The sequence below is a fragment of the Psychroflexus montanilacus genome (assembly GCF_020164535.1).
In the GTDB taxonomy this organism is placed as follows: domain Bacteria; phylum Bacteroidota; class Bacteroidia; order Flavobacteriales; family Flavobacteriaceae; genus Psychroflexus; species Psychroflexus montanilacus.
In genome coordinates this window covers 749,727-1,211,099 of the sequence record NZ_JAIQZC010000001.1, presented here as the reverse complement: position 1 = coordinate 1,211,099, position 461,373 = coordinate 749,727, and the positions used below count along the sequence as shown (strand labels likewise).

Below are 461,373 nucleotides of genomic sequence, written 5' to 3'. Positions count from 1 at the left end.
TGGAGCATCCAAGCGTTTAGAGAAAATAGCCAAATCCAACAAAGCAGTTGTGTTTAAAGATTATGCACATTCTCCGTCTAAGGTTTTGGCAACGACAAAAGCTGTGAAAGCTCAGTTTTCTTCTAAAATTGTTCTGGCTTGCCTGGAACTTCATACCTACAGCAGTCTGAATGCTGAATTTCTAAAAGAATACAAAGAAGCTCTCAATGCAGCCGATGAAGCCGTTGTATTTTATTCGCCAAAAGCGCTTGAAATTAAACAGCTGGAGGCCATCACTGAAGACCAAATTTTCAAGGCTTTTGGAAGAAAAGATTTAAAGGTTTATACCGATCCGGAAGCATTTCAGGAATTTCTGAAATCTAAAACCTATATGGATCATGTTCTGCTCTTGATGAGTTCCGGAAATTATGGAGGTTTGGATTTTGATGAAGTGAAAAACTGGATACAGTAATTCTGAAGGATAGCAAATTTTATAATCTCGATGATCATAAATACGATCTCACAGTTGTCTATAATTTGTGAGGTCTATTTTAACTTCAATTGAACTCACTAGAACTTACCTTGCTTAGATGACGAAGAACAAAAAAATTAAATCTTATTATGATCAACCTTTACATACCAAATGGCCTCATCAATAATTTAATTGTCCTATTTTTAGTCGGATTATTATTAGGCTGTAAGACTAAAGAAGATGATACTAAAGAAGTTACCAGAGTCGTCACTGCAACAGCTTACAATTCTGTAGAAAATCAAACTAAAAAAGGAAATCCATACCTTACCGCCTGGGGCGATACTTTAGAAGCTGAAGAGAAAGCTATTGCCGTCTCTCGCGATTTGATTCAACTGGGTTTGGATCACAACCAGGAAGTCGAGATAGAAGGTTTTCCTGGGACTTACATTGTAAAAGACAAAATGAACAAGCGCTGGACCAATAAAATTGACATTTACATGGGTCTGGATAAAGAAGCGGCGGTAGACTGGGGTCGGCAGGAAGTTGAAATCACCTACTATACGGATGTGGAAATAGAAGAGGCTGCTGAATAACTTAAAATTTCAAGTGCTTTAAAAAATTGGTTAATCTTCGGGTCTGACTTTCCTGCATCATAGATTTAGCCTTCTCAAAGTGGGCTTTAGATTTATCCTGACTCATCTTGAACCGAGCATGATAAGATTCTATCGAAATTTCAAAACCCTGAATGAAGTGTTTCAGTTGATCGATTTTGGGATGCGTGTACTCCAGTTTAAAATCATCATCCATTTGATCTGTCATATCCACAAGACTTTTGATAAGCCTTTTGTCTTCCACGTAAGTTGCCTGCCCCTTGACGTGCACTTTGGCAAAATTAAAAGTCGGAAGTTCGTCGGTAGGAAATGCTGAAGGCGATATGTAAGCATCTCCTGCATGAAATACCAATTCAACTTTAGAAGTGTTGAGGTGTTTATACTGTGGGTTGTCTTTATTGATATGACCCAAAAGTTTGTTGTCTTCAATGATGAAAGGAATATGAGAGGTGAAAATTTCATTTTCAAAGCTGGTGATAAGAGTCGCCAATGGGAATTCCTCGATAAAATGCTTGACAACGATCCAATCCTTTTCTGTGAAATGTTCTGGTAAATAACTCATGAGTCTTGATCTAAATTGAGTTTTCAAAAGTACAACCTTCTCCAGATTCTTATTAAATTTTGATTCGATTAATTATTATCATCACTTTCATGGTTTCCTCTTTATTTTAGTATTGATTATATTTATCTAAATCTTAAGCACATGCCATCATCCCCGAATTCCTTCAGTATAAAACATTGGTCGGAAGACGACAGACCTAGAGAAAAGCTAATTCATAAAGGAAAATCCAGCCTTAGTGATGCAGAGCTTTTGGCAATCTTAATAGGCTCTGGAAACCGAGAAGAAAGTGCTGTTGAGCTATGTAAACGTATCCTTCATACCTCAGAAAACAGTTTGCATAAGCTGGCTAAAACTAATCTCAAACAGCTTCAGGAGTTTAAAGGTATTGGCGAAGCCAAAGCCATCAGTATTATGGCTGCGTTGGAACTTGGTAACAGGCGTGGAGCAGAACCTATGGAAAAGCTTAATAAAATCACCTCAAGTAAAGATGTGTTCTCAATAATGCATCCGTTTATAGGGGATTTGGACCACGAGCAATTTTGGGTCCTGATGCTCAATAATTCCAATAAGGTGATCTACAAGTTTCCATTAAGCAAAGGAGGTATAACCGCAACTATGGTAGATACACGATTGGTTTTTAAAAGTGCACTGGCTCAGGGGGCGACAGCACTTATTCTCGTACATAATCATCCTTCGGGAACCTTACAACCCAGCCAGGCCGATAAAACCATAACCCAAAAGATTAAAAAAGCAGGAGAACTTCTGGACATAAAGGTACTGGACCATATCATTGTGACAGAAAAAACTTACTTTAGCTTCGCTGACGAAAGCCTGCTATAAGTTATGGAATTACTGGTTTATATACCCAAACAAACACCAAGAATCAACTATATTTTTAGACACATTTGTGGACGGATTTTAGGCTTCAAGGTGAAATTTTGTTCCAAAGTGGAAGACTTTATCGCTTTTGAAGGGGTGAAATTTTCCTATGCCAAAAAACGATTGGGGAATGAGGTATTTATCCAGAAATTTGGACTGCTTGAAGAGTCGGGAATCAATGACCTCAATTTCAGTATGGATATTTGGCAGGATGTTCCTTGTTTTTTTAGGGTGTCTTCAGAAAGCGATATCCCGTTTGATATTTTTTCAGCATCCTTTTACCTGGTGACCAGGTACGAGGAATACCAGCCCCATGTAAAAAATGATGTGGACTCTTATCCTATCGAAGAAAGTTTAGCCTATCAGCATGAATTCTTGAAAACGCCAGTAGTAGACGTCTGGGCTTATAAGCTAAAAGCCATTTTAAAGATTAAATTTCCGGATCAGAAGTTTCCTGAAAAGAAATTCAAAAGTCATTTTTTGATTTCGGTGTCCAAAGCCTTTAAGCACAGACATAACGGCTTTGTAAGGTTTGTAGGCGCAACGCTTAGAGACCTATTTCAGTTGCAGTTGAAATCTATGTTTGACAGATTCAAAACTATGCTGAGGTTTCAACAGGATCCTTATGATATCTACGATGAACTCATAGACTTTGCAAAGGAAAATAGATTGCAGCTGGATTTTTATTTTCAGTTGAGCAATTACTCACGTTACACCAAAAGCATCAGCTACAACAAGCGAATTTATCATAAACTGATTAAGTCTATGGGAGATTACGGCGATTTGGGCTTGCTTCCAGGATTTGAAGCTTTGTATAGCTTTGAGATTTTGAAAAAGGAAAAGAAGCGCTGGCAGAGCATTGTGAACCGGAGTTTGTCCAAAGCGCTTATCAAAAATTATCACCTTAATTTTCCAGATGCCTACTTGAATTTCAATAAACTGGAAATTGAAGAGGATTTTTCTATGGGCTATCAGAGAAATATTGGCTTTAGAGCAGGTACCTGTACCTCTTTCCAATTTTATGATTTAAATCTGGAACAGGTCTCAGGACTTGTAGTTCAACCTTATGTTCTCAATTCCAATGTGTTGAGAAACCTGGATGTTTATGAAAAAATTGAAGAATTAAAACAATTAAAGTCATCTATAAAGGCTGTAAATGGTCAGATGAACTTTATATTTGAAAATTCAGATTTTGCAGATCGCAGTTTTAAAAATGCCATCTTTGCAATGATGAAAGAAATGATATAGATGAAAGACATTACCGATATATTTTTTGATTTAGACCACACTCTTTGGGACTTTGACAAAAATTCTGAACTCACGTTTGCCACTATTTTTGAAAACTACAGAGTCGACCTTCCGCTTAAAGATTTTCTCGACGTTTATTTACCCATCAATAGAAAATACTGGAAGCTTTTTAGGGAAGGTAAGATTGAGCAGCAAAACTTGAGGTTTAAACGCCTAAATGAGGTGTTTGAAATACTCAAATTCAGGGCTTCAGACCAAATGATTAACGATTTATCTCAAGCTTATATTGATTATTTGCCTAACCATAATCATTTGTTTCCGCATACTTTTGAAGTGCTGAGTTACCTGCAGCAGAAGTATAAACTGCATATCATTACCAATGGCTTTTACGAAGTACAGCATAAAAAATTGGGCAATTCTAAACTCAAGCCTTATTTTCATACCGTTACAACTTCAGAAGACGCAGGTGTCAAAAAACCAAATAAAATTATTTTCGAATATGCCTTAGACCTGGCAAAAACCAAAACTCATGCAAGTGTCATGATTGGTGATAATCTGGAAGCGGATGTGGAAGGAGCCAAATCCTTTGGAATGGAAGCCATATTTTTTGGAAAAGATCCAGATTATAAAGGTCTGCAAATTCAAAATTTGAACGAATTAAAAACTTTATTTTAGAATGAGAACAAGTATACTTTTTATCCTTCTGGTTTCGATGTCAATAGGTTGGAGCCAAACGAACAATTTGAATGCCTATGAGTACGTGATAGTCCCAATGGAATTTGACTTTCAAGATGAGCCCAACCAGTATCAAATCAATATTTTATCCAGAGTGCTATTAAAGGAAAGCGGTTTCAAAGTATTTATGAATACCGAAGAGCGCCCAATGGAGTACCGTGGCAACACTTGTGAACCTCTTTTCCTGGAAGTTGAAGATACCAGTAAATTCTTAAGCATAAGCACCATTGTGAGACTTAAAGATTGTTACGATAATATTTTATTTGAGTCTGAAGAAGGAAAGAGTAAAATCAAAGATTTCAGAGAGGGCTACCAACAGGCATTGAAGAGAGCATTTTCTTCCCTGTCTGAAGTCAATTATATTTTTGATCCTTCTCTACAGAAGACTGAAACTAAAACAGCTATTCTTAGACAAAAAGAGGATAAGAAAAATTCTGGCTCAAAAGAAGAAGCTTATCCAGATAAAACTATATATAAATTTGGCGGGCAGACATACTGGCTGGTCAAAAATGGAAATAAAGACTATAGGCTATTAGCCAATTCAGGAAAAGAAAATTATGCGGAATTGCAATTAGCAGATAAAGGCAGTTTTCTTTTTAATTCTGGTGACATCAACGGGGCTGCTTACTTCGATGCTGAAGGTAATTTGAATATAGAATACATGGATGAAGATTTAAATGAAATTCAAAACATGGTGTTCAAAAAAATAGATCAGTAATCATACTTTCCAGCCCATTTTTGCTTTAAAAACTCTCTTAACTGGTCTTCTCTTTTGTTTTTGCCAGGCTTGTAAATGACCTTATTTTTTAAGTCTTCTGGCATAAACTCTGCTTGTACGAAGTTATTTTCGTAATTGTGAGCATACTTATAATTATCACCGTAGCCAAGGTCCTTCATCAGTTTAGTTGGTGCGTTTCTTATGGATAAGGGCACGGACAAATCACCAGTGTGTTTGACCAGCGCCTGCGCCTCATTTATAGCCTGATAGGATGCATTACTTTTGGGGGAAGTGGCCAGGTAAATCACGCACTGGCTTAGTATAATCCTGGCTTCTGGAAAACCAATGGTATTTACTGCCTGGAAGGTATTGTTGGCCATGATTAAGGCTGTTGGATTGGCATTGCCTATGTCTTCACTGGCCAGAATAATCAATCGTCTGGCAATGAATTTCACATCTTCTCCACCTTCTATCATTCTTGCCAGCCAGTACACGGCTGCATTGGGATCGCTGCCGCGTATAGATTTGATAAACGCAGATATGATATCGTAGTGCTGTTCACCGGATTTATCGTACCGTGCTGTTTTCTGTTGAATCTTCTCTTCGACCAGAAGATCTGTGATGACAATGGGTTCTTCATCTACAGAATTGATGACCAGCTCAAACATATTCAAAAGTTTCCTGGCATCGCCACCGCTAAGACGGAGTAGAGAAGTGGTCTCTTTAAGTTCAATTTCTTTTCTGGATAAAAACTCATCCTCTTTCAATGCTCTTTGCAAAAGCTGAATCAAATCCTCTTTAGAAAATTCATTCAACACATAAACCTGGCAGCGGGACAATAAAGCTGGAATGACTTCGAAACTCGGATTCTCCGTGGTGGCTCCTATAAGTGTAATCCACCCTTTTTCTACAGCACCTAATAGAGAATCTTGCTGAGATTTACTAAATCTGTGAATCTCATCAATAAATAAAATCGGATTTTTTTGCTCAAAGAGGCCCTGGTCTTGTTTGGCTTTTTGAATAACTTCTCTCACATCTTTTACTCCACTACTTATCGCAGAAAGCGTAAAAAAACTACGTTTGGTTTCTTTGGAGATCAAATTCGCCAGCGTTGTTTTCCCTATACCTGGCGGACCCCAAAAGATGATGGAGGGGACAAGATCTCGTTTTATCATTTGCGAAATCGTCCCTTGTTCACCAACAAGATGGGATTGGCTTAGATAGTCAGATAACTGTTTTGGTCGAAGACGTTCTGCTAAAGGTGCTTTCATAATTCAAAATTAGGAATTAATTTTTGACCTCAATCCCTGTTAGTATATCTTATGATTTCAAATAGCGTTGATTCTTTTTTTCGATACTTTTGACATATGAATCAAAGAGATTTTATTGTTCAGCATCATAGAAATTCCATTGTAGCAGCGATCTTATGGCCGCTACTGCTTGTGTTTGTGCTTTGGGTTGTGTACTGGATAGAAATCAAATTCAGGTTCGATTTTACAACTTATGGAGTGTACCCCAGAGAAATCAAAGGTTTGTTTGGTATTTTGGCTTCGCCTTTTATTCACAGCGGTATAGAGCACTTGTATAAGAACTCTATTCCCATACTTGTGCTTACTGCCAGCTTGTTTTATTTCTATAAAGATATTGCCTGGAAGAGTCTTCTTTACGGCTTGCTAGGATCTGGGTTGCTCACCTGGATCATTGGAAGGTCTTCTTACCACATTGGAGCTAGTGGGATGGTTTATTTCCTGGCTTCTTTTTTATTTTTCAAAGGTCTAAGATCAAAAAATTACAGACTAATAGCCTTATCTCTAGTCGTAGTGTTTCTTTATGGCAGTCTAGTGTGGGGAACGATGCCCGGTAAGCCAGGTATTTCCTGGGAGGGGCATTTGTCAGGATTCATTATGGGGTTTTTAGTTAGTTTTATATTAAAATCCTCACACTTTAGTAGTTTGCCTTCCATTGAAAAGCCAAAACCTATTTCTGAAAAAGAAGATGAGTTTCTCAAGCAATTTGATGAGCATGGAAATTTTAGGCCTTTGGATCCCGAAGAGGAGGCCACAAACCAATTTACACAAGATACGACCGGGGGTGAATCAACTGTATATAAAAATAAGGATAATTAATACTTCTACCTTACTAAGACTTCAGTCTTTGTCTTACAGTCTCATATAGAATTACACCACAAGCCACAGACACGTTCAAAGATTCGATTGAGCCAAGCAAGGGTAGCTTCCCTTTTTGATCTGCCATTTTGAGAATGCTGGGTTGTATGCCTTCGCCTTCTCCGCCCATAATGATAGCTAAAGGTTTATGAAGTTCTAATTCGTAGATAGAATGTTCTGTTTTTTCGGTGGCAGCTACAAGTTCTACTCCGGATGACTTGAGGTAGAAAATGGCATCCTTAAGATGGTCTACCTTACAAATTGAAATGTTAAAAGCAGCACCAGCTGAAGTTTTGATGGTTTCATTGTTCACCTGAGCGCTTCCGCTTTTTGGTAAAATTACAGCATCTACTCCCGTACACTCAGCGGTACGCAGGATAGCTCCAAGATTTCTTACATCTGTAATTCCATCCAAAAGCAAAAACAGAGGTGTCTCTTTGGTTTCCAGTATAGCTTCTACGGTAGATTCAAAATCTTGATAGGAGATTTGTGAGGTGTGTGCTATAACTCCCTGGTGGTTTAAGTTCTCAAATTTCCTAAATTTCTGTATGGGCACATAAGATACCTTTACGGTTTGTTGCTTTGCCAAACCTTCAATTTCTTTGAGTTTAGGATTGTCGGAATCTTTTAGCAAACTGATTTTTTCAATGTCTTTGTTTTGCTTTAGCGCTTCTACAACGCTGTGAATTCCAAAAATGATATGAGAATCTTCCATGATATAAAACTTAAAAAGGGATTGACAAAATTATGTCAATCCCTTTAGTAATCCTATGAATACCTCTTATTCTTTAATGATTCTTTTTTGAAGGCTTTGTTCTCCATCGTTAAGATTAAGAATATAAATACCTTTGGAAAGTGAACTCATGTCCAGATTCAAAGTACCGTTTGCATTTAGGTCTTCAAAACTTAAAATTTCACGACCTACCATATCATATACTGAAACCTGTACATCTTTCGAAAAACTGACTTCAGAAGAAGAAATGTTAAGGGTGTTTTTGACTGGGTTTGGCCAAAAGGTGATGTCCTGTGAGTTGAAAGCTTCGCTGGATAGGGGTTGCTCCACACCATTCAAAATAATAAGTGTGTAATCCTGTTCACCATTTCTTAATTCACCCTTATGATTTACTATAATATCAAAAGTACCTTGCTCTTCAATTTCAATAATTTCAATGTTATCTACAGTATTTACCCCTTTGGAGGCAGCTGCTTCCACATTGGTAATATCGAGTAACCAGGGGAAATATTCCAGTTCTGAATCTTCCAGACTTACTACTTTTAAGTCTAAATCGTTCACTAGCCTCGGAGTTCTGTCATTGAAGACTCCATTATCTGCAGTTGGTCCAGCAGGATCGTTCCAGGCCATTGCCACTTTCATAGGTATCCCGGAATTGTTTTCTACCCTTATGGTTTCTGTTCTGGAATCTATAAGTGTTCTTTCAGTAATAATATCCTCTGTTGCATTATTGATGATGGCTTCTGCAGCACGTTTTGAATTCATTACCCCCCAGCCAAAAAATGGATCCGGACCTTCTGGTCCTGCATCATCTGCTGTGACAGATATTAAGCCCTTTAGGGTAGCGGATAGCATGTATTGGTCATTCAATCTTTCATAAAGTTCCTGCAGCAATAAAGCAGAGCCTGCTACATTAGGAGATGCCATTGAGGTTCCTGTTGCAGTGCCGTATTGATTGTTTGGTGCAGTAGAAGTAATACCAGTGCCAAGTCCTGCAATATCTGGTTTAATTCTACCATCATCTGTAGGTCCTTGAGAACTTCCTGGATTGATGGTTGCATTGGTCATCACGCCAGTCTCGTTATCCAGAAACACATTGGATGCATTGGCTACAATAAGCAGGTTTTTTGAATTGGAATTTGTAGTCAATTTGTCGTACCCTTCCGCAATACCTCCTTCATATTCTACTCTTCCGTCATTTCCTCCGGCTAATACCGGGAGGTAGTAAGGATAGTTGTTGGTAAGATTATCCCAAACTCTGGCAGTATTGTTGTAAGCACCTGCCAGCCATTCATTCCCTTCGATATTTTCAATCGGCACACCATAGGAGTGATTGGAGATAAGCATAGCTTCATCTCTGGCTGCACGCAGTGCTTCACTTACATCCGATACATTATCGTATGCACTCATTGTGGCAAATATAGCCATTCCCTGAGCCCCTGTATTTTCTCCCCGTGCTATGAGCGTACCTCCTACATGCGTGGCATGAAAACTTGTGCCAATACTATCTACTACTTTTATTCTGGATTCTCCTGCTCTGTCCCCAAATTCCAGATGGTCTGGCTGAGGTATACCACCTACTTCCCAGATCCCTATATCCATTCCAATACCTGTGAGATTAAGACCCAAATCTCCTTCAGGTTTTATAAAGTTGGTTCTGGTAGACCTTGCTGCTCTGATGTTCAAATCTTCAATGTAGATGGCCTGACCGTTTATAACATCCCAAAGTCTTTTGCCTTGTTCTTCTCGAAGAGATAAAGGATTTTGAGCGATAAAGGTGTTGACCCTTTCCCTTTGTTCTGATTCATAATTTAACACGTCTACCAATACGTCGTTTTGAGCATTTACTTGTAATAAACTGAACAAAACGACCATTCCAATCGTAAATAAATGTTTCATTTTTTTCTTTTTTTGCCTAAAGATATGGAAATTAAGAGCTTAGTACAAGTTTTTACTTATAAACATAAAAAACCCGCTTCATTTGAAGCGGGTTTAGTACTTAAATAAATTTAAGTGTTAGTTTCCTGTTTGTTTTGTAAATCTTAAATTAACTAAATAACCTCCTGTACCACAGTCACCATCTGGCTCAAAGTCAAGAAGATCTAAAAGAATTTCTTGATCATTTTCCAAATCAAAAGTGGAAGGAACTTCTGGTGAAGATTGTCCAATTGCAGGTGCTCCTGCTGCACATGCTAAACCGCTACCAGTTCCTTGAACAAATATTTCACCACAAATTAAATCTAGTGTGATTGTAATTTCACTTGCAAAACTTTCAGGGAAATAATTGTATGTAAAAATTCTTTGTGCTCCACTTCTCTCAATATTCACAGTCTGTGGCTCACTGTCAAAAGCAGGTCCATTACCACCAAAGAAAGGATTTTGTTGTTCACTTATTTGTTCTACAGTATACTCACCTACAAAATAGTCTTCAGGAATAAAACAAGTGACATTGATATTATATTGAAATGGAGAACGGAAAAATGGTCCGCCTGTTACAACATTATTAGCATTGGTGCTGGTAAAGACTCTACCGTCATTCATCACCAGTTCCAATCTTACATTGAAACGGTCTCCTCCTGTATAATCCTCTTCGGTTAAATCAAAGAAGTTGTTAACATCAACTTCTGTAAACTGAAGATTCAACTTAGGATATTCGCCACTGTTATCAAAATCTCCTGGATTTATAGTTGTGAATAAAGCTTCATCTCTAGACTCATCTCCATCTTCTGGATTATTATCTCTAAAGCTCATAAAGACATCTACCTTTTCAAAATCCTGTCCTCTTTGATCAATCACTTCTGCAGCGATGGTAACCAAGTTTTCAACACCTACGTTGAATTCCAGACTAGTTTCACTTTCTACAGTTTTTAATACTGTACCTCTTGTGGTCCCATCAAAAAGCTCGTCGATGGGTCTATCTGTGTCGCTACACCCAACCATAAAGGCAAGAGCTGCAACGAGACTTATTTTACTTAATAGTGTTTTCATTTTATATATTTTTTAATTATTTACTGGAAAACCACTTACTGGATTGTCATCCCAAAATACTCTTACGGTCAAATCTTCTTTTTGAGATACATTAGGGTTCGCTTGTATTTCTGATGTAGGATACCATAGAGATCTAGGAAAAGGCCCTGGGTTAGGTTCAATGTTTGGCTGAATATCTCTAGGAGAACCAGTTCTTCTATAATAGTTATAAGCATCGGTTCCGTTACCTATCAATGAGATAAATAATTGCTCACCTAATACATCTAGTCTGTCATTAACATCAGCAGAGCTATTGAAATCAGCTAAAACTGAAGCAACATAATCTGCATCAAGTGAAGCATCTGGAATCGTAGTTTCGTCAAAAGATTGAGCGCTTCTACCTGTGAAAGTTCTTACGTAATTGATATGCTTAGTAATTGCACTTTCTAATAGTTGATCTGCAGATCCTGATCCGCCAAAAAGTGCAGCTTCAGCTCTCCAGAAATCAACAGAAGAGGCAAGGATAATTGGCGATACACCATTTCCATCAGCACCATAATTATTACCATCTATGATTTCAAAACTACTGTCATCAAATCGTCCACCTGCTGGGTAAATACCAAATGCAGTTCTTAAGAATCCGTCTGGTGGTAATCCATCAGCGCTTCCGTGATCTCTTCCCCATAAACCTTCATTGTTATCTATGATACAATAAACGACGTTATTGTTGTCATAGTGAGGAGGAATGGTTTGCACAGTACAACGTTTTTCATCACCGTTAGGCGAAACGTTTGAAGCAACATCATCTACTTGTCTGTAGAAGTAATATCTGGTTCTTGGATCTCTTACATCCTGTCCATTTACCATTCTATCCATTAACCAGTTAGACATGTAATGTAAAGTTGGACCACCTGGAGCGTATTGATCGTTATAAAGCGGATGTCTTGAGTTAGGATTGTCTAAGTTGCTTCCGAAATTGAAAACAAAATCTTCTCCTTCTTGAATATAATTCCCAGTTGAAGCAATTGCATCAAATTGGCTGATTGCATTTGGGTTAACTAATCTTTGCTGAATAAAAATTTTCATTTTCAGTGTATTAGCTAATTTTACCCAGGTCTCATAATCATTATCATAGTAGAAATCGTTTGCTAATTCAACCGTGGTTGGTTGTTCAAATTTTGTAATAGCATCGTCAAGTAAATCCAAAGCAGCTTGATAAACCTCACTGCCCTCATCTATGGCAGGAGATAGATTGGACTCATCAAATCCTTCAGAGTAAGGGATGTCTCCAAAATAATCTACAAGAGTTACAATTAAATAGGCTTCTACTACATCACCAACTGCTCTGTGTTTTTCGAATTCCCCTTCCAATCCTTCAATTTGAGTATTCATAGATCTGATATCATTTAAGATATCAGCATAAGCCTGATTCCAAACCCCACTAAATGTAGCTGGGCTATAAACGTTTGCGTAGTTGTTGCCAAACATGTTTCTGATTCTTGTAAACTCAGATCCATACTCACCAATTGCTTCAGTAAACGTACCTAAACGCACCAGTATAGCATTCATCGTTAAGTCGATATCGGCCTGACTAGGGTTTAAAAAATTCGGGTTATTTCTTTTGTCTAAGTCTATGGTTTCACAAGAGTGAAGCGTCAACAGACTTATCGCCAGAATTATAAAATATTTTATATTTTTCATTGTCATAATGTTTTAAAATGTTGCTCTTAAAGTAAATCCATATCGTTTTCCGCTAGGACCGTTTATAAAGTCTAAACCTCTACCGTTACCAACACCTGTACCTATAATGTTAGGATCAAAATTAACACCGTCTGGAGTATTAGGGGCATCAAAATATAAGTTGTATCCAGCTAAAGATAATGATAAACTTCCAAAAGGAGTAGTTTCTAACCAATCCTTAGGAAAAGAATAAGTTAAAGAAACTTCAGCAAGACGGATAAATGAACCATCGTAAACTCTGGTTTCATCAGGGCCTTGTAGACCTACCACATCAAAATAGTAAGATGAGTTATTGATTTGAGTTGTATTAACTTGCCCTGTTGTTTCACTTACACCAGGTAGGATATAAGTATCCAATCTGTTATCAGTATCTGTCGTTACACCTCTACCTAATAATGTACCAATGGTTTCAGAATATATGTCTCCACCATGTTGGTAGCTAATCAATGCATTCAAAGACAAATTCTTGTAGGACAGCGTAGTTGAATAGTTCATTAGGAAGTCTGGTGTAGCATCACCAATTACATTTGGACCCTGGTCGACTACATACAAACCAGAAGAATTTACTAGTGGATTACCATTTTCGTCTCTTGCAATGGAGGAACCAGTAATAGAGCTAAATGGAAATCCTTCCACAGCTGAGTTACCAATACTATTTGTGAAACCTGCATATACAATTCCACTATCCTCTGGATCTGCGCCAGGCTCTAATCCTAAATCGGTAACATCTGAACGGTATTTTGTATAATTTATATTTACATCCCAGTTGAAACCTGTTCCTTCATTTTGAATGACTCTATAGCCTAAATCCCCTTCAAATCCATAACCCTCAAGTTTACCAATGTTGAACTGAGTCAAAGTAAATCCTGTACTTGGTGCAAGAGGTCTGTTGATAATAAGGTCTGTTGTATTTCTTTGAAAATAAGAAAAGTCAAAAGTCAATCTGTTATCTAAAGCTCTAGCTTCCAAACCTACTTCATATTCTTCAAAAAGTTCTGGACGTATCTCTGTATTTGCCAATGTTCTTGATAATGAGTTGTTGGCAATCGGAGATGCGCTACCTTGTGGAGTAAAGAACCTTGCATTAAGTGGCAAAGTATTTACTGTTGGGAAACCTTGTGCAAAACCAGCAGATGTTCCGTAGCCAGCTCTAACTTTCAAGTAATTTAAGCCGTTCTTGCTTCTCAAGTCTGTGAATGCAGAAGTAGGTAAGAAGGAAACACTTGTACTTGGGTAAAATTGGGAATTATCAATTTGGTTAGACACCCAATCATTTCGAGCCGATAAATTGAAGTATAAGTAATCTTTATATTCAAAATCTGCTGTTCCATAAAGACCTATTATATTTCTAAAATTCTGAGATTGTTGTGGAGTTTGTTCTCTAAAGTTAAAATGTCTAAAGACATCAAACACAATTTGTCCAGAACTGTTTACACCATCCTGATCAAATTTATTATATCTAGCGTTACCACCAACAGTAAAATTCAGGTTGATGTCAGACGTTAAATCATAATTACCATTGACTTGGAAGTTGTGATCCCAAACGATGTTGGTATTCGTGAATGAACGGTAAGAGCCTAAAACACTTCCGGCATTAGCTCCGATGTTTTGTCCGCTTTCATTACGCTCAGAATATACATCAAGACCAACACGGTATAAAAAGTTAAAATTATCGTTGACATCATAGGTGATAGTATTGGAAGAATTCATTCTCGAAGTCACCTGATTAACAAAACTGTTATTAACTACCCAATTAGGGTTGACAATACCTTCATCTGCTCTGTAATATACACTGGCTCCTGTAACTGGATTTTGAAATGGTAAATCCATTAAAGGGATGTTCGTAGGTGTGTAAAAGACATCTGCAAATACAGAAAGTCCTGTACCTGTAACACCTGAACCTGAACTTAAAGCTACAGGAGGGGTTTTGAAATCTGTTCTACTTACATTGATGGTACTGTTTACAGTAAATTTATTGGATAACAAGGCGCGACCACCTACAGAAAAGTTTGTTCTTGTAGTATTGTTCCCAGGTGTAAACCCATCATCATCCAAATGACCAAAGTTAACATTGTAGGATAATTTACCATCATCAGATGTACTGGCAACGTTTACAGAGGTATTTCTGACAACACCTGTTCTAAAAAACTCACTTACACCTCTATTACTTGCTTCCCATGGTAAAGTTTGTCCTTGAAATTCTGGAAAAACATTGGCTAAATTAGCTCTGTTGTATGGGTGAGTGTAGGTTCCGTCTGGGCTTATACCACTTGTAGAAGCTCCCCAGCCTCCAAAACCTTCCTCGTAGAATCCTGGTCCCCAGTTGGAGAAAAAGTTACCAAAAGCACCGTCGAATCCGTTACCAAAACGTTCAGAGTAATCCGGTAATGAAGCAATTTCGTTGAAGAAAATACCTTGTGAAACTGTAATCTCATTTTTCTTTTTGGTTTGACCTGCAGAACCTGCTTTGGTGGTAATTAAAATCACACCATTTCTACCGTCCGATCCGTAGACTGTAGCTGCAGCAAATCCTTTTAAGACTGAAACACTTTCAATAGCATTTGGATCCAAATCCAAAGATCTTGAAGATCCGGAATTACCATTAACAAAGTTTCCTGACGCGTTGGTGTCATTTGAGATTGGTACACCATCAACGATGAATAAAGGTTGGTTTGAGTTGTTGATAGATAAAAAACCTCTAATGTTAATGTTGGTTGCTGATCCGGAAATACCACTTGTGCTGTTTATCACAACCCCAGAGGCTTTACCATTAAGCACACGACCAAGGTCACCTTCAGCTCTTTGCTCAAGACCCTCGGATTCAACTTGACTTACTGCATAACCAAGAGATTTTTTCTCTCTTGAGGTACCAAAACCCACAACTACTACTTCGTCCAGTGCTTCACCAGATTCCATTTGAAGATTGATCTCAGTCTGATTACCGACCTTTACTGTTGCGGTAGAAAAACCTATATAGGTAAATACCAAACTCTGGTCTGCACTAGCCTCAATGGAATAGTTTCCATCAAAATCTGTCTGTGTACCATTAGTTGTCCCCTTTACTAATACGTTTGCTCCTGGAAGGGGTAGCCCGGAGTCGTCAGTCACCGTTCCGGTCACTGTTTTGGTCTGTGCAACTGCTACCTGCACAACCAACGCTAAAAATAGCGTTAAAATTCCACTTAACTTTGTTCTCATTTTTTTGTTTATTTGAATTAGCCAATGCCAAAAATCAAAAAATAAAGTTAATCCCACAACTTAAATTGGCATTATTTTAATATTTAGAATGTTAAAAGTTAACATCTAGATAATATAGATTAGAAAAAAGAGGTGAAGCTAATGTGGATTTTTGAGTTCGAAAAGGTAGTCTCCTGGCTCTCGGATATAGCATTGGCAAGGACTAATTTAAAAATTCCAGCTTTAGACCTTAAGCCTAATCCTATTCCATATCCTAAGATATTTTCGTTAAATCTGTCTAATTTATTTTCGTAATTTCCTAAATCAATTACCGTATTCGCAAATAAATTAGCATCTAGCAGGTACCTATATTCTGTTTGAAGTACTGCAAATCGATTTGCGATAAGCGAATTTTCAGCAAATCCTCTTATTGAATTCACTCCCCCAAATCGAAATAACTCGTTGTTAAGAAAACTATCCGATATTAAGATCTGACTGTTAAGATTAATATAAATTCTATTTCTAAGGTTAAGATCGATTTGATGTTGACCTCTAAGTGTTAATTTATACTGGTCAGAATTTAGCGTGCCTTGCCTTTCTCCAATGGAAACCTTTAAATTCACAAACGTATCTTCATTAAAACCTTGTCTTGAATTTAATTTTAGGTAACTGAATCCTAACCCGTAAAATGTAGACTTGAAGTTGACAATATTTGAATCTGGCGAGAAGTCTTCAGGTTCCAGGCTAGTGGAGTTGGTGAACTCAATTCCGGCTTGAGCACTGAATTTTTCGTTTAACTGATAGCTAAGATTCAGATCCTGAGAGCTATTGGAAAAAGAGGAATCTCTTCTAAATAGTCGTAGTCCACCTTCCAGGCTAACTGGAGATTTGAAAACGAAGGGAAGGTTGATGTTGCCTTCAAAAGTTTGCTGACCAATGCCATCATTTTTGTACACTACCCCTAGGCGTTCTCCAAAATTGAGGTTATTGAGCAAAACCATATTTAAATAACCGTTAAGCTGAAAACCCTCCTCTTCGGTATTGCCAAAACCTAGAAATCCGTCAAAACTATTGGAATTAACTTTTTCCAGGTATACAAATAGTTCAGTTGAGTCTTTTTTGAACAGTACCTCTGTGGGTTTTTTTACTTCTATAAATGGGATGTTATTCAGTTGTTCTGTTTTTCTCTGTAGTTCAGACTCGATAAAAAGTTTGCCGGTTTTTAGGTTGGAATACCTGGCCAGGTAAGTTTTGGACAGTGACGGGTAGCCTCTTATATTAATTTTGTCAATCGTTCTTTTTTGCCCTGATTCTACTACAAGATCAGCTTCAAGTGAAGTAGTGCTAATTATTTTAATATTAGAGAGTGATGTTTTTCCAAACGAAGAACCTTCCGCTTTCATCTTAAGTACTATAAAATTCAGCAAATCCTCTACTTCAGGATAGCTTAGGCCTATTTTATTGTTTTTAGTAGTTAGAGTCTTGGGTAGTAGGTGAGCGTCATTTTCATCTACATATATATATAAGGAATCTATTTTTTGATTTAAATCAATTTCTGCTTTAAGGGTTTTGTTGGTTATACTTTTTTTTTCTGCTAAAAAGGGATAACCTATTTCTCTAAGGCTGTCTAGTTTGGATTTCAAGCTTCTTTCGGCTTCATCAAAGGAGTTGAATTGCAGCTGAGAAGAATAAGTGGAGTCTTTTTTTGAAATGACTTGAAGTGTTACCTCCTGTGAGCACATCAAATGGATACCTCCTAAAAGAATTAGAAATAAATAAATGTTTTGGCGCATAAATTAAACGGGCTTCGTAAAGAATCAAGTATCACAACCTCTAAAAACGGATTTGAAGTCTCAATATTACCAGGGAGTTTCTAAATAATGACTTGTCTTTACAAGTGTAGGCTTTTTCAATATCTCTTACCTGCTGAAAATTAATCTATTAATATTTGTTTTTTAAAATTATATATCTACATTTGCAAACCTTAAAAATAAGAGATTTTTTAAAACAATTTAAGTAAAACTATGCCAACAATTTCACAGTTAGTAAGAAAAGGAAGACGCAAGATGACTAAGAAGAGCAAATCGGCGGCTTTAGATTCTTGTCCTCAAAGACGTGGAGTATGTACGCGAGTTTACACAACTACACCAAAAAAACCAAACTCAGCAATGCGTAAAGTTGCTCGTGTAAGGTTAACTAATGGTAAGGAGGTAAACGCATACATTCCAGGTGAAGGACACAATCTACAGGAGCACTCGATAGTATTAGTTAGAGGCGGGAGAGTAAAAGATTTACCTGGTGTAAGGTATCATATTGTTCGTGGTGCTTTAGATACAGCAGGAGTAGAGGGTCGTCTACAACGTAGATCCAAGTATGGTGCAAAAAGACCTAAAAAATAATCAGAGTTAAAGTTTAGACATGAGAAAAAGACAGGCCAAAAAACGTCCCATACTTCCAGATCCAAAATTCAATGATCAGTTAGTAACACGATTCGTTAATATGATGATGTGGGACGGAAAAAAATCAATTGCTTTTAAAATCTTTTATGATGCGATGGATATCATAGAAGAGAAAAAGCAGGACGAAGAAAAATCTGCTCTAGAGATTTGGAAAGAAGGATTATCTAATGTAATGCCACACGTCGAAGTAAGAAGTAGACGAGTAGGTGGAGCAACATTTCAGATTCCTTCTCAAATTAGACCAGATAGAAAAATATCAATCGCTATGAAATGGTTGATAAGCTACTCAAGAAAGAGAAACGAAAAAACTATGGCAGCTAAATTGGCTGGCGAAGTTATGGCAGCTGCAAAAGAAGAAGGTGCAGCGGTTAAGAAAAGATTAGATACGCATAAGATGGCTGAAGCCAACAAAGCATTTTCACATTTTAGATTCTAAATAATGGCACAAAGAGATTTAAAATTTACTAGAAATATTGGGATTGCTGCTCACATTGATGCTGGTAAAACAACAACTACTGAGCGTATTCTTTATTATACTGGTATAAGTCACAAAATAGGAGAAGTCCATGATGGCGCTGCTACTATGGACTGGATGGAGCAAGAGCAAGAAAGAGGTATTACTATTACTTCTGCTGCAACACACTGTACATGGCCTTACAGAGATCATGAATACATTGTGAACATAATTGATACTCCAGGTCACGTTGATTTCACTGTTGAAGTGGAGCGTTCGTTGAGAGTTTTGGATGGTGTTGTTGCTTTGTTTAGTGCTGTTGATGGTGTTGAGCCACAATCTGAAACAGTTTGGAGACAAGCTGATAAATATAAAGTTCCACGTCTTGGATTCGTTAACAAAATGGACAGACAAGGAGCTAATTTCTTCAATGTATGCAATCAGGTAAGAGAAATGTTGGGTGGAAATCCAGTACCTCTTCAGGTTCCGATTGGAGATGAGATCGACTTTAAAGGAGTTGTGGATTTGATTTCTAAGAAAGCTATCATCTGGAATGAAGAAGATTTCGGAATGACTTATGAAGAAATCGATATCCCGGCTGAACTTGAAGCGGATGTTACAAAATACAGAACAGAATTAGTTGAAGCAGTAGCTGAATATGATGAACAGTTGATGGAAAAATTCTTCGAAGATGAAGATTCTATCACTGAAGACGAAATCATCGCCGCTTTAAGAGCAGCGACTATTGATATGTCTATCATACCAATGATGTGTGGTTCTGCATTCAAAAATAAAGGTGTTCAAGCTATGCTTGATGCTGTAATGAGATATTTGCCTTCTCCGGTAGATGTTGAAGCTATTGAAGGTGAAAATCCTGAAACTGGTGCTGTTGAGACTAGAAAGCCTCACGTTGACTCTCCGTTTTCTGCCTTAGCCTTTAAAATTGCTACAGATCCTTTCGTAGGTCGTTTAGCATTCTTTAGATCATACTCAGGTAGATTAGAGGCTGGTTCTTACGTGTTGAATAACCGTTCTGGTAAGAAAGAACGTATTTCAAGAATGTATCAAATGCACTCCAACAAGCAAGAGCCTATCGATTTTATCGAGGCTGGAGATATTGGTGCTGCTGTAGGATTTAAAGATATTAAAACTGGAGACACACTTACAGATTTAGATCACCCAATTGTTTTGGAGTCTATGTCCTTTCCTGAGCCAGTTATTGGTATAGCTGTTGAGCCAAAGACAAAAGCTGATGTTGAAAAACTTGGTGTTGCACTTGGTAAGCTAGCTGAAGAAGATCCAACCTTCCAGGTGAAGACGGATGAAGTCTCTGGTCAGACCATCATTTCTGGTATGGGTGAGCTTCACATTGAAATTTTGGTAGATCGTTTAAAGCGTGAATTCAAAGTGGAAGTGAACGAAGGTGAGCCACAAGTAGAGTACAAAGAGGCTGTTACTAAAACTGCAGATCATAGAGAGGTTTATAAGAAACAATCTGGTGGTCGTGGTAAATTTGCTGATATTGTTTTTGAAATGGGGCCTGTAGATGATGATTTTGAAGGACCAGGATTGCAGTTTGTTGACCAGATCAAAGGAGGTAGAATTCCAAAAGAATTTGTTCCTTCTGTAGAGAAAGGTTTTACGGAAGCTATGAAAAATGGACCTTTAGCAGGATTTAGAATGGATACATTGAAAGTGACTCTTAAGGATGGATCTTTCCACCCTGTGGATTCCGATCAGTTGTCTTTCGAACTTGCTGCAAAATTAGGTTTCAAATCTGCTGCTAAAAGTGCTGGTGCAATTGTACTTGAGCCAATCATGAAAGTAGAAGTGGTAACTCCAGAAGAAAATATGGGGGATATCGTTGGTGACTTGAACAGAAGAAGAGGTCAGGTGAACAACATGTCAGACAGATCTGGTGCAAAAATCATCAAAGCTGATGTGCCGCTTTCAGAAATGTTTGGTTATGTGACTACGCTTAGAACTTTATCTTCTGGTAGAGCAACATCAACAATGGAATTTTTAAGATTTGAAGAAACACCTGCAAGTATTTCTGAGAAAGTAATCAAGAGTGCTAAAGGTTTAAACGAATAATTAGAGCTTATTATGAGTCAAAAGATAAGAATTAAACTAAAATCATACGACTACAATTTGGTAGACAAGTCTGCTGAGAAGATTGTAAAGACGGTGAAGACAACAGGTGCTGTGGTTACTGGACCAATTCCATTACCAACTAAGCGTAAAATCTTTACGGTATTGAGATCTCCTCACGTTAATAAGAAAGCTAGAGAGCAGTTTCAATTAGATTCTTTCAAGAGATTGTTGGATATCTATAGCTCTTCATCAAAAACAATTGATGCTTTGATGAAGCTTGAGTTGCCTAGCGGTGTAGAAGTAGAGATTAAAGTATAAGTAGATTCCCGTGAAAACGGGAATCTCAATATTATTCTCACGGGTTGAGAATAGACATGTCCCGAGCGTTTGACGAGGGAAAAACGGAAGAAAAATACATTCAGGACGACGTATTTTTTGTCCTGAATTTTTTTTAAATAAATAGTAATAATCAAAAATTAATTATGTCTGGGTTAATAGGAAAAAAAATCGGCATGACTAGTCTCTTCGACGAGAACGGAAAAAATATTCCGTGTACTGTTATAGAAGCTGGTCCATGTGTAGTTACCCAAGTCAGAACCAACGAGGTTGACGGGTATGAAGCGCTTCAACTTGGTTTCGATGACAAATCAGACAAAAATGCCACTAAAGCAGACCTAGGTCACTTTAAGAAAGCTGGCACTTCTGTCAAGCGTAAAGTCATGGAATTCCAAGGATTTAAAGAAGAGTATAAGTTAGGTGATCACATCACTGTGGACTTATTTAAAGAAAATGAATTTGTAGACGTAAGTGCTACATCTAAAGGAAAGGGATTCCAGGGTGTTGTAAAACGCCACGGCTTTGCAGGTTCTGAGAGAACTCACGGACAGCAAAGTATGTTGAGAGCTCCTGGTTCTGTTGGTGCTGCCTCATATCCAGCTCGTATTTTCAAAGGAATGAAAATGGGTGGACAAATGGGAAGTGAAAAAGTAAAAGTTCAAAATCTAAGAGTGTTGAAAGTTGTACCGGAAAAGAACTTGATCGTGATCAAGGGATGTGTTCCAGGACATAACAACACTTATGTAACTATTCAGAAGTAATGAAAGTATCAGTTTTAGATATAAAAGGAAAAGAAACAGGTAGAGAGGTAGAACTTTCTGAATCTGTTTTTGGATTGGAGGCAAACGATCACGTTGTGTACCTTGATGTAAAGCAGCACTTAGCTAATAAGCGTCAGGGAACTCACAAGGCTAAAGAAAGAGCTGAGATTGTTGGTAGTACAAGAAAGATAAAGAAACAAAAAGGTACTGGTACAGCTCGTGCTGGTAGTATCAAATCTCCAATTTTCAAAGGTGGAGGTAGAGTTTTTGGTCCTAGACCAAGAGATTACCACTTCAAGTTGAATAAAAAGTTGAAGAGATTGGCTAGAAAGACCGTTTTGTCTCAAAAATTCAAGAATAATCAATTGATGATTGTTGAAGATTTTGGCTTCGAAACTCCAAAGACTAAAGAATTTATTAATGTTCTTGATAATCTGAACATTAGAGATAAAAAATCTTTACTTGTCTTGGATGAGTCGAATAAAAACGTATATTTGTCGTCCCGTAATTTGAAATCTGCTAAAGTTGTAAATGTCTCAGAATTAAACACTTACAATATTTTAAATAGCAACGTTTTATTAATTACTGAAAGCAGATTAGAAGAATTACAAAATAATCTCAACAAATAGTAGCTATGAGCATTTTGGTAAAACCAATTATTACAGAGAAAGCAACAAATGAAAGCGAATTAAGAAATGCTTTTTCATTTGTCGTAGATCGTAATGCCAACAAAATCCAAATTAAGGAGGCTGTTGAGTCAGCTTATGGCGTTACGGTAGAGAAAGTACGTACATTAAACGTTATTCCTAAAATCAAATCTCGTTATACAAAAACAGGTATGGTTACTGGACAAACTTCTGCGTACAAGAAAGCTATAATTAAAGTAGCTGAAGGAGAAACAATTGATTTGTATAGTAATCTATAAGCTTAAAACATGTCGGTTAAAAAATTAAAACCAAATACACCAGGACAGAGATTTAAAGTAGCTAATGGCTTTGATGCCATTACTGCAAGTAAGCCAGAGAAATCTTTGCTTGCCTCTCGTAAACGTTCAGGTGGACGAAATAATCAGGGAAAAATGACCATGCGCTATATAGGTGGTGGTCATAAGAAGCGTTACAGAATCATCGACTTCAAAAGAGATAAGAAAGATATCCAGGCTGAAGTCATGACTGTAGAATACGATCCTAATAGAACTGCATTCATCGCCTTGTTACAATATGAGGATGGAGAGAAGAGATATATTATCGCGCCAAGCGGAATTAAAGTAGGTCAGAAAATAGTTTCTGGATCTTCACAAGTTCCAACGGAAATTGGTAATGCAATGCCATTATCACAAATTCCATTTGGAACTATCATATCTTGTGTCGAATTAAGACCAGAACAAGGAGCTGTAATGGCAAGAAGTGCTGGAACATTTGCTCAATTGATGGCCAAAGAAGGTAAGTATGTGACTATCAAGCTTCCTTCTGGTGAGACAAGAATGGTATTGGCATCTTGTATTGCTACAGTAGGCGCGGTTTCAAACTCAGATCATCAGCTTACTATATCAGGTAAGGCTGGTAGAAGCAGATGGTTAGGTAGAAGGCCAAGAACTAGACCAGTAGTGATGAACCCAGTCGATCACCCAATGGGTGGTGGTGAAGGTAAATCTTCAGGTGGTCATCCAAGATCAAGAAACGGTATTCCTGCTAAAGGATTTAAAACACGTTCTAAGACTAAGTCTAGTAATAAGCACATCATAGAGCGTAAAAAGAAATAAGATATGGCACGTTCATTAAAGAAAGGACCTTTTGTCCATTATAAATTAGATAAAAAAGTTGCTCAAAACTTAGATTCAGGCAAGAAGTCTGTTATCAAAACATGGTCTAGAGCATCCACCATTACTCCTGATTTCGTTGGTCAGACTTTCGGTGTACACAATGGAAGACAATTCGTACCAGTTTTTGTAACAGAAAATATGGTGGGACACAAACTTGGAGAGTTTTCTCCAACTCGTACTTTCAGAGGTCATCAAGGTTCCAAGAATAAAGGAAAAAAATAATTGAACAATGGGAGTAAGAAAAAGAAATAGAGCAGAAATGCTCAAGGAACAGAAAAGTCAACTTGCAATTGCAAAGTTGAACAACTGTCCAACATCTCCACGTAAAATGAGACTTGTAGCTGATTTGGTGAGAGGTAAGGATGTTGGTCATGCTTTGCAGATATTAAAGTTTAGTACTAAGGTGGCCTCTGGTAGATTGGAGAAATTACTTCTTTCTGCTATCGCTAACTGGCAGTCCAAAAACGAAGATGCAGATCTTGAGCAAGCTGGAGTTTTTATACAAGAGATAAAAGTTGATAGTGGCAGTATGTTAAAACGTCTTCGTCCAGCACCACAAGGTCGTGCTCACAGAATTCGTAAACGTTCAAATCATGTCACTCTTATACTAGGAGAAAAAAATAACACTGAAAGCTAGATAGACTATGGGACAAAAAACAAATCCAATCGGTAACAGACTCGGTATCATTAAAGGATGGGAATCCAACTGGTACGGAGGCAACGATTACGGTGATAATCTTGCAGAAGACTACAAGATTAGAAAGTATATCCATGCACGTTTAACTAAAGCTAGTGTTTCGCGCGTAATTATTGAGCGTACGCTTAAACTTGTAACCGTTACTATCACTACTGCTAGACCTGGTATCATTATCGGGAAAGGCGGCCAAGAGGTAGACAAGTTGAAAGAAGAGCTTAAAAAAATTACGGATAAGGAAGTTCAGGTCAACATTTTTGAAATCAAAAGACCCGAATTGGATGCCCATCTTGTCGCTACCAGTGTGGCCAGACAAGTAGAAAACAGGATTTCTTACAGAAGAGCTACAAAAATGGCAATTGCAGCAGCTATGAGAATGAATGCAGAGGGGATTAAGATTCAAGTATCTGGACGTTTAAACGGAGCTGAAATGGCTCGTGTTGAAACTTATAAAGAAGGACGAATTCCTTTGTCTACTTTTAGAGCTGATATTGATTATGCTTTGGTAGAATCTCATACTACTTATGGTAGATTGGGTATCAAAGTATGGATCATGAAAGGTGAAGTCTATGGAAAACGAGAGTTATCTCCATTGGTTGGCCTAGCTAAAAATGAGACTAAAGGAAAAGCGAGACGACCTAAAGCACGTCGTAGAAAATAATCATTAAAGATTAAGATAAGAAATGTTACAGCCTAAAAGAACAAAATTTCGTAAGCAGCAAAAGGGACGTATGAAAGGGGTCTCTCAAAGAGGTCACAGGCTTTCAAATGGAACTTTTGGAATCAAATCTTTAGATTCTTCTTTTGTTACTGCAAGACAAATTGAGGCTGCACGTATCGCAGCAACGCGTTACATGAAAAGGGAAGGTTCTATCTGGATTAAAATATTTCCAGACAAGCCTATTACCAAAAAGCCTCTTGAAGTCCGTATGGGTAAAGGTAAAGGTTCAGTAGAATATTGGGCAGCTGTTGTACAGCCAGGTCGTATTTTATTTGAAATCGGTGGTGTTCCTCAAGCTGTCGCAAAAGAAGCTTTGAGATTAGCCGCACAGAAATTACCTGTTAAAACAAAATTTATAGTCGCTAGAGATTATCAAGAATAAATAAAGATGAGACAATCTGAAGTAAAAGAGCTTTCGGTAGAAGAATTGCACGAAGAATTGACAAACCATCAGACCAAATTGGCTGATCTGAAAATGACTCATGTACTTTCTCCTTTAGAAAATCCTTCTGAGATTAAAAAAGTCAGAAGATCAATAGCGAGAATCGCTACCGAAATCAACAAAAGAGAATTAGATTAATTCTACTTACAATGGAAAAAAGAAATTTAAGAAAAGAACGTATCGGTGTTGTGACAAGCAACAAAATGGATAAATCCATTGTCGTTTCTGAAGTCAAGAAAATAAAGCATCCAATGTATGGTAAGTTCGTTTTAAAAACGAAAAAATACGTTGCGCATGATGAAAAGAATGACTGCAATGACGGTGATACAGTAAGAATTATGGAAACTAGACCTCTAAGCAAGACAAAACGCTGGAGATTGGTTGATATAATTGAAAGAGCTAAATAACTATGGTACAACAAGAATCAAGATTAAGAGTAGCAGACAATACTGGTGCTAAATCAGTTTTAGTTATTCGTGTCCTAGGGGGTACGAATAGAAGATATGCTTCGGTTGGCGATAAAGTTGTAGTCAGCGTTAAAGAAGCTACTCCAAATGGAAACATAAAAAAAGGTGCTGTTTCTACAGCTGTAGTTGTGAGAACAAGTAAAGAAGTAAGACGTCCAGATGGATCTTACATTCGCTTCGATGACAACGCTTGTGTTTTATTGAATCCAACAGGAGAAATGAGAGGTACACGTGTATTTGGTCCAGTTGCCAAAGAACTTCGTGAAAATCAGTTTATGAAAATTGTTTCACTTGCACCTGAGGTGCTTTAAATCTATCATCATGAAAAGAAGTAGAATTAAAAAAGGTGATCAAGTAAGAGTAATTGCTGGTGATCATAAAGGAAAAGAAGGCAAAGTATTAGATATACTTGTAAAAAAAGATAAGGCCATTGTTGAGGAAGTCAATATGATTTCCAAACATCAAAAGCCCTCTGCAACAAATCCACAAGGTGGAATTACTAAAAAAGAAGCTCCTATTCATGTTTCTAACCTTTCCCTTATCACAAAAGATGGTAATACGACAAGATTGGGAACCAAAATAGAAGATGGCAAAAAAGTAAGAGTTGCTAAGAAAACAAATGAAGTGATTTAATTATGAGTTACGTACCAAGATTAAAAGAAGAATATAACAGCAAAATACTTCCAGCTCTTCGTGAAGAGTTTAGTTATTCAAATACTATGGAGGTGCCAAGACTCAAAAAAATTGTTTTGAGTAGAGGTGTTGGTGCAGCGATTGCAGATAAAAAATTAATAGATCACTCTATTGAAGAATTTTCTACAATTACTGGTCAGAAAGCTGTTCAGACTATATCTAAGAAGGATGTTGCCTCTTTCAAATTAAGAAAGGGAATGCCAATTGGTGTTAAAGTAACCCTTCGTGGTTATAGAATGTATGAATTTTTGGATAGATTAATTACTTCAGCATTGCCACGTGTTAGAGATTTCAATGGTATTAATCCAGATGGATTTGATGGTAGAGGAAACTATAACTTAGGTATTACTGAACAAATTATTTTTCCTGAAATAAACATTGATAAAGTAAATAGAATCGCAGGGATGGATATTAGTTTTGTGACGACAGCTGAGACTGATCAGGAAGCAAAATCATTATTGACAGAATTGGGATTACCATTTAAAAAGAAATAATTATGGCAAAGGAATCAATGAAAGCCCGTGAGGTGAAACGCCAGAAAACGGTTGAGAAATATGCTGAAAAAAGGAAAGCTTTGAAAGAAGCTGGAGATTATGAGGCTTTACAAAAACTACCTAAAAATGCTTCTCCAGTGAGAATGCATAACCGATGTAAGCTTACAGGTAGACCAAAAGGATACATGAGACAGTTTGGTCTTTCTAGAGTTACTTTTAGAGAGATGGCCAATCAAGGTCTTATCCCAGGGGTTAAAAAAGCAAGTTGGTAATTAATTTAAAAATGCAATAAAATGAATATTGATCCAGTTGCAGATTATTTAACTAGAGTTAGGAACGCAGTTTTAGCTTCTCATAGAGTTGTTGAAATACCGGCTTCTAACCTAAAAAAGGAGATCACAAAAATTTTGTTCGATCAAGGATATATCTTAAGCTACAAGTTTATTGATGATGATACACAAGGTATTATCAAAATAGCTTTAAAATATGACAAGTTTACAAACGATCCTGTTATCAAAAAATTACAGAGAGTAAGTAAGCCTGGTTTGAGAAAGTATTCCGGTTCTGAAGACATTCCTAGAGTTCTTAACGGACTTGGAATTTCTATCGTTTCAACTTCTAAAGGAGTTATGACGGGAAAGCAAGCTCAGAGAGAACATGTTGGAGGTGAAATCCTTTGTTACGTATACTAATATAAAAAGACAAAAATTATGTCAAGAATAGGTTACAGTCCAGTTAGTATTCCAGAAGGCGTTACAGTTGATTTAACAGATGATACTATTACAGTTAAGGGTAAACTTGGAGAGTTGAAACAAACTTTCAGTGAGATTACAATCAAAATTGAGGATAATGAAATCCATTTTGAAAGACCTTCTGATAAGAAAACGCATAAAGCTAAACATGGTTTATACAGATCGCTTGTATACAACATGATTGAAGGAGTTACTGAAGGCTTTACTAAAGAGTTGGAACTTGTAGGTGTTGGTTACAGAGCATCCAATCAAGGACAAAAATTAGATATAGCTGTTGGTTTTTCTCACAACATTGTTATAGATTTGGCGCCCGAAGTAAAATTGGAAACAATTTCAGAAAAAGGTAAGAATCCAATTATAAAATTATCGTCATTTGACAAACAACTTGTATCACAAGTAGCTGCTAAGATTCGTTCATTTAGACGACCTGAGCCTTACAAAGGAAAAGGTATCAGATACGTAGGTGAATATATAAGAAGAAAAGCAGGTAAATCAGCTTAATTATGGGATTTTCTAAAGAAAAAAGAAGACTTAAAATACGCAAGCGTGTAAGAAAGACAATTACTGGAACACCAGTTAAGCCAAGGCTTTCAGTGTTTAGAAGTAATAATGAAATCTATGCGCAATTGATTGACGATGTTAATGGAGTTACGTTAGCTTCAGCATCTTCAAGAGATAAAGATATTGATGTTGCTGACAAAACGAAGTCTGAGGCTTCGATTGTTGTTGGTGAAGCCATTGCTAAAAAAGCATTGGATAAAAATATAGATTCAATATCTTTTGACAGAGGTGGTTATTTATATCACGGAAGAGTAAAATCATTAGCCGAAGGTGCTCGTAAAGGAGGCTTAAAATTTTAAATTATGTATCAAGATTATAAAAATGTTGAAACAGTAAAGCCAGGTGGACTAGATCTTAAAGATCGTCTAGTTGGAGTTCAACGTGTGACTAAAGTTACAAAGGGTGGTAGAGCATTTGGATTTTCTGCTATTGTTGTTGTAGGTGATGAAAATGGTGTTGTAGGACAAGGCTTAGGTAAGTCTAAAGAAGTTGCTGATGCCATTTCAAAAGCCGTAGAAGATGCTAAGAAAAACTTGGTAAGAATTCCTTTATACAAATCTACATTGCCACACGAGCAGTTAGGTAAGTATGGTGGAGCCAGAGTTTTCTTATTGCCTGCTTCAGAAGGTACTGGAGTTATCGCTGGTGGACCTACTCGTATGGTTTTGGAAGCTGTTGGTGTACATGATGTACTCTCAAAAAACCAAGGTTCTTCCAATCCTCACAACATGGTAAAAGCTACTTTTGATGCGCTTTTAAAATTGAGAGGAGCTGAGCAGATTGCTAGACAAAGAGGAATTACCCTCGAGAAATTATTTAATGGTTAAGACCCTAATTATGGCTAAAATTAAAGTTACAAAAACCAAGAGCGCAATTAAGCGTCCAAAAAACCAGAAGCTTACTTTAGAAGCAATGGGTTTGAGAAAAATCGGCCAGTCTAATGAATTTGAAGTTTCAGATTCTGTGATGGGTATGATTAATAAAGTTAAACATTTAGTTTCTGTACAAGAAATAAACTAATACTATGGAATTACACAATTTAAAACCTGCCAAAGGTTCTGTTAAGACCACAAGCAAAAGACTCGGTAGAGGTGAAGCGACTGGAAATGGTGGAACAGCTGGTAGAGGACATAAAGGTGCAAAATCACGTTCTGGTTATTCTAGAAAGATAGGTTTTGAAGGTGGTCAGATGCCTTTGCAAAGACGTGTTCCTAAATTCGGATTTACAAATCCTAATAGAGTTGAATACCAAACGATTAATCTTGATCGATTACAAGAATTGGTAGACAATAAATCTATTTCAGATGCTGTAGATTTTAGTATGTTACATGCTATGGATCAAGTCAACAAAAACCTACCTCTAAAAGTTTTAGGTAGAGGTGAATTGAAAGCAAAATTGAAAGTTTCTGCACACAAATTTTCTGCTTCAGCAAAATCTGCTATTGAGGCAGCTGGTGGAGAAGCGATCACTATTTAACTAATCACCCTATGAAGTTTTTTGAAACATTAAAGAATATTTGGAAAATAGAAGAATTGAAAAATAGAATTCTTCTCACTTTAGGTTTATTATTGGTCTATCGTTTTGGTGCACAAATCGTTTTACCTGGGATTGATGCTGCTCAATTGGCAAGCTTATCTTCACAAACCGATGGTGGAATTCTTGGTTTACTCAACGCTTTTACAGGTGGTGCATTTTCTAATGCATCTGTTTTTGCATTAGGGATAATGCCATATATCTCAGCTTCTATTGTTGTCCAGTTAATGACAATCGCCATTCCATATCTTCAGAAACTTCAGAAAGAAGGGGATAGTGGTAGGAAAAAAATTACTCAGATTACAAGGTGGTTAACCATTGCTATTACTTTGGTACAAGGTCCTGGTTATATTATCAATCTTTATAATATTTTACCATCATCTGCATTCTTAATGGATAGCACGTTCACATTTGTGGCTTCATCAGTAATCATTCTGACTACTGGTTGTATTTTCGCAATGTGGCTTGGTGAGAAGATTACAGACAAGGGAATTGGTAATGGGATATCCCTTTTGATCATGGTAGGTATCATTGCTACACTTCCACAGGCGTTTATCCAAGAATTTATCTCTAGGGTAACAGAATCTAACGGAGGTCTTATATTGATCTTAATTGAATTAGTTATCTGGTTTGTTATAATTCTTGCCTCAGTAATGTTGGTGAGAGCAGTTCGACAGATACCAGTTCAATATGCTAGAAAAAACGCCTCGGGCAAATTTGAAAAAGCCTCTGTAGGTGGTGCTAGACAATTTATTCCGTTGCGTTTAAACGCATCTGGTGTGATGCCAATCATATTTGCTCAGGCCATTATGTTTATACCAGCAGCTGTCGCAGGATTATCTGATACGGAAATGGCTCAGGGCATTACTGCTGCATTCCAAGATATGTTTGGTTTTTGGTATAACCTGGTCTTCGGGATTTTAATCATTGTTTTTACTTATTTCTATACAGCGATCACTGTACCAACAAATAAGATGGCTGATGATTTAAAGCGAAGCGGTGGATTTATTCCTGGGATAAGACCTGGTGCTGAAACATCTGAATACTTAGATAGAATCATGTCGCAAATCACTTTGCCTGGTTCAGTATTCTTAGCTTTGATAGCTGTATTTCCCGCCGTAGTAGTATCCTTACTAAATGTACAGCAAGGATGGGCATTATTCTTTGGAGGAACTTCATTACTAATTATGGTAGGTGTTGCAATAGACACCATTCAACAAGTAAATTCGTATCTATTGAATAGGCATTACGATGGATTAATGAAATCTGGTAAAAATAGAAAAGCAGTCGCATAATTATGGCAAAACAACCCTCGATAGAACAAGATGGAACTATTATTGAAGCATTGTCTAATGCAATGTTTCGTGTGGAACTTGAAAATGAGCATATAGTTACAGCTCACATATCTGGTAAAATGAGAATGCACTATATCAAACTTCTACCAGGTGATAAAGTAAAATTAGAAATGAGTCCTTACGATTTATCTAAGGCTCGTATAACCTATAGATATTAAATACTATGAAAGTAAGAGCATCAATAAAAAAGAGAAGTGCTGATTGTAAGATCGTTCGTAGAAAAGGACGTCTTTATGTCATCAACAAGAAGAATCCTAAATTTAAACAAAGACAAGGATAATTATGGCTAGAATTGCAGGTGTAGATATACCAAAACAAAAACGCGGAGTTATAGCTTTAACCTATATCTTCGGAATCGGTAAGAGCAGAGCTCAAAAGATTCTTAAAAATGCCGGTGTCGATGAAAGTACTAAAGTTTCAGACTGGAATGACGATCAGATCGGTAAAATAAGAGAAGAAGTAGGTAAGCATACTATCGAAGGAGAATTAAGATCTGAAGTACAAATCAACATTAAGCGATTAATGGACATTGGTTGCTACAGAGGAATCAGACATAGATCTGGACTTCCATTAAGAGGTCAAAGAACTAAGAACAATTCTCGTACAAGAAAAGGAAGAAGAAAAACAGTTGCTAACAAGAAAAAGGTAACTAAATAATAAGTAAAATGGCAAAGTCAACAACAAAAAAACGTAAAGTAGTTGTAGATGCATATGGCGAAGCTCATATTTCTGCCTCTTTTAATAATATCATCGTTTCGTTAACTAACAAAAACGGCGACATTATTTCCTGGTCATCTTCTGGTAAGATGGGCTTTAGAGGTAGCAAAAAGAATACTCCTTATGCTGCACAATTATCTGCTGAAGATGCAAGTAAAGTTGCACACGAAGCAGGTTTACGTAAAGTAAAAGTATATGTAAAAGGTCCAGGTAACGGAAGAGAATCTGCTATCAGATCTTTACATAACTCAGGTATTGAAGTTACCGAAATTATCGACGTAACTCCAATCCCACACAATGGATGTAGACCTCCAAAACGCAGAAGAGTCTAATCAACATTAATCTATATTACTATTATCGAAGGATAAGACCTTAATTCATAATAGAAAAATAATAAATACTTAACAATGGCAAGATATACCGGTCCTAAAACCAAAATAGCAAGAAAATTTGGCGAATCCATTTTTGGAGACGACAAATCTTTTGAGAAAAGAAATTACCCTCCCGGACAACACGGGAACAACAGAAGAAGAGGCAAGAAGTCTGAGTACGCTGTACAACTTATGGAAAAGCAAAAAGCTAAATACACTTATGGTATTTTAGAAAAGCAATTCCGTAACATGTTTAACAAGGCAAACAGATCCTCTGGAATTACAGGTGAGATCTTGTTGCAATTATGTGAATCTAGATTAGATAATGTAGTTTTCAGATTAGGTATTGCTCCATCGAGAAGTGCCGCAAGACAGTTGGTTTCACATAAGCATATTACTGTGAATGGTGAACTTGTTAACATACCATCTTACCAAATAAAACCAAACGATGTTGTTGGAATTAGAGAGAAATCTAAATCTCTTAACGTAATCCAAGAATCTCTTTCAAATAATAAATCTGTTCACGAATGGATGACATGGAATAACGAGAAGATGCAAGGTACCTTTGTAAATATTCCAGAAAGATCTCAGATTCCTGAAAAAATCAATGAGCAATTTATCGTTGAATTGTACTCTAAATAATAACTGACAACACTCAAATTTATGGCATTATTTAATTTTCAAAAGCCCGATAAGGTTATCATGATCGATTCTACCGATTTTGAGGGCACTTTCGAATTTAGACCATTAGAACCAGGTTATGGTTTAACAGTAGGTAACGCTTTGCGTAGAGTGCTGTTATCATCTTTGGAAGGTTTTGCAATCACTTCAGTAAGAATAGAAGGTGTTGATCATGAGTTCTCTACAATAGAAGGAGTCGTTGAAGATGTTACTGAAATCATTCTTAATCTAAAACAGATAAGATTCAAAAAAAGAGCAGAAGATGTTGATAACGAAACCGTTTCTATCTCTTTCTCTGGTAATGATAAAATGACAGCTGGTGATTTTCAGAAATACCTTACTGGATTTGATATCTTAAATCCAGATCTTGAAATTTGTACTATGGACAAGAAAGTCTCTCTTAATCTTGAACTTACAGTTCAAAAAGGTAGAGGGTATGTTCCAGCTGAAGAAAATAAAACTTCTAAAGCACCTATAGGAACAATTTTTACAGATTCTGTCTTTACACCCATCAAAAATGTAAAGTATAGTATTGAGAACTTTAGAGTTGAACAAAAAACTGACTACGAAAAATTGATTTTCGAAATTAGCAGTGATGGTTCAATCCATCCTAAAGATGCACTTACTGAAGCTGCTAAGACGTTAATTCACCACTTCATGTTATTTTCTGATGAGAGAATCACACTTGAAACTGAGGAAATGTCTCAAGCTGAAACTTATGATGAAGAATCCCTTCACATGAGACAGTTGCTGAAAACTAAACTTGTTGATTTAGATCTGTCTGTAAGAGCATTGAATTGCCTTAAAGCTGCTGAAGTAGAAACTCTAGGCGATTTAGTTTCTCATAACAAAAGTGATTTGATGAAGTTTAGAAACTTTGGTAAAAAGTCACTTACTGAACTAGAAGAACTTGTTGAAAATAAAGGTCTGGACTTCGGAATGGATCTTTCTAAATATAAACTTGACAAAGACTAGCTTTGTTAAGCACCAAATACATTAATCATGAGACATAGAAAGAAATTTAATCACTTAGGAAGAACATCCTCGCATAGAAAAGCAATGCTTTCTAATATGGCATGTTCCCTAATTGAGCATAAAAGAATAAACACTACAGTTGCTAAGGCTAAAGCTTTAAGAACATTTGTAGAGCCATTAATCACAAAATCTAAATTGGATACGACTCATAATCGTCGTTTGGTTTTTTCAAAACTAAAAGACAAATATATGGTTGCAGAACTTTTTAGAGAAGTTGCTCCAAAAGTAGGAGAGCGTCCAGGTGGTTATACACGTATTATCAAACTTGGAAACAGACTTGGTGATGCTGCTGAGATGGCAATGATAGAGCTTGTAGACTTCAATGATGTTTACACACCAGGTAAGAAACAAGCTAAGAAGAAATCTACAAGAAGAGCTGGTAAAAAAGTAAAAGCTGAAGACCAGGTTGAGTCTTCAAATGATTCTGAAACAAAAACAGATGAGGCTTAATACCTTACATATACTATTATTATTCAAAGGGATAAACTTTTACTAGTTTGTCCCTTTTTTTATATTTACGCTTATGAAATATAACTTAAAAACACCCGCAGTTCTTCTTCTAGCCGATGGAACTGTTTTTCACGGAAAAACCACTGAACCATTCTCATCCAATAGACTCGGAGAGATATGTTTCAATACTGGTATGACTGGCTATCAGGAAATCTTCACAGATCCTTCTTATTTTGGACAAATAATGGTTACAACCAATGCCCATATTGGTAATTATGGAGTAAACTCCGAAGAAAGTGAATCCGATTCTGTAAAAATCTCTGGTTTAATTTGTAAGAATTTTTCTTTTACACCTTCAAGAGTAAATTCTGATATCTCTCTCGAACGTTTTTTAGAGGATGCTCATTTACCAGTTATTTTTGATGTAGACACCAGGGCACTTGTATCTCACATCCGTAAGCATGGTGCCATGAATGCGATTATGTCTACAGCTACACATCACCTTGATGGTCTAAAAGATGAACTCAAGAAGCATCCTTCAATGAAGGGCCTTGAGCTGGCTTCAAAAGTTTCTACAAAAGAAGCTTATACTATGGGAGATAAATTATCAGAACATAGGGTTGCGGTTCTTGATCTTGGTACCAAGAAAAATATATTAAGAAGGCTAGAGGAAAGAGGGGCGTACATCAAAGTCTTTCCATACGATTCTTCTTTTGAAGATCTTATGGAATGGAAGCCTACAGGTATTCTTATTTCCAACGGACCCGGAGATCCGGAACCTCTCACTTCGGCAATAGAATTGGCAAAGGATTGTTTAAAAAATGAAATTCCAACTTTTGGAATATGCCTAGGTCATCAAATTATCGCATTATCAGTTGGGATTCCCACTTTGAAAATGCATAATGGACATAGAGGAATTAATCACCCTATTCAAAATCAAAGGACCGGTAAAAGTGAAATCACTTCACAAAATCATGGATTTACAATTGATAAAGAGTCTACAGTCAATAATCCTCAAGCTGAAGTTTCACATATTCACTTGAATGATAATTCGGTAGCTGGTATCAGAATAAAAGATAAACCTTGTTTTTCTGTACAATACCACCCAGAAGCTGGACCTGGCCCAAACGACGCCACCTATTTGTTTGATGATTTTTTCGATCTGATGTCAAAAGAGAAAATTGAAGCATAAAAAAAGTGGGCAGATGCCCACTTTTTATTTTTTATAAACCTATAAGACTAAGGTAAAAGTACAGTATCCACGACGTGAATCACACCATTAGACTGGTTGACGTCTGCGATGGTTACAGTTCCAACGTTTCCTTTTGAATCTTTTATTTTTACTTTCTTACCGTCTAGCATAGCTGTAAGAGTTCCGCCACTCACAGTTTTCAATTCAGCTTTACCGTCCCCTTTTTCGATAGCTGCAATGACATCTTTAGCGCTGAATTTCCCAGCAACAACATGGTAGGTCAATACAGTTTGTAGTTGCTTTTTGTTTTCAGGCTTTAGTAAAGTCTCTACCGTTCCTTCAGGTAGATTTCCAAAAGCAGCGTTTGTAGGAGCGAAAACCGTAAATGGACCTTCACTTGATAAGGTTTCTACAAGTTCCGCAGCCTTTACAGCAGCTACAAGTGTAGTGTGGTCTTTAGAATTTACTGCATTTTCAACAATGTTTTTGTTTGGATACATTTCAGCACCTCCTACTTTTTTGTTCTGAGCAAATGAAACGGTTGTTACCAGTAAGCTCATTACTAATACTAGTTGCAATTTTAAATTTTTCATGACATTTATTTTTATATGTTATTTAAATGTACGTAAGTAAACCGCCTTCGGTTTTTTTAATCCGATTATTTAACTTGATATTGTATGTGATTTATTTCAAGATATTTCCCAAATTATTAATTAGCTATAACGTTTTAGCTCGTTTCTAAGGCTTGGACATGGAAGTGAAAATTATTTAAATAAGGTTTAATTTTGTAAATTGCAACAAACCAAAAAAAATAGATAAAAATGAGCTCAATATTAGACATACATGCTAGGCAAATATTTGATTCCAGAGGTAACCCAGCTTTGGAAGTAGACGTGATTACTGAAATGGGAACACTTGGAAGATTTGCAGTTCCTTCTGGAGCTTCTACAGGAGTTCATGAAGCCGTCGAACTTAGAGACGGTGGAAAAGACTACATGGGTAAAGGAGTTTCCAAGGCAGTTGAGAATGTAAATACGACCATTGCAGATCGTTTACTTGGCATCTCTGTATTTGAGCAGTCTGAAATCGATCAAATTATGATTGATCTGGACGGAACCGACAATAAATCGAAACTTGGTGCTAATGCCATTCTAGGGGTTTCACTTGCTGCTGCCAAAGCGGCTGCCAATGAATTGAACCTGCCTCTTTACAGGTATATTGGAGGAGTGTCTACCAATACGCTTCCAGTTCCAATGATGAACATTATAAATGGAGGGTCTCACAGTGATGCACCCATCGCCTTTCAAGAGTTTATGGTAATGCCAGTAAAAGCTGAAAGCTTTACCCATGCTTTGAAAATGGGAACTGAAATTTTTCATAATTTAAAAAAAGTGTTGAAAGACAGAGGTTTGAGTACTGCTGTAGGAGATGAAGGTGGGTTCGCTCCAAAATTAGACGGAACAGAAGATGCTTTAGACTCTATCAAACTGGCAGTTGAAAACGCAGGATACAAATTTGGCGATGAAGTTATGATTGCTTTGGACTGTGCTGCAGCTGAATTTTACGAAGATGGAAAATATAATTATAAGAAATTTGAAGGTGAATCTGCCAAAACTATGTCTTCAGAGGAGCAGGCAAGCTATCTTGCAGAACTTTCAGAAAAATATCCAATTATCTCCATTGAAGATGGAATGGATGAAGATGACTGGGAAGGATGGAAAATCCTTACAGAAAAAATCGGAAACAAAGTTCAGCTTGTAGGAGATGATTTATTTGTAACCAATGTAAAACGATTACAGAAAGGAATTGATAACAACATTGCTAATTCAATTTTGATCAAAGTCAATCAAATAGGAACGCTTACAGAGACAATTGCAGCTGTAAATCTTGCTCATAATGCAGGCTATACTTCAGTCATGTCTCACAGATCTGGTGAAACTGAAGATAATACAATCGCAGATTTGGCAGTTGCTTTATCTACCGGACAAATCAAAACAGGTTCAGCTTCAAGAAGTGATCGTATGGCTAAATACAATCAGTTGATAAGAATTGAAGAAGAGCTTGGAGATAACGCCTATTTTCCAAAACTCAATGCGTTTAAAATCAAAAAATAATTGATTTAATGTAAATGTAAATTATTTATTAAATTAACTTAAGCTTAAGCGTTAACAGGTACTGTGTGTAGTTTGTTAACGCTTTTTTAAGTTCATTTTTTGTAAATTTGAAATTCATCAATAAAAAGTAAATAACATATATGGACGCTAAAATAAATTTTGACGGGAAAGACTACTCATTTCCAGTTATTAAAGGTAGTGAAAACGAATATGCAATAGACATTTCTAAGCTGAGAGGCTCTACCGAAGGCCTTATTACTTTAGATAGAGGTTTTAAAAATACAGGTTCTTGCGAGAGTGCGATTACTTTTCTAAATGGTGAGGAAGGTATATTGAGATATCGGGGTTATGCCATAGAAGATTTAGCAGAGAATGCAAGTTTTCTGGAAGTAGCTTACCTGCTTATTTTTGGCGAATTACCAAATAAATCACAGCTTGATAGTTTTTATTCAGATATCAAGAAAGAATCTCATGTAGATGAAGATGTCAAGAAAATTCTTGACGGTTTTCCTAAGTCAGCTCACCCAATGGGTGTAGTGTCTTCTTTAACAAGTGCACTTATTGCTTTTAACCCTACTTCTGTAAATGTAGAGTCTGAAGAAGACATGTATAAAGCTATAGTAAAACTTTTAGCAAAGTTTCCAGTTATTTGTGCCTGGGCTTTGCGCAAATCTAAAGGTCAGCCCTTAGATTATGGAGATAACAATTTGGATTACGTTGAGAACGTCTTAAAAATGATGTTCAAAAAGCCAAATGAAGATTATAAAGTAGATCCTATAGTTTCTTCTGCTTTAAATAAATTACTGATTCTTCACGCAGATCATGAACAAAATTGTTCTACTTCTACCGTAAGAATTGTTGGTTCTTCTCACGCAGGCTTATTTGCTTCCATTTCTGCTGGTGTTTCAGCCTTGTGGGGACCACTTCATGGTGGCGCAAATCAAGCAGTTATCGATATGCTTGAGGGAATTAAAGAAGATGGTGGTGATACTAAAAAGTATATGTCTAAGGCTAAAGACAAAGATGATCCTTTCAGGTTGATGGGCTTTGGACACAGAGTTTATAAGAATTTTGATCCTAGAGCTAAAATCATCAAAAAGTCAGCAGATGAAGTTCTTGGGAATTTAGGTGTTCAAGATCCAGTACTTGACATTGCGAAAGGCCTGGAGAAGGAAGCTTTGGAAGATGATTATTTCGTCAAGAGAAAATTGTACCCTAATGTGGATTTCTATTCAGGAATCATCTACAGAGCTTTAGACATACCTACCAACATGTTTACGGTGATGTTTGCGCTTGGTAGACTTCCGGGATGGATTGCACAATGGAGAGAAATGCGTCTGCAAAAAGAGCCTATAGGAAGACCCAGACAGGTGTACACGGGCGAAACTCATAGAGAGTTAAAGCCAATTGAAAAAAGATAAAAAAACGATTATTTAAAAAAGTTGAAATGAAAAAGATATTTATGTTACTACTTTCTGCAACTCTACTTGCTAGTTGCGGAGGAGACGGAAAAAAAGAAGAAAAGAAAGATGATTCTCTGAAGTTGAATAAAGCTGTTGAAGCTAAAGAAGAAAAAGAAGATGGCGTCACAAAGGTCTACTTGTCAGGTAGTGATCAAATGAAATTCAACAAAAATGAAATTAAAGTGAACGCTGGTGACAAAGTCATCTTAACTTTTGAGCATGTTGGTAAAATGTCAAAAGAGACAATGGGGCATAACTTTGTATTGTTGAAAAAGGATACTAATGTTCAGGAATTTGGTCAGGAAGCCTTGGAATATAAAGATAACGACTACATTCCAGAAGATTCAGACGCTATCATCACTCACACCAAAATGCTTGGTGGTGGTGAGAAAACTGAAATTACATTTACAGCACCAGAAAAAGGCAACTACGATTACATTTGTAGTTTTCCTGGACATGTTGCTTTGATGAAAGGGATTCTCACAGTAGAGTAACCTTTTCAAATACTGATTATAAAAAATGCCTTACAGAGCTTCTGTAAGGCATTTTTTTATGCATTTATCTTAATACATCTTTTAGTACTTTATCGGTGCATCATCCTTTGGGAGGCTATTTTTTATAAACTCCCTTATGTCATCATTCGCATTTTTGAGATCAGCTTTACGTAAATACATCATGTGTCCGCTTTCATATGTTTTAAAATGTAAGCGGTCTTTCATTTTTCCGCTTTCGTCGATGTGCCACATGGTATATTTGGCATTAAAATAGGTTGTAGCCCCATCAAACAAACCAGATTGAATCATCACTTCCATACTTGGATTTTGAGCCATGGCTTGTCTTAATTCCTTTCCGGTATTATTTCGAGTTCTATCCCAGGGATAAACACTCCCAAACATATTGTACTGTAAATCGGTTTTATAATTAAGCTCGTTTTTAATATAGTGGTTGATAGCGGGAGTAAAAGACTGAAGCCAAGACGTTAATTCTGAATTGTAATCTGGTCGTGTTCCAGCTTCTTTTGCATCCAACCCAAGATATCTCGAATCTAAACGTCCTACTGTAAAGCCATCATCAATCTTAAGTGTTTTCCAAAATGTGTTAAAAGGAACCTCTAAGTTATTTTGAAGAAAGACCTTTTCATCAACACTAGAATAATAAGACATTTTCTCCACGATGCTCTTTTTCTTTTCAGCATCTAAGAATCCACCCATAGTTAGGGCTGGTATGAGTTCCTGAATTGTGAAATCTTCAACTTCATCCAGCATTTCCAAAATTGGTTTATTCTGTAACTCTGGAGCTAACTTGTTGTGATACCATGCAGCAGCAGCAAAGTAAGGAAGTCTGTTGGCCACTTCTATTGGACCATCTCTTTCTATACCAAGCTCTGTAGGAGATACCAGAATAACTCCATTGATATACATCCAATGTGAATTCTGAAGTTTGTTGGCTAAGCCAGAAACACGTGTAGTTCCATAACTTTCACCTATTAAATATTTTGGGGCTAGCCATTTGTCTTTCCTGGTCACAAACGTGTTGATCCATTCGGCTAAATAGTCTACATCTGCATTCACGCCAAAAAATTTCTTTTTATCAAAGCTTCCCTTTTCATTAAGAATCGGTCTAGAGTGTCCTGTATTGACAGGATTGACGTATACAATATCTGCCACATCAAGAATACTGTGTGGATTTTCTTTAAATCCATAGGGCTGTGTTGGGAATCCTTCATCACTAATGTTGAGTGTTCTTGGACCCGTGTAAGCAAGGTGCATCCATACTGATGCCGATCCAGGTCCGCCATTGAAGGAGATAACCAAAGGCCTTAGATCTTCTTTTGTATTTTTTTTGTCGTTTACTTTATAATAGGTGAATTGAAGACCGGCAATTGGTTCTCCCTTGTCATCCCAAACTGGTTGCATTCCTGTTTCAGCTGTATAACTTATTTTTTTGCCGTTAACAGTGACTTCATGATTTGTTTTTACTGTTTCATCAACGTTAAATTCAACCGATTGGCCCAATGTAAGGGTTGAACTCAAGATTGTAACTACTGCTATTATTTTTTTCATAGTTTTAAATTTTGCCCTAATATAATTAAGTTTAAGAAAATGTCCAGATAAACTAATTGTACTTGCCGATAAAAGGCTTCTCTCATTTTAATTATTCTGAAATTTTTATCTAAAAGCTGAAAGCAGGATAAGCTCCACATAAAAAAGCCGCTTCTGGGGAAAGAAACGGCTTTAAATTTATTCTGTATGGGTGATTTTTACATCATTCCTGGCATTCCGCCTCCCATTGGTGGCATTCCGCCGCCACCATTATCGTCTTCCTTTATGTCCACAAGAGCGCATTCTGTAGTGAGAATCATTCCTGCAACAGACGCAGCGTTTTCTAAAGCGATACGAGTCACCTTCTTAGGATCAATGATACCAGCTTTGAGCATGTCTACATAAGTGTTGGTTTTTGCATCGTAACCTTTGTTTCCTTCCAGAACCTTGTTAATGACCACAGAGCCTTCACCTCCTGCATTTTCAACAATCGTTCTCATTGGAGATTCGATAGCTTTGGCAATGATGTTGATTCCTGTTTGCTCGTCGGCGTTTTCTACTTTTACGCCTTCCAGAGCTTTTAAAGTTCTGATCAAAGCAACTCCACCTCCAGCAACTATGCCTTCTTCTACAGCTGCACGCGTTGCATGCAAGGCATCATCTACACGGTCTTTTTTCTCTTTCATTTCTACTTCTGAAGCTGCACCTACGTAAAGTACTCCTACACCGCCAGCTAGTTTTGCCAGGCGTTCTTGTAACTTTTCTTTGTCGTAGTCGCTAGTAGTAGATTCTACTTGAGCTTTAATTTGGTTCACACGGTTTACGATGTTGTCTTTCTCACCTGCACCGTTTACAATTGTTGTGTTGTCCTTGTCTATGGTTACGTTTTCTGCAGTACCAAGCATATCTAAAGTTGCGTTTTCCAGTGTGAATCCGCGCTCTTCAGAGATGACAGTACCACCTGTAAGTATGGCAATATCTTCAAGCATCGCTTTTCTACGGTCTCCAAATCCTGGAGCCTTTACGGCAGCAATTTTAAGAGAACCTCTCAATTTATTGACAACTAGCGTAGCTAAAGCTTCACCTTCTATATCTTCTGCAATAATCAATAATGGTTTTCCACTCTGAGCAGCTGGTTCTAACACAGGAAGTAAATCTTTCATAGAATTGATCTTTTTATCCACAATCAAGATGTATGGATTGTCAAGATCTGTTGTCATTTTTTCACTGTCTGTAACAAAGTAAGGAGAAAGGTAACCTCTATCGAATTGCATTCCTTCTACAACATCAACGTAAGTTTCAGTTCCTTTAGCCTCTTCTACAGTGATAACACCTTCTTTACCAACCTTTCCAAATGCCTCAGCGATCAGTTCACCGATCTGGTCATCATTGTTCGCTGAAATAGAAGCAACCTGTTTAATTTCTTCTGAGGTATCTCCAACAGACTTAGCCTGCTTTGTTAACTCTGCAACAACAGCTTCAACTGCTTTATCGATTCCTCTTTTTAAATCTAACGGATTTGCACCAGAAGCTACATTTTTCAAACCTTCTTTTACGATAGCTTGAGCTAGAACAGTAGCAGTAGTTGTACCGTCACCAGCAAGGTCATTGGTTTTGGAAGCAACTTCCTTTACCATTTGAGCGCCCATATTTTCCAATGGATCCTCTAGTTCAATTTCCTTGGCTACACTTACGCCATCTTTAGTGACCATAGGAGCACCAAATGATTTTCCTATGATAACGTTACGACCTTTTGGTCCAAGTGTTACTTTTACAGCGTTAGCTAGTGCGTCAACACCTCTCTTTACACCGTTTCTTGCTTCAATATCAAATATTATATCTTTTGCCATTTTATTTAGTTTTATTGTTGATTATCTGGTTTATACTATTGCAAGGATATCATCCTCTCTCATGATAAGGTAATCATGATCTTCATGCTTTAGTTCTGTTCCTGAAAACTTTCCATAGAGCACCATGTCTCCAACTTTTACTGTCATAGTATGGTCTTTTTTTCCGCTTCCTACAGCGACAACCTTCCCGCGCTGCGGCTTTTCTTTAGCGGTTTCTGGAATGATGATTCCAGAAGCTGTTTTAGTTTCTGCGGCTTGAGGCTCTATAAGCACTCTATCTGCCAATGGTTTAATGTTTACTGCCATTATAAATAAGTTTTTAGGTTTAATTTTACTTTTAATAGACTAAAAGTGTGCCAACAGAAAACATCTGTCATCAGGCAAAAAAAAATGCCAGCTTGTCATAAGCTGGCATTTTAAAATGTTTTAAAAAAACTTATTATTCCTGGTCTACAGGAGGTAAGTCGTTGTTTTGAGTATTCTCTACAGGTGTCTGGTTTCCATCTATTAATTTTGAATCTTCTCCAGTTCTATTACTGATGATGGTCACATTAGATAATAAAATCAATATTAATAGTAGTGTAGCGAGGGCCCACGTACTTTTATCTAAAAAGTCTGAGGTTTGCTTCACACCCCCAACTTGCTGAGAACCGCCCCCACCAAATGATGAAGATAAGCCGCCACCCTTAGGGTTTTGTACCATGATAACAACAATTAGCAAAAATGCTACAATAACGATTAGGATTAAAAATATGGAAAATGTACTCATTATTATTTATTTTCTTTAAGTCTTTCTATTTCTTGAATTTGGTCTGCAAAGAAAGTACTTTTTTCGGGATTATTCAAAATTAATATCTTAAATGCTTGAATGGCTTTATCGTAGCGTTTTTGTTCCATGTAAACTCTCGCTAAAGTCTCAGTCATAAGGCTGGAAGAGGGTTCATGTCTCGCTTTTATTTTTTCAGAAGTTTCATAAGATTTTGTAGGTTCAATTTTTGGATTGTTCCTTATAAATTCGTCAATAATCTGAAATTGAGGGTTTTCTAAAAACTGTTGTGTAGGCTCTTTTTGTTCCTCCAGGGGTTGAATTTGAGTCAATTTTAGCCATTCTTTAAAAGAATGCGTTTCGGAAGTATTAAATTCTAAAGGCTTGCCAGAAGTTGTTTTGTCTTCAGTGGTTTCCTTTTCTATAAATAGTTCCGGATCGTTAATTTGATTTACAACCTCTTCATTGATTTCAAATGTATTGGATTCTCTCTCTTTTTCTATCAGTATATCGATTCTTTTTGCAATTTCAAGTTGATTGAATTCTTCGGAAGTAATAAAATCAAATAGAACAGACCTGTCTTGCGTTCTCGCAGCTGTTTCTTTTAAAAATCGATTGTAATGAAAGCTTTGGTTGTGTTTTAATAATTTCAGCTTAATCGCATATACTGGTTGGAAATAAGGGTACTGCTCTATAGTCTCGTTGATTAAATCTAAAGTGTTTGCTTCAAATTTAAACGGAGTGTTGATTAGATCAAGCAAGGTCTCTTTTTCCATTACCAATTGGTTAGCGACGCGTTAAAAACATCTTGAGTAATTCGAGTGAATATTTCGTCTATTGCTTCATCCTTTTGACCTCCTGTCAACTGGCCATCTCCAGGAAAATCAAAATAAAACGAAAAATTTTGCTCGAAGTCTTTTTCAGGGTCCAGTGTGTTGTAATACCTTACATTCACTGCAATAGTCAGTCTGTTTTCGGCCGCTCTACTGTCTGCTGTTGCAGTCATTGGCGCAACGTAATATCTCGTGATTTCACCTTCGTAGACCAAGTCCCCATTGTTATTTACCAGGCTTAATTTGGTTTGATTTTGGATTAAATCCTGTAATGCCAGTGTAAAATCTCTATCAATTCCCGGTTCTACGAGTTGTGCAGTATTTTGAAAAAAATTGACCTGAAAGGTTTCTGCATTTCCAGTATCTGCCCCTGTGAATGAATAATATTTACAGGACTGCAGGCTCAATATCAATAGTAGAGCGAAGGAAAGTTTTATCTTCATTATAAATCGTATTGCTTTATTTTTCTATACAAAGTTCTTTCGCTTATTCCCAATTCGTCTGCTGCAGGTTTTCGCCTGCCATGATGGCGATCTAGCGATTTTTTGATAAGCTCAACTTCTTTATCCTGTAGTGAGAGCGTTTCTTCTTCTTCAATCTCTTCGGCATAATCGTAAGGATCTTCAAGTTTTGGCTCTGCTTCCCTGTGTTTCTTTTGGTTTGGAAGTTGCAGAATTTCTAATTGTTCCTCGTGAGATTCTTCAGAAAATTCTTTTTCAGAAGCTGAATCGCCGTAAACCTTTTTAATCAGGTTAATGTTTTCTTCTTTGAAGCTTTCATCATTTCCGCTTTCCATCAATTCCATGGTCAATTTCTTAAGATCATTGAGATCGTTTTTCATGTCGAAAAGAACTTTATAAAGAATTTCCCTTTCATTACTGAAATCGCTTTTGCTTCTTTTTTCTTCTGAAATGACCGAAGGTAGATTGGAGCTATTTCTTGGCAAATAATGAATTAATGTCGCTTCATCTACTTCTCTTTCAGTTTCTAAAACTGAAATTTGCTCAGTGACGTTTTTGAGTTGCCTGATATTTCCTGGCCAGCTGCAGTTTTCTAAAGCTTTTATGGCCTTTTCAGTTAGTCTTATGGTAGGCATCTTGTACTTTAAGGCAAAATCTGAAGCAAATTTCCTAAATAATAAATGAATATCTGCACGACGTTCCCTTAATGGTGAAAGGTGAATTTCAACCGTATTTAACCTGTAATAAAGATCCTCCCGAAATTTATTTTCCTTAATCGCCTCAATCATATTCACATTGGTCGCGGCAACAATTCTCACATTCGACTTTTGAACTTTAGAAGACCCTACTTTTATAAATTCTCCGGTTTCTAAAACCCTTAGTAACCTTACCTGAGTGGTTAAAGGCAACTCCCCAACTTCATCAAGAAAAATAGTGCCTCCATCGGCTTCTTTAAAGTAACCGTCACGTGCCTGGTTGGCTCCAGTAAATGCTCCTTTTTCATGTCCAAATAATTCAGAGTCTATTGTCCCTTCGGGAATAGCGCCGCAGTTTACAGCGATATATTTAGCATGTTTTCTGTGAGACAGAGCATGTATAATTTTAGGTAAACTTTCTTTACCAACCCCGCTTTCACCAGTTACTAACACCGAAATATCTGTGGGTGCGACACGTATAGATTTTTCTATTGCTCTATTAAGACTAGGATCATTCCCTATAATTTCAAAACGCTGTTTAACAGCTTGTGGTGATTCCATATTATGAGTATAATTTAGGATGAAATAGATTGCATACGGCCATATCCTACTGCTTCACCAATTAAAGTTGCACTTGTACAATCTTTCATTTTTACAAGCACATAATCACCAACCTTGTAATTTTCTTTTGGAAAAACAACGGTGGTGTTTTGGGTATTTCTACCACTCCACTGTAAGCTGGATTTTTTAGATTCCTTTTCAATCAGAACTTCTTCTGTTTTACCCAGATGTTGCTCTGTTCTAAGTCTGGAATGTTCTTGCTGCAAGTCAATCACTTCCTGAAGTCTCCTTTTTTTAACAGGCTCTGGAATGTCATCCTCAAACTTCTTAGCTCCAAGTGTGCCTGGACGTTCAGAATAGGCGAACATGTAGCCAAAATCATACTTGACGTATTTCATAAGGGACAAGGTATCCTGATGGTCTTCTTCCGTTTCTGTAGGAAATCCAGTAATCATGTCTTGAGAAATACCACAATCAGGAATGATAGCTCTTATGTTGTCAATTAATTTGAAATACTCCTCTCTTGTGTGCAGGCGGTTCATTTTTTTTAATATTCGGTCGCTTCCACTTTGTACGGGCAGGTGAATGTAATCACAGATGTTGTAGTGTTTTGCCATAGATTCAATTACATCCATAGTCATGTCCTGCGGATTGGATGTTGAAAAACGAATACGCATCCCTGGTTGTGCCTTGGCAACCATGTCCAGCAAATCAGCAAAATTTACCGCTGTGGCTTTTTGCATCTCTGTGGCATTTTTAAAGTCTTTTTTCAAGCCGCCACCGTACCATAAATAACTGTCCACATTTTGTCCTAATAAAGTAATCTCTTTAAAACCTTTAGACCATAAGTCGTTCACTTCGTCCAAGATACTTTTGGGATCACGGCTTCGTTCTCTGCCTCTTGTGAAGGGAACAACACAGAATGTGCACATATTATCACAACCTCTAGTGATAGACACAAAAGCTGATACGCCGTTGCTTTGTAATCTTACAGGAGAAATGTCGCCGTATGTTTCTTCTTTGGAAAGAATGACATTGATGGCGTCTCTGCCACTTTCAACTTCGTCCAGCAAGTTTGGTAAATCTTTATAGGCATCTGGACCTACCACGAGATCCACTATTTTTTCTTCTTCAAGAAATTTGTGTTTCAATCGTTCAGCCATACAACCCAGAACTCCCACTTTCATAGATGGGTTATCTTTCTTGATGGCATTAAATTTCTCGAGTCTTTTTCTTACGGTTTGCTCTGCTTTGTCTCTGATGGAACAGGTGTTCACCAGAACGAGATCAGCTTCAGCTAATTCTTTTGTTGTATTGTAGCCTTGTTTATCTAGAATAGATGCTACAATTTCGCTGTCGCTAAAATTCATAGCGCAACCATAGCTTTCAATATAAAGTTTTTTTGAATTGCTTTTGTTTTCTTCTTTAACCAAGGTTTGGCCTTGCAGGGTTTCGTCAATAATCTTCTCCATGTAAAGCTGTAAAATTTTGGCAAAGATACACGATATGGATTTACTGACAAAGTGTCATTTTATTCATTTTTGAAATTCATTTTAAATCGAAAACAAGTTCGGCAGCGCGAGTGCTAAAAAGTTACTTTAGAGACGTTATTAAATCCAAATCCAAAAAATCGTATACTTTTGCAATATAAATAACAACCAATGGCAAAAAATCTAGTAATTGTTGAGTCTCCTGCCAAAGCTAAGACTATAGAAAAATTTTTAGGTAAAGAGTATAAGGTGGCTTCCAGTTTTGGCCACATAGCTGATTTGCCTTCAAAAGAACTTGGGGTAGACGTCGATAATGACTTTAAACCCAAATATGTAGTCAATAGTGATAAAAAAGATGTAGTAAGAAAGCTTACCAAGATGGCAAAAGATTCTGAAGTTGTCTGGCTGGCCAGTGATGAGGATAGAGAAGGAGAAGCTATTGCCTGGCATCTTGCCGATGAGCTCAAGCTAGATAAAGAAAAAACCAGACGAATTGTTTTTTCTGAAATTACAGAATCTGCCATCAAAAATGCCATAGAAAGCCCAAGAGAGATTGACTACAACTTAGTCAACGCTCAAAAAGCAAGACGAGTCTTGGACCGTCTGGTAGGTTATGAACTCTCTCCTATCTTATGGAGAAAAGTGAAAGGTGGATTATCTGCAGGTAGAGTTCAGTCTGTATCTGTAAGACTTATTGTAGAACGTGAACGCGAAATCTTAGATTTCAATCCTGAAGTCTTTTATAGAGTTGATGCTGAATTTAAAACTGAAGAAGGATCTAGTTTTAAAGCTAAACTGCCTAAAAATTTAGAATCCAAAAAAGAAGCCGAAGCTTTTTTAGAAGCGCAGAAACAGGCTAGTTTTGAAGTAAGTGATCTCACCAAAAAACCAGCTAAAAAATCTCCAGCTCCGCCGTTTACAACCTCTACGTTGCAGCAGGAAGCTGCCAGGAAATTGTATTTCTCTGTAAGCAAGACCATGAATATGGCACAGCGTCTTTATGAAGCTGGACATATTACTTATATGAGAACAGATAGTGTGAATCTATCAAAACAGGCTAAGCAAAGTGCCGAAGATGAAATCAAAAGTGCTTACGGAGATAAGTATCATAAAGCCAGAAACTATAAAGGAAAATCCAAAGGGGCTCAGGAAGCTCACGAAGCGATAAGACCCACCAATTTTGCAGTGCATCAAATTGATGCTGAACGTGACCAGCAAAGACTTTATGAGTTGATTTGGAAACGTGGCATTGCTTCACAAATGAGTGATGCAGCTTTAGAAAGAACCAATGTCAGAATTTCTTCAGATAAAGATGAACGTGAATTTTCAGCCAACGGAGAAGTTGTGAAATTTGATGGTTTTCTAAAGGTATATCTGGAAGGAAAAGACGAGGAGGATGAAGAGCAAAGCGGTCTACTTCCGGCAATGAAAGTAGGAGAGTCGCTGTTAAACAAATACATCCAGGCGACAGAGCGTTACACGAGACCACCTTCGCGTTATACTGAAGCATCTTTAGTAAAGAAACTAGAAGAACTGGGGATAGGAAGACCATCTACGTATGCACCAACAATTTCTACCATTCAGAATAGGAAATACATAGAAAAAGGAAATGTAGATGGAACTGAACGAAAATACATTCAGTATACCTTCAAAAATAATGACATTAAAACGGAAACGCTTTCAGAAAAAGTAGGAAGTGATAAGGGGAAACTGGTTCCGACTGATGTTGGAATGGTTGTAAATGACTTTTTGGTGAAGCATTTTAAAGGGATTCTGGACTACAATTTTACGGCGAAGCTTGAGCAGGATTTTGATGAGGTTGCTGAAGGAAATGCCAAGTGGACCAAAGTGATGAAAGATTTCTACATTCATTTTCATCCCAATGTGCTGGATGTTGCTGCTAATGCCGATAGGGAAGTTGGTGAGAGAGTCTTAGGTAAAGACCCAGAAACAGGTAAGCCTGTAAGTGCCAGGTTAGGTAAATTTGGACCCATGGTACAGATTGGGTCTGTAGAAGATGATGAGAAGCCAAGATTTGCCAGTTTAAAACCAAGTCAGACGTTAAACTCTGTGACCTACGAAGAGGCGATGGACTTGTTCAAGCTTCCGAAAGAGTTGGGTGAATATAAGGGTGAGGACGTTGAAGCAAACATAGGTCGATATGGACCTTATGTTCGTTTTGGTAAAAAGTTTGTTTCATTAGATAAAGACGAAGATCCTTTGGATGTGACTTTAGACCGGGCTGTCGAATTGATTAAAGCAAAGGAAAAGGCAGAAGAGCCTATATATTATTATAAGGACAAAGGCGTTCAAAAGGGAGTCGGTCGTTTTGGTCCGTACTTGAAGTGGGATGGAATGTTTATTAATGTGAACAAGAAATACGACTTCGATAATTTAAGTGAGGATGATATCGTCGAATTGATCGAGGATAAAATTCAGAAGGAAAAAGATAAATTGATCCACCACTGGGAGGAGCAAGGCATCAAATTGGAAAAAGCAAGATGGGGTCGTTATAAACTATCTAAGGGAAAAACGAAAGTAGAGCTTCCTAAGACAACAGACGCAGAAGGTATGGCGCTGGATGAGGCTGAGGCTATTTTGGAAAAAAATACCAAAAAGAAAAAGCCGGCCAAGAAGAAAACTGCGACAAAAACAAAGAAAACACCAGTTAAAAAGAAAACAGCATCAAAAACCAAAAAGGCAACAACTAAAAAATCAACCAGTACCAAATCTAAATCATCGAAATAACTCTAATTCTAATTAATGGCATTTGAATTTCTAGCACCTGTTAAACCTGAATTACAGGATACCATTCATTCTTTTTCAAACCAAACCTTATCGAATTTCGTAAGTTTTTATGATGGTGAAGAAGAAATCGATTTTGAAAATGTAGAACTAGCTATTATTTGCGTAAAGGATTCCCGAAATAGCAATTACATAGATAAGTCCGATTTCTTCTACGACGAAATAAGAGCTGAGTTATACAATATGTATGTGGGGAATTGGAAGTTGAAGATACTGGATTTGGGGGATGTTGTGATGGGGGATGAGTTTTCGGATACGGCTTATGTATTCAAGAATATTCTTTCTCAGCTTTACAGGAAATCTGTTATTCCTTTGATTTTAGGAGGTAGTCAAGACTTGACATTTTATCAATATAGAGCCTTCGACGGGATAAAGTATATGGTAAATTTATCAACAGCAGATCATAAATTTGATTTAGGTAACTCAGACATGCCTATGGATGGTCAATCTTATGTTGGTAAAATGATTATTGATGAGCCTTACAATCTGTTCAATTACTGTAATCTTGGTTATCAAACCTATTTGTCACCTCAAGAAGAGATAGATTTGATGGATAAGCTTTTCTTTGAAGCAGTTAGGCTTGGTGAGCTAAAGCATGATTTCACAAGGGCTGAGCCGGTTTTGAGAGACACAGATTTATTTAGTATTGATATTTATTGTGTTAAATCTTCAGAAATTGCGGATGCAAGTCATAAAAATATTAACGGATTCAGTACATTTGATTTATGTAAGTTATCAAGATATGCAGGAATGAGTGACAAGTTGAGCTCTTTTGGAATTTATGAATTGCAAGCTATGAAAGCCTCTGAAAGCCTGACTCAGCTGGTTTCACAAATGCTTTGGTACTTTATGGAAGGTTTTAGTCTTCGATTGAATGAGAAGGTAAGCGAGCAAAGCTCAACATTTACAAAATACAGTGTTCCTATTGAGGATGAAATCTTAATTTTTTTTAAGAGTGAGATTTCTCAAAGATGGTGGATCAAAATTCCAAATGAAAATAATAATGCTCATAAACCTTCGTTATTAGCATGTGATAAACAGGATTACATAGATGCTACATCATCGATCATACCAGATCGCTGGTTCAAAGCAAAATATAAAAACAGCCTCTAATTTGAATTTATTTTAATTATTGTTAAGAAAAAAATTGTTTATTTATACACAAGATTTGAATTTAATCACTTAATTATGAAACTTTATTTTACATCTTCTAAAGGTTTTTATATCGCAATGCTCGCCTTTTTGGTGATGAGTTGTGGTAAAAGCGATAAAGGCCAGCTTGTAGGAGTGGAAGGAAAGAAATGGTATCCTGAAAAACCCTATGGAATGGTCTTAGTAAAAGGAGGTTCCTTTATCATGGGAAAATCTGATGATGATCTTGCAGGTGTTCAAAATGCTCCTCCCAAAACGGTGACTGTTCCTTCATTTTATATGGATGAGACTGAAATCACTAACTCTGAATACAGACAGTTTGTCCATAGAGTTAGAGATTCTGTAGTAAGACAAAAACTTGCTGAAGCTGCCGAGCTATCTGGTGGTGATGGTGGTGATGATGGTATTCAAAGGTTTGCATTTAAAAATGCCTCGCAGGGCGATGATGCAGATTTATCGCCTTATGAAGAGTTTTCTAAACATTACGATCCTTTAGACCAGGCTTTAAATTGGGATCCAAAAATTATATGGGATCCAGCCGAATATCCAGATGAAGATTATGTATATGTTATGGATGAATTTTATTTATCCAATGACCAATCTTACAATGGCCGTAGAATGTTAGATGTTAATCAATTTAAGTACAGCTACAAAACTATGGATATAGATGCTGCTGCCAGAAAAAAAGGGGAACGTACTAGTTTCATAACAGAAGAAGAGGTTATGGTTTATCCAGATACTACTGTTTGGATCAAAGACTTTAGTTATTCTTATAACGAACCTATGCACAACGATTACTTTTCTCATACGGCTTATGACAATTATCCTGTTGTAGGAGTGACATGGGGACAGTCCAAAGCTTTTGCCAATTGGAGAACCAAATACTTAAATGATTTTAGGAAGCAGAAAAAAGAAGCTAATGTCAACTTCTTTAGATTACCATCTGAAGCAGAATGGGAATATGCCGCTAGAGGAGGAATAGAAGGAGGAACTTACCCCTGGGGTGGTCCATATGCTAAAGATGACAGAGCCTGCTTTTTAGCAAATTTCAAACCTTTCCGAGGTGATTATGCAGCAGATGAAGCCCTTTATACTGTGGAAGCAGATGCCTATGAACCCAATGATTTTGGACTATATAATATGTCTGGCAATGTAGCGGAATGGGTAAATACTTCTTACGATCCTGCCTCTTACGAATATATGTCTTCGATGAGTCCAAACGTAAACAATAGTGTCAACAAAAGAAAAGTAGTAAGAGGTGGTTCCTGGAAAGATGTTAGCTATTACCTGCAAGTGAGTACCAGGGATTATGAATATGCTGATTCTGCTAGGAGCTATGTAGGTTTCAGAACGGTACAGGATTTCTTAGGTAACTCCCTTAATTTAAAATAATAAAACTAAAACTAAACAATCAAATTTTCAATCATGGCAAACTCAAAATCAAGTAAAAAAGCAATGAATATGGTTTATGGCCTTGGAGCGGCTGTTGTAATCTTAGGTGCATTATTTAAAATTATGCACTGGCCATTTGGTAATACAATGCTTATTGTAGGATTAGTTGTAGAAGCAATTGTATTTGCAATTTCTGCATTTGAACCTGTTGATAATGAATTAGACTGGTCTAAAGTATATCCAGAATTGGCACAGGAAAACCCTGCCACTAAAGGAAAATCCAATAAACCAACAGTAGAAGATGAGCAAGGTCTGCTTTCTAAAAAGCTAGACGACATGCTTAAAGAAGCAAAAATTGACTCCAAACTTATGGAAAGTCTTGGTGAAAGCATCAAAAACTTTGAAGGTGCGGCCCGCAACATTCAGCCAACGACAGATTCTATGGAATCTCAAAGAAAATATAGCCAGGAGTTAACGCTTGCTGCTACGCATATGGAGTCTTTAAATAATCTATATAAAGTACAGGTGGAATCTGCTTCCAAGCAAGCAGAAGCTAACCAGGCAGTTGCAGATAACGCAAGTAGATTGAAAGAGCAGATGGAATCTTTAACAGCAAACCTTAATTCCCTTAATGGAGTTTATGGCGGTATGTTGAGTGCAATGAGACCGAAAGCATAATTTAAATTTCTTAAAAGAAAAGTACTATGGCTGGAGGAAAACAGACACCAAGGCAAAAGATGATTAACCTGATGTACTTGGTATTCATTGCGATGATGGCACTGAATATGTCCAAGGAAGTCTTAACTGCATTTGGACTCATCAACGAATCATTGACAGAGGCAAACGAAAGTTTTGTTGAAAAAAACAAAGCTGCTGTTGCTGGATTAGAACAGAAAGCAAGTGAATCACCTGAACAATTTAAGGAAGCTAAAACTTTAGCTACCTCTGTTGCTTCACTTACAGATTCTTATTTTCAGTATTTGGGAACTTTAAAGGCAGAGCTTCAGGGCACTGTAGATGATCCCAAGGATTACGAAAGTATGGATAAAACCAGTTACCTGGACGAAAAAATGATGTCTAGTGGTAACTTGACCAAAGATGGCCAAGAATTTATGAATCAAATGGAGACATACCATAACGGTATGATGGAATTACTTGGAGACAATCCTAAATACCAGCAAATTTCAAGTGCAATCAATAGAAAGTTTAATGGTAAAGATATTGTAGATAATGAAAATGTCAAGAAGAAATACATCGAATACCATTTTGTTGGTTATCCATTAGTTTCCTCTATTACTAAAGTTTCTGCAATGCAAAATGACTTAAAAGTTTATGAAAATGAGCTTTTATCACTAATGCTTGCAGGAGAATTGGCTTCTATCGCAGAGGTGAATACTTCAAATTATGCAACATTACTTGAAGCTCCTAAATCTGCATTTTATTCTGACGAAACTTTTAACGGATCTGTTGTTCTAGGACGAACAGATGAATCTACAAGACCTAATAAAGTTAACTTAACTCTTGATGGAAGAAAGTTAGTTGAAGGCAAAGATTTTGATCTAAAAGGTGGTAAAGTTCAGCTTAAAGTTTCTGCTGGAAACGTCGGGGAACACAAAATTGAAGGAAATCTTATATTTACCCAGGATGGAGAAGACACAGAAGTTCCAGTATCTCAAAAATATCAGGTGATACCAAAACCTAACCAGGCGATTGTATCTGCTGATAAGATGAATGTGGTTTACCGGGGTATTGAAAACCCTATCACCGTCTCTATGCCAGGTGTACCAGGTAATAAAGTAAATGCTAGCGCTCCTGGTCTAAGAAAAGTTAGCGGATCTCAGTATATGATGGTTCCTCAAACCGGTAATGAAGTGAAAATAAGCGTAGTAGGAGAGATTGATGGAAAGAAATTTCCTTCGTCATCTACATTTAGAATTAAAAGTTTACCAAGACCTACACCTACTGTAAGGGGACAGGTGCAAGAAGGAGGAGCAATTCAAATGCCTAAAAATGCATTAAAGGTATCTCCGGTTGGTGCTACTTTTGAAAACTTCGATTTTGATATTACACCAGTAGTAAAACGATTTACATTAAGTATTCCAGGACAGCCTTCAGTTGTTGTGAACGGAAGCCGACTAGATCAAAAAGCTCAGGGTCTTTTAGACTTGGCTAAAGCTGGGGATATAGTCCAAATATTTGACATTAAAGCCGATGTTCCTGGCGTGAACGTTAAAAACATGCCTGCAGTATTGGTTCAATTAACAAATTAAATTTTAATGATGATGTATTCTAATTTTAAAGTCTTTTTATGTTCGGTTCTTGTTTTGAGCGGCAGTCTTGCTCTGGCACAATCGAACATACTAAACGCCTCTAGACCCTCACAAGTCGGTGTTTTGACTGAAGATCAAAAGAATTCTGACGATGATAAACCATTGGAGTATGGTTATATCGGGGACAGAGATATCTTATGGTCCAAAGTAGTTTGGGAAAAGATTGACTTAAAGCAAAAAGTGAACTTTCCGTTATTATATCCTACACAGGATGATGCTTTTTCAGCAAACAGACGTTCTCTGTATAAAGTTCTTTTGGACGGAATAGAAAAAGGAGCTGAGGATTCAACTTCTGTAGATGCCATTACTGAAGTGTATGCTACAAGTTATTTCAATAAAAAGAAATCCTATGAAGACATATTGGGATCTACAAAATCTGTTTTCTTGCCAGATGTCGCTTTAGATATTCTAGGTCAATATGGGGTAACAGGAACCGATAATGTGCAAGTATTTATCAATAGATCTTTGGCTGGGACTCTTTCAGATTACCCAGACCTATATCCACAGGAACTTGTTGACCAGATGGAACCTTATTTGATTCCAACTGAAATAACCAGTAGAGATATTTTAGAATATCACATTAAAGGTATGTGGTACTTTGATAAACTTCAAGGTGAAATGAGATACAGACTTCTTGGAATTGCTCCTGCTGGATATGATATCCAAAGTCAGAACCAAAGTTTCTCTGGAGATCCTCAGATTGTACCTTACTTTTGGGTGTGGTTTCCAGATGCCAGACAGGTTTTGCATAAAGCAAAAGTGCTCAACAATCAGAACAGCTCTATGCCATTTAGCTTTGACCATCTTCTGAATTCCAGACGCTTTGATGCGGTAATCTACAAAACTCAAAATGTGTACGAAGACAGGGAAGTGGCAGAATATATACAAGACAATGCTTTACTTCAGCTTTTGGAGTCTAATAGAATCAAAGAAGAGATTAGAAATTTTGAACTAGATATGTGGAATTACTAATTCCTGCTCAAGTTTAAAATCTTAAATTAGCCCTTACACTTTTCGTAAGGGTTTTTTATTTTATAAAAAAAGGCTGAGTGGTGTTAATCACATAGATTAGCCTCACATAAATTAAAACTAAAAGGAAGGATGAAAGATGTTTTGATAGTTGGATTTGGAATTGCTGGTTTAACGCTTGCAAAGCGGCTTGAACTTAAGTCTAAAACTTTTGACATTATATCGGATGAAAGTCAGCAATCGTCCAAAGTTGCGGGAGGTGTGTTAAATCCCGTAGCTTTAAAACGCTACAATTTAGCCTGGAATGCTGAAAAACTAATGCCTGAAGCTATTCAGTTCTATAGTCAGTTTAATCAAAATTCAACGTACTTTGAAGCTATTACTGTCTATAAATTGTTTTCATCTATTGAAGATCAAAACAACTGGATTGTTGCCTCAGACCAGCCCAGGTTAGAGCCTTTTTTGAATTCAAAAATTCAAAGTCTAGATGCTCAGGTTCAAACAAATTTTAAATCTGGTGAAGTATTGCAATCCCATTTGCTCCATCTCAAGAATTTACTTCAAAATGAAAAATTAAGATACTCTGAGTCTTCTCAGTTTTTTTCTAACACCTTTAGATATGAGCGTCTCAGTTTCAACAGAACTAATGTTGAATATCTCGGGGTGGAATATAAGTCTGTTGTGTTTTGTGAAGGCTTTGGAGTTGCAGAGAATCCGTTTTTCAACTGGCTTCCTATTTACGGTAATAAAGGGGAGTATCTGATTTTTAAATCTGAACGACTGAATGCCAATTCAACTATCTTAAAGTCGAGAAATTTCATTATTCCCTTGGGAAATGATCTCTATAAGTATGGAGCGACTTATTCCAGGGAAGGTCTTAACGATAAACCATCCCAAGAAGCGCGTATGGATTTGGAAAGCAAACTATCAGAAATGATAGACTGCGATTTTGAAATTGTAGATCAGGTGGCGGGAGTAAGGCCAACTGTGAGAGATCGGAAGCCGATTGTAGGGCAGCATCCTGAACACAAAAATTTGTTCATTTTAAATGGATTTGGAAGTCGAGGAGTTATGGCAGCACCTCACTTATCCAAACAATTGATAGACTTTATTTTTGAAAATAAAGAAATGGATAAAGAAATTAGTCTTTCTAGGTTTTTGAAGTTTTATGCTTAGCATCTTCATCATAGGATAGAAACATATTTATCCAAATATTTCTGGCTAACCTCATGATTATCGGTCCAAGTAAGACAAGTACCACGATTATGGATATAAATGACGGAACTACTTCTAGTCCAATAAAGAAATATGAGGTGATAAATGCAGCAACGGCAAAGGCAACACCAATGCCGTAACTTATATACATTGCGCCGTAAAAGAAGGAAGGTTCAATCTTGTACTTCGTATTGCAAACAGAACATCTTTCATGCATTTCATAAATTTTATTCAGCTTGTAAGGATTGGATTCCACGTACATCTTTCCTTCGTGACATACAGGGCATTTTCCAGTGAATATGCTATATAATTTGGTTCCTTTCAGCATTTTGAATAAAGTTTAGCTTTACAATACAAAAATACTAATATTTGCAGAAATTATAGGTAACATATGCTACACATTCATAACCTTTCTATTTCTTTTGGCGGAGAGTATCTTTTTAAGGAGATCAGTTTTAAGCTGAGTGCCGGAAATAGAGTAGGTCTCATTGGAAAAAATGGTGCTGGAAAGTCTACTATGCTTAAGATTATTTCTGGTGAAATGCCTTTAGATCAAGGGCAGATTGCCAGAGATAAAGAGATAAATATTGGTTTTCTGAAGCAGGATATCGATTTTGAAGAAGGCAGAACGGTTTTGGAAGAAGCTTATCAAGCTTTTGAAGCCATTAAAAGTATAGAAGCTAAATTGGAATATATTAATCAACAATTGGTGGAACGCACCGATTATGAAAGTGAAGGCTATAATCAATTGATGATTGATCTTAATGATTATCAGCAGCAATATGAAATTCTTGGTGGTTACAATTATCAGGGCGATACCGAGAAGGTGTTGAAAGGTCTTGGGTTTACTACTTCAGACTTTGATAAGCAAACCGACACTTTTTCTGGTGGGTGGAGAATGCGTATTGAACTCGCAAAATTACTTCTTCAAAGCAATGATATACTTCTGCTCGATGAGCCAACCAACCATTTGGATATAGAAAGTATTTTATGGCTGGAAGGGTTTCTTCAGAACTTTGCTGGATGCGTCGTGATTGTATCTCACGACAAAATGTTTTTGGACAACGTGACCAATAGAACTATTGAGTTGTCGCTTGGTCAAATTTACGATTACAACAAGCCGTATTCAAAATTTAAAGTTTTAAGGCAAGAATTACGTGAACAACAATTGGCTGCTCAAAAAAATCAGCAGAAAGAAATCGAACAGACTGAGAAACTCATCAGCAAGTTTAGAGCCAAAGCTAACAAAGCTTCCATGGCACAATCGCTTATTAAAAAGCTTGAAAAGACAGAAGTTATTGAAGTCGACGAAGAAGATAATCAGGTGATGAATGTAAAATTTACCAGTTCTAAAAATCCTGGTAAAGTGGTTATTGAAGCTGAAGACTTATCAAAATCTTTTGGAGAGGATACTGTGTTTAAAAATGTGGATTTTTTGATAGAACGCAATTCCAAAATTGCTTTCGTAGGACAGAATGGCCAGGGGAAATCTACTTTGGCTAAAATCATTGTCGGTGAACTTGAGCATGGGGGACATATCAAGCTCGGTCATAATGTGGAGATTGGGTATTTTGCTCAAAACCAAGCCGAATATCTGGACGGTAATAAAACGGTATTGGATACCATGATAGATGCTGCCAATGAAAGTAATAGAAGTCGAGTGAGAGATATTTTAGGTTCATTTTTGTTTAGAGGAGATGATGTCACTAAATATGTGAAGGTACTATCTGGTGGGGAGAGAAATCGGTTGGCGCTTGCCAAAATGTCTTTATCGCCCTTCAATGTGTTGATTATGGATGAACCTACCAACCATTTGGATATTCAATCCAAAAACGTTTTGAAAGCAGCTTTGAATAATTTTGAAGGAACATTGATTTTGGTTTCTCACGATAGAGATTTCTTGCAGGGTCTGGCAGATTCTGTGTACGAGTTTAGAAATAATACGGTAAAAGAATTTCTCGGGGGTATCAACGATTACCTTAAGTATAGAGAGCTGGAATCTATGAGGGAAGTGGAGAAAAAAGACAAAAAACAGAAAGAAGCTAAAGCAGAGTCCTCCTCTAAAAACGATTATGAATTTCAGAAGAAGCATAAATCACTTCAGAATAAATTGAGTGGAGTGGAGGCTGATATTTCCAAATTGGAAAAAGAGATCAAAGCTATTGATCAGCAACTTGAACTTAACTACGAGGACACCATCAAAAAAGAGAACTTTTTTGAAAACTACAATGCAAAGAAAAGCAAGCTGGAGGCCTTGATGAAATCTTGGGAAGACCTTCAGTTAAAAATCGAAGAATTATAGAATTCGCCTTAAACCTTTTACCTTAATCTTGGTCTTAAAGTCATCATGAGAAAAATAATTTTAGCCGTACTAGGAGTACTCTTAATTGTCCTAGCGATTTTCGTCGCAAAGTTTATCATAGATAGCAACGTGAAGGACAAGCCTGAGAATGTGAAGTCTGAAAAACCTGTCATCGTTTACAAAGTAGAAAACACGACTAATCCAGTTAGATTAACTACCAATGGAACAGTGAGGGCGCTCAATAAATTCGAAATTTTTGCTGAGGTGGAAGGTGTTTTTATGAAGAGTTCAAAAAGTTTTAGGCCAGGTCAGTCTTTTAGGAAAGGTGAGTTGCTACTACAAATCAACGATAGAGAATTTGCAGCAAATGTACAGGGAGTCAAAAGCGCTTTATATAGCTCGTTGTCGTCCATTATGCCAGATTTAAGGCTGGATTATCCTGAAATTTATCCAAAATGGAAAACATATCTGGATGAATTTAGCATGAATTCATCAACTCCTGAGTTACCTGAATTTGAAAATAACAAAGAGCGTTATTTCATTACAGGCAGAGACATTTTATCAGATTATTACGCCCTTAAGAATCTGGAAGAACGTTTGGTTAAGTTCAATTTGAGAGCCCCTTTCGATGGTATTCTAACCGAAGCTTTGGTGAATGAAGGGACTCTGGTTCGGCCAGGTCAAAAACTTGGTGAATTTGTAGATCCGTCTGTTTATGAATTGATGATTGCTTTGAAGCAAGATTACATTCAATACATTGATGTAGGCAATGAAGTTGAAATGAAATCACTCAATAATAGCAAAACCTTTGAAGGTGAAATTACTCGCATCAACGCACAGATCGATCAAAGTTCTCAAAGTGTACAGGTGTTCATCCAATTTAAAAATGAAGAAGCCAGAGAAGGGATGTATCTTGAAGCTTTGATTAATGCAAATGAAATTGAAAATTCTATTCAGATTCCGCGTGAACTTGTGATCAATAAGACTCAAGTGTATGCTGTGGAAGATGGTTTGCTAAGGTTGATAGAGATTACTCCAGTGCATTATGACAAGGAACAAGTTATTGTGCAAGGGATTCCAGACGGAACCCAAATTTTATCTGGTGTTGTACCAGGAGCCTATTCAGGAATGAAAGTTTCAGTAGAAAAAGAAGAATCTTTGTAAGTATTAGACCGTGAGAAAACTCATTTCCTATTTTATAAAATATGACGTCGCCGTAAATGTGGTCATTTTCGCATTTATCATATTTGGTATTGCTGGCGCTTTAAGTTTGAAATCCTCCTTTTTTCCGCTTGTAGACTCCAAAATCATTCAGATAAGTGTGAATTACCCTGGCTCCGCGCCCGAAGAAATTGAGGAAGGGATTATACTCAAAATTGAGGATAACTTGAAAGGGCTGGAAGGTATAGACCGGGTGACTTCTGTTGCCAGAGAAAGTGGCGGATCTATCACTGTTGAGATAGAGCAAGATGAAGATATAGACGTCATGCTTACTGAGGTAAAAAACGCTGTAGACAGGGTGCCTACTTTTCCAGTTGGTATGGAACCTCTTGTGGTTGCCAAGCAGGAAAATGTGCGGCAAACTATAGATTTTGCGATATCCGGTGATGATATTTCCTTGAAAACACTGAAAGACATTAGTTATCAAATTGAATCTGATTTGAGACGACTGGATGGAATCTCACAAATAGAAATTACAGGATTTCCAAATGAAGAAATTGAAATTTCACTTTCAGAAAACCAGCTTTTAGCCTACAATCTTACATTTCAGGAAGTAGCGGATAAAGTTGCTCAAAACAATATTTTGACTACTGGCGGTACAATAAAAACTTCAGCAGAAGATTATTTGATTAGGGCCAATAAAAGAAACTATTACGCAGATGCCTTAAATGATATTGTTGTGCGATCTGATTCTTTAGGTAATATTGTAATGCTTTCAGACATTGCAGAGGTAAAAGATCAATTTGAAGATACTGCTAATGTATCTTTTTTCAATGGAAACGTCTCTGTTAACATAGCGATAAGCAACACCAATTCTGAAGACCTGATTTCCACAGCAGATCAAGTGAATGCATATGTCGAAGACTTCAATGATAAGAACAACAACGTTCATCTAGATGTGGTCAGCGATAATTCGATAACCCTTAAGCAAAGAACACAATTATTGCTAGAAAACGGAGCTGTTGGAATTCTATTAGTACTCTTCTTTCTGTCTTTGTTTCTGAATACGCGTCTGGCTTTTTGGGTATCGTTTGGTCTACCAGTTGCCTTTTTAGGTATGTTTGTTTTTGCAGGACTCTTTAACGTGACAATTAATGTTCTTTCTCTTTTTGGGATGATCATTGTCATTGGTATTCTTGTGGATGACGGCATTGTAATTTCAGAAAATATTTATCAGCACTATGAGCGTGGTAAGAAGCCAATTCAAGCTGCCATAGATGGAACCATGGAGGTATTGCCCCCCGTCATTTCTGCCATCATTACTACCGTTTTAGCTTTTGTGACCTTCCTGTTTTTGGAAAGTAGGATTGGAGAGTTTTTTAGTGAAGTGTCAACAGTTGTGATTTTAACTTTAGTGGTTTCTCTGGTTGAAGCTTTTATTATTCTCCCCGCTCATATAGCACATTCTAAAGCCTTGGTAAAAGATGCAGATATTAAAAATGAAAAAAAGAATTTCTTCAGCAGAGCCTTTGGAAAGCTAAGATCTGTCAATAAGGTTGGGGATAAAATCATGAGGTACCTGAGAGACAGGTTCTATGCCCCTATACTCAGATTTTCACTCAAAAATCAAATCTTTTCCTTGGCCATTATCGTGGCTTTATTCATTATTACCATAGGGGCGATAGGTGGTAACATTGTAAGGATTACTTTGTTTCCCAGTATAGCAAGTGACAGAGTTTCTATAGATTTGCTTATGGCTGAAGGTGTGAATCCTGCTAAAACAGATTCTATTATTTCTTACATCGAAAAAGCAGCCTGGAGAGTTAATGAAGATTTTACAAAGCGCCAGTCTGGAAATAAACAGGTTGTAGAAAATATCATAAAACGTGTAGGCCCTGGAAATAATAAAGCTTCCTTACAGGTAAACCTACTGCCAGGTGAGGAGCGTGATTTTTCATCCCCAGAAATAACCAATGCCATAAGGGATGAAGCGGGAACTGTCCTGGGCGTGGAAAATCTAACTTTTGGTTCTGGGGGAAATTTTGGTGGTTCGCCAGTTTCAGTGTCTCTGCTTGGAAATAACATTCAGGAATTGCAGGCTGCAAAAGAAGACCTGAAGAAGGAAATGGAAGATAATCCACTACTCAAAGATGTTACTGATACCGATCCGGAAGGCATCAAGGAAATAGACATCACCTTAAAAGACAATGCTTTTGCTTTAGGTCTAGATTTATCTGAAGTTATGCGTCAGGTAAGAAATGGATTTTTTGGAGCATCTGCACAGCGTTTTCAAAGAGGGCAAGACGAAATTCGAGTTTGGGTAAGGTATGATCTGGAAAACAGATCTTCCATCTCCAATCTTGAAGATATGCGCTTAACGACACCTTCAGGAAATAGAGTGCCTTTTTCTGAAATCGCTACTTATGAAATTATACGAGGAACTGAGTCAATAAGCCATTTAGATGGATTGAGGGAAATTCAGGTGACTGCAGATATGGAGGATCCCAACGGGAGCTCAACTGAAATTCTTGGAGATATTAGAACCAATATTATGCCAGACCTGTTGAATAAATACCAGTCGCTTTCTGTGTCTTACGAAGGACAAAATCGGGAAGCCGGTAAGCTAACAAATTCAGCTAAAGGCGTATTACCCATCGTCTTATTTTTGATTTACGCTACAATAGCCTTCACCTTTAGAAGCTACAGTCAACCGCTTATTCTTCTGCTTTTGGTTCCCTTCAGTATTATAGGCGTTGCCTGGGGACATTATATTCATGGATTTCCAATTAATGTTTTGTCTGCTTTAGGAATTATTGCTCTTATTGGTATTATGGTGAATGACGGCTTGGTGCTTATTGGTCGATTTAATAATAATATTCGAGATGGACTTTCTTTTGATGAAGCTATCTTTAATGCTGGAAAATCAAGATTTAGAGCTATTTTCCTCACATCATTAACCACTATCGCTGGTTTGGCGCCTTTGATTTTCGAAAAAAGTCGTCAGGCTCAGTTTTTAAAACCTATGGCCATTTCCATTGCTTATGGTATTGGAATTGCCACTGTACTTACGCTTATACTACTGCCTATTTTCTTATCCATAAGCAATTACATCAAGCTAGGTGTCAAATGGATTCCAAAAGGCGAAGTAGCCGACAGAGTCACTTTAGAAAGAGCTTATAAAGAACAACAAGAAGAAAAAGCACATGAGAATGAGGAATAAACTAGTGATCTTTTTTGTTTTGTGCAGTACATTCATGTTTGCGCAGGAGACTCGAAAAGACACATTGTTAAATAAAAGTGAGGCTATTGATCTGGTACTGAAAAAGAATTTTGATATTGAAGTATCTGAAAATGACCTGGAAATTGCTGATAATAATCAAGGGATCTTAAATTCCGGATATTTACCAACTTTATCTTCAAATTTCGGATATGACTTTAGTTTGCAGGATCGTTTAGCAGAAATTGAAGGTCGAGAACCATTGGATCAAAATGACCTGGAAACCCAAAGCTACAGAGCGAGTCTGGATTTGAATTACACAGTTTTTGATGGTCTTGGACGTTTATATAACTACAAAAGCTTAAAAGAACAATACAATCTTTCAGAACTTGAGGTGAGGGAGACTATTGAAAATACCCTTATCCAAATGTTTACGGTGTATTATGAAGTCGCTCGACTATACGAAAATGTTCAAATCCTTGAGCAAACTATGGAAATATCCAACGATAGGGTGAAGCGCTCCAATTATCAGTTTGAATTTGGTCAAAGTTCCAAGCTTGTAGCGCTTAACGCGGAAGTAGATGCCGCCAACGATAGTATTAATCTTATTGATGAAAGACAAAATCTAGAAAATACCCGACGAGATTTAATGCTGATTTTAAATACAGAATTTGAATCTGAATTCAAAGTAGATACCTTGGTGAAATTCATTCCAGAATTACTTATTTCTGAATACATAGAAGAAGCGGAAGAAAATAATGTATCGGTTTTAAAAATTGAAAGGAATCTAACCATAAGTGATTATGATATCAAAATCAGCAGAGCCGGTTATTTCCCTCAAATTGATTTGTTTGGCTCTTATGGCTGGAATAGAAATATAAGTCCAGAGTCCCCTTTCTTTCCTGGTTCTGTTCAGACTACAGAAGGTGTTTCTGCGGGGGTGAGTTTGTCCTGGAATTTATTTGATGGTGGACAGACTGCAGTAAGAGTTCAAAATGCAAAGGTAGGTTACAAAACTCAGGAGGTCCTAAAAGACCAAATCAAGTTTCAGGTAAAGAGAGATATATCCAATGCTTTCAATAATTACAAGAATCGCCTGTACATTTATGAGTTACAGGAGCAAAATGTGATTACCAATCAAAATAATTTTGATCGTTCAAAAGAACAATTCAATATAGGGCAGATTACTTCTATTGAATTTAGGCAGGCTCAAATTAATCTTATAAACGCTCAAACCAGTAAAAACTTAGCAAAATACGATGCGAAAATTGCAGAACTTCAATTGTTACAGCTTACTGGTCAACTTTTAAACATTGACTTTTAATGTTTGAGCATCACTTCCAATGTCCATATTGCTGGGAAGACATCAGCATGTTGTTAGATCCTTCAGTGAGGCAGCAGACTTACATAGAGGATTGCGAAGTCTGCTGTAATCCCATTCAAGTGACAGTTCGTTTTGAAGACGAAGAACTTCAAGAATTCCGTGCTGAAGATATTGAGCAATAAAATTCAAATTTTGTTTTGTGGAATTGATAATTCGACTTATATTTGCAGTCCGATAACGAGAAAGTAAAACTTATATCGCGGGGTAGAGTCCCGAAGTATAGGGAGTAGCTCTTAGGCTCCTATCCGCCTAAGGCGGACACAGGTTCGAGAGTTAAGAATAAGAAAGTTCTAAAACATATTAAAAATATATATCGCGGGGTAGAGCAGCAGGTAGCTCGTCGGGCTCATAACCCGAAGGTCACTGGTTCGAGTCCAGTCCCCGCTACTACGAGAAAGCTTCACAGCAATGTGAGGCTTTTTTTGTTTAAAAAATTGTATTTGAAGATTGGTTTACCTATTTAATATTAAAGTTGAACCTAAGACTTTCAAGTATAAAAAAAACCTGCAGAAGCAGGTTTTAATTTTCAAGTTTTTTCTTTACTTAAGAAGGCATGATCACTTTGTTGATGGCGTGAACAACTCCATTGTCCGTTTCAACATCAGCTAGAACTACTTCAGCTCCGTTTACAAGTACTTTGCCGTCTTTAAGATGAATAGTCACCTCTTCACCGTTGACTGTCTTCGCTTTCATTCCATCTGTAAGGTCGCTTGACATAACTTTACCAACAATAACATGGTAAGTAAGAATGCCTTGCAGTTTTTCTTTATTTTCTGGTTTTACCAAAGTCTCTACAGTTCCTTCTGGCAATGCAGCGAATGCATCGTCTAGTGGAGCAAATACTGTAAAGGGGCCTTTTCCGCTTAAAGTATCTACTAATTCAGCAGCTTTTACAGCTGTAACCAATGTGTTGAATGATCCGTGATTTACGGCTGTCTCTACAATATTCATATCTTTTGTTTTTAGATTATGTGTAATGTTACAGCTTAATCCACCTAGAGATGGTTGTGTTTATGATAGTAAAACGTTAATTAAAAATAGAAAGATTCGGTATACTTCGAGTTCATTTATTTTAAAACATAACATACAACTTACAGGATAAGTTTGATCATTGTTTACGATTTAAATTGGATTGAACTTTCACTACTTTCAAATAGATTTGGGTTTCGATTTTATTTTACCTAAAAATTAAAAGAGTTTTATCATACATGATTTAGCTAAATTTAGTATTTACTGATTTTGACATCTTAATTAATCATTTGCTATCGTATTTTAAAGGTTAAATTCCTAAAGATCACTCATTCAGACATTCAAAGCTTCCAATAGGACTTCCGTCTGGGATCTTGGGAGATGGAATAACTTCAAATTTTTCGGGTTTCTTCATGAATTTTTCAATTCTATAAAGCAGTTCATCTGAGATATCTGAATCGATCTTACTAAAATCTTTTTTTAAATCTCTTAAAGTTGAATTTACAATGGCTTTGGTTTGAGGGATACTATTATTGCTGGCAGAAAGATTCATCATGTGTTTCAAGACGTTGAAGCTGATACTGTTCTGTACTTCCATTTTGTAATCCGACTTGTTTGCTTTGCCGAAGGTGCTTTTGATCAACTCCTCCAACACCTCTTCCAAGCCTAAATTTGAAGAGTCTAAAGCTTTCTGCTGAATCAGTCGGTTAGCCCGATCAGGGTGAAGTAATAAACCTAAAGTCATATCACTGGCTGTAGCAGCGGCGCCTAAAGCATCAAAACTGATACCGGTGTTGCTTTTGAAAGACTCCCTGCTTCTGGAATGCCCAAATGCACGTGGTGGGAATAAATCCAAAATACGTTCAGGAACAGCCAGAGTTTCTGCATCCAGGGTCTTTAGTATGGCCTTAAGTGCCTTTTTTTGATCAGATTTTGAAATGCTTTCCACAATTTTTAAATCATCACCTTTGGTCGCGTAGTTGTAATCCAAACCGCCAATTAATTTTGAAGTGGCTTCAGTTTGATAGCGATGGTAAAAATACAAAGGCACAAATACATCTTCCAGAACAGAATAGGCTTCACCTGTTTTGATGTTGTCTTCAGAAAAATTAGCTATAGCCATTTTGCGGAGTTCCAATACTCTGTTTAATTCTTTGGAAGCCTCCTTGCCGTTATCCCACAAGTGGGCATAAGCATGTGCTCCTCCCTTAGCTCTTGCATCGGTATCGCTAATGAATTGTAAGCCTTTATTTCGGGCACTTTTCAAAATGGAATCTAAATATTGCTTTTCCGTTTGATTGGTGTTAGGATCTCCATAGCTATAAGCCACGGTTAATTTGTCCCACTCTCCAATACTGGTGTCATAAGCTTCAGAAAAGTCTATTTGATTATCTTCAAGTTTTAGGTTGGGATGTGGATAATCCATCACGCTGGCATCTGCATTAGCACTCGCAGCAAAATTATGAGCAAAACCGAGGGTGTGTCCCACCTCATGAGCAGACAACTGACGTATTCTAGCCAAGGCCATCTCCAGCATTGGCTCGTAATTCTCATCAGATGTTTCAAAAGGGCGATTCATCAAAGCCTGAGCAATCATAAAGTCCTGACGAATCCTTAGGCTGCCTAAACTAACATGGCCTTTCAGAATTTCACCTGTACGCGGATCTACTACGCTGGCGCCATAACTCCAGCCTCGCGTAGACCGGTGAACCCATTGGATCATATTGTAACGTAAATCCATAGGATCTGCATCGGCAGGAAGCACTTTTACTTGAAAAGCATTCTTATATCCAATGCCCTCAAAAGCCTGGTCCCACCATTTGGCACCCTCAAGCAAAGCAGATTTAACAGGTTCTGGCGTACCTGGATCGAGATAATAAACGATGGGTTCTTTAGCTTCGCTAACTTTAGCCTCGGGATTCTTTTTCTCTAAACGATGACGAATGCTGTAGCGCTTAGTCAACGGTTCATAAATGGGTGTGGCATAATCCTGATAGGAAATAGATATCGACCCGCTCTGGGGGTCAAATAGGCGAGGCTCGTAGCCCTCATCTGGTAACTGCACAAAGCTGTGATGCTGCGTCACAGTCAGGTTGGAAGCATCAGGGGCAACCGAATAAACGTTCCTGCCTTCAGCATCACCAGAGAAAGTGAGGAGGGCTTCAAATTCTGTGTTTTTTGGAAAGGCTTTGGTACGTTGCATCGCCAGAGCACTTTTGCTTTGGTCCAGTTTATAGCTACCTTGTTTTTGTTGTTTCAAACGTTTGGAAACCCCGTGCGCATCCTGCATCAAAAAAAGAGTAAAGTCGATAAGAAATGATCCGTCCTTTTCTTCTTCAATTTTGAAACCATGCAATACGGATTTTGCAAAAGCCTGCTCAACGCTTCTTTTTTCCAGCTCATTATCAGTATTTGCTCTATAATCTTGATTGGGCTGAACTAACAGCAACTTATGTCCCGCACGCTGAAATTTTACTATGGCTGTACCACCTAGCTGTCCTCGATCCAAACCAATGTCATTGGAACCTAAACCACTGGTTAAGGAATGTACATATATGAATTCCTGATCGAGTTGATTGACCTTTAAATAAATTTTATCCTCTTTTTGCGAATACCAGAAATCAAAGAAACCTTCTTGTTTAGTCAGGTTGTCTTTGTCTTTTAAAGTCTCGAAGTCTTGCCCCTGTAGTGATGAAGCGAACAATAAAATGGAGATGGCAATAAGTGCTTTCATGCTGTGAATGTTAAAAAATAATTATATCGAATATAAGATTTACATACAAAATGAGATAAGTAATAGTACACAAGATTGAAAAAGTGGCCTAGATAGAAATAAATCGAATTCGTGTAATGACTATAAATGTCAGTAAATTGCTAAATGATAAGTTATAAACATAAGTCATTAATTGATTTTTTTGTTTCAGGTTTAAGGGCTATCATTTCCCATGTCGTTATTCTCTAACTATTTTTTTAATTATTTTTTTTGCTGTTTTACTAAGCAAGTTTGGAGTTTTGGGGCCGCTTTGATTTGTCATTATAGATAAGCCTAACTTTAATTTAGGATAAATAAATAACCAGTTTTGAGTTCCAGTAGTACCACCGTGGTGATTATAAGAGGTTCCATACTTATCATTCCGGACTCTCCAGAAATAAGCTACTTTCAGAGTTTTTCCCTCTTCGTGTAATACTCTATGAGACTCAGCGGCTATTGTATTTTCTGGGTTTAAGTATAAATCTATGTAGTGCATCATGTCCATGATTGTCATTTTCGCACCGCTTCCTGTTGCCCAGAGGGAATTGAGTTGAGGTGGAGATAATTTTTCGTTATCCATCCAGTATCCCCTTACTAACGTTTGCATGTTTGCTTCGTAAGATTCAGTAAAAGAAGAGTCCATGCCGTAGGGGTTTGAAAAATTCTCATACAGCAGTTCATCAATTGTTGTTTGATATATGCTTTCCAAAATGTACCCAACCAATTCTGCTCCTACATTGGAGTACGAGTAGACAGATCCTGGCTTTGTGGTTATAGAAACTTGTTTTAAATCTTCAAGGAATGTTTGCTTGGTGTAGGATTTTTCCAATTCGTAATAATCCTGAGGAACCTTTTCGTTGAATTGTTGGAACACTTCCTCCATTTTGGCTGGCAGGAACATTGGTAAACCACTCGTATGGCTCAGCAAATGTTTTACGGTGATGGGTTTGCCTTTATATTTTAAGTTGGGGTAATCATCTTTAAGGTAAACAGAAAGCTCATCATCAAGGCCCAATTTATTTTCCAGCACAGCTTTTGCAGCCAAATATCCGGTCAGAGTTTTAGTAACAGAGCCTATTTCATAAATTGACTCATCTGTAGGTGTTAAGCCTTTACCTTTTTCAATCTCTCCAAAATGTTCAGTATAAATGTAGCCGTCCTTCAAAATGCCAATGGATGCAGAAGTGATATTTTTGTTTTTAATAAAGGCTCGGCCATGTTTCTGAATGATTTTTAAAATAGCTTCATCGTCACCTTCCATCTGTGCAAAAGATTTTTCAAAATTAAGCGTTGAAATCACAATCAATAAAATGAGTAAAAAATACTTCATCTTCTCTTTTATTTTGAATAAATCAACCAAAACTTAGGGATTTGAGGCTATTGCAATTTGTTCTTCTCTTGCTGGTTAAAGGTTTTCTACACCTCATTTTTTCGGATTTTGTAGTTTATCGCATTTGCCAAAATACTTAGCCTTTATAAAATTAATTTTTTATTTCAAACAAGTTCCAGATGAGGGAAATTTTGTTTTTTGATTATTTAAACAACTGGGGATAAGACTTACAATGCCTATTCACATGTCTCCATTATTTGTTGGATTTTTAAATTAGAATCTGGTATTAAGCTTTGAATTGCGGCTGATAAGATTGGGCGAATTCAACTCCTGGTTTTGCATCTCTTCAATTAAAAATTATTCTATAGTTATTTATGTATTAAATGCTTCATTTTCAATTCTTTCAAATAATGAACTGGTGGAATTATGCTTAAAATATCATTATTGAATAAGTGATAGCAATTTATTTGTGTTTTTATTAACTAAAATACAAGCAACATTAATGAAAAAAAATGTAAGTAAATTTAAGTGATGTCAGTATTGTCCTAATAAACAGCATTTTAAGAAATTGTGGATAACTTTTTAAAAGCTGGTTTTTTGTTAAAAAATTAGTGTAAGGAAGTATTGAATCATAATTTTATCATAAAAATTAATCAAAATAATTATGAAACCAAGCATTAGATCACCGGTAAAATTATGAGTCTTGAGACCTATTATTTAAAATCCAAAACACACTTAAAACACTAAAAACATGAAAAATTTATTAAAAACATTTAATTTGCTAATAGCCTGCCTGGCCTTAGTATTTATGTATTCTTGCCAAGATGAAGAGAGCGAGAGAGCCTCTGAAGAAGCAAGTGGCGTTGAATTTTTATTATCAGGCCACAGAGTAGACGACGTTAAATCTGACTCCAAATCTGGAGATACAGCAAAAGATGCAGAGGCCTGCGATATGGCTTTCGCTTCATATGCAATCTTAGAGCTTGGAGGTATGGACTACACCATAGATTTAAAAACTTGGGGTGATAGCTATAAAACAGATCTTATAGAGCTTGATCCGGGAACTTATCAGGTAACTAGTTTCCAGCTTTATGACGGGGACGATAACCCGCTTTACGCAACACCAACTTCAGATAGTGAATTTGGAGCATTCGTAAGTCAATCTTTGCCTTTTGAAGTCACTGTGGAAAATTATAGAAAAATCGAGTACGATATCGAAGTGCTTTGTATTGAAGAATTTACTCCTCCACAATTTGGTTTCATATTCTGGGATGTGAGTATCAAAGAAGTTAAAAACCTATGTGTATTTACTAATTTCTGTGAGCCAGATTCAGGACATGCTGTTGCTTCTCTGGAGGCCTTTATTTATCCAAATGAAGATTCTACTTCTGAAGCAGACTTGATCTGGAGTGGTTCGGCTGACGGTGATTTTGACAGTGAAACTGAAGAAAATGAGCTACTTTGCTTAAAATTCCCTTACGATCCAAGTATTCCAACAGAAGATCAGTCTTACTTTATTGAACTTTATGTGAATGGTGTACTCTTCGAAGGAACAATGCCATTAGACAGAGTTGATGAAATCAATGCTGAAGATGGATACTTACACCTCAACGAGAATTGTGATGGAGATTTTGACATCTTTAGTAACTCCTTCAATATTGCGTGGGAAGATCTTGATGACAATGAGTCTGAAAATGATTGTGATTACAACGACCTTATAGTAAAAACAACTACGTTTACAGATATCAATACAGGTAACTTAAACTTTAGATTTGAGCCAGTTGCCAGAGGTGGTGGCTACAGCCATGCTTTCAAATTCTGGTTGCCTGGAACTGGATATGTCATTTCTGGTGACTATACAGATATTCAGGAAATATCTGGAAACACAATGATAGAAGTTTACCCAAACACAAGTCAGGCATTTTCTCCAAGTGGAAATTTTGTAAACACTACATGTAGTGGCACTTCTGGCGCAGGTGATGTGAAAACAGTTACAGTAGAAAGTGCTCCTTCTAGTTTCGTGTACTATCTGCTTAATCCTTTTGATGCTAACTTAAATGTGAACGGTGGTCCAAATTATGATTTAACCATCGGAAATCTTTTCGCTCCGTCCACTTTTATTAAAGATGGTGTAGAATTGGAAAATGGATTAATCACGCCTTCAAATTGGGAATGGGTTGTAGACGGTGTAGACATTAGAACTGTTTACGGAAATAATTTCCAAACCAATTTCACGCCTACAGGAAATACCCAGAGTTTATATGTGAATTGCCCTTAATAGTTAGATTTAACAATGAGAAGGCTTCTGAAAAGTAGCCTTCTCATTTAATTTAAACTTGGAACTCCCATAGATTGAGATTTAGTTTTTTCATAAAGTATAAATATTACTTATGGATTTACAGATAACATAACACTAAACAATCTGTTCAATCGAACAGATTAAATAAAATATTACAAACATGAAAAATTTATTAAAAACATTCAATTTACTAATAGCCTGCCTGGCCTTAGTATTTATGTACTCTTGTCAGCAAGAAGATGACTCTGTATCCGGAGAGGAACAAGGTGGCGTCGAATTCATTTTAAACGGAGACAGGGTGAGTAATAACAAATCCGACAATTCTAAAAGTGGTAAAAATGATGCTGAATCCTGTGATATGGCTTTAGCCTCTTATGCTATTATTGAAATGGCTGGAGAAACTTATACCATTAACCTTCAGGCCTGGGGGGATAGTTTTAAAACTGATCTTATCGAGTTAGATCCAGGCTCTTACGAAGTGACTAGCGTTCAGCTTTATGATGGGGACGATAACCCGCTTTACGCAACACCAACTTCAGATAGTGAATTTGGAGCATTCGTAAGCCAATCTTTGCCTTTTGAAGTCACTGTGGAAAATTATAGAAAAATCGAGTACGATATCGAAGTGCTTTGTATTGAAGAATTTACTCCTCCACAATTTGGTTTCATATTCTGGGATGTGAGTATCAAAGAAGTTAAAAACCTATGCGTATTTACTAATTTCTGTGAGCCAGATTCAGGACATGCTGTTGCTTCTCTGGAGGCCTTTATTTATCCAAATGAAGATTCTACTTCTGAAGCAGACTTGATCTGGAGTGGTTCGGCTGACGGTGATTTTGACAGTGAAACTGAAGAAAATGAGCTACTTTGCTTAAAATTCCCTTACGACCCAAGTATTCCAACAGAAGATCAGTCTTATTTCATTGAGCTTTATGTGAATGGTGTACTCTTCGAAGGAACAATGCCACTAGACAGAGTTGATGAAATCAATGCTGAAGATGGATACTTACACCTCAACGAGAATTGTGATGGAGATTTTGATGTTTTTAGTAACACTTATAACATTGCTTGGGAAGCTCTTAGAGGTGATGACGACGAAAATGATGCAGATTACAATGACCTGATTGTACAAACTACATCATTTACAGATATTAATACAGGGGAATTAAATTTTGTATTTGAGCCACTTGCCAGAAGTGCAGGGTCAGAACTCGCCTTCAAACTTTGGTTGCCAGGTACTGGTTATGTGGTTTCAGGAGATGCCGCTAGTGTGGATACTTCAACAGGGGATACTGAGATTGTCGTCTATCAAAACACAAGACAGGCTGCATTTGGTTCTAACAGTGGTTTTGTAAACGCCAGGTGTAACGATGTTACAGGCAATGGGATTTTAAAAACGGTAACTGTAGATGTTTCAAATGCTTCAGATTTCACTTACTTCCTTTTAAATCCTTTCGATGCGAATCTTGGTGTTAATGGTAATGATGGTGTGTTTGATCTTGCGATGGGCAATATGTTCACACCTTCAACTTTTATAAAAGATGGACAGGAGATGAAAAATGGTTTGATTACTCCTAAGGACTGGGAATGGGTAGTAGACCGAGTTGACATTAGGACTGTTTATGGACCTAATTTCGAAACTAATTTTACCCCTACAGGAAATACACAGAGTTTATATGTGAATTGCCCTTAAGGATGAATTGGTCAAACCAAAGAGACATTAATTAATCATTGTCTCTAAAGAGTGAAGGCTGCCGAAAGGCAGCCTTCTTTTTTATTTAAAAAAGTATTCAAAATTTTGATAGAATACCGAATGATTAATACTATTCAAATAGTATGGTTTCATCTTCGCAGGTTATTGCTTTTTAGAATGTCTTTAGGGTTTAATTGTATGTATCGTTAATTTTTTTACTTGGGATTTTGCCAACCCCACATAAATTCACCTAAAGCATAATCGATACATGCAATTGCAATTATGATTAAAGCTAAATAAGAAACGATATTCAAAATTTTACTTCTGTTATTCGTATACCTAATTTTTTTAGGATTAATTAGACTTGTTATAACTATGGCTATTCCCAAGCCTAAAGTTCCACCAATTAAGTAATTAGAAACTATAGTTTTAAAAAATAAATGCAAGATAACACCAATCGTTAGAGCAATAATGCCAAAGATTAATTTTTTGTTCATAATGGATTTTAGAAGTAACAAAAATTTGAAATTAGGATCTGAATATCTTATCAGTTTTCTAACCAGTTGACTGCACGTTGTATGATATCTTCATCGGCAGTAACTTCATCTGGTTCTACTGGCATCCCAAACTTGTTTTTATTTCTATCTGCTAAAAAAGCAGCTGTTAAATTAAGTACAGAGCCATCACTTAAATTGAATCTTGAATTTGCGGTTGAAAGTCCACAAGTTGGAGTTCCAAAACTTCTTGTGTTTTCTCTGCCGATAAAACTAATGGCCATAACTTCGCCAGAACTAGCAATTCCATTGTCTAATAGTACAGCAACCTTAGGGTTGTCAGTGATTAATGTGTAAAAATCATCTAGCTGTGTCAAAAGATTTCCATTCGAGACAGAAGCTCCATTTTGATAACCCCATGAGGTTTCGATCTCATCTGCATCAATAAAATAGCCAGCAGTCCCCTCACCTAAAACAGGACCTACGCCAGCTAACATGGGCCACATATTTCCGCCGCTATTACTTCTAAGATCAATGATCCAGCCCTCTGTATTCGAATTGTCCTGACTACTGATTTGGTCTTGAATTTCTTTAGCAAATGAAATGGCTTCAGAACTGTTTGAGGACCCAGAAAATGCAGTTACTCTAACGTAGCCAATGGTTTCAGGAGTTGAAGCCTCATCAATGTTTTGAAAATTACAGCGTATTGAACCTTCAGATAAGACTGTTCCATCAGCTCCTCTGTAAATGCTATGATTGTCTTCAAGCAATCTTAAGGCCCTTTTGATTGCTGGATAAGTATCCTTTATGTTTTGTGCATTTCCAGCCCTTTCCAGTACATCTTGTCTGAAACTTGACCAATCAATCTCATTCTTATTGATGGAGTTGGATTCCATTATGTCTAGCATTTCATCTAAGAAGTCTTGTGCCTCGTTAGAAATAACGGCGGGTTCAGAATCGTCATCGCTACAAGAAACCAAAAGAAAGATAAAAAGCAATAATGGAGTGAAGTGTAATTTCATTTTAATAGATTTTCAATCATGTTAGTTGATTATAAAAATACTCTTTTTTTCAATTTTAAGTAATAAACTATGAATAAATATCAAGTTTTGAGTATGCATAAATGCTTTTTTGAGCCTATTATGCTTAAATGTATGAATAATTGAATATTTCGTTTTCACTAATTTATTGAAAAGCGTGAATGCTTGTAGAATCAAATTCGGTTGGTAAAAATGATTCAAATACATCTGAAAAATTCAACTTGGAAAGGAGCAACACTTAAGAATAAACGTATAATTTATTATTTTCATAACTTTAAATAAAAAAGCTATGCCCGAATTACCAGAAGTCGAAAATTACAAGGTATATATAGACAGTACCGCTTTGCGTCAGCGCGTTGTTGCGATGGATTGTCGGGATTCGAGATTGCTTAAGCAGTCCCAATCCGTTTTTGAAACGCATTTGATCAATCAGGAATTTAAGGCCACACAGCGCATTGGTAAATATTTGTTTGTGGAAACGACTGGTGAGAAAACACTAGTCATTCACTTTGGAATGACAGGCAGGCCAAATTATTACAAGAGTGAAGATGACCGACCTCAATATGGCCATATACAGTTAACTTTTGAAAATGGATTTCATTTTGCTTTTGAGAATAAACGCAAATTTGGCTGGTGGGATCTCACCAACTCTATTGCTGAATTTAAAGCTGAACACCACCTAAGCGATGATGCCAGAGATTTGAAGCTCGACGATTTTAAAGCTTCGCTTCAGAATCGAAAGACCGACATCAAGAAAATCCTGATGGATCAAAGTGTAGCGGCTGGCGTTGGTAACTGGATGGCCGACGAAATTCTATACCAGGCCAAAATGCATCCTGCTAAAAAAGTGGATGACATGACTGGTGAAGACATTGAGCGAGTCTTTGAAGCTATGAAAACCGTAATTGAAGTGGCTATCAAAAACGATGCGCATTACAGCGATTTCCCGGAGTATTTCCTGATGCATTTTAGAAAAGAAGGTGCCACCTGTTTTCATACTGGCGTAAAAATTGAAAAAATGAAAGTTGGCGGACGGACGACTTACTTCTCACCGGAGTGGCAGAAACTCTAATGATTGACTATGTTCCTGAAATGTATGAGTTGCGAAGAGTTTTTCTTATACATCAGATCAAAAACTTGAAGGGTGAGGTTGCCTGTTCACCTTCAGTAGATCATTTCCTCCAGACTGAATTTATAAATTTACCCTTAAGCCTAAGGCAATGTATCGAAAAAGACATTAAGCTACTCTGAGTAAATTCAGAAGAAAAGCTACTACTTTGTCATCAGTTTTTTCTCGACGATGGTTCTATGAGGGAATGGAATTTCAACGCCTTCCCTATCAAATCGTTTCTTGACACTTTCTAGAAGGTCACAATGCATCACAAAAGATTTAGCAGAATTTTCCGCCCAAACCCAGGCTCTAAGATTTACTGATGAGTCCCCCATCGACATAACTCTCACGGTCACTTCAGGTGTGTTTTTTTCGATGTCATCTTCGGTACGAACATCAAAATAATCAGGATGCTGATGAACTTCTTCAAACATGATTTTTTTGGCTAAATCTATGTCACTGTCATAACTTATCCCCATTTCTAAAAAGCGGCAGATTTTTTCGTCACCTAGATCCGAATTGGTTACAGCCTCGTTACTTATGACTGAATTTGGTATGATAATTCTTCGGTTTTCAAAATTTCTAATGACGGTATGCCTTAGGGTGATGTCCTCCACAATTCCAGACATGGTATCTCTGATGATGAGACGGTCATTGACTCTGAAGGGTTTGAAAATAACGATAAAAATACCTGAAACAATGTTAGACAAGGCCTGCTGAGAGGCAAAGGTAACGCCCAAAGCCAGTATACTTGCTCCTGCAAGCAAGGAGGTGGCGATGGTTTTGAGCTGAGGTACAGAAATGATAGCAAAACTAAACCCTATGATGTAGATCATCGCGGTAAGAAAGTGACCAAGAAAATTATATTTAGTTGGATTGTTCTTTAGGTATGCGGCTCTTTTTCTTAAAAAAGCAAAATAAAACTTATTGAACAACAAGGCTATGATGAAAGTGATGACAACAATGGCCAGAGGTATTCCAAATTTTAGAATTTTGTCTAAAGATTCGCTGAAAATTTCGTTCATGGTAAGAGATTTAGGTAGAAATCACATCTTGATTTTTTCATTCTAAAACAATCAAATGTATTTATTTTTTAAAAAATGAATTGAAATGTCCTAAAATTGTTAACTCACTTCTTTTCTTAATACTTCCAGTGGAGGTTTCCTGATGACGCTCAAGCTATTGCTTAAACCAATAATAAGTACCAGTAGCACAATACCTGGGAATATAACCAGAAATGGAACAAGGGACGGTACAAAAGGGGATTCAAACACCAGCCAGGCCAATAACTGACTACTTATTAACGACAACAACACACCGGACAAGCCTCCAAGAACACCCAGGTAAATGTATTCCAGTGCATTAATTGTTATGATTTGACTGCTTTTGGCGCCCAAAGTTCGTAGCAACACACTTTCTCGTATACGCTGATACTTGCTGGTACGAATCGCGCCTAAAAGTACGATGATACCCGTCAAAATGCTAAAGAAGGCCATAAAATTGATGATCCAGGAAATTTTTCCAAGTAGCATTTCAATTACATTTAAAACTTGTCTTAAATCTATAATCGACACATTGGGGAATTTACTAACGAGCTCCTGTTGTAATTTAGCTGAATTTTCTTCGCCTGAAACTTTGGTGGTTAAGACGTGAAACTGTGGAGCTTTTTCCAAAATACCTTTGGGAAAAACCAAAGAGAAATTCAATTGCATTCTGGACCAGTCTACTTTCCGAATACTTCCCACAACTGCGTTTTGCAAAACACCTTGTACATTGAAGACCAGTTCATCACCAACTTCAACTCTGGCATCTTCAGCAAAATTATCACTCACCGAAACCGGTACTGGATTTTTATCTGCACCTTGTCCAGTCCAGGAGCCGCTTTCAATGACTTCTGATGCAATGAGTGAATCTCGATAAGTCGTTCGAAATTCATGATTCAGTACCCAGCGGTTGATTTGTGAAGTAGAGTCTTTTCGAATTTCATTGACAGCTTTTCCCTTGATGCTTTGCACCCGCATGGTCACAATAGGAATATCTTCCAAAACAGGTAAGTTGTTACTTTTTATCGTTTTAGCTAAATTTTCTCGCTGATCGCTTTGCACATCCAGCAAAATCATATTAGGACTATCAGACTGAGATTCTATAGAGGCCTGAGCCAGTAATAAATCTTTACTGAAATACAACGTGCTGATTAAAAATGTCCCAACACCAATGGCAAGGACCAACGTGAGGGTTTGGTTTTGAGGCCTGAAAAGATTCAGTAAACTTTGTCGGGGAACAAATCCCCAGGTGTGTGGGAAATACTTGCGAATGCCGCGCATAAACAAATAGGCCACTCCAGCTAAAATAGAAAACGTCGCTAAAATTCCACCAACAAAAGCAAGTGAGTATTTCCAGTCTTCCAGCAACCAGAGTGAAAACAAAAAGATAAATAAAAAGATACTTGCAGAAACTAAACTAATGGGCTTCCTGGATTTTTTGGATTTTTCCTTGATGACTCGTAAAGCCTGCAAAGGTGAAATGTAAAGTGTACCGATGAGCGGATATAAAGCAAACAGTACAGACATTAAAACTCCTAATAAAATCCCCATTACAATCACTTGTAGTGAGAATGTAATTTCCACATCTACCGGCAGGAGTCCATCCAAAAGCCATGGGAATAGCTGTTGAAGCATCAATCCAAGTGCTGTTCCGATAACACCTCCAATTAAGCCCATCACGGCAACTTGTATCAGGTAAATTAAAAAAGTCTGTTTTTTACTAGCGCCCAAACATTTTAAAACGGCAACCGCACGTAATTTTTCTTTGATGTAAATATGAATAGCGCTGGCTATACCAACGCAACCCAAAAGCAAAGCAATAAAAGCCACAAGATTAAGGAACTTGCCAAAATTTTCATACCGACGACCGAGTCGGTCGCTGGTAGAAGTATGGGTGTCGAGATCGGCATCTTCTGCATCCAGCATTGGACCCAACTCTTTGTCTAGCTTGTCCATGTCGGTGTTAGAGACTGCCTTAAAGTAAAACTCATAGTCGATTCGGCTACCGGTTTGTACCAAGCCAGATTCTTCAATAAATCGATAGGGTATCAACACTGGAGGCGCTACAGAGCTAAAAATAGTGGTACTGCCAGGAACACTGTTGAGTTCTCCGGCAATAGGCAGGGTAACCTTACCTATTTTGATACTGTCCCCTGGCTGGATTCCCAGCTGAAGCATCACTGTGGCATCTACCAATGCTGCTCCTCTTTTTTGATAAGTATTGGCTGCCTCTTTGGGTTGGGTTTCCAATTCACCGTAAAACGGAAATCCACCTTCAATGCCGCGCACCTGCATCAATTTGGTGGCTTCATTTTGTGGAAAAGCCGCCATGGAAGCAAACTTGATTTCTCTGGCTTCCGCGCCGCCAAGCGAGTCCATGATTTGCTGGACACGTTCGTTAGGTGGATCGTCACTGTCTATTTTGAAGTCAGCGCCCATCAGGGCTTTTGATTCAGAAGAAATATTGGCTTTAAGCGTTTCTCCAAAGGATTGAATGGACACGACAGCAGCAATCCCCAGCACAATAGATGCCATAAAAAGGACTAATTTTTTACCGCTGGCTTTACCGTCACGCCAGGCCATTTTAAAGAGCCAGTTTAAGCCAGATTTTGAGGTTTTGGAATCACTCATTGGACTTGCTTTTCTTTATTTTCAACAATTTTTCCTCCTTTAAGTCTGAGGATATGCTGAGTTTTATTTGCCAGTTCGATATCGTGAGTAACGATGATAAGAGTTGTTCCAGATTCTTTATTAAGATCAAAAAGGAGTTCTTCCACTTTTTCCCCCGTCTCAGCATCCAGATTTCCTGTAGGTTCATCGGCAAACAAAATGGAAGGTTTGGTAGAAAAAGCCCTAGCCAAAGCCACGCGCTGCTGTTCTCCTCCAGATAATTGAGAAGGATAGTGGTGAATCCTGTCGCCCAAGCCTACTTTTTCCAGCAGATCTTTACTGGTTTTTAAGGCCTTTTTATCACCCTGCAGCTCAAGCGGAACAGCGACATTTTCTAAAGCGCTAAGCGTTGGCAGCAACTGAAAATCCTGAAATACAAAACCGATATGTTTATTTCGCAGCAAAGCACGTTCATCTTCACCTAATGCGCTCAGTTCATTTCCACACAGCTCGATTGAGCCAGTATCAGGACTATCAAGGCCGGCACAAAGTCCGAGCAAAGTTGTTTTTCCACTTCCAGACGGGCCTACAATAGCAAATGTTTTTTGTTCTTCTACTTCAAAACTGATGTCTTGTAGTACTTTAAGATTCTTGGATCCGCTGGAATAGCTTTTCTCAAGATGGTGAACGTTTAATATCTTTGCCATGCTGAACTGTATTTAAGTCTGTTTTTTAGAATGAAGCAAAATAAAGAAACAGTTTGGTTATAAACCCCGTTGTTATGAGAAACTTAAGTCGTCATATTGCAATTCTATCGCTAATGCTATTGTTTTCCTGTGGAAATAATTCTGAAAAGAAATCTGAGGAAACCACTACCCAAAATCCTACTACTCCAGTAGAGACCCAGCAAGAAGAAAAAAATGTCATTTTATTTTTTGGTAACAGTCTTACAGCGGGCATGGGTTTAGAACCTTCTGAAGCTTTTCCGGCACTTATGCAAAACAGACTGGATTCACTGGGGTACAATTACGAAGTGGTGAACGCCGGCTTGAGTGGGGAAACCACCGCCAGTGGAAAGAACAGGATCGACTGGGTGCTCAATCAGAAGGTAGATGTGTTTGTGTTGGAACTGGGAGCCAACGATGGTTTACGTGGTATTCCTTTAGCAGAAACCCGACAGAACCTTCAGGAGATCATCGACATCGTAAAAAAAGAAAATCCGGATACCAAAATAGTGTTGGCCGGCATGCAGATTCCGCCCAATATGGGTCAGGAGTACACCTCAGAATTTAGAAGCATTTTCCCGGAACTCGCCGAGAAAAACGATATCGAACTCATTCCTTTTCTTCTAGAAGGTGTCGCAGGAAACGAGGACTTGAACCAGCAGGATGGTATACACCCCACCGCGGAAGGCTACAAGATTGTTAGGGAAAACGTCTGGAGTGTTTTAAAAAACCTTGTGGAAAAGGAGTAAAGTATTTTAAGACTTCTTTATTCTGAATTTGCTTCTGCTAGCTGTTTTGTTCTGCAATACATTGCTTAATATCTTGCGTTAGTCTAGAGTGTACAGCTGGTGAGAAGGTGTTTCTGAAGGCGGCGTGAAAGATGTATATTTTAGATGTCGGCTGAAACAGGGAGTTTTAAGATCTACTGCTTTTTGATTCAAATGATGTGAAGCACTTTCGGTCAATATTTATTAAGTTATATCTCTAAGACTTGCGCTTTAGAAACTTTCATTCAATTCTCTAAACATTTGGATTGTATCAATAGATCTGACATTAAATTGATTGCAAACTTCAGGTATTTTTATTCTGTTTTTTCTTTCAGGTTGGCTTTTTTCATAAGTAACAATAGTCCACTTATTACTCATAGCAAAAGCAATTAGCCAAGGGTCAGCAAAATCTTTTAAAACCGAATAACAATTGGGTATAATCATATTCTTTAACTGTTTATTTGGATACAAGTTTTGACCTAGACTAAGAATCTTCTTTTTATTTGGCGCTTTAGTTTAGGAAAAAATATTATTTTAGGCTATTATTAAGAACTATGCTAATAGAATTAAGCCTTTTTTGGGATAGGATATCATCCTGGCTTTTTGGCCTTCTTAATACTTAAACAATTCATTCAATCACAAAAACAGAATATTTTTTATGAAAAGAAGAAAGTTTGTTCAATTAAGTGGTATGGGTGCCGGTGCTTTGATGATGCCTTCCTTGATGTTAGGAAACAACGTCTCTGCCGAGCAGCTTTTGATGCAGGGGATGGATATCCTTACCAAGCGGAAACTTGCCGATGTAGCTTTGAATACCGCCAAATCTCTCGGCTCGACTTATGCCGATGCCAGGATTGGTCGCTATCTCAATCAGTACGTATTCACGAGAGAAGACAAGGTACAGAATGTAGTGAATACCGAGTCGTTTGGTATTGGTATTCGCGTGATTGCTAATGGCACCTGGGGATTTGCTTCTACCAACAGCGTCACCGAAGATGGTATTATGAAAGCTACTCAACAGGCAGTGGCTATCGCCAAGGCCAATTCTAAAATCCAAAAGGACCCTGTGAAGCTGGCTCCGGTTCAGTCTCACGGCGAAGTCTCCTGGAAAACGCCAATTAAAAAAGACTTTAAGGAAGTACCTGTTTCAGAAAAAGTAGACCTCTTGCTAAGCGCAAATGCGGCGGCGATGGAAAACGGAGCTAATTTTGTAAATTCTGCCTTGTTTATGGTGAATGAGCAAAAGTATTTTGCTTCTACAGAGGGTTCTTATATAGATCAGGACATCCATAGAATCTGGCCAACTTTTGGCGTAACAGCCATAGACCGTGCTGCGGGAAAATTCAAATCCCGTGATGCCATGAGTGCTCCTATGGGTATGGGCTATGAATATATGGACGGCCTTGAATCTGAAAAGCTGGAAGGTCCATCAGGATTGAGATTGTATCGCAATAGTTATGATATTGTAGAAGATGCTACTTTGGCGGCTAAGCAGGCCAAAGAAATGCTTACAGCAAAATCGGTGCAGCCTGGAAAGTACGACTTAGTGCTGGAGCCTAACCACTTAGGATTAACCATTCATGAATCTGTAGGTCACCCACTGGAACTTGACCGCGTGCTTGGCTATGAAGCCAATTATGCAGGGACAAGCTTTGCCACTCTGGACAAATGGAAGTCTGGTGACTTCAAATATGGTAGTGATATTGTGAATCTTGTCGCCGATAAAACTCAGACCGGTTCTCTTGGTGCTGTGGGCTATGATGATGAAGGTGTAAAAACCAAGAAATGGGATCTGGTGAGAAACGGTGTACTGACTAATTATCAGGCCATTCGCGACCAGGTGCACATGATAGATCAAAATGAATCTCATGGCTGCTGCTATGCTCAAAGCTGGAATGATGTTCAGTTTCAACGTATGCCTAATGTATCATTGGAACCTGGAAAGCAAAAGTATTCTATAAAAGACATGATCAAAGACGTGGAAAAAGGCATCTATATTGCAGGCCGCGGTTCCTATTCTATAGACCAGCAGCGTTATAATTTTCAGTTTGGTGGAACGGTGTTCTATGAAATCAAAAATGGGGAAATTGTAGGTATGCTGGACGATGTTGCTTACCAGTCCAATACTCAGGAATTCTGGAACTCCTGTACCAAAATTTGCGATGAAAATGATTACAGAATGTTTGGATCTTTCTTCGACGGTAAAGGACAGCCCTCTCAGGTAAGTGCTGTTTCTCATGGAAGTTCTACCTCAAGATTTGATGGCGTTAATGTGATCAATACAGGTAGAAGTGTTTAATCGAAGTTTACTTTAAAAAAGCAATTTAAAAATGGCAATATATACCAAAGAAGAAGCAAGACAAATCATGGAAAAAGCCTTGAGCTTTTCTACCGCAGATGCTTGTGTAATCAATATGGGAGGTAGCGAAAGTGGAAACATTCGTTATGCCCGAAATACAGTGTCTACTTCCGGGCATCGTTCCAACCAAACCATGTCTGTGGAAGCCAGTTATGGAAAGAGATCTGGTACAGCTACTGTAGACGAATTTGATGAGGAATCACTAAAAAGTGTAGTAAGAAGAGCTGAAGAGCTGGCTAAACTTTCTCCAGAAAATCCTGAGTTTATGGCACCACTAGGCCCTCAGACTTATGATGAATCTATCACTTTTGTAGAGGCTACAGCTAATATCAAACCTGAATTTCGTGCGGAGGTTGCTGCAAAAAGCATCAATCCAGCTTCCGAAAAGGAAGTGACAGCAGCTGGTTTTCTAGATGATTCTTCAGGGTTCAGAGCTATGCTCAATTCCAATGGATTGTTTGCGTACAACAAATCAACTAATGTTGATTTTACAGTCACCATGAGAACTAATGATGGAACAGGTTCTGGTTGGGTTTCTCGTGATTTCAATGATGTAAATAAATTTAATCCTGAAGAAGCGGCTAAAGTAGCTATCGATAAAGCGGTAATGTCTCGTGAAGCGAGAGCTATAGAGCCGGGAAAATATACCGTTATTCTCGAACCTGCAGCTTCTGCAGATTTGCTGAGAAATATGTCAGGTGCATTTAATGCACGTACTGCAGATGAAGGACGAAGCTTTATGTCCAAAGATGATGGTACCAAAATGGGAGAAAAGATAGTAGATGAGCGCGTCAATGTATGGAGTGACCCTTTACATCCAGATGTGCCAACTTCAACCTGGAATGGTGAGGGGATGCCACTTAAAAAAATGAAATGGATAGAAAACGGAGTCGTCAAAAATCTTGCTTACAGCAGATACTGGGCTGGACAAAAAGGCGTAGATGCAGTGCCTTTTCCGTCTAATTTTATCATGGAAGGTGGTGATGCTACTCGAGAAGAACTTATCAAAAGTACCAAAAGGGGTATTTTGGTTACCAGACTTTGGTACATCCGTAGTGTAGATCCGCAAACTTTATTGTACACGGGACTTACCCGTGACGGAACATTTTATATTGAAAACGGAGAAATTAAATATCCCGTAAAGAATTTCAGATTCAATGAAAGTCCGATCATTATGTTGAACAACCTGGAAGCTCTTGGCGAACAGGTAAGAATGAATGGAAACCTGATTCCGTACATGAAAGTGAGAGATTTTACTTTTACAAGCCTCTCAGACGCGGTATAGTTAACTTTCAAACGTTCAAAAAACTGATTGTGGTGACCTGTTCATTTCAATCAGTTTTTCTTTTTTTTAATTAGCGAGGCAGATCTAGGTAAAAGTCATAGGTCTAAGTTTTACTTTTTAGAAATTCATTAGTCAAAATTAGTGTTACAGATTTCTGTTTTGAAAACAAGAATTCGCTTGCGCATAGTTGACAAATCAACACGTGTGATGTTTTATTTCAATTTTAGAATGTAACTTTCAATTATAAAAGATAATAGTACGTATCTATCCATGAACAGTTTTTTCTTTACAAGACTTCAATACGAATCCGGAGACTGGGACGTGGATCAGCGTATGCCTTCCAATCTGCTCAATTCTTTGGTGGAATACACTACCTTGAAAGTGAATACGGTAGAAAATATTGTTCCTTTGAGTAGCGATGAGATTTTTAAATGTCCATTCTGTTATATTTCAGGTCATAAGCTGGTTCAATTTACCACCAAAGAAAAAACGAATTTTGAAAAATACGTTAGGAATGGAGGTTTTGTGTTTGCCGATGATTGTAATCACGACATCGATGGGCTTTTTGCTAAATCTTTTGAACGTCAAATGGCAGACATTTTTGGTCCTGCAGCATTGTCTAAAATTCCAAATGATCATGAACTGTACAATGTATTTTTTGAATTTGAAGACGGCCCACCCACCACATCTCAGGAACTCAATGGCTGGGGAGATGATTTGGTGCACGAGTATTTAAAAGCTATCCTCATAGATGGCAGAATAGGAGTACTCTATAGCAATAAGGATTATGGATGTGAATGGGATTACGACTTTAGAAACAAACGATTTTATAAAATAGACAATACCCGTTTTGGGGTAAATATTGTGATGTATGCACTTACATCTTAAACGAATATAGATATGGATGAATCACTAGCAGATTTGGAAAGGGAAGTCCAAACCCTAACCAAAAAACTACAGGACCTTAAAACTGAAATCGCCAAGGTAATTATAGGTCAGGAAGAAACCGTCGACCAGTTACTCATCACCTTTTTGGCAGGAGGCCATGCGCTTTTGGAAGGCGTGCCAGGCCTTGCCAAAACACTTATGATTCGAAGTTTATCACAGGCGATTGCACTTGACTTCAACAGAATACAATTCACCCCAGATTTGATGCCATCAGATATTATTGGAACCGAAATCTTAGAAGAAGACCAGTCGACAGGTAAAAAGTTTTTTGAATTTAATAAAGGGCCAATTTTCGCGAACATTATTCTTGCCGATGAAATTAATCGAACCCCACCCAAAACTCAGGCAGCGCTTTTGGAGGCTATGCAGGAGTTTGAAGTCACCTATTCTGGAAAAACGTATAAACTGGAACCCCCTTTTTTCATTTTGGCTACTCAAAACCCCATAGAACAATCGGGAACTTTTCCACTTCCGGAAGCCCAGCAGGATAGATTCTTGTTCTACATAAAAATAGGTTACCCCACCGAAACAGAAGAAAACCAAATCCTGAAGTCCACCACAGGTTCTAAAAAGCAAGTCATTAATCCTGTGCTAAGCGGTGCCGAAATTTTAAGATTACAGGAATTGGTGCGAGAAGTTCCCATCAGTGATGAGCTGATTACTTATGTCAATAAACTGATTCGAGCAACAAGACCTGAGACGAGCAGTAATACATTTGTAAAAGACTGGGTAAGCTGGGGAGCAGGACCAAGAGCAGGCCAGGCCTTAATTTTGACAGCAAAAGCCAGAGCTTTACTTCAAGGTCGACTGGCAGTCACCCCTCAAGATTTGGAGCATTGTGCCTATCCGGTCTTGCGCCACAGAGTGATTGTGAATTTTAAAGCTGAAGCAGAAGGCTTAACTTCAGATGAAGTGACAACTGAGTTATTAAAATCCATATTTCCAGCCAAAATATAACAAGAGTGAAGCAGGACTATCGACAGTTGCTTAAACCAGAAATCATTAACAGCATAAGTGGTCTGGCTCTTATTTCCAGAGTAGTTGTGGATGGTCATTTGTCGGGATTGAACCACAGCCGGAGACTTGGGTCGGGGATGGAATTTAGTCAGTACCGAGGTTATGAAATTGGAGATGATTTACGACTTTTAGACTGGAAAATGCTGGCACGCTCTGGAAGGTATTACATCAAGCAATCAGAAATAGAAACCAATATCTCGGTCAAATTTATTCTTGATGCCAGCCATTCCATGCAGCACCAGGAAGGTGGAATTAGTAAAATGGATTATGTAAGAGTGCTGACTGCTTCTTTGGCCTGGCTGGCACAGTCCCAAGGCGATGCTGTGGGTTTATTCGCGCTGAATGACCAGGAATTGCATACGCTACAGCCTCGGGTTCAGAAAAAGCATTTCAATCGCCTGTTGCAGGAATTGATTTCTATCCAAACCCAGGGCAAATGGCCAAAGCAGTCGAGTTCTTTTGATAGTATTCACGATAGAAGCCGTAAAGAATTGATTTTTTTTATTTCAGATTTACACGAGGAATCTTCAGAATTGACCAACGTCATCACGAAACTGAAAACTTCCAGAAATGAAGTCGTGGTCTTGCACATTTTAGGCAAAAATGAATTGGAATTTAATTACAATGGCGCTTTGACTTTTGAAGATCTAGAAACCGGAGCAAAACTTGAAATCGATGCTGAAAAAGCACGAACTCAGTATCTGGAATCTTTTCAAAATTCCATTAAAAAGACTAAAGAGGTGCTGCTGGCCAATGCCATAAGTTATGAACTCCTTCAAACGGACGAACCTCTTGGAGAAGCTCTTCAATTGCTGTTGAAAAGGCGAAATAAACTGATGTAATATGTTTTTTACAAATCCTTCATTTTTATGGGCTTTACTCGGACTTGGCATTCCAGTAGCCATACATCTGTGGAGCAAAAGGCAGGGAAAAAACATACGCGTTGGAAGTATCAAGTTTCTGCAGGAATCCAATTCCCAAAGAAGTAGAAGCATACAGCTAAATGAGCTTTGGCTGCTTTTACTCAGAATGTTACTGATTGCACTCTTGGTTTTCATCATAGCCGAACCGCGCCTGACTAGCAAAATTGAAAATTCTCCCATCACATATTTGGTTGAAGCCTCTTTATTAGAATCACCCGAAGTGAAAACACTAGCGGATAGCTTAAATGCTCAGGCTGAGGTTCGTTTTTTGAAAACTGACTTTCCAGAATACAATTCAGAACGTTTAGAACCTAGTAATTCAGGACCACCTAATTACTGGCAACTGGCTAGAGAAATGCAAACTTTTAAAACCGATAGCATTGTCGTGTTTACCAATGCATTTTTAAGTGGAATTAAAGGAAAGCGTCCTGAAATTACTACACCTATCAACTGGGTTAATCTGAATCCAGATCAAACTAAAAAACCTTTGGTGGGCGTGATTAAAGATAAAAATGAAGCAGAATGGATTTCGGTAAAAAGTGATACGGATGTGTTTAAATTTCAGAAAGAAATTAAAAATATGACTTCTGAAATCAGGGATTCAATTTTAGTCATCGAGAAAGATACATTACAGATAAGCATGTATTCCGAAGAGCAATTCAGTTCTGAAAGTAGATATCTAAAAGCCTCATTTTTAGCTCTGGAAAAATACCTAAATCATCCCTTCAAAATTAAAAATATAAAGGAAAAAGATAGTTTATCGCCAAGTGATCTATTGGTTTGGTTAAGTGATCAACCTGCGCCAGATACAGAAGCTAAAGTTTTGAAGTTTAGATCAGATGCTTTGGCAGGTGAACTTTTAGAATCCGGAAACTCTGAAAATGAATACTATTTAACTTCAGAGCTGACTTCAGAAAATGTTATTGACGAGCATCTGGGCGATCAACTCCTTAAGATGCTGAATCTTTATCCTGAACTGAGAAAAGAAGCAGGTGCTTATGATCGCCGAGTGATGAATCTCGAGCTTTTAAAACCTAATTTTACAGAAGACACTACAACTGATAACAAAGATAAAGGCAGAGAGGTTTCCAACTACTTGTGGTTGGTTTTGGTAATTTTATTGCTATCTGAACGCGTACTGTCAAGATACAGAAAACAATGAAGCAAACAGGGAAAGACATATTAGCTGGATTTCAAAAGAAATGGCAGTTCCTGCTATGGCTGGAAGTTGTGCTGTATGCCACTGGCTTTTCTGTTTTAAGTTGGTTGTTGACTTTAAGCTGGTTGGTTAGCATTCTAGGGTTTGTGATGGTTTTTGCAGTGCTGCTGATCCTAAGACAACCCTGGAAAATTGATTTATTAAAAGTTAGTCATTATATCGACTCACAGTCTAATCAGCTTGAATATAGCAGCGGTTTATTACTACAGTCTACAACAGAATTATCCGGTTTGGCAAAGCTTCAGCAGCAAAAGATTTCTAAGGCTATTAAAGCTGAAATTAAAAATATACAGCCCAGACATCAGCTGAAAAAAGCACTATTTAGTTCTATAATTATGATTGGTATAGGTGTTTTAGTATTCTACTCAGGTGTTACTAAAAATTTAAGTTTCAATCAAAATACCCTACCGAAGGAAGAGCAAATAAGCTTCAAACCAACTGATTCTTTAGCCGTCAAAATTCAACCACCGGTTTTAAACACACAGGAGGTCACCATTCATTATCCTGCGTATACAGGTTTAAGAGCAAGAACGACATCAAACATGAATATTGAGGCCGTGGAAGGCTCGCGAGTGAACTGGAAGCTGAGCTTTGAAGGCGAGGTAGACAGTGTTAGCCTGGAAAGTATGGGCAAAGGTCGACTTTTGAGAAAAACTAAACAGGGATATACAGGAGGTACAGTTTTGGAAAGTTCAGGCTTTTACAATTTCAGGTTTACCGATACCAAGGGGGCAACCTACACCTCAGACTTGTTTGCCATAGAAGTGACCAAAGACAAGGCACCGGTAATCGTTTTAAATGATTTGAAACAGTTTACTGCATTTAATTATAATGACAAAAAAAATATCAGTTTCCAGACTTCTATTACAGATGATTTTGGTATTGATAATGCCTATATCATTGCAACGGTGAGTAAAGGAACTGGAGAGTCTGTAAAATTTCGTGAGGAGCAGTTGAGTTTTGACCAGAGCATTACAACTGGTAAAAAACAAGTGAACCTCACTAAAAGTTTAGATTTAGAAGACATAGCTATGGAGCCTGGGGATGAACTTTATTTCTATGTGGAAGCTCGAGATTTGAAACGACCGCTGGCTAATGTTTCCAGAAGTGAAACGCATTTTGCCGTGATTAAAGACACTACAGATTATGGGCCAGGCGTAGATGCCGGACTTGGCGTTGACCTCATGCCAGATTATTTTAGGAGTCAACGCCAATTGATCATAGATACCAAAAAACTGATAAGTCAGCGGGGCCAACTTTCAACAGAGGAATTTAACTCCACCAGCAATGATCTAGGCTTCGATCAGAAATCTCTTCGCTTGAAGTATGGTCAGTTTATGGGTGATGAAGCAGAAGGAGGAATGGGAAGTGGTGGAGAACTTTCAGATGACCACGATCATGAGGAGGACCCTCTTGCAGACTATTCTCATAATCACGATGGGGATAATGAGCATAATTTAGTGGAAGAGGAACATGACCATGACCATGATCACGATGATACTGATGAAGAGAAAGATCCGCTGGCAGAGTATCTCCATGATCACGGCGATCCAGAGTCTTCGACATTGTTTACCGATAATCTTAAAGCCAAACTCCGTCAAGCTCTGAATATCATGTGGGACGCTGAGCTGCATCTGAGACTTCACGAGCCAGAGAAGTCATTACCTTTTCAATATGAAGCTTTAGAGCTGATCCAGGAAATTAAAAACTCTGCCAGAATTTATGTCCATCGCATCGGATTTGACCCGCCACCCATCAAAGAAGAAGCTAGGCTGTCTGGTGATGTTGAGGAGGTTAGTAATTACAGCAAAGCAGAAGACTTAGAAAGAACAGAAAACTTTTATTTTATAAAACAAAGTATTTTGAGATTGGAAGAGTTTAAAGGGTCGAATGCTGAACCTAAGAAGTCTGATAGACAGCTTTTTGAAAAGGCAGGGAATGAGCTGGCTGACAAAGCCATTGCTGAACCTGGAAGATATCTGCAAACTTTACAGCAATTAAAGAGATTGAAGGATGAACCACAAATTGATCAGCAACTGATGTTTGAAGTCCAAAAAGGACTTCTAGAAGCCTTGCCTAAACTAACACCTGAGCCAATGCAAAAAAGCAGTTTTAATGGAAAACTCAATGAATTTGTTTTGAAAGAATTACAAAGAAATGAGTGATCATCTTACATTTTTGAATAGCTCCTGGTTTTGGCCTGTATTAATCTGTTGGCTTATTTTGATCCTGGTGTTTGTCTGGAAAGAATGGAAAACCTCTGGAAGAAAACACCTGATTTTGAAAATTTTCCTAAGCCTGTTGGCGGTAACCTCTTTGGCCTTATTGGCCCTAAAACCTGCTGTTCCAAAAGAAATAAAAGAAGGACGAGTCATCATTATTACAGAACATTATAACCAAAATCAACTTGATAGCTTAAAGAAAGAATACCGGAAAAGTAAAGTTTTAGATTATCGAAAAGAAAAGGCCTTGTCAGGTTTGACCGATTCAAAAGAAATTTTTGTCTTAGGCAGCGGTGTAAATGTTTATGATTTGTGGCAACTTGAAAATACTCCTGTGACTTACTTTCCCGGTGAGGAGGTGACGGGACTTATAAAATTAAATTATAAGCAGGATCCTCAGGTAGGGAAGCGGCTCCATGTTAGAGGTCGATTTTCCAATCCTAAGCCTGGAAACCGTTTGGTTTTAGAAGATGCTGCAGGAACAGCTTTAGATTCTGTTGTTTTTGATGCTGAAGACCATATAAATTTCGAGCTTTCAACTGACTTGAAAGTTTCTGGAAATTATGTCTTTAGCCTATCTGAAAAAGATTCCATAGGTAAAGTGCTTAACCAAAATCCTTTGCCTTTAAAAGTTAAGGAAGCAAAAACCCTGAGAATCTTGATTTTGAATGCTTATCCTACGTTTGAAATTAAGTATCTGAAAAACTTTTTAGCCGAATTAGGCCATGAAGTGATCGTTAAAAACCGCATCACCACAGGCAGATTCAAATTTGAATTTTTTAATACAGAACGACAAAATATAGGTCGATTGAATTCTTCTAACCTTGATGATTTTGACTTACTTATTTTGGATTCAGAATCTACAAAAGCGCTTTCCAGGTCAGAACAAAATGCAGTGCAAAAGTCGATGAGAGCATCAGGTCTGGGCATTTTAATGCTGGGAGAAGCCAATGCCTTAACGAATCTGGGCGATTTTTCAGTTTTCGAATTTCAGCGGGTTTCTGCGACAGAAGTTGTGCTGGATGATCTGGATGGAGTCACAGTGGGCAGGCAGCCTTTTCAAATCAAAAATGACTTTGGAGTTGAAGATATTCACAGATCTAACTCTTCGATTGTAAGCGGGTATCAACGCATGGAACAGGGAAGGCTGGGAGTGACCTTACTGGAAAATACCTGGGAATTACAACTAGAAGGTAAACAGGAAGCCTATCAACATATCTGGACAGACATTGTTGAACAGCTGAGTAAAAGAAATTCAGAAATGCTAACCTGCCAACCTGAAAAGCTTTTTGCGTTTAAGGACGAGCCTTTTACATTTCAAATAAGAACCTCGCTAGACGATCCGAGAGTTTTAGATCAAAACCATCGCTTGCTTCCACTTAAACAGGATTTGACTTTAGCAGAAGTATGGAGTGGAAAAACTTTTCCTAAAGAATCGGGCTGGCAAAAATTGAGGGTGGAGCAGGATTCTACTTTTGCTTTTGATTATTTTGTTCACAATCCCGAGGATTGGCAGACTGTAAAAGCTTATCAAAACTCATTAGAGAACCAGGAGTTTTTTCAAAAGGAAAGTGTGATTGACAAAGATTTCAAAAAAAGTCCAATCGCGATTAATCCGATTTGGTTTTATGTGCTATTCCTCCTTGCGATTGGTGGTTTATGGCTGGAGCCAAAGCTTTAAAATCGACACCTTCAGAAATTATCCCTCCCAGCAGAATCATCAAGTTAACTACCAGTTTAAAGCAATGTATTGTAGAGCATAAAGCTAAGACGAGCAAAATCTTCTAAAAGGATGGGATTATTATATATCAATAAATGTATAATCGTTAATTCGTCTTACAGAAATAGTTCCATAGGTTTTAGGACTCAATATTTTCTTTCTACTAATGAGCATGATCTTTACTTTTTCATCTGATTCTATGTAGTAGAACCTATACCCAAAGACCAGAAAAACAGGATTAAAGTAAGAAACTCTGGAGACATATGTGAAAATGATAGTAATTCCAAATATTACCCAAAATGTAGTTAAGCCTTTTACACTCAGTGCTACAAAAAAGAAGGCGAAATAATTGTCTAAAAAGTCATTGTTGGAAGGATCAATCGAAATTACTTTCGTTATGGTTGATTTTTCTAAACACTTGCATAAGGCTAAAGCAATCAAAATGGTTACAAAAGGAATTAAAGCGTAAATCACATGAATAATCCATGAAAAAATTCCTAGTTGTTTTTGTAACGGGTTGATGTCATTCTGAATTAGAAAAACAACTAAAAAAAAGGACACCGAACCAAAGGTTAAAAAAAGTCTTAGGATAAAATTCATAGAGCTTTAATTTCAAATGATTTATACATAAAACAAACCTTTCTCATGTGGTATCAGAGTTTTTTGGTAAATTGTTGATATTCAGTAAAGCTACTCTAAATAGATAAGCTCAACTGAATTATTTAATAAACCTTTTCAGGCTTTAATCAACTCCGTCATCATCTTTACTAAACAAATAACCGAGAGGGTGAAGAATTCTGATTTGAAGAAAAATAAGTCCTAAAATTCCTGTAATAGGAATGGCTAAAATCATACCCGTAATTCCCCATACAGAGCCACCTATTATAATAGACAGGATAATTATGAAAGGATGTAAATCCAGTTTATCTCCAATGATAAAAGGCTCAAGTACATAGCTTTCTACAAATTGAGCAGCACTGTAGGTGATGATAATTCCTATCAACACATTGATATCACCTGTTGTAAGATAACCGAATACAATAGCAATGGTGACACCTATGGCATTTCCTAAGATGGGGACAAGGGTAAGTAATGCCGCTATCATGCTTACTAAAATAAAATTATCTACTCCGGAAATTCCAAATCCAACAGAATATAAAACGGCAAGAATTAGAATAAGAATCAGCTTGCCAAACAAATACTGTTGAGCAACGTTTCCTACCTTGTGAATTACTTTATTGACTTCACTACTTTTAGTGACTGAGAATAATTTCAAAATGAATTTTTTGAAATGTGTTCTGTAATTCAATAAAAAGAAGGTATAAATTATAGTAAGTAAAAAATTTCCCAGGAAAAATAATATACCAGTGAAAATGGTAAAGACTTGTTTTCCTGCATCTTCTACATTTCCTTCAATCATTTTTTTACTTTCCTCATCTGTTGTACTTAAGTCCTCTTCACTAAAAAGAGTATACTCAAGAACAAAAGCCTTCACTTGCTCTACTTTAGGCTCCATGGCTTCTTCGATTTTTGGCCAGCTATCAACGAAATTTTGGATTTGAAAAGAAATCAGGGTTAGGAAGCCTAAGGATACCAGAAAAAGGACAAAAACACTTATCAATGATGAAATGCTCCTATTCATCTTTCTTTCTAGTCTGTTGGAAAGGGGTAAAGTCACTAAGGATAAAACGACCGCAGTTAGCAATGGAGCCAGAAGTCCCTTCGCTTCTATTAAGCCTAAGAATAAAAAGTATAGGCCTATTATTCCTGCAGAGCTATATAAAAGTATTTTTTGGCCTCTTGTCATTTTATAAAAGATATATTTTGAAAAAGTACAAAACGAAAGGGCGCGGCTACTAAAATGTATTGTTAAAAGTATTAAGAATTGATTAATATCTACCTTTAGCGTATTTAATGTCAATATTTAAAATGAAATTGACTAGTGATAAATTCTACCTTTATACGAGTAGTATTTAGGAACTCGATTTTAATGATGTTTCGTGGTCCAACACTTCTAAAGTTTTTGGAGAAAGCGGAGGTTTAAAAAATGTAAGACTAGGTCGAGGACCATATAATACGTTTGACTCCAAGTCTTCTTTCTTGCGCTGGCCCTTAGATCACTATTTTGTAACTCAGGAATTTAGCCTTATTGACCTGCAGCGACTTCCTGAAATTGGATCTGATCACTTTCCGCTTTATGTCAAATTTGTACTCGAACCAGAAGGAGTCAAAATTGATATCAAATAATTAAGGCTTCAATACTGAAGCCTTAATTTAGAAATTCTCTATGGGTTTTATTTATTTTAAACTCTTTCAAGTTTGGTTGGAATAAACGTTTCCGAGGCCTGCCACTCTAGATTATGCTTGTATTTGGAGATTTTATTTTCTTTTGTCGGGTCAATCACAAATAGATAAATCCATTCATTATCAAGCAATGATTTGAGATTATTATTTTGTTGAAGAATGGTTGTGACTCTTTCCTTCGGTGCATTGATAAAAACTGAAAGTCTCAAAGGTTTATGGTAAAATTTTTCATCTGTTTCATTCACAGACTGTAGGGGTAAACCCATTTTTAAATCTCCTCCGTTACCCTGCATTACGCCGAACTTTCCAGTTACATTGTGTGATATCTTTGAACCGCCACCGTAAGTCTCGTTATCTACAGTTGAGAAGTAATAATGATTGTTGATCCATTGAGTTACGACCATAGGTCCCTGCATGATCCCTTCCAGAGCTTTTCCTTCTAAGTCCATCTCCCAATCGTAAGAATGTAGAAAGCAGTTTCCATCAAGATTCATTTTTTGGGTTAATTTTCTGGGTCCTATAACAAAGCCAGCATTTTTCGCAAGTCCCCACTCGGGTCTGGTTTCAGACCAGTCGTTGGTTTTGACGTGAGCGGCACTTATACTGTGTTTGGAAACACCCAATCGTTCTGAAGTGGCAGAAACCTGAGCTTTTATCAGATTCTGCTTTAGCGCATCTAATTTTTCTTTGTGAGAGGTTGGTAATTCAGAATCAAAAATTACAATTTCATCAGTGGTAGTGTTATGTTCTGCCCCAAGGAAAAAAGTAGAGTCAGGGATTTGAATATTAAAGTTTTTTAGAGCTTCCCTCACTTCGGATTGATTGGCGAGTTTGGCCAGCATTCTTGCATTATGTCGACCTGGACTTGCTGCACAGGCACCACAATCTAAACTTGAGCCAAAAGGATTATTGGCCGTGTGACTACCGTGTCCTACGAAAAGAACAAGTGGTGAAAAAGTTTTCCACCCCATTAAGTCAAACGCAGACTTTACAATGGCAGTTTTTTCTTCCAGGCTGATATCTAAAGACTTAAGTTCTTTTTTTTGCGAATTCAACTTTGGCTCACAGCTACTTTCAAAAGAATCTTTTTCTTTTTTTTCAGGATTATAAAGACGTCCAGGAATTAAAGTTCTGAAAAATAAAGTCAGTCCATAAAATACGCCCGAGCCTTCCACAAACCCAAAGGCAGAAGGGAGCATATTTTTCATTCGTCTTAGAAAATAATGAGTAAACTTAGTTTGCTCCTGTTTTTTGAGATAATTTCTGACTTGCGGGCTATGATCTTCTTTTGGTTCTTCTGTTACTTTATAAGCTGAGTCCAGGATAGGCGGACAGGATTTCTTGATAAGTCCATCCTCCAAGTTTTGATAGTCCATCGCAATTCCAAAGAAACCTGCATATCCAAAGGTTTCATAATGACCTGTGGATTCAATATGCCTTCTAATTAGCTCAGAACGTGTGTCAATACAGAACACCAGTTGCGCATCTTCAATATTTTTACTGGCCTCTGCTTTACTTGTTTTTGCAGAGATGTCAAGCGAAGTTTTTATGTCTTTTATAAACCTTTTTTGCCAGGTCAGCTCCCAGGCTTTCAGCCACAAATACTGATAATTTTTCGCTTTATTTTCATGACCTGGGGTTTCTTTTGAAGAAAGAAATTCGAAGTTTAAACTTCGAGCAATCAACAAGCGAACTGCTAAGTAGTCTTGCAAAGTAATACTGAATTTTCTTTGCCAGTCTGAATTGGTTTCCGCTCTATATTTAATGTAACCCGTCCAGCCTGGTAAAGCGGAAAGGTGACGTTCAAAAACTCTGAGCTGATCTTCTTTTGAATAGTATTTGAGTAGTTGTCTTAAAGCTTCGCAACTGTCATCTGGCAGAGAAAAAGAGGGATCGAGTTTGATCTCTTTATCGTAACGTACTAAAGATTTCCATGCACAATAAAATCCTTTCTCCTTGTTTGGCATTTTCCAATCCGCAAGACCTTCATCCATATAAGCCATGAGCCATTTGATTACCAGACTATCCAGTTTATGACTCGAATTTTTAATTTTGGATTTGTTTTGAGACTCAATTGCTTTCAGACTTTCCTCAGGAGAGAGTTGTAAATTATTCTCAATGAAGACGCGTTCTAGTTCCTGTTCATCAATTTCTCCCAGTTCCAAAGCAGATTTTAGCGATGCTGCACTTGGTAGAAGGTCCCCTCCAATAAGTTCTCCAGCATCTTTGATGGCTATTTTGAAAGGTCTGTTTTCGTAACCTGTCAGAGGATTGGAAGTCACAAACCCATACAGTGGCCATGTTTTGCCAATTACAGCAGAAGCTAAATCAATTTGTTGTAGTATAGTTCCTTTTGTCATGAGCTTATTTTTTGTAATAATGGATTGTTTTCCTGTAAGGCTGAGATAAGTTTAAAAGTCTAACATAGAGCCACGGTAACCTGGTATGTACTCCTAGTTTCATGATGAAAAATCCAATCAGGAATATTACTCCAAAAATGATTTCTAACGGATTGAGTATTTGCGGCTGTTGTATCATTGGCATTTCAGACATCAAACGGGTTATGCCATTGAAAACCAAAGCATAAACACTAATGCCGGCTATAAAAATTCCACCTGAAACTGCAAATTTTTGAAGGTATGTGAGGCTGTTTTCTTTCACGATATTATAGGTGGCTTGACCAACCGTGATTGCCACAATAAGCGTTAAGAAAACACTGCTATCTGTAAGATTGGTTTTGCCAGTAAGTAGTGAAAATAAGAGTGCTCCCAGAATTCCAAATACAACTACAACTATAGCTTGAGGAAAAGTGATTCTTATTCTAGGGGTCTCCCGGGGAAAGGTTTGAGCAATATGTTCGCCAGAGGATAAAAACAAATAGGCTTTATAAAATCCGTGTAATATCAAATGTGCTACAGCAGCATTAAAAAAACCAAGACCACACTGCATGATCATGAATCCCATTTGTGCTATCGTAGAGCACGCCAGTTTATGTTTTACGTTAACTTGAATCAATTTCATGAATTGGGCTAGTATAGCAGTAACACCCCCAATTATGAACAAAATCCAAAGCGAATTAGAAACGATAAGAAGTGGTGCGAAAAGAGTAAGCAAAATCCCAGACCCATTAACGAAGCCAGCATGCATCAATGCTGATGCGGGAGTAGGCGAGGTCATTGCGGACAACAACCACTTGTGAAATGGAAAGATTGCAGATTGAATGATGGCTGCAATAATGATGAGTACTGAAGAAATAAAGAACAGTGAAGATGAGTCTACTTCTGATAATTCCATTAGAAAGGTCAAGCTAAAATTATTGGTAGAATAACTTAAAATCAAAACTCCAACGGAAAGAAAAAATGAGCCTGCAAGAAAATATTTTAAAGTAAACTTCTCAGCTTCTTTTGCTTCTCCCCAGGTTTTATTTACCCCAATCAACTTCGCCATAAAAATCCCCATGGCAAGCCAGGAGCTTATTAAAAGCAGCACATGATTTGCCATCACAAAAAGCATAACCGATAAGGTGAATCCAAAACTCAAAATTGTAAATCGGTTCTGAAATTTGAACCCCCTCAGGTAATTTTTAGAATAACTGCTCACGATTGAACTAAAAAACAAAACAGTAATCCAAATCAACAGCGTAAAACTGTTGATTCTCAATACATCTGAGTAATTCCAGTCGGGCGCAAAAATTTGATAGTATGCGATAAGGCCAATGCTCAATAGGAGTAAAGACCAATAGATGCCTGGAGAGATTTTAGAAAGGAATGGAATAGAGGATTGTTGATAAGACCTTAGTTTATCTTGCGAATCGCTTTCGATTAAAAAGGTTTCATGTTCCATAGTTTGGGCTTACTTTTTTAAATAAATTCTTGAAGTACTTTAGGAATTAATCGATTGGACTTAAGCTAAGGAGTCCATCAATTCTTACGTTTTTGCCACTTTTTTTGATTTGAGTTATATAAGTATCTAAAGCTTTTTTTTCATCTTCCAGTTGCTGAATACGATCTATAAAAGGTTTTGGATCGTTATCATGATTTTTCTCCCAGTGTTGAAGGTTTTCAATTTTGTGAAAATTGATTTTCTGGTCAATCATCGCATTCAATATGTCTGAGGCCTGGGTTGGGGTAAACTCACCATCAATAAGTTTTATCTCTTTTTTGTCAATTTGTAAAGCTTGCTTGGTTTCCATGATTGAAGTTTATTTTGATTTATGATGCAAATATTATATTTTAGATTCATTAATCTTTATTTATATATTTTATATAAAACATAAAAATATGTTATGAATTATACCTTACATCAGTTGCTCATTTTTTCTGAAATAGCCAATAGCAAAAGCATCACAAGAACTGCAGAGAAGCTTCACCTCACTCAACCTGCAGTATCTATTCAACTTAAAAACTTTCAGGATCAATTTTCAATTCCACTCACAGAAGTTGTTGGCAGACAGCTCTACGTTACTGATTTTGGTAAAGAAATTGCCTTAGCAGCAAAAAAAATTCTGGAAGAAGTAGATGCTATCAATTACAAAACCAGCGCTTTTGAAGGTAAGTTGTCCGGAAGAATTAAAATTTCTATCGCCTCTACAGGTAAATACGTGATGCCTTATTTTTTGTCAGATTTTATTAGCCAGCATAGTGGAGTTGATTTGGTAATGGATGTTACCAACAAAGCTAAAGTGATAAGGAGTTTAGAAAAAAATGAAGTTGATTTTGCTCTTATATCTGTTTTGCCCAAAAAACTCAAAGTCAACTCAGTTGAACTGGTTAAAAACGATCTTTTTTTGGTCGGAGGAAAGCATTTGTCCAAAGAGGATATGTTAGATAAGGAGCAGTTACTTTCAAAATTCCCTCTTATTTACAGAGAGGATGGTTCTGCGACTCGCATCGCCATGGAGAATTTTATTTCCAAAAGCGGGTTTCAAATCAGGAAGAAAATTGAGTTAACTTCCAATGAAGCAGTGAAGCAAGCAGTTATGGCAGGTCTGGGAATTTCTATAATGCCACTTATCGGTATTAAAAATGAGCTTAAAGAAAAAGACCTTCAAATTATCCAGGTTGATGACCTTCCTATCTCAACATCATGGCAGATGATTTGGATGAAATCCAAAAACTTAACACCTGTTGCCAAGGCTTTTTTAGACCACCTGGAACTTCAGAAACAGGCTGTTATAGACAGGGAATTCAACTGGATAAAAGCTTATAATTCAAATTGAGTGCAAGTTTATAAGAATTAAAAACTATTAAACTCTGAATCATTTTATCATGAACAACACATTTTTAAAGGTCTCAAAGCAGTTTTCGTTAATTGTACGTTGAAAAAATCTCCACATACAAGCCACACTCGCCTTTTGATGAATGTGTCTATCGAAATCATGAAAAAAAAGGAGTTGAAGTAGAGGTGATAGGGCCGGCAAATCATTATTTGCCAGTAGGCGTTCAGCCTGACATGTCGGAACATGGTGAAGATATAGATGACTGGCCAAAGCTGTAAGAGAAAATCATTGAAGCGGATATTTTGTTTTAGGAACTCCTATTTGGTTAGGAGAACGTTCTTCTATCGCTACCAAAGTTATCGACGGTTGTACGCCTGAGTGACTATCATGATGAAAAGGTCAGTATGTGTATTATGGAAAAGTTGGAGGTTGTGTGATTACTGGAAACGAGGACGATGTAAAATACTGTGCGATGGGAATGTTATACGCTTTGCAGCATTAGGGGATATAGCATACCTCCACTATCCGATGCAGGTTGGATTGGAGAGGTTGGTCCTGGGCCAAGTTATGGTGACAACGAGTGGAATGGAGAAAAACTTTATGAAACTCAGGGCGTCAACTCAAACTTCACCAATAGAAACACAAGGTTTATGACTTACAACCTCTTGCATTTAGCTAAAATATTAAAAACTAATGGTGGTTATCCAGCTTACGGCAATTCCAGAAAGGACTGGGATGCTGGGACGCGATGGAATTTTGAAAATTCTGAATACCGCTAATTCCAATGCGTTAGTTTCTGAAAAAGCTCCTCAAAATCATTGCAGATAAAATCTGGCTCTTTATTTATTGGGTATAAAAATTTTCCAGGTCTGGATATAAATGCTGTTTGTAATCCTGAGTTTTGCGCTCCAGCGATATCCCAGGCATGAGCAGCTATCAGCATTGCATTTTTAGCTTCAGTTTGCTCGTGTTTCAAAACAAACTGATAAGTATCTGGATGCGGCTTAAATTTTTCAACCAATTCTACACTATACAAGGCATCAAATATGGAGTCCAGACCAGAATACTTCATTTGTTCTTCCAAGGTTTTGAGTCCACCATTTGTTAAAACAACAAGTCTAAACCCTTCTGACTTTAACTTTTTCAAAGCTTCTTTAACCTCTGGATGCGGCTTTAGTTTTTTGATGATGTCCAATGAAGATTTGATGTCTTCTTCTGAAATAAGTTTTGAATGCTTTTCAGCAGTCATCCTCAAAGTTGCGGTTCCAATGTCACCAAAATCGGTATAGTTTCCCGTCAAGGTTTCTACCATTGCAAATTGAATCAATTTTGAAAACCAGTCTTCAAAGGCTTTTGGAGAGTCTAAGAGTGAGTTGATACGTTTTTTCAACGGCTGTAAATCCAGTAGGGTTTCATTCACGTCAAAAACTAAAAGCTGCGGTCTTTTTTTCATAACTGAAGTTTACATGGCTCGGTGTTCTTTAGTTCTGGATTTATAAGCTTCGTAATTTTCCATCACCGTTTTATCAATTTCCAATGGATCATTTAGGTTGGTATCTACATCTTTAAGTCGTTTTTCTCCTCCCAAAATCACATTTATCTTTTTGTTTAGCAGTCCATCTATAGACTTGGTAGCCACAAGTTCTGTACTATCCATGTGATCAACTTTTGCATTGGTCATCATACCTGTATCGGTGGCTGTTGGATAAACCGTCATCACGTGTACGTTTTCAAAAATCAACTCTCTACGCATGGCTTCAGAAAAATGTTTGACACCTGCCTTGGTGGCGGCATACACCGAGTAGAAAGGTTTGGCGATCAACCCAAGGCCAGAGGAAATATTCATGATTCCAGCTTCTTTGCTTTTTAAAATCAAAGGCAATGCTTTTTTGGTCAAAAGAATAAGTCCAGTCAGGTTGATGTTGATTTGATTTACGATATCTTCGTCAGAAATGTCCTTCAAAGCTCCAGCGCTTACCACGCCAGCATTATTGATAAGCAAGTCAATACACTCCCAGTGGGAACTCACTTGTTCCAGCAAATGCTCAATATCTTCTAATTTTGAAACATCTCCAGCAACGAGAATGAAATTTATCCCTTCAAATTCTTTTTGCAATGCATCTAGTTTGCTTTGAGACCTGCCTATCACAGCAAAATCTTTTACACCACGATCGACAAATTGTTTAATTAGTTCTTTTCCAATTCCGGCGCTACCCCCTGTAATCAATACTTTTTTATGTTCAAGCTCCATAGATTGTATAATTTTTTAATGAATAATTGGAAGGTAAAATCTTAGTTTTAAATCCAAAGGCTTTTAGCTTTATTTTATCTGTTTTAGGATTATTTTTTTCAAAATTCTTATTCAAATTTCTTAGGTAGATTTCGCTAGAGATACCTTACATGTTTTGCGATATTCAGCTTTTAAGTAAATCTCAACTTTCTACCAGCATCCTGGCTGTAAAGAATTAGCTATAGGTGAAGACGTAGATTGAACACACAAAATACCTGAAGTCTTTGAGGACATTTAAAAATTTAAAATGCCTATTACAATGATCACAAAATAAAATCCCTGATTAATGAATAATCAGGGATTTGAAGCTGTTTAATATTTCAAAATAAATTAGTCATCGCCAAGCATAGCAAAAAACTTATCTAAGTTAGGCATAATGACAATTTGTGTTCTACGGTTTTTAGCCATATTGTCTTTGTTATCATTTGGTGCAATTGGGTCATAACTAGAACGTCCAGCTACAATTAACTGTTCTGAAGGTACGTCGAATTTACTTTCCAATCGTCTTACAATGGCTGCACTTCTTCGCGCACTCAAATCCCAGTTATCAACAATGTAACTATCTTTTTTTACAGTTCTGTTGTCAGTATGACCTTCAACCAATACTTCCAAAGAAGGTTCAGATTTTACGACTTCTGCAATTCTTGAAAGAATCTCATCCGCATCATTTCCTACTCTAAAACTGCTATCTCCAAAGAGTAGATTATCATCGATGTTGATTTTTACCATAGTTTCTTCAACAGAAACATTTAAGTCTTTTCCAGAATCTCCCATTTTCTTAGAAATGTTGTGAGAGATTGCGATGTTTAAAGAATCCTTAAGCGATGTTGCTCCAGAAAGTTTAGAGGCAGGAACGTCTTTCAGAGTTCTTCTCATCGCTTCCTTGTTTTTCTCAGAAAGCACTAGGCTTTCGTTAGGAACACTTACCATCATTCCGTCTTTTTCTGTTTGCAAAGACGCAATTTTGGAATTGTAACGCTCTACTCGCATTTCAATTTGATCCATTTGGTTTTCCAGCTCTTCCTTTTCGGTACGAGTCTGCATCAATTCAGATTTAGTTTCGTCCAGATTGTTTTCCAATTCGGTGTATTTCTTTTTAGAAACACAGCTCGATAAGATAGCTACTGTACCTAAGGTTAAGACTATTTTTTGGGCTTTCATATTATTTGTTTTATTTAGTTGATGTAAATAACGGAAATTTGCTGCAATATTGTCTTACATAAGCCTTAGTATTTCATTAAAATAAAGTGAAGACTTTATTAATTTTAAACTTTATTGCTTAAGTATCAGGGTAAAAGCGTTTCAAAGTATCAGCTGAAATTCCAAATTTGAAGAAGATTACCAATAAAACATCTATGGCCAACTGAGTGATGACTCCCTTTTTTTGAAATCTCCGGTTGGATGTTGTCACCGAGGTCTTTAATTTTCTGAATTTACCCTCTTCACGAATTCGCTTTTGGATTTCCACATCTTCCATAAAGCTGAGGTTTTTGAAACCTTGTATTTTTTTGAACGTTTCCGTTTTTATAAATAAGGCGTGATCGCCGTAAGTGAAAAATTCTATACTAAACTGACTGCACCAGTGGTAAAATTTGAAAATTGGGTGGGAACTCTCCATCTTGAGGCGGAAACTCCCTCCTACGACCTCAGGCTTCTCCATTAATTTGGAAACATCAGCATAAAAACTAGTTGGCAAGAAAGTATCTGCATGAAGAAAAAGCAGCACCTCTCCTTTAGCCTGTCCTGCACCGTGATTCATTTGCCTGGCTCTGCCTTTTTTGGATTGAAAAACTTTGATCTTTTTAAAGCCTCTGGCAATTTCTAAAGTTTCATCCTGACTGCCGCCATCTACAACGATGACTTCAAAACGGCCTTTAAGCTTTAAAGTATGTTCAAGGACTTCAGCGATATACTTTTCTTCATTCAACGCTGGTATAATGATACTAATAAGCATAAAGCAATGTATCTAAAGGCATAAAACTAACTTCTATCAAATTCAAAATAAAAATTCTCTGTGCTGAAGTACCTGATACGTAAATATAAATGTAAACACTAAAGCAGAAAGAAATTCGATCACTGTGGAGGCCAAAAAACCGATCACAGAGCCGAATGCAGCCCTTAACGCCTGTTTCTGTTTCATTTTTGAAATGCTAATTTCTGCCAGGAAGGCGCCTACAAAAGGAAAGACTAGAATGCTGAAAGGTACGGGAGTAAAAAGTCCTATCACCAGACCGGTTCCTGCTCCAAACATCCCGTACTTGCTGCCGCCAAACCTTTTGATGCCCAGTAAAGGGATGAAGTAATCCAGCGCAAAAATAACCAGAGTGACACCCAACGTGATCCACAAAAGCTGTGGGCTCAGGTCCACTTCTGGCACAAAATAGAGGAGGAGGATCCCCATCCAGGAGATGGGTAAGCCTGGTAAAACTGGCAAAAAACTCCCAGCAATGCCTACAAGGCAACAGATAAAGCCTAAACTGATCAAAAGTATGCTCATATTTTCTCCAAAATCGAACTTAAACTTAAGGAAATCGCTGGTGTAAATCTTACTTTTGAAGAAATAAATTTGATGAGCTCACTTTATATTCATATTCCCTTTTGCAAGCAGGCTTGTCACTATTGCGATTTTCATTTTTCGACTTCGCTAAAGCATAAAGGTCAGTTGGTTCAGGCGATTTGCAAAGAACTCAGCATGCGAAAAGACGAGCTTCCAGCTGCGGTAGAGAATATTTATTTTGGCGGAGGCACGCCAAGCTTGCTTTCTGAAACGGATTTGAATTTGATTTTTAAAACGATTTATTCTGAATATAAAGTAGTAAATAAGCCAGAAATCACCTTGGAAGCCAATCCAGACGATTTGGATTTCGATTATTTGAAAATGCTGTCTGGAACTAAAGTCAATAGGCTGAGCATCGGTGTTCAGTCGTTTTTTGAAGAAGATTTGAAGCTGATGAATCGGGCGCACAATGCCAAAGAAGCAGAATCCTCTATTTTACTGGCAAAGCAGTTTTTTGATAACATTTCCATCGATTTGATTTACGGTATCCCCGATATGTGTGTTGACCGCTGGAAAGCTAATTTGGCAAAAACTCTGGAACTCGACATTCCTCATATTTCCAGTTATGCCTTAACGGTGGAACCCAATACGGCTTTGAAACATTTTATCGATAAAGAAATCATTCCACCGGTGGATGATGATTTAGCCAAGTTGCATTTTGACATTTTGGTGGAAACCATGCAAAGCAACAATTTTGAAAATTATGAATTTTCCAATTTTGGAAAGCCAGGCTATTTTTCTCAAAACAATACAGCTTACTGGACGGGTAAATTTTATCTGGGCATTGGCCCCTCTGCGCATAGTTTTGTCAATACCACTCGGAGCTGGAACATCAACAATAATTCGAAATACATCAAAGCTATAGACGCCGGAGAATTGCCTGCAGAACGCGAAGAACTAACGACTACCGATCGCTACAACGAATACATCATGACCCGCCTTCGCACCAAATGGGGTGTGGATCTAAAGGTGGTCGAAACCGAATTTGGATTGAATTACGCAGCCTATCTGATGGAGCACATACAGGAGTTTCAGCAGCAGGGTTTGCTGGCGTTAGATAAGGATATACTAAGAGTTACTGGTGAAGGAAAATTCTTATCGGATGGGATTGCGTCAGAGCTTTTTATGCTGAATTTGAAATAGTTTTTATACAATTAAAATGAACATCGAAGAACTTAGAGCCTATTGTCTCAGCAAACCCGAAGCGACCGAGGATTTTCCGTTTGACAACGACACAATTGTTTTCAAAGTCAGGGGCAAATTATTTGCCCTCACGTCTTTAAAAAAGTGGGAAGCTGGCGACCATAGCGTCAATTTGAAATGCGATCCCGAAAAAGCTGTCGACTACCGGGAACACTATCCCGATGAGGTTTTCCCTGGATACCACATGAACAAAAAACACTGGAATACAGTGGTTGTTGATGGGCCGCAGTTGTCGCAGAAATTCATCCTGCATCTTATCAACCACAGCTACGAGCTGGTGGTGAGTAAGTTGCCCAAATCCAAGCGCCGGGGCTTGCTGCCTTAATCGTTAGCGATAACTTCCTGAAATTTTAGTTGCTAATAGCTCAATACTTCTATTTTTGCAATTCAATTGTGATGCTTATGCCAACTCCAGGATCTATTTATTCTGAATTTATTTCTCGATACACCAAAGATTTAAAAGCGATAAAAACTCAATTATTCTGGTCCAGCATGCTGCGTCTGGCCATTTTTGTAGCGATTGCCTTTTCGGTGTACTTCTTTTGGTCCTCCACCAGAGTCGTTATTGGCTCCATCATCCTTGGAGTCATCATCTTTCTCATTTTAGTCACCAGACATTCTAAAATTCAGTACCAAAAAGCGAAACTCAAAGCTTTGCTTCAGCTCAACGAAACCGAACTCAAGGTCTTAAAACGTGAATTTTCTGACTTACCCACCGGTGATCAGTACAAAAATCCAGAGCATGAATTTAGCCAGGATATCGACATTTTCGGTAAACACTCTTTTTTTCAATACCTTAATAGAACGGCCTTAACCGAAGGCGAAGAAAATTTAGCAGCTAAGCTCACGTCCAATTCTATCGATCACATCGCATCCAAACAGGAAGCCATTCGTGAATTAGCTGAACAAGTAGAACTAAGGCAAAACTTTACCGCGGACGCAAAGCTCGTCGATACTGAAACCAAAGCCAGTAGTATCGTCCGCTGGATTACGAGTTATAAGACCTTTGTTCCTAAATGGATGTCCTGGTTTCCAAAAGCGTTTTCAGTACTTTCGTTAGTGGTTATTGCAGCTTATTTTTTCAATGTGATTTCTGGAGCTCAATTGTTGCTCTGGTTTATAATTGGCTTAGGAATTACAGGCGCTTTCTTAAAACGCATCAATGAACTTTCCAGTCATGTGAGCCAGGCGCAAAGCACATTTCAACAGTATTTTAAACTATTAAAACTGATTGAGGACGCCGAATTTAATTCTGAGTTATTAAGCTCTTTTCAGTCCAAAATCCATTCCGAGGCTGCGAAAGCAAGTCAGGTTTTGAAAGTGCTTTCCAAGCATATTGATGGATTGGACCAACGTAATAATATTCTGTTGGGCATTGTTTTAAACGGTTTTATGCTCCGCGATTTGACGCAATCTTTAAAAATTGAAAAATGGATTTTAGCGCATGCTAATCAAGTCGAAAGTTGGTTTGAAGTCATTGCAGAGGTGGATGCCTACAATAGTTTGGCCAATTTTCATTTCAATCATCCCGATTATGTCTTTCCAGAACTTAAAGCCAGCGGAAGCTTTACTAAAACTGAAGGCGCTGTCCATCCGTTGATCGATCCCAAAGATGCGGTGAGGAACGATTTTGAAATAAAAGACAATCAGTTTTTCATCATCACAGGCGCTAATATGGCCGGAAAAAGTACATTTTTGAGAACGGTGTCCATTCAGATTGTGATGTCCAATGTGGGACTTCCAGTTTGTGCTGCCTCCTGTGAGTATGTGCCAACCAAACTCATTACTAGTATGCGTACGGTAGATTCTTTGGCAGATGAAGCCTCGTATTTCTTTGCAGAATTGACTCGTTTGAAATATATTGTTGATGAAATCCAAACCGACAAATACTTCATTGTTCTGGATGAAATTCTAAAAGGCACCAATTCTACCGATAAAGCGATTGGCTCCAGAAAGTTTGTAGAGCGCTTAGTTAAAGCCAAAGCTATTGGGATCATCGCCACTCACGACTTAAGTTTGTGTGAAGTCTCCGATGAATTGCCTCAGGTACAAAATTACTACTTCGATGCTGAAATTATTGATGATGAGCTCAACTTTGACTACACCTTGAAACGCGGCATCTGTAAAAACATGAATGCCTCTTTCTTATTGAAGAAAATGGATATTGTGGAGTAGGTGTTTTAAAGTTCAAATATTGTACATATATTTGTACATATCAAAACACTTTATTATGCAAATCACAACTGTTTCAGATTTTAGAAAAGATATGAAGGCCTATTTGGATAGAGTCGTGAAAAATGTAGAAACTCTAATTATTAACAGAGGCAAAGATTCAGGAATTGTCGTGATGTCTTTAGAGGAATATAATTCGTTGATGGCAACAAATCACGAATTATCATCCAGAAAAAATGAATCAAGATTAGATTCAGCGATTGACAAATTGAAATCAGGAAATACATTTAGCAAAGATTTAATCGAAGATTAAAATGAAGTATGTTTTTGTTGACGAGTCCTGGGAAGATTATTTATACTGGCAAAAAACAGATAAAAAAAAGCTGAAGAAAATAAATCAACTTTTGAAAGATATTGCTCGAAACCCTTACGGTGGAAAAGGAAAGCCAGAACCCTTAAAGCATAAATATTCTGGATTTTGGTCAAGGCGAATCGATAGCGAACATAGACTCATCTATCAATACAAAGAAGATGAAATATTAATAGCTAAATGTAGATTCCATTACGATTGATTTTTTTTAACTATATTGATTTATCCACTACCTACTATTTCTACTTCTTCACCCGTTTTTCATTTTGTTTGATAAACGCATCCCAACCAGTGTAAGGGGTGCCAATATTGGGTTGTCCGCTGTTATAGAAATGACAAACGGCTGCAGCAAGTCCATCGGTGGAATCTAGGTTTTTGGGGAGTTCTTTGATTTTGAGCATCTGCTGAAGCATCTTGGCCACCTGTTCTTTACTGGCGTTTCCATTGCCGGTAATCGCCATTTTAATCTTTTTGGGAAGGTATTCCGTGATAGGGATTTCCCTGGAAAGGCCAGCTGCCATGGCAACGCCCTGAGCTCTGCCAAGCTTCAACATAGACTGAACATTTTTCCCGAAAAAAGGGGCTTCAATCGCGATTTCATCTGGATGGTAAGTGTCGATAAGCTCAATGGTGCGCTCAAAAATCAATTTTAATTTGGTGTAGTGGTCATCGTATTTTTTGAGCATGAGTTCATTCAGTTGCACAAACTTCATTTTTTTGTTTACAACTTCAATCACGCCAAATCCCATAATGGTGGTTCCTGGATCGATGCCTAAAATGATTCGTTCTGTCGCCAATAGCTTATTTATTTGTTATTTTGTAGAATGCAGTTACCTCACAAAACTAAGCAATTCTGGAGCTCAGCCATCAAGCTTTTGGTAGTAAGTCTTAGTTTTTTTGTTATTTATAAAGCTCTTGAGGACATTAATTCGGTTCAATGGCAACTCGTTTTTGGTCATTCTTATTTAGGACAGCTACTATGTATTGCTTTCTTTTTCTCACTTCTGAATTGGTCATTGGAAAGCTTAAAGTGGAAAACTTTACTTAAAGAGTACAGCCCTATTCAGTTCAACAGAGCTTTTTCAGAGACCTTGAGAGCGCATGCGGTCAGCATAATTACGCCAAATAAGATTGGTGAATTTGGGGCTAAGGCCAGTTTTTATCCAAAACAACTGAGAACTTTAGTTTTAAAACAAACCTTAACCGGGCAACTTTACCAACTCATAGTGACTTGCTTGTTCGGGATTTTGGGAGTAGTGTATATGTTTTCAGAATTGTCAACTTCATTGAAATTCTCCATAGGTATTGCTTTAGCAACGATTCTGATTTTTAGTATCTGTTTTATTATGATAAAACCGTCAATTAAATGGTTAATTAAGTTCAAAGATTATATCATTTCATTAGCAGACTTATCTAATGTCATCCATCGTAAAGTTCTATTGTTTTCGGTGTTGAGGTACTTGGTTTTTAGCCACCAATTTTTCTTGTTGCTTTACATATTTCAACCCGAACTGAGTTACATTCAAGTGATGCCCATCTTGTTTGTGATTTATCTTGTGAGTTCTATTGTACCCACGTTTTTGATTCTGGATGCGACTTTAAAGACAAGTTTAAGCCTGATTTTACTTGACGGTATCATAGCTCCAGAAGTTATTTTAGCAGTGAATGTACTGATGTGGATTTTTAATTTTGGAATCCCTGCTTTTATAGGTAATTTATTGATTTTATACCCAAAGCCTATTTCCCTTAAACCTAAAAAAGTACTATGAGTTGGCTTGTAGTATTCTATCTTATTTTAAGCTTGTATATCGTATACATGATTTGGTTGGTCAGGGGACTGTCAAAACTCAGTCTAGCTTCTCAAGAACTATCAGACAGGCTCACGACCAAATTCTCTGTGGTTATACCGATGCGTGATGAAGCTGAAAATTTGCCTGTTCTCTTTCGATCCATTTTAGAATTGTCTTATCCTAAAGATTTATTCGAGATTATTTTAGTGGATGATGCCTCTCAGGACGCCTCCTGGAGATTAACCAGAGCATTTCAAGCTCGCTATCGTGAGATTAAAATCTATCTCATATCAGGTTCAGAAGGAAATTTTACCCCTAAAAAAAACGCCATCCATAAAGCGATTTTGATAGCCTCTCATCCCTACATTTTGACGACAGATGCTGATGTAATGTTGCCAAGACATTGGCTGGAGACTTATGATACAAGACTTCAACAAACCAACGCCGACTTGGTGGCGGGTGGAGTAGTGGTGACCAAATCGGCTTCTTTTTTGTCGCATTACCAGCATTTTGATATGTTGAGTTTGCAGGCTTTTGGCTTGGGGAGTTTTGCCAGAAATCGTCCAGTGATTTGCAATGGGGCCAATTTGTGTTATAAAAAACAGGCTTATCTAGAGGCTGATGTGAATCAGGGTAAAGAGAACATTGCCAGTGGGGATGACGTGTTTACGCTGCAAAGCTTTAAGTTAAAAGGTTACTGCATCGAATATGTATCCACTCCTGAAAGTGTGGTCTGGACTAAAGCCGTGGAGACTTTTTATGAGTTGTGGCAACAGCGAAGACGCTGGGCTAGCAAAACGAGTTCTGTAGACAGTTTGTATTTGAAAAGCGTCGGTGTTCTTGTGACTTTAATGCAATTGGTTTTGGTGTTGAGTTTGATTTTTGGCTTCTGGGATTCAAGATCTTTTGGATTTTTAATCAATGCGTTTATGTTGAAATTCATCATAGATGGCTGGAGTTTGTCCCGAATGGCAAAACTTCAAAACCTCGGATTTTGCTGGACAGATTTTTTGAAGGTTAGTTTGGTTTATCCGTTCTTTACTTTGTTTTTTGCTTCAACCAGCTTGTTCGGTAAGTTCGACTGGAAAGGTAGGCGGTATTCTGAATAGTATAGTTTGTATATAAACTAAAAACAATCCAATGGAGGACTAATGGTATTTCAGAGGCTCTCTTTTTGTATGTCGAACTCTTAAAATTCTTATTTCTAAAGGTGTGACTTGGTAAGCAATTCGGTAACTATAAATTTCAAAAGCTCTTATGCTCCCATCGTTATTTTTTCGATACTTATCCAGAGGGTGAATTTCTGGACTATGCTTTAGATTCTCGGTTTCATGGAAGATATCATCACGAACTTTTAGTGCAGATTGGAATGACTCTTTTTTGATATAGTCGTAAGCCTTCTTTAGCTGTTTAAGAGCTAAGTCAGACCAAAGAACTTCTACCATTTTTCCGCAATTTTTTTAGCTTCTTCCTGTGTGTTAAAGTTTCCGTTCTCAACATCTTCAATAGCTTCATCAATTTCTTTATTGTATTGTTTTAAAGAAATTCTTTGAGTCTCTTTGGATTCTTTGTTCAATACAGTTTCAAGCTTTTGAAGGACTTTTTCGTCTACATCAAATAACTTTTGAATAAACTCATATTTTCTTGCTTCTAGATCCATTGTGTGTAGTTAGTATAACAAATATACAATTTATATAAATCGTATAGAATTTCACGGTTTGCTTATGTGGCTCTTTTTCAGATTATAACCTGAAAATTAATCTATTATCAAGTCTAGTCGTATGACTTTTAGTACTACTTCACATCATAAGGACTCACTTCAAGATGATAGGCAGTTCTGTATGCAAGGGGACGGGGACACTTCTCTTCTGAGCGGGATAAACTTCAGGCAATTGAGAAATAGCTTCTTTGAGCCAGGTTTCAAGTTCAGGGTTTTGAGAGGCAATGTGATCTGAAATTTTTAAATCTTTGATTTTGGTGTCACCTTCAGCAGAAATGTGAAGCTTTAGGACAACAGTGTCTCGAATACTGTTGGAAGTTTTCAATTGATACTGACTCAGATGATTGCCAATGTTGTTTTTAATTTCAGTTTCAAAACAGGTTTTGCTTTTTGATTTAGAGGTTACAGAGCCACAATTTTGAAATGTAGGATAAAAATCAACTTCCTTCCAATTGATAGATTTCATTTCTTCTTCCATAATCTGCTCTGCAGATTGCTTTTTCAGGTCAAAATCTTTGCAGGAACACAATAGCAAGATCAAAAAAAGGCTTGTCCATAACTTCATAAAGTAAATGTAATGAAAAGCTGTTTAAGTAGAAGTTTTGTTTTTGGATTCTATCCACAAGGACATGTATTTGGTGCTTTGTGTGGAATGGTGCATCAAAATTTGGCCTACAAAATTTTGCTGTCTGTGTAATTCTAAGTCCTTTTCAAGTTTCTTGAGTCGTTTAAAGAAATTAGCTGCAAACACTCGACGCTGAAAACGCTTGTTGATAATTTTAAAACCATTTTTTTGTCCAATCTTCCATCGCTTTGGCATCTTATACAATAGTACAGCCTTTCTTGCGATTTCTTCAGGAGAATTAGCGATTTCTCCACACCAGGGAAGATCTCCGCAAAGTCCTTCTGCGCCTATAGTTGTCGTGATGGAGGGTGTTCCTGCCTGCATAGCGTCTATAAACTTGCCTTTGAGACCTGCGCCAAACCTGAGTGGGCCTAGTAAGACTCGGGCTTGTTTTATGGCATCAATGGCATTTGGTGCTCTGCCTTTGATTAAAAATCCATGTTTAGAATTGTGTAATTGTTCCACCTTTTGTGAGGTGTAAGCGCCGTAAACATGGAGTTCTGCGTCTGGCAATTCTTTCCTGATGAGTGGCCAAATCTCCTCTTTTAAAAACAAGGTTTTATCCCAATTGGGTGCGTGTAAAAAATTACCGATGCTGATAAAGTTTTGACGTTCTTCGTAGGTTGGAAGATTCTCGATATCGCTATCTTTCATGGGTTTTAAGAGGAAGGGGAGGTAGAGTAATAGCCCTTTGTTGACTTTAAATTGATTCACAAGCAAGTCCATTTCGGATTTGGAAATGATCAAACTCAGGTCACTTCGCAAAATAGAAGCAATTTCTCGCTTAGCGATATCGGTATAGAGGTACTTTTTTTTGAAGGCTTTTTGGTCTTTGTAAGCCTGCTGCCTTGCTTTTCTTAGGAAATGGAGGTCTTCTGTATCAAGAATCCGTAAGGCTTTAGGGCAATGCTCTGCCACTCGCCACCCAAACTGCTCTTCCATCATAAATCGGTCAAAAAGCACATGAGTAGGTTGCTCTTCTTTCAAAAACTCATCAAAATTGGAGTCGTTAACTTGAATTTGCTTTTGAGTAATACCGAGGTGTTCCAGGTTTTCAGCATTCTCTGAAAACTTGGCCGGGGAAGCATAAATCACCTCAAATTTCTTTTTCAGAAATAAGTCGATAAGTTGCATCATCCGCCCACCAGCTGCCGAAGAATTTGGCTCTGGCCATACAAAACCAATGATCACTAATTTTGAATTCACCATAGATTTTACTTTCAATTTTTGCGAAAATCGGAATTAAAGCTTGTTTTTTAAATGAAGTTATGAATATTTTCTCATTACTTTTTAAGTAGGTAGGGGAGGTTTCAGCTCAATTTTTCATCCTACCTTAAATCTCACAGCTTCATTAACTCAAAACCTCCTACAGCACAGAGATGTACAGACTTTCTAACTGAAAACTAAAACAAGAAAAGCTTTGCTTTGGGGTTTATGCTTTTATAAAAAGAAATTCCACACCAATCCAAAGCGGATGGCAAAGTCTCTATAAGGTTGCCTTGGCGCAGCAAAATTTGAATTTCCTTCAAAAAGCGTCGTAAAGTTTTCCAGTTTGAAATATATACGAGCTTCTCTGACTTTAGCGTTTAAGAAAAAATCGGCTGTGTAAAACCCTTCTAATTCCTGAAAATCCTGGATGGCAAATTCAGAAAGAATAGGGTCATAAGCCTTGCTCATAAAGCCGGTGAAATAGTTTAAAGTCAATCCTGTTTGCAGGTACAAAGCTCTGTCAAAAAGGTAATTGTCGTAAAAGAATGAGTTCCTTGTTACAAATTCTGGAACAGGAAAAACCGATTCGCCATTAAACACATTTTGATACATTACTGTGTTTGCTAAGTTGAAGTGACCGTATTTAAAGTCCTTTTCAGCTTTAATTTTCAGATATCGTATTTGTTGGTCAGTCTGAAGTGGCCTTACCAGACTATCAACAGCCGAACCTTCGGGAGTTCTTTCAAAGCCAAAATAGGCATGGTTATCTATTTGAGTTAATGAAGCTACAACTCTGCCATATTTTTCCGACTTAGCTTCAGCTTCAAGATGCTGGGTGTTTACATTGTCAAAATTTGGATTGTACCAGTTGTAATTTTCATAATCGCTTTGGTTTAAGATCCAGTTGAAATTAGGAGCCGTAGAACTCAAATCCAATCTTGCAGAAAACTGAAGGGAGTCTGAAAATTTTGTACTGGCTTTTCCGTGTACTTCGTACCCACCATCATAATCTCCAGTGATGTTGTAAATGGCTTGACCTTCGAGTTTGAATCCTTTATAGGTTTTTAAATAGGTTCCTCCAATGCTTAAAACATCTGTTTTTAATCGATTGGGGATGACTCCGTCTTCAAAAACAACAGACGTATTGTACCCATAATTAAGGTTGCTGTGTTTAGCCATGAATCCAATTTTACCTAAATATTTTTGGTAATAGGACAAAATCATCGTGTTGGAAACATTTTGGTACTCTACTTCGTCTTCTAAATCTGAATTTTCAAAAGTGGCTCCAAAGAATTGAGGAGTTGAAGCGCCTTGGTTATATCTATATTCCTTATCCGTGAAGTCCATGATATGATTCAGGCGTATTTGCCCGTTTTGAGTTGAATCGTTTCCTGGTCTTATATTATAATATTGATTTAAATAAAAACGCTTTGCATCTAGTTTGTTTTCAGCATTCCTCAGCCTGACTTCTGCCGAAGCTCTATTTTGAACCTCTTGGATTTCATCAATGTATTGCTGATTTGCCCGGTCTGTTAATCCACCGTTCTCTTGATTCAAGATGTCCTGAGCTGCAAAATGAGACCTCACAAAATAGCGATTATTTTTTGTCCTATAATTTAACCCAATCCTTAAATTTCCAGTACTGGCCAATTCACGCTGATAATTACCCAAAGATCGCAGACCTTTATAAGCGATCGAAATGTTTAAGTTAGGTTTTAGATTAGTTGCAAAACTGGCATCGAGATTTTGCCCCTGTTGGAATACTGTTCTAAAGTAAAGCTCTGTTAAAGGAGTTGGTACTTCGTAATAAGGAATGTCTTCAACTTCAAGGTAGTTGAAGTGTTTAGCTCTGGCTCCAAATCGAGGTAAAGCCTGCAGGTCCTGAAAATTATAGCCTAATTCTGTATAAGGTCTGCCAATATTAGCAAATGGTAAAAGTTCAAAATCATCTTTTCTTAGGTAGTTATAGGCATAGTCTTTTCTAATACTTAGTGTTGTATCCACATAAGTTGTATCGTTGCTAATGCTTATGATTTTGTATTTTGAAATGTGTGGTTTTTCACGATCATCCTTTACTGAAGTTGTGGTTTCACCACGCTGATTATTTTGGCCCTGTTGAGTTTGATTACTTTGTTGTAATCTCAAATCCTGAGCTTGAGACCAAGTTGTGAAAAGTAAAATGAAAAAAAGATAAAATACCGACTTCATTAGCAGTTTTAAAACGTGAGCAAAAGTATCATTTTTAGTTTACTTAAGATTTAATGTCATTTAGAAATCAATTTAGAATTTCAGAATTTTTATTTTTGTTTCTGAAATTGATTATGCTCCAACTAAATTTTCAAGACAAATACCTGGAATGTGGAACAGATGAAGCTGGTCGTGGCTGTTTGGCTGGTCCCGTGACAGCCGCCGCTGTTATCCTGCCCAAAGATTTCCATAATACCATGTTGAATGATTCTAAGCTTTTGACATCCAAAAAACGTGAACTCTTGGAAGTTATTTTAAAAGAAGAATCTTTAGCTTTTGGAATATCTCAAGTGGATATGGAAATTATAGACGAGATCAATATTTTAAATGCGTCCATTCTTGCTATGCACCAGTCTATTCAGCAGCTATCTCCACAGCCGGAATTGATTTTGGTAGACGGAAATAAATTTAAAGCCTATAAAAAAATTCAGCACCAATGCATTATTAAAGGCGATTCAAAGTTTTTGAGTATCGCCGCAGCATCAATTCTCGCTAAAACCGCCAGAGATGCATTTATGAGAAAAATAGACAAAGAATACCCAATGTATGGATGGGCTCAGAACAAAGGCTACCCTACTAAAGCCCATCGAAGGGCCATCCAAAAATACGGCATTACAAAATACCACAGAAAAAGCTTTAAATTATTACCAGAGCAGATGGAATTAAAATTGAAAACCAATTAGATTATTTTAGTTTTAATACTATTTTTCAACTTAATTTTGTCTTTTGAAATTGTCTAGTTTATGCGTTACCTTTTTATAATTATTTGTTTTTCAATAGGTTTAAGTTCTTGTGATTTTGACTCTGATTCTGCTCAAGGAAAACTCATCGATTTTATTCCATCTAAATCTGTTTTGATTTTAGAATCCGAAAACCTTTCAGAATCCATTGAAGAATTAACCTCTACAGATTTGTTTCAGAATAATTCCTCTTTACCTGTTTTTAAAGAACTGGAGGGTAATCTAAGATTCACTAATTATTTTGACCAAAGTGCTGAAGCTTTTCTGGCAGTCACTCCCATTGGTGAACGTGAACTCGCCACCTCTTTAATCATCGAAGACAAATATTTAAAACTCGATTCTGTTCAGTTAGCAAAGCAGAACACTATAGACTATGCTGGTAAAGTAATTTCAGAATTCAAACTAGAGGAGTCAACGTTTTTTTCTACCCTAATCGAGAAGGTCAGAATTTCTTCAGAGTCGAAATTGATTATTGAAAATGTCATCAGAGCTTACAACAACCAGTTTAAGTTTGATGAAACTTTTTATAAAGCGCACAAAGCAGCCACAGGAGAGACTTCAGTTTTTATAGACCTGGAAGAAGCTGATTACTTATATAAAAATGAATTTAAAACATTAACTGCCAAATCCATTAAAGGCTTAGGTAAATGGCTAAGCTTAGATCTTGATGTATCCAAAGGAAGTTACAGATGGTCTGGAGCTATATTGAGTGATAAAGCCTCCAAAAAGCTTGATCTCTTTGACAGAACTTCTCCTTCAAATTTTAGACTTCATGAAGTTACTCCTGCCAATGCAACAGGGTTTTTAAGTTTATCGTTTTCAGATTTTAAAGTGCTTCAGGAAAACAGAGCTGCTCAGGATTACAAGGCTTCCTCTGTATTCAAATTTATGTTTCAAAACACCAAGGAAGTTGGAGCAATCGAGTTAGAAAATGGTTCTTTAGTTTATGATATGGTAAGTTCCGATGTGACCAAGACTTTAGATTCCCTTTCTAAAATGACTCAGCAGGAAACCTCCTTTAGAAATCAAACCATCTATAGTTTTGAACCGGAAAACGTGTTTGCGGATTTTTCTCCACTATTTTCCAATCACAAATTTTCTGTGTTCACAGTTTACGATAGCCATTTCTTGTTTGCTAAAGACCAAGATGTCTTAGAAAATATGCTGGTTAATATTAATAATCGATCGGTTTTGAGCGAATCTTCATCGTTCCAGGCGGCATTGGATAAAATGAGTTCCAAAGCACACATGGTTTGGGGTGGACAACTAGATGCCATGGTGGATCGACTGGAGAAATCTGCGACAGAAGAATTTTCTTCAAACCTTAAAAACTTCAATACTGAGGGATACAGTTCTGTAATAATGCAAGCTACTCAGGAAGATAATTTTGCTTTTGTAAATGGAATTTTATCCAAGACCAATTCTGAAAGTAAGTCTAAAGAAGCTATAGAAGTAAAGCGTATAAAACTTGAGAACACAATTACTTCAGATCCAGCGTTTTTCATCAACTGGAGAACACGACAAAAAGATATTGCAGTTCAGGATGAAGAAAATAAATTACATCTTCTGGGTAAAGACGGAAACACCATCTGGACTAAAACTCTGGACAGTAGAATTGTAGGGGAGATCCATACTTTTGATATCTACCGAAATACAAGGCTTCAAATGGCTTTCACGACTCAGAATAAACTTTATGTTGTTGATAAAAATGGAAATAATGTATCTCCATTTCCTCTGGACTTTAAAGATTTCATCACTGAAGGTTTGGCCATTTTTGATTACGATAACAATGGTAAATACAGGTTTGTAGTCGTTCAAAACGATGAAGTATTGATGTATAATAAAGAAGGAAAACTAGTGAAAGGCTTCGATTATAAATCTAAAGGCAGTATTAAACGAACTCCAAAACACATAAGAATTGGGAGGAAAGACTATATTTTGGTAGAAAATGATCAGGGGCTTAATATTCTTAGCAGGACAGGAGCAGAGCGCGTCAAACCCAAACAAAGAATTTCTACTTCAGGAAATCCCTGGGGTTTGCATAATAAAAGTTTTGTTGGGACAAGTGATGTGGGGCAGCTTATAGAAGTGTCTGAAAATGGAAGTGTACAAACCACAGATTTAAACCTTACCGATAATCATTTTATTACCGTAAGTCCGAAACACGTTGTGACGTTTTCTGAAAATAAATTGAGCATAAACGGCGTGAGTAAAACCCTGGACTACGGTCTCTATTTGTCACCGCAGATTCATGAAGACGCCAACAGGACCTATTTCAGTATTGTCGATCAGCAGGCGAGTAAAGTCTATTTATTCGATGAGCAAGCTGAATTGGTTTCTGGTTTTCCCGTCTTTGGAAACTCACAGATCGATATAGATCTAAAAGTTCCCAGTGAGATTAATTTTATCGTCAAAGGCGACGATAATGCCGTGTTGATTTACAATAAAACGCTTTAAGACTCCATCAATTTGGCCTCAAATAACTTGGCAAAATGTTTTTTGAGTTTAACTTTCACTTCCTCCACAGGGATTTCAGCTTTGCCAAGCTCCACATTCAAGGAAGTCACAGCTTTGTCTTGTATGCCACAAGGCACAATGTTATCAAAATAACCTAAATCGGCATTCACATTAAAAGCAAAGCCATGCATGGTGACCCAGCGTGAGGCGCGCACGCCCATGGCACAAATTTTTCTGGCGAAAGGTGTACCTACATCCAGCCAAACACCTGTTTCTCCCTCGCTACGCTCAGCTTTGAGGCCGTATTCAGCCAAAGTGAGAATCACCATTTCTTCAAGAAAACGCAGGTATTTATGAATATCGGTAAAGAAATTTTCAAGATCCAAAATGGGATACCCTACGATTTGTCCGGGGCCGTGATAGGTGATATCACCACCGCGATTGATTTTATAAAAGGTCGCGCCTTTCTCGGCTAATTGCTTTTCATCGAGCAGCAAATTGGCCAAATCTCCACTTTTACCCAGAGTATACACATGCGGATGTTCAACGAAAATCAGGTGATTTTCTGTAGCTAAATCGGTTGATTCCCGTCGGTTTTGAACCTTTATGTTGAGTACTTTTTGGAACAATTCCTCTTGAAAATCCCAGGTTTCTTTATAATCGCGTTGTCCTAGTTCCAGGACTTTTATGGCTTTATTCATGGATTTAAAATTGTACTACAAAGGTACACTTTATAGCGTAGACCTTGGTTTTATTCTGAAATTGCCTCTATTTCTTTAACAGTTTTTCGATATCCAGCTTAGATGCATGAGGTTCATTAGAAGATCCATCCGTTGAGCGTGTAGACTAATAATCAATGTTAAGGATTGATGTAGTGATAACTACTGAAGGGTAAAGTAGCTAGTATTTTATTTTTACATAGACTTTAGATCTCAGAGTCCTGCCCCCAAATCACTTTGTTTAAATCCTCTTTTAGATTTTCATGCTTTAATTCGCAAACTACTTTCCAAATAGGGGCGCTAGTCCTGATATCTTCATAAAAAAAGTAAGAGACAGAAAAAGGGGTGTAACGCTGACATCTCAATTTGAATTGGATTCAAATAATATTTAAAAGGATATGCTCTCCAAACTATCTCATTGATAAAAGCCAAGGTGGTGAATTTTTAAATTTATCAATTTTAAAGAAATCAGCTGCTGATTCATGTCATAATAAGTCACTGCGTCAATGCGACTGACCCTCCATTTTATCTCGAAGTATTGTGTTATTCAGATATGTGGGCACTACAACCAAAATCTAATCACTTATTATGTTTGATTGCATTCAAGTATTTTTTGATATTAAGAAATTCAGTTTTTAGTATTTACTCAAATAAATCTTCTTCGATTCCTTCAGACAAACTTCCTCACCCAAGACGTTTCTTCAGAATAAAAGGAAACATAAAGCTAAGGATCTAAAGAATGAGGTCAACTTGTATTAAATCCTGCCTGCGTGATGCAGTCAGGCAGGTCAGAATAAAAAGAAAAGACTGGAACAAATCTTAAAATCTTTAATCCTGGGTTTATAAAAGAAATTGTTGGATTGTCTTTATCTTTGCGCCTTTAGAAAATTATACACTCATGCAATTATCAGAACAAGAACGCGTAAGGCGAGATAAACTGGCTACTCTTAGGGAAATGGGCATCAATCCGTATCCTGCTGCTCAATTTGATTATACTCATACTTCCAAACAAGTGAAGGAGGATTTTGAAGAAGGCCAAAAGGTAGTGGTTGCTGGTCGTCTGGTCTCCCGTAGAATCCAGGGAAAGGCGTCGTTTGCTGAGTTACAGGATGGGGAAGGCCGCATCCAGGTGTACTTTAACCGCGATGAGATTTGCACGGGCGAAGACAAGACTTTGTACAATGAGGTGTATAAAAAATTGCTGGATATCGGTGATTTTATAGGTATAGAAGGAGAGTTGTTTACGACTCAGGTGGGTGAGAAAACCATCAAAGTTTTGGATTTTCTGCTCTTGAGCAAGTCTTTAAAACCGCTTCCACTGCCTAAAAAAGACAGGGAAGGCAAGGAGTATGATGGGTTTCATGATGCTGAGCAGCGCTACAGACAGCGCTACGCCGATTTGGCGGTGAATCCTGATGTGAAAGAGATTTTTAAAAAACGCTCGGCTTTATTTACAGCCATGCGGGATTTCTTTAATGCGCAAGGCTATATGGAGGTGGAAACCCCAATCTTACAATCCATTCCGGGTGGTGCTGCGGCACGTCCTTTTATTACGCATCACAATGCTTTAGACATTCCATTGTACCTGAGAATTGCTAATGAATTGTACCTGAAACGCTTGATTGTAGGTGGCTTTGATGGTGTGTATGAGTTTTCCAAAAATTTCAGAAATGAAGGTATGGATAGAACGCATAATCCAGAGTTTACAGCGATGGAAATCTACGTGTCTTACAAAGATTACAACTGGATGATGGAGTTTACCGAAAACTTGCTGGAGCATTGTGCGATGCAGGTGAACGGAACCACAAAAGCTAAGTTTAAAGAGCATCACGTCGACTTTAAAGCGCCATATAAGCGTGTGACGATGACCGATGCCATTATAGAGTTTACGGGATTTGACATTACGGGTAAGTCTGAAGAAGAGCTGAGAAAAGCTGCTCTTGACATGGGCTTGGAAGTGGATGAAACCATGGGAAAAGGTAAGCTGATTGATGAGATTTTTGGTGAAAAGTGTGAAGGCAACTATATAGAGCCTACGTTTATCACCGACTATCCCAAAGAGATGAGTCCGTTGTGCAAAGAACACAGAGACAATCCAGATTTGACCGAACGCTTCGAACTGATGGTGTGTGGGAAGGAAATCGCGAATGCGTATTCAGAATTAAATGATCCCATCGATCAGCGGGAGCGTTTTGAAGAGCAGCTGAAATTAGCCAAGAAAGGTGACGATGAAGCGACTGAGTTTATTGACTATGATTTCTTAAGAGCTTTGGAATACGGTATGCCGCCAACCTCTGGTTTGGGAATTGGTATGGACCGATTGATTATGTTCTTGACGGATAATCCTTCGATTCAGGAAGTCTTGTTCTTCCCGCAAATGCGTCCGGAAAAGAAAAAAGTGGAGCTGACTGAAGAAGAAAAAACCGTTTTGGAACTTTTGAAACAAGAATCTCCTCAGGAGCTGGAAAGTATCAAATCCAAATCTGAGCTAAGCAATAAAAAGTGGGACAAAGCCATAAAAGGATTGAGAAGTAAAGATCAGGCTACGGTTGATAAAACTGACGAAGGTTTGTTTGTGAAGTTGTTGTAAGCAGCAAAATACTTAAGACTGATTCTCTATGCTCTCTGTGTCTCCATGGTAAAAAATTAACCATAGAGTCGCAGAGAACGCGAAGAAATAAAAAAGTTTTGTCACCTCGATTTAGGAGAAATCTTTTCATCTCGGCTTGGTGAAATATCCTTCACTTTGTTGCACTCCATTCAGGATGACATCCGTTCTTTAAAGCTCAATCTTATTAAACTCATAATCGCTGAAAGTCTCCAGAGTTTTCTCTAAAGCATACTTCATGTTAGTTTCCGCTTTCAGGCTGTCGTGAAAAACGATAATGCTGCCTGGTTTTGCATTTTTTTTTATTCTAAGAAAACAGTTTTCTTTTGAGACTTTTGCATCATAATCTTTGCTGATGATGTCCCACATGATAATATGATCGCCTTTCTCTAGGATTGATTTTGCCTGGGCTGAGGTGCACTTTCCGTAGGGTGGGCGAAAAAGATTAGATTCAAATGTATTTGATCCTATTTCATCTTCACAACGCTTAACATCTTTCAGATACTCTTCAGTTGAAGTTTTCCAGCCATTGATATGGTGGAAGGTGTGATTACCAACAGCATGCCCCTCAGCAACAATTTGTTGAAACAGTTCAGGGTGCTTTCTGATGTTATCTCCAATGCAGAAAAAAGTAGCCTTAGCCTTATGCTTTTTTAGTTGATCCAGTACCCAAGGGGTAACTTCTGGAATGGGTCCGTCATCAAAAGTGAGGAACATCTCTTTTTTAAATGAAGAGATGTTCCAGACACGTTTGGGAAAGATTTGTTTCAGGAAGTCATTTGATTTCAAATCTTTTATTCATTTGGAATTTGATCAGGCCTTAATAAACCTTCACTTGAACTGTCCTTTTCTATCTTCTCGATATCATCTTCATTTAATTCATCCAGCAAATCTTGGTCAACATTTTCGGATTCAGAATCACTATAGAAATGGCTAAATTTCTCTAAGTAAGTATTGAATTCAGCTGCTTTATCTTTTACCATCTCCGTGTCTTGGTGAATGATAAGGATATCAACTAAGCTTCTGTATTTTTCTATTTCAGTAAAAATTTCCTCAGCGTTGTCAATTTGATCTTCATATGACATGCCTGCATAATAAGACAACCATTCCTGATAATTGGTAGCTAACTGCTCCCAAATTTCCCTTGCTTTTTCAGGTTTATCAATTTGATAATACCCAGTTACAAAAGGTTCAACAAGTTGATAATACTGGTAGTGTTTTACTGGAATATGCGTCATTCCTAAATCCAAAACATCTTCGGCTTTACTCAACTTATTTTTACTGATTAATTTTTCTGCAAGCCTTGCCAGATTACTTCTGTACGTGATGGCATTTTTACGGGTCTCCGGGTCGTGGTAGATGTCATCACTACCACTATTTCCCCAGTCCCAATTCATCACAATGTCATACATTTTATCCTCATCGATACGTCCCATATCAAAAGGATTTTTTGGGTTAACAGGTGTTTTGATAGGAACCAGTTTATAAGTAACTCCTTCCAGTTGTAAATAATCCTTCATCCATAAATAATCTTCATCTCTAAAGCTACCACCCGTAAAATAGATTGGACGTTCCCAATCGTTATTTGCAAGTAAGTCGAGCATCATAAGGTTAGGCTTATAGACAAGATTGTCTTCTAAATTGATAAAAATATTAGGTACAATAAGATCAGCATCTTCCTGTTTTACGATTCCGTTTCTCAAAACCTTTTCTTTGTTGACGGGAACTCTTATGTTTTTAGTAGGAAAAATATTGACCGTTTGTCCACTTTGGAGTTCAGCTTTAGTGGTCTCATTGTCACTTTTGATATACTGAATAAACTTATTGATACTTAGTGTATCACTTATCCTTGGATCTTCCTGATACCAAATAGCATCGTTGGTTCCATATTTATAATCTTCATGCACGAGAGTGGTTTTGATAGCTTCACTCTCGTAAGCTTTTCTTCTCATCTGGTCAATGTACCAATCTGTTGCAAAAAGGCTAGTGTTGATGGTTCTCACGTCGGTTCTATAGCCTTCAATTTCCTGTGCATACCACAAGGCAAAGGTATCGTTATCCCCAATTGTAAATAAGATGGCGTCTTTGTCTACAGAATCCAGGTATTTTTTGGCCATGGCCAAAGTCGTGTACTTATTGGAGCGATCGTGGTCATCCCAGTTTTCTGAAGCCATCAGTACAGGCACTGCAAACAAGCAAATCACCCCAACAGCAGGTGCAACTAAAGTAGGCGTAATGTATTTTTTTAAGTAGTGAAATAGAGCATAAACGCCTAATCCAATCCATATCGCAAACACATAAAATGAACCTACTAATGCATAGTCTCGCTCTCTGGGTTCAAAGGAGCGCTCATTGAGATAAATCTTTAGTGCTATTCCAGTAAATAAGAAAAAGACGGTAAGCACCCAAAAGCGTTTGACGTCCTTGGACGCATGAAAAAATAAACCTATAAGTCCCAAAATAAGAGGTAGGAAATAATACGTGTTTCTTGCTTTATTATCCGCCAGATCTGAAGGAAGATTTTTTTGACTTCCTAACCTGTTTTCGTCTATAAAGTCAATTCCAGAGAGCCAATTACCATCAAAATTGGTGTACTTTCCTTGGTTGTCATTTTGCCTTCCTGCGAAATTCCACATAAAATACCTCCAATACATATAACCCATTTGAAATTCGAATAAGTAATGGAAATTGGAAGCAGTGGAAGGTTTCTGGATGTCCAGATATTGATTAAATCGTTTCAAAAAGCTGATGTAGCCATCTGATGAGACTTCACCTTTGTTATAATCAGATTTAAAGGTGTTGACGATAGAAACTAACTCTTGTTCACCTCTATATTCTGGTTTTATAGAGAATTCCAAAGGACCCGTAAACATCATATAATTAGACGCATGCTGAGTACTCCACATCCTTGGGAGAAAGGTTTTATGCGCCGCATCTGAGTTTTGTTTGGCATTTTTATAATCGTTGATAATGACGTATTCGCCTTTTTCTTCGTCTTTTTCATAGATAGGATCATCATCGAGATAAGGATTGTCTGGGTCTAAACCAGCAAAAAGCTCAGTGAATTGAGGGCCATAAAATAGATGAGTTTCAGGGTATTGATCTCTGTTGTAATAAGCTAAAAGTTGTTGGGCACTACTTGGGTCGTTTTCATTGATTACAGTACCAGCATTTGCTCTTATGGGGAGCATTATCCAGCTGGAGAAGCCTATGAAAACAAATAAGATGCATAAGAGCACGGTATTGATATGGATATAATTCTTTTTCCTTGTATAAGTCAATCCAAAATAAAAAACAGCGATGGCCAATAAGCCTGCAATGATGGTTCCTGAATTGAACGGCAGACCAAAACTGTTAACGAAAAATACCTCCATTTTCGCAAAAAATGTAAGGGCATAGGGGAGAAGTAGTTTAAAAATAAATAGCAAAATACCAACCACAACAAGGTTTGCTACTATAAAATTTTTAACGGTGATTTTCTTGTAGTTTTTAAAGTAGTAAAGAAAACCAATGGCTGGAATCGTCAATAATCCCATAAAGTGAACGCCAAAAGACAGACCAACAATCAAGGAAATCAGGATGAGCCAGCGATTTCCTCTCGGTTTATGCATATCTCTTTCCCAAAGTAAACCTACGTAGAACATAGCTGCCATGATACAAGCTGCCATAGCATAGACTTCTGCTTCCACTGCACTAAACCAAAAACTATCTGTAAAGGTAAAGGTGAGGGCTCCAACCATACTGCTGGCCAAAATAGCCATATCTGAGGCTTTGGTTTTCACACCTATAGTTGCGGTAAGCTTTTTCAGCAATAATGTTATTGACCAAAACATGAACAAAATAGCAAAGGCACTGGCAACACCAGACATCAGGTTAACCATAAAGGCTACCTGACTATCGTCTGAGGCAAACATGGAGAAGAAGGCCCCGAATATTTGATAAAATGGAGCGCCAGGTGGATGACCTACCTGTAGTTTTGCTGAAGTGGCTATATATTCTCCTGCATCCCAAAAACTTGCTGTAGGTTCCGCAGTAAGATAGTATGTGATGAAGGCTACCAAAAAGGCAAACCAGCCTAATAGTTTATTCCAAAGTGAGAAGGCATGCTTTGTCATTGAAAATAATTTTGGACGAAAATAAACAATTATGAAATCTTATAAACGTATGAGTTTGAATATTATTTGTCGCTATTTAGGTGAATTATTCAACACCAAATTTTCTTGAATAATTTTTAAAAAAGGGTTTGCTCATATAAAAGTTAGTTTTATATTTGCACTCCAATAATTATTGGCCTATGGTGTAACTGGCAACACGTCTGGTTTTGGTCCAGAAGAGTCTAGGTTCGAGCCCTAGTAGGCCAACTTTATTCTAATCCGATTTCTTAGTTGAGATCGGATTTTTATTTGTGATACACAGTTTTAAGGGCGAGAAGCCTGTCCCGAGTCCCGATGAGTATCGGGATAGAGGGGAGCCCTACCTGCCAGACCAGATTTATAGGCTGGGTAGGCCAACTTTATTCTAATCCGATTTCTTAATTGAAATCGGATTTTTTATTTTTGGTAGATTGAGCCAGGACCCAGAAATCATCAATTTAAAGGATGACAACAAAATGGCAAAGTTCTCATTGGCTATAGATAAAAGCTACAAGGACAAAAGCGGACAAAAAGTAGAGCGCGCCTACTGGCACAACATCATCGTAAGAGGTGGCTAGAAAAAAGTTGAGGAAGGTTACGTCAACAAAGGTCAGGGGATTGTTGTTGAGGGCAAACTCACTAACCGCTCATGGGAGGATAAAGACGGTAACAAAGGGTATAATACTGAGGTTATCTGTAATGATTTACCTATGTTGACAAAATATATATTAAATAAATGAATGTAAAAGATGAGATTTGTTAATAACTAATTTCCTTTTTTATTAACAATTACATTCATTTCTTCAGAAATGAACTTTCCATCACCGGCAATGCCCTCCACAAAGAACTTTAATCTTTCATTTCCAGTATCCAATATTTTGAACTCAATGGTCCCCATTTCATCTACCTTTAAGTTTGGCTTCCAATCAATGACCCCGTATTTCTTGAAAAAATCGTTTTTGTAGGAGGTGTATTTTGGGGTGTAGAAACGCTTATTTTTTCTGAAGGTCAATGGAAAATCGACAGTCTGTGCCACGGGTTTACTTTTCATACCCTCAAACTGCTTAAGTGGATCTGTGAAGACACGGATTATACCATCTCCTCGCCCGAGTTTATCAATAACAATATAATCCACTGTTCTCATATCAAAACTTAAGAATAAGTCAAAATTTGGTAGTAAATGTCCATCTAAATATACTATTGGTTCTCCATATGGTGGCCTACTATTTCCAACAATTAACCTCGTTCCCGTTTTTCTAACAGTATAACCTTTGTAGCTTAAATACGTATCAAAATTGATATATTTAGAGCGTTCCGTATTATCGAAAATATCAACAATACCCATAACAAACTTTCTAGTAAGCTTTTCCATCCGCTGCTCTTTCTTTCTTGCGGTAATGACCACCTCGTTTAGCACCTCAGTATCATTAAAGGCATCTAATAGTATGGGCTGGTCCTCGTTGCCTCCAAATTTGATATCCTCGCGTATTGGATATGATGTGATATAATTATCCAGACTTGGAATGCTCGTCGGGCTAAAGCTGTAGGAGAGGCTGGGCTTTCGCACCTTGTCGTTCTTGGCCACCACCCCGACGCTCAATTGCTCTTCCTCAAACGGGAGCAAGTCCTTTAAGGTAAACACTCTGTTCAGCTGTTGCGCATCGACCAACACCGTGCCACTATTCTCCATAGGATAAACCATATATTGCCTAGCATTCGGGTCCGTACCTTTCGCAGTCACCGTAATCCCCTTCTCAAATTCAAAGCGCATCTGCGGCGGGCTGTTAAATATACTGGTCCAATCGAAGCTGCTCCAGCCCTGGGTGAGCAGGAGCATGTCAAGCTCAAAGCGCTTCCTTGCGTCGACCTCCCTGAAGTAATAGTCCGCACGTTCTACAAAGCCCCTTACGTAGGGCTGGAGGTAGAGCTTCGATACGATGCTATGGTTCGGCTCGTAGCTCCCAGTACCCTCTGGAAGAACCGAAACGCTGATATTAAGGGAACTGTCAATTGATCTTATTGCTTCAGTGTAGAAACGCACGTTGATGGAGTCTTTGTCCCTAGTTATCTTAGGGGCATTTAGCCCAACCGTACCAATCCCCTCGTGCTTGAAAAAGAGACGTTCCAACAATGGCTCTTGCTTCTCGTTAAAAACGGTAAACACATTCATGCCAGAAAACAGGTCTGCATAGTTAAACAGCATAGTGACCTCTTGGCCCGCGGAGAAATCAAAGTTTATAGCACGTATGCTATCGCCATTATGGAAACTGAGCCTATATGTGTTTCCCTTTATCCTCTCCATGGTACGCTGGTTGGTCCTCAAGCTGAGCGCAACGCGGCTTCCCAAATCGGTTAGCTGAAGGTTGATGCCCTCCATTTCGGCAGGTCCCAGCGAAAAAGTATTATTATCGCCTTTGCCAAATTTCACTTGATAGGCGTTACCAAGCTTCGGAATCAAAAGAAATTTTGAGATCCCAAATCTATTGGTCGTGAAAGAGCCTACTTCACTGCCTACCTCATCGTATACCCTACCCTCAAGGTCCGGTACGCCCCTGCCAGTATTATCCTTGACCACAACCCCTACGATGTTCTCAATTCCATAGATGAGGTGCCCACCCTCGGGAAGGAACTGCGCGTCCAGTCTGTAGGCCTCAACTTTACGTTCACCGAGGGTTCCGCCATCATCGGTGTTGATAACCTTCACATTCTGAATGTAAAAGTTCTGCTCCTTAAAATTCTTCATCCAGTTGGTATAGGCCTTAAAGAGATAGTTGCCTGTGGCCAGTGTGCTGTCGATGTCAATCGAACCTACCGCAACGCCGCGCTCGCAAAGCAGAAGACCGGACTTGACCGTATTGCCGTTTTGGTCGTCAAGGGCGTAATAAACGTTGGTTGTGTTGGTTGAGGCGCGCTTGGTCTCCCTATTCATTACATAGACCTGGAAACCAAGGGTCTCACCACGAATCAGCTTGCTCTTGTTGAGGTGAGCGTAAGAAATCTCGCGGGGGAGCTCGCTGTAAGTTTCGAAAGCTTCTATAAGCTTGTCTTTTGGCTGCTGAGAGATTGCGTATACTGGATGAAGTAATAGGAGAATAGGAAAATACAATTTGGATAAAATACTTTTCATAAAGACGTTTACAGGTTTATTCTTTTAATTTCTTATATAAAGTTACCAGCACTATTGTAGGCTTCCCCTTTTTAGGACACCTTAAAGTTCGATAAATAATTATTATTTAAGTCAGATTTGATGAAGAATTTAAATTCTTCATCAAATCTGGGCATATATTCTTTAGGGGATTTATTTCCCAAAGATTTATGTGGATGGTTAAAATTATAGTCTTCCCTCCAGTTATCACTTACCTTTTGTAATTGATAGGTATCATTGAAGTAATAGGCATCTAGTATATCTTCTCTAAAGAAACGATTAAAGCGTTCTATATATCCATTTTGCATAGGCTTTCCAGGTTGTGTATACTTGATTTCTATAAAGTTCTTTTTACACCAGTTCATAAAAGTCTTAGATATAAATTCCGGTCCATTATCACACCTCACATACTTAGGTGTTCCTATTTCCTCTTTTAAGTATTCAAGGGTTTCTACAACAGCTCTTGCTGGGTAGGATAGTCCTGCTTGAATAGCTAAGGCTTCGCGATTACAGTCGTCTATAACATTAAATACTCTGAGCTTTCTTCCGTCAGTAAGAGCATCACTCATAAAATCCATGCTCCAACACTCATTGAGTACATTAGGTGCTTCTAAAGGTTGTTTTACACGTTTAATTAAACGTTTTTTATGTTTGCGTCTTAAACTGAGTTTCATCTCACGATATACGCGCAAGACACGTTTCCTGTTCCACTTTAAGCCTTCACGACGGATTTTGTGATAATATTCATCAAAACCTCTAGTGGGATAAGATTCTGCAAGTTCTGTGAGCTTGTCAATCACTTCACTGTCATCTTTCTTGCTCTGATAGTACCACATTGACCTACTTAACCCTACAACCTTACAGGCACGTAAAATAGGTACGGTGAACTCTTTAACAAGGTATTTGACACGAACTCGCTTGTCGGATGGCTTTAGAACTTTTTTGACAAGATATCTTTAAGCATTTTATTGTCTAAACTCACATCAGCATACATCTGTTTAAGCTTGTTATTCTCTGTTTCAAGCTCTTTTAGACGCTTAAGCTCTTGCTGTTCCATACCACCGTACTTCTTACGCCAGTAGTAAAATGTGCTCTTGTCTATACCCAGTTCCCTAGATATTTCACCTACGGATCTTCCTTGTTGATTCTCTTTTAAAGCCTTTATAATCTGGCTCTCGCTAAATTTGCTGCTTCTCATGGTGACAGTTTGAATTTAAAGTTAGTAAATTCGAATTATTAACTGTCCTATTTTTGGGGAAGCCTACAGCCGGACTTTTAATTTTTAAAACTATTTCTCTTTCTAAATCAGAGGTTTTTTTCATTTCTACTTTGTTTGGGTTCCAATCTCCCAAGTTTTGTTGATTGCCTGCTATATAAACTTTGTCGTTTTTGTTTTTTACTTTTAGTCTTATTGTAACTTCATATTTTTCCTTGCTCAATTCACTTTCTTGTTTTTTCTGAATAGTATTAAAGTAATGTTTTAAAGCACTTTTCAAACTCGGTGGAAATGTATTCCAATGATTGTAATTTGGAAAACTATCAATTTTAACTGTTAAGTTATCTTTTTTTAAGGAATCTCTAAAAAATGAATAAACCTTTTCTCTTGCAGGTTTCCATTCTTGCCAATAGTCAACACCTTCATTAGCGTTACTCAAATATATGAAGGTTGATTTACCAATTTTTGAGTAGTCAAAATCAATAATTTCTTTCCTTAGCATTTCATCTTCATAAGCAAAGTTTGGTGAAATAGCAATATAACTACTATACAAATTAGGTTTACTAAACATTGAGCGTATAATAAAAGAAGCACTTAAAGAATGTCCTATTGCGATATTGTTATTTAGTGTTCGATAATTTTTATCTACATATTTTTTAACTTCATCAGATACGAATTCTGAAAAATAATCAAAATTACCAGAATATTTTCCATATCGATTTTTCGATTCGTTACTGCTCAAAACAGGTAGTAAGTCATTATTTCTTGCATAGTCAAGTTTCTCATTGTAAGGCGAGGTTACTCCAATAACTATGAATGATGAATTACTGTTGTCAGTTAAAAATGAAATTATAGAAGTTGTATAGTCAAAAAGCTCACGATTTTGGCTGTCAAAAACATACATTACATTGAAATATTCGTTCGTTCTCCAATCATAGTCAATCGGCGTATAAACCAAAATTTCTCTTTCTTGATTCATTATTTGAGATTGAATTTTTATATTTTCAACTCTGGCAATTGATTGGGGAGTTGTTATTTCCCAAATAAAGATGAGAAATAAAGATGTTATTATTTTAAATTTCATTTATTGTCAGTTTGGTTTACAATCACACACAACTTAGGGATAAGGATACTGTTATCTATATATCCATTTGTCAATCACTAATCTAAGGGATTTTTTATTGTTTTAAAAGTATTTGTAGCTACATGAGTGTAATTTCTGTAGTTTTTCAGGATTGGTGTCCTAGTAGCCCCTGTATTTGTCTAATGTCAACTCCAGCCTCTAAGAGATGCGTAGCAAAACTATACCGAAGCATATGAGGAGTTACTGTTATTTTGATATTTGCTTTATACGCTGCTGTCTTTACCACTTTAACTACAGATTGACCGCTGTATTTTCCTCTTTTCTGTCCCTCAAACACATACTCCTTAGGTTTCCATGATTTATAATAGCTTCACATGTCGGTTGTATTGCTTCCAAATCATATAAAGAATTTATATAAAAAAAAGCTGATTGCAATAATCAGCTTTAATTTGGTGTCTGATTTCTCAAACTTAGGATGTAACATAATAGATAATATCTTTCTATGCTATGACACAAAAATAATCCTAAATTCAAGTGAAGTCAATACCTGCTATTAGGTATATTTTCAAAATAAAGTATTAAAAAAGCTCCGTAGTATTTACGGAGCTTTCTGTTTGAATTTATAAAAAACCTATTATTTAAGCTTTTTCTTCACTTCCACCTCTTGGTAAGCTTCTAAGATATCTCCCTCTTGTATGTCGTTATAGTTTTTCAACTGCATACCACAATCGTAACCTTTAGACACTTCCTTCACATCGTCTTTAAAACGTTTTAGCGAAGTAAGAGTGCCAGTATGAATTACAATACCATCACGAATTAATCTTATTCCAGAGTTTCTGTAAATTTTTCCTGTTAAGACCATACAACCAGCGATAGTTCCAATTTTAGAAATCTTGAAGGTTTCTCTGATTTCAGCTGTACCTGTGATTTCTTCTTTCAGTTCTGGTGAAAGCATGCCTTCCATCGCATCTTTAATGTCATTAATGGCATCGTAGATAATAGAATACATTCTGATATCTATTTCTTCATTATCTGCAAGGGTTCTTGCATTTCCTGCAGGCCTCACGTTAAATCCGATAATAACTGCTTCTGAAGCAGAGGCCAGAAGAACATCACTTTCTGTGATTGCTCCAACACCTCTGTGTATAATGTTGACTTGAATTTCTTCCGTAGAAAGTTTTTGTAAACTGTCTGTCAATGCTTCTACAGAACCATCCACATCTGCTTTCAAAATAATATTTAATTCTTTAAAGTCTCCAAGTGCAATACGTCTTCCAATTTCGTCCAGAGTGATGTGTTTCTGAGTTCTAACACTTTGCTCTCTCTGTAATTGGTTACGTTTGGAAGCAATATCCTTAGCTTCTCTTTCATCTTGCATCACTTGGAAAGTATCACCAGCCTGTGGCGCACCGTCCAGTCCAAGTATAGAGACAGGAGTAGAAGGACCTGCTTCTTTTACTTTGTTGCCACGTTCATCTTGCATGGCTTTTATCTTACCACTAGTAGTTCCTGCAAGAACATAATCCCCAATTTTTAAAGTACCTGTTTGTACTAAAATTGTAGAAACATATCCTCTACCTTTATCAAGGTAAGCTTCTACTACACTACCTTTAGCTAATCTATCAGGATTTGCTTTTAGGTCCAACAATTCAGCTTCAAGCAATACTTTTTCTAACAGTTCTGGAATACCAGTACCTTGTTTAGCAGATATTTCTTGCGATTGAACCTTTCCTCCCCAATCTTCAACAAGAAGGTTCATGTTGGCTAAAGATTCTTTGACTCTATCTACGTTTGCTGTAGGTAAATCTACTTTGTTAATCGCAAAAACGATAGGAACTCCTGCTGCTTGAGCATGAGAAATCGCTTCTTTGGTTTGAGGCATAACATCATCATCTGCTGCGATAACGATAATAGCAATATCAGTAACTTGTGCACCTCTGGCTCTCATCGCGGTAAACGCTTCGTGACCAGGTGTATCCAGGAATGAAATGGTTTCTCCAGTTTGAATTTTTACACTGTAAGCACCAATGTGCTGCGTAATTCCACCAGATTCCCCTGCGATGACGTTTTCTTCTCTAATATAATCCAGTAAAGACGTTTTACCGTGGTCAACGTGTCCCATAACGGTCACAATAGGAGCTCTTGGTCTTAGATCTTCAGGGTTTTCTTCAATAATTTGTGTTGTATCCTCTACTTCAGCACTCACAAACTCAACATCAAAACCAAATTCTTCTGCTACCACACTTAAGGTTTCTGCATCCAGACGTTGATTCATCGTTACCATCATGCCAAGGGACATACAGGCAGATATAATTTTAGTCACAGGCACATCCATCATAGTGGCAATTTCGTTGACACTTACAAATTCTGTTACCTTAAGGACTTTGCTTTCTTTTTCTTGTTGATCGAGATCGTCCTGAGAACGCTGTTTGTGCTGGTCTCTTTTGTCTCGTCTATATTTCGCGCCTTTTTTACCAGAAGATCTTCCTTGAAGTTTCTCTAGCGTTTCTCTTACTTGCTTTTGAACTTCTTCTGGAGTTGGTTCTTCTTTTGGAGCTGCTTTGGCACCTCTCCTTGAAGAAGGTTTTGCTCCGCCTTTCTTGAAATTTGGTTTATTAGTTCCTGGTGAAGTATTTGTTTTGGAAATACGCTTACGCTTTCTGCGTTTGGAAGCGGCTTCTTTTTCCTTTTCTTTCTCTTTTTCCTTTTTGGTTGGTGTTTTTTTGAACTGATTTAAATCAATTTTTTCACCTGTAAAGTTTGGTCCAGATAGTTTGGTGTATTGTGTCGTGTGTTTGACATCTTCAGGAGACTTTTCTTCTTCCTCTGCTTGTTTAGCCTGAGGCTTTTCCTCCACCTTTTTAGGGTCTTCTTTTGAAGAAGGTGTAGCTGGTTTTGAAGACTTTTCAGGTTGCTCAGATGCTTTTTTGCTTGCGGATTTCTTTTTGTTTGCATCTTCAAGCTCAATTTTTCCTACTTGCTTTAAGCCAGAAATTTTGGACTTAGACCTAATAGTTTCTTCTTTTTCCTCAGCAGCTTTTTTAGATTCTTCGGCTTTAGCTTTTTCTTGATCTTCCTTTTCTTTTGCTTTCGCAGCAGCTTCTGCCTTCTTCTTGTTTTCTTCTGATTCTCGCTCTCTTCTGGCTTCCTCTTCTTTTTTCTTTTCAAGTTCCTGCTCCCTTGCAAGACGCAACTCCTCCTTTTCCTTTTTGCGTTCTTCACTCACTTCTTTAGAAGCTACTTTTTTGCTTTTATCAGTTTCAAATTTGTCTGATAAAACCTCGTAAACTTCAGAAGATATCTTCGTAGTAGGTCTTGCTTCAATCTCGTAACCTTGAGTATTTAAATATTCCACAGCTCGATCTAGTGAAATATTAAATTCTCTCAGTACTTTATTTAATCTTGTTTGTTTTGATTCAGCCATAAATTGCCTCTAATATTACCTCTTATATATTGTTACAAAGATGAGTTTAAATAATCTATTCTTCAAACTCTTCTTTTAAAATTTTGATCACGTTCATAACGGTTTCTTCTTCCAAATCCGTTCTTCTCACGAGATCGCTTACATCTAATTCTAAGATACTTTTGGCAGTATCCAAACCTATTCTACTAAATTCTTTGATGACCCAGTTTTCGATTTCATCTGTAAATTCAGTCAATTCTACATCTTCTTCTTCAATACCATCTCTGAAGACTTCAATGTTATAACCTGTTAATTGTCCTGCAAGTCTAATGTTGTGTCCTCCACGACCAATAGCTTTAGACACTTCTTCTGGTTTTAAAGTGACTTCAGCATATTTTTTCTCTTCATCTAATTTGATGTTAACAATCTTTGCCGGACTTAGGGCGCGTTGAATGTACAGCTGTGGATTGTTGGTGTAATTGATCACATCTATGTTCTCATTACCCAATTCTCTCACGATGCCGTGAATTCTGGAACCTTTCATCCCTACACAAGCACCAACAGGATCTATCCTGTCATCATAGGTATCTACGGCAACCTTAGCCTTTTCACCAGGAATTCTCACAGCATTTTTAACGGTAATCAAACCATCAAATACTTCAGGGATTTCTTGTTCAAATAATTTTTCCAAAAACATTGGAGAAGTTCTGGATAGAATAATCATAGGTTTATTGCCCTTTAATTCTACCTTCTCAATAACTCCTCTCACACTGTCTCCTTTTCTGTAGAAATCAGCGGGGATTTGATGTTCTTTAGGAATGATAAGCTCGTTACCGTCATCGTCCAGAAGAATCACTACATTGTGTCTTACGTGATGAACTTCTGCAGTATAAATCTCGCCGATTAAATCTTGAAAATACTTAAAGGTATTTGTACTGTCGTGTTCGTGAATCTTAGAAATCAAGTTCTGTCTCAAAGCTAAAATAGCTCTTCGCCCCAATTGAAAGAGCTTTACTTCTTCAGATACATCCTCTCCAACCTCAAAGTCAGGTTCAATTTTTCTGGCATCAGTTAAAGAAATTTCAGCATTATCATCTTCTACTTCTCCGTCATTTACTACAATTCTATTTCTCCAGATTTCTAAATCTCCTTTATCTGGATTGATGATGATATCAAAGTTATCATCCTGTCCAAATTTCTTCTTCAAAGCATTTCTGAAAACATCTTCCAGAATAGCCATTAATGTTACTCGATCAATTAATTTATCGTCTTTAAATTCAGAAAACGAGTTGATCAAATCGATATTTTCCATAATATCTTTATTTGTTAAAATTTATTATAACTTGAGCTTTCACAATATCTTCGAAAGCTATTTTTGCTTCTTTATTCACTTTATGTTTGCCTTTTCCTACTGGTTTTGGCTCTTTTGCAGTCCATTTGAGGTAAATTTTATCATCCTCAACACTTATCAGGTCTGCTTCAATGGTTTGATTCTTGGTTTCTACAGCTAATTTTCTACCCACATTTTTTTGATATTGTCTCGGGTAAAGTAGTGGTTCTGTTGCTCCGCAGGAAGCTACTTCTAGTGAAAAATCTTCAATCTCTCGATCCAGATTATGTTCAATAGCTCTGCTTATGTTTACACAATCTGAAATCGATAAATCTCTGTCTCCATCAATAATTACTTTGATGTTATTTCCTCCAGAAATTTGTAAATCAATTAGAAATAGACTTTCATCCTCCTGAAGACCTTGGTTCACTAAGGCCATTATTTGCTCTTTTTCTAAAGCCATTCTATACTTATAAAAAGAGGGGACTAAATTTGTCCCCTCATATTCAAAACTTTGCAAATGTAATAATAATTTATCAGTTAAAAAAGAGGCTGTTTTTTTATAATTTAAAGTATTTTAGTATACTCCTTAACCTTATGTCATGAAAAGAATTCTTGTTCCTACAGATTTTTCTCAACAGGCCAATAATGCGCTAAAAGTTGCTGCTCAAATCGCTAAAAAATACGATAGTGAAATCTTTTTACTTCACTTGCTAGAGTTGCCATTGCAACTCATTGATCCTGTAAATGAAGGAGTAGGGGGAGATCTTCCGGAATCTATGTTTTTTATGAAACTCGCTCATAAAAAGTTTACTGAGACTTTCGATAAGATGAGTTACTATCTGGATGGAATCAACGTACACGAAACAGTAGAGTTTGATGAAGCATTTGACGGGATCATGTCCATTGCTAAAAAATACGATTGCGATCTTGTAGTGATGGGTTCAAACGGGTCTGATGGTTTGCAAGAGATATTTATTGGGTCCAACACCGAAAAAGTCGTCCGATTCTCAAAAATACCCGTACTGGTTATTAAAGAAGAAGTGCCCATTTTTAAAATAGATAGATTTGTTTTTGTTTCAAATCTGACATTATCCAATAGAAAAGCATTTAAAGCTGCCTTGGATTTTTCAAGACTTCTAGATGTTGACCTGCAACTTGTCTATATTAATACGCCGCATAAATTTAAGACAACTGCTCAGCTGGATTTGATGTTTAATGATTTTACCAAATCTATCTCTTTTCAACCCTCTCAGTTTCATATTTATAATGACGTCACTGTAGAACGCGGTATACGCAATTTTGCTTCCAAAATGGACGCTGATTTAATAGGAATTGGAACTCACGGGAGAAAAGGGATTTCCCATTTTATGAGTGGAAGCCTTGCAGAAGATCTGGTCAATCACATTAAAAAACCCATAGTTACTTTTAAAATATAACAATCATAATAAGGCTTTTTTGAGTCCTTCCAGGTGGAAGGTCCATACATAGTTCCAAAAGGATTTTGTTTGATCCCTCTCAACTTCTTTTAATTTATAGCTATCATCAACATCTCTGTTTCTTATAAACACATTGCTTAATAAGCTAGCAAAATTGTTTTTCCCGCCATCTTTTTTGAGCACATTCAATTTTAGTTTTTTATACGCAATTTTAAAATCTCCGTTCATATGTGTATCATTTCCAGAAAAGCTAGTTTCTATTTTATTGATTTTGCCATCTAACTCCATCCGCATAGCTGGGGCAAAAAAATTATTCACAGATTTGTCTTCTACTTCTTGTAAAAGCGTAGAGAGGTAAAAGGTTTCGTGATCTGGCACAAAGCTTAAGTTGAAGTAAATTTCAGAATCCTTGGAAAATTTAGCCCTTAATTTGGCCTCTATATCAGGATTTTCAACTTTTAAGCCGTTATGGAAATTTGTTATTTGACCTCTTATCGCATTAAATTTTAACTGGCCTGGTTCTCTTTCTTTATCCAATAACTCTTCATACGTAAGGTTCATTTCAGTAATAATAAAAGAATCGATGGCGAGTTGGAATTTTAGATTTCTTAAAGCTTCGCTATACAAAGGTTTGATACTATTATCAGGCTTTATAGTTTTATCTCTGTAAATGTTAAATCTTGTTGAATCGATCTCAATTTTCTGAACTAAAATATTGAATAAACTGTCTTTCTTTTTGAGTCCAAATCCAGAAACCTTTAAAGTTTTGGCACTTAAATCCATCAAATCTGTTTGTTTTTGAATTTGATCGACGTAATTGGTTTTAGTAAATTTTGGTTTTAAATAAAACCCTTTAAGGGTTAATGAATTTTCCTCAAATACGAACTGCTCAGATCGCAAATCATGTAATTTGTCTAAATTATAGCTAATAGATTGAGCCTTTACTTTTATGGACTCGTTTTCTAACCATTTGAATTCCTCGTCCAATGGCCAAGAAATATCTTCAGCACTCAGATCTAAACGAGACACTTTCAAAATAGTTTGATCCTCTTCGTCAATACGGACTCGAGCCTCTTTGAGATTCACACTATTAATGCTTACAATATCAATTTTACTTTCCTTTTTCTTTTCTTTTTTTCGGCCTTTTACGATTACTAATTTAATATCAAAACCACTAGCATCAATGCTTTGAACAATAACCTCTTTATTGATAAGGTAGTGAATGATGTCTACGTTTAAGTTGATGTCTTCAATTTTTATTTGTTTGGTATCCTCATCAAAAGAGACATCACTTAAGCTCATACTTCCGGCAAAAGCATTTACACTGAGGTTTGAATAAGTGAGAGCTGATTCTTCAGCAAGTAAACTTTTTATTTTTTTGGAGACAAAATAATTGGTGGTGATAAACCCAATGATTATTAAAATAATAACAACTATGGCGTATCGGAAATAAGTCTTCATTTTTGATAGATTGAGTAATTGAAATTACGCAAAATAACTTTAACCTGTCATTGTTTTACAATTTTCTGGAGTCGTGTAAAAAGAGAAAAGGAACTTCTGGTCGTAACAGGGATTCTGGAGAGGTGCTAAATAATTCCTTGAAGATACTCAGGTTTTTTGCCATGACCATGACAAGGTCAAACCTATTGATATAGGCGACTTTCAAAGTTGATTGGATCTCTTTCACGCTTTTAAATTCTAATGAATTAATCACTTTTGAAATCAAATCTTTAGAATGCCTTTTATTAGGTCCCAATGTCTTGTGTAGACCAGTAGGAATCAATGAGAGGTGGGTCTGGTTGACAAATGATAAGGAGGTCAGTATATTAAATATACTGTAGTCTGACGTAATTGAAAAATCTGTTGGCAAAAGTGCAGTTTGAGGTAAACTCAAATGTGCCTGTTCCGGCACCAGGACTACAGAACATTTTACTTTGGTAATAATTTCTAAAGTTTTCTTATCAAAAAATAATCCAGTGTTGAAAACTTGTTTAGTCGAATTACCAAGCATAATTAAATCTATGCGCTCATCAATAATGACAGAGCGAATACTTTCTATAAAGGATCCTTCAATAAATTTTGTCGTAATGCTATTGACGCAACCTTTTTGCCTAAGAAGGTCCTGGTCTCTCTTAAGCTTTTGGCTAAAAATAATATCGCATTTTCCACCACAATCGCCTTTGTGGCAAGGTGACTTGATGTGTAGAATAGTAAAGCTGGCTTCTTGATTTTTGAACAGCATAGCTGCGTAATCCAACATGTGGGTGGATGATGAAGAAAAATCCGAAAGCAATACTACATTCATAGACGTAAGATTCTATGAGTGCAAATGTATAGGGTCAATAAAATTCAAAATATGACAAAAGTCAGATTAGCTTTTATTGAATAGCATTTTTTAATATTCAAACAATTTGCTCCAAAGCTTCAAAGTCATTTATTTTTATGTTGCGGCCTTCCACATCAATAATTCCCTCTTTTTTGAAGGTAGAAAGTGTGCGAATGAGGCTTTCTGAAGCAATACCAGCGACAGCAGCAAGGTCTGCTCTGGAAATTCGGATTTGACTGAGTTTGTTTTTTTTCAAACGTTCGGAGAATAGTAAAATGCTTTGAGCAGTTTTTCTTCTTACCGAGCTGTATGCCATATCCATCAGTTGGGATTTGGTTTCGCTTAAATGATCACCTAGCTGGTCAATGAATTCAAACATTACCTGGGGGTGTTCATTAAATAACTGCTTTACTTTGTCTATAGAAATTTCAAAAACGGAAGTGTCTTCCAAAGCCGATGCAAACTCTGAAACATGAGATGGCTTCGTAAAGCTCAAATTGCCAAAAATATCATTTACTTTTTGAATTGATGTAATGAGTTCTTTTCCGTTTTCATCAAGTTTAAAGGTTTTTACAACTCCTTTTTGAATCAAGTAGATTGAATTTGAGATATGTCCGCTTTCAAAAATCGAATCACCGGCTTCATATGTTTTTAGCTTTTCCTTTTTGAAAAACTCTTTTAGTGCTTCAAAAGAATGTATGCTTGAATTTGAAGATTGCTGACTCTGATTTGAGCTGAGAATGTCTGCTTTAGCTAGTCTGCTTTCGATAGCATCTACCAATTCCTCCTCTTCAAATGGTTTGGTAAGGTAATCATCAGCGCCTAGATTCATGCCCCTTCTTACATCTTTATGGTCTGTTTTAGCTGACAGAAAAATGAAAGGGATGTGTCTCAAAACTTCATTTTTAGATAGGTTTTCCAGGACCTCATATCCATCCATTTCTGGCATCATGATGTCACAAACCACAACATCAGGTCGAAAAACAGGTGCTTTTTCTATGCCAATCCTTCCGTTGGAGGCAGTCTCTACCTCATAATTTGATAATTCAAGCAGTTCTGCCGTATTTTCTCTTACGGTTTTATCGTCTTCGATTAAAAGAATTTTTTTACTCATGGACTTTAGGTATTTCTATGTAAAATGTAGTACCGACACCTTCTTTAGACTCAAAACATATAGAACCATTCAAATTTTCCAGATGAACCTTAGCTATGTTCAATCCTATGCCTGTTCCTTGATTATTTAATGCATTTTCTGCTCTAAAATAACGTTCAAAAATATGCTTTTGATCATTCTTTGGAATTCCCATTCCTTCATCCCTTATTTTGAATTTTATCATATTAGGGCCAGAACAGTCAACTTCAAAATGAATTGTGGTATCTTCTGAAGAATACTTGATAGCGTTGCTTAACAAATTGAATAAAACCAATTCCAGAACGTGTTTGTCTTGCTTAAGGCTTTTGTCTTCAAGGTTTTGTGGGTAGATGATTTCCTGCCCATCTTTCAATGTGACATTGGCATTGTAAATAACTTCATTGACTAAGGTTATCAAACTGAATTCTTCAAATTTGTAAGTGACTTTTCCAGATTCCAGACGCTCTATAGAAAGAAAATCATTTAAAATACCAGTGAGGTAATGTACTTTATTTTTGATGGTATTAAGGTGCTTTTCTCGCTTATCTTGCTGTTCTGTTTGAGTGTATTTTTTGGCCAGGGTAGACGAGGTTAGAATTCCACTTAATGGTGTTTTGAACTCATGTGAAACCAATGATAAGAATTTTGTTTTTAGTTCATTGAGTTCTATTTCTTTTTGAAGCGCTTGTTTTGTTTTCGCTTCAGCTTGTTTTCTTTTTTGAATTTCACTCTCCAGCTTAGAATTGAGATGTTGCAATTCCTGAATGGTAAATTTTAATTCTTCTGTACGCTGCTCGATCTTACGTTCCAGATTTTTGTTTAATTCTTCAATTTCGTGTTTTTGAGTCTGCCTTTCTGTAATGTCGCTTATCAATGACATCACATAGCGTTTGCCTTCAAATTGAAACGGATTAAGCCCAGCTTCAACTGGAAAAATGTCTCCATTTTTTTTTAGCCCATAGAGATCTCGTCCATGGCCCATCTGCCGTTTTTCAGATTTTTCTATGAACTTATCCACATGTTTATGATGGTTTGGCCTGTAATTTTTAGGGATAAGAATATCCAGATGCTTTCCTAAAAGTTCTTCTTTGGTATAGCCAAACATAGTTTCTGTTGCAGAATTGACTTCTACGACATGTTGTGTGTCGTCTACTACAATAATTCCCTCAGATATTCCTTCAAATAGAAGGCTGAAGATTTCAGAATTTTTTTGAAAATCGGTTTGGATCAAGAGAAATTAGTTTTATTAAAATCTGTAACCTACATTGAGTCCAGCTCTAAGTACGAAATCAAAATTTCGCTCAGAATTGAATTCGTTAAATAAATTTCTTCCGCCACCAAGGAAAGCTTCTAAAACAACTCCTCCTTTAGATACCAGTTTGTAGCCACCACTCAGTCCTAGTGCAAGGTCAGTAACATCATCATCAACTCTTCCGCTACCGTCAGCATTGGGAACTCTGTCCTCTACATCATTCAAATTGGCGAAGACCTCTCCAAAAAATCCATCAGCATGGTTTTCTCCAAAGTAAAATCTATAATATCCGGTAAGGTTGTAATTGATGTTCCACTCCACATAATCATCGAAAGGAATCATCAAGTTCACTCCAACTCCAGATTCTTCGCTGATGAGGTATTCGTAAGTGACATCAAAATTCCCTAAGATAAGGTAACCCAAATTGATTTTGGGTTCGTGAAACTCGGTGTATGAGAATGATGATTCCTCAGTTTGAGCAAACATATTTAGAGAGAATAAAAGAATAGTAACAATAAATAATTTTTTCATGGCTTTTGGTTTTTAGGCAAATATAAGGCTTCAACCTAAGTTTGGAAACCATAGGTTAGATTGAATTGCGTATTTTTGTTGAAATTTAAATCAATTCATATCGAAACTAAAACACATAAGGCAGGGTTTGTTAATATTATAGGTAATCCAAACGTAGGAAAATCTACCTTGATGAATGCCTTTGTTGGTGAAAAACTATCTATTATCACAAATAAAGCTCAAACAACACGACATAGAATCTTAGGTATTGTAAGTGGCGATGACTTCCAGATGGTCTTTAGCGATACGCCTGGAATCCTGAAGCCTGCTTATGAACTGCAGAATTCCATGATGGATTTTGTGAAGTCTGCCTTCCAGGATGCAGACGTTCTTCTTTATTTGGTTGAGCTGGGAGAGAAGGCTTTGCAGGATGAAGCTTTTTTTAAAAAACTACAACATGCGGAGATGCCGGTTCTTTTATTGCTAAATAAAATTGACAAAGGTAATGAAGAATTGCTTTTAGAACAGCAGAAGCACTGGAAAGAACAGCTACCAAATGCTGAAATTTTTGCAATTTCTGCTTTAGAAAATTTTGGTGTACGAGAAGTTTTTAATCGAATTTTAGAACTTCTTCCTGAATCTCCAGCGTTTTATCCAAAAGACCAGCTCACGGACAAGCCTGAACGCTTTTTTGTCAATGAAAAGATCAGAGAAAAAATCCTGATGCATTATAAAAAAGAAATTCCTTATAGTGTAGAAGTGGAGACTGAAAGCTTTGAGGAATCAGATTCGATTATTCACATCAGAAGTGTTATCATGGTGGAGCGTGAATCTCAAAAAGCTATTATCCTGGGTCATAAAGGTTCTGCCATCAAACGTGTAGGAACAGAAGCTAGGAAGGATCTCGAAAAGTTTTTTGATAAAAAAATACACCTGGAAACTTACGTAAAGGTGAATAAGAACTGGCGGAATGATGACCGGCAGTTAAAGCGCTTTGGGTACAATCAAAACTAGCGGATAATTTCTGATAACGCCTTGAGTAGCAGCTTCGATTGTGGTGTTGCTTTTTGCCGGTTTTGTCGAGCAAATATGTAAAGACCTATCCAGGCTAAAGCAATTAAAGACATCAAAATATAGACGATACTATTGGAATTGTCTAAGGTAATGTTGGTGTAAAACCATACTAGTAAACCAGTAAAAGACAGTCCGAGAAAAAAATGAACGAACATAAACATCGTCCATAGATTAGGGTCCGGACCAAAAGTACAATGTAAAATACATAGATTTTCTTTTTGTTCTACCTCTATGTGTAAACGAGGTGAATAGTAATGTCTTTCAGCTTCGGGAGTAGATAACCAAACGTGCTCGTCTAGATGTTTAACCTCAATATTTTCAAAAGTTTTCTCTTTTTTATGCTCGAAGAATTGATCGATAATTTCTTTGTTTTCAACTTCAACCTTAAAGCTTGGTTTGAGCTGAAGTTGATCATTTAATTCTTCAATTTTTATTAATTGAGCCATAACTAGTTTAAAAGTCAAAAAGTAAACAAAATTTTCAAATTGAATTTATACGCCTTCAAAAGTTGTGTAATATTATTGACATTTGTAAATTCTGAGTGCTATTTGATTGACTTTCAATTTTTAACTAAGCCTTAGAGTGTAAAAAAGACCTTACTGTTTTGAGAAACCTGTGAGGTTTCAAAAACCTCACAGGTTTAGGATTTTCAAAGCGTTGGAGTCGCTTATGATGATCGAGGAAGTAGAATAGAACTCAAACTCCACGCCGACTTCAGTTTTGTCGTATAACCCAGGATGCTGCATCACGTTATCTAGATGATAAAGCTGGATATCTTTTACGATTAAGTCAACGTGCACAAAATCAGAAGAAAAAAGGGGGAAAATACTTATATTCTTGCATCGTTATTTAATGTACCTTTGCAAATTATTTAAATTACAGAAATGAATAGCATTGTAGCCGTTGTTGGCCGACCAAACGTAGGAAAATCCACCCTCTTTAATAGAATGATAAAACGCAGAGAAGCTATTGTGGATTCTGTGAGTGGTGTGACGCGTGATAGGCACTACGGGAAGTCTGACTGGAATGGGCGTGAGTTTACACTTATCGATACTGGGGGTTATGTAATAGGGAGTGATGATGTGTTTGAAAAAGAAATCGACAAACAGGTTGAACTGGCTATCGATGAAGCGGATGTAATTGTATTTGTTGTAGATGTCATCACAGGGATTACACCTATGGATGAGGATGTGGCCAAATTGCTTCGCCGAGTGAATAAACCGGTGGTACTTTGTGTAAACAAAGTTGATTCCAATAAAAATAGAACCGATGCGCTTGAGTTTTACAACTTAGGACTTGGAGAATATTATACAATTTCCGCAACAAGTGGTGGTGGAACCGGGGAATTGCTAGATGCAATTGTAGAGAAACTTCCAGAACGTGAGGTGGAAGTTGATGAAGATTTACCAAAATTTGCCATTGTAGGACGGCCAAATGCGGGGAAGTCTTCATTTATAAACGCGCTGTTAGGTGAAGATCGTTATATCGTCACCGATATTGCAGGAACGACAAGAGATTCTATTGATACACGTTACAATAGATTTGGTTTTGATTTTAAACTTGTGGACACTGCGGGAATTCGTAGAAAGGCAAAAGTAAAAGAAGATCTTGAGTTTTACTCGGTGATGCGAAGCGTGAGAGCTATAGAAAATGCTGACGTTTGTTTGATAGTTTTGGATGCTTCTCGAGGTTTTGAAGGTCAGGATCAAAGTATATTTTGGCTGGCAGAAAAGAATAGAAAAGGCGTCGTGATTTTGGTCAATAAATGGGATTTGGTTGAAAAAGAAACCAATACTATGAAGGATTTTGAAGCTAAAATCCGTCAAGAAATTTCTCCTTTTGTGGACGTGCCGATTGTATTTATCTCAGTTCTAAATAAACAGAGAATTTTTAAAGCCATTGAAACGGCAGTTGAGGTTTATCAAAACCGAAGTAAAAAAATTAAAACCAGAGAGCTTAATGACGTCATGCTGCCTGTGATTGCTGAAAATCCTCCACCTGCTTTGAAAGGCAAGTATGTGAAGATTAAATTCATCACGCAGTTACCCACACCACAACCTCAGTTTGCTTTTTTCTGTAATCTTCCTCAATACGTGAAGGAACCTTATAAGCGTTTTCTGGAAAACAAATTGAGACAGGAATTTGACTTCAAAGGGGTTCCTATCTCTATTTATATGAGGAAAAAGTAAAGGTATTCACTTCATTTTATAAATAATTTAGTTTTTTATAACTAAATTAAACGTTGAGACATTACTTGAGTCTTAGTAGGGTATTTTCACCAATTTACTATGAAAAAAATCCTCACTTGCTTAGGTATAATGTTTTGTGTTTTGACTTCAAAAGCACAAGACTTTACTCTAAAAGGAATAGTTGTAGATAATACTTCTAACCCACTTAGTTCCGCAACAGTTTTTGCAGAAACCCTTGGAGATTCTACTTTATTGAATTACACCATAACGAATAGTGAAGGTGGCTTTGAGTTAGCTGTTAAAGCAAAAGAAGATCAGGCTCGACTTAACATTAGTTTTACTGGGATGCAGTCTTATGTAAAAATTGTTAAGTTAAACACTTCAACAATAGATCTTGGGGAAATAAAATTAGAGGAACTTACTAACAATCTCGATGAAGTTCTAGTAAACGTAAATCGTTCGCCGATTACCATTAAGAAAGATACTTTAGAATTTAATGCAGCGTCTTTCAAAACACGTCCTGATGCTAATTTGGAAGAGACACTTAAGCAGTTGCCCGGTGTGGAAGTGGATGTGCAAGGGAATATTACTGTAAACGGGAAACCTGTTCAAAGGATTTTGGTAAATGGGAAAGAATTTTTTGGGAATGATCCTAAAATTGCGACAAAGAATTTACCCAAAGAAATTATCAACAAAATTCAGGTGGTTGATACCAAAACTCAGTCTCAAGAATTTACAGGTGAAGAAGGAGATTCTGAAAATAAAACCATCAATATTACCATTGATGAAGATAAAAATAGAGGTTATTTTTCCAGAGCAACTATAGGTGGAGGCACGGATGACAGGTACGAAATGAGCGGTATCGCCAATTATTTTGAAGACAAATTGAGGTTTAGCGTTTTGGCAAGCTCCAATAATATCAACAGTAGTGGATTCACCTTTGACGAAGTTTTTGATGCGATGGGTAGAAGAGCAAGAACTATAACAAGAAGTAGTGGTGGGGGTTTTGGTATTAATGGTATTAACTTTGGAAATGATTCCGGAATTACAAAATCCGAAACTGCAGGGCTCAATTTTGTTAATGAATGGGGCAAAGAATACGAGGTTTCTGGGGATTACTTTTTTGGGAGTAATAAAACCGACACGAGGACTTCAACTAGAAGAGAAAATATCCTTCCTGATAGAACTTTCTTCACAAATTCTGAGAGCAATTCAAGAAGAGATAATAATTCTCATAGAGGTAATGTCAACTTTACATTCAAGCCGGATACTTTAACAAGGATCAATATCAGACCTTCTATAAATATAAATAAGGGTACAAACCAAAGTTCAAGTTTATCGGAATCTCTGGCAGAAGATGGAGGTTTGATAAACAATTCTGAAACTGATAATAGGAATGATAACTTGAATTTTACGTTTAGTAATGATCTTTCCATCACTAGAAAGTTTGGGAATAGAGGTGCGTTCTTGAATTTTTCATTCGAAAATGAAAATAATAAGAGTGAAAGTGATAATTTTTTCTTTTCTAGTAGAGAAACTTTCGGAACGAATCCAACGACAGAGATTCAAGACCAGTTAATTTCAGAAGATAATAATTCTGACACCTACGAGATAAGGTCTCGCTATCGCTCTGTAATGACAGATAACTTATTTCTTGATATCGCTTATTCTTATGAAATAGAGTCAAGCAAAAATGAAAGGAGTGTCCTGGATTTTGATGAGAACACAGGAACCTATTCAAATTTCAATGCAGAATTGAGTAACGAGTTTAAAGTCAAAGGGGAGACCCATATCCCAAATGTTGGCTTAAGGTATGAGGGTGATAAATTAAGGACAGGATTCAATGTAGGACTGCTCAATACACAATTGAGAACAGAGAATTTAATTCGAAATGTAGGGTTTAAGAATGATTTTAATAACCTGTTTACAAGTGCTAATTTGAGGTATGAATTTGAACGTTCAAAACGAATTAGTGTTTACTATAGAAACAGCAATAATATTCCTTCAATCCAACAGCTTCAACCGGTACGGATACAAACTGATCCTCTAAATATCATTGAAGGAAACCCGAATCTAAGGCCATCTTTCGATCAAAATATTAATGTAAGCTTCAATAATTTTGATTTTAAGTCAAGATCAGGTTACGGGTTTTACATGTCCTATTCATATATTCAAGATCAAGTTGTTTCAGTATCTGTGACAGATCAAGACCTTCTTAGGACAACGACATTTGATAACATAAGTGGCGGACAAGATGCGAACGCGAATTTTTATTATAGTAAACAATATAAAGCAGAGAACAAAGACACTTATAGACTAAGAGGAAATATTTCTGGCCAGTATTCAAAAACATTAGGGTTTACTAATGCTCAGCAATTTGAAAGTGAAAATTACGTCGTTTCACCAGGCATTGGACTTACTTATGAAAAAGATGAATTTATAACCTTAAATCCAGGTATTAGTATCGATTATAATTTAAGGAACTATAACATAAATGCTAACAGGAACGAAGAGTTCACAAACCTGAATTTCTCCCTTCAGACGACCACTTATTGGCCAAAAAATGTGGTATTTGGAAATGATATCACATATTTTAAGTTTGGTAATGTAGCAGCAGATTTTAGATCAACATCTTTACAGTGGAATATGAGTATTGGATATCAGTTTTTAAAGGATAATGCTACTTTAAAATTTAAAGTTTATGATTTGCTAGACCAGAACATAGGTACCCGAAGACAAACAGGAGATGATTTTGTTCAAGACACAGACCAGTTGATTTTGGAGCGTTATTTTATGCTGAGTTTCACTTACAAGCTCAGTAAATTTGGTGGAAAGGATCCAAATTCTCGAAGAAGGCGTTTTTGATAATAACTGAATATCCTTTTTTAAATTTATTATGATTACTGTATAAGCTGTGATAGATCCTCAGGATTAAAACTTAACTCCTGCATTAACATAGTGATACTTTCAGGACATATTTTAGCTATATTTGTTGTTAACTTAATTTTGGAATTATGGGAATTTTTATTGTCATTGGCGTTATAGTTGTCTTAGTCATATGGATTATTGCTATTTATAACAACCTCGTAAATCTTAGAAACCGCAGAGAAAATGCATTTGCCGACATTGATGTTCAATTGAAGCAACGTCATGATTTGATACCGCAACTGGTCAATGCAGTAAAAGGCTACATGACTCACGAACGCGAAACTTTAGAATCGGTCACTAATGCCAGGCGTAACGCTATAAATGCAAGTACAGTAAATGATAAAATTGCCGCAGAAAAAGAATTAGGCTCTGCATTGCAGGGTTTAAATGTTCAAGTTGAAGCCTATCCAGACTTGAAGGCTAACGAAAATTTCATGCAACTACAAACCGAAATTTCAGATATCGAAAATAAACTGGCTGCTGTAAGACGATTTTTTAATTCAGCGACCAGAGAGCTAAATACGGCTATCGAAAAATTTCCAAATCTAATTTTTGCGGGGATGTTCGGTTTTAGTCGTCAGCCTATGTTCGATTTAGGTGAAGCAAGATCAGGTCTGGATAAAGCTCCTGAGGTTAGCTTTTAAACAACATTTTTTATGGCAAAGTTTGTGGGTATCCAAACCCAAATTAGGCGTAATAATTTTCGTTCTACACTTATTTTAATTGCGTTCCCAATTCTATTACTCGTGGCTGTGTTTGCTGCAGTGTATTTCCTAACTTTTGATGAATTTGGAGATCCCCAACCCGAAGTTGCTTTAGACATTTTCACAGGAGCAATTCCTGCTACTGTTATCATAGTAGCAGTTTGGTTTTTGATAGCTTACTTTTTCAATACCAAAATGATTTCTATGGCAACAGGCTCAAAAACACTGAGCCGTAAGGAAAACATGCGTGTCTACAATTTAGTAGAAAATTTATGCATAAGTGTAGGAATGCAAATGCCAAACGTAAAAATTATTGAAAGTAAAGCCTTGAATGCCTTTGCTAGTGGAATTCGTAAAAAAGACTATACCGTTACACTAACCCGTGGACTTATCGATAAGCTTGATGATGACGAACTGGAAGGTGTTATTGCTCACGAGTTGATGCATATCCGCAACAAGGACGTTCGATTGCTAGTGGTAAGTATCATTTTTGTGGGCATATTTTCCTTTGTGGTCCAAATTGCATTCAGGAGTTTTCTTTACGGAGGAATGTCTAGACGAAATAATAAGGATAGCGGAAAGGCTATGATTATCATATTAGCCATTGCTGCTGTGGCTTATTTTGTGTCTTTACTTTTCAAATTTGCTTTAAGTCGTAAACGGGAATATATGGCAGATTCTGGAGCAGCAGATATGACGAGAAAGCCTTGGGCACTAGCTTCGGCACTAAAAAAGATAGCACCCAACCATCATGTAGATGATGTGAAAAGTGAAGACGTCCAAGAACTATTTATTGAAAACACACCTAAAGATGGTAAAGTTGGATTTCTAGGAGGCATTGGAAAATGGTTTTCAACGCATCCACCTATTGAGAAGCGAATTCAGTTTTTGGAGCAATTCTAGGGCCTTAATATTAATTTAAAACTATTAAGTTCTTTAAAGTAACAAATCGAAATAGTTTTTAGTCATTGTGATTTAGTTTTTTTTAAAATTACCAACTTCCACCAGCACCTCCGCCGCCGAAGCCACCACCGCCAAATCCACCACTAAAACCTCCTCCACCGCCAAAGCCACCAGATGAGCCGCCAAAGCTTCCACCGCCCATACTTCTCCCCATACTGCCTAAGATGAGAAAATCAAGGAAATCTGGGCCGCCACGACGATTATTGTTGCCTTTACCAGAACCGCCACCTCTGTTTTTTCTGGCGATAAGTATAAAAATAACTATGAAAATGAGAATAGGAAAAATAGCAAATGGCCAGGTGCTTTCGCTCTTTGATTGCTTAACTTCGGAGGCATCAAATCTTCCAGCGAGAACTTCAAAAATGGCTGTAGTTCCCTTATCTATTCCTTCATAATAATCAGCTTTTCTAAACTCTGGAAGGATAATGTTTTCAATAACTGTTTTAGTGGTTGCATCTGTTAAGTATTGTTCAAGTCCATAACCCGTCGTGATCCAGATTTTACTATCATTTTTTGCTATCAATATAAGAAGACCATTATCTTCCCCTTTCTGACCTATACCCCATTTCTGAGCCCACTCTGCTGCATAAGTTCCAATGTATTCGCCATTAAGAGTTTTGATTGTTGCCACAACTATTTGTGTAGACGTAGTATCTGCATAAGTTTCTAGCTTTTTCCTGAGTTGACGAACCTCGTTATCTTTAAAAAGATCTGCACCGTCATAAACAGACATTTCTTTTGAAGGTTTTTTGGGGATTTCTATCTGAGAATAACCACTGGAACCAAAACTTAAAACGGCAAGTAAAGTATATAAAAATAGTCGTTGTACTGACTTCATAGATTAACCTTTAGAGATTTCGTCATTCAATTCGTTAGTGTCATCAGATTGATAAGGGAAATGTTGTTTCAGTTGTTCTCCAGCTTCCAATATGCCATTAATCAGGCCTTGCTTATAGTTGCCAGATTTAAATTGGCTTATGATTTCATCTTTAGTACTTTCCCAAAACCCATTTGGAACGACATTATTTATGCCTTTATCACCTAGGATTACAAGTTGATGGTCATCTATAGATACATAAATTAAAACTCCGTTAGAAAGCTCTGTTTTATGCATTTCCAGCTTTTCAAAAATTTCAAGCGCATGCTCAAATCTATCACCATCACAAGTGTGTTCAATATGGACACGTATCTCGCCTGAGGTATTCAATTCTGCCTTTTTGATGGCTTCGACAATTTCCTTTTCTTCTTCAGGATTTATAAACTCAGAAACTTTCATGAATTGTGTTTTAATTGAAATCAAACTCTACTTCTCTCGCATTTTCAGAACCTTCATCTGCAGAATATCTAGACATTTCATCAAAATTGAACCAGCCAGCAAAGATAGAATTTGGAAATACTTTGATGTGAGTGTTGTACTCTCCAACTGAAGAGTTGTAGCGATTTCTTTCTACGTTAATTCTGTTTTCGGTCCCTTCCAATTGTGTCTGAAGATTCATAAAATTTTGATTGGATTTCAATTCTGGATAGCGCTCAACACTTACCAATAATCTAGATAAAGCAGAATTTAAACCACCTTGAGCCTGCTCGTATTGTTGTATGTTTTCTTCTGTAAGATTATCAGCATTTATGTTTACAGAAGTTGCTTTAGCTCTAGCCTCGATTACATCTGTTAAGGTATTTCTTTCAAAATCTGCAGCGCCTTGTACCGTTTTAACCAGATTTCCTATTAGATCGTTCCTGCGTTGATAGGCGCTTTCTACATTACTCCATGCTGTTTTAGCTTCTTCTTGTAGCGTAACAGCAGTATTATTGAAACCTTTAGTCCAGCTGTATAAGCCAAAGCCTACAACTGCAATTATTATAACTGGGATTAACCACTTTTTCATTCTTTTTATTTTTAAAGTTGATTTTTTATAGAGATAAGTTCAGCTTTTATGGCTTTCAATTTGCTGATTAATTCAAATTTGGAAAGGGTGTCTTTTTTGTCTTCACGAAGGTGTGTCTTTGCACCCTCAAGTGTGAATCCACGTTCTTTTACAAGATGGTATATGAAGTCTATTGTTTTAAGATCCTCCTGGGTGAATTTTCTATTTCCTTTTGAATTTTTTTTAGGTTGAATTTCATCAAATTCTTTTTCCCAAAAACGTATAAGTGATGGGTTAACATCAAAGGCCTTGGAGACTTCCCCAATAGAATAGTAAAGCTTTTCTCCAAGCTGGTGTTTCATCAGTCTAGAGATTGATTTTCAAGCGTAGACTGGTTTAACATGATGTCATACTCCTCGGCAGTTAAATCACCATGATAGAAGTTTATAGGGTTAACGACCTTACCATTTTTGTGAACTTCATAGTGCAAATGGGGAGCCGTAGAAAGTCCTGAATTACCAACATAGCCAATAATTTCTCCACGTTTTACCTTTTGTCCAGGCCTTACATTAAATTCATTTAAGTGTGCGTAATAAGTTTCGTAGCCAAATCCATGATCCAGCACAATCAAATTTCCAAATCCACTGGTCTTTCTTGCTTTTTTCACGGTAGCATTTCCTGTTGCAAATACCTCAGTATTAGAGGGTGCAGAAAAATCCATTCCGTTATGCATTTTTCTGTACTTTAAGATGGGGTGCATCCTGATACCAAATCCAGATGCCATACGCTTTAAATCATCATTTTTGACAGGCTGAATAGCTGGAATAGAAGCCAATAGTGCTTCTTTGTTTTTTGCTAAAGCCGCTATTTCATCAAGTGATTTGGATTGAATCACCAGACGTTTGGCGAGTTGATCAAGATTTTTAGTGGTTTCTGTGATAATTTCAGAATTTTCAAAACCTTCTAGATTTTTATATCTATTGATACCTCCAAAACCAGATCTGCGTTGTTCTTCTGAAATGGGATTGGCTTCAAAATAAACTCTGTATATGTTGTTGTCACGATCTTCTACATTTTCCAACACATCCACAACATCCTCCATTCGCTTATTCAAAAGTTCGTATTGAAACTTCATGTTCTCAATTTCTCTTTTGTATGCTTTTTCTTTGGGGGTTTCAACATTTGGAATGTTGAGGTAAACCAGCGCTAATACGAAACTTGTAGCAATAATTCCTAATAAGAAAAGCGTACCCAGGGCAAAATTTTTCCCTTTCTTGGGTTCAATTTTACGGTAGGATAAAGTTTCACTATCGTAGTAATATTTTACTTTACTCATTCTTTAATTTTATAGTATTTTTGCTCCTATTGGGTTGCAAACTACTAGTAAGTAACTTACAAATATAACTTAAATTTGAAACACCTTAAAATAAATTCAGCTCAGACTTTATGAACTCTATACTTCTTCGACGTCAATTTTTAGAATTTTTTGAAAGCAAATCTCACGCCAAAGTAGATTCAGCACCGATTGTGCTGAAAGATGATCCCACCTTGATGTTTACCAATGCTGGAATGAATCAGTTCAAATCCTACTTTTTGGGGAACTCTGAACCGAAATCAACACGTGTTACAAATTCTCAGAAATGTTTACGCGTAAGCGGAAAACATAACGATCTGGAAGAAGTAGGAAAAGATACTTATCACCACACTATGTTTGAAATGCTGGGCAACTGGAGTTTCGGGGATTATTTCAAAAAAGAAGCTATAGATTGGGCGTGGGAGTTTTTAACTGAAGTTTTGGAGATTTCTAAGGAGAATCTTTACGTTACTATATTTGAAGGTGATCAAGCAGATGGATTAGCAAAGGATACCGAAGCTTATGAGTTTTGGAAAGCGCTGGTGAATGAAGATAAAATTTTACTAGGCAATAAGAAAGATAATTTCTGGGAAATGGGTGACCAAGGGCCTTGTGGACCTGCTTCAGAAATTCATGTTGACTTACGAACTGAAGCAGAAAAGAAAAAGGTTCCTGGAAAAGACTTAGTAAATCAAGACCATCCACAAGTGGTAGAAATATGGAATTTAGTCTTTATACAATACAACCGTAAAGCTAACGGAAGTTTGGAAATGTTACCCTCCAAGCATATCGATACCGGGATGGGTTTTGAACGCTTATGTATGGTAATGCAGGGCAAAACTTCCAATTATGACACAGATGTCTTTACGCCACTCATACAAAGCATCGAAAAGATTACAGGTAAAACTTATGGCAAATCCGAAGAAATCGATATTGCTATACGAGTAATTGCAGACCATGTGCGAGCTGTAGCTTTTGCCATTGCAGATGGACAATTACCAAGTAGTACGGGGGCTGGTTATGTCATTCGTCGTATTTTGAGACGTGCAATCCGATATGGGTTTACTTTTCTGGATGTAAAAACGGCATTCATTTATCAGCTTGTAGATGTACTTTCAAAACAGATGGGAGAAGCATTTCCAGAAATTTCTAATCAAGCCGAACTTTGCAGAAATGTGATTAGAGAAGAGGAGAAGTCTTTTTTAAAAACCCTGGAGCAAGGCCTAGGATTACTGGATAATTTGATGGAAGCGTCTTCTTCAAAAACGATAAGCGGTCAAAAGGCCTTTGAACTTTACGACACATTTGGTTTTCCAATCGATTTGACGAGTCTGATCTTAAGTGAAAAAGGCTATGAATTAGATTTTCAGGCTTTTCAGGAAGAACTGACTAAGCAAAAAAAACGCTCTAAAGATGCAGCGCAAACAAGTTCTAGCGACTGGACGATAGTCATTCCTAATGAAAGCGGAAAATTTGTAGGGTATGACCAGACTGTAGTTCATACTCAATTAATACAATATAGGAAAGTCACTTCCAAAAAAGACGGCGAACAGTATCAACTGGTGTTTAAGAAAACACCGTTTTATCCTGAAGGAGGAGGGCAAGTTGGAGATAAAGGCTACTTAGAATTTCAGGATGGGAGTAAGGTTTATATCCTGGATACCAAGAAAGAAAACAATCAAATCATCCATTTTTCTAAAACCTTACCATCCTCTACAAACCAAGAATTCAGAGCTGTAGTGGATGTTACTCGAAGACAGAAAACAGCGGCAAATCATACTGCGACTCACTTATTGCATCAGGCATTAAGACAAATTTTGGGGACTCACGTGGAGCAAAAAGGCTCTATGGTAAATTCAGAATATTTAAGATTTGACTTTTCACATTTTTCAAAATTGACGGACGAAGAACTAAAAGCTGTAGAAGAGTTTGTGAATGCCAGAATTCAAGAAGCTTTAGAGTTTGAAGAGGAACGACAAATTGCTTATGATACTGCTATCGAGAAAGGGGCTATCGCTCTTTTTGGTGAGAAATATGGGGATAAAGTACGGATGGTGAAATTTGGCGAGTCGATGGAACTGTGCGGAGGTACTCACGTGCAAAACACCTCAAAGCTTTGGCATTTTATTATCAAAAATGAATCGTCGGTGGCATCAGGAATCAGACGTATCGAAGCTATTTCTTCCGAAGCCGCTAAAGCGTTTTTAACCAAAGAATCTCAAATATTAACTTCGGTTAAATCTATTCTGAATCAGCCACAGGATATTTTGAAGTCTGTAGAATCCCTTCAGGAAGAAAATCTAAACTTAAAGAAAGAAGTTGAGCAACTGAATCAACTGAAGTTGAAGCAAATTAAGTCGGAATTACAGTCTCAACTCAAAGACATCAATGGGGTAAATTTCGTTTCTCAAAAGGTTGATCTCGATGCTGGCGCTATGAAGGATTTAGCTTTTCAGATTGGAGGGGAAAAAGAAAATGTATTTATTGTGTTAGCTTCGGAAGCGAATGGAAAAGCTTTGTTGGCTTGTTATATTTCCAAATCCATAGTAGAATCTGAAGGCTGGAATGCGGGAAAAATCATCAAATCTCTTGGTAAGCACATTCAAGGTGGTGGTGGTGGACAAGCTTTTTTTGCAACTGCTGGTGGAAAAAATGCATCTGGGATTCCTTCAGCTCTGGAAGAAGCTAGGTCTATCGTAGAACAAAAATCAACTGCAGGATAATATGAAATTATCAACTGTTGTTCCTTTACAACCCATACCGCACCTTATAGATTACGGCTCAGAATTGTTGTGTTTAGGATCGTGTTTTGCGGAACATATCAGTCGAAAATTAGATCACTTTCATTTTAAAGTTAAGAGCAATCCTTTTGGAATTTTATTTCATCCAGAAGCGATTCTGAATGTGGTTGAAAAAGCTGTAACGGATAAGGAATTTACAGAAGACGATATTTTTCGACATAACGAAAACTGGCATTCTTTTTTTTCTCACTCCAGATTAAGTAGGAATTCATCAGCAGAAACTTTAGCAGTATTAAATTCAGCAAGAAAACAACTGAAGGAAGCGGGTGAAAAGTCCAGCCATATCATCATCACACTTGGAACTTCATTTATTTACAGAGAAAAATCATCACATTTAGGTGTCGCCAATTGTCACAAATTGTCTCAGGATCAGTTTGAAAAAGAACTGACACCAGTGGATGAGTTGAAGATAATTTTAAGTCAGCTTCTTCTTAATTTTAAAACTCTCCATCCAGATGTAAAACTCATTTTCACAATTTCTCCTGTGAGACATGTTAAGGATGGGATTGTGGAGAATCAACGAAGTAAGGCGCGTTTAGTTTCAGCTTTGCATGAGGTTTTAGAAGAAAGCTCAAGTTTCTGTTTCTATTTTCCATCTTATGAATTGATGGTGGATGAATTTCGCGATTACCGATTCTATGATCGGGATTTGATACATCCTAATACTTTAGCAGTAGATTTAATTTGGGAGAGATTCAAATTGAATTTTATTTCTGAAGCTGTTTACGCGGATATGGATAAGGTTGAAAAATTACAAAAATCTATAGCGCACCGCCAAACAGTATCCAAAGGCGAAGCTTTTGAAAAACTCAAAGCCTATCAATATAAATTGAAAGAGGAATTGATCAAAAAATATCCTTTTATGAATTTTGACAATTTATGACGAGAAGACAGGAGATATTGAGTGTAGCCAAAACCTTATTTAGAGATAAAGGTTACAGATCTGTGAGTATGCGAGATTTGGCCAAGGCTATGGATTTTAAGGCGGCAAGTTTATATAATCATATCAGTTCTAAAGAAGAAATCTTAGCTGAAATTGTACTTGGTGTAGCGCATTATTTTACGCGTGAAATGGAAATCGTCAAAAGCATTGATGTTGACGCCAAAACACGACTAGAGGCTGTCATCAATCATCACATTGATTTGACTTTGCAAAAACCTGAAGCTATCGCCATTGTAAATAACGACTGGATGCATCTGGAAGGCAACAACTTTGAAGAATTCTTGAAACTTCGCAATGCTTACGAACAAGATTTACGCGATATTATTAATAAAGGAGTGGAATCTGGAGAACTGAAAGCTAAGAACGTAGAGGTGATTCTCTTTTCACTGCTATCCACCTTAAGAACACTGCATTTGTGGTACAGGAAGCGGAGCGGTGTGAACGGTCAGCAATTAAAAAATGACATCACCGAAATTCTTCTTAATGGAATTGTAACAAAAGCTTAAAGTTAAATACCATAAAAAGTTTAATTTTGAAGCTTAAAAACCTTTCTTAATTATGCAATCTTTATCCTTAAAGCTATTCTTATCTATTTTTTTACTTATTGGATTTACAAGCCAAAGTCAAATAATAAGTCAATACGTTGACACTAATTCTGGAACGTTTCCAAAGGGAATTGAGATTTGGAACAATACTGGAGCAGTTCTTGATTTTACTACAAGTAATCTTATAATTCAACAAGGTACTAATGGAGCAGCGCCTACTGATGCTGTAACTATCAATACTGGTACACTGGCCGTTAATGAAGTTTTAATAATAGGAACTTCAGATATGCAGGTAGCAGCAGATGCAAATTCAGTAAGGTTTGTTTTAAATAGCTTCACATTTAACGGCAACGATGCTTTAGTAGTTCAGTATAATGGAATAACAACAGATGTCTTTGGAACACCTGGTACCGACCCAGGGTCATCTTGGTCTGGTAACGGTGTCTCAACTGCCGATCAAAATCTTCAGTTGATAGAAGGTGTTTCTTCTGGAGAACTTTCTGGCTTTACAGACCCAAGTACACGTTTTGAAACTGTAAATGCAGACCCTAAAGGTATAAATGGATTGGAAGGATTTGGTATTGCTCCAGTCGGAACAAGTGATCCCAGCTTAAAGGCATCGGTAGTTTCTTTAAGTGGTTTGGTTTATCCAGAAAATGGCGGTCCATCTGTTTCTCAAGAAATTTTTATAACAGGTAATAATTTAGATGGATCAGATGTTTTAATTCAACTTCCTACAGGCTCTGATTTTGAGATTTCTCAAACACAAAATGGAACTTATTCAGATCAGATAATTTTCCCTGGATATAACGGGTCTGCCTCCAGTGTTTATGTTAGGCTCAAGCAAGGTCTGATAGTTTCCAATTATTCAGATGTATTGGAGATTTCAGGTGGAGGTTCATACACTACAGGAGTATATCTGGATGGAAGTGTATTGGGAGATGCTTTTATTCTTTATGAGTTTACAGGTGACTCACCAAATCCAACCTACAGTCCTGGCAATGCAACCTTAAGTAACTTTGGAATTTCAGAAAACAGTTTAATTTATGGTACAACTGGCACATGGTCTGGCTCTGGCATACCATATGCTCAGGGGAATTCTGGTTGGGGTGCAATGTCACCAGATGTTGCTAAGAATTTCTTTTTCGTATTGAACCCAGATGCTGGATTCAGAGCAAATCTTACAAACATTTCTTTTGAATGGAGAACAACTGGTGCAGGACCTTCTGCAATTACAGTTGAAATCAATGGAATTGAAATAGCAACTTTTAATTCGGGCTCTAGTGAACAAGCTATATTTAATCAAAACTTAAGTGGCTTTAACGATTTATCTGAAGTGATTGTCAGGATAAAAGGATGGGACAATGGTTCAAGACCAACTTCAGGTGGTGGGCAATTTAGAATTGATGACGTAAAGATTGATGGCGAAATTATAAGCAAACCTTTCGATTATATCTACGAGAATGGAGCCTGGAGTCCAGAGTCGCCAATAAATATTTCTACAAACCAGGATGATATCTTAGTTGTCGATGGTAATCTATCAATAGAGCAAGATTTAGTTTCAAATGATTTTCAAATCTTAAGTGAAGCAACAGTTGATTTCGCAAGTACAACTACTTTGAATGTCACGGGAAACCTAAGTGTAAACGGCAACCTAACCTTCAAAAGTGATGTTACAGGTAGTGCGCAATTGTTACATTCTACGACTTCTAATATTATAGGAGACATTGCTGTTGAGCGATTTATACCCGCTAAACGTGCATTTCGATTCTTGAGTTCACCAGTAGGCGGGGAATCTTTTGCCAACTCATGGCAGCAGGACACTCACATCACGGGCGATGGTGGAGACGCCAATGGCTTTGATAATACCACAACCAATAATCCTTCATTGTTTACTTACGACAATCAAATTACCAATCCAACGGGTGGGGCAGGTTGGACGGCAGTTAGTTCAACCAATGAAGTTTTAGAAGCTGGAAAGCCCTATAGATTAATGGTTCGGGGAGATAGAACTATTAATTTAACTGATAATGAGGCAGAACCAACGATTACTACGTTAACTTCTAAAGGGCAGATGTTGTCTGGAGAATTGACTACTGGAAATCAACTTCAGGAGTTATCTCAATTTGTTGATACTTTTAGTTTCATTGCCAATCCATACCAAGCTGTTGTTGACTTTACAGAACTTTCGACTACAGGTATTACAAACTTCATTTATGTGTGGGATGCTAAAATTGGGGGTGATAATGGCAAAGGAGGTTATGTTACAGTAGATCTTTCAGGTTTAGCTCCAGATCCATCTTCATCCGAGGCGAGTGAATTCATTATTCCAGGACAAGCCTTTTTTGTGAAGAATACAGAAGAACTTACGGAAACACCTTCTATTACATTTACTCCTAATGCTATTGCATCAGGACAGCCACAACCTGAGATTTTATCTGAAAATACACAAGCTTATATCAACATAAAACTCTATAAAGCTGAGGATTTCATTAATGGTTCCATGGAGGCAGATGCAGCTGGTTTAAGGTTTTCAGAAGATTTTACAACACCTCCTTCAGATGAAGATGCTGTAAAATTTATCCAGTCAGGAGAAAATATTGCTATAATCAATCAAAAGATACTTTCTATTGATAAAAGAACATATCCTGAAAATGAGGACATCATTCAAATAGCCATAGGCAATTATCAGCAACCAGACTATACATTGAACTTCAATTTTGATGCTCTACCAGAAAATAAGTCCTTGATTCTAATTGATAACTATCTTCAAGAAGAAGTGGAAGTAACTGAAGGGTTTTCTTATAATTTTAGCGTTGACAGTTCAATTGAAGAAAGCGAAAATGAGTCTAGATTTCAATTGAAATTTGTCCCTGTAACCCTAAGTGACAAGGATTTTGAATTGTCAGACTCCGTAAGAGTTTACCCAAATCCAGTGAAAGGACTGTTGACCTTAGATGGACTAAAAGATAATGAGATAGAAGATGTCCAAATCTATTCTGTTTTAGGGCAAGAATTGTTTATTAACTATTCCATAGAAGATGAAAAGGTTCAAATTGATGCCTCTGGATTGAGTGAAGGCCTTTACTTTATCAAGATTGAAACTGATCAAGGTTCAGCCTCAAAAAGGTTTATAAAAAACTAATTTAAAATTGTTTTTCAAAGTCCTCAATCTAAACTTGGGGACTTTGTTAGTTAACAAAACCTTTGTTTATTTTAGGCCCATGTATTTAAAACTTGGAAAGCCCTTATTAGATTTTGTCCTGAGCCTGATTGGGCTTCTTCTCTTAAGTCCATTGTTGGTATTAATTTCGGTTTCACTTTTTTTGATTCACAAGTCCAACCCCATTTTCTTTCAAGTTAGAATAGGTCAGTTTGGTAAAAAATTTACGGTATACAAATTCAAAACCATCAAAGACAATGGACAGTCGCATTCATTTTTGAAATTGCTTCGAAAAACTAAAATCGATGAATTTCCACAACTTATCAATGTACTGAAAGGCGAAATGAGTCTGGTAGGGCCCAGGCCAGATGTCCCGGGGTATTACGATCTTTTGAAGGGAGAAGCAAGAAATATTTTAAAACTAAAACCTGGATTAACAGGCTATGCTTCCTTGAAATTTGCAAATGAAGAGTCCGTGTTGAGCCAGCAAAAGGAACCGCTTAAATACAATGATGAAGTCATTTTTCCTCAAAAAGTAAAACTGAATCTTCAGTATTACCAAAACGTTTCACTTTTGTTTGATTTAAAAATCCTTCTAAAAACGATACTTTTACCTTTTCAGAACTAATCTAACTTTATGTCTTCAGAATTATCAAAAATCTGGTTATCCTCACCGCATATGGGTGGCCAGGAACAGGAGTTTGTAGCCAAAGCTTTTAAAGAAAACTGGATCGCGCCCTTGGGGCCAAACGTGAATGGATTTGAAGCTGATCTTGAAGATTACCTGGGAAAGAATAAGCATATTGCTGTGCTGAGTAGTGGTACAGCGGCAATACATTTGGCATTGGTCCAACTCGGCGTGTCTGAAGGCGATGAGGTGATTTGCCAGAGTTTTACCTTTTGTGGCTCTGCTAATCCCATCATGTATCAGGGGGCGACGCCAATTTTCGTAGATAGCGAAGCTTCGACTTGGAACATATGTCCGAAAGCCTTGGAGACAGCTATTTTGGACAGAATAGCCAAGGGTAAGACGCCTAAAGCTATCATACCGGTTCATCTTTACGGGATGCCTTATTTGGTTGAAGAAGTGGCTGCAGTAGCTAGAAAGTACGATATACCGATTATTGAAGATGCTGCAGAATCTCTGGGTTCCACTTTTAAGTCTAAAAGTTGCGGCACCTTTGGAGACTTTGCCGCTTTGTCTTTCAATGGTAATAAAATCATCACTACTTCTGGTGGTGGCGCTTTGGTTTGTAAGGATAAAGTTTCCAAAGAAAAAACCGTTTATTTTTCCACTCAAGCCAGAGATAGTGCTCCACATTACCAACATTCCGAAATCGGATTCAATTATAGGATGAGTAATATTTCTGCTGGAATCGGTAGAGGACAGATGCTAGTTCTCGACGAACATGTGGCTTTGAGAAGAGGAATGCATGAGTTTTATAAAACTTTGTTTGAGGATATTGATGGAGTAGAGGTGTTATCCGAACCAAGTGAAGATTATTTTAGTAATCACTGGCTCTCGGCCATTTTAGTACATCCTGACAAAACCGAAGGAATCGATAGAGAGCAATTGCGTTTACATCTGGATACCTATAATATTGAAAGCAGACCCCTTTGGAAGCCTATGCATTTGCAGCCAGTGTTTGCCAACATGCCTTACTATGGCAATAAAGTTGCAGAAGAATTATTTGCTAATGGACTTTGTTTGCCTTCAGGCTCTAACCTCACTTACGAAGATAGAGAAAGAATCAAATCAGCTATTTTAGAAGTATTTAAAAAATAGAATTATGGACATTTTTGAGATTATAGAAAAAAGACGTTCGGTTTTCCCAAAACAGTATAACGATGAACCTATTCTGAAAGAAGAGCTGGATAAAATACTTTCTGCAGCCAATTGGGCTCCAAACCATAAGCATACAGAACCCTGGCGTTTTAAGGTTATGCAGGGTGATAGTAAGTTGAAATTTGCAGAATTTCTGGTTGAAAAAAATGCTGAAGTAGAAGGGAAGCCATCATCCTTTAAAAGAAAAAAGATTGTTTCCAAATTTGAAGAATCGCATACAGTCATCGCGATTTGTATACAGAAAAGTCCGAAAGGCAAACCTCCGGAATGGGAGGAAATCTCCGCTGTGGCCATGGCAGTTCAAAACATGTGGTTAGCTTGTACAGAACTCAATATCGGTGCTTACTGGAGTTCGCCTTCACTCATTCATCTGGTTGATGATTTTTTTAATTTAAATGATGGAGAATCTTGTTTAGGATTTTTCTACATGGGTAAATACGATGGAGAACTTGAAGAAGGCAAGCGAAAATCAACAATTGATACTAAAGTAGACTATTACTTGTAGAGTTGAAGTTTTTTTGGCTTTAATAATTTAACATCAATTTTTCGGATATTAAACTAACAATCGTTAGTTTTGATATTAAATCAATAATTGATGGCTAAATTTTTTCCGTTAAAAGTAAAAGACGTTTATAAGGAAACCGATGATTGCTCTGTAGTGACCTTCGATATTCCAGAAGACTTAAAACCTGATTTTATATATCATCAAGGGCAGCATTTGACTTTGAAAAAGGACATCAATGGTGAAGATGTGAGACGATCGTATTCACTTTGCTCAAGTCCTGTGGATGATGAGTGGAAGGTCGCTGTGAAACAGATTTTTGAAGGAAAATTTTCAACCTATGTCAACCAAGAGTTGAAAGCCAATGATATTTTGGAAGTGATGCCGCCAAGCGGAGACTTTGGGGTGGATGTCCAGCAGGACAACGATAAAACTTATTTATTTTTTGCTGCAGGCAGTGGGATTACACCCATTCTATCGATGATTAAAACGCATCTGTCTAAAGAACCGAATGCTAATTGCAAGTTATTTTACTTGAATAAGAATGCGAAATCCATTATATTTAAAGAAGAAATTGAACAAATTCGTAACCGTTACTTTGGAAGATTTGAAATTTTCTACTTTTTGACCAGAGAACAAAGAGATATTGAATTGCTGAATGGTAGGTTTACTCCGGAGAAAATTCAGTTACTGGCTAATACTGTTTTTGACGTGAATGAAGTGAGTGATGTATTTGTTTGCGGTCCAGAGCAGATGATTTTTATGATTCGGGATGAACTCACCGCATTAGGTCTTGAAAATGATAGAATTCATTACGAATTATTTGTTTCGGGACTTTCAGAAGAAGATAAGAAGCGAACAGAAGAAGCTTTGGCTAAGCGAAAAGAAGGGACTCAAATCACGATTATGGATGGTGGAAAAGAGTTTCATTTTGCCATGACCAAAGATTACGATAATATCCTGGATGCAGCTTTGGCTGCGGGAGCAGATTTGCCATTTGCCTGTAAAGGTGGCGTTTGCAGTACATGCAAGTGCCGAGTGATGGAAGGTAACGTGGAAATGAAAGTGAATTATGCTCTGGAAAAAGATGAGGTTGCACAAAACTTGGTATTGAGCTGCCAGGCCGTGCCGACTTCAGAAAAGGTGACTGTAGATTTTGATGTGTAGAAGTGAGGTGCTAGTATAAAGTATACATGAAAGAGAAAGGAAAATAGAAAAAAGAGAATAGAGAAAAGAAAATTTGAAATATCATAAGGTTATGAAAAATCAAGGGAAAAAGAATGTAAGAGACGAGCAGATGAAAAGCTTAGAAGAGATTTTTGAAGCTAAAATTGCTCGTGATGAAAAGATTGAGCCTAAAGACTGGATGCCGGAGAAGTATCGTAAAACACATATTCGTCAAATTTCACAGCATGCACATTCCGAAATTGTTGGGATGCTGCCAGAAGGAAACTGGATCACCAGAGCTCCGTCTTTGAGAAGAAAAGTGGCCTTATTGGCAAAAGTTCAGGATGAGGCTGGGCATGGTTTATACCTGTATTCGGCTTGTGAAACCTTAGGAATTTCCAGAGAAGAACTTTATGACCAGTTGCACTCAGGAAAAGCTAAATATTCAAGTATTTTCAATTATCCAACTTTGACTTGGGCAGATATAGGAGCGATAGGCTGGTTAGTTGATGGGGCGGCGATTATCAATCAAGTGCCGCTTTGCAGTACTTCTTTTGGCCCTTACGCCAGAGCCATGGTGAGGGTATGTAAAGAAGAAAGTTTCCACCAAAGACAAGGTTATGAAATCATGATGACGCTTTGCAACGGAACTCAAGAGCAAAAAGATATGGCACAGGATGCACTTGATAGATGGTGGTGGCCAGCGTTGATGATGCTGGGTCCTACAGATGATGAATCTACGCATACCGAGCAATCCATGAAATGGAAACTGAAACGCAAAACCAACGATGAATTACGTCAGCAGTTTATAGATCAAACGGTGCCACAAGCCGATATTTTAGGGCTTAAAGTTCCGGATGAAGATTTGAAATACAACAACGAAACCGGTCACTATGATTTTGGTGAAATTGACTGGGAAGAGTTTTGGCAAGTTGTGAAAGGTCATGGTATGTGTAATAAAGAGCGAATCTCTGCCAGAAAAAACGCCTGGGATAACGGAGAATGGGTGAGAGATGCAGCAGTCGCTTACGCCGATAAACAGGCAGAGAAGGACGTGAAGGAAGCGGTTTAAATCTAGATTCAAGATTTTGGATATTAGACATAAGAGAGGATGGAAAAAAGAGAAAAGAGAATAGAAAAAAGAGAAGAGAGAATAGAGAAATGATAGTAGAGAATATTTTTTATTTTACTCACGACTCACGACTCACGAACGAAATTCCGCGTCTTAGCGACTTAACTTATAATTAAAAAATAACATTCAATGTCAAAAAAAAACTGGCCACTTTGGGAAGTGTTTGTAAGAAGTAAAAACGGATTAGAGCACCGGCATTTCGGGAGTTTACATGCCCCCGACGCCGATATGGCGCTCAAAAATGCCAGAGATGTATACACCCGCCGAAGTGAAGGCGTAAGCATTTGGGTGGTTGAGTCCAAAAATATCAAAGCATCCAATCCAGATGATAATGGCGAAATGTTTGAACCCGCAGCCGATAAAGCCTATCGTCACCCGACTTTTTATGAATTGCCAGACGATATCGAGCACATGTAGATTAATGAGATTTAGCTCTCGCTTTTAAAGACCATTGAAATGACAAATGATAATTTAATACACTACATCTACGGCATCGCCGATAACTCACTTATTCTAGGTCAGCGTATTTCAGAGTTGTGTGGTCATGGACCCACTTTGGAAACCGATATTGCTTTGACCAATATTGCTTTGGATTTATTAGGTCAGACCAGAAGTTATTACAAATATGTGGCGGAACTTTCCCCAAAAGACATTAGCGAAGATGATGTGGCTTTTCTAAGAACAGAACGAGAATATAAAAACGTGCTTTTGGTTGAGCAGCCCAATACTGATTTTGCTTACGTCATTGTTAGGCAATACTTCTTTGATGTATTTCATTTTATGCTCTTGAAGGAATTAGAAAATTCAAAAAATGTCAATTTCCAAGCGATAGCCAAAAAAAGCCTGAAGGAAGTGTCTTATCACAAGCGTTTTTCTGGAGACTGGCTCAAACGACTTGGTGATGGAACTGAGGAAAGCAAACTAAAAGCTCAGCAAGCCGTCAATGATTTGTGGGTGTATACCGATGAGCTGTTTCATATGACAGCCAATGATAAGAAAGTGGCAGAAGCAGGCTATGGTGTGGATACGACAACTTTAAAAGTACCCTACTACGAGACGATAACAGCTTTACTCAAAGAAGCTACACTGGACATTCCAGACACTAAGTATTTCCAGAAAGGAGGAAAAAATGGAATTCATACAGAGCACATGGGATACATTTTGTCCGATATGCAGTATATGCAACGCACCTATCCAGATATGAAGTGGTAGGTTTTAGACATTAGATTTAAGAACTTAGATTCTAGACCTTTGATTTTTAAAATTCTCAATTTATAATTCAAAATTTTAAAAGTGTAAATGACTCAAGAAGCAGACATAGATATAGAGCTATACGATATCCTTAAATCGGTTCCCGATCCAGAGATTCCTGTGTTATCTATCATCGATTTAGGCGTTGTTCGTTCTGCGAAATTGCTTCCCAATCACGTGGCTAAAGTTGAAATTACACCCACCTACAGTGGTTGCCCTGCCATGGATGTGATTGGCGACGATATTAAAACTGAACTCCAAAATCATGGTTACACCCCGCAGGTCAAACTCATTTTGTCCCCAGCCTGGACCACCGACTGGATGACGGAGGAAGGCAAGCAGGCGCTCAAGGATTACGGCATCGCTCCACCTATGGATGCCACCTCAGACAAAGATGCGCTACTCGGGAACAAACGCGTTATCCCTTGTCCGCAATGCGAGTCCAAAAACACAAGATTGGTAAGTCAGTTTGCCTCCACTGCCTGCAAGGCGATGTTCAAATGCGAAGATTGCGAAGAAACCTTTGATTATTTTAAATGTTTAATTTAAGCTGTATTTGGCGGTTACCCTCGCTTAGGCGGGGTCGGGCTTTCGGCAGTCGCTTTCTTGCTCCCATACTTTGGGGAGCAAGAAGAGCTCCAACAGACGCCTCAATCCCTAACCGAGGCCTATCCCAAAAGTTCTGTTATCAAGATTTTCATCCGAAATGTTTTCAGCTTAAGTCTACTGAATCACTTTCAATTTCGAGATTGTTTAGAGACCAATTTCGTAACTTTTCAACTTAAAAATCACTAAAAAATCAAAACCATGGATTCCAGTATATTAATCACTATTCAAAATCAAGTGGCCTATATTACCTTCAATAGACCCAACAAATTCAATAGTTTCAATCGGGAGATGGCTTTTGCATTGCAAAAAACATTGGACGACTGTATTCGCAATGAGGAAGTGAGAGCTATCGTTTTAACAGGTGAAGGCAAAGCCTTTTGTGCAGGTCAGGACATTCAGGAAATCACCGATCCAGATCAGCATCCAGGATTTAAAAAAATATTAGACGACCATTACAATCCCATCATCACCCGCATCAGAAATATTGAAAAACCAGTCATTGCCGCTGTCAACGGTGTTGCAGCAGGAGCAGGAGCTAATATCGCCTTAGCTTGTGATATTGTCGTCGCTAATGAACAGGCGAGTTTTATACAGGCTTTTTCCAAAATTGGTCTCATTCCTGATTCCGCGGGAACCTTTTTTCTTCCTAGGCTCATAGGTTTTCAAAGAGCCTCCGCTTTGGCTATGCTTGGTGATAAGGTAGATGCTGTAGAAGCCGAACGTATGGGTATGATTTATAAATATTATTCTCCAGAAACTTATCAGGATGAAGTAAAAAATCTAGCGGAAAAGCTGGCCAAAATGCCCACCAAAGCCTTGGCCTATACCAAAAAAGCATTGAACAAATCTTTCAATAATTCCTTAGAAGAACAACTCGCTTTAGAATCTGAATACCAAATCGCCTCCGCCAATACAAAAGATTACGAAGAAGGCGTTTCGGCGTTTATGGAGAAGAGAGAAGCGAAGTTTCAAGGACATTAATTTCAAAATTCAAATTCATTATTTTTTATTTCAAATTTTAAATAACTAATTATGACAGCTTCGGAATTGGAAAATAGATTAATAGATTTTGCGGTAGCATGTATTAAGCTGACAAATAAAGCTAAAAAGTCGTTTGCCTCTGAGCATATGAATAGTCAATTAATCAGATCTTCAACAAGCGTGGCTTTAAATTATTCTGAAGCACTCGCAGGTTCATCATTCAAAGATTATATCTTCAAGATGCAAATCTGTTTAAAAGAATTAAAAGAGTCTAAAACAAATTTGCTTATTCAACAGAAATCTGAATTATATCAAGAAACTGAATCAATTAAAACTCTAATAGAAGAAGCTGAAGAATTAATTAAGATATTCTCAAAAAGCATTGCTACTTCAAAAAAGAAAAATGGATTGAAATAAAAAATCAATTTTAATTAACTAAAAAATTTGAAATAACAATTTTGAAATAATAAATACAAAATATTAATGAAAGTAGCCATAATAGGAAGTGGAACCATGGGAAGCGGCATAGCACAAGTAGCGTCAACGGCGGGTTGCCAGGTTCAGCTTTACGATACAAAACGGGAAGCCTTAGATAAAGCCAAACAGGCTTTGGAGAAAATCCTCAATCGGTTGATTGAAAAAGGAAGAATCGATGATGCAGAGAAAAGCAGAATTCAGTCGAATATCTCTTACGAGGAAGATTTAAAATCTTTGGCCAAGGCTGACTTGACCATTGAAGCGATCATTGAGAATCTGGAGATCAAGCAAAAGGTGTTTAAAGAACTCGAAAGCTATCAAAGTGATGAGGCGATTATCGCCAGTAATACGTCGTCTTTGTCAATAGCTTCCATCGCTTCTGCTTTGGAGCATCCAGAGCGATGCATTGGGGTCCACTTTTTCAATCCAGCACCATTGATGCCTTTGGTGGAAATTGTGCCTGCAGTGCAGACGTCTCAGGAGGTTTTTGATAAGGTCTTTTCAACGATTCAGGACTGGAAGAAAGTCCCCGTAAAAGCTCAGGATACCCCAGGCTTTATTGTGAATCGCGTAGCACGTCCATTTTACGGTGAAGCTTTGAGAATTTACGAAGAGCGTTTTGCAGGGGTTCCCGAAGGAGAAGCTGGTTTTGCCACAATTGATTGGGCGATGAAAGAATTTGGCGGATTTAGAATGGGACCTTTTCAGTTGATGGATTTCATAGGTAATGACGTTAACTATACTGTGACTGAAACTGTTTTTGAAGCCTTTTACTTTGATCCACGGTACAAGCCATCATTTACCCAAAAGCGCTTTGCTGAGGCAGGTTATTTAGGTCGAAAGTCAGGAAAGGGTTTTTACGATTATGACGAAAATGCAAAAAAAATTCCGCCTGTTAAAGATCAGAAAATGGGGCGTAAAATTTTTGACCGTGTGTTGGTGATGTTGATCAACGAAGCTGCTGATGCTTTATTCCTGAACATTGCCACCGCCAAGGACATTGACTTAGCCATGACCAAAGGCGTGAATTATCCGAAGGGGCTTTTGAAATGGGCCAATGAAAAAGGCATCGACTGGTGTGTGGAACAGATGGATCATCTTTACGATACGTATAGAGAGGATAGATACAGATGCAGTCCGTTGTTGAGGAAGATGGCAAAGGAAAACGGGAGGTTTTAGGTTTCTAGTTAGTGAGTTTTTTAGTCTTTTAGTTGGTGAGTAGTTGATAATATATTTCTGTAAAATTTTAGATAAGTGATGAATAGTAAATATCATTTTAAGTTTGAAGAGTTGACAATGTACCAAAAAGCACTTGATTTTGCTGATTTAGTAAATGATCAGATTAAAGAATTTCCGAAAGAAGAAACTTATAGGTTAGCCTCTCAATTTATACGATCAGCAGATTCGATCGCCTTGAATATAGCAGAAGGTTCTTCAAGTACAAAGCCAAATTTTAATCGATATCTTCAAATGGCATGGGACAGCGCTCACGAATGTGTAGTATGTAGTACAAAAGCCAGACGTAGAAAATTTATAGATAAAAATACTGATGAAAGAAATCGCGAACATATTACTGAATTATCAAAAATGATAACCTCATATAAAAAATATTTAAGTACAAAATTCAAATAAAAATCAGAGACCATATATACGACCAACTCAAAAACTCAAGTATTCAACAACTAATTGGCTACCCTAAATGAAAAATAACTCAGAGACTCATAAACTAAAAGACTCAGAAACTATCCCTAAAAAGATGCTCTCCCAAGATCCATTCAGCACCTGGCTGGGAATTGAAATTTTGGAAGTGAGTTTAGGGAAATGCAAAATGGGTTTGAAGATACGACCAGAGATGCTAAATTCCATGCAGAAAGCTCACGGTGGTATTACCTATGCTTTAGCGGATACCGCTTTTGGTTTTGCGGCCAATACTTACGGGAAGTATGCGGTGTCTATCGAAACGTCTATCAATCATATTGAAGCCCTGGGAGTCGATGATTATATTACGGCAGAATCGACGGTTGAGGTGACTAAAAATAGACTTGGATTTCATTATGTTGAAGTAAAAAAAGGAGAAGAAATTGTAGCGCTTTTTAAAGGGGTGGTGTATAGAACTTCAAAAGAGTGGGACTTAACTAATGACTAAAAACATTAAATTGAAAACGGATTTGCGTTAAGGACCTGCCTGTTCGGCAGACAGGCCTCTTAACGCCCAAAACAGATAATAAACAAATTAACTATGGACGCATACATTATAGACGGGATACGAACCCCAATTGGTAACTATAAAGGCACCCTTTCACCAGTGAGAGCAGATGATTTGGGCGCTTTGGTGATCAAAGAAATTTTGAGCAGAAATTCATCTATCCCCAAGGAAGCTTTTGATGATGTCATTTTAGGCTGTGCCAATCAGGCTGGAGAAGATAACCGGAATGTAGCCCGAATGTGCTCGTTATTGGCGGGTTTGCCACATTCGGTGCCTGGAGAAACCGTCAACAGATTATGCAGTAGTGGACTTTCGGCTATTATTCATGCCAATCGAGCGATAAAAGCGGGAGATGGTGAATTGTTTATTGCTGGCGGTGTGGAACATATGACTCGCGGGCCTTACGCCATTGCAAAACCATCGACAGCTTATGGAAACGATGCTAAAATGTACGATACTAGTTTTGGATGGCGGTTTGTGAACCCCGAAATGCATGAAATGTACGGCACTGACGGTATGGGAGTAACCGCTGAAAACCTGGTCGATATTCATAAAATTTCTCGTGAAGATCAGGATGCGTTTGCTTTCAATTCCCAAATGAAAGCTACGAAGGCTCAGGAAAGCGGCCGTTTGGCCAAAGAAATTATCGCTGTTACTATTCCAAGACGAAAACAAGAGGACTTGATTTTTGCAGATGATGAGTTTGTCAAGCCACAAACCCAACTGGAAATTTTAGGCAAACTCCGACCAGCCTTTAGAAAGGACGGCAGCGTCACTGCGGGAAATTCGTCGGGCTTAAACGACGGGGCAGCGGCTACGATTGTGGCTTCTCAAAAGGCCGTTGAAAAATATAATCTGAAGCCAATGGCCAGAATTTTAAGTTCAGCGGTTGTGGGTGTTGAGCCAAGAATTATGGGTATTGGCCCTGTGGAAGCGTCCAACAAAGCCTTGGCAAAAGCAGGCTTAACAATGGAAGACATGGACATTATCGAATTGAATGAAGCTTTTGCAGCACAGTCTTTAGCCTGTATTCGCGCCTGGGGATTAAAAGATGACGATCCACGAATTAATCCTAATGGCGGTGCCATTGCGATTGGTCATCCACTCGGAGTTACTGGAGCCCGATTAGCACATACCGCTGCACTTCAGCTTCAATTGATTGATAAAAAACATGCTTTAGTTACGATGTGTGTAGGTGTTGGTCAAGGTTATGCCGCTGTGATTGAAAAAGCATAAATGTGTTGAGGGGAGCGAAATCCTCAGTAGCGAAGCGGACGTGATGTTGGTGTTGGTCAGGGTTATGCTGCTGTGATTGAAAGGGTTTAATATGCTGAGTAAAACAAAATCCCGAGAATAGAGCGATTCGGGATGAATAAAATGATTTTTATCATATTTATATTTTGTAAATATGATTTGTAAATAATTACTATATTTGAATAAAACCTTTAAAGATGGCAACTTACACCTCAACATTACCCGATAAACTTTTAACAGAGCTTGCAAAGGCTTCAGAAAATCTGAAGATGCCTAAAAACAAAATCATAGAAAAGGCTGTTGAAGTATATTTAGAAGAATTAGATAAAGCAGCTTATAGAAAGTCTTTTAAAAGAGCCGCCAAGGATAAAGATATGTTGGCTATGGCAGAAGAAGGTATGGCAGATTATTTTCAAATGCTGTTAGATCATGAAAATGAAGATTAGACAAAAGGAAATTTGGAAGGTATATTTTGATCCAATAGTAGGGAGTGAACAAGCTGGAAATAGACCTGCTGTCGTAATTAGCGGTAATACTATGAATGAATTTTTCAATGTTGTTATAGTATGTCCTATTACTTCTTCCATCAAAAATTATAAAGGGCATCCCATTTTGACACCCAATGATATTAATGGTCTAGATAAAGAATCTGAGATCATGGTATTTCATGCCCGTTCTTTATCTAAATTGAGATTCAGAAAAAAAATTGGTAGAATTTCTAATAAAGAACTAGAAAACATTACAGAAACATTGAATAAAATTCTAAAATACTAAACATGCAAACCACACAAAGTTATATTCAAGGCCAATGGACACAAGGTAAAGGCGAAGGTCAACCGATTTACGATTCCATTACTGGGGAACAGTTTACTTCCATAAACGTTGAAGGCTTCGATGTTCCAGAAATTTTGGACTATGGTCGTGAAAAGGGGGATAGGCTTCGTAAAATGACTTTCCAGGAACGTGGAAATATGCTGAAATCCTTGGCGTTTTATCTTCAGAAGAAAAAAAGAGCCTTTTACGAATTGAGCTACCGAACGGGAGCGACCAAAATGGATTCCTGGTTTGATATTGATGGTGGTTTTGGGAATTTGTTCGCCAATGCTTCCTTAAGAAAGTTATTTCCCAATCAGCCCTTTGATGTGGAAGGCGATCCCATCGATTTGTCTCGTGGTGGTCGCTTTATGGCGCATCATATTTTAGTGCCTAAAGAAGGCGTGGCGGTGCATATCAATGCGTTTAATTTTCCGGTGTGGGGCATGTTGGAAAAATGTGCTGTGAATTGGATGGCAGGCGTGCCGGCAGTGGTTTTACCTGCTCCACAATCCGCTTATTTAACGGAGGCAGTGGTGAAAGAAATCATCGCTTCAGGGATATTGCCTGAAGGGGCCTTGCAACTGATTTCAGGAACCGAGAAAACGATTTTAGAGAGTGTGACTTCTCAAGACATTGTGACTTTTACAGGTTCTGCTTCAACAGGTCGAATGTTGAAGAATCATCCGCGATTACTAGATGAATCCGTTCCTTTTACCATGGAAGCAGACTCTTTAAATGCCTGTATATTAGGAGAAGATGCTGTTCCAGGTACTCCTGAATTCGATTTGTTTATTCGGGAAGTACGCAATGAAATGACCGTAAAATGCGGTCAGAAGTGTACCGCAATACGTCGGGCTATAGTACCGGAATCACTGATTGAAGATGTGCAGATTGCTTTAGGAAAAGCCTTGGATAAGGTCACCTTGGGCGATCCAAGACTTAAGGAAGTCCGAATGGGAAGCCTTATCGACAAGCAACAAGTGGAAGCGGTTAAAAAAGCAGTAAGTGAAATTTCCAAAACTGCTGAGATTGTTTACGGCGACTTTGATGCTGCAGAAACCCTTAATGCTGAATTTGAAAAAGGCGCATTTATCAAACCGATTTTGATGCGTGAAGACCATCCGTTCAAAAATGAAGCGGCTCACGTTACCGAAGCTTTTGGTCCTGTAAGCACTTTGATGCCTTATAAATCCTTAGAAGAAGCGATTCAGCTTTCGAAAAAAGGGAAAGGGTCTTTGGTGAGCTCTATTTTTACTAATGATGATAATACTGCAAGAGAGTATACCATCAAAGCTGCGTCTCATCATGGTCGAATTATGTCTATTAACCGCGAATCGGCTAAGCAAAGTACAGGGCACGGAGCTCCGTTGCCAAATCTGGTTCACGGCGGTCCAGGAAGAGCAGGCGGTGGAGAGGAAATGGGAGGAAAACGCGGCATCAAACACTTTATGCAACGTTGTGCGATTCAGGGAAGTCCAACGACTTTAACTGAAATTACGGGTATTTATCAGCCTAAAGCTAACTATAAAGACTCCGAAAAGCATCCGTTTGCTTACCATTGGGAAGACATTCAGCCAGGGATGTCGCTAAAAACCCATAACCGAACCTTAACCGACACCGATATCATCAATTTTGGAAATTTGACCTGGGATCACTTTTATGCTCATACCGATATCACTTCTTTGGAAGGCAGTATTTTTGAAAAACGAACCGCTCACGGCTATTTTATTATTTCGGCAGCAGCCGGATTATTTGTGTATCCCAATAAAGGACCTGTCGCGGCCAATTATGGATTAGAAGAAATCCGATTTTTAAGACCTCTTTATCATAACGATACGATTAATGTAAGATTGACTTGCAAGGAGAAAGTAGATCGTGACCAAAAAGGAAAAGAACTGCCAGGCGGAATCGTCAAATGGTACGTGGAAGTCTTTGATGTGGAAGCGGTGGAAGAAGAGGATAAATTAGTCGCTATCGCTACTATTTTAACGATGGTTCAGAAAAAACAAGACACCTTTCATGAAGTGGATAAAGAGTTTGTTGAAAATAAACTGAAAACACTTTCAGAAGAACATCAAGCCAAATGGGGAATGATGACACCTCAGCATATGGTGGAACATTTAGAAATGACGCTTCACATTGCGACTGGTGAGATTTCTAATTTTGAAATCGCCACTCCAGGAGAGCACCTTGAAAAAGTACAGGAGACGTTGTATAATTATGAGAAAATGCCCCGTGGCTATAAAATGCCTTTGATGAAAAAAGAGGGGTTGGAGGATTTGAAACATGAGAACCTAGAAGAAGCCAAAAAAGCCTTACTAGAAGCCTATGAAGCTTTTGAAGATTTCTTTAGAGAACATCCTGAAGCTGTGATGAAAAACGCAGTTTTTGGAGACTTAACTGCTTTTGAATGGAAGCTGTTGAATAGAAAGCATTTTAACCATCACTTTGAGCAGTTTGGGTTGATATAGTCTTAAAACTGAAGTTAATCCAATTGTAAATCAAACTAACAATCATTAGTTTTGAAGAATATTCGAAAACGATTGAGAAATACACTAAATTATGACTAAAGCCTACGTAAAGAAAGACATAAAGGATAAAATTGCGACGATTGAATTTTTCCATCCAGCGCACAATTCATTGCCTAGCGACATTTTAGCAAAGTTAGCGGATACCATTACCGAAGTTGGTCAAGACGATGAAGTTTTGGTGATCATTTTAAAGTCAGGCGGGGACCGTACCTTTTGTGCTGGAGCCAGTTTCAAAGAATTGATATCGATCAATGATGAACAGACTGGCGAGCAGTTCTTCAGTGGATTTGCCAACGTGATCAACGCCATGCGAAAATGTCCAAAATTTATCATTGGTCGCGTTCAGGGCAAAACCGTTGGAGGTGGAGTGGGTCTGGCTTCTGCGATGGATTATTGCATGGCCACCCAGTATGCAGCTATTAAGCTTAGCGAACTGAATATCGGTATCGGCCCCTTCGTCGTTGGGCCTGCTGTAGAGCGTAAACTTGGCGTGAGCGGGATGTCTCAAATTGCCATAGATGCTAATACTTTCTATTCAGCAGAATGGGCAAAAAATAAAGGCCTTTTTGCACAAGTTTATGAAACTACTGAAGAACTGGATATTGCCATTTCTGAATTTGCCAAAAATTTATGTGAATACAATCCTGAAGCGGTAAAGCATATGAAACAAATGTTTTGGCGAGGCACTGAAGATTGGGATGAACTTTTGAAAGAACGCGCAAAAATTAGTGGTAAGCTGGTCTTGAGTTCGTTTACGAAAGAGAAGTTGAAGAGGTTTAAATAGAGATGAGTCTTGAGAGGTGAGTGATATGAAAAGTGATTATTATTTTAAATTTGAAGATTTAAAAGTTTATCAAAAAGCAATAGAATTTGGTGAACAGGTTAATCGTCAAATAGAAAATTTCCCAAGTCATGAAACATACAAATTAGGTTCACAATTTATTCGAGCAGCTGACTCTATCGCATTAAATATTGCAGAAGGTTCAGCTAGTACTGATGCAAATTTCGTGAGGTATTTAAAAATGGCTTGGGATAGTTGTCATGAATGTGTTGCAGCATCAACTAAAGCCAGACTTAGAAGTTATATCACTTTTGAAGTTGATGAGCAAAACAGAAAGCAAATCACTGAAATATCTAAAATGATCTCAGCTTTGATTAAACATCTTAAAAATAAACCATAGTTTAGATACAAAAGCAACTCACCACTCACCACTATCAAACTGTTCTTTATGATCTACAAATTTAAAAACCACATACCAGTTGTACACGAATCCAGCTTCGTACATCCACAGGCAGCTGTGACTGGGAATGTGATTATAGGTAAAGATTGTTACATTGGACCAGGTGCGGCGATACGTGGGGACTGGGGAGAAATCATATTGGAAGATGGAGTGAATGTACAGGAAAACTGTACTGTACACATGTTTCCAGGTAAGAGCATTACTTTGAAAAAAGGAGCGCACGTGGGGCACGGGGCTATCATTCATGGAGCAAATCTTGGTGAAAATTGTTTGATAGGCATGAATGCTGTTATCATGGATGATGCTGAAATTGGCGCTGAATCTATCGTTGGTGCCTTGGCATTTGTGAAAGCGGAGACTAAAATTCCAAGACGCAGCTTGGTGGTTGGAAATCCAGCTAAAATCATCAAAGAAGTCTCAGATGAAATGATTGCTTGGAAAACTGCTGGAACGCGTTTATATCAACAATTGCCTACAGATTGTCATGAAAGCCTGGAAGCAGTTGAGCCATTGAGAACGATTCCTAAAAACAGACCCAAACAGGAAAATTTTTATAAGACATTAAAAGAGTTTAAGAATGATAGTGAGTAGTCGGTAGTGAGTAGAGGTGAGAAAATAGAAAATCTTTGCGTCTTAGCGACTTGGCGTGAAAAATTCTGAATTATGAGGAAGCAAGAAGTAAGAAAATAGAGAAAGGAAAATAGAACAGACTATTCGAATTATTCCATCTACGATAAAAATTAATATAAGCTGAGAATTTAGTAATGTAAATAAATTAAAAATTGGTGCCTTGCGGCTTTGCGAGATATCAAGATAGATGTATAAATAGAACTACAACTTGGCTGGCTTTGCTTACAAACTTTGCGAGCTTTGCGTGAAAACTAAATAAACATGAGTAATCCAAATAAACTTAATACCTCAACTAAAGAAGAATTTAAGCTTCCCAAAATGGGAGAAAGCATTACTGAAGGTACCATCCTCAATTGGATAGTAGGCGAGGGAGATAGTTTTCAAGAGGGAGATATTCTAGTTGAAGTAGGTACCGATAAAGTAGATAATGAAGTGCCAGCGCCATTTTCTGGTCGTTTACTAGAAATTAAATACGAAGCCAATGAGGTTGTCAAAATTGGGGAAGTGATTGCGGTTATTCAGGCATTAGATGATGCAGAATCAGGTTCAGGTGAAAAGGAGAAATCGGCTCAAGATCGAGAAGCAGAAGTGGCTCAAGAAAAGCCATCATCAAAAAAAGAGAAGCCAAAAGCGAAAAAAGCATCAAAAGAAACTTCGAATGTGGAATGGAAGCCTAGTGCCAGGGGAAATCAATTCTATTCTCCTTTGGTCGAAAATATAGCTAAAGAGTACCACATTAGTTATGAGGAGTTAGCAAGAATCCCTGCCACCGGTGAAAATGACAGGTTAAAAAAATCTGATATTTTTAAATACATAGAAGACGGCAGACCAGCTCAATTTGCTCAGCCTGAACAGGTAGGGAAGTCAGCTGGATTTCAGGTGCCTGACTTGACATTTGACAAAGGAAAAGGCAAAATTGTGGAGATGGACAGGATGCGACAGATGATTGCCGATCACATGGTGTTTTCAAAACATACCTCTCCTCACGTTACCGCTTATGTGGAAGCAGACATGACCAAGCTGGTAAAATGGCGAAACGAGAACAAAGCTAAATTCCAGGAAGAAACTGGCGAGAAGTTAACGTTCACGCCGCTTTTTATTCAGGCTGTAACCAAAGCGATTCTGGATTACCCCATGATTAATTCCTCCTTAGACGGAACTAACATCATCGTCAAAGAAGACATCCATATCGGAATGGCAACGGCTTTACCCAGTGGAAATTTAATTGTTCCAGTAGTGCGACAGGCGGATCAAAAAGACTTAAAGACTTTAGCAAAAGACGTCAATGCTTTGGTAGTAAAAGCCAGGGATAACAAACTGACTAGCGATGATACTAAAGGCAGCACCTTCACGATTTCCAATGTAGGGACTTTTGGAAGCTTGATGGGAACACCGATTATCAATCAGCCCGAGGCTGCGATTTTAGCAACAGGGATTATTAAAAAGAGAGCAGAAGTTATAGAGTATGAAGATGGCGATAAGATCGAGATCAGACAGATGATGTATTTGTCCCTATCCTTTGATCACAGGATTGTGGATGGTTATCTGGCGGGAAGTTTCTTGAGGAGGATTGCGGATTACTTGGAGGAAGATAAAAAATGAAAAAGACGTTTTGAAACAGGACATTTGGATACAAGACAAAATAAAACAAAATGAGAAGGCATAATTTTAAAAAGCTACTCATATGGCAAGAAGCGATGGAATTGATAGATCTTAACTATGAGCTTACTAATTCACTTCCCGATTTTGAGAAGTTCGGATTAAGAACTCAAATGAATCGTTGTTCTGTTTCAATAGCATCTAATATATCTGAAGGATCGAGTAAAAGAAGTAATAAGCATTTTGCTAAATTTTTAGGTGATAGTTTAGGTTCAGCCTTTGAGTGGGAAACTCAATTGATGGTCTGCTACCGTCAAAAATTCATCTCTAAGGATGATTATTTAAGACTTGAGAATAAAATACAAATGTTACAGAGTAAAATTTCAAACTTCATTGATAAAATAGAATCAGATACTTGACTTTTTTAATTATTATCCATTAAGTCCTGTTTCAAAACATCTTGACTCTTGACTCAAAACGACAAAATTTAAATAAATGAAACTAAATAAAAATATATTCAAAAAAGCATTTCAAAATTTAGTGACTGCCAAAGCTATGGCAGAGCTGTACGAAGAAAACTTTAAGGTGGTGTCCAAATACGTACATGCCACTTCACGGGGTCATGAAGTGATACAGACGGCGGTAGGCATGCAACTAAAACCTCAAGATTATGTATATCCGTATTATAGGGATGATTCCATTTTGCTGGCAATTGGCATGCAGCCCAAAGACTTGATGCTGCAGCTGTTGGCCAAAAAAGACGATCCGTTTTCTGCAGGCCGAACCTATTACTCGCATCCCAGTTTGAAGGATGCCGACAAGCCTAAAATACCTCACCAAAGTTCAGCTACGGGGATGCAAGCTATCCCCGCCACCGGCGCAGCGCTAGGAATTAATTACCGCGAAAGCGGTAATCTATTTGATGAAAATGAACGGTATAGTTTTTCAGCCTCTGATTCAAAGGAGACAGATTCCCGCATCCGCGAGAATCCAGTAGTCGTCTGTTCTTTGGGCGACGCCTCCGTGACCGAAGGTGAAATTGCGGAAGCTTTTCAGATGGCTGCTCTGAAGCAATTGCCCATCATCTATGTCATACAAGACAACGGCTGGGACATTTCAGCCAATGCCGAGGAAACCCGAGCACAGGACGCCTTTGAATATGCCAAAGGATTTCACGGGCTGGAAGCGATTAGCATTGATGGGACTGACTTCATCGAATCTTATTCAGAATTTCAAAACGTTCTGGAGACCGTAAGAAATGAGAGACGGCCATTCTTAGTCCATGCCAAATGCCCATTGCTCAATCACCATACTTCTGGCGTTAGAATGGAATTTTATAGAGATGATCTGGAGGAATCCAAAACCAGAGATCCTTATCCAAAACTAAAACAGCAACTCCTCGACAATGGCTTTACTCAAGACGAACTAGACGCCATCGAAAAAGCTGCAAAAGCAGTTGTGGAAAAGGAATACCAGGAAGCGCTAAAAGCTGAAGATCCTAAACCAGAAGATCTGTTTACACATGACTTTGCGCCCACCCCTATAACCGAAGAGAAAGGCGAACGCTCCCCTGCAGGTGCAGAAAAAGTAGTGATGGTAGATTGTGCGCTTTTTGCTATCGAAGAGCTGATGACCCAATACAAAGAGTGTTTGCTCTACGGACAAGATGTCGGAGGCAGGCTAGGAGGCGTGTTCCGAGAAGCGGCTACGTTAGCTCAGAAGTTTGGCGATCATCGTGTGTTCAACACGCCCATTCAGGAAGCATTTATCGTGGGCTCAACGGTAGGGATGTCTGCAGTTGGGCTCAAGCCCATTGTTGAGGTTCAGTTTGCCGATTACATTTGGCCTGGACTTAATCAGTTGTTTACCGAAGTGAGTCGCAGCTGCTATTTATCAAACGGTAAGTGGCCAGTATCCATGATTTTGAGAGTGCCCATTGGCGCTTATGGCAGTGGTGGGCCTTACCATTCCTCATCGGTAGAAAGTGTGGTGAGTAACATTCGCGGACTCAAAATCGCATACCCCAGCAATGGCGCCGATCTGAAGGGTTTGATGAAAGCCGCTTATCACGATCCCAATCCTGTGGTTATTTTTGAACATAAGGGTTTGTATTGGAGCAAAGTCCCAGGAACCAAAGGCGCGACTAGCGTGGAGCCAGCTGAAGATTATGTATTGCCCTTTGGAAAAGCCTGGGTGTTACAGGAAATCTGGCCGCAGGATGACAAGGAAACCCTCAGCATAATCACTTACGGCATGGGCGTACACTGGGCGATGAATGCTTCCCAGGAACTCGGACTACAAGATCAAATCGAAATTGTTGACCTGCGCACACTACATCCTTTGGACGAGGAAACCATCATGAAATCGGTGAAGAAATCTAAAAAATGCCTGGTGGTGACCGAGGAACCTTCAGACAATACATTTGCCAGAGCTTTGAGTGGTAAGATTCAGGAGCAGTGTTTTCAACATCTGGATGCGCCAGTCATGACGATAGGATCCGAAAACATGCCCGCGATTCCGCTAAACTCCATTTTGGAAGAAACCATGATTCCAAGCACCGAAAAAGTAAAAGTCAAAATTCAGGAATTACTAGATTATTAATGATTTGGGCGTGCCCCTCGCTTTTAAACAATAGCGGGGTCGGGCCTGTCTGCCGACAAAGGCAGGCTGCCCATTTCAATTCCTCCCCCCAAAGCTTTGGGGGTTGTGGGATTTTCACTTGCATCCCTTACGCGGGGCTTCTACCAATTTAATCATTAAATATCCCAAGCCGTTTTTACGGATGATTGACCTTTCATTATAACTATGAGGTGATGTTTTTCCATCATCAAGTAACTAGCTTTTTTAAACTAGGCTACAATTTTTTTAACGAGTGGATGGCGGCATAGGGATAGAACGAAAAGCGCGTAATCCCCAAAGCTTTGGGGAGCGTACTTGTAGTGATAGCCCGGTAATGCCCCAAGTAGTAAACTGTATTATAGCTCTTTTAGGTTGGTGTCTTAGATTTAATTATTTGGTTTTGATGGACTTATCAAATGGAATTTTTAGCTGATAAAAAACATCTTCATCTTTTAAATCATCAACGATGTCCAGGCCATATTCAATTTTACGATGGTCGGCATAAAGATAAGTTCCAAACAGCCTGTCCCAAATCGAAAACATATTTCCAAAATTGGTGTCCGTCCAGGGTAATTCTTTGTGATGGTGAAATTTGTGCATAGTGGGAGTGACAAAAAGATAACTTAAGACCTTGTCTGCCTTGCCTAAATTGATGTTGGCGTGAGTGAAGTAGGTAAAGAATACACTCAAAATCCTGTAAAACAAATAATAAGCTATAGGCATTCCCATAATCAGCACTGTAAATAAAGCAAAGCTTTCTCTGATGGTAAAGTCGAGTGGGTGATGCCGAGTTCCTGTGGTTACATCCACTTTGGTATCGCTATGATGAATGATGTGTAGGCGCCACATCCATTTCACTTTATGTAGGAAATAATGAACCCCGTATTGCGCTACTAGATCCAAAGCTAATATGGCCAAAAGCAGTTCAATAACAGGCGAGGCATCTATCCAATGCAAGACACCAAATTGGTTGGCATCTATCCAGAAGAAAACGCCTAAAGTAAGCGCTCCAAAACCAACGTTGATCCCCATCGTAAACAATAGGAATATGAAATTGACTCCTGCGTGTTTCACTTTTTTGTATTTGATGGCAGTTAATCTATAATAACCTTCCAATATCCAAAAAAGAGCTAAAACACCGACAACCCAACCCAGTTTCATCCAAATTGGCATTTCTTCAAAAAAAGAGAGAAAATCTATCATAGATTTTAATTTGATAGCACTAAAAATACAAAATCTTGATAAAATTGGATTAATACTTACATTTGTTTTGTAACTGGTTAAGACATAAATTTACTTAAGTCTAAGGTAATTAAGATGAAAAGCATCCATTTCGATAATTTGTCTTCTAAAAAGCACTATTTACCAATTTTGTTCGGTGTAGGAGTGTTGCTTGTTTTGTACTTTATTTTTAAAGGCACGAAACATGAGAAGCTTTTAATTTTAATATTGAATCTTTTTGCTTTTATTTCGCTATTTCGTATGTTTTGGTATAAGGCGCATGTTCAATACAATACGAGTAGAAGAATTTTAACACGAATTAACAGTACTTCTCAAATCAATATCATATTTGATAACCTTACCGATATTGAGTATGCTAAAGATAAACTCATTTTAACAGAAAATACGAAGACCCATAAAATTGATATAGAAGACGTTAATCCAAACGATGTTCAAAAATTGATCAATTTAATGATTCAGCGTTCTGAAGCTTTCTACAAAGATTCATCACATCTGAAGTATTATGAATAGAATAAAATTCATTTATGAAACTAGGTCAAATCGCATTTTTATGTATGTTTTGTCCGTTTGCCTTTTAATGATTTCAGCTATAAGTCTTCTGGTTGAAAGCGATTTAAAGGATTTTTTTTAGGACTTATGTTCGGTATAATTTCCGTTTTATTGATTTTATTTATAAGCCTTTTTACTTATAAAAACGTTGTCTACGGAAATGACAAGTACTTACTTGTAAGAATAAATACCTTTTATTTCAAAACAATAGTTCTGGATCAAATCAAATCTCAAGAGGTAAACGATAACTATCTTCAAATTCATCTTTCAAACAAGACAATTCAAATCCACAGAGCAGGAATTGACCCACAGGATATAAATCATCTACAAACGATTATTTCAAAGTCTGTGAAGACATTTTAACGTGAGTTCTTTCAATAATTCTAAACAAAAGTGCCTTGATAATTCAAGGCACTTTTGTTGACTATAAATTGTCACGACTTATTCTTCAATAATGATGTTTTCATGTTCTACGCCTAATTCTTTTAAGTCATTAACAACACTTTCGATCATTGGGTCTGGTCCACAGATGTAAAACTTTTGCTGTAAATTGATGATGTGTTTTTTCAAAAAGCTTAAATCGATTTGCCCGTGCGCAAACCGGTCCGTTTTCTCATTAGACAGGATGTTTATAAAATTATCTCCAAGCATGTCACTGAGTTCATCTTTTAAGATGATATCGGCTTTGGTTTTGTTGGCAAAAATGAGTTTGTTATTTTCATTTCCTTCTCCATTTTGGTGCCTGTCTCTCAAAATAGCAATGAGAGGCGTCAAGCCAGCACCACCAGCGATAAAGGTTCCTTCACCCCGGAAATAAATATTCCCAAAAATGTCGGTTTGTAGCAATTCGTCTCCTTTCTTAAGGTCCAACAATTGTTCAGTCACGCCATTATGATCGGGATAAGTCTTGATGACAAACTCTAGGTGATCTTGAGCTGGTAAGCTGGTAAAGGTAAAAGGCCTGCCTTCTTCTTTCCAGCCTTCTTTGTTGATGAAAAGTTCGGTGGCCTGACCTGGCTTGAATTCTAATCCTGAAGGTTTATTCGTTCTAATCTGTAAAACATTAGGGGTGATCTTTTCTATGTGTTCAATTTTTAAAGTATTCATTTTTTATTTTAAATTTAAAAAAGGCATAGGTTTTACTTATGGTGATTAAGAATAATCGAGCTTTTTTTTAACATTCGAATTCCTTACTTGATTTGAATGTGTTACGAGATCAAATACTTATCTTACATCGAGCTAAAACGATAAAACTTTGGATACTACATTTCTTGATACCCTAAAGGACTTTCTGCTAAATTCATTATATAGTATAGGCCCAAAACTCCTGTATTCAATTATAAGTATAGTTTTTGGCATTCTCGTTATAAAGTTGATCATGAGGCTTTTGAAAGCTGCTTTAAAAAAGTCTAACGTGGAATTATCTCTAAAAACCTTTATCGAAAGTCTCTCTATTTTCGTTTTATATGGCTTGTTATTCACACTTGTAGGCTCTATTCTGGGTGTGAAAGCCACTTCGTTTTTGGCAATTTTTGGAGCTGCGGGAATTGCGATAGGTCTAGCCTTGCAAGGCAGTTTAGCTAATTTTGCAGGTGGTGTTTTGATATTGGTGTTTAAGCCTTTTAAAGTCGGTGATTTGATCTATGTCAATTCTAATCTTGGCTTCGTAAAGAATATCGATATACTTTACACCAGAATTAAAACTTTTGACGGTAGAATCATCACCATGCCTAATGGCAATGTAGCAAATAGTGATGTTGACAATCGCACGATGGATCCTTTAAGAAGGATAGATTTGAAATTAAAATTCGCCTTCGATATAAAAATGGAAACGATTAGGCCAATCATTCTAAAGGCTTTGAAAGCGCATCCTATCGTTGAAAAAGATCCTGAACCAGATGTTTGGTTAGATGAAATTGGAGAATCTGAAATACGAGTAACTGCTAGATGCTGGGTGAAATCTGAAGATTATTGGCCAACCTATTGGGAACAATTAGAAGCCGTAAAATCTTCCTTGGATAAACAAGGAATTGAAACCCCTATTCCTCGAAGAATCATTTATCAGGGGGGAGAATATAAGACCTCAGAATCATTACCTAAACAAAAGAATTAACTAACTCAAAGACTTTTTAATTCGGTCCATAGCTTGTTTTATGTGATCTTCACTTGCAGCATAAGAAATTCTAATGCAATTTGGATTGCCAAAAGCTTCTCCTGTAACTGTGGCTACATTGGCAACTTCTAGTAAAAACATAGAAAAATCGGTTGCATTTTTAATCTCTTTTCCGCCATATGTTTTTCCGAAGAAAGAAGAAACGTTTGGAAAAACATAAAAGGCTCCTTTAGGTTCGTTACATTCAAATCCAGGAATAGTTTCAATCAAATCTAAAATCAACTTACGTCTAGACTTGAATTTATCGATCATGTATTGTATTTTTTCTAAAGGGGCATCTAAGGCTGTAATCACTGCTCGTTGAGCAATACAATTAGCTCCGCTTGTGACTTGTCCTTGTAGCTTTTTACAAGCATTAGCAATTTTTTCTGGAGCACCGATGTAGCCGATTCTCCAACCAGTCATGGCAAAGGCTTTGGAAACACCATTTACAGTGACAGTTCTATCGTACATTTCTGGTAATTCAGCAATAGAAAAGCGTTCTTGACCAAAATTGATATGTTCATAGATTTCATCACTCACCACAATGATGTCTGGAAAGTCTTTGAGAACATCTGCCAGGGCTTTTAACTCTTCTTTTGTATATACAGAACCACTAGGATTACATGGTGAGCTGTACCATAGCATTTTTGTTTTTGGAGTGATAGCAGATTTCAACTGGTCTGGAGTCATCTTAAAATCCTGTTCAATGTCTGTTTCAACTTCTACAGGAACACCGCCATTTAATTTCACGATATCACTGTAACTTACCCAATACGGACAAGGAAGAATGACTTCATCTCCAGGGTTCAGCACTACAGAAGCAATATTGTAAAGTGATTGCTTAGCCCCTGTAGATACAACAATTTGATTTAGATTATAATCTAAATGATTATCTCTCTTGAACTTTTTTTGAATAGCCTTTTTCAATTCCTCATACCCATCCACAGGAGAGTAAGAATTGTAATTATCGTTTACGGCTTGTATAGCAGCATCTTTAATAAAATCTGGAGTATTGAAGTCTGGTTCACCCAAACTTAATCCAATAATGTCTTTACCCTCAGCTTTAAGTTCTCTTGCTTTAGCAGCCATCGCTAAAGTTGCTGACGTTTCTAATTTTTGAATTTTATCGGAAAGTTGAATCATAAAAATAATTAGTTAGGATAATTGTGGCTCGCTTCCAAGCATTCTTAAGTGTCTAAAATGTGATTTTACAGCTTCTCTGGTAGATTCATATTCGTTATAGGGCAAATTGAATTCTTTGGCTGTTTCTTTTACAATTTTACTTATTTTATCGTAATGAACATGGCTTATGTTTGGAAAAATATGATGTTCCACTTGATGATTTAGTCCACCACTGAACCAGTTCATGATTTTATTATTGGTTGCAAAATTTGTGGTAGTAAATAATTGATGTATTGCCCAGGTATTTTTCATTTCTCCAACTTCATTAGGCATTGGCATTTCGTTATTTTCTACCATGTGAGCTAATTGAAAAATAACACTCAGAATTAATCCTGCGGTGTAATGCATCACAAAGAATCCAATTAAAACTTTCCACCATACAATCCCAATCATGATAGGAATCACTATCCAAATAGAAATGTATAAAATTTTAGTGACGGCAAGCATGCTCCATTGTTTCCATTGACTTGGCATCTTCCCGTAAGATAACTGGCGCTTTAAGTAACGTTTTGTTTGTTTAAAATCTGATGTTAATGCCCAGTTGAAAGTGAGCAATCCATATAAAAATACAGAATATATATGTTGAAACTTATGAAAACGTTTCCATTTGGCATGTTTTGAAAATCTGATAATGCCTCCTGCATCTATATCTTCATCGTGACCGTGAATATTAGTGTAAGTGTGATGTAAAACATTGTGCTGCACTTGCCAGTTGTAAACATTACCAGCTAAAATGTAAATGGAACTTCCCATGAACTTGTTTACCCATTTTTTTCTGGAGTAAGTTCCATGATTTCCATCATGCATGACATTCATGCCAACACCAGCCATACCAGCTCCCATCAAGACTGTGAAAAGCAGTTTCCACCAATCTGAAATGTCTAGAAATAATATTAAAAAATAAGGACTTAAGAACAAACTGAACATTACGATCGTTTTTAAATGTAATTTCCAGTTTCCAGTTTTCTTTATATTATTCTCACTGAAATAATTGTTAACCCTTTTGTTTAGGGTCCTGAAAAATTTTTGAGGATCCTTTCTTGAGAATTTAATCGTTGGATTTGTCATCTTAAAAATATATGAAACAAATATAAAAATTTATCTATACCAAGCCTTTTGACAATTGCCAATTGTGTTGGATTTATAAGAGTTTAATCGGATTTCAATTGATTTTGTTTGTAATAAAATAGAATAGCACCAAAATCAATAGTAGAACTCTTATTTTTGCCCTCAAAAATTAAACACATTGAAGCTAATAAAAGACTATTTCCCAAACTTAAACGAAACCCAGTTACTTCAGTTCGAAAAGATCGCAGAAGTATATAAGGACTGGAATCAAAAAATTAATGTGGTATCAAGGAAAGATATCGACGAGATATACATTCGTCATGTACTGCATAGTCTTGGAATCGCTAAAGTGCAAGAGTTTTTGCCAGGCTCCAGTGTTCTGGATGTTGGAACTGGAGGAGGTTTTCCAGGTATTCCCTTGGCTATTTTATATCCTGAAACTCAATTTACTTTGGTAGATAGTATCGGTAAAAAGATAAAAGTAGTTGAAGAGGTGGTTGAGGCCCTGGACCTCCAGAACGTAACTCCTATAAACGATCGTGTCGAAAATATCTCAGGTGAATTCGATTTTATAGTCAGTAGAGCCGTAGCTGTTATGCCTAGTTTTGTCCACTGGGTGAAAGGAAAAATTGCTAAAGAATCCAAACACGATAGGAAAAATGGAATTCTATATTTAAAAGGTGGTGACCTTTCTGAGGAACTTCTGCCCTATAAGACTGTAAAAGTGTATGAACTTTCCGAGATATATAAAGAAGATTTTTTTGATACTAAAAAAGTGGTTTATCTTCCAATGAAGTACCGTGGATAGTCTTAAAAGCTCGAGGCTTTGGGTGGTAGGAAGCATTAGCTTTTAAGTTCATGATACGATATGCTTTATTCAGTCTTCCTTATTCAGTATTTATGCCTGAAGTTTTGAGGCTTTAGGTGATAGGAATTAGTTTTTGAGTAGATAAGCTTCTTTAAACAGCTTTCACCATTTTGGTTGATACACTAATTTGCTTTTATCATCATTGTTTTGAATCCTAATTATAGAGGATAAAAAAAGCCTCCAATTCTAACACTGGAGGCTTCAATTACAATAATTTATTTATTCATTATCCCATATGTGGATAAGTATAGTCTGTTGCGGGAACAAAGGTTTCTTTTATCAATCTTGGTGAAGACCATCTTAATAAATTAAACTTAGAGCCTGCTTTATCATTTGTACCACTGTTTCTGGCACCGCCAAATGGCTGGCGTCCAACAACTGCGCCTGTACATTTGTCGTTAATGTAGAAATTACCAGCAGAGTTTTGCAAAATATCTGTGGCAACTGCCGCTGCATAACGATCTGTTGATATGATGGAACCTGTTAAACCATACTGACTTGTATTATCTACTAGGTGAAGTGTGTCTTCATATGCATTATCATCATATACATAAAGAGTCAATACTGGTCCAAACAATTCTTCGACCATAGTCTCATATTGTGGATTTGTGGTTACGATAACTGTTGGTTCTACGAAATAACCTTTAGACTTATCGCAATTTCCACCGACAATGATTTCAGCTTCGTCACTTTTCTTAGCTCTTTCGATATATTTAGACAATTTATCGAAAGATTGTTCGTGAATAACAGCCCCTATGAAATTACTCAAGTCGCCAGTAGAGCCCATTTTAATGGATTTCACATCTTTAACCAATCTTTCTTTGACTTCTGGCCATAAACTGCTAGAGATGTAGGATCTTGAAGCAGCACTACATTTCTGCCCTTGAAATTCGAAAGCTCCTCTCAACAAAGCTGTAGCGACTACCTGCGGGTCTGCAGATTTATGTGCCACAATAAAGTCTTTACCACCAGTTTCTCCTACAATTCTTGGGTAAGTGTTATAATTATGTATGTTTTCACCGATTTTAGCCCAGATGCCTTTAAAGACATTGGTACTTCCTGTAAAATGGATACCGGCAAATTCTTTTCTAGCTAAAATTTTATTGGTGATCATTTCTGGATCGCCAATAATCATGTTGATCACGCCATCTGGTAAGCCTGCTTCTTTAAAAACCTCCATAATGACTTGTGCGGATAACATTTGACTATCACTTGGTTTCCAAACGGCGACATTACCCATCAATGCAGCACTTGATGGTAAATTACCAGCGATAGCTGTAAAATTAAAAGGAGTAATAGCATAAACGAAACCTTCTAATGGTCTGTGTTCAAGCCTATTCCATTCATTATCTGCAGACTCAGGTTGTTCTCTGTAGATTTCAGACATATATTCTACATTGAATCTTAAGAAATCGCAAATTTCGCAAGCAGAATCAATTTCAGCCTGAAAAACCGTTTTGGATTGACCAATCATAGTTGTTGCATTCATTTTATCCCTGTAAGGGCCTGCAATAAGATCAGCAGCTTTCAGAAAAACAGCAGCTCTTTGTTCCCAAGGTAACTTAGCCCACTCTTTTCTAGCTTCCAAAGCAGTATCAATAGCTTGCTCCACATGTTTTTCTTCAGCATTATGATAAATACCAACTTCGTGTTGGTGATCATGTGGTGGTCTTATGCTTTTAGTATGTCCAGTTTTTATTTCTTCTTTACCTATATATAAAGGAATTTCTGCTTTTTCGTTATAAATTTTCTTATACATCTTTTCTATGGATGCTCTCTCTGGAGATCCTGGTGCATAAGTTTTTATCGGCTCATTTATTGCGGTTGGCACCTGAAAATATCCTTTTCCCATAATGTTTATATTTAATTGAATTTATTTCCGTAAATATAAAGTTTATAGATCATTATGAAAATTAATCGTGATAAGCTTTTATTAATACCTGTTAAGAAGACTTAATTGATAATATTCTCACTATTTCCAAATCCGGTACCAATGACTTTGTCAAACCTTGCACCAATGTCCCTGTAGTATACAATTACCTGATATTCATTTTCTGTAATGTCATGATCACCACTTATAAAGCCTTCTATAAACTCACCATTTTTATCTAGATAGACGTACTTGTAATTGTAGAAACCCTGTTTTAAAAGTAGATCATTCGTGAGCATATTTTTTCTGGTCTCATCAGGTGTCATCAATGTACTGTCGTCGAGTACATAATTATTGAAGCGTCCATATATATGAACTTCGCCACCATCTAAATCTTTATAATTCTGAAGTGAAAAATGAACTTTTGCATACTCAGATTCAACATCGATATCATTTCCCTGGACAGTATTTATTCTGAAAGCACCATTTATATCAGGGTTAAATGTATAAGCTCTTCCATCTCTTACAAAATTTGGATAAAGAAACGAATTATAGAGGTCATTTAGTTCTACTCTCTCAATTCTCAACGTTCCTTGTCTGATGTCTTTATTGTCAAAATTCAGGTATTCATTACCGCCCCAAAAAGATGATTCCTGATCATACCTATAAACTAGTGTGTTACCTTGAGTAAATTGTGGTTTGAGGTCATAAATAGCTGTATTGAAATCATTGTTTTGAACTACAACAGTTTTTACAGTTTGTTCTGGATTTCTGAAAATAAAATCATCTCTGCCTATTTCGAAATTAATAACTTGTTTTTTCTCTATAAATTCAAGATCTCTAGATCGCCTAATGGTAATATTTACATTGACTAAATCTTCGTATACGATGAATTTTCTTGAAAAAAGGAGCTGTTTGTCAGCATTGAAGATATTGAGCATGTAATTGCCACTAACTTTAAAACGCCTCGTATTATCATTAGGTAGATTTAATTCATGATGAGTGTAGGGCTGAAGCGTAGTAAAGGAATTTCTAAAATCAAATAGCCTTATGTTATCAAAACCTTCCAAATATTCATTTTTGGCCAAATCTGAAGGAGTCCAGTCAAAGTTATAATGCTCAATTTCATAATAATAATCATTTTCAGCTGCGGTCAAATCATCAAATTTAAGTTGCAATGATTCTCGCATCGATATAACAGGTGTCCCACTAAATTCACTTTCGGAACCGTAAAATTCAATTGTTTTGATGAAATCTGGAGGAAGTGTTTCGTAAACCTGTTGGCTGTATATTGAAGAACTTATAAAAGTTATTAAAATAAGTAGGCTCATTTTTTGATTAAAGTGTTCAAGTCTTAATTTTGAATAATTCATTATGTTGTTTAGATTGAGTATAAATAATAAAACTATAATATTTGTTTGCTTTAAGTATGTAAGTTAAATTATTAAATTTGCAAACCAAAATAAAATTTTATTTACAGATGCCCACAGACGTAAAAATTAAAAAGGGTTTAAAGCTTAATCTTAAAGGTGAAGCAGAAAATTCGATAGAGCAAGCACAGAAACCAAAAACTGTTGCTTTAAGACCTTCAAATTTTCACTCCTTAGTTCCTAAGATGGTTGTAAAGGAAGGAGCCAGATTAAAAGCTGGTGATGAAATTCTTTTTTCCAAATACTCTGATAAGACTAGAGTTGTTTCTCCTGTAAGTGGAACACTTAAGGAAATAAAGAGAGGCGCTAAACGTAAAATTTTAGACGTTATTATAGAGGCTGACGATACTTTTGAATACAAGGATTTTGGCATTATGGATCCTTTGAAAACAGATTCGTCTGAAGTAAAGAACAGAATATTTTCAACTGGTCTAGGTATTTTTTTAAACCAAAGGCCTTACAATATACCAGCAAATGCAGAGGATACTCCAAAAGCAATTTATATTTCTGCATATGATACAGCACCTTTAACGGCTTCTTTTGAAGTTGTTTTACAAGATAAAGTAGAACATTTTCAGACAGGAATCAACGCATTGACAAAGTTAACGGGAGGTAAAGTATATTTAGGAGTTGATAAAAATTCAATTAGTTTTTTAAATGATATAGAAAACGTTGAATTATTGACCATTTCTGGACCACATCCAGCTGGAAATGTTGGAACTTTGATTCATGAGACTGAACCTATGAATAGAGGCGAGAGGGTTTGGACAATCAACCCGGAAGACGTAGCTATCATTGGAGAACAATTTAATACAGGTAAATTTAATGCTGAAAGAACTGTCGTTGTTACAGGTACTGCAGCAAAAAATAGAAAATATTTCAAATCAATTATTGGAGCTGAAGTTTCTTCAATTTTAAAAAATGACTACGAAGAAAATTCTAGAATCATAAGTGGTAATGTATTAACGGGGGAGAAGATTGAAAGCGATAGTTTTATCAATTTCTTTTCGAATACATTGACAGTGATTCCAGAAGGAAATGAACATAGAATGTTTGGATGGTTGCCATTTAAAGACAACAATATTCATTCAGCGTCTAAAACATCATTGTCTTGGTTATTCCCTAATAAAAAATATGATGTGAATACCAATTTGAATGGTGAAGAGAGAGCTCTTGTAGTTACAGGAGAAATGGAAGAAGTAATGCCTTTGGATATTTTACCTATGCAGCTTATAAAAGCTTGCATGGCAGGAGATATAGAAAAAATGGAAAATCTTGGTATATATGAAGTAGTTCCAGAGGACTTTGCGCTGGTAGAATATACCAACACGTCTAAAATTGAAGCGCAGGAAATTATTCGCAATGGTTTAGACATTATGATAACTGAAGTAGGATAAATTTATATTATTAACTATGAATTGGATTAGACAGAAAATTGATCAAATTAAAGAGCCTTTTGAGCCAGGTAATAAGCTTGAAAAGTATCGTCCAGCAGTAAATGCGCTAGATACTTTCTTGTTTGTACCAGATCATACGACAAAAAAAGGAGCACACATTAGGGATGCAGTAGATTTGAAGAGGACGATGATAACAGTTGTGTTAGCTTTGATTCCAGCTTTGATTTTCGGCATGTGGAATGCTGGTTATCAGCATTATACTCAGCTAGGTGAGAATCCAGCTATATTTGAAGCTATACTGCATGGAGCCTATAAAATTGTTCCAATGATAGTCGTTTCATATGCCGTCGGTTTGGGTTTAGAATTCGCTTTTGCGATTATGAGAGGGCATGAAGTGAACGAAGGTTACCTAGTTACAGGTTTGCTTATTCCAATGATAATGCCAGTTGATATCCCGTTATGGATGGTGGCTTTATCTGTAATTTTTGCAGTATTGATAGGTAAAGAAGCCTTTGGTGGTACAGGTATGAATATTTTGAACCCTGCCTTAACCGCTAGAGCATTTGCATTTTTTGCGTATCCGACTTACATGTCTGGAAATAAAATTTGGGTGAGTGAAGCCTCAAACGTTGATACTATTTCTGGTGAAACTATTCTAGGTTCACTTGCAGCAAATAAAGAAGTCACTTATAATGCTGCAGAAATGTTTACAGGAGTAATACCTGGTTCGATTTCTGAGACCTCCACCCTTTGTATTGCAGCTGGAGCATTAATTTTAATTTTAACAAAGGTTGCAGACTGGAGAATTATCCTAAGTGGAGTTATAGGGGCAGCTGCAATGGGATTGTTATTGAATGCATTACCTTCTTTAGGTGTTGAGGGTAACGGGCTGACAAATTTCGCTTGGTACAATCACCTGATAGTTGGTGGCTTTGCATTTGGAATCGTATTTATGGCAACAGATCCGGTGAGTGCTGCGCAAACCATGAAAGGAAAATGGATTTACGGAGCATTAATTGGCTTAACTGCTATATTGATTCGTACCCTGAATCCTGCCTATCCCGAAGGAATTATGTTGTCCATATTACTTTTGAATGTATTTGCACCTACTATAGATCATTATGTGATACAAGGTAATATTAAGAAAAGACACAAGCGTTTATCAATGAAAACCGTAAAAACAGCTTAACGATGAACAAAAACAGTAATGCATATACATTTATTTTTGCAATAGCGATGGTTGTTATTGTTGCAGTCACACTTTCATTTACTGCGACTTCACTCAGCCCGATGCAAAAAGAAAATGTTCGTCAAGAAAAAATGCAAAGCATTTTATCTACAATTGGTATTGAAACTGAAAGAGCAAATGCTGAAGAGCTTTTTAATAAGCATATTACTCAACAAATTGCATTAGATCATAATGGAGAAGAAAAAGAGGGTGTTGTCGCTTTTGAGGTTGATTTAGCTAAAGAGTTATCAAAACCAGTTGAAGAGCAGTCATTTCCTATTTATTTAGCCAACTACGAAGGCTCTGAATTTTACATTGCGCCATTAAGAGGTAGTGGTTTATGGGATGCTATCTGGGGATATATTGCTCTTAAAGATGATGCAAACACAGTGAAGGGTGTTATTTTTGACCATAAAGGTGAAACTGCTGGTCTTGGTGCTGAAATAACCACAGATTGGTTTCAACAAAGATTTGTTGATGAAAAGATTTTTGATGAGAATGGGAATTTAGTTGGCGTTAATGTCGTAAAAGGATATAGCGGAGGAAACAATAAAGATGATAACAAGGTGGATTCTATATCTGGTGCCACCATCACAGGTGATGGTGTTACTGATATGCTTTCAAATAGGTTGAAAAATTATTTGCCTTTCTTCAAAAAAATAAAGGATATTAAAGTCGTAACAAGATAGATATGAGCTTAGAAAAAAATCAAAAGCCTCAAACTGAAGAAGAAAAAAAGAAGAGTGAAATGCTTCTCTTTTTATCAAGTTCTGAAGAAAAAGAGCATTTCTTATCGAAGGCTAACAGGAAAATATTAAAGGACCCTTTAGATGATAACAACCCTATTACTGTTCAAGTGTTAGGGATCTGTTCAGCATTAGCGATTACGGTGCAATTAAAACCTGCTATCGTAATGTCATTAGCTGTGGTATTCGTTATGGCTTTTAGTAATGTTATCATTTCTATTTTAAGGAATTCAATTCCGAGTAGAATTAGAATTATAGTTCAGCTTGTTGTAGTGGCTTCTATGGTAATACTTGTTGATCAAATCTTAAAAGCCTATGCGTTTGATGTAAGTAAACAGCTTTCCATTTTTATTGGATTGATTATTACTAACTGTATCATCATGGGTAGACTTGAAGCTTTCGCTCTAGGGAATGGGGTTTATAAATCTTTCCTTGACGGAGTAGGAAATGCAGCAGGTTACGGTCTTATCTTAATCATTGTTGCCTTCTTTAGAGAGCTTTTTGGATCAGGAAAATTACTTGGTTACGAAGTTCTTGGCCATAAAGGGGTTACACTGGCAGAATCAACTGGACTGTATGCTTTAGGTTACGAAGACAATGGTTTCTTTTTACTTTCTCCTATGGCTCTTATAGTTGTTGGAGTTCTTATCTGGATACAAAGAGCTAGGAATAGAAAATTAATTGAAGAAAATTAAAAATAGATGGATTTAGTAAACTTATTTGTAAAAAGTATCTTCATAGAGAACATGATTTTTGCCTATTTCTTGGGTATGTGTTCCTATCTAGCAGTTTCCAAAACAGTTAAAACAGCGGTAGGACTTGGTCTTGCAGTTATATTTGTATTGTTGATTACAGTTCCAGTAAATTATTTATTAGATAACTATCTACTCCAATCTGGTGCACTTACCTGGCTAGGGCCACAATTTGCTGAGGTAGATTTGAGTTTCCTTAGCTTTATCATGTTTATTGCTGTTATTGCATCTATGGTTCAATTAGTAGAAATGATTGTTGAAAAGTTTGCCCCAGCTTTATATGGATCATTAGGTATCTTTTTACCACTTATTGCAGTTAACTGTGCTATCCTTGGTGGATCTCTGTTTATGCAACAAAAAGACTTTAGTGGTATAGAAGGAGCAGCCGTATATGGGCTAGGTAGTGGAATTGGATGGTTTTTAGCTATACTTGCTATTGCAGCCATTAGAGAAAAAATCGCTTATTCAAATGTACCTGCACCTTTAAAAGGGCTTGGGATAACATTTATTATTACAGGATTGATGGCGATAGGATTTATGAGTTTCATGGGAATTAAATTATAAACACAGAGGATTATGACAGTTATATTAGCGAGTGTTGCAGTATTCTTAACATTGATATTGTTGTTGGTAGTTATACTATTATCAGCCAAGTCAAAATTGTCCCCATCGGGTCCAGTTAAGATTAATGTAAATGGAGAAAGTGATTTAGAAGTTGGTTCTGGTTCTACACTCTTGAGTACATTGAGTGATAATAAATTGTTTTTACCTTCTGCATGTGGTGGAGGTGGTACCTGCGTCCAATGTAAATGCATTGTGAAAGATGGAGGTGGAGCAATTCTTCCAACAGAAGAACCTCACTTTACAAGAAAAGAAATTGCAGAAGGTTGGAGACTTGGTTGCCAGGTAAAGGTTAAACAGGATATGAAAATTGAAATTCCAGAAGAAGTTTTTGGAATTAAAAAATGGGAAGCTACTGTAGTTTCCAATTATAATGTGGCCTCATTTATCAAGGAATTTATTGTTGAAATCCCTGAAGATATGGACTACAAAGCAGGTGGGTACATTCAGATTGAGGTTCCTCCATGTGAAGTTAAGTTTGAGGACATGGATATTTCTGCTCATCCTGAAGAACATCCAGGTGAAAAAGACAAATTTAAAACTGAGTGGGATAATTTTAAACTATGGCCACTTGTTATGAAAAACACTGAAACAGTAGAAAGGGCATACTCGATGGCTTCTTACCCTGCAGAAGGAAAACGAGTCATGTTGAACGTTCGTATTGCTACTCCACCATTTGACAGAGCTAAAGGCGACTGGATGGATGTAAATCCTGGTGTTGCTTCTTCATACATCTTTGGATGTAAAGCTGGTGATAAAGTGACTATTTCAGGACCTTACGGTGAATTCTTTATCAATGAAAGCGAAGCTGAAATGCTTTATGTAGGTGGAGGTGCCGGTATGGCTCCAATGCGTTCTCACTTGTATCATCTTTTCAGAACTATTAAAACTGGAAGAAAAGTGACTTTTTGGTACGGTGGAAGATCTAAGCGAGAATTGTTCTATACCGAGCACTTCAGAGCATTAGAAAGAGATTATCCAAACTTTAAATTTTATCTAGCTTTATCTGAACCTCAAGAAGAGGATAACTGGAAAGAAAAAGATGGTATTGATGGAGATGGAGATGGTTTTGTAGGCTTTATTCATCAGTGTGTAATTGATAATTACTTAAATCATCATGAAGAGCCAGAAGATATTGAATTATATTTTTGTGGACCCCCATTGATGAACCAAGCCGTTCAAAAAATGGGTGAAGATTTTGGAATTCCAGATGAAAACATCAGATTTGATGATTTCGGAGGATAAATAAAATTTACCAAATTAAACCCAAACATGCATTGTTTGGGTTTTTTTATATCTAAACCGATGGGATTACTTTCAGAACAACAACTTCACAATCTTGCTATGAATGTAGTAGGTAAAGATTTAGAGGACATGGGTTACGAATTTTTAGCAGTGAATAGTAAAAAATCGAAAAACCCTCAGTTTGTAGCGACTAAAGATAAAAAGCTGATTTTTGTTGTAGTGAGAGCCGTAAAATATCCAGAAAATCCTGTTTTGTATGATGAGGAGCTTATGCAGAAAGTATCAAAACATGGAGTCAATTTTAAAGCTAAAACATTTTATGCAGGTGTTGGTATTGCAAATTCAATCAGCTATGAACTTCCTGTAGATTCAGAAGAAGACTATGTTCTTAATTATTCAGGATTAATAGAAATTAAATGAAACACTTATTCGTTTTTACTTTATTGTTTTTGATTTCTTGTGGAGAACCAAGCACAGTCCAAACTCTTCAAGGAGACGCTCTTGGGACTACGTACTCTATAAAGTATTTTTTGGATGATGGTGAAATTCAAACTCAACAGATTGATTCACTTTTGAATGTAATCAATACATCAATGAGTACCTATATCCAACATTCTGATATATCTAAAATTAATTCAGGCGATACCACAATTGTTGTTGATGATCATTTTAAACAAGTTTTTGAGACTTCTAAAAAAATCTATAAAGACACAGACGGTTACTTTGATCCCAGTGTGGGTTTATTAGTTAATGCCTATGGATTCGGCCCAGAAGGTTATTCTGAAGAGGTAAGTGACCAGGAAATAGACTCACTTCACCAATATGTGGGATTTCATAACATCCAGCTTAGACCTGATAGGATAGTGACATCAAATTCAGATATTTTATATCTCGATTTTAACGCTATTGCCAAGGGTTACACAGTTGATGTTTTCGCTGACTATTTAAAATCTAAGGGGTCTCAGAATTTTTTAGTTGAAATAGGAGGAGAGGTTGTTGTATTTGGTGAGAATCTGGATAATAATCGTCCATGGAAAGTCGGTATCGAAATGCCGCTTGAAGATGGTTCCAGGGAATTAAAATATGGAGTTAATTTGAATAACGAAGCCTTGGCTACATCAGGAAACTATAGAAAATATAGAGTAGACCCTGACACTGGTTTTAAATATGTTCATACGATTAACCCTAAAACAGGCAGGTCTCAAAAATCTGATATCTTATCAGCTTCTGTAATTGCCAACACATGTGCAGAAGCAGATGCCTATGCTACTGCATTTATGGCTATGGGCTTACAAAAGGCTAAAGAATTTTTGACTTCAGGTACTGGTTTAAAAGTCATTTTTATTTATAGTGATGAAAATGGTAACCAAAAGTCTTTTACATCTAAAGATCTGAAGGATTCTATAGATGAATTTTAAACTGGTTTAAAGCAAACGGGTATGATTTCACCTTTCTGAAGTCGATAATAATCTATTTCAGAATCTTTCATTTCGGCCGTATAGTCTTCTTCATTTACTTCAAACCCAATAGATCTAAGTTTGTCAAAAAAATCAAGGCCATAAACACGCAAGTGGTCATATTGTCCAAATATTTTAGCTCTCTCTTTTGGATCTACAATACTATTATCCTCAAACGTAGTCTTTCTGTCTAAGTCCTGAGGAATTTGAAGTATTGCCATTCCTTTAGGTTTAAGTATTCTGTAGAGCTCCATCATAGCTTTAGTGTCGTCTTCAATATGTTCTAAGACATGATTGCAAATAATTGTGTCGAAGCTATTATCCTCAAAAGGAAGATCACAGATATCTGCTTTTACATCTGCTATAGGAGAGTTTAGATCTGTAGTCGTGTAGTCTAGATGCTTAAGGTTTCTAAACCTTTTATAGAAAGCCTGTTCAGGAGCAAAGTGGAGAACCTTTTGTTGTTTGGTAAAGAAATCTGTTTTATGTTGTAGGTATAACCAAAGTAAACGATGCCTTTCCAGTGATAAAGTGGAAGGACTTAAAACGTTTAACCTTTGCTTTTCATAGCCATAAGGTAAAAACTTCGAGAAGGTTCTACCGTCAATAGGATCCTTAAATGCTTCACCTCTATAAGCTAATACTAAAAGAGGTTTCAAAGCTAAGCTTACTCGAATTAAAAAAGGTCTTGGAAATAAATTGAGTATGACTTGAAAGGGCTTCTTCAAAATTAAAGTGAGGTTTTATTTATTTCTGGATTTGAGCAAAAATAAAATATTAATTTGGTTTAGTTTCCATGCTTTTATTTTCATATGCTGATACGTCTTATACAAGTCTACTGGGTTCAATTAAATTAGCCTTGATGCTAAGGAAAATATACACTTTTTTCTCAAGTTCTTTTATTATTCAGAACAAAGCTTTCAGCATAAGAGCTTTAGAAAAAATTTCTTTATGGTACCTTCAATAAGATTTTAGTTTATCGATTTTGAAACATCTGGATACTGCATTACTAATAAATAGTAAAATTTTATTTTTAAATCAATTCAATTGCTAATATAGTCGCAAAGAATAGTAAGTGCTTATACTCGATTGGTAACATGTTGAAGAACTTCTGTCGAAAATCCATTATGAATAAACCATTATTTTAAATAGCAGAGAAGGTTTTGCCATTAGGACCATCACTATCTATTAAAACAGGTTTCAAAGCGCCAGGTAAGATTTCTTCAACTGAGTGATCTGCAAATTCACCACCTAGATCCGTTTTAATCCACTGAGGGTCTAGAGAATTAATTCGAACACCAGTACCTTCTAGTTTTACGGCAAGATCGATAGTTATTTTAGAAGCTGCCCACTTTGAAACACTGTAAGGAAGCAATTCAGGTTGATCTTTGATGCCAGAAACCAAATTCACTACCCTGCCAAATTCTTTTTCAACCATAGACGGGATAAAGGCACTACATATCTTGTAAACACTCAGCACATTAGTCTTCATACTTTGCATCCATTCTTCCCAGCTGTGAGTCCAATACTCTTCTTTATAGTTTGTCATTATGGCTGCATTATTGAACAAGATATCTATGGAGATGTTCAGATTTTTGACTTGCCTTATAACGTAATCTATACTTTTTTCTTCAGATAATTCTCCGTAAACAACGTAAGTGTTCACTTCATAAGGTTTAAGTAGTTCTAGGGTTTTATAACAGTTTTCTCTTTTTCTGCCATGAATAATGATGTTACATCCTTTTTCGGCAAGTCCTAAGGCAATTTGTTGTCCAATTCCTCTAGAAGAACCTGTTATGAATGCGTTTTTATTTTTAATGCTAATCATTTAAAAGTTTTACAGGAGAATATTTAGAATTAAAATATAATGATTATAGGAATAATATAAAGTTACGAAATACTAATAACTTAAAATGAAAATAAACTTTTAAAAAAATTTAGTCTAGAAGTGATTCAAAGTTAAAAAGTGCCCAGAGCGGGAGTCGAACCCGCACGCCCTAATGGACACATGGCCCTCAACCATGCCTGTCTACCAGTTCCAGCACCTGGGCATTATGAAAGCAAATATAAACTTTAATGGTTTATCTAATATTACAAGCTTCGAATAAGTTTTTAAAGCTTAGGTAAGGAATAAAAAGTGATCTGGCTGGGGCTCGAACCCAGGACCCTCTCCTTAAAAGGGAGATGCTCTACCAACTGAGCTACCAGATCTTAATAAAATATAAGAACTTCGTTTTAATAAGATTCCCGTGACAAGCACGGGAATTAAAGTGATCTGGCTGGGGCTCGAACCCAGGACCCTCTCCTTAAAAGGGAGATGCTCTACCAACTGAGCTACCAGATCTAATGCGTCTTTTTGCGGGTGCAAATATAATATCTTCCTTTGTTATTTCAAGGAAAAATAAATTAAATTTGAAACATTTTTAATTTGTTCAATTTAGGAGTTTATGAAAGTTATTTTACTAGGATATATGGGTGTTGGCAAGTCAACTTTAGGACAACTTTTAGCTGAAACTTTAGACTTGCATTTCATTGATTTAGATTCTTATATAGAAAAAATGGAAGAATTATCTATTTCGGAGTTATTTGAAAGGAAGGGTGAGATTTATTTCAGAAAAGCAGAATCAATTGCTTTAGAAGAAATTATCGCTAAAAAAGAAGACTTTGTTTTATCCTTAGGCGGTGGAACTCCCGTTTATGGAAACAATATGAAAAACATCATAGAAGCTCCAGGGGTGACTTCGGTTTATTTGAAACTTAATATTCATCATCTTGTAGAAAAATTATTTCAACAGAAAGAATCAAGGCCACTCATTGCTCACTATACTGATAAAATTGAATTTGAAGAATTTGTGAGAAAGCATCTCTTTGAAAGACAGCAATTTTATTATATGGCCGATCACGTGCTGGATGTGACCGATAAAACTCCATCCAAAAGTCTTGAAAACTTAATTGAATTATTTAATCTTAATACCTAAATAAGCTCTGCTCTGGCAGGTTTGTTAAAATTCACTTCAACTCGTTCGTTTAGTGAAGTTGACAGCGAGATGCCCTTAAAGTCAGCTTTTATAGGATACTTTTTATGATTCCTATCTACTAAAACTGCTGTTTTAAATTGTTTGAGAGGAACGTCTAAGAAGTGCTTTGCAGCAAACATAAGTGTGGAGCCCGTATTTAATACATCATCTACTAGAATCACACTTTTGTCTTTATATTCTGAAGAATCTATGGATACAGCAACACTTTGAAGAGGGTTTTTCTTGTTGATTTTCACATGAGCCAGCACGGTGTTCTGTTTTGTTAGTTTTTTAATTTCATCTGCAATCAACTCTGCAAAGACAGCCCCGTTTCTTTCAATACCTGCTATTATTATAGTCTTGTCATCAAGACAAGTTTCAAGTATTTGTAAAGAAATGCGCTTGGTTTTTATTTTGATATCTTCTTCAGATAAGATTAAAGTTGCTTCTGTATTCATACTATTCTTCTATGTCGTCTTTGATGTTTTCTTTGAGGTCATCTATTTCTCTTCTATCTTTTTTAGTAGGTCTTCCAGAACCTTTTTTTCTGTAATAATCTTGAGAATATTTAAGCAAATCGAGTTTTTCTAAATTTTCTTTAGGTGTAATGTCATTGCAGTAAATGCTTACCAGTTTGGCGCCTACTCTGGATTTTGGTAAGTCTAATATTTCAATTTGATAATTGATTTGATTTTTTCTAACTTCAATTTTGTCGGTAGGGTAAACGTTACGGGATGGTTTCACAGATTCACCGCCTATTTTGACATGACCTTTTTTGCAGGCATTTGTGGCAATGCTTCTTGTTTTAAAATATCTTACTGACCATAAGTATTTATCTACTCTCATCAAATTCAAATTTATTTCTAAGCAAAAATATAAGAAAATCGTATCTTGCCCCCAAAATTACAGTTAAATGAAAATACAGAATTTAGTTTTAATATTCACCTTGTTTGCAATAATATCATGTAGTTCAGATGATGATGATGGAGGGGTTGAAGTTGTGGTTAGAGATGTTGAAGAAGTGAAAGCTGAAAACATGGAGCAGATTGAAACTTTTTTAGAAACACATTATTATGAATTAGTAGACAACCCAGAAAATCCAAATTTTCAAAGTATTGTTTACAGAGAAATTGGAGAAGATGATACCGATAAAGAACCTGTTATGGAATCTGAGTTTTTGAAATCTAAAACTGTGAGTCAGCTTGAAGTAGATTACACTTTATATTACCTTCAACTTAGAGAAGGAGCTGAAACCGTTAGAAAGCCAACTTATGCAGATTCAGTATTGGTAACCTATAACGGGTTTTCACTCAACAATAGAGAAACCTTTGACAATTCACCAAATCCAGTATGGTTCGACCTGACCAATAATATTATCGGTTTTTATGAGGTAATGGATGAATTTAGGGGTTCAACAGGTATTGATCCGGATCAACAAAATTCTGACGGAACAGTTGTGTTTAACGATGATTTTGGAATGGGCTCAGTTTTTATACCTTCAGGGATAGCTTATTTTTCGGCACCACCACCTAATTCTGGTATTTCTGCTTACGAACCTATTGTTTTTAATATTCAATTATATAAATCTTTAGAGTCAGATCATGATCGAGATGGTATTCCTTCATGGATGGAAGACATTAATGAGAATCGAAGACTAAATGACGACGATACAGACGGAGATAGAGTGCCAAATTTTGCAGATTCCGACGATGATGGAGATGGAGTACCCACTCGAGAGGAAATTGACTTTGATGAAGATGGAAATTTGATTTTACCATTTCCAGACTCCAACGGAAACGGCACACCTGATTACTTAGACCCTACCTTTCCAGAGAATAATTAGTTATCACACAAAATTTAGCTAAATTATAAAGCCCTTAAAACAAAGTTTTAAGGGCTTTATTGTTATTGATATAACTCTTATTAAATGCTTCTTTCTGTATCGAAGTTTTCTAAATATTCTTTCATCCGCTGGATGAATTGTCCACCTAGAGCACCATTCACAACTCTGTGGTCATAGCTGTGAGATAGAAACATTTTGTAGCGAATCCCGATGAAATCTCCCTGTGGAGTTTCAATAACTGCAGGAACCTTTCTTATGGCTCCTAAAGCTAAAATTCCAACCTGTGGTTGATTAATGATTGGTGTGCCCATTACACTACCAAATGTTCCAACATTGGTAACGGTATACGTACCTTCTTGAGTTTCATCTGGTTTAAGCTTACCATCTCTAGCCCTGCCCGCGAGGTCATTTACCTTCTTGGCCATACCAAGTAAGTTAAGTTGATCTGCGTCTCTAATTACAGGAACAATTAAGTTGCCATCTGGTAAAGCTGCTGCCATTCCAAGATTGATATGTTTTTTCATAACAATTATATCACCGTCTACAGAGATATTAATTTTGGGAAAGTCTTTTATAGTTTTGGCAACAGTTTCCATGAAAATAGGCGTAAACGTTAATTTTTCACCTTCTCTTTTTTGGAATTCATTCTTGTGCTTATTTCTCCAGTTCCAAATGTCCGTAACATCTACTTCGATGAAGGACTGCACATGTGCAGAAGTTTGTGTACTGGCAATCATGTGGCTTGAGATGAGTTTACCCATTCTACTCATTTCTATAACCTCGTCTTCAGCATTAATATTTACTGGTGTATTTACTTTAGGAGGTTGAGGAGCTTCCGTTTGTTTAGGTTGCTCTCTTTTTTTAGATGAGCTTTCATCTGGAGTAGATTGAGGTGAAGAAATCCTGCCTTCTTTTTTATCTTGAACATACGCTAAGATGTCATCTTTTGTCACTCTTTCGTCTAGTCCAGTTCCCTTGATACTTTCAAGTTCATCTAAAGACACATTTTCTTTTTTTGCAATATTCTTTACTAGCGGTGAGTAAAATCTTGAAGATTCAGAGTAATTTGTAGTAGAATCAGCAGTAGATTTCGCTTCTTTTACACTGTCTTCAACAGCAGAAGCTGCTTGTTCCACCTCTATTGACTCATCATCTTCATCAACATCTTCCGAGGAGTCATCATCGCTGCCTTCCACTTCTATAATTGCAACTACTTCGCCAACTTTGACGACATCATCAACTTCAAATAATTTTTCTACCAATACCCCATCATACTCACTTGGGACTTCAGAATCAACTTTGTCTGTAGCAATTTCTAAAACTGCCTCATCAGCTTCAATGGTATCGCCAACTTCTTTTAGCCAGCTAGTAATGGTTGCCTCGGCAACACTTTCTCCCATTTTGGGTAATTTTAATTCTTTTTTTGCCATATATGTAACCTAATAGGTGTTTTTGTATTTGAATTTGCAAATTTAGTAAAATTGTACCAGTTAGATTGCTAAGTTTTTATCTTCTTAACTCAGATCAATCACCTCTCCTTTCCTGTATTTACTCTCACTACCAATCATATATTCGTAATTTCTTGGTTTAATTCTGAAAGCATTGTTCTTGGATCTGTATTTTGTTATGATATCGATGCACTCCTTATACTCAATTTCATTAGCATCCATAATGATAAAGCTATCCTTAACTTCTGAATTTATTACAGAATCAAAATTGACGTTAGAGTAAAATTTAGTTTGAATTCTATTCTGTAAGCATTTATCTTTCGAAAGAAGGTGTACTATTTTAAATTCTTGGTTTTGAACTTTAATAGCTTTCAACCTCATTTTTTCTATAGCCATAGTAAGCTTTAGAGTCTGCTTTACAAGTTTAAATGATCTTTTGTAATTTTTGAAATGCTTCTTGTAAAAAATATACATGGCATTAAAAAACCTATTTAAGTAGACTTGATCTTTGGTTGTGCTTTCTCCTTTGAAATGCAAAACTTTTGTCGAACCCAAATAATAATTCTGATAACCTGCTTTTAAAATTCTATAACTCAAATCTATATCCTCTCCGTACATGAAGTAATCTTCATCAAAACCACCAACCTCTTTATATATCTCTGTTTTCATAAACATAAAAGCACCAACTAAAATATCTGTAGGACCTTCTCCTTGGTGTCTCAGGCTGTGATTATAATAAGAAGAACAATTTCCCGTGAGTTTCTGTAAGACTACACGTGGTGTAGGGACATTCCGTTTGCTTTCTTCCAAAAACTCTCCAGATCCATCTATAAGTTGTACTCCAATAGCTCCAGGATTTTTTAAGCCCTGGTAGTAGTCAAAAAGGTTTGTAAAGCAATTTTCAGGAACAACTGTGTCAGGATTTAAAATACAGAGAAATTCACCTTTAGCTATTTGTACCCCAATATTATTCCCTTTAGAAAATCCTAAATTTTCGCTATTGCTAATAAAAGTAACTTTAGGGAAGTACATTTTGACCAACTCGCAGCTTTCGTCTTCAGAATTGTTATCAACGACAATTAGCTCTGCTTCAATATTTTCAGTAGCTTTTGTAAGACTATCCAAGCACAACATCAGGTGATGTGGGACTTTATAGTTTAATATGACAACAGAGAGTTTCAATAAATTTTAATTTTTCAATGAATTTTCAAAGGGTACTCGTTGTAAAATACTCCTGCCAAGAGTGATTTCATCTGCATACTCCAATTCATCTCCTATTGAAATTCCTCTGGCAATAGTAGATGTTTTCAAATGTTGTTGAGATGACTTTATTTGCTTATAAATATAAAAATTGGTTGTATCACCTTCCATAGTGCTACTTAACGCAAAGATAATTTCGTTGACCTCGCCCGTATTGATTTTAGAAACCAAACTTTCGATATTTAGTTGATTAGGGCCAACGCCGTCCATGGGACTTATTTTACCCCCTAAAATATGATACATTCCTTTGTACTGGTCGGTATTTTCAATAGCCATCACGTCTCTAATGTCTTCAACCACACATATGATAGAGTGATCACGAGATTTGTCTTTACAAATCCCGCAAAGTTCTTGGTCTGATATATTATGACAGCTCTTACACTCCTTTACTTTAGTCTTGAGATCAACCAAGGCAGTTGCAAGGTCTGTAGTTTGTACTTGAGGTTGTTTTAATAAATGCAAAGCCAACCGAAGTGCTGTGCGCTTACCTATTCCTGGTAGCATTGCAATTTCTTCTATTGCTTTTTCAAGATACTTAGATGAAAATTCCATACCGGGCTAAAATACAATTTTGAGTGTTCTTTTTATAAAAATCTTAAGAAAACATTTGTATTTTCGCCAGCCAAACTCTGAAATATGCAAGCTTACCAGATTCTACTTCTCGTTTTAGCTTATTTTGTCGTCCTTATACTTATATCCTTTTTAACCAATAAAAGCGGTAGTAACTCAGAGTTTTTTCAGGCCAACAAGCAGTCTCCCTGGTATTTAGTAGCTTTCGGAATGATAGGTGCTTCTTTGAGTGGTGTGACTTTTATATCCATCCCAGGCACCGTAGCTTTTAGTAGTTTTAGCTACTTTCAAGTTGTACTCGGATACACTATAGGTTATGCGGTTATAAGTTTAGTTTTAATGCCGCTTTATTACAGGTTGAATCTGACTTCAATTTACACGTATCTGGATACCCGTTTTGGAAATAGCGCATACAAAACAGGCGCTTCTTATTTCATTCTATCCAGAATAGTGGGAGCCAGTTTTAGACTTTTTTTGGTAGCCAATGTACTTCAGCTTATTGTGTTTGATGCTCTGGGTATTCCTTATTATGTGACAGTGAGTATCACAATTTTATTGATATGGTTATACACCTTTAGAAGTGGGATTAAAACTATTGTTTGGACAGACACTTTGCAAACCTTGTTCATGCTTATTGCTTTAGGAATCTCCATTTACTTTATTTCAGATGCACTCCAAATAGAAAATCTTTGGACTTATGTAGGTACTCATGATAATTTCCAGATTTTCTTTTTCGATGATTATAAGAGTTCAGATTTCTTTTTTAAACAGTTCATTTCAGGAATGTTCATTGCTATAGTTATGACAGGTCTGGACCAGGATATGATGCAAAAGAACCTAACCTGTAGAACACTTGAAGATGCTCAAAAAAATATTTTTTGGTTTACACTTGTCCTCACGGTCGTGAATTTCTTATTTCTGCTTTTAGGCTTATTGCTTACAGATTATGCAGATTTAGCAGGAATAGTAGAAACCAAAGACGATTTATTCCCTGCTGTAGCCACTTCAGGAGCGCTAGGAGTTGCTGTGGCAGTAACTTTTATTTTAGGGCTCATAGCAGCAGCCTATTCCAGTGCCGATAGTGCGCTTACTTCACTTACTACGTCCATAAGTATAGATATCTTAGATATTCAGAAACGTTATTCTGAAACTTCCCAAACCAAAGTTAGAAAACTTATTCACATTATCATCTCTTTAGTTTTGATTGCTGTAATGATGATTTTCAAATATGCTATTGCAGATAAAAGCGTGATCAATAAGTTATTTGAATTCGCTGGATATACATATGGACCTTTACTTGGTTTGTATGCGTTTGGTTTGTTTACAAAGTGGAAAGTTAAGGACAATTGGATACCGCTTATTGCTATCTTATCTCCAATACTATCCTATGTCATCAGTTCTTTAAGCTTTTCTTTTCTGAATTTTGAATTTGGTTTCTTTATCTTGATTCTGAATGGGTTTTTAACCTTTTTCGGCTTAATATTGATTCGTTCCCAGCAAAATCAAAGTGCAAGCATGTAATGTTTCAATGTTTTTTCCTTTAAGCTTATTTTTCAGCTCAGGATTCTCAGTCCCTGGATTGAAAATGACGCGCCTGGGAGCAAGATCGATTAAAAAGTCTTCGTATGTTTTTTGAATCTTGGGGTTTATGTAGAGGGTAACTGTATCAATGTCTTCTTCTGTAGATATCTCTGTTTGTATGTCAATTCCTTCTACAAGACCTTTTTGCTTGCCAATAGCAACAACATCATGATCTTTTTGCTTCAAAGCCTTTATGGCTTGGTTGGAATACCTACTTTTTTTTTCTGAAGCTCCTACAACGAGTGTTTTAGTTTTCATGAGGCTATTTTTTTGTTTAAGTAAGGTTTAGGTTTGATTATCAATCTGTTAAAGTCTGTTAACAATCGTAACAAAGCGTGTTTTTGTGCGTTTATACTATAAAATATTCTTACTTGGATTAGCCTCTGGTAAACTCATTTTTTATAAATAAAAAGGTAATCGTAAAGATTGCCTTTTTTAGTTTAAAATTATCTGATCCCCCTTTTTAAGGTCAAATTTCTCTACGACCCCAGCTTTGACTTCTAATACAAAAAGAGAAGGTATTTCAGAAGAGATGAGTTCTTCGGATAGTGGCATCGTGTTCAAATTAAAATCTACAATTTTCATGTTTTTATCAAAGTAGATTAAATCCAGTGGCAAAAACGTATTTTTCATGTAAAAGGAAGGCCTGGTAGCTTCACTTGTATAGATAAAAAGCATCCCTTGATTGTCTTTCATTTCTTTCCTATGCATCAAGCCCGTTTCTTTCTCATAGTCAGATTCTGCCAATTCAATTTCAAAAGCAGTGTCTAAAGTGTCTTCATCCTGAATAAACCTTAGAAGAGTATCTTTTTTGAACTCAAAACCTATTGTAATGTCTTTGTTTTGATTTTGATCTGATTGACATGAGAAAATCGAAAAAATAAAAACTAAGACTGAAATTAATCTAAGAAACTTCACTTGTCATCGCTTTTTTATTTGAAAAGTAAATGATTCCTAGGCCTATTAAGATCATAGGAATGCTCAATAATTGTCCTGTATTGAATACCCAGTCAGCCCTCTCAGCAACCTGTGGTTCTTTTACATATTCTACTATAAAACGTATGGTCCAGAGTAAAGTAAAGAAGATTCCAAAGAGAACACCCATTTTTTGCTTTACTTGTGTTTTCCAGAATAGAAGGGATAAAATTCCAAATAGGATAAAGTAACAAACAGACTCATACAATTGTGCTGGATGCCTCGCAAAATTTTCTCCTAGCTGAACAAATACAACTCCAAAATCTGACTGGGTTGCCTTGCCAACAATTTCGGAATTTAAAAAGTTTCCAATTCTCACAAAGGCACCGCCAAAGGCAACAGGCATCGTAATACGGTCCAAAATCCAAAAAATTGATTTTTTGGTTACTTTTTTACTGTAGAAATACATTCCAATGGCGATACCAATGGCAGCTCCATGGCTGGCAAGACCTCTAAAACCAGTAAATTCTATTTCTGGAACAAAACTTACAGGTAGAAAAACAGAAAGCGGATCTTCTAAAAATAATTCTGGCTGATAAAAGATGACATGGCCTAGTCTGGCTCCAATTAGAGTTGAAAGTATAGTATAAATGAGGAGTTTGTCTAGTTTTTCTAGAGAAACACCTTCAGAAATAAAAATTCGTTTAGTAATATAAAACCCAGCACTAAAGGCAATGAGGAACATTAAACTATAATAACGAATTGTAATAATTCCTAAATCGATTCCTAATGAAGGATCCCACTGGATAGCTTGGAACATGTTTAAATTATTTGATGGCTAATATACAGATTATTGAAATGTTGACCTTTCATCTGGATGTTTTTTGGGCTTTGGAACAGGATCGTAACCAGACTTCCCCCAGGGGTGGCATTTTGAAATTCTCATGAGGCTCAAATAGAAACCTTTAAGGACCCCATGAGTTTTGAAAGCTTCTAAAGAATAGTGAGAACAGGTGGGTTGAAATCTACAGCTGGGTCCTAAGAGTGGTGAAATAATCCATTGGTAAAGCTTGATGAGAATTACAAATGGAAAAATTAGCACTTTTCGCCACATGGCTTATGAATGTATCTGAAATGTTGTTCCTTCTCGGCTATCTTTTAGCTCAACATTCATTTCTAAAAGCTTGTCTCTTATTTTATCACTGGTTTCAAAATCTTTATTGAGACGCGCATGATTTCTCATTTCTATCAAAAACTGAATCAACTCTTCAAAATCATCAGTATTGCTACTTGCTTTAGAATTTTCCTCCAGATCTTCAAGTCCCATGACATCAAAAATAAAGTCATTCATAGTCTTGCTAAGCAATTCCAGACTCTTTTTGCTCAATTTTATTTTTTCAGATTTAGCCAAATTGATTTGCTTTACAGCTTCAAACAAATGAGCAATAAGAATTGGACTATTAAAGTCATCATTCATTGCTTCATAACATTTGTCTCTCCATGCCGAAACATCGAAGTCTGAAGTTGTTGAGGTTTTGATAGTTTGAAGCGTAGCAAGACTTTCCATCAATTTATGAAATCCTTTTTCTGCTGCAGATAAAGCCTCATCAGAGAAATCCAGAATACTTCTATAGTTGGCTTGAAGCATAAAAAACCTTACGACTGGAGCAGTATAAGATTTGGATAGGTTTTCATTTTCACCTGTAAAAAGCTCTCGTGGTAGGATATTATTTCCTGTACTTTTAGACATTTTTTTACCATTGAGCGTCAGCATATTGGCGTGCATCCAGTAATTGACGGGGTCTTTTCCATTAGAAGCATGGCCTTGTGCGATTTCACACTCATGATGAGGAAATTTTAGATCCATTCCGCCACCGTGAATGTCAAATTGATCTCCAAGGTACTTGGAACTCATGACTGTACATTCCAGGTGCCATCCAGGGAAACCAACTCCCCAGGGTGAAGGCCAGCGCATAATGTGTTGTGGTTCAGCTTTTTTCCAAAGTGCAAAATCCTGTGGATTTTTCTTATCAGATTGACCAGCAAGTTCTCTGGTGTTGGAAATAAGATCTTCAATTTTTCTACCACTCAGTTTTCCATAATATTGGTTTTCGTGATATTTCATCACATCAAAATAAACGTTACCGTCTACCTCATAAGCCAATCCCTTATCTATAATTGTCTTGATGGTTTCAATTTGTTCAATAATGTGACCAGTAGCTGTAGGTTCTATGCTGGGAGGGAGGTTGTTGAATTTTTCCAGGATTTGGTGAAAGTCTACACTATATTTTTGAACCACTTCCATCGGTTCAATTTCCATCAGCTTCGCTTTTTTAGCAATTCTGTCCTCGCCTTCTTCACCATCATTTTCAAGATGACCAGCATCTGTAATATTTCTAACGTATCTAACTTTATACCCTAAATGCTTCAGGTAACGAAACACCAAATCAAAAGAAATGAAGGTCCTGCAGTTGCCTAAATGAACATTACTGTAGACTGTAGGTCCGCAAACATACATGCCTACATAACCTTCAGTAAGTGATTTGAACTCTTCTTTTTCTCCAGAAATGGAATTGTATATCTTTAAAGACTGGTGCTCGTATAAAGCCATTAGTTAAAATTTTGTATCCAATTTTATGTAATTGAGAAGTTCTTTTCTCACATTTTCATCTTTGAATTTGCCTCCAAATTCGCTTGTTACCGTACTGCTCTCAATGTCGTTGATGCCTCGACTATTCACACAAAGGTGTTTGGCATCAATTATGCAAGCTACATCTTCAGTATTCAAAGCTTTTTGTAGTTCTTTTACGATTTGCATGGTCAATCGTTCTTGTACTTGAGGACGTTTTGCATAGTAATGCACAATCCTGTTCATTTTAGAAAGACCAACCACTCTTCCGCTTGAGATATAAGCTACGTGTGCTCTTCCTATAATTGGCAAAAGGTGGTGCTCGCAAGTTGAGTAAACGGTAATGTTTTTTTCAACAAGCATTTCACCGTATTTGTAATTGTTTTCAAATGTAGATGCCTTGGGTTTTTTTTCAGGACTCAGCCCTCCAAAGATCTCATTCACATACATTTTGGCAACTCGTTTTGGAGTTCCCATCAAGCTATCATCTGTCATGTCCATTCCCAAAGTTTGCATGATCTCATAAACGTGACCTTCAATCTTCTCAATTTTATCCTTGTCAGACATTTCAAACGCATCATCTCTTATAGGATTCTCGTAAGAGGTAGCTACGTGATTATCTCCGATTTCATCCGTCAACTCATTGTGTTTGTGTTCGCACATTTCTTAAAAAATTAGTGGCTGCAAAGATAGCTTTTTTACGCTTTTCGATACTGTAAGTTTCTTCTTTATCAGCTTTTCACAAATAAATTAACTAAGCTTTTGTATTTATTCTGAATTTGAAGGCGTTTCAATAATGAATTAGCGAATTTACTTTGGAATTGGGGAGTAGTTGACGCCCTTTGAGGAAGTCTAACTCAATTATGAAATTCAACTGAATGATGTTTCCTCCAAGTTTTTCTATCAATTGACATGCTGCAGCTGCAGTGCCGCCTGTAGCGAGTAAATCGTCATGAATCAAAATACGCTCGCCGCTTTGAATGGCATCTTCATGAATTTCAATAGTATCACTTCCATACTCAAGATCATAGGATTGAGAAATCGTCTTTGCTGGAAGTTTTCCTGGTTTCCGAATAGGTACAAACCCAACTCCAAGAGCTTTGGCTATAAGCATTCCAAACAGGAACCCGCGGGATTCTATGCCTACGACTTTATCTACAGGTTTTCCATCCAGACCTTTTATCAATTCTGAAACTGCAAAGGTACAGGCTTTGGAGTCCATGAGTAGGGGAGTGATGTCTTTATAGGAGATTCCTTCCTTAGGAAAATCTTCAATAGTTCTAATATAATCGGTGAGTTGCATGATAATTATGGTTTTATGTTTGGTAAAAGTATAAAAAGAAATATATTTGCACTCCCAAAACGGCCTCGTGGCGCAACTGAATAGCGCATCTGATTACGGCTCAGAAGGTTGCAGGTTTGAATCCTGCCGAGGTCACGACAAGCACAAAACCACACTTAAAAAAGTGTGGTTTTTATTTTTATGCAAACGTCAAAAGTTTAAAGCTTTTGTAAGTGCAGGATAAAAATAAAAACTTATACTGCGATAGCAGTGGTTTTGTATTTCCAGCATTGAACTCATTCAGGATATCCAATCCTGCTATGCAAACGTCAAGAGCCACTAGTATTTGTAAGAGAGGAGATAAATAGAAAACCAAGGCTGCGATAGCAGTGGTTTTGTATTTCCAGCATTGAACTCATTCAGGGTATCCAATCCTGCAATACAAACGTCAAGAGCCACTAGCATTTGTAAGAGAGGAGATAAATAGAAAACCATAGCTGTGTTAGCAGTGGTTTTTATACCATGCAAGTGCATGAGCATACTGGAAAAAATAAATTAAAAATTTCCATATTTCCTAGGATTTCCAGCATTAAACTTATTGTGGATATTAATCCTGCCAAAATCACTTTACAAAGTCTATACCTTTGTTTAAAGACGGTTTGGGATTATTTGTTTTAGGGCAAGATTCATATCCAATCCTCTATCTATTCATCATTTAATGCTGTTTTTATTTCTAATTTATAAAACCAAAAGCCATCTCAGGTTTGGAGATGGCTTTCAGCTAAAAAACATAAACAAAGTGAAAAAATTAATTTTTAATTCTAATCGGTATTCAACATTACAGGAGCTTTACCATCTGTAATTATAATTTTTGCATTTGGAGATCTACTCAACTCTCTAAAGGCTTCAATACTCTGAAATTGAATAAGCATCGGAGATAAGCCTTCATTGATGATCGCTTGTGAGTCACGAATACCTTCTGCTTCAACCCTTTTTCTATTGGCTTCTTTCTCTTCCCTTTGGACCAGAAATTCAAGTTCCTCTATTTGCTGTTCAGCTCTTAATTTATCTTCGATTGCAGAAGAAAGTCTGGCTGGAAGATTTATACTTTTCAATAAAACGGCTTGAATATCAAATCCTTTTTCATTTAAAATTTCATTCATGTCTGCCTTGATGGATTCTTCAATTTCATTTCTTTTCAAGCTATGCATGTCTTTTGCAAAGTATTTTGCAGAGATATTAGCAGAAGAAGATCTCAAGGTGTTGATTAACACATCCCGCTCAAAGTTTTTTCCAATGTCTCTTATGATATTTGGCGCTTCATCTTTTTCAATGTTGTAGAGTACTGAAACTTCAGAAACAATAGTGAGTCCTTCTTTAGAGGGTAATAGTAGAGTCTGTTCAACATTGTTGGTTCTTACAAGTACTTTTAGATAAGTTGTAGTTATAGGGTTAAATAGACGGAAACCTTCTTCTACAGGCTTATCACTCAATTTACCAAGTCGTTGCTTTACTCCAACTTCACCAGGCCTGATGACTGCGCAGCTACTTAAGAATAGTGCTGCAAATGCGATACTTAAAATAGTTTTTGTTTTCATGATATTTGTTTTTAATCAAATATCAACCTGTATGCCATTTTATATGAAAAATGAGATTTTGGGGAATTTTTATAAATTATTATTAGCTAAATGGTATTTAAATTAAATTATTAATAATATACATAAATATTATTAATAATAATTAAAAGATTCTGTACAAAAACAATACACTAACATAGCTCAACTAAATGTATAAATGTCTCTATTGATTTTTTGAGGAATTCTACTTAAATATAATTGAGGAGCTGTTCCGTAGCCTCTTCGGAAAAAACCCCTCTGTAATTCATCGCTATACTTAATGGATCCATATGGAGTAAAAACCTGGTGGCATTGTCATTAATATCCACTAAAGGGTTGAAAAGTGAAGCCTTGATAAAAGGTAAAAAAGGCTCTAAGTCTTTATCTATGACGCTTTCAAGATTGTGCTGAATGATGAGCTCTGGCTCAAAATCCATGATTTTTTCAAGAAAAACTTCATTAGGAGTTTGTAATAAACCTAAATAAATCAAGTCTGGGTGAATCAGATTTTTGTACTTCAATCTGAAATTTTCGATGAGGTTGATGCGCTTCATAATAGGGTTTTAAAATTGTAATACTGTCTTTTTCAGGATGATAGTATTTTTAAAATTTGATAAAACTAACCATATTTATATTAAATATCAAAATTCTTTTTTAATAAATTTTAAATGATGATCCAATTAGCCATATTGTATATAATTCGTATTTTCAGCCTAAAGTTAAATATCATAATTACTAGGTTCTATGGCTATACAAAGGTTGGTTTACCTCGCATTAATTTCAGTTCTAGTTTTCTCTTCCTGTAAAAAAGAAAATTTTCCAGAGTTTCAGATATGGGTTCCATATGATGAAACTGGTTTGATAAAAATGAATGCAGATAATGAATCTAAACAGCTTCAATATGAACTTATTCAATCCAAAGTTTCAGACAGAAATGATTTGATCGAAACAGTAACTTATCAACTTGAAGGCTTTTCTAAAGAAAAATATATTCAATTGTCTGATTACATTTTAGATCAGGATATAGCAAGCCTCCAAAGCCAAATTTCTGAAGGTTTGTTTTCTTATAAAGAGTTGACACAATGGTATTTGTACAGGATTGCTCTTTTCGAAAGTGATAAAGAGCTTGCGCTTAATGCAATGATCTCTATCAACCCCAAAGTAGTTGCTCAGGCTGAAAAACTGGATAATTCCACCAAAAGTGAAAAGCACCCTGTTTATGGAATGCCAATTATTTTGAAGGACAATATCAACACCAGCAATATGCCGACCACCGCTGGAGCCGTTGCTTTATTGGATAATCAACCCAAAAATGATGCTACAATTATAAAAAATTTGAAATCACATGGTGGACTTATTTTGGGTAAAGCGAATTTGAGTGAATGGGCCAATTTCCTATGCGATGGTTGTCCAAATGGCTATAGCGCTGTAGGAGGTCAAACTCTTAATCCTTATGGTGCAAGAAAATTTGATACTGGCGGCTCAAGCTCTGGAAGTGCTGTGGTAGTAGCTGCCAATTATGCTGTAGCAGCAGTGGGTTCAGAAACCTCAGGGTCTATTTTGTCTCCATCAAGCCAACAGTCGGTCGTTGGTTTAAAACCTACTATCGGTATTTTAAGTCAAGATGGTATTGTTCCAATTTCGGGTACATTGGATACACCCGGACCTATTTCTAAAAACCTGATCGATAATTCAATTTTATTTTCTGCCATGGCATCATCTCAAGATAACACTTCAGAATCCAAAGTGCCTTGGGAAATAGAGCCCTTAAATGACCTTGAAGGTATTAGACTTGGGGTTTATAAATCCTACATGAAGGATTCTTTATATCAAAATGCAATTCAGGATTTAAAAGGACTTGGAGCTGAAATTGTTGAAATTGAACCAGAGCCTATGAGTTTTGAGGGGTTTAGTAATTTGTTGAGTGGCGATATGAAAATTGATCTCAAAAATTACCTCAACTCTTATGCATCTGATGAAGTTAACGTAGAATCTGCTTACGATGTCATGCAATTTAATAGGCAAGATTCTACACTTAGAATTCCATACGGACAAGCGAGATTTGAAGGAATTGAAGAGCTAAAGTTAACAGAAAAAGAATTGATTGATTTGCGAGAGCGCTTACTTTTATCGGGCATCAATTATTTTGAAAAGCCAATGCAGGCCAACGGACTCGATGCTGTACTATCTATCAATAATTACAATGCTGGTCAGGCTGCAGCTGCCAAATATCCGGCTCTTACTGTTCCTATGGGATACACTAGCAAGGGTGAACCCAAAGGTCTTACTTTTATAACCAAACCTTATTTAGAGTCTGACATTTATAGCTATGCCAAACTTTATGAGGAGGTTTCTAAACACCGAACATCTCCGAAATTATACCTTAACTAAATATATTTTTCATGAATTTTATACGTCTAAGTTTACTCAGCCTTTTTCTTTGTTTTGTAAGTCAGTTGCATGCTCAGGTTGCAAAAGATCATTTCAATTATATGGATCTATTCGATCTGCAAATGGTCTCCAATCCTGAAATTTCTCCAGATGGGAAGACAATTATTTACGAAAGACATCAATTTGATGTAATGACCGATAGTAGATTAGTGAATCTTTGGCAAATTTCTTTTGATGGTGAAAATCACTATCCAATTACTTCGGGTACCAAAAATTATGGGAATGTAACCTGGTCTCCTAAAGGCGACAAATTTGCTTTTACATCCAATCAAGATGGTTCCAATCAACTCTATGTGTATTATTTGGAATCTAAAACAACGGCTGCACTCACCAATTTTACAGAGAGCCCCTCAAATATTAGCTGGTCCCCAGATGGAACACAATTACTGTTCAGTAAATTTGTGCCAGAAGCTTCAAAGGCAATTAACGTGCAATTGCCTTCGCCTCCCTCAGGAGCAAAGTGGGAACAATCTGCCGATGTAATAGATAAAGCAGTCTACAGAAGAGATGGAGGTGGATACGTGCAGGACGGATATCGTCATCTTTTTGTGATTTCTGCAGAGGGCGGTACTGCCCGCCAATTAACTTCTGGTTCTCATCAATTTAGCTCACCTTCATGGGCGCCAGATGGCAAGCATATCGTGTACACTGTCAACAAGTCTGAGGATGCCGAGTTGGATCCAAACAATGAACAAATTTATCAACAGCATATTTCTACGGGAGAAGTAAAACAACTCACCGATAAGCGAGGGCCTTTCAATTCACCAACAATTTCTCCAGACGGAAAATATATTGCCTATACAGGTTTTGAAGATGAATTTGTTGGTTATCAACTTACTCAACTTTATCTGATGAATAGAGAAGGTGAAGAAGTACAGGTGCTGACCCAGGACTTCACTCAAGATATTTCGTCAGTAAAATGGTCAAAGGATAGCAAATCAATTTATTTCAGATTCGATGAAGAAGGAAATAGCAAAGTTGGAAAAATTGATCTTAAAGGGAATGCTACTACCGTTGTAAAAAATTTAGGTTCTGCTAGTATTGGCAGACCTTATGGAGGAGGGAGTTATTCGGTTTCAGATAAGGGTAATGTAGCTTTTTCTCACGTCACGACTTCAACTCCATCAGAACTTGCTGTTGTGGGTAGGAGATCAAATGCTAAGCCAGTACTTTTAACCAGGTTAAACGAAAACCTCCTTCAGTCAAAAAAGACTGGAAAAGTTGAAGAATTTTGGGTGGACTCTTCAGTGGATGATTTCAAAGTTCAGGGGTGGATACTTACTCCTCCTGATTTTGATCCATCTAAGCAATACCCTATGATTTTGGAAATTCATGGTGGTCCGTATACCAATTATGGTTCTCGTTTTTCACCAGAATTACAGTTTATGGCAAGCAGAGGTTATGTGGTAGTATATACTAATCCAAGAGGAAGCACAAGTTATGGAGAAGATTTTGCAGCATACATCAACCATAATTATCCTAGCGAAGATTATAACGACCTGATGGACGCTACAGATTATGTTATCGATCAAGGTTACGTAGATGAAGAAAATGTATTTATCACTGGTGGAAGTGGAGGTGGAGTGCTTACCGCTTGGTCTATAGGTAAAACAGATCGTTTTCAAGCGGCAGTCGTTGCCAAGCCAGTCATCAACTGGTATAGTTTTGTTTTAACTGCAGATGGTTCTCCATTTTTTTCCAAATACTGGTTTAAAGATAAGCCATGGGAATCTCCAGAGGATTATCTGAAGTTTTCACCCATTTCTTTAGTTGGGAATGTTAAGACACCAACCATGCTACTTACGGGTCAGCAGGATTACAGGACACCTATGAGTGAAACAGAGCAGTATTATTCTGCTTTGAAATTGCAAGGTATTGATGCAATAATGGTTAGGATTGCTGGCTCTGGCCATGGAATTGCTGGCAAACCAAGTAATTTATTCAGGAAGGTAGGTTACATAACAGGATGGTTTGATAAATATAAAAAGTGATGATTATTCTGAACTTGTCAGTTCAAAAATGTGAGTTTGAATCCAACTTGATTTAAAGTTCTCTGATATTGATTCAGTACATGTTTAATATTTAATAAAATTAGGGTGAAAGCTAGGGCGTGAGCTTATTTGTTTTCACCTTTAACTTTTTATAGCTGATGTCTCAAATTACCACACTTACAGTCTTAAATTATAAAGGATTTTCTGAAAAATTCTGGGCCTTGTCCATGATGCAGTTTGGTCATAAGTATATGAAAACTGTAGAAGGCCAAAGTTTTTATAAGTTGATGGGAAGTGGTAAAGACAATTTCAATCCTTTTCCTGACTGGAATGTTTATGCTGTTCTTCAGGTCTGGGATGATAAAACCTTTGCTGAAAATTTCTTTGAAACACACAAATTGAGCCGATTGTATCAAAAGCATGCCGAAAAAATGGAAGTGCTTTATCTGGAAAGCATTCAGGCGCGAGGGGAATGGAATGGTAGTAATCCTTTTACATCTACTGTAAAATCCAATGCTATTGATGAATCAGATCAAATTGCAGTCATTACAAGAGCAAGTATCAAAACTAAAATGTTGTTGAAATTTTGGAAGTATGTTCCAGAATCTCAAAAACCCTTAGAAAACACTAAAGGTTTACTTTACACCAAAGGTTTTGGAGAATTGCCATTTGTAGAAATGGCAACTTTTAGTATTTGGGAAAATATCGATTGTCTTCAGGCTTATGCTTATCAAAGTCATGAACATATTAAAGCCATTCAAAAAACAAGACAATTGGACTGGTACAGCGAAGAACTGTTCTCAAGATTTCGACTTCAGGATAAGGTCGTTTTGAAGGGTGCTTAAGTAGTTAATCCGCTTTTCAAATGTCTCATAAAGCCTTTAATGAAGGGTGATGAACTTAAATTGACTATGATTTTTAGGTCTTCTTGAAAAGAAGAGTCTTCATCTAAAAACCTGAATATGGTTTGGATAGAATTATTCTTGTACATCCTATAAAATAACTCCTCGCCAAAGTGATTTTCTTTGCTGAGTACTTCAAGAAAAATTTTATCGTAATGCTTGTATTTTTTTGGAGTAGAATCTTTGTAGAACTCTCGATTTGATTTTAAGAACTTTATCAAATTTTGACTTTTCCTTTCACAGTTTTTGAAGGAATAGCCAGAAGAAGCTTTCACCCAGCCGCCAGCAGTTCCTATTTTAATGACATACTGCTGATTGAAATCTTCGAAAGGGAAATTCGTCATAGGAATTATCCCTTTTTCAGTTTCTGAGATTGTATACTCTTCTATTTTAAGTTGTTCTTTGATGTATTTTTTTAAGTATTGGTCATAGGTAGATTCACTTACCAAATCGGGGCTGAAATAGGTAAACTCAACAAGTGCTTTCGTTTTCGAAAAAGGTAAAATATAAGTAAAACTAGTGCTCTCACCGTCTTTCAAATCATAATCCATCATAGTGAATTCAGAATCATCAAAAGCAGGACTTTCTGTTTCTATGATCCAGCCTTTGAAATGCTGAGCGATGTTTAAATAATTTGCGTCTTCCAGAGAATAAGAATCAGGAATTCTGCTGTCGAAAACATATTTCGCTTTATAATTATCATTTTTGGAGCTCACTATTGCCCCTTCTTCAGATTGAACTATTTTCTGAACTTGTTCTGTTTTCCAAATAAAACGGGGTTCCTTCAAGGAGGTTTTGGCATACGAATAAAAACTCGAAGACCTAAGTGTTTTGTATTGATACTTTCTTAGGTTTAAATTTATAGTTTCACCATTTGCTCTTACTTTTCCTTTATTCCAGGTTTTAGAAACTAAAGCATCCCATTTCCCGCTTCCAGTTTCCCAAAAACTCCAGGTTCTGTCGTTTTTATTTTTTTCTTCTTTATCTAAAATTAGTATAGACTTGTCTTCAAAAAAAGCATCATCGTTCATAGCTAAAGCTAGATTTAATCCAGCTGCACCAGCGCCAACAATAATGTAATCATAGTTATAGGTAGACATAGAAATAGACAAAAAACACGAGTTGAACCAAATATAAATTTAGCGAAATTAAGAACTGACCTTTAATTTTAGCCAGATGAAAGATGAGATGAAAAATAAATGAAATTATGCCCCAGGCGATGTAATTATCTACAGGAGCATATCCTCCTGTAAACTCCCAAAAGTCAAAAATAGGGGCTACTTTTTCCATGAATAAATCCAGAAAAAGCATCATGAAGGTACCTAATAAAGATTTCAAAAAAATATGGTCTGCTAGTTTGTTGGCAACTGCTCCGCAAATAAAAGTAAGCATCGCCCAGTTGACTCCAATAAGAACGGGGACCTCAAAAATTTTAGGACCAAAATTACTACCATAGGCATATTCTCCAAAGAATAACCCAAAAGTCACGCCTAAATATTCAGCAAGGATTCCTACAGCTCCAAAGAGCAAAAAGAAAAGCCATTTCTTATAAGAGGTTAGTGGATAAAAAAGTATCAAAACGATAAACATGATCCACAGGTTGAGCGCAGTTCTACTCGCAAACCAGTCTTGAAACCCTAGGCTAATGCCAACAATTCCAGAAATGTGGAATAGCCACAATAACCCTATTGCAATTAAAATATACTTCTTCTCGCTAAAAAGGCTTTTCATTAGTTTATGTTAGGCATTTGGAACAAAGTCTGAAACGATTTTGGCTGAGAGTAAACATAATGGAATTCCCCCGCCAGGATGAACGCTACCACCGCAAAAGTATAAGTTTTTTATCTTAGAACTGAAGTTTGGATGCCTTAAAAATGCAGCAAATTTATTATTACTAGATGTCCCATAAAGTGAACCTTGGAAAGAAGATGTGGCTGCTTCAATAGTTTCTGGTGTTTCTACGTGTTCCACCTGGATGTGATTTTGAATTTGAACTCCCAAACACGTATTGATTTTCGTAATAATCTTTTCTCTAATATAAGTAGTTTGTTCGTTCCAGTCTTGTCCGCAATTGGTTGGAGCGTTCACCATAACAAACCAATTCTCAGATCCTTCTGGAGCGTCTCCATCAACTTCTTTGGAAGTAATATTGATGTAAACTGTTGGATCTTCTGCAAAATATTTTTTATTGAATAAATGGTCGAACTCTTTTTGATAATCCTCAGTAAATAGAATATTGTGTAAATCGAGTTCTTTAAAACGTTTGTTTACACCCCAGTAAAAAATGAGCGCTGAGCTGGACCTTTCCTGGTCTAGAGTCTTTCTCGGAGGTGTTGCTTTTTTCAACAAAGAATTATAGGCAGAATACACATCCATATTGCATACTACTAGATCATATTCAAGCTTTTCTTGGTTGACTTTTAAACCTTTTATTCTTTCATTTTCGTAAAGAATTTCATCTACTTTTTGGTTGAGATGAAATGAAATGCCTACATCTTTTGCCAATTGAGTTAGACTTTGAGATATGTCATGCATACCATGCTTTGGAATAAAGGCTCCATAATTCATTTCTAAATGTGGAATCATGGACATGATGCCCGGAGTTTTATAGGGCGATGATCCGTTATAGGTGGCAAATCTATTAAAGAGCTGAACCAGCTTTGGATGATCAAAATACTTTTCATTCACTTCGTTAAGGCTGCTATCCAAATGAAGTTTGCTCAAGTTCGCTATTGCTTTTAAAGTATCTTTTGAAAGGTAAGTACTGAACTTATGAAGTGATTTTTCAAGAAATAATCTCGAAGTTAGATCGTATTTGGTTTTTGTGCTTTCCAAATAGTCGCTGAGGTGTTTTTCAGACTCATTGAAGGTATCTGAAGCATCTTTTATAAAATCTTTCTTATCAGCCTTTACTTGAAATTGTTGACCATCTTCCCAAAAATAATTACAAATGATATCTTTCTTTTTGTATTGAAAATAGGTGGAGGAGTCAATATCAAACAAGCTGAATAATTCATCAACCAAATGCGGCATTGTGAAAAGAGAAGGACCGTAATCAAACCTAAAATCACCTCTTTGGAAACTATGCAGTTTTCCTCCAGTATAAGAGTTTTGTTCGAAGACTTCTACGTCATATCCTTTGGCTTTAAGCCTGAGAGCTGAAGCTATTCCAGCAATGCCAGAACCAACAACTGCAGCTTTTACTTTCATCTATTTTTTATTTTTAAGAAATCTCATAGGTGGTATAAGCATACCGAAGCATTCTCCTTCATCTTTACCTAGATGTTTGTGGTGAATTTTATGTGCTCGCCTTATCCCTTTAGCATACCAGTGATTTGCTTTTCTAAACAATTTGAAACGCTGATGAATAAATATGTCATGGACTAGAAAGTACGCTAAGCCATATCCGGCTATTCCTGCACCTATAGCTACTGCAAACTGAAACTCTGCAACCATAAAAAAGTACATGCTTACTACGGCATAGAATACAAAGAACAAGTCATTTCTTTCCCACCAGCTTTTGTGATCTTTATGATGATGATCTTTATGGAGAACCCATAAAAATCCATGCATAACATACTTATGCGTAAACCACGCCATAAATTCCATTCCTAAAAAAGTTGCAACAAATACAACAATCCATATCAATATATCCATAATCTTAAACTAAATTAAATCTACATGAAATGTAAGATTTTGCAAGCAGGCTGGCTTTTTGGTAGTTTGGTACTCTTATTCTTTTATTCTTTATTTCTAGCGATGGCGTATTTTTCAATTTCTGAAGAAGTTTTGAATAATAAATATAAGCAGTATAAACTCCCAACTTTGCCTCAACTGGTAATTTTCCAATTCCCCTCAATCCAGCTTGAAAATCTGCATCAATTTCAGAAATAATTGCATTTTTAGTGTTTTCATCTAGTCGACTCAAATCTGCATTGGGGAAATAAGATCTTTCCAATTCTTCGCAATCTGCTTTCAAATCTCTTAAAAAGTTTACCTTTTGAAAAGCAGAGCCTAATTTCATCGCATCATCTTTTAAGTTCTCATAAGCTTCTGTATCTCCTTTCACAAATACCTTTAAGCACATCAATCCAACAACATCTGCACTACCATAAATGTAAGCCTCGTATTCTTCCTGCGTGAGGTAATTTGATTTATGTAAATCTTTTTCCATACTATCCATAAAAGATTCATACAAGTGAGGATCTATATTGTATTTATGAACAGTTTCCTGAAAACTATTTAAAATAGGGTTGAGACTTATTTTATGATTGATAGCTTCATACATTTCTTTCTGAAAACTCTTAAATAACGTCGACTTATCATAGTCGTGAAAGGTGTCTACGATTTCATCTGCAAACCTCACAAATCCATAAATATTATAAATATCCTGTCTTATGGATGGTGCAAGCAACTTGGTAGCTATCGAAAAAGAAGTGCTATAGGAGTTGGTAACCAACTTACTACAATCTCTCGACACTGTATCAAATAATGACTTCATTACTTTAATTTTTTTCAATTAATTCAGATACCAATTTACCTGAAATTAATGCTGGTGGAACGCCAGGACCTGGAACTGTAAGTTGACCAGTAAAGAATAAATTCTTCACCTTTTTACTTTTCAGTTTTGGCCTCAAAAAGGCTGTTTGTAATAAGGTATTTGCCATTCCATATGCATTACCCTTGTAGGAATTGTAATCTTCAACGAAATCATTCACACAAAAGGACTTTTTAAATATAATATTTTTCTGGACTTTTTGCTCAGTCAAAGATTCAAACCTTGTCATGATTTTGTTAAAATATTCTTCCCTAAGCTCTTCTGTGTCCTCAATTCCTGGAGCGATAGGCACCAAAAAGAAGCCATTTTCATGCCCTTCTGGTGCGGTACTTGGGTCGGTCTTGGAAGTGAAATTTGCATAGAACAAAGGCTCCTTTGGCCATTTTGGGGTAGTATAAATATCTTTTGCATGTTCATTAAAATCAACATCAAAAAATAAATTATGATGTTTTACATTATCGAGTTTCCTATCAAAACCTATGTAAAACAATAGAGAGGAAGGGGCAAAAACCTTTTTACTCCAATATTCTTCAGAATATTGACGGTGTTTTTTGTCCAATAAAGTTTCGGTATGGTGATAATCTGCACCAGACAATATGGTATCGAAGTTTTTAAGTTCCCCATTCACTTCTAAAGCTTTGGCCGTTTTATCTTCGACAATAATTTTATCAATATTGGCATTGGTATTAATTTTAACTCCAAGCGATTCAGCCAATTTAACCATGGCAGCAATCACCTCGTGAAAACCACCTTTGGGGTGCCACGTGCCCAAACCAAAGTCAGCATAATTCATGAAGTTATAGAAAGATGGTGTTTCGCTGGGTTTTGCGCCTAAAAACAAAACAGGAAATTTAAGGATTTGCTTCAGCTTTTCATTCTTAAATTCTTTTTCAACATCCTTATCTACAGTGCTAAAGAACTCACCCAATTTTGTTACTGTTTTTGGCGTTACAAGTTCTAAGGGAGATACACCAGGCTTATATACCAAATCTTTGATGGCTATATCGTAATTTTTTCGAGCATTATCAATAAACTTTTTAAGCTTTTTGGCTCCGTTTTCTTCTTCTTTATCAAAAATTTTGTAGATTTTATCCAGACTATCTCCAATCTCAATAGTTTCACCTCCTTCGAATACAACTTGATATCCAGGGTCTAGTTTATCTAATTCATAATAATCTGAAGGTTTTTTACCAAAGTCTGCAAAAAATCTTTCAAAAACGTCAGGCATCCAGTACCAGGAAGGCCCCATATCGAAAGTAAAACCTTGTTCTTTAAAGCGTCTTGCTCTCCCGCCAAGACTATCGTTTTTTTCAAAAACTTCAACGGTATTACCACTTTGGGCTAAATAACAAGCTGCAGCCAATGAAGAAAAGCCAGAACCAATTACCGCAATAGATTTACTCATATTATAAATTTAGTGTCAATTCTGAAATATCTCTAAAGGCTCTAATACCTTCAGGTAATTTCACATTATTATCAATAAGCTCAATAGATTTTCTGCCTAATAACCAATATTCACATAAACCATCTGGGCAAATGTGTTCCTTAAAGTCTTGTAAATATTGCTCGATATTATCAGGTTTTACAGTGAGATAACTTATAAAAATTGTGTTATCGTATAAAGTTGAAAGATACGTCAAATCTTTCATAGGTAAGCTTTGACCTAAAAATATTACCTTATATCCATGAGATAATATTTCATAATTGGCATAATATAAACCTATATCGTGAATTTCTTCATCTGGAAGAAAAAGAATAAAGACCTTATCTGTTTTTGAGGCTTGTTCTTTCTGCAGATTTTCAATATTTATAAATAGTTTCTGCTTAATGAGATTGGAAATGAATTGCTCATGAGCTGGAGTAATAGTTCCTGCTTGCCACAATGTACCAATTTCTATCATCAATGGTATAAAAACTTCATTGTAAATTTCTGAGAAGGTTTTATTGATAAGAAGATTTTCATAAGTTCTTAAAAATAATGGCTGATCGAAATTCATCATGGCCACTTTCATAGATTTTAACGCTCGATTAGAATTACTTTTACTAGTTGTAATACTTTGTACGAGTTCTGAAATTTCAGGATCTTCCATCTTAGAAATTCTAGAAATCTTGTATCCATTCTCGTTTAAAAACGCAATGTTCAATATCTTTTGAAGTCCTGTAACTCCATAATTTCTGATATTGGTTTCTGTGCGTTCAGGTTCTAAAACACCGTATCGCTTTTCCCACATACGAATAGTATGGGCTTTAATACCGCTCAACGATTCTAAATCTTTAATACTGAAATTTTGTTTAATGTTTCCCATGACTTTATATAACAATAATCAAAAATATAGATTATTATCATACTTTGTTTAAAAAATGAAGTTAAAACTTAAACAAATTACATCAAGGGAAACTTTGAAATCAAAAAATTATCTAAATTTTTTTGGGAAATGTAGAGAGTTGATTTGTAACTGAATTAATTTATAGCTTTGAAATATCGAGTCTGTAAGGATCTTCTTCATCGGTTTGGATGCCCAATGCTTCATGCACATAATCAAATGTAGACAGTAATCTTGGCTGACCGTCGATTAAAGCCACATCGTGTTCAAAATGAATACTTGGTTTACCATCTGAAGTTAAAATTGTCCAGCCATCTGGTAATTGTTTGATGCGCTTTGTTCCCATATTGATCATAGGTTCGATAGCTACAGTCATGCCTTCTACAAACTTTTTGCCTCGTCCTCTTTTACCGTAATTAGGCATTTGCGGATCTTCGTGCATGGTTTTTCCCAGGCCATGACCTACTAGTTCTCTCACCACGCCATACCCGTGCTGCTCTGTATGCTTTTGTATTGCATAGCCAACATCTCCAACGCGGTTGCCTTCAACAAACTGAGCTATACCTTTGTATAACGACTCTTTTGTGACTTTAATCAACTTTTTGATATCCTCATTTACTTCTCCAACCTCAAAGGTATAGGCATGATCACCATAGTATTGATTCTTTATTGCTCCACAATCTATAGAAACAATATCACCCTCTTCCAAGGGTTTATTATTAGGAATACCATGTACAACCTGAGCATTCGGGCTTACACATAATGTATTGGGAAAGTCATACAAACCGAGAAATCCTGGTACCGCTCCGTGATCTCTTATAAATTCTTCAGCCAACTTATCTAGATGAAGAGTGGTGACCCCTGATTTTACCTCTCTAGCAACCATGCCGAGAGTTTTAGAAACTATTTGTGCACTTTCGTACATCAATTTTAATTCTTCTCTAGTCTTTGTAATTATCATTTATTTCTTTTTAAAAATGGATTCAAAAAATCCCTTCTTTTTAGATTTTAGTTGTCTTAATTCTTCATCGTCTCCAAGGAGTTCTCTGTAAATTTGCCCCCAGCCCAAAAAACCACCAACATTTCTGTCATCTATAAAAATATCTGCATTTATTTTTCTACTGATGTCTTCAGTATAGACTTCTTCAGGATAGCTTTTATTCACTGCATAAAATTCAATTCCGTTTTTTTTGCAAAACTCTACTGCTTCTTCTAACTTTTCACCGTCTCTGTAAGTCCAAAGTATAAGTACAAAGCCTCGTTTTTGGAGTTTTTTTAAAGTCTCAAAAGCAAAAAGTTTTGGTTTACCAATGGAAGGATACTTATTATCTACAATAGTTCCGTCGAAATCTATAGCTAACACAGGTTTTTTGGAAGAAATCATAAAGTGTAATTAAAAATCATAGACATGTTTATAATCTTGTCTAGAAAATATTTTAAGCAAATCTTCTTCTAGAGTTTCTTGTGGAAACTCAACAAATCGATTAACTTCTTCACCACTATTATCATAAACAATTATAGTAGGAACATTGAACACGTTTAGCTCCTTTCTTTTTTTATCTGAGATGTTGGGGACGACCTTATCTTCATCAACCCCCACAAGCTTAAGATTCTTATAATCAAAATTGATCTGATCTAAAATTTTGATAAATCCCGGGAACTCTCTCTGACTATCTTCACACCAAGTTCCCATGTAAACGGAGATCTTAAATTGATTGTTTTTTACAACAGATGCAATTTTCTGTACGACTTCAGCTTTTGGTGTGTAACTCTTATATCTATTTTCAAACCACTGTTTATTATTGGTAGATTTTAAATCTTCGAGTTTAAATTCACCTAAAATAAGTTGGTTTTGTTGACCTATTTCACTATTAAGAGAATTGTCTTTACTTGTTGAGTAACTTGAAGTTCCTATTGCAATTGCTAATGCAAAAGATAACGAGAGTATTTTTCTCATGCTAATAATGAATGTTGAGTCATTAACTCAGGTTTTTCTATGTCCATTAAGTCTAAAATAGTAGGGGCAATGTCCCCTAAAATTCCATCTTTTATGGATTTAATATCTTTATCAACTAAAATAATTGGAACTGGATTAGTCGTGTGTGCAGTGTTTGGAGATCCATCCTCGTTTATCATTGTTTCGCTGTTACCGTGATCTGCAATCACAATAACTGAATAGTCTTGTTTTTCTGCTTCGGTTACAACGTCTTTTAGGCATTGGTCTACAGTTTCACAAGCTTTTATAGCGGCATCAAAATCTCCGGTGTGACCAACCATGTCTGGATTGGCAAAATTTAAACAAATGAAATCCCCAGTTTTTTCAGAAATTTCCTTTACAACCTTATCTCTTAGCTCAAATGCACTCATCTCTGGTTGAAGATCGTACGTAGCCACTTTTGGAGAATTCACCATGATCCGTTTCTCGTCTCTAAAAGGCTCCTCACGACCACCAGAAAAGAAAAAGGTTACATGAGGATATTTTTCTGTTTCTGCTGCCCTTATTTGTGATTTACCGGTAAATTCCAAAACTTCTCCAAGAGTTGCTTTGATGTTGTCTTTTTTGTAAACTACATTAATGTTTTTGAAGGTGTCGTCATATTTGGTCATGGTGACATAATATAAAGGAATAGACTTCATATCATAATCATCAAAATCTTCCTGGCTCAAAGCTTGCGTTAGTTGTCTTCCACGGTCAGTTCTAAAATTGAAAAATATAACGACGTCTCCTTCTGAGATTTTCCCAACTGGTTCATTATTAGAAGTTAGTGCAATTGGTTTTATAAATTCATCTGAAATTCCTTCATCGTAACTTTTTTGTAAAGTTCCAAGAGGATCTTCGGTGTAAGTTTCTGCTTCTCCTTTGACAATAAGGTCATATGCTTTTTCAATTCTTTCCCAGCGTTTATCTCTATCCATCGCATAATACCTCCCTATTATGCTGGCAAGTTTTGTATTAGTTTTTTCAAAATGAGGCATCAGGTCCTCTACATAACCTTTCCCAGAATGTGGATCTACATCCCGGCCATCAGTGAAAGCGTGGACGTATTTTTTTGTAATACCATAATCATGAGCAGCTGTCGCCAGACCTTTCAGATGGTTGATATGGGAGTGCACACCACCATCGCTTACCAAACCCAAAAAATGAACTGCCTTGTTATTTTTCTTAGCATAATCAAAGGCTTGCTCCAAGGCTGGTTCATTCTTAAGTGTATTTTTTTCAACAGCCATATTTATTTTTACCAGATCCTGATAAACAATTCTTCCTGCTCCAAGGTTCATGTGACCAACTTCAGAATTACCCATTTGTCCTTCAGGTAATCCAACATTTAGTCCATCTGTCCTTAAAGTTGCATTTGGATATTTTTTATAAAGACTATCCATAAATGGAGTGTTGGCTTTGTCTACAGCAGAAATCTCTTTGGATGGAGAAATACCCCAGCCGTCAAGTATAGTTAATATGACTTTTTTGCCCATAAATATCAATTTTTTGCTAAAATAAGAATTATTGGTAGATACATAGTAGAGTTTAAGAAGGCATTAAACTCGTGTGAATTCCCATTCCATAATTTTTAAAATAAGAATCTATAAATGCATAAGTCATTTCGGATTTGCCTTCAAATTCTAATGTATGCCATGCTTTTTTATAATCTTTCCCCATTTGCAGTTTGAGGTATGATTTTGAAACAGGGGCGAATGAATAATGCCACGGTTCATAATTGAACCCACTTCGAGCTTTGTCTTTAGTATATACCAATTCAAAACCAAAATCACTGCTGTAGCGATCCATCCAGGATTTTAAATTGGAAAAGGGCGCCTCTCCATGGTAGTTATTTTCTTGAAGTAAACCTCCTTTCGGCATTTCTGCAGCAGCATCAATAATATCTATATCAGTTCCCCAATGATGACGTGAAGTCCCTGGAATAGAGGAGTAGGTTATAATTTCTGAAATTGCATCAGCTGGATTTTTGGTTTTAGAAAATTGCTTAAACTTTCTTTCCCAAATTTCTTTTTGTCGTTGAAAACTCCTATAGCCTGAAACAATTTTGATATCGATCTGGTCTTTTAAAGCGGCTGACCTCATCAAGGAAAAAGCCTCATAAGTTTTTTCCTCTAATAAAACTGGTTTCGATTTTAAATGCGATTCACTAATGCCTAATAGATTCTCAATCTTTATATCCCCTGTAGACATAAACTTAAAAAATCTAGAACTGAGTTGAAATTGAGACGCAATTCCAGCTAAAGCTGCAGTTTTGATAAATCCTTTACGATTCATGTTAGCGTAACTTTTTACACATTACAAAATGTGGACCTACGTCTGGAATATGAAATTCTTCTGAAATGATCTCAAAATTAAGTTTATCGTAGAAATTGGCAGCACTTGACCTTGCATTACACCACAGTAAGTTAACCTGCATTTTCCTGAGCTCATGCTCAGCGAATTCAATTAGTTTTTTGCCAATCTCTTGGCCCTGGAATTTTGGATGAACTGCCATGCCTCTCAATTGATACTGATATTCATCCAGATGGTCATCTATTTTAGCTTCAAATAAACTTAAAATCCCAACACACTCTGAATTTATAAAAGCACCAATGTGTTTGGTGCTTTTTAAATCATCCCCTTCCATATGACTTGAACTTTTTGGCCTTCCTTGTCTCAACGCAAGATGCCTCAAATCTATAGTCTCAGCTGAGGTAATATATGTAATCTGAAGAGGCATCTTTATGATAAGATACCGTCTACAATACCATAATCTAAAGATTCCTGTGCATTCATCCAGTAATCACGCTTAAAATCTTTCATCACTTTGTCAAAATCTTGTCCGCAGTTATCTGCTAGAATTTGAGCACTCAATTCTTTGATTTTGAGAATTTCCTGAGCTTGAATCTCAATATTGGATGCTTGTCCCTGAGCTCCGCCCATAGGCTGGTGAATCATGATTTTGGCGTGTGGCTGTATAAAACGTTTTCCTTTTTCACCACCAGACATTAATATTGAACCCATAGATGCTGCAAGACCACTGCATATGGTAGAGACTGGGCTTTTTAGTGACTTCATGGTGTCGTAAATAGCAAACCCATCGGTAACGTAACCACCTGGGCTGTTGATGTAGAACTGTATTTCCTCATCGCTTTCCATATCCAGATACATCAATCTATCTATAATATGTTTTGCACTTTTACCATCTACTTGTCCATTAAGAAAGACTTTTCTTTGCTCTAAAAATTTTTTATCTATAAGATCTTGAACTTTTCCTGACTTATCGCTCATGTTATTATTTTTTTGAAATGTAAAATTAAAATTATATTCCTAAAGCAAACCAATAATTTGAAGAGTATTAACTTAACTCTAGTTCCTGTGTTAGCAATATAAAAAAAGACCTATATAAAGGCCTTTTAAGAAAAATTGATTTAGTATTAATCTAGTTTTATGATTTCTGTATTTGGCATTTCTTGCATTATGGCTTCCATGCTATTCAACTCTGAATTATTTTCGCCAAAAGCACCAGGAATCACAACTATTCTGAATCTCTTATTGAATACATATTCATCCGGAACTGTATCTAAATTAAAATTATTATCAGTCAAGAAAACTTCGACATCAAAACTTGTGTGGTTATAATTATAGACTACTTGTGATCCATCATCAAAGAAAAAGATTGCAGGTAGTGGAGTCCATAAATCATTACCATTAATCCTGTCTTCAGATAAAAAAACTTGTACAATATCACTTTCAGGTATTTCACCTCCTGGAAATTCAAAAATGAAAGTATATCCATCCTGTGGTCTCAAGTCCCTTTCAATTTCATAAACTGTTGCAAATTCTAGTCCACCGTCACGCCCTGGAGGGCCTTGCGGACCTCGGTCGCCTTCACAGCTTAAGGTAAGGAAAATAAAAGCTAGTAATAAACTAATTTTTTTCATTGGTCTTGGTTTTCAAAATTAATACTTAGCGAATTGACACAATACCGCTTTCCAGTTTCGGTAGGCCCATCATCAAAAATATGACCAATGTGTCCGCCACAATTAGAACATAATATCTCAATGCGAATCATGCCGAAGGTAGTGTCTTTTTTGTACTCTATAGCACCTTCAACCGAACTATCGAAACTTGGCCAACCGCAGTTGCTTTCAAATTTGGATTCACTATCAAACAGTAGCGCACCACAGCCATTGCAATGGTATTTTCCTTCTTCAAAATGTGCATTATATTTTCCAGAATGTGGGGGTTCTGTCCCTTTTTCTCTCAACACATGGTATTCTTGTTCCGAAAGTTGCTCTTTCCACTCTTGCTCAGTCATTTCTTTTTTATCTGACATCCTATGATTTTTCTTTTGGTTTAAATTTTAAAGCTACACCGTTGATGCAGTGTCTTTTACCAGTAGTTTCTTTGGGTCCATCATCAAAAATATGACCGAGATGTCCTCCGCAATCACCGCAAAGCAATTCTGAGCGCTCGTATCCCAATTTCCTGTCAGAACTAAATGCTAAACTATTTTCTATAGCTCTGTCAAAACTTGGCCAGCCAGTCCCACTGTCAAATTTATGTTTGGTTTCATACAATTCGTTACCACACGCAGCACAAACAAATACTCCTGGTTCCTTTACATCATTAAGCGGGCTTGAATATGGACTTTCTGTGCCTGCTTTTCTAAGAATTCTGTATTCCTCATCAGAAAGTTCTGCTTTCCATTCACTTTCAGATTTTTGGACTTTATACTCTTTAGACTTTTCATCTTTTTGGGCTTCTGACTTGCAAGACACAAGGAAAATTAAAACTAATGCTAGAGATATCTGTTTCATAACTTATTTTTTTCTAAAATTAAAACTTAATCATTTGTCACCAACTAATTTTCACAAATCAAATACATTCAGTAATCAATTTTATGATTAGTTTTGATAAAAATTAATATCATGACTAAGTTCAAACTTTGTACCAGTTTTTTAATAGCGTTCATAATCGTAGGTTGTGGGCAGAATCCCTTTACAGGTAAAAGTACACTTGCTTTAGTTCCTAATTCACAAATTCTGCCAATGTCATTTGAGCAGTACAATCAGGTTTTGGAAGAGAGTAAAGTCATAAAAGAAGGTGAGCAGGCTCAAATGATACAGAGAGTTGGGCTTAAAGTTGCCAATGCCTCAGAACGCTGGTTGGCAGAAAATGGGTATCCAGAATATACCGACAATTATAAATGGGAATTTAATTTAATAGATGATGAACAGGTGAATGCCTGGGCAATGCCTGGTGGTAAAATTGCGTTTTACACCGGAATTCTTCCCATAGCTGAAAATGAAGCAGGTGTTGCTGCTATAATGGGCCATGAAGTAGCGCATGCTCTTGCAAACCACGGTCAGCAGCGTATGAGTGCTGGTCAAATTCAGCAGGCTGTAGGTGCAGTAGGAACTATTGCGCTAGGTGATGATCAGCAAAGTCAGCAGATCTTTGCAACCGCCTACGGGTTAGGTTCTCAGGTTGGAGTTATGTTGCCCTTTAGTAGAAAACATGAGACTGAAGCTGACGAAATTGGAATCAAACTGATGGCTATTGCAGGATACGACCCGGATGAGGCAGCTAAGCTATGGATGCGTATGAAAGAAAATTCTGGTGGAGGAGGTCCTCCTCAATTTATGAGTACTCACCCTTCTAATGATTCCAGGATTCAAAATTTAAAAAATTTGGCAGAAGATGCTAAAAAAGAAGCTGCCAAATTTGGAGTGACTTCTTTTCAAAATTAAATTTTGGAGCCAAAAGCACTTCCAAAAGGTCATAAAAAGCTCATTCATGCATGGGCTTTTTATGATTGGGCCAATTCTGTTTATCCCTTAGTAATAAGTTCTGCTATATTTCCAATTTATTATGGAGCGATTACTCTTTTAAAAGATGATAAGGGTCTTGTTATAGATGATTCGGTTCAATTTTTAGGCTTTAGTTTCAACAATGATGCATTAATAAGTTATGTGACTGGCTTAGCTTTTATAGTCATTTCCTTGATGAGTCCGCTTCTTGGAGGGATATCAGATTATATTGGAAATAAGAAGAACTTTATGAAGTTTTTCAATTACCTCGGGGCCTCTGCCTGTATAGGTCTGTTCTGGTTTTCAATAGAAAATTTATGGTTTGGACTTATCTGTTATTTCTTTGGTTTGATAGGATTTTGGGGAAGTATTGTGTTCTATAACTCGTATCTACCAGATATTGCTTACAGAGATCAACAAGATAAGGCTTCAGCAAAAGGATTCTCCCTCGGTTACATTGGAAGTGTAATTTTATTGATTTTTTGCCTTGTGTTGATTTTATACTACGAGTTTTTTGGGTTCGAAAGTGAATCTTTGCCAACACGTATTTCTTTCATTTTAACTGGCATTTGGTGGATAGCTTTTAGTCAGTATACCTATTCTTATTTACCAAAAGGTAATCGAAAAGGCAATGCAAAAACCAAAGATTTGCTGTGGAATGGCTTTAAAGAATTGAAAAACACCTACCAGAAAATAAAATCTTCATTTGGCTTTGAACCTTATCTTAGAGCTTTTTTCGTTTATAGTATGGCAGTTCAAACTATCATGTTAATTGCAACTTACTTTGGAGTTGGTGAAATACAGTGGCCTGAAGGTGAAGCTACAACAGGACTCATCGTAAGTATTCTTGTTATTCAACTTGTTGCTATTGCTGGTGCAAATTTAGCCTCCAAACTTTCTGAGAAATATGGGAACATCAACATATTGATAGGGATCAACTTCATTTGGATAGGCATTTGCGTGTTTGCCTTTTTTATCACCCAACCTATTCAATTTTACATCACAGCCTTTTTTGTTGGACTGGTAATGGGAGCAATTCAGTCTTTGTCCAGATCTACATATTCCAAATATATTCCTGAAGAAGAAAAAGATACTGCTTCGTTTTTTAGTTTTTATGAAGTAACTGAAAAAGTCGGGATAGTGATAGGTATGTTTTTATATGGATTTATAGCTCAAGTAACTGGAAGCATTAGAAATGCTATACTTTTTTTAATTTTATTCTTTATTGGAGGTATTGTCTTACTTTTTAGATTAAAAGTAAAAACCAAAATTTAAGAATATGGCTTTTCTATGGCATCTTACAGCTCTGGAGCTAAAAGACAAGGTTCTTGTAACAGGTACAGCGCTTAAAAATAGGACCAATATTGATAAGTCACCTAAGTCTATTTTGGCAAACGCCTGGAATGTATTAAGTTCTTATCGAAAAAAAACCTACAAGCTTAAAGAAATCTTGATTGAAACTCAAGATCAAAACTATTCCATCGTAACAAGTCAGAAGGGTTATTTCTTTGAGATCCTCCCTTTGAAAAATGTGGAGGACTTTAAAATCTACGATGAACAGCATAATCAGCTTTTTATTCATCAAACTCATCCACACTATTTTCAGGATTTATCTACTTCAATAGAAGTGATTTCAGATATTGACGACACTGTAATTCATTCGCACACAGCGTCTGCCTTAAAACGTATTTTTACTATCCTATTTAGGAGGCCAAAGCGTCGAAAAAAAGTTTTATTTAGTAATTCCTTACTTGATTTCTTTGACGAAAACAAATTCAGAATTGTATATTTATCGAAAAGTGAAAGTAATCTTTTTGGATTGATTACAGCAATTTTTAGATACAATGAAATACCTGTCGGCCCTTTATTTTTAACCCCTTACCTTAAATTTAAATCCCTTTTCAAGCCTAATAAGGGGCAACACAAACTAAATTTTCTACACCAAATTATTTTAAATTTACCTGAAAAGAATTTCGTATTAATCGGCGATGATACTCAAAAAGACATGGATATTTATAGGGAAATCGTGAATGCTTATAAAGGTCAAATTACCAAAGTCTACATACGTCAAACCAGTTTTTATGTTGATGAAGATCAAAAAGCAAAATGGAAAGCACTTCAGGACACGGGTGTTGACTGCATGTATTTTCAAGATGACGATGATAGTGATCTTGAAATTGAAGAACTTAAACATTTACTGAAGCTTTAAAAATGGACATCCTTCTCGTAATTAACCCTGTATCTGGGGGAAAGAATAAAAATGATTTTATCGATTTTGCTAAAAAAATGATGATAAAGTCAAATTTAGATTACCATATATATAAAACCTCAGGTAAGGATGATTGCAAAGAATTTGACGAAATTATAAGTTCTTATTCCCCGAAAAAAGTAATTATTGTAGGTGGTGATGGGACTTTGAATATGTTTCTACAACCACTTATGGAGTATAAAATTAAGGTTGGTTTTATACCCATGGGGTCAGCTAATGGTATGGCAGTAGAGCTTAACTTGACGAATTCTCCAAGGATACTATTCGAGAAATTCCTGAAATCTGATCGGACCACCAATCTGGATCTGCTATCGATCAATGACAATTTCTTATTGCTACATCTTGGGGATATAGGCGCCAATGCTAATCTTGTATACAACTATGAAAAAGATGGTTCCCGAGGGATGCTGACATATGCCAAACACTTTTGGACAGAATTTCAAAACCCTAAGAGTTTTGAGTTTGAAATTGAGACAGAACAGATGGAATATCAAAGAAAAGGAGTAATGCTGGCCATCTGTAATGGAAGACGATTTGGTACTGGAATTCCTCTTAACTCCATTGGTAAAATGAATGATGGTTTCTTTGAATTTGTTTTAGTGCGGGCTATGGACTTTTCAGACTTGATAGGAGCCGCTTTGTCTAAATTTGATGAAGATTATACCACCGAAAATCTGGAAACGATTCAGGCTAAATCTGCTAAAGTAAAATTCAAACAACCTAGACTCCTGCAAATTGACGGAGAAGTTATCGAAGAATTTACTGAAATCAACATCAAAGTATTACCAAATTCATTGACTTTTATTCAATGAAAAACGCTAGTTTTATTAAAACTAGCGTTTTGCATACTTTTAGTTTGTTATTTATTTTCCTTCCTTAAAAGAATCAAATTCACTTTTATTATTTTCTCTAGGCCATGTGTTGTTAGAAGTATCCACATCTGCAGTTTCTTGCATAGGGTCTACGACCATTTTCACGATTTCTTTTTCAGAAAAGATGGCTTTTTTTACTTCAGAGTCATTTTTTCTCCAAACCTGGACTGGATATTTTACAGTTTTGGATGTGCCGTCTGCGTAATGAAATTCAACAATAATTGGCATTACCAATCCTCCAGGTTTGTTGAAAGTGATTTCATAAATGTGTTTCGGATGCTTCATTTCATCAATCTCAGATTGAGTGAAATTATCCATAAGATATTCACGAAGTTTTGGAGCGTTTTCGAGAGGATCGCCCTCTTTCATTGACGCTTCAAAATCTTCACTATCTGCAGATAACAGATAAACAGCATCTTTGGTGCGCGGGTCATTTTCCGGATCATCTATACCATATCTGGCCAATAGAGCTTTTCCTTCGGTTGTGGGGTTACTGGTGATGAAATAATTTTCTACATTTTCAATGCCAATATCTACATAATCTGTGGTGTAGAACCATCCTCTCCAGTACCAATCAAGGTCAACAGCAGAAGCATCTTCCATAGTTCTAAAGAAATCTTCTGGCGTAGGATGTTTAAACATCCAGCGTTGTGCAAAGGTTTTGAAAGCATAGTCAAAAAGCTCATTTCCCATAACCGTTTCTCTCAATATATTCAAAGCAGTAGCAGGTTTGCCATAAGCATTGTTTCCAAGTTGATATACCTGTTCAGGATTGGTCATAATTGGGGAAATAAAATCCTGATTTCCCTTCATGTAATTTACGATTTTTGAAGGCTCACCTCTTCTAGAAGGGTACTTTTCGTAAGTTTCTTCATTGCCCTGTAGAATTTCTGGGTGTTTTTTGGCAAATTCCTGTTCTGATAAATACTGCATAAATGTATTAAGACCTTCATCCATCCAGCCCCATTGTCTCTCATCACTATTTACAATCATTGGAAAGAAATTGTGGCCAATTTCATGAATGATTACACTCATCATTCCAAATTTCACTCTATCCGAAACAAATCCGTTTTCGTCTGGTCTTCCATAATTCCAGCAAATCATAGGGTATTCCATCCCCTGGCTTTTGGCATGAACAGAAATGGCTTTGTGATAAGGATACTCAAAAGTAAAACTGCTATAAGTTTCCAGCGTACTTGCAACTGCTCTGGTAGACCAGTCTTCCCAAAGCGGATTTCCTTCTTTTGGGTATAGAGACACGGCCATAACATCTTTATCGCCAACTTTTACAGCCATCATATCCCAAATGAATTTTCTGGAAGTTGCAAATCCAAAATCTCTTACCATATCGGCTTTAAATTCCCAGGTTTTTGTTTTGGTTGCATTTATTTTTTCATTGGCAATGGCTTCTTCTTCGGTGACAATCACTACTGGTTCGTCATAGGAAGTTTTAGCTTTCTCATAACGATCTAGCATGGTTTTGCTAAATACTTGCTTCCTGTTTTGTAATTTTCCAGTTGCATCCAGAATATGATCTTCTGGAACAGTAATTTTTACATCATAATTCCCAAAAGGTAAAGACCATTCTCCACTTCCCCAGAACTGATAATTCTGCCAGCCTTCTTTGTCATTGTAGACTGCCATTCTTGGAAAGAATTGAGCTATAACATAAGCTCTGTTATCATCTTCTTCAAAATACTCATAGCCAGAGCGGCCTCCATTCACAGTATGGTTGTTTATTAAATAATCCCACTCAATAGAAAATTCATAAGACTCACCCGGCATAAGAGGTTTGTCCATATCCACACGCATCATTGTGTAATTTATGGTATAAGGAAGCTCTTCGCCATCTTTATGAACTTTTTGAATATTAAATCCGCCATCAAAATCTGCTTTCATATGAGAATTCACAAAACTACCAGCAGGAGTTACAGGAGCAAATTCACTACTATTCCTTTCTTTTGCAGGACTGTCTTTTGCTCTTATATTTTGATCAAGCATCACCCATAAATATTGCAAGGCATCTGGAGAATTGTTGGTATAGGTAATGGTTTCCTTACCATACAGACGCGTATTTTCATCATCTAGAGTAATGTCCATTTCATAATCCGCCGTATTTTGATAGTATTGGTGACCAGGTGCCCCAGATGCAGTTCTGTAAACGTTTGGGGTGGCAAACTCATCATAAAGTTGTCTAAACTTGTTTTGATTGGTATGCCCTTCTTGCTTCTCTTCCTCTTTTTCTTCCTGGGCATATCCAGAAACCGATAAAACAAGAATAGATAATAATAGACTTGTGTATTTAAATAAATTCATATGCAGTGGGTTATTTAGTGTTATAATTTATTTTTCTTTTTGAAAGTTCTTTTTCTAAAATGAAACTTTTTTTAAAATCATTTGATTTAAAATGAATCATGTTTTTTTGGTCCTCAAATAAATCAGTTAACATTGAATTTTCTACAGATAAATATTCAAAGTCGTCAATATTTTCTACCTCAAGAAACAAATATACCATATCATCTTCATATTTTCTACCTAGATACTTTAAAGGCAATCGCCCTTGATTCGTTTCTAAGATAAACTTGGTTTGAATGTATTTTTTAATATATGTGTCTATCTCTTCGACTTCGAATCTCGGTATAAGTTTAAAATCCTTCTCATACCTTGTGTTGATAACATTTTCCAGATCATCAGTAAAAACTCTGGAAATGATTTGCAGACTTTTTTCATCCTGAACATAATTGATATCTGTAACGCTCAGGTAAAATTCGTGATATGAAATTGTAGGTGTTGAAAACGACAACCAAATACATAAGGCAGCAATAAGCTTCATTCTTGAGTCTCTTTTAATTTTAGGTATGCAATAGCCTTCAACTTTAATTCGTCGATCAAAGCTAAAGGATCATTTTTATTGACAATAGACATGGTTTTAAGATCTTCAGCACAAAAATATGCGAAATCCTCAATATATTTTTCTGGAATCTTTAAGTCTTTTGTGATAAGATCACTTGAAACCTGTCTCATGATTTTGATTTGATTTGACCTCACAGTTGCATTTGCCTTGCGCTGCTTTAGCCGTTTTGTTTCGCCGGTGATGGCATAAATAAGAGGTGTAAGCATTCCAGTACTTGAGATGTAGAGTTCTCTGTCTATTTTTTCGAGTTCTCTAGGTACGCCAAACCCAAATTGTCTCTGGTCTACGAAATTCACTTTCACCTTATCAATATCTTTTGTCAAATCCCCTGAAAGATTATATTGGTTAAGAGTAACCTCTGGAAGCTCATTAACCTGAAGTTCCAGAAATATAGAGGTGTCATTTTCTAAATTCTTTTTATCAACCTTAATGGTGTAAGTTCTGTGTTGAAGAGAGGTGAATAAAATGGAATCCCCAACCCTTGCTTTTATTTCATAGTTACCTTTAGTGTTGGAAACACTGCCTATTTGTTGATCGATATTGATGATATTGACCTGATACTCACCAATGGAATCTGCGTAGATTCTCCCTTTCATCAAAGTTTCTTGAGCCATCAAAAGAGAAGGGAAAATCATTATTAAAAATAGGATCTTTTTCAAATTAGTCTCTATCTTTAAAATCTTTTGACTTCTTAATCAAGAAATCTATGAGATCTAATTCGTTACCTTTTTGGAGCATTTTTTTAGTTAAACCTTTGTCTTCTACGTAAAAAATGAATTCGTTGATGTTTTCTTCATCAATGTCGAGATTCTCTTTGAAAAATGAATCTTTATACATTTTTCTTACCATTACATCTACATCTCTGGGTAGTTTGTGGTCCTCAGCAACTTCTTTAGAGGAAAGTATTTCTCTAAATATATTGGCTATGTTTAGTCCGTTTTTAATGAAACGTTCTTCTGTGGTATAATTCTCAGTAAGTGTTTGTGATCGTATTGTTGGTTGTTCGCCTTCATACTCATTGATGACTTTTTCCGATTTTGGAGCTTCATAAAAATTAACTTCCACTTTTTTAACATCAACTTCTATGTTTCCTTCCAGATCGTAAGGTTTTACTATAACTTCATCTAAGGTATTGACCTCATCATTAATCTTGATAGTCATTTTTTTGTTTTTCACAATATTTTCGTCAACAACTACAGTAAAGTTTTGATACTGTATAGCTTCAAATCTTAACCGATCTCCTTCTTTTACGGAAATTCCAAATTGACCATATTGATTGGTAATAGTACCTTCTTTAGAATTTTGGTTGGTGATTTCTATTTGAGAAACTTCTCCATCCAGTGGTACTATAACTTCACCAGCTACAAAAACGCGATCGCCGATTTGTGCAGAGAGGTTTTGAATAAAAAAAAGTATGATAAAAGTAGAGATCAGTCGCATATGTTATTTTTTGTACAATCTACTTAAAAATTCAGATATGCAATCCTAATTTTGCTACTAAATTTATGTTAAGCCGATAAAGTAGAACTAAAGACAATTAGTATATGCAAGCTATCATTGCGAGTACTTCCACGATACATGGAAGCTCTTATTTGGAATATTTGAAACCAGCTTTAAAAACTCACTTTGACAAAGTTGATGAAGTATTATTCATCCCATTTGCAAGACCTGGTGGAATTTCTCATCAGCATTACACAGAAAAGGCTAAGAAGGGTTTAGAAGATATTGTTCACATCGTAAAGGGATTGCATGAGTGTAAAGACATGAAGAAAGCAATTTCTGAGGCCAAAGCAATTTTTGTTGGTGGTGGAAATACTTTTCTTTTGGTAAAACAATTACACGATCTTGGTTTAATGTCTGTCTTAAAACAAAGCATAATAAAAGGAACTAAATATCTTGGAACCAGTGCTGGTAGTAATATTTGCGGAGTTTCTATGCAAACAACCAATGATATGCCTATCGTTTATCCCCCATCTTTTGAGACCCTTGGAATACTCAATTTTAACATCAACCCACATTACCAGGACCCCGACAGTTCGTCTACTCACAAAGGAGAGACTCGTGAGACTCGAATTAAAGAATTTCAGAACTTGAATCCAGTTATTGTAGTTGGGCTACGAGAAGGGAGTTGGATAAAAATGGAAGGTTCTCATATAATTTTAGAAGGTAATCTGCCAGCGATAATTTTTGAACCAGGAAAACAAGCCTACGAATTAAGTCCAAAGAGTCTTATTAACTTTTAGTCCATGGATTATCAATCAATTTTAAATGTTATTCAAAAAGAGTTTACTCCAAAAGAAGGCATGGGGAAAGTAGCTGGCTACATCCCAGAATTATCCAAAGTGGATCCGCTTAAATTTGGAATTTATCTCTTCTGTCAAGACGGTGCTTCATTTCAGTTTGGGGATAGCCAGGAAAAATTTTCAATTCAAAGTATATCTAAAGTATTTACACTTACAATAGCTAAAGAACTTTTGGGTAAAGAGCTTTGGAAACGCGTAGATGTAGAACCTTCAGGTACAGCCTTTAATTCTCTCACTGAATTAGAACGAGAACATGGGATTCCTCGTAATCCTTTTATAAATGCTGGCTCTATTGTTGTTGCAGATGCCTTACTTAGCGTTCTTGACCATCCTAAAGACGATTTATTGGAATTCGTGAGAAAGTTATGCGGTGACAATGATATACACTATGATGAGTCTGTTGCAAAGAGCGAAAAAAAACACGGTTACAGAAATAAAGCTTTGGTGAACTACATGAAATCTTTGGGAAATATAAATAATGACACAGACAAAGTTTTGGATTTTTACTTTTACCAATGTTCTATTGCAATGACATGTGAGCAACTTTCCAAAGCCTTTATGCTCTTTGCAAATGAAGGGAAACATTTTCAAACTCAGGAAAAAGTCATCGACCGCCAAAGCGTAAAGCGTATCAACTCTATCATGCAGACTTGCGGGTTTTACGATGAAGCTGGAGAATTTAGTTTTAGAGTTGGACTGCCAGGGAAAAGTGGTGTAGGAGGGGGTATTGTGGCTGTACATCCTAAACAATATTCGGTTGCAGTCTGGAGTCCCATGCTCAACAAAAAAGGAAATTCTGCCCTAGGAATGAAGGTGCTGGAAGAACTAACCTCTTTAACAGGCGTTTCTATTTTTTGATAAGCTTATCTAAGTTTTAAAATTTTATATTTCGCTGTCTAGTCTTAGACCAGTATATTTGCAATATGATAAATTTACCTCTTTTTATTAGTGGTGCAGAAATAGCTTTTATTCTGTTTATTCTGATTATGGTTTTCGGGGCCGATAAGATTCCTGAAATAGCTAGATTTTTTGGGAAAACAATGAAGTCTTTTCGTCATGCTACAGATGAAATAAAAACCGAAATTACCAAGCAGAAAAAAGAGCATAATTTTGACTTTGATATCAAAAAAGAAGTGGAAGACCACACCAAATCTATTGAATCTAAAACTTCAAAATTGAAAGATGAAGTTGAAGATGCGATTGGTCCCATTAAAAGACGGTTTTAATGGAGTTAAATCCATCTCGTTGGGATTGGGATTTAATGGTTTTTTTGAATAATCTTAGTCCAGATGCCTTAGATCCTTTCTGGATATTGGTCACCTATTCCAAGCATTGGATCCCATTCTATGTTTTTCTTATTCTATTGTTTTTCTATAAATCCAATTTAAAAAAAAGTTTACTTGGTATCCTTTCTGTATTCGTAACAGTAGGTGTTACTCACTTGGTTACAGAACTTACCAAATTTTTTGTAGCCAGAGATAGACCAAACATTACTGAAGATCTCATGGATTTAATAAAAATTCTATATGAGCCTTCAAATTATAGCTTCTTCTCTGGTCATGCATCAACTTCATTTGCTGCAACTGTTTTTATCTTTTTAGTTCTAAAATCGAAATATAAATACTTAGGGCTTATATTTATTTGGCCAATCCTATTTTCATTAAGTAGGATATTTGTGGGCGTACATTTCCCGAGCGATGTCATCGTTGGAGCTTTTGTAGGGACTATGCTCGGTATTATTTTCTCGAAACTCTACTTTATATCAGAGCCAAAGCTACTGCGTGTACGTAATCAGGATAATGCTTAAAATCGCAATTGCGATTCCTATCCAGTTTTTGATAATTACCCTTTCTTTAAAAAAGGCGATACCTAAAAGTGTTGAGAGCAAAACGATACTTACATTATTTATAATGAAAATGCTGGAGCTATCCAGCCCATCAATTCTGAGGGCCAAAATGAAAAAGTAAATTGAGAAATAATTAGGAATTCCCAGCAGCACACCTCCTAAAACATCTTTGCTTCTAAAACTTGTTTTAACCTGCAGTCTCCTGATTCCAAAAAACAGTATGCCTGTTACACAGGCAAAGAAAAATGTATTGGCAGAAAATAGTGAAACTTCATCATTCGGGACATAGGTGTTTTCCAAAAACTTGATGCTGCTTTCTATAATTCCACTACCCAGAAAGACCATCAACGGAAAAATAAAATACTTCATATCAATACTCAATCCGTCCCGTTTTCTAACGGAAACCAAATACACAGAAATCAAGGCCATGACAATCCCTATAATTTTAAGCAGACCTAAGGATTCGTCGTAATAAATAATGACAAAAACTACCGGAATGGCGACACTCATTTTGCTAGCAACAGATACGACAGACATTCCTCCCTTTTGAGTGGTAATTACCATAAGTGAAAAAACCAGAATGAACATAGCTCCAAGGGCCATGGAGCCAAGGAACCAATTTTTAGAAGTTACTTCTAAAAGCGTTTCAAGAGAAAAATTTCCTTGAAAGATTAGTCCAAGAATAAAAGCTATAAAATAATTGACAATAAGTGCATTGAGCGTTGTGATCTTGTATTTTCCAAAGAGTTTGAACACAATATAAATTGCACTGGACGATAAAATACTTAAAAGTAGTGCTATCAAAATAGATCTGATTTTTTGGAAAATAATTCTGTGACTTCTTCTTTTCCTGCATCAAGATGCCATGTATGGATGCCAAGTTTTTTAGCAGAAAGTGTATGCTCCAGTGTGTCATCAACAAATAAAGTGTCTGCAGGGTCTAAATTATTTTCTCTCAAAACAAATTCAAAAATGGCTTCATCGGGCTTTCTGAAGTGTATCTCATGCGTCAAATAAAACTTATCGAAACAAGACTTAAATTCCTCAAAAACAGAAATGTGTTTCTTTACCCAGTCAATGTGTAACTCGTTCGTATTGCTAAGTAAAATAAGCTTGTATGAACCAGATTGCTTCAGTTGTTTTAGAAATTCCAAACGTTCTTGAGGAAATTCAATCAAAATCGAGTTCCAGGCAAGTTTAAAATCTTCTACTAAAAGATTGCTAAATCTTTTAGTGTAGTGTTGAATGAATTCATCTGTAGAGATTAATCCTTTCTCATAAGACATGTTAACATTGATGAGTTCCGCATCAAGTTCAGAAATGCCTTGAGCTTTCAAATGCTTATCGGTCGCCGATTTATCTAAGGTGAGAAATACATCACCAAAATCAAAAATGATAGTTTTAATCATTATAAAAATAATTGAGTTGATCGCCTTCTACATCAACAGTTCGAGTTGCCTGTCTTTCTAAAACAGGTCCCTTTATTCCTTTATCGATATCATTCTGACCTGTAAAAACTCTAGCTTCGTCCCACAATCCAGCATCAATAAAACCCTGAAGCGTTTTACTACCCCCTTCAATAATGATGGATTGTAGCTCAAGTTTATATAACTCCTCTAGGGCTTGAGTCAAAACCTCACAATTAAAATCCAGACCTATATAGATTAAATTATCCTTATTTTTCTCTGTAATGCCTTTGTCATGAAACACAACAGTTGGTTGAGATTTATCAAGCAATGATAGATGCCCTGGGAGTTTTAAAGATTTATCAATCACTACACGAGTGGGGTTTGTGCCGTTCCAATGCCTTACATTTAGTTTTGGATTGTCTGCCAGTGCAGTTTGAGTGCCGACCAAAATGGCCTGTTCCTTACTTCTCCATTTATGAACAAGTTGCTGAGCATGAGAATTGGTTATCCAGAAAATTTCATTTGATTTTTGTTCAAGAGGAGCAATAAATCCATGCTTGGTTTCTGCCCATTTCAGGATGACATACGGTCTCTTTTTTCTGTGAAAAGTAAAAAATCGCTTGTTTAAGGCTTCACATTCTTTTTCACAAACGCCTACCACTACATTTCTTCCTGCAGCAAGTAGTTTTTTGATACCTATACCTGCCACTTTTGCAAAAGGATCCAGAGTGCCCACAACAATGTTGGGGATTTTTTTGGCAATAATAAGATCACTGCAAGGCGGTGTTTTTCCAAAATGGCTACATGGCTCTAAGGTCACGTATATAGTTGATTTTTTCAGTAAAGATTCATCTTTTACCGAGGCAATCGCACGCACTTCAGCATGGGCGTCTCCAGACTTAATGTGCCAACCCTCACCAATTATCTTCTCATCATGTACTATAACACAACCTACCAGGGGATTTGGATATGTAGTTCCCAATCCGTTTTCTGCCAGTTCAAGGCATCTTTTTATATAAAATTCATTCCTGTTCACAGCGTAAAAATAGAAAAAGACTTAAGCTTTCAAGTCAAAATCATTTGCTTTTTCTCAAGTTTATTTCGGTTGATTTCTTCTGAATTTGTGCCGAATTAATTTCAATTTTTTAAGATAGTTACACCTATAACTTTTAAATTCATTTATTTTAGCGTGTGGTTTTTCAAGCCATTCTTGAATTATGGAATTCAAATCTATTTTACCGTTCAACTGAAACTTGAGATGACAAATATTACAATTCGCCCCATTCAAAAAGATGATAACAAGAAAGTGGCTGAGATGATCCGCCATGTATTGGTAGAACAAGGGGCTCCAAAAGTAGGGACAGCCTACGAGGACAAAGCTTTAGACCAGCTTTTTGAAAACTATCAGAAAGATAGATCGGAGTATTTTGTGCTCTTGGAAGGAGAAGAAATTTTAGGAAGTGCCGGGATTTCACCTTTAGAAAATGGGGAACCACAAGTTTGTGAACTTCAAAAGATGTATTTTGATCCAGCTGCTAGAGGAAGAGGCTTGGGAAGTCAAATGATGCAGGCTTGTTTAGATTTTGCAAAAGCCAACGATTTTAAAGAATGCTATATTGAGACCCTGCCAGGAATGAAAGCTGCTCAAAAGTTATATCAAAAGACAGGTTTTGAATACATCCAGGTTAGAATGGGGGACACTGGTCATTACTCCTGTTCGGTATTTATGAAAAAACAATTAAACTAGATTATGAAAAAAATAGCAATAATTGCTCATGATGGAAAAAAGCCAGAAATGGTCAATTTTATCAATAAAAATTTGGATAAACTCAAAAAGGCAGAGCTTATCGCTACTGGTACAACAGGGACGCATGTAGAAAATACAGGCCTTAAAGTTGAAAAGAAACTTTCTGGACCCATTGGAGGAGATGCGCAAATTGCAGGACTTGCCGCAGAGAAAGGTCTTGAGATGATTTTGTTCTTTAGAGATCCATTAGGGAAACATCCGCACGAGCCTGATGTGCAAATGTTGATGAGAATTTGCGATGTACATAACATTCCTATTGCTACCAATCCAGCCACAGCTCAATTGCTGGTAGATGCTTATTTTAAAGATTAATCTTTAGGAATAGCTTTCAAAATTAAGTTCATAATTTCCTCTGGACAGCGCATAGGTCTTTTGGTTGATTGATTTACAAAAACCAAGATGGTTTGCCCTTTTGTGAGCAATTCATCGTTTTGATTTTTGATCTCATAATCAAAAGTAATAGAAGCGCCTGGCAAAACGTTAAGGCTCGTTTTGACTTCTAAAATGTCGCCAAATTTTGCTGGTTTTTTATAATCTATTGTTAATCTACTTAGCGGCAACATCACTCCATTATCTTCCATTTTTTGATAGTGCATGCCCATATTTCGGAGCCAATCTACTCTGGCTTGTTCAAAATAAATTGGATAAACAGCATGGTGTACGACTCCCATCTGGTCGGTTTCTGCGTACCTCACTTCAATATGAGATAGGGTAGAAACTGGTCTTATTTCTTTATAATTTTTGCTCAAAATTTATATATTAACATCTCTTTAAGTATAGGCAGAAAAAACGAGAATTTCAACCTGAATTTAATTTTTTTATTAAAAAGTTTGTTCACATATTTGTCGTCCGATTGTAGTTAAACCGCTTCAATAAAATTGAATTTAAATACAAATACTTTAAGCTTAACTATGTCAAAATCAGCAACTTCGGTATGGGATAACTGCCTTAACTTCATTAAGGACAATATCTCAGATCAAGCTTATAAAACCTGGTTCCAACCGATAAATGCTGTAAAACTTAATGATAATGCTCTAAGTATTCAAGTTCCCTCAAAATTCTTTTATGAATGGCTTGAAGAGCATTATGTAGATCTTCTTAAAGTTGCTCTCACAAAAGAGCTTGGGAAGGGTGCAAAATTGGTTTATGTGATTCGGATGGAAAATGCAGAAGGCAATAAACAACCTTTCACTGAGAAAATACCAAGTACACAACGATCCAATGTCCATTCTCAATCCGTAGATTTTCCTGCTCGACAGAAAAATCCTGAATTAAAAAATCCATTTGTGATTCCAGGAATAAGGAATCTCAAAATCGACTCTCAATTAAATTCAAATTATAGTTTTGATAATTTTTTAGAAGGAACTTCTAACCGATTGGCTAGATCTGCGAGCCTTGCAGTTGCTAATAAGCCTGGAGGAACCTCTTTCAATCCATTGCTTATCTTTGGTGGAGTTGGTCTGGGTAAAACTCATCTTGCTCATGCTATTGGATTGCAAGTGAAAGATAAATTTCCAGAAAAGACAGTTCTTTACATTTCTGCTGATAAATTTACACAACAGCATATTGACGCAGTTTCTAAAAACAACAGGAATGATTTTATTCATTTCTACCAAATTATAGATGTTCTCATTGTTGATGATATTCAATTGATTTCTGGTAAAAAGGGAACTCAGGATGTGTTTTTCCATATTTTCAATCATTTGCATCAAAATGGAAAGCAAGTTATTTTAACCAGTGACAAGGCTCCTGTGGATATGCAAGACATTCAACAGCGTTTGTTATCTAGATTCAAATGGGGGTTGTCGGCAGAGTTGGAACAACCAGATTACAATACGAGAATCAAAATTATAAAAAACAAACTCTACAATGATGGAGTTGAAATGGCAGATGAAATCCTGGATTATGTTGCTTCCAGAATTACAAACAACATCAGAGAACTGGAAGGTGCCATCATTTCTTTGATAGCGCATTCTTCATTTAGTAAAACTGAAGTTACTATAGATCTTGCTGAGCAGATCGTCAAAAATTACGTCAAAAATAATAAGAAACCAATTTCTCTAGACGATATTCAAAATGTAGTCAGCGATTATTTCCACATTGAAATAGAAGAGTTGCAGTCCAAAAGCAGGAAGAGAAATGTCGTTCAGGCCAGACAAATTGCTATGTATTTTGCTAAAGAAATCACTAAAACTTCACTCACCAACATAGGAAGACATATTGGGCAAAGAGACCATTCTACGGTTCTGCATTCTTGTAAAATTGTTTCTAACCTTCAGGAATCTGATAAGCAATTCCGCAAATTCATTCAAGACTTAGAGATTAAATTCAAGCAACTATGACTAGAATCTTGATGGTGTGTTTAGGCAATATTTGTCGCTCTCCATTGGCAGAAGGCATTTTGAAATCTAAACTAGACCCTTCAAAATTTGAAGTCGATTCTGCAGGAACCTCTGGTTTTCATGAAGACGAGTTGCCGGATCAGCGCTCAATAGAAGTAGCAAATAAGAATGGATTGGATATCACAGACCAGCGAAGCAGAAAATTTTTAAAAGAAGACTTGAAATTTTTTGATTATATATTTGTCATGGACACTTCCAACTATGAAGACGTAATAGCGTTGGTAGAAACAGATGAAGAGAAAAACAAAGTCAGTTTGATTTTGGATAAAATTTTCCCTGGCGAATCTCAAAGCGTTCCAGATCCTTATCATAATTCCATAGATGGTTTTAATCAGGTTTACGATATGTTGGAAGAATCTTGCACCGTTATAGCAAAAGAATTGGAGAAATCTTAATTTAGCTTCATCAAAACAAAGAAATGGAAAACGTTCAGAACAAAGGGAAACTATACCTGATTCCAAACCGATTGGGAGATTTGCCACCTTTGGAAGTTCTTCCACTTTCTATTCGTAAAGTGATAAGTGAAATAGACCATTATATTGTTGAAAACGAAAAAGTGGCCAGGCATTTTATAAAAAAAATAGTGCCTTCCAAATCTCAACCCAACCTAGATTTTAAGCTTCTTAATAAATTCACCTCAGATTTAGAAATTCCAAATTTTCTGGACGTCTGTGACCGTGGAATTCACATGGGTTTATTGTCGGATGCAGGCTGTCCTGGGGTTGCAGATCCTGGTGCTCAAGTTGTTGCTTTAGCTCACCAAAAAAATATTCAAGTAGTACCTTTGGTTGGTCCATCCTCCATTTTACTGGCTTTAATGTCTAGCGGCCTTAATGGGCAAAGCTTCACTTTTCATGGATATTTACCTATTGATAACCAGGAACGTAAGCATTTTGTAAAAAAAATAGAACGGGCTTCCATAGAAAATGATCAGGCTCAGATCTTTATCGAAACCCCTTACCGGAACAATAAATTATTAATTAGCCTTACCTCAATATTACAAGCTTCCACTAGAATTAGTGTTGCTGTAGACCTTACTTTGTCTTCAGAATTTATTAAAACACAGACTGCAGCAGAATGGAAAAAAACTTCCATAGATTTGCATAAAAGGCCAGCTATCTTCATTATTCAAGGTTAAGGTCTGTATTTTTTACCAAATTTTATTCCCATTGGAAAAAGACGCTTACAAAACTATAAACCGAGCAGGATCAGAAATCCTCTTTAAGGAAAAGGCAAGTAAGTTTTTTGGATATACGTTTCCAGTTGTTTCTGAAGATGAGGTTGAACGAGCTATTGCCGATCTTAAATCTAAACACAACAAAGCAGGTCATTTTTGCTACGCCTGGCAAATGGGCGAAAACTACGAGCATTTTAGAGTCAACGATGACGGTGAGCCCTCCAATTCTGCGGGGATGCCAATTCTTGGGCAGTTGCAAAATTTTGAAGTGACCAATGTTTTGGTAGTAATTGTTAGGTATTTTGGAGGAACAAAATTGGGTGTTGGAGGATTGATTTCTGCTTATAAAACCGCAGCTAAGATGGCTTTGGAAAATAGTAAGATAATTTCCAAAACCATCAATTTGAGTTTTGAAGTAGCTTGTGAGTATGATAAAATGAACCTGGTGATGCGATTGGTGAAGGAGTATGACCTTGAGATCATTGAACAAGACTTAAAACTAAAGTGCAAATTCAAAATAGGGGTAAGGAAAAAAGAATTTGAAAGTATCTACGAGAAATTTGAAGCTGTTTTTGGTTTTGAAGTGTCGAGTGAATTTAAGCCTGAAGACAAATGACAGATCTGAAACAACTTAAGACAGACTTTGTTGAAGAACTTTTACCTGTTTATGACAAAGCCGAAGTTTTGACTATGTTTTCCTGGCTGGCTGAGGATTTACTGGGTCTGAGAACCCATGATTTACTACTCAACACTAAAATGGAGTTGAAAGAAAGCCAACTTTTGAAATTTGAAGAAGCTAAATCCAGGCTAAAGGCACAAGAGCCAATTCAATATATTTTAGGCTATGCAGAATTTTTTGGCTTAAAGCTAAAGGTCAATTCCAAGGTTTTGATTCCGCGTCCAGAAACAGAAGAACTTGTGCAGTGGATTCTGGAAGACCATTTGTCTAAAGACCTTCAGTTATCGATTATAGATTTAGGTACAGGTAGTGGCTGCATTCCTATCGCGCTAGCCAGGCATCTGCCACAAGCCAAGATAAAAGCTTTAGATATTTCAGAAGAAGCTTTAAGTCTGGCAGCATCAAATTCCGAAGAAAATGGAACACAAATAGAATTTATACAGGCCAATGTATTGGAACTTGAAACGCTTCCCGAGGTAGATATTGTTGTTTCCAATCCGCCTTATGTGAAGTTTGATGAGCAACAGCAAATGAAAGATAATGTTTTAAAAAACGAACCTCATTTGGCATTGTTTGTACAAAATGAAGATCCGTTGATTTTCTACAGAAAAATAGCTGAATTGGCTTCAAGTGCTGTGAAAAAACCTTTGGTGTATGTGGAAATCAACCAGTACTTGGCTCAGGAAACTGAAGATTTGTTCAAGCGTTTTGGATTTGAACATATTGAAATCCGAAAAGATTTTCGCGGGAATGAGAGAATGCTAAAAGCCTATTAAACTTGCTTAATAGCTTGATTTGATAATTGATTTTTCTAGAATTTAGCTTAAATTTAAATCCAAAATTAACTTTACTAATTTCAAATCTTCATGGACGTCAAACAGAAAATAGAACAGCTAAGATCGGAGCTTCACGAGCATAATTACAAGTATTATGTATTGGATAATCCAGAGATTTCTGACTATGATTTTGACATGAAATTGAAAGAATTGCAGGAGCTTGAAGAAAACAATCCTGAATTCTCCGACCCTAATTCTCCAACCAAGCGAGTTGGCGGAAAAGTGACCAAAAATTTTAAGACTGTTGTTCATGATTTTCCGATGTATTCACTGTCCAATTCGTACTCCAAAGAAGACCTTGACGACTGGCAAACGCGTATACAAAAGATTATAGAAGAACCCGTTGAATTCACCTGCGAACTCAAATACGACGGTGCTTCTATAAGTTTAACCTTCGAGAATGGTGAATTTTTAAGAGCTGTTACTCGGGGTGATGGCACCCAGGGCGATGAAGTTACGCATAACGTAAAAACCATTAAATCGGTTCCTCTCAAACTGAAAGGTGATGATTATCCGCAACGATTTGATATTCGAGGTGAAATTGTTTTGCCTTACGAAGGCTTTGCCAAACTCAATGCAGAGCGAGTAGAGCAAGGTGAAGAACCTTATGCCAATCCTAGAAATACAGCTTCCGGAAGTTTGAAACTTCAGGACAGCGCCGAAGTAGCTAAACGCCCTTTGCTTTGCTTGCTTTATAATTTAACTGGAGAGCATCTCGGTGTCAAAACCCAAATGGAAAGTTTAGATAAAGCCCGGGAATGGGGTTTTAATGTGCCCAGGGAAGCCAAACTAGCCAAATCAATTGATGAGGTTTTTGCTTATATCAATTACTGGGACGAACACCGTCGGGATTTGCCTTACGAAACCGATGGGGTGGTCATCAAAGTCAATAGTCTTCAACATCAGGACGAATTGGGTTACACGGCCAAATCTCCTCGCTGGGCGATGGCTTATAAGTTTAAAGCCGAGCAGGTGTCTACAACTTTAAATGAAATCACCTATCAGGTAGGTAGAACTGGAGCCATTACACCTGTTGCCAATCTGGATCCCGTTCAGTTGGCTGGTACGACCGTAAAACGTGCTTCTTTGCACAATGCAGACCAGATTGAAAAGCTAGACATCCGGGAAGGGGATGTGGTGTTTGTAGAAAAAGGGGGAGAGATTATTCCAAAAATTATTGGAGTTGATTTTAAACAGAGAGATCCGGATTCTCAACCTACTGTGTATATTCAGGAATGTCCAGAATGCGGCACTGAACTGGTACGAAAAGAAGGGGAGGCTTTACATTTTTGTCCAAATACAGAGGGTTGTCCGCCACAAATCATTGGACGTATTCAGCATTTTATCTCCAGAAAAGCTATGGATATAGAAGGGCTTGGCGGAGAAACTGTTGCATTGTTGGTGAGAGAAAATTTAATTGAAGACTACGCCGACCTTTATACCTTAAAAAAAGAAGATATTTTGCCCCTGGAACGTATGGCCGAAAAATCTGCAGACAACTTGATCCAAGGAATTGAAGCGTCGAAAGAAGTGCCCTTTGAGCGAGTCTTGTTTGGGCTTGGTATTCGTTATGTGGGCGAAACCGTTGCCAAAAAACTGGTAAAAGTGTTTAAAAGCATTGATGTGCTGGCTTCAGCAAGTTTGGAAAATCTTGTGGCCGTTGATGAAATAGGCGAGCGAATTGCTCAAAGTGTAGTAGAATTCTTTCAAAACGAAGCCAATAAAGAGCGTATCAGCAGGCTTCAGCAATACGGCCTTAATCTTGAAATTTCTGAAGAGGAAATGGAAAATCAAAGTCAGAAGTTAGCAGATCTAACCTTAGTAATTTCTGGCGTTTTTGAAAAAGTCTCGAGAAAAGAGATTCAAAAATTGATAGAACAACACGGCGGTAAAAATACCAGCTCCATCTCTAAAAAGACAGATTATCTTGTCGCTGGTGACAATATGGGACCGAGCAAACGCACCAAAGCTGAAAATCTAGGCGTAAACATTATTAGTGAAGATGAGTTTTTGGAGATGATAGATGCCTCCCTCTAGCTTCCTCCCAAGGAGGGAGAATCTATACGCTTGTTATAGTTTCCTTTCCTTTGGGAAGGTTTAGGGATGGGGATTTCCCTTTTAAACTTCAATCACCAAGCTTTCACTTTCACTTGTGCCCTTGTCATCAAAATAGAAATCAATGCGCCCTACATTGATGCCAGCCCAGCCCACTTGATTCACCAGGACTTTTTTGCCTTCTACATTTTCTACAACACTAGGCTTCTCAAGAAATGTATGCGTGTGTCCGCCGATGATCAAGTCGATGTTTTTGGTTTTTGCAGCCAGCTTCAAGTCATCAATTTTTTCAGATTTGTAGCTATACCCCAGGTGAGATAAGCATATGACCAGGTCGCAGCCCAACTCCTCTTTTAAAATCCTTACCTGTTCCTGAGCAATTTCTACAGGATCGATATAAACAGTTTCTTTGTAAAGGTCTTTGGACACAAGTCCTTCCAGTTGGATGCCTAAGGCAAACACACCTATTTTAAGTTGATCAACTTCATAAACCTGATGCGGTTTCACCATACCAGCAAGGCTTGTGTTTTTTAATTCATAATTGGCGTTGAGCATGTCGAATTTGGCATGTTCCAGTTGAGCCGCAATATTGTCTATGCCGTTATCAAACTCATGATTACCAATAGTCGAGGCGTGGTATCCCATTTTGCTCATCAATTTAAATTCCAGCTCTCCTCCGTAAAAATTGAAAAAAGGAGTGCCTTGAAAAGAGTCCCCCGCATCCAGAATCAATGTATTTGGATTTTCAGACTTCACATTCTGGATATAGCTGTGCCTTCTGGAAACCCCGCCAAGATTGGGGTATTTGCTATCGTTTGCAGGAAAGGGGTCAATGTGGCTATGCACATCATTGGTGTGTAAAATGGTAAGGTGTTTCGAAAACGGCTTTGGTTGAAAGGCACTCAAAACGCCCAAGCCTCCTGCAGCCAAAAAACCAGTTGCTGCTCCAGTGGTTTTTATAAAATGTAATCTCTTCATCGCTTTAGTTTTTGAGTTGAGAAAATCGCTCATCACGCATAGGCGCAATGGTGTCTTTCTTTTTGAAATAATCGATAAATAAGTTTCTGAGTTTGTAATCTAAAGTTTCCACGTTTTGTGCTCTTAAGAAAAATTCCATGCGGTCTCCTCCTTTTATCAAGTAATCGGAGGTGGCTACGTAGTAGGTTTTCTTCTGAATTTGCTCTCCGTTCACCTTAGCCTCGCTCAAGTTGCCTTCAGCATCCACGATCACTTGAAGTCCTGCGATGGGGTGAGCTACTTTACTTTTTGCCAGGTACTCTACCATTGCTTTAAGTTCATCTGAAGCCAATTCTGCAACAGCCACTTCATTTTCAAAAGGCATAATGTCGTAGGCGGTTCTCGTGGTAATATCACCGGCATTGATGCCAGATCGAATGCCGCCATAATTTAAAATCACAAGGTCAATAAATTTTCCGGTTCTTTTTTTAAAAACAGGACCTGCCATTTCCATAACCGCATCTGCCATCATGTTCCCGATAGGCGTATTTAATTTATAATCGGTCTTGCTCATGGCTTTTGGAGTATAAGCCAGAACCCCTTCCATTTCTTCTGCAACTCTTTCTCTGTAAGGAGTGATGAAATCTTCAAGTTCCTTGCTCTTTTCAATAGAATCTGAAATCTGGATTTGTTTTCCTTCAACTTGTTTGAGCTTTTGTGGTTTATCTGCACAAGAAGTCAATGCCAAAACCAAAAGAAGTATATAGAATCTTTTCATTAAAATCAAATTTGGCGTAAATATAGTCTGTTTCGTAAATTTAAAGGGGTGTTAGAATTGACTATATGATTAATTAAGACTAGTTTTTTATTTATGGTTTTCAAAACACTTTAAGAATGATATTTTGGTATTTTTGCAAATCTGTTAAAATAAACTATGGAAATCCCACTACTTAAAGAGATTGTTGTTGTTTTAGGTATTTCGATTGTCATCATTTTGGCCTTCCAAAAGCTAAAAGTGCCTTCTATTCTTGGATTTTTATTTGCAGGTATTATTGTTGGGCCAAGTGCATTTAACTTATTAAGCTCGTCTCACGAAGTGGAGTTACTTTCAGAAATAGGAATTATTTTCCTTCTTTTTATTATTGGTATTGAGTTGTCCTTTAGTGGATTGATGAAAATAAAAAAAACAGTTTTTATTGGTGGTGGACTCCAGGTAGGAGGAACCATACTGATAACTGCTTTAGTTGCCATGGCCCTGGGTGTTGAAATTAATACGGCCGTTTTTATTGGTTTCCTGATCTCTCTAAGTAGTACCGCTATAGTCTTAAAAATGCTGCAGGAAAAAGGAGAAATTAAATCACCTCATGGTAGAATAGCACTGGGGATTTTGATTTTTCAGGATATTATTGTCGTCCCAATGATGTTGTTAACGCCAATATTGGCCGGAAAGTCTGAAAACGTAGGCGAAACCTTACTTATTCTTTTGGTTAAATTAATAGGTGTTGGTGTAGTTGTGTTTTTACTTCAAAAATACATCGTACCGTTTATTTTCAAATTGGTGGTTAAATCCAAAAATCGAGAATTATTTATACTAACAACTATTGTATTCTGCTTTGGTGTGGCCTGGCTAACATCTTCTGTTGGTTTGTCTCTAGCACTCGGAGCATTCTTTGCTGGATTGATTATTTCGGAATCTGAATACAGCCACCAAGCCACGGCCAACGTGCTTCCCTTCAGAGAAATATTTATAAGTTTCTTTTTCATCTCTGTAGGTTCACTGCTCGACATTTACTTTTTTATGAGTAATGTAGTTTACATCCTTTTATTTGTACTCGCAGTTTTAGTGATCAAGATGTTGATTGTAGGCCTTGTAGCTTTGGGTCTCAAGAACCAGCCCCGAACTGTTTTCATGTCTGCTTTTAGTATTTTTCAGGTAGGTGAATTTTCGTTATTGCTATCTACAGTAGGTTTGCAAAACGATATTCTGCCAGATGAACTTTATCAATATTTCCTTGCTGTTTCTATAATAACTATGGCTTTAACGCCATTTGTCTTGCAGAAATCTCATAAAATGTCAGAATTCTTATTAAGAGCAGCTATTCCAAAACGCGTGAGAAAACGAATGAACAAGCGTAAGATAGATGATAGTAGTCAGGAGATTGATCAGGAACACGATTGGAAAGATCATGTGGTTATTGTAGGTTATGGGATCAATGGTCAAAATATTTCCAGAGTAACATCTCATATTGATATTCCTTATGTCATTGTGGATATGGACTACGATGCTATTAAAATGGCTAAAGAAAAAAATCAACCTATCGTTTTTGGTGACGCATCAGATCCTGAAATTTTGAAACATATCAATATTCAGAAAGCGAGGGTGGTGGTTATTGCTATTTCCGATCCAAATGCCACCAAAAAGATTATTTCTTCAGTTCGATTATTTTCTCAAACAGTTTACATTATTGTGAGAACTCGTTATGTAAAAGAAATTGAGGAAAACATGAAAGTAGGTGCAGATGAGGTTATTCCTGAAGAGTTTGAAACTTCAATTGAGATTTTTACACGAGTTTTAAGACAGTACATGGTGACTCAAGGCGATATAGAAACTATAGTAACCAGCATCAGGTCTTCAGACTATGAGATGTTAACGAGTATCAAACCAACTTCAACCAATGCTGTTTTTCAGCAGTTGAACATACCAGATAAAGAAGTGGCTACACTGCATGTACAGCATGGAGATAATAATATTGCTGGAGCTACCATTCTTGAATCTGGAATTGGAAAAAATTATAATGTAACCGTTCTAGCCATTAAACGTGGTAGAAAATACATTTCAGATATACAACCCAGCACCAAAATTGAAATTGATGACTTAGTTTACATTTTTGGAGCATCAAGGGATATCAATGCTCTCAATAAGGTGATAAAGTTTTAATTTTGGCGTAACAAATTCAGAATAGATAGTCCAATAAGAAATATATATCATGAAAAAAATAGTTTTAGCTTTAGGTGTTTTAATCAGCGTTATCAGTTGTAAAACCGTTTCTCAAAAAGAAAACGACCTTGTAGTAGTAGATGTTTTTCTTCACGAAGTCGAAAACGATAGAGTGAAAGTCTCTGTAGATCCAGGACCAATAAGTTCTGACTCCATTAAGTTTTATCTGCCAAAAACAGTACCAGGAACTTATGCTATCAATGATTATGGACAGTTTTCCAGTGATCTTGTCGCTTTAGATTACGATGGAAATGAAATGGAAGCGACTCGAAATGATGATAATACATGGGTGATTACAAACTCTTCCAATTTTGATAAGCTTACTTATTATGTAGACGACACCTTTGATATGGAAGGTGAAGGAGGTGTATTTTCGCCAGCTGGAACCAATTTTGAAGCAGGAGATAACTTTATGCTTAATCTCCATGCAATGGTAGGCTATTTTGAAAATGCTAAAGAAATTCCATACAAAATCAATATTCAAAGGCCTTCCAATCTTGCTGCATCAGCCTCACTACCCGTGATTAATCAAACTGATAAAGAAACCTATGTTATAGACGAATTTGCAACAGACAGATACTTTGGAGTAATCGATCATCCTATCTTATATTCTGAACCAGATACGACCAGTTTCGACATAGAAGGCATGAAAGTTTTGTTGAGTATTCATTCACCAAATAGTGTACATTCTACTGAAGATTTAAAACCAGCGCTGGAGAAGATGGTTCAGGCTCAAAAATCTTTTTTAGGAGAGATAGACAATACTAATGTGTATGCTATTTTATTGTATTTGTCTGATATGGAAAATCAAGATGCACGTGGCTTTGGTGCTCTAGAACACCATACTTCTACAAGTGTAGTCTTACCAGAAACAATGGCCCTGCAACAACTTGAAGAATCAATGACTGATGTGGTTTCACATGAGTTTTTCCATATCATCACTCCACTAAATATTCATTCCAATGAAGTGCATTACTTCGACTACAACAACCCTAAGATGTCTCAGCACCTTTGGATGTATGAAGGCGTGACTGAATACTTTGCTAACTTGTTTCAGATTAATCAAGATTTAATTTCTGAAGAAGACTTCTACCAGCGAATGAATGAGAAAATCCAAACGTCCATGGCTTTTGATGATACGATGTCGTTTACAGAAATGAGTGCAAATATACTTGAAGATGAATATAAAGACAGTTATTATAATGTCTATCAGAAAGGGGCACTGATAGGTATGGCTTTAGATATTCGCCTTAGAGAATTAAGCAGTGGTGAAATGGGTATTCTGGATTTAATGAAAAAATTAATTTCTAAATACGGAAAAGATACGCCATTTGAAGATGATGAGTTGATTTCAGAAATTGTTGATATGACCTATCCTGAAGTACAGGCTTTTTTTGATAAATACGTTTCAGGGAATACACCTATTCCATACGATGAATTTTTTGCAAAGGTTGGTGTAGAGAAGTCTGAAAGCTTAGCAAAAACAGGATATTTTTTAGATGGGAATACCCCTTTTATTGATGCTAATCAAGATGATGGTACTGTTTTCTTTAGAGAAAGTTATCCTATGAATTCATTCTTTAGAGATCTGGGTGTTCAAGGTGGAGATGTTATAAAATCCATCAATGGTACTGAATATAGTTTAGAAAACATAAGGCCACTTATTATGGCATCTATGGGCTGGGAAGAAGGAGAAGCGTTTAAAATGACTGTGGTGAGAGATGGTGAAGAAATGACTTTTGAAGGTGAAGCCACTCAGCCATATACCAACAAGACGTCATTACAGTCTGTAGACCTTGAAAGCGATAATCCTAAATTCAAACTTAGACAGGCTTGGCTTAAAGGGTAATTTTTTAAGTTCGCGAGTTCAATAATCTCTTATATTTGATATAAAATCTAAAGGTGGTTAATTCATTACAAACTTATTTTCTAAATAAGAAACTGGAGTCCAATAAATCCGAAAAAGCTTCGGAAATTAAAGGATCTAAAGTTGGTATCTTATTTAATGATGATGTTTCAGATAAATATCAACTTCAGCAGCTTATTGAAAAGAATTTTGATGTAAAGCCCTCGGAAATCTATTTTCTAGGGTTCAGCAGGCATAGGTATGACAGAGTTGAAAAGCCTGATTTTGTTTTTATACAAAAGGACTTTTCTATATTTGGCCAGCCAAAATCTAAAGTAATTTCTGAATTTGTAAATCGCGACTATAAGTTATTATTCAATTTTTTTGGAAAGAATGAGTTGTGTTTAGAGATTGTTGCACAACTTACCAAAGCCAGACTTAAAGTAGGTTTGAACGAATCCAATGCTGAAATCAATGACCTTTCATTGGCTGTAGATTCCAGAAACCTTGATTTTTTTAAAGAAACTTCGAAATATATTAAACAAATAATTTAAATAACAAATGACAAAATTCTTGGGAACAGGAGTTGCATTGGCAACTCCTTTTACTAGCAGTAATGAGGTAGATGAAAATGCATTAAGACGCTTAGTTCAATTCCAAATCAAAAATGGAGTAGACTATCTTGTGGTAATGGGAACCACAGCAGAAAACGCAACTTTGAGTAAAGCAGAAAAAGAGCTGGTAAAGACCACTATAAAGCAAGAAAACAATGGTAAGTTACCATTAGTTTTAGGCCTTGGGGGAAACAACACTGCACAAGTGGTAAGCGATTTGAAAACAGAAAATCTAGATGGTTTTGACGCTTTACTTTCAGTTTCTCCATATTATAATAAACCAACGCAGGAGGGAATTTATAAGCATTTTGAAGCTGTATCGAAGGCTTCACCGCTCCCTATTATTCTTTACAATGTCCCAGGAAGGACAAGTTCCAATATGCTGCCTTTAACGGTTACCCGTTTGGCAAATGACTTTGAAAACATCATAGGTATAAAAGAAGCTGCTGGAGATATAGTTCAAGCTATGCAAATATTAAGAGATACACCATCAGATTTTCTTGTGATTTCAGGTGACGATATGATTACTTTACCCATGTTGCTTGCTGGTGGAGCAGGAGTCATTTCAGTAATGGCTCAAGGATTTCCTGCAGAATTTACCAAGATGGTAAATTTGGGTCTTTTGAAAAAAACAAAAGAAGCCTATGCCATTCAATTTGAGTTGATGGATGGAATCGATCTTATTTTCAAAGAGGGAAATCCGGCAGGAATTAAGTCTGTTTTAGAATTAAAAAAAATAGCAGAAAACAATGTAAGATTGCCCTTAGTTGAAGCGAGTTCAGAATTGAAATCAGCCTTGAGCGTTTTCATAAATCAGTTGAAATAATCCGGTATTTATTGCGTTTTTATTATCGAAGATTTATCCTTAATTTTGCACGATATTTAAGTTTATGAAACGAATTATAGTTCTTTTGGTAATAGTTCTTGGATTTTCCTCATGTAGTGAGTACCAAAAAGTCTTAAAAGAAAAAGAGGTACAGCCAAAATATGAGTTATCAAAAAAGTTTTACGAAAAAGGAATAGAAACCGGTAAGAGTAAATACCATAGGAAGGCTATACGTTTGTTTGATCAGATTTTACCGCAATATAAGGGTAAACCCTCTGGGGAGACAGTCACTTATATGAATGCAAATGCTCACTATCTCATTGGGGATTATTTTTTATCGGGCTATATGTTTGAGCGTTTTACAAAATCTTACCCAAATAGTGAAAAGGTAGAAGAAGCTTTTTTCAAAAGTGCAAAAAGTTACTATGAAGTCTCTCCTATTTATAGCAAAGACCAGGAAGACACTAATAAAGCTTTAGCAAAACTTCAATTTTACATCAATACTTATCCAGACGGGGAATTCTTTGAGACTTCCAATGCTATGATTCAAGAATTGAGTTTGAAAATAGAAAAGAAGTTTTACGAGATCTCGAAACAATATCATCATACTGAACGCTACAAGGCTGCGATTCAGTCCTTTGATAATTTCAATTTAAGATTTCCAGGTTCAAAATTTAGAGAGGAAGCTTTCTTTTATAAATTTGAATCTGCATACATCTTAGCTATAAATAGTATATCTTCACTGGTTCCAGAACGTTTGGCGGAAGCTAAAGTATATTATGAAGACTATATCAAATATTATGGAGACTCAGGAAGTGAACTTTCTGAACAAGCTAAGGTTTATGCAAAAGACATAGAAGAACGTACAAATACACAAACAGAATTATGAATTCAAATATCAAACACACCAACGCTCCAATAAGTACAACCACAATCAATAAGAATAAGGTTGATGCTGCTACCGGAAACATTTATGAAGCAATTTCAATTGTTTCTAAGCGTTCCAATCAAATCAACGTAGAGATGAAAAAAGAGCTATTGGAGAAACTCGATGAGTTTGCTACTTATAATGAAAACCTTGATGAGGTTTTTGAAAATAAAGAGCAAATTGAAGTGTCCAAGTACTATGAGAGACTTCCAAAACCACATTCTATAGCAATGGATGAGTGGTTGGACGATAAAATCTACTATAGAAACACCAAAGAAAATACCGAAGAGTAATAAAGATTGCTAATGAGTATTTTAAGCGGCAAGCATATCCTATTAGGAATTACGGGTGGCATTGCCGCTTACAAATCTGCTTTCTTAGTCAGACTTCTTAAAAAAGCGGGAGCAGATGTGAAAGTAGTGATGACTCCAGAGTCAGAACAATTTGTTACACCGCTTACCCTTTCAACTCTTTCAGAAAATCCTGTAGTTTCCTCGTTTACAGATGAAGAAAAAAACTGGAACAACCATGTAGATCTCGGTTTATGGGCAGATTTAATGTTAATAGCCCCGGCAACAGCCAACACTTTATCCAAGATGGCTTCTGGAAGTGCAAATAACCTCTTGATTACCACATACCTTTCAGCTAAGTGTCCGGTTTACTTTGCTCCAGCAATGGATCTAGACATGTACAAGCACAACACTTCCAAGGAAAGTATTGAAACCTTAATCAGTTTTGGGAACAAGTTTATCAAACCCGAATCTGGCCAGTTAGCCAGCGGACTTGTTGGTGAGGGAAGAATGGCAGAGCCAGAAAATATTGTCAATTTTATTGAGCAAGACATCCTCTTGCAGTTACCCTTAAATGGTAAAACTGTTACTATTACTGCGGGACCAACTTACGAGGCCATTGATCCTGTCCGTTTTATAGGAAATCATTCCAGTGGGAAAATGGGATTTGAACTTGCACAGCAAGCCCTGGATCTTGGAGCAAACGTAAATTTAATTTCGGGACCTACCCACTTGAAGCTCAATCACAGCAATTTGAATAGAATAGATGTAGTGAGTGCTCAGGATATGTTTGAAGCTGCAACTTCATGCTATCAAACTTCTGATATTGTTATTGCAGCTGCTGCAGTTTCAGATTATAAGCCCAAACAACAGTTTGGACATAAACTTAAAAAGAGCGAAACGTCTATGCAAATAGATTTGGAACCAACTCAGGATATTTTAAAATATCTGGGACACATCAAGACCCATCAAATTTTAGTTGGATTTGCTTTGGAAACCAATAACGAAGAAGAGAATGCAAAAGCAAAATTGAAGAAAAAAAATCTTGATTTTATCGTTCTAAATTCATTAAATGATAGTGGTGCAGGTTTCAAAACAGACACCAATAAGGTAAAAATCATAACAAATTCAGAAATCTTTCGTTTTGAAACTAAACACAAATCTGAAGTAGCAAAAGATATTTTGGGTCATGTTTTGAAAATTGCAAGTCTATGAATGTAAAATACCTCATATTTATCTTCCTATTTCCATTCCTGGGTACATCTCAAGTTCTGGAAGCTGAGGTAGTTTTGGATGCTCAGCAAACAGGAAGGAATCAGTTATCTATATTCTCCACTTTGGAAAGGGATTTGTCTGAATTTATAAACAATACCCAATGGACCAGCTCTACTTATAAACCACATGAGCGCATCAAGTGTAGTTTTAATGTTATTATACAGGCTTACGATTCTGACAATTTTCAGGCAACAGTTCAGGTACAATCTTCAAGACCAGTTTTTGGGTCATCTATGAATTCGATTTTGTTGAATATAAAGGATAATGACTTCAACTTTACTTACAAAGAGTTTGAGCCACTTAATTATAATCCAAATGTGTTTTCTAATAACCTTGTATCTACGATAAGTTTCTATGTTTACACGATCTTGGGTTACGATGCCGATAGCTTTATAGAAGGTGGTGGAGATGAATTTTATGAAGAAGCCAGGAAAATTGTGAATGCTGCCAGTCAAAGAGGAGGAAACGGGTGGACAGAATCTGGTGCATCACAAAGTCGTTTTGGTATCAACAGGGATTTACTTTCAGGAAATTTTTCAAATTACAGAAAGGCTCTCTATGTGTATCACAGGCAAGGTCTGGACTTAATGCACAAGGATGTTGAAAAAGGAAAAGAAAACATCCTAACAGCCATCAACTTGATATCTGAAAATTCTAAAAGTAGACCAAATGCAGCCTTATTCAGAATTTTCTTTGATGCAAAGTCTGATGAGATAATGCAAATCCTGAGTGGTGGACCAGAAATGGACATCAATTCTACTGTGAGCACCTTAAATCAGGTTGCTCCTGTGCACAATAGGAAATGGCGAAGGATAGGTGAATAAATGTGACTGAGATTACTCAATATTTAGTAGATTAGCTCTTGGATTTAATCGTTTAAATTTTCACTTGTGCTTAGAGTTCTTGGGATCAAAAATTTTGCTCTTATTGAAGATATCAGTCTTGAATTTACAGATAACTTTTCAATTATCACTGGTGAAACCGGTGCTGGTAAGTCCATTATTCTTGGAGCCCTTTCCTTACTATTAGGAAAAAGAGCAGACCTAAACTCTATTCGAAATTCTGAAAAAAAATGCGTGATAGAAGGTCACTTTTCCGTTGGAGCGTTTAGTCTAAAGACATTATTCGAAGATTTGGATTTGGACTATGAAGAAGAAACCATCATAAGACGTGAAATCCTGCCTTCGGGAAAGTCCAGAGCATTTGTCAATGATACTCCGGTAAAACTTTCTAGTTTAAGTGAACTCGGTGTACATCTTATCGATATTCACAGTCAGCATGAAACCTTATCTATTGGGAATCAGGATTACCAGTACGATGTTTTAGATACAGTAGCTCAAAATTCAGAGTTAAGAGAAACTTATTCTCAAAATTTAAAATTGCTGAATACGTTTAAGAAAGCATTTGATGAACTAAAGTCAAGACAGATAAAAGCAGATGAAGCCTATGATTATAATGTGTTTTTACTTTCAGAATTAACTGAAGCTAATTTAAAAACTGGCTTACAGGAAGAGTTAGAATCTACACAGAGTAAACTAAGTCATGTTGAAGAACTTCAGGAAAAGTTAGGTCAGTCTTATCAGCAGCTTGACGAAGAGTCGATTGGTGTTGTCGCACAGCTAAGAGAAATCAATATGCAGTTAAGGAAAGCTTCTCAGCTAGATCCTAACCTTGGTGAACTTCACCAAAGAATCGAGAGCATATTGATAGAGGCAGAAGACATCAGTTCTGAAACTCAAAACCAGCTTGAGTCTTTGGATGCTGATCCTAAGACCTTGGAGGAAGTAAATGAAAAATTACAATTGATTTACAGTCTTCAAAAAAAGCATCATGTATCGGATGTAGCAGGGTTATTGGAAGTCAAAGAGAATCTCGAACAGCAGGTTTCTGTAAAAGAAAACGCTGAAAAAGAACTTAATCAGGCTGAGCTACAAATTACTGAACAGGAACAAAAGCTTTCAAAAATTGCCAAAGCACTCTACGAAAGCAGAGAAAAAACAACCAGCATTATAAGTGATGTGGTAGAGAAAATGTTGAGCGAGTTGGGAATTCCTTACGCTAGACTGCTAGTGAAAGGGAACTTAACCAGTACTTTCAACTCTAGAGGGGCAGACCATTTTGAATGGTTGTTTTCTGCCAATAAAGGCAGTGAGCCTCAAGACATCAAGCGGGTAGCATCAGGTGGCGAATTATCCAGAATTACCCTTGCTGTGAAAAGCTTGCTGGCTCAATACGACAATCTTCCGAGTATTATTTTTGATGAAATTGATACAGGTGTATCTGGAGATGTGGCTACAAAAATGGGAGTTATTATGAAGAAAATGTCAGGTTCTCTTCAAGTTATTTCAATCACTCATTTACCGCAAATAGCAGGTATGGGGCAGCAGCATTTTAAAGTTTATAAAACTACTGAAAACGAAACCACTCAATCCAATATAAAGGTTTTAAAAGACAAGGAACGAGTTATCGAACTTGCGGAAATGCTTGGAGGAGACAAAACTTCTGAATCTGCACTAGCTCACGCTCAATCTTTGTTAAAATGATTAACTTTACAACATTCAAACAAACATAAGACTATGTCATATAATTTATTAAAAGGAAAACGCGGAATTATCTTTGGTGCTTTAGATGAAAACTCTATAGCGTGGAAAACAGCAGAACGTGCTCATGAAGAAGGAGCTAGCTTTGTTTTAACCAATGCTCCTGTGGCCTTACGAATGGGAACCATCAATACTCTTGCAGAAAAAACAAATTCTGAAGTCATTCCAGCAGATGCAACAAAAGTTGAAGATCTAGAAAATTTGATCGAGAAATCACAAGAAATCCTTGGTGGGAAAATTGATTTTGTACTTCATTCTATTGGAATGTCTATCAATGTGAGAAAAGGAAAACACTACACCGATCAAAATTATGACTGGACTCATAAAGGATTGGATGTCTCGGCGATGTCTTTTCATAAACTGATGCAAACCCTTCATAAAAAGGACGCGATGAATGAGTGGGGTAGTATTGTAGCACTTACCTACATGGCGGCACAGCGCGTATTTCCAGATTACAATGATATGGCAGATAATAAAGCATATCTTGAATCCATAGCAAGAAGTTTCGGTTATTTCTTTGGCAAAGAGAAAAAGGTAAGAGTCAATACCATTTCTCAATCTCCAACACCAACTTCTGCTGGACAAGGGGTAAAAGGGTTCACAGGCTTTATGAATTACGCCGAGAAAATGTCACCCTTAGGAAATGCTACAGCATTGGAGTGTGCTGATTACACCTTGACGTTATTCTCAGATTTAACCAAAAAAGTAACCTTACAGAATTTGTTCCACGACGGTGGATTTTCTAATATGGGTGTGAGTCAGGAAATTATGGAAGCAATGGAGGAGTAAGGATAATTTGTACCATTTATTATTAATAAAGAAAGCTCTCAAATCAGAGGGCTTTTTTAGTTAATAAAAGATTAATTCTATTAAAACAAAGTTAAGATATATAAGGTTTAACATAGTTAGCTAAATGTTTAAAATGAGTTTAACTAGTTTCATGCTAAACTTAAAATTTATATAATTATGAAAAGAATTACAATGATCTTTTTAGGATTAGTATTTGTTTTTTCTGCAAATGCTCAAGATTTAAAAGTGGCAACTTCAAATGAAAAAGTAGTACAACCCGAAGTCCCAAAAGCAGTAATATTTGATCAATCGGATATCACGACTTCTGGTTTTTCATCTATTTTTGCAAATTTAGAAGGACCTGAGGGAGAGGCTGTTTATGCGACTGATGATTTTTCGCTTCCAACTCCTACTAACATAACTTCAATAACAGCTTACGGTTTTGCAAATGGTTATGATTCTCCACAAAATTTTTTAGACTCGATTACAGGTGTAAATTTATACATTTACTCTAATTCTGCTTTAAACACTCCTGACGGAGACCCTCTACAATCCGGTACAGGATTGTTAGAATTAGAAGATTTAGATCCGAATGGAACTTCTGTTAATATTACAAGCCCTAGCCCAGGTCAATTTAATTTTAGTATTGATATACAAGAAGCTTTAGGTTCAGATTTTGAATTACCTGCAGGAAATTATTGGCTTGTTGTTGCTCCAAATATGGATGTATCTGTTGCTAATGGTGATTTTAATTGGAATTGGTATGATACTGCTCAGCCTAATGCTGGTGTAAATGAGGGTCATTTATTAGCGCCTAAATTTGATGTCAACGATTGGCTGAGTTACTCAGATGCTGGCCTTAGCCTTGGTAGTACAGCATTCATAATTGAAGGAGATGTTGTTGGTGAATTTGCTCAAGTTCAAGTTGTGCACAATGCGCCAGACCCTGCAGCTTCTGTTGTGGATGTTTATGTAAATGGGGATTTAGCTATCGATGACTTTGAATTTAGGACAGCTACATCATTCTTAGCTCTACCAGCAGGGGTTGATTTAGATATTGATATAGCACCTGGAACAAGTACAGATGTTTCTGAAAGCTTATTCACTGCCACTGTAAATCTTGTAGAAAATGAAAACTATATAGTTGTTGCTGATGGAGTTTTAGATCCGACACAATTTGATGATTCTGTGAATGCTATAGATTTTAATCTTGAAGTATATGCAGGAGCAAGACAAGAAGCAGCTACATCAGGTAATACAGATGTATTAGTTCACCATGGTGCTCCTGATGCGCCTACAGTAGATGTAGTTAATCAAGCAGACGGTAATGTATTAGTTGACGATATTAGTTATCCAGAGTTTCAAGGTTATTTAGAATTACCAACAGATGACTATTTAATTGACGTTACTACAGCTGATAATTCAACAAAAGTTGCTGGATATCAAGCTTACTTAGCTGATCTAGGCCTAGATGATGCAGCTATCACTGTATTTGCTAGTGGATTTTTAGATCCTTCTGTAAATCAAGACGGTCCTGCTTTTGGTCTTTGGGTGTCTTTAGCTAGTGGAGGTCCATTAGTAGAATTGAACGACGAAGACTTTGTGCCATTTCCAGCTCCTTACTGTGGACCATTGGATTATGGTAGTGTTGAACCAATTACCAATGTTGAATTTGGTGGCATTGAAAACAGATCTGACGCTTCTTTAGGCGGCAGTCCTGCACATGAAGATTTTACTGAAATTTCATCTGACGTATTGATACAAGAGGAGTCTTACGATATAATCTTAGAAGGTAATACAGGTGGTAGTTTTGAAAATGCTTTTGTTGTCTTTATTGACTGGAATCAAGATGGAGTATTTGATGGTGAAGATGAGGTAATAGAAATCATACAAACAATTGATAATTCAAACGGTGAAGATGGCCAGCAAGCTATACAATCAATTGAAGTTCCTGCTAATGCTTTAAATGGTGAAACTAGAATGAGAATTAAAAAGTTTTTCTTTGTTAATGATCTTCCTAGCGATTATTTAGATCCTTGTGTAACTAGTTCAACTTTTGGACAGGCAGAAGATTATACCTTAAATGTAGGTACTTTATCAAATGATAACTTTGATTCTAAAGACTTTAGCTATTATCCGAACCCAGTTAAGGATGTGCTTTCTATATCTACAGCTTCTACTGTAGAAAATATCAAAGTGTATAACATGCTAGGGCAACAAGTTAAAGAAACAGCTCCTAATTCTTCTAATCCACAAATAAACTTAAGTGAATTCAACTCTGGTGTTTATTTAGTGTCGTTAGAAGTAGAAGGAAATATTCAAACTTTTAGGGTTATGAAGCAATAAGCCGCTTTATTTATATAAATAATTATTAAATCCCGGGATTTTATCCCGGGATTTTTTTTAGCAAAAAATAAAATATTTTAGCAAAAAATTATAATAAATGATGTTTTAACAGAATAATTAGTTAAAAATTTAAGTATTTCGTCTATCATTTGATAGTTATTTAACTATATTAGTTATGAACTTAAAACCTTAAATTTTTTGATTATGAGAAAAATTACATTATTAATGACATGTGTGTTTCTTTTTTCCACGGCCTTTGAGTCCACGGCACAGGAAAGAAGCATCAATGAGTTGATTCAGTCTTATGAAATCAACAAAAACAGCCCGAATAACTATACTCAATTCTTCACAATTGAAGAAATGAAGAAACTTAACGCCTATCTAAAAGATCAAACTACTCCTGAAGTTATCAATCAGAACCTTAAAAATGGCGTATTAGCATATGGTTGGGAATCACAAGCTAATGGTTATGGTAGTTACGATATAAGCAGTCCTAATGATTATACCACTATATCAGGTGGTGCACCGATTGCAGATGGAGATTTTGAAGGTGCTGGAGCTATTGATCCTTTCAACAATACTACTGGTTATACCGCAGACAACGTGGGAAACCTCTATGCTCTTGATGTTTTGACTGGAACTTACACCCCAGCAGGAAATACTGGTTTAGCAACTGGTTTCACAGGTCTTGCTTACAATCCTGAGGATGGAGTTCTTTATGGCGTAGATAGTAACAACTTATATCTCGTGGATCCTGATACTGCTGATGCAACTTTGATAGGATCATTGGGGCTGCCTGGAAATGACGCTAATCCAACAGGTATTGCAATAGCCTTAGCAATTGACGGTTCGGAAACAGCATATACCTATGATATTGTTTTAGACATAGCTTACTCGATAGATTTGAGCACAGGAGCAACTACCGCATTAGGCCCAATTGGTTTTGATGCCTCTTTTGGTCAGGGAATGTTCTATGATCAAGCATCAGATCAAGTGTACCTTGCCGCTTTTAACGTTGTGGGAAACCTTTCTGAACTTCGCATTTTAGACACTACTACGGGAGGAACCACTTTAGTTGGTGAAATAAGCCCTGGTGCCGTAACACAAGTTGGCTGGTCTTCTGTTCAGAATGCACCTCCTTTGGAATTTCCATTACCTTACTGTGGACCGATTGAATTTTCTTCCGGTGTTGAACCAATCTCAAATGTTGAGTTTGCTGGTATTGAAAACAGATCAGATGCTTCAGTTGGAGGTTCGCCAGGACACGAAAATTTCACTTCTATTAGCGGTGATGTATTAGCTGGAGAGTCTTATGAGATTGCTTTAGAAGGGAATACAGATGGAGCTTCATTTACTAATAGATTTGTAGTCTTTATCGACTGGAATCAAAATGATATTTTGGATGATGAGGGAGAAGTTTATGAAATTACTGAAACTATTCAAGGCTCAACTGGTGAAGATGGTCAGCAGGCAGTTCAATTGCTTGAAGTTCCAATCGATGCTTTAGAAGGTCAAACCCGGATGAGGATTAAAAAAATATTTGGAACTACCAATTATTTAGATCCTTGTTTAGGCACTACCTTTGGTCAGGCTGAAGACTACTCTATAAATGTAACGACTCCAGTAGCAAGAGCTCAGGTAGTGCATAACTCTCCAGATCCTTCAGCTGAATTCGTAGACGTATATTTAGGATCTACTCTTTTACTGGATGATTTTGAATTCAGAACTTCTACACCATTCGTGGACGTGCCTGCAAATCAGGAAATTACTTTAAGTGTAGCGCCTGGAACAAGTACTGATGTATCTGAGGCTTTATACAGTGTTGATGTAACACTTGTTGATGGAGAAACTTACATAGTAGTTGCCGATGGAGTTTTAGATCCATCTCAATTTGATGATTCTGTAAATGCCATTGATTTTGCCCTGCAAGTATTTGCTGGTGGAAGAGAAGCAGCTGCAACATCAGGAAATACAGATGTATTAGTTCACCATGGTGCTCCTGATGCGCCTACAGTAGATGTTGTGAATCAAGCAGACGGTAATGTATTAGTTGACGATATTAGTTATCCAGAGTTTCAAGGTTATTTAGAATTACCAACAGATGACTATTTAATTGACGTTACTACAGCTGATAATTCAACAAAAGTTGCTGGATATCAAGCTTACTTAGCTGATCTAGGCCTAGATGATGCAGCTATCACTGTATTTGCTAGTGGATTTTTAGATCCTTCTGTAAATCAAGACGGTCCTGCTTTTGGTCTTTGGGTGTCTTTAGCTAGTGGAGGTCCATTAGTAGAATTGAACGACGAAGACTTTGTGCCATTTCCAGCTCCTTACTGTGGACCATTGGATTATGGTAGTGTTGAACCAATTACCAATGTTGAATTTGGTGGCATTGAAAACAGATCTGACGCTTCTTTAGGCGGCAGTCCTGCACATGAAGATTTTACTGAAATTTCATCTGACGTATTGATACAAGAGGAGTCTTACGATATAATCTTAGAAGGTAATACAGGTGGTAGTTTTGAAAATGCTTTTGTTGTCTTTATTGACTGGAATCAAGATGGAGTATTTGATGGTGAAGATGAGGTAATAGAAATCATACAAACAATTGATAATTCAAACGGTGAAGATGGCCAGCAAGCTATACAATCAATTGAAGTTCCTGCTAATGCTTTAAATGGTGAAACTAGAATGAGAATTAAAAAGTTTTTCTTTGTTAATGATCTTCCTAGCGATTATTTAGATCCTTGTGTAACTAGTTCAACTTTTGGACAGGCAGAAGATTATACCTTAAATGTAGGTACTTTATCAAATGATAACTTTGATTCTAAAGACTTTAGCTATTATCCGAACCCAGTTAAGGATGTGCTTTCTATATCTACAGCTTCTACTGTAGAAAATATCAAAGTATACAATATGCTAGGACAGATGGTGAAAGAAACTGCGCCAAAGTCTGCTAATCCACAAATCAACTTAAGTGAGTTCAATTCTGGAGTTTACTTAGTTTCATTGGAAGTAGAAGGACGTGTAGAGACCTTTAGAGTGATAAAGCAATAGCTTATCTCTTTCAAATTTGACTTAATCCCGGAGCTTTGCTTCGGGATTTTTTATTTGTAATATCTTTACACCATGGTAGAACTTCATTTTTCTTTTATAATTCCTGTTTACAATCGCCCTCAAGAAATTAGGGAACTTTTGGAAAGCCTTCTAAAGGTAGACGGTGCTTTTGATATTGTCATAATTGAAGATGGTTCTCAGGAAACCTGTGAGAATGTTGTAGATGAGTTCAAATCCCTTTTGAACATTTCCTATTACTTCAAAACCAATTCAGGTCCCGGGGATTCCAGGAACTTTGGAATGAAGAAGGCTAAGGGGAACTACTTTATTATCCTGGATAGTGATGTCATCGTTCCTTCGGATTATTTGCAGGTAGTCAGCGATCAATTAAGGGAGAGGTATTTAGATTGTTATGGAGGAGCCGACAAGGCTTTGGATACCTTTACGAGCACTCAAAAAGCTATTGATTACGCTATGACATCACTACTAACAACGGGAGGAATCAGAGGTAACGTAAGGTCGAAAATTTCAAGATCCTATGAGCCCAGAAGCTTCAATATGGGTATTTCAAAATCAGCATTTATCGAATCTAAAGGATTTGGAAAACTACACCCTGGAGAAGACCCAGACCTCTCAATACGTTTGAAAAAACTAGGCTTTAAGGTTGGTTATATTGATGGGGCTCATGTCTATCATAAACGAAGGGCAGACCTATCAAAGTTTGCTTCACAGGTTTTTAAGTTTGGACTCGTAAGACCAATCCTCATATCAAGATATCCAGAGAGTGCAAAGCCCACCTATTGGTTCCCTAGTGTATATACTTTCTTACTCCTACTGGGGATCATTCTATTGGTATTTAAGCTACATTTCATCCTATATTTTTTTGCCTTGTACAATGTTTTAATTTTTGTAGATACTTTAATAGATTATAAAAACTTAAAAATTGCAATTTTGAGTATACTGGCTACCAACCTTCAATTTTTAAGTTATGGTGCTGGCTTTACGCTGAGTTACCTTAAAATTCATATCTTAGGACAAAGTCCTGAAAAAACATTCCCAAAATTATTTTTTAATTAATGAGTAAATTCAATCAAATTGATAACCTAAAAACCAATCTCAAAAAAAGGAATTATAAAGCCTTTTTCTTTTTTATCATCTTTACGCTTTTCATTTGGTCATTTGTTCAAATGTCAAAAACCTATGAACATAGCATAGCAATCACTTTCAGTTTGGAGGATGTTCCGCAAGACATCATCATAGAGAATAGCTCTAAAACCTTATCAGCTGAAATTCAACAAACAGGGTTTAAAATATTATCTATCAATCTCTTCAACTCGTCTATAAGTTTGGCTTTTAATGAGCTTGATTCTCTTCAGAATCAATATGGTTACGATCTTAAAAAAAATAAAGTTCAGATTGCAAAATCTTTGAAGCTCTCTTCAGAAGATTTGAAGTTGAGTCAGGACAGTCTAAGGTTTGATCATTACAGGCTTTCTACTAAAAAATTAAAACTAAAGCCAAATTTTAAAATTAGTTTTGGTAAAGGCTATGATTCTATTGGAAGCTTTAAATTTGAGCCAAGTTTTATTGAAGTTTCTGGAAATGATTCCATTCTGAAAGGTTTTGAATATATTTCTACCCAAGAAAAAATTCTACGAAATGTTTCAGATACTATATCTGGAAGTATTGAAATTCAAAAAATAGACAGTGTTTCAATAAACTATTTAGTAGAAACTGTCAATTTTACCCTGCCTGTTGCAAAGTTTACAGAAGGAACTTTTGAAATTCCAATACACATTGAAAATGCAGACATTAATGGTGAACTTGTTATTTTTCCAAAAACAGTCAATGTCAATTTCAAGACAAGTCTTTCCAACTATGAGCGCATTGATGAATCAGGGTTTAAAGTCATAGCCAACTACAAATCATCTGAAGATTTTATGTTACTCGAACTTGTCGAGAAGCCTAGACTCGTAAAAAATGTCTCTTTAGAGAATTATAAAGTCGATTATCTGATTAAAAAATAAAGATGAAAAAGATAGGTCTTACTGGTGGAATAGGAAGTGGGAAAAGCACAGTTGCAAACATGTTCAAAGAGAATAACGTCCCCGTATTTATCGCAGATATTGAAGCTAAAAAGATACTAGACAAGCCTGAGGTTGCTTCTGAAATAGCTAAAACATTTAATTTGGATCTAAATTCAGAGGGCTTAATTCATAAACCAGATTTGTCTGCTATTGTTTTTAATAACACAGAAGCTCTAAATAAGCTGAATTCCATTATTCACCCCAAAGTTCATACTAAATTTGAAAATTGGCTCAAGAAACAACAGGCTGCTTACATCATTTACGAAGCTGCTATTATATTTGAAAAAAAAAGGGCTTCAGACTTTGATCACACCATTCTTGTGACAGCACCAGAAGATACTAGAATTGAACGCGTTATGGCAAGAGATGGAGTAGGTAGAGACGATGTAAAGTCAAGGATGAAGGCGCAGTGGTCTGAATCAAAAAAAATAAACCTGGCAGATTTCATTATTGAAAACATCAATTTAATAGAAACTCGGCAACGGGTTAAGGAACTTCATAAGAAGTTTTCAAATATTTCAGATAAATAGGAGGATTGTCTTGTTAACTTTCGGTTAAACAAAGAGAAAGCGTTTTGTTAAAACTGTAATTTTGGCAAAATGAATCAACGTATATTTACATTCATAATTGTATTGATGAGTGTTTCCTTAATAGGAATCATCTTCGTTCAGGGCTACTGGATCAAAAACACAGTAGAAAGTAACGAAGAACAATTTTCTATGGGTGCTAAGCAAATTCTCATCAACGTTGTTCAACAACTGGAAAAAGAAGAAGTTGATAAATATTATTTCAAATTTGCTTCACTTGCAGATTCTGAAACTCCTATAAAGACTCAACTTACCGAAATATTTCAAATCCCGGATGAAGGCTTTTCTACCGAGTATTTTACTTATTCCAATCAATTATTTCAAGAAGATTATAAAGTAGCTTCTCCGTTTTTAGCAGAAAATCAGGACTCTATTGAATTTAAAAAGTTGGTTAATCGCAAAGTGACTGCCGTAACCAGAAGAGATGGAATAGATGGAAATACAGCGAATGCCCTTGAGCGTTTTGAACGTATAAACAATCTTGAGGAAGAGCAAAAATACTTATGGTTGGATGCCATAAAAGAAATGGCTTCCAAGATTCCGATACATAAGCGTGTAGATACTTTGGAAATAAAAAAATTGATAGATGAGCAAATGAAAAAGCGAAATCTAAAATCAGATTATGATTTCGGTATTTACAGCAATGCATTGTCAACCAAAGTCCGGACTGCAAGTTTTGAACTAAATTCACCTTCCACCTACGGAGTTCCTGTATATAGTTACAACGATGAGTTTTCAGACTATCAGTTGTTTATCAACTTTAAAGATAAGAATCAGCAAATTTTATCATCAATAGCGTTGATGGGTGGTCTTTCTGTAATGTTTACATTGGTGATTGTTCTAGCCTTCTCTTCTGCGATTGGTCAGTTGATAAGACAGCGACAAATTTCTCAGATCAAAACGGACTTCATCAATAATATGACCCATGAGTTTAAAACACCTATAGCAACCATCAATCTCGCATTAGACTCAGTTAAAAATCCTATGATTTCCAAAAATCCTGAAGCTGTCGACAGGTACATGAATATGATTCGGGAAGAGAATAAGAGAATGCATGCGCAAGTAGAAAACGTATTGAGAATCTCTAAGCTTGAAAAAAACGAGCTTGATATCGATAAAGAGAAATTAAATTTACATGAAATAGTTGAAGATTCTATAAGCCATATCAGTTTGATCGTAGAGGATCGTGGAGGTGAGATTGAAACTGATTTTAAGGCTAGTAGAGATTCAATTTTGGCAAACGATTCTCATTTTTCAAATGTTATTGTCAATATTTTAGACAATGCAGTAAAATATTCAACCGATGCTCCAAAAATCGAAGTATCTACAGAAAATGTAAATAATTATGTCGTTCTGATTATTTCAGATCATGGAAACGGAATGTCAAAACAGGTTCAGAAAAAAATATTTGATAAATTTTATCGGGAACATACCGGAGATGTTCACAATGTGAAAGGGCACGGACTAGGTCTTGCTTACGTGAAGCGTATTATAGAAGACCATCACGGTGAAATTTCTGTCAAAAGTGAAAAAGGAAAAGGAAGTTCATTTATAATTAAATTACCATTAATATCATAAATATATGGAAACTGAAAACAAGAAAATTTTATTAGTAGAAGACGATCCAAATTTTGGAATCGTATTGAAGGATTATTTATCCATGAATAGTTACGAAGTTACGCATGCCAAAAATGGTATGGAAGGCTTTGAGAAGTTCAAAAAAGGGAATTACGATCTATGTATATTAGACGTTATGATGCCTTACAAGGATGGATTTACATTGGCTAAAGAAATTAGAGCCAAAAACGAAGACATTCCTATCATTTTCCTTACAGCGAAAGCCATGAAGGACGATGTGCTTAAGGGCTACAAAGTAGGTGCAGATGATTATCTGAATAAGCCATTTGATAGCGAAGTGCTTTTGATGAAGATAAAAGCCATCATGCAGCGCAAAAATTCCGACACACTTGCTGACAGTAAGCAGTTTGAATTCACAATTGGTAATTTCCACCTCAATTCTAAATTGAGATTTTTAACCTATAAGGAAGAAGAGCCGATAAAACTTTCTCCAAAAGAGAATGAGTTGCTGCGTTTGCTGGCACTTTATGAAAACGACCTCATGCCTAGAGAATTGGCATTGACTAAGATCTGGCGAGATGACAATTACTTCACTTCCAGAAGTATGGATGTCTATATCGCCAAATTGAGAAAATATCTGAAAAAAGATGATACTGTGGAAATTTTAAACATTCACGGTGAAGGTTTCCGTCTTGTTGTAAAAGGCTCAGACGGGAAAGGTGCTTAAGTAATATTAAGCCTCTTTTTTCAGTTCCAAGATGATATAAAAGACTAATCGTTATGTACGATTAGTCTTTTTGTTTTCTATAGTGAAAAGGATGTCTTCTAAAGGCGTTTCAAAGTGAAACCAGTGTATGTCTGGATCTTTCTTGAACCAGGTGAGTTGCCTTTTAGCAAATCTTCGGGTGTTTTTTTTGATTTCTGAAATGGCTTCTGCTAAGCTTAATTTACCGTCGAAATAACTAAATAACTCTCTGTATCCAACGGTTTGTAAAGCATTAAGATGCCTGGACGGATAAAGCCTTTTGGCCTCTTCCACCAGTCCTTGCTCAATCATCATATCCACGCGTTTTTCAATTCTACGGTAGATCACCTCCCGTGGAGCATCCAAACCAATTTTAATCACCTCAAATGGGCGTTCTTTTTTATCTTGATTTTGAAAAAAAGTGAAGGATTTTCCAGAGGTTTCTACCACTTCCAAAGCTCTGGTGAGTCGTCTTGGGTTTGAGATTTCGATCACGTTGTAAGCTTCAGGATCGTTTTCCTTCAGCAAAGCCTGCAATTTTTCAAGACCTTCAGTTTCAAAAATGGAAGTATACTTCTGCCTGATTTTCAAAGGAATTTCAGGAAAAGTATCAAGTCCTTCTGTTATTGCTTTTTGGTAAAGCCCACTTCCACCCACCAGAATGGCTTTGGACTTCGTTTTAAAAATTGTTTGAAGCTTGGCAATTCCATCCGCTTCAAATTTCCCAACATTGTACTCATCTTCAATTGAAAGGTGTTGTATAAAGTGATGTTGAGCCTTGGCAAGCTCATCCTCAGAAGGAACGGCAGTTCCTATAGTCATTTCCTTATAAAACTGCCTGGAGTCTGCTGAAAGGATTTCGGTAGAAAACTGATTGGCGAGCTTAAGGCTCAGGCTGGTTTTACCAATAGCGGTAGGACCGACAATGCAAATCAAAGTGGGTTGATCAGTTTGCATCTTCAATATCTTTCTTTTCCTTTTTGCTTTTGTTTAAAGAATATCCGCATTTGTGACAGAATTCAGCATCATCTCTATGTTCATTTTCGCCACACTCATAGCAAACCTGAGTATTGGTTCTAGTATTTTCTTTAGCCATTTCAGCGGTAACAATTCCTGTAGGAACAGCTATCACTCCATAACCTAAAAGCATGATGAGGGTTGCAATAAACTGACCAAGCGGTGTGACAGGGTGAATGTCTCCAAAACCAACAGTGGTAAGGGTAACAATGGTCCAATAGATCCCTCTAGGAATAGAAGTGAAACCATGCTTAGGACCTTCTACTAGATACATTACAGTACCAGCAATCACAGAAATAATAATGACACTGTATAAAAAAATAAAAATTTTCGGTAAACTTCTTTTTAGTGCAACGGAAACTTTAGAGCCTGCACCAGAATATCGTACTAACTTAAAAACTCTAAACACCCTTAGTAATCTCAAGGCTCTAAGAGACAGTAAAGCTCCTGAACTTGCAAAAATCAAAGAAACATAAAGTGGTACTGTAGATAGAAAGTCGACGATGCCGTAAAAACTAAAAATATAACTTTTGGGCTTTTTGATACTGATGATCCTCAGGATATATTCTATGGTAAAAAATATAGTGATGATCCATTCTAAATTCACAAATAGGGTGTGGTATTCTATACTGATGTGGTCAACGGAATCTAAAACAACAAGAACTAAGCTCAGTATGATGACGATTAATAAAGCAACATCAAAAGCTTTTCCTGCTTTTGTGTCTGCTTCATAGATTACTTCATGAACTTTTTCTCTCCAACTCATAGTAAGATTCTAAAAATTAATAATTTTCATCGTTTTATGAGATTTCCTTAAGTAACTTTGGATGATATGCTGCGCATCTCTATCGTTGGGCATAGGATTGATGATGTTCTTAAGAATTGACATATTTTCAATCTGGAAATTGAGTTCTGTATATCCGGCTCCAGTAAGCTCCCCATTTTCAATTAAAACCACGCTTTTCTCACCATGATGCCGACCTCTGTCTTGGATAATCATGTTTTTGTTCTGGTAGTCATAAAAGTCGATCAGCTGCTTTACGCGCTCATTATAACTTTCTGGAGTTTCTTCTTCTACACAAGCTCCATGGCATTGCTTGATGGTATAATTGAAACACGCCCCTCTGGTTTTGTGCAGTCCCGTTAACTTTTGGCAAAGCTCATAAGTTTCCAGTGCTCGCTCCATAAAAGCTTTGCCTTGTTGGTAATTGGTAAAGCTTGTGATGTAGTTTTCTTTGGGTTTGATTTTTGAAATACACAAATTCACATAGCCATTATGATCTGTAAAAGCATACAAGCCATGCGTAAATAGATCTTTTTTGAGTGCCGAGTTAAATTTAGGCTTCAGTGCTTTGATGGACTGATTTTCCTTCAGCAATGCCAAAAGTTCGTTGCCTGTTCGTTCAAAATCAACCGAAACTACGTGTTCCTGGATTTCTTTAGATTTTGGCGCATCACTAGTAAAGTGCTGGTTAGCCCGCTTTTTCATGTCCTTGCTCTTGCCAACGTAGATGATATCGCCCTTGTTATTAGAAAAATAATACACCCCAACGGCATTGGGTAAATCGTCAATTAAACGAATCAGTTTTTGATCAACGCTGCTTATTGAGTTGAGTTTTAGGTTTGAGCTTATGATTTCCTTGTTTACATCCTTTTCCAGCAAAAGCTTGAACAACTTTACCGTTGCCAGGGCGTCACCACTCGCTCGGTGCCTGTCTGTGATAGGAATGCCCAGTTTTTTCACCAGCTTGCCTAAGCTGTATGAGTCAAAGCCAGGTAATAGTTTTTTGGATAATTTGACGGTGCATAAGGTTTTTCGGTCAAAATTGTACCCCAACCTATCAAACTCCAGACGCAACATTCTGTAATCAAATTTAGCGTTGTGAGCCACAATGATGCAGCCTTCGGTAATTTCAACAATCCGCTTAGCGACTTCATAAAACTTTGGGGCATGATGCAGCATTTCGTTGTTAATGCCCGTGAGTCCTACCACAAAAGATTGAATTTTCCGTTCTGGATTCACCAAAGAGATGAATTGATCCACCACTTCATGACCGTCGAATTTATAAATAGCAATTTCTGTGATTCCCTCTTCGTTGTATTTTCCTCCAGTGGATTCTATGTCTAGTATGGCGTACAATCTAAGCGCGTAAATTATCTTGAGTAAGCCACAAAAATAAAGATATAATTCTGTTTCAAAGCCTTATAGAGGAAAGTTTAAGTACAGCTTTACAAGGTTTTTTTCTTTTCTATTCTGAATTTGACACTGCGAATTTAATAGCTTTACGACAAAATGGCATGTATTTGTTGATTAAAACGGACAGTTTGGCGCATAAATAGCCTAAAACCTTTTAGATGTTGAATCTAAGCCTGAAAATACATCTGAAATCTCCATTTTTTCACGCCAAAATCAATTTGGTACTCATTTTGAAAAAAGTATAATAAACAAAGAAATTAACCTTTAAAAATTTATAAGTATGTTACCAACACGTTTTGCAAACCAAGAAGTAAGTCTATTTGATAGACTGTTTAACAACGACATGTTCAACAGAGACTTTTCTGAAACAAACACCACTCTGCCTTCTGTCAACATCAAAGAAACTGAAGATAAGTTTGGTGTAGAAGTAGCCGTTCCAGGCTTCAATAAGAAAGATTTCAATATCGAATTGAACAACAACGAGTTGACTATTTCATCAGAAAAGAAAGAAAAAAATGAGCAAAAAGATGGCGAGCGCTACACGCGTAGAGAGTTTAGTTATCAATCGTTCAGAAGAACATTTACTTTACCAAATACAGTGGATGGCGAGAAAATTTCAGCTCAGTATAAAGACGGAGTATTACATGTAGATATTCCAAAACGCGAAGAAGCGAAGCCAAAGCCACCAAAGCAAATTGCGATCAAGTAATGCTTTTGGAATAATTAGAATTAGCCAAATTTTTAAAGACCCTGAACTTGTTTCAGGGTCTTTTTTTTGGGATCTGCTTGTTATCCTGAATGTAGCAAAGCGGATCTAATAACAACTAGCAGATAAATTAGTTGTCCTGACTTAAAATTACGTAAGATGAGGACTAAACGTATCAGAATCAGAGTTAGATTCTACTTCAAACTAATCTCCGTGGCCTCCGTAACTTTGTGGTGAATAGCAAGAGGTATGGACTCGATAGGTTTTTTAAAAAGCAGTTTTCAGAGAACTTTTATTTTTAGATAGATTGAAGATGACAGGGCGCTGCCCCTTCACTTTAATTGAAGTAGGTCGAGTTATTAAGATTAGAGGGCGCTGCCCTCAAAACATAGCCTTATTACCCTTATCCTTTGAAATCTTTTGCATAGAATGTGACTTTTCGTAATAATCTCTGCGTTCTCCGCGTCTCTGCGGTAAAAAAATTATAAAGAATTAATGCTTTTTGTCTCAGGTGTATCTCTACCTTAATGCCTTGCCCCAAAAATCGAACTTCCAATCCTTACCATATTAGTCCCGTGCTGCATCGCGATTTTGTAATCACCACTCATCCCGATGGAAAGAATACTAAAATCAGCTTGAGTTTTTGAGGTTTCCTCGTAGAGGTCCTGCAGAACTTGAAATTCTCTGTGGATTTGGTCTTCATCCTCGGTAAAAGTAGCCATGGCCATTAAGCCTTTCAACTTGACATTCTTTAATTCTGAGAGTTTTTCATCCTTAAGAAAAGCTCGTAATTCGTCTGGAGACATGCCATATTTGGAATCTTCTTCAGCAATCTTCACCTGTAATAAACAATTGATCACACGATCGTTTTCTTTTGCTCGCTTGTTGATTTCTTTCAGCAGTTTCAGTTTATGTACAGCATGGATGAGATCCACGTAAGGTGCCATGTACTTTACCTTGTTGGTTTGGACGTGACCCACCATATGCCATTGGATGTCCTTGGGCAAAGCTTCCCACTTGTCGGTCATTTCCTGGACTTTGTTTTCTCCAAAAATACGCTGACCAGCTTCGTAAGCTTCCATTAAGTCTTGGTTGGGTTTGGTTTTGGATACCGCCACCAGGTCAATATGCTCGCCCAATTCTTCAGTGAATGTTTTGATGTGTTCTTTTATAGTGCCTTCCATAGCTTTAGTTTCAAAATTCATAAATCGTAATCCCACTTCTCAATCGCGGTTCGATAAAGGTAGTTTTGGGCGGCATTTTCATGCCTTCGTCGGCAATGGTTTTCATTTCTTCAATCTTGGCAGGATACATACCAAAGCCAACTTCAAATTCGCCATTATCAATCATGCCCTTCACGTAAGCCATATCTTTTTGTCCCTGGCTATATTCGAGTCTGGAATTATTTCTTAAATCTTCGATCCCCAAAATAGGCTTTAAGATGGTTTGATACAAAATCTGTGCATCGAGCTTGGATAAAGCATCGTTGAAATCATAATTTCTAAACCTTAAATTCAATTCGTAAAAATCTCCATCCAAATACATGCTGAAGTGATGAGGCTTGGAGGGCTTGTAATAATTCTGCTTTAGATTTTCAATCTTGAACTGCTCATCCAGCTTGATCAAAAACTCATCTTTGCTCAAACCGTTCAAATCTTTCACCAATCGGTTGAATTCATGAATTCTCAAATGACTTTCAGGAATGAAAAAGCCCATAAAGTAATTATATGCCTCAGTTCCTGTGTGTGCTTCATTTTCAGCCTGGAGCTTTTTCTTTAAATCAATAGATGACAAACTTCTGTGATGACCATCAGCGATATAAATATGCTGCATGGCTTTAAATTCAGCTTCAATTTGCTTCTGAAGTTCTTCCTTTTCAATTACCCAAAAGTGGTGCGTTTCTCTGGAGGTAGTGGTGAATTCATATTCTGGTCGTTCTTTCATCAGCTCTTCAGAAATCCCTTCCAGCACCTCATTGTCAGGGTAGGTAAGCAGCACAGGATCAGCATTAAACCGAACGGTTTTTAAATATTCAGTAAAAATATCTACTTTTTCTTTGAGCGTATCTTCGTGTTTTCTGATGATGTTTTTCTCGTAATCTTCAGTGCTCGCCGCTCCTACAAAACCTACAAACTGAATTTCATTACGGTAGATGATTTTGTGTAAATAGTAGCAAGGCTTTTCATCTTGTTTAAAACTGCCGTCCTCTTTAAATTCTTCAAACCTGTTTTTGACCAGTCCAAAACGCTCCTTTCCAGAAATCTCTTTGTTGTATTTGTACCCAGGATTCACAATATGCAAAAATGAAAACGGATTGTTGTCCAACCGCGCTTCTATTTGAGCTTTGGTGTAAGTATCATAGGGTTTTGAAGCAATTAGACCTACTTTATCTCGAGTAGGTCTAGTCGCTTGAAAAGGTTTTACAATCGGCATGTCTTAGGATACAAATTGTGAAGATACTTTTTCTGCCTTTTTACTTTCGCTGTAGTCGTAGAAGCCTTCACCAGATTTCACACCTAGTTTGCCAGCTCTTACCATATTGACTAGCAGTGGGCAGGGCGCGTATTTAGGGTTTTTAAAACCGTCGTACATGACTTCAAGGATGGAAAGACAAACGTCCAATCCGATGAAATCTGCTAACTGTAGTGGGCCCATCGGGTGAGCCATACCCAGTTTCATGACGGTGTCAATTTCTTGAACCCCCGCTACATTGTTGTATAAGGTTTCAACGGCCTCGTTGATCATCGGCATCAAAATGCGATTGGCTACAAATCCTGGATAGTCGTTGACTTCCGTTGGAACTTTACCTAGCTTTTTAGCCAATTCTACAACGGTGTTAGTGATCTCATCACTGGTGTTGTAACCTCTAATGATTTCTACCAATTTCATGATTGGTACAGGATTCATAAAGTGCATGCCAATCACTTGTTTTGGTCTGCCAGTAACTGCGGCAATTTTAGTAATCGGAATGGAACTTGTATTGGTAGCCAAAATAGCTTCAACAGGACAAATTTTATCCAGTTCTCTGAAGATATCCAGCTTGATGCTTTCATTTTCTGTCGCCGCTTCCACCACCAAGTCAGCGTTTTTGGCTCCATCAGCTAGACTCGTAAAGGTGGTAAGGTTGGCTAATGTTCTTTTTTTGTCCTCTTCACTTATTTTTTCTTTGCTCACCATACGGTCTAAATTTCTCGTGATGGTCGCAATTCCTTTGTCTAAGCTGTCTTTAGAAACATCGATTAAGTTGACTTTATAATCGAATTGGGCGAAGGTGTGTGCAATACCGTTTCCCATGGTTCCTGCTCCTATAATTGAAATATGTTTCATGAATTTTATATTTTGAAATTTTTAGTTATCAAATGCTTTTATGATTTGCATCGCCACCCGTAAAGCTTCTGTACCTTGCTCTAAAGTCACAATCGGCGTGGTGTCGTTTTCGATAGCCTCTGCAAAGGTCTCCAACTCATCCAATATGGCGTTGTTGGTTTCGATTTCAGGATTATCAAAATAGATTTGTTTTTTTACGCCCTCCGCATTCTGGAGAATCATAGCAAAATCATCTGGCTCTTTGGGGGCGTCTTTCATTTTTACGACTTCCGTCACTTTTTCAAGAAAATCAACAGATACGTATGCGTCTCTTTGGAAAAAACGAGATTTACGCATGTTCTTCAACGAAATTCTGCTGGCGGTTAAATTGGCCACACAGCCATTTTCAAATTGAATTCTGGCATTGGCAATATCTGGAGTTTCAGAAATGATAGCAACTCCGCTGGCGTTGATGTTTTTCACTTTGGACTTGACCACACTCAAAATGGCGTCGATGTCGTGAATCATCAGGTCTAACACAACCGGCACATCCGTTCCCCGAGGATTAAATTCTGCCAGTCTGTGAGACTCAATAAACATGGGGTTGTCAATTTTATCAATCGCCGCTCTAAAGGCGGGATTAAATCGCTCCACATGTCCTACCTGGCCTTTAACCTTATAGTTTTTGGCAAGTTCAATCAAGCTTTCAGCTTCTTCAACCGTAGAGGTGATGGGCTTTTCAACAAATAAATGCACACCAGCTTTTATGGCTTGTTCGGCGGTTTTATAATGATAGGTCGTGGGCGTAACGATATCGATCACGTCTACTTCCTTGAGTAAATCCTCGTAGTTTTCAAAGTAAGGATAGCCAAATTCTTTTTCAATGGCTAAGGCATGAGTTTTATTGGTATCGTGAAACCCAACGAAGGTATATTTTTTGGATTCATTGAGCAATCTCAGGTGAATTTTACCGAGATGTCCTGCTCCCAAAACGCCGACTTTTAGCATAAATAGTATGATTTTACACAAAAGTAACATTTCTTTTTCAGTAAACTGAACTCCCTGAAGTCTTATAGGATTTCTTTTAGATTTTACGAATACTTCGGCTACTGATTATAAAATGCTCAGCAGCATAGGTTGCAATATAAATCAGCAGGACTTGACTTATAAAATAAAAGTTTAGTTTTATAAGGAAGAATCAATTCCAGTCATGACCATGAAAAGTTACACGATTATTATTCAAATATGTCTTATTCTGATTTGCTTTCAATCTAGTTTGCTTGCTCAAGAAAACGATATTTTTATTAAGGCGGGCACTATGTATGATAGCAAGACCAATGCGCTTGTAGAAAACAAATGGATTCACGTGCAGGGCTCTAAAATCAATTCTGTTGAAGACTTTATAGAGGTTCCGGATGACGTTGAATTTATTGATTTATCAGATTATACAGTTCTTCCAGGATTGATAGATGCTCACACGCATGTGTTATTTTCTCAAGAAGCAAGTGAGGATTTTGCCGAACACAGTGTGAAATCTCTCATGATGGAAACCGATGCCTTGAGAGCTTTGCGGGGATTTAAAAGGGCTAAATCTTATTTAGACGTAGGAATTACCAGCATCAAAGATTTAGGGAATTCAGGACTTTTCTTGGATGTAGCATTGAGAGACGCTATAGAAGAAGGAACAGTAGCTGGGCCGCGCATCTTTGCTTCTGGTCCTATTATGGGCGCCGCTGGAGGGCAGATTTATGGGGTGTCTCCACAGCATCAAGACTTGATTGATCTGGAATACCGTATTATCAAAAGTGTTGACGATGCGAAAAACGCTGTTCGAGAGCACGTGAATCAAAATGTAGACCTTATCAAAATTTGTGCAGATAATCTCCCAAACAATACTGTTTTATCTGTCGAGGAAATGAAAGCAATCGTGCAAACGGCCCATTCACACAAGCTTACGGTTACTGCGCATTGTGTCACCAATGCTTCCGCTTGGAATGCTGTGGAAGCCGGCGTTGATGGTATTGAACACGGGTTTAATATCGCTGATTCTACCTTAACCAAAATGGCTGAAAAGAATATTTTTCTAGTTCCTACCGAAAATAGTCGAGCTTATATGAATACCTATGCTCAACTCCTCGGGCACAGTTCTGGTGAGGAGTTACCGTGGATAAACAAATACCTTCAAGCTATGGAAAATAGATTGTCTAAAGCTATTCAGCTTAATGTGCCTATCGTGGCAGGATCTGATAACTATACTGACATAGGGACTACTCGTGGGCAATCTTCTCAGGATATGTTTAGAACTTACTATGAAGCTGGAATGTCTCCGCTGGATATTTTGCAGTCTGCAACCTATATTTCAGCCGTTCATTTAAAAAAAGAAAATGAAATTGGTCAGCTAATTCCAGGTGCCAATGCAGATATTATTGCTGTAAAAGGCAACCTTTCAAAGGATTTCGTCAACAGCATCGAAACTATTGTTTTTGTCATGAAAGGCGGGAAGGTTTATCGAAACGTAGCAGAATAAAAATCTTTACACAATCTTTATAATTCAATAACTAAATTTGAAATAAAAATTGGATTTACTTCGAACTCGAAAATATTCTAAGAAAAATCAATATTTGATTAGTGTTTTACTCATAGTAATCACTTCCATATTGTGTTTTTTATCTGTTGAATTCATCGGTTATAGAACCGTTGCGCTTATATTACTTCTCGTAGTTTCTCTTAACGCTATTCTTTTTGATATTCTGCCAGTAATGCTCTCTGCTTTGCTAAGCGCATTAATCTGGAACTTCTTTTTTATACCACCAATTTTGACCTGGCGAATTGCTACGCCAGAAGATGCGTTGATGTTCTTAATGTACTTTGTCATTGCTTCCATCAATGCTGTTTTGACCTACAAAATTCGGCAGTTTGAACAAAAGGAGCGCCTGGAAGAAGAAAAAGCCAAAGCCATCCAACTATACAATACCTTGCTTAATTCATTATCTCATGAATTGAGAACGCCTATATCGACGATTATTGGTGCCATAGACACTATCAAAGATAACAACACACAGCTTTCAAAAGAAAATCAAAACGAACTGTATTCAGAAATCGAAATTGCAAGTTTTCGCCTGAACCGACAAGTTGAAAACTTACTTAGCATGAGTAGGCTAGAAGCAGGTTTTATTCAACCTAAAGAAGACTGGTGTGATCTAAATGAGCTTGTGTTTTCTGTTATCAAAGACAATAAAGATGATGCAGCTCACCATCAGATTAAATTTGAACCGAATGAAAATTTACCCTTATTTAAACTGGATAGTGGTTTAGTTGAGCAAGTTCTATATAACCTTGTTCATAATTCGTTACAACATACGCCAAAAGGGTCGACAATTAAAATTCAAATAGATCATAATTTGACGCATTGTTTCATTGAAGTTTCAGATAATGGCAAAGGCTTTCCGAAAAATGAAATTGATTATGTCTTTGATAAATTTTATCGATTAAATCATACCGCAACAGGAGGAACAGGATTAGGACTTTCCATCGTGAAAGGCTTCACTGAAGCTATGAAGGGTTTGGTTATTTTAGATAACCTGAAAGAAGGCGGGGCTCGTTTTACAGTAAAGATCCCATGTGAATTTTCAAAAAATCTCAACACTTGAAATGAATAAAGCTGAAATACTTATTATCGACGATGAACCACAAATAAGGAAGTTGCTTCAAATAAATTTGGAAAGCAATAATTATAAAGTAGTACAAGCCAGCACAGGAAAAGAAGGCGTGGTTTTGTCTGCAAGTCATCCTCCAGATCTGATTTTGCTTGACATTGGTTTACCAGATATGAGTGGTCACGAAGTTTTGTCTGAATTAAGAGGATGGTATAACAAGCCAATTATAATTCTTTCGGTCCAAGACAATGAATCTGATATTGTGTCTGCTCTAGACAATGGTGCGACAGACTACTTAACTAAACCTTTTAGGACTGGTGAGCTTTTAGCCAGGATCCGATCTGCTATTAGACGAAATCAAAATACAAAGAATGAGTCTACACTTATTTGCGGAGATGTTGAGATCGATTTAGTTGGGCGCATTGTAAAAAGAAAAGATGAAATGATAAAACTCACGTCAACCGAGTATAATCTACTTGCTTTATTTGCTAAAAACGAAGGCAAAGTATTAACGCATCAATATTTGCTTAAAGAAGTTTGGGGGTATAGCTACCAAACCGAGACCCAATACTTGAGAGTTTTTGTTGGGAGCCTAAGAAAAAAAATTGAAGACAACCCCAATAACCCGCAGCATCTTATTACTGAAAGTGGTGTAGGTTACCGTTTTCAATAGGAGGTTTTACTTCAAAAATCAAAAGTGTTATTTTCATTTTATTCCTCTTTATAAAATCTTTATATAACTTCAATAAACCTTAATTTTTCATATATCCATTTCGTCTGAACTTTGTATTCGTAATCAAAAATGAATATTTATTCAGCATATGGATCATTTCAAAATAGATAAGGAAACTACAAAATTGATTTTAGGTGTATTTAATAAAATCAATTTGCTTAAAAAAGCTTTGCATGAAAATCATCATCAGTCTAAGGAACTTCTAGAAAGCGGACAAGTTCTCAATAATATGATGAATAAGGCTCTAGAATCTCCTTCTCAAACCCTTTTAGAATCAAAATTTGGTTTAATGATAGAGCATGTTAAGCAACTCAGAACCTATTCTGATGCACAACACAACCTTCAAAATTCTCAAAACTTAACTCAACTATTCAATCTTCTCTTAGTCGATTTAACATCGCTTCAAGACAAAGTTGAAGCAGAACTCTAGGATTATGTATAAAACATTTATTAAACAGATTGCTAGCCTTCAAATCATATTAGGATTAGTCATGATAGTGCCTTCTGTTGTCGCAATTATTTATCAGGAATGGTATTCTCTCGCTGGTTTTTTAATAGCCGGAACTTTAACAACCCTTCTAGGGTATTTAGTGTATCGCCTTCTAAAAAATACTGAGGAACCTAAGTATAAGCATTCATTGGCTATTGCTGCCACAGGATGGTTGATGATTATGATTTTTGGGGCACTTCCTTATTTACTTATAGCTTGGATCACACCCTTAGCAGTCATGCAGGAATTTGTTCCCGTTGGCCAAGACTACACATCCAGTCTTTTAAACTTCAGAAATCCTCTTCACTGCCTTTTTGAAAGCACAAGTGCGTTCACTACCACAGGACTTACCATGGCTTATCACGAACCCTCTGTTGGAAAAGCCATGCTTTTTTATCGCTCTTTCTCCCAGTGGGTGGGTGGTGCTGGCTTTATCGTCATGTCTCTGGCGGTGTTCAAATCATTGCCTGGTCATGGAGCTGTTTTATTGTATGGCTCTGAAGCTAGCGGAACCAAACTTAGGACAAACGTGATACAGACCGCTAGAGCCATTTGGAAAGTCTACTTTTTTGTCACTATAGCAATGATAGTCTATATAGGTATTGGTACGCATTTCATATTACCAGATTACCCGCTTGCAGAAAATATTTTTGATGCTGTCAATAATGCCTTGACAGGTCAATCGACAGGGGGATTTAGTGTATTGGACGATAGTATCGCAGGTTATGAATCTGTCAACATGGAAATACTTTTTATTTTACCTATGCTGCTTGGTGGTTTATCTATACCCTTTTTCTACCGTTTTCTTTTTCAGCGTAAAATAGGTGAACTATGGGATGATATTCAAACCCGTTCTATCATCATTGCTTCTATTATTGGCGGTGTGGTTCTCTCTTTATTTTTGATGCACTCAGAAGTCGTAGACCATCCTTTTAGAGAAGGTGTATTTCAATTTGTGAGTGCGCTTACTACCACTGGCTGGCAAACTTCAGATATCGGAGCCTGGGATGATTTATCTGTACTGTTTATTGTAGCAGCAGCTATGATTATAGGTGGATCTGCAGGTGGTACCGTTGGGGGTATTAAAATTATTCGCGCTTTACTACTTCAAAAGGGACTTCGCTGGCACATCAATAAAATATTCTTCCCAAAAGATGCGGTAAAAGCCGTAAAATTTAATCACAAACTACTGCTTCCAAGGGAAATGAATTCAGAATTGGCTAGAGCAGGAATATTCACCTTTATCTATATTTTATTTGTCTTTTCATCCACATTATTCACGCTTTATTTTATGAATGGTGACTTCACTCTATCTGATGCTATTTTTGAAGCTGCCTCCGCTCAAGGTACAGTAGGCTTGAGTTCTGGTATTACAGACCCTTCTATGTCACCAATCTTAGAAAGCATTTATATTTTTCAAATGTGGGCAGGAAGAATTGAAATTATACCCGTCTTAGTCCTTTTAAGGGTTCTCATCTACGGCACTAAACCAAGAATTATTTAATCTTAAAACTAAATACTAAAATTATGCATATTATTATCATAGGTTCTGGAAGAACAGGAAAACATGTTATCGAAGCTGCAGTGAAAGATAACCACGATGTCTTTGTTATTGAGAAAGATAAAACTACTGCTGAATGGGCTGCAACTCATTTTGACTGTGTAGTCATTCATGCCGATGCTACAAGCATTGAAGCCCTTAAAGAAGTAAAAGCTGAAAAAGCTGACGCAATTGTTGTCACTACCAATGATGACGCAGTAAACTCTCTGGTTATCTTACTCGCCAAACAACTTGGAGTAAAACGTCTGGTGAGTTCTGTTAATAACGAAGAACACTTACCTGTTTTTGAGCAAATGGGAACAGATACCGTAGAAAGTCCTTTTCGTTTGAATGGGAAATATTTATACAGAACTGTTCAAGGTCCGAATGTAAAAGAATTTTTAGATTTGGGAGATGGTTTTGAAATCCTGGAATTAAAGGTGGAAATAAACTCAAAAATTTCTAATCGTTTGATTAAAGAACTAAATGAGGAAAAAATCTTACCTAAAGACTCACTTATTGTGATCATAAAGCGAGATAATGATATTATCATCCCCGATGGAGATGTTCGCATAAAAGAAGGTGATGTGGTCGTAGTACTTTCTAAAAGCAATAAAGTCACAGAGGTTTCAAACCTTTTTGGAAAAAAAATATAAGTATGAAAATTTTTAATCAATTCCTTTTAGCTCTTTGTTTTGTTTTTAGCTCGTTAACTGGGTCCAGCCAAACGGATGATGCTAAAAGTTGGGAAAAGAAACCAGAATTAAGCCTATCTGGTTTTGCAGATATTTTTTATGTGTACGATTTTAATCAGCCTCAAGGAACCCAGCGCCAGCCGTTTTTGTTTAACCACAACCGTCACAACGAATTCAATCTGAACCTAGGTTTGGTTCAGCTGAAGCTGAATCATGAAAAATACAGAGCCAATTTTGCTTTGCAAACGGGAACTTATGCTAACGATAACTATGCGGCCGAGCCCGGACTTTTAAAAAATATCTTTGAAGCCAATGTAGGAATTTCACTGAGTTCTGAAAACAATCTATGGCTGGATGCTGGTGTACTTCCTTCGCATATTGGCTTTGAAAGTGCCATTTCTATGGATAATATGACGCTGACCAGATCTTTATTGGCTGAAAATTCACCTTATTTTTTGACTGGAGCAAAACTGACTTACAACCCGGATGAAAAATGGGAGTTAGCAGCTTTAGTTGTGAATGGATGGCAACGCATTCAGCGACTGGAAGGTAATTCGCTGCTGTCTTTTGGAACGCAAGTGAATTACAGTCCTACCGATAACTTGAGCTTCAACTGGAGTACCTTTATAGGCACAGACGATCCAGATGCTACAAGACGCATGCGTTATTTCAATAACCTTTACGGGCAATTTCAAGTGAGTGATAAATTTGAACTCATCGCTGGTTTTGATCTTGGAGCCCAACAGGAAGCGAGAGGGAGTTCAGCTTATGACTTCTGGTTAAGTCCAGTTCTTATTGGTCAATTAACTTTAGATGAACAATGGAAAACGGCCTTCCGGGCTGAATACTACCAAGATCAAGAAGGAGTCATTATACCAACTAACTCTTTGAATGGGTTTAAAACCAGTGGGTTTTCATTAAACCTGGACTACTCTCCTGCAAAATCAATCGTCTGTAGAGTGGAGAGCCGATTGCTGAACAGTCAAGATCCCATTTTTGAAACCGACTCGGGTTCAAGTCAGATCAATTTTTTTGTAGCAGCTTCTATCGCGATCAAATTTTCGGAATTGGTAAGTAACTAGGGAGTAGCTGAGGTAAGTTTTTGAGCTTTTGGATTTAATGCCTAGAAAAGCTTAGTCCGTGGTTTTTTACATCAATTTTTTTCTAATTTTACTGAAAAACAGATCAAAACCTAAGCACTTGGAAGACAGTTACAGACAGCAAGGCAAACGCAAATTATTGGTAGAATTGATTCGGGAAAAAGGTATTAAAGATGAAAAGGTGCTAAATGCCATCAATGCTATACCTAGGCACTTGTTTATGGACAGTAGTTTTGAAGACCACGCCTACCAGGATAAAGCTTTTCCTATTGCCGCTGGACAGACTATTTCTCAACCCTACACCGTAGCTTTTCAAACTGAACTACTTCAGGTGAAGTCTGGAGAATCTGTTTTGGAAGTAGGGACGGGGAGTGGTTATCAGGCGGCGGTGTTATGCGAACTCGGAGCCAAGGTTTACACGATAGAACGTCAGCAAAAACTCTATAAGAAAACGAAAAATTTTCTTCAGCAACTCGGTTACAGACCAAAATTTATGAGTTTTGGAGACGGATATAAAGGCTTGCCAGACTATTCTCCTTTCGATAAAATCATTGTTACCGCTGGAGCGCCGTTTATTCCAAAACCGCTTTTATCTCAACTTAAAGTAGGAGGCAGGCTGGTGATTCCCGTTGGTGAAGATCCACAAATTATGACCTTGCTAAAGAGAACTTCAGCTACTAAATTCCAAAAGGAAACCTTTGGTGAGTTTCGGTTTGTGCCCTTGTTGGAGGATAAGAATTAGTTTTATGAGAATGATATAAATACTGTAGGTTCTCTTTTTTACTCAGAGAGCGCTAAGAATAAGGCTAAGAAAATTAAGATAAGAACTCTCTCTTGTAATTCAGAAAGAGAAGCCTTTTCAGCTTCGATGAGGAATCTTTGCGTTGATTTTAGAGATTTTTTAATTAATTATTCCTGCACTGTTTGAAGTTCGAGCGAAGTCGAGAACAAACTGTAAGATAAATATTGAATACAGAACATCGAATATTAAATACTGAAGTATTTTTTAATTTGTCTCTTGTCTCAAAACTAATCCACCACAAAGTCACAGAGGTCACAAAGTTAAAGTAACTCAAAAACATCCTTGTTTCAAGTTCGAGCTAAGTCGAGAACAAATTGTAAGATAAATATTGAATACAGAATATCGAATATTAAATACTGAAGTATTTTTTAATTTGTCTCTTGTCTCAAAACTAATTCACCACAAAGTCACAGAGGTCACAAAGTTAAAGTAACTCAAAAACGTCCTTGTTTCAAGTTTGAGCGAAGTCGAGAACAAATCACTTGATATATACCAAATACAGAACATTGAGTGCTAAATACTGAAGTATTTTTTAATTTGACTTCTTAACTTAAATACCCAAAATACATTTCCTAAAACCTATTATCTAATAACTAATACCTTTGATACTCAGAATGACAAGAAAAACATGCTATACGATTCTATAACGCATCCAGCAGTTTAATTCCAAATACAAAAGCACCGCTTTGCCATCCATCCTGATAAGGCTTGACATAATCTAATCTGAAAAATCTAAACTGACCAAATCCTAAATTATCCAAGCCAACAGAAAATTCTGAATAAGGTTTGTTGGCATCGGTAAATAAACTTTTGGCACCAATTACCATATTGTAGTTCAGCCGATTGAGTAAGGGGATTTTATTCAGAACGTAACCTTTGAAGTTATGTTCCAGATGCACATCGGCGTAATCTGAATTGGTAGACAATTCGTAATACGGCAGAAGGTTAAACTGGTTGAGGTAAGTGCTGGAAGTACCCACTCTGGTTTGATTGCCATTAAAATGTTTAAAATCCAAAAAGGAGATGTTCTCCGCATTGAAAAACAAGCCGCCGTTTAAACTATAACCCAGCTCACCAAATCTGGAAATGGTCTTGGTTTGCGTAAGTCTGGCTTTTATGAGATCGTAATTAAAATCAGAGATGTCTGAAGCAAATCCTTTTTCATAACTAAAACTCAATACAGGAAAACGGTTACTGTAGGTATCGTACTTTCCGTTGGGGGTTTCTATGTACTTTTGGTCAAAATTGACACGTCCTGCAAGTTGAAATTTTCCGATATTATGTGAGGGGAATAGCAAAGAACCAAAAGCTTCTGGAGCCAACGGATTATTGGCTGTGAACCCGCCATTACTGTTGCTTATTAGCGGTGAATTGGTGGAGTTGGTCAAGGCGCGTCGTCTTTCAAACTCCAGGCTAGCACTCATCCGTAATCCATTTATAACCTCCTGACTATAAGTAGCTTTACCAAATACTTTCTCGTAAAGTTTTAGATAATTTCTTTCAAAAAAGACAGAAGCTATCGAAGATAAACGCTCATTTATAGGATTGGTAGAATTGATTTCCTCCACTTTAGTTCCACCAGATAGACTTAAAAAGGGTTTTGAAAAATTATTAAACTTTTTGGTGAATTGTCCGTAGGCTCTCAGTTTTTCTTCGGAAAACCCATAATCCAAAAAGGCTCTTGCTTCCCAGAATTGGCGATAGGTTCCTGCGGTGTCTTTTTGTCTAAAATGGATATTGGATTTCAAATTAAAGCCTTGTACCGTATTGTAATTGAGGTTGGTGAGTCCTGCAAATCCTGCCTCACGATTGGTCGTTGAGTTTTGCCAGGAATACCCGAAAATTGGATCGGTTACGCTGAATTTGTTTCTGGCAGTATCTACAGAATCTTTGTAAGCTTGAGAATTCTTGAGGGTTTGGATGCTGTCTTTGAAGCTGTAATCCTTAAGTTCTAGTTCCGTTAATGGAACTGGCCTGTTTTTCTCCCAGAACAAACTGTCCTTGGTATTGGCTTCCTTGTCAAAAACGATGATAGCATTGCTGAAATCCTTTTTGGTAAGATTCGGGTTAAAGTCATAATCCTTGTATGACGCAACAAAATTCCCTCCTCCAGAAATACCAAAAATGCCCCAGCTAAAGGAGATGTCCTGCGAGATCAGTACCCAAAACGCGTTATCTTCACTGTAACTGAACGTCTGGTTGAGGTTGATTTCTTCAATCACCTCAATCTGGAGGGATTTTCCAGTGGTTTTCAACTCTACACCATACACTTCCCAGGTGTCTTCCAGAATGTAAATATGTCCGCTGAAGACGGCATCATTTGGTCGTTTTGGAATGACTTTAATTTTATTGACCAGAAATCTATCATTCTCATAAAAGGTTCCCACCAACTCATAATCGTAGTAATTCATGGCGAAATTAGCGATAGGGGAGACTAAATTGTTTCCAAGGTCCAAGGTATTTTCGTAAACTGAAAAATTAAACTCTTCAGCAGAATTAAAACTAAAGCCTCGGTCGTTTCCACTCACTTTGGAGGCCATTACATTTTCTTTGAATCGATTGGGGGCTTGGTAAGCGATTTTGGAAACCGTTTCGCTTAAATAGACCATACCACTTCTGGTGGAATCCAAGCCACCGCCTAGGTCGCCCACTTCCTGGCCAAGAATTTTTTCTGGTGCATTTTGAATTTCCCAAATCCCTTTAGAATAAAATTCGGCTTTGTATTCTTTGATTTTAGCCAGATTTTCCTTGCGTTGAGCTATGGCTTTTCTGATGATCGCATAAGCAGGATCTTCATTGTTGCTAATCACCACATCATCCAGACTCGTCACTTTTTCGGTGAGTTGAATTTCTAAATAGTTGTCATCTTCAGCAACAGTTTTGTTTACAGTTTCAAATCCTAAGAATTTAAAGACTAAAACCTGTTTTTTGGACGCGTCAATGTCAATTTTGAATTCACCGTTGGCATTGGTCGTGGTTCCGTTGAAGGTGCCTTCTACATAAACGTTGACGTTTTGCAAGGGAGAATTTTCAGTATCAGTTACTTTACCAGTGATTTGAGACTGGCATACAATTGAACAGAATAAAAAAGACAGGAGGAGAAGTTGGTGTTTCATTTAGTCAGGTTAGAGAATACTTAGGTGTTGTAAGTTTTATTGATTCTGTTAAGCTTACGTTTGGTGTCGCGGTCTTTAATAGTTTCACGCTTATCGTGTAATTTTTTACCCTTGCACAAGGCAATTTGTAGCTTGGCAAAGCCTCTGTCGTTTAAGAAAAGTCGAAGAGGAATGATCGTCAATCCGGTGTTTTTGACTTCTTTGTACAGTTTTTTTAGCTCCTGCTTATTCAATAAAAGCTTTCTGGCATTTTTGGCCTTATGGTTGAAATGGGTGGCATGAGAATATTCCTGAATATCCATATTGATCACAAATAATTCACCTTTATCATTGAATTCGCAAAAGCTTTCAGCAATATTGGCTTTTCCTTCTCGAATCGACTTGATTTCGGTACCCGCTAAAACAATTCCAGCCGTATATTTGTCCAGAATTTCATATTGAAATCTTGCTTTTTTGTTCTTTATGTTGACTTTATTTTTGACCATAGCGTTGAAATAATTCATTCAAAAATAAGACTTTTGAAAGGATAGAAGGAAGCTACGACTAATGTTTATCTATAAATTATACAATTCATGAAATATCTTTTTGGTTTTTTTATTTTAACTCTCCTAGGTTGTCAAGACTCTAATTCTAAACTTACTGCTGATGAAATTGTCGATCATGCGATTGCGTATTCCAACAAAACTAAACTCGATAACAATGCTCTGGAATTTGCCTTTAGAAACTATAACTACAGCTCTACACCAACCTGCGACGGATTGAAACTGGAACGTGAGTCTAAAGTTGAGCCCATCAGAGACGTGCTTTTCAAAGATGAGCTTACCCGTTATAAAAACGATTCTGTAGTCAATCTTGCAGATACAACAGCCTTTAAATACTACGAATCGGTGAACTCGGTTCATTACTTCATGCAGCTTCCTTTACGGCTGAAGGACGAGGCCGTCAACTTAACCGATCTTGGTGCCGAAGAAATTGACGATGACTCCTATTACAAGCTGAAAGTGACTTTTTCAAAAAATGGCGGCGGCGTCGATTTTGAAGATGTGTATATCTACTGGTTCAATACTGAAGATTTTTCTATGGATTACCTTGCCTACAGTTTCCTGGTTAATGGTGGCGGTTTGCGTTTTAGAAAAGCTATCAACAGGAGAGTCATTGATGGGGTAGTGTTTCAGGATTACGAAAATTATAAGCCTAAAGAAAAGACCAAAGATCTCGAAAATATAGGGCAGATGTACGATCAAGATCAAGTTGAGTTGTTGTCATTAATCGAAAATGAAGACATCAAACTATCTCCTATCCATCTTGATTGTAACTAAAGTCTTCTGGAACTTTTTTAGTTATCAATGAATCTTTAGCGTTTAGGTCCTCATCGATGCTAACTTTGAAAAATACGTCGTAGTTGCTTTCATCCAGATCGTCATACTTGTTTTTAGATAGAATTTCGTTAACAAACCTTGGGCTGGTATTGCTGTGTCCAACCACAAGCACATTCTTACCATAAGTGGTTTTCCAGAATTCTTGATGAAATAAAGTATCTCTTGACGCCTCATAACTTTGAATATCACCTTTAAATTGGTGAATAGTCGGAATCAAGGTTTGGATGGTTCGGCTAAAGTCTGTAGAATAAAACAGATCCAATTCTTTATCTGAAAAATAGGTCGCTAGATAATTGGCTCTACGTATGCCTTCCTCTGTAAGTTGCGGGTCTTTATTATTAGAATCTGTCGTGTCTTTTTCGGCATGTCTTACAAAATAATATGTTGTGGCTTGTGGTTCTTTTCCTTCAGGAATGTCAAATTGAAAGTTATGATCTTTGGACTGTTGACAAGAAGTCAATAATACAATGCTAAGTAGTAAACCGAAAAGTGATAGAGATTTCATTTAATTTTCTATTAATTCTAAAACAATAAATTGATTGAGCTGTGGGCCAAAACTACTAAAATTATCGTCTGATGCAATGATTAAGGTCTTGTTTCCATTAGGTAAACTCGGTCCAAAACACAAGCCCTCCAGGTTATCAATAATCTTATCCGTCAACTTTGATTTGATGCTTTTGAAGTCAAATACCAGACTTTTTTTGGCGTAAGTGATGTCTTTTGATGTGTTTTTGAGTTGTTGAGTATTTTGAATATCTGTTGCCTCACTGATGTCGAGGAGAAAGAGTTTGACCTTATTGCCCTGACTTTTATGGCCTGCTGAATACGATCGCTCCAGTACTAAAAATGTTTCCTTTTCAATTTGTAAGATTTCAGTTAGTCCGTTGATCGCAAAGGGGAGAAGTGGAACTTTGGTAATCCTGTCCAGATCCATGGCGTATTGGCGAGTGATCGCGTTGGCTTCTCTATCAAAATAACTCAACCGAATGGGAGAATCTGTAGAGTAAAGTTTTGGGGCTTTGCCATCTTCTACCAAAGGGAGCTCATTGGCAAACCAAAATCCATGAGAAGTTGTGCTCATGCTCAATCCTTCAAAGACGCCATTGTGTCTGGGTTGATTTTCTCCTTCAGGTAAAAAATAGTCCGGTAACGGATAGTCTTTTAGGAATTCGCCTTCGGAAGTTACTTTAAATAGCTTTGGCGGTAATCCTTTGTCGATATTCCCTTCAGTAGAAATCAAATAATCTTCAACATCAAAGCGAATAGACTCCATGTCCAAAGCGTTTTCTTCAAAAAAAGCATCTTTTTCCAGCTTTACTACAGAAGTAAAGATCAACGTATCCAACTTGGAGTCAACGAGATTAAATTCAGCTGAAAAGATAAGTGGATTGGACGGGGAATCGTTGATCATGAGGAGTCGTCCGTCTTTGTAATCTATGCCAGAAATCCCGCCGTAGGTTTCGTTTTTAAATTCAAAACCTGAGGGAATTAGATATTCATCGAGGAACTCAATTTTGTAGGTTTGTTCTTACAATGACTTAGAAGTGCTGCAACTTGCGAGGATTAGCGAAATCAAAATAATTCTGCAAAGTTGAGTTAAATAGGAAGTAATTAACATTTAATATAGGATTGTGAAGTAAATTGAATATAGTAACAATAAAACATAATATTATGAACTTAGATCAATTAGAAGGAAAATTCAAAGAGAATAAAGGTAAGTTAAAACAAAAATATGCAGAGCATATTTCTGATGACGATTTACAATATTCAGAAGGAAAATTTGAAGAAATGCTAGGTAAACTACAAGCTAAAACTGGCAAAACAAAGGAAGAGCTTGAAAAAGAAATCAATAATTTCTAGTGATTTTTTTCTTTAAATAAATAAGCCCCGTTTCAATAGAAGCGGGGCTTTGTTTTTTACTTCTTGTTGACTTCTACCAGTTCAACATCAAAAATTAAAATAGAGTAGGGCGGAATAGGGCCGGCTGCTCTTTCATTATAAGAAAGGTGAGGAGGAATGATAAACCTTGCTTTTTCTCCTCCCTTAAGAAGTTGAAGCCCTTCATCCCAACCAGGGATAACCCGACCAGCACCCAACTCAAATTCGATAGGTTCGCCTCTATCGTAAGAGGAGTCAAATTTGGTATTATCGGTTAGGAACCCATTGTAATGGACCTTTACAATATCGCCAGGTTTAGGAGAAACTCCATTTTTAATGCTTTTCTCGATTTTATATCTCAAGCCGCTTTCGGTTTCTACAAAGCCTTCAGATAGTTCTTTTAGTATTGCTTCTCTTTCTTCAGCTTCTTTTTTCAACTTACTTTGGTGAGCATCCATACCGCTTTTGAATGCCTCAACTGCATCAAAGTTTTCGGCTGCACTACCTTTGCGAATAATGTTTACCTTTTCGATGTACACTTTATCCACAGGTCTGTCCCGCCCGCCAGTTTCTACTTCGCCAATGGCATCTACGACTTCTTGGTTTTTAACTACTTTACCAAAAACCGTATGTAAACCGTCAAGATGCGGAGTTGCTCTCAGGGTTATAAAGAACTGACTCCCATTAGTCTCTCCTGAGTTCCCGAAAGGTGCTTTTGTATCCTGACCATCACTATTGGCCATGGATAACACCCCTTTGTCATCGTGGGTATAATTACCATCGGTTTCGTCTGGAAATTTAAATCCTGGGCCGCCTTGCCCTGTTCCTCTGGGATCACCACCCTGTATAATGAAGTCTTTGATAACTCTATGAAATATCAAGCTATCGTATAGCGGTTTGTCACTGTAGCGCTTTTCTGTCATCGGGTGAACACCTTCTGCTAGTGCTACAAAATTACCAACCGTCATGGGGATGTCTTCATAATGAAGCTGTGCTACAAAATCTCCTTTTGAAGTTTTGAATTCTGCATAAAGTCCATCTTCTAATTCCGCATATTTTGAAGAACAGCCAATCGTCATTAAAATTGATGAGGCAACCAAAAATAAATTAGGTAATTTCATAGTATTCAATTTATTAAGAGACACTTTTGAGGGATTATGGTATAGTTTGACTATTACTTATTGACTTCCAGAAGTTCAACTTCAAACTTGAGAACTGAATTTGGGGGAATTGGTCCGGTCTGTCTCGCGCCGTAAGCCAATTCTGATGGAATCACTAACTCAGCTTTCTCCCCAGTTTTGAGTAACATAATACCTTCATCCCAGCCAGGAATAACTCTACCAGTTCCCACAGCAAATTCTATAGGCTGATCTCTATCTAATGAAGAATCAAACTTAGTTCCATCTAAAAGATAACCAGTGTAATGGACTTTTACTTTATCGCCAGTAGATGGAGAAGTGCCATTTGGATTTTCTTCTGTTACATTATAGCGTAATCCACTTTCTGTCTCGTCAAATCCTTCACTAGCTTCTTGAAGTTGTTTTTCTCTTTCAGCTATAGCTTCTTTTTCTGCTTCTTCGGCTTTTTCGATTCCTTTTTTATAAGCTTCTACTGCATCAAACTTTTTAGCATCACCACCTTTTCTAATGATATTTATGGTTTCAATAACCACATCTTCCACCGGCTTGTCTCCTGGTTTTTTGGTTTCAACTTTACCAATGCTATCCACAACTGCTTCACCTACAACCAAGTTCCCAAAAACACTGTGTTTTCCATTGAGATGAGGTGTTTCAGTTAATGTAATAAAGAACTGGCTGCCATTGGTATTTGGGCCAGCGTTAGCCATTGATAAAACTCCCTTGGAATGAGTCAAAGTTGAGTCTGTCTCATCTGCAAATTTATAACCTGGACCACCTTGTCCGCTTCCTTCCGGATCTCCACCTTGAATCATAAATCCGTCTATAATTCTATGAAATGTAATGCTATCGTAGAATTTCTTTCCTTCATATTTTTCATCAACTCCAGGATGTTCACCTTCAGCTAACGCAACAAAGTTTCCTACTGTCATTGGGACTTCTTCATAATTTAGTTCTGTAACAAAATCTCCCTCAGAGGTTTTAAATTCAGCATATAAGCCATCTTCCAAATCGGGATATTGTGATGAGCAACTGTAGATTAGCAGTCCTGCTAAAGCGATAAGTGATAATTTTAATGTTTTCATTGTAAGTGATTTTTATTCAGTTTCGGGTTTAATTTCGTTTAAAGTGACTGTAGCTTTTAAAGCTACGTGGGTTCCAATTTTATCATTATCTCCATAATAGCCGTAAGCTTGGTGAGAGGGAAACAAAAAAGTAACAGTTTCGCCTTCTTTCATCAATTTTAAGCCCTGGCGAAGACCTGTAAATATTTCTTCTTTGTCGATGACATAAGCCCTTTCCCCTAATTCTTCTCTGGAGTATATGGTGTCTCCTTGTAACGTGAGCAAGTTATAATTGAACTCTACTTCGTCACCAAATTTGGGGGTAAGGCTATCTTTTTTATTTTGATTGTGGTAGTAATACCAAAATCCATCTGCAGATGATATATACTTATTTACAGAATCTTTTTCAATAAGCTCTTGAATATAAGATTCTTCCTTTTTAACGATAGCCTTGTTCATTTTCAAAGACTTGGTTGTAAAACTTTCGGAAGCCCTGCTAATTGGTTTTCTTGGTTCAGGTGATTTACATCCTTGCAGCAAGAATAGAAAAAACACTAAATATAGTATCGACTTCATATGAGTTCTTCTTTGTATGTATTTAATATGTTTTCAAATTCTACCAAAGTCGAATTTAGGTCCAAATCGCTTTTTCCACCTGCTGCATTTTTATGCCCGCCACCATTATAGTGCGTTCTTGCAAACGTATTCACGTCAAAATTTCCAATGGATCGGAAAGATATTTTAATGATGTTTTCTGCTTTATGTTCGATGAATATCACAGCAAATTTAATTCCTTTTAGGGATAATGCATAATTTACAAAACCTTCAGTATCTCCTTTTTTAAATCCATTTTGATTTAAGTCTTCCTGAGATAAGTAAATATAGGCTGTGCTTAAATTTTCAAGTACTTTTAAATTCTGAAGCGCTTTACCGAGTAAGTGAAGTCTACTTACTGCATTGTTATCAAACGTATTTTGATGAATCTGACTGTTATTTGCACCAGCATCAATCAAGTCTGCAATAATTCTGTGGGTTTTGCTAGTTGTAGATGGAAACCTAAAAGATCCAGTATCCGTCATGATTCCTGTATATAAGCAACTTGCAATTTCTGCTGTAAGCCTTTTTTCTGAGTAGTCTGTCGTTATATACTCGTATACAAGTTCACAAGTGGATGCAATAGAAGTGTCTGATAGCATGTAAGAAGCGTAGTCTGCAGGTTCCTGATGGTGATCTATCATGACGAATGTGGTGTCTAATTTGACAAGGAAATCTCCAAGGTCTCCTGTTCTGCCTAGATGATTGAAATCTAAAGTAAAGATAACATCCGAATCGTTTAATTGCTTCTCACACTCTTCTTTATCAGTATCGTAGCATAGAACTTTATCTATGCCCGGCAACCATTTGAGAAAATCTGGAAATCCGTTAGGCATGATAACTTGAGAAGATATTCCAAGTTCTTTCAAAAATAAAGAAAGACCTAGGGTAGATCCCAAGGCATCTCCGTCTGGATTTTTATGACCAATGATGCACACGTTTGAATTTGAATCTAATTGGCTTTTGAGCCCAGAAATTGTATTTTTTCTCATAGGACTCAAATGTACAAATTCTTAATAATGCAATAACACTGGAATTTCTAGATTTGCCTAAAATATTTAATCATGAGAAATACATATTGGCTTTCAGTTGTTGTTTTTATTTCAGTATTGTCCTGCAAATCAAATTCAGAAGAAAAAAATTCAGAAGAAAAAATTCAAAAAGAACAGAAAACAAGCTTCAGAATAGCTTTGGGTAGCTGCAACCGGCAAGATAAACCTCAAGACTATTGGTCGGTCATTCAAAAAGATTCTGCAGATATATTCATTTGGGGAGGCGATAATATATATGCCGATACACCGGATATGGAATTGATGGAATCTATGTACCAAACTCAAAAAACCAACGAACACTATACTGCTTTCGTTTCCAGTCTGCCAAATGCTCCAATTGGAGTTTGGGATGATCATGATTACGGCAAGAATGATGCAGGTAAAGAATGGGAGTATAGAGATGAAGCTAAGAAATTATATATGGATTTTTTGGATATCGATTCTACTCATGCTATGGCTAGTAGAGGTGGGACTTACCAATCTAAAGTTATTGAGGTTGGAGATAAACGTATCAAATTTTATCTGTTGGATACACGTTATTTTAGAGAGGGGTTGATTGATGCTGAAAACTCAGATAAACGTTATCAGCCCCATACTTCCAAAGATTCCACTTTGCTAGGAAAGGAGCAATGGGACTGGTTGGAGCAAGAATTCAAAACCTCAGATTCTCATTATAACATCATCGTGAGCAGTATTCAGTTTTTGTCTAGTGAACATGGTTTTGAATCCTGGGGAAATTTTCCTCACGAGGTTGAAAAAATGCAAAATTTGCTTGAAGAATATGAACTCAACAATATTTTGATATTAAGTGGAGATCGACATATTTCAGAATTTTCTCAGAAAAATAGTGAAGGAATGAATTATCCTTTAACTGATTTCACTTCAAGTGGTTTGACGCATTCGTATTCATCGTATGACGGAGAGCCGAATTCTTACAGAGTAGGTGAGGTGGTTGCTGAGACCAGCTATGGAACAGTAGATTTGAACTTTGAAACACAACAAGCTGAATTGAATATCAAATCCACCGAAGACGGTCGTGTATTACAGAATTTAAGGCTGGATTTTCAAGAATGAGGCGGTTACCCAAAGTCCTTAGAAAATGTTTACTTTTGCACTCAAAATAAAAATAACATTACGATGGCAGGAACTAAAACATTCACAATGCTTAAGCCAGATGCAGTATCTAAGGGCTACATTGGTGATATCCTAAAACAAATTACAGGTTCAGGTTTTAAAATTGTGGCGCTTAAAATGACGCACATGACAGAAAATGATGCTAAAGCTTTTTATGAAGTTCATAAAGAACGTCCGTTCTACGGGGAGCTTGTAGACTATATGACAAGTGGACCTATCGTCGCTGCTATTCTTGAAAAGGAAAATGCTGTAGATGATTTCAGAACTTTAATTGGCGCCACCAATCCGGAAGAAGCAGCAGAAGGTACAATACGTAAATTATACGCGACTTCTATCAGTGAAAATGCTATCCACGGAAGTGATAGTGATGAAAATGCTACTATAGAGAGTAACTTCCACTTTTCAGGCAGAGAGCAGTTTTAATCTGATCTTACAAAAAACAAAAAAAGGCTGTTCCATTTGGAACAGCCTTTTTTTTATGAGTTAGGTTTAGGTTATTTTGCAATATTAATCGCGCGTGTTTCGCGAATAACAGTCACTTTTACCTGACCTGGATACGTCATATCCGTTTGAATTTTTTGAGAAATTTCAAAAGATAAAGCAGAGGCTTTCTCGTCGGTAACTTTTTCACTCTCTACGATGACTCTCAATTCTCTACCCGCTTGTATGGCGTAGGCTTTCTTCACACCGCCAAACCCAAAGGCAATGTCTTCAAGATCTTTGAGTCGTTTGACGTAAGAATCTAAGACTTGTCTTCTCGCGCCTGGTCTAGCTCCGCTTATCGCGTCACAAACCTGAACGACTGGAGAAAGCAATGATGTCATTTCCACCTCGTCGTGGTGAGCACCTATAGCATTGCAAATCTCTGGCTTCTCACCATATTTTTCTGCCCATTGCATACCAAGGATGGCGTGAGGAAGTTCTGTTTCCGTTTCAGGAACTTTACCAATATCGTGAAGTAAACCTGCACGTTTAGCCAGTTTTGGATTAAGGCCAAGTTCTGAAGCCATGATGCCACAAAGTTTGGCAACTTCTCTGGAGTGTTGTAGAAGATTTTGACCATAAGAGGATCTGTATTTCATTCGACCTACCATTTTTACAAGTTCAGGATGTAGTCCATGAATACCTAGGTCGATAATGGTTCTTTTACCTATATCAATAATTTCTTCGTCAATTGCTTTTCTGGTTTTTTTGACCACTTCTTCGATTCTGGCCGGGTGAATCCTTCCATCTGTGACCAATTTATGAAGGGATAATCTCGCTACTTCACGACGTATTGAATCGAAGCAGGATAGGATAATAGCTTCCGGAGTATCATCCACGATTATTTCTACTCCAGTAGCGGCTTCAATGGCGCGGATATTACGACCTTCACGACCTATAATTCTTCCCTTTACATCATCGCTTTCCAGGTTGAACACAGAGACACAATTGTCTATCGCTTCTTCTGTACCAACTCTCTGTATGGTGTTAATGACAATTTTCTTGGCTTCCTGCTGTGCCGTCAATTTCGCTTCTTCTACAGTATCCTGTATCATCTGCATGGCCTCAGCTTTTGCTGTTTCCTTAAGCGATTCCATAAGTTGAGCCTTGGCCTCATCTGCACTTAAACCGCTTAAAACTTCAAGTTGGTTAATTTTCCGTTGAAGAATTTTATCAATTTCTTCTTGTCTTTTTTCTAAATATTCCGTTCTGTAAGTGTAGTCCTTAAGCTTCTCGTCGAGTTCTGCGTTCAGTTTTTTGTTTTTGGACAACTCGTTAGAAACCTGAGATTCTTTGTCTTTCGTCCTTTTTTCTGCTTCGCTTATTTTCTGATCTCTGGAGAGTATAACTTTTTCATGCTCAGATTTTAGCTCAATAAATTTTTCTTTGGCCTGAAGGATTTTGTCTTTTTTGACGCTTTCTCCTTCTTTTTCAGCTTCTCTTATTATTTTTTCAGCTTCTTTTTCAGCATTTTTTAAAGTGCCTGTTGCGCTTTTGCTGTCAATGGTTTTAGATATGACAAATCCTATGATAAGTCCTGCAATTGCTGCTATTATAATAAATGTAATTTCCATAATTGTATATATAAAAAAAGCCTGTATTAGCCTAGTTTTGTATAAAACTCCGTGTAAACAGGTTTAGGGATACTCAGCTGATCAAGGATCCGCTGCACCGAAGTGGCGGCTTGCTTTAGCAACTGAAACTCACCCTTTTTAATTAGTAAATGTTGAGTTTATCAAAAATGTACGACTAATACAGGCAGTGTCGATTTATGTAATGAACGTTAGTTTAACTGGCTTTTGAGCATAGCATCCAATTCCTCGAGTTTTACCTCTACAGTCTTCAATTCTGAAGAAGACGACAATTGGTTTTGTTCGATTTCTGCAGCAAATTGTAGGGCACTCATGGCCAAAACATCTTGTTTATCTCTTACTGCATAGTCTTGCTCAAATTTCTTGATAACCTCATTTACTCGCTTGGCAGCTTTTCTTAAGCCTTCTTCTTGTTCTGGTCTTATGGTTAATGGATAAACCCTATCTGCTATTGATAATTTGATTTTAAGTTTACCTTGAGCCATGTTATTCTGCCAATTGAATGATGCAACTATCTATTTCCTTGATTAAACTATTTATTTTTAGTTTGGTCTCTCTTTTATGCTCGGTACTGCCTAGCATTGCGTTGGCTGTTCTGAGTGTTTTATTTTCATGTTGTAATCTATCTATTTCTGAATTCAACTCAGTAATAGTATTTGATGTAGAACTAAACTGGTGTTTCAACTTTTCGTGCTCAACCTTTAGTCGGTCATGACTTGAAATCAATTTTCTCAAATTGACTTCTAAAGATTCAACGCTGGATACCAATTTACTCATTTACAACTTTCGCATTGCTTTAAAGCAAATTTAGCATCTATTAATGAATATGACAACCTTGATAGCATAAAATTCTAAATCAATTACAAGAGCATTTCGCATCAAATTCCAAAACATGGACTAGTTTTGCAAAAAAAATATAAAGAATGACCTCAGAATTTATTTTTTATCTAATTGTAGGACTCATCATCTTCAACTTCTTTCTAGAAAGCATTTTAGATTATCTCAATTACACTCAGTTTGATGCTCAATTGCCATCTGGTTTGCAGAATATCTATGACCAAGAAGAGTATCAAAAATCCCAATCCTACAAAAAGGATAAGTTCAAGTTTGGAGTCTTTCAATCCTTATTTTCGCTAGTATTGATCCTTGTTTTCCTGGCTGTTGATGGCTTTCAAATTGTGAATTCTATAGCCGAAAGTTTTTCTGATAATTCTATTGTAGTGTCTTTAATTTTCTTCGGAATTTTGTTTTTAGGAAGTGAAATTTTAGGCTTGCCCTTTAGTTATTATTTCACCTTCAGCATCGAAGAACGCTATGGCTTCAACACCTCTACTGTTGCTTTGTTTTGGAAAGATAAATTTAAATCGATGTTGCTTTCCATCTTTTTAGGCGGGGTTATTTTAGGTTTAATTTTGGTCTTCTATAATTACGTGGGCATAGATTTTTGGTGGTATACCTGGATATTAGTTGCTACTGTTTCTGTATTGCTGAATATGTTCTATGCTAAACTTTTTGTGCCTTTATTCAATAAACAAACTCCACTTGAAGAAGGCGAGTTAAGATCCAAGATAGAAACTTATGCTTCCAGAATGAATTTCAATTTGAAAAATATTTTTGTGATAGACGGCTCTAAGCGAAGCAAAAAAGCCAATGCTTATTTCTCTGGGTTTGGAAGCGAAAAACGAATTACACTTTTTGATACGCTAATAGAGGATTTGGATGACGAAGAAATTGTTGCTGTTTTAGCACATGAGGTTGGACACTATAAAAAAAATCATATCATCATCAATCTGGTGGTTTCAATACTAACAGTTGGTTTCACTTTATGGGTATTGTCATTATTTGTTAGTGAACCTGTTTTAGCTCAGGCTTTAGGAGTCGAAGAGCCAAGTTTTCACATAGGCTTGGTCGCTTTTAGTTTTCTTTATGCGCCAATCTCACTTTTAACAGGTATCCTTACTAACATACTCTCAAGGAAATTTGAATTTCAGGCAGATAATTTTGCCAAAGCAACATATAAAGGAGAGCATTTAGTATCTGCTCTGAAGAAACTGACTAAGAAAAGTTTAAGCAATCTTACACCGCATTCAGCTTATGTATTTTTTCATTTTTCTCATCCGCCTTTATCAGAAAGACTTAAAAATTTAGAAAATAATTCGTAATTTCAACTCAATTAGAGATCAAGGCTATGGAGATTACAGATGCTTACTTAGAACAAGAAAATAAAGAGATTACCAAAGAATATAAAGAGCTATTACGCATCAGTTACAGAACTCTCAGCTCAAAAGATAAAAAGCTTATACGTAAAGCTTTTGAAACGGCTGTTGAAGCACACAAAGACCAAAGGCGTAAATCTGGAGAAGCTTATATTTTTCATCCTATTGCAGTGGCCAAAATTGTGGCTTACGAAATTGGTCTGGATGCCACATCTATTGCTTCAGCTTTACTGCATGACGTAGTGGAGGATACTCGTTACACTTTATCCGATATTGAACGTATGTTTGGTGAAGTTGTAGCCAGAATTGTAGATGGCCTTACCAAGATTTCCAGCCTTAAGAAGGACGGGGACATTTCCATGCAGGCAGAGAATTTTAGGAAAATGCTGTTAACTCTTAATGATGATATACGCGTGATCATCATCAAAATTGCAGATAGACTTCACAATATGCAAACTATGGATGCCATGCGTCCAGATAAACAAGTGAAAATAGCAAGTGAAACCCTTTACATTTACGCCCCTTTAGCCCACAGAATCGGCCTTTACAATATTAAAACTGAACTCGAGGATCTTAGCTTAAAGTACACAGAGCCTGAAGTTTATAACGACATTCTGGATAAAATAAAGGAAAGTAAAGAAGAGCAAGACCAATATATCGAGGACTTTTCCAAAATAATTTCTGATGCTTTGTCTAAAGAAGATATAGATTTTGAAGTGAAAGGTCGACCAAAGTCCATCTACTCCATCAGAAAGAAAATTTTAAATCAGAACATTTCTTTCGATGAAATTTACGACAAGTTTGCTCTCAGAATCATTTACGCTTCAAAGCCAGATAATGAAAAATTCCTAGCCTGGAAGATTTACTCTATAGTCACAGATCATTTCAGACCCAATCCAACTCGACTAAGAGACTGGATTTCTTCACCTAAAACTACAGGCTATGAGGCGCTACACATCACTGTCATGGGACCCAAAGGGAAGTGGGTGGAGGTACAAATACGAAGCGAGCGCATGAATGAAATTGCTGAAAAAGGCTACGCTGCTCATTATAAATACAAGCATAAAGATGAAGCCCAGGATGAACAAGGTCTGGATTTATGGCTCAACAGGTTGCAGGAAGCTTTGGAGAATAATGAAATGAATGCTGTAGATTTTGTGGAACAGTTCAAACTAAATCTCTATTCCAAAGAAATTTTTGTTTTTACTCCCCAAGGAGATTTGAAATCTCTACCTAAAGGAGCTACAGTTTTGGATTTTGCCTTTGCTATCCATACCGACATTGGCTATCAAACTCGGGGTGCCAAAGTGAATGGTAAGATTGTGGCCTTAAGCAGAGTTTTGAAAAGTGGCGACCAAGTTGAAATCATTACCTCTTCTACAGCTAAACCGACCAAGAACTGGTTGGATTATGCAACGACAGCTCGAGCAAGGACAAAGATAAAATCAGCCTTAAAAGAAAAGCGTAAACTGATAGCCGCTGAAGGAAAAGAAATCTTGAGGCGTAAACTAAAATCTCAGCGTATCAGTTTGAATGAAAGAACAGTGAATGAAATGGTGGTGTTCTTTAAATTGAAAACAAGTCTGGATTTATTTTATAGAGTAGGTGTTGGAACCATAGATAATAAGCAAATCAAAGATTACGCCTCTTCTAGGAGTAATGCTTTGGTATCATTTTTTAAAAATAAAATTAAGCGTTCACCTAACAAAGATAATTCCCATGAAGAGGATGATGTTACTAGTAATTACGATCAGCTTGTCTTTGGTGACGATGAACAGAAACTGGATTATAAGCTAGCTGCTTGCTGTAATCCTATTCCTGGGGATGATGTTTTTGGTTTTACGACTATCAAGAAAGGTATAAAAGTTCACAAGAAAAATTGCCCAAACGCCATCCAGCTTCAAAGCAATTATGCTTACAGGATTTTAAAGGCGAAATGGATCGATTCCTCACAGGAAGAATTCAGCGCTACTATAAAACTGACAGGAATTGATGATCTGGGTCTGGTAAGTGTCATTACCAATGAAATTTCAAAGAATCTTCACGTAAATATATTAAGTATTGCCTTCTCAAGTAACGATGGAGTTTTTGAAGGAAAACTGGTAGTGAAAGTGAAAAATATTTCCATATTGACTACGCTTATGGAAAGATTGAAAAAAATCGATGGTATCGATAAGGTTAAGCGTGAATAAAAGCATATTTTTGTAACTATGGTAAATAAAGACAACTTAAAAAACGATTTAGCTGTTGTAAAAAATGTATTCACCAAATTTTTGGAGAACAACGGACATCGTAAAACTCCAGAACGCTACGCTATACTTCAAGAAATCTATGAAAGTGATGATCATTTTGATATAGAATCTCTTTACATTAAAATGAAGACAAAAAATTATAGAGTAAGTCGGGCTACATTATACAACACCATAGATTTACTTTTGGATTGTGGTTTGGTAAGAAAACATCAGTTTGGTAAAAACCAGGCTCAGTATGAAAAATCTTACTTCGATAAGCAACATGACCATGTGATATTGACAGATACAGGTGAAGTGTTAGAATTTTGTGATCCACGCATTGAATCCATAAAAAAAACAATAGAAGAAGTGTTTGAAATTTCTATAGATCGACACTCATTATATTTCTACGGAACAAAAAACCAACCAAAGACAGACTAAAACATGGCAGTAGACTTACTACTTGGACTCCAGTGGGGAGATGAAGGCAAAGGAAAAATTGTTGATTATCTTACCCAAAATTACAACATTATAGCAAGATTTCAGGGTGGGCCCAATGCAGGCCACACTCTAGAATTTGACGGGATTAAGCACGTTTTGCACACCATTCCATCTGGTATATTTCATAAAGATGCTGTTAACGTAGTTGGGAACGGAGTTGTAATTGATCCTGTAATTTTTCAAAAAGAAATCAATGCTCTCGCAAAATTTAATCTCGACTTTAAAGAGAGCTTGTTAATATCCAGAAAGGCCCACATTATTTTACCAACGCATAGACTACTTGATGCGGCTTCAGAAACCTCAAAAGGTAAAGCTAAAATAGGCTCGACCCTGAAAGGAATTGGTCCAACATATATGGACAAAACTGGTAGAAACGGATTGCGAATAGGTGATTTAGAATTCGATAACTGGAAAGAAAAGTATAGGCAACTTGCTAATAAACATCAAGCATTGATCGAATTCTACAATGTAGATGTTCAATACAATTTGAAGGAACTAGAGCATGAATTTTTTGAAGCTGTAGAAGCCATTAAGACCTTAAAATTCATTGATTCTGAAGAATATCTTCATCAGGCGCAAGTTAATAATCAAACTATATTGGCGGAAGGTGCACAAGGATCCTTATTAGACATTGACTTTGGGACTTATCCCTTTGTCACCTCTTCCAACACTACAGCTGCAGGCGCTTGTACAGGTTTAGGAATTGCTCCGAACAAAATCAAAAACGTATTTGGAATTTTTAAAGCCTACACGACAAGAGTTGGTAGTGGGCCTTTTCCAACAGAATTATTTGATGAGGATGGTGCTAAAATGGCCAAAGTTGGTAATGAGTTTGGGGCAACAACTGGTCGCCCGAGACGTTGTGGCTGGCTTGATTTGGTCGCCTTAAAATATGCGGTACAAATTAATGGCGTCACTGAACTGATGATGATGAAAGGCGATGTGCTAAGTGGCTTTAAAACTTTAAAGGTTTGTGTCGCTTACAAATACAATGGAAAAGAAATTCAGCATTTACCTTACAACATAGAAGAAGAAAATTTAGAGCCGGTTTATAAAGAATTTAAGGGCTGGAAAGAAGATATTTCTAAGCATTCCTCTTTTGATTCACTTCCGCAGGCATTGAAAGATTATGTTAAATTTATTGAAGATGAATTAAATGTTCCTATCAAAATTGTTTCTGTTGGTCCAGACAGGAAAGAAACTATAGTAAGATAATAGATGAGAATAGAATTACAAAAAACCTCTAGATACCTGGAGGTTTTTTTGTTTTGAAAATAATAAAAGGTTGATTTTTAAAAACTTAACAAATCATTTTAGTTAGTTGTATCAAATTGAAAGCTTTCTTTATCTAAATTGTAACATATTATAATAAAACTCTTAAAAAAATATGGCTAATTCAAATTTTGACAGAATAGACGCTTTACTTCATCAAACCACCTATCTCGATAAGGGGCAGCTTGTGACCTGGGAGGGAAAAATGGATGAGGTACATTCCAGCATATCTTCAACAGCAGATTACAAGCCTACTTTACTGGGGACAGTGCCTCATATGGATGAGGATACTGCTTTAGGTGTGTTGGATTCTGCTGTTAATGCTTATGACCATGGGAAAGGCGAATGGCCAACCATGAAAGTTAAGGACAGGATGTCGTGTATGAAAAACTTCGTTGAGCTCATGGAAACCAAACGTACAGAAGTCGTGAAGCTTCTCATGTGGGAAATAGGTAAAACGCTTCCAGATTCAGAAAAAGAATTTGACAGGACTGTAGAGTATATATATGATACTATCGAAGACTATAAACAGTTGGATAGAGACAGTGACACCTTTGAAAAAGTAGGAGGTATAAATGCTCACATCAGAAGAGGTCCACTTGGTGTGGTGCTGTGCCTAGGACCTTACAACTATCCTTTAAATGAAACCTTTGCGCTGCTTATTCCAGCTTTGATCATGGGAAATACAGCTGTTTTTAAACCTGCTAAACACGGGGTCTTATTATTATCCCCACTTTTAGAAGCCTTTCAAAAAAGTTTCCCCGCTGGAGTTATTAATGTGATATATGGGCGCGGTAGAGAAGTAGCCGCACCAATCATGAAAACGGGTAAGATCGATGTGTTGGCGTTAATAGGGAATTCCAAATCTGCCATAGCACTGCAGGATCAGCATCCGCATAAAAACCGGCTGAGATTAATTCTCGGTTTGGAAGCCAAAAATCCAGCCATCATTCTTCCTGATGCGGATTTAGACTTAGCTATTGAGGAGTGCATCAATGGAACGTTATCCTATAATGGACAACGTTGCACCGCTTTAAAAATAGTCTATGTCCACGACGACATTAAAGAGGAATTCAACAAGCGCTTTTCAGAACAAGTAGACGGCTTAAAATTTGGTCAGCCCTGGGAAGATGGTGTGAAATTAACGCCTTTGCCAGAGCCTGGCAAGCCAGCTTATATACAAGAACTCATCGATGATGCTCAACAGAAAGGAGCTAAAATTCTCAATGCAAAAGGCGGAGAGACCTCAGAAAATTATATATACCCGGCGGTTTTATACCCTGTAACAGAGTCGATGCGCGTCTATCAGGAAGAACAATTCGGTCCTGTGATACCCGTAAAGTCATTTAGTGATATTCATGAGTTACTGGATGAAATCGCTACTTCAAACTATGGACAGCAAGTAAGTCTATTTGGTGAAAATGTAGAAACTCTAGCTCCACTTATAGACGTTTTGGTCAATTTAGTCTGTAGAGTCAACTTGAATAGTTCATGTCAACGTGGCCCTGATGTCTTACCATTTACAGGACGAAAGGATTCTGCTGTGGGCACCTTGAGTGTACACGATGCCTTAAGGTCTTTTTCCATACGAACTTTTGTGGCTTCCAAGGACAATCCTAAAAACAATGAGATTTTAAAGAAACTCTTGAAAAGCAAAAAATCAAATTTTGTAAATACGGATTATTTGCTTTAGATCAAGGCATAAAATAATTTGTAACGGAAATATGTTTTACAGAGATAAGCTATAAAACATATTTCCGTTTTTTATTTTAATGACTATGCCCGCCACCACCTTCACTTTCTACAACATCAAATGCTCCTTTAGTTAAAAAGCTGTGTTTTGATGTTATCGTTTTAGTGTTTAAAATAGGTTTAAAACCATTCTGAGGTGCCGAAGTTTCTACTTGGAGCATGTCAAATATATACCTTTCCTCAGTTTGATCAACAAGGTTTAGAACATATGACTTGTCATTTTTTTCAACAAAAGCGGTTTCTGGTAAAGCCATCAGCTTTTTGGGATCGTGGTCAACGAAAGCCTCTACATACATGCCCACAGCAAAATTTTGATCTTCATCATCGGGATGCGCATGAACTTTTACCGTTCGGTTTGAGCCGATTTCTGCGCCGACCAACTTCACCTCCGCCATGAACTCCTCATCGGTCTGTTCTGGCAACCTGAAGCTAAGTGACTGTCCTTTTTTGATTTTTAGAATATCTTTTTCAAACACGTCTAGTTCTAAATGAATATGGTCTGTATCTAAGATTTCCATCATCATGGTGGATTTGCTGACAAACAGGCCCTGAGAAATGGATAATTTTGAAATTTTTCCAGATAAGGGCGCATAAATGTGAATCTCAGAATTGAAGTTCCCGCTTTTTACCTTGTTTAAAGGGACGTTCATCAATTTTAAAGTTTCTTCAAGACCAGCTACGCTAGCCTTCACCCCTCGATAATCGCTTTTGGCCTTTTGAAACACCTTTTCAGAAATGACCTGGTCTTTAAATAAATTCTTCTTTCTGTTGAATTCAGCTTCCAAATATTCTAATTGAGTAACATCTTGTAAATACCGCTGCTGTAGTTGAATAAACTCCGGATTTTCCAAAGTGACCAGCAGATCTCCTTTTTTTACGGTATCGCCAATCAATAAATGGGTTTTACTCACGTAACCCTCAAAAAAAGAACTTATAGAAGCCCTGTTTTCAGGAGGTACGTCTATCATTCCCGTGATTCGAAAACGATCTGAAAATTCTATAGTGTCAATAGTTCCAAGTTCAAAACCTCCGTTTTCAAATTGAGTTGTGGTGAGAATGATTTGATCATCATCCACTTCAGTTTCTTTTTCTTCTGAATTTGATTCGTTGGAATTGCAGCTCAGCACCAACAAGCTTAAACCGAGTAGGAAATATATATAAGGCGTCTTCATATTAAGTTAGTTTAAAGTGAGATAATTAAGAGAGATGACGATAGCATTGAAGTCCATAAGCTGCTGCAAATACTCTAGTTTGATCTGTTGAGCTGTTTCGAGACTTTGTATAAATCTGAAGAAATCAATTTCCCCATTTTTAAAAGATAAATTGGCTGTTTTGAAAATTTCGTCGGCTACTTTCAGTTGTCCATCTTCAAAAGTAGCCAAACTTTGATCCTGACTGGAAAGAGAGTTGATAAGCGCTTTTTGCTTTTGCTCTAGCTGAATTTTGGTTTCTTCCTGAGCCACAGCCATCATTTCATTTTCCAATTGTCGAGCTTTTATTTTAGATCGATTTCCAAAGAACAACAAGGGGATGTTCAATCCTATTTGATAACCTTCAAAGTTTTTGTCGATGCTAGAATTGCTTCGCATAAAGTAACTTGCACTTATTCCAGGCAACAATTCATTTTTAGCAAGTTGTTCACTGCGTTTGGCTTGTTGGGTTTGTAATTCACTCAACACAAAATCGGGTAAATTTTCAACACCATTGAGGTTGTCTAAGGTGAATCGGTGTGGGGTTTCACCTTCAATAGAAAGTTCAACGTCAGACTGAACAAAAGATCTTATCTGGTTGGAGGTATTCACTAACTGACTCCTGACTTTTACAAGCTGAGCTTCAACTTGCTTTTGTTTTGACTGAGCAGTTATTTTTTCCAGATAAGTCGATTCCCCCTCTTCAAATTTTCTGCTGGCCATCCTGGAAAAATCTTTATAAATACTGTCCAGGTACTTATAAATCTGAAGCCGCTCTTTAATAATCGAATATTGCATATAGCTGATCTCTAAATTTTTGAGCTTCATCCTTTCCTCAATTGAATATGAGGTAGCGGCAAGTTCAGTAGTTACTTTATTCAGTTTTAAGCGGCTATTGTAAACTGTGGGAAAATCAAAATTTTGGATAATACCCCATTGGTATAAAGGTCGATTAGCAATCGGGTCGGCTTCAGCTTCATCATAATTTTGATAAATTTGAGCCTTATTAAACGTAAAGGCTTGGCCTTCGGCTGCTTCAGCTCGATTTATATTAAGTTGAGAAGCATTTAGGCCCCTGTTGTTGTCAAGCATTTCAGTTTTAAGCTGATTCAGTTCAGGGTTTTGAGCCTGACTTGAGAAGATGCCACCAAGTCCCAAAAAGATGACTAAAATTGTGGTTTTTGGCATTTTTATAGATTTAGATTTTCCTTCAAAAATATAATACAACACAGGAAGGATAATTAGCGTGAGTAGGGTGGAAGTGATGAGTCCGCCAATAACTACAGTAGCCAATGGTCTCTGCACTTCGGCTCCTGCACCCGTAGAAATAGCCATAGGTAAAAATCCTAGAGCTGTAGAGCTGGCTGTGAGTAAGACTGCTCTAAGTCGGTCTTGCGTAGCTTCAATGATGTTGTCTTTATTGAGCTCTTTGTTGTCATTTTGCAGGTCTTTAAAATATTCAACCAAAATGATCCCGTTCAAAACGGCAATTCCAAACAGAGCAATAAAACCAACCCCTGCCGAAATGCTAAACGGCATATCTCTTATCCACAGTAAGAAAACACCTCCAACGGCAGAAAAAGGAATAGCTGTAAAAATAAGTAAGGCGTCTTTATAATCTCTTAAAGCAAAATAGAGCAGCACAAAAATAAGTACAAGTACAATCGGAACAGTGATTTGCAAACGTTTGGTGGCGCTTTGCAGATTTTCAAATTGACCTCCGTAAGTCAAGGTGTAGCCAACAGGGAGGCTTAGGTTATCATTGAGGATGCCTTGAATATCTTCTACCACCGAGGCCAAATCGCGATTTCTTACATTTACGCCCACTACAATCCGTCGTTTGGTTTCATCTCTGGAGATTTTAGCAGGCCCTTTAGAATAGGAAATGTCGGCCACTTCGCTCAACGGAATTTTGCCTCCGTTTGGAGTATCTATAATCAAGTTTTGAAGGTCTGAGATATCTCTTCTTTTATCTTCCTGTAAGCGCACAACCATATCAAACCGCTTTTCGCCTTCAAAGACTACTCCTGTTTTTTGTCCTGCAAATCCAGCGGAAATGATGTTGTTCAAGTCTTCAATATTCAACCCATATCTTGCAATTTTAGAGCGATTAAAATTCACCGCCATTTGTGGTAAGCCTACAATTTTTTCAACAGAAATATCTGCAGCTCCATCGACATCGTTTATAAGCCTTTGGATCTCATTTCCCTTTTGGGCCAGGATATTTAAGTCGTCTCCAAAGATTTTAATAGCGATATCAGATCGCACTCCTGTGATTAATTCGTTGAAACGCATTTCGATAGGCTGCGTAAATTCGATGTCCATTCCTGGAATGATAGCTAAGGCTTCTTTAAATTTTTCGGCTAGTTCTTCTTTTGTTTGGGCACTGGTCCATTCGTTTTTAGGTTTAAGCCGAATGATCACGTCAGAATCCTGCATAGACATCGGGTCGGTTGGTACTTCAGCAGCGCCTATTCTGCTTACAACTTGTGTTACTTCAGGGAAATTATCCAGGAGAATCTTTTCTATGTCGGTAGTGCGTTCAATCGTACTTGAAAGGGATTTACCTGTCTTCAGGATAGGTTGAATCACAAAATCTCCCTCATCCAGCGTAGGGACAAATTCACCTCCCATCTTTGTAAAGGTGAACACCGCTAAAACGACTATAGCTAGAGCTGAAATCACAACAAGTTTTGTGTGGTCTAGAGCCCATCTAACCGAAGGGATATAAACTTTTTTGACCTGATTTAAAAATCGAGTCGATAGGTTTCTAGCTTTCAGTTGCTTAGGATTTAAGAATAAACTACAGGCCACTGGAATCCAGGTTAAACATAAAAACATAGCTCCCAATAAGGCAAAGCCAAAGGTTAATGCCATGGGTCTAAACATTTTTCCTTCTACACCCGAAAGCGTAACAATAGGAATAAAGACAATCAAGATAATAAGTTGTCCAAATATGGCAGAATTCATCATTTTGGAAGCTCCCTTCAGGCTTATCCTATCTTTTTCTGAAGTGTAGCTAGCCCCCGTTAAAGATTTGAATTTCTCAGATTTCTGTAACATCTTAAAGGCGACAAATTCAACAATAATGACTGCTCCATCTATAATAATTCCAAAATCTAAAGCCCCTAAACTCATTAAGTTAGCATCGATATTAAAGATATACATCAAACTAATGGCAATAAGAAAACTCAATGGAATAACTGAGGAGATAATTAATCCTGATCTCAAGTCACCGATGAGCAAAGTCACAATGAAAGCGACCACCAGAAAGCCTAAAAATAGATTTTCTGCAACTGTAGAAGTGGTTTTGCCAATGAGTTCACTTCTGTCTAGAAACCCGTTGATATACACACCTTCGGGCAGACTCTTTTCAATCTGTTGAAGTCGGTCTTTTACGGCATCAATAACCTGTTTGGAGTCAGCATCTTTAAGCATCATGATTTGACCGAGTACTTTTTCGCCTTCACCATTTCCAGTGATAGCACCAAATCGTCTCGCAAATCCAAAGCCTACTTCTGCGATATCGCCGATGAGTATGGGAGTTCCATGTCTGTTTTCAACACTTATATTTCGAATGTCTTCCAGACTTTTTACCAATCCGTTTCCTCGTATAAAATAGGCTTGTTCTTCTTTTTCAATATAGCTTCCGCCGGCAATACTGTTGTTTTTTTCTAATGCTGTAAATACCTGCTGAATGCTAATATTTCTGGCTTGAAGCTTTTCGGAAGAAATGGCAACTTCATATTCCTTCAGGAATCCACCCCAGGTATTGATTTCAACAATGCCAGGAATTCCAGAAAGTTGGCGTTTCACAATCCAGTCTTGGATGCTTCGGAGTTCCATGACGCTAAACTCGTATTCATAGCCAGGTTTGGTCTCCAGCGTATATTGGTAAATTTCTCCAAGGCCAGTGGTAATAGGTCCCATCTCTGGAGTTCCGAAATGTTTGGGGATGTTTTTTTCTACTTTACTAAGTTTCTCCGCTATAAGCTGGCGAGGTAAGTAGGTGCCCATGTCATTTTCAAATATGACAGTAACTACGGATAAACCAAACTTGGAAACCGAACGTATTTCTTTTACCCCTGGTAGATTGGACATCTCCAATTCAACCGGATAAGTAATGAACTGTTCCACATCTATAGTAGATAAACTTCTTGACGTGGTAATGACTTGGACTTGATTGTTTGTAATATCAGGGACAGCTCCTACAGATATGTGGTTAAGGCTGTAAATCCCGAAACCTACAATAAAGCTTAGTATCAAGATGATAAAGAATTTAGACTTTAAGCTAAATTCAATGATTTTAGAAAGCATGAATTTTTAAATTGAAAACTGTTAAACACTAGTTGATATATTAAATCAACTCTTGCTTCGGAGGATGTAAGATTTCAATTTGATACAGGGTAATAAACAAAGCCTTATAGCTGAAGTTATGCCTTGGTTCTTTGTTGTCTTGAGGGGAGTCTAAATTAAATACAGAATCAAATTCTGAAATAAAATTATGCTGAAGAAGATGATGGTCTGGGTAAGGAAGATCATCATGCTCATTGTGTTCGTTTTCATGAGCATCTTTTTGAATGCCATAATGTAAATCGATAAATTCTAAAAATGAATTTTCTTTTTCTGTACTATGAAAATTATAATGATCTAAAAGGTTAGAAAATTTGATCACGTTGGAAGCACACAATCCAAAAGCCTGAAGACTCAACACTAATGTTAAAGTATATGTGACCAATATTTTCATATAACAAACTTAGAGTAAGCAATTCAATTCTACAAGATGGATTACTTAAGATTTACTAAAGTTTATATGTAAATTTTTATTTAAAAAAATGAGACCAGACTGGAATTGATTAATTTTACACTAAATTGTATTAATTTGAAATATCTCCTCCTATTCATTTGCTTTACCTTTTCTACCTCTGCATTGTTTGCTCAAGAAGGTAAAAAAATAGACTATACCAGTGACAGAACTCGTGTAGATGAAGAGAAATATCCAGACGCTACGATTCTGCAAAAAGTCCAAAACCAGGTTTATTTTATTCATGAAGGTATCGAAGTATGGTGCGACCGTGCTATTTTCTATCAAACTGATAGTTTTTTTAAAGCATACGGGAATGTAAGGATGAAGCAGGGGGATACTGTAAATATGACGAGTAAATATGCAGAATATAATGGCAACACGCAATTTGCTTTTGCCAGTGAAGATGTGGTATTGACCACCCCAAGTAATAAATTGACTACAGATTCTTTATTTTTTAATAGAGTAAAGCAGGAAGCATTTTATAGAACAGGAGGCAAAGTTCAAGATTCTGCATCCACGATTACAAGCATCAGAGGGAGATATTTCATGAATCAGGAAAAATTTTCTTTTAGGCAAAATGTGAAGGTGAGAAATCCAGAATATGATATTGATACAGAATTTTTAGATTTTTATTCAGAACAGGGGCACGCTTATTTGTACGGACCTTCAACAATTACGAGCGAAACCAGTGTGGTGTATTGTGAACGTGGGTTTTACGATACCAGAAAAGACAATGGTTTTTTTGTAAAAAATTCTAAAGTGGATTACGAAAACCGAAAGCTGGAAGGCGATAGCATTTATTTTGATAGACCTACTGGTTTTGCATCAGCAACTAATAATATAAAAATTACAGACACTATTAACCAATCTTTGATTACTGGGCATTATGCAGAAGTTTTCCGAATGAAAGATTCGCTTTTCATCACAAAAAACCCACTGGCAGCTATAAAACAAGAAAAAGACTCTGTCTATATAGCTAGTGATACATTGATGGTGACTGGTGAAGTAGAAGACAGGAATATAAACGCATTTTATGATGCAAGAATTTATAAGTCTGACCTGAGTGGAAAAGCAGATTCCATTCATAGTAATGAAAGAACCGGGCTTACCCAGTTGATTCGTCAACCAATTTTATGGTCAGGAGAAAGTCAAATTACTGGAGATACCATTCATCTAATAAGTGATACGGAAACTGATGAACTCGATTCTTTGAAAGTTTTTTTCAATTCATTTATGATACAAAAGGACACTATAGAAGGATACAATCAAATAAAAGGAAAGGAACTTTACGGTCTTTTTGAAGACAATGAGATTTATGAAGTGGATGTTATCAAAAATACAGAATCTCTTTTCTATGTGCGAGGAGATGACGGAGAACTGATTGGGATTAATAAATCCTTGTCCGCAAAGATCAAAATTTTGTTTGAAGATCAAGAAATTGTAGATGTGATTTATTACACTAGTGTAGATTCCGACACATACCCAAGTTCTCAGTTTCCCGAAAATGAAAAAAAACTCAAGAATTTCAATTGGCGTGGAGATGAAAGGTTATTAGAAAAAGCAGATTTATTTAAAGGACGAGACAGTATCATTTTGCCCAAAATCAAAGGAATCGAAGATCCGGAAATTTATGACGATTTTTTTGAGGGCATGCGAACACTCAATACAAATTCCACACTTAAGGATTCGACTTTAAGACCAACTCAGGAAGATGAAGTTCCAAAAGTACCTAAGAAATCTCCGAAATTGAAAGCTATACAGCCAAGTAATGAACAGTGATTTTATAAATTATCAGGCGCAAACTACTCCACATCCTCTAGGTATGGAGGTAAGTTATGCAGAAGGCTCTTTCATTTATTCTACAGACGGTAATCGATATCTGGATTTTGTGGCGGGAGTGTCTGCTTGTGGTTTAGGACACAGACCCCCAGCCGTAATAAGTGCTGTAAAAGCTCAACTTGATAAATACATGCACGTCATGGTTTATGGCGAGTACATTCAATCCCCAGCCGTTGAGTTTACCAAATTACTGGCTAAATACTTACCAGAACCACTTTCACAAACATATCTAGTAAATAGTGGAACTGAGGCAATAGACGGGGCAATGAAGCTAGCGAGAAGGGCGACAGGAAGGAGTCAAATTATCGCTGCCAAAAATTGTTATCATGGGAATTCCTATGGAGCACTCAGCTTGATGGATTATGAAGAGCGCATCGCGCCATTCCGCCCCTTGGTAGGCGATATTACTCATATAAGATTTAACGTGGATACCTGCCTTAGTGTCATTACAAAGTCAACGGCAGCTGTCATTTTAGAAACAATTCAGGGTGGTGCAGGGTTTATCCTTCCCAACAAAGATTACTTGAAAAAAGTGAAGCAGAGGTGCGAAGAAGTAGGCGCGTTATTGATTTTAGACGAAATCCAACCTGGATTTGGAAGAACAGGTAAGCTCTTTGGATTTGAACATTTTGATGTGGTTCCAGATATCTTGGTAATTGGTAAAGCCATGGCTTCAGGATTGCCAGTTGGAGCCTTCACGGCATCTAAAGCTTTAATGAGCTTGTTAAGTGATAAACCAAAATTAGGTCATATTACAACTTTTGGAGGTAATCCAGTCATAGCAGCAGCTTGTAAAGCAACTTTAGAAGTTTTAACCACCTCCTCCATTATAAAGGAAGTTGAGCTAAAAGAGCGACTGTTCAGAAAATTGCTCCAGCATAAGCTTATTTTAGAAGTAAGAGGAAAAGGGTTGATGCTAGCCCCTATATTTAAAAATGCAGATATTGCCAATCGAGTTGTAATGAGAGCAAAAGACAAAGGACTTATTTTGTTTTGGCTGCTATATGAAAAACAAGCAGTGAGAATTTCACCACCGCTGACTATTTCAGAACAAGAAATTGCTTTAGGCTGTGGCATCATAATTGATATACTCGATACATATTCTGACTCCGCAAATGGTGAATAACTTGTGGAAAACATTTTCAAAAATCTCACTCAGTATTGAAAAAAGACGTTTATCTTAACCTAAAATTAAATCATTTTATATGCAATTAGGATCCTCTCACCACGAAGACTTCGACTTCCCGATAGAGAAATTTGAAATGATGTTAAAAACCAACGAAGTTTTATTTTTTGATGCTGCGGAATTTGAAAACATTATCGGTCATTATATCGATAGTGGTCGTCTTGCTTTGGCCAAGAAAGCCCTTAAACTTGCTTTAGATCAACATCCAAAATCAGTCAATTTACTTTTGATGAAAGCTGAGCTTTTTACTTTTGAAGATAAGTTTGAAAAAGCTATGGATTTACTTGAAGATTTGAAATCTTTAGAACCTAACAATGAGGAAATATATATATTGATAGCGAATATTTATTCCAAGCAGGACTTACATATGGATGCTATTGAGACCCTAAAAGAAGCTCTAAATTTCGCAGATGATCTCATCGAAATTCATAGCATTATGGGTATGGAGTATTTATTTCTGGAAGATTTTGAGAATGCAAAGGAGAGTTATATCCAATGTTTGGAGAATGATGAAAATGATTATACTGCACTTTATAATATCATTTATTGTTTTGATTTTTTAAATCAAAATGAAGAAGCTGTACAGTTTTTAAAAAGCTTTCTAGACCGCCAACCTTATTGCGAAGTTGCGTGGCATCAACTAGGCAAATTGTATTTTGAGAAAAAGAGATATGATAAAGCCTTAGAAGCTTTTGATTATGCTATTATTTCAGATGAATACTTTATAGGTGCCTATCTTGAAAAAGGAAAGGTGCTTGAGCGCTTAAAAAGATATAAAGACGCTATTGAATGTTATACCTTAACACTTCAAATAGATGATCCTACTGCTTTTGCTTATTTAAGAATAGGAAAATGTTTCTTAAAGTTGAACGATCCAGAAAAAGCACTGAAGCATTATAAAAAAGCTTTACACGAGGATCCACTTTTGGATAAAGTATGGTTAGCCCTTTCAGATTATCATGTCAAAATAAAAGATTACAAAAAAGCACTTTATTACATCAATAAGGCCATCAATATTGATGAAGAAAATGTACTGTACTGGAAACATTTTGCGATTATCAATTTGGAATTAGATAACATAAAGGATTCTGCTTTTGGCTTCAAGAAAAGTTTAGAATTAGGTAATTACGAATTAGAAACGTGGATCACTCGTTTGGATATACTTATAGAGCTAAAGCATTATAAGGATGCTCTCCAAACTTTGAAACATGCTGAAGATTTCTTTTCAGATTTTGCAGAACTGGAATACAGATATGCAGGGGTCTATTTTGAACTTGGAGAACTAGAAAAGTCCAGAAAACATTTCGAAAAAGCTACATTCCTAGATCCCAATTATAGTTTTATCATGAATGATTTATTTCCCAATTATACTTTAGGCTAATCCTTTTTAGCCGAAAGTAATTAGTTTTGGGTCTATTGTGACGTTGCTGAAATTAAATTGTTCGGCAATGTATTTCAAAGTGCTGGGTGTGTAAAAAAAGACGTGAGTGGGATCATTATTGTACCACCAGTCTTTGAAATAATCTTCGCTAGCATGGTCTTTTAAAATACTCGTTTTACAGAATAATTTACCCGTAGGTCTTAATAGTTTTCTCAATCTTAAAAATTCATCTTTAGGACCATAAAAGTGCTCCATAACTTCACAGCAGATAATAAAGTCATAGGTGTTGTCCAGCACTTTCTCATCAGGTTGAAAAAAAGGATCGTACAATGCTATCTTTTTAAAACCCTTTTGCTCTAGCACTACCGAAGCTACGGGTCCAGTGCCACAACCATAATCTAGACCATCAGAATCTTCAAAAAAATGATTCGCAATGGCCTCTGTAATAGGACTTACAAAGTTTTGATATCTTGGATCTGTAACATCATTATTATGTTCTTCATATCTAGATTTTTCTGAGGATACGTCTATGAAGCTTTTAGGATGTAAAAACACAGAAGAGCAGCGTTTACATTTATAGTAATCTCTGCCATGCTTACCTATAGAGCAAAAATAATCCGCTATGCTTTCGCATAACGGACAATAATAATGTGACTCAGGTTTATTGAAATTCACTACAACTCTTTAATTTTCCGTAGTTTGGTTTTCCACATCTCAAGATCTTCTTTCAATTTGTCCATGTTTTTATACACCTCTTTTACCAGAGGATTCTCTCTATTGTCTTCAGAGAAAAATTGAAGATTGTTTTCTAGCTGTTGTAATTCTGACTTGGTTTCATCTATTTTTTTCCTCAAAAAGGTTTGTTCTTTATAGATACGTTGAGAATCATCTGCTTCTTCCAGATTTTGAAGTCTGTTTTGGTACTTCATCAATTCGGCGTCCGTCTTACTGATGTCAATCTGCTTAAAGATTTGATCCAAAGCTCTGTTGAATTTATTTTCAACATAACGCTTATTTGCAGGAACCATTCCTATTTCATTCCATTTTGAGATATAAGATTTGACGAGTTTAACTGTATTTTCCTCGTTTTCACTTATAGTTTCATCTTTCAGTTTTTGAATGAGTTCTCGTTTTTGATTGAAAGCCTGCATTTCTTCATTGCTCTCATCGTTTTTATTGGCGTGAAATCTATCAAAATAATGATTGCAAGCAGCTTTGAATTGCTTCCAGATTTTATCAGAATCTTTTCTTGGAACGTGACCAATTTTTTTCCAGTCGTTTTGGATTTTCTTCATGAGCGGAGTAGTGCTTTTAAAATCATCACTATCCTTGTGTTCTTCTGCTATTTTTATGAGCGCTTTCTTTTTCTCTAAATTCTCGTACTGTTCGGCTTTTAATTCTTTATAGAAATCATTTTTATTTCTATTGAATTCTCTTGTCGCTTTTCTGAAAGCATCCCAGGTAGCATCTTGTTTTTGTTTTGGTACGCTTCCTGCCCTAAAAAACAAATCTCGAAGTTTATTTACATTTTTGATGCGTTCTTGTGCATCCTTATGCTGAGTGATTTTACTCTCTGTGAGCTTCTGAATTTGCTCGATAATATCAAGCTTTACTTTAAGGTTTTCTTCTCGCTTTTCATCGAGTTTCTCAAAGTAAGCCTGGCGTTTGTCATGAATCTGCTTGGTAGCTTCACTAAATTTCTCCCAGATTTCATCTCTAAATTCTCTTGCTACAGGACCCAGCTCTTCCTTCCACATTTTGTGAAGTAATTGTAACTCCCGAAAAGCCCTGTTGACGTCTTCTTCCTGAGTCAGTTCTTCTGCACGATTAATGATTTTCAGTTTCTGGTCCAGATTGTATTTGAAATCCATATCCCTAAACTCCCTGTCCAGATGTAAGAAATCATAAAATCGCTCTATATGGTGATGGTAATTATTCCATACTGTATTATAATCACTTCTTGGAACTGGTCCTGCATTTTTCCAGCGTTCCTGCAGTTCTTTGAACTGTTTAAAACTAGAATTCATGCTTTCTCCAGAGCCGATCATATTTTTTAACTCTTCTATAATTCCAAGTCGAGTCTTAAGGTTAGAGCTCAGGTTTTTCTTCAGTTGAGAATAATGCTGGTCTCTTTTTTCACGATAATCAAAATAGATGCTATTAAAGTTTTTCTTCACTGGTGAAGAATAGTGAAAGTCTATAATATTGCCGCCGTCGGCAATAAACTCTTCTTTCTTTTCTTCTACTATATCATTGAACTTTTTATCAAATTCAATTTTAATATTGTTAACGTGATCTTTTATAGATTGAACCTTCTCTTTTTTTACCAAATTCTCCAGCTCAAGCACTAGCTCATCCAGGGACATGGCATGGTAATCTTTCATTTCTATTTCATGTCTTCTCGCTACATCTTTATCTTCGCTGTCTTCAGCATTGGCTTCATCAATATCCTGGTCTTTTGATTCTCCATTTTCTTTAGAATTTTCCTCTGCTTCATCAGAACTTTCTTCTTTTTCTGCAGATTCTCCTGAAGCCTCATTGGTGACAGCTTCATCGGTTTTAGAGATAGCTTTTTCGTCTTTTTTTTCTATATCTGAAGCTTCTTTCGATGTAGTTGAAGTTTCACTTTCATTTCTCTCCTCTTCTAAATTTGCTTCAGTTGATTTAGATGTTTTTTCATCTTTAGGAGTTTTTTCAATAGAATTCTGCTTTGAAGTGTCTTCAACTGGTTTGGAGACGTTTTCTTCATTTATATCCTTAGGATCGTTCTGTTCTGACATGTCTTTCAATGTTAAGGTTCGTAAATTCGTTGAAAGATAACAACTACCAAGCTACCTCACAAAAAATTGAATAAAATTCGTCTATAAATCGGCTTTAAAAGTGTTAACTCAACTTTAACGGCAACAGATTAAACTGTATTTACATCAATAAGTCCTATAACCGAACTAAAAACCAAAACTTGTGTATAAAAAGATATTGATCATACTTGCATTTTTACCTGTTGTGGGATTTGCGCAGAAGTATGAATTGACTGGAAAAGTGATAGATGCCTCTCAAGATTTTCCTTTGGAATATGCTTCAGTTTCAGCTAGAAGTCCAGAAGACGGTGGTGTAGTAAATGGTGGTGTGACAAATCGTGACGGAGTTTTTTCAATAGAACTTGAAAAAGGGACTTACAATTTAGAAATCGAATATATTTCTTTTGAAGTGAAGAAAATGAATAATTTCACTATAGATAAAGACACAGATCTAGGGACTATAAAACTTGGTGCTAAAGCAGATGATCTGGATGAGGTTACAGTAGTTGCTGAAACCACTCAAGTAGATGTGAGATTGGACAAAAAGATTTACAATGTAGGAAAAGATTTAACTACCTCTGGAGGGACTGTAAGTGAAGCACTGGGAAATGTTCCTTCGGTTACAGTAGATATTGATGGTGCTATAAGTCTACGTGGTAATGATAATGTTAGAATTCTTATTAATGGTAAGCCTTCATCTGTAGCAGGTTTTGGAGATCAGGATGTCTTTCAGCAGCTTCCAGCCGATGCTATAGAATCGGTAGAAGTAATTACGAGTCCTTCGGCTAGGTATGATGCTGAGGGTTCTGCAGGAATCATCAATATTATCTTAAAACGTGAAAAAACACTTGGGTTTAATGGCTCTTTTAGAGGAACCTTAGGTGATCCAAAAAATTCTGGGGCCTTTGCAGATTTAAATTTAAGATCTGACAATTTCAATATTTTTACAAGTGTAGGTTACACAGACAGAAACAGGCCTGGTAATGCATTATTTGACACAGAATATAGAGAATCTTCAAATTCAACTTTTGATAGAGTATTGGAAGACAGGCGTTATGACAGAACCGGACAGAATTTAAATATAAATTCAGGAGTAGAATATTTTATCGATGATATGTCATCGGTGACTGCTAGTTTTTTTGGAAGAATTGGTGATGATAGAGATGTTACTACCAACTTTAATCAACGATTTGATAGAGGAGAGCTGGACAGTCGGACTTTAAGAATTGAAGAGGAAATTGAAGAAGACGAACGTTATCAATTTGCAATGAATTATGAAAAGCGCTTTGATAAAGATAACCGTGATCACAAGTTGACAGCAGACATACAATATTCCAGAAAAGATGAGATTAAGCCCTCTTTAATCGATGAAAATGTTGTTATTAATAATGCTGAAGTCGCTTTTCAAGATAATTTTGAATCAGAGATTGAAGACAGTTATTTGATTCAAGCAGATTATGTAAGACCTATGGGCGATGCGCAATTTGAAGCAGGTTTTAGAGGTGATTATTCTGACCAGTCTCAAAGTTTTCTAGTCGAACGCCTTGATGTTGATACCGGAGAAATATCACCAGATGCAAATGTCTCCAGTGATTTTGATTTTCAACAGAATGTTACTGCAGTTTACACTCAATACGGTGACAAAATTGGTGATTTTTCTTATTTGCTCGGATTGAGATATGAGCAAACTCAATTAAAAGGTAATACCACTCCACTTTTTCCTAACGATGTTTCATCTCCAGATGTTTTAGATGTACTTGATTTTGATAAAAACTTTGGTGGATTTTTTCCAACTGTAAATTTGGTTTATGAATTAGGCGAAGATGAAAATGTAACTTTAGGATACAACAGGAGAATCAATAGACCAAGAAGTTGGTTTTTGAATCCATTTCCATCTCAGTCCAGTAGAATTAATGTATTTCAAGGTAATCCAGATTTAGATCCATCCTTTGCAAATGCTTTTGATTTAGGATACTTAAAGCGCTGGGAAAAACTTACGCTAACAGGTTCAGTTTATTATCAAAGAGAAACTGATGCATTTGAAAGAATCGAAAGAGATACAGGCAGAAGAACCGATGAAGATAATATACCAATTATTGAAAATATTCCAATTAATCTAGCTACAGAAGAACGCTATGGTGCTGAAGTAGGTGTGCTCTATAACCCGGCAAAATGGCTAAGAACCAACTTAAGTTTTAATTATTTCAGATTCGAAAGTGAAGGTGATTTCGAGGGCACACCATTTGGAGCAACCAATGAAAGTTATTTTGGAAGATTTAGCTCAAACATAATTCTGCCCGGAAAGATACAATGGCAGACCAATGCTTTTTACAGAGGTCCAAGGGTAAACGCTCAAACAGAGACTGATCCTATTGCTTCTGTAGATATGGGATTGAGTAAAGATTTTTTAGAAAATGAAAGTTTGACAGTTTCTTTAAATGTTAGAGATTTATTTAATTCTAGAAGAAGAGATCAATTCACAATAGCAGATAATTTTATACGAGACAGCTCTTTTCAATGGAGAGTAAGGCAAGTTACTGCTACTGTTGTGTATAGGTTTAATCAACAAAAAAGAGAGCAGAACCGTCGAGGAGGTGATGACGATGATGGCGGTGGTGAATTCGGTGGTGCACAATAAACTTAGTTGAACTATAACCAACAAAAAAGGCAGGAAATCTATAGATTTCCTGCCTTTTTTGTTGAATAATATAAATTGATTTAGTCGTCTTTCTTCTTTTTACCTTCCTTGATTTCTTTCAGCCTTTCTATTAAAGACCCTCCAATCCAATAGGGTATAATCGCCGTTAAGAAAATCAATAACCAAAACCCTATGGTTAAAATGAGTAAAAAAAGTAAAAACCCTAAATATTGATCAAATTCGAACATCGGAATAAATTTTGTTTACGCAAAGATAAATAAACATTGAAATACACGCTCACAATTCATCAAAATAATTCTCTAGAAATTGAATCTTAAAGGCTACTCAACTTAATATTTCTTAAATTTGACAAACAAAAAAATCATACTATGTCCTACAGAATAGAAAAAGATACCATAGGCGAAGTCCAAGTGCCATCAGACAAACTTTGGGCAGCACAGACGGAGCGATCGAGAAATAATTTTAAAATCGGGCCACAAGGCTCTATGCCTTTAGAAATTATCTATGGCTTCGCTTATCTGAAGAAAGCAGCAGCGTATACTAATGCAGAATTAGGTGTTCTTGAAGAAGAAAAAAGAGATTTAATTGCTAAGGTATGTGATGAGATATTGGAGGGTCAACACGATGATCAGTTTCCTTTAGTAATCTGGCAAACAGGCTCTGGAACTCAGAGTAATATGAATGTGAACGAAGTGATTTCTAACAGAATTCACCAGCTGCAAGGTCATGAATTGGGAAAAGGAGATAAATTCGTATCACCAAATGACGATGTCAACAAGTCTCAATCTTCCAACGACACGTTTCCAACTGGAATGCATATTGCGATTTACAAAAAAATTGTAGAAGTTACGATTCCCGGGGTATCACAGCTTAGAGACCAACTTCAGAACAAAGCTGAAGCCTTCAAAGATGTAGTGAAAATTGGAAGAACTCATTTCATGGATGCCACACCGTTAACGCTTGGACAAGAGTTTAGTGGATATGTGTCTCAGTTGAATCACGGACTTAAGGCTTTAGAAAACACACTTCCTCACCTTCATGAATTAGCGCTTGGAGGAACTGCGGTAGGGACAGGTTTAAACACCCCAGAGGGCTACGCCGAAAAAGTTTCAGCTTATATTGCTGAATTTACCAAACTACCTTTTGTATCTGCTGAAAATAAGTTTGAAGCGCTTGCCGCTCACGATGCTTTAGTTGAAACTCATGGTGCTTTAAAACAACTTGCTGTATCTCTTAACAAAATTGGGAATGACATCAGAATGTTGTCTTCCGGACCACGAAGTGGTATTGGAGAAATCACCATCCCAGCCAATGAACCAGGTTCTTCCATCATGCCCGGAAAAGTCAATCCAACACAATGCGAAGCTTTAACCATGGTTTGCGCTCAGGTTATGGGTAATGACGTAGCTGTTGGAGTTGGAGGCATGCAGGGTCAGTTTGAATTGAATGTATTCAAACCTGTTATGGCGGCCAATCTATTACAGTCTGCTCAATTGATTGGGGATGCCTGCGTATCTTTTGATGAAAATTGTGCGGCTGGGATTGAACCCAATCAGGAACGAATCGATGAATTATTGAGAAATTCACTAATGCTGGTTACCGCCTTAAATACGAAAATCGGTTATTACAAAGCTGCTGAGATTGCCAATACTGCTCATAAAAATGGAACTACTTTGAGAGAAGAGGCGGTTAATTTAGGCTACACTACCGAAGAGGAATTTGACAAATGGGTAAGACCAGAAGACATGACAAATTCTAAATAATTTTAAACCTCTATGATTTAAAGGAAGAGTTGTCACAAAACAATAAATTGTCACCTTTTCCCGATGTTTCGGGAGTTTCAAGATCTAAATATAAATTGGTAATCAATTATTTTAGATTCTGAAGTAAACCTACCTGTTTTGCGCAGTTAGGCGGGTTCATAAAGACGAAAAATGGGTTTTGTGACAGCTCTTTTATTTTGAATAACCATCAAGAATAGCTTCCGCAGAAAAGCCATCTAGTTTTCCATACCTGTGGATACACACATTGACGGGAAGAGGTTTTAACACTCCTTCCAAACCTTCGTAATAATGAATGTCTTTTTTTAAAGTTACAGTTTCATCAGGTTGGTTTTCTGGTGTATGGCTTTCAGGAATGATCAATAAAAAACTAAGTTCTTTATAGGTTGAAAGCCACTCTTTCAAGATGACATCAACTTTCGACATGATTTCGGTGGTGAATGGAGGATCAAGGCACCAATGCCCGGGATTTTCTGGCTGATCTAGATTGAAAAAACTCCCTGCACTTCCAAAAGTTTCGTCGGTATCTTTGAATAAACTGTAGAATTGGGCTTCTGGTTTACCTAGTAGTCTTGCATTAAAAGGTGAAGCAAAACCTTCATTTCTAACGCCCCAGTCGTAAAATAAATCATAAACTTTTTGAGGCGGACCAATGTGTCGGGTTTCTGCATAAATTGAACCATACCTTAAAGCAGATCTTAAAATGGCATTCATGGCTATAGCTTCATCAGATGCAGTTTCTACAAAATGAAAAGCCTTATCGATATATTGATTACGTTTCAATTTATAATCTCCTATCTCAAAATATTCAGCATTAATTTTTCCAGATGATGGAGTTTCTATAGTCTCAAAGTAAGTTTTTGCTGCATCTTGGATCAACTGAAAACAATGCTGCGCTTCAATCTCATTCAGTATTAAATTAGCATATTCAAAACCAGATTTAATGCTATCGTAGTCAATCTTTAAAAATAAATCCTGGCCATAAATGTCATGACTTGGCTGTAAATTCATTAGTGTGTTTTCAAGTCCAGCTTTTACTTGAGCTCTGTCTCCTTTTACAGAAAGATATTGAAAAACATCTTCAAGTATTTTTTGGCTCAATGCCCAATGTTGGTATTCATCTTTTACTTCTGAATGTATGTCGATAAAATTCATGTAGTGTTTTTTAAAGATCTTTTAAATTACAAAGACCCTTTGGCTTAATTATTATTAAAGGATTTCTTTAATATTTTCTGGTGGTCTACCAATAACAGCTTTATTGTTATTTATAACAATAGGGCGCTCGATTAATTTTGGATGCTCATGAAGTGCTTCAATCAGTTCTGAGTTTGTCAGCGTTTTACCTTTATAGCTCTCTTTCCAGATTTTTTCTTGTGTTCTCACAAGGTCTATTGGAGAAATTCCAAGTTGATCAAGAATAGATTTAATTTCATCTTTGGAAGGTACTTCGTCTAAGTATTTAATAATTTTAAAATCTTTTCCAGATTCTTCCAAAATGGCCAAGCCTTCTCTGGATTTTTTACATCTCGGGTTGTGGTATATCTTTATCATAAGGTATCTGTTTCTTTTTTCTGTCCACTGCTCATGAGGAAAGTTTTCAAAAAGGAGTCAATATGTCCATTCATCACATCTTCTACATTGCCACTTTCATGCCCAGTTCTTACGTCCTTCACTAGTTTATAAGGATGCATGACATAGTTACGAATTTGCGAGCCCCACTCTATACTTTTCTTTTCAGATTCAATTTCAGTTCTGGCAGCCTGTTGTTTTTGAAGCTCAATTTCATAAAGCTGAGACTTCAACATTTTCATAGCTTTTTCTCTGTTTTCGAGTTGAGATCGCGTTTCAGAATTATGTATCACAATGCCACTGGGATGATGTGTCAAAATAGCTTTAGTTTCTACTTTGTTCACATTTTGGCCACCGGCACCTCCAGATCTGGCAAAATCCCAGCCAATATCTGAGGGGTTGATATCAATTTCGATCGTATCGTCTACCAAAGGATAAACGTAAACCGAGGCAAAAGAAGTGTGTCGCTTGGCATTACTGTCAAATGGAGAGATTCTCACCAGGCGATGCACGCCGTTTTCACCTTTCAACCAGCCAAATGCGTAATCGCCTTCAATTTCCAAAGTCACCGTTTTTATGCCGGCGACATCACCCGATTGGTGGTTGAGTTCCCTTATTTTGAAACCTTTACGCTCTGCCCACATGACGTACATTCTCATCAGCATTTCGGCCCAGTCGCAACTTTCAGTTCCGCCAGCACCAGCTGTGATTTGTAAGATGGCCGTGAGGGGATCGCTTTCTTCAGAAAGCATATTCTTGAATTCTAAATCTTCAATAAGTTCGAGAGCTTCATCGTGTTTCTCTTTGATTTCCTCTTCAGAGACGTCACCATCCTCATAAAATTCGAATAAAACATTGAGGTCTTCAACTTTTTGCTTGGCTTCATCAAAGCTTTTGATCCATTGCTTCTCATCATTGATGGCCTGCATCAGCTTTTGGGCTTGTTGAGGTTTGTCCCAGAAGTCCGGAGCAAATGTTTTTTCTTCTTCGTTGGTGACTTTTACGCGCTTGGCATCTAAGTCAAAGATATTGGTTTAAGGAAGTGATACGCTTATTTATAGTCTTGATAGATTCAGAATTGATCATGATCGTAATTTTGTTCAAATTTAAAAATTATCTTCTGCGTCATCAATCTAATTATGTTTATTTTCGAATAAAAAGTACCTGGATGAAAATTGATTTAAGAAGTGATACGGTTACAAGACCGACTAAAGACATGCTGAAATACATGATGAATGCAGAAGTTGGCGATGATGTATATAAAGAAGACCCTTCGGTTAATCAGCTGGAAACCTACCTGGCAGATTTATTTGGGATGGATGCAGCCTTGTATTTTCCTACGGGGTCTATGTCCAATCAGGCAGCTATAAAACTTCATACCCAGCCTGGAGAACAATTGATCTGTGATAAATGGGCTCATGTATATAATTATGAAGGTGGCGGAGTTTCCTTCAATAGTGGAGTGTCATGTAAACTGGTTGACGGTGATAAAGGTAAAATCACCGCAGACCTTGTAGAAGAAGCAATTAACCCCCCGGATTTTTATCACAGTCCATTGACTTCTTTGGTCTGTTTGGAAAATACGACCAACAAAGGTGGCGGAGCCTGTTACGATTTGGAAACCATTCGTTCTATTAGAACGGTTTGCGACAAACATGGTCTTGGATTACATCTGGACGGCGCACGACTTTACAACGCTATAGTGGCCAATAACCACGATCCAAAAGACTTTGGGAAAGAGTTCGATACCATTTCGCTTTGTTTGTCCAAAGGTCTTGGTGCGCCTATGGGTACTGTTTTAATGGGGAACGACGACCTTATGAAAAACGCTATCCGTATCCGCAAAGTGCTAGGAGGAGGCATGAGACAAGTTGGTTATATGGCTGCGGGTGCCTACTATGCTTTGCATCACCACGTGGATAGATTGAATGAAGATCACGAAAGAGCTAAGGCTATAGAAAAAACCTTAACCGATCATCCACTTATCAAAGCCGTAGATCATGTGGAAACCAATATTGTAATTTTCTACTTGCAGCCTCATCTCGATGAAATTAAATTTATGAGAGATCTCGAAGAAAAAGGGATCAGAATAAGCAATATGGGCAATGGCAAAATGCGACTCGTCACCCATTTAGATTACACAGAAGAACAGCACGAATACTTCCTGAAAACCTTAAAGTCTCTTTAGGAATTATAGCTTGGGGCTTACCCCTCCCAATGCTTTGGCGAGGGGTCGGGCTTTTCGCTGCAATGCTTCCCCCCAATGCTTTGGGGGTGCAGGATTTCCGCTTCAATCCCTAAGCCATAATTTCAGAAGTTCTAAACGATTAGTTATTCTTATTATAATCTGCTAAGAATTTTTCCAATCCACTGTCGGTTAATGGATGTTTTAAAAGTCCCTCGATAGACGATAATGGTCCAGTCATCACATCAGCACCAAGTTTTGCACAGTCAATCACATGCATAGTATGTCTTACAGAAGCTGCCAAAATCTGAGTTTCGAACATGTAGTTATCATACACCAATCTGATTTCCTCAATTAAATTCAACCCATCTGTAGAAATGTCATCCAGCCTTCCAATAAATGGAGAAACATAAGTTGCTCCAGCTTTAGCAGCAAGAAGAGCCTGGCCTACAGAAAAAACTAAAGTACAATTGGTGCGAATTCCTTTCTCTGAAAAATATTTGATGGCCTTTACACCTTCTTTGATCATGGGAACTTTCACAACGATTTGATCGTGAAGTTCTGCTAAGGCTTCACCTTCTTTAATGATGCCTTCAAAATCAGTTGAAATCACTTCGGCACTCACGTCGCCGTCAACGATTTCACAAATTTTGATATAGTGTTTCTTAATATTTTCCTCCCCGGTAATGCCTTCTTTTGCCATCAAGGATGGGTTGGTGGTTACGCCATCAAGGATTCCAAGGTCCTGAGCTTCCTTGATTTGGTCGATATTAGCTGTGTCAATAAAAAATTTCATATGAATGTGTTTTAGTTACAAATTTACAGTTTATAGTGTTTAAGGAGAAGGTTTTCAAAAACTTTATCGGGTAGGATATGTTTTAAAAAGACTGACATTTTTTGAGTGAAATCACCGACTTTATAATGAATTTTTGGATTGGATTTTTGCATAATTGCATGTACGCTTTTGGCCATGAGATCTGGATCTTTGCCGTGATCGACATGTGCGTCCATTAGCTTTAAGCTTTTTTCATAAACGTCTTTATATGGAGAATTTTCTTCAATAGGTGCGTGGTACCTGCCTGCAGCGATATTGGTAGCAAAATCACCGGGAGCAACATTGCACATTTTGATTCCGAATGCCTTTAGCTCCATTCGGTAGGCTTCTGTAGTGAGTTCTAAGGCTCCTTTAGTCGCAGAATAAAATCCTCTAAAAGGTAATCCCATATAGCCGGCAATGGAGGTCACATTTATAATGAACCCAGATTTTTTTGACCTCATATGTGGTAAAACAGTATTAATGACTCTCAAAGGGCCAAAATAATTGGTCTCGAATATCTTTTTCTGTTCGATTTCTGGAATTTCTTCAAGCGGTCCTGTTATGCCTGCGCCAGCATTATTGATCAAAAAATCTATTTTGCCTTCCTTGGTGATGAGGGTTTGGATAGCGTTTTCTACACTCTTTAAGTCGGTGACATCTAATTGAAGAAAATGAATGCCATTAAGCTCTTCATGTTTAGGATGTCTGCTAGTTCCGTAAACTTTGTAATCGAATGTGGCGAGATATTCTCCTATAGATTTTCCAATTCCTGATGACGCACCAGTAATCAAAACGATATTTTGCATTGAATTTTGAATTTGGGCAAATATCCAACTTATAGGCTTAAGAAAAAAATGAGGAAAGTTTTGGGAATAAAAAAAGGCAAGCGACCTACATCACACCGCTACGACCATCTACCCTTGCTGCGTTCCCGCCCTGGGGGATTCGACAGGAGCTGGTTGTGTAGGACTTGCCGACTGCAAATATACAATCTTATTTAAAGTCAACAAGTTGTTTTCTGTTCTAATTCCCTATTTTTACTCCATATTTTAAAAATAAATTTATGCGAATTTTTAAGTCATTGGCAGTCATATTTTTAACGCTTGCCTTTTACTCATGTGATGAGGATTTATCTAAAGATTTTAAAATTCAGTTAGAAAATAAATCTAAAACATTATCCAATTCTGAAATCCTAAGTGGCAGCGTAAAAGCTTTAAAGGACCACGAGGTTAATTCAATAGAAATCAAACTTCAAGATCAAGTTACACCAATTCAACTATCAGAAAAATTCACGATAGATGTTTCTGAATTAAAACTTGGGAATCATGAGTTACAAGTCACTCTGGAAGTTAATGGTGAAACTGTAAAAATCTCTGAAAAGATTAAAATTCTAAATAGTGAAAAACCAAAATTATACACTTACGAAATCGTGAATACTTATCCTCATGATATATTGGCTTATACCCAGGGGTTGGAATTCCATGGGGATACCTTATACGAAAGCACGGGTCAACGCGGAGAATCTACCCTTCGAAAAGTAGATTATGAAACTGGCGAAGTTCTTAAAAAAGTAGAACTAGATCAATTCTATTTTGGTGAAGGTTTGACGATTCTGAACGATAAAATTTATCAGCTGACCTGGCAATCTCAGGAAGGTTTGGTTTACGATCTCGAATCTATGGAATTGCTCAATAAATTCGCTTATTCTGAAAGTAAAGAAGGTTGGGGGCTCTGTAATGATGGAGAGCAGTTGTACAAAAGCGATGGCACGGATAAAATATGGATGTTGGATGCGGAAAGTCTGGAAGAGGTCTCTTTTATCCAGCCTACTACCAATAAAGCAGTTTTGAATCAGGTTAATGAACTTGAGTGGGTAGATGGTAAAATTTATGCCAATACCTACCAAAAAGATGGGGTAGTCATCATCAATCCCAAAACTGGTGGAGTAGAAGGTGTGGTTGATTTTAGAGGACTTCGAGACAAAGTAAAACAACACTCAAGGCTGGATGTGCTTAATGGAATTGCTTATCATGCATCCTCCAAAAGACTCTTTGTGACTGGAAAAAATTGGAATCAACTTTTCGAAGTGAATCTCATAGAAAAATAAAATCAGTACTTAAGCGTTTGACTTTTAATACAATTTTATGAAGCAACTTTTCTTTATCATTTCGGTAATAGCTTTACTTTCAATCACATCTTGTAGAGACGATTTTGAACTAGAACCAAGTTCTGGCAGACTTGAATTCTCTCAAGATACTCTATACCTGGATACTGTGTTTACAAATACTGGTTCGAGTACCTATAGTTTTAAGGTTTATAACAGAGGTGATCAAGATATACGAATACCTTCCATTCAACTTGGGCAAGGCGAGAACTCAAACTTTAGACTGAATGTCGATGGAGTTGCTGGCAAAACAGTAAATGACATTAATATACTGGCTAAAGACAGCATTTTCGTTTTTGTAGAAGTTACTGCAGATATTCAGGAACTGAGTCAAAATGATTTATCATTTTTATATACTGATCAGATTAATTTTGATTCAGATATAAATATGCAGCAGGTTGAATTGGTAACTTTAGTACAAGATGCTCATTTTTTGTTTCCAGATCGGTTTGAAGATGGATCTACGGAAACCTTGAGTTTGGGCTTGGACGCTGAAGGAGAAGAAATTCGAATTGACGGTTTTGTTTTAGACCAGGAACATCTAAGGTTTACAAACGAAAAACCCTACGTTATTTATGGCTTCGCTGGAGTGCCTTCTGGAGAAACTCTGTCTATAGAAGCAGGAGCACGCATTCATTTTCATGATAACAGTGGCATTATTGCTGCAAATGGAGCATCCGTTCAAGCCATAGGTGGATTGAGTAATGATCCTGAACTCATGGAAAATGAAATTATATTTGAAGGTGACAGACTGGAACCCGCATTTTCTGAAACTCCAGGACAATGGGCTGCCATCTGGCTGACAGAAGGAAGTACCAATCATATTTTTGATCATGTGACCATTAAGAATTCAACTGTTGGAATTTTGATGGATTCCAATGACGGGACTGGTCAACCTACATTGAGATTGAAAAACACACAAATTTATAATTCAGCAAATTTAGGTTTACTAGCAAGAACAGGTTTTATAGATGGAGAAAATGTGGTCATCAATAATAGTGGTCAGGCCTCTCTAAATCTTTCACTCGGTGGTCGATATAATTTTAGACACTCCACATTTGCTAATTATTGGCAAAATGGATTCAGGCAATTCCCTTCTGTATTAATTGAAAATAACCTGGAGTCTGGAGAGACTTTGTTTATAGCTGATTTGATTGAGGCTAATTTTAGTAATTGTATCATTTACGGAAATGAAAACATTGAATTGCTTTTCAACCAGGTGGATGAAGCTGCCTTCAATTACAAATTTGAAAACTGCCTATTGCGATTCAACGACATTAATAATCAATTCGTAGAAAACGAGTTATATAATTTTGAAAATTCCACTTTATTTGAAAATATGATTCTGAATGAAACACCACTATTTTTGAATGAACAGGAAAATCAAATGATTATTAGCAATGACTCTCCTGCAAGTGGAGCTGGTAATCCGACTACAGCCAGTGAGGTACCTTTGGATATTTTGGGAAGAGACAGAACTCAAAATCCAGATATGGGAGCTTATCAAAGTATTCAATTTGAAAAATAAAAAAATCGCTTTTGTACACAAAAGCGATTTGAGATTATACTATTAGTTTTAAATCCTAACTTTTTACAGTTTCAGCAAATAAGGGCTTTTGACTCATCATTGCATGAACCCGTTCTTTTATAGATTCCAAATGAGAAGTGTTTTCAAAGTTTTTGATCACATCATCAATCAGGTCAACTATTTTTTCCATTTCTTCAGGTTGTAAGCCTCTAGTGGTTATGGCTGGAGTTCCAATACGGATTCCTGAGGTAACAAATGGAGATTTATCATCAAATGGAACCATATTTTTATTGACGGTAATTCCTGCAACACCAAGAGCCTCTTCTGCTTGTTTTCCTGAGATATTTTTATTTCTTAGGTCGATAAGCATCATATGGTTGTCCGTTCCGCCAGAAATAATTTTGTAGTCTCTGTCCATAAAAGCTTTAGCCATTGCGGAAGCATTATTTATCACTTGCCTTTGATAATCTACAAATTCTTCTGTTAGTGCTTCACCAAAAGCCACAGCTTTGGCAGCGATAATATGTTCAAGAGGGCCTCCTTGATTACCTGGAAATACGGAACTATCGAGCATACTCGACATTTTTTTCAGCTTTCCATTTTTTAGTTTTTCTCCAAAGGGGTTTTCGAAATCTTTTCCCATCAAAATGATACCCCCGCGTGGACCTCTTATGGTTTTGTGAGTGGTAGAAGTTATAATGTGACAATGCTCAATAGGACTCTGAAGTAAACCAGCAGCAATCAAACCAGCTGGGTGAGCCATATCAGCTAGCAAGATAGCTCCAACTTCATCTGCGATCTCTCTAAAGGTTTTATAATCTATTTCCCTTGAGTAAGCGGATGCACCAGCAATAATCATTTTTGGTTTTTCTTTGTGAGCAACTTCTCTCACCATATCATAGTCGATAAGACCAGTTTCTTTATCTACTCCATAAAATACTGGATCGTATAATTTTCCAGAGAAATTTACCGGAGAACCATGGGTTAAATGACCTCCATGGGAAAGATCAAACCCTAAAATTTTATCACCAGGTTTTAAGCAGATGGAAAATACAGCCGTGTTTGCTTGAGAACCAGAGTGAGGCTGAACATTGGCATATTCTGCACCAAACAATTTTTTGAGACGTTCTCTTGCAAGATCCTCAACTTTGTCGACAACTTCACAACCTCCATAATATCTTTTTCCAGGATATCCTTCGGCATACTTATTAGTAAGTACAGAACCTGCAGCATCCATGACGTCTTGACTTGCAAAATTCTCACTTGCAATCAATTCTAAGCCGTTGATTTGTCTGTTTTTCTCTTCAAGAATTAAGTCTGAAATGGCCTTATCTTTCATCATTATATTTTAAAGTTAAATATGATTCAAATTTAACTATTTAGAATGGTTAATACGGTTAAAATAATATATTTGAAGGAAGATTTAAGATTAATTTCAAATCCCAAAACCTAAATTTATGTCACTAAAAGCTAATGATCCATCAAGAGAAACCTGGTTGGATCTTCCAGATAATACAGATTTCCCTATCCAAAATATTCCTTTTGGAGTTTTTCTTACCCGTGATGATATCATCACGATTGGAACTCGCATAGGCGATTATGCCATCGATTTAGGGGCTTTACATCAGTTGGGGTATTTTAAAGATATCCCGCTTACAGACGATATTTTCTTACAGGATAGTCTCAATGATTTTATTGCAGATGGAAGGAAAACGTGGAGAGCTGTAAGAAACAGAGTGGCTGAAATCTTCGACGCGACCAACGATGAATTGAAATCCAATGCAAAAGACAGAGAAACAATTCTATTCACTTTAGATGAGATAGAAATGCAAATGCCTGTACAGGTAGGGGATTATACTGATTTTTATTCGAGTAAAGAACATGCTACCAACGTTGGGAAAATGTTTCGAGATCCAGAAAATGCGCTGTTACCCAATTGGCTTCACGCTCCCATAGGATATCATGGGCGTAGTTCGTCTATCGTGCCAAGTGGTATTCCAATTCATAGGCCTCAGGGTCAAAAATTACCAAAGGGTTCTGATGAACCAATTTTCGGACCCACACGTCACTTGGATTTCGAACTTGAAATGGCTTTTATTACCACAGCTAGTAATGTTCTAGGGGAACCCATCCCTGCAGCAGAAGCCGAAAATTATATTTTTGGTTTAGTGCTTTTTAATGATTGGAGTGCGAGGGATCTTCAAAAATGGGAATATCAACCTTTAGGACCTTTTCTAGGTAAAAACTTTGGGTCTGCTATTTCCCCATGGATTGTGACTCTAGACGCTTTAGAGCCTTTCAGGGTTGAAGGTCCGAAACCTGTAAAAAAACTTTTACCTTACTTGGAGACCACCGGTAAAAAAAGCTTTGATATAAGTCTTTCCGTTTCTATAAAACCAGATAAAGGAGAAGAAACTGTGATAACAAAATCTAATTTCAAATATATGTATTGGAATATGAGTCAACAACTGGCTCACCATACTGTAAATGGATGTCCTGTAAATAGTGGGGATTTGATGGCTAGTGGAACTATTTCTGGACCTACGCCAGAGTCTTACGGCTCCATGCTGGAACTCTCATGGAATGGATCTAAACCTGTGAAACTCGCAGATGGTCAAGAACGCCGTTTTATTGAAGATAAAGATACAGTGACCCTGAGAGGCTATTGTCAAAATTATGAAGTGAGAATTGGATTTGGTGAAGTCTCAACCAAAATTCTTCCGGTTTTTAAATCTTAGCGTTTAAATCTTGATTTTTAAAATTATATAAACCCCGACAGCTTTGCTTAGGGGTTTTTGTTTCAAGTGTCTAGAAATTTGGATTGTTCTTCTTCTGTAGGCATAGGACAAGTTTCAGATTTTCCAAACCATTGGTATCTATTTCGGGCAACGTAATCATAAATTAGATTCCTAAAGCCTTCTGGCAAAAATTGGAAAATACTTAGTGCAGGATATAACCCATTTAATTCTTTACTGATTTCTAAAGCTGCTGTAGACTTAATGTAATATGCATTTCCTGGATCTATCAAAATGATGGAATCAATTTCTGAAGTGTCGATTCCGCGTTCACTTGTTAATTTTCGACCAAGCTCACTTTCCAATGAGGCAAATCTGAAAATATCCTTTTTATCTCTTTTGATGATAAACCTCACAGAAGCATTGCAAAAATTGCAAACTCCATCAAAAAGGACAATTTTTTTGTTTTCTGGTATGTCCATTATTTGGCACGTTTTACAAGTTCGAGTTGCTCATCTGAAACACTTGTAATGAACATTCCGTAATTTACAACAACTTTTCCTTTTTCAAACTTATCAATAGTTCCCACAGCTCGGCCATCCTGCATCCTCACAGAATCTCCTTCTTTAAACACTGGTTTTTCAGGAGTTTTAGAAGCTTTTTCTTCTTCTTTGGCTTTCTCTTTTTTCTTTTGAGTTCTTATTTTTTCGACTTTCTTCTGTGCTTCTTCTTTTACTTTTTTCTCTTTCTCTCTCTGTATTTTTTCTTCTTTTCGAGTTTGTTTGATGCGTTTTGAATTCTCACGCTCTATAATTTTCAACACATTAGAATAAAGCTGCTTTTTGTTTTTATTATTGAAATACTGTAATCCAATCTTGTCAATCTTCTCGCCAATGCCTATCATACGCTGGTTGCTGTCATATAATTCCTGATAGCTTTCCAGTTTTTGCTGAATTTTGGAATTGATTTCGTCAAGTTTTTCTTGTTCTTTTCTAGTTTCGTCTGTTTTTGATTTTAATTCTGAATTGGTTTTAGCCAACTTGGAACGCTCCATTTGAAGTTTGGCAATACTTTTATCAAACCTGATTTTACCGCGTTCTACTTTTTTCTTGGCTCTATTGATTAAACTAAACGGAATTCCGTTTTTTTGAGCGACTTCAAAAGTGAATGAACTTCCAGCTTCTCCGAGTTTTAATTCAAACAAAGGCTCCATGGTATAACTGTCAAACGCCATATTGGCATTCACAATTTCAGGATTTTCATTAGCCATCATTTTTAAGTTGGCATAATGCGTTGTAATAATTCCGTAGGCTTTTTTCTCATGAAAGACTTCAAGAAAAGTTTCAGCCAAAGCACCGCCAAGTTCAGGGTCGGATCCTGTACCAAATTCATCGATTAAAAACAAGGTTTTATCATCGCAAGTTTTTAGAAATTTACGCATGTTTTTTAGGCGGTAACTATAGGTGCTTAAGTGATTTTCAATACTTTGGTTATCCCCAATATCTGTGAGTATTTTATCAAAAAAGCATATTCTAGAGTATTCATGAACCGGAACCAGCATTCCTGCCTGAAGCATAACCTGGACTAGTCCAATAGTCTTAAGTGTTATACTTTTACCTCCGGCATTTGGCCCCGAAATGACAATGATTTGTTGTGAGTCATTTAAGGTGATGTCTTGTGGATAAGTCTTTTCTCCAATTTTATTATGGTTGATCAATAACAATGGATGGTAAGCATCTTTAAGATAAATTTCCTTATCAGTAGTTATTTTAGGCAACAAGCCTTCATACAATTCAGCATACTTCACTTTTGCTGAAATTAAATCGACTTCGCTTAAATAATTTTGGTATTGTTTTAAAAGATCTACAAAAGGTCTTAAATAATTAGTGAGACCTTTCAGAATTTTATTGACCTCTTCTTTTTCTTCATATTCTGCCTCGTCGAGTTCCCGCTCAGATTGCTGGGTTTCTTCTGGCTGGATATAAACGATATTGCCAGATTTTGAACTCCCCATCATAGCACCTTTTACCTTGCGTTTGTGCATTGCAGTAACTGCCAAGACTCTTACACTGTCTACAACCGATTCTCTTATCTCATCGAGATAGCCATAGCTGCTGTATTTGGATAAGGCTTTAGAAAAACTAGAATTGATTTTGCCTTTAGCAATATTGATGGTTTTCCTTATCCTAAAAAGCTCTGGCGTCGCATCATTTTTGATATCACCAAATTTGTCAATGATTCTTCTTATCTCATCAACAATTGCTGTTGTGTATTCTATTGGCTGAGTAGATCTGTAAAGATTGGGATATAATTCTTTGTACTTCTGAAAATATTTAATGTGAATATTGGTAGTTTCAGAAAGGTTAAGAATTTTCCTGAAACCGTTCAACTCCATCACAGAACCTTCAATGTTTAAAATCTTTATGGCCTCATCCACACTTTCAAACCCATGATTGGGAATAGGCTTTTCCTGCAAGGCAGAAGATTTATATTCTTCGGTTTGATGGAGATGAAAATAAATGGATTTGTAGGTTGAGTAAGGTGTAAGCTTTAATGCTTTTTCCTGTCCTTTATCTGTAATACAATATTGGCTCAACTGAGCACAAACTGTTGGAAATTCTAAATCTATTAAGGCTTTTTCGCTTATGTTTATCATACTAAAATTCTACATTCGTAGTCTCACAAAAATACGCATAATAAATGGAGGTTCAGATTGAAGCAACTTGGAAAAAAATCTTAAAAGATGAGTTTGAAAAACCTTATTTTGAGTCGCTTATCGGCTTTGTAAAGTCAGAATACAAAAACCACAAGTGTTTTCCAAAAGGGTCAGATATCTTCAATGCTTTTGACTTTTGTTCTTTTGATGACACCAAAGTTATTATTCTAGGTCAAGATCCGTATCATGGTCCAGGTCAAGCCCACGGGCTTTCTTTTTCCGTCCCCAAAGGAACTCCTACGCCGCCATCGCTTCAAAATATTTACAGAGAATTAAAAGACGACCTCAATATTGATCTACCAAATCATGGAAACCTTGAAAACTGGGCAAAACAAGGCGTTTTGTTGCTGAATGCCACATTAACTGTGAGAGCCCATGAGGCTGGAAGTCATCAAAATAAAGGCTGGGAAATCTTTACAGATGAGGTCATTAAAAAACTATCTGAAGAAAAAGAAGGTCTTGTGTTTTTATTATGGGGTGGTTTTGCTAAAAAGAAATCCAAACTCATCAACTCACTCAAACATCATATTTTGACTTCAGGTCATCCTTCACCATTAAGTGCAAACAGGGGGTATTGGTTTGGAAATAAGCATTTTAGTAAAACAAACCAACTTTTAGAAGATCAAAACAAAACACCAATTGATTGGTGATTTATTTATCTGCTAAAACAGGATTCGAATTTGTTTCCTGTTGAGACTGTGACCAGATTTTAGGTGTATTCACCTTAAATTTCTTTTTAGAAACTTTAGGCTGCTTATCACCGCAGTCACAACTAAACTTGAGTAGCAGGAAATTAATAAGTATAAGGCTTGCTATGGCAATTATAATAATCATATAAAAAGAGCTTTTAGGATAAAGTTATTCTTCAATAAATAGATGCGCTATAAATGGATTGGTTGCGTGATTATGCGAAAATAAATTCAGTGTATGTTTTTTCTGTTTCAACAAGACTTAAACTTTGAAGTCTTTTTTGTGTAAGGTGAACGTCATTTTCTGAAAGTTGTTGTTGACTCCATTCAGTAATTTTAAGCCATTCTTTTACATCTTCAATTTTTAAGTCATATCGTTTTGAAATCATTTCTTCGATATGTTCCATAGATTTCAGACTATTACTTTTTTTGTTGAGAGGCTCAAGTAAGAGAGGAACGAGTTTAGAATTTTTTTTCAAGAACTTTTCTGTTGTTACAATCACAAAACAAGGCCAGGGAGTTGGCTCATCACCAAGTCTTCGAAAGGTGCCGTTGTCTACAAGGGGTTTGGTGGTAAAATGTTCCCACAAGAAATAATCTGCAGTTCCTTCTTTTAATGAAGCTTTTGCTCCAGATAGATTTTGTGTTGTTTTGAAATTTAAATCTTCTGTATCCCAGTCTTGATTGTTGGCATGAACATAAGTCATAAGATGAGAGCCAGAGCCAAACCTACTGATAGCAGCGGTTTGATTCTTAAGGTCTTCGACCCGGTGATAATTGGAATTGGCATGAACATGTATTCCCCACATCAATGGACTTTTGACGTAAGTTTGAATGATTTTAAAAGGGCTTCCATCACAGATTTCTTTGATGGAACCTTCGGTAAGCATCACGGCTATATCTATAGTTCCAGCTTTTAAGGCTTCACTCATTTCTCCTGTGCCACCATGAAAATCTGTCCAGTCGACCTCAATTTCGTTTTTTTCAAAATCACCTCCTTCAATGCATAAATGCCACGGCAAATTGAAATGTTCTGGAACTCCACCAATTTTTAATGTCCTCATAAATTTATTTTTAAAGCTGAGATAACTTATCTAAAGTGAATTGGATAAGTGAATCAACTGCTGCTTTAGGATCATTACTGAAATTGCCTGTAGACCTGTTTGCGATAATTGCATTCATTGATAACGCACCATGACCTAGAAGCTTTGATAAGCAATAGATGGCACTGGTTTCCATTTCTAAGTTGGTGATGGTTTTCTCTTGAAATTTAAAATCAACCAGTTGGTCAATAAATGTTGGATCTTGAGTTTCCAATCTTAAAGTTCTACCCTGGGGACCATAAAAACCAAGGTTGGTACCTGTAAAACCAGGAATCACGTTTTTATCGGTTTTAAAGAGCTGTATTAAATCCGGATCACCATCTACAATGTAGGGCTGAGGTTTTTTTGGAGATATATTTAGGTGTTCACAAAGTGCATGAGTAGCTTCCTCGTTTGTAATATTATTTTTATAATAATGTAGTAATCCGTCAAAACCTACTCCAGCTTCGCTCATCACAAACTTATCCAACTCTGCATGTGGCTGAATTCCTCCTGAAGTTCCTATCCGTACGATATTAAGTTTGTGATGCTTCGGCTTGATTTCTCTGGTTTCAAGATCAATATTGACCAGGGCATCCAGTTCATTTAAAACGATATCAATATTATCGATCCCAATTCCAGTAGATATAACGGTCATTTTTTTGCCGTTATAGAAGCCTGTTTGTGTTTTGAATTCCCGTTTTTGAGTTTCAAAAATGACTTCGTCAAAGTAAGAGGTTACCTTAGCAACCCTATCCTGGTCACCTACGGTTATGATGATGTCAGCAATATTTGCTGGTTTTAAATTGAGATGATAAATACTACCATCTGGATTTAAGATTAATTCTGAAGATGCTATAGGCATACTTTATGGTTTAAACATTGAATTTTTTAAAATATTCAATAACTATTTTTATATCGAAATAAATTTAAATTCCATTCATTCGACTTCATTCAATCGTTGATTTCTGATATGATGTGTTGGTAATTTAGAATTAACCTCCCACACGTTTGACGTTAAAGCCAAGATCTTTTAATAAGCTCATGATTTGATCCCGGTAGTCACCTTGAATGATAATTTCTTCATTTTTATGACTTCCTCCAACACCAATTTCTTTTTTGAGATACTTAGTTAGATTTTGAAAATCTTTTTTAGCTCCTGTGTAGTTTTTAATTAAAGTATTCGCTTTGCCTTTCCGTTTTGAAAATTCACAAATGAGCGGATCAGACTGCATCCAAATGTCGAGTTCATCACTTTTGCTAACCTCTTTTTTTTCTTCCTGAGGCTCGTGATCTGGAAATAACTCTTTCAATTGATCTTTAAGATCCATGCTTTATTTTTTAATCAAACCTATTTCTACCAAACGCTGATGAAGAAATTCACCAGCAGTAATGTCTTCGTAGTGTTTAGGATTATTCTCGTCTATACATTCTTCGAGGCAATCCAGTGGCATATCACTTCTAGGGTGCAAGAAAAATGGTATGGAATAGCGAGGTTTTCCCCAGTCTTCTTTTGGTGGATTTGTGACTCGGTGTATAGTTGATCTTAATTTATTATTGGTATGTCGTTCTAGCATATCCCCCACATTGATAACCAATTCATCATCTTTAGGAATGGCATCTATCCATTCTCCATCTTTACGTTGTACCTGAAGTCCTCCGGAAGAAGCCCCCATCAGTAAAGTGATTAAATTAATATCACCATGAGCACCAGCTCTTACAGCTCCTTTGGGTTCAGTTTCTATTGGCGGGTAATGAATAGGTCTCAATATTGAATTTCCATTACTGGCCCAATGATCGAAATAATGCTCATCCAGTCCAATATAAAGCGCCAAGGCTCTTAATACATATATTCCTGTCTTCTCCAGCATTCTGTATGCCTCCATACCAACTTCATTAAATTTTGGCACTTCTTCTACATTTAAGTTTTCTGGATACTCCTCAGTAAGTTTGGCGTCCTCATCTGGCTCTTGTCCAAAATGCCAAAACTCCTTCAGATCTCCTTCTTTCTTTCCTTTAGCATGTTCTTTTCCGAAAGATACATAACCACGTTGTCCGCCCAAATCCTCGCGTTCGTATTTCTTTTTAGTGACTTCGGGAAGATCAAAGAAAGCTTTCACCTGAGTATAAAGTTCATCAACCAATTTCTCATCCAAAAAATGATGATTTAAGGCGACGAATCCAATCTCTTCGTAAGCTGAGCCTATTTCATTGACGAATTTTTGTTTTCTTTTGGGATCTTCAGATAAAAAATCTGCAAGATTCACACTTGGGATATTAGTCATGGACATACCGGAATTTTAGAAAAAGCAAATTTAATGATTTTTATTCAACAAGAATTTTCGGATAGTCTTAAATTAAAAGATTTCATTATAATACATTTGAAAGTTAGTTAATAACTTATCTATGAATTTTGAACATCACTCCATTTCGAAAGAGAAACATATTGAATTGTTTAAGAGTTTACTTAAACCTCGTCTTATAGAAGAGAAAATGTTGGTGCTCTTAAGGCAAGGGAAAATCTCCAAATGGTTTTCTGGAATAGGTCAGGAGGCCATTGCCGTAGGCGTCACTAAAGCTCTTAAAGCAGATGAGTATATCTTACCTATGCATAGAAATCTTGGTGTGTTTACAGAGCGAAATATTCCTTTGCATCGTTTGTTTTCTCAGTGGCAGGGTAAATTGAATGGATTTACCAAAGGTAGAGACCGAAGTTTTCATTTCGGGACACAGGAATTCAAAATTGTAGGGATGATATCTCATCTTGGCCCACAACTAGGAGTTGCAGATGGTATTGCTTTGGCACACAAACTAAAAGCCGAAAACGCGGTAACTGCTGTTTTCACTGGTGAAGGGGGAACCAGTGAGGGCGATTTTCATGAAGCCCTAAATGTGGCTTCGGTTTGGGACTTACCTGTTTTGTTCTGTGTTGAAAACAATGGATACGGACTTTCCACTCCTGTGATGGAGCAATTTAAATGCGAACATATTGCCGACAAAGCTTTAGGATACGGAATGGAATCTCATATTATTGACGGTAATAATGTTGTAGAAGTTTTTACTCAAGTCAATGCGATTGCAGAAAGCATCAGGAAAAACCCGAGACCTGTTTTGATGGAGTTCAAAACCTTTAGAAGAAGAGGTCATGAAGAAGCTAGTGGAACCAAATATGTTCCAGATGATTTGATGGAACAGTGGGAAAAGCTGGATCCTATCGATAATTATGAGTTGTTTATTCTGGAAGCTGGCTTTTTAACCAGGGATGAAATTATTTCCATAAAAACTGAAATCAAATCAGAGATAGAGGATCACCTCAAGTTAGCCAATGAAGAACCTGAAGTCGACTCTAATGAAAACGATGAGTTAGCAGATGTATTTAAGTCTTATGAGTTTCAGAATTTTTTACCGTCGTCTCAAAAAACAGAATTACGCTTCATTGATGCCATTTCTGAAGGGCTAAAGCAAAGCATGGAAAAGTTTGAGGATATGGTCATTATGGGGCAAGATGTCGCAGAGTACGGTGGAGTTTTCAAAATCACTGATGGGTTTGTTGAGAAATTTGGCAAAGCCAGAGTCAGAAATACCCCTATTTGCGAGTCAGCTATTATTTCTGCAGCCATGGGACTTTCCATTAAAGGCATAAAGTCTATTGTAGAAATGCAGTTTAGTGATTTTGTAAGTTCAGGATTTAATCCAATTGTAAATTACCTAGCCAAAGTACACTACCGCTGGGGGCAAAATGCAGACGTAGTGATAAGAATGCCTTGCGGCGCTGGAGTGGGTGCAGGCCCTTTTCATAGCCAGACCAATGAGGCCTGGTTCACGAAGACTCCAGGTCTTAAAGTGATTTACCCTTCCAATCCTCAGGATGCCAAAGGACTTCTGGCTGCTGCTATTGAAGATCCTAATCCTGTTTTATTTTTTGAGCATAAGGGTTTGTACAGAAGCATTAGAGGCGAAGTTTCACAAGATTATTTTACACTGGAGCTAGGTAAAGCAAATCTTATAACCTCTGGCACAGACATAAGTCTTATTACTTATGGGGCTGGAGTGCACTGGGCTTCCGAGGTTTTGGAACGACACCAAAATATATCAGTAGATTTTATCGATTTAAGAACTTTGTTTCCTTTGGATGAGGAAGCTATTTTTAATTCTGTAAAGAAAACAGGTAAAGTAATTATTCTTCAGGAAGATTCTATATTTGGAGGAATAGCATCAGATATATCAGCTTTAATTTCTGAGCATTGTTTCCAATACCTTGATGCTCCTGTCAAGCGAGTTGCAAGTTTATCTACACCAATTCCTTTTGCTAAAAATTTAGAAGAAAAATACTTATCAAAATCAAGGTTTGAGGAAGAGTTTCTAAACTTAAATAAATATTAAATTTATCCTAAGGCCATACTTTTTGGTTAAGTTAGTATAACCAACCATAAAAACCAAAAATTATGATACGATGGGTTATTACATTTTTAGTGATTGCATTAATTGCAGCTGTGTTAGGCTTTGGCGGAATTGCTGAAGGTGCTGCAGACATTGCAAAAATTATTTTTTACATTTTTATAGTATTGTTTGTTATCTCTCTTTTAGGAAGACTTTTCAGACGATAGAAAAAATTAAATCCGTAGGTTTACCAAAGTATTTAGCCTGCGGATTTTTTATGTTTAATTAAAGATAAAACCTATGAGATATTGCCTTGTTTTAATTGTTGCTATCCTGTTTTCATCCTGCGGTTCTTCTTATTTAGCTAACAAAGTTGAAAGAGAATTTAAGGGCGATTGGGTTCTGGAATCGGTGACTTTCCCAGATTCTTCTGGTTTTTTCGATGTCGAACTATTTGAAGTTGCAGACATCAGCTGTTTTCAAAATTCTATTTGGAAATTTGTACCAAATAATAGTACAGGTGAATTTACTTTGGATGGTGATTCATGTGCGAAAACCAAAAATAGACTAACTTGGTACGTTGATAGTGAAACAGCCAAAAATGCCTATCCCGAAGTTTTAATGAAAGTTACAACAGGACAAAAGGCAAAAGATGTAAGCCAAGGAACACGAATCCGAATTAAATCTTTGTTAGAAAATGAAATGGTTTGGGAACAAACTGCTAATTATAATGGTAAAGAGATAAAAGTAGAAACGACATTTTCAAAAATTTAAACTATGAAACCAACCAAAAATAAAATACTTGGAATATTGATGGCATTTGCATTCCTTTTCAGTTCTTGTGAAGCCGTGAAAAACACCAACAATACCCAGCGTGGTGGTGCTGTAGGCGCTGCTGGCGGAGCTGTCATAGGTGGTGTAATAGGTAATAATACTGGCGATGGTGATAATTCTGTCTTAGGAGCTATTATTGGAGGTGTTGTAGGTGGAGCAGCAGGTGCGTATATCGGAAATAGAATGGATAAACAGGCCAAGGAAATTGAAGAAGAGATTCCTGGAGCTGAAGTCACTAGAGTTGGAGAAGGCATCAATGTTACATTCGACGAAAATTCTGGAGTTTACTTTGCAACTAACAAATCCGACATCAACGATAAGTCCGAAATTTCACTGTTGAAATTGATTAGCATTTTTCAAAAATATCCCAAAACCAATATTATAGTTGAAGGTCACACAGATTCTACTGGAAGTGATAGCTACAACATGGAATTATCCAAAAAACGTGCTCAGTCTGTTACCGATTATTTAACCAATAATGGAATAGGAAATTCAAGAATTGAAACCAATTGGTTTGGAGAAGAACAACCGAAGTATGATAACAACACCTCTGAAGGGCGTTCCAAAAATAGAAGGGTAGAACTGGCCATTGTTGCCAATGAAGAACTAAAAGAAGAAGCGAAGCAAAAAGCTGAATAATCTTTAAAATAGTACAACAGAAAATCCTAATTCCACATTAGGATTTTTTTTATGCCTAAATTTCCAAAATGAAAAGGTTTGATGTTATAATAGTTGGTGGAGGTTTGGCTGGGTTAACTTCTGCTATTGATTTATCTTTATCTGGGTTGGATATCTTAGTCATAGAAAAAGATCACTATCCAAAGCATAAGGTTTGTGGTGAATACGTCTCCAACGAAGTGTTACCTTATTTAAATCGACTTGGAATTTCTATTGAAAACACCCCGGCAGATCAAATTCATCGCTTGGTGTTGAGTGGTCGCTTTGGCAACTCCATAAACGTAGACCTTCCGCTTGGTGGTTTTGGCATGTCAAGGTATGCTTTAGATGATCTTTTGTACAAAACGGCTAAGTCAAGCGGTGTTACTTTCAAATTTGAAACTGTTTCGGATGTCGCTTTCGAAAATGAACAGTTTTTTATAGCAACGAAGGAGCAAACCTATTATTCTGAAATTGCTATCGGTAGTTTTGGAAAGCGTTCTACTTTAGATAAAAAACTTGGTAGAGATTTTATTCAGCAGAAAACGCCATGGATTGGAATAAAAGCCCACTATCAGACGGATGATTTTCCAGCAGGAGAAGTGCATTTGCACAATTTTGATGGCGGTTATTGCGGTCTTTCTAAAACTGAAACTGGCGCCGTAAATTTTTGCTACCTCACACATTACAATAGCTTCAAAAAAGAAGGGTCGGTTGAAAATTTCAATAAACATATCCTTGCTCAAAATCCAAGACTTAAATCATTTCTTGACAATTCCAACTTACTTTTTGACAAGCATTTGGCTATTTCTCAGGTTTCTTTTCAAAATAAAAGCGCCGTGGAAAACCATATGCTGATGGCTGGAGATTCTGCAGGACTTATTCATCCACTATGCGGCAATGGTATGGCTATTGCTATCCATTCAGCCAAATTGATATCGGAAGAGATCAAAGCTTTTAAAACTCATAAAAACAGAAAGCAACTGGAAGAAAATTATAGTAAAATTTGGAATAAAACCTTTAGGAAAAGGCTTATTTTCGGGGGTGTATTTCAACACATATTATTAAAGTCCAGATTGACAAATATTGGGATGTCAGTTGTTTCTAAATCTCCTTATATTTTGAAAAAAATGATTCAACAAACCCACGGTAAACCAATCTCATGAAAGGCATTTCTACCAAAACGCGAAGCAAGGAAGAAGAAATCATGGATAAATTTGATTTTAAAGGTGAAGAACTTAAAAAAGTATTGGAGACCATTGACAAAATCAACACCAAGCTTGGCGGACATAGAGTTACTATTAAAGGCATTGAAAAACTATTGGAAGACCAAAAGAGCAAGCATTTTGTTATTGCAGATTTGGGTTGTGGAAGTGGAGATGCATTGAGGTATATCTCAAAATGGGCAAAGCAAAAAGGAATCAATGTTCAGCTTATTGGAATAGATGCCAATCCACATACTATCCAAATCGCTAGAGAATGGTCCCAAGCCTATAAAAATATATCTTTTAGAGTAATTGATGTTTTTAGTGAGGATTTTGATGATTTCGAAGCAGATATCATCATGTGTTGCCTTACACTTCATCATTTTAAGGATGATTTTATTAAAAAATTACTTCCCATCCTTTCTGATAAAGCCAGGTTAGGGCTTGTGATCAACGATTTGCATCGCAATAAAATTGCTTACCGATTATTCAAGTTGTATTGCGCAGTCTTTGTAAATTCAGACATTGCAAGGAAAGATGGTTTGACTTCCATTTTGAGAGGTTTTAAAGCAGAAGACTTTGAGTATTACGCCAAACAAATAAATTTAAAGCACCACATTAAATGGTATTGGGCATTCCGTTACCAGTGGATCATATACAGCTCATGAGTGTAAAAATAGATACAGTCGCTACCCAAACTCCTCAGTATTATAAGGAAACGAAAGATATAATTCCTTTTGTAGAGATGTGGCTAGCAGATGAAGACGAGAGATTTAGACGAAAAGTGATTAAGATTTACGAAGGCGCACAAGTGGATAAGCGCTATTCCATTATGGATCCTAAAGAGGTATTTGAAGCTACTTCCTTTGAGGATAAGAACAAAATTTATACCCGAGAGGCTAAAAATCTGGGAAAGAAAGTCCTTGAAAAAGCACTGAATAAAGCAGAGTGGTCCCCACAAAGTTTAGATTACATTATTACTGTGAGTTGCACAGGTATTATGATCCCGTCCTTGGATGCATTTCTTATTAATGATTTGGACTTGAGACAGGATATTGTGAGATTGCCTGTTACGGAAATGGGTTGTGCAGCTGGTATTTCTGGGATGATTTATGCACATCAGTTTTTGCAGGCTAACCCCGATAAACGCGCGGCCATTGTTGCTTTTGAAGCCCCTACAGCTACCTTCCAGCTCAGTGATAAATCCATGGCAAATATGGTGAGTTCTGCCATTTTTGGTGATGGAGCTGCTTGTGTATTAATGAGTTCTGAAGACACCTGTAAAGGACCTAAAATTCTGGGAGAATCCATGTATCATTTTTACAATGACACACACATGATGGGTTTTGATCTTACCAATTCTGGATTAAAAATGGTTCTCGATATAGATGTACCAGAAAAAATAAGCAGTCATTTTCCTGCTATAATTCACCCGTTCTTAGAAGCGAATCAAACCAAAATTGAAGATGTAGATCATCTTATTTTTCACCCTGGAGGTAAGAAAATCATCAATACAGTAGAGGCACTTTTTGGGGCAATGGGTAAAAATATCGATGACACCAAGGAAGTACTTCGATTATTTGGAAATATGAGTAGTGCTACCGTCCTTTATGTGCTAGAGCGGATCATGCAAAAACCTATTAAAAAAGGAGAAAAGGGCTTGATGCTTAGTTTTGGACCTGGATTTTCTGCTCAGCGTATTCTTTTGGAGTGGTAATTCAAGCTAAAATAATATTGAGTTAAATTTCTTCGGAATATAATACTGATAAGATTAAACTTTTAAAGACATCCAGCTTATGACCAACCAATCACTTAAACATTACGCCCTGATTCTCGGAGGAAGCCAAGGCCTAGGTTACGCTTCAGCTTTGAAGCTGGCACAAAACGGATGGAACTTAATCATAATTCATAGGGATAGAAGAAGTGATTTACCAGACATCGAAGCCAGATTTGAAACTATGAAACAGTGCGGGATTGATCTAAAAACAGTTAATATAGATGCTACAAATTCAGAAAAAAGGAAAAGCTTTATAGACCAACTTCCAGAACATCTAGGTGAATCTGGGAAAATAAAATTACTTCTTCACAGCATTGCCAAAGGAAACCTGAAAGCTTTGACTGGAGATTCCCCTCTCAATCTAACTGATTTACAAATCACAGCCAATGCCATGGCTTATAGCTTTTATGACTGGTCCAAAGCGATTTTAGAAGCCGACTTGTTTACGGAACATTCAAAATTACTGGCTTTTACAAGTGAAGGTAACCAGCGGGTTTGGAAACATTACGCCGCCGTTTCTGTGGCTAAAACCAGCCTGGAAACCTTGATGAAATATATGGCAGTAGAGTTTGCTGAGTATGGGATAACAGCCAATTGTATACAATCGGGAATGGTGGAAACTCAATCCTTCCAAATGATTCCTGGTTATCAAGAACTTAAAGCGGCTGCCGTAAAACGCAACCCTTTCAAACGCCTTACCACTGTCGAGGATGTGGCCGATGTTGTTTATCTTTTGAGCAAGAAAGAAGCAAACTGGATCAATGGTTCAGTGATAAAAGCGGATGGTGGCGAAAGCTTATAAATCAATAACACAATGAAATCATCTGAAATTATTGCGAAACTTCCTTACCAAGACCCTTTTCTATACGTCAAAACTATTGATGAGGTGTCAGAGACTTCAATCAAAGGAAGCTATACATTTAAAGCCTCTTCCTGGTTTTACAAAGGACATTTCAAAAATAATCCAGTCACTCCTGGAGTTATACTCACAGAATGTGCTGCCCAAATTGGTTTGGCAAGCTTTGGACTTTATCTTTTGTCTCAGGAAAAAAATATTAACCTTGACGACATGAAACTAGCTATGACGTCAACTCATGTTGAATTCATCAAACCTGTTTTACCTGGCGATAAGGTGATTGTTGAGGCTGAAAAGATGTATTTTAGATTCAATAAATTAAAATCTTCGGTAAAGATGTACGACTTGACTGGAGATTTGGTCCTGCAAGGTGAACTTGCAGGTGTAATTTTACCTTAATGATGAAAAGAAAAAGAGTGGTTATCACGGGGATGGGGGTTGTTGCTCCCAATGCTACTGGTCTTCCTCAATTTGAAGACGCTATAAAAGCTGGTAAAAGCGGGATTAAATTTCATCAAGAGCTCAAAGATTTGAAGTTCAGTTGTCAGGTTGGTGGAGTGCCAAAAATACCTCAGGAACTTTTAGATAAAAATTTCACTGCTTTAGAACAAAGAGGACTTTTAGCAACTGGATTGATTTACGGTGGAATTGCAGGACAAGAGGCCTGGACAGATGCCAAATTGAGTATTAAGCACGAACTCGATACAGATTCAGGAATTATTTTTGGTACTGGTGTTTTAGGTGTTGAAAAACTTAGAGAAGCTTTTAACCGAATTGACGATAAGCAGGTGAGAAGATTGGGAAGTACCAGCGTTTTACAAACTATGGCCAGCGGGATTAGTGCATTTCTGGGGGGTAGACTAGGTTGTGGTAACCAGGTCACCTCCAATTCTTCAGCGTGTTCCACAGGAACGGAAGCCTTATTGATGGGATTTGAGCGTATTCAATTTGGAAAAGCCAAACGTATGCTTGTTGGAAGTTGTAGTGATTCCGGACCTTATGTTTGGGGTGGTTTTGATGCCCTACGCATTTTACCACATCAGCACAATGCTACTCCAGAATCGGCCTCACAGCCATTATCGGCTGCTGCAGCTGGTTTTGTGCCTTCCAGTGGAGCAGGGGCTTTAGTTCTGGAAGATTTAGAGTCCGCTCTAGAAAGAGACGCACACATCTATGCAGAAGTTTTAGGTGGTCACGTGAATGCTGGTGGTCAGCGAGAAAATGGAAGCATGACGGCGCCCAATTCCACGGCAGTAAAAAGCTGTATATCGCAAGCATTACTAGATGCTGGAGTAAATTCAGAAGAAATAGACCTGATCAATGGGCATCTTACGGCAACTGCCATGGATAGCACCGAAATTGAAAATTGGTCTCAGGCTTTGGGTTTATCGGGTAAGGAATTCCCTTACATTAACTCGTTGAAAAGTCATATAGGTCATGCCCTTGCAGCAGCTGGAAGCATAGAGCTGGTAAGTTCTGTACTGGAATTGTCTCGTGGATTCATTTTTCCAAATATCAATTGTGATACTATTCACCCAGAAGTGCTTAAGCTTATTGATGAGGATAAGATTCCAAGGCGACTGGTTGAGAAGAAATTAAATCTATTGGCTAAAGCAAGCTTTGGGTTTGGGGATGTCAATGCTTGTGTCATTTTAAAATCTTACGACAAATGAACTCAAAACAACTAAAAAAACGCTATTGGATTTTTGGAGGAGCAGGAACCGGATTGCTGGGTTTTGGATTATCCGCTTTGGTGGAAAGTGGATTTTTGAAACACAGCGATGCTCCAGCATGGCAATGGATTCTGGCTGGAACTTTTTCGCTTATTCTTATTATGACAGGGATCAATTTTCTATTTGAAAGTTTTAGGTGTAAGCAGAAATTGGATCTTGATTGAGATCAAATTTATTATTTTTTCAATTTTGACGCCGTCAATTAAGGCACTGCCTAATAAAAATAGTAAATATGAATATCCACTACAGAAGTCTTTTTTTGAATTCCTTCTCACTAGTCTATACTTAAATCCATATTTATAAAAACTAATTAGTAAATTGCTTTTAAAAAATACATGACTACCGAAGCTATACAAGAGCGTCTAAAACCCATCGTAAAACCTTACGTTAACAATCAGGAAAATTTTAATAATCTGACTTCTGAATCTAATTTCATCGAGGATCTTGAAATCAATTCGGCTAACTTAGTCGATATCGTCCTCGATGTTGAAGATGAATTCGATATCAGAATTGAAAATGACGATATGGAGAAAATGATTAATGTAGAAGCTACAGTTAATGTTATCCAAAAAAAACTTGCTAATAAGTGATTGGAAACGACATAGTCGATTTAGCTAAAGCTGATAGAGAATCTAATATTTTTAGGCTTAGATTTCTTGAAAAAATTTGTAGTCAAGAAGAAATAAAACTGATTTTATCCAATCAAAACAGCACACATTTGTACTGGAGAATCTGGTCGATGAAGGAAAGTGCTTACAAGGCATTTCAAAGAAAGTGCAAGTTTGAAACTGCTTTTAATCCTTTTGCTTTTAGTTGCCAGTTATATGATTCTCAAAATGGGAGAGTTTGTTTTAAAAATGAATCTGTCTCCGTTCAAACCATTCATACAGATGAATTCATATATTCAGAAATAAAAGATAATGTTCATAAAAATTGTTTTTTTGGATCCACATCAGATTTCATGGATCATTTGAAGGATAAGTTGAAGCTCAACTCAATTCCGGAGTTCCAAAAGACAAAAGAAGGACTGCCATTTGTAAATTTATCGTCACAAATATTAGAGGTATCCAAAACACACCATGGTAATTTTCAGGCCTTTCAGTACTAATTATTTGACAAAGAATGGTTTTCTGGTATAATTCATGCTTATAGTTTAATATATTTGTGATGATGAGGTATTTAAATTATATATTTATAATTCTTGCGGTTGGCTCATTAAGTTTAGTCACTGCACAAAACAGGGACTTCCCTTCCAGAGGTTCTGAGGTTATCAATAAACCAAAATTTAAATCGTCAAATTCGAGTTCTGGACTGGATAGGCTTGGTGTTCCGAATCGTAGTAAGGTGAAAGACAGGTTTTCTAAAGATGAGGAAGGGGTTGATTTTAAGCCCAAAACACAGTATACCAATCCTAGCGAGATTTGGACCGATAAGCTGAACAAAAAGCCTGAAGATGAAAATAAGGGAATGAAAGAAGAATGGGCCGAAGATATGAATCTTGGCGAGTTTGTGACTTCTTCAGATAAAATAACTTTCCTATGTCGTGATCATATGATGTTTGATGGGGATCGTGTGCAAATACGGGTTAATGGCAAAGTTGTAATTGAAAACTTACTTCTCGAAAACCCTTATAAGGAGATTACAATTCCACTGGAGATTGGCTTCAATAAAATAGAATTTGTTGCTCTCAATCAGGGGGATGCAGGCCCAAATACAGCTGAGCTTAAAATTATCGATGATGGTAAGTTGATTTCAAGAAATGTCTGGAATCTATTGACAGGAGTGAAGGCCAGTACTGTTGTTGTGAAAAATGAGTAGTTATTTTTTCAAAATCGCCAGTGATAATTTAATCTTTTCATAACTCATCTTACCCTCCAAAGCTTCAAAAATAGGTTTTAGCGTACCATCGTAATCGATTTTTTTAAGGATATTTTCGACTTCTCTTACTTCTGAAGTTGAAACCAGGTCACTTAAATCTATCTCTTTTCCTTTAGATACCAGTTTGCATAAATGAGAAATGATAGTTGTCGATTGGATCTGTCTTTCTTCTGCAATTTCATCAATCGTATTTCCGTCGACAAATAGTTGATAGGTTTCATCATAGGTAGACGTTTTCTTTTTTCTCTTTTTGGTGTTGAATAATTTGATGACTTCTATGAATTCGTCAGCATATTTTTCTGCTTTCAAAGTATTGACACCACTTATAGATTTAAATTCTGTTTCGCTTTGCGGTCTGTTTCTTTCAATCTCTTTTAGCGTAGCATCGTTAAAGACCAAATAAGGAGGAATATTTTCTTCTACAGAAATTTCCATTCTCAATTGCTTTAATTGATTGAAAAGAGTTGATGTTTTAGGAGTCTTCTTGGTCTCGACTGCTCGTGCTTGTTCAAGTTTTGGCTTAGTTAACCATACCTGCTCATCATCAAACAAGACTTTCTTAGCCAAAGGTGTAAATTCAAGGGCATTTTTTCTGTGAAAAGCAATCTCAATATAGCCAAGATTGATGAGTTGTAAGATGTAATGCTGCCAATCTTTCCAACTGATGTTGGTTCCAATGCCATAAGTTTTAAGCTCCTGGTACCCCTTATCGTAAATCGCAGCATTTTTTGCTCCTCTCAAAATGTCGATGATAACTCCTATTGGTTCTGTTTGTTTCACCCTTGCCACTGCAGATAGTGCCTTTTGAGCAATCACTTTAGCATCGATAAATCGCGGAGGGTTTTTGCAAACATCACAAAAGCCACAATTCTTAGTCAAATGCTCACCAAAATAGCCTAACAGAACACGTCTTCTACAAGAGGTCGCCTCAGCAAATTGTTTCATACGTTCCAGCTTGGCATCCTGTACTTCTTTGTTTTTGCCATCTTCAATAAAGCGTTTGTATTGAATTACATCTGCGTAAGAATGAAACATTAAGGCATTGGCTTTTAACCCGTCTCTTCCAGCTCGACCAATCTCCTGATAATAACCTTCAATGTTTTTGGGCATATTGTAATGAACGACCCAGCGCACGTTGGATTTGTCGATGCCCATTCCAAAGGCGACTGTGGCGCAGATGATTTGAGTTTTGTCATAGACAAACTCTTCCTGGATTTTACTTCTCAATTCTGAGTCAAGTCCTGCGTGATAAGCTTTTGCTTTGAAGCCTTTCTTGGTAAGATCGGCTGCCAACTTTTCAGTAGATTTTCTACTTAGGCAATACACAATACCTGCTTCATCTTTTCTTCTGAGCAAAAAGTTTTCAATTTGTTTCAGCCGCTGGTCTGCAACTCTTACTTCCAAAAAAATATTTTCTCTGTCAAAAGAAGACAGAAAGACTTTCGCTTTTGAAATATTAAGTTGCTTTAGGATGTCTTTTCTGGTGGTTTTGTCTGCTGTCGCCGTCAATGCCAATACCGGCGTGTTGGGCAAGGATTTTTTTAAAAACCCTAGTTGCTGATAAGAAGGCCTGAAGTCGTGACCCCAGGACGAAATGCAGTGCGCTTCATCCACTGCCACACAGCTGATATACCTTTCGTTCAATATTTCCTGAAGACCAGAGAGACTTTCTGGAGCTGTATAAAGCAACTTCAATTCTTTGCTGGCCACTTTGGATTTGATGTCGAGTTGTGTTTCTGAGGTTTGAGTTGAATTATAGAATTCAGCTGCAATTCCATTGCTCTTCAGCCCATCTACCTGGTCCTTCATAAGCGCAATCAGTGGAGAAATAACCAAAGTCACACCATCAAATTCTAGTGCGGGCAATTGAAAACACATGGATTTTCCACCTCCAGTGGGCATCACCACCAAAGCATCTTTTTTATTCAATACATGCTCGACGATTTCCGACTGATTTTCTCTAAAACTGTCGTAACCAAAGTAAGTTTTGAGATGCAAAAGGCTATTCTGAATCAGTTGTGAGGCCATGAAGAGGTTTTCGAAATTGAAGTTGCAAATTACAATTTCAGATTTAGTTTTTTAAAGATGAATAATGATATATTTGTTGAAATGATATCCAAAAAGACAAAATACGCCATCAATGCTTTAGTCTTTCTCGCTAAAAGAACAGGAGAGGGGCCTATAGTGATTAGCGAAATTGCTGAAAAAGAGCATATTCCCAGAAAGTTTTTGGAATCTATTCTTCTTAATCTTAAAAAAGCTGGACTTCTTGCCAGCAAAAAAGGGAAGGGTGGGGGTTATTATCTCTTACAAGATCCTGAGGATATTAATCTGGCCGATGTGATGCGCTTGTTTGATGGACCTATTGCCTTTCTGCCTTGCGTCACCTATAAATATTACGAACGCTGTGAAGAATGCAAGGACGAAGAAACCTGCGGCATTCGGGATGTTTTTTTTGAAGTGAAAAAGAAAACAGTAGAACTCCTAAAGCAAGCGAGTTTGAGTGAAGTCATTAAACGTGAGAGTGGTTTAATTTCACATTTATAAGAGCCTTGACTTACTAAGGGACAAGTTTGTAAGGTCTTGTAAAATTTATCTTATATAAAGTCTATAGATTTGGTAGACTATTCTATATTTGGAGAAAATTTATGAATGACCACCGCTGCTATTATTACTATATGCGTCATTGTTCTCGCCATCATTTTATTTGCTACTGAGGCTCTCCCTATAGACTTAGTAGCAATTTCGATTATGATTATTCTGGTGATTTCTGGAGTTATTACGCCACAGGAAGGCGTAGAAGGCTTTAGTAATAAGGCAACAGTCACTGTTGCATTTATGTTTGTGCTTAGCGCAGCCCTTCTCAAAACCGGTGCATTACAGGTCCTCGCCCATCGATTGTCCAACATCTTCCGTTACAACTTTAATAGTGGAATTTTAATGATGATGTTTATGATCGCCATCATTTCTGCCTTTGTGAACAATACGCCGGTTGTTGCTGTTTTTATTCCTGTTGTGATACAGATTGCGCATACTTCTGGACAAAGTCCTTCCAAGATGTTGATTCCGCTTTCGTTTGCATCCATATTCGGTGGAATGTGTACGTTGATTGGTACGTCTACCAATATTTTAGTAAGTGGTATTGCAGAAAAGGAGGGAGAAAAAGCAGTAGAGATGTTTCAAATGACTCCAGTAGCAGGAATACTTTTAGTAGTAGGCGTCATTTATATGTCAGTTTTAGGCATTAGACTTCTTCCAAAATCCAGACGCTCTAAAGATTTAAAAGAAAAGTTTGAAGTTAATAACTACATCACATTAGTGGAGTTGCTATCCAATTCAACCTCTATTGGGAAAAAAATTATGGATTCCGAATTGGTCACAGAATTCAATATGGATATTATTGAAGTGCGTCGTAATGGAAGTCAGTTTACCTTACCACCAGGAGATTTCGAATTGAATGAAGGGGATGTTTTGAAAGTAAGGTGTGACGTTGAAAAGCTAAAGTCTTTGAAGGGGAAAACCAAAACGCTTTCCGTTTCACCACTAAAAATCGGCGATAATGACTTGTCCGGTAAAAATTCTGCTTTGGTTGAAATGGTGATTACCTCTTCTTCAGAAATTCATGGCAAAACGCTTAAGGAGTTAGACTTTAGGAGACGATTTAGGGCAATTCCCCTGGCGATTAAACATCGGGAAGACATTCAGCATGATGATTTATACGATGTAAAATTAATTGCTGGAGATGTGATTTTGGCTGAAGTAAAGTCGCACTATGTCAAAGAATTGAATAAGCTAGAGTCTGGACAGAACACACCGTTTGTTTTGTTGTCCGAAAATCATATTACAGAGTTTGATAAAAAGAAATTCTCGATAGTTATTGCCCTCATTGGAATTATGGTGGTTTTAGCCAGTTTGGGAATACTAGATATTATGGTTGGATCTATTTCTGCGGTGATTATTTTGGTTCTGGCCAAAATCCTGACGATGAAGGAAATCTATAAAGCCATCAACTGGAAGATTATTTTTTTACTGGTGGGCGCTTTGAGTCTTGGTTTAGCTATTAATAAAACAGGTTTAGATACTTTAATCGCACAAGCCTTGCTTGGGCAATTGGAGCCGCTAGGCATGATAGCCGTTATTTCAGGCCTGTATTTAGTGACTTCCTTGCTTACCGAAGTGATGTCCAACAATGCATCTGCAGCGCTTATGACGCCAATTGCCATTGCGATTGCTCATAATTCTGGAGTTGAGGTCTTACCTTTTTTGGTGACGGTGATGATTGCAGCTTCAGCTACGTTTATGACGCCTATCGGCTACCAGACGAATACGATGGTGTATAGTGCTGGAAATTATAAATTTAGAGATTTTTTTAGAGTAGGCTTTCTGTTGAATATGGTATTTTGGATCATTTCCAGCTTTACAATTCCCTGGTACTTCAACTTGATTTAAAACAAATCAAAGAACTGGTAAAACCTAAAGGCAACAAATAAATTTAAAAGGGCAAAAAACAGGGATGGAAAGGATTGAATAAAATTGTCTTTAATCTTGATGCGCACACCAAATCCTAAGCTCATCAATAGTGTGAGCCCAATGGCAGCTGAGAAGCCTAGAATGGGTAAAAAATAATAGCCGGCAGCCAATCCTAAAGCCCCTGCTACCTGAAAGAATCCTGTCAATTGACGTTGGAATGAAGTAAGACCAAATCTATGAAATTCTTCATACATAGTAGGGCTATAAAAGCAACCTAGACCATAAAAGAAGAAGGAGATACTTATAAATAGGACCAGGATCTGTAAAATAATCATATCAAATTAAGGTGCCAAGATTAGAAACGGTTCCAAAGGTATGTTTCTTAATATCCAAAACCCTAATACTAATGCTAAAATTAACCATGGAGCGGCATTATGTTGTAATAAGTTTTGGTTTGACTGTGAGGATGAATTATTTACGTATGATACATAAAGCTTATACGAAAGAATGAGAATCGCAAATAAAATTAAAAAATTATGTTGTAAGCCTGTCCAGATATTCCCATGGAGGATTTCATGGATAGCCCGCTGAGAGCCACAGCCAGGACAGTGCAGCCCCGTAAAAGAGTGGAAAGGGCATTTTGGTGCAAAGGCAAACGTATTTGGGTTTATAATAAAATAAAATATACCCATAGTTAAGATAACTATGGGTATACATAATTTTAAAAACAATTGATGATTTAGCCTATACATTTATTGATTTGCTTTTTCCATTTCTCTTTCGTATTCCCTCATGAATTCCTCCATAAACTCCTCTCCGAGAATTGAATCTATAAAAAATATAGAAATCGCCCATATTACAACTATGGAGACCAAAGTTACGATCCACCAGGTTTTAGCATTTTTTGAAGCTCTCACTGCTCCTTCGTAATCCTGCATCGCATATTTTGAATTTACTTTGGATGCATAGACAATACTTATAATCCCGAAAATAGTTGAAGGAATTATACTACAAGAAATCACTGATAATACAGTTGAAATGATAGCCATTGGCATATGGCTATTTGGTTTAGATGGTTGAGTTTGGTTAGTTTCCATTTAAAATAATTTTAGTTTAAATAAAATTAACATTTCAAATTAAACTACCTAAATATTTTTAAATTATTTTAGCTCATGAACAAATTCAGAAAGTGATTTAATAGTATGATCTATATCTTCATAAGACAAGGCATCATTTAAAAAGTAACTTTCAAAAGCACTTGGTGGCATGTAGACCCCTCTTTCTAGCATACCATGGAAATAGGTTTTAAATTTTTCATTATTACCATGTGCAGCCGATTTAAAATCAGTTACTGGGTTTTCACAAAAATGAATCGAGATCATTGAACCAATTCTGTTGATTTGGTGTACAATTCCAGCATCATCTAAGACTTTCTTCATTCCTATGTGAAGCTTTTCAGTCTTCTTATCAAGACTTTCAAATATTTCCCTATGAGAGTTTAGTTCTGTGAGCATTGCATAACCTGCCGCCATTGCCAAAGGATTTCCACTCAAAGTGCCAGCCTGATAGACAGGGCCGTCAGGTGCTAAATGATTCATGATTTCCGCTTTACCTGCAAAAGCGCCAACGGGTAAGCCTCCGCCAATAACCTTGCCGAAGGTGACAATATCTGCATGTACTCCTAAGCGCTCCTGGACACCTCCCGGTGCCAGTCTAAAACCAGTCATGACTTCATCAAACACCAGTAAAATACTATGTTCATTACATATTTGTCTTAGACCTTCCAGGAAGCCTTCTTTAGGTAAGATACAGCCCATATTTCCTGCGACGGGCTCTATAATAATGCAGGCGATTTCTCCTTTGTTTTCTTCAATAAGTGTTTTTACACTATCAAGGTCGTTATAATGAGCTAACAAAGTATCTTTTGCAGTACCTTTAGTAACCCCTGGAGAGTTGGGTTCTCCAAAAGTTGCTCCTCCACTTCCTGCTTGGATCAGAAAAGAATCACTGTGGCCGTGATAACAGCCAGCAAATTTGATAATTTTATCTTTTTTAGTATATCCTCTAGCCAATCTTACAGCACTCATACAGGCTTCTGTACCACTGTTTACAAATCGAATTTTATCAATACCAGGCACCATTTCTACTGCCAGTTTTGCGATTTTGGTTTCTAACTCTGTAGGTATGCCAAAAGAAGTTCCATGCTTGGTTTTATCTACCAAAGCATCTACTACAGCCTGATGGGCATGACCCAATATCATTGGTCCCCAGGATGAAATATAATCGATTAATTGATTACCATCTTCATCATATAAGTACGCCCCTTTTGCTTTTTTAACGAAAATAGGATCTCCCCCAACAGCATTAAAAGCTCTTACCGGAGAATTGACACCTCCAGGAATATATTTTTTAGCTTCATCAAATAAGGCACTACTTCGTTTATAAATCATAATTTCAATTTTTTACTTTTAATTGTTGACCAATTTGTATGTGGTCATGCTTTAACTTATTAATTAATTTTAATTCTTCTACCGTAAGACCAAATTTTTCAGAAATATTATAAAGTGTATCTCCTTTTTTCACACTATAAAATTCAGAATTACCAAAGTTCAATTTTTGTGGTCTTGGTAAAGGTAAATTTGCAGTTTTCCCTAAGACCTCTTTATCGTATTCATTAAGTTGATATCTTTCAATCAAACTAATCAGTTTTTGAGGATACTTAGGATCCGTAGCGTAACCTGCCCTTCTTAAGCCCCGCGCCCACGAGGTATAATCGTCACTTCTGTAATCGAAAAGAAAACCATAACGACTTCTTTCAAACAAAAACAAAGAATGATCTCTAAATGAATACTTAGGGTCGGCATATTTTCTAAAGCACTCCTGTGCAGCATCATCATCGTGATATACTTTTTCACCTTGCCATCCATTGCATTTGATTCCAAAGTGATTGTTGGATCGTTTGGTAAGATTTCCGTTTCCAGAACCAGATTCTAATATACCCTGAGCAATAGTGATACTCGCAGGAATTCCATAAAGTCTCATTTCTTCTTGAGCAATACCAGCAAAATTATATATGTAAAGCTCAACAGCATTCAAGCTACTCACATCTATATCCTCTACTTGTTCGTCCAGATAATCTTCCAGCTCTTCGTTTTGTTCTTTTTCAGGTTGTTCCGGACGCGAGCTTATCTGTTCTTTAGCTGTTCTTTCGGTAGATTCTTGTTTAACTTTTTTTGATGTTCCGCATGAAGTAACCATGAGGAGAAATATAAGACTGAGGGCAAAAGTATATTTCATAACTGCTTTATGGATTGGAGTCCTTTTTGGTTTAATCTAGAGTTCATGCCTTCAACTCCTTGAAGACCGCCAGTATGGACCGCTAAAATACGAGTATTTTTGGAAAATACACCGTTCTCTATCATCTCGAAAAGCCCATATAATAGCTTTCCTGTATAGATAGGATCCAGCGGAATTTTATATTTTTCCTGAAATGTGTTTATGAATTCTATTAATTCTGAATTTACCTTAGCATAACCCCCGAAGTGGTAATCTGTTTGAAGCCTCCAGTTAGACTTATGCGTCCACCTGTCTATTTCTTTTTCTAAAAAAGTTCCTTTTAAAGCACTAAACCCAATACAATACTGATTGAAATTTGTAGCTTCAATAAGCCCGGCAAGTGTTCCGCCAGTTCCAACTGAAGCGCAAATGACATCAAAATCAATAGTGTCTTCTAGAATTTCTTTACAGCCTTTTATGGCGAGAGCATTTGTTCCACCTTCTGGAATCAAAACCAAAGAACTATCTTTCAGTATCAAGTTCTTTACTAACGGCATATCATTTTTATATCTAAAGTCTACTCTGGAAACAAATTTGAGTTGCATACCTTTTTCATGTGCAAATTTTAATGTAGGGTTGGTGGCTAGAGTAAGCTCCAAGTCATTAGCAAGTTCATCTCCGCGAATGATGCCAATACTGTCTAGTCCAAGGATATGACAAGCTTCTGCAGTTGCAGCTATGTGATTTGAGAAGGCACCACCATAAGTCAAAATGGTGTTGGCATTATTTTTTATGGCTTCTAATAAGTTATATTTCAGTTTTCTGAATTTATTCCCTGAAACAACAGGATGAATGAGGTCTTCGCGTTTCACATAGAGATGAACTCCGTTGAAAGTTCCAACGTATTCATCAACAGACTTGAAGTTTTGTTCAAAAAAAACAGTAGACATCATATCGCTTTCGAAAATAAAACTCAAAATTAAAGCCTTACCTTCGATTTTATAGAAGTATTATTTAATTTTAATTAATGAATAATTTCAAAAAACAAATACCTTTAGAGGAAGGTGATTTTTATATAACAGAAGAAGGATACAGATGTTTTACTGAGCAATATCACCTAAAACGAGGTTACTGTTGCAAGAGTGGCTGTAGACACTGTCCTTACGGATTCGATAAAAAAATAGATAATGGATAATTGGAGATTCGATTTTATTATAACAGTTTCAAAAATCCAGTATTGGCATCATACTTGCACTATTATTTATAATGATTAGATAAACTCGCTCAAAATTGGAACTATGAAAACCTTAACTTTTGCTTTACTCCTTTTAGGATTTATGACTTTGACTTCGTGTTCATCTATAAAAGTTGCTACTGATTATGATAAAGAGAAAAATTTTGATAATTACAATACCTTTGCTTTTTATAAACCAGGTATTGATGCTGCAGAAATCTCAGATTTAGATAAAAAACGAATTCTTAGAGCTATTGAAAGAGAGCTAGTTGCCAAAGGCATGATAAAAAACTCAAACCCTAGTTTATTGGTTAGTATTTTTACTGAAAGCCGAGAAAACGTGAATGTTTACCAGAATAACTTCGGTTATGGATGGGGTTGGAATCCCTATTTTTGGGGACCAGGAGGATATAATTCGGTATCTACAAATGTGGAAGGTACTTTGTACATCGATTTAATAGATGCTGAAAAGAATGAATTGGTATGGCAAGGTTTAGGGACAGGGATTTTAAGCCTGGACATGGACAAGAAAGAGAAAAAAATTAATGAAATTGTAACTAAAATATTGGAGGAGTACCCTCCTGAAAGAAACCAGAAGTAAGTTCATGGTTGTTTATTTAGTTTGTTAGGTAAAGCTGTAGAAAATGATATTATCTTTTTTACAGCTTTATTTTTTATAAATGTTTAAATATTAGAATATGAGTAGAGGATTTGTAAAAGAAAGTGATCAGGAAGAACCTATAGTAATTCCACCCAGGGCAGCATTACCAGAACACGAGACCAATTATGTTACGCCTTATGGCAAAGAAATGCTTGAGAAGGAAAAAAATACTTTAGAAAAACAAAGAGCAGATTTAGATATAGAAGACGATACAGAAAGAAGGCGTGAGCTTTCTATGATTGACGGAAAATTGAAATTACTAATGGACCGGTTGACAACTGCTCAGGTTATTGAACCTGCAAGCCAAAATCAAAATGAAGTGCGATTTGGAGCTAAGGTCAACTTTAAGATGAATGGAAACATTCAGGAATTTCAAATTGTAGGCGTGGATGAAGCCAATGTTAAAGAAAAGAAGATAGCTTTCATATCACCGTTAGCTAAATCTATGACATCTAAAAAAGTTGAAGATAAATTCGATTTTAAGCTTGGTGAAGAAACACGAGCACTTGAGATTTTAGAAATTAACTATTAGTTGTAATTTAAAAGCGTGGTATTATTTACAATACCACGCTTTTTCTTAACCTGAAATATGAACTTCAGTAAATTCTTTTGAAACTTTTATCGAGTTGTTGTCCTTATCAAAATGGACATCCTCAAAACCAACTTCTACATTATCTATCTCGATAGACTTGATTTCAAAGGGAAGTCCATTCAGATTAATTTTGAAGTCATTGTATTGCGTTTGGTAAGATCCAGATTTATGTTGTTGAATGATGAGGTCATTAGACTTGCCCGTCAACTTAAAAGACCTTAGACTAAATCTTCCTTTTTTATAGTCATAACCATCTTCAGCATCTTCGAATACTTCAGAGGTTTCCATTCCATTTTTAAAATATAGGTTTAGTCGTAATTCATCTATAGACTTTTCACCGGTATATTGCTGAACTGGGTATCTTGGTATAATCGCACCAGCTTTTATAAAAATAGGCATGCTATCAATATCAGCGTCCACCCAGGTTTCCTTTCCGCCTGTTAATAGTTCATTAGTCCAGAAGTTGTACCATTGTCCAATAGGGATATACATCCTTCTTCCTTTAGAATTAGGTTCCAGAATAGGGCATACCATAATTTTCTCTCCAAAAATAAACTCATCTGTTCTAAAATGTGTTTGTGGATCTGCCTGATCAAAATATACCAAAGGCTTCAATATTGGATTTCCTTCGATTGAATATTTATAATAGGAGGTATACAAATAAGGAAGCAGCGTATATCTAAGTTCGATGAATTTTCTCGAAATATCAAGTACTTCCTCATCAAAAGACCAGGGTTCCTGATCACCGTGATGCCCCGAGGAGTGTGTCCTGCAAAACGGATGGAATACACCAAGCTGAATCCATCTGGCATATAGCTCACCAGTAGGTTGTTCCGCAAAACCACCAATATCTGTCCCAGTAAAGGACATGCCGGACAAGCACATACGTTGCACCTGAACGTTTGCTACCCAAAGGTGTTCCCAGGTTGCTACGTTATCTCCAGTCCAGGAAGAGCCATAACGCTGGGCTCCACTATAAGCTGATCTGGTAATGACAAACGGACGCTTTGGGTAAGCAAATTTCTTTACCCCATCGTAAGTCGCTCTTGCCATTTGAGTACCATAAACATTGTGTGCTTTTCTGTGGCTACAAGGGTGGCCATCATAATCGTGTCTCACGTCATTGGGAAATGTTTTGTTAGGGACTTCCATGACGGCCGGCTCGTTCATATCGTTCCAGACGCCTTTTACTCCCATCTCACCAATCAATTCTTTAAATAATCCCGACCACCAGGTTCTCACTTCAGGGTTGGTGTAATCAGGGAAATTACATTCTCCTGGCCAGACTTTGCCAATCATATATGGACCATCTGCTCGTTTGCAGAAGTAATCTTTTTCTAAAGCTTCATTATACACGCTGTATTCAGAATCAATTTTGATTCCTGGATCAATTATGACTACTGTTTTGAAACCGTCATCTGCCAGGTCTTTGATCATTTTTTTAGGGTTGGGAAATTTATCATTATCCCAGGTAAAACATCGAAAACCATCCATATAGTCAATGTCCAGGTAAAGACCATCACAAGGAATTTTATGCTCTCTAAATTTTCTGGCAATTTCTCTAAAATTACTTTCTGGATAATAACTCCATTTACACTGGTGATAACCAAGTGCCCACATTGGTGGGAGCTCGGCTTTTCCCGTAAGATCAGTATAACTGCTTACAACTTTCTCCATTTCCGGACCATAAATGAAGTAATAATTCATTTCTCCACCTTGGGCCCAAAAACTCGTTACGTTAATTCGCTCTTGAGAAAAGTCGAAAAAAGTTCTAAAGGTATTGTCGAAGAAAATCCCATAGGCATTGGTATGGTGCAGACCAATATAAAAAGGCACACTTTTATAGATAGGATCTTTGTCTTTTGCAAACGCATATTCATCTGTAGCCCAATTCTGCACACGTTTTCCTCTTAAGTTGGAATGCATAGGTTTATCTCCCATACCGTAGTAAGCTTCTTTTTCCTGAGCCCGCTTGCTCATTTTAACCACGTTCCCGCCAAACTCAAACGTCTCTTCGTAGTGAAACCCGAGCTCATCTTCATTAATGAGCTCTCCTTTGGTGTTATAAATCTTTTTTTGAAGGCTTATTTTTTCAATTTTGCATACCAGTTTAGAAGTGGTGATAATATAGTGGTCTACTTCTTCAGAAACTTCCAACTTATTATAGCCGGTAATTCTATCTTCAGAAATCGCATAAGAAAAATCGGTTTCAAGTTTATTTCTAGTGCCGTAGCGAAACCTCAATACGCTGTCTCTTATGACTGTCATTTCAAGAACCACCTCATTTTGAGTTGTGAAATAAAGTTTATCGACGTCTTGATGAAATCTAGTTACTTGATTTGGAAATTGATTCCCTAGTTGTTTGAGCTCTGTATTTGTAATCATAAGAGTGCACTTTTAAATATATTGTATTAAAACGCCCGAAATGTAGGTCTTTTTCCGAAGCAAAAGAATGTATGATTTAAGATTTTACTTCAAAAATACTCATTCCTAAAGGTGGTAGCTGTATTTCTGCTGAATGTGCTCTGGAATGCTGTTCTATGTTTTCGATAGTTATGCTTCGATTTTGAAAATCACCTGAACCATGATAAATTTTAGCGTCTGAACTAAAAATTTCCTCAATGCTTTTCAGTTCTGGTAAACCAATTCTATAATTATGTCTAGGAACTGGAGTAAAATTAAAAACCGCTAAAATTTTCTTTTTTTCAGATTTTCCTTTTCTGATAAAACACAACACTGAGTTCTCTGCATCTCCATAATCTATCCATTCAAAGCCTTCATGACTAAATTGCTTTTCAAAAAGCGGCTTCTGATTTTTGTATAATAAATTCAGGTCTTTCACAAAGGTGTTGATGCCTTTATTGAAATCATGGTCCAGCAAGTGCCAGTCCAGACTTTTTTCAAAATTCCATTCATCATATTGTCCAAATTCTCCGCCTTGAAAAATCAGTTTGGTCCCAGGATGCAAGTACATAAATCCAAACAGCAATCTAAGATTAGCAAATTTCTGCCATTGGTCACCGGGCATTTTGTTGATTAAGGATTGCTTTCCATAAACGACTTCATCATGAGAAAGCGGTAGCATGAAATTTTCTGTAAACGCATAATTTAAACTGAAGGTGATTTCATTTTGATGATGTTTTCTATAGACAGGTTCTTTGGCAAAATATTCTAAAGTATCGTGCATCCAACCCATCATCCACTTCATACCAAAGCCTAAACCGCCAATAAAAGTAGGTTTGGACACCATAGGAAAACTTGTAGATTCTTCGGCGATGGTCTGTACATCTGGATAATTTTTATACACCTCTTCGTTGAAGGTCTTTAAGAAATCAATGGCTCCAAGGTATTCATTACCACCATAAATATTAGGATCCCATTCACCTTCTTCTCTGGAATAATCTAGGAAAAGCATAGAAGCTACGGCATCCACTCTGAGTCCATCGATATGGTATTTATCCAGCCAAAACAAGGCGTTGCTTATCAAAAAAGCCTTGACCTGAGGGCGTTCGTAATTGAAAATCAGCGATTTCCAATCAGGATGATATCCTTTTTTACGATCGGGATGCTCATAAAGCGCAGTACCGTCAAACATGCCTAAACCATGTGCATCTTCAGGAAAGTGAGAGGGTACCCAGTCCAGAATAACGCCAATATCATTTTTATGAAAGGTTTCTATTAAAGTCATAAACTCTTCAGGATAACCAAATCTGGATGAGGGTGCATAATACCCGGTAATCTGGTAGCCCCAGCTAGGATCGTAGGGAAACTCCATGATAGGCATAAATTCTACATGTGTAAAATTCATTTCTTTTACATAAGTTACTAGCTCGTCAGCCAACTCAGTATAACTTAAAAATCTGTTTTCTTCTACTTGCTTTTTCCAAGAGCCTAAATGAACTTCATAAACTGAAAACGGCGCATCCAGTGCATTTTTTGACTTTCGCTTTTTCATCCACTGCCCATCTTTCCAGTCTTTTTTAAGATCCCAGACAACAGAAGCTGTTTTTGGTGGATGCTCACAACGCTTAGCGTAAGGATCTGCTTTTTCAGTTTTGACATCGTTATGATGAGAATGAATTTTGTATTTGTAGACGGCTCCCTGTTCAACTCCGGGAATAAACCCTTCCCAGATACCACTTTCATCCCAGCGCACATTGAGTTGATGATCTCCTTCTACCCAGTAATTAAAATCGCCGATGACAGAAACCGATCTGGCGGAAGGAGCCCAGACAGCAAAGTAAGTGCCTTTTTCTCCATCTACTTCGATGAGATGTGAACCCAATTTTTCGTAAAGTCTATAATGATGACCCCTTTTAAAAAGTTCGATATCAAACTCAGTAAATAAACTGTGGACTTTAACTTCTTTCATAAGAATCGTCGTTTAAAATATTTGAAATTCCTTTTAAAGGAATAATTGCCCATCTTGGGCGTGCGTTCAGTTCGTAACCCAATTCATAAATCGCCTTCTCGAGCAGGCAGTATTCCAGTAGAAATTCTATTTCCTTGATGTAGCCAATATTAAGATTTTTACTTTGCACTTCACTGATATAGGTGTCCAAAAATACTCCAACCATAGTTGAGTAGAGTACATCTCCTGCATGAAATAAGTCCTCAATAGAGTGTGTGTATTTTTCAAGATTATTGAAAATCGTGGCATAAATCGCATAATTGAAAGACCTAAACATGCCTGCGACGTCTTTGAGCGGAGGTTGCTTTACTTTTCGATCCCGAATGGTGCTTTCTGGCTCGCCTTCAAAATCGATGATATAAAAATCTCTATCCTTAACTAAAACCTGACCCAAATGATAATCGCCATGAATCCTGATGCGTTCACTTTTTAATTTTGCCTCATCAAAGTCTAAGAATCTTTTCTTGACTTCTTTTTTATTTTTAAGTAAATCCTGAGCTAGTTCCAGTCTTAAGCCCTCAAGCTTATGAAGATTATTTTCCAAAAGATTGATGCGATTATCCAGCATATAGATGAGTCGGTTTTTTAACCAAACCGAATAATCATAGGAGTAGGCCTGGGGTGTAAATGACATATTCACACGTTCCATGCCTAAGGTGACATGCATTTCGCCTGTACGTTTGGCCAATTTGGAAATATCTTCAAAAAATTCAATGGTGCACCATTTCAATATTTCGGGATCGATTTCAGATACTGAAATTTGTTTAAACTTTGACAAAACACTTGAGGCTTTGACCTTTAGCTTTTTCTTTGATAAGGTCGAGAAACAGTCCTCCAGATTCTTAATGTAATATTCCCAGGCATCACCTTCATTGCTAATCAATTCTTGCATTAGCCCAAGGGTGATAATGTTTTTATCACTAAATTTTAAAGTGATGCTACCAGCATAGCTGGGAGTATTCTTAAAATGGCCTTTTATAGTGAGGTATTTACTTATCTCGTAATCAGGATTTTGGTCGGTATACACCCGTCTAAAGATTTTAAGAATATAAGCTTTATTGTATATAATCGAAGTGTTGCTCTGCTCAACGCCCATCAGTTTGGAGCTGCTGTACTTGTCTGCCTCACAGGCTCTTCCTTTTCTGAATTCTACATTTACATGCTCATCTTTACGGCCTTCCAGGAGTTTTTCGAAAATAGCTTTTTGAAAATCTTTGATAAGCAAGGCATCAACAACATAAGCTTTTTTGGTATTCAAATCCACTGCGGCGATATAGTTGTTTTTGACTTGCTTTAAGGTTTTTACTATACCTATAGGGATAAAATAGTTTTGAACAAAAGCCTCTTTAAAATTGATTTCAACTACAATTCCATAGTAGAGTGAATGCTTACTTTCAATTTTAAAATAATCAATAATCTCGATATATTTTAAGGCGCTGGCTTTCCCTCCATACCATCTTTGATTGATGATGTAGGGTTCCAGTATATCTTCACAGAATTCTTTTAGAAATCTTTCATTTTCAAAAAGATTTGCCCAATCACTTTCGTATTGGTAGATATCGTTAATGGTTATGTTTTCATCATTTACCAAACTATAATTTTATTTTGAACACATGAAATGGCAAAGCAGGATGGAGTTCTACATAATTCCATTCGTGATGCCAACTGTAAGTGTTTGCAGTTACAAGGTCGTGAACGTTTAGCGGGTTCCCTACAGTAATTCCCAAGGTTTCAAAAGGCAGCCTCAATGTTCCTTTTTGAGTATAGTGAGGGTCGAGATTTACAACAACTAAAATCTTGCTTTCCATCGCATCATCCCATTTACAGAAAGCGATCAGCTTGTCATTCTCTAAAGGGCAAAATTCAATATTATTGGTTTGTTGTAAGGCTTTTTCTTCTTTTCGGATGTGATTAATTTTGGAAATAAGGTGGGTTAGTTTGTTTTCCTTGGACCAATCCCACTGCTTGATTTCATATTTTTCGGAATCGGCATACTCTTCTTTTCCAGGAATAGCTTCAGTAATCATATATTCGAACACAGGTCCGTAAATCCCTGTATTACTGGATAATGTAGCCGCTAAAGCATATCTTAATAAATGCATGGCTTCATTGGCACCTTGCAGGTGATAGGGATTGATGTCGGGCGTGTTGGGCCAAAAATTTGGTCGGAAATACTCCTTCATCTCCGATTGAGTTAATTCAATCATATAATCGATTAGATCTTGCTTTTCAACCCGCCAGGTAAAGTAGGTATAAGATTGTGAGAAGCCTTGTTTGGCAAGCTGTTGCATGATTTTAGGTCTTGAAAAAGCTTCAGCTAAAAACAAGGTGTCCGGATAGTCTTTTTTAATTTCTTCAATGAACCAGTTCCAAAACAGAAAAGGCTTGGTGTGCGGATTATCCACTCTAAAGACTTTGATTCCTTTTCCAGCCCAGTAGAGTCCGATGCTAAGCAATTCTTGCCAAAGGTCATCTGCTTTTTCAGTTTCAAAGTTGAAATTGACAATATCCTGGTACTTTTTAGGAGGATTTTCGGCATATTGTATGGTGCCGTCTGGTCGAAATTTGAACCACTCAGGATGTTCCTCTAAGTAAGGATGGTCTGGAGCAGCTTGAAGGGCAATGTCCATGGCGATTTCAATGCCAAATGTTTTTGCTTTTCTGATGAGATCTTTAAACTCTTTTTCGGTGCCTAAATTGGGATGAATACTTTTATGCCCGCCATGTTTGGAGCCAATGCCCCAGGGCACGCCGCTATCTCCTTTTTCTGCAGTTGTGGCGTTATTTTTACCTTTTCTGTTTTTTTCGCCGATGGGATGAATTGGCGGGAAATATAGGGTGTCAAATCCCATATCAGCAATTTTTGGCAATAGGCGTTCACAGTCCTTAAAAGTGCCGTGCTGTCCTTTTTCTTCTGAAGCAGATCTTGGAAAAAATTCATACCAGGTGCTGAATCTCGCTTTTTCTCGGTCTACATACACCTGCATTTTTTTTGATTTTGCGGAAAACTTTTTTTGTGGATATGCCTCAAAAAGTTCTCTCAGCCGACCTGAAGTTGCTTCTTCAATCGCTTTCTCATACTCTTCTTCCGACTGGAACAAGGCCTGTAATGTGGAAATGTAATTTTTATCGTCTTTAGATTTGACTTTTCCTTGCAAGAATTCTAAATATTGAATCCCGTCCAAAAGCTCACTTCTTACTTGCTGCGCATCTTTCAGCTTGGCTTCAATACCATGCTGCCAGTTGAGGGCGTGATCTATCCAGGCTTCTATGAAGTAAGTATAATAACCCTGTTTAGAAACTGTAAATTGTCCAAAATATGTGTCGTTATATTCTGCGGTTAAGCGATATTCCTCTTTTTTTTTAGGTTCAGGTGGATAGACTACAAGACTTGCCTGCAAAACATCGTGACCATCTGCAATTATATCTGTTTTAATGTGGACGATTTCGCCTACAACTCTTTTAATTGGAAATTCACTACAATTGAGTTGAGGCTGAATGTTTTCAATAAGGACACGCTGCTGTTTCTTCATTAATCGATAATTTTAGTTATAAATTTAAGAGATTTTTTTAAAATGATGTTTAATTTTTCAGGAATCTGAAATCTTATTGCCTTATAGTTTAGAAACCTTAAGCAAGCTTTTTTCGTCAACGACATGTTTACCGTCAAATGCTAAGACATTTGGAGAATTAGGAAAAACCTTTTGAGCATAATCGAGTTGAGCATCCAGTTTTTCTGGAGTTAGGTACTCATCCTTAGTTCCGTAAATTACTGTGGTTTTCAAATCGGGTAGGTATGAAAAACTTTCGGAGTCAAATTCAGTAGGAATACTCCCGGAATGGATAACCAGATGACTGCAATTTATTTTACGCTGAGCCATCCATCGCGTCACTACAGAAACGCCCTGAGAAAACCCGAATAGAATAATATTTTTATTAGTTGATAGGTTCTCCATGTCTAAAACCGCATCCAGATAGTTAAGCACATTTTCAGTTTCTTCTTCTTTGTTTTCTCTGGTTAGCCAGGACGCCCCTACGTACTTGTAAGCTTTGGTCTGGTAGTATTTGGATGGGGCTTGCGGTGCAATAATGTAATTTTCCTCTGGGTCTAAATTTTTAAAGTACTTAATGAAATACTTACTTAAAAACCCAATACCATGACAGGCAATCCAGATATTTTTTGTGTCTTCTGAAATGGCATTTAAGGTAGAGTAGGTGTTGGTGGATTGGTAGCTTACGTGTTTGGTGTGGCTCACTTTTATGGTATTAACTTTTTAAAATTTATGATTTCTCAGTTAGCTCTAACTTAAAAATATAAATTTAATTTATTGAAGTTTTGACTTGTAATTTCAGTGAACGCGAGGACCTATTTGAGGTAATCATCAAAAGAATTGGAATTATTTATTACCAAACCAAAGCATATTTTATCTTACATTAAAATACTGCTTTGCATTGATAGGTTCACCATTTTTGTTGATTCCTTCAATGATGATTTCATAAGTTCCACTTTCATCTGAGGTGTAAAATTCTATAGAAGTTTTTAATTTTTCGATGCGAAACATCGGTTCCCAAAGTAATGTAGTCCTGAAGTCTGGAATGTTATCTAGCTCATCTTTTTGGCCGTAGTCTACTTTATAATAAGATTTCTCTTGCTCTGGTGTAAACAATTGAATTGGTTGAAGGTGATCTGGTTGATTATTGTTTATGTAGTCTTTTTCTATAGTTTCAATACTTATTACGCCCTGAAAAATTTTACCGCCATAATAGTACTTGTCTCTTATCACACTTATATTCTGAATATTGTAGGCACTATATTCATATAGTTTTGTGTGATCTGAAACATATATCCCATCTATTAAAACTAATGATTCAAAGGGTGATCTTAAAAAATCATCTACAGCTCTTACTCTAATTTCATAACCATTATCTCTTCTTTTGAACCAGACATTTTTTATGATTTCAGTAAAAGTCTCATCCAAGGTTGGAAATCGGGTAAAGTCGTCTAAGTTATATTCAGTTGCATTGTCTCCATAAAAATAAGATTTGTCAATAGGTTTGGGTAAGTTTTGTTTTGCAGAAGAGTAGTTGTTCTGAATCTGGTTTTTAACACTTCTTTCTATGATATAATCTTCGAGATCTTTACTTAAGTTTAAATTTTGGAAAGTTAGAGCAGAGGCATTTATGATTGGTTCATCATTGATTTTAAATTCATAATCATCAGCGAATTCATTCAAAACTTGAAGGAATCCATTATTTGATAAATATGGTTCATCTATGTTGATAAAAAATCGGCCTTCATCGTCAGTAATTCCTATTTTAAACACATAATTTTCTTCAGGAATAGATAACGAAATGTGTTGTTGTTTTATGGAGGCATTTTTATTCGAAGTCTTGATTATTCCTGAAATCAATTCTCCTCTTAGTTCTGGGAAATGATTAATTAAGTCATCAATTTGAACTGTTTTTTGATAATTATCAAAATTTGAAATATCAGTCTTTTGAGTAGATGAAAAGTGATTTTGTTTTGTTATTGAAATTGAATACATGCCAAACTCATCTGAGCTTTCTGTTTTTAATTTTAACTCCACTTTTTTTCTTTTACCAAAGATACTGTCCGTAAGTAATATTTGAATATCAGAATCATTAGTTACATTCAATTCTGAATTTAAATGATTAGATGTTTCCTCTTTAACAGTTACAAATTTAGGATCAATTGGTGTATAAGGATTGATAATACTAATATCTGTTACAAAAACATTATTTTTTGGTTGATGGAGTCCCATTTTGGTAAAAGCAACTAGCTTATAGTTGCCTGTTGGTGTCTCAGATGGTATTAAATAATTTCCATAACCTTCACCTCCTTTCAATTTTATTTTTTGATTAAATACTACACTATTCTCCTGACCTATTAGGCGCACATAAGCAATTTTACTAAAGTTACTTAACTGTTTATCTTTTGGAGCTGTTACATATACTTTGTAGTAAAAACTTTCACCTACAAACACGTTTTGACTATGAGAGTGTACATATATACGCTCTTTAGGCAAATTTTGCTTTCTTTTTAAGTCAATACTTGAGTTTGTAGATAAGTTTTGAGCGGAACCATCCCAAATTAAAAAAATAACAAGTACCAGAAAATAGTTTTTTATTGTTTTCATAAATACATTATTCTTCCCAAAAATCCGGGACGATATTAGATCCAATTGCTGTACAATCCCCGCACTCTCTGGGTACAACTACATAAGGCCCCTCATTTTCACCTTGATTTAAATTGGGCTCCCAATATCTTACCCTATTTGCAATTACAGATTCTTCTAAAAGACAACTCCCGTCTATATTTGTTAAGGGTGGGGCAGAAGTTCGGCAAGGTATTTCAGGAGGATCTTGGTTAGGAAATAAATCCACCCAATTAAAATAAAATCGATTTTCACTTACTGTAGATGTGTAAAAAACTCCGATTACACGTTCCTCTTCAGGAGATTCTACAGAAGTGATATTACCTTCCAAAAAACCAGGTTGAGCTTGTGAAAATAAGTTGTCTTGAGATGATAATTCTCTTCTTTTTTGAAAATAATCATTCGCAGTACTGGGAATCACAAACTGTTTTAAAAGTATACTGTACCGGTGAGCTATAATTGTGTTGTCAAGTCTAATAAATCTTGTCTCAAAGTTGTTAATTTTATCTTCAGGTAAACTAAGGGTTTCAGCCAAAATAATATCAATAGATTCATTGGTGCTGAAACAAACACGTTCTTCTTCTTCACGGGGTTGAATTGAGAAGTCGCAAGGTCCTACTTGGCTATCAGGTACCAGATTATCACTTCTCCAGAAAGGAGCGATAATTTTGTAAGTTTCAGAATACTCGAATTTATAAAAATTTCCTTGAGCTGAATTGCCAGTGCTATTTACCAAAATTGAAACCCCTGTATTCCCAAACCCATCCTGGGAAGGTTCAACACTCATTGATTCTATTTCTGCGACACCAGGTAATTGTGAGGGCTCAGAGATGTAATTTCTACCATCTCGAGTTGTAACTTCCAGGCTATAACTTATATTTTCTTGTGCTGCAAATGGTTGTCTTGACAGATACCTCCCAGGTTCTATTTCTATGAAATCTGCAAACGGTGAACCGTTTGATAGTACTCTTACGTCTGCATTTGTTTCTTTTGAGGGCCCGTCATCTTCAAATCTAAAGGTTCTGGAAATAAAAACTTCTTGTTGCTTAAATTCATTGGTGATATTGGCTTCAAAGACTATTATGCTTTCAAAATCTTGAGTTCTCAATTCAATCTCCTCTACACATGACATTAATGAGAATGCTAAACTTAAACAGAGAAGCATTTTAAGGGGTATTAATTCGTATTTTTTTAATGATTTCATTACTTAACTAGTTGATTTAATCAAAATTTGAAATTGTAAGTTATGGTTGGAATAGGCACTGTAAAAATTGAACTTTGAAAAGCTCTTACCTGTCCATTGTCTGTTACAAAAAAGGTAGAATAAGGGTTGTTTCTTCCCAACACATTATAAACGGAGATGTTCCAAAAACTATGGGCGAACTTCTGTATACGGTGATTACCTTCAATATTTATCCCTAAATCTACTCGAAAATAATCGGGTATCCTGAATTGATTTCGATCACTAAACAGTACATAATTATTACCTCCCTCTTGAAAAGCACCCACAGGAAATGTAACAGGTCTTCCTGTTTGATAAATGAAATTTCCCGAAAAACTATACCTTTTTGTTAGTTTGTAGTTGAGTACTAGGCTTAATTCGTGCGGAATATCAAAATTTGCTGGAAAAAAATCACCTTGATTTACACGTTCTTCTGCAAATTGGCTGTCTAGTCTGTAAAATGTCCTAGAGTACGAATATCCAAGATATCCGTTGAGATTTCCTTCATTTTTTTTCATTAAAAGTTCAACCCCGTAAGATTTCCCATCGCCTTGGAGGACTTCAGTTTCAACAAATTCATTTAGTATTAGCTGACCCCCAACTTTATAATCAAGTGTATTTTCAAGATTTTTATAATAGCCTTCAAGACTCAACTCATATTTAGTACCATTAAGATTTTTAAAAAGTCCTAAGGAATATTGTTCACTCCGCTGTGGCTCTATAAATCGATCACTTAATTTCCAGGTATCTATTGGTGATGCAGTCGTGTTATTTGACAACGTATGAATGTATTGTAAGGTACTATTGTACGCTCCTCTTAATGAAAAAGAGGGGTTGAATAAATATCTTGCAGAAACTCTTATTTCGGGCCCAGCATATGTTTCTACTATTTCATTATTCCCAAACTCATCTGCCCCAGTAACTGTAGCATCACTCAAAGGAGCATCGGGCGAATAAGTTCTCTGAGTAGTTTCGCCTAAAAAATTGAATACAGAAAATCGCAACCCCGCATTAACCGATAGCTTTTCGCTTAAGGTCCATTCATCAGAGACATATATTGCAGACTCCAAGCCATTTTCGTTATTTACTGCAAAGGGAGTTACAATTGATTCTTCACCAATAGGCTCAATACTGCCTGGATTGATTGAATACAGTTTTGATGAAAGTCCTACTTCTAAACGATGTTTCTCATTGATTAAATGATTTAAACCATAACTAATTTCAGTTTCTTGTAAGTCAAATCCAAAATCAAAATTATTATTAGCTCTGCCTTCAAATTCGATCCCGAATTGATATCTACTGTGAGCTAGTTTTAAATTAGATCTAGTGTCCTCACTTATTTTCCTATCCCAATTTACAGAGGCAAGAGTGTTGGTGTATGAATAAACTGAGTCAATTGTAATATTGAATAAATCACTGCTATGATATCCAGTTACACTCAAGTCATTTTTTTCATCGATTTCATGGTTATATTTTAAAATGAAGTCATAAAATGAAGCTTTAGAATTTTTTAAAACAGGATCGTCTAGATTGTTTAAAATCCAATCTGAATAAGTGCCTCTACCACCTATAACAATACTAGATTTACCTTCGACAATAGGGGTTTCTATAGTAACATTACCTGTCACTGGCCCAATAGAAACTTCACCCTTAAATTTTTCTTTAGATCCATTTTTAGTTGAAATCTCAAAAACTGAGGCCAATCTACCACCGTATTTAGCTGGAATACTGCCCTTGTAAACCTGAGCTGCATCTGTTGTAAAAGGGTTTATTGCTGAAAAAATTCCAAAGAAATGTGTTGGGTTATAAATAGAAGCACCATCCAGGAGAAATAAATTTTGATCTGCTTTGCCTCCTCTCACGTTGTATCCAATTGCTCCTTCTCCAGCACTAGAAATACCTGGTAATGTTGTAGCTACTTTCAAAATATCTCGCTCTCCCAGAACTAAAGGAATATTTTTGATGTCCTGGATTTCAATTCTTGAAACTCCTGTAAGCGTATTTCTTACATTGGCCTGGGCACTTGTGTTGATTAAAACTTCACTTAATGACTCAAGACTTTCGTTTAGCTCAAGGTTATACTCTCCATCATTGTATAAAATTATACGTTTAACTAAAGTATTCATCCCCATAGCCTGAGCTGTAATAATACTTTCACCACGATTTAATTCGATACTGTAATTACCATCAAAGTCTGTAATTGCAAAATTATTAGTTCCTTTTGCTTGAATTGTCAGGTTAGGAATAGGGTCCCCTGTGAATCTATTTATAGCTTTTCCACTCAGCTTATAAGTTGACTTAGTGTCATTTGCATTCTGTTTTGATACAATTACTGTTTCTATACCTCTTTTTATTTCCTCTACACTTTCTTTGAAAAAGATTGGATCCTGAGATTTTTGTTCTGAGGGTTGCTTTTCTTCAGAAAAATAATTGTTGGGAAGGTTTGAAATAATCATATTTCCAAGAGTCAAAATTATTTTTTCATCAATAATTTTAAAATTCAGAGAAGTCCCTTTTAAAAGATCCTCCATAATCTTGTCTACGCTTTGATTAGCAAATTCTCTAGTTATCATTTTTCCTTTTATCCAATCTTCAAGGAAATAAATCTTATAATCGGTTTTAGACTCAATTTCAAAAAAGACCTCTTTTAATGAAACAGTGTCAAAAGCAAAAGAATATTTTTGGTTGTCTTGACTATAAAGCTGGTTGGAAATTATGAAGAAAAAAGATAATATAATAAGTCGTTTCATGAATTAAAAAGGTGAAGTTATTTTTCTAGAACTTGGCCTAGTTTATTGATAGCTAAGATCAATTGACTGTCGTTTTTTTTAAAATTTTTGGAATTCCATCTGAAATTTGATAACTCCTTTTTCAAGTCTGGGTATCTTTTAGTCAAATCTCGTTTACGCTTGACTTCAAAATACTCATTCTCAGATTTCACAACATAGATTGGTTTTACTTCTTTGAATTCATAATAAACGGCATTGTTTTTTATCCCTTTGTCAATCTTTTTTCGATTCCGTTTGTATAATTTGAAATTTTCATTTTCTGTAAGTAATTGGTAGAATCCTGGGGAAAAATCATTTTTAAATTTAGCCTCTTTTAAGTACTCAAAATATTTTTTTTCGATTTCAAAATTTTCAATCTTATCTTTCAATAATAAAATTTGATTAGTCCCTTTTGGGTTTTCTATCTTTACAATCAACTGATCTTCAAATAAATCATACTTTAAAGCTACATTATAAAATTCCTGTTTATCGTATGACACATTACCATTAGAAAATGTTTGAGCTTCAAAGAATCGGTGTTTATTGTTTATAGGATTGTAGAGATTTATAAATTCTATACCATTGTACAAGCTTGAATTCTCAAGGCCTATCTCATTGTCAAACCAAGTATAAACTTCACTAGATTGAGCAAAAAGACATATTCCATTCAGTAGTAGGATTTTAAGAAAAAAATATTTCACTTTTATCATTTATGGTGTTGACTTTGTTTTTCTAAATATGCAGGGATTGATTTAACTTTTCGTAAACATAAATAATTAATTTCATTTTAATTGATTTAACAGTTCGAAATTTATTAGGTAAAACCTATAAGGAAATCACAATACTATCTGATTAAGGTTTTAATTTTTAGTTAAAATCTAACTCAAAGTAAATGTTTAATTTCGTTCAACATGAACATATTAAGATTTCCTCTGGTTTTCATTTTTTTAATCAGCAATTCCCTTTGGGTGCGTTCTCAAGATAACAAAATCAATGGCTTGAGTATGGTGGCCTCAAGATCAACAATCCATAAGGTCAAGGCTGAAGCTCTCCAGCAAACCGGTTCTAATTTTGTGGCTGTGATGCCATACGCTTTTATGCCCAAAGCTGATGAGGTAGAATTTATTTTTGATACTAACAGGCAATGGTCTGGAGAAACGCTTTCAGGCATTGGAGCTGATGTGAAAACACTTCAGGCTTTGGAAATAGAAGTGATGCTGAAACCCCATATTTGGGTGGGGAGTGGAGTATTTACTGGAGATATCGCGATGACTTCCGAAAACGACTGGGTTCAGTTTGAAAAGAATTATAAGGCTTATGTCATGGCCTTCGTCAAGTTAGCGGAAAAAAATCAAGTTTCACTTTTCTGTTTGGGAACAGAATTGCATGAATTTGTGACCCGAAGGCCTGGATTCTGGTGTGAACTCATAGAGGATGTGAAGGCTGTTTATTCTGGTCAACTCACTTATGCTGAAAACTGGGATACCTACCAGAATGTTGGATTTTGGGATAGCCTGGATTTTATAGGAATCGATGCTTATTTTCCCATTTCTGATTCTAAAACGCCAAGCTTGAAAGAAGTGAATTCCACTTGGGAAACCTTGAAAATAGACTTAGAATCTTTTTCTGAAGACTATCAAACCAAAATTCTTTTTACTGAATATGGCTATAGAAGCATTGATTTTGCTGGGAAAGAGCCTTGGGATTCCTCCAGGAGTGACTATTCCGCAAATGAATTGGCTCAACTGAATTTATTGACAGGCCTGCATCAAAGTCTATGGGCAGAGGAGTGGTTTGCTGGAGGCTTTTTATGGAAATGGTTTCCTAATTTCGATTCAACTTCTGAACGGCATAAAAACCGGTTTACAGTCCAGGGTAAAACGTCTGAAGCCTACTTGAAGTCATTTTACAAGCAATGAAGTATGGAAGTCAAATTCAAGCGGAAAGAATATCGAATGATGAATACTGAATAGAGAATACAGAAAAACGAATACTGAATATTGAGTGTCATTCTAAAGGAGCCTTTTCAGCGACTGAAGAATCGTTGTTCAATGAAAAGTACTAGAGTCCATGCTGAAGCAGAAAAAACTCCCCACTCACCAACTAATTCCATAAAACTCTTTTAAAATAATCGGGATAAATAGCGCTGATGCGTTTGCTTTCGTAATTTTGTTAAATCAATTGATGATAATGGATAAACAACATATTCTCGAGCAATGCAATGCTTATAATAAAAATACTTTAATGGAAACTCTAGACATTTCCTATGTGGATGTTGGCGAGGATTTTCTCACGGCCAAAATGCCAGTAACACCCAAAGTGCACCAGCCTGATGGGGTTTTGCATGGCGGTGCCATGGTAGCCCTGGCTGAAAGCGTAGGAAGTGCCGCTTGTTTTGTGTTTCTGGACACCAAAAATTTTATGATTCGGGGGTTGGAGATTTCTGCCAATCATGTGCGAAGTTTGAAAGACGGCGATGTGTTTGCGACGGCGACTTTTATTCACAAAGGTAGAACGACCCAAGTTTGGGACATCAAGCTTAAAGATGTGGAAGGAAGATTGATTTCGGCAGTGAAATTAACCACCATTGCTTTGCCAAAAGCCAGCTAATGCAGGGTTTAGTTCAACATATCGATCAGGCTTGGGCCTCAAAACAGCCTTTTTTGGCTTACCATAAGCCAGATGATACACAGGTGCATTGCTTTTTTCCTGAAGATGTCAAGCTACGCCACCTTCAGTCTTACGATGAGGCTGGATTTATATTTTCACCTTTTGAAATCTCATCCCCACCCATCGTGTTCCCCGAAGTTTCTTCTGAGGTATTGAAGTTTGAGCTCATCGAACCTGGTAGTGAATCGCAAAGCAAATTCAGCATAAAACAACCACCAGAAGAAAAAGAAAAGTACCTGAACTTGCTCTCTAAAGCGATTGAGCAAATCAAAGCTAAGGAGTTTAAAAAAATAGTGGTTTCACGAAAAATTTCTGCTGACTATGATTTGCAAGATCCAGCGGGATTATTTCTGAAATTGATCCAGTTTTACCCTGAAGCTTTTACTTACGTGTGGTTTCATCCTGAGGTTGGCTTTTGGGCAGGAGCGTCGCCCGAGGTTTTGGTAAAAACGTATAGGAGTCAGTTGGAAACCATGTCGCTGGCGGGAACCAAGCGTATGGATGAGGGGCGCGAGTGGACTTTGAAGGAGCAGGATGAGCAGCAAATTGTAACAGATGAGATCGAAAATGCTTTGGCGCCTCATGTGTCTGGCTTGAACATTTCGGAGACTAAAACTGATAAAGCCGGCGAATTGTTGCATTTGCGAACAGATATCAAAGCTTGCTTTGAAACTTCACAACTTGGACCCATCCTGAAGGCTTTGCACCCTACACCAGCGGTTTGTGGATTGCCTAAGGAGAAAGCATACCAGTTTTTGCGAGCCAATGAAGCTTACAGCAGGCAGTTTTACACTGGATTTTTTGGAGAATTAAATATGCCACAGCACAACCAGCGCTCTGGTAGAACTAAAAATCAGGAGAATCAAGCTTACAAATCCATTGTGAGAACGTCAAATTTGTTTGTGAATTTGAGATGCTTGAGTTATGCTGATGGAAAAATCAATATTTATGTGGGTGGAGGCATTACCAAAGACAGTGATCCTGAAGAGGAGTGGGCTGAAACCGTGAATAAATCTAGGACGATGTTAAAAGTGCTATAAGAATTTAAGGATACTGAGTGTTTTAGGAGTTCTCAATCTTATTTTTGTGATATGAATCAGATTTATTCTACCATTCCAAGTGCTCAATTGATTGCTGAACTTTGTGTTCAAAACGGCATAGAGCATGTGGTGATTTCTCCTGGTTCTAGAAATGCACCCTTAACGATTACACTTGCCAATCACCCCAACATAAAGGCTTATAGCATTGTAGATGAGCGTTGTGCAGCTTTTTTTGCTTTGGGGATGACTCAGCGATTCAATGCACCAGTAGCGGTAGTGTGTACGTCTGGTTCTGCCCTTTTGAATTATTATCCTGCCGTTTCTGAAGCCTACTACAGCAATTTACCATTGGTGGTCATTTCAGCAGATCGCCCGCCACATTTAATTGATATTGGCGATGGTCAAACGATAAGACAGCCCAACGTCTTTGCTAATCACATTTTGTATTCAGCCAATTTAAAAGGCGATTACCACAATTCTGACGACCAGTCGATTTTGGATTTTAATGCCGAAGAAACGCACAAAGCCTTACAAATAGCGATTTGGAATCAAGGTCCTGTGCACATCAATGCGCCTTTTGATGAACCGCTTTACCATAAAACAGATAGGCTAAGTATTGAGATTCCGGCATTGCAAACTCTGAAACCAGAGCAAGTTGAAATTGAAGCTTCTAAGTTTATAAAGCACTGGAATTCTGCAAAGCGGAAGTTGGTTCTGGTAGGTGTGAATCTCGATGAGCAAATCGATGAAGAGGTTTTGCAACTGCTTTCTAGCGACCCATCTGTGATCGTGATGACAGAGATCACGTCTAATATTTCCGATAAGAATTTCTTTACCAATATTGATTCTATTTTGGCTCCGATGGAACAGGAAGCAAATTCAGATGGCTTATTTGAAGCGCTTCAGCCAGACATGCTTGTGACCTTTGGTGGTTTGATTGTTTCCAAGAAAATCAAAAAATTCCTTAGGAATTTCAAACCCCAACAGCATTTTCACATCGACCCTAGAGAAGCCAATGATACCTTCTTTTGCCTGACGCAGCATTTTGAAACGACGGTTAATGATTTTTTTCACTACGTCAATACGTCTTTACAGCAGGTGAGTTCCACGTATTTTGAAAAGTGGAATGCGATCAGGTTGAAAACCTTAGACTTCAGGGCCTCTTATAGAGGCGAGATTGATTTCACCGATTTTGCATTTTACTACAGCTTGTTTGAGAATTTGCCTCAGGATGAAATTGTGCATTTTGCCAATAGCTCCAGCATCCGCTATGCGAATTTGTTTGATTCCAGGCGAGAAATCAAAGCTTTTGCCAACCGGGGAACCAGTGGAATTGATGGCAGCACTTCTACAGCTATTGGGTATGCGGTGGCTAGTCAAGAACCCACCACTCTGGTCACGGGCGACCTCAGTTTCTTCTACGATTCCAATGCCTTGTGGAATAATTACATTCCGAAAACCTTTAAAATCATTTTGTTGAATAACGCTGGAGGCGGAATTTTTAGGATTTTACCGGGCAATAAAAACGAAGATTATTTTGCTAACTATTTTGAAACTACCCACGACTTGAATGCGGAGCATTTGTGTAAGATGTACGGCATACAGTATTCTGAAGCCCGTAATCTAGCTGAAGTCGATCGGGAATTGCCATTGTTTTTTGAAAGAAATGACAGTCCTCAATTAATTGAAATTTTCACACCCAGGCTGGAGAATGATAAAGTACTGCTGGCGTATTTTGATTATTTAAGAAGACGTATTGATTTTCAATCGGTATTGAATAATAAACCTGCAGAGTCTCCTCAAAACTAAAGCATATTCAATTTTAAAATTGATTACTTTTGCAGTCTAAATAGATTTTTGAATGTTAGACTTAGGCGTAAAGCACACTTTGACTATAGATAGAGACACTCCTCCTGGACTTTTTTTAAAAAATGAAGCAGAAGAAGAGGTTTTACTTCCCAATAAATACAAACCAAGTCAGTTTGAAATTGGAGATGAAATTGAAGTTTTTGTCTACCTGGATTTTGATGAACGCCCGGTCGCAACGACTCTGGAGCCAAAAGTTATGTTGGATGAATTTGCTTACCTCACTTGTGTAGATAGCAATGATTTTGGCGCGTTTTTGGACTGGGGGCTGGAAAAGCACCTTTTCGTTCCGCATATGGAGCAGGCTTATAAGATGATGAAAGGTGAAAATTACCTTATTTTTTGCTATCTCGATGAGCAAACCAACCGGTTAGTCGCCTCAAGCCGAGTTAATAAATTTGTAGATAATACTATATTGACGGTAGAGCATTTTGATGAAGTGGATCTGATCGTTACCAATCCTACCGAGATGGGCTACAATGTGATCGTCAACGAAATTCACATTGGCTTGCTTTATAAAGACGAGGTATTTCAGGATTTGAAAACAGGTGACAGACTGAAAGGAGTCGTGAAGAAAATAAGACCTGATAATAAGCTGGATGTCTCCTTGCAGCGTCCAGGCTACAGAGGCATAGAGCCAAATGCCAAAAAAGTGATGGAAACCTTACAAAATACGGAAGATGGTTTTCTACCACTTCACGATAAATCCAAACCTGAATCGATTTACAATACGCTTCACCTGAGTAAAAAAGCATTCAAAAAAGCAATTGGAACCCTTTACAAAGAGCGAGAAATCACAATTGAAAATGGTGTCGGTATATTTTTAAAGAAATAGTCTAATACCTGCCGAAGTAAAATCCAGAACCCGAATTTCTCCTAGTTCTGTAAGGCGAGAGCTGATAAAATGGAGACATGCGTCCGTATTTATCTCCCAAGTCTTCGTAAGCTGAATTTTTCACTCGATTCAAATCTGAATAGATGGGCTGTTGATGGTAAGAAGGGGAATAAATAGAATTTGATGTGTTGTCAAATTTGGGTTTGAAATTCCCAAATATAGCCGATTGTCTTTCTATAAAAGAAAAATTCTGCTCCTTTTGCTGTTGGGCTCGGTAAGCCTTGCGGTTGGCAGCAGCTATCATATCAATTTCTGGTCGTTTAGAAAATTTATCTTTAAAGATATCAACCTCAGGTAGGTTGAAATCTTTTCCGGCTGCTTGAACCGAAAAGGGATCTGCATTGATGCTAAGTGATACCAAAGGAAGTGGCTCAAACATTCTAAAATCGGTTTGAGCGTTCATTTCAATGAAATTGAGAACTAATATTAATCCTAAGATGTATCTAACTAAAGTCATATTACAAAAATAACAAATATTATACCCATTCTAATATTTCTTTATCTTTCCATAATTTAGGAAAGAAACTTCGCTGTTGATATTTGGGATTTAAATATTTTTTCCATGGAGAACCTCCTGTAGCTTCTTTAGTTTCTCCTTTTTTATCAAGGTATTTTGCAGCGGTTTTTAAATGAGTTTTAGACCAGTTTACATTATAACGGTGATCAAAATCTTTCATTCTGTATACTAGATTCTCAGAGGGATTTTCAAATTTTTGAAATTGTTCCCACAGCGTACTTCCTTTAGTTGAACTCGCTAATTTTTTAAAAATTTGCAGGTATTTTTCTTCGAAGGCTTTTAGCGTATGTGATGTTTTGCCTGTTTCCCTGTTGTATCCTGCATCTCTCCAATAAATATTTTGAAAAATCTCATCCAAACTAGGAGCTTCAGGTAAGCGCTTCTTACCTTCTTCATTTATTAAATTGAGGGTTGGCGTACACATCAATTCCAGATATCGAAATTGGGCACTTTGAAATCCGCTGGCAGGCGTCAGAGACATTCTGAATTTATTATAATCTTCATAATCGAGACCCTCAGTCATCACCTCAAAAGAAGTAATAAGCATATCTGTGTACCTTATCAGCCGTTTTAGTTTTTCAGCAAAAAATGTTTCTGAATTGAAATTTGTGATGTCCACAATTTGTTTTACTTCATGAATCATCAGCTTTAATGTGAGCTCTGTAATTTGGTGATAGACAATAAATACAGTCTCATCTTTAAAGTTAGTCTTAGGTTTTTGAAGTGCCAAAAGTGTATCTACTTCAATGTAATCCCAATAATTTAAAGGCTTGGCATGTAGAAGTCCCTTTAGGTAGTTGTCTGGATTTTCTCCAAGGGCTTCATATTTATCTTCAAGTTGCTTTAAAAGCTCCTTATTCATTCGTATGAGTTTTACTTCAAATTTATTAAAATAAGTCAAGTTAACGTTCAAAGTTGCTTTTAATAACGGCTTAATCTGAAACTTTTACCAACTTTAGGACTAAATTTAAAATAGCATAAGACGAGGTTATAGCTATATGTTAATAAGGAATTTAATCAGCTGATCAAAACCTAAAATCTTACTACCTTTGTATAAAATTTGAAATTATGTCTGATACAATTGAACGTATAAAATGTCTTATCATAGGTTCTGGCCCTGCGGGTTATACAGCTGCTATTTATGCTGCTAGAGCAGATATGAAACCAGTAGTTTACACAGGAATGGAGCCAGGAGGTCAGCTAACTACTACCACAGAAGTAGATAATTTTCCAGGTTATCCAAATGGAATAGACGGACCACAAATGATGGTAGAGCTTCAACAGCAAGCAGAGCGTTTTGGAACAGATGTTCGTATAGGGATGGTGACCAAAGTGGAGTTATCTGATGAAGTAGGAGGAATTCATAAAGCACAAATTGACAATAAAACCTGGGTTGAAGCGCATACAGTTATTATTTCTACAGGAGCCTCGGCCAAGTACCTGAATATTCCTAGTGAACAACGTCTGAGAGGGGGAGGAGTTTCCGCCTGCGCCGTGTGTGATGGTTTCTTTTACAAAGGGCAGGATGTTGCGATTGTAGGTGGAGGTGATACTGCCTGTGAAGAAGCTACATATCTTTCTAAAATTTGTACCAAGGTAACTATGCTGGTAAGAAAAGGAGAAATGAAAGCCTCGAAAGCGATGCAGCATAGAGTAGAAAATACCAAAAATATTGACTTGCGTTACCATACAGAAGTAGATGAAGTTCTTGGGGAGCAAGTTGTAGAAGGCTTGAGAATGGTGAACAACCAAACAGGTGAGAAAGAAGAAATTAAAATTACTGGTTTATTCATTGCTATTGGTCATAAACCCAATACTGATATATTTAAAGGTTATCTAGATATGGATGATGTAGGTTATATTATCACCAAACCAAGAACAACCAATACCAATTACCCGGGAGTTTTTGCTTGTGGCGATTCCCAGGATAAAGTGTATCGTCAGGCCATCACTGCAGCTGGTACTGGGTGTATGTCTGCCTTGGATGCAGAACGTTACTTAGCAGGTCTTGAGACTACGGAGTTTTCCGAGCCTCAGGCAGCACTAAAATAATTTAAAAATCACTGTTTTAATCAAGGCTTTTGTAATACGCAAAAGCCTTTTTTATTTCAGCATCGCTTACTTTACAATTGATTTTTGGCTGTCCATAATCTTCTAGTAACACAAAGTTGATATTACCAGCAGAGTTCTTTTTATCGTGCTTCAAGTAGGATTTAATTTTATGGATATCAGCTTCTGAAAATTTTACCGGTTTGAAATAAGTACGAATAATTCGACTAGCTCTATCGCACTTAGCTTGATCAAACTGAAGAACTTCTACAGAAAGTTTTAAAGCTAGAATCATGCCTATGGCAACAGCTTCACCATGGAGCAATTTGGTTTTAGCAGCATCTTCCATGTGGTAAGATTCTATGGCATGGCCTAAAGTGTGGCCAAAATTAAGTGCCATTCTCAAGCCTCTTTCGTGAGGATCTTCCTCAGCTATTTTAGTTTTTATCTGAATAGAATCGCGAATCAATTCAGGTAATTTATCAACTTGAAATTGAGATAAATCTTCGAAAGCAAAGAAATCCTCAGCATTGGCAATGAGCCCATGTTTTAGCATTTCAGCCAATCCACTTCTCATTTCTTCCGCTGGTAAAGTAGCAAGGTAGCCTACATCTACTAAGACTAATTTTGGTACTCGTATGATTCCGATTTGATTCTTTAGACTATCCAGATTGACTCCATTTTTTCCACCAATAGCTGCGTCTACCATACCAAGCAGTGTAGTAGGTACATGAACAAAGTCAATTCCTCTTTTAAAACAGGAAGCTGCATATCCACCAACATCGGTTACAATTCCACCGCCAAGGTTGATAAGAAGGGATTTTCTGTCTGCACCAGTTTCAGAAAGAGTTTTCCAGATTTCGTTGCAGGTTGAGATGGTTTTGTGCTCTTCGCCAGGTTCTATTTCGATCCATTCTATCTTGACTTTAGCTTCAATGTTTTCTGACAGAAATCTAGAACAATATGCATTGGTGTTGCTGTCAACTAAGATATAAATAGAAGAGTAGCATTCATCTTTAATGAGATGATTAAGTTCTTTATAGGCTTGTTCTTGAAAAGCAACATTATAATTTTTTAAAGATAAAGGTTTCATCATGAGAAAGCTTTGTTAAGATTCTTAAAATAGCTTCATAGCTTCAGCGAAAATAATACATCAATGGCTATATTTGACTTCATTTTTGACTTATGATAGATACTAAAATATTCAATGATACAAAACATGCTTTTGTTTTGAAATCTGACGAAGACCTTAAGCGGTCTTTGTTTCTTTTTACAATGATGAATGTGCCTTACTTTGTTCCTGTATCTACAGCAGCCACAAATCTGGCATTAAAATTAAGACTACCGATAGAACCTCTCGTTCGTGCAACAATTTTCAAACAATTTTGTGGAGGTGAGAGTCAGGATGACTGCATGCCTCTGGTAAAAAAAATGCGAAAAGAAAATGTTTATAGCGTCTTAGATTATTCTGTAGAAGGAAAAGAGGATGAGGAAGAGTTTGACAGGGCAGCAAGCGATAAAATTGAAATTATTAAGTATGCTGGAAGTGCAGAAGAAATTCCTTTTGCTGTTGCCAAGCCTACAGGTCTTGGACGTTTTGAGATTTGGGAAAAAGTGACCGCTAATCACACTTTAACTGACGAAGAGCAGAAGGAGTGGGGAAGAATAAAAGCTAGATTTGAAAAGGTCTGCCAGGCTGCTTATGACAATGATACTCGGCTTCTCATAGATGCTGAGGAATCCTGGATGCAGGATGCAGCAGACAACTTTATTGAAGATATGATGAGAAAATTCAATAAAGAAAAAGCCATTATCTTTAATACGCTTCAATGTTACCGTTGGGATAGATTATCGTATGTTAAGGCAATTCACGAAAGGGCACAAAAGGAGGGTTTCAAGTTGGGTTTTAAGACTGTTCGTGGAGCTTATATGGAAAAGGAAAATGCAAGAGCAAAGCGGCATGGGTATCCAACACCTATTTGTGAAGATAAAGAGGCAACGGATGTGAATTTCAATGCTGTGATGTGCTACTGTATTGATAATGTAGATGATATTTCCCAATTTATTGGTACTCATAACGAGGTAAGTACATACATGGCTCTACAATTGATGAATCAAAAAGAATTATACCTATCTGATGATAGAATCTGGTTTGGTCAACTTTATGGAATGAGTGACCATATTAGTTTTAATTTAGGCAGAGTTAATGCCAATGCTATTAAGTTATTGCCATTTGGCCCTATTAAAGATGTGATTCCTTACCTGATAAGACGTGCCCAGGAAAATTCATCAGTACAAGGTCAAACTGGTAGAGAGTTGGCTTTATTGAGGGAAGAAAAGCACAGGAGAGATGGTCAATACGTGAAACGTGTAGAATAAAATGATTGTAAAGTCAGATATAACAGCCAAAGAATACAAACCCTATTATGAGTTATATCTTAATAGGGTTTCTGCTACTACAGAACTTTTTGAGGCTCTTGAGCAACAGGCGGAGTTGATTGAGTTTTTTAATTCTATTCCATTAGAAAAACACGAGTTCCGTTATGCTTCAGAAAAATGGACACCAAAACAAATTCTTCAACATTTAATTGACACTGAACGTATTTTTGTAAACAGAGCCTTAAGATTTGCCAGAGCAGACTTTACCGAGCTTCCTGGTTACGACGAAAACCATTACGCTGAGCAATGTTATTCAAATCTACGTTCCATAAAGGATTTGCTGGAAGAATTTAAGGCGGTAAGAACATCCAGTATTTGTTTGTATAAAAGTTTCAGTGATGGCGTCTTTATTAACATTGGGCAGGCCAGTGGAGGTCCCTTTTCTGTAAGGTCTATTCCTTTTATCTTATGTGGGCATCAAAAACACCATATTCGCATCATCAAAGAACGTTACCTTTGAGCAAAAAAATGGCGGCAAGTTCTCAAACTTCTGTGTTTACTCTTCTTGACATTGGCAGAAGTCTGCAACGCATGATTACCGCGCATTACAATAAACCCTATTGGATTAAAACTGAAATTGCAAAACTCAACGCCTATACTAAAAGCGGTCATTGTTATCCAGACCTAGTCGAAAAACAAAACGGAAGGATATTGGCGCAAATGCGAGCTACGATCTGGTCGGATACCTTTCAATCAATTTCCAGGCAGTTTGAAGACATAACCAAAAAACCGATTTCTGAAGGTATGACGGTTTTGGTGCTTGCCAAAGTTAATTATCACCCTAATTATGGATTTTCTTTAAATATCATCGATATAGACGCCAGCTTTACTTTAGGTGAAATGGCTAAAGAAAAAATAGAAAGCCTTAAGCGACTGAAAGCTGAAGGTATTTTCAATTTGAATAGATCACTGGATTTTCCAAAAGTACCACAACGCATAGCCGTTATTTCTGTGCAGACCAGTAAAGGCTATCAGGATTTTATCAATATTATTTCTAAAACGTATTCACATTTCAATTTCAAAATAGAGTTATTTCCAGCCTTATTGCAGGGCGACAACGCTATAACCTCTATCGCAGAAGCTTTGGAAAGTATAGAGAGTAAAACGCAGGAATTTGATGTCGTTACCATCATAAGAGGTGGAGGAGGTGATGTAGGTTTGAGTTGTTACGACAGCTTTTTACTGGCTTCCAAAGTCGCCAGATTTCCACTTCCTGTGATTTCAGGGATTGGACATTCTACCAACGAAACCCTGGTAGAAATGGTAACGTATACTAATAAAATTACACCAACAGACGTTGCCTATTTTTTCATCAAAGCCTTTCAAAATTGTCTGGATGAACTTCAGGATTTGAACGATGATTTCAAAAGTTTGGTCAAATTAAAATTGAAAGATGAGCAACAGGAGCTTAAACAACTTCATTACAACTTCAAAAATGAGGTGAATGCACTGTTGCAAAATCATAACTTTCACTTGAAGGAGCAGCGACAGCGCATCAAGTCCACACTTCCTTCATTATTTCGGAAAGGATTTGATAATTTAGACAATTCCAGCTACCGTTTAAGCTGGCTAACAACACAGAAGTTTCAAAAGCAACAGCAAGAACTAGTTCAGCTTTCCAAATCTTTGAAAAAAGAAAGCAAAAATCAGTTAGAACATCAACGCCAACAATTTCATTATTTGTCGACTACGCTCAATTTATTATCGCCAGATCGTTTATTACAACGCGGTTATACATTGAATTTGGTCAACGATAAAATTATAACCTCTACGACAGAGCTAAAGCCAGGTGATCGTCTAAAAACGATGTTTGCCGACGGATATGCTGAAAGTGACGTCATAAAAATCAAACCCAATGAAAACAACTGAAAGTTACGAAAGCGCACTCCAGGAACTTCAGTCTATCGTCTCCGATATTGAAAACGATTCAGTTTCTGTAGATGAATTGACCAAAAAAGTAAAACGAGCTTCAGAATTAATCAAATTTTGCAAAACCATATTGACCAAAACTGAAATTGAGGTCAACTCAGCTTTGGATGATATGATAGACATTAATGAAGATAAAGACGCTTAAAACTGATGGACTGTTTTTCGAATATGTACCAATCTAGTTAAAAGCCCTTCAAGCAATTCAAGATCCAGCATATTGGCACCATCACTTTTGGCTTCGCCAGGATTGAAGTGGGTTTCAATAAACAATCCATCTACGTTATTTACAATTCCTGCCCTGGCAATAGTTTCAATCATTTCTGGCCTTCCTCCAGTAACACCAGAAGACTGGTTAGGTTGTTGCAAAGAATGGGTCACATCCAAAACTGTTGAGGCATAGCGCCTCATAGTCGGAATTCCTCTGAAGTCTACAATCAAATCCTGATAGCCAAACATAGTTCCACGATCTGTGATAATCACTTTATCATTGCCTGCATCCTTTATTTTTTGGACAGCGTGTTGCATGCTTTCCGGACTCATAAATTGTCCTTTTTTAAGATTTACAACTTTTCGAGTTTCTGCTGCAGCAACCAAAAGATCGGTTTGTCTCACCAAAAAGGCAGGAATTTGGAGTACATCCACATATTCTGCAGCCATAGCGGCATCACTTTCCTGATGAATATCGGTCACTGTAGGAACATCAAAAGTATCACTTACTTTTTTCAGTATCTTAAGGGCCTTTTCATCTCCAATTCCGGTGAAACTATCGATTCTACTTCGGTTGGCTTTTTTGAAAGAACCTTTGAATATAAAAGGAATATCGAGTTTATCGGTAATTTTTAAAATGCGCTCAGCTATTTTTAAGGCCATGTCTTCACCTTCAATGGCACAAGGTCCAGCCAATAGGAAAAAGTTGGAGGAGTCGGTGTGTTTTAGTTTTGGAATAACAGTAAGATCCATTATAATTTTTTTTCAAAGATAAGGATTTCAGAAAGGTTTATAAATAGGTAAATTTCTAGATGTTATCATTTTGAAATGCTAATTTCCTTATCTTTCAGAATTGAAATTAAAATAACTTTAAATTAGATTCATATGAAAACAATTTTTACAGCCCTCGCGCTTGCACTGTCAGTTTTTACTTATGCACAAGTTGAGACCCCGCAGCCCAGTCCGAATGCAACAATTACACAAAATGTAGGCTTATCAGAAGTCAGTATTGCCTACTCCAGGCCTTCTGCAAATGGGAGAGTAGTTTTTGGGAACCTTGTTCCTTTTGATAAGCGATGGAGAACCGGAGCCAATGAAAATACAGTCATCACTTTTACAGATGATGTTGAAGTGGATGGACAGGCTCTAGAAGCTGGTAGTTACTCTATTTATAGCATTCCAAAAAAAGATAGTTGGGATGTGTTTTTTTATGAAGAGGTCGATAACTGGGGCTTGCCTAAAACATGGAATGAAGATGCTGTTGCTGCAATGATAAATGTTCCTGTAAAATCTTTAAAACATTTAGTGGAGACTTTTACTATAGATTTTGATGCCATTACTTTAGATAAAGCGCATCTGGTAATGTCCTGGGAAAAAACAATGGTGGAAGTGCCTATCATATTTCCAACCGATGAGATAGTGGAAGAAAACATCAGTAGAATCATGTCTGGCCCATCTGCTGCAGATTATTTTAATTCTGCAGTTTATTATTTTAGTGCAGGAAAAGATCTCGATAAAGCTGAAAAGTGGATGGAAAAAGGCATGGAAATGTCTGAGGTTAAACCATTTTGGATGCAAAGACAGCAATCCTTAATCTATGCAGCCAATGGTAAAAAGACCAAAGCCATAGAAACTGCAAAAGCTTCCTTAGCTGGGGCAAAAAAAGCAGGTAATGCAGACTACGTAAAAATGAATGAGGATTCTTTAAAAGAATGGGGTGCTAAATAAATCAGCTTTGCTTTTAAGATTGATATCAAACCGACTCTACATTTGGAGTCGGTTTTTTTGTGAACATCTGTATCAGAATCGCAATTGAAACTACCAGGCCACATCCAAATAAATTTAGCCATAAATAAGGCATCCAGTCTTGAAAGTATCCAATTAAGACAATGATTTGTGTGATGATCGCTGCTATAAAAACTGCACGACTCGTTACAAACTTGATAAAAAAGGCGAGTAAGAATATGCCTAAAACATTACCATAAAAAATGGAGCCTATGATGTTGACCAGCTGAATCAAATTATCAAATAAGCTGGCAGTGCAGGCGAAAATTATAGCAAATATTCCCCAGCCTAGAGTGAATAACTTGGTGGAATTAACGTAATGTTTCTCATTCTGACTAGTTTTTTTATTTCTTTTATACAAGTCTATAGTGGTGGTAGAGGCTAGTGCATTGAGCTCCGAAGCGGTAGAAGACATGGCTGCAGATAGAATAACAGCAAGTAGTAGGCCAACCAACCCTCTAGGTAGGTTATTGATAATGAAATGGATAAATACATAATCTTTATCGTTGGTTTCAATTTTGTCATCCACCTTAGAAATGATAGTCTTTGCTTCATCTCTAAGCTCAAATTCTTCAGAATTAAGTTGACTTAATTTAGTTTTAAGATGTTCGCTTTCAGAGGAGGATACTTCTCCAGCAAATTGATTGGCTAACGTATTCTTTTTATCCTGAATAGATTTGAGTTGAGTTTCCAAACTTTCAAATTCAGAATTAAACTCAGATTCCATGACTGCTTCTTTTGCTGCAGGATTGAAGTTAATAGGCGAGTAGTTGAACTGATAAAACACAAACACCATTACCCCAATGAGCAAAATGAAAAATTGAAGCGGTACTTTAAGGATAGCATTAAAAATTAAGCCCATCTGGCTTTCTCTCAAGCTTTTACCAGACAGATAGCGCTGAACTTGACTTTGGTCTGTCCCGAAGTAGGATAAAGCCAAAAAGCTACCACCTATGATTCCACTCCAGAAGGTGTACCGGTTATCAAAACTGAACGAAAAATCTAAAACATCTAGTTTGTTATTGGCTCCAGCAATTTTCATCGCTTTATTGAATGTAATATCGTCTGGCAAGTAGGAGAAAATCAAAACAAATGCTGTGATCAATCCCAAAAAGATGACTCCCATTTGTTGTTTTTGAGTCACGTTTACAGCTTGAGTTCCTCCAGTAACCGTGTAAATAATTACTAAAATCCCGATCATGATGTTGAGGTAAAACAAATTCCAGCCCAAAACCGCCGAGAGAATTATAGAAGGCGCATAAATGGTAATTCCTGCGGCTAGACTTCTTTGAATTAAAAATAAACCAGCCGTCAAGCTTCTTGTTTTAAGATCAAATCGAGACTCCAAGTATTCGTAAGCCGTATAAACCTTAAGTCGGTGATAGATGGGGAGAAAGACCAGGCAGATAATGATGATGGCTATTGGTAAACCAAAATAGAACTGGACAAATCCCATTCCATCATGAAAAGCCTGTCCTGGAGTAGATAAAAATGTAATGGCACTTGCCTGTGTGGCCATAACCGATAAACCTACCGTCCACCATCTGGATTGATTTCCACCTTTTATAAAATCATCGACATTCGCATTCTTTCTCGACTTTAAACTCCCGTAAATCACTATAAAAGCTAATGTTGCAAACAGAATGATAAAATCGATGGTTTCCATGAATTTATTTTAGTTTTGAAACCAATTCATGAATATATAAAAGCCCAAAATGTAAACTGAATTACAGATGAGTATCCAGGTGTATGCAGGTTTCCATGTGTATTTCTGAGGCTTTTCGGACATTCTATTCTATGGAAATTAAGTTAGAAAACAGTTTGTATGCTCCAGAAACTCCAGCCGGCAACTCGCGGAAAAAACTCAAGCCCGTGTAGATGTAATGTCCTTTCCCATATTCGCCAATCAAGATGCTGCCTTCTTTTGGGGTTTCATTTTTATCATTCATAGATAAAACCGGAGACAATTCCCGAGACCACTTTTCTGGAAAGTAAAGTCCACGTTCCTGTACCCAGCCTTCAAAATCTTCTTCAACAATTTTATTAGGATGATACAGTACTTTGTGTTTTGGAGTGATAAATCTCACCTTTGCATCTTCTTCAGTCACTCGATCTCTCGACATTTTCATTTCAAAAGGTGCTATTCTTTCAGTTTTTAATCCACGATTGGTGTTGTACTGCACAATCATAGTTCCGCCGTTTTCAACAAACTGAAACAAAACATCTTGCTTGTAGGCTAAAACCTCATGAATATTGTAAGCCCGTATGCCCATGATCACCACGTCATAACCGCTCAGTATTTCTGTTGAGATATCATCTGGAGAAAATTCATCAACTTCAAAGCCCAAATCCCTTAGGTTACTGGGAACACTTGAACCTGCACCTTCTACGTATGCTATCTTTTTGTCACTAATTTCGATCTCTAAGTTAACCAGTTTTGCAGTAGATTCCTGGACAAGTTTATGGGTTCCTATATGGTCATAATCGATGGTGGAAACTTTTTTGCTAAGGGTTTTATTACCGATTTTTAAAATCGGAGACAAAGTTACTTCACCCTCGGTTGTTGGTATGACTTCAAACGTAAAGCTTTTCGTTTCTCCTCTATTTTTAAGCTGGACATCCTGATATTTTGGTGTAATTTCCCATCCTTTCGGGATGTTCAATTCCAGTTGGCCGGTTAAGTCGTTTTTGAAAGCCTTGACATCAACCTCAACCTGTTTTTTATTTGAATTTTTGAAAACGTAAACCGACTCTTTCAAACTTATAGAAGCTTCGGGTAGAATTTCGAAGTTTTGATAAACTTCTCCCTTCACAGGATCGTTGTATTTATAAATCAGTGGTTTTGTAATTTCAAAAGGTGTTCCGTCAATATCAAATTCAAACGTAAACTCTACAGGATTTGGGGACTGTGGCTGGCCTATAAGTCTCCTGTCATCCACTTTATATATTCCTAATTCTGGTTGCTCTTGCAGCCAGTAAGGTGTAGTAAAACTTTCTTCGGAACTTACCACAAGTGGGCTAGATAATGTGAAGTCCATATTGTCTTCAAGTAAAGTCGGCTTTAGGTCAAAAGATTTTCCAGACTGAGAAATCGACTTTAACTGTATTTGTTCAGGGCTTCTGTTGATGACTTCAAACTCTATCTGGACTTGATCGCCTGGACTTGCATAAGGAGACTTACTTTTTACTTCTGCAAAAAGCCCTAAAGAAGCAATAATGATGGATTTGATTTGTTCACTTTTTTGAGTTCGCCAAAACTCATCATCAATTTCGTCTATCAATGATTTGGCCTTTAATAATTTTGGAACAGATTTCCAGGGTTTTTTGAAATCAAAGTTTTTTTCCACCTTGTTCAAAATTTTACCAATCGCTTTCCCTTCAGGAATTCTATTCCAGGAGGTGTCTACCCCGGCAAAAGGGTCATTGCCTTGAAGTTTATCACCTTTTATCAGTTCAATATATTCTATTTTGTCACCTCTGGATCCTGTATTTCCAAAGCCTTGAGATTTGTGCTGACTTCTACTTAGGGCGGAAATTTCATTATTGGATAAACCTTCCAAAGGATAAAACTTATTAATTTCCAATTCGATAAAATTAGATTTATCTGCGTTTTCAAAAGCTTCTTCACTTCCATAAAACCACCAGGAGGTATTGAAAAAAGCACGTTTAGGTTGCCAAGGTTTGACCAGATCCAACTGAGAACTGAATTTATCTTCATCTCCAGCCATTTCAAAAGCTTCTACGCTCAAGATTGCCGATGAGGTGTGATGCCCGTGAGTACTTCCGGCAGTTCTATGGTCAAAGCGATTGATAATGACATCTGGTCTATGTTTGCGGATAGCCCAAACAACATCTGATAAGATTTTTTCTTTATCCCAGATTTTTAAAGTTTCTTCTGGAGTTTTAGAAAATCCAAAATCGATGGCTCTGGAAAAAAACTGGTTTCCTCCGTCTATTTTCCTGGCGTTGAGTAATTCTTGTGAGCGAATCATTCCTAGTTTTTCGCTAAGCTCCGAGCCGATTAGGTTTTGGCCTCCATCTCCTCGAGTAAGCGATAGGTATGTGGTCTGAGCATTTACTTCTTTAGAAAAATAAGTGATTAAACTTGTGTTTTCATCGTCTGGATGGGCAGCGATGTAAAGGACATTTCCTAAAAAGTTAAGTGCCTTTATGTCTTGAAAGATCTCAGAAGAAGAGGGTTTATTAGGATCCTGGGCTAAGCCAATACTTGTTATCAGGAAAAATAAAATACAGCCTATACATCTTGTCATTTTCAATAAAATTTTAATCAAATATACTAGCCTCAGTCAATAATACTCAATTATTTCGAGGCTTTTTAACGATCTAAGTTTTCATTGCGTTCCAGCATAGCATCTTTCTTAAGCAAAGTCACAGATTTTTGTAGAATAAGGTTATTGGGGTATGTGATTAATTCATCCTCATCTGTTCTCAAGTGAAGTTGAAAAGCCTTAATGTCTTCAATGATGGCTTCAATAGGAAAATCTTTATCGTGTATCTGGATTTTATCTCCAATCTTGTAAGGAAACGAAAAAAACATAATGACCCCGGAAGTGACGTTGCTCAAAACAGACCAAATGGCAAACAAAGCAATTCCCATAACAGCAAAAACAGATGAGAAAACCAAGGCCAGTTCGCGAACTTCAAAACCCCAAATGAGAAGGAGAGAGAAAAAGGCAATAAAGGATACAAGAACGTTGATGTACTTGTATATCAATTTTGTACGAGCGTAGTTGAGTTCATCCCTTTTGGCTATGCGCTTCGCAGATTGCTTTAGCCCAAATCTCAAAAATAACATCCCAAACACAACAATTGCTGTCCAAATGAATTGGTATTCGTATTTAAAAACGAGGTTTTCTATCATAAAACTACAAGCTTAAACTATCTCGCAAATGTAGATATTTGTTTGAGTTTTGTTGCCAATATTTTGTCTTGAGCCTTGTTAATTTTGTAGCTCTAGATACGAGAGTATCCTTGTCCTTAATTTCAAGTTCTTCCCATTTTTCTATAGTGAAAGGGAAGGTTTTGTCCTGATAGATGTTCATAACTCTTCCTAGAGTCTGAAACTCTATTCTTGTTTCTATGAAATCCTTTTCTGTTTGTTTAATGACCGCTTCATAGCTCTTGAATTCCTTATGATTCATTTGTAAGTAAGAGGCATCTGGTAGAATATTTTGTTTGCCGCTTTCAATACTGTTAGGATCTACCCTTAAACGAGTCCAAATCTCATTTTCAGTTAATGTAGATGGCTGGTTGAAACTTGCATCTGCTTCGCCTTCAAAATAGGAATGGGTCTTTATTTCAAAACTTTCCCTGTTGTTGAGCTGAGCATAGGATTGTCCACACCATTCCTGTATGCTAGAAGTCAGTTTTAAAATAGGTGCTTTGTTTTCTAATGGTAAAAAAGCACTTTGCATAATGCTGTAAGGATAAATACCAGTGTTGAAGGTTTTGGTTGAATTGAGCTTCATCACAGAAATTGTGCTTTCTGACTTTGAATCAGCCTTTACCTGCTCATCTTCTAAAAAATCCTCTGTGACAAAAATGAGCATGGCTTTGCCTTTTCTTTTTTCGCCGTAACGGTAAAATTCTAAATCATAACTGGTCAATTCAGCTTTGCCATCATACCAGTAAGACTTAAATTCTTCAGATAAGTTTCTAGGCTCAGCATCTGCATTAGTCTTGGACTCCAGTTTAGGTTCTGTCTTGCAACTGAGAATGCTTACTAGTAATAAAATCAGAATAAATTTCATAAGTATTATTATATTTTTGAAAGCTTTTCATACACCAGATGAATAGGAAAACCCATTACTGTGTAAAAAGAGCCCTTAATTTCTGAAATACCTATCTGGCCAATCCATTCCTGAATTCCATAAGCTCCAGCCTTGTCGAAAGGCGAGTAAGTGTTGATGTAGTGCCAAATCTCTTCGCTAGTGAGTGGTTTGAATTTTACTTCTGTGGTATCATAAAATGTGTTGGTTTGTTCTTGGGTTTTGATGCAAAATGAAGAAATAACTTCGTGAGTGGTATCGGAGAGTGATTGAATCATCTGAAACGCTTCGTCTTTATTACTGGGTTTATTGAGTGCTTTGTGGTCGTGCCAAACGATGGTATCACCCGTGATAAGAATGTCATCTGGTCTCAAATCCTGAAATTGTCTGGCTTTAAGTTGAGCTAAGTAGTCGCTTATCTGGTGATGTTTCAAGTCTTCACTAAACACTTCATCGACAGACCGAAGTTCAACGATGAAATCTACACCAATGGATTTAAGAATCTCTTGTCTTCTGGGTGAACCTGAAGCTAAGATGATGCGTTTATTCTTTAAATTTTTTAGAATCATAACATAAGAAATGTAAGCATTGAACAAATGCCAGTTAAAAATACAAGTTTTAAATGAAAACTTATGGTTCTATAATCCTTTTCAGAAGTTGCTCCCAGGACTTTTTTTGAAATTAATAATAGTGGTAAAATGATAAAGGTGAAAACATAAAACAGGAGAACATTCAGATTTAGAAAATAGATAAGGACTATAGATAATAAAACTAATATAATGAATGTGAGTAATCCAAAAATGAAGTAATTGGACCGTTTTTTCCCAATCAAAATGGGTAGAGTTTTCATGTTGCAAAAGTAATCTCCTTTGATGTCTTCTATGTCTTTTACCAATTCTCGGCTCAAATTCAAAAGAAAAGCAAGGAAAGCATAACATGTAATTGTGAAAAAAACTACTGGACTTTGGTTTTCGTCGATTAAGACAGTGCCTAGACAAAAAATACTTAGGCCTACAAGTAAACTCACCAAAATGTTACCAACGATGGCAATACGCTTTAGCCAGATGGAATAAGCGGCAAGTAGCAAAGGAGCAAGAATAAGTATATAAAAGATGACTACTATCGTTTCAAAATCTAAAGTCAGGAACAAGTAAAAAGCAATTCCGAGACCTAAACTATTCATTAGTAAATAGAGCTGTAGAACCTGCTTTCTGGATATAATCTTATCGACCAAGAGTCTGTTGGGTCTATTGATGCTATCTGTAGTTACATCAAAAAAATCATTGATGATATTTCCTCCGGCAGCGATGCAGAGAATAGACAGTGTGAGTAGGGCATAATTTAATAAGTCAATCTGCACGGATGTTCCAAAACTGGGAACTAAAGCAAACCTTATAAGTGCAGCAGAAAAAATAAGAATCAACAAATTTTTCCATCTTACAAGATCGAGAATATGCATAAAATTTATGGATTGAGGCCTAGTAATTCCATTTGCCTTGTGTTTTCATCACTTGCTCTATGATATCTCTCACGCAGCCCTCGCCACCTTTTCTATGAGAAACATAAGCAGAAATTGCCTTAACTTCTGGGACAGCATCCTGCGGGCAGGTTGGAAGTCCAACCATTTTCATAGGGTAAATGTCTGGAATATCATCGCCCATATAAGTTACGTTTTCAGCTTTAATGCCGTAAACATCCAGGAACTCGTCGAGACATTCAACCTTGTCAGCAACACCAAGGTGGATATTGGTGATTCCGAGATCTTTTAGTCTTGTTTTTACCATTTCATTGGTACCGCCAGAAATAATAATGATCTCGTAACCAGCCTTTAAAGCTTCTTTTATCACAAACCCATCTTTTACATTCATGGTTCTGATGAGTTCTCCGGAAGAGGATACTTGTAGTGAGCCGTTGGTAAAAACGCCATCAACATCAAAGGCAAAAGTTGTAATCTGGTTTAAAAGGGTTTTATAGTTTGTCATGTTTTTCTATTATGGATTGTGTCATAAGTTGATAAATGTCTTTATGTGTTTTTTGTTTCAACTGTTTAAGGTGCCTTTTTATGGTACTGCTGTCTTTTCTAATGGCAGGACCTGTTTGAACTTTAGATGGAGGGTTGAGTTGTACTTTGTCTGAAGTTTCCTTAATTAGGGCTTTAAGAATGTCAAAAGGCATATCGTCTTCTTTGCAAATGTGCTCTCCAATAGAATACAGGTGATTGGTGAAATTGCAAACAAATACAGCTGCCAGATGTAAGGTTTGACGTTGAGAAGAGCTAATTTCATAAATGTGAGTTGAAATGTAGCTCGCTATTGTTTTTAAAGTGTTTAAATTTTCTTCTGAATTGGCCTCCAGGCAGAATGGGATTTTAGAATACTCTAGCTCAGAACCTTTAGAAAAAGTTTGGAGCGGATAAAATACAGCAGAATTTAAAGACTCTAGAATGGATTGGCTCCCAGAAGTATGAGCCACGATTCCTTGTTTAGTTTTTATTTGACTAGCAACATCTTTAATAACATCATCTTTCAGACACAACAAATACATATCGGCTGACTTCAGTTGAGATAAATCTGAGGTAGTTTCAGTAAATTCAGCAAACCTAGTTAAAGACTCTTGCTTATGATTGTAAACTTGAATAACAGAGCAATCTGTAGTGGATTGAAAGGCTTTAAACATATGTGTAGCTACATTGCCAGTCCCCAAAATAACTATTCTAAACATCTAAATGATTTAAATCTTTCCAACAAAGGTAAGCTTCATTTTTAATTTTCATAGGAGAACGTTAAGAATCGCAAATATCACTAATTGCAGTTTTTCTTAAAAAATAGAACAATCTTCAATTGCTAAACTTAAAAAATGGTAACTATCTATTTTTTAACACTTAGTCTCTTGATATGAAAGGTTTTTAATTAACACAACTTCAACGTTCGTAAGTCCCTGTATGCTTTACAAATCCTCCTATATTGAGTATATTTGCGAATGATTTAAAATAAATTATGTTAGAGAAAAAGATTAAAAATATACTATTCTCCACCAGACTTATGGCAGTGCTTTTTGTGGTTTATGCAGTTGCTATGGCAGTGGGGACTTTTGTAGAAAACTCATATACAACCATAACTGCTAAAGAATGGATTTATGATGCCTGGTGGTTTGAGGTGATCATGGTGTTTTTTGTGATTAATTTCATCGGAAATATATTTAGATACAAGCTCCTTAGCAAGAAAAAACTGACTACACTAACGCTTCACTTGTCTTTTATTTTAATTTTGGTAGGTGCGTGGGTCACTCGATATATTGGAGAAGAAGGTATAATGCCTATACGTGAAGGAGAAGTTGAAAGTAAAATGCTTTCAGAGAAAACCTATTTATCCACATTTATAGATGGCGAGATTGATGGCGAACCCCTAAGAAAAAAGCAAGATTTTAATATCAACCTTGGTCCTAAGATAACAAAGGGTAAGTCAATTACGACAGACTATAATGGAAACCCAATTAAAATAGAGTTTCTTGAATTTATAAAAGGTGCTGAAGAAGGGGTTGTAGAAGACGAAAACGGGGATTATTTTTTGAAAATTGTAGAATCTGGAGATGGTAACAGGCACGATCATTTTTTAAAATCAGGAGAAGTCGCAAATATTCACAATGTCTTGTTTGCTTTCAATAAGCAGACTGATGGAGCCATCAATATCGTTGGAAACAATGATGTGGGGTTTACCATCACCTCTCCTTTTGAAGGAGACTGGATGCGAATGGCCGATCAAGAAAGAGGTGAACTTGCAGTAGATTCAGTTCAAGATTTACAGATGCGTTCTCTATATAATATCGGGAATATGCAGTTTGTTATTCCAGATCCTGCTATTAAAGGGCGTTATGATTTGGTTGAAAAAGAGCTAGCCAGTAAAAATGATCCTGACGGTGTTTTTGTTCAGGTCACAGCCAATGGAAGAACCGAAAAAATAGGTTTGCTTGGTGGGAAAGGGTTTCAAATGGATATGAAAAAAATAAAAGTTGGTGATTTTGAAGTTTTTATGAGTTATGGGAGTAAAGATATAGAGCTTCCATTTGCTTTGAAGTTGAATGACTTTATAGCCAAGAAACATCCTGGAACCGAGGATAGAAGACAGCCTAGTTACGAGTCATTTATGAGTAAAGTTGAGGTCATAGATGGCAGTAACTCTTATCCTTACGATATCTATATGAATCATGTTTTGGATCACAAAGGCTATCGTTTTTTCCAGTCATCTTTTGATCCTGATGAAGGTGGGACTATTCTATCTGTAAATAATGATTGGTGGGGAACCTGGATAACTTACATAGGTTATTTTTTATTATACCTGGGGCTTATGGCTATAATGTTTGATAGAGGTTCGAGATTTGGAGATTTAAGAAAGAAATTGGAAAAAATAAAATTGAAAAAAGCAAAACTAGCCAGCATACTCATCCTACTCTTTGGATTGTCAAGTTTTGCTCAAACCGAAAATGGAAACGTAGTAGAGGAGCAAAGCGAAGTAAAAGATAGTATTTCCGAAGTTGACCACGGCCACGACATGATGCCCGAAGTGGATTATGAGAAAGTTATCAAAATGATCCAGGCCAACAAAGTGGATAAAGAACATGCAGCTAAGTTTGGGGAGTTAATTATTCAGGATTATGGAGGTAGGATGAAACCTATCAATACGTATTCTTCTGAATTATTAAGAAAACTTGGAAAAAAGGACAACTATGAAGATTTGAATAGCGATCAGGTTTTGATCTCTATGATAGAGAATCCACAAATTTGGTATTCTGCCCCCATCATTTCTATTAAGGCCAAAAATGATAGTATTCATCATGTGCTAGGTGTTGAGGAAAACAAAGAATATGTTTCGCTCACAGATTTTTTTGACCCTAAAACCGGTGAATATAAGCTTGGTAAATACTTGGAGGAAGCCTATAAGGCAGCAGTTCCCAATCAATTTCAAAAGGATTTTATCACTGCCGGAGAAAAAGTGAATTTGATTTTTAATACTTTAAAAGGTGAGCAGTTCAAAATATTTCCTGTTCCAGACCACCCTAATAATAAATGGGTAGCATATACTGAACTTGACGATGAAAGGTATTATACCGGTGTAGATACACTTTACACCAAACAGGTGCTGCCACTTTACATGCAATCTTTAAGAAGTGCAAGACAATCCGGAGATTATGACCAGGCAGGAGAATTACTTTTAAGTTTAAAATCATTTCAAAAGAAATACGGAGAAGAGGTCATGCCGCCGGAAGACCAAGTGAAAGCTGAAATATTATATAATAAAATTGATATTTTCAATCTGTTATTTCAGCTCTATCTTTATGTAAGTTTAGTCATGATTGTTTTCGTAATCATGAGTATTTTTAAGGAGACAAAACTGAACAAGTTTGCTATCACAACAAGCAAAGTCTTGCTGGTAGTACTTTTTGCTGTTCATACGATAGGTTTAGGTGCAAGATGGTATATTTCTGGACATGCGCCATGGAGTAATGCTTATGAAAGTATGATTTATGTGGCATGGGCTACCATGTTTTTTGGTTTAGCTTTTGGGCGAAAAAGTGATTTAACCATGGGTTCAACAGCATTTGTGACTTCCATTATTTTGATGGTTGCCCACTGGAACTGGTTAGATCCAAGTATTGGTAACTTACAGCCTGTATTGGATTCATATTGGCTTATGATTCACGTGGCTGTAATTGTAGGGAGCTACGGTCCTTTTGCGTTGGGCGCCATAATAGGACTGGTTTCACTCATATTAATTATTGCGACCAACAAGTCCAATTTCAAAAAAATGAAACTCAATATTCAAGAGTTAACTATCATTAATGAGTTAGCATTGACAGTTGGTTTGGTAATGCTTACTATAGGAAACTTCCTGGGAGGACAATGGGCCAACGAAAGCTGGGGTAGATATTGGGGCTGGGATCCTAAAGAGACCTGGGCGTTGATTAGTATTTTCGTGTATGCTTTCGTCATACACATGCGCTTAGTGCCGGGATTAAGGGGCTTGTTTGCGTTTAACTGGGCTGCCGTGATTGCTTTTGGTTCAATCTTGATGACTTATTTTGGCGTTAATTTTTATCTTACAGGATTACATTCTTATGCCAGTGGAGACCAAATTATCAGCTATCAATTCATTCTAATTGCACTTGTGCTTTGGATAATTCTAGGAATTCTTGCCAAACGTAAATACAAGAAATTTTACTAATTAAAAACGGATTGTAAATTCCTTTTTTTGGTAGAAATAGAAAGCAATTCATAATGAAAACCTCATTATAAATTGCTTTTTTTATATCCCTCAAAAATTACTGAAAGCAAAGGTTACTTACTCATTCCAGATTTCCCAGGCTTTTTCTGCCTGAGCAACCAGCATTTGCTCACCGTTGATAATTTGAGCACCGTTTTCTCGTCCCTGTGCTAGAAAACTTGTGATGGAAGGATTGTAAATAAGATCATATAATAGATGAGTCTCGTTTACGAATTCATAGGGAATGGGTGGAAATTGATTTACATCCGGATGAGTGCCAAGTGGTGTGCAGTTGACTATAAGTTGATGACTTTTCATGATATCTGAATTTAAATCACCGTAAGTAAAATCCCCTTTATCCTTTTCCCTTGACACAAAATTGATCTGATAGCCCATAGATACCAGGGCATGCCTGATCGCTTTAGCAGCACCTCCAGTTCCTAAAATAAGGGCTGCTTCATGATTCGGAGCTATCAAAGGGAAAATTGATTTTGTAAATCCAAACACATCTGTGTTGTAGCCAATCAGTTTTTTATTTTCAATTTTTATAGTATTGACAGCGCCAATACGTTCTGCCTGAGAATCAATTTCGTCCAAAAATGGAATAACCGCTTCCTTGTAAGGAATAGTAACGTTAAGTCCTGCCAATTCTATAGAATTGTTGACAATTTGCTTGATTTCATTGATGTTTTCAATATCATAATTAATATACTTAGCCTTTATGGCTTCGTTATTAAATTTGGTATTGAAATATGATTTTGAAAATGAATAATCTATATTTTTTCCTATCAGTCCGTAAGTTGTCATATTTTATCTTATTTTTCTTTGCTTACCATACCAAGCAAGGCTCAAAACTATTAAAATTCCTACTATTATAAAAAAGAAAGCGATCCAGGTGCTTCCGTCGGTAAGGCTTGGCCAAAACCTTACATAGTTATCCAGTATGGGGTCTCCATTAGTGTCTTTTATAACATCACCAAGCTCGTTGGTCTTAAAAATTTTTTCTTTCCATGGCCAAACTACGCCTAAACTTCCAGTAATAAAACCTATGATAATGGAAAAAGTAATTTTCTTATAATATTTCAGCACATAGTTTAGCAGATGTGAAAGTGTAATCAATCCAAAAAGTGAACCTGCTGTAAAAGATCCCAGCACTTGCAGAAGTCTCATTCGTTTAGGGTTATCTGTAAATGAGAAATCCAACTTTACAACATCTGCAATAGTATCATAAAGTGCATTCACTGAATCTACCAAGAGCAGCACATAATTTCCTAGTAAAATTAAAATAAAAGAGCCCGATAAACCTGGAAGGGTCATTCCAGACACGCTTATAATTCCACAAAAGAAGACGAAAAGCAGATGGTCATTTTCCGTCGCAGGCTTTAAAAAACTAATGCTAAGGCCTGCCACAATGCCAAGTCCAATAAACACAATAGTTCGTAAAGATCTAATTCTAAAATCTTTGCCGATATAATAAATAGATCCAACAATCATCCCGAAAAATGTAGACCAGACATAGAGTTCATAATGTTGAATGAAATAATCCAATAATTTTGAAACACTGAAATAACTGAAGACCATTCCTAAAATGAGAATGGCCAAAAATTTTGCATTTATATATTGAAAAAAGCTTCTGAATCTTGCGTTGAGCAATAACTTAAAAGACTTCAGGTTGAATTTCTGAAGCGAGTGAATGAATTCTTCATAAAAACCTGCAACAAAAGCTACAACACCTCCAGACACGCCGGGTACCTTATTGGCAGCTCCCATGGCGAGTCCCTTAAGAAAAAGGAATATTTTATCGCTAAACGTTCTAGTGCTCTGCATTCGAAAGTGGTTGTTGATCCGCTATTTTTTCTAGTAATAATATTAGTAAAAATCCTAAAATTGCTGCTGCAATGGCAAACCACAACTTAGGGTCTCCATCAAAATTTTGTGGTAAAACCGAAGTTTCTTTTAGAATGACTTCTTTGCCTTTGATGATTTCTGAATCTAAAACGTTTTTCCATGGCCATATTTTGTTGAGAGACCCAGCTATAAAACCAGTCAAAACAGCTAGAGTAATCGATTTGAAATTATTAAAAAGCCATTTTAGGATTCTTGAGAAACTCAATAAGCCAATAATTGCGCCAAGCCCTACAAGTGCTATAACTTGAAAATTAAATTCAGAAACAGCTTGTGTAATTGCTTTATAACCTCCCATCAATACTAGGATAAATGCCCCAGATATACCCGGTAAGATCATAGCGCAAACTGCTACTGATCCGCATAAGAGGAAGTAGAGTGGGTGATCCATGCCCTGAGCTGGCGCAAGCAGGGTAATACCAAAAGCTACCACAAATCCTATAGTGGTAAATGCTATTAATTTAAGATTCCACTGGTCTATTTGTTTTCCAACGTACCACACACTTGCTAAAACAAGTCCGAAGAAAAAAGACCAAACAACGATCGGGTAGGTTTCTAGTAAATAATTGGTAAGGCGCATCAACGTAAACACACTTATAAAAATACCAACAAGTAAGGCTAGAATGAAATTACCGTTAAGCGCATTCCACATCTTATTAAAGCCTTCTTTTTTCCAGATTTTAAGTAGCCCAAGATCAACATTGGCTATGGTAGTAACGAGTTCTTCATAAATACCTGTGATGAAAGCTATAGTTCCACCAGAGACCCCTGGTACTACATCTGCTGCACCCATTCCCATGCCTTTTAAACTAATTGTTATGTAGGATTTTAAATTTCTTTTCATAAAATTTATTGGAGTTTTCAATAATGCTTAGTGCTATTCAAGCAGGTAATTTTAAGAATCTTTAGTCAGATCTATAAATAGACTTTCAAGATTCTTATTTTTTTTGTGAAGTTCGATAATCTTTAAGCCTTTATCATGCGCAAAATCAAAAACATCTGGGCGTTTATCAACTGTAGTGTCGAAGGTAATTTCATACTTGAAACGTGTTGTATTCACAATATTAGATACTTTACCAATTTCCTTTAGTGCAACTTCTTCAATTCTGTAGTTAAATTCAACTTCTATCACTTGTTGAGAAGAATCGTTTAGGTCTTCTAATTTTTTATCGGAGACAATTTCACCTTTATTGATGATAATCACTCTATCACAGATGGCTTCTACTTCCTGCATAATGTGGGTAGAAAGTAAAATGGTTTTGTTTTTACTAATTGATTTTATCAGTTCTCTAATTTCTATGAGCTGATTTGGATCAAGGCCTGTGGTAGGCTCATCAAGAATTAAAATGTCTGGATCATGAAGCAGAGCCGCCGCCAATCCCACGCGCTGTCTGTAGCCTTTGGATAATTGATAAATGCGTTTCCCTATTTCTTTGGTAAGCTTGGTCTGTTCTATTACTTTATCAATTCTTTCTTTGGGACTTTTAAAAATCTTAGCGTGAAAATTGAGATATTCCCGGATGTACATTTCCAGATAAATGGGATTATGTTCTGGCAGATAGCCTATTTGTTTCTGTATGTCTGTCTTGGCTTCAGTAAGTTTTAAAGCATTGATATTAGCCTCTCCAGCACTCGGACTTATAAAGCCAGTCAAAATCTTCATTAGTGTAGATTTACCAGCACCATTTGGCCCAAGTAAACCGACAACTTCTCCCTTAGAGATCTTAAAATTGATGTCATTTAGAACAAGTTGGTCTTTGTATGATTTTGAAATGGACTTTACTTCAATAGACATTTTAAAACTTTTGAACAAAAATACAAATTATATCTCTTCACAAATTCAGAATAAAATTGTAAACCGCTTTTTTAAAAGACTTTTGCTTCCTTAAAAGCAAGTAAAATGGCTTTGTCATCTGGTATTAAAAGTTAATTTTGTATTCATGAAAAATGATAAAAATCTAAGGAACTGGTTAACGGAGATGAATTTGGATCATCCGTTGGTCATCGCTGGACCCTGTAGTGCCGAAACTGAAGAACAAGTTCTAACTATTGCACGTCAACTTAAAGATTCTGATGCGACAGTGATGCGTGCTGGTATTTGGAAGCCGAGAACACGTCCTGGGAATTTTGAAGGCGTTGGTGCCATTGGTTTAGACTGGCTCAAAAAAGCCAAGGAAGAAACAGGTTTGATGATCGCCACTGAAGTGGCTAATAAGACCCATGTAGATTTGGCATTAAAGGCAGGTGTAGATGTGTTGTGGATTGGCGCCAGAAGTACAGTAAGTCCATTTATCGTTCAGGAAATCGCTGATGCGTTGGAAGGCACAGATAAAATTGTTCTGGTTAAAAACCCAGTAAATCCAGACTTAGCTTTATGGCTGGGAGGTGTAGAACGCCTGTACAATGCCAATATTAAAAATCTTGGTGTTATTCACAGAGGGTTTTCGACTTACGAAAAAATCAAATATAGAAATAACCCTGAATGGCAAATCGCCATAGACCTGCAGAATCAATTCCCAGATTTACCGATTTTGGTAGATCCGTCTCATATTGCAGGAAATAGAAATCTAGTGTTTGATATTTGTCAAACTGCTCTGGATCTAAATTATGACGGGATGATTGTAGAAACACACCATACTCCGGAAAAAGCCTGGAGTGACGCTGCTCAACAAATCACACCAGATTTCTTAAAACAAATGACTATAGACCTTCGCATCAGAAATAAAGAAGGCGCTGAAGAGTTCAATAAGCACTTGAATGTTATGAGGTCAAAAATTGATATCATAGACAACCAAATTATTGATTTTCTTGGTAAACGTATGAGTGTTGCCGATGAAATAGGTGAATTGAAGAAAGAAAATAATGTGGCGATTTTACAGCCAGAGCGATGGAGTAAAGTGTTAAATAGATTGACCATGGAAGGTGAGAAAAATAGCTTGTCCAAAGATTTTGTTGAGCGTCTCACCAAAGCTATTCACGAAGAATCTATTGCTCATCAACATAAAATTATAAGTCAATAGACTATGTCTGAAATCAATTCAAAAGAAAGTTAATGAGAGCTGTTGTTTATAAATCTACTGGGAGTTGGTACTATGTAAAGGCAGAGGATGGAAAGATTTATAACTCTAGAATTAAAGGAAAATTCAGGCTGAAAGGTATCAAAAGTACCAATCCTGTGGCTGTAGGAGATCATGTGGAAATCGACACAGAAAAAAAAGGGGACGAGACCATAGGGATTATAAAAGAGATTCACGACAGGAAAAATTACATTATTCGCAAATCTGTAAATTTATCTAAGCAAACACACATTATAGCAGCTAATATTGATTTGGCTTTTTTATTGGTGACTCATAACAATCCTCCCACAAGTACCACATTTATAGATCGTTTTCTGGTTACTGCAGAGGCTTACCATATTCCAACTGTATTATTGATCAATAAAGTGGATGCATACAGCTTGGAAGAATTTGCAGAGATGAAATATATAGCAGAACTCTACCGAGAAATAGGTTACACCTGTATAGGGATTTCTGCTGAAACTGGAGAAAACATTGACAAGGTAAAAGAATTGATGAAAAATAAGGTAAGTGTATTTGCTGGGCACAGTGGTGTTGGGAAGTCCACTTTAGTTAATTCCATAGAACCAAGTCTGGATATCAAAACTTCAGAAATTTCTGAACAGCATAGACAAGGTCAGCATACTACCACTTTTGCAGAAATGCATGAGTTACATTTTGGAGGTCAAATCATAGATACACCAGGTATAAGAGGATTTGGTGTTGTAGATATCGACAAATACGATCTTGACAATTACTTTCCTGAATTTTTTAAGCTGAAAACAGATTGTAAATTCAACAATTGCATTCATGTAGACGAGCCAAAGTGTGCTGTGAAGGATGCATTAGCAGAAGATGAAATAGCTTATTCCAGATACAAAAGTTATTTGCAAATTCTTGATGGCGAGGAAGATGAAAGTTTTAGAAAGGACCCTTATCAAGACTTGAGATAATATGAGAGTAGTATTGCAAAGAGTGAAGGAAGCTTCTGTGGCAATTGACACTGAAATAGCAGGCAGCATCAATCAAGGACTTTTGATCTATTTGGGTATAGAAACTGATGATGAGCATGAAGACATAGACTGGTTAGTCAAAAAAGTCACTCAGCTAAGAATTTTTTCGGACGAAAATGGAAAAATGAATTTAAATTGTAAAGAGGTTGGAGGAGAATTTTTGGTAGTAAGCCAGTTCACGCTATATGCTTCAACAAAAAAAGGAAATCGGCCAAGTTTTACTGCAGCTGCAAAGCCTGATTTGGCAAATGAGCTTTACGAGGCATTTATTAAAAGACTTGAAAGTGTTATGAATACGACTTTGCAATCTGGAAGGTTTGGAGCAGACATGCAGGTATCCTCCATCAATGATGGTCCTCTTACCTTTATTTTAGACTCGAAACAAAAGAGTTAAAAAATTTATAATTTTTAATATTTTTTTTAGTTTTGGATCATGAAAAAAATCGTCCTGCTATTCTTGTGTACTTTTTCTATCAGTATTTTTTCACAACAAGATTATTCCATCTCGAATTTAAATTCAAATCTTTTAGAGCAGTCCAATTCTGTTGTTTTAAAAAATGATACAAAAATTGTGATTGATAGTTATAATTCGATAACCATTACTGAAAATAAAATAGTCACGATCTTAAACAAGAGAGGCCTTAAGGATTTGGATGCGTTTGCTTTTTATGATAAATCTAGAAAAATCAAAGACCTTGAAGCGAAAGTATATAATGTGCTAGGTTCTGAAATCAAAAAATTTAAAGAAAGAGATTTTATGGATGTAAGCGCAGTTGGTTCTGTCAACTTATATTCTGATAACAGGGTTAAGTATTTGGATTTTACGCCAGCTAGTTATCCAGTAACCATTCAAGTAGAAAAAAAGTTAAAGACGAAAAACACAGCTTTTATTCAAGACTTTAGACCCTATAAAAATTATTATCAGTCGATCAAAGAATTCAATTATGAAGTTGAAAATAACTCAGGTATAGAGCTTCGCACTTTTGAAAATGATTTCATGGACGGTGTTGAATTAGAACACATTTCACCTAGCCACTTTAAGTATACAGTATCCAATTTGCCTTCCATTCCTAGAGAAGTTTATAGCCCATCCTTAGAGGTTTTTACCCCAAAAGTTATGTTCGCTCTAAGAACATTTGAACTTGAAGGAGAAAAAGGCCAGTTAGATACTTGGAAAGATTTTGGATTGTGGCAATACAATAACCTTTTGGAGGGACTTGATGAATTACCAGAATCAACAGTTTCTGAAATTATGTCAATCACCCAAAATTTGGAAACAAAAATAGAAAAGGCTAAAGCCATATACCAGTATGTGCAGGATAATACACGCTATATAAGTGTGCAAATCGGCTTAGGTGGTTGGAAGCCAATTTCAGCCGAAGAAGTCGATGATAAGAAATATGGAGACTGTAAGGGTTTGACAAATTATACAAAAGCTCTTCTTAATTTAGTTGACATACAGGCTAATTACTGTGTGGTGCAGGCGGGATCAGAAATCGAAGATATATCAAAAGAATTTCCATCCCTACAGGGAAACCATGTCATATTAAATATTCCTCAGGAAAGTGAGGATGATATTTGGTTGGAGTGTACAAGCCAAAATATTCCATTCAATTTTTTAGGCACTTTTACAGACAATAGAAATGTTCTTGCTTTGAAGCCCACAGGGGGTGAGATCATGAGAACTCCAGTTTATTCTGAAAGCGATAACTATCAAAAAACGAGTGCAGAAATTGATATCATTGATAAGACGTTGAAAGCATCTGTTGAAATTTTAACCAAAGGTTCTCAATACAATAACAGATATTCTTTAGATAATTATGATAGTAAAGAAATCAATTCTCACTATCAATCCTACTGGAAAAATTTAAAAGAACTGACTGTTCAAAACCACCTATTTTTAAATAACAAGGATGAAGTTACTTTTATCGAAAACCTACAAGTCGAAGATGAAAATTATGCTAAAATTTATGGTAACGATCTTATATTAGACATTAATCCTTTTAATAAATTTCAAGTCAATTTGCCTAGATATAATTCCAGAAAATCACCTTTTGTAGTTGAAAGAGGATTTATAGATGAAGACGAATTTGTATTTAATCTAGAGGGGTTATCTTTAGAAACAGAACTAAATGATGTAAAATTGGATTCTGAATATGGTACTTATACTCTGGATTTTGAGCTGCAAGACAATAAACTTGTGGTAAAAAGATACCTGAAGCTTAATAAAAATAAATATGAAAAAGCAGATTATGGCAAATTTGTAGACTTCTTTTCAGCGATAGCCAAATATGATAATACCAAACTTAGTTTAAAACTTATTTAAAATTAAACCCTGTTATGAAATTTTTTTTCACATCCTTATTAGTTGTTCTTTTTTTCAATCTAAATCATTCTCAATCTAAAGAACTAGAAGATATAACCTTGGAAATGTTATGGGAAACTGATTCACCCAATGATGAAGACGGTGTGGCTGAAGTACTTTATGAAAAGGGTGAAATTTCATTTAAAATGACGGAATCCTGGGAATACGATTTTGTAGTAACAAGAAGGGTGAAAATATATAATAAGGATGGTTATGATCAGGCTAATGTTCAAATTCCCTATTATGTTGGCAATAAAAGTTCAGATAAAGAATCTGTTTCTAGAATAAAGGGTTATGTGTATTATGAAGAGAATGGAAAGATAGAAAGAGAAAAACTTCGTAGAAAAGAAGTGTTTGATATAGACCTAAGTGATTCTTGGGAAGCCAAGAAATTTACTTTGCCTAAAATTCAAGATGGAGTGATTTTAGAATACACCTATACAATTACATCCCCTCACGTATCCAATCTTCCTGTCTGGGTTTTTCAAAATGATATTTATACGCGTTATTCAGAATATGCTACAAAAATTCCAAATGAATACCTGGCTTACAGTATAAAGTCAAAAGGATATCATCAATTTAAAACATTGGTAGATCAAACAGAAAGCCCTATTTATGTAAGGTCTGCAGGGACACAAATACGGACTTCTATAAAGCATTCACAACACATTATAAACGATTTACCTAAGATAAAGAACGAATCGTTTGTTAATAATGTGAGCAATTACCTCCCTTCAGTTGGATATGAATTATCATCATATAAAACAGGAGAGTATGAAGCTCATAAGTCTGTTTCCAAAACATGGGACGACGTCGTAAATACATTAAGTGATACAGATACCTACAATGTAGAACTATCACGCTCAAAATACTTTAGCAGTGATTTGAAAACCCTTTTAAGAGACATAAACCTTCCTAAAGAAAAGATGATTGCCGTTTTTGAATTTGTAAAAGACAGAATGACCTGGAATGACAAAGAAAGGAGGTATACAAGTGATAAATTGAATAAAGTTTACAAAGAAAAAGTAGGGAATTCCGCAGACATTAATATCATGTTGACAGCTATGCTGAGAGAAGCAGGTTTGGATGCGAATCCCGTTTTATCTAGCACAATATCTCATGGAATCCCTCTGTATCCTACTATTTCGGGTTTTAACTATGTATTCACTCATATAAACATTAATGGGGAAGTTTTCCTTTTGGATGCAACCAATGAATTTTCGATCCCAAATGTTCTTCCGAAGCGCTTGTTGAACTGGAGGGGGACAGTTATAAAGCCTGATGGTTTTGAATCTTTGAATCTGGTTCCATCATCCAGTTCAGTTAAGAGGTATCAGGTGAGTGCTGAAGTTAATGAAGAAGGGGAAGTCGATGGTATGTGCAGAATAATTTCTATAGATCAGTTTGGTCTAGAAACAAGAAACCTGCTTTACAAAAAGAGTGATGATGATATAAAATTAAAGTATGGCAAAGATTTTAATCTAAATAAAATTACTGAAGTATCTACCGCTAATCTAAATGATATTTCAAAACCTATGGTAGAAGGGTTTTCTTTTTCCGGAAACGGAGAATATGTAGAAAAGATAGGTGACAAAATCTATTTGTCACCTATGTTGTTTTTGAATTCAAAACAAAATCCTTTCAAAGATGAAGAAAGGATTTATCCTATTGATTTCACATATCCACGAAGTATTGAACACTATATTTCAATCAGCTTACCCGAAGGTTACAAAATCGATTACATGCCAGAAAAAGCAATTTTCAATTTAGGGGACAGTTTGTTGACTTTAACCTATCTTATCGAGGAGAATAATGGAATGATTTCTTTAAAAGTGAACCAAAATATTAATTCGATATTATTTTTACCCCAAGACTATGCTAACCTAAAAGATTTTTATGCAAATTTGATCAACAAAGAAAATGAGAAGATTGTACTGGTAAAATCATAACACATGGATATTGAAAACGCCCAAAAGGCAGTCGATGAATGGATAAATGAACACGGTGTTCGCTATTTCAATGAGCTCACCAACATGGCTCAGCTTACTGAAGAAGTAGGAGAAGTAGCAAGAATTATAGCCAGACGCTATGGTGAGCAAAGTGAAAAAGAAAGCGATAAATCCAAAGATCTTGGTGAAGAACTTGCAGATGTTGTGTTTGTTGTTTTATGTTTGGCAAATCAAACAGGTATAGATTTGCAACAGGCTTTTGATAAAAAGCTGGACCTGAAAACAAAACGCGACCACAATCGCCATCAAAATAATCCAAAACTGAAATAAATGTTTCAAAGAGTCATATCTGCCAAAGGCTTTTGGCGATCAGTTACCAGTTTAGCTTTAGGCTTTATTATCATTTATAATGTCATAGACGTTTGGTTTGGTTACGACTTTGACTGGGCATTGTATGCTGAAAACAGATTTGCAGCAGACAATTTACTGAGATTTTTTGTAGCAAATATAATGAGTGGATTTGTCTATGGTTTTGTAGTTACCTTTTTGAAATTCAGAGGCAACCTCAAAAAAAATGACTCAAAATGAAATTAACTTGTGTGCCTCCAAAAACAGGTTTTTTCAATTTTGAAATTACAGGATCTAAAAGTATATCCAATAGATATTTGATCCTACAAGCCTTATTTCCGAATTTAATTCTAAAAGGCTTGTCCAAAAGTGATGACACTCAGGTGCTTCAAAAAGCTTTATCAGCCTCGCTTGGGGAAACCAAAGAAATAGATATTCATCACGCAGGCACCGCTATGCGATTTTCGACTGCTTATCTGTCAACACTTCCTGGAGTTGACGTTGTACTCACGGGAAGTCAGCGGATGCAGGAACGACCTATAGGAATTTTAGTGCAAGCTTTGAGAACTCTTGGCGCATCAATAAATTACGTCAAAAATGAAGGCTTTCCGCCATTGAAAATTAAAGGCAAATCACTTTCAAAAGATCATATTTCTATTTCTGCGGATGTGAGCAGTCAATACATTACAGCCTTGATGCTCATTGCACCTTCTTTAAAAAATGGACTAAAGATAAATCTGGAATCCAAAGTAACTTCCAAACCTTACCTCAAAATGACTGCTCAGGCACTGGAATCTATTGGGATTGAGGTTTATTTTGAATCCAATTTTATTCAGGTGCATCCTAAAACTGAAATTGAGCCCACGCAAATCTCAGTGGAATCTGACTGGAGCTCGGTGTCCTATTTTTATAGTTGTTTGGCCTTGATGGCAACTGCAGAGTTTGAAATATCCACATACCACAAGAACAGCCTTCAGGGCGATGCTCAAGTAGCTGAGTTTTATGAGCTTTTTGGAATAAAAACTCAATTCAATAATAATTCAATTCTGTTGTCAAAGACTGAAAATTTTAAGCTTCCCTCGAAAATTGAGCTGGATCTCAATGATACGCCAGATCTAGCTCAAACTATAGCTGTTACTTGTCTTGGACTTGGGGTAGAGTGTTTCTTGACTGGATTGCATACACTCAAAGTCAAAGAAACCGATAGACTAGTAGCACTCAAAACTGAGATTGAGAAGTTTGGTGCAGAAGTCATCATAACAAATGAATCTCTACATTTGAAACCCGTATCGGAATTAAATTCAGAAGTAAAAATTGAAACCTATCAAGACCACAGAATGGCAATGGCTTTTGCTCCTTTGGCTTTGAAAACCGATTTAGAAATATTGAATCCAGAAGTTGTGTCTAAATCGTTCCCAGACTTTTGGGAAAAGATGAAGGTACTCGGTATCCAGTAAAAACGCTACCTCACTCTTTATTAATGTAAATAAACTATAATTTACTTGACAACGCCTATCTCGCGGTAGTATATTTGCACTTTTAAAAAATATACTAGACTATGGGAATGAAACTTTCACAATTCGAATTTACTTTACCAGAAGAACTATTGGCAGAATTTCCTTCGGAACACCGAGATGAGGCCAAGTTGATGGTAGTAAATCGTAAGGATGGTTCTATTGAGCACAAAATGTTTAAAGATGTTATTGACTATTTTGAAGAAAAAGACGTCATGGTGTTCAATAATACCAAAGTTTTCCCAGCTAGACTTTATGGAAACAAAGAAAAAACAGGTGCCAAAATTGAAGTTTTTCTGTTAAGAGAGCTCAATCCAGAAACCAGACTTTGGGACGTACTTGTAGATCCAGCCAGAAAAATTAGAATCGGGAATAAACTTTACTTTGGTGAAGATGAAAGCCTTGTTGCAGAAGTGATTGACAACACTACCAACCGAGGTAGAACATTGCGCTTCCTATATGATGGATCTTACCAGGATTTTAGAAATAAATTGACTGAACTTGGTCAAACACCACTTCCAAAATATATCAAGCGCGATGTAGTGCCAGAAGACGCTGAGCGTTACCAAACCATTTATGCCAAAGAAGAAGGAGCCGTCGCAGCTCCTACTGCTGGTCTTCATTTTTCAAAGCATCTATTGAAGCGTCTTGAAATCAAAGGTATTGACTTTGCAGAAGTGACTTTGCACATTGGATTGGGAACTTTCAATCCAGTCGAGGTGGAAGATTTGTCTAAGCACAAGATGGATAGTGAAGAAATAAGAATTGATAGCAAAGCGACAAGCATCATCAACAATGCTAAATCTGATAAAAGAAAAATCTGTGCAGTAGGTACAACAGTTATGAGAACTTTGGAAAGTGCTGTAAGTTCCAACCAACGACTTAATGAGTATACTGGGTGGACCAATAAATTTATTTTTCCTCCGCACGATTTTAGCATTGCCAATTGTATGATTACCAATTTCCACATGCCAAAATCTACTTTATTAATGATGATATCTGCTTTTGCAGGTCATGACTTGATGGAAAAAGCTTATAAAGAAGCTATAAAGGAAAAATATAAATTTTACTCCTATGGAGATGCAATGTTGATATTATAGTCAACAATGTCTAATTAAGGGAGAAGCTGGCTCATCCAAGGTGTGTCAGCTTTTTTTATTCGTGATGGTAGGGTAGGTTTTTCAAAATTGTAAAAGCTCTGTAGAGCTGCTCTGTAAAAAACAAGCGAATCATTTGATGTGAAAATGTCATTTTGGATAAAGCTAGTTTTTGATTTCCTCTGGCATAGACTTTTGGAGAAAATCCATAAGGTCCCCCAATAACGAAAACAAGATTTTTTAGTCCAGTATTCATACGCTTCTGCAACCAGCTTGCCATTTTTGTCGAGCTGTATTCAAGACCTGTCTCATCAAGAAGAACAACAAAATCTGAAGGAGAGATTTTACTTAAAATAAGCTCACCTTCTTTTTCTTTCTGTAATTCTATTTCCATGTTTTTTCTTTTCTTAAGATCTGGAATTAGCATGGTTTCAAATTTTACAAAAAACGATAAACGCTTTTTATAATCATTGATGAGGGCTTCAAGATGCCGGTTGTCTGTTTTACCTACAAGCACTAAGGTGATGGTCATCTGTATAAAAAGTTTAACTTTGTTTGAGACAAAAATAGATAACCAGATGATTAGTGAAAAGCAATTGGCAGAAGAAATCCAAATCATTATTCAAAATGCTATAAGAGAAGATGTTGGCGATGGAGATCATTCTAGTTTAGCTTGTATTCCAAAGGATGCAAAAGGCAAAGCCAAATTACTTGTAAAAGATCAAGGGGTTCTTGCAGGTATCGAATTTGCAAAAGAGGTTTTTAAGTTTGTAGATCCCGCTTTGGAAGTAGAAGTGTTAATGAAAGATGGAGATACAATGAATCCGGGAGATGTTGCCTTTTATGTTTCCGGCTCAAGTCAATCTATACTTAAAGCAGAACGTTTGGTTCTTAATGCCATGCAGCGAATGAGTGCTATTGCAACAAAGACGAGTAAGTTTTCAAATCTTTTGAAAGGCTTTAATACTCAAATTCTGGATACCCGAAAAACTACGCCAGGGTTCCGGGCCCCAGAAAAAATGGCAGTCAAAATTGGAGGTGGAACCAACCACAGGTTCGCTCTGTACGATATGGTTATGTTGAAAGATAATCACATAGATTTTGCGGGAGGGATTTCAAAAGCAATACAGAAAACCATTAGTTATCTGGCAGAACAAAATTTGGATCTTAGAATAGTAGTGGAAGCAAGATCACTTTCAGAAGTAGAAGAAATTTTGGAAAATGATGGTGTTTATAGAATTCTCTTGGACAATTTTAGTTACCAAGATACAAAAGCAGCTGTCAATCTTATAAATGGGAGGTGTTACTCAGAATCCAGCGGTGGTATTACGCTGGAAAATGCTAAAGGTTATGCAGAATGTGGGGTAGACTTTATTTCAAGCGGGTCACTCATTCACTCGGTTCATAACTTAGATCTTAGCCTAAAAGCTGTTTAATTATGGCCGCCGAAATAAGCGATACACTCAAGAAAATCCCAGTAATTAGCCGAATTGCTTATTGGTTTAACCAATTGAAATTGCCAGGTTTTGAAGGCTTTACGCTTTATGATTTATTAAGTTTGTATACTGTAGGCATTCTAAAAGGTACATTCTCTACACGAGCCGGCTCTATTGCATTTAGCTTTTTTATGGCGATTTTCCCCTTCTTACTTTTTGTTCTGAATCTGATTCCATTTGTTTGGTTTATTGATAATTTTCAGCAAGAATTGCTCAATTATCTGGAAGATTTATTACCGCCTCAAACTTCTGGATTGTTTCAGGATATTTTTTATGATATTGCCAACAATCCCAGAGCAGGATTGCTTTCGTTTGTGTTTTTGCTATCTGTTTTTTTAATGTCCAACGGTGTAAATGCAATTTTCACAGGCTTTGAATTTTCCTACCATACCAAAATTAATAGGACAATTATTAGACAATACATGGTAGCCGTAGGGGTTGCAATTATTGTGGCTATTCTACTGCTGATAGCTGTGATAGCTACAGTGTACTTTACTTTCATTATAGATCAGTTCAAAAGTATCGGTGTAGTAGGAGATTCGCTTTTACTAGCCAAGTACGGTCGTTTTGCTATATTGATACTCGTGCTTATACTAGGTATTTCTACTTTGTATTATTTCGGAACCAAAGAAGGTCGTAAAACTAGATTTTTTTCACCAGGCTCATTTTTCACGACATTACTCATTATTTTAACTACTTACTTGTTTTCTATCTATGTAGAAAATTTTAGTGCATACAACAAACTTTATGGTTCTATTGGGGCTCTCTTAATTCTCATGTTATATATTTGGTTGAATTCAAATATACTTTTACTAGGTTTTGAGTTGAATGGATCACTTTATAACCTAAAACAAAAATCAAAAAAATAGCCCTATGAAATTTACCTTTTTTTCCATAATTTTTTTATTCGCTACGAGTTTATCATTTAGCCAAATTGAAGTTTCTGGAATTGAACTTCCTGATACGTTTGAGGTTGGTGAGACTAGTCTAGATTTGAATGGAGCAGGAGTGAGAGAAAAATTCTGGATGGACCTATATGTCGGAGGTCTTTATACAGATCATGAAACCGAAAACGCACAAGAAGTCATAAATTCTAATGCACCTATGGCTTTAAAGATTCATATCGTGTCTGGACTTATTTCCAGTGGAAAGATGAGTTCAGCTGTAGAAGACGGTTTTGAAAATTCTACCGATGGACATATGGAACCTCACAGAGCAAAAATCGATAAATTCAAATCCTTTTTCTCAAATGAAATTTCAGAAGATGATGTCTTTGATATCACCTATTCCCCTTCTGAAGGTGTAGTAGTCTTCAAAAATAATAAAGAACTTGGCACTATTGAAGGATTAGATTTTAAAAAGGCTCTTTTTGGAATATGGTTCTGTGATAAGCCTGCCGACAAGGATTTGATGAAAGGAATGCTAAATATATAATACCATGAAGATTATTTTATTAAGTATTAGTCTGCTTAGCGTCAACTTGATATTAGCACAAGATATTTTTGGTGACTGGAAAACAGTAGATGACGATAGCGGAGTTGAAAAGTCAATTGTCGAAATCTATAAAGAAGATGATCAGGTCTTTGGAAAAGTAAAGAAAATACTGAAAGAAGACGAGCGAGATAGGCGTTGTTCAAAATGTGAAGGAGAACAAAAAGACCAGAAGATTGAAGGCATGGTGATTTTAGAAAGTCTTTCTAAAGACGGTGAGGAATATACAGATGGAAGAATAACCGATCCTGAAAACGGTAAAACTTACGACGCAAAAATTTGGTTGAATGATGAGGACCCAAATATCCTGATGGTAAGAGGGTATGTTTCTCTTTTTTACAGAACACAAGAGTGGAAAAGAGTTGAAGATTAACGTATAATCATTGTCTAATGCCTTTCTTCATTGATGTCATCGTTCCTCTTCCTTTAGAACAAAGATTTACCTATTCTGTTACAGATGAAGAGTACAGTCATCTAGAAGTAGGGATGAGGGTAGCAGTGCCTTTTGGTAAGCGTAAGGTTTATACAAGTATTGTCGCCCACATCCACCAAAATCCTCCATTGCGTTACGAGGCTAAGCCCGTAGAAGAAGTACTGGACGAAACACCAACGGTTACAGGTCAGCAACTCAAATTATGGAAGTGGATAGCAGACTATTACCTCTGCACTGAAGGAGATATTCTCAGGTCTGCTCTGCCAAGCGCGCTTTTAATAGAAAGTGAAACTGTAATAGAGCCTCACCCAGATTTTGACCTAGCTGGTATCGATGATGAGAGCGGTTTAACCGATAGCGAATACCTAATTCTACAGGCACTCCAAAAGCAGAGTTTACTCAAAATCAGTGAAATTATCCTCATCCTGGATAAAAAAACAATTTTTCCTGTCATAAATGCGATGGCAGAAAAGGGCCTTATTCTTATCAATCAGGAATTGAATAAACAGTACAAGCCAAAACTTCAGAAGTATGTAAAACTTACTGACCATTTTAATACTGAAACTGAATTGACAGCACTCTTAGAAAGCCTGGATCGTGCAAAAAAGCAAAAACAAGCACTTTTGAAATTATTCAGTCTTAAGGCTCAAACCCAAAAACCAATTTCTGTAAAAGTTCTCAAAGAAGAAGCCAGCGTATCTGATGCTGTGATCAAATCCTTGATAGAAAAGTCAATTTTTGAAGAATATTACATAAAAAAGGATAGGATTCAATATGACGGGGAGTCGTCTTCTCAAAAGATAAATCTAAATGAATATCAAACCCACGCTTTAGAAGAAATTGAAAATGGATTGAAAATGCATCCGGTGTGTTTACTTCAAGGGGTAACGTCTTCAGGCAAAACTGAAGTCTATATTAAATTAATTGAAAAGATCATTCAGCAAGGAAAGCAGGTGCTTTATTTACTTCCTGAAATTGCTTTAACCACACAGCTTATTCAGCGTTTGCAAGATTATTTTGGTGACGAAGTTTTAGTATATCACAGCAAGTATTCAGTTAACGAAAGGGTGGAAGTTTACAGGCATATTTTGAATGCCACTAAAGGTAAAATTGTGATAGGAGCGAGGTCTTCTATATTTCTGCCCTTTCAAGATTTAGGTCTCGTTGTTGTAGATGAATCTCATGAAAGCAGCTTTAAACAATTTGATCCAGCACCACGCTACCATGCCAGGGATACTGCTATAGTTTTAGCTTCTTTATTTAAAGCAAAAACGCTTCTAGGAACAGCAACTCCTAGTCTTGAAAGCTATTACAATGTAAAGCAAGATAAGTATGCTTTTGCTCAACTCACCAGAAGGTTTGGAAATGTAGTTCCTCCTAAAGTTGAGTTAGTCGATCTCAAAGATCAGCAGAGAAAACAAAAGATGACGGGTCATTTTTCAGAAATCCTAATAAAGGCGATCGAGGAAACCTTGAAGGAAGGTCAGCAAGTCATTCTATTTCAAAACCGAAGAGGATACTCGCCAATTTTGGAATGTAATACCTGCGGTCATGCACCGCAATGTCCAAATTGTGATGTGAGTCTCACCTATCATAAACATAACAACACACTTAGGTGTCATTACTGCGGATATCATATCGCTATGCAGACCAAATGTATGGCTTGTGGTTCTAAAGATGTGACTACAAAAGGCTTTGGAACCGAACAAATTGAAACAGAACTCAATGCTTTATTTGAAGATAAAGTCATCAAACGGATGGACCTGGATACCACTCGTGGAAAATACGCTTATGAGAAGATCATTTCTGCTTTTGAAAACAGTGAAATTGATATTTTGGTAGGTACACAAATGCTAACTAAAGGCTTAGACTTTAGACATGTGAAACTTGTGGGTGTGATGAATGCGGATAGCTTACTCAATTTTCCCGATTTTAGAGCTCATGAAAGAAGTTTTCAACTCTTAGTGCAAGTAGCAGGTAGGGCAGGCCGAACCCAGGAACAAGGTCAGGTTTTGATACAAACTTACAATCCTTACCACAGGATTTTACAGCAAGTAACGACCAATAGTTATACAGAAATGTTTAAAGAGCAACTAGATGACCGCAGACATTTTAAATATCCGCCGCTATTTAGAATGATCAAGATTACTTTTAAATCTAGAGACTTAAATAAATTGAATGAAGCTTCAGACTGGTTGGCACTTTACTACAGACAAATTTTCACGACCAACGTGTTAGGCCCTGAATTTCCTGCGGTATCCAGAATCAGAAACGAGTATCATAAAAATATCCTGATTAAAATTCCTCAGGAACAATCACTTGCAAAGACCAAATCCTATGTGAAAGCAGGAATTGATAAATTTAAATCTATAGCTCAGTTTCGAACCATCAAAGTGATTGTAAATGTAGATCCTTATTAATATTTTCATCAATAAATCATAATTACAACTTATAGCTTTATACGATTCTCTAATACTATTGTATTTTTATAAAAAATTTCAACATGACGATCACTCAACTCACCTATGTACTTGCTGTAGCAGAATATAAAAATTTCACCAAGGCATCAGAAAAAGTATTTGTTACTCAGCCTACATTAAGCATGCAAGTACAAAAGCTTGAAGAAGAATTGAATGTGAAAATTTTTGACAGAACCAAAAAGCCCATTAAACTTACACCAGTTGGAGAAAAAATTATTGAGCAGGCAAAAAATATCGTCAATGAAAGTGTAAGAATTCAAGACATTGTAGATCAGCAAAAAGGCTTTGTAGGCGGAGAATTTAAGCTTGGAATTATACCAACGGTAATGCCAACCTTATTGCCGATGTTTTTAAACAATTTTGTAAAAAAATATCCCAAAATCAATTTAAAAATTGAAGAAGTTCACACAGAGGTCATTATAGAAAAATTGATTGATGGTCATCTAGATGCTGGTATCGCTGCAACTCCACTCGGCAATGAAAAAATTAAAGAAAAACCACTTTATTACGAGCCATTCATGGCCTATATTCCAGAGCAACACCGCTTATTTAACTCCAAAGACATAGTCGCAGAAGATCTTGATGTGGACGAAGTTCTATTGCTGGAAGACGGGCATTGCTTCAAGGATAACATTTTGAATCTTTGCAAGAGTGTCCAAAACCTACCAGATCAAAGGCGTTTCTATCTGGAAAGTGGAAGTTTTGAAACTCTGATTAAATTATCTGATGAGGGTTTAGGCATGACTCTACTCCCATATCTTCATACTTTAGACCTGAAAGAAGGCAAGCAAAAGAATGTCAAATTCTTTAAAAAACCTTATCCCTCGAGAGAAATAAGTCTGGTACATCACAAAAACGAGCTTAAATCACATATCATAAAAGCTCTGCAAGAGTCAATCAACTCAATCGTTAAAGCCGCCATCCAATTTCAGGATATTGAGATCATAAGTCCTTTAAATCAAAATAATAGAAGTTAAGCATCTAATAATCAATATTTTAAAACTTATTCATAGTTGTTTAAAAAAATTAGAATAACCTTCTGCTACTTTACTCTTAACCTCTACATTTGCATTCTTTTTACAAAAGTCAATTACCGTTAGTTTATAGCAGGATTTAGTATTCGTCTTTTCTCACTGTAATTCAAAACAGAGAATATCAAATTTTAAACAAACAGATGAAAAAGTTAATTAATTTATTCGATTTTAAACAAAAAGTAGATTATAAAATCGAAGTCTTGTCTGGATTAACCGTCGCTTTAGCGCTAATTCCAGAATCTGTCGCCTTTTCTTTAATCGCTGGCTTATCGCCACTTACAGGATTATATGCCTCTTTTGTAATGGCTTTGGTAACTTCTATTTTTGGTGGTCGTCCCGGAATGATTTCCGGAGCTACAGGGGCTGTAGCTGTAGTATTGGTCTCTTTAGCAAGTAGTCATGGTGTGGAATATATTTTTGCAACCGTTATACTGGCGGGAATTATTCAAGCGCTTGCTGGTACTTTAAAACTCGGTAAATTGATGCGATTGGTACCACATCCCGTGATATTTGGATTTGTTAATGGTCTTGCCATTATTATATTTATGTCCCAGTTAGATCAATTTAAGGATGCTTCCGGAGCCTGGCTCACAGGAAGTAACTTATTTATTATCCTTGCATTGGTCATTTTAACTATGCTTATCATTTGGCTGTTACCTAAATTGACCCGAGCAATTCCAGCCTCTTTAGTCGCTATTCTTGTGGTTTTTGGAATTGTTTATTTTGGTGGTATATCTACCAACACAGTTGGTGATTTAGCTTCCATAAGTGGAGGATTTCCTCCTTTTCACATTCCAGAAATTCCATTTACTCTAGAAACATTAATTTTGATTTTGCCTTATTCAGCAATTATTGCAGGAGTAGGACTTATTGAAAGTTTACTCACCCTCAATATTGTGGATGAAATCACTGAAACCAGAGGTAACGGAAATCGTGAAGCAATTGCTCAGGGAAGTGCAAACATCTTATCTGGGTTTTTCTCAGGAATGGGTGGTTGCGCCATGCTTGGTCAAAGTTTGATCAACATTTCTAATGGAGCCAGAGCCAGACTTTCTGGAATCATAGCAGCTGTAGCCCTGCTGGCTTTTATCATGTTTGGTGCAAGTGTAATTGAACAATTGCCAATGGCAGCACTTACGGGTCTTATGATTATGGTGGCGATTGGAACTTTTGAATGGGCGAGTTTGAAGACATTAAGACGTATGCCAAAATCTGATATTTTGGTGATGGTTTTAGTTATGCTTGTTACCGTTGTCCTTCATAATTTAGCTTTAGCTGTGTTGGTGGGAGTTATTATAGCAGCTTTAGTTTTTGCCTGGGATAATGCCATTAGAATACGAGCAAGGAAGAAAATTGACGACAATGGTGTAAAGCATTATCAAATTTTCGGTCCTTTATTTTTTGGTTCAACAACAGTTTTTGCAGAAAAATTTGATGTCCTTAATGATCCAGATGAAATCATCATCGATTTTTATGAAAGTAGAGTAGTAGATATGTCTGCGATTGAAGCCCTTAATAAAATTACTGAGCGCTATCACAAAGTTGGAAAGAAAGTACATCTACAAAACTTGTCTACAGACTCTAAGAATTTACTTTATAAAGCTGAAAAAATTATTAATGTGAATATTCTTGATGAGTCAGACTATAAAACTCTAACTGAATAATCTGAAGCTGATACATTTCTAATTAAGAGTTTTTAATTAAGCTAATACAAACAAAACTCATTTGGTTTTATAACGTCTCGACTGCGCTCGATGAAACATTGAGTCTTTTAAAACAATTCACATCACTAAAATATCTCCAAAATAAAAAATCCCCATTAAAACTTTCTAATGGGGATTTTGATATAACTATTAGTAGAATGTTATCCATTCATCGACATCAAGAACTCTTCGTTAGATTTAGTGTCTTTGATTCTTTGATTGAGGAATTCTATCGCTTCCACAGGATTCATATCGGCTAGGTATTTTCTCATGATCCACATTTTCTGAATTTGATCATCGCCCAACAGCAAATCGTCTCTTCGCGTGCTTGATGAAGTAAGATCAATCGCAGGGAAAATACGTCGGTTGGCGATTTTTCTATCTAGCTGTAGCTCCATGTTTCCAGTTCCTTTGAATTCTTCAAAGATGACTTCATCCATTTTAGACCCTGTATCGGTTAAGGCTGTGGCAATTATGGATAGTGAACCACCATTTTCAATATTACGGGCAGCACCAAAGAAACGTTTTGGTTTATGAAGCGCATTTGCATCTACACCACCACTCAATACTTTTCCGCTAGAAGGTTGTACTGTGTTGTAGGCTCTGGCTAGACGCGTAATAGAATCTAGTAAGATCACGACATCATGGCCACATTCTACAAGGCGTTTTGCTTTTTCGATGACAAGATTCGCCACTCGAACGTGCTCATGAGCTTCTTTGTCGAAGGTAGAGGCAACCACCTCACCCCTTACATTGCGTTGCATATCGGTGACTTCCTCGGGGCGCTCATCAATTAATAGGACGATTTGGTAGACCTCAGGATGGTTGGCTGCTATCGCATTGGCAATATCCTTAAGTAGCATCGTTTTACCAGTTTTTGGCTGAGAAACGATCATCCCACGTTGTCCTTTTCCGATAGGTGAGAACAAATCGATGATACGTGTAGAAAGTGTGCTTTGCTTTTCGGCCAATTTGAATTTCTCCTGCGGGAAAAGCGGCGTTAAATGTTCAAAAGATACACGGTCTCTTACGATTTTAGGATCCAGACCGTTTATTTTTTTGATCTTAATTAAAGGAAAATACTTTTCACCTTCCTTTGGAGGTCTTACTTCACCAAGAACCGTATCACCAGTTTTTAAACCGAATAAACGAATTTGAGATTGTGACAAATAAATATCATCTGGAGAGGATAAGTAATTATAGTCAGAAGACCTTAGGAATCCATAGCCATCCTGCATTAAATCCAAAACACCTTCACTTTCTATGATAGAGTCAAATTCGAAATCCGGGTCTTTGTACTTATTGCGGCTATCCTTATTTCCATTTTTGTCGTTAGACTTGTTATCATTCCTGGATTTGGATTGTTGCTGTTTTGGATGCTGTGGTTTTGACGAAGGAGAGTTTTTTTGTGAATTATCCTTATTGGGGTGGTTATGTTGAGGAACCTTTTTTTCTTTAGCTTCCTTATTTTGTGGTACAGGCTTCTTATCCTGATTTGGCTTTGGAGCCTGAGCAGCTTTTGGAGCCTGAGTTGATTTTTGAGAAGAATTTGCCGGTGAGTTTTCTCTTGGTTGGTTCTTGTCAGTTTGTTGAGGCTTTTTCTCTTCCTGTTTAGATTTATCGCTAGCTTCAAAAGGGTTTTTTGGAGCCTTTTTAGGTTCTCCTTTTTGAACTCTCTTTCTTGGTTTTTTTGAAGCCTGATTGTCTTGTTGTGTATCTCTTTTCTGAGTTGGTTCAGACTTTTTTTCCTCTTTAGATGAATCAGAGTTGGGTGTATTAGCTTTAGATGCTTGAGTTTCCTTTTCCTTACTCAAAATCTCTTTCATCTTTTCAGGATTAGCAGCTTGATAGTCCAGAATTTGGTAGATGAGGTCTAGCTTTTTAAGACTTCTAAATTTTGGAACTTTTAATTCTTTTGCAATTTCTTGTAAGTCTGAAAGTTTTCTAGACTTTAGTTCAATAATTTCTAACATTGATATTTTTTGAAATTAAATAGTTTCGAGGGAGATTCGAATTTAAATTGATGATTTGTAACCGCTTAGGAAAGCAGTTGTCCGCAGACATTGCAATTATACAACTTTATTTTATTTATAAATATGAATTCTTAAATATTCTATTATTTTTGCTGTTCAATTATCGAGACATGATACAAAGAATACAAAGCCTTTATTTACTCATGGCAATTCTGCTCAACGGAGTGCTAAGTTTTTATCTGCCTTTGTGGGTGACGTCAGAAAATATAGAAATCTACGCTTTATCTCAACCAGTAGCTATATCTTTGTTTTCGTTATCAGTTTTGATTTCGTTCATCACTTTATTTTCATTCAAAAAAAGAAAACGTCAATTCGTTCTAGGACGAATTAATATCATATTGAACTTTGTTTTAGTAGGTGTTTTCGCATATTGGACGCTAAGTTTACCTGGAGAGATGGATATCTCAGAGAAGGGTATTGGGATGCTTCTTCCAATAATTTCTATCGTTTTTATTGCTCTGGCCAACAAGGCTATCAAGAAGGACGAAGATCTTGTAAAATCTGTGGATCGATTGCGATAAACCTGAAATCTTAGTAATGTTAGTGCAGAAAAACCCCGAGCAGCCACTCGGGGTTTTTTGTGTTTAATAGGTATGCTTTTTTATTTTTATTCTGAATTTGCTTTAGTTAGCTTTCAATTTTTTAGAAAATAAGCTTAAAACTTTCAAGTTAACTTATAAGATGGGATCCTAGGGAAAGGAAGCTTGATGGCCTTTGATGAAATGATGTATTAAGTTCATCTGAAGCTTTCCAGAATGACTTAATTCAGCTAATTTTAAATTAATGTTAGTTTGAATCTAGTCGAGAATGAAAGACATGTCAATTTTAGAATTTAAATCTGGTGTATAAATAACGAATACTGAATTTTTCTCTATTCTCTATTCTCTATTCTCTATTCTCTATTGTCCTTTCTAAGTCGAACTTTCAAATCTAAATGTGCTAAGAAGAAACTCTTTTTCCTCTTGCTCCAAAGTCAATAACTTCCAGGTTTTTAATTTGTCCTTGGTCGAGTACAAATTTCAGCATGGTTCTTTTTTGGTGAAATCCATGAATACCTACAGCACCTGGATTCATGTGTAGTAAGCCCAGTTGTTTATCATTCATCACCTTCAATATATGAGAATGTCCGCTTATAAAGAGTTTTGGCGGGTTTTCTTTGATTTCATCTTTTACTTCTCGGCTATACCTGTTGGGATAGCCGCCTATATGAGTCATCCAAACGTCAACGCCTTCCAGGACAAAACGCTGATTCAGTGGAAATTCACTTCTTAGCTCATGTCCATCTATATTTCCGTAGACTGCTCTAAGTGGTTTTATGGCTTGCAACTGGTCGGATATTTTTTGATCACCAATATCCCCAGCATGCCAAACTTCATCTACTTTAGAAGACCAGTCCAATATTCTATCGTCTATATAACCATGAGTATCACTTAAGAGCAAAATAGTTTTAGCCATTATTCTTTTTTGAGGCAATATAAATAAAGCTTTAGGTTTGGGTCTATTCTCTATTGCTATATTTGCCTATCCAAAAAAGCTAACTGTGAGATATTACCTCAAACTTTCTTACTTAGGGACAAATTATCATGGTTGGCAGAAGCAGCTCGATAAAATAAGTGTACAATCCCAAATCAATCATGCGCTAGAAACTGCTTTGCAGGAAAGCATAGATGTAGTTGGAGCAGGGAGAACGGATACTGGGGTTCATGCTTCTGGTTATATAGCTCACTTTGATAGTGGGCAAAAGATTATAGACTTTAAAAAACTGATTTTCAAACTGAATAGTATCTTGCCAAAAGACATAGCTGTTCATGAAGTAAAACAAGTAAAAGATAATTTTCATGCTCGCTTTGATGCCATATCGAGGACTTATGAGTATTCAATAGTACAGTTCAAAGATCCTTTTTCTCTAGGCAGAAGTTATTTTATAATCAATGAATTGGATGTGGAAGCGATGCAAAAGGCTTCTAACCTCTTATTTAATCATAAAAATTTCAAATCTTTTTCTAAAGTTAAAACTGATGTTTATACATTTGACTGCGAAATAAAAAAAGCGATCTGGCACCAAAGAGGTCACTTGCTTGTTTTCGAAATTTCAGCCAATCGGTTTTTAAGAAATATGGTGAGAGCGATTGTAGGAACCCTTATTGAAGTAGGGCTTCAAAAGATTTCCGTAAATGATTTCAATGATATCATTTTAGCTCAGGATAGATCGAGGGCAGGAAAATCGGTTCCAGCTCATGCTTTGGTGCTAAAGGATATAGAGTATCCAAAAACTGACTTCGATACATCAAATAATGGAAAATAACAGCGGAAACGCCTTTGATACTAAACTTTTTAAGCGACTTTTAAAGTACACAGATCCCTATAAAAAAACCTTTTATTTTGTAGGTTTTGCTGCTATTGCGTTGTCGGGACTTGGTGTGTTGAGACCTTATTTATTAAGACTAACCATCGATGAAGGCATAACCAATAGCGATGCAGAAAGCTTAGTGTTTTATGTAAGTTCAATGCTGATTGTTCTTATTTCTGAAGTCATTTTTCAGTTTAGTTTTATATTTTATGCGAACTGGCTTGGTCAGGAAGTGATTCGCGACATTCGTGTGAAGCTTTACAAGCACATGATGAATTTCAAAAAGCAATATTTTGACAATTCATCTGTAGGAAGACTTGTCACAAGAGCTGTGAGTGATATAGAAACCATTGCCAGTATTTTTAGTCAGGGCTTATTCATGATCATAAGCGACTTGCTCAAGATGGTTGTAGTTCTTGGCTTTATGTTTTGGCAGAGCTGGCAGTTAACTTTATTGGTGCTAACCGTCTTACCTTTTATTATTTATGCCACCCGTGTATTTCAGAAAAAGATGAAAATCGCTTTTGAAGAAGTGCGTACACAGGTTTCAAATTTGAATTCTTATGTACAGGAACACATTACAGGGATGAAAATCGTTCAGATTTTCAATAGAGAAAAAGAGGAATACAACCGCTTCAAAGATATTAATAGAAAACACAGAAAAGGCTGGATAAAAACAGTTTGGTATAACGCCATTTTCTTTCCTATTGCTGAAATGTCTACGTCTATAACCATTGGTTTAATTGTCTGGTTCGGTGGTTTACGAGTAGTAGAGTCAGGCGAACTTTCCCTTGGGATCATTGTGATGTTTATTGAATTGTCCCAGATGCTTTTCCGCCCGTTGCGACAAATTGCAGATAAATTCAATGCCTTACAGATGGGAATGGTAGCTGCCAATCGAGTGTTTAGAATTTTGGACACCGATGCTCAAATTGAAAATTCCGGAAGTATTGTACCTAGTCGACTTAAAGGGCACATCAGCTTTGAAGATGTGAGGTTTAACTACATCCCGGATGAAGAGATTCTCAAAGGTATTTCTTTTGAAGTGCAGCCAGGCGAGACCATTGCGATAGTAGGAGCAACTGGTGCAGGGAAAAGTACAGTTATCAATTTGCTGAGCCGTTTTTATGAAATAAAATCTGGAGTCATCAAAGTTGATGGTGAAGATTTGAAGAATTATGAACTCGCTTCTTTACGCGCTCAAATTGCTGTGGTATTGCAAGATGTCTTTCTTTTTGCAGATAGTATTTTGAATAATATCACGCTCAATAAAGAAGGGGTTACTGAAGAGCAAGTTATCGCTGCAGCCAAAGAAATTGGTGTGCATGAATTTATTTCAACCTTGCCCAATTCTTACCATTACAATGTTAAAGAGAGAGGAGTCATGTTGTCTTCGGGTCAGCGACAGTTAATTGCTTTTTTAAGAGCTTATGTTTCCAATCCAAGTGTTTTAGTATTGGATGAAGCAACTTCTTCGGTAGATAGTTATAGCGAACAACTTATCCAGGAGGCAACAGAAAAATTGACCAAAGACAGAACTTCAATTGTGATTGCGCACCGATTGGCAACTATTAAAAACGCCGATAAAATCATTGTGATGGATCTCGGTAAAATAGTGGAAACAGGAACTCATTCGGAATTGCTTAAACAAGAGAATGGATATTACAGAAATCTATACGAAGCCCAGTTTCAGCATGAAGAAGTTGGCTAGCTTAAGTCTTCTTTTATTTGTTCAGTTAGCTTTTCAAGATCATCAAAAATATTAAACTCACCATTTTTTAAGTAAGAAATCTGTCCAGTTTCTTCGCTAACCACCAAAGCTACCGCATCGGTTTTTTCACTTATTCCTACTGCAGCCCGGTGTCTGAGTCCAAACCTAAGAGGGATGTCTCTGTCGTTACTCACAGGTAAAATCACACGGGTGGCGGTAATTCTTCCGTCTTCTATTACAATAGCACCATCGTGAAGTGTACTGTTTTTGTAAAAAATCGATTCTATGATAGGTCGATTTACCTTTATGTCCATACTGTCTCCCGTATTTTTCACAAAATCCAGTTTAGTATTTCTTTTTATAACGATCAAAGCTCCGGTTTTGGTCGTGCCCAGTTTTTGACAGGCATCTACAATGATGTCTACATAATTTTGGGTTTTATTTTCACGATTGGAGAATTTGAGCTGTAACCAGTTATTTTTTCCACTAAAGTTTGTGGAACCAATCATGAGTAAAAATTTTCTGATTTCCTGCTGAAATACAACGATCAAAGCAAACATTCCCACACCAATAAATTCTCCAAGAACACTGCTAAGCATCTCCATTTGAAGTAATTGAGTTAGCTTCCAGATCAAATAAATGATAACAATACCTATAAAAATATTGATAGCAGCAGAACCTTTTACAAGTTTGTATATATAATATAAAAGCACAGCTACGAGTAGAATATCGAGGATATCTAAAAATCTAAACTCTAAAAATTCTAATCCTACCATAGGTTAATTTTCTATCAGTTTTTGGAACAATGTAACGCATTGTTTGGCTTCCAGAACATCATGAACTCGCAAGATAGAGCTTCCATTCATCAGAGCTGCCATGTTGAGCGCTGTAGTGCCATTTAAGGCTTTTTGAGATGTAATATTCAGAGTTTTGTAAATCATAGATTTTCTAGAGACTCCAGTAAGAATGGGTAATTCTAAATGTTGAAAAACTTTGAGATGATTTAATAATTCAAAGTTCTGTTCAATGGTTTTTGCAAACCCAAACCCAGGATCTACAAGCAAATCATTGATGCCTTTACTTCTGGCTTCAGTGATTCTTTCAGAAAAATAAAACATCACATCCTTTACCAGGTTATCATAATCAGTAAGTTGCTTCATGGTTTGTGGCGTTCCTCGCATGTGCATCATGATGTAGGGCACTTGGTATTCGGCGATGAGGTCCAGCATTCCAGGATCAATTTTCCCTGCCGAAATATCATTGATGATATGTGCACCAAGATCCAAACTTTCTTTGGCGACTTTACTTCTAAAGGTATCTATCGATATAATAACCTCGGGAAATTCTTTAGTGATGCTTTGTAACACTGAACTTTGTCGATTCAGTTCCTCTGCCTCACTTATGTCATCTGCACCCGGTCTCGAGCTATATGAACCGATGTCCAGAATATCCATTCCATCCTGAATGTTCTTTTCAACTTGCAGAAGCGCTTCTTTTTCATTCTTGAATTTGCCACCGTCATAAAATGAATCTGGGGTCAAATTGAGTACACCCATCACTTTAGGGGTAGAGAAATCCAGTAAATGTCCTCTGCAATTTATAGTCATAGCAACAAATTTATAATTTTAATGGGTTTGCAAATTCATTTTCTTAATTCCTTTTGATTTTCTTTTAGATTTTATTTTAAATTGTGTGCTCAAATTTTGATATTATGAATAATTCTACAACCGACTTTCAGTCCTTTTATGAAGATTATGCTTTGCTTATAGGCATTGTCTTGTTTTTTGTGGTTATAGATGCCATTTTAAAACTCATCACCTTGTGGCAATCTGCAAGACGTAAACAAATCGCCTGGTTTATCTTTTTGGCCCTTGTAAATTCACTAGGAATTCTACCTTTGATTTATCTTATTGTACATAGAAATAAAGATAAATTTAAGCGTTAATATGTGCTGTATTTTTTCTTTCTAATATAGAAAAATAAGGCTCCAAAAATTAAAATCGATAGGAGAGGAGCTGCTAAATTGAAAATTTGCCAGGTCAATTTTTCTTCTTCCAATTGTTCAAGATTCATTTCATCCAGTTCTATAGATTTACTTCTTGTTTTTACAAGATCTTTGTCTCCCAAGAGGTAATTAACCGTGTTTAGCAAAAAGGTTTTATTACCGTAGGTTTGACCTGTATACCTGTCAAAACCAAGTTCGAGAGGTTTTCCTGACTGAAGCTGATTTTTGATCACGTCTCCATCAGAAATGAAAACTTGCTGAGTTTCTGAGCTTTTTTCTAAAGGGTTAGAGAGCTGAAACGGCTTTAGTTTGTCTTGAAAAGCCGAACTAAATTGACCTTCTACCAAAACTGCCATTGGAAATCTTCCTGAAGTATATTGTCTTGGATCCGGCTCTTCTGTAATCTGGCTAAGGTTAATTTCAGAAGGAACACCCACCTTTCTAGATAATTCTGAACTTTCGAGCAAGATGGTTTTCTTCAAATCCGACTTTAGGGTGTCTATAGGGTTTGCAAACTCAAATTTTACTTGATTGAGATTACTTGTTATGGGATGTTTTTGGCCAATATTTCCTAACGGATCATAAAACCAGGGGAAGCGAGATAATTGAGTTGAGTTACCACTTCCAGAAGCCAGAACAATTGGCGCAGAGTAAAGGTCATTCACCAATTGTGGATTGATTCTGATGCCGTATTTGAAAAACAAATTGTATAAATTTAAATCTCTTGGAAAAGCTAAAGTGGATTTTGAAGCCTTGTATAGCGAATCTTTTTCTGCATTTACGTGTTCTGTTAGCCAGATGGCTTTTCCGCCATTCATCAGGTATTGATCTATCGCATAATTTTTTTCTTCACTAAAAGCTTCAGTCGGCTTTGCATCGATGATGAGATCATAAGTTTTGAGTAAATCAACCGTTCTCTGTGGATTTTTGTTTACAGAATCTAATGTGAATGGAGCAATGAGATAATATTCTTTCAGAGTTGTGAGAAAATCAGATAAATACTTGTCTTCCAGCTCTCCTTGCCCTTTTAAAATGGCAATTTTTTTGGTTCGTTCCCGGCTCAATTTTGTAATGGCGTCCACAAAAGCATACTCCAGGTTTTCAATTGATTTTTGAATGAGCTCAGAGTTACTTTGCGACAAGGTTTTCTGAAGCAGCTGCACAGAAGCGTCTTTGTTTTGATAAGTGGCAACAGCCCATGGAAATATAACTCGTTCTGTCAGTTTTCCATTTTCTCTAATGTTGAGTGACTCCGGAGGCATATCTTTCTCATAAAATTGATTGGCAACTTCCATCGCATCTCGATCGCTATCCAAAGCATCCACAAATTCAAATTTGATATTGGAATTGTAGGCCTGGAGCTCTTCAAGCATATAACGTGTCTCTGTCTGAAGCCGTTTGAATTCTGAAGGTAAATCTCCACTCAAATACACCTGGACCAGTATTGGCTTTTCAATTGTTTCAATTAAATCCAGCGTCGATTTTGATAAAGTGTACTTGCCATCAGAAGTGAAATCTAAGCGTGCAAAAAATTGAGAAGCCAGGACATTTATCAAGATAAAAATCACTAAAACCCCGGCGATGTTCTTCAGCGTTTTTGTTTTCATTCTGAAAGCGATTTAAGTTGAAATCGAGTAAATGCCAGGAAGATAAAAGTGATGCTCAACAGATAAATCAGGTTTCTTGTATCTAAAATCCCCCTGGAAATACTTCTGAAGTGATAATTCATTCCAAGGTAATCCAGCGCATATAGTTGAGAATCTCCAAGAGAAATCGAGCTAAGTCCATCAAACCCAAAATATAAAAATAAACTGATCACAGTTCCAGAAATGAAAGCTACAATCTGGTTGTTACTCAGGGATGAAGCAAATATGCCAATGGAAGTGAAGCAGGACATTAGCAAAACTAAACCAAGATAAGAACTGAAAATAACACCGTAATCTACAGTCACCTCATTTGCTGTGAGCGAAGACAACCCAACCATATAAAATAAGGTTGGCAGAATGGCTATGATGCTTAAACAAAGGCAGCCTAAAAATTTACCGACAATCAATTGATCCAGGCTCAAGGGTTTCGTTAGTAGCAATTCCATAGTGCCTTGTTTTTTTTCCTCAGAAAAGCTTCGCATGCAAATGGCAGGAATTAATAAAGCAAAAACCCAAGGCAATGCTTCAAAAAAGGGAATCAGATTGGCATATCCCAAATCGAAAATATTGAAAGGTCCTGGAATGATCCAAATCAAACTTCCAATAGAAATCAAAAAAAGTCCAACCACTATAAAGCCAATGGCGCTTGAAAAAAAACTGTTGAATTCTTTACTGAAAATTGCTAGCATATCAATCTAATTCTACGAGTTTGTCCAGACTCCAGGCTTCAGCTTTTTGGGCAAAACCTGCTTTGGTAGCTTTCCAGACTTCAGCAAATAAAGCTGAATGTCTGTAGGAGTTCAGGTGAGATTCAGATTCCCAATAACTGTAAGTGAAAAATATACAGGCATTATTTTGGTCCTGATATAATTCTAAACGTTGGCAACCTTCAAAATGACGAATTTTCTCCTTGTTCATTTTAAATAGATTCTGAAAACCTTCTACAGCTTCCGGTTCAAATTGCATTTTTACTATCCTTATCAACATTCTACAGAAATTTAACGGTAAGAGTGTCCAGGTATTTTATTCCAAATAAACTTGATGCACACCCTACGCTTAACGGATTACTTTTATAAATGGCAAGTTCCAAAAAATCTGATGAATTAAAGAGCGCAATTTTTTTTCCTTCCATTTCTCTGTTTTCTCTGGGGACATTAAAATTAATGGCTTCAGAATAATTGGAATACACATTTTTAAATTTAGTAGACCTCGCTGAAATGAGAACTTCTCGACCTTTAGCTACAGACTTATAGAGTTTTTTGCTGATGTTTGAGACAACATTTCCAAAGTTATCGATATAGATAATATGTCCTATGATTTGGTCTTCCTGTTGATTTACAATCGGTTGGACGTGAGTGAGCTCATTCATAGCAGAAATAGATTTCCCTATCACATCCAGGTCGCCGCCTCTGCAAATGTGAGCCGCTACGCTGATAAATACATCTAGAATTTTAGACTTCCTTTCAAATTTGTCATGAATGTTGATTTCAACAATTTTATCTGGCCTAATTTCAGAAGCGATTAAAGATAAAATGCCATTATCTGCACAAATAAAATAGTGACCATCCAGATAGATGGCTAAGTGTTTATTTTCTGGAGTTAACTCAGAGTCTACTCCAATGATGTGGATGGAATCCTTTGGGAAATTATGATAAGCATTCTTTATAATATAGGCAGCTTCAGTATAATTGAAGGGGGAGATGTCGTGAGAAATATCTACAATTTGAACCTGTTGCAACTCGCTAAACAAGGCTCCTTTCACCGCAGCAACGGAGTGATCTTTAAGTCCAAAATCTGTAGTAAGAGTGATGATAGGCATTTAATAGACAGTTAATAATTGGAAGCTCATTTTCGTCAAAAAAATGCGTAAATTTGCTATGCGAATTTATTATTTTTAACCAAAAATCACCGCTTTTGAATGAACTTATTTTAGAACTCTCCGAAATAAATCCCAGAGAATTTTTTGGACATCACAATGTTAACATTGAACTCATTAAAAAATACTATCCGCAACTCAAACTTGTAGCGAGAGGGAATAAAATAAAAGTTTTTGGTGATGATGAACGTCTTGAGGAATTTGAGCAGCGTTTTCAAATGCTTATGGATCATTTTTCAAAATTCAATGCCTTAGATGAAAATGCCATAGAACGAATTCTTACAAGCCAGTCCAAAGCTGATTATGATGCACCAATTTCTTCAGGAGATGTTTTGGTTCATGGTGTAGGAGGAAGGCTTATCAAAGCACAAACTGCCAACCAGCGCAAATTGGTAGAACTAATGAATACCAATGATATGGTGTTTGCCATAGGTCCTGCAGGTACTGGTAAAACTTATACTGGAGTTGCTCTGGCTGTGCAGGCGCTAAAAAATAAACAAGTAAGAAGAATTATATTGACTCGTCCTGCCGTAGAAGCTGGAGAAAACCTTGGGTTTCTTCCCGGGGACTTGAGAGAAAAACTAGATCCTTACATGCAGCCGCTCTATGATGCATTGAGGGATATGATTGCTCCAGAAAAATTGGAAAGCTATATCGAAAAAGGAACGATTCAAATCGCGCCTTTGGCATTTATGAGAGGTAGAACCCTTGATAATGCCTTTGTGATTTTGGATGAAGCACAAAACACAACACATCCACAAATGAAGATGTTCCTCACCAGGATGGGTAAAAATGCCAAATTTATGATTACTGGAGATCCAGGTCAGGTAGATTTGCCAAAGCGCGCAATATCTGGACTTAAAGAAGCCCTTCTGGTTCTTAAGGATATCAAAGGAATTGGGATGATTTACCTGGATGATAAAGATGTGATTCGCCACCGACTCGTTAAAAAAGTAATTTCAGCTTATAAAGCTATAGAAAATCAAGATTAAATTATGAGTGCTACGCTTTTGTCAACTCAATTTCAGTTACCCAATCAGGTCAATTATTATAAAGGTAAAGTCAGAGAGGTCTATACTCTTTCTGATAATAAACTGGTGATTGTTGCCACCGATAGATTAAGTGCTTTTGATGTGGTTTTACCACAGGGAATTCCTTACAAGGGACAAATTCTGAATGAAATTGCTTCTGAAATGTTGAAAGCAACAGAAGATATTGTGCCGAATTGGCTGGAAGCTACCCCAGATCCTAATGTAAGTGTTGGGGTGAACTGCGAGCCTTTTAAGGTCGAAATGGTCGTAAGAAACTATTTGGTTGGCCATGCAGCCAGAGAATATTTTGCTGGGAAACGTGAATTATGCGGAGTGGAATTCAAGGAAGGATTAAAACTGAATGACAAGTTTGATGCACCTATGATTACTCCTACGACTAAGGCAGAGCAGGGTGAACATGATCAAGATATTTCTAAAGAAGAAATTCTCCATCAAGGAATTGTAAGCGAAACAGATTATGCGATTCTTGAAGATTATGCCTTGAAATTATTTCAAAGAGGAACTGAACTTGCCCATGAAAGAGGCTTACTTTTAGTAGATACTAAATATGAATTCGGCAAAACACCAGACGGTAATATTGTAGTGATAGACGAAATTCATACTCCAGATTCATCACGTTACTTTTATAAGGAAGGCTATGAGGAAAGACAAGCTAAAGGAGAAAAACAAAAACAGCTTTCTAAGGAATTTGTAAGAGAGTGGTTGATGGAAAACGGATTTCAGGGTAAAGAAGGACAAAAAATTCCAGAATTAACTCCTGAGGTTGTTAATTCTATAAGTGAAAGATATATAGAGCTTTACGAAAAAATCACAGGAAAAAGCTTTCAAAAAGCTGATGTTATTTCCATCAAAACACGGATTTTGAATAACATTAATGGGTATTTGAAGGCTTAATTTCTTCTCATTTCAGCCTGGCGCATTGGCATACTGTCTACAATTTCAAAAATATGCTGAGGTTCTACGAAATCAGAAAAAGTTTGTTTTACATTTTTATCAAGTCCTATCAAGTAAATCTTAGGGTTCGAAGTGGCCGTAAAGCTGGCTTTATTTTTCCTTACAAATTTCTCACTCTTATCGCTGGAATTAATGATAGGCTCCAATTCACCATCTATTAGTGTGAATACAGCCATCCTTCTTTTTTCCAGTTCTAAAGAATTTTTCTGTAAGATTTTGATTTGATTTTCAACATCAGAAGATTTTTTTGATGCCGCTATAACCACAATTCGCTTGTCATTATAGCCTTGGGGAGTTGTTATTAAACTAAATAGAAGTAGAGAAATAGCAAGTTTCATATTTAATTATGTTTTTGATTTATAATTTCCGCCAGAAGCTTTTTAGCCCTAAGTAACCTTACCTTTACATTGGTGATGGGTTGCTCTGTCCTGACAGCTATTTCTTTATAACTCATTTCTTTGAAAAACCTTAATTCTATGACCTCTCTGTAATGTGGCTGTAATTCTTTGATTTGGCTTAAGAGGTTACTTAGATTTTGTTCTTTGATGATTTTATCTTCTACAGTCGGCTCTATGTCTGCAATTTGAGAAACCTTTCTGGTGTCAATTTCAGAAGTTTTTAATTTTTGCTTACGTGTCTGGTCAATATGAATGTTTTTAGAAATAGTAATTAACCACGTTTTAAACTTAAATGTTTCTTCATAAGTCTCAATTTTATCAAAGGCTCTGGCAAAGGTTTGTACGGTAATTTCTTCAGCTTCATAAGCATCATTAGTGCGTTTTAACTGAAACCTGTAGACATCCTCCCAAAAATAATTTAGCAAGACTCTAAAAGCTTTTTGATCAGCTTGTTTTGCTTTGATGATAAGCTCTTGTAAGTTTGGTTTTACTACCACGTTTTTTGTTTTTTGAATTTTCCGTTTGTGCCTAAACCAAGTTGCAACAGAAGTAAACTTGCTTCTAAGATAGGCCATATAATCAAAAGTACTTTTGAAACCTTAAAAAGCTTTAAATAAAATAACATCAAAATACTCTTCGTCAACACTAGCGTAAACCATATCGTCCAGGCTAACTTTGAAAATTCAAAAGAAATCAAAATTAAGAAACTTATCCAAAAGACGAGATGGCCAAGATGATAGAGACCTAGGAATATCTGGCTATGTTTATCATAATGAGAAGCAGTGGAGTAATGCCTCAGTTTTTGCTTCCACCAAGTAGTCCAGGTTCTTTTGGGTTGACTCTCAACAAAACTGTTCGTATTTAAATTTACTGTAATTTGAGATTTATCTTTCACATTTTGAATTAGTAGATCATCATCACCAGACGTTAGTTCGTTTTCATTTTCAAAATTTTCATTGTCTAAAAAAAATGTTTTGGTATACATCACATTTCTACCAACGCTCATGTAAGCTTTATTGGCTAAAGCTCTTGAAAAGTATAAACAAGCTGTTTGTAAAGTTTCATATTGAATGATATAATTCAAAAAAGACGCATGCTTTGCATAGGGAGAATAGCCAAGTACACAAGGTTTATGCTTAGATAAACTCGCAGACATGCTTTGAATCCATCGTTTAGTCAAAGGTCTGCAATCAGCATCAGTTAATAATACTAGGTCATAGTTAGCAGCTAAAACTCCGGTTTTGAGGGCATTCCGTTTTGAATTTGAAGACTTTTTTTTCGGTTGAATAATTTTAAGTCGAGGATATTTCTTCTGAATTTTTTGAAGGACTTCTTGTGTTGAATCGGACGAGAAATCATCAACCACAACCACTTCAAATTCTGAATAATTCTGATTCAGAATAACTTTTAAATTTTTGGAAAGGTTGTGTTCTTCGTTTTTTGCACAAATGATTACACTTACTGGATCAGATATATCCTGGTTATCAAACTTAAATTTTTGATGTTTACTAAGAAGGTAAACTATTTTAAAGTGCTGAACTAAAATGTAAATAGTTGAAATCAGAAATAGTAGCAAAATGATTTTCAACCATCAGATGTTTTTAATTATTACTTAGTTCCTTCATTAGCGCCACTGCAGTCTGTTTGTTGATCTGGAGTTTTACCACAATAGCTACATGCTTCACCTTCTTTGTTAAGGAAAGGACTCTGACTTGCACATGTGCCAGCAAATTTTCCATCCTTCTTTCCCCAGATTTTAATGGCTATACCTGCTACTGCTAATCCTAAAAGTACGATTGTTATCAATAATAATTTCATATTGCAAATTTAATAAAAGTGGAACTTATCCTTAGTGAAATGGGAAATAATCTTTCTTTTTTTAACGAAAACATGGAATTGGTGATCTTAAAAGACGTTGACTTCTGTCTCTAAGGCAATATTGAATTTAGTTTTAACCTCTTTTTTTACTAGTTTGGAAACCTCTTTTATTTCCTTACCGCTGGCTTCACCATAGTTGACCAAAACCAAAGCTTGCTTTGCATGAACTCCAGCATCTCCTTTTCTATAGCCCTTAAGACCGGTTTTTTCAATCAACCATCCAGCAGGAATTTTGACAGAATTTTCATCAATTTTATAAAAAGGGACTTCTGGATATTCTACCTGAACAGTTTCTAGCACCTTATTGCTCACAATTGGATTCTTAAAAAAACTCCCGCTATTTCCTATTTCTTTTGGATTTGGAAGCTTGGATTGGCGTATGGCGATCACAGCTTTTGATACATCCTGAATGCTTGGTGAGCTTATCTTTTTTGAATTAAGCTCGGTTTGAATTGAGCCGTAATCAATATGTAATTGGTGGTTAGTTTTAGATAATTTGAAGACAACACTTGTGATGATGAACTGATTCTTCAACTTCGATTTGAAAATTGAATCTCTATATCCAAATTTACAGTCTTTAGTATAAAAGGTTTTTTTAGAAAGTGTCTGCCTATTGATGGCTTCACAATATTCCATGACATCTTTCAGTTCAACTCCGTAAGCACCAATGTTTTGAATGGGTGATGTGCCTACATTTCCAGGGATAAGTGATAAATTTTCTAAACCACCGTAATCGTTTTCCAAACAAAACGATACGAAATCATGCCAGTTTTCTCCAGCATAAGCTTTTACCAAAACATACTCAGAGCTTTCTTCTACAACTTCGATCCCTTTTAAGTTGACGTGAAGAACTGTTTTATTTATGTTTTGGGTGAGAAGCATATTACTGCCGCCACCCAAAACAAATAATTCTGATGCATAAAAACGCCTCAATATTTCTAAAAGCTCCTCTTCAGTTTGCACTGAAATGAACTGATGAGCATTTACATCTATTCCAAAGGTGTTGTATGGTTTTAGAGAAATATCTTTTTCAAGCTTCATTTATCTTTTGGTATATGCTTGCAATGCCATTTTCAAAATTGAAACTGCTTTTAATAGGTTTTGTTTTTCTAAAACATAAGCTATACGTATTTGGTTTAAGCCTGTGTTTGGAGTAGAGTAGAAGCCAGCTGCTGGAGCTACCATCACGGTCTCGCCGTTAACGTCAAACTCCGATAACATCCACTTAGCAAAATCTTCGGTGTCCTCTACAGGAAGCTCTGCAACACAATAAAAAGCACCTTTAGGTTTTGCAACCTTTACGCCATCTATAGCTTCCAGAGCCTCGATAAGTGTGTCTCTTCTATCTGTGTATTCTTTGTTGACCTCCAAGAAATAATCTTTGGTTGTGTCCAGGGCGGCTTCACTGGCTATTTGTGCAAAGGTAGGCGGGCTTAGCCTTGCCTGTGCGAATTTGAGAGCGGTAGCCATCAGTTCTTTATTTCTAGAGACCATACAACCAATACGCGCTCCACACATACTGTAACGTTTGGAAACAGAATCGACCATAATAGCGTGGTCTTTCAATTCTGGTAAACCCATGATTGAATGGTGTTCTACACCATCGTAAACAAATTCTCTATAGACTTCATCTGCTACAAGAAACAAGTCATGCTTTAATGCCAGATCTGCTAATTTTTGAATTTCATCTTTCGTATATAAATATCCTGTTGGATTTCCTGGATTACAAACAATAATGGCTTTTGTTCTGTCTGTGATTAGAGCCTCAAATTCGCTAATTGGTGGAAGTGCAAAATTATTTTCGAAATGAGATTCAACGGGTTTCACTGTAACTCCTGAAGCGACTGCAAATCCATTATAGTTAGCATAAAACGGCTCTGGGATGATCACTTCATCGCCTGGGTCTGTAATACTTCCCATAGTGAATAACAAAGCTTCAGAACCACCAGTAGTTACAATAAGGTCATCTGCGGTGATATCAATTCCATTGTTAACGTAATATTTGGCTAACTTTTTTTTATAAGATTCAAAACCAGAAGACGGACTGTATGATAAAATTTCTAAATCATTATTCTTAACAGCATCTAAAGCAACTTGGGGTGTTGCGATATCTGGTTGTCCAATGTTTAAAAAATATATTTTTTTTCCTTCTTCCTTAGCTCTATCAGCAAATGGTGCCAATTTTCTAATTGGTGACTGAGGCATTTCAAGACCTTTAAAGGATAATTTAGGCATAGTTTAATTTTTTACAAATGTGGTGAATTTTAATAGCAACTGCAAGATTCACAATGTTCAAAAGCATGTAAAAAAACGTCTAAAGAGATGCTAAAATTAATTTTGAACATAGATTTTAAATTATATTTAGTTCCATATGTTTAGAATTAGATTGTTTTTTTATTTAATCATCATAATTTATAGTCTTAATTCGGTTTATTCTCAAAGTCAGTTCAAATTTGACGATGAGGAAAAACGTGCCGTGACTTTAAAGTTTAGATCCGTCAATAACCTGATAATCCTTTCTGCGACCCTAAACGGTGAACTTGTGAATTTTCTGGTTGATACAGGCGTGAATAAAACCAAAATTTTTGGAGAAATAAGGGATTCAACAGCATTAGAAGATGCAGAGTATTTGTTCTTAAGAAGTCTGGGAAGTGTAGAGCCTGTCAAAGCTTACAAGACAACAAACAATGTGATAGATTTTGGTCCTATTTCTGGAGAAAATCAAGAAGTCTATTTTATTGTAGACCCAAGGTTTGATTTAGCCAAAAAGCTTGGCGTAAACGTTCAGGGGATTATTGGGTATGAATTCTTTAAAAATTTTATAGTCAGGTTGAACTATCACCGAAAGAGTTTGAGAGTCTATCAAAATGAGAAGTTCAACAGAAAATTGAGACGTTTTGATGAAGTTGACTTTCGTTTTATTCGAAAAAAGCCACACTTAAAATTTCCTGTAGAACTCAAGGAGGGAAAGAAAGAAGAACTAGTTTTTCTCATCGATACAGGGTCTAGTGATGCATTTTGGATTTTTGAAAATGATGAAATTTCAGCTCCAGAAAATTCTTTTGAAGACTATATTGGCTATGGCTTGGAGTTGGCAGTAATTGGAAAGCGATCAAAATCCAAATCAGCACAACTTGGTAGCTACACACTTGATGAGCCAAGAGTTGCCTATTTGGACTCTGAGTCTGCAGAACAATTTACGGCAGACCGCTTTAAGAACGGTATTGTTGGCAGCGAAATTCTGAGGCGTTTTGTCTGGTTTTTTGACTATGGTAAACAAAAGATGTATCTAAAACCCAGCCGATATTACAATGATAATTTCAATTATGACCGTAGTGGTTTAATTTTGATGTATGTGGGAGAGGAAATAAATACTGTAAAAACTCCAGTTTTGGTCAAAATAAATGAAGATAATAATTATGGAACATCTCAATCTGAAAGATTTGAAATCAGGTTGGAAAGGTCCCAAATTTTGCAGGTTGTCCAAATTAGAAAGAACTCACCCGCTTCTGAAGTTGATATAAGAAAAGGAGATCGCATCTTGAAACTTAATGGAAAATCTGTTGATAGGTTGGATCTTCAAGACATCAATGACCTTCTGAGCGGTGAGGAGGGAAAACAAATAAAAATTCAACTTAAAAGAGATAAAGCTATCTTGAAGCGAAGCCTATATTTAAAATCTCAGCTCAATTAATCTGAAATTTTTCCAGTTAATTTTAAGGATATAGTATTGCTATCTTTTAAAGAGGTAAAAACGCTTAAAGTTTTACG

The 461,373-nt window shown here is 36.8% G+C and carries 442 protein-coding genes, 6 tRNA genes, 2 other RNA genes and 4 pseudogenes (2 of these 454 running past the window's edge); 249 read left to right on the top strand and 205 right to left on the bottom strand.

The genetic code is table 11. The annotated features are described in order from the left end of the window. Together LB454_RS05745 and LB454_RS05740 are read left to right on the top strand one after the other, a co-directional pair. On the top strand, positions 1-451 hold the 3' end of the coding sequence (locus LB454_RS05745) for a UDP-N-acetylmuramate--L-alanine ligase (RefSeq protein ID WP_224463654.1). 905 nt of this gene lie to the left of the window's left edge; 451 of the gene's 1,356 nt are visible here — the last part of the coding sequence; its start codon lies beyond the left edge, outside the window; it ends in the stop codon at positions 449-451. Between the two features lie 149 nt (positions 452-600). After that, entirely contained in the window at positions 601-1,044 is a 444-nt protein-coding gene (locus tag LB454_RS05740; protein WP_224463653.1) for a 3D domain-containing protein, read from the top strand. A 1-nt stretch (position 1,045) separates the two neighbouring features. On the opposite strand, the gene LB454_RS05735 is transcribed toward LB454_RS05740, so the two are convergent. Further along, on the bottom strand, positions 1,046-1,624 hold the full coding sequence (locus tag LB454_RS05735) for an FMN-binding negative transcriptional regulator (RefSeq protein ID WP_224463652.1): 579 nt from the start codon (positions 1,622-1,624) through the stop codon (positions 1,046-1,048). A gap of 141 nt (positions 1,625-1,765) precedes the next feature. Between LB454_RS05735 and radC the strand changes: the two genes are divergently transcribed. The 4 genes from radC to LB454_RS05715 are packed head-to-tail and all read left to right on the top strand — an operon-like array spanning position 1,766 to position 5,204. Continuing rightward, positions 1,766-2,464, top strand: coding sequence for a RadC family protein (gene radC, locus LB454_RS05730; RefSeq protein ID WP_224463651.1), 699 nt, complete (start codon positions 1,766-1,768; stop codon positions 2,462-2,464). A 3-nt stretch (positions 2,465-2,467) separates the two neighbouring features. Then, on the top strand, positions 2,468-3,751 hold the full coding sequence (locus tag LB454_RS05725; protein ID WP_224463650.1) for a polysaccharide deacetylase family protein: 1,284 nt from the start codon (positions 2,468-2,470) through the stop codon (positions 3,749-3,751). Next, positions 3,752-4,426, top strand: a complete 675-nt coding sequence (locus LB454_RS05720) for a YjjG family noncanonical pyrimidine nucleotidase (RefSeq protein ID WP_224463649.1) — start codon at positions 3,752-3,754, stop codon at positions 4,424-4,426. 1 nt (position 4,427) lies between these two features. Further along, positions 4,428-5,204, top strand: coding sequence for a hypothetical protein (locus LB454_RS05715; protein ID WP_224463648.1), 777 nt, complete (start codon positions 4,428-4,430; stop codon positions 5,202-5,204). Here LB454_RS05715 and LB454_RS05710 read toward each other — a convergent pair. Continuing rightward, positions 5,198-6,475, bottom strand: a complete 1,278-nt coding sequence (locus LB454_RS05710; RefSeq protein WP_224463647.1) for a replication-associated recombination protein A — start codon at positions 6,473-6,475, stop codon at positions 5,198-5,200. The genes LB454_RS05715 and LB454_RS05710 overlap by 7 nt on opposite strands. Before the next feature lie 96 nt (positions 6,476-6,571). Between LB454_RS05710 and LB454_RS05705 the strand changes: the two genes are divergently transcribed. Further along, the gene (locus tag LB454_RS05705; RefSeq protein ID WP_224463646.1) at positions 6,572-7,330 is read left to right on the top strand and encodes a rhomboid family intramembrane serine protease; all 759 of its coding nucleotides are present in this window, start codon (positions 6,572-6,574) and stop codon (positions 7,328-7,330) included. 13 nt (positions 7,331-7,343) lie between these two features. On the opposite strand, the gene rlmB is transcribed toward LB454_RS05705, so the two are convergent. From rlmB to LB454_RS05675, 6 genes are all read right to left on the bottom strand, one after another. Further along, entirely contained in the window at positions 7,344-8,084 is a 741-nt protein-coding gene (rlmB, locus tag LB454_RS05700; protein ID WP_224463645.1) for a 23S rRNA (guanosine(2251)-2'-O)-methyltransferase RlmB, read from the bottom strand. A gap of 66 nt (positions 8,085-8,150) precedes the next feature. Beyond that, entirely contained in the window at positions 8,151-10,001 is a 1,851-nt protein-coding gene (locus tag LB454_RS05695; RefSeq protein WP_224463644.1) for a S8 family serine peptidase, read from the bottom strand. A 117-nt stretch (positions 10,002-10,118) separates the two neighbouring features. Continuing rightward, positions 10,119-11,090: a hypothetical protein gene (locus LB454_RS05690; RefSeq protein ID WP_224463643.1), complete on the bottom strand. Its 972-nt coding sequence runs from the start codon at positions 11,088-11,090 to the stop codon at positions 10,119-10,121. A gap of 12 nt (positions 11,091-11,102) precedes the next feature. Further along, positions 11,103-12,770, bottom strand: coding sequence for a SusD/RagB family nutrient-binding outer membrane lipoprotein (locus LB454_RS05685; RefSeq protein WP_224463642.1), 1,668 nt, complete (start codon positions 12,768-12,770; stop codon positions 11,103-11,105). A 12-nt stretch (positions 12,771-12,782) separates the two neighbouring features. Then, on the bottom strand, positions 12,783-16,007 hold the full coding sequence (locus LB454_RS05680) for a SusC/RagA family TonB-linked outer membrane protein (RefSeq protein ID WP_224463641.1): 3,225 nt from the start codon (positions 16,005-16,007) through the stop codon (positions 12,783-12,785). 119 nt (positions 16,008-16,126) lie between these two features. Then, positions 16,127-17,779, bottom strand: coding sequence for a ShlB/FhaC/HecB family hemolysin secretion/activation protein (locus LB454_RS05675; protein ID WP_224463640.1), 1,653 nt, complete (start codon positions 17,777-17,779; stop codon positions 16,127-16,129). A gap of 231 nt (positions 17,780-18,010) precedes the next feature. Between LB454_RS05675 and rpsL the strand changes: the two genes are divergently transcribed. From rpsL to carA, 33 genes are all read left to right on the top strand, one after another. Further along, on the top strand, positions 18,011-18,385 hold the full coding sequence (gene rpsL / locus LB454_RS05670) for a 30S ribosomal protein S12 (protein ID WP_019039484.1): 375 nt from the start codon (positions 18,011-18,013) through the stop codon (positions 18,383-18,385). 19 nt (positions 18,386-18,404) lie between these two features. Continuing rightward, entirely contained in the window at positions 18,405-18,881 is a 477-nt protein-coding gene (gene rpsG, locus LB454_RS05665; protein ID WP_224463639.1) for a 30S ribosomal protein S7, read from the top strand. Between the two features lie 3 nt (positions 18,882-18,884). Beyond that, a complete protein-coding gene (fusA, locus tag LB454_RS05660) occupies positions 18,885-20,993 on the top strand; it encodes an elongation factor G (protein ID WP_224463638.1) in 2,109 nt (702 codons plus the stop codon). 12 nt (positions 20,994-21,005) lie between these two features. Next, positions 21,006-21,311 carry a 30S ribosomal protein S10 gene (gene rpsJ, locus LB454_RS05655; RefSeq protein WP_019039487.1) on the top strand — a complete coding sequence of 102 codons (306 nt, stop codon included), beginning with the start codon at positions 21,006-21,008 and terminating at the stop codon, positions 21,309-21,311. 164 nt (positions 21,312-21,475) lie between these two features. After that, positions 21,476-22,090, top strand: coding sequence for a 50S ribosomal protein L3 (gene rplC / locus LB454_RS05650; protein ID WP_224463637.1), 615 nt, complete (start codon positions 21,476-21,478; stop codon positions 22,088-22,090). Then, positions 22,090-22,719 (top strand): 50S ribosomal protein L4, encoded by a 630-nt coding sequence (gene rplD / locus LB454_RS05645; protein ID WP_224463636.1) that lies wholly within the window; start codon positions 22,090-22,092, stop codon positions 22,717-22,719. The genes rplC and rplD overlap by 1 nt, the downstream gene beginning before the upstream one ends. A gap of 5 nt (positions 22,720-22,724) precedes the next feature. Further along, entirely contained in the window at positions 22,725-23,015 is a 291-nt protein-coding gene (gene rplW, locus LB454_RS05640; protein ID WP_093364523.1) for a 50S ribosomal protein L23, read from the top strand. A 9-nt stretch (positions 23,016-23,024) separates the two neighbouring features. Further along, entirely contained in the window at positions 23,025-23,852 is an 828-nt protein-coding gene (gene rplB, locus LB454_RS05635; RefSeq protein ID WP_224463635.1) for a 50S ribosomal protein L2, read from the top strand. Between the two features lie 3 nt (positions 23,853-23,855). Beyond that, positions 23,856-24,134, top strand: coding sequence for a 30S ribosomal protein S19 (gene rpsS / locus LB454_RS05630; RefSeq protein WP_224459853.1), 279 nt, complete (start codon positions 23,856-23,858; stop codon positions 24,132-24,134). Between the two features lie 7 nt (positions 24,135-24,141). Further along, positions 24,142-24,549 (top strand): 50S ribosomal protein L22, encoded by a 408-nt coding sequence (gene rplV / locus LB454_RS05625; protein ID WP_224463634.1) that lies wholly within the window; start codon positions 24,142-24,144, stop codon positions 24,547-24,549. Positions 24,550-24,556: 7 nt separating this feature from the next. Further along, a complete protein-coding gene (gene rpsC / locus LB454_RS05620) occupies positions 24,557-25,267 on the top strand; it encodes a 30S ribosomal protein S3 (RefSeq protein WP_224453482.1) in 711 nt (236 codons plus the stop codon). Between the two features lie 22 nt (positions 25,268-25,289). Continuing rightward, positions 25,290-25,709: a 50S ribosomal protein L16 gene (gene rplP, locus LB454_RS05615; protein WP_224453483.1), complete on the top strand. Its 420-nt coding sequence runs from the start codon at positions 25,290-25,292 to the stop codon at positions 25,707-25,709. Positions 25,710-25,715: 6 nt separating this feature from the next. Next, complete coding sequence (rpmC, locus tag LB454_RS05610; RefSeq protein WP_224463633.1) at positions 25,716-25,907, top strand: 50S ribosomal protein L29; 192 nt, start codon at positions 25,716-25,718, stop codon at positions 25,905-25,907. Between the two features lie 11 nt (positions 25,908-25,918). Beyond that, a complete protein-coding gene (gene rpsQ, locus LB454_RS05605) occupies positions 25,919-26,176 on the top strand; it encodes a 30S ribosomal protein S17 (protein WP_019039497.1) in 258 nt (85 codons plus the stop codon). Between the two features lie 2 nt (positions 26,177-26,178). Next, positions 26,179-26,547, top strand: coding sequence for a 50S ribosomal protein L14 (gene rplN / locus LB454_RS05600; RefSeq protein ID WP_019039498.1), 369 nt, complete (start codon positions 26,179-26,181; stop codon positions 26,545-26,547). 10 nt (positions 26,548-26,557) lie between these two features. Next, positions 26,558-26,869, top strand: a complete 312-nt coding sequence (gene rplX / locus LB454_RS05595; RefSeq protein WP_224463632.1) for a 50S ribosomal protein L24 — start codon at positions 26,558-26,560, stop codon at positions 26,867-26,869. A 2-nt stretch (positions 26,870-26,871) separates the two neighbouring features. Continuing rightward, positions 26,872-27,423, top strand: coding sequence for a 50S ribosomal protein L5 (rplE, locus tag LB454_RS05590; protein WP_224463631.1), 552 nt, complete (start codon positions 26,872-26,874; stop codon positions 27,421-27,423). A gap of 2 nt (positions 27,424-27,425) precedes the next feature. Further along, positions 27,426-27,695: a 30S ribosomal protein S14 gene (gene rpsN, locus LB454_RS05585; RefSeq protein WP_224463630.1), complete on the top strand. Its 270-nt coding sequence runs from the start codon at positions 27,426-27,428 to the stop codon at positions 27,693-27,695. Positions 27,696-27,716: 21 nt separating this feature from the next. Then, a complete protein-coding gene (gene rpsH, locus LB454_RS05580) occupies positions 27,717-28,115 on the top strand; it encodes a 30S ribosomal protein S8 (RefSeq protein ID WP_224463629.1) in 399 nt (132 codons plus the stop codon). Positions 28,116-28,133: 18 nt separating this feature from the next. After that, positions 28,134-28,676 carry a 50S ribosomal protein L6 gene (gene rplF / locus LB454_RS05575; RefSeq protein WP_224463628.1) on the top strand — a complete coding sequence of 181 codons (543 nt, stop codon included), beginning with the start codon at positions 28,134-28,136 and terminating at the stop codon, positions 28,674-28,676. 2 nt (positions 28,677-28,678) lie between these two features. After that, positions 28,679-29,035, top strand: coding sequence for a 50S ribosomal protein L18 (gene rplR, locus LB454_RS05570; RefSeq protein WP_224463627.1), 357 nt, complete (start codon positions 28,679-28,681; stop codon positions 29,033-29,035). Between the two features lie 3 nt (positions 29,036-29,038). Next, positions 29,039-29,563 (top strand): 30S ribosomal protein S5, encoded by a 525-nt coding sequence (rpsE, locus tag LB454_RS05565; RefSeq protein WP_093364561.1) that lies wholly within the window; start codon positions 29,039-29,041, stop codon positions 29,561-29,563. A gap of 10 nt (positions 29,564-29,573) precedes the next feature. Then, entirely contained in the window at positions 29,574-29,756 is a 183-nt protein-coding gene (rpmD, locus tag LB454_RS05560; protein ID WP_224463626.1) for a 50S ribosomal protein L30, read from the top strand. 4 nt (positions 29,757-29,760) lie between these two features. Next, positions 29,761-30,213, top strand: a complete 453-nt coding sequence (rplO, locus tag LB454_RS05555; RefSeq protein ID WP_224463625.1) for a 50S ribosomal protein L15 — start codon at positions 29,761-29,763, stop codon at positions 30,211-30,213. An 11-nt stretch (positions 30,214-30,224) separates the two neighbouring features. Beyond that, the gene (gene secY, locus LB454_RS05550; protein WP_224463624.1) at positions 30,225-31,565 is read left to right on the top strand and encodes a preprotein translocase subunit SecY; all 1,341 of its coding nucleotides are present in this window, start codon (positions 30,225-30,227) and stop codon (positions 31,563-31,565) included. 2 nt (positions 31,566-31,567) lie between these two features. Continuing rightward, a complete protein-coding gene (infA, locus tag LB454_RS05545; RefSeq protein WP_093364570.1) occupies positions 31,568-31,783 on the top strand; it encodes a translation initiation factor IF-1 in 216 nt (71 codons plus the stop codon). A gap of 5 nt (positions 31,784-31,788) precedes the next feature. Continuing rightward, complete coding sequence (gene ykgO, locus LB454_RS14120; protein ID WP_015361145.1) at positions 31,789-31,905, top strand: type B 50S ribosomal protein L36; 117 nt, start codon at positions 31,789-31,791, stop codon at positions 31,903-31,905. A gap of 2 nt (positions 31,906-31,907) precedes the next feature. Then, complete coding sequence (gene rpsM / locus LB454_RS05535) at positions 31,908-32,282, top strand: 30S ribosomal protein S13 (protein WP_224463623.1); 375 nt, start codon at positions 31,908-31,910, stop codon at positions 32,280-32,282. An 8-nt stretch (positions 32,283-32,290) separates the two neighbouring features. Continuing rightward, positions 32,291-32,674, top strand: coding sequence for a 30S ribosomal protein S11 (gene rpsK, locus LB454_RS05530; protein ID WP_093364575.1), 384 nt, complete (start codon positions 32,291-32,293; stop codon positions 32,672-32,674). Between the two features lie 75 nt (positions 32,675-32,749). Next, entirely contained in the window at positions 32,750-33,355 is a 606-nt protein-coding gene (gene rpsD / locus LB454_RS05525; RefSeq protein ID WP_224463622.1) for a 30S ribosomal protein S4, read from the top strand. A gap of 21 nt (positions 33,356-33,376) precedes the next feature. After that, on the top strand, positions 33,377-34,369 hold the full coding sequence (locus LB454_RS05520; RefSeq protein ID WP_224463621.1) for a DNA-directed RNA polymerase subunit alpha: 993 nt from the start codon (positions 33,377-33,379) through the stop codon (positions 34,367-34,369). A 27-nt stretch (positions 34,370-34,396) separates the two neighbouring features. Further along, positions 34,397-34,879, top strand: coding sequence for a 50S ribosomal protein L17 (rplQ, locus tag LB454_RS05515; protein WP_224463620.1), 483 nt, complete (start codon positions 34,397-34,399; stop codon positions 34,877-34,879). Positions 34,880-34,952: 73 nt separating this feature from the next. Then, positions 34,953-36,071 (top strand): glutamine-hydrolyzing carbamoyl-phosphate synthase small subunit, encoded by a 1,119-nt coding sequence (carA, locus tag LB454_RS05510; protein WP_224463619.1) that lies wholly within the window; start codon positions 34,953-34,955, stop codon positions 36,069-36,071. 47 nt (positions 36,072-36,118) lie between these two features. On the opposite strand, the gene LB454_RS05505 is transcribed toward carA, so the two are convergent. Further along, positions 36,119-36,664, bottom strand: a complete 546-nt coding sequence (locus LB454_RS05505) for a fasciclin domain-containing protein (protein ID WP_224463618.1) — start codon at positions 36,662-36,664, stop codon at positions 36,119-36,121. 228 nt (positions 36,665-36,892) lie between these two features. Here LB454_RS05505 and eno point away from each other — a divergent pair, with 228 nt between their 5' ends. The 3 genes from eno (at position 36,893) to azu (ending at position 40,142) form a co-directional block, all read left to right on the top strand. Next, positions 36,893-38,185: a phosphopyruvate hydratase gene (eno, locus tag LB454_RS05500; protein ID WP_224463617.1), complete on the top strand. Its 1,293-nt coding sequence runs from the start codon at positions 36,893-36,895 to the stop codon at positions 38,183-38,185. A 140-nt stretch (positions 38,186-38,325) separates the two neighbouring features. Beyond that, positions 38,326-39,606 (top strand): citrate synthase, encoded by a 1,281-nt coding sequence (locus LB454_RS05495; protein ID WP_224463616.1) that lies wholly within the window; start codon positions 38,326-38,328, stop codon positions 39,604-39,606. A 26-nt stretch (positions 39,607-39,632) separates the two neighbouring features. Beyond that, positions 39,633-40,142, top strand: a complete 510-nt coding sequence (azu, locus tag LB454_RS05490) for an azurin (protein WP_224463615.1) — start codon at positions 39,633-39,635, stop codon at positions 40,140-40,142. Positions 40,143-40,223: 81 nt separating this feature from the next. On the opposite strand, the gene LB454_RS05485 is transcribed toward azu, so the two are convergent. From LB454_RS05485 to miaB, 8 genes are all read right to left on the bottom strand, one after another. Then, positions 40,224-41,711, bottom strand: coding sequence for a S10 family peptidase (locus tag LB454_RS05485; RefSeq protein ID WP_224463614.1), 1,488 nt, complete (start codon positions 41,709-41,711; stop codon positions 40,224-40,226). Positions 41,712-41,908: 197 nt separating this feature from the next. Next, positions 41,909-43,540, bottom strand: a complete 1,632-nt coding sequence (gene groL / locus LB454_RS05480; RefSeq protein ID WP_224463613.1) for a chaperonin GroEL — start codon at positions 43,538-43,540, stop codon at positions 41,909-41,911. A 30-nt stretch (positions 43,541-43,570) separates the two neighbouring features. Next, a complete protein-coding gene (locus LB454_RS05475) occupies positions 43,571-43,846 on the bottom strand; it encodes a co-chaperone GroES (protein WP_224463612.1) in 276 nt (91 codons plus the stop codon). Between the two features lie 133 nt (positions 43,847-43,979). Then, a complete protein-coding gene (gene secG, locus LB454_RS05470) occupies positions 43,980-44,309 on the bottom strand; it encodes a preprotein translocase subunit SecG (RefSeq protein WP_224463611.1) in 330 nt (109 codons plus the stop codon). A gap of 2 nt (positions 44,310-44,311) precedes the next feature. Beyond that, positions 44,312-45,082: a hypothetical protein gene (locus tag LB454_RS05465; RefSeq protein WP_224463610.1), complete on the bottom strand. Its 771-nt coding sequence runs from the start codon at positions 45,080-45,082 to the stop codon at positions 44,312-44,314. Next, positions 45,082-45,582 (bottom strand): LptE family protein, encoded by a 501-nt coding sequence (locus tag LB454_RS05460; protein ID WP_224463609.1) that lies wholly within the window; start codon positions 45,580-45,582, stop codon positions 45,082-45,084. The genes LB454_RS05465 and LB454_RS05460 overlap by 1 nt, the downstream gene beginning before the upstream one ends. Continuing rightward, positions 45,582-46,856: a sigma 54-interacting transcriptional regulator gene (locus LB454_RS05455; RefSeq protein ID WP_224463608.1), complete on the bottom strand. Its 1,275-nt coding sequence runs from the start codon at positions 46,854-46,856 to the stop codon at positions 45,582-45,584. Before LB454_RS05455 ends, LB454_RS05460 begins: the two co-directional genes overlap by 1 nt. 14 nt (positions 46,857-46,870) lie before the next feature. After that, positions 46,871-48,328, bottom strand: coding sequence for a tRNA (N6-isopentenyl adenosine(37)-C2)-methylthiotransferase MiaB (gene miaB / locus LB454_RS05450; RefSeq protein ID WP_224463607.1), 1,458 nt, complete (start codon positions 48,326-48,328; stop codon positions 46,871-46,873). Positions 48,329-48,517: 189 nt separating this feature from the next. Between miaB and topA the strand changes: the two genes are divergently transcribed. The 7 genes from topA to LB454_RS05415 all read left to right on the top strand — a co-directional run bounded on the left by topA (position 48,518) and on the right by LB454_RS05415 (position 58,170). Further along, positions 48,518-51,094: a type I DNA topoisomerase gene (gene topA / locus LB454_RS05445; protein WP_224463606.1), complete on the top strand. Its 2,577-nt coding sequence runs from the start codon at positions 48,518-48,520 to the stop codon at positions 51,092-51,094. A 15-nt stretch (positions 51,095-51,109) separates the two neighbouring features. Next, entirely contained in the window at positions 51,110-52,264 is a 1,155-nt protein-coding gene (locus LB454_RS05440) for a formimidoylglutamase (protein WP_224463605.1), read from the top strand. A gap of 75 nt (positions 52,265-52,339) precedes the next feature. Further along, on the top strand, positions 52,340-53,695 hold the full coding sequence (porK, locus tag LB454_RS05435; RefSeq protein WP_224463604.1) for a T9SS ring complex lipoprotein PorK/GldK: 1,356 nt from the start codon (positions 52,340-52,342) through the stop codon (positions 53,693-53,695). Positions 53,696-53,728: 33 nt separating this feature from the next. Next, the gene (gene porL / locus LB454_RS05430; RefSeq protein ID WP_224463603.1) at positions 53,729-54,373 is read left to right on the top strand and encodes a type IX secretion system motor protein PorL/GldL; all 645 of its coding nucleotides are present in this window, start codon (positions 53,729-53,731) and stop codon (positions 54,371-54,373) included. Between the two features lie 26 nt (positions 54,374-54,399). After that, on the top strand, positions 54,400-55,965 hold the full coding sequence (gene porM, locus LB454_RS05425; protein WP_224463602.1) for a type IX secretion system motor protein PorM/GldM: 1,566 nt from the start codon (positions 54,400-54,402) through the stop codon (positions 55,963-55,965). A 12-nt stretch (positions 55,966-55,977) separates the two neighbouring features. Next, entirely contained in the window at positions 55,978-56,997 is a 1,020-nt protein-coding gene (gene porN / locus LB454_RS05420) for a type IX secretion system ring subunit PorN/GldN (protein ID WP_322962832.1), read from the top strand. Between the two features lie 129 nt (positions 56,998-57,126). Then, positions 57,127-58,170, top strand: a complete 1,044-nt coding sequence (locus tag LB454_RS05415; RefSeq protein ID WP_224463600.1) for an NAD(P)/FAD-dependent oxidoreductase — start codon at positions 57,127-57,129, stop codon at positions 58,168-58,170. Here the strand turns inward: LB454_RS05415 and LB454_RS05410 are convergent. Next, on the bottom strand, positions 58,145-58,537 hold the full coding sequence (locus tag LB454_RS05410) for a DUF983 domain-containing protein (protein WP_224463599.1): 393 nt from the start codon (positions 58,535-58,537) through the stop codon (positions 58,145-58,147). The two genes, LB454_RS05415 and LB454_RS05410, sit on opposite strands and share 26 nt — an antisense overlap. Positions 58,538-58,600: 63 nt before the next feature. Between LB454_RS05410 and LB454_RS05405 the strand changes: the two genes are divergently transcribed. The 6 genes from LB454_RS05405 (at position 58,601) to LB454_RS05380 (ending at position 66,660) form a co-directional block, all read left to right on the top strand. Continuing rightward, positions 58,601-60,511: an ABC-F family ATP-binding cassette domain-containing protein gene (locus LB454_RS05405; RefSeq protein ID WP_224463598.1), complete on the top strand. Its 1,911-nt coding sequence runs from the start codon at positions 58,601-58,603 to the stop codon at positions 60,509-60,511. A gap of 45 nt (positions 60,512-60,556) precedes the next feature. Further along, positions 60,557-61,675, top strand: coding sequence for an efflux RND transporter periplasmic adaptor subunit (locus LB454_RS05400; protein ID WP_224463597.1), 1,119 nt, complete (start codon positions 60,557-60,559; stop codon positions 61,673-61,675). Between the two features lie 10 nt (positions 61,676-61,685). Next, positions 61,686-64,892 carry an efflux RND transporter permease subunit gene (locus LB454_RS05395; protein WP_224463596.1) on the top strand — a complete coding sequence of 1,069 codons (3,207 nt, stop codon included), beginning with the start codon at positions 61,686-61,688 and terminating at the stop codon, positions 64,890-64,892. Continuing rightward, positions 64,882-66,213, top strand: coding sequence for a TolC family protein (locus LB454_RS05390; RefSeq protein ID WP_224463595.1), 1,332 nt, complete (start codon positions 64,882-64,884; stop codon positions 66,211-66,213). The genes LB454_RS05395 and LB454_RS05390 overlap by 11 nt, the downstream gene beginning before the upstream one ends. Next, positions 66,213-66,395: a CPXCG motif-containing cysteine-rich protein gene (locus LB454_RS05385; protein WP_224463594.1), complete on the top strand. Its 183-nt coding sequence runs from the start codon at positions 66,213-66,215 to the stop codon at positions 66,393-66,395. The genes LB454_RS05390 and LB454_RS05385 overlap by 1 nt, the downstream gene beginning before the upstream one ends. A gap of 192 nt (positions 66,396-66,587) precedes the next feature. Continuing rightward, a tRNA-Met gene (locus tag LB454_RS05380) sits at positions 66,588-66,660 on the top strand. A gap of 156 nt (positions 66,661-66,816) precedes the next feature. Here the strand turns inward: LB454_RS05380 and LB454_RS05375 are convergent. From LB454_RS05375 to LB454_RS05365, 3 genes are all read right to left on the bottom strand, one after another. Then, complete coding sequence (locus tag LB454_RS05375; RefSeq protein WP_224463593.1) at positions 66,817-67,224, bottom strand: fasciclin domain-containing protein; 408 nt, start codon at positions 67,222-67,224, stop codon at positions 66,817-66,819. A 343-nt stretch (positions 67,225-67,567) separates the two neighbouring features. Further along, on the bottom strand, positions 67,568-69,976 hold the full coding sequence (locus tag LB454_RS05370; RefSeq protein WP_224463592.1) for a zinc-dependent metalloprotease: 2,409 nt from the start codon (positions 69,974-69,976) through the stop codon (positions 67,568-67,570). Positions 69,977-70,193: 217 nt separating this feature from the next. Then, on the bottom strand, positions 70,194-71,324 hold the full coding sequence (locus LB454_RS05365; protein WP_224463591.1) for a serine hydrolase domain-containing protein: 1,131 nt from the start codon (positions 71,322-71,324) through the stop codon (positions 70,194-70,196). Positions 71,325-72,075: 751 nt separating this feature from the next. Here LB454_RS05365 and LB454_RS05360 point away from each other — a divergent pair. Beyond that, entirely contained in the window at positions 72,076-73,602 is a 1,527-nt protein-coding gene (locus LB454_RS05360) for a DUF4458 domain-containing protein (protein WP_224463590.1), read from the top strand. Between the two features lie 181 nt (positions 73,603-73,783). Beyond that, a complete protein-coding gene (locus LB454_RS05355; protein WP_224463589.1) occupies positions 73,784-75,316 on the top strand; it encodes an LruC domain-containing protein in 1,533 nt (510 codons plus the stop codon). 215 nt (positions 75,317-75,531) lie between these two features. On the opposite strand, the gene LB454_RS05350 is transcribed toward LB454_RS05355, so the two are convergent. Both LB454_RS05350 and LB454_RS05345 read right to left on the bottom strand, forming a co-directional pair. Next, a complete protein-coding gene (locus tag LB454_RS05350) occupies positions 75,532-75,813 on the bottom strand; it encodes a hypothetical protein (protein WP_224463588.1) in 282 nt (93 codons plus the stop codon). 50 nt (positions 75,814-75,863) lie between these two features. Continuing rightward, entirely contained in the window at positions 75,864-76,832 is a 969-nt protein-coding gene (locus tag LB454_RS05345; RefSeq protein ID WP_224463587.1) for a S41 family peptidase, read from the bottom strand. Positions 76,833-77,139: 307 nt separating this feature from the next. Between LB454_RS05345 and LB454_RS05340 the strand changes: the two genes are divergently transcribed. After that, positions 77,140-77,922: an Fpg/Nei family DNA glycosylase gene (locus tag LB454_RS05340; RefSeq protein WP_224463586.1), complete on the top strand. Its 783-nt coding sequence runs from the start codon at positions 77,140-77,142 to the stop codon at positions 77,920-77,922. Positions 77,923-78,122: 200 nt separating this feature from the next. On the opposite strand, the gene LB454_RS05335 is transcribed toward LB454_RS05340, so the two are convergent. The 3 genes from LB454_RS05335 to LB454_RS05325 all read right to left on the bottom strand — a co-directional run bounded on the left by LB454_RS05335 (position 78,123) and on the right by LB454_RS05325 (position 82,321). Continuing rightward, entirely contained in the window at positions 78,123-78,986 is an 864-nt protein-coding gene (locus tag LB454_RS05335) for a mechanosensitive ion channel family protein (protein WP_224463585.1), read from the bottom strand. 99 nt (positions 78,987-79,085) lie between these two features. After that, positions 79,086-81,635, bottom strand: coding sequence for an ABC transporter permease (locus LB454_RS05330; protein WP_224463584.1), 2,550 nt, complete (start codon positions 81,633-81,635; stop codon positions 79,086-79,088). Continuing rightward, positions 81,632-82,321 carry an ABC transporter ATP-binding protein gene (locus LB454_RS05325; RefSeq protein ID WP_224463583.1) on the bottom strand — a complete coding sequence of 230 codons (690 nt, stop codon included), beginning with the start codon at positions 82,319-82,321 and terminating at the stop codon, positions 81,632-81,634. The genes LB454_RS05330 and LB454_RS05325 overlap by 4 nt, the downstream gene beginning before the upstream one ends. 74 nt (positions 82,322-82,395) lie before the next feature. On the opposite strand from LB454_RS05325, the gene LB454_RS05320 reads away from it, so the two are divergent. After that, the gene (locus LB454_RS05320; protein ID WP_224463582.1) at positions 82,396-83,088 is read left to right on the top strand and encodes an arylesterase; all 693 of its coding nucleotides are present in this window, start codon (positions 82,396-82,398) and stop codon (positions 83,086-83,088) included. A gap of 249 nt (positions 83,089-83,337) precedes the next feature. On the opposite strand, the gene LB454_RS14205 is transcribed toward LB454_RS05320, so the two are convergent. Beyond that, complete coding sequence (locus LB454_RS14205; RefSeq protein WP_224463581.1) at positions 83,338-83,550, bottom strand: DUF4411 family protein; 213 nt, start codon at positions 83,548-83,550, stop codon at positions 83,338-83,340. A 214-nt stretch (positions 83,551-83,764) separates the two neighbouring features. Here LB454_RS14205 and LB454_RS05310 point away from each other — a divergent pair, with 214 nt between their 5' ends. From LB454_RS05310 to LB454_RS05275, 8 genes are all read left to right on the top strand, one after another. Beyond that, positions 83,765-85,405, top strand: coding sequence for a TldD/PmbA family protein (locus tag LB454_RS05310; RefSeq protein ID WP_224463580.1), 1,641 nt, complete (start codon positions 83,765-83,767; stop codon positions 85,403-85,405). A gap of 31 nt (positions 85,406-85,436) precedes the next feature. Further along, positions 85,437-86,750 (top strand): TldD/PmbA family protein, encoded by a 1,314-nt coding sequence (locus LB454_RS05305; protein WP_224463579.1) that lies wholly within the window; start codon positions 85,437-85,439, stop codon positions 86,748-86,750. 270 nt (positions 86,751-87,020) lie between these two features. Continuing rightward, a complete protein-coding gene (locus LB454_RS05300; protein WP_224463578.1) occupies positions 87,021-87,638 on the top strand; it encodes a DUF4159 domain-containing protein in 618 nt (205 codons plus the stop codon). Positions 87,639-87,650: 12 nt separating this feature from the next. After that, the gene (locus LB454_RS05295) at positions 87,651-88,655 is read left to right on the top strand and encodes an AAA family ATPase (RefSeq protein ID WP_224463577.1); all 1,005 of its coding nucleotides are present in this window, start codon (positions 87,651-87,653) and stop codon (positions 88,653-88,655) included. 5 nt (positions 88,656-88,660) lie between these two features. Further along, complete coding sequence (locus LB454_RS05290) at positions 88,661-89,557, top strand: DUF58 domain-containing protein (protein WP_224463576.1); 897 nt, start codon at positions 88,661-88,663, stop codon at positions 89,555-89,557. Position 89,558: 1 nt separating this feature from the next. After that, positions 89,559-90,800: a BatA domain-containing protein gene (locus LB454_RS05285; RefSeq protein ID WP_224463575.1), complete on the top strand. Its 1,242-nt coding sequence runs from the start codon at positions 89,559-89,561 to the stop codon at positions 90,798-90,800. Further along, positions 90,797-93,022 (top strand): tryptophan-rich sensory protein, encoded by a 2,226-nt coding sequence (locus tag LB454_RS05280; RefSeq protein ID WP_224463574.1) that lies wholly within the window; start codon positions 90,797-90,799, stop codon positions 93,020-93,022. Before LB454_RS05285 ends, LB454_RS05280 begins: the two co-directional genes overlap by 4 nt. Further along, on the top strand, positions 93,015-94,760 hold the full coding sequence (locus LB454_RS05275) for a hypothetical protein (protein WP_224463573.1): 1,746 nt from the start codon (positions 93,015-93,017) through the stop codon (positions 94,758-94,760). Before LB454_RS05280 ends, LB454_RS05275 begins: the two co-directional genes overlap by 8 nt. A gap of 120 nt (positions 94,761-94,880) precedes the next feature. On the opposite strand, the gene LB454_RS05270 is transcribed toward LB454_RS05275, so the two are convergent. Both LB454_RS05270 and LB454_RS05265 read right to left on the bottom strand, forming a co-directional pair. After that, positions 94,881-95,399 (bottom strand): hypothetical protein, encoded by a 519-nt coding sequence (locus LB454_RS05270; protein WP_224463572.1) that lies wholly within the window; start codon positions 95,397-95,399, stop codon positions 94,881-94,883. Positions 95,400-95,541: 142 nt separating this feature from the next. After that, the gene (locus tag LB454_RS05265; RefSeq protein ID WP_224463571.1) at positions 95,542-96,606 is read right to left on the bottom strand and encodes an AI-2E family transporter; all 1,065 of its coding nucleotides are present in this window, start codon (positions 96,604-96,606) and stop codon (positions 95,542-95,544) included. Between the two features lie 188 nt (positions 96,607-96,794). Here LB454_RS05265 and LB454_RS14055 point away from each other — a divergent pair. Beyond that, positions 96,795-97,046, top strand: a pseudogene (locus tag LB454_RS14055) (endonuclease/exonuclease/phosphatase family protein); the annotation flags it as partial. 56 nt (positions 97,047-97,102) lie between these two features. Here the strand turns inward: LB454_RS14055 and LB454_RS05255 are convergent. From LB454_RS05255 to LB454_RS05245, 3 genes are read right to left on the bottom strand one after another with little or no spacing between them, the layout of a single operon-like run. Next, the gene (locus LB454_RS05255) at positions 97,103-99,463 is read right to left on the bottom strand and encodes a DUF2309 domain-containing protein (protein WP_224463569.1); all 2,361 of its coding nucleotides are present in this window, start codon (positions 99,461-99,463) and stop codon (positions 97,103-97,105) included. 4 nt (positions 99,464-99,467) lie between these two features. After that, complete coding sequence (locus tag LB454_RS05250; protein WP_224463568.1) at positions 99,468-100,946, bottom strand: proton-conducting transporter transmembrane domain-containing protein; 1,479 nt, start codon at positions 100,944-100,946, stop codon at positions 99,468-99,470. A gap of 46 nt (positions 100,947-100,992) precedes the next feature. Further along, entirely contained in the window at positions 100,993-101,295 is a 303-nt protein-coding gene (locus LB454_RS05245; protein ID WP_224463567.1) for a hypothetical protein, read from the bottom strand. Between the two features lie 93 nt (positions 101,296-101,388). Here LB454_RS05245 and LB454_RS05240 point away from each other — a divergent pair, with 93 nt between their 5' ends. Then, positions 101,389-102,321 carry a LysR family transcriptional regulator gene (locus LB454_RS05240; RefSeq protein ID WP_224463566.1) on the top strand — a complete coding sequence of 311 codons (933 nt, stop codon included), beginning with the start codon at positions 101,389-101,391 and terminating at the stop codon, positions 102,319-102,321. 60 nt (positions 102,322-102,381) lie between these two features. Then, positions 102,382-103,100: pseudogene (locus tag LB454_RS14115) on the top strand (flavodoxin family protein). Here the strand turns inward: LB454_RS14115 and LB454_RS05230 are convergent. The 5 genes from LB454_RS05230 to LB454_RS05210 all read right to left on the bottom strand — a co-directional run bounded on the left by LB454_RS05230 (position 103,097) and on the right by LB454_RS05210 (position 107,108). Continuing rightward, entirely contained in the window at positions 103,097-103,774 is a 678-nt protein-coding gene (locus LB454_RS05230; RefSeq protein WP_224463565.1) for a haloacid dehalogenase type II, read from the bottom strand. The pseudogene LB454_RS14115 and the gene LB454_RS05230 overlap by 4 nt on opposite strands. A gap of 9 nt (positions 103,775-103,783) precedes the next feature. Beyond that, a complete protein-coding gene (locus LB454_RS05225) occupies positions 103,784-104,572 on the bottom strand; it encodes an SDR family NAD(P)-dependent oxidoreductase (protein WP_224463564.1) in 789 nt (262 codons plus the stop codon). A 369-nt stretch (positions 104,573-104,941) separates the two neighbouring features. Next, positions 104,942-105,772, bottom strand: a complete 831-nt coding sequence (locus tag LB454_RS05220; protein WP_224463563.1) for an OmpA family protein — start codon at positions 105,770-105,772, stop codon at positions 104,942-104,944. A 118-nt stretch (positions 105,773-105,890) separates the two neighbouring features. Further along, positions 105,891-106,565, bottom strand: coding sequence for a TIGR04283 family arsenosugar biosynthesis glycosyltransferase (locus LB454_RS05215; protein ID WP_224463562.1), 675 nt, complete (start codon positions 106,563-106,565; stop codon positions 105,891-105,893). A 42-nt stretch (positions 106,566-106,607) separates the two neighbouring features. Next, positions 106,608-107,108, bottom strand: a complete 501-nt coding sequence (locus tag LB454_RS05210; RefSeq protein ID WP_224463561.1) for a DUF456 domain-containing protein — start codon at positions 107,106-107,108, stop codon at positions 106,608-106,610. A 72-nt stretch (positions 107,109-107,180) separates the two neighbouring features. Between LB454_RS05210 and hemW the strand changes: the two genes are divergently transcribed. From hemW to LB454_RS05185, 5 genes are all read left to right on the top strand, one after another. Then, a complete protein-coding gene (hemW, locus tag LB454_RS05205) occupies positions 107,181-108,311 on the top strand; it encodes a radical SAM family heme chaperone HemW (protein ID WP_224463560.1) in 1,131 nt (376 codons plus the stop codon). 16 nt (positions 108,312-108,327) lie between these two features. Further along, positions 108,328-108,696, top strand: a complete 369-nt coding sequence (locus LB454_RS05200) for an MmcQ/YjbR family DNA-binding protein (protein ID WP_224463559.1) — start codon at positions 108,328-108,330, stop codon at positions 108,694-108,696. A 77-nt stretch (positions 108,697-108,773) separates the two neighbouring features. Next, a complete protein-coding gene (locus tag LB454_RS05195) occupies positions 108,774-110,546 on the top strand; it encodes a MutS-related protein (protein WP_224463558.1) in 1,773 nt (590 codons plus the stop codon). A 55-nt stretch (positions 110,547-110,601) separates the two neighbouring features. Beyond that, the gene (locus LB454_RS05190; RefSeq protein WP_224463557.1) at positions 110,602-110,856 is read left to right on the top strand and encodes a type II toxin-antitoxin system Phd/YefM family antitoxin; all 255 of its coding nucleotides are present in this window, start codon (positions 110,602-110,604) and stop codon (positions 110,854-110,856) included. Between the two features lies 1 nt (position 110,857). Then, a complete protein-coding gene (locus LB454_RS05185; RefSeq protein WP_224463556.1) occupies positions 110,858-111,115 on the top strand; it encodes a Txe/YoeB family addiction module toxin in 258 nt (85 codons plus the stop codon). A 40-nt stretch (positions 111,116-111,155) separates the two neighbouring features. Here LB454_RS05185 and ruvC read toward each other — a convergent pair whose 3' ends face one another. Further along, complete coding sequence (gene ruvC / locus LB454_RS05180; RefSeq protein ID WP_224463555.1) at positions 111,156-111,710, bottom strand: crossover junction endodeoxyribonuclease RuvC; 555 nt, start codon at positions 111,708-111,710, stop codon at positions 111,156-111,158. Positions 111,711-111,737: 27 nt separating this feature from the next. On the opposite strand from ruvC, the gene LB454_RS05175 reads away from it, so the two are divergent. Next, the gene (locus LB454_RS05175) at positions 111,738-112,682 is read left to right on the top strand and encodes a flippase-like domain-containing protein (protein WP_224463554.1); all 945 of its coding nucleotides are present in this window, start codon (positions 111,738-111,740) and stop codon (positions 112,680-112,682) included. Beyond that, positions 112,679-113,812, top strand: coding sequence for a glycosyltransferase (locus LB454_RS05170; RefSeq protein ID WP_224463553.1), 1,134 nt, complete (start codon positions 112,679-112,681; stop codon positions 113,810-113,812). The genes LB454_RS05175 and LB454_RS05170 overlap by 4 nt, the downstream gene beginning before the upstream one ends. Before the next feature lie 39 nt (positions 113,813-113,851). Here the strand turns inward: LB454_RS05170 and LB454_RS05165 are convergent, their stop codons facing one another. The 5 genes from LB454_RS05165 to LB454_RS05145 form a co-directional block, all read right to left on the bottom strand. After that, entirely contained in the window at positions 113,852-114,148 is a 297-nt protein-coding gene (locus LB454_RS05165; RefSeq protein WP_224463552.1) for a type II toxin-antitoxin system RelE/ParE family toxin, read from the bottom strand. Further along, positions 114,142-114,363 carry a hypothetical protein gene (locus LB454_RS05160; RefSeq protein ID WP_224463551.1) on the bottom strand — a complete coding sequence of 74 codons (222 nt, stop codon included), beginning with the start codon at positions 114,361-114,363 and terminating at the stop codon, positions 114,142-114,144. Before LB454_RS05160 ends, LB454_RS05165 begins: the two co-directional genes overlap by 7 nt. 154 nt (positions 114,364-114,517) lie before the next feature. Beyond that, on the bottom strand, positions 114,518-114,988 hold the full coding sequence (locus LB454_RS05155) for a hypothetical protein (RefSeq protein WP_224463550.1): 471 nt from the start codon (positions 114,986-114,988) through the stop codon (positions 114,518-114,520). Between the two features lie 24 nt (positions 114,989-115,012). Beyond that, positions 115,013-116,257: a glycosyltransferase gene (locus tag LB454_RS05150; protein ID WP_224463549.1), complete on the bottom strand. Its 1,245-nt coding sequence runs from the start codon at positions 116,255-116,257 to the stop codon at positions 115,013-115,015. 231 nt (positions 116,258-116,488) lie between these two features. Beyond that, positions 116,489-118,465, bottom strand: coding sequence for a putative porin (locus LB454_RS05145; protein WP_224463548.1), 1,977 nt, complete (start codon positions 118,463-118,465; stop codon positions 116,489-116,491). Positions 118,466-118,578: 113 nt separating this feature from the next. Between LB454_RS05145 and LB454_RS05140 the strand changes: the two genes are divergently transcribed. Together LB454_RS05140 and LB454_RS05135 are read left to right on the top strand one after the other, a co-directional pair. After that, on the top strand, positions 118,579-119,187 hold the full coding sequence (locus tag LB454_RS05140; protein ID WP_224463547.1) for a ribonuclease HII: 609 nt from the start codon (positions 118,579-118,581) through the stop codon (positions 119,185-119,187). A 60-nt stretch (positions 119,188-119,247) separates the two neighbouring features. Further along, positions 119,248-121,701: an NHL repeat-containing protein gene (locus LB454_RS05135; protein ID WP_224463546.1), complete on the top strand. Its 2,454-nt coding sequence runs from the start codon at positions 119,248-119,250 to the stop codon at positions 121,699-121,701. Here the strand turns inward: LB454_RS05135 and lipB are convergent. Next, complete coding sequence (gene lipB / locus LB454_RS05130) at positions 121,698-122,402, bottom strand: lipoyl(octanoyl) transferase LipB (RefSeq protein ID WP_224463545.1); 705 nt, start codon at positions 122,400-122,402, stop codon at positions 121,698-121,700. The two genes, LB454_RS05135 and lipB, sit on opposite strands and share 4 nt — an antisense overlap. 916 nt (positions 122,403-123,318) lie before the next feature. On the opposite strand from lipB, the gene lysS reads away from it, so the two are divergent. Continuing rightward, positions 123,319-125,010, top strand: a complete 1,692-nt coding sequence (gene lysS / locus LB454_RS05125; RefSeq protein WP_224463544.1) for a lysine--tRNA ligase — start codon at positions 123,319-123,321, stop codon at positions 125,008-125,010. Positions 125,011-125,199: 189 nt separating this feature from the next. Here lysS and LB454_RS05120 read toward each other — a convergent pair whose 3' ends face one another. Beyond that, positions 125,200-125,817 (bottom strand): polysaccharide deacetylase family protein, encoded by a 618-nt coding sequence (locus LB454_RS05120; protein ID WP_224463543.1) that lies wholly within the window; start codon positions 125,815-125,817, stop codon positions 125,200-125,202. A 5-nt stretch (positions 125,818-125,822) separates the two neighbouring features. Further along, positions 125,823-129,143 carry a glycosyltransferase family 117 protein gene (locus LB454_RS05115; RefSeq protein ID WP_224463542.1) on the bottom strand — a complete coding sequence of 1,107 codons (3,321 nt, stop codon included), beginning with the start codon at positions 129,141-129,143 and terminating at the stop codon, positions 125,823-125,825. 173 nt (positions 129,144-129,316) lie between these two features. On the opposite strand from LB454_RS05115, the gene LB454_RS05110 reads away from it, so the two are divergent. After that, positions 129,317-129,389, top strand: a tRNA-Gln gene (locus LB454_RS05110). Positions 129,390-129,562: 173 nt separating this feature from the next. Further along, a pseudogene (locus LB454_RS05105) lies at positions 129,563-129,901 on the top strand (single-stranded DNA-binding protein). Positions 129,902-129,927: 26 nt separating this feature from the next. Here LB454_RS05105 and LB454_RS05100 read toward each other — a convergent pair. The 8 genes and pseudogenes from LB454_RS05100 to rimP form a co-directional block, all read right to left on the bottom strand. Further along, a complete protein-coding gene (locus LB454_RS05100; protein ID WP_224463541.1) occupies positions 129,928-132,288 on the bottom strand; it encodes a hypothetical protein in 2,361 nt (786 codons plus the stop codon). A gap of 71 nt (positions 132,289-132,359) precedes the next feature. After that, positions 132,360-133,190: pseudogene (locus LB454_RS05095) on the bottom strand (IS3 family transposase); the annotation flags it as partial. Positions 133,191-133,237: 47 nt separating this feature from the next. Then, positions 133,238-133,504 (bottom strand): transposase, encoded by a 267-nt coding sequence (locus LB454_RS05090; protein WP_224463540.1) that lies wholly within the window; start codon positions 133,502-133,504, stop codon positions 133,238-133,240. Continuing rightward, positions 133,485-134,606 carry an alpha/beta hydrolase-fold protein gene (locus LB454_RS05085; RefSeq protein WP_224463539.1) on the bottom strand — a complete coding sequence of 374 codons (1,122 nt, stop codon included), beginning with the start codon at positions 134,604-134,606 and terminating at the stop codon, positions 133,485-133,487. Before LB454_RS05085 ends, LB454_RS05090 begins: the two co-directional genes overlap by 20 nt. 145 nt (positions 134,607-134,751) lie before the next feature. Continuing rightward, a complete protein-coding gene (locus LB454_RS14200) occupies positions 134,752-134,943 on the bottom strand; it encodes a tyrosine-type recombinase/integrase (protein ID WP_407692582.1) in 192 nt (63 codons plus the stop codon). 297 nt (positions 134,944-135,240) lie between these two features. Then, complete coding sequence (gene infB / locus LB454_RS05075) at positions 135,241-138,030, bottom strand: translation initiation factor IF-2 (protein ID WP_224463538.1); 2,790 nt, start codon at positions 138,028-138,030, stop codon at positions 135,241-135,243. Positions 138,031-138,085: 55 nt separating this feature from the next. Continuing rightward, positions 138,086-139,321, bottom strand: coding sequence for a transcription termination factor NusA (gene nusA / locus LB454_RS05070; protein ID WP_224463537.1), 1,236 nt, complete (start codon positions 139,319-139,321; stop codon positions 138,086-138,088). A 7-nt stretch (positions 139,322-139,328) separates the two neighbouring features. Continuing rightward, positions 139,329-139,802 (bottom strand): ribosome assembly cofactor RimP, encoded by a 474-nt coding sequence (rimP, locus tag LB454_RS05065; RefSeq protein ID WP_224463536.1) that lies wholly within the window; start codon positions 139,800-139,802, stop codon positions 139,329-139,331. Positions 139,803-139,941: 139 nt separating this feature from the next. On the opposite strand from rimP, the gene LB454_RS05060 reads away from it, so the two are divergent. Continuing rightward, complete coding sequence (locus LB454_RS05060) at positions 139,942-140,778, top strand: universal stress protein (RefSeq protein WP_224463535.1); 837 nt, start codon at positions 139,942-139,944, stop codon at positions 140,776-140,778. A 3-nt stretch (positions 140,779-140,781) separates the two neighbouring features. On the opposite strand, the gene LB454_RS05055 is transcribed toward LB454_RS05060, so the two are convergent. From LB454_RS05055 to LB454_RS05035, 5 genes are all read right to left on the bottom strand, one after another. Continuing rightward, the gene (locus tag LB454_RS05055) at positions 140,782-142,239 is read right to left on the bottom strand and encodes a hypothetical protein (protein WP_224463534.1); all 1,458 of its coding nucleotides are present in this window, start codon (positions 142,237-142,239) and stop codon (positions 140,782-140,784) included. Positions 142,240-142,294: 55 nt separating this feature from the next. Next, on the bottom strand, positions 142,295-143,083 hold the full coding sequence (locus LB454_RS05050) for a universal stress protein (protein WP_224463533.1): 789 nt from the start codon (positions 143,081-143,083) through the stop codon (positions 142,295-142,297). A gap of 97 nt (positions 143,084-143,180) precedes the next feature. Then, the gene (locus tag LB454_RS05045) at positions 143,181-144,218 is read right to left on the bottom strand and encodes a response regulator (protein ID WP_224463532.1); all 1,038 of its coding nucleotides are present in this window, start codon (positions 144,216-144,218) and stop codon (positions 143,181-143,183) included. After that, positions 144,211-145,467 carry a PAS domain-containing sensor histidine kinase gene (locus LB454_RS05040; protein WP_224463531.1) on the bottom strand — a complete coding sequence of 419 codons (1,257 nt, stop codon included), beginning with the start codon at positions 145,465-145,467 and terminating at the stop codon, positions 144,211-144,213. Before LB454_RS05040 ends, LB454_RS05045 begins: the two co-directional genes overlap by 8 nt. A 15-nt stretch (positions 145,468-145,482) precedes the next feature. Continuing rightward, on the bottom strand, positions 145,483-146,019 hold the full coding sequence (locus LB454_RS05035) for a hypothetical protein (protein ID WP_224463530.1): 537 nt from the start codon (positions 146,017-146,019) through the stop codon (positions 145,483-145,485). 78 nt (positions 146,020-146,097) lie between these two features. Here LB454_RS05035 and era point away from each other — a divergent pair, with 78 nt between their 5' ends. Continuing rightward, positions 146,098-147,012, top strand: coding sequence for a GTPase Era (gene era / locus LB454_RS05030; protein WP_224463529.1), 915 nt, complete (start codon positions 146,098-146,100; stop codon positions 147,010-147,012). On the opposite strand, the gene LB454_RS05025 is transcribed toward era, so the two are convergent. Beyond that, positions 147,009-147,518 carry a hypothetical protein gene (locus LB454_RS05025; protein ID WP_224463528.1) on the bottom strand — a complete coding sequence of 170 codons (510 nt, stop codon included), beginning with the start codon at positions 147,516-147,518 and terminating at the stop codon, positions 147,009-147,011. The genes era and LB454_RS05025 overlap by 4 nt on opposite strands. Before the next feature lie 438 nt (positions 147,519-147,956). Here LB454_RS05025 and der point away from each other — a divergent pair, with 438 nt between their 5' ends. The 4 genes from der (at position 147,957) to LB454_RS05005 (ending at position 153,796) form a co-directional block, all read left to right on the top strand. Beyond that, positions 147,957-149,261, top strand: a complete 1,305-nt coding sequence (gene der, locus LB454_RS05020; RefSeq protein ID WP_224463527.1) for a ribosome biogenesis GTPase Der — start codon at positions 147,957-147,959, stop codon at positions 149,259-149,261. Positions 149,262-149,360: 99 nt separating this feature from the next. Then, complete coding sequence (locus tag LB454_RS05015) at positions 149,361-152,126, top strand: outer membrane beta-barrel protein (protein ID WP_224463526.1); 2,766 nt, start codon at positions 149,361-149,363, stop codon at positions 152,124-152,126. 149 nt (positions 152,127-152,275) lie between these two features. After that, the gene (locus tag LB454_RS05010) at positions 152,276-152,833 is read left to right on the top strand and encodes a LemA family protein (protein ID WP_224463525.1); all 558 of its coding nucleotides are present in this window, start codon (positions 152,276-152,278) and stop codon (positions 152,831-152,833) included. Between the two features lie 12 nt (positions 152,834-152,845). Further along, on the top strand, positions 152,846-153,796 hold the full coding sequence (locus LB454_RS05005; RefSeq protein ID WP_224463524.1) for a M48 family metallopeptidase: 951 nt from the start codon (positions 152,846-152,848) through the stop codon (positions 153,794-153,796). Between the two features lie 88 nt (positions 153,797-153,884). Here the strand turns inward: LB454_RS05005 and LB454_RS05000 are convergent, their stop codons facing one another. Genes LB454_RS05000 through LB454_RS04980 form a run of 5 tightly spaced genes read right to left on the bottom strand, consistent with a single transcriptional unit; the run spans position 153,885 to position 157,057 of the window. Continuing rightward, complete coding sequence (locus LB454_RS05000) at positions 153,885-154,694, bottom strand: TPM domain-containing protein (RefSeq protein ID WP_224463523.1); 810 nt, start codon at positions 154,692-154,694, stop codon at positions 153,885-153,887. Positions 154,695-154,697: 3 nt separating this feature from the next. Further along, complete coding sequence (locus LB454_RS04995) at positions 154,698-155,132, bottom strand: TPM domain-containing protein (RefSeq protein ID WP_224463522.1); 435 nt, start codon at positions 155,130-155,132, stop codon at positions 154,698-154,700. Positions 155,133-155,142: 10 nt separating this feature from the next. Further along, entirely contained in the window at positions 155,143-155,742 is a 600-nt protein-coding gene (locus LB454_RS04990; RefSeq protein WP_224463521.1) for a LemA family protein, read from the bottom strand. A gap of 11 nt (positions 155,743-155,753) precedes the next feature. Further along, the gene (locus LB454_RS04985) at positions 155,754-156,083 is read right to left on the bottom strand and encodes a MerR family transcriptional regulator (protein WP_224463520.1); all 330 of its coding nucleotides are present in this window, start codon (positions 156,081-156,083) and stop codon (positions 155,754-155,756) included. Then, on the bottom strand, positions 156,083-157,057 hold the full coding sequence (locus LB454_RS04980; RefSeq protein ID WP_224463519.1) for a M23 family metallopeptidase: 975 nt from the start codon (positions 157,055-157,057) through the stop codon (positions 156,083-156,085). Before LB454_RS04980 ends, LB454_RS04985 begins: the two co-directional genes overlap by 1 nt. Positions 157,058-157,167: 110 nt before the next feature. Here LB454_RS04980 and alaS point away from each other — a divergent pair, with 110 nt between their 5' ends. The 27 genes from alaS to LB454_RS04845 all read left to right on the top strand — a co-directional run bounded on the left by alaS (position 157,168) and on the right by LB454_RS04845 (position 185,370). After that, complete coding sequence (gene alaS, locus LB454_RS04975) at positions 157,168-159,798, top strand: alanine--tRNA ligase (RefSeq protein WP_224463518.1); 2,631 nt, start codon at positions 157,168-157,170, stop codon at positions 159,796-159,798. Position 159,799: 1 nt separating this feature from the next. Beyond that, on the top strand, positions 159,800-160,759 hold the full coding sequence (locus LB454_RS04970; RefSeq protein WP_224463517.1) for a GSCFA domain-containing protein: 960 nt from the start codon (positions 159,800-159,802) through the stop codon (positions 160,757-160,759). Continuing rightward, the gene (locus LB454_RS04965) at positions 160,756-161,325 is read left to right on the top strand and encodes a TetR/AcrR family transcriptional regulator (protein WP_224463516.1); all 570 of its coding nucleotides are present in this window, start codon (positions 160,756-160,758) and stop codon (positions 161,323-161,325) included. Before LB454_RS04970 ends, LB454_RS04965 begins: the two co-directional genes overlap by 4 nt. Positions 161,326-161,377: 52 nt before the next feature. After that, a complete protein-coding gene (locus LB454_RS04960; protein ID WP_224463515.1) occupies positions 161,378-164,509 on the top strand; it encodes a T9SS type A sorting domain-containing protein in 3,132 nt (1,043 codons plus the stop codon). 79 nt (positions 164,510-164,588) lie between these two features. Beyond that, a complete protein-coding gene (locus LB454_RS04955; RefSeq protein ID WP_224463514.1) occupies positions 164,589-165,155 on the top strand; it encodes a sugar transferase in 567 nt (188 codons plus the stop codon). 9 nt (positions 165,156-165,164) lie between these two features. After that, entirely contained in the window at positions 165,165-166,313 is a 1,149-nt protein-coding gene (locus LB454_RS04950; RefSeq protein WP_224463513.1) for a DegT/DnrJ/EryC1/StrS family aminotransferase, read from the top strand. A 4-nt stretch (positions 166,314-166,317) separates the two neighbouring features. Next, the gene (locus tag LB454_RS04945) at positions 166,318-166,878 is read left to right on the top strand and encodes a nitroreductase family protein (RefSeq protein WP_224463512.1); all 561 of its coding nucleotides are present in this window, start codon (positions 166,318-166,320) and stop codon (positions 166,876-166,878) included. 90 nt (positions 166,879-166,968) lie between these two features. Then, the gene (locus LB454_RS04940; protein ID WP_224463511.1) at positions 166,969-168,042 is read left to right on the top strand and encodes a 2Fe-2S iron-sulfur cluster-binding protein; all 1,074 of its coding nucleotides are present in this window, start codon (positions 166,969-166,971) and stop codon (positions 168,040-168,042) included. Positions 168,043-168,133: 91 nt separating this feature from the next. After that, a complete protein-coding gene (gene paaA / locus LB454_RS04935) occupies positions 168,134-169,114 on the top strand; it encodes a 1,2-phenylacetyl-CoA epoxidase subunit PaaA (protein ID WP_224463510.1) in 981 nt (326 codons plus the stop codon). Between the two features lie 189 nt (positions 169,115-169,303). Then, positions 169,304-169,591 (top strand): 1,2-phenylacetyl-CoA epoxidase subunit PaaB, encoded by a 288-nt coding sequence (gene paaB / locus LB454_RS04930; protein WP_224463509.1) that lies wholly within the window; start codon positions 169,304-169,306, stop codon positions 169,589-169,591. 39 nt (positions 169,592-169,630) lie between these two features. Beyond that, positions 169,631-170,386: a 1,2-phenylacetyl-CoA epoxidase subunit PaaC gene (gene paaC, locus LB454_RS04925; protein ID WP_224463508.1), complete on the top strand. Its 756-nt coding sequence runs from the start codon at positions 169,631-169,633 to the stop codon at positions 170,384-170,386. An 87-nt stretch (positions 170,387-170,473) separates the two neighbouring features. Further along, positions 170,474-170,974, top strand: a complete 501-nt coding sequence (gene paaD / locus LB454_RS04920; RefSeq protein ID WP_224463507.1) for a 1,2-phenylacetyl-CoA epoxidase subunit PaaD — start codon at positions 170,474-170,476, stop codon at positions 170,972-170,974. Between the two features lie 258 nt (positions 170,975-171,232). Then, the gene (locus LB454_RS04915; protein WP_224463506.1) at positions 171,233-172,015 is read left to right on the top strand and encodes an enoyl-CoA hydratase-related protein; all 783 of its coding nucleotides are present in this window, start codon (positions 171,233-171,235) and stop codon (positions 172,013-172,015) included. 51 nt (positions 172,016-172,066) lie between these two features. Further along, positions 172,067-172,432 (top strand): four helix bundle protein, encoded by a 366-nt coding sequence (locus LB454_RS04910; RefSeq protein ID WP_224463505.1) that lies wholly within the window; start codon positions 172,067-172,069, stop codon positions 172,430-172,432. Between the two features lie 66 nt (positions 172,433-172,498). Beyond that, the gene (locus LB454_RS04905) at positions 172,499-173,671 is read left to right on the top strand and encodes a 3-hydroxyacyl-CoA dehydrogenase NAD-binding domain-containing protein (RefSeq protein ID WP_224463504.1); all 1,173 of its coding nucleotides are present in this window, start codon (positions 172,499-172,501) and stop codon (positions 173,669-173,671) included. A gap of 78 nt (positions 173,672-173,749) precedes the next feature. Further along, positions 173,750-174,124: a four helix bundle protein gene (locus tag LB454_RS04900; RefSeq protein ID WP_224463503.1), complete on the top strand. Its 375-nt coding sequence runs from the start codon at positions 173,750-173,752 to the stop codon at positions 174,122-174,124. A 67-nt stretch (positions 174,125-174,191) separates the two neighbouring features. Next, positions 174,192-174,638 (top strand): PaaI family thioesterase, encoded by a 447-nt coding sequence (locus LB454_RS04895; RefSeq protein WP_224463502.1) that lies wholly within the window; start codon positions 174,192-174,194, stop codon positions 174,636-174,638. Positions 174,639-174,731: 93 nt separating this feature from the next. Continuing rightward, positions 174,732-175,934: an acetyl-CoA C-acyltransferase gene (locus tag LB454_RS04890; protein WP_224463501.1), complete on the top strand. Its 1,203-nt coding sequence runs from the start codon at positions 174,732-174,734 to the stop codon at positions 175,932-175,934. A 215-nt stretch (positions 175,935-176,149) separates the two neighbouring features. Then, the gene (locus LB454_RS04885) at positions 176,150-176,398 is read left to right on the top strand and encodes a ribbon-helix-helix domain-containing protein (RefSeq protein ID WP_224463500.1); all 249 of its coding nucleotides are present in this window, start codon (positions 176,150-176,152) and stop codon (positions 176,396-176,398) included. Further along, the gene (locus LB454_RS04880) at positions 176,388-176,726 is read left to right on the top strand and encodes a type II toxin-antitoxin system PemK/MazF family toxin (protein ID WP_224463499.1); all 339 of its coding nucleotides are present in this window, start codon (positions 176,388-176,390) and stop codon (positions 176,724-176,726) included. Before LB454_RS04885 ends, LB454_RS04880 begins: the two co-directional genes overlap by 11 nt. Positions 176,727-176,728: 2 nt before the next feature. Beyond that, positions 176,729-179,239, top strand: a complete 2,511-nt coding sequence (paaZ, locus tag LB454_RS04875) for a phenylacetic acid degradation bifunctional protein PaaZ (protein WP_224463498.1) — start codon at positions 176,729-176,731, stop codon at positions 179,237-179,239. Between the two features lie 91 nt (positions 179,240-179,330). Next, positions 179,331-180,083, top strand: a complete 753-nt coding sequence (locus LB454_RS04870) for an enoyl-CoA hydratase/isomerase family protein (RefSeq protein WP_224463497.1) — start codon at positions 179,331-179,333, stop codon at positions 180,081-180,083. Between the two features lie 25 nt (positions 180,084-180,108). Further along, entirely contained in the window at positions 180,109-180,480 is a 372-nt protein-coding gene (locus LB454_RS04865; protein ID WP_224463496.1) for a four helix bundle protein, read from the top strand. Positions 180,481-180,528: 48 nt separating this feature from the next. Further along, positions 180,529-181,131: an acyltransferase gene (locus tag LB454_RS04860; protein WP_224463495.1), complete on the top strand. Its 603-nt coding sequence runs from the start codon at positions 180,529-180,531 to the stop codon at positions 181,129-181,131. A gap of 300 nt (positions 181,132-181,431) precedes the next feature. Next, positions 181,432-182,772 carry a dihydrolipoamide acetyltransferase family protein gene (locus tag LB454_RS04855; protein ID WP_224463494.1) on the top strand — a complete coding sequence of 447 codons (1,341 nt, stop codon included), beginning with the start codon at positions 181,432-181,434 and terminating at the stop codon, positions 182,770-182,772. A 50-nt stretch (positions 182,773-182,822) separates the two neighbouring features. Next, a complete protein-coding gene (locus LB454_RS04850; RefSeq protein WP_224463493.1) occupies positions 182,823-183,188 on the top strand; it encodes a four helix bundle protein in 366 nt (121 codons plus the stop codon). A 76-nt stretch (positions 183,189-183,264) separates the two neighbouring features. Continuing rightward, positions 183,265-185,370: an alpha-ketoacid dehydrogenase subunit alpha/beta gene (locus LB454_RS04845; RefSeq protein WP_224463492.1), complete on the top strand. Its 2,106-nt coding sequence runs from the start codon at positions 183,265-183,267 to the stop codon at positions 185,368-185,370. 408 nt (positions 185,371-185,778) lie between these two features. Here LB454_RS04845 and LB454_RS04840 read toward each other — a convergent pair whose 3' ends face one another. Then, positions 185,779-186,591 carry a sterol desaturase family protein gene (locus tag LB454_RS04840; protein WP_224463491.1) on the bottom strand — a complete coding sequence of 271 codons (813 nt, stop codon included), beginning with the start codon at positions 186,589-186,591 and terminating at the stop codon, positions 185,779-185,781. A 114-nt stretch (positions 186,592-186,705) separates the two neighbouring features. Here LB454_RS04840 and LB454_RS04835 point away from each other — a divergent pair, with 114 nt between their 5' ends. After that, positions 186,706-187,140: a hypothetical protein gene (locus LB454_RS04835; RefSeq protein WP_224463490.1), complete on the top strand. Its 435-nt coding sequence runs from the start codon at positions 186,706-186,708 to the stop codon at positions 187,138-187,140. A 480-nt stretch (positions 187,141-187,620) separates the two neighbouring features. Here the strand turns inward: LB454_RS04835 and LB454_RS04830 are convergent, their stop codons facing one another. Then, positions 187,621-188,286 carry a ferredoxin reductase domain-containing protein gene (locus LB454_RS04830; RefSeq protein WP_224463489.1) on the bottom strand — a complete coding sequence of 222 codons (666 nt, stop codon included), beginning with the start codon at positions 188,284-188,286 and terminating at the stop codon, positions 187,621-187,623. Positions 188,287-188,593: 307 nt separating this feature from the next. Between LB454_RS04830 and LB454_RS04825 the strand changes: the two genes are divergently transcribed. Further along, positions 188,594-189,292 (top strand): mechanosensitive ion channel family protein, encoded by a 699-nt coding sequence (locus tag LB454_RS04825; protein WP_224463488.1) that lies wholly within the window; start codon positions 188,594-188,596, stop codon positions 189,290-189,292. Here LB454_RS04825 and LB454_RS04820 read toward each other — a convergent pair whose 3' ends face one another. Both LB454_RS04820 and LB454_RS04815 read right to left on the bottom strand, forming a co-directional pair. Beyond that, positions 189,293-190,477 (bottom strand): pyridoxal phosphate-dependent aminotransferase, encoded by a 1,185-nt coding sequence (locus LB454_RS04820; protein ID WP_224463487.1) that lies wholly within the window; start codon positions 190,475-190,477, stop codon positions 189,293-189,295. 12 nt (positions 190,478-190,489) lie between these two features. Then, the gene (locus LB454_RS04815; RefSeq protein WP_224463486.1) at positions 190,490-191,584 is read right to left on the bottom strand and encodes a fatty acid desaturase family protein; all 1,095 of its coding nucleotides are present in this window, start codon (positions 191,582-191,584) and stop codon (positions 190,490-190,492) included. Between the two features lie 178 nt (positions 191,585-191,762). On the opposite strand from LB454_RS04815, the gene rsmG reads away from it, so the two are divergent. Beyond that, positions 191,763-192,392 carry a 16S rRNA (guanine(527)-N(7))-methyltransferase RsmG gene (gene rsmG / locus LB454_RS04810; RefSeq protein WP_224463485.1) on the top strand — a complete coding sequence of 210 codons (630 nt, stop codon included), beginning with the start codon at positions 191,763-191,765 and terminating at the stop codon, positions 192,390-192,392. 286 nt (positions 192,393-192,678) lie between these two features. Here the strand turns inward: rsmG and pruA are convergent, their stop codons facing one another. Together pruA and LB454_RS04800 are read right to left on the bottom strand one after the other, a co-directional pair. Then, positions 192,679-194,304 carry an L-glutamate gamma-semialdehyde dehydrogenase gene (gene pruA, locus LB454_RS04805; protein WP_224463484.1) on the bottom strand — a complete coding sequence of 542 codons (1,626 nt, stop codon included), beginning with the start codon at positions 194,302-194,304 and terminating at the stop codon, positions 192,679-192,681. A 101-nt stretch (positions 194,305-194,405) separates the two neighbouring features. Further along, positions 194,406-195,653: a type IX secretion system plug protein gene (locus tag LB454_RS04800; protein WP_224463483.1), complete on the bottom strand. Its 1,248-nt coding sequence runs from the start codon at positions 195,651-195,653 to the stop codon at positions 194,406-194,408. Positions 195,654-195,802: 149 nt separating this feature from the next. Here LB454_RS04800 and LB454_RS04795 point away from each other — a divergent pair, with 149 nt between their 5' ends. From LB454_RS04795 to LB454_RS04760, 8 genes are read left to right on the top strand one after another with little or no spacing between them, the layout of a single operon-like run. Then, positions 195,803-197,149, top strand: a complete 1,347-nt coding sequence (locus LB454_RS04795) for a Na(+)-translocating NADH-quinone reductase subunit A (protein WP_224463482.1) — start codon at positions 195,803-195,805, stop codon at positions 197,147-197,149. Positions 197,150-197,165: 16 nt separating this feature from the next. Then, positions 197,166-198,338 carry an NADH:ubiquinone reductase (Na(+)-transporting) subunit B gene (locus LB454_RS04790; protein ID WP_224463481.1) on the top strand — a complete coding sequence of 391 codons (1,173 nt, stop codon included), beginning with the start codon at positions 197,166-197,168 and terminating at the stop codon, positions 198,336-198,338. 2 nt (positions 198,339-198,340) lie between these two features. Beyond that, the gene (nqrC, locus tag LB454_RS04785; RefSeq protein WP_224463480.1) at positions 198,341-199,066 is read left to right on the top strand and encodes an NADH:ubiquinone reductase (Na(+)-transporting) subunit C; all 726 of its coding nucleotides are present in this window, start codon (positions 198,341-198,343) and stop codon (positions 199,064-199,066) included. Between the two features lie 2 nt (positions 199,067-199,068). Beyond that, entirely contained in the window at positions 199,069-199,818 is a 750-nt protein-coding gene (locus tag LB454_RS04780) for an NADH:ubiquinone reductase (Na(+)-transporting) subunit D (protein WP_224463479.1), read from the top strand. Positions 199,819-199,824: 6 nt separating this feature from the next. Continuing rightward, on the top strand, positions 199,825-200,439 hold the full coding sequence (nqrE, locus tag LB454_RS04775) for an NADH:ubiquinone reductase (Na(+)-transporting) subunit E (protein ID WP_224463478.1): 615 nt from the start codon (positions 199,825-199,827) through the stop codon (positions 200,437-200,439). A 12-nt stretch (positions 200,440-200,451) separates the two neighbouring features. Then, positions 200,452-201,741: an NADH:ubiquinone reductase (Na(+)-transporting) subunit F gene (gene nqrF / locus LB454_RS04770; protein ID WP_224463477.1), complete on the top strand. Its 1,290-nt coding sequence runs from the start codon at positions 200,452-200,454 to the stop codon at positions 201,739-201,741. Between the two features lie 60 nt (positions 201,742-201,801). After that, positions 201,802-202,161, top strand: coding sequence for a Na(+)-translocating NADH-quinone reductase subunit F (locus tag LB454_RS04765; protein ID WP_224463476.1), 360 nt, complete (start codon positions 201,802-201,804; stop codon positions 202,159-202,161). After that, entirely contained in the window at positions 202,158-203,159 is a 1,002-nt protein-coding gene (locus LB454_RS04760; RefSeq protein WP_224463475.1) for an FAD:protein FMN transferase, read from the top strand. Before LB454_RS04765 ends, LB454_RS04760 begins: the two co-directional genes overlap by 4 nt. On the opposite strand, the gene LB454_RS04755 is transcribed toward LB454_RS04760, so the two are convergent. The 5 genes from LB454_RS04755 to LB454_RS04735 form a co-directional block, all read right to left on the bottom strand. Beyond that, positions 203,156-203,926 carry a class I SAM-dependent methyltransferase gene (locus LB454_RS04755; protein WP_224463474.1) on the bottom strand — a complete coding sequence of 257 codons (771 nt, stop codon included), beginning with the start codon at positions 203,924-203,926 and terminating at the stop codon, positions 203,156-203,158. The genes LB454_RS04760 and LB454_RS04755 overlap by 4 nt on opposite strands. A gap of 416 nt (positions 203,927-204,342) precedes the next feature. Further along, positions 204,343-205,026, bottom strand: a complete 684-nt coding sequence (locus tag LB454_RS04750) for an SDR family NAD(P)-dependent oxidoreductase (protein ID WP_224463473.1) — start codon at positions 205,024-205,026, stop codon at positions 204,343-204,345. 139 nt (positions 205,027-205,165) lie between these two features. Further along, positions 205,166-205,249 (bottom strand) — tRNA-Leu (locus LB454_RS04745). Between the two features lie 87 nt (positions 205,250-205,336). Beyond that, positions 205,337-205,409, bottom strand: a tRNA-Lys gene (locus LB454_RS04740). A gap of 60 nt (positions 205,410-205,469) precedes the next feature. Beyond that, positions 205,470-205,542 (bottom strand) — tRNA-Lys (locus tag LB454_RS04735). Between the two features lie 103 nt (positions 205,543-205,645). Between LB454_RS04735 and LB454_RS04730 the strand changes: the two genes are divergently transcribed. Next, positions 205,646-206,176 carry a shikimate kinase gene (locus tag LB454_RS04730; RefSeq protein WP_224463472.1) on the top strand — a complete coding sequence of 177 codons (531 nt, stop codon included), beginning with the start codon at positions 205,646-205,648 and terminating at the stop codon, positions 206,174-206,176. Here the strand turns inward: LB454_RS04730 and LB454_RS04725 are convergent. Both LB454_RS04725 and LB454_RS04720 read right to left on the bottom strand, forming a co-directional pair. Then, positions 206,173-206,673, bottom strand: coding sequence for a phosphoribosyltransferase family protein (locus LB454_RS04725; protein ID WP_224463471.1), 501 nt, complete (start codon positions 206,671-206,673; stop codon positions 206,173-206,175). The genes LB454_RS04730 and LB454_RS04725 overlap by 4 nt on opposite strands. A gap of 1 nt (position 206,674) precedes the next feature. Next, positions 206,675-207,061, bottom strand: a complete 387-nt coding sequence (locus LB454_RS04720; protein WP_224463470.1) for an RNA-binding S4 domain-containing protein — start codon at positions 207,059-207,061, stop codon at positions 206,675-206,677. Positions 207,062-207,128: 67 nt separating this feature from the next. Between LB454_RS04720 and LB454_RS04715 the strand changes: the two genes are divergently transcribed. Then, on the top strand, positions 207,129-208,058 hold the full coding sequence (locus LB454_RS04715) for an FKBP-type peptidyl-prolyl cis-trans isomerase (protein ID WP_224463469.1): 930 nt from the start codon (positions 207,129-207,131) through the stop codon (positions 208,056-208,058). An 80-nt stretch (positions 208,059-208,138) separates the two neighbouring features. Here LB454_RS04715 and LB454_RS04710 read toward each other — a convergent pair whose 3' ends face one another. From LB454_RS04710 to recR, 3 genes are all read right to left on the bottom strand, one after another. Further along, a complete protein-coding gene (locus LB454_RS04710) occupies positions 208,139-209,488 on the bottom strand; it encodes a dihydrolipoamide acetyltransferase family protein (RefSeq protein WP_224463468.1) in 1,350 nt (449 codons plus the stop codon). An 84-nt stretch (positions 209,489-209,572) separates the two neighbouring features. Next, entirely contained in the window at positions 209,573-210,688 is a 1,116-nt protein-coding gene (locus LB454_RS04705) for a glycosyltransferase family 2 protein (RefSeq protein WP_224463467.1), read from the bottom strand. A gap of 6 nt (positions 210,689-210,694) precedes the next feature. Continuing rightward, positions 210,695-211,318, bottom strand: a complete 624-nt coding sequence (gene recR / locus LB454_RS04700) for a recombination mediator RecR (protein WP_224463466.1) — start codon at positions 211,316-211,318, stop codon at positions 210,695-210,697. 84 nt (positions 211,319-211,402) lie between these two features. Here recR and LB454_RS04695 point away from each other — a divergent pair, with 84 nt between their 5' ends. Then, a complete protein-coding gene (locus LB454_RS04695; protein ID WP_224463465.1) occupies positions 211,403-212,857 on the top strand; it encodes a sodium:solute symporter in 1,455 nt (484 codons plus the stop codon). Here LB454_RS04695 and LB454_RS04690 read toward each other — a convergent pair. The 7 genes from LB454_RS04690 to LB454_RS04660 form a co-directional block, all read right to left on the bottom strand. Then, positions 212,813-213,175 carry a CoA-binding protein gene (locus LB454_RS04690; protein ID WP_224463464.1) on the bottom strand — a complete coding sequence of 121 codons (363 nt, stop codon included), beginning with the start codon at positions 213,173-213,175 and terminating at the stop codon, positions 212,813-212,815. The two genes, LB454_RS04695 and LB454_RS04690, sit on opposite strands and share 45 nt — an antisense overlap. A gap of 177 nt (positions 213,176-213,352) precedes the next feature. Continuing rightward, entirely contained in the window at positions 213,353-213,835 is a 483-nt protein-coding gene (locus LB454_RS14040) for a DUF192 domain-containing protein (RefSeq protein ID WP_224463463.1), read from the bottom strand. Next, complete coding sequence (gene lgt / locus LB454_RS04680; protein WP_224463462.1) at positions 213,822-214,652, bottom strand: prolipoprotein diacylglyceryl transferase; 831 nt, start codon at positions 214,650-214,652, stop codon at positions 213,822-213,824. The genes LB454_RS14040 and lgt overlap by 14 nt, the downstream gene beginning before the upstream one ends. A gap of 30 nt (positions 214,653-214,682) precedes the next feature. Further along, entirely contained in the window at positions 214,683-214,946 is a 264-nt protein-coding gene (yidD, locus tag LB454_RS04675; protein ID WP_224463461.1) for a membrane protein insertion efficiency factor YidD, read from the bottom strand. A gap of 3 nt (positions 214,947-214,949) precedes the next feature. After that, positions 214,950-216,443, bottom strand: coding sequence for a cysteine--tRNA ligase (cysS, locus tag LB454_RS04670; protein ID WP_224463460.1), 1,494 nt, complete (start codon positions 216,441-216,443; stop codon positions 214,950-214,952). Positions 216,444-216,446: 3 nt separating this feature from the next. Further along, on the bottom strand, positions 216,447-217,124 hold the full coding sequence (folE, locus tag LB454_RS04665; RefSeq protein ID WP_224463459.1) for a GTP cyclohydrolase I FolE: 678 nt from the start codon (positions 217,122-217,124) through the stop codon (positions 216,447-216,449). 127 nt (positions 217,125-217,251) lie between these two features. Further along, on the bottom strand, positions 217,252-217,764 hold the full coding sequence (locus LB454_RS04660; protein WP_224463458.1) for an adenine phosphoribosyltransferase: 513 nt from the start codon (positions 217,762-217,764) through the stop codon (positions 217,252-217,254). Between the two features lie 61 nt (positions 217,765-217,825). Between LB454_RS04660 and LB454_RS04655 the strand changes: the two genes are divergently transcribed. Further along, positions 217,826-217,899 (top strand) — tRNA-Arg (locus LB454_RS04655). Positions 217,900-218,082: 183 nt separating this feature from the next. Here LB454_RS04655 and LB454_RS04650 read toward each other — a convergent pair. The 3 genes from LB454_RS04650 to LB454_RS04640 form a co-directional block, all read right to left on the bottom strand. After that, positions 218,083-218,283, bottom strand: a complete 201-nt coding sequence (locus LB454_RS04650) for a hypothetical protein (protein WP_224463457.1) — start codon at positions 218,281-218,283, stop codon at positions 218,083-218,085. Positions 218,284-218,564: 281 nt separating this feature from the next. Beyond that, complete coding sequence (locus LB454_RS04645) at positions 218,565-219,341, bottom strand: prohibitin family protein (RefSeq protein WP_224463456.1); 777 nt, start codon at positions 219,339-219,341, stop codon at positions 218,565-218,567. A gap of 227 nt (positions 219,342-219,568) precedes the next feature. Further along, a complete protein-coding gene (locus LB454_RS04640; protein ID WP_224463455.1) occupies positions 219,569-219,913 on the bottom strand; it encodes a hypothetical protein in 345 nt (114 codons plus the stop codon). Positions 219,914-220,103: 190 nt separating this feature from the next. Between LB454_RS04640 and LB454_RS04635 the strand changes: the two genes are divergently transcribed. The 3 genes from LB454_RS04635 to LB454_RS04625 all read left to right on the top strand — a co-directional run bounded on the left by LB454_RS04635 (position 220,104) and on the right by LB454_RS04625 (position 224,646). Further along, positions 220,104-221,750 carry an amidase family protein gene (locus LB454_RS04635; RefSeq protein ID WP_224463454.1) on the top strand — a complete coding sequence of 549 codons (1,647 nt, stop codon included), beginning with the start codon at positions 220,104-220,106 and terminating at the stop codon, positions 221,748-221,750. An 11-nt stretch (positions 221,751-221,761) separates the two neighbouring features. Further along, a complete protein-coding gene (locus LB454_RS04630; RefSeq protein ID WP_224463453.1) occupies positions 221,762-223,801 on the top strand; it encodes a S9 family peptidase in 2,040 nt (679 codons plus the stop codon). A gap of 158 nt (positions 223,802-223,959) precedes the next feature. Then, the gene (locus LB454_RS04625) at positions 223,960-224,646 is read left to right on the top strand and encodes a DUF3291 domain-containing protein (RefSeq protein WP_224463452.1); all 687 of its coding nucleotides are present in this window, start codon (positions 223,960-223,962) and stop codon (positions 224,644-224,646) included. Here the strand turns inward: LB454_RS04625 and LB454_RS04620 are convergent. The 17 genes from LB454_RS04620 to msrB (LB454_RS04540) form a co-directional block, all read right to left on the bottom strand. Next, positions 224,643-225,803 carry a lycopene cyclase family protein gene (locus LB454_RS04620; protein ID WP_224463451.1) on the bottom strand — a complete coding sequence of 387 codons (1,161 nt, stop codon included), beginning with the start codon at positions 225,801-225,803 and terminating at the stop codon, positions 224,643-224,645. The two genes, LB454_RS04625 and LB454_RS04620, sit on opposite strands and share 4 nt — an antisense overlap. Beyond that, positions 225,790-226,434, bottom strand: coding sequence for a carotenoid biosynthesis protein (locus LB454_RS04615; RefSeq protein WP_224463450.1), 645 nt, complete (start codon positions 226,432-226,434; stop codon positions 225,790-225,792). Before LB454_RS04615 ends, LB454_RS04620 begins: the two co-directional genes overlap by 14 nt. Positions 226,435-226,443: 9 nt before the next feature. After that, positions 226,444-227,913 carry a 1-hydroxycarotenoid 3,4-desaturase CrtD gene (crtD, locus tag LB454_RS04610; RefSeq protein WP_224463449.1) on the bottom strand — a complete coding sequence of 490 codons (1,470 nt, stop codon included), beginning with the start codon at positions 227,911-227,913 and terminating at the stop codon, positions 226,444-226,446. Beyond that, on the bottom strand, positions 227,914-228,360 hold the full coding sequence (locus tag LB454_RS04605; protein ID WP_224463448.1) for a sterol desaturase family protein: 447 nt from the start codon (positions 228,358-228,360) through the stop codon (positions 227,914-227,916). It abuts the gene before it with no gap. Positions 228,361-228,364: 4 nt separating this feature from the next. Continuing rightward, positions 228,365-229,204 (bottom strand): phytoene/squalene synthase family protein, encoded by an 840-nt coding sequence (locus LB454_RS04600; protein ID WP_224463447.1) that lies wholly within the window; start codon positions 229,202-229,204, stop codon positions 228,365-228,367. A 4-nt stretch (positions 229,205-229,208) separates the two neighbouring features. Then, positions 229,209-230,666 (bottom strand): phytoene desaturase family protein, encoded by a 1,458-nt coding sequence (locus tag LB454_RS04595; RefSeq protein WP_224463446.1) that lies wholly within the window; start codon positions 230,664-230,666, stop codon positions 229,209-229,211. A gap of 1 nt (position 230,667) precedes the next feature. After that, positions 230,668-231,567 carry a MerR family transcriptional regulator gene (locus LB454_RS04590; protein WP_224463445.1) on the bottom strand — a complete coding sequence of 300 codons (900 nt, stop codon included), beginning with the start codon at positions 231,565-231,567 and terminating at the stop codon, positions 230,668-230,670. A gap of 160 nt (positions 231,568-231,727) precedes the next feature. Continuing rightward, positions 231,728-232,546, bottom strand: a complete 819-nt coding sequence (gene map / locus LB454_RS04585; protein WP_224463444.1) for a type I methionyl aminopeptidase — start codon at positions 232,544-232,546, stop codon at positions 231,728-231,730. Then, entirely contained in the window at positions 232,547-232,969 is a 423-nt protein-coding gene (locus tag LB454_RS04580; RefSeq protein ID WP_224463443.1) for a BT0820 family HAD-type phosphatase, read from the bottom strand. It abuts the gene before it with no gap. 9 nt (positions 232,970-232,978) lie between these two features. After that, positions 232,979-233,542: a TlpA family protein disulfide reductase gene (locus tag LB454_RS04575; protein ID WP_224463442.1), complete on the bottom strand. Its 564-nt coding sequence runs from the start codon at positions 233,540-233,542 to the stop codon at positions 232,979-232,981. Next, complete coding sequence (gene gpmI / locus LB454_RS04570) at positions 233,539-235,059, bottom strand: 2,3-bisphosphoglycerate-independent phosphoglycerate mutase (protein WP_224463441.1); 1,521 nt, start codon at positions 235,057-235,059, stop codon at positions 233,539-233,541. The genes LB454_RS04575 and gpmI overlap by 4 nt, the downstream gene beginning before the upstream one ends. Positions 235,060-235,111: 52 nt before the next feature. Continuing rightward, positions 235,112-235,858, bottom strand: a complete 747-nt coding sequence (locus LB454_RS04565) for a M15 family metallopeptidase (RefSeq protein WP_224463440.1) — start codon at positions 235,856-235,858, stop codon at positions 235,112-235,114. 1 nt (position 235,859) lies between these two features. Continuing rightward, positions 235,860-236,303 carry a GNAT family N-acetyltransferase gene (locus LB454_RS04560; RefSeq protein WP_224463439.1) on the bottom strand — a complete coding sequence of 148 codons (444 nt, stop codon included), beginning with the start codon at positions 236,301-236,303 and terminating at the stop codon, positions 235,860-235,862. 2 nt (positions 236,304-236,305) lie between these two features. Further along, a complete protein-coding gene (locus tag LB454_RS04555) occupies positions 236,306-236,854 on the bottom strand; it encodes a ClpP family protease (RefSeq protein ID WP_224463438.1) in 549 nt (182 codons plus the stop codon). 146 nt (positions 236,855-237,000) lie between these two features. Beyond that, positions 237,001-237,507, bottom strand: a complete 507-nt coding sequence (locus LB454_RS04550) for a hypothetical protein (RefSeq protein WP_224463437.1) — start codon at positions 237,505-237,507, stop codon at positions 237,001-237,003. After that, the gene (msrB, locus tag LB454_RS04545; protein WP_224463436.1) at positions 237,504-237,902 is read right to left on the bottom strand and encodes a peptide-methionine (R)-S-oxide reductase MsrB; all 399 of its coding nucleotides are present in this window, start codon (positions 237,900-237,902) and stop codon (positions 237,504-237,506) included. The genes LB454_RS04550 and msrB (LB454_RS04545) overlap by 4 nt, the downstream gene beginning before the upstream one ends. A gap of 1 nt (position 237,903) precedes the next feature. Then, entirely contained in the window at positions 237,904-238,386 is a 483-nt protein-coding gene (gene msrB, locus LB454_RS04540) for a peptide-methionine (R)-S-oxide reductase MsrB (RefSeq protein WP_224463435.1), read from the bottom strand. 111 nt (positions 238,387-238,497) lie between these two features. Here msrB (LB454_RS04540) and LB454_RS04535 point away from each other — a divergent pair, with 111 nt between their 5' ends. Genes LB454_RS04535 through LB454_RS04520 form a run of 4 tightly spaced genes read left to right on the top strand, consistent with a single transcriptional unit; the run spans position 238,498 to position 242,460 of the window. Then, complete coding sequence (locus tag LB454_RS04535; RefSeq protein WP_224463434.1) at positions 238,498-239,319, top strand: M48 family metallopeptidase; 822 nt, start codon at positions 238,498-238,500, stop codon at positions 239,317-239,319. 3 nt (positions 239,320-239,322) lie between these two features. Continuing rightward, a complete protein-coding gene (locus tag LB454_RS04530) occupies positions 239,323-240,654 on the top strand; it encodes an MFS transporter (protein ID WP_224463433.1) in 1,332 nt (443 codons plus the stop codon). A gap of 4 nt (positions 240,655-240,658) precedes the next feature. Then, on the top strand, positions 240,659-241,588 hold the full coding sequence (locus LB454_RS04525) for a phosphatase domain-containing protein (protein WP_224463432.1): 930 nt from the start codon (positions 240,659-240,661) through the stop codon (positions 241,586-241,588). A 2-nt stretch (positions 241,589-241,590) separates the two neighbouring features. After that, positions 241,591-242,460, top strand: coding sequence for a diacylglycerol/lipid kinase family protein (locus tag LB454_RS04520; protein WP_224463431.1), 870 nt, complete (start codon positions 241,591-241,593; stop codon positions 242,458-242,460). A gap of 51 nt (positions 242,461-242,511) precedes the next feature. Here the strand turns inward: LB454_RS04520 and LB454_RS04515 are convergent, their stop codons facing one another. The 4 genes from LB454_RS04515 to LB454_RS04500 are packed head-to-tail and all read right to left on the bottom strand — an operon-like array spanning position 242,512 to position 246,874. Further along, on the bottom strand, positions 242,512-244,836 hold the full coding sequence (locus LB454_RS04515; RefSeq protein WP_224463430.1) for a M1 family metallopeptidase: 2,325 nt from the start codon (positions 244,834-244,836) through the stop codon (positions 242,512-242,514). A 10-nt stretch (positions 244,837-244,846) separates the two neighbouring features. Further along, on the bottom strand, positions 244,847-245,353 hold the full coding sequence (locus LB454_RS04510) for a DUF6702 family protein (RefSeq protein ID WP_224463429.1): 507 nt from the start codon (positions 245,351-245,353) through the stop codon (positions 244,847-244,849). Next, positions 245,350-246,093 (bottom strand): carboxypeptidase-like regulatory domain-containing protein, encoded by a 744-nt coding sequence (locus tag LB454_RS04505; protein WP_224463428.1) that lies wholly within the window; start codon positions 246,091-246,093, stop codon positions 245,350-245,352. Before LB454_RS04505 ends, LB454_RS04510 begins: the two co-directional genes overlap by 4 nt. 1 nt (position 246,094) lies before the next feature. Beyond that, complete coding sequence (locus LB454_RS04500) at positions 246,095-246,874, bottom strand: carboxypeptidase-like regulatory domain-containing protein (protein WP_224463427.1); 780 nt, start codon at positions 246,872-246,874, stop codon at positions 246,095-246,097. Between the two features lie 104 nt (positions 246,875-246,978). On the opposite strand from LB454_RS04500, the gene pepE reads away from it, so the two are divergent. The 4 genes from pepE (at position 246,979) to LB454_RS04480 (ending at position 249,544) form a co-directional block, all read left to right on the top strand. After that, positions 246,979-247,677, top strand: coding sequence for a dipeptidase PepE (gene pepE / locus LB454_RS04495; RefSeq protein WP_224463426.1), 699 nt, complete (start codon positions 246,979-246,981; stop codon positions 247,675-247,677). A gap of 3 nt (positions 247,678-247,680) precedes the next feature. Next, entirely contained in the window at positions 247,681-248,595 is a 915-nt protein-coding gene (locus tag LB454_RS04490; protein WP_224463425.1) for a glutaminase, read from the top strand. A 65-nt stretch (positions 248,596-248,660) separates the two neighbouring features. Next, positions 248,661-248,963: a Sec-independent protein translocase subunit TatA/TatB gene (locus tag LB454_RS04485; protein ID WP_224463424.1), complete on the top strand. Its 303-nt coding sequence runs from the start codon at positions 248,661-248,663 to the stop codon at positions 248,961-248,963. Further along, positions 248,963-249,544 carry a phosphatase PAP2 family protein gene (locus LB454_RS04480; protein ID WP_224463423.1) on the top strand — a complete coding sequence of 194 codons (582 nt, stop codon included), beginning with the start codon at positions 248,963-248,965 and terminating at the stop codon, positions 249,542-249,544. The genes LB454_RS04485 and LB454_RS04480 overlap by 1 nt, the downstream gene beginning before the upstream one ends. On the opposite strand, the gene LB454_RS04475 is transcribed toward LB454_RS04480, so the two are convergent. Genes LB454_RS04475 through ribD form a run of 3 tightly spaced genes read right to left on the bottom strand, consistent with a single transcriptional unit; the run spans position 249,512 to position 252,028 of the window. Further along, positions 249,512-250,387, bottom strand: a complete 876-nt coding sequence (locus tag LB454_RS04475) for an EamA family transporter (protein ID WP_224463422.1) — start codon at positions 250,385-250,387, stop codon at positions 249,512-249,514. The genes LB454_RS04480 and LB454_RS04475 overlap by 33 nt on opposite strands. Further along, complete coding sequence (locus tag LB454_RS04470) at positions 250,384-250,992, bottom strand: HAD family hydrolase (RefSeq protein WP_224463421.1); 609 nt, start codon at positions 250,990-250,992, stop codon at positions 250,384-250,386. The genes LB454_RS04475 and LB454_RS04470 overlap by 4 nt, the downstream gene beginning before the upstream one ends. Next, positions 250,985-252,028 carry a bifunctional diaminohydroxyphosphoribosylaminopyrimidine deaminase/5-amino-6-(5-phosphoribosylamino)uracil reductase RibD gene (gene ribD / locus LB454_RS04465; RefSeq protein ID WP_224463420.1) on the bottom strand — a complete coding sequence of 348 codons (1,044 nt, stop codon included), beginning with the start codon at positions 252,026-252,028 and terminating at the stop codon, positions 250,985-250,987. The genes LB454_RS04470 and ribD overlap by 8 nt, the downstream gene beginning before the upstream one ends. Before the next feature lie 222 nt (positions 252,029-252,250). Between ribD and LB454_RS04460 the strand changes: the two genes are divergently transcribed. Together LB454_RS04460 and LB454_RS04455 are read left to right on the top strand one after the other, a co-directional pair. Beyond that, positions 252,251-252,739: a GNAT family N-acetyltransferase gene (locus LB454_RS04460; RefSeq protein ID WP_224463419.1), complete on the top strand. Its 489-nt coding sequence runs from the start codon at positions 252,251-252,253 to the stop codon at positions 252,737-252,739. Positions 252,740-252,742: 3 nt separating this feature from the next. Beyond that, positions 252,743-253,111, top strand: a complete 369-nt coding sequence (locus LB454_RS04455; RefSeq protein ID WP_224463418.1) for a methylglyoxal synthase — start codon at positions 252,743-252,745, stop codon at positions 253,109-253,111. Here the strand turns inward: LB454_RS04455 and LB454_RS04450 are convergent. Next, entirely contained in the window at positions 253,108-253,548 is a 441-nt protein-coding gene (locus LB454_RS04450) for an acyl-CoA thioesterase (protein WP_224463417.1), read from the bottom strand. The genes LB454_RS04455 and LB454_RS04450 overlap by 4 nt on opposite strands. A 162-nt stretch (positions 253,549-253,710) precedes the next feature. Here LB454_RS04450 and dnaA point away from each other — a divergent pair, with 162 nt between their 5' ends. The 6 genes from dnaA (at position 253,711) to ligA (ending at position 259,930) form a co-directional block, all read left to right on the top strand. After that, on the top strand, positions 253,711-255,141 hold the full coding sequence (dnaA, locus tag LB454_RS04445; protein WP_224463416.1) for a chromosomal replication initiator protein DnaA: 1,431 nt from the start codon (positions 253,711-253,713) through the stop codon (positions 255,139-255,141). Continuing rightward, positions 255,138-255,596, top strand: coding sequence for a low molecular weight protein-tyrosine-phosphatase (locus LB454_RS04440; protein WP_224463415.1), 459 nt, complete (start codon positions 255,138-255,140; stop codon positions 255,594-255,596). The genes dnaA and LB454_RS04440 overlap by 4 nt, the downstream gene beginning before the upstream one ends. A gap of 23 nt (positions 255,597-255,619) precedes the next feature. Further along, positions 255,620-256,339: an SAM-dependent methyltransferase gene (locus LB454_RS04435; protein WP_224463414.1), complete on the top strand. Its 720-nt coding sequence runs from the start codon at positions 255,620-255,622 to the stop codon at positions 256,337-256,339. A 31-nt stretch (positions 256,340-256,370) separates the two neighbouring features. Continuing rightward, complete coding sequence (locus tag LB454_RS04430) at positions 256,371-256,994, top strand: IMPACT family protein (RefSeq protein ID WP_224463413.1); 624 nt, start codon at positions 256,371-256,373, stop codon at positions 256,992-256,994. Next, positions 256,991-257,833, top strand: coding sequence for a peptide chain release factor N(5)-glutamine methyltransferase (gene prmC / locus LB454_RS04425; protein ID WP_224463412.1), 843 nt, complete (start codon positions 256,991-256,993; stop codon positions 257,831-257,833). Before LB454_RS04430 ends, prmC begins: the two co-directional genes overlap by 4 nt. Before the next feature lie 90 nt (positions 257,834-257,923). After that, the gene (gene ligA / locus LB454_RS04420) at positions 257,924-259,930 is read left to right on the top strand and encodes an NAD-dependent DNA ligase LigA (protein ID WP_224463411.1); all 2,007 of its coding nucleotides are present in this window, start codon (positions 257,924-257,926) and stop codon (positions 259,928-259,930) included. Positions 259,931-260,011: 81 nt separating this feature from the next. Here ligA and LB454_RS04415 read toward each other — a convergent pair whose 3' ends face one another. Both LB454_RS04415 and LB454_RS04410 read right to left on the bottom strand, forming a co-directional pair. Beyond that, positions 260,012-260,926: a bifunctional metallophosphatase/5'-nucleotidase gene (locus LB454_RS04415; RefSeq protein WP_224463410.1), complete on the bottom strand. Its 915-nt coding sequence runs from the start codon at positions 260,924-260,926 to the stop codon at positions 260,012-260,014. 4 nt (positions 260,927-260,930) lie between these two features. Then, the gene (locus LB454_RS04410) at positions 260,931-261,683 is read right to left on the bottom strand and encodes a 5'-nucleotidase C-terminal domain-containing protein (RefSeq protein WP_224463409.1); all 753 of its coding nucleotides are present in this window, start codon (positions 261,681-261,683) and stop codon (positions 260,931-260,933) included. Between the two features lie 156 nt (positions 261,684-261,839). Here LB454_RS04410 and LB454_RS04405 point away from each other — a divergent pair, with 156 nt between their 5' ends. The 17 genes from LB454_RS04405 to LB454_RS04325 all read left to right on the top strand — a co-directional run bounded on the left by LB454_RS04405 (position 261,840) and on the right by LB454_RS04325 (position 283,456). Next, positions 261,840-263,843 carry a monovalent cation:proton antiporter family protein gene (locus tag LB454_RS04405; RefSeq protein WP_224463408.1) on the top strand — a complete coding sequence of 668 codons (2,004 nt, stop codon included), beginning with the start codon at positions 261,840-261,842 and terminating at the stop codon, positions 263,841-263,843. Positions 263,844-263,892: 49 nt separating this feature from the next. Continuing rightward, complete coding sequence (locus LB454_RS04400) at positions 263,893-265,752, top strand: M61 family metallopeptidase (RefSeq protein ID WP_224463407.1); 1,860 nt, start codon at positions 263,893-263,895, stop codon at positions 265,750-265,752. Between the two features lie 53 nt (positions 265,753-265,805). After that, positions 265,806-266,303 (top strand): DUF6913 domain-containing protein, encoded by a 498-nt coding sequence (locus LB454_RS04395; protein ID WP_224463406.1) that lies wholly within the window; start codon positions 265,806-265,808, stop codon positions 266,301-266,303. Positions 266,304-266,310: 7 nt separating this feature from the next. Continuing rightward, positions 266,311-267,189: a 4-hydroxy-tetrahydrodipicolinate synthase gene (gene dapA / locus LB454_RS04390; protein ID WP_224463405.1), complete on the top strand. Its 879-nt coding sequence runs from the start codon at positions 266,311-266,313 to the stop codon at positions 267,187-267,189. A gap of 64 nt (positions 267,190-267,253) precedes the next feature. Then, positions 267,254-268,078, top strand: a complete 825-nt coding sequence (locus LB454_RS04385; protein WP_224463404.1) for an outer membrane protein assembly factor BamD — start codon at positions 267,254-267,256, stop codon at positions 268,076-268,078. Next, positions 268,075-268,410 (top strand): DNA-directed RNA polymerase subunit omega, encoded by a 336-nt coding sequence (locus LB454_RS04380; RefSeq protein WP_224463403.1) that lies wholly within the window; start codon positions 268,075-268,077, stop codon positions 268,408-268,410. Before LB454_RS04385 ends, LB454_RS04380 begins: the two co-directional genes overlap by 4 nt. 12 nt (positions 268,411-268,422) lie before the next feature. Beyond that, a complete protein-coding gene (gene coaBC, locus LB454_RS04375; protein ID WP_224463402.1) occupies positions 268,423-269,622 on the top strand; it encodes a bifunctional phosphopantothenoylcysteine decarboxylase/phosphopantothenate--cysteine ligase CoaBC in 1,200 nt (399 codons plus the stop codon). Further along, positions 269,619-270,506: a type IX secretion system protein PorD gene (gene porD / locus LB454_RS04370; protein WP_224463401.1), complete on the top strand. Its 888-nt coding sequence runs from the start codon at positions 269,619-269,621 to the stop codon at positions 270,504-270,506. The genes coaBC and porD overlap by 4 nt, the downstream gene beginning before the upstream one ends. A 66-nt stretch (positions 270,507-270,572) precedes the next feature. Then, positions 270,573-272,225, top strand: coding sequence for a DNA repair protein RecN (gene recN, locus LB454_RS04365; RefSeq protein ID WP_224463400.1), 1,653 nt, complete (start codon positions 270,573-270,575; stop codon positions 272,223-272,225). Between the two features lie 33 nt (positions 272,226-272,258). Beyond that, positions 272,259-273,071, top strand: a complete 813-nt coding sequence (locus tag LB454_RS04360; RefSeq protein ID WP_224463399.1) for an enoyl-ACP reductase FabI — start codon at positions 272,259-272,261, stop codon at positions 273,069-273,071. A gap of 177 nt (positions 273,072-273,248) precedes the next feature. Then, positions 273,249-275,417, top strand: a complete 2,169-nt coding sequence (locus LB454_RS04355) for a DUF4397 domain-containing protein (RefSeq protein ID WP_224463398.1) — start codon at positions 273,249-273,251, stop codon at positions 275,415-275,417. A 204-nt stretch (positions 275,418-275,621) separates the two neighbouring features. Beyond that, positions 275,622-278,477, top strand: a complete 2,856-nt coding sequence (locus LB454_RS04350) for a GEVED domain-containing protein (protein ID WP_224463397.1) — start codon at positions 275,622-275,624, stop codon at positions 278,475-278,477. Between the two features lie 72 nt (positions 278,478-278,549). Beyond that, complete coding sequence (locus LB454_RS04345; RefSeq protein WP_224463396.1) at positions 278,550-279,554, top strand: glycosyltransferase; 1,005 nt, start codon at positions 278,550-278,552, stop codon at positions 279,552-279,554. Beyond that, positions 279,554-280,504 carry a YbbR-like domain-containing protein gene (locus LB454_RS04340; protein ID WP_224463395.1) on the top strand — a complete coding sequence of 317 codons (951 nt, stop codon included), beginning with the start codon at positions 279,554-279,556 and terminating at the stop codon, positions 280,502-280,504. Before LB454_RS04345 ends, LB454_RS04340 begins: the two co-directional genes overlap by 1 nt. A 2-nt stretch (positions 280,505-280,506) precedes the next feature. Next, the gene (coaE, locus tag LB454_RS04335) at positions 280,507-281,094 is read left to right on the top strand and encodes a dephospho-CoA kinase (protein ID WP_224463394.1); all 588 of its coding nucleotides are present in this window, start codon (positions 280,507-280,509) and stop codon (positions 281,092-281,094) included. 69 nt (positions 281,095-281,163) lie between these two features. Continuing rightward, positions 281,164-282,729 carry a sensor histidine kinase gene (locus LB454_RS04330; protein WP_224463393.1) on the top strand — a complete coding sequence of 522 codons (1,566 nt, stop codon included), beginning with the start codon at positions 281,164-281,166 and terminating at the stop codon, positions 282,727-282,729. 4 nt (positions 282,730-282,733) lie between these two features. Beyond that, entirely contained in the window at positions 282,734-283,456 is a 723-nt protein-coding gene (locus LB454_RS04325) for a response regulator transcription factor (protein ID WP_224463392.1), read from the top strand. 51 nt (positions 283,457-283,507) lie between these two features. On the opposite strand, the gene miaA is transcribed toward LB454_RS04325, so the two are convergent. Genes miaA through LB454_RS04310 form a run of 3 tightly spaced genes read right to left on the bottom strand, consistent with a single transcriptional unit; the run spans position 283,508 to position 286,631 of the window. Then, positions 283,508-284,431, bottom strand: coding sequence for a tRNA (adenosine(37)-N6)-dimethylallyltransferase MiaA (gene miaA / locus LB454_RS04320; RefSeq protein ID WP_224463391.1), 924 nt, complete (start codon positions 284,429-284,431; stop codon positions 283,508-283,510). Continuing rightward, on the bottom strand, positions 284,421-285,257 hold the full coding sequence (locus LB454_RS04315) for an ion transporter (protein ID WP_224463390.1): 837 nt from the start codon (positions 285,255-285,257) through the stop codon (positions 284,421-284,423). Before LB454_RS04315 ends, miaA begins: the two co-directional genes overlap by 11 nt. Positions 285,258-285,266: 9 nt before the next feature. Further along, a complete protein-coding gene (locus LB454_RS04310; protein WP_224463389.1) occupies positions 285,267-286,631 on the bottom strand; it encodes an exonuclease domain-containing protein in 1,365 nt (454 codons plus the stop codon). A gap of 337 nt (positions 286,632-286,968) precedes the next feature. Between LB454_RS04310 and LB454_RS04305 the strand changes: the two genes are divergently transcribed. Then, positions 286,969-287,397 carry an Hsp20/alpha crystallin family protein gene (locus tag LB454_RS04305; protein WP_224463388.1) on the top strand — a complete coding sequence of 143 codons (429 nt, stop codon included), beginning with the start codon at positions 286,969-286,971 and terminating at the stop codon, positions 287,395-287,397. A 521-nt stretch (positions 287,398-287,918) separates the two neighbouring features. On the opposite strand, the gene LB454_RS04300 is transcribed toward LB454_RS04305, so the two are convergent. Genes LB454_RS04300 through LB454_RS04285 form a run of 4 tightly spaced genes read right to left on the bottom strand, consistent with a single transcriptional unit; the run spans position 287,919 to position 291,708 of the window. Next, on the bottom strand, positions 287,919-288,578 hold the full coding sequence (locus LB454_RS04300) for a YggS family pyridoxal phosphate-dependent enzyme (RefSeq protein WP_224463875.1): 660 nt from the start codon (positions 288,576-288,578) through the stop codon (positions 287,919-287,921). A 10-nt stretch (positions 288,579-288,588) separates the two neighbouring features. Then, positions 288,589-289,827, bottom strand: coding sequence for a DUF1015 domain-containing protein (locus LB454_RS04295; RefSeq protein WP_224463387.1), 1,239 nt, complete (start codon positions 289,825-289,827; stop codon positions 288,589-288,591). 3 nt (positions 289,828-289,830) lie between these two features. Then, positions 289,831-290,721 (bottom strand): 3-hydroxyacyl-CoA dehydrogenase family protein, encoded by an 891-nt coding sequence (locus LB454_RS04290; protein ID WP_224463386.1) that lies wholly within the window; start codon positions 290,719-290,721, stop codon positions 289,831-289,833. A gap of 21 nt (positions 290,722-290,742) precedes the next feature. Beyond that, on the bottom strand, positions 290,743-291,708 hold the full coding sequence (locus LB454_RS04285; RefSeq protein WP_224463385.1) for a Gfo/Idh/MocA family protein: 966 nt from the start codon (positions 291,706-291,708) through the stop codon (positions 290,743-290,745). A 310-nt stretch (positions 291,709-292,018) separates the two neighbouring features. Between LB454_RS04285 and LB454_RS04280 the strand changes: the two genes are divergently transcribed. The 8 genes from LB454_RS04280 (at position 292,019) to LB454_RS04245 (ending at position 299,656) form a co-directional block, all read left to right on the top strand. Further along, positions 292,019-293,227 (top strand): amidohydrolase family protein, encoded by a 1,209-nt coding sequence (locus LB454_RS04280; RefSeq protein ID WP_224463384.1) that lies wholly within the window; start codon positions 292,019-292,021, stop codon positions 293,225-293,227. 49 nt (positions 293,228-293,276) lie between these two features. Continuing rightward, entirely contained in the window at positions 293,277-294,350 is a 1,074-nt protein-coding gene (locus LB454_RS04275) for a sensor histidine kinase (RefSeq protein WP_224463383.1), read from the top strand. Position 294,351: 1 nt separating this feature from the next. After that, positions 294,352-295,029 (top strand): response regulator, encoded by a 678-nt coding sequence (locus LB454_RS04270; protein ID WP_224463382.1) that lies wholly within the window; start codon positions 294,352-294,354, stop codon positions 295,027-295,029. A gap of 148 nt (positions 295,030-295,177) precedes the next feature. Beyond that, positions 295,178-295,519: a hypothetical protein gene (locus tag LB454_RS04265; RefSeq protein WP_224463381.1), complete on the top strand. Its 342-nt coding sequence runs from the start codon at positions 295,178-295,180 to the stop codon at positions 295,517-295,519. Between the two features lie 4 nt (positions 295,520-295,523). Beyond that, positions 295,524-297,083, top strand: a complete 1,560-nt coding sequence (locus LB454_RS04260) for a TrkH family potassium uptake protein (protein WP_224463380.1) — start codon at positions 295,524-295,526, stop codon at positions 297,081-297,083. After that, entirely contained in the window at positions 297,083-297,775 is a 693-nt protein-coding gene (locus LB454_RS04255; RefSeq protein ID WP_322962841.1) for a potassium channel family protein, read from the top strand. Before LB454_RS04260 ends, LB454_RS04255 begins: the two co-directional genes overlap by 1 nt. A 2-nt stretch (positions 297,776-297,777) precedes the next feature. After that, positions 297,778-298,896, top strand: a complete 1,119-nt coding sequence (locus tag LB454_RS04250; protein WP_224463378.1) for a porin — start codon at positions 297,778-297,780, stop codon at positions 298,894-298,896. Between the two features lie 118 nt (positions 298,897-299,014). Then, on the top strand, positions 299,015-299,656 hold the full coding sequence (locus LB454_RS04245) for a protein-L-isoaspartate(D-aspartate) O-methyltransferase (protein WP_224463377.1): 642 nt from the start codon (positions 299,015-299,017) through the stop codon (positions 299,654-299,656). A 701-nt stretch (positions 299,657-300,357) separates the two neighbouring features. Here the strand turns inward: LB454_RS04245 and LB454_RS04240 are convergent. After that, complete coding sequence (locus LB454_RS04240; protein WP_224463376.1) at positions 300,358-302,832, bottom strand: DUF5686 and carboxypeptidase regulatory-like domain-containing protein; 2,475 nt, start codon at positions 302,830-302,832, stop codon at positions 300,358-300,360. A gap of 20 nt (positions 302,833-302,852) precedes the next feature. Continuing rightward, entirely contained in the window at positions 302,853-303,317 is a 465-nt protein-coding gene (smpB, locus tag LB454_RS04235; RefSeq protein ID WP_224463874.1) for an SsrA-binding protein SmpB, read from the bottom strand. A gap of 87 nt (positions 303,318-303,404) precedes the next feature. On the opposite strand from smpB, the gene LB454_RS04230 reads away from it, so the two are divergent. Beyond that, on the top strand, positions 303,405-304,151 hold the full coding sequence (locus LB454_RS04230; protein ID WP_224463375.1) for a DUF6503 family protein: 747 nt from the start codon (positions 303,405-303,407) through the stop codon (positions 304,149-304,151). Here the strand turns inward: LB454_RS04230 and LB454_RS04225 are convergent. Together LB454_RS04225 and LB454_RS04220 are read right to left on the bottom strand one after the other, a co-directional pair. Next, the gene (locus tag LB454_RS04225; RefSeq protein ID WP_224463374.1) at positions 304,129-304,716 is read right to left on the bottom strand and encodes a histidine phosphatase family protein; all 588 of its coding nucleotides are present in this window, start codon (positions 304,714-304,716) and stop codon (positions 304,129-304,131) included. The two genes, LB454_RS04230 and LB454_RS04225, sit on opposite strands and share 23 nt — an antisense overlap. Continuing rightward, a complete protein-coding gene (locus LB454_RS04220) occupies positions 304,717-305,658 on the bottom strand; it encodes an esterase-like activity of phytase family protein (protein WP_224463873.1) in 942 nt (313 codons plus the stop codon). Between the two features lie 224 nt (positions 305,659-305,882). Between LB454_RS04220 and LB454_RS04215 the strand changes: the two genes are divergently transcribed. Further along, on the top strand, positions 305,883-306,071 hold the full coding sequence (locus tag LB454_RS04215; protein WP_224463373.1) for a CsbD family protein: 189 nt from the start codon (positions 305,883-305,885) through the stop codon (positions 306,069-306,071). Between the two features lie 56 nt (positions 306,072-306,127). On the opposite strand, the gene LB454_RS04210 is transcribed toward LB454_RS04215, so the two are convergent. The 4 genes from LB454_RS04210 to LB454_RS04195 are packed head-to-tail and all read right to left on the bottom strand — an operon-like array spanning position 306,128 to position 309,875. Further along, positions 306,128-307,210, bottom strand: a complete 1,083-nt coding sequence (locus LB454_RS04210; RefSeq protein WP_224463372.1) for a peptidylprolyl isomerase — start codon at positions 307,208-307,210, stop codon at positions 306,128-306,130. 53 nt (positions 307,211-307,263) lie between these two features. Then, positions 307,264-308,310 (bottom strand): peptidylprolyl isomerase, encoded by a 1,047-nt coding sequence (locus LB454_RS04205; protein WP_224463371.1) that lies wholly within the window; start codon positions 308,308-308,310, stop codon positions 307,264-307,266. A gap of 12 nt (positions 308,311-308,322) precedes the next feature. Next, a complete protein-coding gene (gene gldI / locus LB454_RS04200; RefSeq protein ID WP_224463370.1) occupies positions 308,323-308,865 on the bottom strand; it encodes a gliding motility-associated peptidyl-prolyl isomerase GldI in 543 nt (180 codons plus the stop codon). Continuing rightward, positions 308,862-309,875, bottom strand: a complete 1,014-nt coding sequence (locus tag LB454_RS04195; protein ID WP_224463369.1) for a DHH family phosphoesterase — start codon at positions 309,873-309,875, stop codon at positions 308,862-308,864. Before LB454_RS04195 ends, gldI begins: the two co-directional genes overlap by 4 nt. A gap of 72 nt (positions 309,876-309,947) precedes the next feature. On the opposite strand from LB454_RS04195, the gene LB454_RS04190 reads away from it, so the two are divergent. Both LB454_RS04190 and LB454_RS04185 read left to right on the top strand, forming a co-directional pair. Continuing rightward, the gene (locus tag LB454_RS04190) at positions 309,948-311,009 is read left to right on the top strand and encodes an alkaline phosphatase D family protein (protein ID WP_224463368.1); all 1,062 of its coding nucleotides are present in this window, start codon (positions 309,948-309,950) and stop codon (positions 311,007-311,009) included. Between the two features lie 63 nt (positions 311,010-311,072). Next, positions 311,073-311,492, top strand: a complete 420-nt coding sequence (locus LB454_RS04185; RefSeq protein ID WP_224463367.1) for a nucleoside-diphosphate kinase — start codon at positions 311,073-311,075, stop codon at positions 311,490-311,492. A gap of 71 nt (positions 311,493-311,563) precedes the next feature. Here LB454_RS04185 and rny read toward each other — a convergent pair whose 3' ends face one another. The 4 genes from rny to LB454_RS04165 form a co-directional block, all read right to left on the bottom strand. After that, positions 311,564-313,126 carry a ribonuclease Y gene (gene rny / locus LB454_RS04180; protein WP_224463366.1) on the bottom strand — a complete coding sequence of 521 codons (1,563 nt, stop codon included), beginning with the start codon at positions 313,124-313,126 and terminating at the stop codon, positions 311,564-311,566. A 44-nt stretch (positions 313,127-313,170) separates the two neighbouring features. Next, a non-coding RNA gene (gene ssrS / locus LB454_RS04175) (6S RNA) lies at positions 313,171-313,284 on the bottom strand. Positions 313,285-313,335: 51 nt separating this feature from the next. After that, positions 313,336-313,629, bottom strand: coding sequence for a cell division protein ZapA (locus LB454_RS04170; protein ID WP_224463365.1), 294 nt, complete (start codon positions 313,627-313,629; stop codon positions 313,336-313,338). 1 nt (position 313,630) lies between these two features. After that, the gene (locus LB454_RS04165; RefSeq protein ID WP_224463364.1) at positions 313,631-313,921 is read right to left on the bottom strand and encodes a hypothetical protein; all 291 of its coding nucleotides are present in this window, start codon (positions 313,919-313,921) and stop codon (positions 313,631-313,633) included. A 146-nt stretch (positions 313,922-314,067) separates the two neighbouring features. On the opposite strand from LB454_RS04165, the gene LB454_RS04160 reads away from it, so the two are divergent. From LB454_RS04160 to LB454_RS04140, 5 genes are all read left to right on the top strand, one after another. Then, on the top strand, positions 314,068-315,306 hold the full coding sequence (locus LB454_RS04160; protein WP_224463363.1) for a M48 family metallopeptidase: 1,239 nt from the start codon (positions 314,068-314,070) through the stop codon (positions 315,304-315,306). A 26-nt stretch (positions 315,307-315,332) separates the two neighbouring features. Next, positions 315,333-317,552 (top strand): RelA/SpoT family protein, encoded by a 2,220-nt coding sequence (locus LB454_RS04155; protein ID WP_224463362.1) that lies wholly within the window; start codon positions 315,333-315,335, stop codon positions 317,550-317,552. A gap of 18 nt (positions 317,553-317,570) precedes the next feature. Then, positions 317,571-318,032 (top strand): Fur family transcriptional regulator, encoded by a 462-nt coding sequence (locus LB454_RS04150; protein ID WP_224463361.1) that lies wholly within the window; start codon positions 317,571-317,573, stop codon positions 318,030-318,032. A 3-nt stretch (positions 318,033-318,035) separates the two neighbouring features. Further along, positions 318,036-319,307, top strand: a complete 1,272-nt coding sequence (locus LB454_RS04145) for an adenylosuccinate synthase (RefSeq protein WP_224463360.1) — start codon at positions 318,036-318,038, stop codon at positions 319,305-319,307. A 172-nt stretch (positions 319,308-319,479) separates the two neighbouring features. Next, on the top strand, positions 319,480-321,057 hold the full coding sequence (locus LB454_RS04140) for an NADP-dependent glyceraldehyde-3-phosphate dehydrogenase (RefSeq protein WP_224463359.1): 1,578 nt from the start codon (positions 319,480-319,482) through the stop codon (positions 321,055-321,057). 76 nt (positions 321,058-321,133) lie between these two features. Here the strand turns inward: LB454_RS04140 and LB454_RS04135 are convergent, their stop codons facing one another. Genes LB454_RS04135 through LB454_RS04125 form a run of 3 tightly spaced genes read right to left on the bottom strand, consistent with a single transcriptional unit; the run spans position 321,134 to position 327,053 of the window. Continuing rightward, positions 321,134-322,288 (bottom strand): efflux RND transporter periplasmic adaptor subunit, encoded by a 1,155-nt coding sequence (locus LB454_RS04135; RefSeq protein WP_224463358.1) that lies wholly within the window; start codon positions 322,286-322,288, stop codon positions 321,134-321,136. A gap of 6 nt (positions 322,289-322,294) precedes the next feature. Beyond that, positions 322,295-326,623 (bottom strand): CusA/CzcA family heavy metal efflux RND transporter, encoded by a 4,329-nt coding sequence (locus tag LB454_RS04130; RefSeq protein ID WP_224463357.1) that lies wholly within the window; start codon positions 326,621-326,623, stop codon positions 322,295-322,297. A 40-nt stretch (positions 326,624-326,663) separates the two neighbouring features. Further along, entirely contained in the window at positions 326,664-327,053 is a 390-nt protein-coding gene (locus tag LB454_RS04125) for a hypothetical protein (RefSeq protein ID WP_224463356.1), read from the bottom strand. Positions 327,054-327,188: 135 nt separating this feature from the next. Here LB454_RS04125 and LB454_RS04120 point away from each other — a divergent pair, with 135 nt between their 5' ends. The 3 genes from LB454_RS04120 (at position 327,189) to LB454_RS04110 (ending at position 331,519) form a co-directional block, all read left to right on the top strand. Next, positions 327,189-328,892 carry an OstA-like protein gene (locus LB454_RS04120; protein ID WP_224463355.1) on the top strand — a complete coding sequence of 568 codons (1,704 nt, stop codon included), beginning with the start codon at positions 327,189-327,191 and terminating at the stop codon, positions 328,890-328,892. Further along, on the top strand, positions 328,882-330,078 hold the full coding sequence (locus tag LB454_RS04115) for an aspartate aminotransferase family protein (protein ID WP_224463354.1): 1,197 nt from the start codon (positions 328,882-328,884) through the stop codon (positions 330,076-330,078). Before LB454_RS04120 ends, LB454_RS04115 begins: the two co-directional genes overlap by 11 nt. 79 nt (positions 330,079-330,157) lie before the next feature. After that, positions 330,158-331,519, top strand: a complete 1,362-nt coding sequence (locus tag LB454_RS04110; RefSeq protein ID WP_224463353.1) for a tetratricopeptide repeat protein — start codon at positions 330,158-330,160, stop codon at positions 331,517-331,519. A 6-nt stretch (positions 331,520-331,525) separates the two neighbouring features. Here LB454_RS04110 and LB454_RS04105 read toward each other — a convergent pair whose 3' ends face one another. After that, complete coding sequence (locus tag LB454_RS04105; RefSeq protein WP_224463352.1) at positions 331,526-332,194, bottom strand: class I SAM-dependent methyltransferase; 669 nt, start codon at positions 332,192-332,194, stop codon at positions 331,526-331,528. Next, a complete protein-coding gene (locus tag LB454_RS04100; RefSeq protein WP_224463351.1) occupies positions 332,194-334,299 on the bottom strand; it encodes a DUF349 domain-containing protein in 2,106 nt (701 codons plus the stop codon). The genes LB454_RS04105 and LB454_RS04100 overlap by 1 nt, the downstream gene beginning before the upstream one ends. Before the next feature lie 181 nt (positions 334,300-334,480). On the opposite strand from LB454_RS04100, the gene LB454_RS04095 reads away from it, so the two are divergent. Continuing rightward, positions 334,481-336,955, top strand: a complete 2,475-nt coding sequence (locus tag LB454_RS04095) for a TonB-dependent receptor domain-containing protein (RefSeq protein WP_224463350.1) — start codon at positions 334,481-334,483, stop codon at positions 336,953-336,955. Positions 336,956-337,035: 80 nt separating this feature from the next. Here LB454_RS04095 and LB454_RS04090 read toward each other — a convergent pair whose 3' ends face one another. Beyond that, positions 337,036-337,203, bottom strand: a complete 168-nt coding sequence (locus tag LB454_RS04090; protein WP_224463349.1) for a hypothetical protein — start codon at positions 337,201-337,203, stop codon at positions 337,036-337,038. A gap of 141 nt (positions 337,204-337,344) precedes the next feature. Between LB454_RS04090 and fumC the strand changes: the two genes are divergently transcribed. Beyond that, positions 337,345-338,739, top strand: a complete 1,395-nt coding sequence (fumC, locus tag LB454_RS04085) for a class II fumarate hydratase (protein ID WP_224463348.1) — start codon at positions 337,345-337,347, stop codon at positions 338,737-338,739. Between the two features lie 192 nt (positions 338,740-338,931). Here the strand turns inward: fumC and LB454_RS04080 are convergent, their stop codons facing one another. From LB454_RS04080 to prfB, 3 genes are all read right to left on the bottom strand, one after another. Further along, positions 338,932-339,912: a PCIF1 family methyltransferase gene (locus LB454_RS04080; RefSeq protein WP_224463347.1), complete on the bottom strand. Its 981-nt coding sequence runs from the start codon at positions 339,910-339,912 to the stop codon at positions 338,932-338,934. A gap of 54 nt (positions 339,913-339,966) precedes the next feature. Further along, positions 339,967-340,308 carry an arsenate reductase (glutaredoxin) gene (arsC, locus tag LB454_RS04075; RefSeq protein WP_224463346.1) on the bottom strand — a complete coding sequence of 114 codons (342 nt, stop codon included), beginning with the start codon at positions 340,306-340,308 and terminating at the stop codon, positions 339,967-339,969. Next, positions 340,305-341,412 (bottom strand): peptide chain release factor 2 gene (prfB, locus tag LB454_RS04070; protein ID WP_224463345.1). Its coding sequence is split into 2 segments (ribosomal slippage): positions 340,305-341,348 and positions 341,350-341,412, totalling 1,107 coding nucleotides; the frame shifts between segments, so codons are not numbered across the junction. Before prfB ends, arsC begins: the two co-directional genes overlap by 4 nt. An 82-nt stretch (positions 341,413-341,494) precedes the next feature. Between prfB and LB454_RS04065 the strand changes: the two genes are divergently transcribed. Next, positions 341,495-342,514 (top strand): threonine aldolase family protein, encoded by a 1,020-nt coding sequence (locus LB454_RS04065; RefSeq protein ID WP_224463344.1) that lies wholly within the window; start codon positions 341,495-341,497, stop codon positions 342,512-342,514. Positions 342,515-342,653: 139 nt separating this feature from the next. Here LB454_RS04065 and fsa read toward each other — a convergent pair whose 3' ends face one another. The 3 genes from fsa to ffs form a co-directional block, all read right to left on the bottom strand. Continuing rightward, positions 342,654-343,307, bottom strand: coding sequence for a fructose-6-phosphate aldolase (gene fsa / locus LB454_RS04060; protein ID WP_224463343.1), 654 nt, complete (start codon positions 343,305-343,307; stop codon positions 342,654-342,656). A 23-nt stretch (positions 343,308-343,330) separates the two neighbouring features. Beyond that, on the bottom strand, positions 343,331-344,134 hold the full coding sequence (locus LB454_RS04055) for an SDR family oxidoreductase (RefSeq protein WP_224463342.1): 804 nt from the start codon (positions 344,132-344,134) through the stop codon (positions 343,331-343,333). Between the two features lie 71 nt (positions 344,135-344,205). Next, an RNA gene (gene ffs / locus LB454_RS04050) (signal recognition particle sRNA small type) lies at positions 344,206-344,304 on the bottom strand. A gap of 87 nt (positions 344,305-344,391) precedes the next feature. On the opposite strand from ffs, the gene LB454_RS04045 reads away from it, so the two are divergent. Next, on the top strand, positions 344,392-345,435 hold the full coding sequence (locus LB454_RS04045; RefSeq protein WP_224463341.1) for a glutaminyl-peptide cyclotransferase: 1,044 nt from the start codon (positions 344,392-344,394) through the stop codon (positions 345,433-345,435). A gap of 37 nt (positions 345,436-345,472) precedes the next feature. Then, complete coding sequence (locus tag LB454_RS04040) at positions 345,473-347,020, top strand: hypothetical protein (RefSeq protein ID WP_224463340.1); 1,548 nt, start codon at positions 345,473-345,475, stop codon at positions 347,018-347,020. A 55-nt stretch (positions 347,021-347,075) separates the two neighbouring features. Here LB454_RS04040 and LB454_RS04035 read toward each other — a convergent pair whose 3' ends face one another. Continuing rightward, positions 347,076-348,359, bottom strand: coding sequence for a serine hydroxymethyltransferase (locus tag LB454_RS04035; protein WP_262902766.1), 1,284 nt, complete (start codon positions 348,357-348,359; stop codon positions 347,076-347,078). Between the two features lie 118 nt (positions 348,360-348,477). On the opposite strand from LB454_RS04035, the gene fahA reads away from it, so the two are divergent. Then, positions 348,478-349,758 carry a fumarylacetoacetase gene (gene fahA / locus LB454_RS04030; RefSeq protein ID WP_224463338.1) on the top strand — a complete coding sequence of 427 codons (1,281 nt, stop codon included), beginning with the start codon at positions 348,478-348,480 and terminating at the stop codon, positions 349,756-349,758. 62 nt (positions 349,759-349,820) lie between these two features. Here fahA and LB454_RS04025 read toward each other — a convergent pair whose 3' ends face one another. Together LB454_RS04025 and LB454_RS04020 are read right to left on the bottom strand one after the other, a co-directional pair. Then, positions 349,821-350,237, bottom strand: coding sequence for a thiol-disulfide oxidoreductase DCC family protein (locus tag LB454_RS04025; RefSeq protein ID WP_224463337.1), 417 nt, complete (start codon positions 350,235-350,237; stop codon positions 349,821-349,823). After that, entirely contained in the window at positions 350,237-352,411 is a 2,175-nt protein-coding gene (locus LB454_RS04020) for an endonuclease MutS2 (RefSeq protein ID WP_224463336.1), read from the bottom strand. Before LB454_RS04020 ends, LB454_RS04025 begins: the two co-directional genes overlap by 1 nt. 44 nt (positions 352,412-352,455) lie before the next feature. Between LB454_RS04020 and LB454_RS04015 the strand changes: the two genes are divergently transcribed. Then, complete coding sequence (locus LB454_RS04015) at positions 352,456-353,121, top strand: uracil-DNA glycosylase (RefSeq protein ID WP_224463335.1); 666 nt, start codon at positions 352,456-352,458, stop codon at positions 353,119-353,121. 1 nt (position 353,122) lies between these two features. Here LB454_RS04015 and LB454_RS04010 read toward each other — a convergent pair whose 3' ends face one another. From LB454_RS04010 to LB454_RS03990, 5 genes are all read right to left on the bottom strand, one after another. After that, entirely contained in the window at positions 353,123-353,305 is a 183-nt protein-coding gene (locus LB454_RS04010) for a hypothetical protein (protein WP_224463334.1), read from the bottom strand. 70 nt (positions 353,306-353,375) lie between these two features. Beyond that, positions 353,376-354,224 (bottom strand): substrate-binding domain-containing protein, encoded by an 849-nt coding sequence (locus LB454_RS04005; RefSeq protein ID WP_224463333.1) that lies wholly within the window; start codon positions 354,222-354,224, stop codon positions 353,376-353,378. Positions 354,225-354,234: 10 nt separating this feature from the next. Further along, the gene (locus LB454_RS04000) at positions 354,235-355,107 is read right to left on the bottom strand and encodes a nucleoside phosphorylase (RefSeq protein ID WP_224463332.1); all 873 of its coding nucleotides are present in this window, start codon (positions 355,105-355,107) and stop codon (positions 354,235-354,237) included. 130 nt (positions 355,108-355,237) lie between these two features. After that, positions 355,238-355,573: a translation initiation factor gene (locus LB454_RS03995; RefSeq protein ID WP_224463331.1), complete on the bottom strand. Its 336-nt coding sequence runs from the start codon at positions 355,571-355,573 to the stop codon at positions 355,238-355,240. A gap of 3 nt (positions 355,574-355,576) precedes the next feature. Beyond that, a complete protein-coding gene (locus LB454_RS03990) occupies positions 355,577-356,527 on the bottom strand; it encodes an isopenicillin N synthase family dioxygenase (protein ID WP_224463872.1) in 951 nt (316 codons plus the stop codon). A gap of 121 nt (positions 356,528-356,648) precedes the next feature. On the opposite strand from LB454_RS03990, the gene LB454_RS03985 reads away from it, so the two are divergent. From LB454_RS03985 to LB454_RS03920, 14 genes are all read left to right on the top strand, one after another. Beyond that, the gene (locus LB454_RS03985) at positions 356,649-358,625 is read left to right on the top strand and encodes an alpha-ketoacid dehydrogenase subunit alpha/beta (RefSeq protein ID WP_224463330.1); all 1,977 of its coding nucleotides are present in this window, start codon (positions 356,649-356,651) and stop codon (positions 358,623-358,625) included. 62 nt (positions 358,626-358,687) lie between these two features. Beyond that, entirely contained in the window at positions 358,688-358,849 is a 162-nt protein-coding gene (locus LB454_RS03980) for a DUF1328 domain-containing protein (protein ID WP_224463329.1), read from the top strand. Between the two features lie 73 nt (positions 358,850-358,922). Further along, positions 358,923-359,396: a lipocalin family protein gene (locus LB454_RS03975; protein WP_224463328.1), complete on the top strand. Its 474-nt coding sequence runs from the start codon at positions 358,923-358,925 to the stop codon at positions 359,394-359,396. Positions 359,397-359,399: 3 nt separating this feature from the next. Then, the gene (locus LB454_RS03970) at positions 359,400-360,095 is read left to right on the top strand and encodes an OmpA family protein (RefSeq protein ID WP_224463327.1); all 696 of its coding nucleotides are present in this window, start codon (positions 359,400-359,402) and stop codon (positions 360,093-360,095) included. Between the two features lie 68 nt (positions 360,096-360,163). Next, positions 360,164-361,279: an NAD(P)/FAD-dependent oxidoreductase gene (locus tag LB454_RS03965; protein WP_224463326.1), complete on the top strand. Its 1,116-nt coding sequence runs from the start codon at positions 360,164-360,166 to the stop codon at positions 361,277-361,279. Continuing rightward, positions 361,276-361,986, top strand: a complete 711-nt coding sequence (locus LB454_RS03960; protein ID WP_224463325.1) for a methyltransferase domain-containing protein — start codon at positions 361,276-361,278, stop codon at positions 361,984-361,986. The genes LB454_RS03965 and LB454_RS03960 overlap by 4 nt, the downstream gene beginning before the upstream one ends. After that, positions 361,983-363,035, top strand: a complete 1,053-nt coding sequence (locus tag LB454_RS03955) for a type III polyketide synthase (protein ID WP_224463324.1) — start codon at positions 361,983-361,985, stop codon at positions 363,033-363,035. Before LB454_RS03960 ends, LB454_RS03955 begins: the two co-directional genes overlap by 4 nt. 79 nt (positions 363,036-363,114) lie before the next feature. Then, positions 363,115-363,897 (top strand): SDR family oxidoreductase, encoded by a 783-nt coding sequence (locus LB454_RS03950; protein WP_224463323.1) that lies wholly within the window; start codon positions 363,115-363,117, stop codon positions 363,895-363,897. A 12-nt stretch (positions 363,898-363,909) separates the two neighbouring features. Then, positions 363,910-364,350: a 3-hydroxyacyl-ACP dehydratase FabZ family protein gene (locus LB454_RS03945; protein ID WP_224463322.1), complete on the top strand. Its 441-nt coding sequence runs from the start codon at positions 363,910-363,912 to the stop codon at positions 364,348-364,350. Between the two features lie 2 nt (positions 364,351-364,352). Continuing rightward, on the top strand, positions 364,353-365,624 hold the full coding sequence (locus LB454_RS03940) for a beta-ketoacyl-[acyl-carrier-protein] synthase family protein (RefSeq protein ID WP_224463871.1): 1,272 nt from the start codon (positions 364,353-364,355) through the stop codon (positions 365,622-365,624). Next, positions 365,621-365,848: a hypothetical protein gene (locus tag LB454_RS03935; RefSeq protein ID WP_224463321.1), complete on the top strand. Its 228-nt coding sequence runs from the start codon at positions 365,621-365,623 to the stop codon at positions 365,846-365,848. The genes LB454_RS03940 and LB454_RS03935 overlap by 4 nt, the downstream gene beginning before the upstream one ends. 171 nt (positions 365,849-366,019) lie before the next feature. After that, positions 366,020-366,274: an acyl carrier protein gene (locus LB454_RS03930; RefSeq protein WP_224463320.1), complete on the top strand. Its 255-nt coding sequence runs from the start codon at positions 366,020-366,022 to the stop codon at positions 366,272-366,274. After that, positions 366,271-366,792, top strand: a complete 522-nt coding sequence (locus tag LB454_RS03925; protein WP_224463319.1) for a 4'-phosphopantetheinyl transferase family protein — start codon at positions 366,271-366,273, stop codon at positions 366,790-366,792. Before LB454_RS03930 ends, LB454_RS03925 begins: the two co-directional genes overlap by 4 nt. A 59-nt stretch (positions 366,793-366,851) precedes the next feature. Next, the gene (locus LB454_RS03920) at positions 366,852-367,502 is read left to right on the top strand and encodes a hypothetical protein (RefSeq protein WP_224463318.1); all 651 of its coding nucleotides are present in this window, start codon (positions 366,852-366,854) and stop codon (positions 367,500-367,502) included. Here LB454_RS03920 and recQ read toward each other — a convergent pair whose 3' ends face one another. Continuing rightward, positions 367,503-369,590 (bottom strand): DNA helicase RecQ, encoded by a 2,088-nt coding sequence (gene recQ, locus LB454_RS03915; protein WP_224463317.1) that lies wholly within the window; start codon positions 369,588-369,590, stop codon positions 367,503-367,505. It abuts the gene before it with no gap. Between the two features lie 81 nt (positions 369,591-369,671). On the opposite strand from recQ, the gene LB454_RS03910 reads away from it, so the two are divergent. Together LB454_RS03910 and LB454_RS03905 are read left to right on the top strand one after the other, a co-directional pair. Next, the gene (locus tag LB454_RS03910) at positions 369,672-370,109 is read left to right on the top strand and encodes an RrF2 family transcriptional regulator (RefSeq protein ID WP_224463870.1); all 438 of its coding nucleotides are present in this window, start codon (positions 369,672-369,674) and stop codon (positions 370,107-370,109) included. 105 nt (positions 370,110-370,214) lie between these two features. After that, entirely contained in the window at positions 370,215-372,011 is a 1,797-nt protein-coding gene (locus LB454_RS03905; RefSeq protein ID WP_224463316.1) for an SLC13 family permease, read from the top strand. Here the strand turns inward: LB454_RS03905 and LB454_RS03900 are convergent. The 6 genes from LB454_RS03900 to LB454_RS03875 all read right to left on the bottom strand — a co-directional run bounded on the left by LB454_RS03900 (position 372,008) and on the right by LB454_RS03875 (position 376,261). Then, positions 372,008-372,367, bottom strand: a complete 360-nt coding sequence (locus LB454_RS03900; protein WP_224463315.1) for a DoxX family protein — start codon at positions 372,365-372,367, stop codon at positions 372,008-372,010. The two genes, LB454_RS03905 and LB454_RS03900, sit on opposite strands and share 4 nt — an antisense overlap. 6 nt (positions 372,368-372,373) lie before the next feature. Continuing rightward, positions 372,374-372,724, bottom strand: a complete 351-nt coding sequence (locus tag LB454_RS14105) for a DUF2752 domain-containing protein (RefSeq protein WP_224463869.1) — start codon at positions 372,722-372,724, stop codon at positions 372,374-372,376. Positions 372,725-372,784: 60 nt separating this feature from the next. After that, positions 372,785-373,129 (bottom strand): CD225/dispanin family protein, encoded by a 345-nt coding sequence (locus tag LB454_RS03890; RefSeq protein ID WP_224463314.1) that lies wholly within the window; start codon positions 373,127-373,129, stop codon positions 372,785-372,787. A 63-nt stretch (positions 373,130-373,192) separates the two neighbouring features. Further along, complete coding sequence (gene hemL / locus LB454_RS03885) at positions 373,193-374,482, bottom strand: glutamate-1-semialdehyde 2,1-aminomutase (protein WP_224463313.1); 1,290 nt, start codon at positions 374,480-374,482, stop codon at positions 373,193-373,195. Between the two features lie 4 nt (positions 374,483-374,486). Beyond that, complete coding sequence (locus LB454_RS03880; protein ID WP_224463312.1) at positions 374,487-375,329, bottom strand: glucosaminidase domain-containing protein; 843 nt, start codon at positions 375,327-375,329, stop codon at positions 374,487-374,489. After that, on the bottom strand, positions 375,326-376,261 hold the full coding sequence (locus tag LB454_RS03875) for a 1-aminocyclopropane-1-carboxylate deaminase/D-cysteine desulfhydrase (protein ID WP_407692585.1): 936 nt from the start codon (positions 376,259-376,261) through the stop codon (positions 375,326-375,328). The genes LB454_RS03880 and LB454_RS03875 overlap by 4 nt, the downstream gene beginning before the upstream one ends. A gap of 74 nt (positions 376,262-376,335) precedes the next feature. On the opposite strand from LB454_RS03875, the gene LB454_RS14100 reads away from it, so the two are divergent. The 3 genes from LB454_RS14100 (at position 376,336) to LB454_RS03860 (ending at position 377,735) form a co-directional block, all read left to right on the top strand. Next, on the top strand, positions 376,336-376,503 hold the full coding sequence (locus LB454_RS14100; protein ID WP_224463311.1) for a DUF5522 domain-containing protein: 168 nt from the start codon (positions 376,336-376,338) through the stop codon (positions 376,501-376,503). 103 nt (positions 376,504-376,606) lie between these two features. Continuing rightward, the gene (locus LB454_RS03865; RefSeq protein ID WP_224463310.1) at positions 376,607-377,143 is read left to right on the top strand and encodes a DUF4136 domain-containing protein; all 537 of its coding nucleotides are present in this window, start codon (positions 376,607-376,609) and stop codon (positions 377,141-377,143) included. 97 nt (positions 377,144-377,240) lie between these two features. Next, positions 377,241-377,735 carry a GreA/GreB family elongation factor gene (locus tag LB454_RS03860; RefSeq protein ID WP_224463309.1) on the top strand — a complete coding sequence of 165 codons (495 nt, stop codon included), beginning with the start codon at positions 377,241-377,243 and terminating at the stop codon, positions 377,733-377,735. Between the two features lie 45 nt (positions 377,736-377,780). On the opposite strand, the gene LB454_RS03855 is transcribed toward LB454_RS03860, so the two are convergent. The 9 genes from LB454_RS03855 to LB454_RS03815 all read right to left on the bottom strand — a co-directional run bounded on the left by LB454_RS03855 (position 377,781) and on the right by LB454_RS03815 (position 393,073). Next, a complete protein-coding gene (locus LB454_RS03855) occupies positions 377,781-380,180 on the bottom strand; it encodes a glycoside hydrolase family 31 protein (protein WP_224463308.1) in 2,400 nt (799 codons plus the stop codon). Between the two features lie 76 nt (positions 380,181-380,256). Continuing rightward, positions 380,257-382,167 carry a 1,4-alpha-glucan branching protein GlgB gene (gene glgB / locus LB454_RS03850; protein WP_224463307.1) on the bottom strand — a complete coding sequence of 637 codons (1,911 nt, stop codon included), beginning with the start codon at positions 382,165-382,167 and terminating at the stop codon, positions 380,257-380,259. After that, positions 382,154-383,797: a phosphotransferase gene (locus LB454_RS03845; protein ID WP_224463306.1), complete on the bottom strand. Its 1,644-nt coding sequence runs from the start codon at positions 383,795-383,797 to the stop codon at positions 382,154-382,156. The genes glgB and LB454_RS03845 overlap by 14 nt, the downstream gene beginning before the upstream one ends. A 1-nt stretch (position 383,798) precedes the next feature. Beyond that, entirely contained in the window at positions 383,799-385,739 is a 1,941-nt protein-coding gene (locus tag LB454_RS03840) for an alpha-1,4-glucan--maltose-1-phosphate maltosyltransferase (protein WP_224463305.1), read from the bottom strand. Positions 385,740-385,820: 81 nt separating this feature from the next. After that, complete coding sequence (locus LB454_RS03835) at positions 385,821-386,462, bottom strand: alpha/beta hydrolase (RefSeq protein WP_224463304.1); 642 nt, start codon at positions 386,460-386,462, stop codon at positions 385,821-385,823. Between the two features lie 168 nt (positions 386,463-386,630). Further along, positions 386,631-388,364, bottom strand: coding sequence for a hypothetical protein (locus LB454_RS03830; RefSeq protein WP_224463303.1), 1,734 nt, complete (start codon positions 388,362-388,364; stop codon positions 386,631-386,633). A gap of 7 nt (positions 388,365-388,371) precedes the next feature. After that, positions 388,372-389,586 carry a DUF4249 domain-containing protein gene (locus LB454_RS03825; protein WP_224463302.1) on the bottom strand — a complete coding sequence of 405 codons (1,215 nt, stop codon included), beginning with the start codon at positions 389,584-389,586 and terminating at the stop codon, positions 388,372-388,374. 20 nt (positions 389,587-389,606) lie between these two features. Then, on the bottom strand, positions 389,607-392,354 hold the full coding sequence (locus tag LB454_RS03820; protein WP_224463301.1) for a TonB-dependent receptor: 2,748 nt from the start codon (positions 392,352-392,354) through the stop codon (positions 389,607-389,609). Between the two features lie 17 nt (positions 392,355-392,371). Next, positions 392,372-393,073, bottom strand: coding sequence for a hypothetical protein (locus tag LB454_RS03815; RefSeq protein ID WP_224463300.1), 702 nt, complete (start codon positions 393,071-393,073; stop codon positions 392,372-392,374). Between the two features lie 210 nt (positions 393,074-393,283). Here LB454_RS03815 and LB454_RS03810 point away from each other — a divergent pair, with 210 nt between their 5' ends. From LB454_RS03810 to LB454_RS03790, 5 genes are all read left to right on the top strand, one after another. After that, positions 393,284-394,291 (top strand): glycoside hydrolase family 113, encoded by a 1,008-nt coding sequence (locus LB454_RS03810; RefSeq protein ID WP_224463299.1) that lies wholly within the window; start codon positions 393,284-393,286, stop codon positions 394,289-394,291. A 271-nt stretch (positions 394,292-394,562) separates the two neighbouring features. After that, positions 394,563-394,982, top strand: coding sequence for a PaaI family thioesterase (locus LB454_RS03805; protein ID WP_224463298.1), 420 nt, complete (start codon positions 394,563-394,565; stop codon positions 394,980-394,982). Then, positions 394,982-396,082: a chorismate-binding protein gene (locus tag LB454_RS03800; protein WP_224463297.1), complete on the top strand. Its 1,101-nt coding sequence runs from the start codon at positions 394,982-394,984 to the stop codon at positions 396,080-396,082. Before LB454_RS03805 ends, LB454_RS03800 begins: the two co-directional genes overlap by 1 nt. A 51-nt stretch (positions 396,083-396,133) precedes the next feature. After that, positions 396,134-397,891 (top strand): 2-succinyl-5-enolpyruvyl-6-hydroxy-3-cyclohexene-1-carboxylic-acid synthase, encoded by a 1,758-nt coding sequence (gene menD / locus LB454_RS03795; protein ID WP_224463296.1) that lies wholly within the window; start codon positions 396,134-396,136, stop codon positions 397,889-397,891. 52 nt (positions 397,892-397,943) lie between these two features. Continuing rightward, a complete protein-coding gene (locus LB454_RS03790) occupies positions 397,944-398,783 on the top strand; it encodes a CvfB family protein (RefSeq protein ID WP_224463295.1) in 840 nt (279 codons plus the stop codon). A 1-nt stretch (position 398,784) separates the two neighbouring features. On the opposite strand, the gene LB454_RS03785 is transcribed toward LB454_RS03790, so the two are convergent. Both LB454_RS03785 and LB454_RS03780 read right to left on the bottom strand, forming a co-directional pair. Beyond that, positions 398,785-399,246, bottom strand: coding sequence for a hypothetical protein (locus LB454_RS03785; RefSeq protein WP_224463294.1), 462 nt, complete (start codon positions 399,244-399,246; stop codon positions 398,785-398,787). Positions 399,247-399,319: 73 nt separating this feature from the next. Then, positions 399,320-400,222 carry a tryptophan 2,3-dioxygenase family protein gene (locus tag LB454_RS03780; RefSeq protein WP_224463293.1) on the bottom strand — a complete coding sequence of 301 codons (903 nt, stop codon included), beginning with the start codon at positions 400,220-400,222 and terminating at the stop codon, positions 399,320-399,322. Positions 400,223-400,428: 206 nt separating this feature from the next. Between LB454_RS03780 and trxB the strand changes: the two genes are divergently transcribed. Then, on the top strand, positions 400,429-401,412 hold the full coding sequence (gene trxB / locus LB454_RS03775; protein ID WP_224463292.1) for a thioredoxin-disulfide reductase: 984 nt from the start codon (positions 400,429-400,431) through the stop codon (positions 401,410-401,412). A gap of 16 nt (positions 401,413-401,428) precedes the next feature. On the opposite strand, the gene aroB is transcribed toward trxB, so the two are convergent. Continuing rightward, complete coding sequence (gene aroB, locus LB454_RS03770; RefSeq protein WP_224463867.1) at positions 401,429-402,502, bottom strand: 3-dehydroquinate synthase; 1,074 nt, start codon at positions 402,500-402,502, stop codon at positions 401,429-401,431. A 92-nt stretch (positions 402,503-402,594) separates the two neighbouring features. Here aroB and LB454_RS03765 point away from each other — a divergent pair, with 92 nt between their 5' ends. Genes LB454_RS03765 through xseB form a run of 4 tightly spaced genes read left to right on the top strand, consistent with a single transcriptional unit; the run spans position 402,595 to position 405,922 of the window. Beyond that, a complete protein-coding gene (locus LB454_RS03765; protein ID WP_224463291.1) occupies positions 402,595-403,788 on the top strand; it encodes a proline dehydrogenase family protein in 1,194 nt (397 codons plus the stop codon). A gap of 1 nt (position 403,789) precedes the next feature. Further along, a complete protein-coding gene (locus tag LB454_RS03760) occupies positions 403,790-404,308 on the top strand; it encodes a DinB family protein (protein WP_224463290.1) in 519 nt (172 codons plus the stop codon). Between the two features lie 8 nt (positions 404,309-404,316). Beyond that, positions 404,317-405,717 (top strand): exodeoxyribonuclease VII large subunit, encoded by a 1,401-nt coding sequence (gene xseA / locus LB454_RS03755; protein ID WP_224463289.1) that lies wholly within the window; start codon positions 404,317-404,319, stop codon positions 405,715-405,717. Beyond that, entirely contained in the window at positions 405,704-405,922 is a 219-nt protein-coding gene (gene xseB / locus LB454_RS03750) for an exodeoxyribonuclease VII small subunit (RefSeq protein ID WP_224463288.1), read from the top strand. The genes xseA and xseB overlap by 14 nt, the downstream gene beginning before the upstream one ends. Here xseB and kdsA read toward each other — a convergent pair. Next, positions 405,919-406,737 (bottom strand): 3-deoxy-8-phosphooctulonate synthase, encoded by an 819-nt coding sequence (gene kdsA / locus LB454_RS03745; protein ID WP_224463287.1) that lies wholly within the window; start codon positions 406,735-406,737, stop codon positions 405,919-405,921. The two genes, xseB and kdsA, sit on opposite strands and share 4 nt — an antisense overlap. A 132-nt stretch (positions 406,738-406,869) precedes the next feature. Between kdsA and LB454_RS03740 the strand changes: the two genes are divergently transcribed. Further along, entirely contained in the window at positions 406,870-407,712 is an 843-nt protein-coding gene (locus LB454_RS03740) for a DUF2911 domain-containing protein (protein ID WP_224463286.1), read from the top strand. 25 nt (positions 407,713-407,737) lie between these two features. Here the strand turns inward: LB454_RS03740 and LB454_RS03735 are convergent, their stop codons facing one another. From LB454_RS03735 to LB454_RS03700, 8 genes are all read right to left on the bottom strand, one after another. Next, positions 407,738-409,435, bottom strand: a complete 1,698-nt coding sequence (locus LB454_RS03735; protein WP_224463285.1) for a sodium:solute symporter — start codon at positions 409,433-409,435, stop codon at positions 407,738-407,740. Between the two features lie 124 nt (positions 409,436-409,559). Beyond that, positions 409,560-412,040: a PIG-L family deacetylase gene (locus LB454_RS03730; protein ID WP_224463283.1), complete on the bottom strand. Its 2,481-nt coding sequence runs from the start codon at positions 412,038-412,040 to the stop codon at positions 409,560-409,562. Positions 412,041-412,105: 65 nt separating this feature from the next. Next, a complete protein-coding gene (locus tag LB454_RS03725) occupies positions 412,106-412,651 on the bottom strand; it encodes a mechanosensitive ion channel domain-containing protein (protein ID WP_224463281.1) in 546 nt (181 codons plus the stop codon). 4 nt (positions 412,652-412,655) lie between these two features. Beyond that, complete coding sequence (locus LB454_RS03720; protein WP_224463279.1) at positions 412,656-413,540, bottom strand: septum formation inhibitor Maf; 885 nt, start codon at positions 413,538-413,540, stop codon at positions 412,656-412,658. A gap of 8 nt (positions 413,541-413,548) precedes the next feature. Beyond that, positions 413,549-414,127 carry a Maf family nucleotide pyrophosphatase gene (locus LB454_RS03715; RefSeq protein ID WP_224463276.1) on the bottom strand — a complete coding sequence of 193 codons (579 nt, stop codon included), beginning with the start codon at positions 414,125-414,127 and terminating at the stop codon, positions 413,549-413,551. Then, positions 414,124-415,017 carry a geranylgeranylglycerol-phosphate geranylgeranyltransferase gene (locus LB454_RS03710; protein ID WP_224463274.1) on the bottom strand — a complete coding sequence of 298 codons (894 nt, stop codon included), beginning with the start codon at positions 415,015-415,017 and terminating at the stop codon, positions 414,124-414,126. The genes LB454_RS03715 and LB454_RS03710 overlap by 4 nt, the downstream gene beginning before the upstream one ends. 19 nt (positions 415,018-415,036) lie before the next feature. Continuing rightward, positions 415,037-415,540, bottom strand: a complete 504-nt coding sequence (locus LB454_RS03705; protein ID WP_224463272.1) for a KdsC family phosphatase — start codon at positions 415,538-415,540, stop codon at positions 415,037-415,039. Next, entirely contained in the window at positions 415,527-416,279 is a 753-nt protein-coding gene (locus LB454_RS03700) for a Rossmann-like and DUF2520 domain-containing protein (RefSeq protein ID WP_224463269.1), read from the bottom strand. Before LB454_RS03700 ends, LB454_RS03705 begins: the two co-directional genes overlap by 14 nt. A 275-nt stretch (positions 416,280-416,554) precedes the next feature. Here LB454_RS03700 and ccsA point away from each other — a divergent pair, with 275 nt between their 5' ends. Beyond that, the gene (gene ccsA, locus LB454_RS03695) at positions 416,555-419,776 is read left to right on the top strand and encodes a cytochrome c biogenesis protein (RefSeq protein ID WP_224463266.1); all 3,222 of its coding nucleotides are present in this window, start codon (positions 416,555-416,557) and stop codon (positions 419,774-419,776) included. 117 nt (positions 419,777-419,893) lie between these two features. Here the strand turns inward: ccsA and LB454_RS03690 are convergent, their stop codons facing one another. The 4 genes from LB454_RS03690 to gldA are packed head-to-tail and all read right to left on the bottom strand — an operon-like array spanning position 419,894 to position 423,515. After that, positions 419,894-420,622 (bottom strand): shikimate dehydrogenase family protein, encoded by a 729-nt coding sequence (locus LB454_RS03690; protein ID WP_224463252.1) that lies wholly within the window; start codon positions 420,620-420,622, stop codon positions 419,894-419,896. 3 nt (positions 420,623-420,625) lie between these two features. After that, positions 420,626-421,642: a DUF368 domain-containing protein gene (locus tag LB454_RS03685; protein WP_224463249.1), complete on the bottom strand. Its 1,017-nt coding sequence runs from the start codon at positions 421,640-421,642 to the stop codon at positions 420,626-420,628. Continuing rightward, positions 421,629-422,564: a DUF368 domain-containing protein gene (locus LB454_RS03680; RefSeq protein ID WP_224463247.1), complete on the bottom strand. Its 936-nt coding sequence runs from the start codon at positions 422,562-422,564 to the stop codon at positions 421,629-421,631. The genes LB454_RS03685 and LB454_RS03680 overlap by 14 nt, the downstream gene beginning before the upstream one ends. A 51-nt stretch (positions 422,565-422,615) precedes the next feature. Next, on the bottom strand, positions 422,616-423,515 hold the full coding sequence (gene gldA, locus LB454_RS03675) for a gliding motility-associated ABC transporter ATP-binding subunit GldA (protein ID WP_224463245.1): 900 nt from the start codon (positions 423,513-423,515) through the stop codon (positions 422,616-422,618). Between the two features lie 145 nt (positions 423,516-423,660). Between gldA and LB454_RS03670 the strand changes: the two genes are divergently transcribed. The 9 genes from LB454_RS03670 (at position 423,661) to queA (ending at position 433,065) form a co-directional block, all read left to right on the top strand. Further along, positions 423,661-424,740, top strand: a complete 1,080-nt coding sequence (locus LB454_RS03670; protein WP_224463243.1) for a bifunctional 3-deoxy-7-phosphoheptulonate synthase/chorismate mutase type II — start codon at positions 423,661-423,663, stop codon at positions 424,738-424,740. Between the two features lie 32 nt (positions 424,741-424,772). Further along, a complete protein-coding gene (gene rsgA / locus LB454_RS03665; protein WP_224463240.1) occupies positions 424,773-425,729 on the top strand; it encodes a ribosome small subunit-dependent GTPase A in 957 nt (318 codons plus the stop codon). A gap of 1 nt (position 425,730) precedes the next feature. After that, positions 425,731-426,183: a D-aminoacyl-tRNA deacylase gene (dtd, locus tag LB454_RS03660; RefSeq protein ID WP_224463238.1), complete on the top strand. Its 453-nt coding sequence runs from the start codon at positions 425,731-425,733 to the stop codon at positions 426,181-426,183. Positions 426,184-426,222: 39 nt separating this feature from the next. Then, a complete protein-coding gene (locus LB454_RS03655; protein WP_224463236.1) occupies positions 426,223-428,115 on the top strand; it encodes a DUF3857 domain-containing protein in 1,893 nt (630 codons plus the stop codon). A gap of 14 nt (positions 428,116-428,129) precedes the next feature. After that, a complete protein-coding gene (locus LB454_RS03650; RefSeq protein WP_224463233.1) occupies positions 428,130-430,103 on the top strand; it encodes a transglutaminase domain-containing protein in 1,974 nt (657 codons plus the stop codon). Positions 430,104-430,106: 3 nt separating this feature from the next. Beyond that, positions 430,107-430,433 (top strand): nucleotide pyrophosphohydrolase, encoded by a 327-nt coding sequence (locus LB454_RS03645; RefSeq protein WP_224463231.1) that lies wholly within the window; start codon positions 430,107-430,109, stop codon positions 430,431-430,433. Beyond that, complete coding sequence (locus LB454_RS03640) at positions 430,434-430,691, top strand: hypothetical protein (RefSeq protein WP_224463228.1); 258 nt, start codon at positions 430,434-430,436, stop codon at positions 430,689-430,691. Then, on the top strand, positions 430,688-431,908 hold the full coding sequence (locus tag LB454_RS03635; protein ID WP_224463227.1) for a 3-phosphoshikimate 1-carboxyvinyltransferase: 1,221 nt from the start codon (positions 430,688-430,690) through the stop codon (positions 431,906-431,908). Before LB454_RS03640 ends, LB454_RS03635 begins: the two co-directional genes overlap by 4 nt. Before the next feature lie 107 nt (positions 431,909-432,015). Continuing rightward, positions 432,016-433,065, top strand: coding sequence for a tRNA preQ1(34) S-adenosylmethionine ribosyltransferase-isomerase QueA (queA, locus tag LB454_RS03630; RefSeq protein ID WP_224463226.1), 1,050 nt, complete (start codon positions 432,016-432,018; stop codon positions 433,063-433,065). A gap of 55 nt (positions 433,066-433,120) precedes the next feature. Here queA and rlmH read toward each other — a convergent pair whose 3' ends face one another. Next, a complete protein-coding gene (gene rlmH, locus LB454_RS03625) occupies positions 433,121-433,594 on the bottom strand; it encodes a 23S rRNA (pseudouridine(1915)-N(3))-methyltransferase RlmH (protein WP_224463225.1) in 474 nt (157 codons plus the stop codon). A 46-nt stretch (positions 433,595-433,640) separates the two neighbouring features. Here rlmH and nadC point away from each other — a divergent pair, with 46 nt between their 5' ends. The 7 genes from nadC to LB454_RS03590 all read left to right on the top strand — a co-directional run bounded on the left by nadC (position 433,641) and on the right by LB454_RS03590 (position 441,660). Continuing rightward, complete coding sequence (gene nadC, locus LB454_RS03620) at positions 433,641-434,498, top strand: carboxylating nicotinate-nucleotide diphosphorylase (protein ID WP_224463866.1); 858 nt, start codon at positions 433,641-433,643, stop codon at positions 434,496-434,498. A gap of 2 nt (positions 434,499-434,500) precedes the next feature. Continuing rightward, positions 434,501-435,427 carry a YihY/virulence factor BrkB family protein gene (locus LB454_RS03615; RefSeq protein WP_224463224.1) on the top strand — a complete coding sequence of 309 codons (927 nt, stop codon included), beginning with the start codon at positions 434,501-434,503 and terminating at the stop codon, positions 435,425-435,427. 4 nt (positions 435,428-435,431) lie between these two features. Beyond that, positions 435,432-435,992, top strand: coding sequence for a chalcone isomerase family protein (locus LB454_RS03610; RefSeq protein WP_224463223.1), 561 nt, complete (start codon positions 435,432-435,434; stop codon positions 435,990-435,992). 4 nt (positions 435,993-435,996) lie between these two features. Further along, positions 435,997-436,422, top strand: coding sequence for a DUF2147 domain-containing protein (locus LB454_RS03605; protein WP_224463222.1), 426 nt, complete (start codon positions 435,997-435,999; stop codon positions 436,420-436,422). A 17-nt stretch (positions 436,423-436,439) separates the two neighbouring features. Further along, a complete protein-coding gene (gene priA, locus LB454_RS03600) occupies positions 436,440-438,902 on the top strand; it encodes a replication restart helicase PriA (protein WP_224463221.1) in 2,463 nt (820 codons plus the stop codon). Positions 438,903-438,985: 83 nt separating this feature from the next. Next, entirely contained in the window at positions 438,986-439,939 is a 954-nt protein-coding gene (locus LB454_RS03595; protein WP_224463220.1) for a hydrogen peroxide-inducible genes activator, read from the top strand. A 197-nt stretch (positions 439,940-440,136) separates the two neighbouring features. Then, a complete protein-coding gene (locus tag LB454_RS03590; protein WP_224463218.1) occupies positions 440,137-441,660 on the top strand; it encodes a SulP family inorganic anion transporter in 1,524 nt (507 codons plus the stop codon). A gap of 200 nt (positions 441,661-441,860) precedes the next feature. Here the strand turns inward: LB454_RS03590 and rho are convergent, their stop codons facing one another. Next, on the bottom strand, positions 441,861-443,672 hold the full coding sequence (gene rho / locus LB454_RS03585; protein WP_224463216.1) for a transcription termination factor Rho: 1,812 nt from the start codon (positions 443,670-443,672) through the stop codon (positions 441,861-441,863). 170 nt (positions 443,673-443,842) lie between these two features. Here rho and LB454_RS03580 point away from each other — a divergent pair, with 170 nt between their 5' ends. Beyond that, the gene (locus LB454_RS03580) at positions 443,843-444,253 is read left to right on the top strand and encodes a DUF4293 domain-containing protein (protein WP_224463214.1); all 411 of its coding nucleotides are present in this window, start codon (positions 443,843-443,845) and stop codon (positions 444,251-444,253) included. 418 nt (positions 444,254-444,671) lie between these two features. Here LB454_RS03580 and LB454_RS03575 read toward each other — a convergent pair whose 3' ends face one another. Further along, on the bottom strand, positions 444,672-445,187 hold the full coding sequence (locus LB454_RS03575; protein WP_224463211.1) for a metallophosphoesterase family protein: 516 nt from the start codon (positions 445,185-445,187) through the stop codon (positions 444,672-444,674). Between the two features lie 85 nt (positions 445,188-445,272). Between LB454_RS03575 and truA the strand changes: the two genes are divergently transcribed. Further along, on the top strand, positions 445,273-446,037 hold the full coding sequence (gene truA / locus LB454_RS03570) for a tRNA pseudouridine(38-40) synthase TruA (RefSeq protein WP_224463209.1): 765 nt from the start codon (positions 445,273-445,275) through the stop codon (positions 446,035-446,037). Then, on the top strand, positions 446,027-447,793 hold the full coding sequence (locus tag LB454_RS03565) for an ABC transporter ATP-binding protein (protein ID WP_224463207.1): 1,767 nt from the start codon (positions 446,027-446,029) through the stop codon (positions 447,791-447,793). Before truA ends, LB454_RS03565 begins: the two co-directional genes overlap by 11 nt. Here LB454_RS03565 and cdaA read toward each other — a convergent pair. Both cdaA and folP read right to left on the bottom strand, forming a co-directional pair. Then, a complete protein-coding gene (gene cdaA / locus LB454_RS03560; RefSeq protein WP_224463205.1) occupies positions 447,790-448,569 on the bottom strand; it encodes a diadenylate cyclase CdaA in 780 nt (259 codons plus the stop codon). The genes LB454_RS03565 and cdaA overlap by 4 nt on opposite strands. Before the next feature lie 3 nt (positions 448,570-448,572). Then, positions 448,573-449,400 carry a dihydropteroate synthase gene (gene folP / locus LB454_RS03555; protein WP_224463203.1) on the bottom strand — a complete coding sequence of 276 codons (828 nt, stop codon included), beginning with the start codon at positions 449,398-449,400 and terminating at the stop codon, positions 448,573-448,575. 104 nt (positions 449,401-449,504) lie between these two features. On the opposite strand from folP, the gene LB454_RS03550 reads away from it, so the two are divergent. Continuing rightward, positions 449,505-449,738 carry a DUF5652 family protein gene (locus tag LB454_RS03550; RefSeq protein ID WP_224463201.1) on the top strand — a complete coding sequence of 78 codons (234 nt, stop codon included), beginning with the start codon at positions 449,505-449,507 and terminating at the stop codon, positions 449,736-449,738. Here LB454_RS03550 and gldG read toward each other — a convergent pair. The 4 genes from gldG to LB454_RS03530 are packed head-to-tail and all read right to left on the bottom strand — an operon-like array spanning position 449,735 to position 453,263. Continuing rightward, a complete protein-coding gene (gene gldG / locus LB454_RS03545; protein WP_224463199.1) occupies positions 449,735-451,405 on the bottom strand; it encodes a gliding motility-associated ABC transporter substrate-binding protein GldG in 1,671 nt (556 codons plus the stop codon). The two genes, LB454_RS03550 and gldG, sit on opposite strands and share 4 nt — an antisense overlap. Next, a complete protein-coding gene (gldF, locus tag LB454_RS03540; protein ID WP_224463197.1) occupies positions 451,402-452,133 on the bottom strand; it encodes a gliding motility-associated ABC transporter permease subunit GldF in 732 nt (243 codons plus the stop codon). The genes gldG and gldF overlap by 4 nt, the downstream gene beginning before the upstream one ends. 1 nt (position 452,134) lies before the next feature. Then, positions 452,135-452,431: a putative quinol monooxygenase gene (locus tag LB454_RS03535; protein ID WP_224463195.1), complete on the bottom strand. Its 297-nt coding sequence runs from the start codon at positions 452,429-452,431 to the stop codon at positions 452,135-452,137. A gap of 1 nt (position 452,432) precedes the next feature. Continuing rightward, a complete protein-coding gene (locus LB454_RS03530; RefSeq protein WP_224463192.1) occupies positions 452,433-453,263 on the bottom strand; it encodes an SAM hydrolase/SAM-dependent halogenase family protein in 831 nt (276 codons plus the stop codon). 95 nt (positions 453,264-453,358) lie between these two features. Between LB454_RS03530 and LB454_RS03525 the strand changes: the two genes are divergently transcribed. Then, entirely contained in the window at positions 453,359-454,312 is a 954-nt protein-coding gene (locus LB454_RS03525; protein ID WP_224463190.1) for a PhoH family protein, read from the top strand. A gap of 3 nt (positions 454,313-454,315) precedes the next feature. Then, positions 454,316-455,266 (top strand): phosphoribosylaminoimidazolesuccinocarboxamide synthase, encoded by a 951-nt coding sequence (locus LB454_RS03520; RefSeq protein WP_224463188.1) that lies wholly within the window; start codon positions 454,316-454,318, stop codon positions 455,264-455,266. Here LB454_RS03520 and LB454_RS03515 read toward each other — a convergent pair. The 6 genes from LB454_RS03515 to LB454_RS03490 all read right to left on the bottom strand — a co-directional run bounded on the left by LB454_RS03515 (position 455,263) and on the right by LB454_RS03490 (position 459,837). After that, entirely contained in the window at positions 455,263-455,664 is a 402-nt protein-coding gene (locus LB454_RS03515; protein ID WP_224463185.1) for a DUF4174 domain-containing protein, read from the bottom strand. The two genes, LB454_RS03520 and LB454_RS03515, sit on opposite strands and share 4 nt — an antisense overlap. 2 nt (positions 455,665-455,666) lie before the next feature. Continuing rightward, positions 455,667-456,221, bottom strand: a complete 555-nt coding sequence (locus tag LB454_RS03510; RefSeq protein WP_224463183.1) for an RNA polymerase sigma factor — start codon at positions 456,219-456,221, stop codon at positions 455,667-455,669. After that, a complete protein-coding gene (locus tag LB454_RS03505; RefSeq protein WP_224463181.1) occupies positions 456,215-457,312 on the bottom strand; it encodes a glycosyltransferase in 1,098 nt (365 codons plus the stop codon). Before LB454_RS03505 ends, LB454_RS03510 begins: the two co-directional genes overlap by 7 nt. Before the next feature lie 20 nt (positions 457,313-457,332). Beyond that, positions 457,333-457,542 (bottom strand): membrane or secreted protein, encoded by a 210-nt coding sequence (locus tag LB454_RS03500; RefSeq protein ID WP_224463179.1) that lies wholly within the window; start codon positions 457,540-457,542, stop codon positions 457,333-457,335. Between the two features lie 87 nt (positions 457,543-457,629). After that, entirely contained in the window at positions 457,630-458,643 is a 1,014-nt protein-coding gene (gene murB, locus LB454_RS03495) for a UDP-N-acetylmuramate dehydrogenase (protein ID WP_224463177.1), read from the bottom strand. Beyond that, positions 458,644-459,837, bottom strand: a complete 1,194-nt coding sequence (locus tag LB454_RS03490) for a pyridoxal phosphate-dependent aminotransferase (RefSeq protein WP_224463175.1) — start codon at positions 459,835-459,837, stop codon at positions 458,644-458,646. Positions 459,838-459,973: 136 nt separating this feature from the next. Between LB454_RS03490 and LB454_RS03485 the strand changes: the two genes are divergently transcribed. Then, positions 459,974-461,296 carry a retropepsin-like aspartic protease gene (locus LB454_RS03485; protein ID WP_224463173.1) on the top strand — a complete coding sequence of 441 codons (1,323 nt, stop codon included), beginning with the start codon at positions 459,974-459,976 and terminating at the stop codon, positions 461,294-461,296. On the opposite strand, the gene LB454_RS03480 is transcribed toward LB454_RS03485, so the two are convergent. Next, positions 461,293-461,373 carry the final stretch of a DUF1573 domain-containing protein gene (locus LB454_RS03480; protein ID WP_224463172.1) on the bottom strand. Its footprint extends 294 nt past the window's final position, so 81 of the gene's 375 nt are visible here — the last part of the coding sequence; its start codon lies off the right edge, out of view; its stop codon occupies positions 461,293-461,295. The two genes, LB454_RS03485 and LB454_RS03480, sit on opposite strands and share 4 nt — an antisense overlap.

Coding starts and splice junctions, on each gene's coding strand:
- LB454_RS05740 (WP_224463653.1), top strand. CDS start 601: ATGATCAACCTTTACATACCAAATGGCCTCATCAATAATTTAATTGTC.
- LB454_RS05735 (WP_224463652.1), bottom strand. CDS start 1,624: ATGAGTTATTTACCAGAACATTTCACAGAAAAGGATTGGATCGTTGTC.
- radC (WP_224463651.1), top strand. CDS start 1,766: ATGCCATCATCCCCGAATTCCTTCAGTATAAAACATTGGTCGGAAGAC.
- LB454_RS05725 (WP_224463650.1), top strand. CDS start 2,468: ATGGAATTACTGGTTTATATACCCAAACAAACACCAAGAATCAACTAT.
- LB454_RS05720 (WP_224463649.1), top strand. CDS start 3,752: ATGAAAGACATTACCGATATATTTTTTGATTTAGACCACACTCTTTGG.
- LB454_RS05715 (WP_224463648.1), top strand. CDS start 4,428: ATGAGAACAAGTATACTTTTTATCCTTCTGGTTTCGATGTCAATAGGT.
- LB454_RS05710 (WP_224463647.1), bottom strand. CDS start 6,475: ATGAAAGCACCTTTAGCAGAACGTCTTCGACCAAAACAGTTATCTGAC.
- LB454_RS05705 (WP_224463646.1), top strand. CDS start 6,572: ATGAATCAAAGAGATTTTATTGTTCAGCATCATAGAAATTCCATTGTA.
- rlmB (WP_224463645.1), bottom strand. CDS start 8,084: ATGGAAGATTCTCATATCATTTTTGGAATTCACAGCGTTGTAGAAGCG.
- LB454_RS05695 (WP_224463644.1), bottom strand. CDS start 10,001: ATGAAACATTTATTTACGATTGGAATGGTCGTTTTGTTCAGTTTATTA.
- LB454_RS05690 (WP_224463643.1), bottom strand. CDS start 11,090: ATGAAAACACTATTAAGTAAAATAAGTCTCGTTGCAGCTCTTGCCTTT.
- LB454_RS05685 (WP_224463642.1), bottom strand. CDS start 12,770: ATGAAAAATATAAAATATTTTATAATTCTGGCGATAAGTCTGTTGACG.
- LB454_RS05680 (WP_224463641.1), bottom strand. CDS start 16,007: ATGAGAACAAAGTTAAGTGGAATTTTAACGCTATTTTTAGCGTTGGTT.
- LB454_RS05675 (WP_224463640.1), bottom strand. CDS start 17,779: ATGCGCCAAAACATTTATTTATTTCTAATTCTTTTAGGAGGTATCCAT.
- rpsL (WP_019039484.1), top strand. CDS start 18,011: ATGCCAACAATTTCACAGTTAGTAAGAAAAGGAAGACGCAAGATGACT.
- rpsG (WP_224463639.1), top strand. CDS start 18,405: ATGAGAAAAAGACAGGCCAAAAAACGTCCCATACTTCCAGATCCAAAA.
- fusA (WP_224463638.1), top strand. CDS start 18,885: ATGGCACAAAGAGATTTAAAATTTACTAGAAATATTGGGATTGCTGCT.
- rpsJ (WP_019039487.1), top strand. CDS start 21,006: ATGAGTCAAAAGATAAGAATTAAACTAAAATCATACGACTACAATTTG.
- rplC (WP_224463637.1), top strand. CDS start 21,476: ATGTCTGGGTTAATAGGAAAAAAAATCGGCATGACTAGTCTCTTCGAC.
- rplD (WP_224463636.1), top strand. CDS start 22,090: ATGAAAGTATCAGTTTTAGATATAAAAGGAAAAGAAACAGGTAGAGAG.
- rplW (WP_093364523.1), top strand. CDS start 22,725: ATGAGCATTTTGGTAAAACCAATTATTACAGAGAAAGCAACAAATGAA.
- rplB (WP_224463635.1), top strand. CDS start 23,025: ATGTCGGTTAAAAAATTAAAACCAAATACACCAGGACAGAGATTTAAA.
- rpsS (WP_224459853.1), top strand. CDS start 23,856: ATGGCACGTTCATTAAAGAAAGGACCTTTTGTCCATTATAAATTAGAT.
- rplV (WP_224463634.1), top strand. CDS start 24,142: ATGGGAGTAAGAAAAAGAAATAGAGCAGAAATGCTCAAGGAACAGAAA.
- rpsC (WP_224453482.1), top strand. CDS start 24,557: ATGGGACAAAAAACAAATCCAATCGGTAACAGACTCGGTATCATTAAA.
- rplP (WP_224453483.1), top strand. CDS start 25,290: ATGTTACAGCCTAAAAGAACAAAATTTCGTAAGCAGCAAAAGGGACGT.
- rpmC (WP_224463633.1), top strand. CDS start 25,716: ATGAGACAATCTGAAGTAAAAGAGCTTTCGGTAGAAGAATTGCACGAA.
- rpsQ (WP_019039497.1), top strand. CDS start 25,919: ATGGAAAAAAGAAATTTAAGAAAAGAACGTATCGGTGTTGTGACAAGC.
- rplN (WP_019039498.1), top strand. CDS start 26,179: ATGGTACAACAAGAATCAAGATTAAGAGTAGCAGACAATACTGGTGCT.
- rplX (WP_224463632.1), top strand. CDS start 26,558: ATGAAAAGAAGTAGAATTAAAAAAGGTGATCAAGTAAGAGTAATTGCT.
- rplE (WP_224463631.1), top strand. CDS start 26,872: ATGAGTTACGTACCAAGATTAAAAGAAGAATATAACAGCAAAATACTT.
- rpsN (WP_224463630.1), top strand. CDS start 27,426: ATGGCAAAGGAATCAATGAAAGCCCGTGAGGTGAAACGCCAGAAAACG.
- rpsH (WP_224463629.1), top strand. CDS start 27,717: ATGAATATTGATCCAGTTGCAGATTATTTAACTAGAGTTAGGAACGCA.
- rplF (WP_224463628.1), top strand. CDS start 28,134: ATGTCAAGAATAGGTTACAGTCCAGTTAGTATTCCAGAAGGCGTTACA.
- rplR (WP_224463627.1), top strand. CDS start 28,679: ATGGGATTTTCTAAAGAAAAAAGAAGACTTAAAATACGCAAGCGTGTA.
- rpsE (WP_093364561.1), top strand. CDS start 29,039: ATGTATCAAGATTATAAAAATGTTGAAACAGTAAAGCCAGGTGGACTA.
- rpmD (WP_224463626.1), top strand. CDS start 29,574: ATGGCTAAAATTAAAGTTACAAAAACCAAGAGCGCAATTAAGCGTCCA.
- rplO (WP_224463625.1), top strand. CDS start 29,761: ATGGAATTACACAATTTAAAACCTGCCAAAGGTTCTGTTAAGACCACA.
- secY (WP_224463624.1), top strand. CDS start 30,225: ATGAAGTTTTTTGAAACATTAAAGAATATTTGGAAAATAGAAGAATTG.
- infA (WP_093364570.1), top strand. CDS start 31,568: ATGGCAAAACAACCCTCGATAGAACAAGATGGAACTATTATTGAAGCA.
- ykgO (WP_015361145.1), top strand. CDS start 31,789: ATGAAAGTAAGAGCATCAATAAAAAAGAGAAGTGCTGATTGTAAGATC.
- rpsM (WP_224463623.1), top strand. CDS start 31,908: ATGGCTAGAATTGCAGGTGTAGATATACCAAAACAAAAACGCGGAGTT.
- rpsK (WP_093364575.1), top strand. CDS start 32,291: ATGGCAAAGTCAACAACAAAAAAACGTAAAGTAGTTGTAGATGCATAT.
- rpsD (WP_224463622.1), top strand. CDS start 32,750: ATGGCAAGATATACCGGTCCTAAAACCAAAATAGCAAGAAAATTTGGC.
- LB454_RS05520 (WP_224463621.1), top strand. CDS start 33,377: ATGGCATTATTTAATTTTCAAAAGCCCGATAAGGTTATCATGATCGAT.
- rplQ (WP_224463620.1), top strand. CDS start 34,397: ATGAGACATAGAAAGAAATTTAATCACTTAGGAAGAACATCCTCGCAT.
- carA (WP_224463619.1), top strand. CDS start 34,953: ATGAAATATAACTTAAAAACACCCGCAGTTCTTCTTCTAGCCGATGGA.
- LB454_RS05505 (WP_224463618.1), bottom strand. CDS start 36,664: ATGAAAAATTTAAAATTGCAACTAGTATTAGTAATGAGCTTACTGGTA.
- eno (WP_224463617.1), top strand. CDS start 36,893: ATGAGCTCAATATTAGACATACATGCTAGGCAAATATTTGATTCCAGA.
- LB454_RS05495 (WP_224463616.1), top strand. CDS start 38,326: ATGGACGCTAAAATAAATTTTGACGGGAAAGACTACTCATTTCCAGTT.
- azu (WP_224463615.1), top strand. CDS start 39,633: ATGAAAAAGATATTTATGTTACTACTTTCTGCAACTCTACTTGCTAGT.
- LB454_RS05485 (WP_224463614.1), bottom strand. CDS start 41,711: ATGAAAAAAATAATAGCAGTAGTTACAATCTTGAGTTCAACCCTTACA.
- groL (WP_224463613.1), bottom strand. CDS start 43,540: ATGGCAAAAGATATAATATTTGATATTGAAGCAAGAAACGGTGTAAAG.
- LB454_RS05475 (WP_224463612.1), bottom strand. CDS start 43,846: ATGGCAGTAAACATTAAACCATTGGCAGATAGAGTGCTTATAGAGCCT.
- secG (WP_224463611.1), bottom strand. CDS start 44,309: ATGAGTACATTTTCCATATTTTTAATCCTAATCGTTATTGTAGCATTT.
- LB454_RS05465 (WP_224463610.1), bottom strand. CDS start 45,082: ATGGAAAAAGAGACCTTGCTTGATCTAATCAACACTCCGTTTAAATTT.
- LB454_RS05460 (WP_224463609.1), bottom strand. CDS start 45,582: ATGAAGATAAAACTTTCCTTCGCTCTACTATTGATATTGAGCCTGCAG.
- LB454_RS05455 (WP_224463608.1), bottom strand. CDS start 46,856: ATGGAATCACCACAAGCTGTTAAACAGCGTTTTGAAATTATAGGGAAT.
- miaB (WP_224463607.1), bottom strand. CDS start 48,328: ATGGAGAAGATTATTGACGAAACCCTGCAAGGCCAAACCTTGGTTAAA.
- topA (WP_224463606.1), top strand. CDS start 48,518: ATGGCAAAAAATCTAGTAATTGTTGAGTCTCCTGCCAAAGCTAAGACT.
- LB454_RS05440 (WP_224463605.1), top strand. CDS start 51,110: ATGGCATTTGAATTTCTAGCACCTGTTAAACCTGAATTACAGGATACC.
- porK (WP_224463604.1), top strand. CDS start 52,340: ATGAAACTTTATTTTACATCTTCTAAAGGTTTTTATATCGCAATGCTC.
- porL (WP_224463603.1), top strand. CDS start 53,729: ATGGCAAACTCAAAATCAAGTAAAAAAGCAATGAATATGGTTTATGGC.
- porM (WP_224463602.1), top strand. CDS start 54,400: ATGGCTGGAGGAAAACAGACACCAAGGCAAAAGATGATTAACCTGATG.
- porN (WP_322962832.1), top strand. CDS start 55,978: ATGTATTCTAATTTTAAAGTCTTTTTATGTTCGGTTCTTGTTTTGAGC.
- LB454_RS05415 (WP_224463600.1), top strand. CDS start 57,127: ATGAAAGATGTTTTGATAGTTGGATTTGGAATTGCTGGTTTAACGCTT.
- LB454_RS05410 (WP_224463599.1), bottom strand. CDS start 58,537: ATGCTGAAAGGAACCAAATTATATAGCATATTCACTGGAAAATGCCCT.
- LB454_RS05405 (WP_224463598.1), top strand. CDS start 58,601: ATGCTACACATTCATAACCTTTCTATTTCTTTTGGCGGAGAGTATCTT.
- LB454_RS05400 (WP_224463597.1), top strand. CDS start 60,557: ATGAGAAAAATAATTTTAGCCGTACTAGGAGTACTCTTAATTGTCCTA.
- LB454_RS05390 (WP_224463595.1), top strand. CDS start 64,882: ATGAGGAATAAACTAGTGATCTTTTTTGTTTTGTGCAGTACATTCATG.
- LB454_RS05385 (WP_224463594.1), top strand. CDS start 66,213: ATGTTTGAGCATCACTTCCAATGTCCATATTGCTGGGAAGACATCAGC.
- LB454_RS05375 (WP_224463593.1), bottom strand. CDS start 67,224: ATGAATATTGTAGAGACAGCCGTAAATCACGGATCATTCAACACATTG.
- LB454_RS05370 (WP_224463592.1), bottom strand. CDS start 69,976: ATGAAAGCACTTATTGCCATCTCCATTTTATTGTTCGCTTCATCACTA.
- LB454_RS05365 (WP_224463591.1), bottom strand. CDS start 71,324: ATGAAGTATTTTTTACTCATTTTATTGATTGTGATTTCAACGCTTAAT.
- LB454_RS05360 (WP_224463590.1), top strand. CDS start 72,076: ATGAAAAATTTATTAAAAACATTTAATTTGCTAATAGCCTGCCTGGCC.
- LB454_RS05355 (WP_224463589.1), top strand. CDS start 73,784: ATGAAAAATTTATTAAAAACATTCAATTTACTAATAGCCTGCCTGGCC.
- LB454_RS05350 (WP_224463588.1), bottom strand. CDS start 75,813: ATGAACAAAAAATTAATCTTTGGCATTATTGCTCTAACGATTGGTGTT.
- LB454_RS05345 (WP_224463587.1), bottom strand. CDS start 76,832: ATGAAATTACACTTCACTCCATTATTGCTTTTTATCTTTCTTTTGGTT.
- LB454_RS05340 (WP_224463586.1), top strand. CDS start 77,140: ATGCCCGAATTACCAGAAGTCGAAAATTACAAGGTATATATAGACAGT.
- LB454_RS05335 (WP_224463585.1), bottom strand. CDS start 78,986: ATGAACGAAATTTTCAGCGAATCTTTAGACAAAATTCTAAAATTTGGA.
- LB454_RS05330 (WP_224463584.1), bottom strand. CDS start 81,635: ATGAGTGATTCCAAAACCTCAAAATCTGGCTTAAACTGGCTCTTTAAA.
- LB454_RS05325 (WP_224463583.1), bottom strand. CDS start 82,321: ATGGCAAAGATATTAAACGTTCACCATCTTGAGAAAAGCTATTCCAGC.
- LB454_RS05320 (WP_224463582.1), top strand. CDS start 82,396: ATGAGAAACTTAAGTCGTCATATTGCAATTCTATCGCTAATGCTATTG.
- LB454_RS14205 (WP_224463581.1), bottom strand. CDS start 83,550: ATGATTATACCCAATTGTTATTCGGTTTTAAAAGATTTTGCTGACCCT.
- LB454_RS05310 (WP_224463580.1), top strand. CDS start 83,765: ATGAAAAGAAGAAAGTTTGTTCAATTAAGTGGTATGGGTGCCGGTGCT.
- LB454_RS05305 (WP_224463579.1), top strand. CDS start 85,437: ATGGCAATATATACCAAAGAAGAAGCAAGACAAATCATGGAAAAAGCC.
- LB454_RS05300 (WP_224463578.1), top strand. CDS start 87,021: ATGAACAGTTTTTTCTTTACAAGACTTCAATACGAATCCGGAGACTGG.
- LB454_RS05295 (WP_224463577.1), top strand. CDS start 87,651: ATGGATGAATCACTAGCAGATTTGGAAAGGGAAGTCCAAACCCTAACC.
- LB454_RS05285 (WP_224463575.1), top strand. CDS start 89,559: ATGTTTTTTACAAATCCTTCATTTTTATGGGCTTTACTCGGACTTGGC.
- LB454_RS05280 (WP_224463574.1), top strand. CDS start 90,797: ATGAAGCAAACAGGGAAAGACATATTAGCTGGATTTCAAAAGAAATGG.
- LB454_RS05275 (WP_224463573.1), top strand. CDS start 93,015: ATGAGTGATCATCTTACATTTTTGAATAGCTCCTGGTTTTGGCCTGTA.
- LB454_RS05270 (WP_224463572.1), bottom strand. CDS start 95,399: ATGAATTTTATCCTAAGACTTTTTTTAACCTTTGGTTCGGTGTCCTTT.
- LB454_RS05265 (WP_224463571.1), bottom strand. CDS start 96,606: ATGACAAGAGGCCAAAAAATACTTTTATATAGCTCTGCAGGAATAATA.
- LB454_RS05255 (WP_224463569.1), bottom strand. CDS start 99,463: ATGACAAAAGGAACTATACTACAACAAATTGATTTAGCTTCTGCTGTA.
- LB454_RS05250 (WP_224463568.1), bottom strand. CDS start 100,946: ATGGAACATGAAACCTTTTTAATCGAAAGCGATTCGCAAGATAAACTA.
- LB454_RS05245 (WP_224463567.1), bottom strand. CDS start 101,295: ATGGAAACCAAGCAAGCTTTACAAATTGACAAAAAAGAGATAAAACTT.
- LB454_RS05240 (WP_224463566.1), top strand. CDS start 101,389: ATGAATTATACCTTACATCAGTTGCTCATTTTTTCTGAAATAGCCAAT.
- LB454_RS05230 (WP_224463565.1), bottom strand. CDS start 103,774: ATGAAAAAAAGACCGCAGCTTTTAGTTTTTGACGTGAATGAAACCCTA.
- LB454_RS05225 (WP_224463564.1), bottom strand. CDS start 104,572: ATGGAGCTTGAACATAAAAAAGTATTGATTACAGGGGGTAGCGCCGGA.
- LB454_RS05220 (WP_224463563.1), bottom strand. CDS start 105,772: ATGAAAGCCCAAAAAATAGTCTTAACCTTAGGTACAGTAGCTATCTTA.
- LB454_RS05215 (WP_224463562.1), bottom strand. CDS start 106,565: ATGCTTATTAGTATCATTATACCAGCGTTGAATGAAGAAAAGTATATC.
- LB454_RS05210 (WP_224463561.1), bottom strand. CDS start 107,108: ATGAGCATACTTTTGATCAGTTTAGGCTTTATCTGTTGCCTTGTAGGC.
- hemW (WP_224463560.1), top strand. CDS start 107,181: ATGAGCTCACTTTATATTCATATTCCCTTTTGCAAGCAGGCTTGTCAC.
- LB454_RS05200 (WP_224463559.1), top strand. CDS start 108,328: ATGAACATCGAAGAACTTAGAGCCTATTGTCTCAGCAAACCCGAAGCG.
- LB454_RS05195 (WP_224463558.1), top strand. CDS start 108,774: ATGCCAACTCCAGGATCTATTTATTCTGAATTTATTTCTCGATACACC.
- LB454_RS05190 (WP_224463557.1), top strand. CDS start 110,602: ATGCAAATCACAACTGTTTCAGATTTTAGAAAAGATATGAAGGCCTAT.
- LB454_RS05185 (WP_224463556.1), top strand. CDS start 110,858: ATGAAGTATGTTTTTGTTGACGAGTCCTGGGAAGATTATTTATACTGG.
- LB454_RS05175 (WP_224463554.1), top strand. CDS start 111,738: ATGCAGTTACCTCACAAAACTAAGCAATTCTGGAGCTCAGCCATCAAG.
- LB454_RS05170 (WP_224463553.1), top strand. CDS start 112,679: ATGAGTTGGCTTGTAGTATTCTATCTTATTTTAAGCTTGTATATCGTA.
- LB454_RS05165 (WP_224463552.1), bottom strand. CDS start 114,148: ATGGTAGAAGTTCTTTGGTCTGACTTAGCTCTTAAACAGCTAAAGAAG.
- LB454_RS05160 (WP_224463551.1), bottom strand. CDS start 114,363: ATGGATCTAGAAGCAAGAAAATATGAGTTTATTCAAAAGTTATTTGAT.
- LB454_RS05155 (WP_224463550.1), bottom strand. CDS start 114,988: ATGAAGTTATGGACAAGCCTTTTTTTGATCTTGCTATTGTGTTCCTGC.
- LB454_RS05150 (WP_224463549.1), bottom strand. CDS start 116,257: ATGGTGAATTCAAAATTAGTGATCATTGGTTTTGTATGGCCAGAGCCA.
- LB454_RS05145 (WP_224463548.1), bottom strand. CDS start 118,465: ATGAAGTCGGTATTTTATCTTTTTTTCATTTTACTTTTCACAACTTGG.
- LB454_RS05140 (WP_224463547.1), top strand. CDS start 118,579: ATGCTCCAACTAAATTTTCAAGACAAATACCTGGAATGTGGAACAGAT.
- LB454_RS05135 (WP_224463546.1), top strand. CDS start 119,248: ATGCGTTACCTTTTTATAATTATTTGTTTTTCAATAGGTTTAAGTTCT.
- lipB (WP_224463545.1), bottom strand. CDS start 122,402: ATGAATAAAGCCATAAAAGTCCTGGAACTAGGACAACGCGATTATAAA.
- lysS (WP_224463544.1), top strand. CDS start 123,319: ATGCAATTATCAGAACAAGAACGCGTAAGGCGAGATAAACTGGCTACT.
- LB454_RS05115 (WP_224463542.1), bottom strand. CDS start 129,143: ATGACAAAGCATGCCTTCTCACTTTGGAATAAACTATTAGGCTGGTTT.
- LB454_RS05100 (WP_224463541.1), bottom strand. CDS start 132,288: ATGAAAAGTATTTTATCCAAATTGTATTTTCCTATTCTCCTATTACTT.
- LB454_RS05090 (WP_224463540.1), bottom strand. CDS start 133,504: ATGAGAAGCAGCAAATTTAGCGAGAGCCAGATTATAAAGGCTTTAAAA.
- LB454_RS05085 (WP_224463539.1), bottom strand. CDS start 134,606: ATGAAATTTAAAATAATAACATCTTTATTTCTCATCTTTATTTGGGAA.
- infB (WP_224463538.1), bottom strand. CDS start 138,030: ATGGCTGAATCAAAACAAACAAGATTAAATAAAGTACTGAGAGAATTT.
- nusA (WP_224463537.1), bottom strand. CDS start 139,321: ATGGAAAATATCGATTTGATCAACTCGTTTTCTGAATTTAAAGACGAT.
- rimP (WP_224463536.1), bottom strand. CDS start 139,802: ATGGCTTTAGAAAAAGAGCAAATAATGGCCTTAGTGAACCAAGGTCTT.
- LB454_RS05060 (WP_224463535.1), top strand. CDS start 139,942: ATGAAAAGAATTCTTGTTCCTACAGATTTTTCTCAACAGGCCAATAAT.
- LB454_RS05055 (WP_224463534.1), bottom strand. CDS start 142,239: ATGAAGACTTATTTCCGATACGCCATAGTTGTTATTATTTTAATAATC.
- LB454_RS05050 (WP_224463533.1), bottom strand. CDS start 143,083: ATGAATGTAGTATTGCTTTCGGATTTTTCTTCATCATCCACCCACATG.
- LB454_RS05045 (WP_224463532.1), bottom strand. CDS start 144,218: ATGAGTAAAAAAATTCTTTTAATCGAAGACGATAAAACCGTAAGAGAA.
- LB454_RS05035 (WP_224463530.1), bottom strand. CDS start 146,019: ATGAAAAAATTATTTATTGTTACTATTCTTTTATTCTCTCTAAATATG.
- LB454_RS05025 (WP_224463528.1), bottom strand. CDS start 147,518: ATGGCTCAATTAATAAAAATTGAAGAATTAAATGATCAACTTCAGCTC.
- der (WP_224463527.1), top strand. CDS start 147,957: ATGAATAGCATTGTAGCCGTTGTTGGCCGACCAAACGTAGGAAAATCC.
- LB454_RS05015 (WP_224463526.1), top strand. CDS start 149,361: ATGAAAAAAATCCTCACTTGCTTAGGTATAATGTTTTGTGTTTTGACT.
- LB454_RS05010 (WP_224463525.1), top strand. CDS start 152,276: ATGGGAATTTTTATTGTCATTGGCGTTATAGTTGTCTTAGTCATATGG.
- LB454_RS05005 (WP_224463524.1), top strand. CDS start 152,846: ATGGCAAAGTTTGTGGGTATCCAAACCCAAATTAGGCGTAATAATTTT.
- LB454_RS05000 (WP_224463523.1), bottom strand. CDS start 154,694: ATGAAGTCAGTACAACGACTATTTTTATATACTTTACTTGCCGTTTTA.
- LB454_RS04995 (WP_224463522.1), bottom strand. CDS start 155,132: ATGAAAGTTTCTGAGTTTATAAATCCTGAAGAAGAAAAGGAAATTGTC.
- LB454_RS04990 (WP_224463521.1), bottom strand. CDS start 155,742: ATGAAAAAGTGGTTAATCCCAGTTATAATAATTGCAGTTGTAGGCTTT.
- LB454_RS04985 (WP_224463520.1), bottom strand. CDS start 156,083: ATGAAACACCAGCTTGGAGAAAAGCTTTACTATTCTATTGGGGAAGTC.
- LB454_RS04980 (WP_224463519.1), bottom strand. CDS start 157,057: ATGAGTAAAGTAAAATATTACTACGATAGTGAAACTTTATCCTACCGT.
- alaS (WP_224463518.1), top strand. CDS start 157,168: ATGAACTCTATACTTCTTCGACGTCAATTTTTAGAATTTTTTGAAAGC.
- LB454_RS04970 (WP_224463517.1), top strand. CDS start 159,800: ATGAAATTATCAACTGTTGTTCCTTTACAACCCATACCGCACCTTATA.
- LB454_RS04965 (WP_224463516.1), top strand. CDS start 160,756: ATGACGAGAAGACAGGAGATATTGAGTGTAGCCAAAACCTTATTTAGA.
- LB454_RS04960 (WP_224463515.1), top strand. CDS start 161,378: ATGCAATCTTTATCCTTAAAGCTATTCTTATCTATTTTTTTACTTATT.
- LB454_RS04955 (WP_224463514.1), top strand. CDS start 164,589: ATGTATTTAAAACTTGGAAAGCCCTTATTAGATTTTGTCCTGAGCCTG.
- LB454_RS04950 (WP_224463513.1), top strand. CDS start 165,165: ATGTCTTCAGAATTATCAAAAATCTGGTTATCCTCACCGCATATGGGT.
- LB454_RS04945 (WP_224463512.1), top strand. CDS start 166,318: ATGGACATTTTTGAGATTATAGAAAAAAGACGTTCGGTTTTCCCAAAA.
- LB454_RS04940 (WP_224463511.1), top strand. CDS start 166,969: ATGGCTAAATTTTTTCCGTTAAAAGTAAAAGACGTTTATAAGGAAACC.
- paaA (WP_224463510.1), top strand. CDS start 168,134: ATGAAAAATCAAGGGAAAAAGAATGTAAGAGACGAGCAGATGAAAAGC.
- paaB (WP_224463509.1), top strand. CDS start 169,304: ATGTCAAAAAAAAACTGGCCACTTTGGGAAGTGTTTGTAAGAAGTAAA.
- paaC (WP_224463508.1), top strand. CDS start 169,631: ATGACAAATGATAATTTAATACACTACATCTACGGCATCGCCGATAAC.
- paaD (WP_224463507.1), top strand. CDS start 170,474: ATGACTCAAGAAGCAGACATAGATATAGAGCTATACGATATCCTTAAA.
- LB454_RS04915 (WP_224463506.1), top strand. CDS start 171,233: ATGGATTCCAGTATATTAATCACTATTCAAAATCAAGTGGCCTATATT.
- LB454_RS04910 (WP_224463505.1), top strand. CDS start 172,067: ATGACAGCTTCGGAATTGGAAAATAGATTAATAGATTTTGCGGTAGCA.
- LB454_RS04905 (WP_224463504.1), top strand. CDS start 172,499: ATGAAAGTAGCCATAATAGGAAGTGGAACCATGGGAAGCGGCATAGCA.
- LB454_RS04900 (WP_224463503.1), top strand. CDS start 173,750: ATGAATAGTAAATATCATTTTAAGTTTGAAGAGTTGACAATGTACCAA.
- LB454_RS04895 (WP_224463502.1), top strand. CDS start 174,192: ATGAAAAATAACTCAGAGACTCATAAACTAAAAGACTCAGAAACTATC.
- LB454_RS04890 (WP_224463501.1), top strand. CDS start 174,732: ATGGACGCATACATTATAGACGGGATACGAACCCCAATTGGTAACTAT.
- LB454_RS04885 (WP_224463500.1), top strand. CDS start 176,150: ATGGCAACTTACACCTCAACATTACCCGATAAACTTTTAACAGAGCTT.
- LB454_RS04880 (WP_224463499.1), top strand. CDS start 176,388: ATGAAGATTAGACAAAAGGAAATTTGGAAGGTATATTTTGATCCAATA.
- paaZ (WP_224463498.1), top strand. CDS start 176,729: ATGCAAACCACACAAAGTTATATTCAAGGCCAATGGACACAAGGTAAA.
- LB454_RS04870 (WP_224463497.1), top strand. CDS start 179,331: ATGACTAAAGCCTACGTAAAGAAAGACATAAAGGATAAAATTGCGACG.
- LB454_RS04865 (WP_224463496.1), top strand. CDS start 180,109: ATGAAAAGTGATTATTATTTTAAATTTGAAGATTTAAAAGTTTATCAA.
- LB454_RS04860 (WP_224463495.1), top strand. CDS start 180,529: ATGATCTACAAATTTAAAAACCACATACCAGTTGTACACGAATCCAGC.
- LB454_RS04855 (WP_224463494.1), top strand. CDS start 181,432: ATGAGTAATCCAAATAAACTTAATACCTCAACTAAAGAAGAATTTAAG.
- LB454_RS04850 (WP_224463493.1), top strand. CDS start 182,823: ATGAGAAGGCATAATTTTAAAAAGCTACTCATATGGCAAGAAGCGATG.
- LB454_RS04845 (WP_224463492.1), top strand. CDS start 183,265: ATGAAACTAAATAAAAATATATTCAAAAAAGCATTTCAAAATTTAGTG.
- LB454_RS04840 (WP_224463491.1), bottom strand. CDS start 186,591: ATGATAGATTTTCTCTCTTTTTTTGAAGAAATGCCAATTTGGATGAAA.
- LB454_RS04835 (WP_224463490.1), top strand. CDS start 186,706: ATGAAAAGCATCCATTTCGATAATTTGTCTTCTAAAAAGCACTATTTA.
- LB454_RS04830 (WP_224463489.1), bottom strand. CDS start 188,286: ATGAATACTTTAAAAATTGAACACATAGAAAAGATCACCCCTAATGTT.
- LB454_RS04820 (WP_224463487.1), bottom strand. CDS start 190,477: ATGATTCAACTTTCCGATAAAATTCAAAAATTAGAAACGTCAGCAACT.
- LB454_RS04815 (WP_224463486.1), bottom strand. CDS start 191,584: ATGACAAATCCAACGATTAAATTCTCAAGAAAGGATCCTCAAAAATTT.
- pruA (WP_224463484.1), bottom strand. CDS start 194,304: ATGGGAAAAGGATATTTTCAGGTGCCAACCGCAATAAATGAGCCGATA.
- LB454_RS04800 (WP_224463483.1), bottom strand. CDS start 195,653: ATGAGCCTACTTATTTTAATAACTTTTATAAGTTCTTCAATATACAGC.
- LB454_RS04795 (WP_224463482.1), top strand. CDS start 195,803: ATGCCCACAGACGTAAAAATTAAAAAGGGTTTAAAGCTTAATCTTAAA.
- LB454_RS04790 (WP_224463481.1), top strand. CDS start 197,166: ATGAATTGGATTAGACAGAAAATTGATCAAATTAAAGAGCCTTTTGAG.
- nqrC (WP_224463480.1), top strand. CDS start 198,341: ATGAACAAAAACAGTAATGCATATACATTTATTTTTGCAATAGCGATG.
- LB454_RS04780 (WP_224463479.1), top strand. CDS start 199,069: ATGAGCTTAGAAAAAAATCAAAAGCCTCAAACTGAAGAAGAAAAAAAG.
- nqrE (WP_224463478.1), top strand. CDS start 199,825: ATGGATTTAGTAAACTTATTTGTAAAAAGTATCTTCATAGAGAACATG.
- nqrF (WP_224463477.1), top strand. CDS start 200,452: ATGACAGTTATATTAGCGAGTGTTGCAGTATTCTTAACATTGATATTG.
- LB454_RS04765 (WP_224463476.1), top strand. CDS start 201,802: ATGGGATTACTTTCAGAACAACAACTTCACAATCTTGCTATGAATGTA.
- LB454_RS04760 (WP_224463475.1), top strand. CDS start 202,158: ATGAAACACTTATTCGTTTTTACTTTATTGTTTTTGATTTCTTGTGGA.
- LB454_RS04750 (WP_224463473.1), bottom strand. CDS start 205,026: ATGATTAGCATTAAAAATAAAAACGCATTCATAACAGGTTCTTCTAGA.
- LB454_RS04730 (WP_224463472.1), top strand. CDS start 205,646: ATGAAAGTTATTTTACTAGGATATATGGGTGTTGGCAAGTCAACTTTA.
- LB454_RS04725 (WP_224463471.1), bottom strand. CDS start 206,673: ATGAATACAGAAGCAACTTTAATCTTATCTGAAGAAGATATCAAAATA.
- LB454_RS04720 (WP_224463470.1), bottom strand. CDS start 207,061: ATGAGAGTAGATAAATACTTATGGTCAGTAAGATATTTTAAAACAAGA.
- LB454_RS04715 (WP_224463469.1), top strand. CDS start 207,129: ATGAAAATACAGAATTTAGTTTTAATATTCACCTTGTTTGCAATAATA.
- LB454_RS04710 (WP_224463468.1), bottom strand. CDS start 209,488: ATGGCAAAAAAAGAATTAAAATTACCCAAAATGGGAGAAAGTGTTGCC.
- recR (WP_224463466.1), bottom strand. CDS start 211,318: ATGGAATTTTCATCTAAGTATCTTGAAAAAGCAATAGAAGAAATTGCA.
- LB454_RS04695 (WP_224463465.1), top strand. CDS start 211,403: ATGCAAGCTTACCAGATTCTACTTCTCGTTTTAGCTTATTTTGTCGTC.
- LB454_RS04690 (WP_224463464.1), bottom strand. CDS start 213,175: ATGAAAACTAAAACACTCGTTGTAGGAGCTTCAGAAAAAAAAAGTAGG.
- lgt (WP_224463462.1), bottom strand. CDS start 214,652: ATGTTCCAAGCTATCCAGTGGGATCCTTCATTAGGAATCGATTTAGGA.
- yidD (WP_224463461.1), bottom strand. CDS start 214,946: ATGTGGCGAAAAGTGCTAATTTTTCCATTTGTAATTCTCATCAAGCTT.
- cysS (WP_224463460.1), bottom strand. CDS start 216,443: ATGGCTTTATACGAGCACCAGTCTTTAAAGATATACAATTCCATTTCT.
- folE (WP_224463459.1), bottom strand. CDS start 217,124: ATGTGCGAACACAAACACAATGAGTTGACGGATGAAATCGGAGATAAT.
- LB454_RS04660 (WP_224463458.1), bottom strand. CDS start 217,764: ATGCAACTCACCGATTATATTAGAACTATTGAAGATTTTCCTAAGGAA.
- LB454_RS04650 (WP_224463457.1), bottom strand. CDS start 218,283: ATGCTCATGCACTTGCATGGTATAAAAACCACTGCTAACACAGCTATG.
- LB454_RS04645 (WP_224463456.1), bottom strand. CDS start 219,341: ATGAAAACAAAAACTATTTTAAGTATCGCATTTGCAGCACTATTCTTA.
- LB454_RS04640 (WP_224463455.1), bottom strand. CDS start 219,913: ATGAAGCGCATCAACCTCATCGAAAATTTCAGATTGAAGTACAAAAAT.
- LB454_RS04635 (WP_224463454.1), top strand. CDS start 220,104: ATGGCTATACAAAGGTTGGTTTACCTCGCATTAATTTCAGTTCTAGTT.
- LB454_RS04630 (WP_224463453.1), top strand. CDS start 221,762: ATGAATTTTATACGTCTAAGTTTACTCAGCCTTTTTCTTTGTTTTGTA.
- LB454_RS04625 (WP_224463452.1), top strand. CDS start 223,960: ATGTCTCAAATTACCACACTTACAGTCTTAAATTATAAAGGATTTTCT.
- LB454_RS04620 (WP_224463451.1), bottom strand. CDS start 225,803: ATGTCTACCTATAACTATGATTACATTATTGTTGGCGCTGGTGCAGCT.
- LB454_RS04615 (WP_224463450.1), bottom strand. CDS start 226,434: ATGAAAAGCCTTTTTAGCGAGAAGAAGTATATTTTAATTGCAATAGGG.
- crtD (WP_224463449.1), bottom strand. CDS start 227,913: ATGAAAGTAAAAGCTGCAGTTGTTGGTTCTGGCATTGCTGGAATAGCT.
- LB454_RS04605 (WP_224463448.1), bottom strand. CDS start 228,360: ATGGATATATTGATATGGATTGTTGTATTTGTTGCAACTTTTTTAGGA.
- LB454_RS04600 (WP_224463447.1), bottom strand. CDS start 229,204: ATGAAGTCATTATTTGATACAGTGTCGAGAGATTGTAGTAAGTTGGTT.
- LB454_RS04595 (WP_224463446.1), bottom strand. CDS start 230,666: ATGAGTAAATCTATTGCGGTAATTGGTTCTGGCTTTTCTTCATTGGCT.
- LB454_RS04590 (WP_224463445.1), bottom strand. CDS start 231,567: ATGGGAAACATTAAACAAAATTTCAGTATTAAAGATTTAGAATCGTTG.
- map (WP_224463444.1), bottom strand. CDS start 232,546: ATGATAATTACAAAGACTAGAGAAGAATTAAAATTGATGTACGAAAGT.
- LB454_RS04580 (WP_224463443.1), bottom strand. CDS start 232,969: ATGATTTCTTCCAAAAAACCTGTGTTAGCTATAGATTTCGACGGAACT.
- LB454_RS04575 (WP_224463442.1), bottom strand. CDS start 233,542: ATGAGAAAAATACTCTCGTTATCTTTTGCATTAGCAATTGCAATAGGA.
- gpmI (WP_224463441.1), bottom strand. CDS start 235,059: ATGGGCAAAAAAGTCATATTAACTATACTTGACGGCTGGGGTATTTCT.
- LB454_RS04565 (WP_224463440.1), bottom strand. CDS start 235,858: ATGAATCGTAAAGGATTTATCAAAACTGCAGCTTTAGCTGGAATTGCG.
- LB454_RS04560 (WP_224463439.1), bottom strand. CDS start 236,303: ATGCCTCTTCAGATTACATATATTACCTCAGCTGAGACTATAGATTTG.
- LB454_RS04555 (WP_224463438.1), bottom strand. CDS start 236,854: ATGAGCGATAAGTCAGGAAAAGTTCAAGATCTTATAGATAAAAAATTT.
- LB454_RS04550 (WP_224463437.1), bottom strand. CDS start 237,507: ATGAAAAAAATTAGTTTATTACTAGCTTTTATTTTCCTTACCTTAAGC.
- msrB (WP_224463436.1), bottom strand. CDS start 237,902: ATGTCAGATAAAAAAGAAATGACTGAGCAAGAGTGGAAAGAGCAACTT.
- msrB (WP_224463435.1), bottom strand. CDS start 238,386: ATGAAACAGATATCTCTAGCATTAGTTTTAATTTTCCTTGTGTCTTGC.
- LB454_RS04535 (WP_224463434.1), top strand. CDS start 238,498: ATGACTAAGTTCAAACTTTGTACCAGTTTTTTAATAGCGTTCATAATC.
- LB454_RS04525 (WP_224463432.1), top strand. CDS start 240,659: ATGGCTTTTCTATGGCATCTTACAGCTCTGGAGCTAAAAGACAAGGTT.
- LB454_RS04520 (WP_224463431.1), top strand. CDS start 241,591: ATGGACATCCTTCTCGTAATTAACCCTGTATCTGGGGGAAAGAATAAA.
- LB454_RS04515 (WP_224463430.1), bottom strand. CDS start 244,836: ATGAATTTATTTAAATACACAAGTCTATTATTATCTATTCTTGTTTTA.
- LB454_RS04510 (WP_224463429.1), bottom strand. CDS start 245,353: ATGAAGCTTATTGCTGCCTTATGTATTTGGTTGTCGTTTTCAACACCT.
- LB454_RS04500 (WP_224463427.1), bottom strand. CDS start 246,874: ATGCGACTGATCTCTACTTTTATCATACTTTTTTTTATTCAAAACCTC.
- pepE (WP_224463426.1), top strand. CDS start 246,979: ATGCAAGCTATCATTGCGAGTACTTCCACGATACATGGAAGCTCTTAT.
- LB454_RS04490 (WP_224463425.1), top strand. CDS start 247,681: ATGGATTATCAATCAATTTTAAATGTTATTCAAAAAGAGTTTACTCCA.
- LB454_RS04485 (WP_224463424.1), top strand. CDS start 248,661: ATGATAAATTTACCTCTTTTTATTAGTGGTGCAGAAATAGCTTTTATT.
- LB454_RS04480 (WP_224463423.1), top strand. CDS start 248,963: ATGGAGTTAAATCCATCTCGTTGGGATTGGGATTTAATGGTTTTTTTG.
- LB454_RS04470 (WP_224463421.1), bottom strand. CDS start 250,992: ATGATTAAAACTATCATTTTTGATTTTGGTGATGTATTTCTCACCTTA.
- LB454_RS04460 (WP_224463419.1), top strand. CDS start 252,251: ATGACAAATATTACAATTCGCCCCATTCAAAAAGATGATAACAAGAAA.
- LB454_RS04455 (WP_224463418.1), top strand. CDS start 252,743: ATGAAAAAAATAGCAATAATTGCTCATGATGGAAAAAAGCCAGAAATG.
- dnaA (WP_224463416.1), top strand. CDS start 253,711: ATGTCAAAATCAGCAACTTCGGTATGGGATAACTGCCTTAACTTCATT.
- LB454_RS04440 (WP_224463415.1), top strand. CDS start 255,138: ATGACTAGAATCTTGATGGTGTGTTTAGGCAATATTTGTCGCTCTCCA.
- LB454_RS04435 (WP_224463414.1), top strand. CDS start 255,620: ATGGAAAACGTTCAGAACAAAGGGAAACTATACCTGATTCCAAACCGA.
- prmC (WP_224463412.1), top strand. CDS start 256,991: ATGACAGATCTGAAACAACTTAAGACAGACTTTGTTGAAGAACTTTTA.
- ligA (WP_224463411.1), top strand. CDS start 257,924: ATGGACGTCAAACAGAAAATAGAACAGCTAAGATCGGAGCTTCACGAG.
- LB454_RS04415 (WP_224463410.1), bottom strand. CDS start 260,926: ATGAAGAGATTACATTTTATAAAAACCACTGGAGCAGCAACTGGTTTT.
- LB454_RS04410 (WP_224463409.1), bottom strand. CDS start 261,683: ATGAAAAGATTCTATATACTTCTTTTGGTTTTGGCATTGACTTCTTGT.
- LB454_RS04405 (WP_224463408.1), top strand. CDS start 261,840: ATGGAAATCCCACTACTTAAAGAGATTGTTGTTGTTTTAGGTATTTCG.
- LB454_RS04400 (WP_224463407.1), top strand. CDS start 263,893: ATGAAAAAAATAGTTTTAGCTTTAGGTGTTTTAATCAGCGTTATCAGT.
- dapA (WP_224463405.1), top strand. CDS start 266,311: ATGACAAAATTCTTGGGAACAGGAGTTGCATTGGCAACTCCTTTTACT.
- LB454_RS04385 (WP_224463404.1), top strand. CDS start 267,254: ATGAAACGAATTATAGTTCTTTTGGTAATAGTTCTTGGATTTTCCTCA.
- LB454_RS04380 (WP_224463403.1), top strand. CDS start 268,075: ATGAATTCAAATATCAAACACACCAACGCTCCAATAAGTACAACCACA.
- coaBC (WP_224463402.1), top strand. CDS start 268,423: ATGAGTATTTTAAGCGGCAAGCATATCCTATTAGGAATTACGGGTGGC.
- porD (WP_224463401.1), top strand. CDS start 269,619: ATGAATGTAAAATACCTCATATTTATCTTCCTATTTCCATTCCTGGGT.
- LB454_RS04360 (WP_224463399.1), top strand. CDS start 272,259: ATGTCATATAATTTATTAAAAGGAAAACGCGGAATTATCTTTGGTGCT.
- LB454_RS04355 (WP_224463398.1), top strand. CDS start 273,249: ATGAAAAGAATTACAATGATCTTTTTAGGATTAGTATTTGTTTTTTCT.
- LB454_RS04350 (WP_224463397.1), top strand. CDS start 275,622: ATGAGAAAAATTACATTATTAATGACATGTGTGTTTCTTTTTTCCACG.
- LB454_RS04345 (WP_224463396.1), top strand. CDS start 278,550: ATGGTAGAACTTCATTTTTCTTTTATAATTCCTGTTTACAATCGCCCT.
- LB454_RS04340 (WP_224463395.1), top strand. CDS start 279,554: ATGAGTAAATTCAATCAAATTGATAACCTAAAAACCAATCTCAAAAAA.
- coaE (WP_224463394.1), top strand. CDS start 280,507: ATGAAAAAGATAGGTCTTACTGGTGGAATAGGAAGTGGGAAAAGCACA.
- LB454_RS04330 (WP_224463393.1), top strand. CDS start 281,164: ATGAATCAACGTATATTTACATTCATAATTGTATTGATGAGTGTTTCC.
- LB454_RS04325 (WP_224463392.1), top strand. CDS start 282,734: ATGGAAACTGAAAACAAGAAAATTTTATTAGTAGAAGACGATCCAAAT.
- miaA (WP_224463391.1), bottom strand. CDS start 284,431: ATGCAAACTGATCAACCCACTTTGATTTGCATTGTCGGTCCTACCGCT.
- LB454_RS04315 (WP_224463390.1), bottom strand. CDS start 285,257: ATGAGTTGGAGAGAAAAAGTTCATGAAGTAATCTATGAAGCAGACACA.
- LB454_RS04305 (WP_224463388.1), top strand. CDS start 286,969: ATGTTACCAACACGTTTTGCAAACCAAGAAGTAAGTCTATTTGATAGA.
- LB454_RS04300 (WP_224463875.1), bottom strand. CDS start 288,578: ATGGAAGGCACTATAAAAGAACACATCAAAACATTCACTGAAGAATTG.
- LB454_RS04295 (WP_224463387.1), bottom strand. CDS start 289,827: ATGCCGATTGTAAAACCTTTTCAAGCGACTAGACCTACTCGAGATAAA.
- LB454_RS04290 (WP_224463386.1), bottom strand. CDS start 290,721: ATGAAACATATTTCAATTATAGGAGCAGGAACCATGGGAAACGGTATT.
- LB454_RS04285 (WP_224463385.1), bottom strand. CDS start 291,708: ATGCTAAAAGTCGGCGTTTTGGGAGCAGGACATCTCGGTAAAATTCAC.
- LB454_RS04280 (WP_224463384.1), top strand. CDS start 292,019: ATGTATGATAGCAAGACCAATGCGCTTGTAGAAAACAAATGGATTCAC.
- LB454_RS04270 (WP_224463382.1), top strand. CDS start 294,352: ATGAATAAAGCTGAAATACTTATTATCGACGATGAACCACAAATAAGG.
- LB454_RS04265 (WP_224463381.1), top strand. CDS start 295,178: ATGGATCATTTCAAAATAGATAAGGAAACTACAAAATTGATTTTAGGT.
- LB454_RS04260 (WP_224463380.1), top strand. CDS start 295,524: ATGTATAAAACATTTATTAAACAGATTGCTAGCCTTCAAATCATATTA.
- LB454_RS04250 (WP_224463378.1), top strand. CDS start 297,778: ATGAAAATTTTTAATCAATTCCTTTTAGCTCTTTGTTTTGTTTTTAGC.
- LB454_RS04240 (WP_224463376.1), bottom strand. CDS start 302,832: ATGAAACACCAACTTCTCCTCCTGTCTTTTTTATTCTGTTCAATTGTA.
- smpB (WP_224463874.1), bottom strand. CDS start 303,317: ATGGTCAAAAATAAAGTCAACATAAAGAACAAAAAAGCAAGATTTCAA.
- LB454_RS04230 (WP_224463375.1), top strand. CDS start 303,405: ATGAAATATCTTTTTGGTTTTTTTATTTTAACTCTCCTAGGTTGTCAA.
- LB454_RS04225 (WP_224463374.1), bottom strand. CDS start 304,716: ATGAAATCTCTATCACTTTTCGGTTTACTACTTAGCATTGTATTATTG.
- LB454_RS04215 (WP_224463373.1), top strand. CDS start 305,883: ATGAACTTAGATCAATTAGAAGGAAAATTCAAAGAGAATAAAGGTAAG.
- LB454_RS04210 (WP_224463372.1), bottom strand. CDS start 307,210: ATGAAATTACCTAATTTATTTTTGGTTGCCTCATCAATTTTAATGACG.
- LB454_RS04205 (WP_224463371.1), bottom strand. CDS start 308,310: ATGAAAACATTAAAATTATCACTTATCGCTTTAGCAGGACTGCTAATC.
- gldI (WP_224463370.1), bottom strand. CDS start 308,865: ATGAAGTCGATACTATATTTAGTGTTTTTTCTATTCTTGCTGCAAGGA.
- LB454_RS04195 (WP_224463369.1), bottom strand. CDS start 309,875: ATGAGAAAAAATACAATTTCTGGGCTCAAAAGCCAATTAGATTCAAAT.
- LB454_RS04190 (WP_224463368.1), top strand. CDS start 309,948: ATGAGAAATACATATTGGCTTTCAGTTGTTGTTTTTATTTCAGTATTG.
- LB454_RS04185 (WP_224463367.1), top strand. CDS start 311,073: ATGGCAGGAACTAAAACATTCACAATGCTTAAGCCAGATGCAGTATCT.
- rny (WP_224463366.1), bottom strand. CDS start 313,126: ATGGAAATTACATTTATTATAATAGCAGCAATTGCAGGACTTATCATA.
- LB454_RS04170 (WP_224463365.1), bottom strand. CDS start 313,629: ATGGCTCAAGGTAAACTTAAAATCAAATTATCAATAGCAGATAGGGTT.
- LB454_RS04165 (WP_224463364.1), bottom strand. CDS start 313,921: ATGAGTAAATTGGTATCCAGCGTTGAATCTTTAGAAGTCAATTTGAGA.
- LB454_RS04160 (WP_224463363.1), top strand. CDS start 314,068: ATGACCTCAGAATTTATTTTTTATCTAATTGTAGGACTCATCATCTTC.
- LB454_RS04155 (WP_224463362.1), top strand. CDS start 315,333: ATGGAGATTACAGATGCTTACTTAGAACAAGAAAATAAAGAGATTACC.
- LB454_RS04150 (WP_224463361.1), top strand. CDS start 317,571: ATGGTAAATAAAGACAACTTAAAAAACGATTTAGCTGTTGTAAAAAAT.
- LB454_RS04145 (WP_224463360.1), top strand. CDS start 318,036: ATGGCAGTAGACTTACTACTTGGACTCCAGTGGGGAGATGAAGGCAAA.
- LB454_RS04140 (WP_224463359.1), top strand. CDS start 319,480: ATGGCTAATTCAAATTTTGACAGAATAGACGCTTTACTTCATCAAACC.
- LB454_RS04135 (WP_224463358.1), bottom strand. CDS start 322,288: ATGAAGACGCCTTATATATATTTCCTACTCGGTTTAAGCTTGTTGGTG.
- LB454_RS04130 (WP_224463357.1), bottom strand. CDS start 326,623: ATGCTTTCTAAAATCATTGAATTTAGCTTAAAGTCTAAATTCTTTATC.
- LB454_RS04125 (WP_224463356.1), bottom strand. CDS start 327,053: ATGAAAATATTGGTCACATATACTTTAACATTAGTGTTGAGTCTTCAG.
- LB454_RS04115 (WP_224463354.1), top strand. CDS start 328,882: ATGAACAGTGATTTTATAAATTATCAGGCGCAAACTACTCCACATCCT.
- LB454_RS04110 (WP_224463353.1), top strand. CDS start 330,158: ATGCAATTAGGATCCTCTCACCACGAAGACTTCGACTTCCCGATAGAG.
- LB454_RS04100 (WP_224463351.1), bottom strand. CDS start 334,299: ATGTCAGAACAGAACGATCCTAAGGATATAAATGAAGAAAACGTCTCC.
- LB454_RS04090 (WP_224463349.1), bottom strand. CDS start 337,203: ATGTTCGAATTTGATCAATATTTAGGGTTTTTACTTTTTTTACTCATT.
- fumC (WP_224463348.1), top strand. CDS start 337,345: ATGTCCTACAGAATAGAAAAAGATACCATAGGCGAAGTCCAAGTGCCA.
- LB454_RS04080 (WP_224463347.1), bottom strand. CDS start 339,912: ATGAATTTTATCGACATACATTCAGAAGTAAAAGATGAATACCAACAT.
- arsC (WP_224463346.1), bottom strand. CDS start 340,308: ATGATAAAGATATACCACAACCCGAGATGTAAAAAATCCAGAGAAGGC.
- LB454_RS04065 (WP_224463344.1), top strand. CDS start 341,495: ATGAAAATTGATTTAAGAAGTGATACGGTTACAAGACCGACTAAAGAC.
- fsa (WP_224463343.1), bottom strand. CDS start 343,307: ATGAAATTTTTTATTGACACAGCTAATATCGACCAAATCAAGGAAGCT.
- LB454_RS04055 (WP_224463342.1), bottom strand. CDS start 344,134: ATGCAAAATATCGTTTTGATTACTGGTGCGTCATCAGGAATTGGAAAA.
- LB454_RS04045 (WP_224463341.1), top strand. CDS start 344,392: ATGCGAATTTTTAAGTCATTGGCAGTCATATTTTTAACGCTTGCCTTT.
- LB454_RS04040 (WP_224463340.1), top strand. CDS start 345,473: ATGAAGCAACTTTTCTTTATCATTTCGGTAATAGCTTTACTTTCAATC.
- LB454_RS04035 (WP_262902766.1), bottom strand. CDS start 348,359: ATGAAAGATAAGGCCATTTCAGACTTAATTCTTGAAGAGAAAAACAGA.
- fahA (WP_224463338.1), top strand. CDS start 348,478: ATGTCACTAAAAGCTAATGATCCATCAAGAGAAACCTGGTTGGATCTT.
- LB454_RS04025 (WP_224463337.1), bottom strand. CDS start 350,237: ATGGACATACCAGAAAACAAAAAAATTGTCCTTTTTGATGGAGTTTGC.
- LB454_RS04020 (WP_224463336.1), bottom strand. CDS start 352,411: ATGATAAACATAAGCGAAAAAGCCTTAATAGATTTAGAATTTCCAACA.
- LB454_RS04015 (WP_224463335.1), top strand. CDS start 352,456: ATGGAGGTTCAGATTGAAGCAACTTGGAAAAAAATCTTAAAAGATGAG.
- LB454_RS04010 (WP_224463334.1), bottom strand. CDS start 353,305: ATGATTATTATAATTGCCATAGCAAGCCTTATACTTATTAATTTCCTG.
- LB454_RS04005 (WP_224463333.1), bottom strand. CDS start 354,224: ATGAGGACATTAAAAATTGGTGGAGTTCCAGAACATTTCAATTTGCCG.
- LB454_RS04000 (WP_224463332.1), bottom strand. CDS start 355,107: ATGCCTATAGCATCTTCAGAATTAATCTTAAATCCAGATGGTAGTATT.
- LB454_RS03995 (WP_224463331.1), bottom strand. CDS start 355,573: ATGGATCTTAAAGATCAATTGAAAGAGTTATTTCCAGATCACGAGCCT.
- LB454_RS03990 (WP_224463872.1), bottom strand. CDS start 356,527: ATGACTAATATCCCAAGTGTGAATCTTGCAGATTTTTTATCTGAAGAT.
- LB454_RS03985 (WP_224463330.1), top strand. CDS start 356,649: ATGAATTTTGAACATCACTCCATTTCGAAAGAGAAACATATTGAATTG.
- LB454_RS03980 (WP_224463329.1), top strand. CDS start 358,688: ATGATACGATGGGTTATTACATTTTTAGTGATTGCATTAATTGCAGCT.
- LB454_RS03975 (WP_224463328.1), top strand. CDS start 358,923: ATGAGATATTGCCTTGTTTTAATTGTTGCTATCCTGTTTTCATCCTGC.
- LB454_RS03970 (WP_224463327.1), top strand. CDS start 359,400: ATGAAACCAACCAAAAATAAAATACTTGGAATATTGATGGCATTTGCA.
- LB454_RS03965 (WP_224463326.1), top strand. CDS start 360,164: ATGAAAAGGTTTGATGTTATAATAGTTGGTGGAGGTTTGGCTGGGTTA.
- LB454_RS03960 (WP_224463325.1), top strand. CDS start 361,276: ATGAAAGGCATTTCTACCAAAACGCGAAGCAAGGAAGAAGAAATCATG.
- LB454_RS03955 (WP_224463324.1), top strand. CDS start 361,983: ATGAGTGTAAAAATAGATACAGTCGCTACCCAAACTCCTCAGTATTAT.
- LB454_RS03950 (WP_224463323.1), top strand. CDS start 363,115: ATGACCAACCAATCACTTAAACATTACGCCCTGATTCTCGGAGGAAGC.
- LB454_RS03945 (WP_224463322.1), top strand. CDS start 363,910: ATGAAATCATCTGAAATTATTGCGAAACTTCCTTACCAAGACCCTTTT.
- LB454_RS03940 (WP_224463871.1), top strand. CDS start 364,353: ATGAAAAGAAAAAGAGTGGTTATCACGGGGATGGGGGTTGTTGCTCCC.
- LB454_RS03935 (WP_224463321.1), top strand. CDS start 365,621: ATGAACTCAAAACAACTAAAAAAACGCTATTGGATTTTTGGAGGAGCA.
- LB454_RS03930 (WP_224463320.1), top strand. CDS start 366,020: ATGACTACCGAAGCTATACAAGAGCGTCTAAAACCCATCGTAAAACCT.
- LB454_RS03920 (WP_224463318.1), top strand. CDS start 366,852: ATGATGAGGTATTTAAATTATATATTTATAATTCTTGCGGTTGGCTCA.
- recQ (WP_224463317.1), bottom strand. CDS start 369,590: ATGGCCTCACAACTGATTCAGAATAGCCTTTTGCATCTCAAAACTTAC.
- LB454_RS03910 (WP_224463870.1), top strand. CDS start 369,672: ATGATATCCAAAAAGACAAAATACGCCATCAATGCTTTAGTCTTTCTC.
- LB454_RS03905 (WP_224463316.1), top strand. CDS start 370,215: ATGACCACCGCTGCTATTATTACTATATGCGTCATTGTTCTCGCCATC.
- LB454_RS03900 (WP_224463315.1), bottom strand. CDS start 372,367: ATGATTATTTTACAGATCCTGGTCCTATTTATAAGTATCTCCTTCTTC.
- LB454_RS14105 (WP_224463869.1), bottom strand. CDS start 372,724: ATGGGTATATTTTATTTTATTATAAACCCAAATACGTTTGCCTTTGCA.
- LB454_RS03890 (WP_224463314.1), bottom strand. CDS start 373,129: ATGGAAACTAACCAAACTCAACCATCTAAACCAAATAGCCATATGCCA.
- hemL (WP_224463313.1), bottom strand. CDS start 374,482: ATGATTTATAAACGAAGTAGTGCCTTATTTGATGAAGCTAAAAAATAT.
- LB454_RS03880 (WP_224463312.1), bottom strand. CDS start 375,329: ATGAAATATACTTTTGCCCTCAGTCTTATATTTCTCCTCATGGTTACT.
- LB454_RS03875 (WP_407692585.1), bottom strand. CDS start 376,261: ATGATGTCTACTGTTTTTTTTGAACAAAACTTCAAGTCTGTTGATGAA.
- LB454_RS14100 (WP_224463311.1), top strand. CDS start 376,336: ATGAATAATTTCAAAAAACAAATACCTTTAGAGGAAGGTGATTTTTAT.
- LB454_RS03865 (WP_224463310.1), top strand. CDS start 376,607: ATGAAAACCTTAACTTTTGCTTTACTCCTTTTAGGATTTATGACTTTG.
- LB454_RS03860 (WP_224463309.1), top strand. CDS start 377,241: ATGAGTAGAGGATTTGTAAAAGAAAGTGATCAGGAAGAACCTATAGTA.
- LB454_RS03855 (WP_224463308.1), bottom strand. CDS start 380,180: ATGATTACAAATACAGAGCTCAAACAACTAGGGAATCAATTTCCAAAT.
- glgB (WP_224463307.1), bottom strand. CDS start 382,167: ATGAAAGAAGTTAAAGTCCACAGTTTATTTACTGAGTTTGATATCGAA.
- LB454_RS03840 (WP_224463305.1), bottom strand. CDS start 385,739: ATGAAGAAACAGCAGCGTGTCCTTATTGAAAACATTCAGCCTCAACTC.
- LB454_RS03830 (WP_224463303.1), bottom strand. CDS start 388,364: ATGAAAACAATAAAAAACTATTTTCTGGTACTTGTTATTTTTTTAATT.
- LB454_RS03825 (WP_224463302.1), bottom strand. CDS start 389,586: ATGAAATCATTAAAAAAATACGAATTAATACCCCTTAAAATGCTTCTC.
- LB454_RS03820 (WP_224463301.1), bottom strand. CDS start 392,354: ATGAAACGACTTATTATATTATCTTTTTTCTTCATAATTTCCAACCAG.
- LB454_RS03810 (WP_224463299.1), top strand. CDS start 393,284: ATGAACATATTAAGATTTCCTCTGGTTTTCATTTTTTTAATCAGCAAT.
- LB454_RS03805 (WP_224463298.1), top strand. CDS start 394,563: ATGGATAAACAACATATTCTCGAGCAATGCAATGCTTATAATAAAAAT.
- LB454_RS03800 (WP_224463297.1), top strand. CDS start 394,982: ATGCAGGGTTTAGTTCAACATATCGATCAGGCTTGGGCCTCAAAACAG.
- menD (WP_224463296.1), top strand. CDS start 396,134: ATGAATCAGATTTATTCTACCATTCCAAGTGCTCAATTGATTGCTGAA.
- LB454_RS03790 (WP_224463295.1), top strand. CDS start 397,944: ATGTTAGACTTAGGCGTAAAGCACACTTTGACTATAGATAGAGACACT.
- LB454_RS03785 (WP_224463294.1), bottom strand. CDS start 399,246: ATGAACGCTCAAACCGATTTTAGAATGTTTGAGCCACTTCCTTTGGTA.
- LB454_RS03780 (WP_224463293.1), bottom strand. CDS start 400,222: ATGAATAAGGAGCTTTTAAAGCAACTTGAAGATAAATATGAAGCCCTT.
- trxB (WP_224463292.1), top strand. CDS start 400,429: ATGTCTGATACAATTGAACGTATAAAATGTCTTATCATAGGTTCTGGC.
- aroB (WP_224463867.1), bottom strand. CDS start 402,502: ATGAAACCTTTATCTTTAAAAAATTATAATGTTGCTTTTCAAGAACAA.
- LB454_RS03765 (WP_224463291.1), top strand. CDS start 402,595: ATGATAGATACTAAAATATTCAATGATACAAAACATGCTTTTGTTTTG.
- LB454_RS03760 (WP_224463290.1), top strand. CDS start 403,790: ATGATTGTAAAGTCAGATATAACAGCCAAAGAATACAAACCCTATTAT.
- xseA (WP_224463289.1), top strand. CDS start 404,317: ATGGCGGCAAGTTCTCAAACTTCTGTGTTTACTCTTCTTGACATTGGC.
- xseB (WP_224463288.1), top strand. CDS start 405,704: ATGAAAACAACTGAAAGTTACGAAAGCGCACTCCAGGAACTTCAGTCT.
- kdsA (WP_224463287.1), bottom strand. CDS start 406,737: ATGGATCTTACTGTTATTCCAAAACTAAAACACACCGACTCCTCCAAC.
- LB454_RS03740 (WP_224463286.1), top strand. CDS start 406,870: ATGAAAACAATTTTTACAGCCCTCGCGCTTGCACTGTCAGTTTTTACT.
- LB454_RS03735 (WP_224463285.1), bottom strand. CDS start 409,435: ATGGAAACCATCGATTTTATCATTCTGTTTGCAACATTAGCTTTTATA.
- LB454_RS03730 (WP_224463283.1), bottom strand. CDS start 412,040: ATGACAAGATGTATAGGCTGTATTTTATTTTTCCTGATAACAAGTATT.
- LB454_RS03725 (WP_224463281.1), bottom strand. CDS start 412,651: ATGATAGAAAACCTCGTTTTTAAATACGAATACCAATTCATTTGGACA.
- LB454_RS03720 (WP_224463279.1), bottom strand. CDS start 413,540: ATGAAATTTATTCTGATTTTATTACTAGTAAGCATTCTCAGTTGCAAG.
- LB454_RS03715 (WP_224463276.1), bottom strand. CDS start 414,127: ATGATTCTAAAAAATTTAAAGAATAAACGCATCATCTTAGCTTCAGGT.
- LB454_RS03710 (WP_224463274.1), bottom strand. CDS start 415,017: ATGCATATTCTCGATCTTGTAAGATGGAAAAATTTGTTGATTCTTATT.
- LB454_RS03705 (WP_224463272.1), bottom strand. CDS start 415,540: ATGACAAACTATAAAACCCTTTTAAACCAGATTACAACTTTTGCCTTT.
- LB454_RS03700 (WP_224463269.1), bottom strand. CDS start 416,279: ATGTTTAGAATAGTTATTTTGGGGACTGGCAATGTAGCTACACATATG.
- ccsA (WP_224463266.1), top strand. CDS start 416,555: ATGTTAGAGAAAAAGATTAAAAATATACTATTCTCCACCAGACTTATG.
- LB454_RS03690 (WP_224463252.1), bottom strand. CDS start 420,622: ATGACAACTTACGGACTGATAGGAAAAAATATAGATTATTCATTTTCA.
- LB454_RS03685 (WP_224463249.1), bottom strand. CDS start 421,642: ATGCAGAGCACTAGAACGTTTAGCGATAAAATATTCCTTTTTCTTAAG.
- LB454_RS03680 (WP_224463247.1), bottom strand. CDS start 422,564: ATGAAAAGAAATTTAAAATCCTACATAACAATTAGTTTAAAAGGCATG.
- gldA (WP_224463245.1), bottom strand. CDS start 423,515: ATGTCTATTGAAGTAAAGTCCATTTCAAAATCATACAAAGACCAACTT.
- LB454_RS03670 (WP_224463243.1), top strand. CDS start 423,661: ATGAAAAATGATAAAAATCTAAGGAACTGGTTAACGGAGATGAATTTG.
- rsgA (WP_224463240.1), top strand. CDS start 424,773: ATGAGAGCTGTTGTTTATAAATCTACTGGGAGTTGGTACTATGTAAAG.
- dtd (WP_224463238.1), top strand. CDS start 425,731: ATGAGAGTAGTATTGCAAAGAGTGAAGGAAGCTTCTGTGGCAATTGAC.
- LB454_RS03655 (WP_224463236.1), top strand. CDS start 426,223: ATGAAAAAAATCGTCCTGCTATTCTTGTGTACTTTTTCTATCAGTATT.
- LB454_RS03650 (WP_224463233.1), top strand. CDS start 428,130: ATGAAATTTTTTTTCACATCCTTATTAGTTGTTCTTTTTTTCAATCTA.
- LB454_RS03645 (WP_224463231.1), top strand. CDS start 430,107: ATGGATATTGAAAACGCCCAAAAGGCAGTCGATGAATGGATAAATGAA.
- LB454_RS03640 (WP_224463228.1), top strand. CDS start 430,434: ATGTTTCAAAGAGTCATATCTGCCAAAGGCTTTTGGCGATCAGTTACC.
- LB454_RS03635 (WP_224463227.1), top strand. CDS start 430,688: ATGAAATTAACTTGTGTGCCTCCAAAAACAGGTTTTTTCAATTTTGAA.
- queA (WP_224463226.1), top strand. CDS start 432,016: ATGAAACTTTCACAATTCGAATTTACTTTACCAGAAGAACTATTGGCA.
- rlmH (WP_224463225.1), bottom strand. CDS start 433,594: ATGACCATCACCTTAGTGCTTGTAGGTAAAACAGACAACCGGCATCTT.
- nadC (WP_224463866.1), top strand. CDS start 433,641: ATGATTAGTGAAAAGCAATTGGCAGAAGAAATCCAAATCATTATTCAA.
- LB454_RS03615 (WP_224463224.1), top strand. CDS start 434,501: ATGGCCGCCGAAATAAGCGATACACTCAAGAAAATCCCAGTAATTAGC.
- LB454_RS03610 (WP_224463223.1), top strand. CDS start 435,432: ATGAAATTTACCTTTTTTTCCATAATTTTTTTATTCGCTACGAGTTTA.
- LB454_RS03605 (WP_224463222.1), top strand. CDS start 435,997: ATGAAGATTATTTTATTAAGTATTAGTCTGCTTAGCGTCAACTTGATA.
- priA (WP_224463221.1), top strand. CDS start 436,440: ATGCCTTTCTTCATTGATGTCATCGTTCCTCTTCCTTTAGAACAAAGA.
- LB454_RS03595 (WP_224463220.1), top strand. CDS start 438,986: ATGACGATCACTCAACTCACCTATGTACTTGCTGTAGCAGAATATAAA.
- LB454_RS03590 (WP_224463218.1), top strand. CDS start 440,137: ATGAAAAAGTTAATTAATTTATTCGATTTTAAACAAAAAGTAGATTAT.
- rho (WP_224463216.1), bottom strand. CDS start 443,672: ATGTTAGAAATTATTGAACTAAAGTCTAGAAAACTTTCAGACTTACAA.
- LB454_RS03580 (WP_224463214.1), top strand. CDS start 443,843: ATGATACAAAGAATACAAAGCCTTTATTTACTCATGGCAATTCTGCTC.
- LB454_RS03575 (WP_224463211.1), bottom strand. CDS start 445,187: ATGGCTAAAACTATTTTGCTCTTAAGTGATACTCATGGTTATATAGAC.
- LB454_RS03565 (WP_224463207.1), top strand. CDS start 446,027: ATGGAAAATAACAGCGGAAACGCCTTTGATACTAAACTTTTTAAGCGA.
- cdaA (WP_224463205.1), bottom strand. CDS start 448,569: ATGGTAGGATTAGAATTTTTAGAGTTTAGATTTTTAGATATCCTCGAT.
- folP (WP_224463203.1), bottom strand. CDS start 449,400: ATGACTATAAATTGCAGAGGACATTTACTGGATTTCTCTACCCCTAAA.
- LB454_RS03550 (WP_224463201.1), top strand. CDS start 449,505: ATGAATAATTCTACAACCGACTTTCAGTCCTTTTATGAAGATTATGCT.
- gldG (WP_224463199.1), bottom strand. CDS start 451,405: ATGAAAACAAAAACGCTGAAGAACATCGCCGGGGTTTTAGTGATTTTT.
- gldF (WP_224463197.1), bottom strand. CDS start 452,133: ATGCTAGCAATTTTCAGTAAAGAATTCAACAGTTTTTTTTCAAGCGCC.
- LB454_RS03535 (WP_224463195.1), bottom strand. CDS start 452,431: ATGTTGATAAGGATAGTAAAAATGCAATTTGAACCGGAAGCTGTAGAA.
- LB454_RS03530 (WP_224463192.1), bottom strand. CDS start 453,263: ATGCCTATCATCACTCTTACTACAGATTTTGGACTTAAAGATCACTCC.
- LB454_RS03520 (WP_224463188.1), top strand. CDS start 454,316: ATGAGTGCTACGCTTTTGTCAACTCAATTTCAGTTACCCAATCAGGTC.
- LB454_RS03515 (WP_224463185.1), bottom strand. CDS start 455,664: ATGAAACTTGCTATTTCTCTACTTCTATTTAGTTTAATAACAACTCCC.
- LB454_RS03500 (WP_224463179.1), bottom strand. CDS start 457,542: ATGAAATTATTATTGATAACAATCGTACTTTTAGGATTAGCAGTAGCA.
- murB (WP_224463177.1), bottom strand. CDS start 458,643: ATGAAGCTTGAAAAAGATATTTCTCTAAAACCATACAACACCTTTGGA.
- LB454_RS03490 (WP_224463175.1), bottom strand. CDS start 459,837: ATGCCTAAATTATCCTTTAAAGGTCTTGAAATGCCTCAGTCACCAATT.
- LB454_RS03485 (WP_224463173.1), top strand. CDS start 459,974: ATGTTTAGAATTAGATTGTTTTTTTATTTAATCATCATAATTTATAGT.